Annotated in this window: 437 protein-coding genes, 10 tRNA genes, 1 rRNA gene and 1 other RNA gene (1 of these 449 only partly in view); 137 read left to right on the top strand and 312 right to left on the bottom strand. The window is 69.9% G+C overall.

Going from position 1 to position 452,787, the window contains the following annotated elements:
* The 38 genes from trpB to KE274_RS12170 form a co-directional block, all read right to left on the bottom strand.
* Nucleotides 1-813, bottom strand: partial view of a tryptophan synthase subunit beta gene (trpB, locus tag KE274_RS12355; RefSeq protein WP_211544161.1) — the 5' portion only. The gene continues 456 nt to the left of window position 1, outside the view; 813 of the gene's 1,269 nt are visible here — the first part of the coding sequence; the start codon lies at nt 811-813; the stop codon falls past the left edge of the window.
* Complete coding sequence (gene trpC / locus KE274_RS12350; protein ID WP_211544160.1) at nt 810-1,586, bottom strand: indole-3-glycerol phosphate synthase TrpC; 777 nt, start codon at nt 1,584-1,586, stop codon at nt 810-812. Before trpC ends, trpB begins: the two co-directional genes overlap by 4 nt.
* Nucleotides 1,586-1,816, bottom strand: a complete 231-nt coding sequence (locus tag KE274_RS12345; RefSeq protein WP_136032424.1) for an HGxxPAAW family protein — start codon at nt 1,814-1,816, stop codon at nt 1,586-1,588. Before KE274_RS12345 ends, trpC begins: the two co-directional genes overlap by 1 nt.
* Before the next feature lie 44 nt (nt 1,817-1,860).
* Entirely contained in the window at nt 1,861-2,451 is a 591-nt protein-coding gene (locus tag KE274_RS12340) for a Trp biosynthesis-associated membrane protein (protein ID WP_211544158.1), read from the bottom strand.
* Nucleotides 2,448-2,834, bottom strand: a complete 387-nt coding sequence (gene hisI, locus KE274_RS12335) for a phosphoribosyl-AMP cyclohydrolase (RefSeq protein WP_211544156.1) — start codon at nt 2,832-2,834, stop codon at nt 2,448-2,450. The genes KE274_RS12340 and hisI overlap by 4 nt, the downstream gene beginning before the upstream one ends.
* Nucleotides 2,831-3,592 (bottom strand): imidazole glycerol phosphate synthase subunit HisF, encoded by a 762-nt coding sequence (gene hisF, locus KE274_RS12330; protein WP_211544154.1) that lies wholly within the window; start codon nt 3,590-3,592, stop codon nt 2,831-2,833. The genes hisI and hisF overlap by 4 nt, the downstream gene beginning before the upstream one ends.
* Nucleotides 3,592-4,431, bottom strand: a complete 840-nt coding sequence (gene hisG, locus KE274_RS12325; RefSeq protein WP_211544152.1) for an ATP phosphoribosyltransferase — start codon at nt 4,429-4,431, stop codon at nt 3,592-3,594. The genes hisF and hisG overlap by 1 nt, the downstream gene beginning before the upstream one ends.
* Nucleotides 4,432-4,470: 39 nt before the next feature.
* Entirely contained in the window at nt 4,471-4,734 is a 264-nt protein-coding gene (locus KE274_RS12320) for a phosphoribosyl-ATP diphosphatase (RefSeq protein WP_211544150.1), read from the bottom strand.
* A complete protein-coding gene (gene rpe / locus KE274_RS12315; protein ID WP_307872206.1) occupies nt 4,731-5,411 on the bottom strand; it encodes a ribulose-phosphate 3-epimerase in 681 nt (226 codons plus the stop codon). Before rpe ends, KE274_RS12320 begins: the two co-directional genes overlap by 4 nt.
* A gap of 4 nt (nt 5,412-5,415) precedes the next feature.
* Nucleotides 5,416-6,882, bottom strand: a complete 1,467-nt coding sequence (locus KE274_RS12310; protein ID WP_211544148.1) for an RsmB/NOP family class I SAM-dependent RNA methyltransferase — start codon at nt 6,880-6,882, stop codon at nt 5,416-5,418.
* Nucleotides 6,879-7,796: a methionyl-tRNA formyltransferase gene (gene fmt, locus KE274_RS12305; RefSeq protein ID WP_211544146.1), complete on the bottom strand. Its 918-nt coding sequence runs from the start codon at nt 7,794-7,796 to the stop codon at nt 6,879-6,881. Before fmt ends, KE274_RS12310 begins: the two co-directional genes overlap by 4 nt.
* Before the next feature lie 18 nt (nt 7,797-7,814).
* Nucleotides 7,815-9,773 (bottom strand): primosomal protein N', encoded by a 1,959-nt coding sequence (locus KE274_RS12300; RefSeq protein WP_211544144.1) that lies wholly within the window; start codon nt 9,771-9,773, stop codon nt 7,815-7,817.
* 16 nt (nt 9,774-9,789) lie between these two features.
* Nucleotides 9,790-10,983, bottom strand: coding sequence for a methionine adenosyltransferase (metK, locus tag KE274_RS12295; protein WP_211544143.1), 1,194 nt, complete (start codon nt 10,981-10,983; stop codon nt 9,790-9,792).
* Between the two features lie 88 nt (nt 10,984-11,071).
* Nucleotides 11,072-11,326: a DNA-directed RNA polymerase subunit omega gene (gene rpoZ, locus KE274_RS12290; protein ID WP_025103490.1), complete on the bottom strand. Its 255-nt coding sequence runs from the start codon at nt 11,324-11,326 to the stop codon at nt 11,072-11,074.
* Nucleotides 11,327-11,394: 68 nt separating this feature from the next.
* A complete protein-coding gene (gmk, locus tag KE274_RS12285; protein WP_211544141.1) occupies nt 11,395-12,306 on the bottom strand; it encodes a guanylate kinase in 912 nt (303 codons plus the stop codon).
* The gene (pyrF, locus tag KE274_RS12280) at nt 12,299-13,144 is read right to left on the bottom strand and encodes an orotidine-5'-phosphate decarboxylase (protein WP_211544139.1); all 846 of its coding nucleotides are present in this window, start codon (nt 13,142-13,144) and stop codon (nt 12,299-12,301) included. The genes gmk and pyrF overlap by 8 nt, the downstream gene beginning before the upstream one ends.
* A complete protein-coding gene (gene carB, locus KE274_RS12275; protein WP_211544138.1) occupies nt 13,141-16,428 on the bottom strand; it encodes a carbamoyl-phosphate synthase large subunit in 3,288 nt (1,095 codons plus the stop codon). The genes pyrF and carB overlap by 4 nt, the downstream gene beginning before the upstream one ends.
* On the bottom strand, nt 16,428-17,606 hold the full coding sequence (gene carA, locus KE274_RS12270; protein ID WP_211544137.1) for a glutamine-hydrolyzing carbamoyl-phosphate synthase small subunit: 1,179 nt from the start codon (nt 17,604-17,606) through the stop codon (nt 16,428-16,430). The genes carB and carA overlap by 1 nt, the downstream gene beginning before the upstream one ends.
* Nucleotides 17,603-18,115, bottom strand: a complete 513-nt coding sequence (locus KE274_RS12265) for a PH-like domain-containing protein (protein ID WP_211544136.1) — start codon at nt 18,113-18,115, stop codon at nt 17,603-17,605. The genes carA and KE274_RS12265 overlap by 4 nt, the downstream gene beginning before the upstream one ends.
* Complete coding sequence (locus KE274_RS12260; protein ID WP_211544134.1) at nt 18,112-19,416, bottom strand: dihydroorotase; 1,305 nt, start codon at nt 19,414-19,416, stop codon at nt 18,112-18,114. The genes KE274_RS12265 and KE274_RS12260 overlap by 4 nt, the downstream gene beginning before the upstream one ends.
* Nucleotides 19,413-20,378 carry an aspartate carbamoyltransferase catalytic subunit gene (locus KE274_RS12255; protein WP_211544127.1) on the bottom strand — a complete coding sequence of 322 codons (966 nt, stop codon included), beginning with the start codon at nt 20,376-20,378 and terminating at the stop codon, nt 19,413-19,415. The genes KE274_RS12260 and KE274_RS12255 overlap by 4 nt, the downstream gene beginning before the upstream one ends.
* Entirely contained in the window at nt 20,375-20,905 is a 531-nt protein-coding gene (gene pyrR, locus KE274_RS12250) for a bifunctional pyr operon transcriptional regulator/uracil phosphoribosyltransferase PyrR (protein ID WP_211544125.1), read from the bottom strand. The genes KE274_RS12255 and pyrR overlap by 4 nt, the downstream gene beginning before the upstream one ends.
* A gap of 83 nt (nt 20,906-20,988) precedes the next feature.
* Nucleotides 20,989-22,566, bottom strand: coding sequence for a Rieske 2Fe-2S domain-containing protein (locus tag KE274_RS12245; RefSeq protein ID WP_211544124.1), 1,578 nt, complete (start codon nt 22,564-22,566; stop codon nt 20,989-20,991).
* Nucleotides 22,567-22,645: 79 nt separating this feature from the next.
* Entirely contained in the window at nt 22,646-25,609 is a 2,964-nt protein-coding gene (locus tag KE274_RS12240; RefSeq protein WP_211544122.1) for a DEAD/DEAH box helicase, read from the bottom strand.
* A gap of 50 nt (nt 25,610-25,659) precedes the next feature.
* Nucleotides 25,660-26,070: a transcription antitermination factor NusB gene (nusB, locus tag KE274_RS12235; protein WP_211544121.1), complete on the bottom strand. Its 411-nt coding sequence runs from the start codon at nt 26,068-26,070 to the stop codon at nt 25,660-25,662.
* Nucleotides 26,071-26,073: 3 nt separating this feature from the next.
* The gene (gene efp, locus KE274_RS12230) at nt 26,074-26,634 is read right to left on the bottom strand and encodes an elongation factor P (protein WP_211544120.1); all 561 of its coding nucleotides are present in this window, start codon (nt 26,632-26,634) and stop codon (nt 26,074-26,076) included.
* A gap of 82 nt (nt 26,635-26,716) precedes the next feature.
* A complete protein-coding gene (locus KE274_RS12225; protein ID WP_211544119.1) occupies nt 26,717-27,157 on the bottom strand; it encodes a type II 3-dehydroquinate dehydratase in 441 nt (146 codons plus the stop codon).
* A complete protein-coding gene (locus KE274_RS12220; protein WP_211544118.1) occupies nt 27,154-27,678 on the bottom strand; it encodes a GNAT family N-acetyltransferase in 525 nt (174 codons plus the stop codon). The genes KE274_RS12225 and KE274_RS12220 overlap by 4 nt, the downstream gene beginning before the upstream one ends.
* Nucleotides 27,675-28,763 carry a 3-dehydroquinate synthase gene (gene aroB, locus KE274_RS12215; RefSeq protein ID WP_211544117.1) on the bottom strand — a complete coding sequence of 363 codons (1,089 nt, stop codon included), beginning with the start codon at nt 28,761-28,763 and terminating at the stop codon, nt 27,675-27,677. Before aroB ends, KE274_RS12220 begins: the two co-directional genes overlap by 4 nt.
* On the bottom strand, nt 28,760-29,278 hold the full coding sequence (locus tag KE274_RS12210; protein ID WP_211544116.1) for a shikimate kinase: 519 nt from the start codon (nt 29,276-29,278) through the stop codon (nt 28,760-28,762). Before KE274_RS12210 ends, aroB begins: the two co-directional genes overlap by 4 nt.
* Complete coding sequence (gene aroC / locus KE274_RS12205) at nt 29,262-30,491, bottom strand: chorismate synthase (RefSeq protein ID WP_211544115.1); 1,230 nt, start codon at nt 30,489-30,491, stop codon at nt 29,262-29,264. The genes KE274_RS12210 and aroC overlap by 17 nt, the downstream gene beginning before the upstream one ends.
* Nucleotides 30,492-30,545: 54 nt before the next feature.
* Nucleotides 30,546-31,391: a shikimate dehydrogenase family protein gene (locus KE274_RS12200; protein WP_307872205.1), complete on the bottom strand. Its 846-nt coding sequence runs from the start codon at nt 31,389-31,391 to the stop codon at nt 30,546-30,548.
* A complete protein-coding gene (gene mltG, locus KE274_RS12195) occupies nt 31,381-32,628 on the bottom strand; it encodes an endolytic transglycosylase MltG (RefSeq protein WP_307872204.1) in 1,248 nt (415 codons plus the stop codon). The genes KE274_RS12200 and mltG overlap by 11 nt, the downstream gene beginning before the upstream one ends.
* Before the next feature lie 344 nt (nt 32,629-32,972).
* A complete protein-coding gene (gene ruvX / locus KE274_RS12190; protein ID WP_211544111.1) occupies nt 32,973-33,446 on the bottom strand; it encodes a Holliday junction resolvase RuvX in 474 nt (157 codons plus the stop codon).
* On the bottom strand, nt 33,443-36,103 hold the full coding sequence (gene alaS, locus KE274_RS12185) for an alanine--tRNA ligase (protein WP_211544110.1): 2,661 nt from the start codon (nt 36,101-36,103) through the stop codon (nt 33,443-33,445). The genes ruvX and alaS overlap by 4 nt, the downstream gene beginning before the upstream one ends.
* A 55-nt stretch (nt 36,104-36,158) precedes the next feature.
* Nucleotides 36,159-36,347: a hypothetical protein gene (locus tag KE274_RS12180; protein WP_211544108.1), complete on the bottom strand. Its 189-nt coding sequence runs from the start codon at nt 36,345-36,347 to the stop codon at nt 36,159-36,161.
* Nucleotides 36,348-36,459: 112 nt separating this feature from the next.
* Complete coding sequence (rpsD, locus tag KE274_RS12175) at nt 36,460-37,089, bottom strand: 30S ribosomal protein S4 (RefSeq protein WP_211544106.1); 630 nt, start codon at nt 37,087-37,089, stop codon at nt 36,460-36,462.
* Between the two features lie 181 nt (nt 37,090-37,270).
* Nucleotides 37,271-38,632, bottom strand: coding sequence for a replication-associated recombination protein A (locus tag KE274_RS12170; protein ID WP_211544104.1), 1,362 nt, complete (start codon nt 38,630-38,632; stop codon nt 37,271-37,273).
* A 110-nt stretch (nt 38,633-38,742) separates the two neighbouring features.
* Here KE274_RS12170 and KE274_RS12165 point away from each other — a divergent pair, with 110 nt between their 5' ends.
* Complete coding sequence (locus tag KE274_RS12165; protein ID WP_211544102.1) at nt 38,743-39,063, top strand: hypothetical protein; 321 nt, start codon at nt 38,743-38,745, stop codon at nt 39,061-39,063.
* A gap of 14 nt (nt 39,064-39,077) precedes the next feature.
* Here the strand turns inward: KE274_RS12165 and KE274_RS16790 are convergent, their stop codons facing one another.
* A complete protein-coding gene (locus KE274_RS16790; protein ID WP_211544100.1) occupies nt 39,078-39,845 on the bottom strand; it encodes a winged helix-turn-helix domain-containing protein in 768 nt (255 codons plus the stop codon).
* On the bottom strand, nt 39,842-41,584 hold the full coding sequence (locus KE274_RS12155) for an NAD(P)/FAD-dependent oxidoreductase (protein WP_211544098.1): 1,743 nt from the start codon (nt 41,582-41,584) through the stop codon (nt 39,842-39,844). Before KE274_RS12155 ends, KE274_RS16790 begins: the two co-directional genes overlap by 4 nt.
* A 204-nt stretch (nt 41,585-41,788) precedes the next feature.
* Between KE274_RS12155 and KE274_RS12150 the strand changes: the two genes are divergently transcribed.
* Together KE274_RS12150 and KE274_RS12145 are read left to right on the top strand one after the other, a co-directional pair.
* A complete protein-coding gene (locus KE274_RS12150; protein ID WP_307872203.1) occupies nt 41,789-43,138 on the top strand; it encodes a DUF349 domain-containing protein in 1,350 nt (449 codons plus the stop codon).
* Between the two features lie 59 nt (nt 43,139-43,197).
* Nucleotides 43,198-43,752, top strand: coding sequence for a type IV toxin-antitoxin system AbiEi family antitoxin (locus KE274_RS12145; RefSeq protein ID WP_211544097.1), 555 nt, complete (start codon nt 43,198-43,200; stop codon nt 43,750-43,752).
* Here the strand turns inward: KE274_RS12145 and KE274_RS12140 are convergent.
* The 8 genes from KE274_RS12140 to KE274_RS12105 all read right to left on the bottom strand — a co-directional run bounded on the left by KE274_RS12140 (nt 43,739) and on the right by KE274_RS12105 (nt 52,346).
* Nucleotides 43,739-45,991, bottom strand: a complete 2,253-nt coding sequence (locus KE274_RS12140) for a RelA/SpoT family protein (protein WP_211544095.1) — start codon at nt 45,989-45,991, stop codon at nt 43,739-43,741. The two genes, KE274_RS12145 and KE274_RS12140, sit on opposite strands and share 14 nt — an antisense overlap.
* Nucleotides 45,992-46,057: 66 nt before the next feature.
* Nucleotides 46,058-47,047 (bottom strand): protein translocase subunit SecF, encoded by a 990-nt coding sequence (secF, locus tag KE274_RS12135; RefSeq protein WP_211544093.1) that lies wholly within the window; start codon nt 47,045-47,047, stop codon nt 46,058-46,060.
* Entirely contained in the window at nt 47,047-48,777 is a 1,731-nt protein-coding gene (gene secD / locus KE274_RS12130) for a protein translocase subunit SecD (protein WP_211544091.1), read from the bottom strand. The genes secF and secD overlap by 1 nt, the downstream gene beginning before the upstream one ends.
* Nucleotides 48,778-48,832: 55 nt before the next feature.
* The gene (locus KE274_RS12125; RefSeq protein WP_249186312.1) at nt 48,833-49,234 is read right to left on the bottom strand and encodes a preprotein translocase subunit YajC; all 402 of its coding nucleotides are present in this window, start codon (nt 49,232-49,234) and stop codon (nt 48,833-48,835) included.
* Nucleotides 49,235-49,306: 72 nt separating this feature from the next.
* On the bottom strand, nt 49,307-50,332 hold the full coding sequence (gene ruvB / locus KE274_RS12120) for a Holliday junction branch migration DNA helicase RuvB (protein WP_211544088.1): 1,026 nt from the start codon (nt 50,330-50,332) through the stop codon (nt 49,307-49,309).
* Nucleotides 50,325-50,945, bottom strand: coding sequence for a Holliday junction branch migration protein RuvA (gene ruvA / locus KE274_RS12115; RefSeq protein ID WP_211544086.1), 621 nt, complete (start codon nt 50,943-50,945; stop codon nt 50,325-50,327). The genes ruvB and ruvA overlap by 8 nt, the downstream gene beginning before the upstream one ends.
* A 9-nt stretch (nt 50,946-50,954) precedes the next feature.
* A complete protein-coding gene (gene ruvC, locus KE274_RS12110; RefSeq protein ID WP_211544084.1) occupies nt 50,955-51,539 on the bottom strand; it encodes a crossover junction endodeoxyribonuclease RuvC in 585 nt (194 codons plus the stop codon).
* Between the two features lie 45 nt (nt 51,540-51,584).
* Nucleotides 51,585-52,346: a YebC/PmpR family DNA-binding transcriptional regulator gene (locus KE274_RS12105; protein WP_211544941.1), complete on the bottom strand. Its 762-nt coding sequence runs from the start codon at nt 52,344-52,346 to the stop codon at nt 51,585-51,587.
* 178 nt (nt 52,347-52,524) lie between these two features.
* On the opposite strand from KE274_RS12105, the gene KE274_RS12100 reads away from it, so the two are divergent.
* On the top strand, nt 52,525-53,445 hold the full coding sequence (locus KE274_RS12100; protein ID WP_211544081.1) for a phosphotransferase: 921 nt from the start codon (nt 52,525-52,527) through the stop codon (nt 53,443-53,445).
* A 6-nt stretch (nt 53,446-53,451) separates the two neighbouring features.
* Here the strand turns inward: KE274_RS12100 and pdxT are convergent, their stop codons facing one another.
* Nucleotides 53,452-54,063 carry a pyridoxal 5'-phosphate synthase glutaminase subunit PdxT gene (pdxT, locus tag KE274_RS12095; protein WP_211544080.1) on the bottom strand — a complete coding sequence of 204 codons (612 nt, stop codon included), beginning with the start codon at nt 54,061-54,063 and terminating at the stop codon, nt 53,452-53,454.
* On the bottom strand, nt 54,053-54,946 hold the full coding sequence (pdxS, locus tag KE274_RS12090) for a pyridoxal 5'-phosphate synthase lyase subunit PdxS (protein ID WP_211544077.1): 894 nt from the start codon (nt 54,944-54,946) through the stop codon (nt 54,053-54,055). Before pdxS ends, pdxT begins: the two co-directional genes overlap by 11 nt.
* A 90-nt stretch (nt 54,947-55,036) precedes the next feature.
* Here pdxS and KE274_RS12085 point away from each other — a divergent pair, with 90 nt between their 5' ends.
* Both KE274_RS12085 and pdxY read left to right on the top strand, forming a co-directional pair.
* Nucleotides 55,037-56,344 carry an aminotransferase class I/II-fold pyridoxal phosphate-dependent enzyme gene (locus KE274_RS12085; protein WP_211544075.1) on the top strand — a complete coding sequence of 436 codons (1,308 nt, stop codon included), beginning with the start codon at nt 55,037-55,039 and terminating at the stop codon, nt 56,342-56,344.
* Between the two features lie 46 nt (nt 56,345-56,390).
* Nucleotides 56,391-57,242, top strand: a complete 852-nt coding sequence (gene pdxY / locus KE274_RS12080; protein ID WP_211544073.1) for a pyridoxal kinase PdxY — start codon at nt 56,391-56,393, stop codon at nt 57,240-57,242.
* A 3-nt stretch (nt 57,243-57,245) separates the two neighbouring features.
* On the opposite strand, the gene KE274_RS12075 is transcribed toward pdxY, so the two are convergent.
* The gene (locus KE274_RS12075; protein ID WP_211544071.1) at nt 57,246-57,791 is read right to left on the bottom strand and encodes an HIT family protein; all 546 of its coding nucleotides are present in this window, start codon (nt 57,789-57,791) and stop codon (nt 57,246-57,248) included.
* Nucleotides 57,788-59,713, bottom strand: a complete 1,926-nt coding sequence (gene thrS, locus KE274_RS12070) for a threonine--tRNA ligase (protein ID WP_249186396.1) — start codon at nt 59,711-59,713, stop codon at nt 57,788-57,790. Before thrS ends, KE274_RS12075 begins: the two co-directional genes overlap by 4 nt.
* Nucleotides 59,714-59,861: 148 nt before the next feature.
* Here thrS and KE274_RS12065 point away from each other — a divergent pair, with 148 nt between their 5' ends.
* Both KE274_RS12065 and KE274_RS12060 read left to right on the top strand, forming a co-directional pair.
* Nucleotides 59,862-60,239, top strand: a complete 378-nt coding sequence (locus KE274_RS12065; RefSeq protein WP_211544068.1) for a DoxX family protein — start codon at nt 59,862-59,864, stop codon at nt 60,237-60,239.
* On the top strand, nt 60,236-61,585 hold the full coding sequence (locus tag KE274_RS12060) for a cryptochrome/photolyase family protein (protein ID WP_211544066.1): 1,350 nt from the start codon (nt 60,236-60,238) through the stop codon (nt 61,583-61,585). The genes KE274_RS12065 and KE274_RS12060 overlap by 4 nt, the downstream gene beginning before the upstream one ends.
* A 13-nt stretch (nt 61,586-61,598) precedes the next feature.
* Here KE274_RS12060 and KE274_RS12055 read toward each other — a convergent pair whose 3' ends face one another.
* Nucleotides 61,599-62,351 carry an MBL fold metallo-hydrolase gene (locus KE274_RS12055; protein WP_211544064.1) on the bottom strand — a complete coding sequence of 251 codons (753 nt, stop codon included), beginning with the start codon at nt 62,349-62,351 and terminating at the stop codon, nt 61,599-61,601.
* Nucleotides 62,348-62,848 carry a DUF6098 family protein gene (locus KE274_RS12050; RefSeq protein ID WP_249186311.1) on the bottom strand — a complete coding sequence of 167 codons (501 nt, stop codon included), beginning with the start codon at nt 62,846-62,848 and terminating at the stop codon, nt 62,348-62,350. Before KE274_RS12050 ends, KE274_RS12055 begins: the two co-directional genes overlap by 4 nt.
* Before the next feature lie 256 nt (nt 62,849-63,104).
* Here KE274_RS12050 and KE274_RS12045 point away from each other — a divergent pair, with 256 nt between their 5' ends.
* Entirely contained in the window at nt 63,105-64,253 is a 1,149-nt protein-coding gene (locus tag KE274_RS12045; RefSeq protein WP_211544062.1) for a zinc-dependent alcohol dehydrogenase, read from the top strand.
* 3 nt (nt 64,254-64,256) lie between these two features.
* A complete protein-coding gene (locus KE274_RS12040) occupies nt 64,257-64,823 on the top strand; it encodes a hypothetical protein (protein WP_211544060.1) in 567 nt (188 codons plus the stop codon).
* A gap of 50 nt (nt 64,824-64,873) precedes the next feature.
* Here the strand turns inward: KE274_RS12040 and KE274_RS12035 are convergent.
* From KE274_RS12035 to KE274_RS12025, 3 genes are all read right to left on the bottom strand, one after another.
* Nucleotides 64,874-64,948: transfer RNA gene (locus KE274_RS12035), tRNA-Val, on the bottom strand.
* 25 nt (nt 64,949-64,973) lie between these two features.
* Nucleotides 64,974-65,044, bottom strand: a tRNA-Cys gene (locus tag KE274_RS12030).
* A gap of 52 nt (nt 65,045-65,096) precedes the next feature.
* Nucleotides 65,097-65,169, bottom strand: a tRNA-Gly gene (locus tag KE274_RS12025).
* Between the two features lie 151 nt (nt 65,170-65,320).
* On the opposite strand from KE274_RS12025, the gene KE274_RS12020 reads away from it, so the two are divergent.
* Nucleotides 65,321-65,396, top strand: a tRNA-Val gene (locus tag KE274_RS12020).
* Between the two features lie 28 nt (nt 65,397-65,424).
* On the opposite strand, the gene KE274_RS12015 is transcribed toward KE274_RS12020, so the two are convergent.
* Nucleotides 65,425-66,390 (bottom strand): TIGR03885 family FMN-dependent LLM class oxidoreductase, encoded by a 966-nt coding sequence (locus tag KE274_RS12015; protein WP_211544058.1) that lies wholly within the window; start codon nt 66,388-66,390, stop codon nt 65,425-65,427.
* A gap of 75 nt (nt 66,391-66,465) precedes the next feature.
* On the bottom strand, nt 66,466-67,536 hold the full coding sequence (locus KE274_RS12010) for a PQQ-dependent sugar dehydrogenase (RefSeq protein WP_211544056.1): 1,071 nt from the start codon (nt 67,534-67,536) through the stop codon (nt 66,466-66,468).
* A 120-nt stretch (nt 67,537-67,656) separates the two neighbouring features.
* Here KE274_RS12010 and KE274_RS12005 point away from each other — a divergent pair, with 120 nt between their 5' ends.
* The 3 genes from KE274_RS12005 to KE274_RS11995 all read left to right on the top strand — a co-directional run bounded on the left by KE274_RS12005 (nt 67,657) and on the right by KE274_RS11995 (nt 68,948).
* Nucleotides 67,657-68,082, top strand: a complete 426-nt coding sequence (locus KE274_RS12005) for a GIY-YIG nuclease family protein (RefSeq protein ID WP_211544054.1) — start codon at nt 67,657-67,659, stop codon at nt 68,080-68,082.
* Nucleotides 68,083-68,193: 111 nt separating this feature from the next.
* Nucleotides 68,194-68,373, top strand: a complete 180-nt coding sequence (locus tag KE274_RS12000) for a hypothetical protein (RefSeq protein ID WP_211544053.1) — start codon at nt 68,194-68,196, stop codon at nt 68,371-68,373.
* A gap of 17 nt (nt 68,374-68,390) precedes the next feature.
* Nucleotides 68,391-68,948: a dihydrofolate reductase family protein gene (locus KE274_RS11995; RefSeq protein ID WP_211544050.1), complete on the top strand. Its 558-nt coding sequence runs from the start codon at nt 68,391-68,393 to the stop codon at nt 68,946-68,948.
* 82 nt (nt 68,949-69,030) lie between these two features.
* Here the strand turns inward: KE274_RS11995 and KE274_RS11990 are convergent, their stop codons facing one another.
* The 4 genes from KE274_RS11990 to zapE all read right to left on the bottom strand — a co-directional run bounded on the left by KE274_RS11990 (nt 69,031) and on the right by zapE (nt 72,522).
* Nucleotides 69,031-69,417, bottom strand: a complete 387-nt coding sequence (locus tag KE274_RS11990; RefSeq protein ID WP_211544048.1) for an SPW repeat domain-containing protein — start codon at nt 69,415-69,417, stop codon at nt 69,031-69,033.
* 86 nt (nt 69,418-69,503) lie between these two features.
* Nucleotides 69,504-70,097, bottom strand: coding sequence for a type II toxin-antitoxin system PemK/MazF family toxin (locus KE274_RS11985; protein ID WP_211544046.1), 594 nt, complete (start codon nt 70,095-70,097; stop codon nt 69,504-69,506).
* Between the two features lie 19 nt (nt 70,098-70,116).
* Nucleotides 70,117-71,355 (bottom strand): ammonium transporter, encoded by a 1,239-nt coding sequence (locus tag KE274_RS11980; RefSeq protein ID WP_211544045.1) that lies wholly within the window; start codon nt 71,353-71,355, stop codon nt 70,117-70,119.
* 135 nt (nt 71,356-71,490) lie between these two features.
* Nucleotides 71,491-72,522: a cell division protein ZapE gene (gene zapE / locus KE274_RS11975; protein WP_211544043.1), complete on the bottom strand. Its 1,032-nt coding sequence runs from the start codon at nt 72,520-72,522 to the stop codon at nt 71,491-71,493.
* 145 nt (nt 72,523-72,667) lie between these two features.
* Here zapE and KE274_RS11970 point away from each other — a divergent pair, with 145 nt between their 5' ends.
* Both KE274_RS11970 and KE274_RS11965 read left to right on the top strand, forming a co-directional pair.
* Nucleotides 72,668-73,561: a sulfurtransferase gene (locus KE274_RS11970; RefSeq protein ID WP_211544041.1), complete on the top strand. Its 894-nt coding sequence runs from the start codon at nt 72,668-72,670 to the stop codon at nt 73,559-73,561.
* A 19-nt stretch (nt 73,562-73,580) separates the two neighbouring features.
* Nucleotides 73,581-74,012 carry a SufE family protein gene (locus KE274_RS11965; protein ID WP_211544039.1) on the top strand — a complete coding sequence of 144 codons (432 nt, stop codon included), beginning with the start codon at nt 73,581-73,583 and terminating at the stop codon, nt 74,010-74,012.
* Here KE274_RS11965 and KE274_RS11960 read toward each other — a convergent pair.
* A complete protein-coding gene (locus KE274_RS11960; RefSeq protein ID WP_211544037.1) occupies nt 73,996-75,153 on the bottom strand; it encodes an alpha/beta hydrolase family protein in 1,158 nt (385 codons plus the stop codon). The genes KE274_RS11965 and KE274_RS11960 overlap by 17 nt on opposite strands.
* Before the next feature lie 25 nt (nt 75,154-75,178).
* Here KE274_RS11960 and KE274_RS11955 point away from each other — a divergent pair, with 25 nt between their 5' ends.
* The 4 genes from KE274_RS11955 to KE274_RS11940 all read left to right on the top strand — a co-directional run bounded on the left by KE274_RS11955 (nt 75,179) and on the right by KE274_RS11940 (nt 80,365).
* On the top strand, nt 75,179-75,760 hold the full coding sequence (locus KE274_RS11955; RefSeq protein WP_211544035.1) for a DUF3000 domain-containing protein: 582 nt from the start codon (nt 75,179-75,181) through the stop codon (nt 75,758-75,760).
* Nucleotides 75,753-76,946, top strand: coding sequence for a ribonuclease D (locus tag KE274_RS11950; protein WP_211544033.1), 1,194 nt, complete (start codon nt 75,753-75,755; stop codon nt 76,944-76,946). The genes KE274_RS11955 and KE274_RS11950 overlap by 8 nt, the downstream gene beginning before the upstream one ends.
* A gap of 75 nt (nt 76,947-77,021) precedes the next feature.
* On the top strand, nt 77,022-78,227 hold the full coding sequence (locus KE274_RS11945) for a thiolase family protein (protein ID WP_211544031.1): 1,206 nt from the start codon (nt 77,022-77,024) through the stop codon (nt 78,225-78,227).
* The gene (locus KE274_RS11940) at nt 78,224-80,365 is read left to right on the top strand and encodes a 3-hydroxyacyl-CoA dehydrogenase NAD-binding domain-containing protein (protein ID WP_211544029.1); all 2,142 of its coding nucleotides are present in this window, start codon (nt 78,224-78,226) and stop codon (nt 80,363-80,365) included. The genes KE274_RS11945 and KE274_RS11940 overlap by 4 nt, the downstream gene beginning before the upstream one ends.
* Here KE274_RS11940 and KE274_RS11935 read toward each other — a convergent pair whose 3' ends face one another.
* The 3 genes from KE274_RS11935 to KE274_RS11925 are packed head-to-tail and all read right to left on the bottom strand — an operon-like array spanning nt 80,366 to nt 84,564.
* Nucleotides 80,366-82,030, bottom strand: a complete 1,665-nt coding sequence (locus KE274_RS11935) for a GMC family oxidoreductase (protein ID WP_211544027.1) — start codon at nt 82,028-82,030, stop codon at nt 80,366-80,368. It abuts the gene before it with no gap.
* Nucleotides 82,020-82,934, bottom strand: coding sequence for a diacylglycerol kinase family protein (locus KE274_RS11930; protein WP_211544025.1), 915 nt, complete (start codon nt 82,932-82,934; stop codon nt 82,020-82,022). The genes KE274_RS11935 and KE274_RS11930 overlap by 11 nt, the downstream gene beginning before the upstream one ends.
* 1 nt (nt 82,935) lies before the next feature.
* Nucleotides 82,936-84,564 (bottom strand): FAD-binding oxidoreductase, encoded by a 1,629-nt coding sequence (locus KE274_RS11925; RefSeq protein WP_249186310.1) that lies wholly within the window; start codon nt 84,562-84,564, stop codon nt 82,936-82,938.
* A 20-nt stretch (nt 84,565-84,584) separates the two neighbouring features.
* Here KE274_RS11925 and KE274_RS11920 point away from each other — a divergent pair, with 20 nt between their 5' ends.
* Entirely contained in the window at nt 84,585-85,178 is a 594-nt protein-coding gene (locus KE274_RS11920; RefSeq protein ID WP_211544023.1) for a TetR/AcrR family transcriptional regulator, read from the top strand.
* A complete protein-coding gene (locus tag KE274_RS11915) occupies nt 85,175-86,632 on the top strand; it encodes a glycerol-3-phosphate dehydrogenase/oxidase (protein ID WP_211544021.1) in 1,458 nt (485 codons plus the stop codon). Before KE274_RS11920 ends, KE274_RS11915 begins: the two co-directional genes overlap by 4 nt.
* 29 nt (nt 86,633-86,661) lie before the next feature.
* On the opposite strand, the gene dxs is transcribed toward KE274_RS11915, so the two are convergent.
* The 5 genes from dxs to dut all read right to left on the bottom strand — a co-directional run bounded on the left by dxs (nt 86,662) and on the right by dut (nt 93,538).
* A complete protein-coding gene (gene dxs, locus KE274_RS11910) occupies nt 86,662-88,602 on the bottom strand; it encodes a 1-deoxy-D-xylulose-5-phosphate synthase (protein WP_211544019.1) in 1,941 nt (646 codons plus the stop codon).
* A 158-nt stretch (nt 88,603-88,760) separates the two neighbouring features.
* Entirely contained in the window at nt 88,761-91,595 is a 2,835-nt protein-coding gene (locus tag KE274_RS11905; RefSeq protein ID WP_211544017.1) for an aconitate hydratase, read from the bottom strand.
* A 154-nt stretch (nt 91,596-91,749) separates the two neighbouring features.
* Nucleotides 91,750-92,487, bottom strand: a complete 738-nt coding sequence (locus KE274_RS11900; RefSeq protein ID WP_211544015.1) for a DUF3159 domain-containing protein — start codon at nt 92,485-92,487, stop codon at nt 91,750-91,752.
* Complete coding sequence (locus KE274_RS11895) at nt 92,484-93,071, bottom strand: DUF3710 domain-containing protein (protein ID WP_211544013.1); 588 nt, start codon at nt 93,069-93,071, stop codon at nt 92,484-92,486. Before KE274_RS11895 ends, KE274_RS11900 begins: the two co-directional genes overlap by 4 nt.
* On the bottom strand, nt 93,068-93,538 hold the full coding sequence (gene dut, locus KE274_RS11890) for a dUTP diphosphatase (RefSeq protein WP_211544012.1): 471 nt from the start codon (nt 93,536-93,538) through the stop codon (nt 93,068-93,070). The genes KE274_RS11895 and dut overlap by 4 nt, the downstream gene beginning before the upstream one ends.
* Before the next feature lie 3 nt (nt 93,539-93,541).
* Between dut and KE274_RS11885 the strand changes: the two genes are divergently transcribed.
* Nucleotides 93,542-94,015, top strand: coding sequence for a DUF3093 domain-containing protein (locus KE274_RS11885; RefSeq protein ID WP_249186309.1), 474 nt, complete (start codon nt 93,542-93,544; stop codon nt 94,013-94,015).
* A 71-nt stretch (nt 94,016-94,086) separates the two neighbouring features.
* On the opposite strand, the gene KE274_RS11880 is transcribed toward KE274_RS11885, so the two are convergent.
* Nucleotides 94,087-94,380 (bottom strand): DUF4193 domain-containing protein, encoded by a 294-nt coding sequence (locus KE274_RS11880; RefSeq protein ID WP_025103572.1) that lies wholly within the window; start codon nt 94,378-94,380, stop codon nt 94,087-94,089.
* A 198-nt stretch (nt 94,381-94,578) separates the two neighbouring features.
* Between KE274_RS11880 and sepH the strand changes: the two genes are divergently transcribed.
* Nucleotides 94,579-95,622 (top strand): septation protein SepH, encoded by a 1,044-nt coding sequence (sepH, locus tag KE274_RS11875; RefSeq protein ID WP_211544010.1) that lies wholly within the window; start codon nt 94,579-94,581, stop codon nt 95,620-95,622.
* Nucleotides 95,623-95,648: 26 nt separating this feature from the next.
* Here the strand turns inward: sepH and KE274_RS11870 are convergent, their stop codons facing one another.
* Entirely contained in the window at nt 95,649-96,770 is a 1,122-nt protein-coding gene (locus KE274_RS11870) for an alkaline phosphatase family protein (RefSeq protein ID WP_249186308.1), read from the bottom strand.
* A gap of 44 nt (nt 96,771-96,814) precedes the next feature.
* Here KE274_RS11870 and KE274_RS11865 point away from each other — a divergent pair, with 44 nt between their 5' ends.
* Nucleotides 96,815-99,256, top strand: a complete 2,442-nt coding sequence (locus KE274_RS11865) for a DNA gyrase/topoisomerase IV subunit A (RefSeq protein WP_211544008.1) — start codon at nt 96,815-96,817, stop codon at nt 99,254-99,256.
* A gap of 50 nt (nt 99,257-99,306) precedes the next feature.
* Here KE274_RS11865 and KE274_RS11860 read toward each other — a convergent pair whose 3' ends face one another.
* Entirely contained in the window at nt 99,307-101,418 is a 2,112-nt protein-coding gene (locus KE274_RS11860; RefSeq protein WP_431806131.1) for a DNA gyrase/topoisomerase IV subunit B, read from the bottom strand.
* A gap of 182 nt (nt 101,419-101,600) precedes the next feature.
* Here KE274_RS11860 and KE274_RS11855 point away from each other — a divergent pair, with 182 nt between their 5' ends.
* Entirely contained in the window at nt 101,601-101,819 is a 219-nt protein-coding gene (locus KE274_RS11855; RefSeq protein ID WP_136033021.1) for a DUF7455 domain-containing protein, read from the top strand.
* A 32-nt stretch (nt 101,820-101,851) separates the two neighbouring features.
* Here the strand turns inward: KE274_RS11855 and KE274_RS11850 are convergent, their stop codons facing one another.
* The gene (locus tag KE274_RS11850; RefSeq protein ID WP_211544006.1) at nt 101,852-102,892 is read right to left on the bottom strand and encodes an alanine racemase; all 1,041 of its coding nucleotides are present in this window, start codon (nt 102,890-102,892) and stop codon (nt 101,852-101,854) included.
* A complete protein-coding gene (locus tag KE274_RS11845) occupies nt 102,889-103,587 on the bottom strand; it encodes an alanine racemase (RefSeq protein ID WP_307872202.1) in 699 nt (232 codons plus the stop codon). The genes KE274_RS11850 and KE274_RS11845 overlap by 4 nt, the downstream gene beginning before the upstream one ends.
* Nucleotides 103,588-103,670: 83 nt before the next feature.
* Between KE274_RS11845 and KE274_RS11840 the strand changes: the two genes are divergently transcribed.
* Complete coding sequence (locus tag KE274_RS11840; protein ID WP_211544004.1) at nt 103,671-104,687, top strand: sugar-transfer associated ATP-grasp domain-containing protein; 1,017 nt, start codon at nt 103,671-103,673, stop codon at nt 104,685-104,687.
* A 58-nt stretch (nt 104,688-104,745) separates the two neighbouring features.
* Here KE274_RS11840 and KE274_RS11835 read toward each other — a convergent pair whose 3' ends face one another.
* From KE274_RS11835 to KE274_RS11825, 3 genes are all read right to left on the bottom strand, one after another.
* Nucleotides 104,746-105,438 (bottom strand): coenzyme F420-0:L-glutamate ligase, encoded by a 693-nt coding sequence (locus KE274_RS11835; protein ID WP_211544002.1) that lies wholly within the window; start codon nt 105,436-105,438, stop codon nt 104,746-104,748.
* A complete protein-coding gene (locus KE274_RS11830; RefSeq protein WP_211544000.1) occupies nt 105,438-106,676 on the bottom strand; it encodes an RNA polymerase sigma factor in 1,239 nt (412 codons plus the stop codon). Before KE274_RS11830 ends, KE274_RS11835 begins: the two co-directional genes overlap by 1 nt.
* Before the next feature lie 168 nt (nt 106,677-106,844).
* On the bottom strand, nt 106,845-107,786 hold the full coding sequence (locus tag KE274_RS11825) for a proteasome assembly chaperone family protein (protein WP_211543998.1): 942 nt from the start codon (nt 107,784-107,786) through the stop codon (nt 106,845-106,847).
* Between the two features lie 114 nt (nt 107,787-107,900).
* Between KE274_RS11825 and KE274_RS11820 the strand changes: the two genes are divergently transcribed.
* The 3 genes from KE274_RS11820 to sucB all read left to right on the top strand — a co-directional run bounded on the left by KE274_RS11820 (nt 107,901) and on the right by sucB (nt 112,577).
* The gene (locus KE274_RS11820; RefSeq protein ID WP_211543996.1) at nt 107,901-109,376 is read left to right on the top strand and encodes a leucyl aminopeptidase; all 1,476 of its coding nucleotides are present in this window, start codon (nt 107,901-107,903) and stop codon (nt 109,374-109,376) included.
* Nucleotides 109,377-109,379: 3 nt separating this feature from the next.
* The gene (lpdA, locus tag KE274_RS11815) at nt 109,380-110,753 is read left to right on the top strand and encodes a dihydrolipoyl dehydrogenase (RefSeq protein WP_211543994.1); all 1,374 of its coding nucleotides are present in this window, start codon (nt 109,380-109,382) and stop codon (nt 110,751-110,753) included.
* 66 nt (nt 110,754-110,819) lie between these two features.
* A complete protein-coding gene (gene sucB / locus KE274_RS11810; protein WP_211543992.1) occupies nt 110,820-112,577 on the top strand; it encodes a 2-oxoglutarate dehydrogenase, E2 component, dihydrolipoamide succinyltransferase in 1,758 nt (585 codons plus the stop codon).
* A gap of 11 nt (nt 112,578-112,588) precedes the next feature.
* Here the strand turns inward: sucB and KE274_RS11805 are convergent, their stop codons facing one another.
* The gene (locus KE274_RS11805; RefSeq protein WP_211545002.1) at nt 112,589-114,019 is read right to left on the bottom strand and encodes a hypothetical protein; all 1,431 of its coding nucleotides are present in this window, start codon (nt 114,017-114,019) and stop codon (nt 112,589-112,591) included.
* A gap of 160 nt (nt 114,020-114,179) precedes the next feature.
* On the opposite strand from KE274_RS11805, the gene KE274_RS11800 reads away from it, so the two are divergent.
* Complete coding sequence (locus KE274_RS11800; protein WP_211543990.1) at nt 114,180-114,890, top strand: DUF4191 domain-containing protein; 711 nt, start codon at nt 114,180-114,182, stop codon at nt 114,888-114,890.
* Nucleotides 114,891-114,947: 57 nt separating this feature from the next.
* Here KE274_RS11800 and KE274_RS11795 read toward each other — a convergent pair whose 3' ends face one another.
* Entirely contained in the window at nt 114,948-116,135 is a 1,188-nt protein-coding gene (locus tag KE274_RS11795; RefSeq protein WP_211543989.1) for a RimK family alpha-L-glutamate ligase, read from the bottom strand.
* A gap of 18 nt (nt 116,136-116,153) precedes the next feature.
* Here KE274_RS11795 and KE274_RS11790 point away from each other — a divergent pair, with 18 nt between their 5' ends.
* Nucleotides 116,154-116,642, top strand: a complete 489-nt coding sequence (locus tag KE274_RS11790) for an ATP-dependent zinc protease family protein (protein ID WP_211543987.1) — start codon at nt 116,154-116,156, stop codon at nt 116,640-116,642.
* Nucleotides 116,643-116,657: 15 nt separating this feature from the next.
* Here the strand turns inward: KE274_RS11790 and KE274_RS11785 are convergent, their stop codons facing one another.
* Nucleotides 116,658-117,086 carry an RDD family protein gene (locus KE274_RS11785; RefSeq protein ID WP_439957714.1) on the bottom strand — a complete coding sequence of 143 codons (429 nt, stop codon included), beginning with the start codon at nt 117,084-117,086 and terminating at the stop codon, nt 116,658-116,660.
* Nucleotides 117,087-117,233: 147 nt separating this feature from the next.
* On the opposite strand from KE274_RS11785, the gene glnA (KE274_RS11780) reads away from it, so the two are divergent.
* The 3 genes from glnA (KE274_RS11780) to KE274_RS11770 all read left to right on the top strand — a co-directional run bounded on the left by glnA (KE274_RS11780) (nt 117,234) and on the right by KE274_RS11770 (nt 121,595).
* Nucleotides 117,234-118,658, top strand: coding sequence for a type I glutamate--ammonia ligase (gene glnA / locus KE274_RS11780; RefSeq protein ID WP_211543984.1), 1,425 nt, complete (start codon nt 117,234-117,236; stop codon nt 118,656-118,658).
* Between the two features lie 178 nt (nt 118,659-118,836).
* Complete coding sequence (locus tag KE274_RS11775; protein ID WP_211543982.1) at nt 118,837-120,351, top strand: serine/threonine-protein kinase; 1,515 nt, start codon at nt 118,837-118,839, stop codon at nt 120,349-120,351.
* Between the two features lie 98 nt (nt 120,352-120,449).
* Nucleotides 120,450-121,595: an AI-2E family transporter gene (locus tag KE274_RS11770; RefSeq protein WP_211543980.1), complete on the top strand. Its 1,146-nt coding sequence runs from the start codon at nt 120,450-120,452 to the stop codon at nt 121,593-121,595.
* On the opposite strand, the gene KE274_RS11765 is transcribed toward KE274_RS11770, so the two are convergent.
* The 4 genes from KE274_RS11765 to KE274_RS11750 are packed head-to-tail and all read right to left on the bottom strand — an operon-like array spanning nt 121,596 to nt 127,134.
* On the bottom strand, nt 121,596-122,516 hold the full coding sequence (locus tag KE274_RS11765; RefSeq protein WP_211543978.1) for a diacylglycerol/lipid kinase family protein: 921 nt from the start codon (nt 122,514-122,516) through the stop codon (nt 121,596-121,598).
* 48 nt (nt 122,517-122,564) lie between these two features.
* Nucleotides 122,565-125,543 carry a bifunctional [glutamine synthetase] adenylyltransferase/[glutamine synthetase]-adenylyl-L-tyrosine phosphorylase gene (locus KE274_RS11760; RefSeq protein WP_211543976.1) on the bottom strand — a complete coding sequence of 993 codons (2,979 nt, stop codon included), beginning with the start codon at nt 125,541-125,543 and terminating at the stop codon, nt 122,565-122,567.
* Between the two features lie 8 nt (nt 125,544-125,551).
* Nucleotides 125,552-126,889 carry a type I glutamate--ammonia ligase gene (gene glnA, locus KE274_RS11755; protein ID WP_136030252.1) on the bottom strand — a complete coding sequence of 446 codons (1,338 nt, stop codon included), beginning with the start codon at nt 126,887-126,889 and terminating at the stop codon, nt 125,552-125,554.
* Nucleotides 126,890-126,891: 2 nt separating this feature from the next.
* Nucleotides 126,892-127,134 (bottom strand): SPOR domain-containing protein, encoded by a 243-nt coding sequence (locus KE274_RS11750; RefSeq protein ID WP_211543974.1) that lies wholly within the window; start codon nt 127,132-127,134, stop codon nt 126,892-126,894.
* 81 nt (nt 127,135-127,215) lie between these two features.
* Between KE274_RS11750 and ppgK the strand changes: the two genes are divergently transcribed.
* Nucleotides 127,216-127,962 (top strand): polyphosphate--glucose phosphotransferase, encoded by a 747-nt coding sequence (gene ppgK / locus KE274_RS11745; protein WP_211543972.1) that lies wholly within the window; start codon nt 127,216-127,218, stop codon nt 127,960-127,962.
* 58 nt (nt 127,963-128,020) lie between these two features.
* On the opposite strand, the gene rnpB is transcribed toward ppgK, so the two are convergent.
* The 4 genes from rnpB to KE274_RS11725 all read right to left on the bottom strand — a co-directional run bounded on the left by rnpB (nt 128,021) and on the right by KE274_RS11725 (nt 131,315).
* Nucleotides 128,021-128,387: RNase P RNA component class A (rnpB, locus tag KE274_RS11740), an RNA gene on the bottom strand.
* Between the two features lie 23 nt (nt 128,388-128,410).
* Nucleotides 128,411-130,114: a bifunctional 3'-5' exonuclease/DNA polymerase gene (locus KE274_RS11735; protein WP_211543970.1), complete on the bottom strand. Its 1,704-nt coding sequence runs from the start codon at nt 130,112-130,114 to the stop codon at nt 128,411-128,413.
* A gap of 22 nt (nt 130,115-130,136) precedes the next feature.
* The gene (locus KE274_RS11730; RefSeq protein ID WP_211543968.1) at nt 130,137-130,871 is read right to left on the bottom strand and encodes a zinc ribbon domain-containing protein; all 735 of its coding nucleotides are present in this window, start codon (nt 130,869-130,871) and stop codon (nt 130,137-130,139) included.
* A gap of 39 nt (nt 130,872-130,910) precedes the next feature.
* Complete coding sequence (locus KE274_RS11725; RefSeq protein ID WP_211543966.1) at nt 130,911-131,315, bottom strand: YchJ family protein; 405 nt, start codon at nt 131,313-131,315, stop codon at nt 130,911-130,913.
* Nucleotides 131,316-131,406: 91 nt separating this feature from the next.
* Between KE274_RS11725 and KE274_RS11720 the strand changes: the two genes are divergently transcribed.
* Complete coding sequence (locus KE274_RS11720; RefSeq protein WP_211543963.1) at nt 131,407-132,246, top strand: aldo/keto reductase; 840 nt, start codon at nt 131,407-131,409, stop codon at nt 132,244-132,246.
* A gap of 8 nt (nt 132,247-132,254) precedes the next feature.
* Here the strand turns inward: KE274_RS11720 and KE274_RS11715 are convergent, their stop codons facing one another.
* Nucleotides 132,255-133,091, bottom strand: coding sequence for a helix-turn-helix transcriptional regulator (locus KE274_RS11715; RefSeq protein ID WP_211543961.1), 837 nt, complete (start codon nt 133,089-133,091; stop codon nt 132,255-132,257).
* 100 nt (nt 133,092-133,191) lie between these two features.
* Between KE274_RS11715 and KE274_RS11710 the strand changes: the two genes are divergently transcribed.
* Nucleotides 133,192-133,956 carry an SDR family oxidoreductase gene (locus KE274_RS11710; protein WP_211543959.1) on the top strand — a complete coding sequence of 255 codons (765 nt, stop codon included), beginning with the start codon at nt 133,192-133,194 and terminating at the stop codon, nt 133,954-133,956.
* Nucleotides 133,957-133,997: 41 nt separating this feature from the next.
* Here the strand turns inward: KE274_RS11710 and KE274_RS11705 are convergent, their stop codons facing one another.
* The 3 genes from KE274_RS11705 to KE274_RS11695 all read right to left on the bottom strand — a co-directional run bounded on the left by KE274_RS11705 (nt 133,998) and on the right by KE274_RS11695 (nt 135,992).
* Entirely contained in the window at nt 133,998-134,951 is a 954-nt protein-coding gene (locus tag KE274_RS11705) for an L-lactate dehydrogenase (RefSeq protein ID WP_211543957.1), read from the bottom strand.
* A 52-nt stretch (nt 134,952-135,003) separates the two neighbouring features.
* Nucleotides 135,004-135,891, bottom strand: a complete 888-nt coding sequence (locus KE274_RS11700) for a TIGR01777 family oxidoreductase (protein WP_211543955.1) — start codon at nt 135,889-135,891, stop codon at nt 135,004-135,006.
* A gap of 28 nt (nt 135,892-135,919) precedes the next feature.
* Nucleotides 135,920-135,992: transfer RNA gene (locus KE274_RS11695), tRNA-Val, on the bottom strand.
* 153 nt (nt 135,993-136,145) lie between these two features.
* Between KE274_RS11695 and aceE the strand changes: the two genes are divergently transcribed.
* From aceE to KE274_RS11665, 6 genes are all read left to right on the top strand, one after another.
* Nucleotides 136,146-138,872, top strand: coding sequence for a pyruvate dehydrogenase (acetyl-transferring), homodimeric type (gene aceE / locus KE274_RS11690; RefSeq protein ID WP_211543953.1), 2,727 nt, complete (start codon nt 136,146-136,148; stop codon nt 138,870-138,872).
* Between the two features lie 31 nt (nt 138,873-138,903).
* Nucleotides 138,904-140,100 carry a PucR family transcriptional regulator gene (locus tag KE274_RS11685; protein ID WP_211544927.1) on the top strand — a complete coding sequence of 399 codons (1,197 nt, stop codon included), beginning with the start codon at nt 138,904-138,906 and terminating at the stop codon, nt 140,098-140,100.
* A gap of 105 nt (nt 140,101-140,205) precedes the next feature.
* On the top strand, nt 140,206-141,126 hold the full coding sequence (locus KE274_RS11680; RefSeq protein ID WP_211543951.1) for an ACP S-malonyltransferase: 921 nt from the start codon (nt 140,206-140,208) through the stop codon (nt 141,124-141,126).
* Nucleotides 141,123-142,124: a beta-ketoacyl-ACP synthase III gene (locus tag KE274_RS11675; protein WP_211543949.1), complete on the top strand. Its 1,002-nt coding sequence runs from the start codon at nt 141,123-141,125 to the stop codon at nt 142,122-142,124. The genes KE274_RS11680 and KE274_RS11675 overlap by 4 nt, the downstream gene beginning before the upstream one ends.
* Nucleotides 142,125-142,193: 69 nt before the next feature.
* Nucleotides 142,194-142,442: an acyl carrier protein gene (locus KE274_RS11670; RefSeq protein ID WP_017202249.1), complete on the top strand. Its 249-nt coding sequence runs from the start codon at nt 142,194-142,196 to the stop codon at nt 142,440-142,442.
* A gap of 94 nt (nt 142,443-142,536) precedes the next feature.
* On the top strand, nt 142,537-143,775 hold the full coding sequence (locus KE274_RS11665) for a beta-ketoacyl-[acyl-carrier-protein] synthase family protein (protein WP_211543947.1): 1,239 nt from the start codon (nt 142,537-142,539) through the stop codon (nt 143,773-143,775).
* A 64-nt stretch (nt 143,776-143,839) separates the two neighbouring features.
* Here the strand turns inward: KE274_RS11665 and yczE are convergent, their stop codons facing one another.
* Nucleotides 143,840-144,502: a membrane protein YczE gene (gene yczE / locus KE274_RS11660; RefSeq protein ID WP_211543945.1), complete on the bottom strand. Its 663-nt coding sequence runs from the start codon at nt 144,500-144,502 to the stop codon at nt 143,840-143,842.
* A 95-nt stretch (nt 144,503-144,597) separates the two neighbouring features.
* Here yczE and yczR point away from each other — a divergent pair, with 95 nt between their 5' ends.
* Nucleotides 144,598-146,001, top strand: a complete 1,404-nt coding sequence (gene yczR, locus KE274_RS11655; RefSeq protein ID WP_211543943.1) for a MocR-like transcription factor YczR — start codon at nt 144,598-144,600, stop codon at nt 145,999-146,001.
* Between the two features lie 134 nt (nt 146,002-146,135).
* Here yczR and KE274_RS11650 read toward each other — a convergent pair whose 3' ends face one another.
* On the bottom strand, nt 146,136-146,639 hold the full coding sequence (locus KE274_RS11650; RefSeq protein ID WP_211543941.1) for a DUF3145 domain-containing protein: 504 nt from the start codon (nt 146,637-146,639) through the stop codon (nt 146,136-146,138).
* Between the two features lie 171 nt (nt 146,640-146,810).
* Nucleotides 146,811-147,584 (bottom strand): hypothetical protein, encoded by a 774-nt coding sequence (locus KE274_RS11645; RefSeq protein ID WP_211543939.1) that lies wholly within the window; start codon nt 147,582-147,584, stop codon nt 146,811-146,813.
* A gap of 176 nt (nt 147,585-147,760) precedes the next feature.
* On the opposite strand from KE274_RS11645, the gene KE274_RS11640 reads away from it, so the two are divergent.
* Genes KE274_RS11640 through KE274_RS11630 form a run of 3 tightly spaced genes read left to right on the top strand, consistent with a single transcriptional unit; the run spans nt 147,761 to nt 151,339 of the window.
* Complete coding sequence (locus KE274_RS11640; protein WP_211543937.1) at nt 147,761-149,764, top strand: DUF262 domain-containing protein; 2,004 nt, start codon at nt 147,761-147,763, stop codon at nt 149,762-149,764.
* A 1-nt stretch (nt 149,765) separates the two neighbouring features.
* The gene (locus KE274_RS11635; RefSeq protein ID WP_211543935.1) at nt 149,766-151,016 is read left to right on the top strand and encodes an alpha/beta fold hydrolase; all 1,251 of its coding nucleotides are present in this window, start codon (nt 149,766-149,768) and stop codon (nt 151,014-151,016) included.
* Nucleotides 151,017-151,054: 38 nt separating this feature from the next.
* Nucleotides 151,055-151,339, top strand: a complete 285-nt coding sequence (locus KE274_RS11630; RefSeq protein WP_211543933.1) for a hypothetical protein — start codon at nt 151,055-151,057, stop codon at nt 151,337-151,339.
* A 65-nt stretch (nt 151,340-151,404) separates the two neighbouring features.
* On the opposite strand, the gene KE274_RS11625 is transcribed toward KE274_RS11630, so the two are convergent.
* From KE274_RS11625 to glgA, 3 genes are all read right to left on the bottom strand, one after another.
* Complete coding sequence (locus KE274_RS11625; protein ID WP_047520045.1) at nt 151,405-151,662, bottom strand: type B 50S ribosomal protein L31; 258 nt, start codon at nt 151,660-151,662, stop codon at nt 151,405-151,407.
* Between the two features lie 92 nt (nt 151,663-151,754).
* Nucleotides 151,755-152,540: an ABC transporter ATP-binding protein gene (locus KE274_RS11620; protein ID WP_211543931.1), complete on the bottom strand. Its 786-nt coding sequence runs from the start codon at nt 152,538-152,540 to the stop codon at nt 151,755-151,757.
* Between the two features lie 17 nt (nt 152,541-152,557).
* Nucleotides 152,558-153,742: a glycogen synthase gene (gene glgA / locus KE274_RS11615; RefSeq protein ID WP_211543929.1), complete on the bottom strand. Its 1,185-nt coding sequence runs from the start codon at nt 153,740-153,742 to the stop codon at nt 152,558-152,560.
* Nucleotides 153,743-153,811: 69 nt separating this feature from the next.
* Between glgA and KE274_RS11610 the strand changes: the two genes are divergently transcribed.
* From KE274_RS11610 to KE274_RS11600, 3 genes are read left to right on the top strand one after another with little or no spacing between them, the layout of a single operon-like run.
* Nucleotides 153,812-155,053 carry a glucose-1-phosphate adenylyltransferase gene (locus KE274_RS11610; protein WP_211543927.1) on the top strand — a complete coding sequence of 414 codons (1,242 nt, stop codon included), beginning with the start codon at nt 153,812-153,814 and terminating at the stop codon, nt 155,051-155,053.
* 48 nt (nt 155,054-155,101) lie between these two features.
* Nucleotides 155,102-155,737, top strand: a complete 636-nt coding sequence (gene serB, locus KE274_RS11605) for a phosphoserine phosphatase SerB (RefSeq protein WP_211543925.1) — start codon at nt 155,102-155,104, stop codon at nt 155,735-155,737.
* A gap of 43 nt (nt 155,738-155,780) precedes the next feature.
* Nucleotides 155,781-156,476 (top strand): alpha/beta fold hydrolase, encoded by a 696-nt coding sequence (locus KE274_RS11600; RefSeq protein WP_211543923.1) that lies wholly within the window; start codon nt 155,781-155,783, stop codon nt 156,474-156,476.
* A 56-nt stretch (nt 156,477-156,532) separates the two neighbouring features.
* Here KE274_RS11600 and KE274_RS11595 read toward each other — a convergent pair whose 3' ends face one another.
* Nucleotides 156,533-157,243: a beta-ketoacyl-ACP reductase gene (locus KE274_RS11595; protein ID WP_211543921.1), complete on the bottom strand. Its 711-nt coding sequence runs from the start codon at nt 157,241-157,243 to the stop codon at nt 156,533-156,535.
* Between the two features lie 137 nt (nt 157,244-157,380).
* Between KE274_RS11595 and KE274_RS16780 the strand changes: the two genes are divergently transcribed.
* Genes KE274_RS16780 through KE274_RS11575 form a run of 4 tightly spaced genes read left to right on the top strand, consistent with a single transcriptional unit; the run spans nt 157,381 to nt 159,333 of the window.
* Entirely contained in the window at nt 157,381-157,938 is a 558-nt protein-coding gene (locus KE274_RS16780) for a DUF4190 domain-containing protein (RefSeq protein ID WP_211543919.1), read from the top strand.
* A gap of 50 nt (nt 157,939-157,988) precedes the next feature.
* Nucleotides 157,989-158,333, top strand: coding sequence for a DUF3099 domain-containing protein (locus KE274_RS11585; RefSeq protein ID WP_211543917.1), 345 nt, complete (start codon nt 157,989-157,991; stop codon nt 158,331-158,333).
* Nucleotides 158,330-158,524: a hypothetical protein gene (locus KE274_RS11580; RefSeq protein ID WP_211543915.1), complete on the top strand. Its 195-nt coding sequence runs from the start codon at nt 158,330-158,332 to the stop codon at nt 158,522-158,524. Before KE274_RS11585 ends, KE274_RS11580 begins: the two co-directional genes overlap by 4 nt.
* Nucleotides 158,521-159,333: an SURF1 family cytochrome oxidase biogenesis protein gene (locus KE274_RS11575; protein WP_211543913.1), complete on the top strand. Its 813-nt coding sequence runs from the start codon at nt 158,521-158,523 to the stop codon at nt 159,331-159,333. Before KE274_RS11580 ends, KE274_RS11575 begins: the two co-directional genes overlap by 4 nt.
* Nucleotides 159,334-159,351: 18 nt before the next feature.
* Here the strand turns inward: KE274_RS11575 and KE274_RS11570 are convergent, their stop codons facing one another.
* The gene (locus tag KE274_RS11570) at nt 159,352-159,942 is read right to left on the bottom strand and encodes a pyridoxine/pyridoxamine 5'-phosphate oxidase (RefSeq protein ID WP_211543911.1); all 591 of its coding nucleotides are present in this window, start codon (nt 159,940-159,942) and stop codon (nt 159,352-159,354) included.
* A gap of 39 nt (nt 159,943-159,981) precedes the next feature.
* The gene (locus KE274_RS11565) at nt 159,982-161,580 is read right to left on the bottom strand and encodes an ABC-F family ATP-binding cassette domain-containing protein (protein ID WP_211543909.1); all 1,599 of its coding nucleotides are present in this window, start codon (nt 161,578-161,580) and stop codon (nt 159,982-159,984) included.
* Between the two features lie 163 nt (nt 161,581-161,743).
* Here KE274_RS11565 and KE274_RS11560 point away from each other — a divergent pair, with 163 nt between their 5' ends.
* From KE274_RS11560 to KE274_RS11545, 4 genes are all read left to right on the top strand, one after another.
* On the top strand, nt 161,744-162,361 hold the full coding sequence (locus KE274_RS11560; protein WP_211543907.1) for a DedA family protein: 618 nt from the start codon (nt 161,744-161,746) through the stop codon (nt 162,359-162,361).
* A gap of 5 nt (nt 162,362-162,366) precedes the next feature.
* The gene (locus tag KE274_RS11555; RefSeq protein ID WP_211543905.1) at nt 162,367-163,644 is read left to right on the top strand and encodes a sensor histidine kinase; all 1,278 of its coding nucleotides are present in this window, start codon (nt 162,367-162,369) and stop codon (nt 163,642-163,644) included.
* Complete coding sequence (locus tag KE274_RS11550; protein ID WP_211543902.1) at nt 163,641-164,312, top strand: response regulator; 672 nt, start codon at nt 163,641-163,643, stop codon at nt 164,310-164,312. Before KE274_RS11555 ends, KE274_RS11550 begins: the two co-directional genes overlap by 4 nt.
* Nucleotides 164,313-164,408: 96 nt before the next feature.
* Nucleotides 164,409-165,716 (top strand): acyltransferase family protein, encoded by a 1,308-nt coding sequence (locus KE274_RS11545; RefSeq protein WP_211543900.1) that lies wholly within the window; start codon nt 164,409-164,411, stop codon nt 165,714-165,716.
* A gap of 3 nt (nt 165,717-165,719) precedes the next feature.
* Here the strand turns inward: KE274_RS11545 and KE274_RS11540 are convergent, their stop codons facing one another.
* Together KE274_RS11540 and KE274_RS11535 are read right to left on the bottom strand one after the other, a co-directional pair.
* Nucleotides 165,720-166,313, bottom strand: a complete 594-nt coding sequence (locus KE274_RS11540; protein WP_211543898.1) for an energy-coupling factor transporter transmembrane component T family protein — start codon at nt 166,311-166,313, stop codon at nt 165,720-165,722.
* Nucleotides 166,310-167,014, bottom strand: a complete 705-nt coding sequence (locus KE274_RS11535) for an energy-coupling factor ABC transporter ATP-binding protein (protein ID WP_307872200.1) — start codon at nt 167,012-167,014, stop codon at nt 166,310-166,312. The genes KE274_RS11540 and KE274_RS11535 overlap by 4 nt, the downstream gene beginning before the upstream one ends.
* 51 nt (nt 167,015-167,065) lie before the next feature.
* Between KE274_RS11535 and KE274_RS11530 the strand changes: the two genes are divergently transcribed.
* Entirely contained in the window at nt 167,066-167,650 is a 585-nt protein-coding gene (locus tag KE274_RS11530) for a TetR family transcriptional regulator (protein WP_211543896.1), read from the top strand.
* On the opposite strand, the gene KE274_RS11525 is transcribed toward KE274_RS11530, so the two are convergent.
* From KE274_RS11525 to sufB, 7 genes are all read right to left on the bottom strand, one after another.
* Nucleotides 167,613-168,983 (bottom strand): MFS transporter, encoded by a 1,371-nt coding sequence (locus tag KE274_RS11525; protein WP_211543894.1) that lies wholly within the window; start codon nt 168,981-168,983, stop codon nt 167,613-167,615. The two genes, KE274_RS11530 and KE274_RS11525, sit on opposite strands and share 38 nt — an antisense overlap.
* Nucleotides 168,980-170,134, bottom strand: coding sequence for a MalY/PatB family protein (locus KE274_RS11520; RefSeq protein ID WP_211543893.1), 1,155 nt, complete (start codon nt 170,132-170,134; stop codon nt 168,980-168,982). Before KE274_RS11520 ends, KE274_RS11525 begins: the two co-directional genes overlap by 4 nt.
* Before the next feature lie 97 nt (nt 170,135-170,231).
* Nucleotides 170,232-170,561: a metal-sulfur cluster assembly factor gene (locus KE274_RS11515; RefSeq protein ID WP_211543890.1), complete on the bottom strand. Its 330-nt coding sequence runs from the start codon at nt 170,559-170,561 to the stop codon at nt 170,232-170,234.
* Nucleotides 170,562-170,571: 10 nt separating this feature from the next.
* Nucleotides 170,572-171,342: a Fe-S cluster assembly ATPase SufC gene (sufC, locus tag KE274_RS11510; RefSeq protein ID WP_101845421.1), complete on the bottom strand. Its 771-nt coding sequence runs from the start codon at nt 171,340-171,342 to the stop codon at nt 170,572-170,574.
* Nucleotides 171,343-171,345: 3 nt separating this feature from the next.
* A complete protein-coding gene (locus KE274_RS11505) occupies nt 171,346-171,672 on the bottom strand; it encodes a non-heme iron oxygenase ferredoxin subunit (RefSeq protein WP_211543888.1) in 327 nt (108 codons plus the stop codon).
* Entirely contained in the window at nt 171,669-172,874 is a 1,206-nt protein-coding gene (gene sufD / locus KE274_RS11500; protein ID WP_211543886.1) for a Fe-S cluster assembly protein SufD, read from the bottom strand. The genes KE274_RS11505 and sufD overlap by 4 nt, the downstream gene beginning before the upstream one ends.
* Nucleotides 172,875-174,293, bottom strand: a complete 1,419-nt coding sequence (sufB, locus tag KE274_RS11495; protein WP_136030161.1) for a Fe-S cluster assembly protein SufB — start codon at nt 174,291-174,293, stop codon at nt 172,875-172,877.
* A 231-nt stretch (nt 174,294-174,524) separates the two neighbouring features.
* Here sufB and KE274_RS11490 point away from each other — a divergent pair, with 231 nt between their 5' ends.
* Nucleotides 174,525-175,673: a COX15/CtaA family protein gene (locus tag KE274_RS11490; RefSeq protein WP_211543884.1), complete on the top strand. Its 1,149-nt coding sequence runs from the start codon at nt 174,525-174,527 to the stop codon at nt 175,671-175,673.
* A 66-nt stretch (nt 175,674-175,739) separates the two neighbouring features.
* On the top strand, nt 175,740-176,240 hold the full coding sequence (locus KE274_RS16565; protein WP_249186304.1) for a hypothetical protein: 501 nt from the start codon (nt 175,740-175,742) through the stop codon (nt 176,238-176,240).
* Here the strand turns inward: KE274_RS16565 and KE274_RS11480 are convergent.
* A complete protein-coding gene (locus KE274_RS11480; RefSeq protein ID WP_211543882.1) occupies nt 176,186-177,091 on the bottom strand; it encodes a heme o synthase in 906 nt (301 codons plus the stop codon). The genes KE274_RS16565 and KE274_RS11480 overlap by 55 nt on opposite strands.
* A 250-nt stretch (nt 177,092-177,341) precedes the next feature.
* Here KE274_RS11480 and tkt point away from each other — a divergent pair, with 250 nt between their 5' ends.
* Genes tkt through pgl form a run of 6 tightly spaced genes read left to right on the top strand, consistent with a single transcriptional unit; the run spans nt 177,342 to nt 185,440 of the window.
* Entirely contained in the window at nt 177,342-179,438 is a 2,097-nt protein-coding gene (gene tkt, locus KE274_RS11475) for a transketolase (RefSeq protein ID WP_211544924.1), read from the top strand.
* Nucleotides 179,435-180,547, top strand: coding sequence for a transaldolase (gene tal, locus KE274_RS11470; protein WP_211543880.1), 1,113 nt, complete (start codon nt 179,435-179,437; stop codon nt 180,545-180,547). Before tkt ends, tal begins: the two co-directional genes overlap by 4 nt.
* Entirely contained in the window at nt 180,544-182,151 is a 1,608-nt protein-coding gene (locus tag KE274_RS11465; protein ID WP_211543878.1) for a glucose-6-phosphate isomerase, read from the top strand. The genes tal and KE274_RS11465 overlap by 4 nt, the downstream gene beginning before the upstream one ends.
* Nucleotides 182,152-182,172: 21 nt before the next feature.
* A complete protein-coding gene (zwf, locus tag KE274_RS11460; RefSeq protein WP_211543876.1) occupies nt 182,173-183,723 on the top strand; it encodes a glucose-6-phosphate dehydrogenase in 1,551 nt (516 codons plus the stop codon).
* Nucleotides 183,720-184,655 carry a glucose-6-phosphate dehydrogenase assembly protein OpcA gene (locus tag KE274_RS11455; RefSeq protein ID WP_211543874.1) on the top strand — a complete coding sequence of 312 codons (936 nt, stop codon included), beginning with the start codon at nt 183,720-183,722 and terminating at the stop codon, nt 184,653-184,655. The genes zwf and KE274_RS11455 overlap by 4 nt, the downstream gene beginning before the upstream one ends.
* A gap of 5 nt (nt 184,656-184,660) precedes the next feature.
* A complete protein-coding gene (gene pgl / locus KE274_RS11450; protein ID WP_211543872.1) occupies nt 184,661-185,440 on the top strand; it encodes a 6-phosphogluconolactonase in 780 nt (259 codons plus the stop codon).
* Nucleotides 185,441-185,470: 30 nt separating this feature from the next.
* On the opposite strand, the gene KE274_RS11445 is transcribed toward pgl, so the two are convergent.
* Nucleotides 185,471-186,571: a DMT family transporter gene (locus KE274_RS11445; protein ID WP_249186379.1), complete on the bottom strand. Its 1,101-nt coding sequence runs from the start codon at nt 186,569-186,571 to the stop codon at nt 185,471-185,473.
* Between the two features lie 61 nt (nt 186,572-186,632).
* Between KE274_RS11445 and def the strand changes: the two genes are divergently transcribed.
* Both def and KE274_RS11435 read left to right on the top strand, forming a co-directional pair.
* Nucleotides 186,633-187,199 (top strand): peptide deformylase, encoded by a 567-nt coding sequence (gene def / locus KE274_RS11440; protein WP_211543870.1) that lies wholly within the window; start codon nt 186,633-186,635, stop codon nt 187,197-187,199.
* A gap of 117 nt (nt 187,200-187,316) precedes the next feature.
* Nucleotides 187,317-187,832, top strand: coding sequence for a septum formation family protein (locus tag KE274_RS11435; RefSeq protein WP_211543868.1), 516 nt, complete (start codon nt 187,317-187,319; stop codon nt 187,830-187,832).
* 123 nt (nt 187,833-187,955) lie between these two features.
* On the opposite strand, the gene KE274_RS11430 is transcribed toward KE274_RS11435, so the two are convergent.
* The 5 genes from KE274_RS11430 to dusB form a co-directional block, all read right to left on the bottom strand.
* Nucleotides 187,956-188,031, bottom strand: a tRNA-Asn gene (locus KE274_RS11430).
* A 97-nt stretch (nt 188,032-188,128) separates the two neighbouring features.
* Nucleotides 188,129-188,902, bottom strand: a complete 774-nt coding sequence (locus KE274_RS11425; RefSeq protein ID WP_211543865.1) for an ATP-binding cassette domain-containing protein — start codon at nt 188,900-188,902, stop codon at nt 188,129-188,131.
* 37 nt (nt 188,903-188,939) lie between these two features.
* Complete coding sequence (gene dnaG, locus KE274_RS11420) at nt 188,940-190,796, bottom strand: DNA primase (RefSeq protein WP_211543863.1); 1,857 nt, start codon at nt 190,794-190,796, stop codon at nt 188,940-188,942.
* A complete protein-coding gene (locus KE274_RS11415) occupies nt 190,796-192,181 on the bottom strand; it encodes a deoxyguanosinetriphosphate triphosphohydrolase (protein ID WP_211543861.1) in 1,386 nt (461 codons plus the stop codon). The genes dnaG and KE274_RS11415 overlap by 1 nt, the downstream gene beginning before the upstream one ends.
* The gene (gene dusB, locus KE274_RS11410) at nt 192,171-193,325 is read right to left on the bottom strand and encodes a tRNA dihydrouridine synthase DusB (RefSeq protein WP_211543859.1); all 1,155 of its coding nucleotides are present in this window, start codon (nt 193,323-193,325) and stop codon (nt 192,171-192,173) included. The genes KE274_RS11415 and dusB overlap by 11 nt, the downstream gene beginning before the upstream one ends.
* Nucleotides 193,326-193,384: 59 nt before the next feature.
* Between dusB and KE274_RS11405 the strand changes: the two genes are divergently transcribed.
* Nucleotides 193,385-193,879 (top strand): glutathione peroxidase, encoded by a 495-nt coding sequence (locus KE274_RS11405; protein ID WP_211543857.1) that lies wholly within the window; start codon nt 193,385-193,387, stop codon nt 193,877-193,879.
* A gap of 153 nt (nt 193,880-194,032) precedes the next feature.
* Nucleotides 194,033-195,229, top strand: coding sequence for a metallophosphoesterase family protein (locus KE274_RS11400; RefSeq protein ID WP_211543856.1), 1,197 nt, complete (start codon nt 194,033-194,035; stop codon nt 195,227-195,229).
* A 67-nt stretch (nt 195,230-195,296) separates the two neighbouring features.
* On the opposite strand, the gene KE274_RS11395 is transcribed toward KE274_RS11400, so the two are convergent.
* Nucleotides 195,297-195,971 carry a DsbA family oxidoreductase gene (locus tag KE274_RS11395; RefSeq protein ID WP_211543854.1) on the bottom strand — a complete coding sequence of 225 codons (675 nt, stop codon included), beginning with the start codon at nt 195,969-195,971 and terminating at the stop codon, nt 195,297-195,299.
* 56 nt (nt 195,972-196,027) lie between these two features.
* Here KE274_RS11395 and KE274_RS11390 point away from each other — a divergent pair, with 56 nt between their 5' ends.
* The gene (locus KE274_RS11390) at nt 196,028-196,639 is read left to right on the top strand and encodes an AAA family ATPase (RefSeq protein WP_211543852.1); all 612 of its coding nucleotides are present in this window, start codon (nt 196,028-196,030) and stop codon (nt 196,637-196,639) included.
* Here KE274_RS11390 and KE274_RS11385 read toward each other — a convergent pair.
* Both KE274_RS11385 and recO read right to left on the bottom strand, forming a co-directional pair.
* On the bottom strand, nt 196,579-197,382 hold the full coding sequence (locus KE274_RS11385; protein WP_211543850.1) for an isoprenyl transferase: 804 nt from the start codon (nt 197,380-197,382) through the stop codon (nt 196,579-196,581). The genes KE274_RS11390 and KE274_RS11385 overlap by 61 nt on opposite strands.
* Nucleotides 197,379-198,122 carry a DNA repair protein RecO gene (gene recO / locus KE274_RS11380; RefSeq protein ID WP_211543848.1) on the bottom strand — a complete coding sequence of 248 codons (744 nt, stop codon included), beginning with the start codon at nt 198,120-198,122 and terminating at the stop codon, nt 197,379-197,381. Before recO ends, KE274_RS11385 begins: the two co-directional genes overlap by 4 nt.
* A 34-nt stretch (nt 198,123-198,156) precedes the next feature.
* Here recO and KE274_RS11375 point away from each other — a divergent pair, with 34 nt between their 5' ends.
* A complete protein-coding gene (locus tag KE274_RS11375; protein WP_211543846.1) occupies nt 198,157-198,849 on the top strand; it encodes a trimeric intracellular cation channel family protein in 693 nt (230 codons plus the stop codon).
* On the opposite strand, the gene KE274_RS11370 is transcribed toward KE274_RS11375, so the two are convergent.
* A complete protein-coding gene (locus KE274_RS11370; RefSeq protein WP_211543844.1) occupies nt 198,850-199,581 on the bottom strand; it encodes a TetR/AcrR family transcriptional regulator in 732 nt (243 codons plus the stop codon).
* A gap of 66 nt (nt 199,582-199,647) precedes the next feature.
* On the opposite strand from KE274_RS11370, the gene KE274_RS11365 reads away from it, so the two are divergent.
* Nucleotides 199,648-200,025 (top strand): VOC family protein, encoded by a 378-nt coding sequence (locus KE274_RS11365; RefSeq protein WP_211543842.1) that lies wholly within the window; start codon nt 199,648-199,650, stop codon nt 200,023-200,025.
* Between the two features lie 63 nt (nt 200,026-200,088).
* Here the strand turns inward: KE274_RS11365 and leuA are convergent, their stop codons facing one another.
* On the bottom strand, nt 200,089-201,843 hold the full coding sequence (gene leuA / locus KE274_RS11360; protein WP_211543841.1) for a 2-isopropylmalate synthase: 1,755 nt from the start codon (nt 201,841-201,843) through the stop codon (nt 200,089-200,091).
* A gap of 192 nt (nt 201,844-202,035) precedes the next feature.
* Here leuA and KE274_RS11355 point away from each other — a divergent pair, with 192 nt between their 5' ends.
* Nucleotides 202,036-202,683 (top strand): hypothetical protein, encoded by a 648-nt coding sequence (locus tag KE274_RS11355; RefSeq protein WP_211543839.1) that lies wholly within the window; start codon nt 202,036-202,038, stop codon nt 202,681-202,683.
* On the opposite strand, the gene KE274_RS11350 is transcribed toward KE274_RS11355, so the two are convergent.
* From KE274_RS11350 to lepA, 20 genes are all read right to left on the bottom strand, one after another.
* Nucleotides 202,680-203,621: a quinone oxidoreductase family protein gene (locus KE274_RS11350; RefSeq protein WP_211543837.1), complete on the bottom strand. Its 942-nt coding sequence runs from the start codon at nt 203,619-203,621 to the stop codon at nt 202,680-202,682. The genes KE274_RS11355 and KE274_RS11350 overlap by 4 nt on opposite strands.
* A gap of 56 nt (nt 203,622-203,677) precedes the next feature.
* Nucleotides 203,678-204,118 carry a hypothetical protein gene (locus KE274_RS11345; RefSeq protein WP_211543835.1) on the bottom strand — a complete coding sequence of 147 codons (441 nt, stop codon included), beginning with the start codon at nt 204,116-204,118 and terminating at the stop codon, nt 203,678-203,680.
* Between the two features lie 46 nt (nt 204,119-204,164).
* Nucleotides 204,165-204,521 (bottom strand): hypothetical protein, encoded by a 357-nt coding sequence (locus KE274_RS11340; RefSeq protein ID WP_211543834.1) that lies wholly within the window; start codon nt 204,519-204,521, stop codon nt 204,165-204,167.
* Nucleotides 204,522-204,780: 259 nt separating this feature from the next.
* A complete protein-coding gene (locus tag KE274_RS11335) occupies nt 204,781-205,284 on the bottom strand; it encodes a hypothetical protein (RefSeq protein ID WP_211543832.1) in 504 nt (167 codons plus the stop codon).
* Nucleotides 205,266-205,982 (bottom strand): hypothetical protein, encoded by a 717-nt coding sequence (locus KE274_RS11330; RefSeq protein ID WP_211543831.1) that lies wholly within the window; start codon nt 205,980-205,982, stop codon nt 205,266-205,268. The genes KE274_RS11335 and KE274_RS11330 overlap by 19 nt, the downstream gene beginning before the upstream one ends.
* Nucleotides 205,979-206,212 (bottom strand): hypothetical protein, encoded by a 234-nt coding sequence (locus KE274_RS11325; protein WP_211543829.1) that lies wholly within the window; start codon nt 206,210-206,212, stop codon nt 205,979-205,981. The genes KE274_RS11330 and KE274_RS11325 overlap by 4 nt, the downstream gene beginning before the upstream one ends.
* A 62-nt stretch (nt 206,213-206,274) precedes the next feature.
* A complete protein-coding gene (locus KE274_RS11320) occupies nt 206,275-206,754 on the bottom strand; it encodes a hypothetical protein (RefSeq protein ID WP_211543828.1) in 480 nt (159 codons plus the stop codon).
* Nucleotides 206,751-207,731 (bottom strand): hypothetical protein, encoded by a 981-nt coding sequence (locus KE274_RS11315; protein WP_211543826.1) that lies wholly within the window; start codon nt 207,729-207,731, stop codon nt 206,751-206,753. The genes KE274_RS11320 and KE274_RS11315 overlap by 4 nt, the downstream gene beginning before the upstream one ends.
* A complete protein-coding gene (locus KE274_RS11310; RefSeq protein ID WP_211543824.1) occupies nt 207,724-208,251 on the bottom strand; it encodes an RNA polymerase sigma factor in 528 nt (175 codons plus the stop codon). Before KE274_RS11310 ends, KE274_RS11315 begins: the two co-directional genes overlap by 8 nt.
* Nucleotides 208,252-208,305: 54 nt before the next feature.
* Complete coding sequence (gene era / locus KE274_RS11305; protein WP_211543822.1) at nt 208,306-209,202, bottom strand: GTPase Era; 897 nt, start codon at nt 209,200-209,202, stop codon at nt 208,306-208,308.
* Nucleotides 209,195-210,487 carry a hemolysin family protein gene (locus tag KE274_RS11300; protein ID WP_211543820.1) on the bottom strand — a complete coding sequence of 431 codons (1,293 nt, stop codon included), beginning with the start codon at nt 210,485-210,487 and terminating at the stop codon, nt 209,195-209,197. Before KE274_RS11300 ends, era begins: the two co-directional genes overlap by 8 nt.
* On the bottom strand, nt 210,484-210,945 hold the full coding sequence (gene ybeY / locus KE274_RS11295; RefSeq protein WP_136030557.1) for an rRNA maturation RNase YbeY: 462 nt from the start codon (nt 210,943-210,945) through the stop codon (nt 210,484-210,486). Before ybeY ends, KE274_RS11300 begins: the two co-directional genes overlap by 4 nt.
* Nucleotides 210,942-211,967, bottom strand: coding sequence for a PhoH family protein (locus KE274_RS11290; protein WP_249186375.1), 1,026 nt, complete (start codon nt 211,965-211,967; stop codon nt 210,942-210,944). The genes ybeY and KE274_RS11290 overlap by 4 nt, the downstream gene beginning before the upstream one ends.
* A gap of 46 nt (nt 211,968-212,013) precedes the next feature.
* Nucleotides 212,014-212,361, bottom strand: a complete 348-nt coding sequence (locus KE274_RS11285; protein WP_211543806.1) for an HIT domain-containing protein — start codon at nt 212,359-212,361, stop codon at nt 212,014-212,016.
* Nucleotides 212,362-212,398: 37 nt separating this feature from the next.
* The gene (locus KE274_RS11280) at nt 212,399-213,127 is read right to left on the bottom strand and encodes a 16S rRNA (uracil(1498)-N(3))-methyltransferase (protein WP_211543804.1); all 729 of its coding nucleotides are present in this window, start codon (nt 213,125-213,127) and stop codon (nt 212,399-212,401) included.
* Nucleotides 213,128-213,129: 2 nt separating this feature from the next.
* Nucleotides 213,130-214,245: a molecular chaperone DnaJ gene (gene dnaJ, locus KE274_RS11275; RefSeq protein WP_211543802.1), complete on the bottom strand. Its 1,116-nt coding sequence runs from the start codon at nt 214,243-214,245 to the stop codon at nt 213,130-213,132.
* 34 nt (nt 214,246-214,279) lie between these two features.
* Complete coding sequence (hrcA, locus tag KE274_RS11270; protein WP_211543800.1) at nt 214,280-215,311, bottom strand: heat-inducible transcriptional repressor HrcA; 1,032 nt, start codon at nt 215,309-215,311, stop codon at nt 214,280-214,282.
* Between the two features lie 100 nt (nt 215,312-215,411).
* Nucleotides 215,412-216,629, bottom strand: coding sequence for a radical SAM family heme chaperone HemW (hemW, locus tag KE274_RS11265; RefSeq protein WP_211543798.1), 1,218 nt, complete (start codon nt 216,627-216,629; stop codon nt 215,412-215,414).
* Complete coding sequence (locus KE274_RS11260) at nt 216,629-217,282, bottom strand: DUF1990 family protein (RefSeq protein ID WP_211543796.1); 654 nt, start codon at nt 217,280-217,282, stop codon at nt 216,629-216,631. Before KE274_RS11260 ends, hemW begins: the two co-directional genes overlap by 1 nt.
* Before the next feature lie 71 nt (nt 217,283-217,353).
* Entirely contained in the window at nt 217,354-219,207 is a 1,854-nt protein-coding gene (gene lepA / locus KE274_RS11255) for a translation elongation factor 4 (RefSeq protein WP_211543795.1), read from the bottom strand.
* A gap of 243 nt (nt 219,208-219,450) precedes the next feature.
* Here lepA and KE274_RS11250 point away from each other — a divergent pair, with 243 nt between their 5' ends.
* From KE274_RS11250 to KE274_RS11230, 5 genes are all read left to right on the top strand, one after another.
* Nucleotides 219,451-220,434 carry an ABC transporter permease gene (locus KE274_RS11250; protein ID WP_211543793.1) on the top strand — a complete coding sequence of 328 codons (984 nt, stop codon included), beginning with the start codon at nt 219,451-219,453 and terminating at the stop codon, nt 220,432-220,434.
* A 1-nt stretch (nt 220,435) separates the two neighbouring features.
* On the top strand, nt 220,436-221,374 hold the full coding sequence (locus tag KE274_RS11245) for an ABC transporter permease (RefSeq protein WP_211543791.1): 939 nt from the start codon (nt 220,436-220,438) through the stop codon (nt 221,372-221,374).
* Nucleotides 221,371-223,299: an ABC transporter ATP-binding protein gene (locus tag KE274_RS11240; RefSeq protein ID WP_211543790.1), complete on the top strand. Its 1,929-nt coding sequence runs from the start codon at nt 221,371-221,373 to the stop codon at nt 223,297-223,299. The genes KE274_RS11245 and KE274_RS11240 overlap by 4 nt, the downstream gene beginning before the upstream one ends.
* 131 nt (nt 223,300-223,430) lie before the next feature.
* On the top strand, nt 223,431-225,146 hold the full coding sequence (locus KE274_RS11235; RefSeq protein ID WP_211543788.1) for an ABC transporter family substrate-binding protein: 1,716 nt from the start codon (nt 223,431-223,433) through the stop codon (nt 225,144-225,146).
* A gap of 72 nt (nt 225,147-225,218) precedes the next feature.
* On the top strand, nt 225,219-225,950 hold the full coding sequence (locus KE274_RS11230; RefSeq protein ID WP_211543786.1) for an alpha/beta fold hydrolase: 732 nt from the start codon (nt 225,219-225,221) through the stop codon (nt 225,948-225,950).
* On the opposite strand, the gene KE274_RS11225 is transcribed toward KE274_RS11230, so the two are convergent.
* Nucleotides 225,933-227,132: an MFS transporter gene (locus KE274_RS11225; RefSeq protein ID WP_211544922.1), complete on the bottom strand. Its 1,200-nt coding sequence runs from the start codon at nt 227,130-227,132 to the stop codon at nt 225,933-225,935. The genes KE274_RS11230 and KE274_RS11225 overlap by 18 nt on opposite strands.
* Nucleotides 227,133-227,176: 44 nt before the next feature.
* Nucleotides 227,177-228,544 carry a glycoside hydrolase family 1 protein gene (locus tag KE274_RS11220; protein ID WP_211543784.1) on the bottom strand — a complete coding sequence of 456 codons (1,368 nt, stop codon included), beginning with the start codon at nt 228,542-228,544 and terminating at the stop codon, nt 227,177-227,179.
* Nucleotides 228,545-228,765: 221 nt separating this feature from the next.
* Between KE274_RS11220 and rpsT the strand changes: the two genes are divergently transcribed.
* Nucleotides 228,766-229,026 carry a 30S ribosomal protein S20 gene (gene rpsT, locus KE274_RS11215; RefSeq protein ID WP_211543782.1) on the top strand — a complete coding sequence of 87 codons (261 nt, stop codon included), beginning with the start codon at nt 228,766-228,768 and terminating at the stop codon, nt 229,024-229,026.
* 76 nt (nt 229,027-229,102) lie between these two features.
* On the opposite strand, the gene holA is transcribed toward rpsT, so the two are convergent.
* The 5 genes from holA to KE274_RS11190 form a co-directional block, all read right to left on the bottom strand.
* Nucleotides 229,103-230,140, bottom strand: coding sequence for a DNA polymerase III subunit delta (holA, locus tag KE274_RS11210; protein ID WP_211543780.1), 1,038 nt, complete (start codon nt 230,138-230,140; stop codon nt 229,103-229,105).
* A 43-nt stretch (nt 230,141-230,183) separates the two neighbouring features.
* The gene (locus KE274_RS11205; RefSeq protein ID WP_211543777.1) at nt 230,184-232,508 is read right to left on the bottom strand and encodes a ComEC/Rec2 family competence protein; all 2,325 of its coding nucleotides are present in this window, start codon (nt 232,506-232,508) and stop codon (nt 230,184-230,186) included.
* Nucleotides 232,505-233,269 carry a ComEA family DNA-binding protein gene (locus KE274_RS11200; protein ID WP_307872197.1) on the bottom strand — a complete coding sequence of 255 codons (765 nt, stop codon included), beginning with the start codon at nt 233,267-233,269 and terminating at the stop codon, nt 232,505-232,507. The genes KE274_RS11205 and KE274_RS11200 overlap by 4 nt, the downstream gene beginning before the upstream one ends.
* Before the next feature lie 199 nt (nt 233,270-233,468).
* A complete protein-coding gene (gene leuS, locus KE274_RS11195) occupies nt 233,469-236,045 on the bottom strand; it encodes a leucine--tRNA ligase (protein WP_249186371.1) in 2,577 nt (858 codons plus the stop codon).
* A 34-nt stretch (nt 236,046-236,079) separates the two neighbouring features.
* Nucleotides 236,080-237,393 carry an anthranilate synthase component I family protein gene (locus KE274_RS11190; RefSeq protein ID WP_211543773.1) on the bottom strand — a complete coding sequence of 438 codons (1,314 nt, stop codon included), beginning with the start codon at nt 237,391-237,393 and terminating at the stop codon, nt 236,080-236,082.
* 41 nt (nt 237,394-237,434) lie between these two features.
* On the opposite strand from KE274_RS11190, the gene KE274_RS11185 reads away from it, so the two are divergent.
* From KE274_RS11185 to KE274_RS11175, 3 genes are read left to right on the top strand one after another with little or no spacing between them, the layout of a single operon-like run.
* Nucleotides 237,435-238,106: a DedA family protein gene (locus tag KE274_RS11185; protein ID WP_211543771.1), complete on the top strand. Its 672-nt coding sequence runs from the start codon at nt 237,435-237,437 to the stop codon at nt 238,104-238,106.
* Nucleotides 238,107-238,110: 4 nt separating this feature from the next.
* Complete coding sequence (locus KE274_RS11180; protein WP_211543770.1) at nt 238,111-239,136, top strand: App1 family protein; 1,026 nt, start codon at nt 238,111-238,113, stop codon at nt 239,134-239,136.
* 1 nt (nt 239,137) lies between these two features.
* Nucleotides 239,138-240,001, top strand: coding sequence for a 3-methyladenine DNA glycosylase (locus KE274_RS11175; RefSeq protein ID WP_211543768.1), 864 nt, complete (start codon nt 239,138-239,140; stop codon nt 239,999-240,001).
* Between the two features lie 3 nt (nt 240,002-240,004).
* Here KE274_RS11175 and KE274_RS11170 read toward each other — a convergent pair whose 3' ends face one another.
* The 5 genes from KE274_RS11170 to KE274_RS11150 are packed head-to-tail and all read right to left on the bottom strand — an operon-like array spanning nt 240,005 to nt 244,361.
* On the bottom strand, nt 240,005-241,216 hold the full coding sequence (locus KE274_RS11170) for a glycoside hydrolase family 3 N-terminal domain-containing protein (protein WP_211543766.1): 1,212 nt from the start codon (nt 241,214-241,216) through the stop codon (nt 240,005-240,007).
* Nucleotides 241,217-241,241: 25 nt separating this feature from the next.
* Nucleotides 241,242-241,898: an SDR family oxidoreductase gene (locus KE274_RS11165; protein WP_211543764.1), complete on the bottom strand. Its 657-nt coding sequence runs from the start codon at nt 241,896-241,898 to the stop codon at nt 241,242-241,244.
* 28 nt (nt 241,899-241,926) lie between these two features.
* On the bottom strand, nt 241,927-242,454 hold the full coding sequence (locus KE274_RS11160) for a hypothetical protein (RefSeq protein ID WP_211543762.1): 528 nt from the start codon (nt 242,452-242,454) through the stop codon (nt 241,927-241,929).
* Nucleotides 242,451-243,242 (bottom strand): hypothetical protein, encoded by a 792-nt coding sequence (locus tag KE274_RS11155; RefSeq protein WP_211543760.1) that lies wholly within the window; start codon nt 243,240-243,242, stop codon nt 242,451-242,453. Before KE274_RS11155 ends, KE274_RS11160 begins: the two co-directional genes overlap by 4 nt.
* Before the next feature lie 48 nt (nt 243,243-243,290).
* Nucleotides 243,291-244,361: an NAD(P)-binding domain-containing protein gene (locus KE274_RS11150; protein WP_211543758.1), complete on the bottom strand. Its 1,071-nt coding sequence runs from the start codon at nt 244,359-244,361 to the stop codon at nt 243,291-243,293.
* Nucleotides 244,362-244,511: 150 nt separating this feature from the next.
* Between KE274_RS11150 and KE274_RS11145 the strand changes: the two genes are divergently transcribed.
* Nucleotides 244,512-244,584: transfer RNA gene (locus KE274_RS11145), tRNA-Ala, on the top strand.
* A gap of 143 nt (nt 244,585-244,727) precedes the next feature.
* Entirely contained in the window at nt 244,728-244,901 is a 174-nt protein-coding gene (locus KE274_RS11140; RefSeq protein WP_211543756.1) for a hypothetical protein, read from the top strand.
* A 64-nt stretch (nt 244,902-244,965) separates the two neighbouring features.
* Here KE274_RS11140 and KE274_RS11135 read toward each other — a convergent pair whose 3' ends face one another.
* The 8 genes from KE274_RS11135 to KE274_RS11100 form a co-directional block, all read right to left on the bottom strand.
* A complete protein-coding gene (locus KE274_RS11135) occupies nt 244,966-245,250 on the bottom strand; it encodes a hypothetical protein (protein ID WP_136030694.1) in 285 nt (94 codons plus the stop codon).
* Between the two features lie 91 nt (nt 245,251-245,341).
* The gene (locus KE274_RS11130) at nt 245,342-246,343 is read right to left on the bottom strand and encodes an Lrp/AsnC family transcriptional regulator (protein ID WP_307872196.1); all 1,002 of its coding nucleotides are present in this window, start codon (nt 246,341-246,343) and stop codon (nt 245,342-245,344) included.
* Between the two features lie 23 nt (nt 246,344-246,366).
* Complete coding sequence (locus KE274_RS11125) at nt 246,367-247,266, bottom strand: alpha/beta fold hydrolase (protein ID WP_211543754.1); 900 nt, start codon at nt 247,264-247,266, stop codon at nt 246,367-246,369.
* A 24-nt stretch (nt 247,267-247,290) separates the two neighbouring features.
* Nucleotides 247,291-248,469 carry a M24 family metallopeptidase gene (locus KE274_RS11120; RefSeq protein WP_211543753.1) on the bottom strand — a complete coding sequence of 393 codons (1,179 nt, stop codon included), beginning with the start codon at nt 248,467-248,469 and terminating at the stop codon, nt 247,291-247,293.
* A gap of 9 nt (nt 248,470-248,478) precedes the next feature.
* The gene (locus tag KE274_RS11115; RefSeq protein WP_211543750.1) at nt 248,479-249,378 is read right to left on the bottom strand and encodes an ABC transporter permease; all 900 of its coding nucleotides are present in this window, start codon (nt 249,376-249,378) and stop codon (nt 248,479-248,481) included.
* On the bottom strand, nt 249,375-250,337 hold the full coding sequence (locus tag KE274_RS11110; RefSeq protein ID WP_211543748.1) for an ABC transporter permease: 963 nt from the start codon (nt 250,335-250,337) through the stop codon (nt 249,375-249,377). Before KE274_RS11110 ends, KE274_RS11115 begins: the two co-directional genes overlap by 4 nt.
* A gap of 31 nt (nt 250,338-250,368) precedes the next feature.
* Entirely contained in the window at nt 250,369-251,988 is a 1,620-nt protein-coding gene (locus KE274_RS11105; protein WP_211543746.1) for an ABC transporter substrate-binding protein, read from the bottom strand.
* Complete coding sequence (locus tag KE274_RS11100; protein WP_136030679.1) at nt 251,988-253,193, bottom strand: dipeptidase; 1,206 nt, start codon at nt 253,191-253,193, stop codon at nt 251,988-251,990. The genes KE274_RS11105 and KE274_RS11100 overlap by 1 nt, the downstream gene beginning before the upstream one ends.
* A 161-nt stretch (nt 253,194-253,354) precedes the next feature.
* Between KE274_RS11100 and KE274_RS11095 the strand changes: the two genes are divergently transcribed.
* Nucleotides 253,355-255,022 (top strand): dipeptide ABC transporter ATP-binding protein, encoded by a 1,668-nt coding sequence (locus KE274_RS11095; protein ID WP_211543744.1) that lies wholly within the window; start codon nt 253,355-253,357, stop codon nt 255,020-255,022.
* Between the two features lie 10 nt (nt 255,023-255,032).
* Here KE274_RS11095 and KE274_RS11090 read toward each other — a convergent pair whose 3' ends face one another.
* From KE274_RS11090 to rplU, 10 genes are all read right to left on the bottom strand, one after another.
* Nucleotides 255,033-255,722: an SDR family oxidoreductase gene (locus tag KE274_RS11090; protein ID WP_211543742.1), complete on the bottom strand. Its 690-nt coding sequence runs from the start codon at nt 255,720-255,722 to the stop codon at nt 255,033-255,035.
* Between the two features lies 1 nt (nt 255,723).
* Nucleotides 255,724-256,104, bottom strand: coding sequence for a ribosome silencing factor (gene rsfS / locus KE274_RS11085; RefSeq protein ID WP_136030675.1), 381 nt, complete (start codon nt 256,102-256,104; stop codon nt 255,724-255,726).
* Nucleotides 256,104-257,234: a hypothetical protein gene (locus KE274_RS11080; protein WP_211543740.1), complete on the bottom strand. Its 1,131-nt coding sequence runs from the start codon at nt 257,232-257,234 to the stop codon at nt 256,104-256,106. The genes rsfS and KE274_RS11080 overlap by 1 nt, the downstream gene beginning before the upstream one ends.
* Nucleotides 257,231-257,833, bottom strand: a complete 603-nt coding sequence (gene nadD, locus KE274_RS11075) for a nicotinate-nucleotide adenylyltransferase (RefSeq protein WP_211543738.1) — start codon at nt 257,831-257,833, stop codon at nt 257,231-257,233. The genes KE274_RS11080 and nadD overlap by 4 nt, the downstream gene beginning before the upstream one ends.
* A 7-nt stretch (nt 257,834-257,840) precedes the next feature.
* On the bottom strand, nt 257,841-258,065 hold the full coding sequence (locus tag KE274_RS11070; RefSeq protein WP_211543737.1) for a hypothetical protein: 225 nt from the start codon (nt 258,063-258,065) through the stop codon (nt 257,841-257,843).
* Between the two features lie 64 nt (nt 258,066-258,129).
* Nucleotides 258,130-259,383, bottom strand: coding sequence for a glutamate-5-semialdehyde dehydrogenase (locus KE274_RS11065; RefSeq protein ID WP_211543735.1), 1,254 nt, complete (start codon nt 259,381-259,383; stop codon nt 258,130-258,132).
* Between the two features lie 9 nt (nt 259,384-259,392).
* The gene (gene proB / locus KE274_RS11060) at nt 259,393-260,178 is read right to left on the bottom strand and encodes a glutamate 5-kinase (RefSeq protein ID WP_211543733.1); all 786 of its coding nucleotides are present in this window, start codon (nt 260,176-260,178) and stop codon (nt 259,393-259,395) included.
* Entirely contained in the window at nt 260,175-261,677 is a 1,503-nt protein-coding gene (gene obgE, locus KE274_RS11055; RefSeq protein WP_211543731.1) for a GTPase ObgE, read from the bottom strand. Before obgE ends, proB begins: the two co-directional genes overlap by 4 nt.
* A gap of 99 nt (nt 261,678-261,776) precedes the next feature.
* Nucleotides 261,777-262,034 (bottom strand): 50S ribosomal protein L27, encoded by a 258-nt coding sequence (gene rpmA / locus KE274_RS11050; RefSeq protein WP_017202370.1) that lies wholly within the window; start codon nt 262,032-262,034, stop codon nt 261,777-261,779.
* A gap of 19 nt (nt 262,035-262,053) precedes the next feature.
* Complete coding sequence (gene rplU, locus KE274_RS11045) at nt 262,054-262,362, bottom strand: 50S ribosomal protein L21 (protein WP_168387232.1); 309 nt, start codon at nt 262,360-262,362, stop codon at nt 262,054-262,056.
* 213 nt (nt 262,363-262,575) lie between these two features.
* On the opposite strand from rplU, the gene KE274_RS11040 reads away from it, so the two are divergent.
* Entirely contained in the window at nt 262,576-262,845 is a 270-nt protein-coding gene (locus tag KE274_RS11040) for a DUF4031 domain-containing protein (protein WP_211543729.1), read from the top strand.
* Here the strand turns inward: KE274_RS11040 and KE274_RS11035 are convergent.
* Nucleotides 262,807-265,422, bottom strand: coding sequence for an Rne/Rng family ribonuclease (locus tag KE274_RS11035; protein ID WP_211543727.1), 2,616 nt, complete (start codon nt 265,420-265,422; stop codon nt 262,807-262,809). The two genes, KE274_RS11040 and KE274_RS11035, sit on opposite strands and share 39 nt — an antisense overlap.
* A gap of 281 nt (nt 265,423-265,703) precedes the next feature.
* Here KE274_RS11035 and KE274_RS11030 point away from each other — a divergent pair, with 281 nt between their 5' ends.
* Nucleotides 265,704-266,321 (top strand): vitamin K epoxide reductase family protein, encoded by a 618-nt coding sequence (locus KE274_RS11030; protein WP_211543725.1) that lies wholly within the window; start codon nt 265,704-265,706, stop codon nt 266,319-266,321.
* A 64-nt stretch (nt 266,322-266,385) separates the two neighbouring features.
* Here KE274_RS11030 and ndk read toward each other — a convergent pair whose 3' ends face one another.
* From ndk to KE274_RS10960, 15 genes are all read right to left on the bottom strand, one after another.
* Complete coding sequence (ndk, locus tag KE274_RS11025; protein WP_211543723.1) at nt 266,386-266,802, bottom strand: nucleoside-diphosphate kinase; 417 nt, start codon at nt 266,800-266,802, stop codon at nt 266,386-266,388.
* Nucleotide 266,803: 1 nt separating this feature from the next.
* On the bottom strand, nt 266,804-267,226 hold the full coding sequence (locus KE274_RS11020; protein WP_307872195.1) for a DUF4233 domain-containing protein: 423 nt from the start codon (nt 267,224-267,226) through the stop codon (nt 266,804-266,806).
* Nucleotides 267,223-268,575 carry a bifunctional folylpolyglutamate synthase/dihydrofolate synthase gene (locus KE274_RS11015; protein WP_211543719.1) on the bottom strand — a complete coding sequence of 451 codons (1,353 nt, stop codon included), beginning with the start codon at nt 268,573-268,575 and terminating at the stop codon, nt 267,223-267,225. Before KE274_RS11015 ends, KE274_RS11020 begins: the two co-directional genes overlap by 4 nt.
* A complete protein-coding gene (ileS, locus tag KE274_RS11010; RefSeq protein ID WP_211543716.1) occupies nt 268,572-271,961 on the bottom strand; it encodes an isoleucine--tRNA ligase in 3,390 nt (1,129 codons plus the stop codon). Before ileS ends, KE274_RS11015 begins: the two co-directional genes overlap by 4 nt.
* 273 nt (nt 271,962-272,234) lie before the next feature.
* On the bottom strand, nt 272,235-273,743 hold the full coding sequence (locus KE274_RS11005; protein ID WP_307872194.1) for an ABC transporter ATP-binding protein: 1,509 nt from the start codon (nt 273,741-273,743) through the stop codon (nt 272,235-272,237).
* A complete protein-coding gene (locus tag KE274_RS16560; RefSeq protein WP_249186301.1) occupies nt 273,740-274,552 on the bottom strand; it encodes an ABC transporter permease in 813 nt (270 codons plus the stop codon). Before KE274_RS16560 ends, KE274_RS11005 begins: the two co-directional genes overlap by 4 nt.
* The gene (locus KE274_RS11000) at nt 274,549-275,493 is read right to left on the bottom strand and encodes an ABC transporter permease (protein WP_211543712.1); all 945 of its coding nucleotides are present in this window, start codon (nt 275,491-275,493) and stop codon (nt 274,549-274,551) included. Before KE274_RS11000 ends, KE274_RS16560 begins: the two co-directional genes overlap by 4 nt.
* 46 nt (nt 275,494-275,539) lie before the next feature.
* A complete protein-coding gene (locus KE274_RS10995) occupies nt 275,540-277,153 on the bottom strand; it encodes an ABC transporter substrate-binding protein (protein WP_211543711.1) in 1,614 nt (537 codons plus the stop codon).
* A 94-nt stretch (nt 277,154-277,247) separates the two neighbouring features.
* Nucleotides 277,248-278,771: a serine hydrolase domain-containing protein gene (locus tag KE274_RS10990; protein WP_211543709.1), complete on the bottom strand. Its 1,524-nt coding sequence runs from the start codon at nt 278,769-278,771 to the stop codon at nt 277,248-277,250.
* Nucleotides 278,768-279,481, bottom strand: a complete 714-nt coding sequence (locus tag KE274_RS10985) for a type 1 glutamine amidotransferase (protein WP_211543707.1) — start codon at nt 279,479-279,481, stop codon at nt 278,768-278,770. The genes KE274_RS10990 and KE274_RS10985 overlap by 4 nt, the downstream gene beginning before the upstream one ends.
* Nucleotides 279,478-280,590 carry a dipeptidase gene (locus KE274_RS10980; RefSeq protein ID WP_211543705.1) on the bottom strand — a complete coding sequence of 371 codons (1,113 nt, stop codon included), beginning with the start codon at nt 280,588-280,590 and terminating at the stop codon, nt 279,478-279,480. The genes KE274_RS10985 and KE274_RS10980 overlap by 4 nt, the downstream gene beginning before the upstream one ends.
* 1 nt (nt 280,591) lies before the next feature.
* Nucleotides 280,592-281,482, bottom strand: a complete 891-nt coding sequence (locus KE274_RS10975) for an aminotransferase class IV (RefSeq protein ID WP_211543703.1) — start codon at nt 281,480-281,482, stop codon at nt 280,592-280,594.
* 29 nt (nt 281,483-281,511) lie between these two features.
* Nucleotides 281,512-282,660 carry an o-succinylbenzoate synthase gene (gene menC / locus KE274_RS10970; RefSeq protein ID WP_307872193.1) on the bottom strand — a complete coding sequence of 383 codons (1,149 nt, stop codon included), beginning with the start codon at nt 282,658-282,660 and terminating at the stop codon, nt 281,512-281,514.
* Nucleotides 282,657-283,343, bottom strand: coding sequence for a MurR/RpiR family transcriptional regulator (locus tag KE274_RS10965; protein ID WP_211543701.1), 687 nt, complete (start codon nt 283,341-283,343; stop codon nt 282,657-282,659). The genes menC and KE274_RS10965 overlap by 4 nt, the downstream gene beginning before the upstream one ends.
* Nucleotides 283,340-284,122: a hypothetical protein gene (locus tag KE274_RS10960; protein WP_211543699.1), complete on the bottom strand. Its 783-nt coding sequence runs from the start codon at nt 284,120-284,122 to the stop codon at nt 283,340-283,342. The genes KE274_RS10965 and KE274_RS10960 overlap by 4 nt, the downstream gene beginning before the upstream one ends.
* A 92-nt stretch (nt 284,123-284,214) precedes the next feature.
* Here KE274_RS10960 and KE274_RS10955 point away from each other — a divergent pair, with 92 nt between their 5' ends.
* From KE274_RS10955 to KE274_RS10920, 8 genes are all read left to right on the top strand, one after another.
* Entirely contained in the window at nt 284,215-285,363 is a 1,149-nt protein-coding gene (locus KE274_RS10955; protein WP_211543696.1) for a M20/M25/M40 family metallo-hydrolase, read from the top strand.
* A gap of 318 nt (nt 285,364-285,681) precedes the next feature.
* Complete coding sequence (locus tag KE274_RS10950; RefSeq protein WP_307872192.1) at nt 285,682-287,487, top strand: ABC transporter substrate-binding protein; 1,806 nt, start codon at nt 285,682-285,684, stop codon at nt 287,485-287,487.
* 71 nt (nt 287,488-287,558) lie between these two features.
* Nucleotides 287,559-288,602, top strand: a complete 1,044-nt coding sequence (locus KE274_RS10945; protein ID WP_211543692.1) for an ABC transporter permease — start codon at nt 287,559-287,561, stop codon at nt 288,600-288,602.
* Nucleotides 288,599-289,513, top strand: coding sequence for an ABC transporter permease (locus KE274_RS10940; RefSeq protein WP_211543690.1), 915 nt, complete (start codon nt 288,599-288,601; stop codon nt 289,511-289,513). Before KE274_RS10945 ends, KE274_RS10940 begins: the two co-directional genes overlap by 4 nt.
* 1 nt (nt 289,514) lies before the next feature.
* Entirely contained in the window at nt 289,515-291,164 is a 1,650-nt protein-coding gene (locus KE274_RS10935) for an ATP-binding cassette domain-containing protein (RefSeq protein WP_211543688.1), read from the top strand.
* Nucleotides 291,161-292,138, top strand: coding sequence for a S66 peptidase family protein (locus tag KE274_RS10930; protein WP_211543686.1), 978 nt, complete (start codon nt 291,161-291,163; stop codon nt 292,136-292,138). The genes KE274_RS10935 and KE274_RS10930 overlap by 4 nt, the downstream gene beginning before the upstream one ends.
* On the top strand, nt 292,135-292,971 hold the full coding sequence (locus tag KE274_RS10925) for a serine hydrolase (protein WP_211543684.1): 837 nt from the start codon (nt 292,135-292,137) through the stop codon (nt 292,969-292,971). The genes KE274_RS10930 and KE274_RS10925 overlap by 4 nt, the downstream gene beginning before the upstream one ends.
* Complete coding sequence (locus KE274_RS10920; RefSeq protein WP_211543682.1) at nt 292,968-293,780, top strand: serine hydrolase; 813 nt, start codon at nt 292,968-292,970, stop codon at nt 293,778-293,780. Before KE274_RS10925 ends, KE274_RS10920 begins: the two co-directional genes overlap by 4 nt.
* Nucleotides 293,781-293,787: 7 nt before the next feature.
* Here the strand turns inward: KE274_RS10920 and KE274_RS10915 are convergent, their stop codons facing one another.
* Complete coding sequence (locus KE274_RS10915; protein WP_211543680.1) at nt 293,788-294,837, bottom strand: P1 family peptidase; 1,050 nt, start codon at nt 294,835-294,837, stop codon at nt 293,788-293,790.
* 157 nt (nt 294,838-294,994) lie between these two features.
* Here KE274_RS10915 and valS point away from each other — a divergent pair, with 157 nt between their 5' ends.
* Both valS and KE274_RS10905 read left to right on the top strand, forming a co-directional pair.
* Nucleotides 294,995-297,589, top strand: a complete 2,595-nt coding sequence (valS, locus tag KE274_RS10910) for a valine--tRNA ligase (protein WP_211543679.1) — start codon at nt 294,995-294,997, stop codon at nt 297,587-297,589.
* Nucleotides 297,589-297,804, top strand: a complete 216-nt coding sequence (locus tag KE274_RS10905; protein ID WP_211543677.1) for a hypothetical protein — start codon at nt 297,589-297,591, stop codon at nt 297,802-297,804. The genes valS and KE274_RS10905 overlap by 1 nt, the downstream gene beginning before the upstream one ends.
* A 74-nt stretch (nt 297,805-297,878) precedes the next feature.
* Here the strand turns inward: KE274_RS10905 and KE274_RS10900 are convergent, their stop codons facing one another.
* The 4 genes from KE274_RS10900 to tdh form a co-directional block, all read right to left on the bottom strand.
* Nucleotides 297,879-298,097 carry a hypothetical protein gene (locus tag KE274_RS10900; RefSeq protein ID WP_211543675.1) on the bottom strand — a complete coding sequence of 73 codons (219 nt, stop codon included), beginning with the start codon at nt 298,095-298,097 and terminating at the stop codon, nt 297,879-297,881.
* A complete protein-coding gene (locus tag KE274_RS10895; RefSeq protein WP_211543673.1) occupies nt 298,094-298,711 on the bottom strand; it encodes an ArsR/SmtB family transcription factor in 618 nt (205 codons plus the stop codon). The genes KE274_RS10900 and KE274_RS10895 overlap by 4 nt, the downstream gene beginning before the upstream one ends.
* A gap of 66 nt (nt 298,712-298,777) precedes the next feature.
* A complete protein-coding gene (locus tag KE274_RS10890) occupies nt 298,778-299,956 on the bottom strand; it encodes a glycine C-acetyltransferase (protein WP_211543664.1) in 1,179 nt (392 codons plus the stop codon).
* Nucleotides 299,956-300,999, bottom strand: a complete 1,044-nt coding sequence (tdh, locus tag KE274_RS10885; protein ID WP_211543662.1) for an L-threonine 3-dehydrogenase — start codon at nt 300,997-300,999, stop codon at nt 299,956-299,958. Before tdh ends, KE274_RS10890 begins: the two co-directional genes overlap by 1 nt.
* A gap of 82 nt (nt 301,000-301,081) precedes the next feature.
* On the opposite strand from tdh, the gene KE274_RS10880 reads away from it, so the two are divergent.
* Genes KE274_RS10880 through KE274_RS10870 form a run of 3 tightly spaced genes read left to right on the top strand, consistent with a single transcriptional unit; the run spans nt 301,082 to nt 304,598 of the window.
* On the top strand, nt 301,082-302,020 hold the full coding sequence (locus KE274_RS10880) for a LysR family transcriptional regulator (RefSeq protein WP_211543660.1): 939 nt from the start codon (nt 301,082-301,084) through the stop codon (nt 302,018-302,020).
* A gap of 9 nt (nt 302,021-302,029) precedes the next feature.
* Nucleotides 302,030-304,081: a M3 family metallopeptidase gene (locus KE274_RS10875; protein ID WP_211543658.1), complete on the top strand. Its 2,052-nt coding sequence runs from the start codon at nt 302,030-302,032 to the stop codon at nt 304,079-304,081.
* A gap of 19 nt (nt 304,082-304,100) precedes the next feature.
* On the top strand, nt 304,101-304,598 hold the full coding sequence (locus tag KE274_RS10870) for a GyrI-like domain-containing protein (RefSeq protein ID WP_211543656.1): 498 nt from the start codon (nt 304,101-304,103) through the stop codon (nt 304,596-304,598).
* 54 nt (nt 304,599-304,652) lie between these two features.
* Here the strand turns inward: KE274_RS10870 and clpX are convergent, their stop codons facing one another.
* The 10 genes from clpX to KE274_RS10820 all read right to left on the bottom strand — a co-directional run bounded on the left by clpX (nt 304,653) and on the right by KE274_RS10820 (nt 314,006).
* Nucleotides 304,653-305,921: an ATP-dependent Clp protease ATP-binding subunit ClpX gene (gene clpX / locus KE274_RS10865; RefSeq protein WP_211543654.1), complete on the bottom strand. Its 1,269-nt coding sequence runs from the start codon at nt 305,919-305,921 to the stop codon at nt 304,653-304,655.
* Between the two features lie 187 nt (nt 305,922-306,108).
* A complete protein-coding gene (locus tag KE274_RS10860) occupies nt 306,109-306,960 on the bottom strand; it encodes an aldehyde dehydrogenase family protein (RefSeq protein WP_211543652.1) in 852 nt (283 codons plus the stop codon).
* On the bottom strand, nt 306,957-308,399 hold the full coding sequence (locus KE274_RS10855) for an aldehyde dehydrogenase family protein (protein WP_211543650.1): 1,443 nt from the start codon (nt 308,397-308,399) through the stop codon (nt 306,957-306,959). The genes KE274_RS10860 and KE274_RS10855 overlap by 4 nt, the downstream gene beginning before the upstream one ends.
* Nucleotides 308,400-308,432: 33 nt before the next feature.
* Nucleotides 308,433-309,434, bottom strand: a complete 1,002-nt coding sequence (gene deoC, locus KE274_RS10850; RefSeq protein ID WP_211543648.1) for a deoxyribose-phosphate aldolase — start codon at nt 309,432-309,434, stop codon at nt 308,433-308,435.
* Nucleotides 309,431-310,366: a sugar-binding transcriptional regulator gene (locus KE274_RS10845; RefSeq protein ID WP_211543646.1), complete on the bottom strand. Its 936-nt coding sequence runs from the start codon at nt 310,364-310,366 to the stop codon at nt 309,431-309,433. The genes deoC and KE274_RS10845 overlap by 4 nt, the downstream gene beginning before the upstream one ends.
* Nucleotides 310,367-310,518: 152 nt before the next feature.
* Nucleotides 310,519-311,160 (bottom strand): ATP-dependent Clp protease proteolytic subunit, encoded by a 642-nt coding sequence (locus KE274_RS10840; protein WP_025105017.1) that lies wholly within the window; start codon nt 311,158-311,160, stop codon nt 310,519-310,521.
* A 17-nt stretch (nt 311,161-311,177) separates the two neighbouring features.
* The gene (locus KE274_RS10835; RefSeq protein ID WP_211543644.1) at nt 311,178-311,765 is read right to left on the bottom strand and encodes an ATP-dependent Clp protease proteolytic subunit; all 588 of its coding nucleotides are present in this window, start codon (nt 311,763-311,765) and stop codon (nt 311,178-311,180) included.
* An 81-nt stretch (nt 311,766-311,846) separates the two neighbouring features.
* Complete coding sequence (locus KE274_RS10830) at nt 311,847-312,341, bottom strand: tetratricopeptide repeat protein (protein WP_211543642.1); 495 nt, start codon at nt 312,339-312,341, stop codon at nt 311,847-311,849.
* 66 nt (nt 312,342-312,407) lie between these two features.
* Nucleotides 312,408-313,871 (bottom strand): trigger factor, encoded by a 1,464-nt coding sequence (tig, locus tag KE274_RS10825; RefSeq protein WP_211543640.1) that lies wholly within the window; start codon nt 313,869-313,871, stop codon nt 312,408-312,410.
* A gap of 61 nt (nt 313,872-313,932) precedes the next feature.
* Nucleotides 313,933-314,006, bottom strand: a tRNA-Pro gene (locus KE274_RS10820).
* A gap of 94 nt (nt 314,007-314,100) precedes the next feature.
* Here KE274_RS10820 and KE274_RS10815 point away from each other — a divergent pair.
* A tRNA-Gly gene (locus KE274_RS10815) sits at nt 314,101-314,174 on the top strand.
* Between the two features lie 19 nt (nt 314,175-314,193).
* Here KE274_RS10815 and KE274_RS10810 read toward each other — a convergent pair.
* Complete coding sequence (locus KE274_RS10810; RefSeq protein WP_211543638.1) at nt 314,194-314,670, bottom strand: GNAT family N-acetyltransferase; 477 nt, start codon at nt 314,668-314,670, stop codon at nt 314,194-314,196.
* A gap of 278 nt (nt 314,671-314,948) precedes the next feature.
* Here KE274_RS10810 and KE274_RS10805 point away from each other — a divergent pair, with 278 nt between their 5' ends.
* Nucleotides 314,949-316,022, top strand: coding sequence for a hypothetical protein (locus tag KE274_RS10805; RefSeq protein WP_211543636.1), 1,074 nt, complete (start codon nt 314,949-314,951; stop codon nt 316,020-316,022).
* Nucleotides 316,023-316,088: 66 nt separating this feature from the next.
* Here the strand turns inward: KE274_RS10805 and KE274_RS10800 are convergent, their stop codons facing one another.
* The 16 genes from KE274_RS10800 to KE274_RS10725 all read right to left on the bottom strand — a co-directional run bounded on the left by KE274_RS10800 (nt 316,089) and on the right by KE274_RS10725 (nt 332,060).
* Nucleotides 316,089-316,442, bottom strand: a complete 354-nt coding sequence (locus tag KE274_RS10800; RefSeq protein WP_211543634.1) for an RNA polymerase-binding protein RbpA — start codon at nt 316,440-316,442, stop codon at nt 316,089-316,091.
* The gene (gene secG / locus KE274_RS10795; RefSeq protein WP_101845144.1) at nt 316,442-316,690 is read right to left on the bottom strand and encodes a preprotein translocase subunit SecG; all 249 of its coding nucleotides are present in this window, start codon (nt 316,688-316,690) and stop codon (nt 316,442-316,444) included. Before secG ends, KE274_RS10800 begins: the two co-directional genes overlap by 1 nt.
* Before the next feature lie 81 nt (nt 316,691-316,771).
* Nucleotides 316,772-317,563, bottom strand: coding sequence for a triose-phosphate isomerase (gene tpiA, locus KE274_RS10790; RefSeq protein ID WP_211543632.1), 792 nt, complete (start codon nt 317,561-317,563; stop codon nt 316,772-316,774).
* On the bottom strand, nt 317,554-318,768 hold the full coding sequence (locus KE274_RS10785; protein ID WP_211543630.1) for a phosphoglycerate kinase: 1,215 nt from the start codon (nt 318,766-318,768) through the stop codon (nt 317,554-317,556). The genes tpiA and KE274_RS10785 overlap by 10 nt, the downstream gene beginning before the upstream one ends.
* A 10-nt stretch (nt 318,769-318,778) precedes the next feature.
* The gene (gene gap / locus KE274_RS10780; RefSeq protein WP_211543628.1) at nt 318,779-319,789 is read right to left on the bottom strand and encodes a type I glyceraldehyde-3-phosphate dehydrogenase; all 1,011 of its coding nucleotides are present in this window, start codon (nt 319,787-319,789) and stop codon (nt 318,779-318,781) included.
* Nucleotides 319,790-319,905: 116 nt separating this feature from the next.
* Nucleotides 319,906-320,532: a superoxide dismutase gene (locus KE274_RS10775; RefSeq protein ID WP_211543626.1), complete on the bottom strand. Its 627-nt coding sequence runs from the start codon at nt 320,530-320,532 to the stop codon at nt 319,906-319,908.
* 190 nt (nt 320,533-320,722) lie between these two features.
* A complete protein-coding gene (gene whiA, locus KE274_RS10770; protein WP_211543624.1) occupies nt 320,723-321,700 on the bottom strand; it encodes a DNA-binding protein WhiA in 978 nt (325 codons plus the stop codon).
* 63 nt (nt 321,701-321,763) lie between these two features.
* Entirely contained in the window at nt 321,764-322,636 is an 873-nt protein-coding gene (gene rapZ / locus KE274_RS10765) for an RNase adapter RapZ (RefSeq protein WP_211543622.1), read from the bottom strand.
* A 35-nt stretch (nt 322,637-322,671) separates the two neighbouring features.
* Complete coding sequence (uvrC, locus tag KE274_RS10760; RefSeq protein ID WP_211543620.1) at nt 322,672-324,579, bottom strand: excinuclease ABC subunit UvrC; 1,908 nt, start codon at nt 324,577-324,579, stop codon at nt 322,672-322,674.
* A complete protein-coding gene (gene uvrA, locus KE274_RS10755; protein WP_211543618.1) occupies nt 324,579-327,467 on the bottom strand; it encodes an excinuclease ABC subunit UvrA in 2,889 nt (962 codons plus the stop codon). Before uvrA ends, uvrC begins: the two co-directional genes overlap by 1 nt.
* 37 nt (nt 327,468-327,504) lie before the next feature.
* Nucleotides 327,505-328,071, bottom strand: coding sequence for a hypothetical protein (locus KE274_RS10750; RefSeq protein WP_211543616.1), 567 nt, complete (start codon nt 328,069-328,071; stop codon nt 327,505-327,507).
* Complete coding sequence (locus KE274_RS10745) at nt 328,068-329,369, bottom strand: DUF58 domain-containing protein (protein ID WP_211543614.1); 1,302 nt, start codon at nt 329,367-329,369, stop codon at nt 328,068-328,070. The genes KE274_RS10750 and KE274_RS10745 overlap by 4 nt, the downstream gene beginning before the upstream one ends.
* Complete coding sequence (locus KE274_RS10740) at nt 329,366-330,337, bottom strand: AAA family ATPase (protein WP_211543612.1); 972 nt, start codon at nt 330,335-330,337, stop codon at nt 329,366-329,368. The genes KE274_RS10745 and KE274_RS10740 overlap by 4 nt, the downstream gene beginning before the upstream one ends.
* Entirely contained in the window at nt 330,334-330,810 is a 477-nt protein-coding gene (locus KE274_RS10735; RefSeq protein ID WP_307872191.1) for a hypothetical protein, read from the bottom strand. The genes KE274_RS10740 and KE274_RS10735 overlap by 4 nt, the downstream gene beginning before the upstream one ends.
* Nucleotides 330,807-331,559 (bottom strand): DUF4129 domain-containing protein, encoded by a 753-nt coding sequence (locus KE274_RS10730; protein ID WP_211543609.1) that lies wholly within the window; start codon nt 331,557-331,559, stop codon nt 330,807-330,809. Before KE274_RS10730 ends, KE274_RS10735 begins: the two co-directional genes overlap by 4 nt.
* Nucleotides 331,560-331,595: 36 nt before the next feature.
* A complete protein-coding gene (locus KE274_RS10725; RefSeq protein WP_307872190.1) occupies nt 331,596-332,060 on the bottom strand; it encodes a MarR family winged helix-turn-helix transcriptional regulator in 465 nt (154 codons plus the stop codon).
* 44 nt (nt 332,061-332,104) lie between these two features.
* Here KE274_RS10725 and KE274_RS10720 point away from each other — a divergent pair, with 44 nt between their 5' ends.
* Nucleotides 332,105-332,347 (top strand): hypothetical protein, encoded by a 243-nt coding sequence (locus KE274_RS10720; RefSeq protein ID WP_211543607.1) that lies wholly within the window; start codon nt 332,105-332,107, stop codon nt 332,345-332,347.
* Nucleotides 332,348-332,351: 4 nt separating this feature from the next.
* On the opposite strand, the gene KE274_RS10715 is transcribed toward KE274_RS10720, so the two are convergent.
* From KE274_RS10715 to rpsA, 11 genes are all read right to left on the bottom strand, one after another.
* The gene (locus KE274_RS10715) at nt 332,352-332,714 is read right to left on the bottom strand and encodes a TfoX/Sxy family protein (protein WP_249186300.1); all 363 of its coding nucleotides are present in this window, start codon (nt 332,712-332,714) and stop codon (nt 332,352-332,354) included.
* 11 nt (nt 332,715-332,725) lie between these two features.
* Nucleotides 332,726-334,798: an excinuclease ABC subunit UvrB gene (gene uvrB, locus KE274_RS10710; RefSeq protein ID WP_211543605.1), complete on the bottom strand. Its 2,073-nt coding sequence runs from the start codon at nt 334,796-334,798 to the stop codon at nt 332,726-332,728.
* Nucleotides 334,799-334,837: 39 nt separating this feature from the next.
* Entirely contained in the window at nt 334,838-335,377 is a 540-nt protein-coding gene (locus KE274_RS10705) for a hypothetical protein (RefSeq protein ID WP_211545000.1), read from the bottom strand.
* Nucleotides 335,378-335,503: 126 nt separating this feature from the next.
* Nucleotides 335,504-336,103 carry a dephospho-CoA kinase gene (gene coaE / locus KE274_RS10700; protein WP_211543603.1) on the bottom strand — a complete coding sequence of 200 codons (600 nt, stop codon included), beginning with the start codon at nt 336,101-336,103 and terminating at the stop codon, nt 335,504-335,506.
* Nucleotides 336,104-336,132: 29 nt separating this feature from the next.
* Complete coding sequence (locus tag KE274_RS10695) at nt 336,133-336,711, bottom strand: CoA-binding protein (RefSeq protein WP_211543602.1); 579 nt, start codon at nt 336,709-336,711, stop codon at nt 336,133-336,135.
* The gene (locus KE274_RS10690) at nt 336,708-338,012 is read right to left on the bottom strand and encodes an O-acetylhomoserine aminocarboxypropyltransferase/cysteine synthase family protein (protein ID WP_211543600.1); all 1,305 of its coding nucleotides are present in this window, start codon (nt 338,010-338,012) and stop codon (nt 336,708-336,710) included. Before KE274_RS10690 ends, KE274_RS10695 begins: the two co-directional genes overlap by 4 nt.
* Nucleotides 338,009-340,018 carry an acetate--CoA ligase gene (gene acs / locus KE274_RS10685; RefSeq protein WP_211543598.1) on the bottom strand — a complete coding sequence of 670 codons (2,010 nt, stop codon included), beginning with the start codon at nt 340,016-340,018 and terminating at the stop codon, nt 338,009-338,011. Before acs ends, KE274_RS10690 begins: the two co-directional genes overlap by 4 nt.
* Nucleotides 340,009-340,866, bottom strand: coding sequence for an ABC transporter permease (locus KE274_RS10680; protein ID WP_211543596.1), 858 nt, complete (start codon nt 340,864-340,866; stop codon nt 340,009-340,011). The genes acs and KE274_RS10680 overlap by 10 nt, the downstream gene beginning before the upstream one ends.
* Nucleotides 340,863-341,906 (bottom strand): aliphatic sulfonate ABC transporter substrate-binding protein, encoded by a 1,044-nt coding sequence (locus KE274_RS10675; protein WP_211543594.1) that lies wholly within the window; start codon nt 341,904-341,906, stop codon nt 340,863-340,865. The genes KE274_RS10680 and KE274_RS10675 overlap by 4 nt, the downstream gene beginning before the upstream one ends.
* Nucleotides 341,903-342,745, bottom strand: coding sequence for an ABC transporter ATP-binding protein (locus KE274_RS10670; RefSeq protein WP_211543591.1), 843 nt, complete (start codon nt 342,743-342,745; stop codon nt 341,903-341,905). Before KE274_RS10670 ends, KE274_RS10675 begins: the two co-directional genes overlap by 4 nt.
* 143 nt (nt 342,746-342,888) lie before the next feature.
* A complete protein-coding gene (gene rpsA, locus KE274_RS10665; RefSeq protein ID WP_149085624.1) occupies nt 342,889-344,343 on the bottom strand; it encodes a 30S ribosomal protein S1 in 1,455 nt (484 codons plus the stop codon).
* A 784-nt stretch (nt 344,344-345,127) separates the two neighbouring features.
* Here rpsA and KE274_RS10660 point away from each other — a divergent pair.
* Complete coding sequence (locus KE274_RS10660; protein WP_211543589.1) at nt 345,128-345,907, top strand: hypothetical protein; 780 nt, start codon at nt 345,128-345,130, stop codon at nt 345,905-345,907.
* A 32-nt stretch (nt 345,908-345,939) separates the two neighbouring features.
* The gene (locus tag KE274_RS10655; protein ID WP_249186299.1) at nt 345,940-346,890 is read left to right on the top strand and encodes a 5'-3' exonuclease; all 951 of its coding nucleotides are present in this window, start codon (nt 345,940-345,942) and stop codon (nt 346,888-346,890) included.
* Nucleotides 346,891-346,893: 3 nt separating this feature from the next.
* Here the strand turns inward: KE274_RS10655 and KE274_RS10650 are convergent, their stop codons facing one another.
* Both KE274_RS10650 and trpD read right to left on the bottom strand, forming a co-directional pair.
* Entirely contained in the window at nt 346,894-347,880 is a 987-nt protein-coding gene (locus tag KE274_RS10650) for a PHP domain-containing protein (RefSeq protein ID WP_211543587.1), read from the bottom strand.
* A 2-nt stretch (nt 347,881-347,882) separates the two neighbouring features.
* The gene (gene trpD / locus KE274_RS10645) at nt 347,883-348,953 is read right to left on the bottom strand and encodes an anthranilate phosphoribosyltransferase (RefSeq protein WP_211543585.1); all 1,071 of its coding nucleotides are present in this window, start codon (nt 348,951-348,953) and stop codon (nt 347,883-347,885) included.
* A 192-nt stretch (nt 348,954-349,145) separates the two neighbouring features.
* On the opposite strand from trpD, the gene ctaE reads away from it, so the two are divergent.
* From ctaE to KE274_RS10615, 6 genes are all read left to right on the top strand, one after another.
* Nucleotides 349,146-349,799, top strand: a complete 654-nt coding sequence (gene ctaE, locus KE274_RS10640) for an aa3-type cytochrome oxidase subunit III (protein ID WP_211543583.1) — start codon at nt 349,146-349,148, stop codon at nt 349,797-349,799.
* Between the two features lie 20 nt (nt 349,800-349,819).
* On the top strand, nt 349,820-350,620 hold the full coding sequence (qcrC, locus tag KE274_RS10635) for a cytochrome bc1 complex diheme cytochrome c subunit (RefSeq protein ID WP_211543581.1): 801 nt from the start codon (nt 349,820-349,822) through the stop codon (nt 350,618-350,620).
* 36 nt (nt 350,621-350,656) lie between these two features.
* Nucleotides 350,657-351,733, top strand: coding sequence for a cytochrome bc1 complex Rieske iron-sulfur subunit (gene qcrA / locus KE274_RS10630; protein WP_136028787.1), 1,077 nt, complete (start codon nt 350,657-350,659; stop codon nt 351,731-351,733).
* A complete protein-coding gene (qcrB, locus tag KE274_RS10625) occupies nt 351,730-353,544 on the top strand; it encodes a cytochrome bc1 complex cytochrome b subunit (protein WP_211543579.1) in 1,815 nt (604 codons plus the stop codon). The genes qcrA and qcrB overlap by 4 nt, the downstream gene beginning before the upstream one ends.
* Before the next feature lie 455 nt (nt 353,545-353,999).
* Nucleotides 354,000-354,533 (top strand): GNAT family N-acetyltransferase, encoded by a 534-nt coding sequence (locus KE274_RS10620; RefSeq protein WP_211543577.1) that lies wholly within the window; start codon nt 354,000-354,002, stop codon nt 354,531-354,533.
* A gap of 80 nt (nt 354,534-354,613) precedes the next feature.
* Entirely contained in the window at nt 354,614-355,033 is a 420-nt protein-coding gene (locus tag KE274_RS10615) for a rhodanese-like domain-containing protein (RefSeq protein WP_211543575.1), read from the top strand.
* Between the two features lie 61 nt (nt 355,034-355,094).
* Here KE274_RS10615 and KE274_RS10610 read toward each other — a convergent pair whose 3' ends face one another.
* The 5 genes from KE274_RS10610 to KE274_RS10590 form a co-directional block, all read right to left on the bottom strand.
* Nucleotides 355,095-355,529: a cytochrome c oxidase subunit 4 gene (locus KE274_RS10610; protein ID WP_025105064.1), complete on the bottom strand. Its 435-nt coding sequence runs from the start codon at nt 355,527-355,529 to the stop codon at nt 355,095-355,097.
* Between the two features lie 3 nt (nt 355,530-355,532).
* Nucleotides 355,533-357,266, bottom strand: coding sequence for an aa3-type cytochrome oxidase subunit I (ctaD, locus tag KE274_RS10605; protein ID WP_211543573.1), 1,734 nt, complete (start codon nt 357,264-357,266; stop codon nt 355,533-355,535).
* Nucleotides 357,267-357,269: 3 nt separating this feature from the next.
* Nucleotides 357,270-358,166 carry an aa3-type cytochrome oxidase subunit II gene (gene ctaC / locus KE274_RS10600; RefSeq protein ID WP_211543571.1) on the bottom strand — a complete coding sequence of 299 codons (897 nt, stop codon included), beginning with the start codon at nt 358,164-358,166 and terminating at the stop codon, nt 357,270-357,272.
* Between the two features lie 142 nt (nt 358,167-358,308).
* Entirely contained in the window at nt 358,309-358,671 is a 363-nt protein-coding gene (gene erpA / locus KE274_RS10595; protein WP_211543569.1) for an iron-sulfur cluster insertion protein ErpA, read from the bottom strand.
* Nucleotides 358,672-358,740: 69 nt separating this feature from the next.
* On the bottom strand, nt 358,741-360,144 hold the full coding sequence (locus KE274_RS10590; RefSeq protein ID WP_211543567.1) for a dipeptidase: 1,404 nt from the start codon (nt 360,142-360,144) through the stop codon (nt 358,741-358,743).
* A 45-nt stretch (nt 360,145-360,189) separates the two neighbouring features.
* Here KE274_RS10590 and KE274_RS10585 point away from each other — a divergent pair, with 45 nt between their 5' ends.
* Nucleotides 360,190-360,762 carry a DUF3043 domain-containing protein gene (locus tag KE274_RS10585; RefSeq protein ID WP_136031354.1) on the top strand — a complete coding sequence of 191 codons (573 nt, stop codon included), beginning with the start codon at nt 360,190-360,192 and terminating at the stop codon, nt 360,760-360,762.
* Here the strand turns inward: KE274_RS10585 and KE274_RS10580 are convergent.
* From KE274_RS10580 to KE274_RS10450, 27 genes are all read right to left on the bottom strand, one after another.
* A complete protein-coding gene (locus KE274_RS10580; protein WP_211543565.1) occupies nt 360,737-361,774 on the bottom strand; it encodes a quinone-dependent dihydroorotate dehydrogenase in 1,038 nt (345 codons plus the stop codon). The two genes, KE274_RS10585 and KE274_RS10580, sit on opposite strands and share 26 nt — an antisense overlap.
* Nucleotides 361,775-361,784: 10 nt before the next feature.
* The gene (gene nrdR, locus KE274_RS10575; RefSeq protein ID WP_211543563.1) at nt 361,785-362,255 is read right to left on the bottom strand and encodes a transcriptional regulator NrdR; all 471 of its coding nucleotides are present in this window, start codon (nt 362,253-362,255) and stop codon (nt 361,785-361,787) included.
* A 10-nt stretch (nt 362,256-362,265) separates the two neighbouring features.
* Nucleotides 362,266-363,570, bottom strand: coding sequence for a histidinol dehydrogenase (gene hisD / locus KE274_RS10570; protein WP_211543561.1), 1,305 nt, complete (start codon nt 363,568-363,570; stop codon nt 362,266-362,268).
* A 1-nt stretch (nt 363,571) separates the two neighbouring features.
* Nucleotides 363,572-364,768 (bottom strand): hypothetical protein, encoded by a 1,197-nt coding sequence (locus tag KE274_RS10565; protein ID WP_211543559.1) that lies wholly within the window; start codon nt 364,766-364,768, stop codon nt 363,572-363,574.
* A 69-nt stretch (nt 364,769-364,837) separates the two neighbouring features.
* A complete protein-coding gene (gene dnaE, locus KE274_RS10560; RefSeq protein ID WP_211543557.1) occupies nt 364,838-368,356 on the bottom strand; it encodes a DNA polymerase III subunit alpha in 3,519 nt (1,172 codons plus the stop codon).
* 67 nt (nt 368,357-368,423) lie between these two features.
* Nucleotides 368,424-369,527: a hypothetical protein gene (locus tag KE274_RS10555; protein ID WP_211543555.1), complete on the bottom strand. Its 1,104-nt coding sequence runs from the start codon at nt 369,525-369,527 to the stop codon at nt 368,424-368,426.
* A complete protein-coding gene (locus KE274_RS10550) occupies nt 369,502-370,107 on the bottom strand; it encodes an RNA polymerase sigma factor (protein WP_211543554.1) in 606 nt (201 codons plus the stop codon). The genes KE274_RS10555 and KE274_RS10550 overlap by 26 nt, the downstream gene beginning before the upstream one ends.
* A 93-nt stretch (nt 370,108-370,200) precedes the next feature.
* The gene (locus tag KE274_RS10545; RefSeq protein ID WP_211543552.1) at nt 370,201-370,773 is read right to left on the bottom strand and encodes a GNAT family N-acetyltransferase; all 573 of its coding nucleotides are present in this window, start codon (nt 370,771-370,773) and stop codon (nt 370,201-370,203) included.
* Nucleotides 370,774-370,829: 56 nt separating this feature from the next.
* Nucleotides 370,830-371,750, bottom strand: coding sequence for an RluA family pseudouridine synthase (locus KE274_RS10540; RefSeq protein ID WP_211543550.1), 921 nt, complete (start codon nt 371,748-371,750; stop codon nt 370,830-370,832).
* Nucleotides 371,751-371,752: 2 nt separating this feature from the next.
* Entirely contained in the window at nt 371,753-372,400 is a 648-nt protein-coding gene (lspA, locus tag KE274_RS10535; RefSeq protein ID WP_249186297.1) for a signal peptidase II, read from the bottom strand.
* 9 nt (nt 372,401-372,409) lie between these two features.
* Nucleotides 372,410-373,003 (bottom strand): DivIVA domain-containing protein, encoded by a 594-nt coding sequence (locus KE274_RS10530; RefSeq protein ID WP_211543548.1) that lies wholly within the window; start codon nt 373,001-373,003, stop codon nt 372,410-372,412.
* A gap of 181 nt (nt 373,004-373,184) precedes the next feature.
* Nucleotides 373,185-373,484, bottom strand: coding sequence for a YggT family protein (locus KE274_RS10525; RefSeq protein ID WP_136031333.1), 300 nt, complete (start codon nt 373,482-373,484; stop codon nt 373,185-373,187).
* A gap of 3 nt (nt 373,485-373,487) precedes the next feature.
* On the bottom strand, nt 373,488-373,967 hold the full coding sequence (locus KE274_RS10520) for a cell division protein SepF (protein ID WP_211543546.1): 480 nt from the start codon (nt 373,965-373,967) through the stop codon (nt 373,488-373,490).
* 43 nt (nt 373,968-374,010) lie between these two features.
* Nucleotides 374,011-374,706: a YggS family pyridoxal phosphate-dependent enzyme gene (locus KE274_RS10515; protein ID WP_211544898.1), complete on the bottom strand. Its 696-nt coding sequence runs from the start codon at nt 374,704-374,706 to the stop codon at nt 374,011-374,013.
* A gap of 8 nt (nt 374,707-374,714) precedes the next feature.
* Nucleotides 374,715-375,863, bottom strand: coding sequence for a cell division protein FtsZ (gene ftsZ, locus KE274_RS10510; RefSeq protein ID WP_211543544.1), 1,149 nt, complete (start codon nt 375,861-375,863; stop codon nt 374,715-374,717).
* Between the two features lie 161 nt (nt 375,864-376,024).
* Nucleotides 376,025-376,945, bottom strand: coding sequence for an FtsQ-type POTRA domain-containing protein (locus KE274_RS10505; protein ID WP_211543542.1), 921 nt, complete (start codon nt 376,943-376,945; stop codon nt 376,025-376,027).
* A gap of 3 nt (nt 376,946-376,948) precedes the next feature.
* Nucleotides 376,949-378,349, bottom strand: coding sequence for a UDP-N-acetylmuramate--L-alanine ligase (gene murC / locus KE274_RS10500; protein WP_211543540.1), 1,401 nt, complete (start codon nt 378,347-378,349; stop codon nt 376,949-376,951).
* 42 nt (nt 378,350-378,391) lie between these two features.
* The gene (locus KE274_RS10495) at nt 378,392-379,468 is read right to left on the bottom strand and encodes a UDP-N-acetylglucosamine--N-acetylmuramyl-(pentapeptide) pyrophosphoryl-undecaprenol N-acetylglucosamine transferase (protein WP_211543538.1); all 1,077 of its coding nucleotides are present in this window, start codon (nt 379,466-379,468) and stop codon (nt 378,392-378,394) included.
* Entirely contained in the window at nt 379,465-380,670 is a 1,206-nt protein-coding gene (ftsW, locus tag KE274_RS10490) for a putative lipid II flippase FtsW (RefSeq protein ID WP_211543537.1), read from the bottom strand. The genes KE274_RS10495 and ftsW overlap by 4 nt, the downstream gene beginning before the upstream one ends.
* The gene (murD, locus tag KE274_RS10485; protein WP_211543535.1) at nt 380,639-382,174 is read right to left on the bottom strand and encodes a UDP-N-acetylmuramoyl-L-alanine--D-glutamate ligase; all 1,536 of its coding nucleotides are present in this window, start codon (nt 382,172-382,174) and stop codon (nt 380,639-380,641) included. The genes ftsW and murD overlap by 32 nt, the downstream gene beginning before the upstream one ends.
* Nucleotides 382,164-383,270: a phospho-N-acetylmuramoyl-pentapeptide-transferase gene (gene mraY / locus KE274_RS10480; protein WP_211543533.1), complete on the bottom strand. Its 1,107-nt coding sequence runs from the start codon at nt 383,268-383,270 to the stop codon at nt 382,164-382,166. Before mraY ends, murD begins: the two co-directional genes overlap by 11 nt.
* Nucleotides 383,267-384,679, bottom strand: a complete 1,413-nt coding sequence (locus tag KE274_RS10475; RefSeq protein ID WP_211543531.1) for a UDP-N-acetylmuramoyl-tripeptide--D-alanyl-D-alanine ligase — start codon at nt 384,677-384,679, stop codon at nt 383,267-383,269. The genes mraY and KE274_RS10475 overlap by 4 nt, the downstream gene beginning before the upstream one ends.
* 27 nt (nt 384,680-384,706) lie before the next feature.
* Entirely contained in the window at nt 384,707-386,476 is a 1,770-nt protein-coding gene (locus tag KE274_RS10470; RefSeq protein ID WP_211543529.1) for a peptidoglycan D,D-transpeptidase FtsI family protein, read from the bottom strand.
* 24 nt (nt 386,477-386,500) lie between these two features.
* On the bottom strand, nt 386,501-387,070 hold the full coding sequence (locus KE274_RS10465; RefSeq protein ID WP_211543527.1) for a hypothetical protein: 570 nt from the start codon (nt 387,068-387,070) through the stop codon (nt 386,501-386,503).
* Complete coding sequence (rsmH, locus tag KE274_RS10460; protein ID WP_211543526.1) at nt 387,067-388,005, bottom strand: 16S rRNA (cytosine(1402)-N(4))-methyltransferase RsmH; 939 nt, start codon at nt 388,003-388,005, stop codon at nt 387,067-387,069. Before rsmH ends, KE274_RS10465 begins: the two co-directional genes overlap by 4 nt.
* 103 nt (nt 388,006-388,108) lie before the next feature.
* Nucleotides 388,109-388,540 (bottom strand): division/cell wall cluster transcriptional repressor MraZ, encoded by a 432-nt coding sequence (mraZ, locus tag KE274_RS10455; RefSeq protein ID WP_211543524.1) that lies wholly within the window; start codon nt 388,538-388,540, stop codon nt 388,109-388,111.
* A 254-nt stretch (nt 388,541-388,794) separates the two neighbouring features.
* Nucleotides 388,795-389,169 (bottom strand): DUF3040 domain-containing protein, encoded by a 375-nt coding sequence (locus KE274_RS10450; RefSeq protein ID WP_211543522.1) that lies wholly within the window; start codon nt 389,167-389,169, stop codon nt 388,795-388,797.
* Nucleotides 389,170-389,265: 96 nt separating this feature from the next.
* On the opposite strand from KE274_RS10450, the gene KE274_RS10445 reads away from it, so the two are divergent.
* Complete coding sequence (locus tag KE274_RS10445) at nt 389,266-390,354, top strand: polyprenyl synthetase family protein (RefSeq protein ID WP_307872189.1); 1,089 nt, start codon at nt 389,266-389,268, stop codon at nt 390,352-390,354.
* Between the two features lie 7 nt (nt 390,355-390,361).
* Here KE274_RS10445 and KE274_RS10440 read toward each other — a convergent pair whose 3' ends face one another.
* Nucleotides 390,362-390,730 carry an Rv2175c family DNA-binding protein gene (locus KE274_RS10440; protein ID WP_307872188.1) on the bottom strand — a complete coding sequence of 123 codons (369 nt, stop codon included), beginning with the start codon at nt 390,728-390,730 and terminating at the stop codon, nt 390,362-390,364.
* A gap of 119 nt (nt 390,731-390,849) precedes the next feature.
* Here KE274_RS10440 and KE274_RS10435 point away from each other — a divergent pair, with 119 nt between their 5' ends.
* Together KE274_RS10435 and pknB are read left to right on the top strand one after the other, a co-directional pair.
* Nucleotides 390,850-392,043 (top strand): LysM peptidoglycan-binding domain-containing protein, encoded by a 1,194-nt coding sequence (locus tag KE274_RS10435; RefSeq protein WP_211543516.1) that lies wholly within the window; start codon nt 390,850-390,852, stop codon nt 392,041-392,043.
* Nucleotides 392,044-392,117: 74 nt separating this feature from the next.
* Nucleotides 392,118-394,073: a Stk1 family PASTA domain-containing Ser/Thr kinase gene (gene pknB / locus KE274_RS10430; RefSeq protein ID WP_211543514.1), complete on the top strand. Its 1,956-nt coding sequence runs from the start codon at nt 392,118-392,120 to the stop codon at nt 394,071-394,073.
* 64 nt (nt 394,074-394,137) lie between these two features.
* On the opposite strand, the gene KE274_RS10425 is transcribed toward pknB, so the two are convergent.
* Both KE274_RS10425 and KE274_RS10420 read right to left on the bottom strand, forming a co-directional pair.
* A complete protein-coding gene (locus tag KE274_RS10425; protein WP_211543512.1) occupies nt 394,138-395,478 on the bottom strand; it encodes a class II 3-deoxy-7-phosphoheptulonate synthase in 1,341 nt (446 codons plus the stop codon).
* A 47-nt stretch (nt 395,479-395,525) separates the two neighbouring features.
* The gene (locus KE274_RS10420; RefSeq protein ID WP_211543510.1) at nt 395,526-396,215 is read right to left on the bottom strand and encodes a lysophospholipid acyltransferase family protein; all 690 of its coding nucleotides are present in this window, start codon (nt 396,213-396,215) and stop codon (nt 395,526-395,528) included.
* A 146-nt stretch (nt 396,216-396,361) separates the two neighbouring features.
* Between KE274_RS10420 and KE274_RS10415 the strand changes: the two genes are divergently transcribed.
* Nucleotides 396,362-398,194 (top strand): AMP-dependent synthetase/ligase, encoded by a 1,833-nt coding sequence (locus KE274_RS10415; protein WP_211543508.1) that lies wholly within the window; start codon nt 396,362-396,364, stop codon nt 398,192-398,194.
* Between the two features lie 51 nt (nt 398,195-398,245).
* Here KE274_RS10415 and KE274_RS10410 read toward each other — a convergent pair whose 3' ends face one another.
* The 3 genes from KE274_RS10410 to KE274_RS10400 form a co-directional block, all read right to left on the bottom strand.
* Nucleotides 398,246-398,737, bottom strand: coding sequence for a peptide deformylase (locus tag KE274_RS10410; protein WP_211543507.1), 492 nt, complete (start codon nt 398,735-398,737; stop codon nt 398,246-398,248).
* Nucleotides 398,737-400,608, bottom strand: coding sequence for a MinD/ParA family ATP-binding protein (locus tag KE274_RS16555; protein WP_307872187.1), 1,872 nt, complete (start codon nt 400,606-400,608; stop codon nt 398,737-398,739). The genes KE274_RS10410 and KE274_RS16555 overlap by 1 nt, the downstream gene beginning before the upstream one ends.
* A gap of 66 nt (nt 400,609-400,674) precedes the next feature.
* Nucleotides 400,675-404,082, bottom strand: a complete 3,408-nt coding sequence (locus tag KE274_RS10400; protein ID WP_211543505.1) for a pyruvate carboxylase — start codon at nt 404,080-404,082, stop codon at nt 400,675-400,677.
* 93 nt (nt 404,083-404,175) lie between these two features.
* On the opposite strand from KE274_RS10400, the gene KE274_RS10395 reads away from it, so the two are divergent.
* The gene (locus tag KE274_RS10395; RefSeq protein ID WP_211543503.1) at nt 404,176-404,988 is read left to right on the top strand and encodes a ParA family protein; all 813 of its coding nucleotides are present in this window, start codon (nt 404,176-404,178) and stop codon (nt 404,986-404,988) included.
* A 65-nt stretch (nt 404,989-405,053) separates the two neighbouring features.
* Here KE274_RS10395 and KE274_RS10390 read toward each other — a convergent pair whose 3' ends face one another.
* The 3 genes from KE274_RS10390 to KE274_RS10380 form a co-directional block, all read right to left on the bottom strand.
* A complete protein-coding gene (locus tag KE274_RS10390) occupies nt 405,054-405,599 on the bottom strand; it encodes a MerR family transcriptional regulator (RefSeq protein WP_211543501.1) in 546 nt (181 codons plus the stop codon).
* Nucleotides 405,600-405,698: 99 nt separating this feature from the next.
* Nucleotides 405,699-406,385: a transcriptional regulator FtsR gene (ftsR, locus tag KE274_RS10385; RefSeq protein ID WP_211543499.1), complete on the bottom strand. Its 687-nt coding sequence runs from the start codon at nt 406,383-406,385 to the stop codon at nt 405,699-405,701.
* Nucleotides 406,385-406,870 carry an FHA domain-containing protein gene (locus tag KE274_RS10380; RefSeq protein WP_211543498.1) on the bottom strand — a complete coding sequence of 162 codons (486 nt, stop codon included), beginning with the start codon at nt 406,868-406,870 and terminating at the stop codon, nt 406,385-406,387. Before KE274_RS10380 ends, ftsR begins: the two co-directional genes overlap by 1 nt.
* 100 nt (nt 406,871-406,970) lie before the next feature.
* Between KE274_RS10380 and KE274_RS10375 the strand changes: the two genes are divergently transcribed.
* Both KE274_RS10375 and lpdA (KE274_RS10370) read left to right on the top strand, forming a co-directional pair.
* Nucleotides 406,971-407,621: a copper resistance CopC family protein gene (locus KE274_RS10375; RefSeq protein WP_211543496.1), complete on the top strand. Its 651-nt coding sequence runs from the start codon at nt 406,971-406,973 to the stop codon at nt 407,619-407,621.
* 9 nt (nt 407,622-407,630) lie between these two features.
* Nucleotides 407,631-409,028, top strand: coding sequence for a dihydrolipoyl dehydrogenase (lpdA, locus tag KE274_RS10370; protein ID WP_211543494.1), 1,398 nt, complete (start codon nt 407,631-407,633; stop codon nt 409,026-409,028).
* Between the two features lie 55 nt (nt 409,029-409,083).
* Here the strand turns inward: lpdA (KE274_RS10370) and KE274_RS10365 are convergent, their stop codons facing one another.
* The 6 genes from KE274_RS10365 to KE274_RS10340 all read right to left on the bottom strand — a co-directional run bounded on the left by KE274_RS10365 (nt 409,084) and on the right by KE274_RS10340 (nt 413,475).
* Nucleotides 409,084-410,205, bottom strand: coding sequence for an FAD-dependent oxidoreductase (locus KE274_RS10365; protein ID WP_211543492.1), 1,122 nt, complete (start codon nt 410,203-410,205; stop codon nt 409,084-409,086).
* Complete coding sequence (locus KE274_RS10360; RefSeq protein WP_211543490.1) at nt 410,192-410,914, bottom strand: methyltransferase domain-containing protein; 723 nt, start codon at nt 410,912-410,914, stop codon at nt 410,192-410,194. Before KE274_RS10360 ends, KE274_RS10365 begins: the two co-directional genes overlap by 14 nt.
* Entirely contained in the window at nt 410,911-412,071 is a 1,161-nt protein-coding gene (locus tag KE274_RS10355) for a type III polyketide synthase (protein WP_249186295.1), read from the bottom strand. The genes KE274_RS10360 and KE274_RS10355 overlap by 4 nt, the downstream gene beginning before the upstream one ends.
* Before the next feature lie 62 nt (nt 412,072-412,133).
* Nucleotides 412,134-412,751: a CYTH domain-containing protein gene (locus KE274_RS10350; protein ID WP_211543488.1), complete on the bottom strand. Its 618-nt coding sequence runs from the start codon at nt 412,749-412,751 to the stop codon at nt 412,134-412,136.
* The gene (locus tag KE274_RS10345) at nt 412,744-412,956 is read right to left on the bottom strand and encodes a hypothetical protein (protein ID WP_046749348.1); all 213 of its coding nucleotides are present in this window, start codon (nt 412,954-412,956) and stop codon (nt 412,744-412,746) included. The genes KE274_RS10350 and KE274_RS10345 overlap by 8 nt, the downstream gene beginning before the upstream one ends.
* Nucleotides 412,957-413,004: 48 nt before the next feature.
* The gene (locus tag KE274_RS10340) at nt 413,005-413,475 is read right to left on the bottom strand and encodes a prepilin peptidase (RefSeq protein WP_211543486.1); all 471 of its coding nucleotides are present in this window, start codon (nt 413,473-413,475) and stop codon (nt 413,005-413,007) included.
* A gap of 131 nt (nt 413,476-413,606) precedes the next feature.
* Between KE274_RS10340 and KE274_RS10335 the strand changes: the two genes are divergently transcribed.
* Genes KE274_RS10335 through KE274_RS10325 form a run of 3 tightly spaced genes read left to right on the top strand, consistent with a single transcriptional unit; the run spans nt 413,607 to nt 419,385 of the window.
* Nucleotides 413,607-414,392: a hypothetical protein gene (locus tag KE274_RS10335; RefSeq protein WP_211543484.1), complete on the top strand. Its 786-nt coding sequence runs from the start codon at nt 413,607-413,609 to the stop codon at nt 414,390-414,392.
* Nucleotides 414,389-415,927, top strand: coding sequence for a DNA polymerase Y family protein (locus KE274_RS10330; RefSeq protein WP_211543482.1), 1,539 nt, complete (start codon nt 414,389-414,391; stop codon nt 415,925-415,927). The genes KE274_RS10335 and KE274_RS10330 overlap by 4 nt, the downstream gene beginning before the upstream one ends.
* Nucleotides 415,927-419,385 (top strand): error-prone DNA polymerase, encoded by a 3,459-nt coding sequence (locus KE274_RS10325; RefSeq protein WP_211543480.1) that lies wholly within the window; start codon nt 415,927-415,929, stop codon nt 419,383-419,385. The genes KE274_RS10330 and KE274_RS10325 overlap by 1 nt, the downstream gene beginning before the upstream one ends.
* 100 nt (nt 419,386-419,485) lie before the next feature.
* On the opposite strand, the gene KE274_RS10320 is transcribed toward KE274_RS10325, so the two are convergent.
* The gene (locus tag KE274_RS10320) at nt 419,486-419,869 is read right to left on the bottom strand and encodes a hypothetical protein (RefSeq protein ID WP_211543478.1); all 384 of its coding nucleotides are present in this window, start codon (nt 419,867-419,869) and stop codon (nt 419,486-419,488) included.
* Nucleotides 419,870-420,334: 465 nt separating this feature from the next.
* The gene (locus KE274_RS10315) at nt 420,335-420,544 is read right to left on the bottom strand and encodes a hypothetical protein (protein ID WP_211543476.1); all 210 of its coding nucleotides are present in this window, start codon (nt 420,542-420,544) and stop codon (nt 420,335-420,337) included.
* Between the two features lie 102 nt (nt 420,545-420,646).
* On the opposite strand from KE274_RS10315, the gene KE274_RS10310 reads away from it, so the two are divergent.
* Entirely contained in the window at nt 420,647-421,510 is an 864-nt protein-coding gene (locus KE274_RS10310; RefSeq protein ID WP_211543474.1) for a DUF72 domain-containing protein, read from the top strand.
* Between the two features lie 23 nt (nt 421,511-421,533).
* Here the strand turns inward: KE274_RS10310 and KE274_RS10305 are convergent, their stop codons facing one another.
* Nucleotides 421,534-422,115 carry an NADPH-dependent FMN reductase gene (locus tag KE274_RS10305; RefSeq protein WP_211543472.1) on the bottom strand — a complete coding sequence of 194 codons (582 nt, stop codon included), beginning with the start codon at nt 422,113-422,115 and terminating at the stop codon, nt 421,534-421,536.
* A gap of 128 nt (nt 422,116-422,243) precedes the next feature.
* Between KE274_RS10305 and helR the strand changes: the two genes are divergently transcribed.
* Nucleotides 422,244-424,376, top strand: coding sequence for an RNA polymerase recycling motor ATPase HelR (gene helR / locus KE274_RS10300; RefSeq protein WP_211543470.1), 2,133 nt, complete (start codon nt 422,244-422,246; stop codon nt 424,374-424,376).
* A gap of 52 nt (nt 424,377-424,428) precedes the next feature.
* Nucleotides 424,429-424,587 carry a hypothetical protein gene (locus tag KE274_RS10295; protein WP_211543468.1) on the top strand — a complete coding sequence of 53 codons (159 nt, stop codon included), beginning with the start codon at nt 424,429-424,431 and terminating at the stop codon, nt 424,585-424,587.
* A 4-nt stretch (nt 424,588-424,591) separates the two neighbouring features.
* Here KE274_RS10295 and KE274_RS10290 read toward each other — a convergent pair whose 3' ends face one another.
* Nucleotides 424,592-424,798, bottom strand: coding sequence for a DUF2188 domain-containing protein (locus tag KE274_RS10290; protein ID WP_211543466.1), 207 nt, complete (start codon nt 424,796-424,798; stop codon nt 424,592-424,594).
* Entirely contained in the window at nt 424,798-425,121 is a 324-nt protein-coding gene (locus tag KE274_RS10285; RefSeq protein WP_211543464.1) for a sugar ABC transporter ATPase, read from the bottom strand. The genes KE274_RS10290 and KE274_RS10285 overlap by 1 nt, the downstream gene beginning before the upstream one ends.
* Before the next feature lie 95 nt (nt 425,122-425,216).
* Between KE274_RS10285 and KE274_RS10280 the strand changes: the two genes are divergently transcribed.
* Together KE274_RS10280 and KE274_RS10275 are read left to right on the top strand one after the other, a co-directional pair.
* Nucleotides 425,217-425,681, top strand: coding sequence for a VOC family protein (locus tag KE274_RS10280; protein WP_211543462.1), 465 nt, complete (start codon nt 425,217-425,219; stop codon nt 425,679-425,681).
* A 90-nt stretch (nt 425,682-425,771) separates the two neighbouring features.
* A complete protein-coding gene (locus KE274_RS10275; RefSeq protein ID WP_211543460.1) occupies nt 425,772-426,278 on the top strand; it encodes an NADPH-dependent FMN reductase in 507 nt (168 codons plus the stop codon).
* A gap of 210 nt (nt 426,279-426,488) precedes the next feature.
* On the opposite strand, the gene KE274_RS10270 is transcribed toward KE274_RS10275, so the two are convergent.
* Entirely contained in the window at nt 426,489-427,049 is a 561-nt protein-coding gene (locus KE274_RS10270) for an AAA family ATPase (protein ID WP_211543459.1), read from the bottom strand.
* A 684-nt stretch (nt 427,050-427,733) separates the two neighbouring features.
* Here KE274_RS10270 and KE274_RS10265 point away from each other — a divergent pair.
* Together KE274_RS10265 and KE274_RS10260 are read left to right on the top strand one after the other, a co-directional pair.
* Nucleotides 427,734-427,934, top strand: a complete 201-nt coding sequence (locus KE274_RS10265) for a hypothetical protein (RefSeq protein WP_211543457.1) — start codon at nt 427,734-427,736, stop codon at nt 427,932-427,934.
* Between the two features lie 34 nt (nt 427,935-427,968).
* On the top strand, nt 427,969-428,562 hold the full coding sequence (locus KE274_RS10260; RefSeq protein ID WP_211543455.1) for a hypothetical protein: 594 nt from the start codon (nt 427,969-427,971) through the stop codon (nt 428,560-428,562).
* 220 nt (nt 428,563-428,782) lie between these two features.
* Here KE274_RS10260 and KE274_RS10255 read toward each other — a convergent pair whose 3' ends face one another.
* The 4 genes from KE274_RS10255 to KE274_RS10240 all read right to left on the bottom strand — a co-directional run bounded on the left by KE274_RS10255 (nt 428,783) and on the right by KE274_RS10240 (nt 431,628).
* Complete coding sequence (locus KE274_RS10255; protein ID WP_211543453.1) at nt 428,783-429,493, bottom strand: hypothetical protein; 711 nt, start codon at nt 429,491-429,493, stop codon at nt 428,783-428,785.
* 37 nt (nt 429,494-429,530) lie between these two features.
* A complete protein-coding gene (locus KE274_RS10250) occupies nt 429,531-429,917 on the bottom strand; it encodes a mCpol domain-containing protein (RefSeq protein WP_211543451.1) in 387 nt (128 codons plus the stop codon).
* A gap of 317 nt (nt 429,918-430,234) precedes the next feature.
* Nucleotides 430,235-430,750 carry a hypothetical protein gene (locus KE274_RS10245; protein WP_211543449.1) on the bottom strand — a complete coding sequence of 172 codons (516 nt, stop codon included), beginning with the start codon at nt 430,748-430,750 and terminating at the stop codon, nt 430,235-430,237.
* Nucleotides 430,751-431,283: 533 nt separating this feature from the next.
* Nucleotides 431,284-431,628, bottom strand: a complete 345-nt coding sequence (locus KE274_RS10240; protein WP_211543447.1) for a hypothetical protein — start codon at nt 431,626-431,628, stop codon at nt 431,284-431,286.
* Between the two features lie 334 nt (nt 431,629-431,962).
* Between KE274_RS10240 and KE274_RS10235 the strand changes: the two genes are divergently transcribed.
* Nucleotides 431,963-432,949 carry a phospholipase D-like domain-containing protein gene (locus KE274_RS10235; protein WP_211543445.1) on the top strand — a complete coding sequence of 329 codons (987 nt, stop codon included), beginning with the start codon at nt 431,963-431,965 and terminating at the stop codon, nt 432,947-432,949.
* 278 nt (nt 432,950-433,227) lie between these two features.
* Here KE274_RS10235 and KE274_RS10230 read toward each other — a convergent pair.
* A tRNA-Pro gene (locus KE274_RS10230) sits at nt 433,228-433,304 on the bottom strand.
* Nucleotides 433,305-433,412: 108 nt separating this feature from the next.
* On the opposite strand from KE274_RS10230, the gene KE274_RS10225 reads away from it, so the two are divergent.
* From KE274_RS10225 to KE274_RS10210, 4 genes are all read left to right on the top strand, one after another.
* Complete coding sequence (locus tag KE274_RS10225) at nt 433,413-434,018, top strand: GNAT family N-acetyltransferase (protein WP_211543443.1); 606 nt, start codon at nt 433,413-433,415, stop codon at nt 434,016-434,018.
* Entirely contained in the window at nt 434,015-434,470 is a 456-nt protein-coding gene (locus KE274_RS10220; protein WP_211543441.1) for a hypothetical protein, read from the top strand. The genes KE274_RS10225 and KE274_RS10220 overlap by 4 nt, the downstream gene beginning before the upstream one ends.
* Nucleotides 434,471-434,549: 79 nt before the next feature.
* Entirely contained in the window at nt 434,550-435,221 is a 672-nt protein-coding gene (locus KE274_RS10215) for a lysoplasmalogenase family protein (RefSeq protein WP_211543439.1), read from the top strand.
* Entirely contained in the window at nt 435,221-435,592 is a 372-nt protein-coding gene (locus tag KE274_RS10210) for an RNA-binding S4 domain-containing protein (protein ID WP_211543437.1), read from the top strand. The genes KE274_RS10215 and KE274_RS10210 overlap by 1 nt, the downstream gene beginning before the upstream one ends.
* A gap of 13 nt (nt 435,593-435,605) precedes the next feature.
* Here KE274_RS10210 and KE274_RS10205 read toward each other — a convergent pair whose 3' ends face one another.
* From KE274_RS10205 to rrf, 18 genes are all read right to left on the bottom strand, one after another.
* On the bottom strand, nt 435,606-436,541 hold the full coding sequence (locus KE274_RS10205) for an NUDIX domain-containing protein (RefSeq protein WP_211543435.1): 936 nt from the start codon (nt 436,539-436,541) through the stop codon (nt 435,606-435,608).
* A gap of 61 nt (nt 436,542-436,602) precedes the next feature.
* Nucleotides 436,603-438,075, bottom strand: a complete 1,473-nt coding sequence (gene der, locus KE274_RS10200) for a ribosome biogenesis GTPase Der (protein ID WP_249186333.1) — start codon at nt 438,073-438,075, stop codon at nt 436,603-436,605.
* Nucleotides 438,076-438,115: 40 nt separating this feature from the next.
* Nucleotides 438,116-438,814 (bottom strand): (d)CMP kinase, encoded by a 699-nt coding sequence (gene cmk, locus KE274_RS10195; protein ID WP_211543431.1) that lies wholly within the window; start codon nt 438,812-438,814, stop codon nt 438,116-438,118.
* Nucleotides 438,807-439,943 carry a prephenate dehydrogenase gene (locus KE274_RS10190; RefSeq protein WP_211543429.1) on the bottom strand — a complete coding sequence of 379 codons (1,137 nt, stop codon included), beginning with the start codon at nt 439,941-439,943 and terminating at the stop codon, nt 438,807-438,809. The genes cmk and KE274_RS10190 overlap by 8 nt, the downstream gene beginning before the upstream one ends.
* A complete protein-coding gene (locus tag KE274_RS10185; protein WP_211543427.1) occupies nt 439,940-440,737 on the bottom strand; it encodes a pseudouridine synthase in 798 nt (265 codons plus the stop codon). Before KE274_RS10185 ends, KE274_RS10190 begins: the two co-directional genes overlap by 4 nt.
* Nucleotides 440,734-441,375, bottom strand: coding sequence for an SMC-Scp complex subunit ScpB (gene scpB, locus KE274_RS10180; RefSeq protein ID WP_249186294.1), 642 nt, complete (start codon nt 441,373-441,375; stop codon nt 440,734-440,736). The genes KE274_RS10185 and scpB overlap by 4 nt, the downstream gene beginning before the upstream one ends.
* Complete coding sequence (locus tag KE274_RS10175) at nt 441,365-442,213, bottom strand: segregation and condensation protein A (RefSeq protein ID WP_211543425.1); 849 nt, start codon at nt 442,211-442,213, stop codon at nt 441,365-441,367. Before KE274_RS10175 ends, scpB begins: the two co-directional genes overlap by 11 nt.
* Nucleotides 442,197-443,030, bottom strand: coding sequence for a ParA family protein (locus KE274_RS10170; RefSeq protein ID WP_211544889.1), 834 nt, complete (start codon nt 443,028-443,030; stop codon nt 442,197-442,199). Before KE274_RS10170 ends, KE274_RS10175 begins: the two co-directional genes overlap by 17 nt.
* A 153-nt stretch (nt 443,031-443,183) precedes the next feature.
* Nucleotides 443,184-444,086, bottom strand: a complete 903-nt coding sequence (gene xerD, locus KE274_RS10165; RefSeq protein WP_211543423.1) for a site-specific tyrosine recombinase XerD — start codon at nt 444,084-444,086, stop codon at nt 443,184-443,186.
* 1 nt (nt 444,087) lies between these two features.
* A complete protein-coding gene (locus KE274_RS10160; RefSeq protein WP_211543421.1) occupies nt 444,088-444,684 on the bottom strand; it encodes an NUDIX domain-containing protein in 597 nt (198 codons plus the stop codon).
* Entirely contained in the window at nt 444,677-446,371 is a 1,695-nt protein-coding gene (locus KE274_RS10155; protein ID WP_211543419.1) for a CTP synthase, read from the bottom strand. The genes KE274_RS10160 and KE274_RS10155 overlap by 8 nt, the downstream gene beginning before the upstream one ends.
* A gap of 26 nt (nt 446,372-446,397) precedes the next feature.
* A complete protein-coding gene (recN, locus tag KE274_RS10150) occupies nt 446,398-448,080 on the bottom strand; it encodes a DNA repair protein RecN (RefSeq protein WP_211543417.1) in 1,683 nt (560 codons plus the stop codon).
* Nucleotides 448,077-448,997: an NAD kinase gene (locus KE274_RS10145; protein WP_211543416.1), complete on the bottom strand. Its 921-nt coding sequence runs from the start codon at nt 448,995-448,997 to the stop codon at nt 448,077-448,079. Before KE274_RS10145 ends, recN begins: the two co-directional genes overlap by 4 nt.
* Nucleotides 448,994-449,791 carry a TlyA family RNA methyltransferase gene (locus KE274_RS10140; RefSeq protein WP_211543414.1) on the bottom strand — a complete coding sequence of 266 codons (798 nt, stop codon included), beginning with the start codon at nt 449,789-449,791 and terminating at the stop codon, nt 448,994-448,996. Before KE274_RS10140 ends, KE274_RS10145 begins: the two co-directional genes overlap by 4 nt.
* The gene (locus tag KE274_RS10135) at nt 449,788-449,964 is read right to left on the bottom strand and encodes a hypothetical protein (RefSeq protein WP_211543412.1); all 177 of its coding nucleotides are present in this window, start codon (nt 449,962-449,964) and stop codon (nt 449,788-449,790) included. The genes KE274_RS10140 and KE274_RS10135 overlap by 4 nt, the downstream gene beginning before the upstream one ends.
* A gap of 51 nt (nt 449,965-450,015) precedes the next feature.
* Entirely contained in the window at nt 450,016-451,056 is a 1,041-nt protein-coding gene (locus KE274_RS10130) for an HAD-IIA family hydrolase (RefSeq protein WP_211543410.1), read from the bottom strand.
* The gene (locus tag KE274_RS10125; RefSeq protein WP_211543408.1) at nt 451,056-451,811 is read right to left on the bottom strand and encodes a hypothetical protein; all 756 of its coding nucleotides are present in this window, start codon (nt 451,809-451,811) and stop codon (nt 451,056-451,058) included. The genes KE274_RS10130 and KE274_RS10125 overlap by 1 nt, the downstream gene beginning before the upstream one ends.
* Nucleotides 451,812-452,693: 882 nt before the next feature.
* Nucleotides 452,694-452,787, bottom strand: a 5S ribosomal RNA gene (rrf, locus tag KE274_RS10120); the annotation flags it as partial.

Below are 452,787 nucleotides of genomic sequence, written 5' to 3'. Positions count from 1 at the left end.
GGCGTGCCGCGGCGTGTCGACGCCGTCGCCGGCCGCCTCCACGCCGTACAGGCGCACACCCTCGTCGTCGAGGAACGCGTCGAACATGCCGATCGCGTTCGAGCCGCCGCCGACGCACGCGAACACCGCGTCGGGCAACCGGCCGACCTCGTCGAGCAGCTGCGCGCGCGCCTCCTCGCCGATGATCTTCTGGAAGTCCCGCACCATCGCCGGGAAGGGGTGCGGGCCCGCGGCGGTGCCGAAGATGTAGTTGGTGGTCTCGACCGATGCGACCCAATCGCGGTAGGCGTCGTTGATCGCGTCCTTCAGCGTGCGCGAACCCGACGTGACCGGCACGACCTCGGCACCCAGCAGCCGCATGCGGGCCACGTTCAGCGCCTGCCTCTCGGTGTCGACCTCACCCATGTAGATCGTGCAGTCCAGGCCGAACAGCGCCGCGGCGGTGGCCGTGGCGACGCCGTGCTGACCCGCACCCGTCTCGGCGATCACGCGCGTCTTCCCCAGGCGCTTCGTGAGCAGCGCCTGCCCGAGCACGTTGTTGATCTTGTGCGAGCCCGTGTGGTTGAGGTCTTCCCGCTTGAGGAACACCCGCGCTCCCCCGGCGTGCTCGGCGAACCGGGGCACCTCGGTCAGCGCAGACGGTCGCCCGGCGTAGGTGCTCAGCAGGCGGGCGAGCTCCCCACGGAAGGCCGGATCGGCGATCGCCTCCTCATACGCGACGGTCAGCTCGTCGATGGCGGCGATCAGCGACTCCGGCATGAACCGGCCGCCGAAGTCGCCGAAGTACGGGCCGTGCTGGTCGCGCAGGCTCACGTCGCCTCCAGGAAACTCGTCAGGGTGGCGACCGGGTCTCCGGTCACCAGGGCCTCGCCGATCAGCACCACGTCGGCACCGGCCGAACGGTAGTGCGCGACGTCGGCCGGGGTGAGCACCGCGGACTCCGCGATCTTGATCGCCGTGTCCGGGATGCGCTCGACCAGGCGGCCGAAGAGGTCGCGGTCGAGCTCGAGGGTCTTCAGGTCGCGCGCGTTGACGCCGATCAGTGCGGCGCCGAGCTCGATCGCCACCTCGAGTTCCTCCGCCGAATGGGTCTCCACGAGCGGCGTCATGCCGAGCTCGAGGATGAACGCATACAGGTCGCGCAGCACCTCCGGGTCGAGCCCTGCGACGATCAGCAGCACCAGATCGGCACCGGCCGCCCGCGCCTCCAGCACTTGGTATCGCGTGGCGATGAAGTCCTTACGAAGCACAGGGAGCGACACCCGCGCGGTCACGGCCTCGAGGTCGGCGAGGCTGCCACCGAATCGGCGCTCCTCGGTCAGGACGCTGATGGCCGAAGCACCGCCCTGCTCGTACAGCGACGCCTGATGAGCCGGGTCCGGGATCTCGGCGAGGGCCCCGCGGGACGGGCTCGCCCGCTTCACCTCGGCGATGATTTTCACCCGATCGGCGGGCGCGAGGAACGCCAGTGCATCCTTCGCCGCGGGACGCGCGAGAGCGTCGCGCTCGACGACCTCGATGGGCCGGGAGAGGGCGCGACGCTCGGCGTCTGCGACAGCGCCGGCCGTCAGGTCGGCGAGAACCACTAGTGCGCCTTCGGGGAGTACTTGGGGCCCTTCACGCCGTAGCCCGCCTTCGCGAGCGCCCAACCCACGATCGCCCCGATCGGGATCAGCGCGGCGGAGATCCAGACCAGGGTCGGCTGCTCGAAGCAGAACGCGACGGTCGCGGCGGTGAAGCCGACGAGCATGATCACGACGGCGGTCCAGGCCGCAGGCGAGTGTCCGTGGCCAGGGTCGGCGATCGGGTTGGTCATGTTTCCTCCGGGGACGACGTGCGGATGTGTTCAGTCTATCGGGGTCAGCGCGTGGGATCCGTCCCGCGGGACAGGTCGTCCCACGAGTCGACCGCGTCGACCGGACCCTCGTGGGTCGCGGCATGGGTGGTCTCGGTGCGATACCGACGGCCGCCCGTCTTCCACTGACGCCAGGTCACCAGCACCATCACGGCCGCGAACAGCAGGATCACCCAGCCGGCCAGCGCGACCCAGGGCCACGCGGAGGGCACGATGTGCGCCGCCACCTCGTGCACGGCGGTGTCGCCCGCGAGGCCGGTGGTCTCCGTCACGGTCGCGGCGACCGCGTCGAACGGCTCGGCGATCAGCAGCTGCACCGTCGACCAGCCGAGGAACACGGCCGCGACCGCCGCGAGCACCCCGAACACCAGGCGCACCGTGCGACCCGCGATGGACAGCGCGGCCCCGAGCGCGAGCACGGCGAGGCTCAGCGGCGCGAGCAGCACCATCGCCGAGGCACCGGGGACGAGGATCGCCTCACCCGCGTCAGCGCGCTCGACCGTGAACCAGGTCTGCGTCGAGGAGATGATGCCGAGCGCACCCGCGAGCAGGAATCCGGACACCGCGAGCGAGCGCCCGCGCCGGGCGATGCTCACGACGACGCCGATCCGTCGACCGCACCCAGATCGGTGGTGTCGAAGCACGTGCGCGTCCCGGTGTGGCACGCCGGCCCGGTCTGGTCGACCAGGAGCAGGATCGCATCGCCGTCGCAGTCCAGCCGCGCCTCGCGCACGACCTGGATGTGGCCCGACGTGTCTCCCTTGCGCCAGTACTCCTGACGCGACCGCGACCAGTAGGTGGCGCGACCGGAGGTGAGCGTGCGGCGCAGCGCCTCGGCATCCACCCACGCCAGCATCAGCACCTCGCGGGTGTCCCACTGCTGCACGATCACGGGAGCCAGGCCGTCGGCCGTGAACGCCACCTGCGCGATGCGCGCCTCGACCTCGGGGTCGCGCTCGCCCTGCTGCACCTCGGTCATCGGACCAGCACCCCCTCCGCGCGCAGCGCGTCCTTCACGTCGCCGACCGTGAGCGCCCCCGTGTGGAACACGCTCGCCGCGAGCACCGCATCGGCGCCCGCCTTGATGGCCGGCGCGAAATCCGTCGCGCGTCCGGCGCCGCCCGAGGCGATCACCGGCACCGGTGCCGCCTCACGCATCAGACGCACCAACTCCAGATCGAAGCCGTCGCGGGTGCCGTCCGCGTCGATCGAGTTCACCAGCAGTTCGCCCGCGCCACGCTCGGCGGCCTCTCGGGCCCAGTCGACCGCGTCCAGCGTGGTCTGCGTGCGCCCGCCGTGGGTCGTGACGACGAAACCGGAGCGCGTCGTGTCAGCACGCTTGACATCCAGCGACAGCACAAGCACCTGCGCCCCGAAGCGGTCGGCGATCTCACCGATCAGCTCCGGTCGCGCGATCGCTGCCGAGTTCACGCCCACCTTGTCGGCGCCCACGGACAGCAACCGGGCCACGTCGTCGACGCTGCGCACTCCCCCGCCGACCGTCAGCGGCACGAACACCTGCTCGGCCGTGCGCTGCACCACGTCGTAGGTCGTCGCCCGGGCATCGACCGTCGCCGTCACATCGAGGAACGTGATCTCGTCGGCACCCTGCGCCGCGTAGTGCCGCGCGAGCTCGACGGGGTCGCCCATGTCGCGCAGATTCTCGAAGTTGACGCCCTTCACGACGCGGCCGTCGGCCACGTCGAGGCACGGGATGACCCTGCTCGCGAGCGTCATCAGAGCCTCGCCGCGTGGATCGCGGTGACGAGGATCGCCCGCGCCCCCAGGGCGTAGAGATCGTCCATCACCTGGTTCACCCGGCGGCGCGGGATCATCACGCGCACGGCCACCCAGGCGGGATCGCGCAGCGGGGAGATCGTCGCGGACTCTCGCCCCGGCGCGATCGCGACCGCCTGGTCCACCAGCTCGGTCGGGAGGTCGTAGTCGAGGAGCACGTAGCGGCGCGCCACCATCACGCCACGCAGCCGACGCAGCAGCGTGTCGACGCCCTCCGCGTCGCCCGGACGACTGATCAGTACTGCCTCGGACTCCAGGATCACCGGCCCGAAGATCTCCAGGCCCGCCTGACGCAGCGTGGTGCCGGTCGAGACCACGTCGGCCACGGCGTCCGCGACACCGAGCCGCACCGCCGACTCCACGGCACCGTCGAGCTGGACGAGCTCGGCATTCACCCCGTGCTCGCGCAGGAACGACCCGACCAGGCCCGGATACGCGGAGGCGACGCGTACGCCATCAAGATCCTCGATGGCGGAAAAGCGACCGGGAGGGCCTGCGAAGCGGAACGTGGACGCGCCGAAGCCGAGCTGCTCGATCTCACGCGCCGGCTGCTGCACGTCGAGCAGCAGGTCGCGTCCGGTGATGCCCACGTCGAGCGCGCCGGAGGCGACGTACGTCGCGATGTCGCGCGGACGCAGGAAGAAGAACTCGACATCGTTCTCGGTGTCGACGACGTGCAGGGTCTTGGGGTCGCGGCGGCCGGCGTAGCCCGCCTCCGCGAGCATCTCGGCGGCGGTCTCGGACAGCGAGCCCTTGTTGGGAACGGCGATGCGCAGCATGAAACGGCTTTCAGTTCGAAGGAGTGGGAGCGGAGCGCATCAGAGATGTCGGTAGACGTCCTGCAGGGTGAGGCCCTTCGCGAGCATCATCACCTGCAGGTGGTACAGCAGCTGCGAGATCTCCTCCGCGGCCGCCTCGTCGGACTCGTACTCTGCCGCCATCCACACCTCGGCGGCCTCCTCCACGATCTTCTTGCCGATCGTGTGCACGCCGCCGTCGAGCTCCGCGACCGTGCCCGACCCCTCCGGGCGGGTCTCGGCCGTGACGCTGAGCTCGGCGAACAGCTCGTCGAAAGTCTTCACGATTCCAGGCTAGCGGCTCGCGCGAGGTGCCTGAGCCGTGCGACGGCCGCTTCCACGTCATCCTGGCCGTACACGGCCGAGCCGGCGACGAAGGTGTCGGCCCCCGCGGCAGCCGCCTGCGCGATCGTGTCGTCCGAGATCCCCCCATCGACCTGGAGCCACACCCGGGATCCGCGGCGCCGCGCCTCGTCGGCGAGGGCGCGCAGCTTCGGCATCGTCTCCGGCATGAAACCCTGGCCGCCGAAGCCCGGCTCCACCGTCATCACCAGGATCTGGTCGAACTCGTCGAGCACGGGGAACAGCCCCTCCACCGGCGTGCCCGGCTTGACCGCGACGCCGGCACGAGCGCCGATGTCCCGCAGCCGACGTGCCAGGGTCACCGGATCGCCCGCCGCCTCCAGGTGGAAGGTCACGCTCGCCGCGCCCAGCTCCGCGTAGCCGGGAGCCCAACGATCCGGGTCCGTGATCATCAGGTGCACATCGAGCGGGACAGGGCTCGTCTCCTGGATGCGCTGCACCATCTGCGGGCCGAACGTGAGGTTGGGCACGAAGTGGTTGTCCATCACGTCGACATGCGCGAAGTCGGCTGTCGCGATGCGGGCGAGCTCCGCCTGCATGTTCACGAAGTCGGCGGCGAGGATGCTCGGGTTGATGCGCGGTGCGGTGGGGAGCTCCACGGTCTCAGTCCTTCCGTTCGGTGTCGTCGTCCGTGCGCTGCAGCAGCGCGAGGAACATGGCGTCGGTGCCGTGACGGTGCGGCCACAGCTGGGCACTGCCCGACGCGGCACGACCATCATCCGCGAGGTCGATCGGCGAGCGGGACACCTCGCGCACCACCCGTCGCGCGTCCAGCTCCACGACACCAGGACGATCGCGCAGGACTTCCTGCACGACCCCGGTCGTCTCGGCCAGATGCGGCGAACACGTGACGTACGCGACGATGCCGCCCGGGGCGAGCGCGTCGAGCGCCGCGGACAACAGCTCCACCTGCAGCGGCACGAGCTCGGCCACGTCGGCAGGAGTCTTGCGCCACCGCGCCTCCGGACGACGCCGCAGCGCACCGAGCCCGGTGCACGGCGCGTCCACGAGGATGCGGTCGAACGCGCCGCGATGCTCACGCGCCAGCTCCCTGCCGTCACGCTCGTGCACGGTCACGTCACCCGGCACCGCACGCAAGGCCTTCCGCACCAGGCGTGCGCGCGTCGGCACGACCTCGTTGGCCTCCAGCACGACCTCGTGCTCGCGCGCGATCGCCGCCAGCAGTGCGGTCTTGCCACCCGGACCGGCGCACAGGTCGAGCCAGCGCTCCCCCGCCCGGATCGGTGTCGCCTCGGCCAACGCGAGCGCGACCAGCTGCGAGCCCTCGTCCTGCACGCGCACCGCTCCGCCCGACTCCGCAACCGGACGCCGCGGGTCGCCACCCGGAGACGCGAACGCGGTGGGGGCATAGGGCCGGCGGGGCTCGCCCGGCTCCGCGAGTCCGGGCAGCGCCACCAGGGTGACCTCGGGCGACGCGTTGTCGGCCTCCAGCAGAGCGTCCAGCTCCTCGACCCTGCCCTCAGCGGCCAGCGCGCGCCGCAGCGCCCGGATGACCCACACCGGATGCGCCGCCCGGAGCGCCAGCCGCTCGTCGTCCGACCGCGCCTCGGCCTCCACGCGCTCCAGCCACTGCCCGGGCGACTCGCGCGCGATCCGGCGCAGCACCGCGTTCGCGAAGCTCGCCGCGCCGCGCCCCGTCCGCGTCGCCACGAGGTTCACCGACTCGTTCACGGCCGCGTGGGAGGCGACCCTGGTGGCGAGGAGCTGGTGCACCGCCAGGCGCAGTGCATCCAGCACGACCGGATCGATCGAGGATGTGTCCCGGTCCGCCGCGGCCGCGATCACCGCGTCGTAGGTGCCACGACGACGCAGCGTGCCGTAGGTGAGTTCGGTGGCGAGGGCCGCGTCCTGCGGGGTCAGGCCCGCGTCCGCGATCGTCGGCGGGAGCACCAGGTTGGCATAGGCGTCGGAGTCGGACACCGCCCGCAGCACGTCGTAGGCCACGAGCCGCGCCGGCTGCACCGTGCGACGGGGTCCGCGGTCCCCCGTCCCCGCCGTGGGCCGCGGTCTCCGCGCGCCCGGGCGCTGCTCGCGCTCCTGGGCGCTCATGATCCCGCCCTCCGTTCCCCGCCCTGCAGCCCGCGCCACCAGTCGGCCGCGTTCATGGCTCCCTTGCCCGCCGGCTGCACCCTGGTCACGGCCAGCGGAGCGGACGCCGTGCCGATCAGCAGCCCCGAGCGCGTGCCGGAGAGCACCCCGGGAGCCAGAGGCTCGGCGTCGACGGCCGGTTCCGCCGCCAGGATCTTCACGCGCTGACCGTCCACCGTCGTGTGGGCACCGGGCTCCGGGGTCACCCCGCGGAACCGCGCGTAGACGGACGGCAACGGCTCCGTGAAGTCGAGCAGCCCGTCAGCGAGGCTCAGCTTGGCCGCGAACGTCGGCTCGCCGTCCTGCGGCACCGCACGCGCCTCGCCCGCCGCGATCGCCGCCACGACCTCGGCCGTCAGCTCCGCACCGTCGAGAGCCAGCGCCTCCAGGGCCTCACCGGCGGTCGCGGTCGCCGGCACGTCCACGACCCTGGTCGCGAACACATCGCCGGCGTCGAGCTCCGGCACCAGCTGGAACACGCTCGCGCCCAGCACGTCGTCCCCCGCGATCAGCGCCCGCTGCACGGGAGCCGCACCACGCCAGGCCGGCAACAGCGAGAAGTGCAGGTTGATCCATCCGGCGGTGGGCGTAGACAGCAGCGGCTCGCGCACGAGGCCGCCATATGCGACGATCACACCCAGCTCGGGCCGGAGGGCGGCGATCTCCGCGGTCGCCGTGTCATCCAGCCGGGCCGCCCGGATGATCGGCAACCCCAGTTCGTCGGCGGTCTGCGCCACCGGTGACGGGGTCAGCACCCGCTTGCGGCCCAACGGTGCGTCGGGTCGCGTGACCACCGCGGCGATATCGTGCTCCGCAGCGAGGCGGCGAAGCGTGGGCACGGCAGCGGCAGGCGTGCCGGCGAAGACGAGGCGCATGAAGGTTCTCCGGAAGGGTCAGAGCTCTGGATCGAGGATATCGAGGCGTACCGTGAGCGCGCTCCGGGCAGCACGGGCCCGACCGCGTCGCCCGTTGACGGCCTCCGCGACCACGGCCGCGCGCAGAGCGGTCGCCACACGCAGCCCGGCGCCGTAGTCGAACCGGACCAGCGCGCGCACGCGCGGAGGGTCGTCGTCACTCTCGACCGGCACCGGACCGAGGACCGCATCCGGCGGGAGCGACAGCTCCCCGAGCGCCGCGAGAGCACGGGCCACCGCGGCCGAGGTGCCCTCCACCAGCGCGACGCGGGCGGTGGGCGGCATGTGCAGCGGCGCACGGTTCTCCAGTTCCGAGCGCGCGTAGCCGGCCTGGTTCCACGTCGCGAGCGCCTTCGCGACCGCGCCGTCCACACCGACCAGGTGCACCGGAGCGCCCGGGGCGGCGAGAGCCGCGGCGTTCGACCACCACCGCAGACACGCTTCCCCGATCCTCAGGTCGGGTGACTGCAGCATCCGGGGCCCGTCGAGCAGCACCACCGCGCGGTAGCCGCCGTCCGCCAGCGGCTCCGCACCACGGGTGGCCACCACGAGCGCCGGTCGCGCGTCGACGCGGTCGACGGGGTGGCTGCCGTCCGCGACGATCACGCGCACGCCGGGAAAGGCCCGCCCGAGCTCCTCCGCGGTCCGCTCGCTCCCCGACGACGCCAGGCGCAGTCGTGGCGAGGAGCAGACGGGACACGTCCACGCGCTCGCCCCACGTCCGCACCAGCCGCACACCGGGACGGCACCGCGATGCCGTGCACCCAGCGGACCGCCGCAGTGGGCGCAGCGCGCGGGCGTGCGACAGTCGGCGCACACGAGCGACGGGGAGAAGCCCGGACGCGACACCTGCACGAGCACCGGACCCTCCGCCGCCGCCGTCCTGGCCGCCAGGAACGCGGAGGACGGCAGGCGCTGCGCGGCCGGACGCTCCAGCTCCTGCGGTGTGCTCAGCTGCACACGCGGCAGCACGCGGCGGGCGGCCCGGACGTCGCGCAGCCATCCGTGCGCCACGAGCCGTTCGACCTCCGTGGTGCGGGTGTGCCCGGCGAACAGCAGCGCGGAGCCCTCCGACTCCTGTCGCAGCAGGGCGGCGTCGCGCGCGTTCACGTACGGGGCCAGCGGCTCGCCCAGCAGGGGGTCTCCGTCGTCCCACACCACGACCAGGCCCGCCGTGACCGGCGCGTACACGGCGGAGCGGTTTCCCACGACGATGCACGGCGCGTCCTCCAGCGTGCGCAGGAAGGCGCGGTAGCGGTCGGGGTTCGGCTGTCGCGAGTCGTGCCGCACCACCGCCTCGGACGGCACCAGCGTCTCGAGCGCCGCGAGAACACGGTCGAGATCGCGGTGATCGGGCACCACCAGGATCGTCGAACGCCCGGCGGACAGAGTGCGCGCCGCAGCCGCCGCGAGCAGCCGGGCCCACCCGGGCGTGCCGTCGTCCAGCTGCGGGATCGCCTCCACCGCGGCGCGGGCCCCCTCATCGAGCACCGCGACCAGACCGTCGTACGCGCCGAGCACACGCTCCGCTTCGGCCACCTGTTCGGTGCTGGGGGTGAGGACCGGAGCGTCACCGCGCCACGCCTTCTCCACGCGAACCTGCCGCTTCGGGATCACGAGCCGGAGCACATCGGATGCCGAACCTGCGGCACGGTCCGCCACCCGGCGGGCCAGACGGTACAGCCGATCGGGCAGCACCGAGACGTCCGACACCACGCTCTCCACCTCGGACAGCGGGCGTTCCGCGTCGCTCTCGACATCGACCTCCACCACGTAGCCGTCCACCACGCGACCCGCCGTGCGCAGCGGCACCTTCACCCGCACTCCGGGCTCGACGGGGCCGAGCTCGGGGGGCAGGGCGTAGTCGAACAGCCGGTCGAGCTGCGGCAGCGGAGAGTCGAGAAGCACGCGCGCGATGCGACGGCTCTCGGGAGACATCAGGACCGCGGCCCCATCAGAGCCCGGCAGCGCGGCGCAGCTCGTCGGCGCGGTCGGTGCGCTCCCACGTGAAGTCGGGGAGCTCGCGACCGAAGTGTCCGTACGCAGCCGTCTGCGCGTAGATCGGCCGCAGCAGGTCGAGCTGCTCGATGATCGCCTGCGGGCGCAGGTCGAACACGTCCTCGATCGCTCGGGTGATGACCTCGTCGGAGACCCGCCCGGTGCCGAAGGTCTCGACGTAGAGCCCGACCGGACGCGCGACACCGATCGCATACGCGACCTGCACCTCGAGCCGGTCGGCCAGGCCCGCCGCGACGGCGTTCTTCGCGACCCAGCGCGTGGCATACGCACCGGAGCGGTCGACCTTCGACGGGTCCTTGCCGCTGAACGCCCCACCACCGTGTCGCGCGGCACCGCCGTACGTGTCGATGATGATCTTGCGGCCGGTGAGGCCGGCATCGCCCTTCGGGCCACCCGTCACGAACGGTCCCGCCGGGTTGACGTAGTAGGTCACGTCGTCGAGCGCCAGCCCGGTCGTCTCGAGGACGGGGTCGATCACGTGCTCGCGCACCTGCGCCTTCAGCTCGTCCTGCGAGATGTCGGGGTTGTGCTGCGTCGACAGGACCACCGCGTCGATGGTCTTGGGCGTGAAGCCCTCGTAGCCGAGCGTGACCTGGGTCTTGCCGTCCGGGCGGAGGAACGGCAGCAGTCCGCTGCGTCGCACCTCGGTGAGCCGCTCGGCGATCCGGTGCGCGGTCCAGGCCGCCATCGGCATCAGCTGCGGCGTCTCGTTCGTCGCGAAGCCGAACATGATCCCCTGGTCGCCCGCGCCCAGTCCGTCGAGCGGATCGACCGACGAGCCGTCACGGTGCTCCTGGGCGTTGTCGACGCCGTGGGCGATGTCGCTGGACTGCTCCCCCACCGACACGCTCACGCCGCACGAGTCGCCGTCGAAACCGGTGTCGGACGACGTGTAGCCGATCCCGTTGACGACCTGCCGCACGATCGTCGGGATGTCGACGTAGGCGTCGGTGCGGATCTCTCCCGCGACGTGCACCAGTCCGGTCGTGACCAGAGTCTCGACCGCGACGCGCGACCCGGGGTCTTTCGCGAGCAGACCGTCGAGGATGCTGTCCGAGATCTGGTCGCAGATCTTGTCCGGGTGCCCTTCGGTGACGGACTCGGACGTGAACAGACGCAGCGCGCTCATCGATGCTCCAGAACGGGGACGGACGGTGGGAGGGTGTGGCACCCATTCTGGACCGCGCCACCGACGTCGGGGCGGCGCGGTCGTCGAGTTACTCCGCGTGACGCAGGCGGAGCTTGTCCTCGTTGATCTCGTGCAGCGCGATGGTGAGCGGCTTGTCCTCGACCGACGAGTCCACGAGCGGGCCCACGTTGTCGAACAGGTTTCCCTCGTGCAGGTCGGAGTAGTAGTCGTTGATCTGGCGCGCGCGCTTGGCGGCGTAGATCACGAGCTCGTACTTGGAGTCGACGCGCTCCAGCAGGTTGTCGATGGGGGGATCGATGATGCCGTTGTTGCGTCCGGCCATGGGGGGACCTCCAGTTCAGGCGACGGGAATCGTCGCGAAGACGTTGCTGCGGGCGCGCAAAGAAAGCGTCAGCGCGCAGGGCTCGTAGACAAGTCTACGACCTCGCGAGCAGCGGTGGCGACGTCCTCGTTCACGACGAGGTGGTCGAACTCGTTCTGAGCCGCCAGCTCGACCTTCGCGGTGCGCAGTCGACGCGCCCTCTCCTCCGCGTCCTCCGTGCCCCGTCCGACGAGACGATGCACGAGCTCGTCCCAGCTCGGCGGCAGCAGGAAGATCAGCGTCGCGGACGGCTCAGCGGCCCGCACCTGCCGTGCGCCCTGGAGGTCGATCTCCAGCAGCACCGTCTTGCCCTCCGCGAGTGCCGCGTCGATCGGCGCCCGCGGCGTGCCGTAGCGCGAGCGGTTGTGCACCACCGCGTACTCCAGCAGCTCACCGTCGGCGATCAGGCGGTCGAACTCCGCGTCGTCCACGAAGTAGTAGTGCACGCCGTCGACCTCGCCGGGGCGCGGCGGCCTGGTGGTCGCCGACACCGACAGATGGATCTCCGGGTTGTTCTCGCGGATGTGCGCCGCGACCGTGCCCTTGCCCACCGCGGTCGGACCGGCCAGCACCAGCAGCCGGCTGCGCGCCTCGCGAGGGGTCGCCGGCGGGAACCGGCCGTCCAGCCACTCCTCCAGCACGCGGCGCTGTCTCGCGCCCAGGCCGCCGAGCCGCTTCACGGGCGAGATCCGCAGCTCCTCCAGCACGCGGTCGCGCTTGCCCGCCCCGATCGCCGGCAGCGCCAGGAGGAAGTCGGTGATGCGCAACGATCCCTCGACCGAATCGGGGTCGGCGGTGGCACGGTGCAGCACGGTCTGCGGCGTCACGACGCGCATCGTGAGGTCACGCTTGAGCGAGGCGCGGGCGCGGCGGCGTTCGACGGCACGACGGGCGGCCGCAGCCCTGTCGACCTCGGGAACGGTACGGTTGGCGTCAGTCACGGGTCACCTCGCGGTACTGGGCGGCACGTCGGGCGATGGTCTCGGCCAGGTCGTCCGGGCCGGCGGAGAGGATGCTGCGGCTCTCGCTCGCGAGCACGGAGGGCGACAGCGCGCCGAAGCGGCGCACCAGATCGGCGGGCTCCGCTCCCTGCGCGCCGAAGCCCGGGGCCAGGATCGGCGCGGTGGGGGCGAACGGCCCGATCCCGGCGGCACCCAGGTCGAGCGTGGCGCCGATCACGAAGCCGAAGCTGCCCCACTCCCCCGCACCGGTGCCTGCGGCGTTGCGCGCCGACACCTCGGCGACGACCGCGGCCGACACGGTGTCGCCGGACGCCGTGCGCGCGCGCTGAAGGTCCGCGGCCTCGGGGTTGCTCGTCGCCGCGAGCACGAAGAGGCCCTTGCCCTGCTCCTCCGCCAGTGCGAAGGCCCCGCCGAGCGCGCCGACGCCGAGGTACGGGTTCACGGTAAGCGCATCGGCTTCCAGGGCGGACCCCGCGCCGAGCCAGGCCCGGGCGTAGTCGTCCATCGTGGATCCGATGTCGCCGCGCTTGGCGTCGGCGATCACGAGCAGCCCGGCCGCGCGCGCTGCGGACATCACGGCCTCCAGCGCCGCGATCCCGGCGGAGCCGTGGCGCTCGAAGAACGACACCTGCGGCTTCACGAAGCCGACACGACCGCTCGCCGCCTCGACGGTGCGCAGCCCGAACTGCCGCGCACCGGCGGCGTCGGCGGACAGCCCCCACGCCGCGAGCAGTGCGGCGTGGGGGTCGATGCCGACGCAGAGCGGTCCGTGCGCGTCCAAGGCCGCACGGACCCGCTCCCCGAAGCGTGCCGTCATACCGCGGCCGCCCGGTCGAGCGCGTACTCCTGCAGGCTCTTCACCTGGAAGCCCTCGTCGGCCGCGTCCATGCCGCTCACCGCCGCGCCGAGCACCGCGATGGTCGTGAAGAGCGCCTTGTCGGCCGCGACGGCCGCCGCCCGGATCTCGTAGCCGTCCGCACGCGCGGCGCCGCCTGAGGGGGTGTTCACGACGATGTCGATCTCCCCGTCGTTGATCAGGTCGACGATGTTGCGCGCGCCCGATTCCTGCGTCTCGCTGTACTTCTCCACCACCGTGACGGCGATGCCGTTGCGGGACAGGATCTCCGCCGTGCCTTCGGTCGCCACGATCGTAAAGCCGAGCTGCTGCAACCGGTGGGCGGGGAGGATCACGGCGCGCTTGTCCGAGTCGGCGACCGAGATGAAGACCGTGCCCGACGTGGGCATCCCGCCGTACGCGGCGGCCTGGCTCTTCGCGAACGCGGTCGGGAAGTCGCGGTCGATACCCATGACCTCGCCCGTCGAGCGCATCTCCGGGCCCAGCACCGAGTCGACCGTCTTGCCATCGGCGGTCCGGAACCGCTTGAACGGCAGCACGGCCTCCTTGACCGACACGGGCGCGTCGAGTGGAACGCGGGAGCCGTCCTGCTCGGGCAGCATGCCCTCCGCGCGCAGCTCGGCGATCGTGGAGCCGGTCATGATGCGGCTCGCGGCCTTCGCCATCGGGATGCCGAGTGCCTTCGACACGAACGGCACGGTGCGGCTCGCGCGCGGGTTGGCCTCGATCACGTAGAGCACGCCGGCACTGATGGCGAACTGCACGTTGAGCAGCCCGCGCACCCCCACGCCCTCCGCGATCTTGAGCGTGGCCTCGCGCACGCGGTCCACGTCGCTGCGCCCGAGGGACACCGGCGGCAGCGTGCAGCTGGAGTCGCCGGAGTGGATGCCGGCCTCCTCCAGGTGTTCCATGACCCCGCCGATGAACAGGTCGGTGCCGTCATACAGCGCGTCGACGTCGAGCTCGATCGCATCGTCGAGGAAGCGGTCGACCAGGAGCGGCTTTCCCTCCTCGATCACGACCTCGCCGGCCGTGCGCACGAAGTAGTCGCGCAGCGCCTCGGTGCTGTAGACGATCTCCATGCCGCGGCCGCCCAGCACGAAGCTGGGGCGGACGAGCACGGGGTAGCCGATCTCCTCCGCGATGCGGACGGCGCCCTCCACGTCGATCGCCGTGCCGTTGCGCGGCGCGAGCAGGCCGGCGTCGTCGAGGAGACGGGAGAACAGCTCGCGCTCCTCGGCGAGGTCGATCGCCTCCGGGCTCGTGCCCAGCACGGTGTAGCCGGCCGCCTCGATGCCCTTCGCGAGTCCGAGCGGCGTCTGCCCGCCCAGCTGGCACACGACACCGAGGATGGTGCCGCTCGCGGCCTCCGCGTCGAGCACTTCCAGCACGTCCTCCAGCGTGAGCGGCTCGAAGTAGAGCCGGTCGGAGGTGTCGTAGTCCGTCGAGACGGTCTCCGGGTTGCAGTTGACCATGACGGTCTCGAACCCGGCGTCGGACAGGGCGAACGACGCGTGCACGCACGAGTAGTCGAACTCGACGCCCTGCCCGATGCGGTTCGGGCCCGAGCCGATGATGACGACCTTGGTGCGCTCCGAAGGCTCGACCTCGGTCTCCGCGTCGTAGCTGGAGTAGTGGTACGGCGTGAGCGCGGGGAACTCGCCGGCGCACGTGTCGACCGTCTTGTAGACGGGACGGATGCCCAGGGCATGACGCACACCGCGGATCTCGGGCTCGCTCTCGCCGCGCAGCTGTGCGAGCTGAGCGTCGGAGAAGCCGTGCTCCTTGGCGTAGCGCAGGGTGGCGGCGTCGAGCTCGGGGGCCGTGCGCACCACCTCGGCGACCTCGTTGATCAGCACGATCTGGTCGAGGAACCACGGGTCGATCGCGGTGGCCTCGAACGCCTGCTCGACCGTTGCGCCCTTGCGCAGCGCCTGCTGCAGCGTCACGATGCGGCCGTCGGTCGGGGTCTTCGCGACCTCGAGCAGCTCTTCGACGCTCCGCGGCTCCTCGCCCCAGTGGAAGCTGGAGCCGCGCTTCTCGAGCGACCGCAGCGCCTTCTGCAGCGCGGTGGCGTAGTTGCGGCCGATCGCCATCGCCTCGCCGACCGACTTCATGGTGGTCGTCAGCGTCGCGTCGGCGGCGGGGAACTTCTCGAACGCGAAGCGCGGAACCTTGACCACCACGTAGTCGAGCGTGGGCTCGAAGCTCGCGGGGGTCACGCCGGTGATGTCGTTGGGGATCTCGTCGAGACGGTAGCCGAGGGCGAGCTTCGCCGCGAGCTTGGCGATCGGGAAGCCGGTGGCCTTCGACGCCAGGGCGCTCGAGCGCGACACGCGCGGGTTCATCTCGATCACGATGATGCGCCCGTTCTCCGGGTTCACCGCGAACTGGATGTTGCAGCCACCCGTGTCCACGCCGACCGCGCGGATGATGTCGATGCCGATGTCGCGCAGCTTCTGGTACTCGCGGTCGGTCAGCGTGAGGGCGGGAGCGACCGTGATGGAGTCGCCCGTGTGCACGCCGACCGGGTCGACGTTCTCGATCGAGCACACCACGACGGTGTTGTCGGCGGTGTCGCGCATCAGCTCGAGCTCGTACTCCTTCCAGCCGAGGATCGACTCCTCCAGGAGCACCTCGGTGGTGGGAGAGTCTCGCAGGCCCGCCCCGCCGATGCGGCGCAGGTCCTCCTCGTCGTACGCGAAGCCGGAGCCGAGGCCGCCCATCGTGAAGGACGGGCGCACGACCAGCGGGTAGCCGAGCTCGGCCGCGCCGGCGAGCAGTTCGTCCATGGTGTGGGCGATCACGCTGCGGGCCACGTCGGCGCCCGCCTCCAGCACGAGCTCCTTGAAGACCTGCCGGTCCTCGCCCTTGCGGATCGCGTCGACCTTGGCACCGATCAGCTCGACGCCGTACTTCTCCAGGATGCCCTGCTCGTGCAGCGCCATCGCGGCGTTGAGCGCCGTCTGGCCGCCGAGCGTCGGCAGGATCGCGTCGGGCTTCTCCTTCGCGATGATCGTCTCGATCACGGCGGGCGTGATCGGCTCGATGTACGTCGCGTCGGCGAAGTCGGGGTCGGTCATGATGGTGGCCGGGTTGGAGTTGACCAGGATGACCCTGACCCCCTCCTCGCGCAGCACGCGGCACGCCTGGGTGCCGGAGTAGTCGAACTCGCAGGCCTGGCCGATCACGATCGGGCCGGACCCGATGACGAGGACGGAGGTGATGTCGTCGCGCTTGGGCATTACTTGGCGTCCTTCTTGCTCGCGATGACCATGTCGCGGAACCGGTCGAAGAGGTAGTTGGCGTCGTGGGGTCCCGCCGCGGCCTCGGGGTGGTACTGCACCGAGAACGCGGGGATGTCGAGGGCACGGAGTCCCTCGACGACGTTGTCGTTGAGGCCGACGTGGCTGACCTCGACCTTGCCGTAGCCGTGCGGGCTGTCGAAGGAGCCCTCCAGGGGCGCCTCGACCGCGAAGCCGTGGTTGTGGGCGGTGATCTCGACCTTGCCGGTCTGCTTGTCGAGCACGGGCTGGTTGATGCCGCGATGCCCGAACGGCAGCTTGTACGTGCCGAGGCCGAGGGCACGGCCGAGCAGCTGGTTGCCGAAGCAGATGCCGAAGAACGGCAGCCCGTCGTCGAGCACGGCGCGCAGCAGCTCCACGTGGTCGCCGGAGGCGGCGGGGTCGCCGGGGCCGTTGGAGTAGAACACCGCGACCGGCTCGATCGCCCGGATGTCGTCGATGCTCACGTCCTGCGGCAGCACGTGCACGTCGAAGCCGCGGGCGGCCAGGTTGTCGATCGTGGCCTTCTTGACGCCGAGGTCGAGCACCGCGAGGTTGCCGATGCGCTCCCCCACCGCCGGGGTGACCGTGGCACTCTGCACAGAGACCTGCGCGGAGAGGTTGAGTCCGGTCATCTCCGGGGCCTCGCGCACGATGCGCAGCTGCTCGTCCGCATCCAGTTCCGCGTCGGCACCCGAGAAGATGCCGCCGCGCATCGAGCCCGCGGAGCGGATGTGCCGCGTGACCGCTCGGGTGTCGATGCCGCTGATGCCGACGATGCCGTCCTGCTCGAGCACGTCGTCGAGGGAGGACGTGGCGCGCCAGTTCGACACGACGCGCGAGGGGTCGCGCACGATGTACCCGGCCACCCAGATGCGACGGGACTCGGGGTCTTCGTCGTTCATGCCGGTGTTGCCGATGTGCGGGGCGGTCTGGAGGACGATCTGGCCCGCGTACGACGGGTCCGTGATGGTCTCCTGATATCCCGACATCCCGGTGGCGAACACGACCTCGCCGAGCGTGCGCCCACGGGCACCGTAGGCGCGGCCGCGGTAGCGGGTCCCGTCTTCGAGGACGAGCACGGCGGGATCGGGAAGGCGGGCCGGAGAGGCCGCCGGGGAGGATGTCTGGTTGGTCATGACGTTGCTCCTGTGTCGGGAGCAGCGGGGACGAGCCGCTGCAGGTCGGAGATGAGATTCTGCGGATCGCCGTTCGCGAGCCGGAGGTAGCTGTCCACGATGGTCGCGTCGGCGACGCGCCACGCGATGCGGACCAGACCGCCCGGTTCGACCACGCGGTCGATCGTGACGGTGGCACGGTCCACCGCGACGAGGTGCTCGCGCGCGAGGAAGACCGTGGGTGCCCCGTCGAGGGCCAGCGCGAGACCGCGGTCGGTCACCGCCAGCTCCCCGCGGGCCCGGAATGCGAGCGGAGTGATCGCCACGCGTTCGAGAGGCTGCTCGTGCTTCGTGGTCGACACGTACAGCACCTCGTCGCGGCGCATCACCTCCGCATGCTCCGGCACGCCGAGGGGGGCGGTGAACGCGGCATCGCGCCGCACTCGTCGTCGCCAGGCGAAGAGCATCGCGAGCAGGATCAGCAGCGCGAGGGCGATCAGGATCGCGACCGCGAGGTCCCGTGCGCTCATGCGCCGAGCTCCTCGACGACCGCGCCGCCGTCCACGGTGAGCACGCCGCCGTACAGCGTGTACTGCACACGACCGGGCAGCTCGCGTCCCAGATACGGGGAGTTCGTGCTGCGTCCGCGCAGGTCGGCCTCGCTGAACACGCCGTCGACCGCGGGGTCGTACAGCGCGAGGTGCGCCGGCTGTCCCACCTCGAGGGGCGTGCCGTGTCCGGACAGACCACCGATCCGCGCGGGAGCGGTGCTCATGACGCGGGCCACGTCCGACCAGTCCAGCAGGCCGGGCTGCACCATCGCCTGGTGCACGACGCGCAGCGCGCTCTCGAGTCCCACCATGCCGTTCGCGGCGGCCTGCCACTCGCACGCCTTGTGCTCGCTCGGGTGCGGGGCGTGATCCGTGGCGACGATGTCGATCGTGCCGTCCGCGAGGCCCTCGCGGACCGCCAGCACGTCCTCCTCGCGCCGGAGAGGCGGATTGACCTTGTAGCGGGCGTCGTAACCGCGCACGAGCTCGTCGGTCAGCAGTAGGTGGTGCGGGGTGACCTCGGCGGTCACGTTCACACCGCGCTTCTTGGCCCAGCGGATGATGTCCACCGAGCCCGCGGTCGACAGGTGGCACACGTGCAGCCGCGAGCCGACGTGCTCCGCCAGCAGCACGTCGCGGGCGATGATCGACTCCTCGGCGACCGCCGGCCACCCGGCCAGCCCGAGCTCGGCCGACACCGTGCCCTCGTTCATCTGCGCGCCCTCGGTGAGCCGGGGATCCTGCGCGTGCTGCGCGATCACCCCGCCGAAGGACTTCACGTACTCCAGGGCGCGACGCATGATCAGCGGGTCCCAGACGCAGAACCCGTCGTCGCTGAACACGCGCACCTGCGCGCGCGACGTGGCCATGGCCCCGAGCTCCGCGAGGCGCTCACCCTTCTGCCCCACCGTGACCGCACCGATCGGCTGGACCGTGGCATAACCGGCGGCCTCGCCGAGCGCGAGTTCCTGCTCCACCACGCCGGCGGTATCGGCCACCGGCGACGTGTTCGGCATGGCGAACACGGCCGTGAATCCACCCGCCGCCGCCGCCCGCGTACCGGTGAGGATCGTCTCGGACGCCTCGTAGCCCGGCTCGCGCAGATGCGTGTGCAGGTCGACCAGACCGGGGAGCGCGACGAGGCCGGACGCGTCGATGACGCGGGCGCCGGCGCGGCTCAGACCGCTGCCGATCTCGGCGATGCGGCCGTCCTCGATGATGAGGTCGGCGCTCTCCGCGCCGAGCAGCCGTGCACCGGTGATGACGAGGGTCTCGCTCACAGGTCTCCCCCTCGTTCGTCGTCTCGTTCGCCTGCCAGCAGCAGGTACAGCACCGCCATGCGCACGGAGACCCCGTTCGACACCTGTTCCAGCACCGTCGAACGGGGGGAATCGGCTGCCTCGGAGGAGATCTCCAGTCCCCGGTTCATGGGTCCGGGGTGCATCACAATGCTACCGGTCGGAAGCGCGGCCACTCGCCGTGCGTCGAGCCCCCACCGTCGCGAATACTCCCGCTCAGTCGGGAAATACGCGGCGTTCATACGCTCCAACTGAATCCGCAGCATCATGACCGCGTCCGGACCGTCCGCCAGCGCCTCATCGAGGTCGTACCGGACGCGCACCGGCCAGAGCGACACGTTCTGCGGAACCAGGGTCGGGGGCGAGACCAACGTGACCTCGGCGCCGAGCGTGGTGAGCAGCCACACGTTGGAGCGCGCGACGCGCGAGTGCAGCACGTCGCCGACGATCGTGACGCGCAGCCCGGAGAGGTCGCGGCCCCGGCTGTCCGCGCCATAGCGCCGCTTGCGGATCGTGAACGCGTCGAGCAGCGCCTGCGTCGGGTGCTCGTGCGTGCCGTCCCCCGCGTTCACCACGCCGGCCGAGATCCAGCCGCTCGTGGCGAGGGTCTGCGGGGCGCCCGAACCGGGGTGGCGCACCACGACCGCATCCGCGCCGATCGCCTCCAGGGTCTGCGCAGTGTCCTTCAGGCTCTCGCCCTTCGAGACGCTGGAGCCCTTCGCGGCGAAGTTGATCACGTCGGCGGACAGCCGCTTGGCCGCGGCCTCGAAGGAGATGCGGGTGCGCGTCGAGTCCTCGAAGAAGAGGTTGACGACGGTCTTGCCGCGCAACGTCGGGAGCTTCTTCACCTCGCGCGACTGCGTGTCGGACATGTCCTCCGCGACATCGAGGATGCGCAGAGCGGTCGCCCGGTCGAGCGTGCGGGTGTCCAGGAGATGCCTCATTCGCCGATCGTCACCTCCTCGGCGCCGTCCGTCTCGAAGAGACGCACGTTCACGCGCTCGGTGCGGGCGGATGGGATGTTCTTGCCCACGAAGTCGGGGCGGATGGGCAGTTCCCGGTGACCGCGGTCGACGAGGATCGCCAGGCGCACGACGCTCGGGCGGCCGATCGACTGGATCGCGTCCAGCGCCGCGCGGATGCTCCGGCCGGAGAACAGCACGTCGTCGACCAGCACGACCGTCTTGCCGTCGATGCCCCCGGGCGGGATCTCGGTGGGCTGCGGGGTGCGCGTCGGGTGCTTCGCGAGGTCGTCGCGGAACATGGTCACGTCGAGCGAGCCCGCGGGGACCGAGACCTGCGCGATGTCGCTGATCAGCGCGGCCAGACGGTGGCCGAGCGTGACGCCTCTGGTCGGAATGCCCAGCAGCACCAGATCGTCCGCGCCGCGATTGGATTCGAGGATCTCGTGCGCGATCCGGGTCAGCGCTCGTGAGATGTCGGCTTGGTGCAGCACAGTGCGCACACTCATCAGCCGCTCCCTTCTCCGCCTCACAGGACGGTGTTAAAGGTTGCTTGCGACGTCAGTCTATCGGAGCGGGCCGCCGCTCCGGCTCAGCTCGCCTCCTGGAGCACGGCGTCGGTGACGTCGTCGATCTTGCGGGCGCGGATCGGGTGGCCGCTCGTGGAGAGGCATCGGCCGGTCTTCAGGTCCCACTTCCAGTCGTGCATGCTGCACGTCAGGACGCCGTCCTCATCGACCGATCCCGTCCGCGTCAGATCGGCGCGCAGGTGCGGGCAACGGCGCTGCACCACCCAGTCGCCGACCTCCGCATCCTCCGTCTGGTCGGTCTGCTCCTGGTACCAGTTCTCGACGTACTCGATGCGGTCCACCGACAGGCACTTGAGGAACGTGGTGAGGAACTCGTTGAACTTGCCGCTGCGGCCCACGGAGAACTGCATCGACAGGAAGATCGAGTTCGACCAGTCGATCTCGTGATCACGGATGTTGGTCGAGACGAGGTCGGCAGGGATCGTGTACCAGTAGACGCACTCCTCACCGGCGTACTCGCGCACCTTGGCGCGCGGGAAGTCCACCACCATGTCGAGCTCGCCGATGCGGAACCGCACGTGGCCACCCACGCCGAGACGGATCGTGCGGGACTTCTTCAGCAGCGGCTCCCACCACGCCTTGATCGCCTCGAGCATCTCCGCCGGCGGGATGATCTCCGCACGGGAGGCCTCCTCGTCGCGGATCTCCTGCTGCCGCGACGCGCGCTGCTCTTCGAGGTACTCCCACTTCTCGTCGAAGATGTGCGCGATCTCCGCCTCCGTGTAGAGCGACTGCTCGGTCGTCACCTCACCGCCGTCGATCGTGACGACGGTGCCCGGGATGAACAGCTGGCCGTCGTACTGCGGCGACAGCTCCTTCATGTGCGCCAGGAACTGCTTCTGGTCCGTGAAGATCGACTCGCCGTTGCGGCCCATGCCGTTGAAGTCGAACAGATCGTCGCGCAGGAACATCGGCGGACCGGCCATCGGGAACACGTGCGGAGCGTCGACCTTGTCGATGTAGTACATCGCGCGCTTGTTCTGCGCCTCGCGCTTGAGCCGGGCGAAGTTCTGCTTCGCGTCGAGCGGCAGGTCGTAGACCATGGGCCACCAGATGGCCCCGGACACCTGGGTGAAGTACGCATCGGGCTTGCCGAAGTGCAGCAGCTTCTCGAGGTCGAGCGGGTGCGAGTCGTTCTGGTTGAGCATCGATCCGGTGCCGTCGTCGACACTCAACGACGAGTCGCCGATCGGGCCATCGCTCGGTGCACGCAGCGGCGTGATCATCAGCTTGAGGTCACCGCGCTGGATGACCTCCCCGGCGGGTGCATACGTGATGTTCGTGTAGCCCAGCGCCCGGATGTCCTGCTCCAGGTCGTCGATCGGGTACTCGGGCAGCAGCACCTCGATGTCCTTGCGGATGTACCGCTCCAGCAGAGCCGGGTCGAAGTGATCGCGGTGCCGGTGCGAGATGTACAGGAAGTCGGCCTCGCGTCCGAAACGCTCCCAGTCGAGGCCGCGGTTGTCGGGGAACGGGAACCACGAGCCGAAGAACGAGGGGCCGAGGACGGGGTCGCAGATGATGTTCCCGCCGACCGTCTCGATGAACATCCCGGCGTGGCCGAGTCCCGTGATCCGCATTGCATTCCTCTCGAAGATGAACCGTTCGATTGTACCGAGGGGTCCCTGTACGACCGGCCGGACGGGCCGGAGAAATGGATCACGCCTCGAACAGGCCGCGGATGTCGTCGGCGGTGAGCGACTGGGCGAACAGCGCGTCGTCGTCGAGCACGGCGGTGAACAGTCGCGCCTTCCGCCGCTGCAGGGCGAGCACCTTCTCCTCGATCGTGCCCGTCGCGATCATCCGGTACACGAACACCTGGCTCTGCTGACCGATGCGGTGGGTGCGATCGACGGCCTGCGCCTCCGCGGCCGGGTTCCACCACGGATCGAGGAGGAAGACGTAGTCGGCCTCCGTGAGGGTGAGCCCGAACCCGCCTGCCTTGAGGCTGATCAGGAACACCGGCTGCTCCCCCGCGCGGAAACCGTCGATCACCGTGTCGCGCCGCTGCGTGCTGCCGTCGAGGTGAGCATAAGGGATGCCCGCCGCGGCCAGGCGCTCCGCGGCCAGGTCGAGGAACGACGTGAACTGGCTGAACACGAGGGCGCGATGCCCCTCGGCCTGCAGTTCGACGACACGTTCGAGCAGGACGTCGAGCTTGCGCGACCCGATGCGAGCGTCGGCCTGGTCGATCAGCGCCGGCGCGAGACTGAGCATGCGAAGGAGGGTGAGCGACCGGAACACGATGAAGCGCTGACGGTCGAGATCGTCGAGCAATCCGAGCACCTTCTGGCGCTCGCGCTGCAGCACGGTCTCGTACAGCGAACGGTGCGCCGCGCTCAGCTCGACCTCGAGCACCTGCTCCTGCTTGGCGGGCAGCTCCGCCGCGACCAGCTCCTTCGTACGTCGCAACAGCAGCGGACGGATGCGGCGACGGAGCCGGGCCAGGCGCCGCGCGCGGTACTCACCGCCCTCGGCGTTCTCGGGGACTTTGCCCTGCTCGATCGGCTGGATGTACTGCTCGCGGAACTTCCGCGCCGACGCGAACAGTCCCGGCGCCGTGAGCTTCAACAGCGCCCACAACTCGCTGAGGCTGTTCTCGAGCGGGGTACCGGTCACGGCGAACGTCACGTCGGCGGGAAAAGTGGCAATGGCGCGGTGCAGCTTGGTGGCCGGATTCTTCACGAACTGCGCTTCATCCAGGATCAGTCCGGCCCACGACACCGCGGCGAAGGCCGCGGCGTCGATCCGTGCGATCGCATAAGTCGTGACCACGACGTCGGCGCTCGCGGCCGCCTCTCGCAACGCCGGCCCCGCGGAGGAGGCCCTGGTCTTGATCCGGAGACCCGGCGTGAACCGCTCCGCCTCGCTGAGCCAGGTCGGCAGCACCGAGGTCGGGACCACCACCAGGAAGGGGCGATGCTCTCCCGCGTCGCGCGTGTGCGCGATCAGTGCGAGCAGCTGCAGGGTCTTGCCCAGTCCCATGTCATCCGCGAGGATCCCGCCCAGACGGTGACCCCACAGGAACGCCAGCCAGTCCAGACCCTGCTGCTGATACGGACGCAGCTGCGCGCGGATCCCGGTGGGCACAGGGACAGCGGGAACCGACGCCGTGCTGCGCAGTGCCTCCGCCGTCGCACGCCAACTGACCGCCGGCAGCGCCTCGTCCGCGAGATCCTCGAACTCCTCCCAGAGGTCGACCTGGTGGCGGCTGATGCGCGGCCCGGTCTCCCACTCGTCGAGGTCGCCCGCCTCGTCGATGAGCTCTCGCAGCCGATCGAGCGCCGGATGGTTCAGGGAGAAATAGGAACCGTCGACGAGCAGGAGCTTCTTCCGCCCCGTGCTCAGCGCCGTGAACAGCGGCTCGAACGGGATCGTGCGGCCGTCGATGCGCACCAGCACGCCCAGGTCGAACCAGTCGGGGTCGGTCGATTCGACCGTGCTCACCGTGATCTCCGGCTCGCCCGTCAGCTCACGGTAGGTCTTGCGGCGGCCGTCGACGACCACCGAGACACCGTCCCCCTCCAGCGCGGGCACGATCCGGGTGACGAACTCCGCCGCCTCGACATCGTGGAAGGAACCCTCGTCGGCGAACGGCTCGCCCACGAGCGCGGCCCACCGGGTCACGAGCTCCTGCCGCACGACGCTCTCCGCCCGCGCGTCGCGCACAGCCTGCGGGCCCGGGGCGAACGGCACGCGACCGAACCCGCGGTACTCCCACTCGAACGCGAACGCCACCGTGTCTCCGCGGCGGAACGACAGTCGCAGCACGGGCTCCGGAGCAGGAAGTTCCGGGAGCTTGAGGCGGCCGAGTCCGCGCGTCGGCACCCGTCGCGCGAGAACCGGGTACGCGTCGCGGAGGAACGCCCCGGCCTCGCCTGCCGCGACCGTGAGACCGTCCGGAGCGAGAAGAATCGGACGCAGCGGCTCTGGCACCGCGACCTCCGCGAGCGTCACCTGCAACTGCGCGCCGGACTGCTCGATCGCATAGAGGCCGGAGCGACCGATCGGACGCACCGCCCCGGGATCGATGGCGCGGCCGTCGAACGTGATGGCGGGGCGCACGACCAGTGCTCCACCCTCGGTGCGCGCGACCGTCGCCTCCACCGACGCGGACTCCGCAATCACCACCGTCGTGGACTTCTGCGAGGCGACCAGCGGGATACCGAGCGCACCCGCGGCCCGGAGATGCCCCCACAGCAAGCCGGAATCGATCAGGTCGGCGACGAGCCAGTCTCCTGCGGTGCCCGACAGCAGGCTGTCCCTGGCGATGCTCAGCAGGTCGGCGAACCACCGCGATCGCTCCCGCCCGTACTCGTCCGGGGCGCGGCGCACCGCGTCCCACGTAACGGCGCCCAGGACCCATGCTCCGGTCGCCGCACTGCGCTCCAGAGGACGGATGCCCAGCAACAGCTCGCCCGTCCCCTTCGCCACATCGCGCGGCGTCGCGGTGCGCTGCGGTCGCGCGGCCCACGGATTCGCGCCGCGCGAATCGCGCACCCGCACTTCGACACCCAGCGCCAGCGCCGTGCGCGGTTCAGCAGAGGCCGCCGCACCGAGGATCGACCTCCAGTCCGACGTGGCACCACCATCGTGGCGCGCGGCACCGGAGGCAAGGGTCATACCCCGATCCTCTCCGACGCCACGGACACCGGCGACGCGCCGTGTGCGCCTCAGGCGGCGCGAGCCACCCGCGCGAGCACGCCGTGCACGAACGCGCCGGAATCGTCGGTCGAGAACTCCTTCGCGAGCTCCACGGCCTCGTCGATCGCGACAGCGGTGGGAACCTCGTCGTTGTACAGGATCTCCCACACGCCGATGCGGAGCAGCGCGCGGTCGACAGCCGGCATCCGCTCCAGCTTCCAGTCACGGCTGTGCGTGGTGATCTGCTCGTCGATCTCGTCACGCTGATCGATGATGCCGTCGACGATCTCCCTGGCATACAGCCAGGAGGCCTCGCGAGCGGGCTCGTTGGCCGCGCGCTTGGCTTCGGCGGCAAGGGCGATCGCCACATCGTCGCCGCGGACGTCGGCGGAGAAGAGGATGTCGAGAGCGCGCTTGCGCGCCTTCGTACGGGCGCTCACGCCTTACTTCTCGCGGCCGAGGTACTCACCCGTGCGGGTGTCGACCTTGACCTTCGTGCCGGTCTCCAGGAACAGCGGCACCTGGATCTCGTAGCCGGTCTCGAGGGTCGCGGGCTTGGTACCGGCCGACGAGCGGTCGCCCTGCAGGCCGGGCTCGGTGTAGGTGACCTCGAGGATGACCGACGCCGGGAGGTCGATGTAGAGCGGGTTGCCGTTGTTGAGCGCGATCGTGACCTGCTGGTTCTCGAGCAGGAAGTTCTTCGCGTCGCCGACCGTCGCGGCCGGAAGCGTGATCTGGTCGAAGTCGGTCTGGTCCATGAAGACGAAGCCGTCGCCGTCGGTGTACAGGTAGGTGTAGTCGCGGCGGTCGACGTTCTCGATCTCGATCTTCGCGCCGGCGTTGTACGTGCGGTCGACGACCTTGCCGGACACGACGTTCTTCAGCTTGGTGCGGACGAACGCGCCACCCTTGCCGGGCTTCACGTGCTGGAACTCGATGACGCTCCAGAGCTGCCCGTCGATGCTGAGGACGACGCCGTTCTTGATGTCTGCGGTGGATGCCATGCGCTGAAGGTTCCGTTCGTGAGTCCGTGGGGCCGGAGTCGGCCGACAGTCGATTCTACGGGATGATCGGCGGGCCCCCGGCTCACAGCAGCGCGGTCAGCTCCCGCACCGCATCGGCGTAGCCGTCCACGCCCCGGCCGATCACCCGCACCGCCGCCACGTCATGCAGGTACGAGTGGTGGCGGAACTCCTCGCGGGCATACACGTCCGAGATGTGCACCTCCGCGAACGGCAGGCCCACCCCCGTGAGCGCATCGCGCAGCACGACGGACGTGTGCGTGAGACCGCCCGGGTTGATGATCACCCCGGCGCAGTCCGCCCGTGCCGCATGGATCGCGTCGATCAGCACACCCTCGTGATTGCTCTGCAGCGCCCGCACGTCGAACCCGGAGGCGGCCGCAGCCTCTGCCGTGATCCGCTCGACGTCCGCGAGGGTCGCGGTGCCGTAGATGTCGGGCTCCCGCGTCCCGAGGAGGTTGAGGTTCGGACCGTTGACGAGCAGCAGTCGGCGCGTGGACGTCATGCGTCCGCACTCCCCGATCGGGCGAGTTCACGGCGCATGACCCACTCGCGACCGAACCCCGCCGTCTCGATCTCCCCGGACCGCGCGAAGCCCGACCGCGCGTACACCGCCTGTGCGCGATCGTTGTCGACGTGCACCTCCAGCACGAGAGCGGAGAGACCCTGCCCGCGCGCCCACTCGGCCGCTCCGTCCAGCAGCGCGTCGATCATGCCCGTGCCCCGGTGCTCGTCTGCGACGTAGACACCGACGACCAGCCCGGCGTCCGCATGTTCGCGATGCGGCAGGACGGTCGCGGTCCCCGCCCACTCCCCCGCGTCCGTCACGGCGACGAACTGCGCCACCGCCGACGGCGCGGCAGCGTTCGCGGCGCGCTCCTCCCAGAAGCGGTCCGGCTGACCGTTCGCGTGCTCCACCGTGTCGAGAAAAGCGATCGGAGCGGCCGGGTCCGCCAGCGCCCGCAGCCGGAGCGCCTTCACCCGGGGCCACTCGTGCGCCTCGACGCGCCGCACGCGGAAGCTCACGCCCCCACCTCCTGATACGCGGCGAACAGCAGCGACTCGTCCGGCGCCTGGAGCACCGTGGGCTTGGCGATGTCGTCGAGCAGGATGAACCGGAGCATTCCCCCGCGACTCTTCTTGTCGCGCTGCATCGTCGCCAGCAGCTGCGGCCACGCCCCGGCGCGGTAGGTCGTCGGAAGGCCCAACGACTCCAGGATCGTCCGGTGCCGCTCGGCCGCCGCATCCGACAGCCGCCCGGCCAACCGCGACAACTCGGCGGCGTACAGCATGCCGACCGAGATCGCCGCACCGTGCCGCCAGCGGTAGCGCTCGGCGTGCTCGATCGCGTGACCGAGGGTGTGTCCGTAGTTGAGGATCTCGCGGAGACCCGACTCACGGAAGTCGTCCGACACGACCTCGGCCTTCATGGCGATCGCGAGCTCCACGGCCCGACGGAACTCCTCCGTGGTGGTGTCGACCGCACGCACAGGATCGGCCTCGATGATGTCGAGGATCTCCGGCGCCCAGATGAAGCCGGCCTTCACAACCTCCGCGAATCCGGCCGTCGCCTCGTTCGGGCTCAGGCTGCTCAGCTCGGCGAGGTCGCCGATCACCGCGCGCGGCGCCCAGAACGCGCCGACGAGGTTCTTCCCCTCGGCCGTGTTGACCCCGGTCTTGCCGCCCACCGCGGCATCCACGAGACCGAGGACCGTGGTCGGCACCTGCACGACCTGCACGCCCCGGAGCCACGTCGCCGCCACGAATCCCGCGAGGTCGGTGACCGCCCCGCCGCCGTAGCCAACGACCGCGTCGGTGCGGGTGAAGTCCGCCTGCCCCATGATCTGCCAGCAGAAGGCCGCCACCTCGATCCGCTTGCCCTGCTCGGCATCCGGGATCTCTGCCAGCAGCACCTCGCGCGGACCGTCGGTCGTGTCCGCGAGCAGACGATCGCGCAACTCGGCCGCGCGGTTCGCGAGCGTGGGCGGATGCACCACGAGCACCTTCCGCACACCGGGAGCCAGGGCTGCCGAGACGCTGTCGAGGACCCCGCGCCCGATCGTGATGTCGTACGCGTCGGTCCCCGTCACACTGATGGTCGTCGTGCTCATCCCTGTTCTCTCCTCCATGCCACGATCTCGTCCGCGATGCGCTGCATCGGCCGCCGGGAGGTGTCGAAAGACGCTGACGCCACTTCCTCGTACCACCCGCGCCGTTCCGCGAAGATCCGCTTCCACCGCTCCACGGGATCGTCACCCGCGAGCAGCGGCCTCGTGCCGCCGCGAAGCCGATCGGCCACCGCTTCCTCACTCACCGTCAGGAACACCACCGGCTGGCTGCGCAGCAGGTGCCGCGTCTCCGCGTCGGTCACGGCACCGCCGCCCAGGGAGATCACGCCCCCTTCGCGCAATGCATGAGCGACGGCCGCACGCTCCAGCTCACGGAAGTGCGGCTCGCCGTGCTCCGCGAAGATCGCGGGGATGGGGCCGTGCTCCGCGACGATCCGCTTGTCGGTGTCGATGAACGGCACCCCGAGACGGCGGGCGACCCGTCTGCCGACACTGGTCTTGCCGGACGCCATCGGCCCGACGAGCACCAGCGACAGCGGCTCAGGCGCGTTCGTCATGCGCGATGAGCGCCGCCTCGGACGCGGGTGCCGTGCGCAGCTCCGCCGGAATTCCCTCGAGGTACCCGGTCAGGTTGCGTCGAGTCTCGCGAATGCTGTCGCCGCCGAACTTCTCCAGCACTGCGCGCGCCAGCTCGATCGCCACCATCGCCTCGGCGACGACGCCGGCGGCGGGGACGGCGCACACGTCGGAACGCTGGTGGTGGGCGGTCGCGTCGTCACCCGTGGCCACATCGATCGTGCGCAGCGCGTGGGGCACCGTCGCGATCGGCTTCATGCCCGCCCTGACCCGCAGCACCGTGCCCGTGGACATTCCGCCCTCCGTGCCGCCCGCGCGGTCGGAGCCACGCGTGATGCCGGCGTCGGTCGCGAAGAGCTCATCGTGCGCGGCGGAACCGCGGCGCCGCGTGGTCTCGAAGCCGTCGCCCACCTCGACACCCTTGATGGCCTGGATGCTCATGAGCGCCTGCGCCAGGCGCGCGTCGAGCCGACGGTCCCAGTGCACGTGCGATCCGAGCCCCGGCGGCAGTCCGTAGGCCAGCACCTCGACGATGCCCCCCAAAGTGTCGCCGTCCTTCTTGGCGTCGTCGACCTCGGCGACCATGAGCGCGGACGTCGCGGGATCGAAGCAGCGCAGCGGATCGGCGTCGAGCGCCTCCACGTCGTCGGGCGTGGGCAGCGGGGCCCCCTCCGGCACGCGCACAGGGCCGATCGACAGCGTGTGACTCACGAGCCGGATGCCCAGCTCGGAGAGGAAGGAGCGGGCGATCGCGCCGAGTGCGACGCGTGCCGCCGTCTCCCTAGCGCTCGCCCGCTCGAGGATCGGACGGGCTTCGTCGAAGTCGTACTTCTGCATACCCACCAGGTCGGCGTGACCGGGTCGCGGACGCGTGAGCGGCGCGCCGCGTCCGCGCGAACGGTCGGTCAGCTCGACCGGCTCGGGGTTCATGACCTCGATCCACTTCGGCCACTCCGTGTTTCCGATGCGTAGCGCGATCGGGCTGCCGAGCGTCTTGCCGTGCCGGACGCCGCCGGAGATGGTGAGCTCATCCTGCTCGAACTTCATGCGCGAACCGCGGCCATAGCCCAGCTTGCGGCGAGCGAGGTCGGCCTGGATGGCCTCGGACGACACCGGGACGCCGGAAGGCAATCCCTCCATGACGGCGATGAGTTCTGGGCCGTGCGATTCGCCGGCCGTGAGCACGCGGAGCATTGCTCCAGTCTCCCATGCGTTTGGCGTCCGTCACGCCGCATGTCGTCCCGCGCGTCAGAGTGCTTCGCGCATGGCGGCGAGCACCTCCGGCTCGTCGGGAAGCGGCGCGAGCGGATCGCCGTGGTGGAAGATCCGGATCTGCCGCACGGCCTGGTGCAGCAGCATCCCGAGCCCGGACACCACCGTGCCGGTCCCCCAGACCGATGCGAGCGCGGAGGGCCAGGGTGCATAGGCGGCGTCGAACAGCGCGCCGCCCCGCGCGGCCAGGGGTTCCGCCACCTCGGGCGGCAGTATCGTTCCGGACGGCAGCGTGGCGACGGTGACGTCCACCGCGCGAGGGGTCTCTGCCACCTCGGCGCTCGCCAACGGCTGCACCGCCACACCGACACCGAGCCGGTCGTCCCCCAGCGCCCGCAGCCCTGCCGCGCGTTCGGGACGCCGCGCCCGTACCTCGACGCGCGCCACGCCGAGCTCGGCCAGGGCGACGAGTGCCGAGGAGGCCGTGGCGCCCGCCCCGAGGATGCGGGCCGTCCGCGCGGACGTGATCCCCGCCTCGGCCAGCGCGTCGACGATGCCACCCACGTCGGTGTTGAAGCCGGCGGGCCGCGCGCCGAGAAGCAGGGTGTTGACCGCGCCCGTCGACTGCGCGTGCGGGTCGTGCGTCGCGGCGAACCGGTGCGCGACCTCCTTCAGGGGCATGGTGAGCGAGAGTCCGCGCCAGGAGCTGTCGAGCCCGCGTACGGCTCCCTCGAACTCGTCCGCCGCCACCCGTCTGCGGTCGTAGTGCCAGTCCAGCCCGAGCACGCGGTACGCGGCGGCGTGCAGCGCGGGCGATTGGGAGTGCGCGATCGGGTCGCCCCACACCGCGAGTCGGGCCCCCGTCACGTCGTCAGCAGCCACCGTCGGGGTTTGCCTTGCACCACTCGCGCCACTTCTCCACACCCTGCTCGTGCTCGGCGAGAGTCTCGGAGAACTGCGTCTCTCCGGTCGCGAGGTTGACCGTCACGAAGTAGAGCCACGGGCCGTCCGCCGGCTGCATGGCCGCCTTGATCGCCGCCTCGCTCGGGCTCGCGATCGGCGTGACCGGGAGACCCGTGTTCACATACGTGTTCCACGGGTTCGGGTCCTCGAGCGCCTCCGCCGAGCTCGACACGACCCCCTCGTGCAGGGAGCCGTAGCCGTACTGCGCCGTCGAGTCCATCTGGAGCTTCATGTCGATCGCCAGACGGTTCTCGATGACACGCGACACCTTGGGGAAATCGTCCGTGCGTCCTTCGCGCTGAATGATCGACGCGATCGTCAGCACCCGCTGGGCGTCATCAGCGGGCACGCCCGCCGCATCGAGCGCCTCCCTAGTGCGATCGACCATCTGCTGGATCACCTGCGTGGCGGTGACGCCGGGATCGAACGTGTACACAGCCGGGAACAGCCATCCCTCCAGGCTCTGCGCCTGCACACCGTAGACCGCCGGGTCCGCCACCGCGGCCTCGAAGTCCGAGAGCGGGAGTCCGAGGGTTTCGGCCATGGCTGGAAGGGACGATGTGATCGTTCCGCCCTCCGCCACCGAGACGGTGTTCTCGAGCTTGTTCTTCTCGTCCTGCAGTGCGGCCAGCGCGGCCTCCGCCGTCATCTTCTTCTGCAGACGGTAGACGCCGGGGTAGAACGTCACGGCGATGCCCTCGTCGATGAGGTAGTCGTAGAACACGTCGGCGGTCTTGGTCACACCCGCATCGTGGAGCGCGGCCGACACCGGCTGTCCGGTGTCGCCCGACTTGATCGTGACGTAGACCTCGCCGTTGGCGAGACCGGGCTCCCAGTCCTTCGAGTCGCCCCAGCCCATCGCGTCGCTGATGCGGTCGCCGTAGGTGTTCCACGCCCACACGCCGCCCGCGACGATGCCGCCGATGATGGCGAGGATCACGATGAGCGCGATCAGGCATCCCTTGCGGCGCTTCTTCTTCGGTGCGCGGGGACCGTGATGCTCGTCGTCGCCCGAGACGAACAGGTCATCGAGGCCGCCGCCGACGGTCGGCGCCTCGGACGCGGTGGCAGCGCCCGCGGGCGCCGACACGCGCGGGAGAGGACGAGTCGCGTCGCCGTGCTCCTCGACCGAGGTGTCGCGAGAGGATCGGGGCACGGGGACGGCGGTGGTCTCGGGCGCCCGGGCCGGCTCCGTCGCAGTCGTGGCATCCGACGGCGGCCGTCCGGCCTGCGACGCGGACGCAGCGGCCGGCGCGGGGGCTTCCCCCGAGGTGGCCGATGGCGCGGGCGAGTCGGTGGTCTCGAGCCCGTGCTCGCCGGCGTGCTGCTGACGTGCCGCGCGCCGGGCTGCCTCACGGGCGGCGCGGCGCGATCCGGGCACCGGCGCGCTGGTGTCCGCGACGGGTACCTGGGGCGCCGGCGCCGGTAGGTTCTCGAAAAGGTCACCCAACCGAGCGTCGGTGTCGTGCGGGGACGACGCGCTCTCGCGTTCGGACATGATCAGGCGGGCTCCTCATCGACGGGGACCGGCGCACCGGCCGGGTTTCCGGTGCTCTTCTCCGTATCGATCGCCTGCTGCAGCAGAACCACCGCGGCGACCTGATCCACAATGCTACGAGAGTTCTTCTGTGAACGCCCGGAAATCCGCAATGCCGCGTGTGCCGACACCGTGCTCAGGCGCTCGTCGATCAACCGCACGGGCACACCGCTCTCCCGCTGCAGCGCCGCCGCGAACTCACGCGCATCCACCGTCGACGGGGTGTCCGCCCCCTGGAGGTTGACCGGAAGACCGACCACGAACTCCAGAGGGTCGTACTCGCCGGCGATCGCCACGAGCCGGGCGATCGAGGCGTCATCGCGCGGCACGGTTTCCACGGGCACCGCCAGCATGCCGTCCGGATCGCACCGTGCCACACCCACCCTGGCCCGCCCCACGTCGACGCCCAGCCGCACCCCGCGACGGAACCCGGTCACGCGCCGCGAAGCTCCTGCGAGACGGCCTCCAGCGCGGTCGGCAGCGCGGCACTGTCGGTACCGCCGCCCTGAGCCAGGTCATCCCGTCCGCCACCGCCACCGCCGAGCACCCCGGCCGCGCGCTTCGCGAGCGCTCCTGCCTTCGCACCCTCGGCACGAGCGGCGTCGTTGGTCGCGACGACGACGACCGGCCGGCCGTTGACCACCGCGCCGAGCGCCACGACGGCCGGTTCGGACCCCAGACGCTCGCGAACGCCGTTCACCAGGTCGCGGACGTCGTCCGCCGAGGCCACCTCGCCGAGCGACTGCGCGGCCAGACGGAACGCACCGACGCGCGCCGCGGCCTCCGCGATCGCAGGGATCTGTCCGGCACGCTCCTTGGCCTCGAACTGGGCGATGCGCTTCTCCGCGGCCTTGAGGCTCGCGGCGAGATCGGCGATGCGCTCGGGCAACTGCTCGCGCGGCGTCTTGAGGGACGCGGTGAGCTGCGACACCAGCGCCCGCTCCGCCGCCAGCTCCCGGAACGCATCGGCACCCACCAGAGCCTCGATACGACGGTTCGACGCGCCGACAGACGACTCGCCGACGACGCTGACGAGGCCGATCTCCGCGCTCGACGACACGTGCGTGCCCGCGCACAGCTCGCGCGACCACGGGCCGCCGATGTCGACCATGCGCACCACGTCGCCGTACTTCTCGCCGAACAGGGCCATGGCCCCGGCTTCCTTGGCCTCGTCGAGGGTCACGATGCGCGTCGTGACTTCCAGGGCGTCCTGCACGGCGCGGTTGGTGATCTCCTCGATCTCCGATCGCGTGTCCGCCGACAGGGCCTGAGACCAGGCGAAGTCGAAGCGCATGTAGCCTGCGCGATTGAGCGAGCCGGACTGCGTGGCCGTGGGGCCGAGCGTGTCCCGCAGCGCGGCGTGGACGAGGTGCGTGGCGGAGTGCGCCTGCCGCGCAGCGCGACGGTTGGCGGCGTCCACGATGGTCGTCGCGGCGTCGTCGACCGCGACACTCCCCCGGGTCACCTCGACCGTGTGGCTGATCAGGCCGGGAACAGGTCGCTGCACGTCGAGAACCTCGAGCTCGTAGCCAGGGCCCACGATCGTTCCCTTGTCGGCCACCTGTCCGCCGGACTCCGCGTAGAGGGTCGTCTCGGCGAGCACGACCTCCGCGATCTGCCCTTCCGCGGCGCTGCGCACGGAAACCCCGTCCACAAGGATCCCGAGCACGCGCGACTCGACCTCCAGCGCCGTGTAGCCATCGAATCCGGTCTCGCCCAGCGAACGCAGCTCGCGGTACACGGAGACATCGGCGAGCTGTCGCTTACGGTTGCGGGCATCGTCCTTGGCGCGCTGACGCTGCTCCTGCATGAGAGCGTCGAAGGCCGCGCGGTCCACGTTGAGCCCCGCCTCTTCGGCCACCTCCAGAGTGAGGTCGATCGGGAAGCCGTAGGTGTCGTGGAGCAAGAAGGCCTCGGAACCGCTCAGCGTCTTCTCGCCGCGCTTCTTCGCATCGTCAACGGCGAGGTCGAGGATGGTGGACCCCTGCGCGAGCGTGCGCCGGAACGTCTCCTCCTCCGCGAAAGCAGCAGAGGACAGCACCGACCAGTCGCGCTCCAGCTCCGGATACGCCGACTTCATCGCGTCCCGCGATGCCGAGAACAGCTCGGGGAACGCCGGCTCGTCGACACCCAGCAGCCGCATCGCCCGCACCGTCCGACGCATCAGGCGACGGAGGATGTAGCCGCGGCCCTCGTTCGACGGGCGCACGCCGTCGGAGAGCAGCATGAGCGAGGAGCGCACGTGATCGGCGATCACGCGGAAGCGCACGTCGTCCTCGTGCGCCGCACCGTAACGACGACCGGACAGCTCGACGGCACGATCGAGTACCGGACGCACCTGGTCGATCTCGTACATGTTCTCGACACCCTGCTTGAGGAACGCGACGCGCTCCAGCCCCATGCCGGTGTCGATGTTCTTCATCGGGAGCTCGCCGACGATGTCGAACTCCGTCTTGCTGCGGATGTTCTCGAGGAAGTCCTGCATGAACACGAGGTTCCAGATCTCCAGGAACCGCCCGTCGTCGACCGCCGGGCCACCGTCCTTGCCGTAGGCGGGGCCGCGGTCGAAGAAGATCTCCGAGTCCGGTCCGCCCGGTCCCGGCTGGCCGGTGTTCCAGTAGTTGTCGGCACGACCGAGGCGCTGGATGCGCTCCGGCTTCAGGCCGATGATGTCGCGCCAGATCGCCTCGGCCTCGTCATCGGTCTCGTAGACCGTGACCCACAGGTCCTTCTCGTCGAACCCGAGCCCTCCGTCGGCCTCCGAGCTCGTGAGCAGCTCCCAGGCGTAGCGGATCGCGCCTTCCTTGAAGTAGTCGCCGAAGGACCAGTTGCCGAGCATCTGGAAGAAGGTGCCGTGACGAGCCGTCCGGCCCACCTCCTCGATGTCGTTGGTGCGGATGCACTTCTGCAGATCAGCGATGCGCGGATGCGGAGCGGGGACGACACCCGTCAGGTACGGGATCATCGGGACCATGCCGGCGACCGTGAACAGCAGCGAAGGGTCGTCGCTGACGAGGGAGGCCGAGGGGACGATGAGGTGGTCGTTCTTCTCGAAGTAGGAGAGGTAGCGCTGCGCGATTTCCGCAGTGTTCATAGGGGTCCCGGATGTCCTTGCGTGAGGGAGCGCGTCGAGGCGCGGCTGCGGTGGTTCAGTTGTCGCCCGGCTCGGTGAGCCGCGCCTCCTGCGCGCGATACGCGTCGCTGAGGGCCGCGGTGAAGCCGTTGATGCGGGCGTCGACGTCGGCGAGGATGTCGTGGCCGCGGGGGTCCTTGTTCATGAAGTGAGCCGCGACGAAGCCGCCGATCACGCCGATCAGGAACCACAGCACGTTCTTCATGTCGTCATCCTTGCCTGAGAGCCGCGAAAGGCGCGGTCTCTCCATCGTAGGCGGAAACGACAGGAGGCGTCGGGAATCCCCGACGCCTCCTGCCTGTTGCTCGATCGCTGGATCAGCGAGCCGCGTAGTACTCGACGACGAGCTGCACTTCACAGGTCACGGGGACCTCGGCGCGCTTCGGACGGCGGACCAGACGGGCCTGGAGCTTGTCGAGCTCGACCTCGAGGTAGCCCGGGACCGGGGGAAGCACCTCGGCGTGACCGCCGGCGGCTGCCACCTGGAAGGGCTCGAGGCCCTCGCTCTTGGGCTTGACGTGGATGAGCTGGCCCGGCTTCACGCGGAACGACGGGCGGTCGACGAGCTGGCCGTCGACGAGGATGTGACGGTGCACGACGAGCTGACGCGCCTGCGCCGTGGTGCGGGCGAAGCCCGAACGCAGCACGAGGGCGTCGAGACGCATCTCGAGGAGCTCGACGAGGTTCTCACCGGTCAGGCCATCCTGACGGCGCGCCTCGTTGAACGCGATACGCAGCTGCTTCTCGCGGATGCCGTACTGCTCGCGCAGACGCTGCTTCTCACGCAGACGGACGGCGTAGTCGCTGTCAGCCTTGCGCTTCGTGCGGCCGTGCTCGCCCGGAGCGTAGGGACGCTTCTCGAGGTAGCGGGCGGCCTTGGGGGTGAGTGCCACGCCGAGGGCGCGGCTGAGACGCACCTTGCGGCGGTCCTGGGACTTCGTGACCACGAAGTTATCCTTCCGATGACGTGGACGTGGATTTCACGTCCGACGGACGTATCACCCGCGTTCTTCCTCGGAGCGCACGCCGGGGCGCCGTCGAGGTGTGGTGTGAACGAGGAGATGCCCGAAAACACGGTTTCGAGCCGCTCAAGTCTAACAGACGCGCCCGCGCCGACCGACCGGCTGCTCAGCGGTCGCCGAGGATCCGCCGGATGCGCTCCAGCCGCGCGCCGATGTCGCGCTCCGCGCCGAGGTTCTTCGGCTCGTAGTATCGGCGGCCGTCCAACTCGTCGGGAAGATACTGCTGCGGCACGATCCCGTACTCGCTGTCGTGCGAGTACACGTAGCCGCGTCCGTGTCCAAGGCGCTTCGCCCCCGGGTAGTGCGCGTCACGAAGGTGGAGCGGCACCCGTCCGAAGCCGCCCGCGCGGATGTCCGCGATCGCGGCATCGATCCCGACGTACGCGGCGTTCGACTTCGCGGTGGTGGCCAGGTAAACGGTCGCTTCGGCGAGGGGGATGCGCCCCTCCGGCATGCCGATGAAAGCGACCGCGTCCGCCGCGGCCACCGCGATGCCGAGGGCCTGCGGGTCGGCGAGCCCCACGTCTTCGGAGGCCGAGATCACCAGACGCCGGGCGATGAAGCGCGGGTCCTCCCCCGCTTCGATCATGCGCGCCAGATAGTGCAGCGCGGCGTCGGGGTCGGAGCCTCGGATCGACTTGATGAACGCGCTGATCACGTCGTAGTGCTCGTCGCCCTGCCGGTCGTAACGCAGCAGCGCCTTGTCGACCGCCTGAGCGACGTCGTCGGCCGTCACCGCCGGAACCCCGCCCCGCGGGACGGCGTCGGCCTCTCCCCCGGCGTCCGCGGCGTGGGACAAAGCAACGGCGGCCGCCGCCTCGAGTCCCGTGAGTGCACGCCGCGCATCACCGGAAGCCAGCCGCACCAGGGCCGTCCGCGCGTCGTCATCGAGCACCACGGCACCCTTGAGCCCGCGCGCATCGGTCACCGCGCGGTCGACCAGCAGCCCGATGTCGTCGTCGGTGAGCGGCTGCAGCGTGAGCAGCAGCGACCGCGACAGCAGCGGCGAGATCACGGAGAAAGACGGGTTCTCGGTGGTGGCGGCGATGAGGATGACCCAGCCGTTCTCCACGCCCGGCAGCAGCGCATCCTGCTGCGCCTTCGTGAAACGGTGGATCTCGTCGAGGAACAGGATGGTCGTCTGCCCGTACAGGTCGCGCTGCGTGATCGCCTCCTGCATCACCTCGCGTACGTCCTTCACCCCGGCCGTGATCGCCGACAGCTCCACGAACCGGCGACCCGACGAGCGCGCGATCGCCTGCGCCAGCGTGGTCTTCCCGGTGCCGGGCGGACCCCACAGGATGATCGACACCGCCCCGGGCGCCGTCGCCTCAGGATCGGCGAGAGCCACGATGGGAGAGCCCGCCCGCAGGAGGTGACGCTGCCCCGCGACCTCGTCGAGCGAGACCGGGCGCATGCGCACGGCGAGAGGCGTCTGCCCGGAGAGCAGCGCGGCAGGAGAAGTCACCCCTCCAGGCTAACGGCGAGCACCGACACCGCGGCGACCGGAGCTCTGCGCACGCGACGGTAGGCTCTCAGGCGACGCCGCGGACGGGCGTCGGGATGGAGAGGTTGGGCATGGCCGCACGCGGTTCCAAGAAGGCACAGGCGCGCACCCAGGCGGAACGCGCACGACTGCACACCGCGCGCACCCGCTGGCACGAGGATCAGATCCGTCGTCGTCGGCGTGACAACACGGTCGCGGGCATCGTCGGCGGCCTCATCGTCGTCGCCGCGATCGGCAGCCAGGTCGTGCATGCGCAGGTCACGGCCCCCGAGCCCACGCCGACCCCGACGGTCACTCCCTCCGAGTCTCCGACGCCCACGGAATCCCCGGCACCCACCGAGTCTCCGGCTCCCGCAGATTCTCCTGCGCCGACGGAGACGCCCGCCGGCTGAGGCGGCCCCGCCGGTCAGCGATCGGCGACAGCCAGGCGGTATCCGCGCTTCACAACCGTCTGCACCAGCTCCGCACCCCCCAGCGCCTCCCGCAGTCGCGCCACCGCCACCTCGACCGCTCGGGCGCTCCGACGCCCGCCGGGCAGCAGCCGGCCGAGCTCCTCTCGGGAGAGCACTCGCCCTTCTGCGAGGAACAGGGCCTCGAGCAGCTCCGTCGCTCCGGCCGAGAGAGGCAGGAAGCGGTCGTCCAGCAGAACGCCCCCGCTGCGCACGACGAGCTCGCCCGCATCCGTCCGCTGCGCAGGAGCGGCCTCCGTGAAGAATCCGATCGCCGTGCGGACGAGCTCCTCGGGGAGCGCGCCCTCCGCGACGGCAGCGTGCAGTCCGACTCCGCCCAGCGGCCTCGCCGCCTCGAAGCTCGGAGTGACAAGCAGAAGCCGCGACGAGGACGCCCGGTCTCGCACCGCGTCATCGAGCCCGAGCCGCTCGACCGTCTCCCACCAGGAGCGCACGCCGTCGGCCGACAGGAACAGCACGGCGTCGATCCGCCCGGTGGCAACGTGATGCGCCGACCGCCTCACCGCGGCGGGTACCGCACGATCACCGCGCACCGCGGACAGCCGTACGACGTCGGCCCCGGCCGCATCCAGCAGGGTTCCGACGGCATCGGCGACGACGGAGCGATCGGCGGTCGCCACGTCGCGAACGGACGGCACCGGGTCGTCCGCGATCCCGATGCGGCACCCAGTCAGCGGCTCGCCGATCCGTGTCGGGGCACTCACGCCGGGCTCTCCACGCGTCGGTTCGCCGTCGCGGCGTCCGATTCCCCGAAGCGCAGCGTCGTCGGCTGCGCCATCGCTTCCAGCCCCGCAGTGCGCAGGCGGCTCCGCACGAGGGGAACGTCGCTGGCTCGTACGCCGCGCAACTCGAGACGGCGCCCTCCGCCGTCCAGCGAGACCGACGCCCCCAGTTCCTCCGCCAATCGTCCGAGGTGGATGAGTTGTGCGCCCGAGAGCTCTTCCGGTGCGCTGACCGTCACGGCGCCCCGGTTCTCCACGGCGAGCGGTCGTGGTGCGGCGCGGTCCCCCGCTCCCACCGGCCATGGCACGCCGGCCAGGAGACCCCCGGCGCGCGCCACCCATCGCTCGGCGACCGCGCGCGCGCAGGCGGCGCATCCTGAGCTCTCCGGGAACCGGCCGAGAGCGTCCGTGAGCGTCGCGCCCGCCCGGTCTGTGATCTCCTCCGGTTTCCGCCGCAGAAGCTCGACGAGCGAGTGGCCGCACCCGTCGGCATCCCGGCCGACACGGAGCAGGTCCGTGGCCGCCCGTGCCCTCGCGGCATCGTTCCTCGCCGACAGCAACGGCATCGAGGTCCCCGGCTCCCCGATCAGCGTGACCCCGAGAAGGGCACAACCGTCATTGGACAGCACGAGTTCGCCGTGGAACAGACCGCGCCCACGCGACAGTGCCACGACGATGCCGCCCACCTCGCGCTCTGACGTATGAGAGAGCTGCGCGACCTCGATGTCACCGGCGGACACCACCGTTGCTCCGAGCTGCTTCTGGGAGGTCGCGGCGGCGCCACAGACCCGAGCGGACGTGACCGCGTCGATGTCCGGTACGGGGGCACGCTCGGCATGCGCGTCCTCGGCGGCCACGGCGACGGCACCGATCGCGAGGATGCGCGGGTCGGAGGTGCGCCCGTCGGCATCGACCAGCACTCCGCCTCCGGGAGCCAGGGAGAGGTCCGCATTCCGTGCCAGCTCGTCGCGAGCGCGAGGCTCCGGGGAGAAGACCACGGCGTCCGTCTTGATGAACGTTCCATCGTGGAACTCCACACTCCCCACCGCGCCTGACTCGTTCGCGTCGAGGCGTGTCACGCGCGCGGACGCCCGGACGGCAACCCCGCGGTCACGCAGCAGCCGGTCGAGCGTTTCGGAGGCCGGGCGGGAAAGCCGCGCCTCATCAGCGCGCTCTCGGACGACGGTCACCTCCACGTCACTGTCATGCAGTGCCAGCGCCGCGGCGAACGCGACCACGCCGTCCCCGACGACGGTGACGTGCGTTCGACGCCCTCGCCGAGTGGTTCGGTATGCGTGGAGCGCTCGTGCGTCCGCCGCGGAGTGAGAGGAGAACACCCCGGGGAGGCCGGCACCACTGACGGTGGGGCGGACGGGATGGGAACCCGTTGCCAGGATCAGCAGGTCATACGAATAGGCGCGACCTGACCGCGTGCGAACGATGCGCGCGGCTCTCTCGATCTTGCGCACCCGGTCATCGCGCTCCAGACGCACCCGATCGTCACGGAAGACCGCTCGATCCAGGTCCGCTTCCTGGGATCCGGGATCGCGCAGCAGGCGGAACAGCTGGGAGCGATCGTAAGGAGACCGCGCCTCATCGCCGATGACCGTGATCCGCACATCGTCGCGCGGATCACGCAGGAAGCGCCGGAGGAACGCATGCGCCGCTGGCCCCGCGCCGACGATCAGGACCTCCGTCCTCCGGAATGCACTGTCGTCCATGGACCTCCTGTCGACCTGCGGACCGTCGTGGCTTGACGATAAGTGCGCCGTGTTACCCGGAATCGACGTCGCGTGTTTCCAGCGCGGAACGTTCTGCTCACAAATCGGTAACGCGCTCTCGGCCTCACTGTGTCGGTCAGGGCGTACTAGGCTGAGCCTCGTCCTTTCCGCCTCCCGCGGCCCGACCGCGCAAGGAGAATCACCGTGTCTGCCACCGAGCCCTCGAAGCCGACTCCGCCCGTTCCCGCACCGCCCGCGGTGCCCATGCCCCGAAAGGCTCCGACGCCGGCCGCCCCGGCCGCCCCCGCAGCGCCCGTCGTCTCGTCATCGGCCGCCGAGTGGGGTCGCGTGTCCGAGGACGGCACCGTCGAAGTGCGCGAGGGCGACACGTGGCGCGTCGTCGGCCAGTACCCCGACGGCACTCCGGAGGAGGCGCTCGCCTACTTCGTGCGCAAGTACGACGATATCGCCTTCAAGGTGCACGCGCTCGAGCAGCGCCACCAGGCGGGCGGCGCATCGGCCAGCGACCTCGTCAAGCAGGCGGGTCACCTGATCGACGAGGCGACCGACGCGGCTGCGGTCGGCGATCTGGCCGGCCTGCGCGACCGGTTGAACGCGCTGACCGCCTCGCTCTCCGAGGCGACGGAGCAGGAGGCGCAGCAGGCCAAGGCACTCGTCGAACAGGCGATCGCGGAGCGCACGGCGCTCGTTGAGCGCGCGGAGGCTATTGCGGCGCGCGATCTCAGCAAGGTGCAGTGGAAGCAGGTGACCGCCGAGCTCAACGAGCTGTTCGAGTCGTGGCAGGCGCAGCAGCAGAACGGACCGCGTCTGTCCAAGAGCGTGTCCCAGCAGCTGTGGAAGCGCTTCCGCGACGCTCGTTCGGTCGTCGACAAGCACCGCCGCGCGTTCTACTCCGAGCTCGACGAGACGCACAAGGCTGCGCGCGACGCCAAGTCGCGGCTGGTCGAGCGTGCGGAGGCCCTCGCCCCGCGCGGCGTCGACGGCATTCCCGCCTACCGCGCGCTCCTCGACGAGTGGAAGACCGCGGGTCGGGCGGGCCGCAAGGCGGACGACGCCCTGTGGGCGCGGTTCAAGGCCGCGGGCGACGCGCTCTACGCCGCGCGCGCCGAGCAGGCCGCGGCCGAGGAGGCGGACTCCGCTCCCAAGATCGAAGCGCGGCAGGCACTGCTGGAGCAGGCGAAGGCCGTCGCCGACGAACCGAACATCAAGCGTGCCCGCGCTCTCCTCACCCGCATCCAGCGCGAGTGGGATGAGGTGGGTCGCATCTTCCCGCGCGACAAGGAGCGCGCTCTCGACGACAAGCTCCGCGTCATCGAGCAAGCCCTCAAGGCGCGCGAAGACGTCGACTGGAAGAAGAACAACCCGGAGACGAAGGCTCGTGCGAACGACATGAGCTCGCAGCTCCACGAGGCGATCGAGAAGCTCGAGGCAGAGCTGGCCGCCGCGGAGAAGTCCGGAGACACCAAGGCAGCCAAGGCGGCGGCAGACGCGCTCGAAGCGCGTCGCGCCTGGCTCAACGCGCTGGGCGGCTGACCGCTTTCCACAGCTCGCGACGACCGCCGCAGGAGCGGGGTGCGTTACGCCACACTGGCGTGGTGCATCCCGCTCTTCTGTATCTTCCCGGCGCGCGCCTCAGCCTTCCTGAGCTCAGCGCCGCTCGACTCGACGGGCATGTGGTCGACCTCGGCGACGCCTACATCCCTGCCGACCTCGTCGAGGGCGCCGATGTCCGTGCCGCGTCGATCGCCGCCCTCGTTCAGGACGGCGCCGCTGTCTGCGGGCCGAGTGCTGCCTGGGTCCATGGCGCGGGAGACGCGCCGCCTCCGGTGCACCACGTCAAGCGGTGTGTCGAGCGTCGCGTGCGCCCACGCACGAGTGCGCGCCTGGTCTTCCACGACACGGTGCTTCCCCCCGCCCACGTCGTGATGATCGGCGGTGTGCCCGTGTCCACACCCGGGCGAACGATGATGGATCTGGCAACCAGCCTGCACCGGGACCCGCGCGTGCTGCCCTGGATGAATGCGCTCGCGATCGCGTGTCCGGAAGCAACGAGGCACGCCCTGACCGAGCTCCGAGGGAGCACGCGTGTGCCCGGAAGCCGGGCGGGCATCGCCGCGCTCGAACGGGTGGAGCTCAGGACGAGGTGACGCGGTACACGTCGTACACCGCGTCGATGCGCCGGACGGCGTTCAGCACGCGGTCGAGGTGGACCGCATCGCCCATCTCGAACACGAAGCGGCTGAGGGCGAGACGCTCGTCGGTCGTGCTGACCGTGGCGGAGAGGATGTTGACGTGGTGCTCGCTCAGGACGCGGGTCACGTCCGAGAGCAGACCGGAGCGGTCGAGCGCCTCGACCTGGATCTGCACGCGGAACACGCTCTTGGTGGTCGGTGCCCACGACACCTCGACGAACCGGTCCTGCTCACCACTCAGGGCCTTCACGTTCACGCAGTCCGCCCGGTGCACCGAGACGCCACTCCCCCGCGTCACGAAGCCGACGATCGGGTCGCCCGGCACCGGGGTGCAACACTTCGCGAGCTTGACGAGGATGTCGTTCGCCCCGCGCACGAGAACACCCGAGTCCCCGCCACGCGGCTCGCGGGTCTGCACGCTGCCCGGCAGGTCGATCGCGCCCGTCGTGGTGTCGTTCGCCGCCACCAGGGCGGTCACCTTCTCGAGCACGGACTGCGTGGACACGTGCCCTTCGCCGACCGCTGCGTACAGCCCCGACACGTCTTCGTAGTGCAGCTGATGGGCGACCTCGGTGAACGAGTCCTGGTTCATCAGGCGCTGGAGCGGCAGGTTCTGGCGACGCATCGCGCGGGCGATGGCCTCCTTGCCCTGCTCGATCGCCTCCTCGCGGCGCTCCTTCGTGAACCAGCCGCGGATCTTGTTTCGGGCCCGCGTGCTCTTGACGAAGCCGAGCCAGTCCTGGCTGGGCCCGGCATCGGGGTTCTTGGAAGTGAACACCTCGACCACGTCGCCACTCTTGAGTTCCGATTCGAGCGGAACGAGACGGCCGTTGACCTTCGCGCCCATCGTGCGGTGCCCGATCTCGGTGTGCACGGCGTACGCGAAATCGACCGGCGTCGCTCCCGCCGGCAGACCGATGACCCGGCCCTTCGGCGTGAAGACGTAGACCTCTTTCGCGCCGATCTCGAAGCGCAACGAGTCGAGGAACTCGCCGGGGTCGGCGGTTTCGGCCTGCCAGTCGGAGATGTGCGCGAGCCACGCCATGTCGGTGTCCGACGCGCGCACCTCGGTCTTCCCGCCGCCGTTCATCCGCTCCTTGTACATCCAGTGCGCCGCAACGCCGTACTCAGCCTGCTGATGCATCTCGTGCGTACGGATCTGGATCTCCACCGTGCGTCCCGCGGGACCGATCACGGTGGTGTGAAGCGACTGGTAGAGGTTGAACTTCGGCGTCGCGATGTAGTCCTTGAAGCGGCCCGGCAGCGGCGTCCACCGGGCGTGGATCGCGCCGAGAACCGCGTAACAGTCGCGCACGGAGGACACGAGCACGCGGATGCCGATGAGGTCGTAGATGTCGTCGAACTCGCGACCGCGCACCACCATCTTCTGGTACACGGAGTACAGCTGCTTCGGTCGCCCCACCACCTTGCCGCGGATCCGAAGGTCGCGCAGGTCCTCGTCGATCTCCTCGATCACCTGCCCGAGGTACTTCTCCCGCTGCGGAGTGCGCTGCGCGATGAGGCTGTGGATCTCGTTGTAGATCTTCGGGTGGAGAACCGCGAACGACAGGTCCTCCAGCTCCGACTTGATCGCCTGGATACCGAGACGGTTGGCCAGAGGCGCGTAGATCTCCAGCGTCTCCTTGGCCTTCTTCGCCGCCTTCTCCGGCGGAACGAAGCCCCAGGTGCGAGCGTTGTGCAGGCGATCGGCCAGCTTGATGAGCAGCACGCGGATGTCCTTCGACATCGCGACGATCATCTTGCGGACCGTCTCCGCCTGCGCGCTCTCCCCATACTTGACCTTGTCGAGTTTGGTGACGCCGTCGACGAGCATCGCGACCTCATCACCGAACTCGGCCGTGAGGTCGGTGAGCGCATAGCCGGTGTCCTCGACCGTGTCGTGCAGCAGAGCCGCGGCGATCGCGCGCGGGCCGAGGCCGAGCTCGGCGAGGATCTGAGCCACCGCGAGGGGATGCGTGATGTACGGCTCGCCACTCTGCCGCTTCTGGCCCTCGTGCTTCTCCTTCGCGACCGCGTAGGCCCGCGAGATGACGGAGAAGTCGCCCTTGGGGTGGTTGGCCCGGACCGTGCGGATCAGATTGTCGAGGTCGTTGATGCGGGACGCGCGCGAGAAGATACGGGGCACCAGCCGTCGCAGACTCGATCCCTGCGACGCCGTCTGCGGCTCCGCCATCCACTCACCTCCGAATCAGACAATCCTACGCGTGCTGAGACGGGGCGGGCCCCGCGCAGCGGGGCCTCAGGCCTCGACGGCCGCCTTCTCGCGGGCGGCGCGGATGCGGGCATCGCGCTCCTTGATCTGCGGCTCGTTCTCGCGGAACAGCGAATAGAGCGGCGCCGCAACGAACAGGGTCGAGTAGGTGGCCACCAGGATGCCGACGAAGATCGAGAGAGAAATGTCGGTGAGCGTCTCCGCGCCCAGCCAGAACGCGCCGATGAACAGGATCGCGCCCACCGGGAGCGCCGCGACGACCGAGGTGTTGATCGACCGGATCAGCGTCTGGTTCACCGCGAGGTTGACCGACTCCCCGAAGAGGCGGGCGGTCTTCTCCCCGTCTTCCGTGGTGTTCTCCCTGATCTTGTCGAAGACGACGGTGGTGTCGTAGAGCGAGTACGCGAGGATCGTGAGGAATCCGATCACGGCCGCCGGCGAGATCTCGAACCCGGCGAGGGCGTACACGCCCACGGTGATCACGAGAACGTCGAGCAGACCGATGATCGCCGCCGCCGACATCTTCCAGGTACGGAAGTAGATCGCCAGGATGAGGAAGGTCAGCGCGAGGAAGATCGCCAGACCCCACAGCGACTGGCGCGTGACACTCTCACCCCATGCCGGGCCGATGAAGGAGGAGGTCACGGCGTCCGGCTCCACGTCGTACGCATCGGCGAGAGCTCCCGCCACCTGCTGCGTCTCCGCGGCGGTCATCTGATCCGTCTGCACGCGGATGTCCTGCTCGTTCACGATCACGACCTTGGTCGCGGCACCGGGAACGACCGATCGCACGGCCTCACTCGCCGTGTCCTGATCCAGCGTGGCGGGCGAGTTCACCGTGAACTGCGAACCACCGGTGAACTCGATCGAGAACTGGATCGGCCGGAAGAGCGGCACGAGGGCCGAACCGACGACCAGCACGATCGCGATGATGAACCACAGGCGACGTCGTCCGACGAACGGGAAGGAGGTCTTTCCCGTGTAAAGGTTGTTACCGAACTCGTTCATGGAAGCCATCAGGCGTCTCCCTCGCTTCCGCCCTTGGTCTGTTTCTCTGCAGCGAGGGCCTCGGCGCGCTTGCGCTCGGCGATCGTCTGGCGGCGGTCCGCCTCACCGCGCGAGCGGGCGTTCTTCGCACCACGTCCTGCCGAAGTCGTCGCGACCTCCCGGTACTGCGACCGGCTGCGGTACACCGCGCCCAGGGCTGCCGGGTCGAGGCCTGAGAGCTTGTGCCCACCGCCGAAGAACCGGGTGCGGGCGAGGAGCTGCATGACCGGGTGCGTGAAGATCACGAAGATCATCACGTCGATCACGGTCGTGAGACCGAGAGTGAACGCGAAGCCCTTCACGGTCGAGTCGGCGAGGATGTAGAGCACTACGGCCGCGAGGATGTTGATCGACTTCGAGATGTAGATCGTGCGCTTCGCCCGACCCCAACCGTCCTCGACCGCGGCCGTGATCGACTTGCCGTCGCGCAACTCGTCGCGGATGCGCTCGAAGTACACGATGAACGAGTCGGCCGTGAATCCGATCGACACGATCAGACCGGCGACACCGGCGAGGGAAAGACGGAACCCGATGCGCCAGGCGAGGATGCAGATCACGATGTACGTCAGCACCGCCATCACCGCGATCGACGCGATGATCACCGTCCCGAGCGCACGGTAGGAAAGCAACGAGTACACCGCGACGAGGGCCAAGCCGATCAGGCCGGCGATCAGGCCGATCTGAAGCTGCTGGGTACCGAGGGTCGCGGAGATCGTGTCGGAGCTCTGCACCTCGAAGCTCAGCGGCAGCGCACCGAACTTCAGCTGGTCGGCGAGCGTTGTCGCGCTCTCCTGGGTGAAGCTTCCGGAGATGCTCGGACGACCGTCGAGGATCACGCCGTTCATCCGCGGCGCGCTGATGACGTCCCCGTCGAGCACGAACGCGAACTGGTCACGCGGCGAGAGCCCGTCGATGCGGTTCTGGTTGAGCCGCGTGCTGACCTTGCCGAACGCATCGGCACCATCGCCGTTCATGGTGAGCTGCACGATCCACGCGCCGCTCTTCGGGTCGCGACCGGCGGACGCGTCGGTGATGGCGCGTCCGTCGAGCTCTGCGGGCCCGAGCAGGAACTTCTGCGTGTCGTCGGGCGAGCACGCGATGAGCGGCTCGTCCTTCGGTGCGCGCGAGGGGTCGTTGTCGGGATTGGCGCAGTCATATGCCTGGAACTCGGCGGCAAGCTTCTCGGTCACCCAGGACAGGTCGCTCGCATCGGTGGGCTCGGCGGTCGGCGTCGCGTTCAGCCCGGGATCGGGGCTCGGGAACGGCGTGGAATTGCCGTCGTCGCCGACGAACTCGGTGCTCGCCGCCGTGGTGTACAGCACGGGACGGAACTCGAGCTGTGCACTCGACTGAATGCGCTCACGCGTCTGCTCGTCGGCCTCGCCCGGGATCTGGACGACGATGTTGCGGCCGCCCTCCGTGGTGATGTCGGCCTCGGCGACACCGGAAGCGTCGACACGCTGACGGATGATCGCCGCCGCCTGGTCGAGCTGCTCCGGCGACGGTGCCGCCCCGTCCTCGGTCTCCGCGCTCAGGATGATCTGCGTGCCGCCTTGCAGGTCGAGCGCCAGTTCCGGCGCCCACGAGCTCTGCTTGAAGACGTACACACCCAGAGCGTTGATGCCGAAGAGCACGCCCGTCACGAGGAGCAGTCCCAAGAGGACCCGCCAGGCGTGACGGACAGGGGAAGATGAAGCCACGTGTGTTCAGCTTTCTGGGAGAACGATGGTACGAGTGGCCGCAACGGCCCCGAAGTTATTTGTCGTCGGCGTCCCGCTCGAGACGAGCGCGGGTCTCCTCCGGCGTCTCCGCCGTGGGGGCGGCGGGCTCCTCGACGATGCGGTCATCCACGCCGTCGACGGGCGTCTCCACGATAGCGTCCTTCGGCTCGACGATGCGGAGGATCGCCTGGCTGTGCACCTCGATCACGGTACCGGGGGCGATCTCCACCAGAGCGGGGGCATCGAGGTCGTCCGGGTCGAACGCGACGATCGTGCCGTAGATGCCACCCTGCAGGAGCACCTTGGCGCCCGGAATCGTCTTGGTGGCCTTCTCCTCCTGCTCGGCCTTCATCTGCTTCGTCCGCTTGCGCGTGTTGAAGATCATGAAGATCAGGAGCACGGCCAGGAGGCCGAAGAGCACGAATTCCATGGGCATGGGGAAGCGCCTTTCTCAGGTGCACGCACCAGCCATTGGGCGCACAGAGGTATCGGGGGAAGCCTTCAGCGATTATAGGTCATCCAGCGTGAGCATCCCGTCGGGATGCGCCACGCCGAGGTGCGCGTACGCCTCGGGCGTCGCCACGCGTCCGCGGGGCGTACGACCCAGGAATCCGATGCGCACGAGGTACGGCTCGACGACGCTCTCGACCGTCTCGGCCTCCTCGCCCACCGCGACCGCCAGAGTGCTCAGCCCCACCGGTCCGCCGCGGAACCGCCGCACCAGCGCGTCGAGCACAGCGCGATCGAGCCGGTCCAGGCCGATGGCATCGACGTCGTACAGTTCGAGCGCGGCGCGCACGTCATGCAGGGTCGCCGAACCGTCGCCGTGCACCAGCGCGTAATCGCGCACGCGTCGCAGCAGACGATTGGCGATGCGGGGCGTACCGCGAGAACGACGGGCGATCTCGGCGAGAGCGTCGGTGGGGAGCCCGACGCCGAGCACCGACGCGGAGCGGGCGATCACCTGCTCCAGCTCGCCGACGTCGTAGAACTCGAGGTGGCCGGTGAACCCGAAGCGGTCACGCAGCGGATTCGGCAGGAGCCCGGACCGTGTCGTCGCGCCTACGAGCGTGAACGGCGAGAGCTCCAGGGGGATGCTCGTGGCGCCCGCGCCCTTGCCGACCATGATGTCGATGCGGTAGTCCTCCATCGCGAGGTACAGCATCTCCTCGGCGGAGCGCGCCATCCGGTGGATCTCGTCGATGAAGAGCACTTCGCCGGGCACGAGACTCGACAACAGCGCGGCCAGGTCGCCGGCGTGCTGGATCGCGGGACCGCTGGACATGCGAAGGGGACGCTCGCTCTCGTGCGCCACGATCATCGCCAACGTCGTCTTCCCGAGTCCCGGAGGTCCGGCCAGCAGGATGTGATCGGCCGGGCGGGACTGCAGACGAGCCGCATCGAGCAGCAGTTGCAGCTGACCGCGGACCTTGTGCTGCCCCACGAAGTCACCCAGGCTCGATGGGCGAAGGGCACCCTCGATTGCGAGCTCGGACTCGTCAGTGGGCTCGGTCGGGTCGAGCGCGTCAGACACGCGGAGCTCCTCCCTGCGCCGGCCCGAGCAGGGCGAGCGTGCGCCGGAGCAGCGAGGCGACCGACGTGCGCTCGGCCTCGGTCGCGGCTGCCGCCGTCTCCGTCGCGGCCTCCGCGGCCACCTTCTCGGACCACCCCAGGCCCACGAGCGCCGCAGCGACCTGCGACACGATGTCGCTCCCGCCCGACGCCTGCGGTGCGGTCGCAGCGGCCACGGCGTGGACCTTGCCCGCCAGCTGGACCACGATGAGCTTCGCGGTCTTCGGCCCGATGCCCGAAACCCGCCGGAACGGAGCGTCGTCCTCGGCCGTCACGGCCTCAGCGATCTGGTCGGTCGTCAGGTGCGACAGAACGCCGAGCGCCGACTTCGGCCCCACTCCGGTCACGCTCAGCAGGAGCGTGAAGATCTCCAGCTCGGCTCGGTCGGCGAAACCGAAGAGGGACAGGGCGTCCTCCCGCACGATCAGGCTCGTGTGGAGTCGCAGCTTCTCCCCCACCACCGCCGTGTGCGCCACATCGGCCGGAACGGCGACCGCGAACCCCACGCCGCCGACGTCGACGACGACCTGGTCCGGTGTCGTGTGCAGCACGGTGCCGTGCAGAGAGGAGATCATCCTTCCAGCCTAGGAGGTGGCTCGTAGATATGTTCGAGCGACACGCTCCGCATCCGCCCAGGCGCGCTGTGCGGGGGTCAGCCCGCCGGTCGCGCCCAGCGCCTGCGGGGCCCCGCGGCGCCACGCGTGACACAGGGCGATCGCGAGCGCGTCGGCAGCGTCGGCCGGCTGCGGCGGAGTGTCGAGCCGGAGGATGCGGGCGATCATGGTCTGCACCTGCCGCTTGTCGGCCGAGCCGTACCCGGTGACGGCCGCCTTGACCTCGCTCGGCGTGTGAGTCGCGGCGGGAAGCCCCGACTCCGCGGCGATCAGGAGGGCCACCCCGCTGGCCTGCGCCGTGCCCATCACCGTATGGCTGTTCTGCTGGGCGAACACTCGCTCCACCGCCACCGCGTCCGGCCGGTGAGTCTCGATCGCCTCGCGAATGCCCGCGGCCACAATGGCCAGCCGTTCACCGATCGGCGCGTCGGCCGCCGAACGGATGACGCCGACGTGCACGAGCGTACCGCGGCGAACGCGATCGACATCCACGATGCCGACACCGCAGCGGGTCAGGCCGGGGTCGATGCCCAGCACGCGGATCGTCGAGGTCACTCCCCCAGGCTAGGCCGCGATGACGACCGTCGGCGTGAGCCGCGCCTAGGCGTCGTCGTTCTCGAGCTCGGCCTGGACCTCGGCGGACAGGTCGAAGTTGCTGAACACGTTCTGCACGTCTTCGCTGTCCTCGAGCGCATCGATCAGACGGAACACCTTGCGTGCCGTCTCCGCGTCGATCTCCACCTTGAGGTTCGGGACGAACTCGACGTCGGCCGACTCGTATTCGATGCCGGCCTCCTGCAGGGCGCTGCGCACCGCGACCAGGTCGGACGCCTCGGTGATGACCTCGAAGCCCTCGGCATGCGGCTCGATCTCCTCGGCACCCGCCTCCAGCGCCGCCATCATCACGTCGTCCTCGGTCGTGCCTTCCGACCCGACGACGATGACGCCCTTGCGGCTGAAGTTGTAGGCGACGCTGCCCGGATCGGCCAGAGTGCCACCGTTGCGGCTCAGCGCCGTGCGGACCTCCGCGGCTGCGCGGTTCTTGTTGTCGGTCAGACACTCGATCATGAGAGCGACGCCGTTCGGGCCGTAGCCCTCGTACATGATCGAGGTGTACTCGACTGCATCGCCGCCGATACCCGCGCCGCGCTTGATCGCCCGGTCGATGTTGTCCTTCGGGACCGACGTCTTCTTCGCCTTGAGGACCGCGTCGAACAGGGTGGGGTTGCCCTGCAGGTCGGGGCCGCCGAGCTTGGCCGCGACCTCGATGTTCTTGATGAGCTTGGCCCAGGACTTGGCACGGCGCGCGTCGATGACGGCCTTCTTGTGCTTGGTCGTGGCCCACTTGGAATGCCCGGACATAAGTCTCCGCTCGTCGTCTGGGCCCCGGAACGAGTCCAGGGCGTCGTCCATTCTAAAGGAACACCGGGGCGCGCCCGGCGGCACAGCCCCTTGCGCCCGGCGCGGATACGCGAAACGGCGCCGCCGTCGGCGACTGTTAGCGTCGAAACCCCGCGGACGTCCGAAAGGAGACGCCAAGATGCAGGGCGCCGACCGCCTCCGCCCGAGCTGGGCCTCGCTCCCCGCCCCGTTCCGCGATGACATCGTCGCGCTGATCGGCGGAACCTTCGTCAGCGACATTCCCGCCCACGGCGGCTTCAGCTCGGCGTACGCGGGAACCGTGACGACCACAGCGGACCGCGCGTTCGTGAAGGCGGCGGCTGCGGACGGACACGGCGACTCGCTCCTGTTCCTCGCCCGAGAGGCCGCGGTGCTCGCTCACCTCACGACGCCGCTGGCTCCGCGACTGCTCGGGCACCTGCACGGCGAGCACGGGACGGCCGTCGTGATCGAGACCGTCGACGGACACCACCCCGGCGCCCCCTGGACCACCGCAGACCTGCACACTGTGGCGGAGAGTCTGCGCGAGCTCGCATCGACCGCCGCGCCCGCGGGGCTCCCCACCGCACAGACGTCGATGCTGCCGGGGTTCACACGCTGGCACGACATCGCACGGACTCCCGGGCTCTGTGGCGCCCTTCCGGCTGGTCTCGTCGAGAAGGTCAACCGTCTCATCGACGTCGAACGCGGGTTCGCGGAGGCTGTGCGCGGCGATGTGCTCGTGCACGACGACGTACGCGCCGACAACATCCTGATCGAGAACGACCGAGCGCGGCTGATCGACTGGCCCCACGCCCGTCGCGGTGCTCCGTGGATCGACCTGCCGTGCCTGCTGCCGAGCATCGAAGCGGCCGGCGGGCCGTCCTGTGCTGACGCCTATCCCCTGTTCCTCGACCATGGCGCCCCGACTGCGAAGGAGTTGCTGCCCGTGATCGCCGGATTCGCGTCCTACCTGTGGTGGGAGCAGGCGCAGCCGGAGATTCCGGAGCTGCCCGGGCTGCGCGCGTTCCAGCGCGCCCAGGCGCTGCCCGCGCTGCGCTGGGTGTCGACGCTGATCTGACCCCGCTCAGGCAGCGAGATGGTGCCGCCACTGCTCCACAGCGTCGAGGAACCGCTGGTGGAACCGGGTCTCTCCGCTGATCTCGGGGTGAAAGCTCAGCCCGAGGAGCGTGCCCTGTTCGACCGCTACCACTCGACCGTCATCGAGAGCAGCGAGCGGGGTGGCGGCCGGACCGACCGACTCGACCACGGGTCCGCGGATGAACGCGGCGCTGACCGGATCGCCGCCGAACCCCGCGACCTCCAACTCTGCCTCGAACGACTCCGCCTGACGACCGAACGCATTGCGCCGCACGACGACATCGAGTCCGCCGAAAGACTCCTGTCCGTCGATCGCGTCCACCACGGTGTCGGCGAGCATGATCAGCCCAGCGCACGTGCCGAGCATCGGCATCCCCGCCGCGATCGCCGCGCGGATCGGCCCCTGGAGACCGAACGACCGCGACAGCTTGTCGATCACGCTCGACTCCCCGCCGGGGATGACGAGGCCATCGACCGCACGCAATTCGTCAGGGCGACGCACGCGCACCGCATCGGCGCCGAGCCGCGAGAGCAGGGCGATGTGCTCGCGCACATCGCCCTGCAGCGCGAGCACTCCGACGCGCGGGTTACCAGCCACGCTCGGCGAGCCGGTGCGGTGCCGGCAGGTCGCTGACGTTGATGCCCACCATGGCCTCGCCGAGCCCGCGCGACACGTCGGCGATCACCTTGGGGTCGTCGTAGAACGTCGTGGCCTTGACGATGGCCTTCGCGCGGTCGGCGGGATTGCCCGACTTGAAGATGCCGGAGCCGACGAACACGCCGTCCGCGCCGAGCTGCATCATCATCGCCGCATCGGCCGGGGTGGCCACTCCTCCCGCGACGAACAGCACCACCGGGAGCGCGCCGGTCTCCGCGACCTCCGCCACCAGCTCGTACGGCGCCTGCAGCTCCTTGGCGGCCACGAACAGCTCGTCCTTCGGGAGAGCGGTGAGGGCCGCGATCTCGCCGCGGATCTTGCGGATGTGCTTCATCGCCTCGGACACGTCACCGGTGCCGGCCTCGCCCTTCGAGCGGATCATCGCCGCTCCCTCGTTGATCCGGCGCAGCGCCTCACCGAGGTTCGTCGCACCGCACACGAACGGCACCGTGAAGCCGAACTTGTCGATGTGGTTCACGTAGTCGGCCGGCGAGAGCACCTCGGACTCGTCGATGTAGTCCACGCCCAGTTCCTGGAGCACCTGCGCCTCGACGAAGTGACCGATGCGGGCCTTCGCCATCACCGGGATCGATACAGCGTCGATGATGCTGTCGATCATGTCGGGGTCGCTCATGCGCGACACACCACCCTGAGCGCGGATGTCGGCCGGCACGCGCTCCAGAGCCATGACGGCGACGGCACCCGCATCCTCGGCGATCTTCGCCTGCTCGGCGGTCACGACGTCCATGATGACGCCGCCCTTGAGCATCTCGGCGAGACCGCGCTTGACGCGGGAGGATCCGGTGGTGTTCTGCTCGGACATGGGGAGCTCCTGTCGGATGATCCGTAATCGGGTTTGATCTAGATCAAACGTAGCACTGTCCGATCCCACCTAGAATCACGGAGGAGGATCATGAACGACCGGATCACAGGCAGTACCGCGGCGGAGATCGCCGACAGCGTGCGCGCCCTGCGCGACCGCGGAGACCTGGTCCCCGGCACCGTCCTCCCACCGGTGCGCGAACTCGCCGCGACGCTGGGGGTCAACCGGAACACCGCCGTCGCCGCCTACCGTCAGCTCGCGCAGGCCGGACTCGTGCTGTCCCGGGGGCGCGCGGGGACCGTCGTCGCGGGCATCGAGACCGTGGCGCAAGAGGGCTACGCGGCCGACACGGTGCTCCGCGACATCGGAACGGGCAACCCCGATCCCGCGCGCATCCCCGACCCGTCCGCGGCGCTCATGACGATCGCCAGCCGACCCGTCCTGTACGGCGAGCCCGTGATCGATCCCGGCCTGGAGGAGTGGGCGCGCCGCTGGATGGCCCGCGACCTGGCCGACGCCGACTTCCGTATCACCGTCACGAGTGGTGCGGTCGACGCCGTCGAGCGTCTCCTGGCCCAAGCCCTCATGCGCGACGACGCGGTCGCCCTCGAAGACCCATGCTTCCTCGCCAGCATCCACACCGTGCGACTGGGCGGATACCGGGCCGTCCCGGTGCCGGTCGACGACCAGGGCATGACGGTCGACGGCCTGCGGGCGGCCCTCGACACGGGCGTTCGCGCCGTGATCTGCACGCCGCGTGCGCAGAACCCCACCGGCGTCGGCCTGACCCCCGAACGCGCCGCCGAACTGCGTGCCGTCCTCGCCGACCACCCCTACGTGCTGATCATCGAGGACGACCACTTCTCCCTGCTCTCCCAGCGCCCGTATCAGTCGCTGATCGGCGCCGACCACCGCCGCTTCGCCCTCGTGCGCTCCGTATCGAAGTTCCTGGGGCCGGACATGTGCCTCGCGATCGCGGCGACCGACCCCGACACCGCCGAACGGCTCGCGATGCGGCTCAGTCCCGGCACGACCTGGGTCAGCCACCTCCTGCAGCGTCTCGCTCTCGCGCAACTGACCGACGAGGACGCGATGCGAACGGTCGCCGCGGCGGGCGTGCACTATGCGGAACGCAACGCCGCCTTCGCGGAGCGCCTGGGCGCCCACGGCTTCGACGCCCCCTCCCCCGACGGCCTGAGCCTCTGGGTACGTCTTCCCCGACCCGCACGCGCGGTCGCCGAACAGCTGATGCGACGAGGCTGGCTCGCGCGCACGGGCGACGAGTTCTCGCTCGACGACCGCGCCGTTCCGTCCCACCACCTCCGTCTGACCGTCCACGACCTCACCGACGACGAGGCGGACACCCTCGTCGCCGACCTCGTCGCCGCCGCGCGATGACCCCCCGTCGCGGGCACCGTCCCGCCCTCACCGAAAGCGTTCACCCATGAAGATCCTCTCCATCCAGTCCGCCGTCGCGTACGGGCACGTCGGGAACTCCGCCGCCGTCTTCCCGCTGCAGCGCATCGGCGTGGAGGTGCTGCCCGTCTACACCGTGAACTTCTCCAACCACACCGGCTACGGCGCCTGGCGCGGCCCCCTGATCGACCCCGCCGACGTGCGCGAGGTGATCACCGGCATCGAGGAGCGCGGCGTGTTCGGGCAGATCGACGCGGTCCTCAGCGGCTATCAGGGCGGTGAGGGCATCGGCGACGTGATCATCGACGCCGTCGCCCGCGTCAAGGCCGCCAACCCGAACGCGGTCTACGCGTGCGACCCGGTGATGGGCAACGCGAAGTCGGGCTGCTTCGTCGCGCCCGCCATCCCGATCCTGCTGCGCGAGCGCGTGGTGCCGGTCGCCGACATCATCACGCCCAACCAGTTCGAACTCGGGTTCCTCACCGAAACCGAGCCCGACACCCTCGAGTCCACGCTCGACTCGGTCGACCTCGCCCGCGCCATGGGTCCGCGCACCGTGCTCGTGACGAGCGTCGAGCGCCCCGACCGCGAGGAGGAAACGATCGAGATGCTCGCCGTGGACGACGAGGGCGCGTGGCTCGTGCAGACCCCGCACCTGCCGATGAAGGCGAACGGCTCCGGCGACGTCACCGCCGCCCTGTTCACCGCGCACTACGTGGAGACGGGCAGCGCTCAGACCGCACTCGAGCGCACGGCGTCCAGCGTGTACGACCTGCTGCAGGCCACGCTCGACTCGGGCGAGCGCGAGCTGCAGCTGATCGAGGCGCAGGAGTTCTACGCCCACCCGCGGATGCAGTTCACCGCGCGGCAGGTGCGCTGAGCCTCACGCCGGCCACGCGTGCGCGACGGCCTCCCGCACTTCACCCAGGAGCTGCGGGAGCGCCTTCGTCTTCGCGATGATCGGGAAGAAGTTCGCGTCGGACCGCCACCGAGGCACCACGTGCTGGTGCAGGTGCGCGTCGACGCCCGCCCCTGCCACCGCGCCCTGATTCATGCCGAGGTTGAACCCGTCGCAGCCGGACACCTCGCGCAGCACGCGCATGGCCGTCTGGGTGAGCGCGCCGATCTCGGCGACCTCCTCCACGCTCGCCTGGTCGTACGTGGCGATGTGACGGTAGGGGCACACCAGCAGGTGCCCGGAGTTGTACGGGAACAGGTTCAGCAGCACGTACGCGGTCTCACCGCGGGCCACGATCAGCCGCTCGGCATCCGGATACTTGGGCGCCTCGCAGAACGGGCACTCCTCACGAAGGGGCTCCGGACCCGCCTGGATGTACGCCATCCGGTGCGGGGTCCACAGCCGCTGGAACTCGTCCGGCACACCAGCGAGGTGCCCGGCGTCCTCCAGCGGCTGCTCCCCGTCGGTCATGCCAGATCCCCCGCCGTCTGCACGAGGGCGTGGCTGTCGATCGCGGCACGGATGCGCTCGACCGCATCGGCGATCGGCACCCCGTTCTCCTGCGAGCCGTCACGGTAGCGGAACGAGACGGTGCCGGCGGCACGGTCCTGCTCGCCCGCGATCAGGAGGAGCGGGACCTTGCCGGTCGTGTGCGTGCGGATCTTCTTCTGCATGCGGTCGTCGGACGTGTCGAGCTCGGCGCGCACGCCCCGGCTGCGGAGCGTGTCGATGACCTCGCCGAGATAGTCGGCGAAATCGTCAGCGACCGGGATGCCCACGACCTGCACGGGCGAGAGCCACACCGGGAAGTCGCCCGCGTAGTGCTCCAGCAGGATCGCGAAGAACCGCTCGATCGAGCCGAACAGCGCGCGGTGGATCATGATCGGGCGCTTCTTCTGCCCGTCCTTGTCCATGAACTCGAGGTCGAAGCGCTCCGGCAGGTTCGGGTCGACCTGCACCGTGGACAGCTGCCACGTGCGACCGATCGCATCGCGCGTCTTCAGGTCGATCTTCGGACCGTAGAACGCGGCCTCACCCGGGACCTCGGTGAGCTTGAGGCCCGACGCGAGTGCCACCCGGCGCAGCGCGTCGGTCGATGACTCCCAGAACTCGTCCGAGCCGATCCACTTCGACTTCTCGTCGTCCTTCATCGACAGCTCGAGCTCGAAGTCGGTCAGACCGAAGTCGCGCAGCATCGACAGGATGAACTCGAGGACCTTGCCGACCTCCTCCTCCAGCTGGTCGGGCGTCACGAACAGGTGCGAGTCGTCCTGCGTGAAGCCGCGCACGCGCGTGAGGCCGTGCAGCGCCCCGGACAGCTCGTTGCGGTACACCGTGCCGTTCTCCGCGAAGCGCAACGGCAGGTCGCGGTAGCTGCGCGCACGCTCCTTGTAGATGAGGATGTGCATCGGGCAGTTCATCGGCTTCAGGTAGTAGTCCTGGCCCTGCTTGGTGATGTTGCCCTCGTCGTCGCGCTCCTCGTCCATCACGATCGGCGGGAACATGCCGTCCTTGTAGGTGACGAGGTGGTTTGAGGTGAGGAACAGGTCCTCCTTCGAGATGTGCGGCGTGTAGACGTAGGTGTATCCGCCCTCGATGTGGCGCTTGCGGGCGTGCTGCTCCATCTCGCCGCGCACGACACCGCCGCGCGGATGCCAGACCGACAGCCCGGAACCGATCTCCTCGGGGAAGGAGAACAGGTCGAGCTCCTTGCCGAGGCGACGGTGATCGCGCTTGGCGGCCTCTTCCAACCGGTGCTGATACGCGCGCAGCTCGTCCTTGGTCGGCCATGCCGTGCCGTAGATGCGCTGCAGCTGCGGGTTCTTCTCGCTGCCGCGCCAGTACGCCGCGGCGATGCGAGTGAGGTCCCACCCGTTGCCGATCATGCGCGTGTTCGGCAGGTGCGGCCCACGGCAGAGATCCTTCCAGACGACCTCTCCATCGCGCGTGGTGTTGTCGTAGATCGTCAGCTCACCCTCGCCGACCTCCACGGACGCGCCCTCGGCGGCCTCCTTGCCGCCCTTGAGCCCGATGAGCTCGAGCTTGAACGGTTCGTCGGCCAGCTCGACGCGTGCCTCCTCGTCCGTGACGACACGGCGGACGAAGCGCTGTCCCTCCCGGACGATGCGCTGCATCTCCTTGGTGATGGCCTTGATGTCTTCCGGCGTGAACGGGGTGTCGACGCCGAAGTCGTAGTAGAAGCCATCGGCGATGGGCGGGCCGATGCCGAGGTTGGCCTGCGGGTTGATGCGCTGCACCGCCTGCGCGAGCACGTGCGCGGTCGAGTGGCGCAGGATGTTCAGACCGTCGACGCTGTCGATCGTGACCGGCTCGACCTCGTCGGTGTCGGTGACGGTCGCGGCGAGATCCTTGAGGACGCCGTTGACGCGCATCGCGACGACGTTTCGGTCAGAGAACAGGGCGAAGCCGTCGGTCGGCTGGGCGTTTTCAGGCACTGATCACTCCATCTGGGTCGGCCTCTAGGCTACTCGCCCGCCGGGGCGCCGCCGACCGTCGCCGCGCGGACGGTAGCGTGTCCCCATGACCCGGACGATCGCCCGCTGGATCCTCGCTCTCGCCCTCGGCACGATTGGCGTGACGCACTTCACGCAGACACGCGGCTTCCGGGTGGTGGTGCCCGACGCGGTCACCCGCCTCGCAGGTCTCGACAAGGATACGGTCGTGCGCGCGTCCGGTGCCGCGGAGGTCGCCCTCGCAGCCGCACTCATCGCGCTCCCCCGCCAGCGTCGGGTCTTCGGAGCGGCCACGGCCGCGTTCCTCGCCGCCGTCTTCCCCGGCAACTGGTACCAGTGGCGGACCGGCCGCTCCGCACCGGGACTGGACACGGACGGGAAGCGTTTCGGCCGCCTGTTCCTGCAACCCGTCCTGATCGGCTGGGCACTGTGGGTGACACGATGAGCGCGCCGTCCGTCGTCTGGTTCCGCGACGACCTCCGCCTGGCCGACAACCCCGCGCTGCGCGCGGCCATGGACCGCGGTGCGCCCGTGATCGCGCTGTTCGTGCTGGACGAGGAGTCGCCGGGGGTGCGGCCGCTCGGCGGGGCGTCGAAGTGGTGGCTGCACCACTCCCTGGCCTCGCTCGGTGAGCGTCTGCGTGAGCGGGGCGCACGCCTGGTGCTGCGCCGGGGCCCCGCGGAGCACGTGGTGACCGAGGTCGTCGCCGAGACGGGCGCCGGCGCGGTGTACTGGAACCGTCGCTACGGTCGAGCTCACCGCGACATCGACAGCGCCCTGAAGTCGGCACTGCGCGAGCAGGGGCTGACGGTGGAGTCGTTCGCGGCCTCGCTCCTGCATGAGCCGTGGACCGTCACGACCGGCAGTGGCACGCACTACTCCGTGTTCACGCCCTTCTGGCGGGCCTGCCTCGCGCTCCCCGCACCGCGCTCTCCACTGCCCGAGCCGCGCGAACTCGACGGAGCCGACGTCACGGTCCGCTCCGACGACCTCGACGCCTGGTCGCTGCTGCCCACCCGACCGGACTGGGCCGGCGGACTCCGCGAGACCTGGGAACCGGGCGAGCCTGCCGCCCGGCGCCAACTGCGCCACTTCCTCACGCATGACCTTCCCGACTACGACCGCGCCAGGGATGAACCCGCCGCAGGTGTGACCTCGCAGCTCTCCCCTCGGCTGCGCTGGGGTGAACTCAGCCCGTACACCGTGTGGGCGGAGGCGACAGAGGTCGACGGCTCCGCGCGGTTCCTGTCCGAGCTCGGCTGGCGCGAGTTCGCCTGGCACACGCTCTATCACTTCCCCGACCTCGCCACGGAGAACCTCCGGACCGAGTTCGACGCCTTCCCCTGGCCCGGACTCGACCCGCAACAGCTCGACGCGTGGCAGCACGGCGAGACCGGAGTGCCCCTCGTCGACGCCGGGATGCGCGAGCTGTGGCACACCGGCTTCATGCACAACCGCGTGCGCATGGTCACCGCGTCGTTCCTCATCAAGAACCTGCTCATCGACTGGCGCCTGGGCGAGGACTGGTTCTGGGACACCCTGGTCGACGCGGACGAGGCGAGCAACCCGTTCAACTGGCAGTGGGTCGCGGGCTCGGGCGCCGACGCCGCGCCCTACTTCCGCGTGTTCAACCCGGAGCTCCAGGCGAAGAAGTTCGACGCCGACGGCGTGTACGTGGCGCGATGGGCCGCCGATGCCCCCACCGAGCCGATCGTCGATCTGAAGGCCACGCGGGCGGCCGCGCTCGCCGCGTACGACGAGGTCAAGCGAGCCCCTGTGCCCGGCCGGTGACCCCGGCGGAGCGTCAGTGCGCTCCGCGGCGCAGCGCCTGCGCCACCGCCGGCCCGATGCCGTCTCGCACCGCGGCGCCGTGGCCGGGGAGAGCGACCCTGGCCTCGGTGGCCGCGAGGGTCGTCAGCGACGCCAGTGCCTCGTCGGGGACGGCGGTCGCCGCGTTGGCCACGATCTGCGGACCTTCCTCCCCCGTGTAGGGGTCGAGGGTCACCAGCGCGTCGCCGAGGATCAGCACCCCCTCCGATGGGAAGAAGTATGCGCAGTGTCCGTCCGTGTGCCCGGGCGTCCACAGTGCGATCGGCGTGCCGGGCGCATCGATGCTTCGTCCGTGGGCCACGCGTGGCTGCGCCTCCACGCCTCGCACTGTCAACGCGCCGGCTGCTGCCATGCGGGCGATCGTCGGGATGCCGCGCGGATGACCGAACACGTAGCTGAGACGCGGCGACGCCGGTCGGTACCGGTACGGGTGTCGTGCCAGCCTAACGTCTCGCGGATGGACGATCACGGACGCGCCTTCCCGCTGGAGTGCGCGCGCCGTGCCCACGTGATCGAAGTGGCCGTGGGTGAGCACGACCGCATCGATGTCGCTCCGCTGTGCACCGAGGTGGGTCAGAAGCTCGCCGAGCACCGTGCGCGTGCGCGGGAGCCCCGCGTCGAACAGCGTCATGCCGTCGGACGTGCGCACCAGGTAGCAGTTCACGTCGGCGACGCACAGGCGGAAGAACCCGGGGACGAGTTCCGCCCACCCGTCCGGGACACTCATGAGGACTCGTCTTCGTCGTCTGCCGGTCCTCGGCCGGCGTCGAAGTTGCGGTTGTATCGCTCGTGCGCCTCGGCGAGCAGGTCCTCGTCCAGCACCGCGACCGGTTCCACGTCGCGCAGCAGCGGCTCGCAGTCGGGGCCGCGTCCGCACAGCTCGCCGCGCAGGATCCAGGCGATGCGCCGCGGCTCCTGCTCCGCCAGATGCCGGTACTGGCACAGCTGCCGTGCCAGCCAGTCCTCCAGCGGGCGCGTCCACCAGCGCTCGGCGTCGAGCGGGTTGACCGAGAGGCCGGGCAGCTCCAGGCCGCTCTCGGTGTCGACGCTCGAACGTCGCGCGTCCGCATCCGGGCCTTCCGAGTAGCGCACGTGCAGTCCGGCGCACGCGCGGACGACCGCGGCCAGCTGCGAGAGGTGGGACACCCGCCGCAGCCCCGTGGCGTTGTCGCGTGCGCCGGGCAACTCCGGAGCGCACATCGCGATCGACATCGATTCCGACATGGCCCCGAGGCTACGAGGGCGGTTCTCGGCGGACACGGGGATTGACATCGACCCGGTGAAGCCGGTCGCGCGCGGGAGCGCGAAGCTACTCCTCGCTGGCCGTCTCGTCAACGGCCTGCGTCGGCGCGAACCCTCGACCTAGCGTCGACAGCTCACCGCAGCTCGGAGGTCCGCCTGCTCGTCACTCCGGTGGCACGAGAGCACGACGCCCGTCCGGCCGCCCGCATCCACCGATCGACTCTCGAGAGGAACAGCAATGCGCGCCATGACGTACCGCGGCCCCTACAAGATCCAGGTGACCGAGAAAGCGGAACCACGGATCGAGCACCCCAACGACGCCATCGTGCGTGTCACCCACGCCGCGATCTGCGGTTCCGACCTCCACCTGTACCACGGCATGATGCCGGACACCCGGATCGGGCACACGTTCGGCCACGAGATCGTCGGCGTCGTGCACGAGGTGGGCTCGTCCGTGCAGAACCTGACCGTGGGCGACCGGGTCATGGTGCCGTTCAACATCGCGTGCGGCTCCTGCTACTTCTGCGCGCGCGGGCTCTTCTCCAACTGCCACAACGTCAACCCCAACGCCACGGCTGTCGGTGGTATCTACGGCTACTCGCACACGACCGGAGGCTACGACGGCGGTCAGGCCGAATTCGTGCGGGTTCCCTTCGCCGACGTCGGCCCGTCGGTCGTGCCCGACTGGCTGTCCTCCGAGGACGCGCTCCTGCTCACCGACGCGTTCTCCACCGGCTACTTCGGCGCGCAGCTCGGCGACATCGCGGAGGGCGACACCGTCGCCGTCTTCGGCGCAGGACCGGTGGGGCTCGCCGCCGCGCGCTCCGCCTGGTTCCTCGGAGCGGGGCGGGTGATCGTGGTGGACCACCTCGACTACCGCCTCGACAAGGCGAGGGACTTCGCGTTCGCGGAGACCATGCACATCAAGGAGGTCGGCGACCCCGTGCTGGCCATGAAGAAGGCGACGGGGCACCTCGGAGCGGACGTGGCCATCGATGCCGTGGGCGCGGAGGCCGACGGCAATCTGATCCAGCACGTGACCGCGGCCAAGCTCAAGTTGCAGGGCGGGTCCCCCGTGGCCGTGAACTGGGCGATCGACTCGGTCCGCAAGGGCGGGACCGTCTCCATGATCGGCGCCTACGGCCCGCTGGTGTCCGCCGTGCGCCTCGGTGACGCGATGAACAAGGGCCTCACCATCCGCGGAAACCAGGCGCCCGTGCTCCGCCAGTGGCCCCGACTCCTGGAGCACATCCAGGCGGGGCACGTGCGCCCGAGCGAGCTGCTCACCCACCGCTTCCCGCTCGAGCACATCGCGGAGGCGTACCACGTGTTCTCCAGCAAGCTGGACGACTGCATCAAACCCGTCATCACCATGGGAGAGGACTGAGCCATGCCGTACGAAGCGCACAAGCCGAAGCTGGCACCGACCGCGGACGAGCTCCGCGACCGCATCCCCGGATGGGGCACCGACCTCCCGCCGGAGCACCGCCGCACCTGGCAGCAGCTCGAGGACTACGGAGACACGGGCGCCCACTGGACGCGTCCGGACCCGCAGCCGGGCGGGGAGGGCAGGGAGCGCTCGATCGAACACGCCATGGTCCCTCCCGTGTTCGGGACGGCGCAGCCGCTGCACGGCCTGTCCGGGAGCGTGCGCCGCTTCGCCTACGACCATTTCAGTGAGACGAAGAACACGCGCTGGCTGCTGCTCGTGATCGGCGACCGCATCGAGTCCGTCGGGGCGCACGTGCGTTCCCTCGCGACACCGCACCCCGACAACCCGGTCACGCAGACCGGCGTGCTCGGGGAACCGCGGCATCGCCCGCTGTCCTCGCGGTTCGGGCGCGGTCGGATCGACGTCCGGCACACCTGGCTCGATCCGATCATCGTGGCCGGGCCCTGGGTGGTCGCCGTCTGGATGACGGTATCGCTCGCGCGCAAGGTCTTCCGCCGCGGCTGAGCCCGTCACCGACGCAACAAAAAACCCCCGGGGAATCCGGGGGTTTCAGGTGGTGCGCGATACTGGGATCGAACCAGTGACCTCTTCCGTGTCAGGGAAGCGCGCTACCGCTGCGCCAATCGCGCCCGTTGGGGCTATTCAGTTTCAGCGAGGTGGCGACGGGATTCGAACCCGTGTAAACGGCTTTGCAGGCCGGTGCCTAGCCGCTCGGCCACGCCACCGTGTGGATTGACCCCACGTGCTGCCGATCTTCGAGAAGACCTACTGCACTCGAGCGGATGACGAGACTCGAACTCGCGACCCCAACCTTGGCAAGGTTGTGCGCTACCAACTGCGCTACATCCGCATTTCGTTCCCGGTTGTCCCGGGCACTCATGAAACATTAGCCGATGAATCTCCCCGTGCCAAACCCGGAGCGAATCTCGCGCGTGTCTCGCAGAGTGGTCATCAGAGGCTCCGAGCGTCCGGTAGTATCGGTTGACGTACCCCGCGGGTATGGGCGATTGGCGCAGTTGGTAGCGCGCTTCCTTCACACGGAAGAGGTCATCGGTTCGAGTCCGGTATCGCCCACCACACTCCCCCTCAGCTCCTCGCGATCACGTCACAGCCGTGCGCGCAGCCCCGGCAGGATCAGGGATTCCGCCGCGTCCAGGAAGTCGGACTGCTCCTGTCCGACGTGATGGAGGTACACGCGGTCGAAGCCGATCCGCGCCAGCTCGGCGATGCGATCCGCGAGCGCGACGGGGTCGTGCTCCACGAGTACCGCAGACCGCAGTGCGCTCTCGTCGACCTCGCCCACCGCGGCGTCGAAGTCCTCCGGCTGCTCGATGTTCCACGTCAGCGACGGCGTCAGCACGCCCTGACGCCACTGGGTCCTGGCGAGTTCGAGCGCCTCGGCGTCGGTGTCGGCCCAGCTGACATGCACCTGCAGCACGCAGGGCCCCTCGCCGCCGGCCGAGCGGTAGGCGTCGACCACACGGCCGAGCGCCGCCGGCTCCTGCGCCACGGTCGCCAGACCCTGCGCCCACGCGGCCGCCCAGCGCGCCGTCTCCGGGCTCACCGCGGCGGCGAGCAGCGGCGGCGGCTCGGCGGGACGGCTCCAGACGCGTGCCCGATGCACCCGCACGAGGCCGTCGTGCGTGACCTCCTCGCCGTCCAGCAGCCTCCGGATCACATCGACGCTCTCCCGCAGCCGGCCGTTGCGGAGCTCCTTGCTCGGCCACGGATCGCCCGTGACATGTTCGTTCATCGCCTCGCCGCTGCCGAGCGCCGCCCAGAACCGCCAGGGGAACATCTCCTCCAGCGTCGCGAACGCCTGCGCCATCACGACCGGGTGATAGCGCTGACCCGGCGCGTTGACCAGCCCGATCGAGAAGCTCGTGCGCGCGAGCGCCGCGGCGATCCAGCTCAGCGCGAAGCCGGACTCGCCCTGCTCCGGCAACCAGGGGGCGAGGTGGTCCGAGCACATCGCGCCGTCGAACCCCGCGGTTTCCGCGGCGACGACCGCGTCGAGCAGCGCGCTCGGGGGGATCTGCTCGTGCGAGGCGTGGAATCCGATGAAGGCCATACCCGAGTCTGACAATCGCGAGCTCGAACGCGGCGGTGCTTGACACACGGGCGTCCCCGGTGGCAGGAGTCGCGGTCACTCCGCTTCCACCGCGAGAATGCGGTCGTCGCCCTCCCGTGGGCTCCCGCGCCCGTCGGTGTTGTTCGTGAGGATCCACACCTCACCGTCCGGTGCGACCACCACGTCGCGCAGCCGCCCGTGTCGTCCGATCCCGCTCTCGGCCGAGGAACCCAGGTCGTCCACGGGCACCTCGCGCAACCGCTCGCCGCGCAGGTTCGCGATCAGGAGGCGGCCCTGCACCACCGTGATCCCGCTCGGGCTAGCGTCCGCGGGTGCCCACTGCTGCACCGGATCGACGAAGCCGTCCTTCTCCGCGATTCCCTCCACCTCGGGCCAGCCGTAATTGCCCCCGGGGACGACCACGTTGAGCTCGTCCCACGTGTTCTGCCCGAACTCGCTCGCGAACAGGGTGCCGTCGTCTGCCCACGCGAGTCCCTGCGGGTTGCGGTGACCGAGGCTGTAGACCGGGGAGCCCGGAAACGGGTTGTCCGATGGAACGGTGCCATCGGCCTCCACGCGGAGGATCTTCCCGGCCAGCGACTGCGGGTCCTGGGCGCGGCGACCGTCGCCCGCGTCGCCCGTCGTGACGTACAGTCGCCCGTCCGGGCCGAACGCGATACGGCCCCCGTTGTGCGTGGGCGCAGAGGGGATCCCGGACAGGATGGGCTCTGCCGGTCCCAGTCGCAGCGAGCCCGGCGTCCCCCGCAGCTCGTGACGCTCGACACGGTTCCCCTCGTCCGCCGTCGCATAGGCGTACAGGTACCCGTCGTGCACCGCGAGCCCGAGCAGCCCGCCTTCCCCGCCCGCCACGACACCGTCGAGCACCGCGACCTCGCGCACGCCGCCGTCCGTCCCGATCTCGACCACGGTGCCGGTGTCTCGTTCGCTCACGAGCGCGGTGCTCCCGTGGAAAGCGATCGACCACGGCGCGTCGAGCCCCTCGGCCACGGCGACCGCCTCCGACGTGAACACCGCAGTCACCTCGGGAGCCGGCGTGGGCGGCCCCGTGCACCCCGACAGCAGCAGCGTCGCCGCCGCCGCCACGGCAGCGGGCAGCGCAGCACCTCGAGCCGCGCTCGCGCTCATCCCCCGCTCCGTCCCGGCGACGCCAGGATGCCGCCGTCCTCCGAGCGTAGGACGAGCACGGGGTGGACGGAAGCACGTCGGCCGCCCGCCGGTGTCGGCGGCCGCGCCTAGGCTTCGGTTGTGCCGACCCCTCGCGCCCTGCCCACTCCCTGCGGCCTCTGCGGCCACGACGCAGGTGTCCCCGTCGACGGGTCGCTGCACTGTGCGGCCTGCGGGTGGCGATACGGCGATGTGCCGGACGCCGAGCTCCCCCTCCCCCGCATCGACGTCGTCTATTACCTCCGCTTCGATGACCGCGTGAAGATCGGCACCAGTCGCCGCCCGCGGCAGCGCCTGGCGAGCATCCGCCATCACGAACTGCTCGCGTTCGAGCGCGGCGGGCGCGCCCTGGAGCAACAGCGGCACCGGGACTTCGCCGAAGAACGCGAGGGCGGCGAGTGGTTCACGCTCACTCCTCGCGTGCGCGCGCACGTCGGCCGGCTGCGCGACGAGGGCGACCCCTGGCTGCTGTACGCCCGATGGCTGAGCGCCGCGCTGCGCGCCTGACCCCGTAGCACCGCGTCCGCCCCCGCACCAGGGCCTGGCGGAGGGACGGCGACCGCGAGAGCATCCTCCCGACGGGTCGCGACCGGCGGCCCACGCACGAGAGGAGCCGACATGACCGGCCGAGAGAACATCCCCGCCGACGACCTGAGCGCCCAGGATCCGCTGGCGGGCGACGGCAGTGGCGACCCGAACAGCGACCGCGAGTTCCTGCAGGACCTCCCGCCCGCGCAGGTGGACAGCGAGCAGGTCGCCGAGCACGCCGCGGACGACGACACCGCCGAAGACGCCTGACGCGGGAGGGAGGAGCCATGGGGACGCTGCGCTACTCGATCAACGTGACCCTCGACGGCTCGTGCCACCACGAGGTGGGCCTCCCGCCCGATCAGGAGTCGATGCGCTACTGGACCGCCCAAGTGCAAGAGGCCGATGCGATGCTGTTCGGCCGGGTGACGTACGAGCTCATGGAGTCCGCCTGGCGTCGTCCCCCGTCCGGCGAATGGCCGGACTGGATGCGGCCGTGGGAACTCCCGTTCGCGCGCGCGATCGACCGTGCACGCAAGTACGTGGTGTCCCACAGCCTCGACACCGTCGACTGGAACGCCGAACTGCTCCGCGGCGACCTGCTCCCTCAGGTGGAACTGCTCAAGAGCCAGCATGCGCGGCTGTGGGTGGGCGGCGTGACGCTGCCGGTCGCGCTCGCCCAGCACGGACTGATCGACGAGTACGAGTTCCTCGTGCACCCGGTGGTCGCGGGCCGCGGTCCCGCGCTTCTCGGCGGCCTCACCGAACAGCTCCGACTCGAACTGGTGGAGCGTCGGGAGCTGCGCTCGGGTGCGGTCGCCTGCCGCTATCGTCCGGTGAGCTGACCGCACCGCCCACGGTCCCGCACACGCAGACGACGGGCGGCCGCTGTCTGGCTGACCACCCGTCGCCGGTCCCTGCCGGGTGTCACACGGTTGCCGCGCGACCCCGGGTGCTCTGCGGCTGCGGCTGCGAGAACAGCACGACCACGATCACGGCCGCACCCACGACCACGTGCGGCAGCCAGACGTTCAGGGGCTGGTTCGCGAAACCGAACAGCCACGGCGAGAGAGCCAGGAACAGGCTCGCGACGATGTCGAACACCAGGTGCACGGGCATCGGGATGAGACCGAACGGGCCCCATTCGTACTTCGTGAACAGGCTGTACACGATGAGCCCGACGCCCAGGACGATCGGGATGACGACGGCCGCGCCGCCGACGCTCGCGAAGCCGAACAGCCAGGGCGCCGCGATCAGCGCGATTCCGACGATGTAGTCGAGCACTCCGTGGACCTTGGTGGGAATGAAACGCATGATTCCTCCTTGTGTGGCGCCGCTGCTCGCGACTCACCAAGGGTTCGCAGCCCCCGCCCGATCGGATTGGAGAGAACCGCCGCGTGTCAGGCGTGAGCCCAGCCGTACCGCCGCTGCAGAGCCGCCGCCACTCGCCCGTACCTGGCACGATCCAGCGCTGCCGCTTCTCTCCGCAGCCCACGCTCGTGCACGCTGTACAGCTGCTCGATGTCGACCCACGACTCGCGCCCCTGCGCGTCCCAGGCCCCGGACCCGATCGAGAGGTAGTCGCGGTCGCCGTCGTGCGGGCGGCTGGTCATCCGCACCGCGTAGACCCGGTCGTCGGACTGCCGGCCGATCACGAGCACCGGGCGGTCCTTGCCGCGACCGTCCCCCTCCTCGTAGGGCACCCAGGTCCACACCACCTCGCCCGCGTCGGGCGCGCCGTCCGGCGCCGGCGCGTAGGCGACACGCAGCGAGCGGATGCGCATCGGGTCGATCCGGAGCGTCTCCGTCCCCGCGGCCCGCCCGGCATCGACGGCGTCCGAGCCCGCCCCGCGTCGCGCCGCCCGCTCCTCGGGTGTCCGCACACGCGCATCCGGGCGCCTCGGACCGGAAGTGGTCCGAGACGCCCGGCCGGAGTCCACCGCCTTGAGCAGGATCTCCGCGAGTGTCGTCAGGATGCCGTTGGTCTTGCCCACACGGTCACCCTAATCGCGATCACGCGTCCGCGAGCGCGTAGCCCTCCTCACCGTGAACGACCTGGTCGACGCCGGCGATCTCGTCCTCGTTCGTGATGCGGAAGCCGATCGTCTTCTGGATCGCGAAGCCGATGATGAACGCCACCACGAAGGAGTAGATCAGCACGCCGAGCGCGGCGATCACCTGGACCGCGAGCTGGCGGGCGTCACCGCCCACGAACAGGCCGGTGCCGGTGGCGAAGAAGCCGAGGTAGACGGTGCCGATGAGACCGCCGACGAGGTGGATGCCCACCACGTCGAGCGAGTCGTCGAAACCGAGCCGGAACTTGAGCTCGACCGCCAGGGCGCACACGACACCTGCGACCGCACCGAGCAGCAGCGACCAGCCGGGCGTGAGGTTGGCGCAGGCCGGGGTGATCGCGACCAGACCGGCGACGGCACCCGATGCGGCGCCGACCGACGTCGCCTTGCCGTCCTTGATGCGCTCGATCAGGATCCAGCCGAGGATGGCCGCGGCGGTCGCACCCAGCGTGTTCAGACCGATGAGGCCGACGCCGCCCATGTCCTCGGCGAGCCACTCGGCACCCGCGTTGAAGCCGAACCAGCCGAACCAGAGCAGCGCGGCACCGAGCAGGGTCAGCGGCACGTTGTGCGGCTTGAGGATGCCCTTCTGGAAGCCGATGCGCTTGCCGAGCACGAGCGCGAGCGCCAACGCCGCCGCACCCGCATTGATGTGCACCGCGGTGCCACCGGCGTAGTCGATCACGCCGATGCCGCTGTCCTCCCCGAACAGCATGGTGCCGAGGTTCATGATCCAGCCGCCGCCCCAGACCCAGGCGGCGACCGGGAAGTAGCCGACCGTGGCGAACACGCCGGCGAAGATCAGCCAGCTGCCGAACTTGGCGCGGTCGGCGATGGCGCCGGAGATCAGGGCGACCGTGATGATCGCGAACGTGGCACCGTAGGCGACGCCGAGGAGTGCGACGTTGGAGCCCTCACCCGAAGCCAGGTTCGACAGGCCGAAGTCGGCGAACGGGTTGCCCGCGAAGGCGGTCGGGCTGTCGACCGCGCTCATCGAGAAGCCGAAGAGAATCCACAGCACGGCGACGAGTCCGATGGAGCCGAAGCTCATCATCATCATGCTGACGACGCTCTTCGCCTTGACGAGACCGCCGTAGAAGAAGGCGACGCCGGGCGTCATGAGCAGAACGAGCGCCGTCGCGGTGATCGCCCACGAGATGTTGCCGGGAGCATCCATAAGGAAAACCTCACATCCGAAGTAATTGAGAGCTTCAGTGTGACCACGCACGATTTCGCCCATGCGTGAGGTTTGTTTCCCCGCTGTTACAGCGTGGGCTCCGGTGTGAACATCGCGTTACGCGGCCCTGCGGGCTTACGCAGAATGCGTGAGCGCGTTGAGCCGGGAGATGGCGCGCAGGTACTTCTTGCGATATCCGCCGGCGAGCATCTCCTCGGAGAACACGGCGTCGAGGCCGAGGCCCGTCGCGACGATCGGGATCTGCGCGTCGTACACCCGGTCGACGAAGGCGACAAAGCGCAGCGCCTCCGACTGATCCGTCAGCTGGCGGACCCCCCGCAGGCCGACGAGCGCGAGGCCGTCGATCAGGCGGATGTAGCGCGAGGGGTGCACCTGGGCGAGGTGGCGGATCAGGTCGTCGAACGCGTCGTCCGACGCAGGGCCGCCGGCCGCGGTGATCGCGTCGGCGTAATCGTCGTCGTCGCGCACGACGGCGTGCCCGTCGATGGCGCGCTGACGGAAGTCGACGCCGTCGATGCGCAGCGTCTGGAAGCTGTCGGACATGGCATGGATCTCGCGCAGGAAGTCCTGGGCGGCGAAGCGCCCCTCGCCCAGCGCATTCGGCGGCGTGTTCGACGTGGCCGCCAACCGCGTGCCGGTCGGCACGAGCTCGCCCAGCAGTCGGGTCATGACCATGGTGTCGCCCGGGTCATCGAGCTCGAACTCGTCGATGCACAGCAGGTCAGCCCCCTTCAACAGGTCGACCGTGTTCTTGTAGCCGAGGGCACCGACCAGTGCCGTGTACTCGATGAACGACCCGAAGTACTTCCGCCGGGCGGGCATTGCATGGTAGATCGATGCCAGCAGGTGCGTCTTGCCCACGCCGAAGCCGCCGTCGAGGTACACGCCCGGCTTGAGCTCCGGCTCCTTCTTCGCCCGGCTGAACAGCCCACCCCGCTTGACCGGCGCACCGCGACCCGAGAAGCGAAGGAGCGTCTGCTTCGCCTCCTCCTGAGAGGGGTACGCGGGGTCGGAGCGATAGCTGTCGAACGTCGCATCGTCGAACTGCGGCGGCGGCACGAGGCTCGCCAGCATCTCCGGCCCGGTGACAGAGGGGGTGCGGTCGGTGAGGTGCACGGTGCCGGTACGGGTGGTCGGGTCGGTCATCACGGTCCTGAATCAGGCGGCGGCCTGTGTCGAAGTCTTACGGATCCGGTGCCGGGGGCACGGGGAGCATCTATCGTCGAAAGAGACGGAACAACACTACGCCGTCTCACCCGACCGCTCGCCCGCTCACCGCTACGGAGACCCCATGGCCATCGAGTTCGACTCCTCCTCCCCCAAGTTCGCCGAGTACGCCGAGCCCGGCCGTCTCGTGACGACGGAGTGGCTGGCCGAGCGGCTCGGCACGCCGGGGCTCGTCGTCGTCGAGTCCGATGAGGACGTGCTCCTCTACGAGACCGGCCACATCCCCGGCGCCGTGAAGGTCGACTGGCACACCGAGCTGAACGACCCCGTGGTGCGCGACTACGTCGACGGTGAGGGCTTCGCGGCCCTGCTCAGCCGCAAGGGCATTGCGCGGGACGACACGGTCGTGATCTACGGCGACAAGAACAACTGGTGGGCGGCCTACGCGCTATGGGTGTTCTCGCTCTTCGGGCACGAGGACGTGCGCCTGCTCGACGGCGGCCGCGACCGCTGGATCGCGGAGGGCCGCGAGCTGACCCGCGAGGTCACGGAGCGCCCCGCGACCGAGTACCCGGTGGTGGAGCGCGACGATTCCGTGATCCGCGCCTACAAGGAGGACGTGCTCGCGCACCTCGGCAAGCCGCTCATCGACGTCCGCTCCCCCGAGGAGTACAGCGGCGAGCGGACCACCGCACCCGCGTACCCCGAGGAGGGCACGCTGCGGGCGGGTCACATCCCTACGGCGCAGAGCGTGCCGTGGGCGAAGGCGGTCGCGGAGGACGGCGGCTTCAAGAGCCGCGCGGAGCTCGAGGCGATCTACCGCGACGGTGCCGGCCTGAAGGACGGCGACGACGTCGTGGCCTACTGCCGCATCGGCGAGCGGTCGAGCCACACCTGGTTCGTCCTCAAGCACCTCCTTGGCTTCGAGAACGTGCGCAACTACGACGGCTCGTGGACCGAGTGGGGCAGCGCGGTGCGCGTCCCGATCGTCACCGGGACCGAGCCCGGCACGGTGTGACCGTGGGAGAATGGCAGGGATGAGCGCCACCGACCTGCCCGACACCCTCGCCGAGATCCGCGACGGATTCCTGGAGACACCGGAGGCCGATCGCCTCCTGCTGCTCCTCGAGTACGCCGACGAGCTTCCGCCCGTGTCGGACGAGGTCGCGAACCACCCGGAGATGTGCGAGCGCGTCGCCGAGTGCCAGTCGCCCGTCTACATCTACGTCGAGGTGAACGACGACATCGTGACGATGCACGCGACAGCGCCGGAGGAAGCTCCGACCACGCGCGGCTTCGCGAGCATCCTCGTGCAGGGCATCACGGGCCTCACGTCCGACCAGGTGCTCGCGATCCCCGAGGACTACCCGCAGTCGATCGGTCTCACCAAGGCCGTGTCGCCCCTGCGCATCGGCGGGATGACCGGCATGCTCATGCGGGCCAAGAACCAGGTCAGGCAGAAGCGCTGAGGCCCTGCCCCTCCAGCCACTGAGTAATGGCGGCCGCCCAGCCGTGCTCGTCGTAGTTCCACAGCTTGGTGTGGCGGGCGACGGTGAAGCGCGGCATGGTCACCAGGTCCGGACGCGCCTCCTGCAGCGCGCGGGAGGCGTCGACGGGCACGAAGCCGTCGTCCTCGCTGTGCAGGATCAGGGTCGGCGCGGCGAGCTCGTCAGCGCGGGCCACCATGTCCAGCCGGTCGAACAGGATCGGCTCGTCCGCGCCGCTCAGGCGTGCCGTCAGCGGCTGCTGCAGGGCGCGCATCGCGAGGTCGGGCAGCGGAGGTCGAACACGATTGAGCTTCGCCTGGAACCGCAGGACGGAGCGCCAGTCGACGACGGGCGACTCGAGGATGACGCCGGCGATGCGATTCCGGTTGCCGGAGTTGACGGCAGCCTGCAGCGACACCGCGCCGCCCATCGACCAGCCCATGAGCACCACACGCTCTGCTCCGTGGCGCAGCGCGTAGCCGATCGCCGCGTCGACGTCTCGCCACTCGGCGGCGCCGAGGGCGTAGGCGCCGGTCCGTGTGCGAGGAGCTTCGCCGTCGTTGCGGTAGGAGACGACGAGGTTCGGCAGCCCGGCGGCGTGGAGCACCGGTACCGCACGCAGGCACTCCGACCTGGTGGCCCCGCGACCGTGCACCTGGATCACCCAGGTGGAGGACGACGCGGGGAAGAACCACGCGGGGCACGGGCCGGCCGGTGAGCCGATCAGTACGTTCTCCCACCGCAGGTGCAGTTCGCTCGGCGAGGTGTAGTACGAGCCGCTGAACGAGGCGGCGCGATCGACGCTCGCACCGGGCTCCACCTTGGTGAGGAGCTTGCGGCGCACGACCGTGCCGTCGGCGCTCAGCACGGCGCCCAGCTTGAGGTAGCCGTAGGTCCCGGTCGTGAAGAGGCCGTAGCGGCCGGGCAGCTCGGTGTCGAGCGTGCGGCCCAGCTCGATCGTCTGCGCCCCGGTGTCGATCGCGAAGATCTCCGTGTCGAGCCTGCGTTGGCGCAGCGGGGTGACCACGCGCCGTGCGACCGCGAGCACCAGGAATCCCGCGGTGGCTCCCACGGCGAGGAGCGCGGGGACAATGAACTGGGCGGCGTGCCTGAGACTCTTCATCGCCTTCCGACTCTAGCCTGTTGCCGTGACCGCACATCCCGAGGCCGGGACGCCCTTCGACAGCGCCGTGGCCGAACTGCGCGAGACCGCGTTCCGCGATGACATCACGGTGCGCGAGATCCCGACGCCGCAGGGCCTCGCGCCCTTCGCGATCGCGCTCTCTGCCGACGTGCGCCCCGGTGAGGACGGCGACTCCGTCTACGGCACGGGACGGTTCATCCTGCTCCACGACCCGGAGGAGCCGGACGCGTGGGGCGGAGCGTGGCGCATCGTGATCTTCGCGCAGGCCCCGCTGGAGACCGAGATCGGCACCGACCCGCTCCTGGCGGACGTCACATGGTCCTGGTTGGTGGATGCGCTCGACTCGCGCGGGGCGGTGTACCGCGCGCCGTCCGGCACCTCGACCAAGACCCTGTCGAAAGGGTTCGGTGGCCTCGCGGACGAGGGCGACGGTGCACAGATAGAATTGCGGGCGTCCTGGACACCGGATGGCCCCTTCCGACCGCACGTCGAAGCATGGGCCGAGCTGGTCGGAATGCTGGCGGGACTTCCGCCCGGCTCCGAGGGCATCGCCGTGATCGGCGCGCGAAAGGCTGTACGTGACTGAATACTCCGTGATCTCGGACACCGAGGAGTTCCTGGCGGCGTGCGCGTCGCTCGCTGCCGGCACCGGCCCTGTGGCGGTCGACGTCGAGCGGGCCTCCGGCTTCCGCTACTCCCAGCGCGCCTACCTGGTGCAGGTGTTCCGTCGCGACAGTGGTGTCTTCCTGTTCGATCCGCCGGCGATCGGTGACATGGCCGCGCTGCAGCGCGCGATCGGTGCCGAGGAGTGGGTGCTGCACGCGGCGAGTCAGGATCTCCCCTCGCTTCGGGAACTGCACCTCGAGCCGCGCACGATCTTCGACACGGAGCTCGCCGCGCGGCTCCTCGGTCACGAACGCGTCGGTCTGGCGGCTGTCGTGGAGGACACGCTCGGTATCACGCTGAAGAAGGAGCACTCGGCGGCGGACTGGTCGACGCGCCCGCTGCCCGCCGCGTGGCTCGAGTACGCCGCGCTGGATGTGCTGCACCTGGTCGACGTGCGCGACGCCCTCGTCGCCGAGCTCGCGGAGCAGGGCAAGACCGAGTTCGCCGCGCAGGAGTTCGCGGCGACCCTGGCGCGCACCCCGAAGGCTCCGCGAGAGGATCCGTGGCGGCGCCTCAGCGGGCTGCATCAGGTGCGCGGCGCCCGTAATCTCGCGGTGGCCCGTGCGCTGTGGGAGGCGCGTGAGATGTACGCGCAGCAGCAGGATGTCTCCCCCGGACGCCTCGTCCCCGACCGCTCTCTCGTGGCCGCGGTGCTGGCCAATCCCTCGTCCAAGCAGGCGCTGGCCGGGCTCAAGGAGTTCCAGGGGCGCGCGAGCCGCAGTCAGCTCGACCGCTGGTGGCAGGCCATCGTCGACGGACGCGCGGCCGAACAGCTGCCGCGTGAGCGCGTGCCGAGCGACACCCTTCCGCCGCCGCGCGCCTGGTCCGACCGCAACCCGGAGGCCGACGCTCGACTGAAGGCTGCGCGACCCGCCGTCGAGGCCGTCGCGGAGGAACTGGGCATGCCGACGGAGAACCTCCTGACCCCCGACTATCTGCGGCGCGTGTCCTGGGACTCCCCCGGGACCACCGCGGAGGAGGTCGGCGGGGCGCTGGCGGCACTCGGTGCGCGACCCTGGCAGATTGAACAGACCGCACAGAAGATCGCGGACGCCTTTGTAGAGGCGGCGCAAGCGCCCGACACCACGTCGCCGACCGCTTCGTAGGTTCGATCCAACCGATTCTTCCGGGATTTCGCGGCTTCCTAGACTGAGGCCAACCCCAAGAAACCTGGAGGCAGAGTGGCCGAGATCTCGGACGTCTTCTTCGTCGATGGCGTGCGCACCCCGTTCGGGCGCGCCGGCGAAAAGGGCATGTACTGGAACACCCGCGCGGATGACCTCGCCGTCAAGGCGACCATCGGGCTGATGGAGCGGAACGCCGCCGTGCCGGCCGACCGCATCGACGACGTCGCGATCGCCGCGACCAGCCAGACCGGCGACCAGGGGCTGACCCTCGGACGGTCGGTCGCGATCCTCGCCGGGCTGCCGCAGACGGTCCCCGGTCTCGCGGTCGAGCGCATGTGCGCCGGTGCCATGACCAGTGTCACCACGATGGGCGCGTCGATCGGCGTGGGCATGTACGACCTGGCCCTCGCGGGCGGCGTCGAGCACATGGGCCACCACCCGATCGGCTCCAACGCCGACCCCAACCCCCGATTCGTGGCCGAGAAGATGGTCGACCCCGGGGCGCTCAATATGGGCGTCACCGCTGAGCGCATCTTCGACCGCTTCCCCCACCTGACCAAGGAGCGCTCCGACCGCTTCGGCATGCTGAGCCAGCACAAGGTGCAGGCCGCGTACGACGCCGGCAAGATCCAGCCCGACCTGGTTCCGGTCGCGATCAAGGGAGCGGACGGCGCCTGGGGACTGGCCACCGAGGACGAGGGACGTCGCCCGCAGACCACGATGGAAGACCTCGCCGGGCTCAAGACGCCGTTCCGCCCGCACGGACGCGTCACGGCCGGCACGTCGTCTCCGCTGACCGACGGTGCGACGATGTCGCTGCTCGCCGGTGGCGGCGCAGTGAAGGAGTTCGGTCTCGCACCCAAGATGCGCATGGTGTCGTTCGCGTTCGCGGGTGTGCAGCCGGAGATCATGGGCATCGGCCCGATCCCGTCGACGGAGAAGGCGCTCAAGAAGGCCGGGCTCGACATCTCCGACATCGGCCTGTTCGAGCTCAACGAGGCGTTCGCGATCCAGGTGATCTCCCTGCTCGACCACTTCGGCATCGCCGACGACGACCCGCGCGTCAACCAGTGGGGTGGCGCGATCGCTCTCGGCCACCCGCTCGCCGCGTCCGGCGTGCGTCTGATGATCCAGCTCGCGGCGCAGTTCGCCGAGCGCCCGGACGTCCGTTACGGCCTGACCGCGATGTGCGTCGGTCTGGGACAGGGCGGCTCGGTCATCTGGGAGAACCCGCACTACGACGGAAAGAAGAAGAAGTGAGCTACGACGACGTCGACTTCTCGCCCATCCAGGCGCTCACCGAGGGGGAGGTGATCACACACTCCCCTGTGCGCGACATCCGCCTCCCCTCCGGCAAGGTCCTCGCCCTGATCACCCTCGACAACGGCCGCGACCACACGCGCCCGAACACCCTCGGCCCGGCCACGCTCACGGAGCTCGGCGAGACGCTGGACGGGCTCAAGGCCCGCGCCGCCGCGGGCGAGATCCAGGCGGTGGGCATCACCGGCAAGCAGTACATCCTGGCTGCCGGCGCCGACCTGTCCGACATCAGCAAGGTGGGCTCGCGCGACAACGCCCGCCTGATCGCGCAGCTCGGCCACAAGGTGCTGGGCAAGCTCGGCGACCTCGGCGTGCCGTCGTTCGCGTTCGTCAACGGTCTCGCCCTCGGCGGGGGTCTCGAGATCGCCCTGAACTCGACCTACCGCACGGTCGATGCCTCCGCTGCGGCCGTGGCGCTGCCCGAGGTCTTCCTCGGCATCATCCCCGGCTGGGGTGGGGCGTACCTGCTGCCGAACCTGATCGGCATCGAGAACGCGCTCGAGGTCGTCATCTCGAACCCGCTGAAGCAGAACCGCATGCTCAAGCCGCAGCAGGCCTTCGACCTCGGGATCTTCGATGCGATCTTCCCCGCGGCGAACTACCTCGAGAACTCGCTGACCTGGGCCGACGCGGTCCTCGGCGGCAAGAAGGTCGAGCGCAAGAACGAGCCGGGCAAGATCGAGCGGCTCACCAAGTGGCCGATCGCGATCAAGATGGCCCGCGGCATGCTCGAGTCGAAGATCGGCACCGTGCCGAAGTCGCCGTACGTCGCGCTGGACCTGCTCGACAAGGCCAAGAGCGGCACCAAGGCCGAGGGATTCGCCCGCGAGGACGAGGTCCTTGCCGAGCTCGTGACCGGCGACCAGTTCGCCGCGTCGATGTACGCGTTCGATCTGGTGCAGAAGCGTGCGAAGCGTCCGGTGGGCGCACCGGACAAGGCACTCGCGAAGAAGGTCACCAAGGTCGGCATCATCGGCGCCGGCCTGATGGCGAGCCAGTTCGCCCTGCTCTTCGTGCGCAAGCTCCAGGTTCCGGTCCTCATCACCGACCTGGACCAGGCGCGCGTCGACAAGGGTGTCGCGTACATCCACGAGGAGATCGGCAAGCTCGAGGGCAAGGGCCGGCTCGACGCCGACACCGCCAACAAGCTGCGGGCGCTCGTGACCGGCACGACCGACAAGAGCCTCTACGCGGACTGCGACTTCGTGATCGAAGCCGTCTTCGAGGAGGTCGGCGTCAAGCAGCAGGTCTTCGGCGAGATCGAGAAGATCGTGGCGGAGGACACCATCCTGGCCACCAACACGTCATCGCTGTCCGTCGAGGAGATCGGCTCGAAGCTCGCGCACCCCGAGCGGCTCGTGGGCTTCCACTTCTTCAACCCGGTCGCGGTCATGCCGCTGATCGAGATCGTGAAGACGCCCACCACGTCGGAAGCGGCCCTGTCGACCGCGTTCGTCGTCGCGAAGAACCTCGGGAAGAACGCGGTGCTCACCGCCGACGCGCCCGGATTCGTGGTGAACCGTCTGCTGGCCAAGGTCATGGGCGAGGCAGCGCGCGCCGTGTACGAGGGCACGCCGATCGCCGAGGTCGAGAAGGCGTTCGCGCCGCTGGGCCTCCCGATGGGCCCGTTCCAGCTGATCGACCTCGTCGGCTGGAAGGTCGCCGCCCACGTGCAGGACACGATGGTGCACGCCTTCCCCGACCGGTTCTACGCGAACGAGAACTTCCACGCCCTCGCTGAACTCGACCAGGTCGTCGAGAAGGACAAGGGCGGTCGCGTGGTCGGCTGGAGCAAGCAGGCCGAGAAGGTGCTCAAGCCGGCGGTCGGCAAGACCCCGGCGTCTGCCGCGACCATCCTGCAGCGCGTGCAGGACGGACTGGCCACGGAGATCAAGCTGATGCTCGACGAGGGCGTCGTCCCCGAGGTGGAGGACATCGACCTGTGCCTGATCCTGGGTGCCGGCTGGCCGTTCATCGACGGCGGCGCCTCGCCCTACCTCGACCGTGAGGGCGCCTCGGAGCGCGCGTTCGGCGGGTCGTTCCACACCCCGCAGATCCGGGGTATCGAGAACCGCTGATCACTCCGACGACGGGGGCCGTGCCGAGCGCGCGGCCCCCGTCGCCGTGTCCTGGGCGGGGCGCCCGTCCGGCTCGCCATGGCGCGGCCAGTGCGACATCGCCCGCTCCGCGAGCGCGGTGATGGTCAGCGACGGGTTCACGCCGGGGTTCGCGGGCACCGCGGAGCCGTCCACCACGTGCAGCCCCGGGTGGCCCCAGACGCGGTGATACTCGTCCACGACCCCGGTCTCCGGAGCGGAGGAGATCACCGCGCCACCGAGGAAGTGCGCCGTCAGCGGGATCCCGAACACCTCCGGCCACGACCCACGCGCCTCGGCCCGAATCCCACCCTCGTGCTCGAGCCGTGCGGCGATGGCCTCCGCGGCTCGATGGGCTTCCGGCAAGTGACTCGGGTTGGGAGCGCCGTGCCCCTGCGCACTCGTGAGGCTCCAACGGCCCAAGCGACGCCGTAGCGACAGCGTGAGCGAATTGTCGGCGGTCTGCATCACGAGCGCGATGATCCCGCGCTCGCTCCACCGGCGCAGCGACGCCAGCCGCATCGCGTGGAGGGGCGCCCGGAGCGTACGCCGGAGGAGTGCTCCGAGGCGGCCGCCCAGAGACCGCTCGCCCGGCACCAGCACGGTGGCCAGAGCCCCCATGAGGTTCGAGCCGGGACCGTAGCGGACGTTCTCCACGTGCGTGCGCTCGTCCACATGGAAGGAGGTCGTGATGGCGACGCCACGCGCGAGCTGCAGTTGCTCCGGCACCCGCACGGCGACCGCCCCGTCCAGCGCCTCCGAGTTCGTCCGGGTGAGGCGACCCACCGCCTCGGGGATGTGCGGCAGGGCACCGCTGCGCCTCATGCGGTGCAGCAGCTGCTGCGTGCCCCAGGTACCCGCGGCGAGTACCACCTGCTCGGCCGTGACGGTGCGCGGTCGCCGCCGCAGCCAGGCGCCGCTGCGCACGGTCGTGACGGAGAATCCGCCCGAGGGCAGCTCGCGCACCTCGGTGACCGTGCGGAGAGGCTCGATCACGACGCCGCGTCGCTCCGCGAGGGCGAGGTAGTTCTTCACCAGAGTGTTCTTGGCGCCGACGCGACAGCCGACCATGCAGTTGCCGCAGAGCGTGCACCCCGTGCGGTCCGGACCCTCACCGCCGAAGTAGGGGTCGGGCACGCGCCGGCCGGGCTCGCCGAACCACACCCCCACGGGCGCGTGGCGGAAGCTCTCCCCCACGCCCAGGTCGTCCGCGGCTCCGGCCATGATCCGTTCGACGGGCCCCGTGTGCGGATACGCGCCGACCACGCCGAGCATGCGCTTCGCGGTGGCGTAGTGCGGGGCGAGCGCCGCCCGCCAGTCGCGGATCTGCGCCCATTGCGGGTCGGCGAAGAATGCGGGGCCCGGCTCGTAGAGCGTGTTGGCGTAGTTGAGCGACCCACCGCCCACACCGGCTCCCGCGAGGATCATCACGTGTGGCAGCCGGTGGATGCGCTGCACCCCGAAGCACCCGAGCGCGGGCGCCCACAGGTACCGCCGCACGTTCCAGCTCGTCTTCGCGAAGTCCTCGTCCTCGAAGCGCCGTCCGGCCTCGAACACGCGGACACGGTAGCCCTTCTCACTCAGCCGCAGTGCCGCGACCGAGCCGCCGAACCCGGATCCGACGACCACCACATCCTCATCGAACACGAACGTCTCCCGTCTTCGGCCTCGTCATGACCGTGAGTGCTCCGGCGCGGAGGGAGACGGTGCAGGTGCCTTCGCCGAGGCGCTCGCCGTCGGCGTAGACCACGAGCCCGGGAGCCGCCACCGTGACGCGGTGCGCCGACGCATGCCGCACCTCCGGTCGGGTCAGATGCGTGCCGCGCAGCAGCAGGGGGAACAGGCGCACCAGACGCGCACGGCCCAGCGCAGCCACCCGCACCACGTCGAGCCGACCGTCGTCCGGGAGCGCGCCGACGCACACGGGCATCCCTCCGCCGTAGCTGGCGGTGTTCCCCACCGCGACGATCGTGCCAGGGGCCGTGGTCGGTGCGCCGTCGTCGATCGTGACGGTGAAGTCGAACGGCCGGAGTCGCACGAGCTCGATCAGCAGGGCCAGGTAGTACCGGAGGGCGCCGGAGGGCCAGCGCAGCCGATTGGTGCGGTCGCTGACCCTGGCGTCGAACCCGAGCGCCACGACCGTGAGGAACGGCGCGCGTCCGGAGGGTGTCTCGACCTCGCCCACGTCGATCGACCGGGGCGTGCCGGTGAGGGCGAGCTCGGCGGCCGCGGCAGCGTCGCGCCACGGCAGGTCGAGGGCGCGAGCGAGGTCGTTCCCGGTGCCGGCCGGCACCAGCGTGATCGGCACGGTCGCGGCGCACAGCACGTCGAGGATGCCCGAGAGCGTGCCGTCGCCGCCGATCACGACGAGCCCGTCCGGCCCCTCCGCGAGTGCGGTCGTGGCGAGTGCTGCCGTCGCCGCGGCGGAGTCACCCGAATAGAGCCGCACGCGGGCCCCGCGCCGCTGCAGCTGAGCGACCGCGGTGTCGGTCACGCGGCCTCCCCGCCCCTTCCCCGCCCGTGGGTTCGACAGCACCGCGATGTGACCCATGTCAGCCCTCCGTCAGGAGGACATCCGGGATCACGGCGCCCGGGTTGAGGAGTCCCTGCGGGTCGAGCTCACGTTTGACCGCGGCGAGGATCCGTGTTCCGGTCGGCCCGATCTCCTGCGCGAGCCAGGGCGCGTGGTCGCGTCCGACCGCATGGTGGTGACTGATCGTGCCGCCGTGCGCCAGGATCGCATCGTTCACGCGCGCCTTCACCGCCGTCCACACCGACAGCGGGTCGCTGCGGATCCCGGCCAGCACCGTGAAGTACAGCGATGCCCCCGTGGGATACACGTGCGACACGTGGCACATCACGGTCGAACGGGCGCCCGCGTCGTGGAAGCCGTCGCGCAGGGCCGTCTCGACTGCCGCCTTGAGCGCGGGGAGCCCCGACCACGTGGTCGCGGTCTCCAGGGTCTCGCAGAACACGCCGGCGTCGAGCAGGGAGTCGCGGAGGTACGGGCCATCGAAGCGTCCAGCCGCCCAGTCCTCGGCGTCGCCGGCACCCGACGACGTCCCGCCGGCCGCACGCAGGAGTTCCCCGGTGCGGGCGCGGCGGGCGTCGATGTCCTCCCCCTCGTACACGGTCACGACGCTGGCACCCCGCGCGATGGCTCTTCCGATGCGTCCCACCTGCGCGAGGCTCACCGCGGTCTCGGCCTCGTCCGACAGTCGGATCACCGTGGGGCCGGCACCCCGCTGCGCGACGCGGCGCAGGCCGTCGACTCCGTGCGCGAAGTCGGCGAACGACCATGACTCGAACACCCGGCGTGTCGGCACCGGATGCACGCGCACGCGCACCTCCGTGATCACGCCGAAGATGCCCTCGGAGCCGAGGAAGAGCCGGATCAGGTCCGGTCCGGCGGCGGATCCCGGGGATCGACCGAGCTCGAGATCGCCCGTGGGCGTCGCGACGCGGATCCCGGTGACCATCGTGTCGAAGCGACCGTGGCCCGCGGAGTTCTGTCCGGAGGAGCGGGCGGCTGCGAAGCCGCCGATCGTCGCGTAACGGAAGCTCTGCGGATAGTGCCCCAGCTCGAGGTCGTGGGCGGCGAGGAGGGCCTCGGCATCGGGACCCGTGGTCCCGGCCGCGAGCACCGCTTCCCCGCTCAGCGCGTCCACGCGGAGGAGGCCGGTCAGGCGACGCAGGTCGAGGCTGATCACGGCCCGGTGCCATCCACGCTCCGGGTCGAGCGCGCCGACCACGCTGGTGCCGCCGCCGTACGGGATCACCGCGACGTCGCGTTCGCCGGCCACCGCGAGGCAGGCGGAGACCTGGGCGTGGTCGGCGGGGAGGACGACGCCGTCAGGGACGCGTTGTTCGTGCGCACGGCGACGCAGCAGGTCGAGAGTCGAGCGCCCCCCGGCGTGACGGATCCGCGCCTCCTCGGTCACCTGCACGCCCTCGGGCCCGACGATGGCGGCGAAGGCCGCACGGTCCGCGTCGGTCAGGCCGCTCGACTCGACGCGGACCTCCGCGAGCGATGGGGAGGGTGCAGGACGGCGCACCCGTCCCAGCAACAGCGGAATCAGCGCCCGGACGGCGCGCGGGAGCTCCTTCGCCTTCGCCGGATCTCCCCAGCCGTTCCAGCGCATGGGCTCCGGATCGGCGGCCCTGCCGTTCTCGTGCTGCATGCGTTACAGTGTGACACATCATGGAAGAACGTCAACCCGCGGTTGCGATCCCGTCCTGGGAACCGACGCAGAACAGAGTCCTCGACGCGGCGGACGACCTCCTCGTGCGTGCCGGCGTCCATGGCGTCACGATCGCCGCGCTCGCCCGCCGCTCGGGCCTCAGCCGCCCGACCATCTACCGCACCTGGAGCGACGCGGACGATGTGGTGCGGGCGGCTCTGCTGCGACGCGTCGGGCGGCTCATCGATCGGCTCCCCGCGATCGCGGAGTCCCGGGCGGCACTGGTCGACGACGTCCTCGCCTTCATCGCCCTGTTCCGCGCCGACGAGGTGTACGGCCGGCTGCTCGACGAAGAGCCGGAGGCGTTCACGCGGTACACCCTGCAGCGGGTCGGATCGAGTCAGCGGCTCATCCTCGACTGGCTGACCGCGGCCATCGAGCGAGCTCAGACGCACGGGTCGGTGCGGACGGGAGCACCCGGCGAGATCGCCGTCATGCTGCTGCTCATCGCGCAGTCGGCCGTCCTGTCGCATGGGACCGTGGCCGACCTGATCGACGAGACCGCGTGGGAACGCGAGCTCCGTGCCGCTCTGGACGGGCATCTGCGGCCATGACCGCACCGGCCACCGCCCTCGACGCCGCCCGCCGCCGACGCGATCTCGTCGCCGCAGCGGAAGAAACCTGTGACGTCCTGGTGGTCGGTGGCGGCATCACGGGCGTCGGCGCGGCCCTCGATGCGGCCTCCCGAGGCCTCCGCGTGACCCTCATCGAGGCGGAGGACCTCGCGTTCGGCACGAGTCGCTTCAGCTCGAAGCTGGTGCACGGTGGGCTGCGATACCTGGCGACCGGCGATGTCGCCACCGCCAACGAAAGCGCGCTCGAACGCCACCTGCTGATGACCGCGATCGCGCCGCACCTCATCCGTCCACTGCCGCAGCTCCTCCCCTTCGCGCCCGGGGTGACCATCCGCCAGCGCAGCGCGGGTGCCGTCGGCATGGCCCTGGGCGACGCTCTGCGACTGCACGCCAGGACGCCGCGTCGCGTCCTCCCCCCGCCGCGGCTCGTGGGGGCGAGCGAGGCCGCCCGCCTGTTCCCCGCACTGCATCGTCGCGGCCTGCGCGGCGGCGTGCTCGGATTCGACGGGCAACTGGTCGACGACGCCGCCCTCGTCGTCGCGGTCGCGCGCACGGCCGCCGGACTCGGGGCACGCATCCTCACGCGGGTTCGGGCCGGACGGCTGCACGCCGACGGCGCGACGGCCGAGGACGCGCTGACGGGCGAACGGCTCGAGCTCCGCGCTCGCGCCGTGGTGAACGCCACGGGGGTGTGGGCGGGCACGCTCGACGACGGCATCCGGGTGCGCCCGAGCCGCGGCACCCACATCGTGCTCGACGCGGCCGCCCTGGGCCACCCCACCGCGGCCCTGACGATTCCTCGAGAGGGATCGATCAGCCGCTACGTGTTCGCCCTCCCTCAACGGCACGGCCGCGTGATCGTGGGACTCACGGACGAGGAAGCACCCGGCGCGATCCCCCGCGTCGCCGCCCCGACCGATGCGGAGATCGATGCGCTCCTCGAGACACTGAACCGGTTGCTCGCGCAGCCTCTGAACCGGAACCACGTCCGCGGCGCCTTTGCGGGATTGCGGCCACTGGTCGACAACGGGGCGGTCTCCTCGGCAGACGTCTCGCGGCGGCACCTCGTGCGCGCCTCGACCGGCGGATTCGTGTCGGTGCTGGGAGGGAAGCTCACGACCTACCGTCGGATGGCGGAGGACGCGGTCGACCTGGCACTGCGCCATCGCGGCATCGCGGCACCCGCCAGCCGGACTGCGACCCTACGCCTCGTGGACGACATGGCGGTGCGGTGGAGCGCCCCGGGCCGCGCGACGGCGCCTCCCGAGCTCTCTCGCGCCGAGGTGGAGTTCGCGGTGCGACGTGAGGGTGCCCTCACCGCGGACGACGTGCTGGAACGGCGAAGCCGCCTGGGGCTCGTGGCGTCGGATGCCGAACGAGCCCGCCCGGCCGTGGCGCGCATCGTCGCGGAAACCCTCGCCGACCTCCGCTGAGCGGCCGCGGTGCCCCGACCACGCCCGAGTCAGTGGCGCTCGTGCAGCGGCAGGTCGATCGTGCCGGTCTCCCCCGCGTGACGCGCTTTGGGGATGCGCGTCCCGAGCACCTGCGCCACCACATCCTGCGCGATCTTCGAGGCCGTGAGCCCCGCATCCGCGAGGATCTGGTCACGCGAGGCGTGATCGATGAACTCGTCCGGGAGTCCCAGCTCGTCCACGGCCGTGTCGATCCCGGCCTCGCGCAGCACCTGGCGGACGCGCGTGCCGATGCCGCCCACGCGGATACCGTCCTCGAGCGTGATGACGAGGCGATGCCGTGCGGCGTGTTCGACCACCGAAGGCTGAACGGGGATCGCCCACCGCGGGTCCAGCACGGTGGCGCCGATACCCTGTGCGCGCAGACGGTCCGCCACGTCGAGGGCGAGCTCGGCGAACGGGCCGATCGCGACGATCAGCACGTCCTCGCTCTCACCCCTGGCCAGCACGTCGACACCGTCGGCGAGCCGTTCGATCGCCGGGAGGTCGGGGGCGACCTCTCCCTTCGGGAACCGGATCACGGTCGGGGCGTCGTCGACCGCGACCGCCTCGTCGAGCGCCTCCGTCAGCCGCACGCCGTCGCGGGGCGCCGCGATGCGGATGTGCGGGACGATCTGCAGCATCGCGAGGTCCCACATGCCGTGGTGGCTCGGACCGTCGGGACCCGTGACACCGGCGCGGTCGAGCACGAACGTCACGCCGGCACGGTGAAGCGCGACGTCCATCAGCACCTGGTCGAAGGCTCGCCCCATGAAGGTGGCGTATACCGCCACCACGGGGTGCAGCCCGCCGTATGCGAGCCCGGCCGCGGACGCCACGGCGTGCTGTTCGGCGATGCCCACGTCGTACACGCGGTCGGGGAAGCGCTCGGCGAACGGCGCCAGGCCGGTCGGCCGCAGCATCGCCGCGGTGATCGCGATCACGTCGGAGCGACGCTCGCCCACGCTCACCAGGGCGTCCGAGAACACGTCCGTCCACCCGCGTCCGCCGGAGGACAGCGTCTCGCCCGTCGCCGGGTCGATGCGGCCGACGGCGTGGAACTGGTCGGCGTCGTCGTCGCGCGCGGGCTGGTAGCCTCGCCCCTTCTCGGTGATCGCGTGCACGATCACGGGCGCTCCATACGATTTCGCGAGTTCCAGCGTCTCGAGAAGAGCAGGAAGATCGTGGCCGTCCACCGGGCCCAGGTACTTGATGTCGAGGTTCGAGTACAGCGCCTCGTTGTTCGTGAATCGCGACAGGAACCCGTGCGTACCGCCGCGTACCCCGCGGAACACGGCGCGGCCGACGGGGCCGAACGCGCGGAACAGGCGGTCGGACTTGTGATGGAGGTCCTTGTACGCGGCCGCCGTGCGGACCCGGTTGAGATACCGTGACATCCCGCCGATGGTCGGGGCGTAGGAGCGCCCGTTGTCGTTGACCACGATGACCAGGTTCCGGTCGTTGTCGTCGGAGATGTTGTTCAGTGCTTCCCACGTCATGCCGCCCGTGAGCGCCCCGTCGCCCACCACGGCGACGACGTGCCGATCGGCGCGCCCGGTCGCGGTGAGGGCGCGGGAGACGCCGTCGGCCCAGCTGAGCGAGCTCGACGCGTGCGATGACTCGACCACATCGTGGGGGCTCTCGCCGCGCTGTGGGTAGCCCGCCAGGCCACCGCGCACGCGCAGGCCCGAGAAGTCCTGGCGACCGGTGAGCAGCTTGTGCACGTACGACTGGTGCCCGGTGTCGAAGATGAAGGGATCGTCCGGGGAGGAGAACACCCGGTGCAGGGCGATCGTGAGTTCGACGACGCCGAGGTTCGGACCGAGGTGCCCGCCGGTGCGAGAGACGTTCTCGACGAGGAACGCGCGGATCTCGGCGGCGAGTTCTTCCAGTTGCTCTGGCGACAGACGGTCCAGGTCGCGGGGTCCAGAGATGCTCGGAAGAATGGGCATCTGCGCCTCCTCACAGGCTTCGACAGAGACGCCCGTCACGGGTGCGAGCGCCTACCGATCCTACCTCGGGGACTCGGAGAAACGGCCGAGGACGACGACCCCCTTGACACGCCGAAGGGGCCCGTGTCCGAAGACCCGGGCCCCTCCGACTGCGGCGATCAGACGAGCGACCGCAACACGTACTGCAGGATGCCGCCGTTGCGGTAGTAGTCCGCCTCACCAGGGGTGTCGATACGGACGACCGCGTCGAACTCGATCGGCTGCTTGCCCTCGGGCGAGTGCTCGCTCGGCGTCGCGGTCACGTGCACGGTCTTCGGGGTGACGCCGTTGTTGAGCTCCTCGAGTCCCGTGATCGAGACGATCTCGGTGCCGTCGAGGCCCAGCGACTCCCAGCTCTCCCCCGCGGGGAACTGCAGCGGCACGACGCCCATTCCGATGAGGTTGGAGCGGTGGATGCGCTCGAAGCTCTCGGTGATGACGGCCTTGACCCCCAGCAGGCTGGTGCCCTTGGCCGCCCAGTCGCGCGAGGAGCCGGAGCCGTACTCCTTGCCACCGAACACGACGAGCGGGGTGCCCTGCTCGGCGTAGTTCATGCAGGCGTCGTAGATGTAGGACTGCGGGCCGCCCGGCTGCGTGAAGTCGCGCGTGAAGCCACCCTCCACGACCTGACCGTCGTTGACGGCCGCGACCATGAGGTTCTTCAGGCGGATGTTCGCGAACGTGCCGCGGATCATCACCTCGTGGTTGCCACGACGCGAGCCGAAGGAGTTGAAGTCCTTGCGGTCGACACCGTGCTCGGTGAGGTACTGCGCGGCCGGCGTGCCGGGCTTGATGTTGCCGGCAGGCGAGATGTGGTCGGTCGTGACCGAGTCACCCAGCGTCGCCATGACGCGTGCGCCCTGGATGTCCTTCACCGGGGTGAGCTCCATGGTCATCCCGTCGAAGTACGGCGCCTTGCGCACGTAGGTCGAGTTCTCGTCCCACTGGAACGTGTCGTCGTCCGGCGTGGGCAGGCTGCGCCAGCGCTCGTCACCGTCGAACACGGTCGCGTACTGCTTGATGAACTGGTCACGAGAGATCGACGAGTCGACGATCTCCTGCACCTCTTCCGGCGACGGCCAGATGTCCTTGAGGAACACGTCGTTGCCGTCGGCGTCCTGACCGAGGGCGTCGGTCTCGAAGTCGAAGTGCATCGAACCGGCGAGGGCGTACGCGATGACCAGCGGCGGGCTGGCCAGGTAGTTCATCTTCACATCGGGGCTGATGCGACCCTCGAAGTTGCGGTTGCCCGAGAGGACGGCCGTGACGGCGAGGTCGTGCGAGTTGATCGCCTCGGAGACCTCCTCGATCAGCGGGCCGGAGTTTCCGATGCAGATCGTGCAGCCGTAGCCGACCGTGTAGAAGCCGAGGCCTTCGAGGTCCTTGTCCAGTCCGGACTTCTCGTAGTAGTCGGTGACGACCTTCGAGCCGGGGCCGAGCGTCGTCTTGACCCACGGCTTCTGCTTCAGGCCCTTCTGGCGCGCCTTACGAGCGAGCAGACCGGCAGCGATCATGACCGACGGGTTCGACGTGTTGGTGCACGACGTGATGGCGGCGAGGGTCACGGCGCCGTTGTCGAGGATGTACTTCTCGCCCTCCGGCGTGGTGACCGGCACCGGGTTGGAGGCGTTGACCGGTGCGCCGCTGCTGATGTGCACCGGGCGCGTGGTGGGCTCCTCCTCACCGGGGACCTGCCCGGGGTCGGACGCCGGGAACGAGTGCTTCGACTCGAGGTCGACGATGTCCTCGCTGGTCGAGGGCGCGGCGTAGTTCAGGATGTCCTGCTCGAACTGCGACTTGGCCTCGGACAGCAGGATGCGGTCCTGCGGACGCTTCGGGCCGGCGATCGACGGCACGACGGTGCCGAGGTCCAGCTCGAGGTACTCGCTGAAGACGGGCTCGCGGGACGCGTCGTGCCAGAGCTGCTGCTCCTTGGCGTAGGCCTCGACGAGCGCGACGGCCTCTTCGCTGCGGCCGGTGAGGCGCAGGTAGTCGAGAGTGACGTCGTCGATCGGGAAGATCGCGGCGGTCGAGCCGAACTCGGGCGACATGTTGCCGATCGTCGCGCGGTTGGCGAGCGGCACGGAGGCGACGCCCTCGCCGTAGAACTCCACGAACTTGCCGACCACGCCGTGCTTGCGCAGCATGTCGGTGATGGTGAGCACGACGTCGGTCGCGGTCACGCCGGCCGGGATCTCACCGGAGAGCTTGAAGCCCACGACGCGCGGGATGAGCATCGACACGGGCTGACCGAGCATGGCCGCCTCGGCCTCGATGCCGCCGACGCCCCAGCCCAGCACGCCGAGCCCGTTGACCATGGTCGTGTGGGAGTCGGTGCCGACACAGGTGTCGGGGTAGGCACGGAGCACGCCGCCGACCTCGCGGTCGTAGATGACCTTGGCCAGGTGCTCGATGTTCACCTGGTGGACGATGCCGGTCCCGGGCGGGACGACCTTGAAGTCGCTGAACGCCGTCTGACCCCAACGGAGGAACTGATACCGCTCGCCGTTGCGCTCGTACTCGATCTCCACGTTGCGCTCGAGCGCGTTCTCGGTGCCGAAGAGGTCGGCGATGACGGAGTGGTCGATCACCATCTCGGCAGGCGAGAGCGGGTTGATCTTGTTCGCGTCGCCGCCGAGCGCCGTGACGGCCTCGCGCATGGTGGCGAGGTCGACGATGCAGGGCACACCGGTGAAGTCCTGCATGACGACGCGTGCCGGCGTGAACTGGATCTCGGTGTTCGGCTCCGCCGTCGCGTCCCAGGAGCCGAGCGCCTCGATCTGCGCCTTCGTCACGTTCGCACCGTCTTCGGTGCGGAGCAGGTTCTCGAGGAGAACCTTGAGACTGAAGGGGAGCTTGTCGAAACCGGGCACCGTGTCGATGCGGAAGATCTCGTAGTCGGTGCTGCCGACCGTCAGGGTGCTCTTGGCACCGAAGCTGTTCACCGTGGACACGAATCCGTCTCCTTCTAGTCGGATGGGGAGCGACAGGCGCCTCCATCTTGCTCGCCCGCGCACCCCGGCGGCTAGGAAGGCGGACCTAACCAGTCTGCTCCCCGCGACGCGTGGACGAAAGCCTGCAATTTATCTTGATGTCGAGATAAATCTATCACGCCTCGGCGGCGTCTTCGCGCGACGACGCGCGGGGATACAGAGCACGCACCACCAGCCACGTCACCGCAATGAGCGGCGCGAACAGCGGCAGGCCCATCACGAGCTTGAGCGTCCCGAGAGCCGTGACGTCGCCCGCGAGATAGAGCGGGAACTGCACGGCCAACCGGGCGAAGAACAGGGCAGACCAGGCGATGCCGAGCCAGAAGAAGGCGCGCCGCTTGCGACGGTCGGCACGCCACGCCGTGCCCTCGCCCATGAGGAACCCGGCGGCCAGACCGATCACGGACCAGCCGATCAACGCAGACACGAGGATCGCCGAGCCGTACACCGCATTGGTGATGAGGCCCGGAACGAAGTTGTCCTCGCCACGACCGGTCCACAGCGCCAGCCCCGCGGCCGCCACTGCGGCGATCAGGCCGCCGAGCGCCGCGGAGGGCGGTGACTTCTGCAGCAGTCGCACGATCGTGAAGAGAGCCGCCAGACCGACGGAGACGCCGAGGGGAAGGATCAGCGGCTGCGGACGAAGGGTGAAGAAGACGACGAAGGCGAGGCTCGGTACGACCGACTCGACGATGCCACGCCAGCCACCCATCGCCGACCATACGACCGTGTGCGTGCTCGCGCCCTTTGCAGGATCCAGCCCTGCCTTACGGGCCGCTCCCCCGAGTGCGGCCCCGAGGATCTCGGAAGCCGTCTGCGGGCGCTCGGGGTCGTCGGGGACAGGCGTGGTCACGCCGAGCCCGGGGTCGCGGGCATCTTCAGCGGAATGAGATCGCGCGGCGGCATGGGAGCACCGCCCCGGACCACGACGATCGAGCGGAAGAGATCCTCCACCTTCGCCGCCGCTTCCGGGTCGGAAGCCGCCGCACCACCGATGACTCCACGCAGGAACCACCGCGGGCCGTCGATGCCGATGAAGCGTGCCAGGCGCAATCCCGAGCCCTCGGCCGCGGTAGCGGGCACCTCGGCGAGCAATTCCTTGCCCAGCGGGCCCTCGCGCTCCTCGACTCGGCCGCCCTGCGCCTTCACCTGATCGCGAAGCTGCACGCGAGTCTCATCCCACAGGCCGCCCGAGCGGGGGGCCGCGAACGGCTGCACCTGCAACGAGGACTCCGCGTAGTCGAGCCCGACCGCCACGATCCGCTTCGACTGCTCCTCGACCTCGAGGCGCAGGTTCAGACCTTCGCGCGGAAGGATCTTGATCCCGCCGAGATCGATGTACGGGCGGACCGGATTCGCCTCGGAGTCGTCGAAAGGACCATCGGTGGCGCGGTTCTCCGGCGCCGACTTGGAAGGGGTCGGGTTGCTCTCGCTCATTTCACCTGTCCTGCTTCGTTCGCGGTGGCCTGTGCCTGATAGCCGGTCGATCCGAATCCCCCGTCGCCTCTCACGCTGTCCGGAAGCTCCTCGACCGGGAGGAACCGGGCGCGGGTGACGGGCATGACGATGAGTTGGGCGATGCGATCGCCGACGGCCACATCGTACGCGCTGTGGATGTCCGTGTTGATCAGGCTCACCTTGATCTCGCCGCGGTAGCCCGCGTCGACCGTGCCGGGAGAGTTGACGATGGAGATCCCGTGTTTGGCGGCGAGACCGCTGCGCGGAACGACGAAGGCCGCGTAGCCGTCCGGAAGCGCGATGCGCACTCCGGTGGGAACGAGCGCGCGCTCACCCGGCTCGAGTCGGACCGCCTCCGCGGCCACCAGATCGGCGCCCGCATCACCCGGATGCGCGTAGCCGGGGACGACTGCGGCGATAATGGGGACATCAACGGAATCGGTCACCCCATGAGGCTAATGCAGAACACCGCCACCGCCGCACGCCCCCTCTACCGCGAGCGACTCGCCCCGAGCCTGTGGCTGCTGGTCACGGTCGCGCTCGCCGGCCCCATGGTGTCGCTCATCTTCGTCCCGATCGGATCCACGATCGCGCTCGTTCTCGGCGCGCTCGTCTCCGCGGCTCTGGTCCTCGCCTTCATCAGCCTCGCCCCGGTCGTCTCCGTCGAGGACGGCGTGCTGCGGGCGGGCCGCGCACACATCGACGTCGCCCTGCTCGGCGAACCCCTCGCACTCGACGGCGCCGAGGCCCGGCAGGCCAGGGGGCCGGAGCTCCCCGCGCGAGGGTGGCATCTCATCCGCGGGGGCATCGACGGCATCGTGGTCGTCCCGAACCTCGACGACGCCGACCCCGTGGTGGCGTGGACGATCTCCAGCCGCACGCCCGATCGCCTGGCAGCGGCCATCCGTGCCGCGAAGGCGTGAAGCACCCCGCAACGACAGCGCGCCCCTGACCGAACGGTCGGGGGCGCGTCATGCGTCGCTCGGAGGACTGCTCAGGCAGCGCACTCCTTGCAGATGGGGCCGTCGGGTCCCTCGTGGTCGAGCTGCGAACGGTGCTTCACAAGGAAGCAGCTCATGCAGGTGAACTCGTCCTGCTGCGCGGGCAGCACGACGACGTCCAGCTCGAGATCGGAGAGGTCCGCGCCCGGCAGATCGAAGTTCGAGGGGTTGTCGGAGTCCTCGTCCCCCGTCGTGCCAGACAGCTTGTCCGGCACACGCTCCTTCAGGGCTTCGATCGACTCGGAGTCGTCTTCACTCTTTCGGGGAGCGTCGTAATCGGTTGCCATGCGGTGAATCTCCACTTTCATGGTGCGAGTGGGCGGGTGTGCCGTCGGGTAATCGGCGGCCATAGTTTGMATGACGGTGGGGCATTTCGCAAATGCTCCGCATGCGACAGGGCAAACTCACGGCACGCCCGCGATATTCCCTGCTGCGCGCCCTCCCCCGTGACACCATGAACGCACACCCACCAGAGGGGCATTCGCATGGAAAACGTCACCATCGTCGGCACTGAAGCAGGAGTCCTCGTGCTCGCGACCGAGTCGGGCGAACGCTTCGCGCTGCCCATCGACGACGTGCTGCAGCGGGAGATCCGCCGCGCCACTCGCCAGGCCGAGCCCACTGCGCAGAAGCTCGCCGCGAGCCCTCGCGACATCCAGGCCCAGATCCGCGCCGGCCTCACCGCGTCCGAGGTCGCCGAGCTGCTCGGGATCGCTGTCGACGACGTCGTCCGCTTCGAGGGCCCCGTGCTCGCCGAGCGCGAGCACATCATCGGCCAGGCTCTCGCCGTCCCCGTGCTGATCGGCAGCGAGGTCGAGCCGGACGCGCAGCCCACGTTCGGTGCCGCGGTGCGCGCCAAGCTCGCAGAGGTCGCAGCGACCTCGGAGCGCTGGGCGAGCTGGAAGGAAGACACCGGCTGGATCGTGAAGCTCGAGTTCACGGCCAACGACGTCGATCACGACGCCCGGTGGAGCTTCGACCCCCGCCGCAGCGCACTGTCGCCGCTCAACGCCGACGCCACACAGCTCTCCCGGCAGGGCTCGCTCCCCGAGGGCTTGATTCCCCGACTCCGTGCGGTGGAGGCCGAGCGGACCACCTCGCCGTACAAGGACGACAGCCGCTTCGACTCGGGCGCCTTCGGTCCGCGCCTGGTCCCCGCCCCCGACGCGGACGTCGAGGAGCCGTCCCTGCCCGAGCGGTCCGCCCCCGCCGTGCAGGACGCCGCCATCAACCGTGCTCCGGACTCGAGCGCCCCGAGCGCCGAGACCGCCGACCTGCTCGAGGCGCTGCGCCGCCGCCGCGGTCAGCGCGAGTCCTCGCCCCTGCTCGACGACCAGGACGACAGCCGCGAGGAACCGAGCCCGATCTCGCTCTTCGAGACCTTCGACGAGGTCAGTGAACCGGAGAACCCGGAGCCCACTCCTCAGCGCGCGCCCGCTGAGCCCGCCGAAAGCGGAGGTCGCCGACGCCGCCGCAACGCCATGCCCTCGTGGGACGAGATCGTGTTCGGGGCGCGCACCGACGAGTGAGGTGCCGCTCTCGCCCCCGCTGGACCTCAGCGGGCGAATGCTCCCAGCCGGATGAGCGGAACCCGCGTCTCCTCGTCGGTCATGGCACCGTGCTGCCCGACCATCCCCCGGTTGCGCTGATCCGCAGCGGTTCCGTCGTACACAGCCCAGGCCGCGCGCGCGATCACGAGCACGTCTCCCACTCGGTCTGAGGCGGCAGCGGTCACCGTGGGGCCGAACAGTCCGGCCCGCAACGCCTCACCGCGCGTCACGACGTCGGCGGCGCCCTCCAGCCCCGCGCGGAGACCGGCGATCACCGCACGCTCGTCGGCGTCCGGCTCCAGATACGCATGCAGCATGCGCGGCTCGCCGCCCAAGTGCCGCACGCCCCGCAACTGGGACTCGTCGAGAGCCGCCTGCCGGTGAGCGGGCACGTCGACCATGCCGTGGTCGGATGTCACGATCACGCCGACCCCGGAAGGGACACGCACCCCCAGCGCGGCGTCGAGACGCTCCAGGGCGCCGACCCACTCGGCCGAGGCGATGCCGTACCGGTGTCCCGCCTTGTCCACCTCGGGCAGATAGCAGTAGACGATCGATCCGGGGTGGTCGTGCGCGAGGGCGAACGCCGCCTCGACCCGCTCCTCGGGAGTCGCGGCGGGAACGAACGCCGCTCCGCGCAACGTGGCCTTCGTGAAGCCGCTCGTGGCATAGGCCGCGAGCCCCACGGCGAACGCCTCGTGCCCCGAGGCCACCGCTCGCTCGAACACCGTCGGAACCGGCTGCCACACGAGCGGGTCGAGCCCGTCGCTCTCCCAGCCGCTGAGCTGATTCACGAGCACGTCGCGCTCACGGTCGAGGACGCGATAGCCCACCAGGCCGTGCTCCCCGGGCCAGACGCCCGTCACGAGGCTGGTCAGGGCGGCCGCCGTCGTCGAGGGAAACACGCTGTACGCCACGTCGCGCTTCGTCATCGCACCGGAGAGCCTGCGCGCATGTCCGGCGTGCCCGCGGAGGCTGATCGCCCCGAGCCCGTCCACCACCACGAGCACGACCGACTCCGCGCGCGGAAGCTCCGCGGACTCGCCGCGGAGAGCGGCGCTCAGGTCGTCCGCCACCCCGACGACGCTCCGGGCGCTGGGCGAAGCGGACGGTAGCATGAGGGACATCCGAGCCAGTCTGACACAGGCTCCCGTACGCCCCCAGGAAGTCCATGCCGAAAACCCCGCCGTCCGAGCCTGTCGAGGAACGCATCCAGGACATCGATCTCTCCCACGAGATGCAGGGCTCCTTCCTCGAGTACGCCTACTCCGTCATCTACTCGCGTGCCCTGCCAGACGCCCGCGACGGACTCAAGCCGGTGCAGCGGCGCATCCTGTTCCAGATGGCCGAGATGGGCCTCCGCCCCGACCGCGGCCATGTCAAGAGCGCGCGCGTCGTCGGCGAGGTCATGGGAAAGCTCCACCCGCACGGCGACTCCGCCATCTACGACGCGCTCGTGCGACTCGCGCAGGACTGGGCGCTGCGCGTCCCGCTGGTCGACGGACACGGAAACTTCGGCTCGCTCGACGACGGGCCCGCCGCCGCCAGATACACCGAGGCCCGGCTCGCCGCCGCTGCTCTGTCGCTCACCGAGAACCTCGACGAAGACGTCGTCGACTTCATCCCCAACTATGACGGCCAGTTCCAGCAGCCGGCCGTCCTCCCCGCCGCATTCCCGAACCTGCTGGTCAATGGGGCGAGCGGCATCGCCGTCGGTATGGCGACCAACATGGCCCCGCACAACCTGATCGAGGTCGTCGCCGCCGCCATCCACCTGCTCGAGCACCCGGATGCCACGACGGAAGAACTGATGGAGTACGTGCCAGGACCCGACTTCCCCTCGGGCGGCATCCTCATGGGCCTTGACGGCGTGAAGGACGCGTACACCACCGGTCGCGGAGCGCTCAAGGTGCGCGGCAAGACGTCGATCGAACCGCTCGGTCCCCGGCGCACGGGCATCATCGTCTCCGAGCTGCCCTACATGGTCGGCCCCGAGCGTCTGATCGAGAAGATCCGCGACGCCGTGCAGGCGAAGAAGCTGCAGGGCATCAGCGACGTCACCGACCTCACCGACCGCAACCACGGGCTTCGTGTGGCGATCGGCGTCAAGACCGGGTTCGACCCCAACGCCGTGCTGGAGCAGCTGTATCGCCTGACGCCGCTGGAGGATTCCTTCAGCATCAACAACGTGGCGCTGGTGGACGGACAGCCGCGCACCCTCGGCCTCAAGGAGATGCTGAGCGTCTACGTGGGGCACCGCATCGAGGTGATCACGCGCCGCAGCCGGTACCGCCTCGCCCGTCGGGAAGAACGACTGCACCTGGTCGAGGGACTGCTCATCGCGATCCTCGACATCGATGAAGTGATCCAGGTCATCCGTTCCTCGGACGACTCGGAGCAGGCGCGCACTCGCCTGCGCTCCGTCTTCGATCTGAGCGAACCGCAGGCCGAGTACATCCTCGAGTTGCGGTTGCGCCGCCTGACGAAGTTCTCCCGCATCGAGCTGGAGACCGAGCGCGACGCCCTGCTCGCCGAGATCGCCCACCTGCGCGAGCTGCTCGCCAGCCCCGCGCTGCTCCGCGCCGCCGTCGCCCGCGAACTCGACGCCGTCGCCGAGGCGTATGGCACGCCGCGCCGCACCCTCCTGCTGAACGCCGCTCCCCCGAAGCCACGCGCCGCCAAGGGCGCGGCGGACCTGCAGATCGCCGACGCACCGACCACGCTCGTCCTGTCGACCACCGGTCGCGCCGTCCGCGTCGACCTCGGCGATGGCCAGGAGCTCACGGCACCCACGAGGAGAAGCAAGCACGACGCGATTCTGGCGACGGTCGAGACCACGGTGCGTGCCGAGCTCGGAGCACTCACGAGCAGCGGTCGAGTCGTGCGCTTCTCGCCCGTGGACCTCCCGTCGGTTCCCGCGAGCTCGGTGCAGCTGGCTGCCGGTGCCCCGCTGCGCGACTACCTCGGCATCACCACGAAGGGCGAGCGCGTCCTCGGCTTCGTGCGATTCGACAGCGACACACCGATCGCGCTCGGCACGGCGCAGGGCATCGTCAAGCGCATCGTGCCGTCCGCCCTTCCGGTTCGCCCGGAGCTCGAGGTGATCGGCCTCAAGCCGGGTGACACGGTGGTGGGCGCCGCAGAGTCGCCGGACGACGCCGAGCTCGTATTCCTCACGACCGATGCGCAGCTGCTCCGCTTCGCCGCCGCGTCCGTCCGTCCGCAGGGTGCACCCGCGGGCGGCATGGCCGGTATCAAGCTGGGCTCCGGTGCCGCGGTGCTCTTCTTCGGTGCGGTCTCCGCGGGCACCGACGCGGTCGTGGCGACCGTGTCCGGAGCCGAGAGCATCCTCCCCGGGACCGACCCGGGTCGTGCCAAGGTCACGTCGTTCACGGAGTACCCGGCCAAGGGCCGTGCGACCGGCGGTGTGCGCGCCCACGCGTTCCTGAAGGGAGAGGACCGGCTGACCGTCGCGTGGGTCGGCCCCACCCCCGCGCTTGCCGTGGATCCGACCGGCGCCGTGCGCAAGTTGCCGGAGCCGGGGGCGCGACGCGACGCCTCGGGTCAGCCGATCGACGGTGTGATCGGTAGCATCGGGCGCACGCTCGTCTGACGCTCTGAAGCGAAGCGGGGAGCCCGGTGACCCGGGCTCCCCGCTTCCTCTCAGGCGTCGATGGATTCGCGCGACAGTCGGTCGGCGGAGTCGATGATGAACTCGCGCCGCGGGGCCACCTCGTTCCCCATCAGCAGCTCGAAGACGCGACCGGCAGCCTCGGCGTCCTCCATCCGGACGCGGCGCAGCAGACGACCGGAGCGGTCCATCGTGGTGTTCGCGAGCTGCTCGGCGTCCATCTCCCCCAGACCCTTGTAGCGCTGGATCGGCTCGTGCCACCGCTTGCCCGCCTTGCGGAGCTTCGCCAGGAGCGCGTGCAGCTCCTGCTCGGTATAGGTGTAGATCGTCTCGTTCGGCTTCGATCCCGGGTTGATCACGATGATGCGGTGCAGCGGCGGGACAGCGGCGAACACGCGGCCGTGCTCGATCAGCGGTCGCATGTACCGGAAGAACAGCGTGAGCAGGAGGGTGCGGATGTGGGCGCCGTCGACGTCCGCGTCGCTCATCAGGATGATCTTCCCATAGCGCGCGGCGTCGATGTCGAACGTGCGACCGGAGCCGGCACCGATGACCTGGATGATCGACGCGCACTCGGCGTTGGAGAGCATGTCTCCGACCGAGGCCTTTTGCACGTTGAGGATCTTGCCTCGGATGGGCAGCAGGGCCTGGAACTCGCTGTTGCGTGCGTTCTTCGCGGTGCCCAGTGCGGAGTCGCCCTCCACGATGAACAGTTCGCTGCGCTCGACGTCGTTGGTGCGGCAGTCGACGAGCTTGGTGGGCAGCGTGGACGACTCGAGCGCGTTCTTGCGCCGCTGCGTCTCCTTGTGCGCCCGCGCGGACACTCGGGCCTTCATCTCCGACACGATCTTGTCGAGGAGCTGCGTCGCCTGGCTCTTGTCGTCGCGCTTGGTGGAGGTGAACCGCTGCTGGAGCTCCTTGCGCATAACCTGCGCCACGATCTGCCGCACAGCCGGAGTTCCGAGCACCTCCTTCGTCTGCCCTTCGAACTGCGGCTCCGGCACGTTGACGGTGAGTACCGCGGTGAGGCCGGCGAGCACGTCGTCCTTCTCGAGCTTGTCGTTGCCGACCTTGAGCCGACGCGCGTTCTGCTCCACCTGAGCGCGCAGCACCTTCAGCAGCTCCTGCTCGAAGCCCTGCTGGTGCGTGCCCCCCTTCGGCGTCGAGATGATGTTCACGAACGAGCGGATCCGGGTGTCGTAGCCCGTGCCCCAGCGCAGGGCGACATCGACCTCGCAGACCCGCTCGACCTCGGTCGCGACCATGTGGCCGTCGGCCTGCAACACGGGCACGGTCTCGGTGAAGCGGCCCTCTCCCTGGATCCGCCAGGTGTCCGTGACCGGCGGATCGATCGCGAGATAGTCGACGAACTCGGAGATGCCGCCCTCGTAGAGATACGACGTCTCGACGGGCCCGGTCGGCGCGCCGTCTTCCCCGACCGTCAGGCTCTCAGTGCGCTCATCGCGCACCACGATTTCGAGCCCGGGAACCAGGAACGCCGTCTGGCGCGCGCGCGTCTCGAGTTCGGAGAGTTGGAAAGCCGCGTCCTTGGTGAAGATCTGCCGGTCGGCCCAGTAGCGCACGCGCGTGCCGGTCACCCCGCGCGGGGCCTTGCCGATGACGCGCAGTTCGCTCTTCTCCTCGAACGGAGTGAACGGTGCATCCGGCCGCTTCTCGCCCGAGTCACGGAACACCCCGGGCTCGCCTCGGTGGAACGACATGGCGTACGTCTTCCCGCCGCGGTCGACCTCGACGTCGAGGCGCTCCGAGAGGGCGTTGACCACGGAGGCACCGACGCCGTGCAGCCCGCCGGACGCGGCATAGGAGCCGCCGCCGAACTTCCCGCCGGCGTGGAGCTTGGTGTAGACGACCTCGACGCCGGACAGACCGGTGCGGGGTTCCACGTCGACCGGGATGCCGCGGCCGCGGTCGTGCACTTCGACGCTGCCGTCGTCGTGCAGGATGATGTCGATGCGGGTGCCGTTGCCCGCCACGGCCTCATCGACGGAGTTGTCGATGATCTCCCAGAGGCAGTGCATGAGCCCGGGCGAGCCGTTCGAGCCGATGTACATTCCGGGTCGTTTGCGGACCGCCTCGAGGCCCTCGAGCACCTGGAGATGATGGGCGGAGTACTCGGCATTCACAATCTCCGAGTCTATTCGCGCACCACCCTCCGGCTCCGCCGACACTCCCCGCGCGAGGCCAGTCCACCGCTGACCCGTACGCGCTGAGCGAAACACGCGGCCAACCGGGCATGCCCACAGGGGCGGCGTGGTTGTATTGAGCACGACCACACAACGAAGCCGACACCCGAGGAGGCCCCGAGATGAATGCAACGACCGAACGTGAGACCTCCGCTGTCGAGTTTCGCCTGACCGCCATGGACCGGTGTGACTCCTGCGGCGCGCAGGCATACATCGCCGCCGAGGTCAACGGCTCCGAGCTCCTGTTCTGCGCCCACCACGGCCGCAAGTACGAAGAGAAGCTGCGCAGCGTCGCCACCAGCTGGCACGACGAGACCGCTCGACTCGTCGAGACGGTCTGACCACGCGAGTGGACTGATCCGGACCCGTCGGGTCAGTCCACCGGCACGCGGCGGATCCGCGGGCTCAGGCGGGTGAGGATCTCCTCGCCGACCGTGTCGATCCGCTCGGCCAGAGTCGTCGCCGACGACTCCCCCGCCTCACCAGGACCGAACAGCGTCACCTCATCGCCGACCGACGCTCCCGGCCACACCTCGACCCGCGCGGTGAACGGGTCGATGCGCTCCAGTCTCCGCGTCCCGCCCGGTGTCCCGACCGCAGCACCCGCAAGCGTCGACGGCAGCCCATCGAAAGACCCGAGTTCGATCACCGCACGCTCGTCGTCGACCGCGGTCACGGGTGCCACCAGGGACGCTACGGGACGCACGCCCTCCAGCTCTGGTCCGTCTGCCGAGCGGATCCCGTAGCAGAAGGCTCCGATGCGGGCGACCGTGCCTCGCAACTCCGGGCGCCACCACGATGCCGCGGACGCCGTGAGGTGCAGCGATGTCGGCGTGTCCCCCGACTCCGCGGTCACGCGGATGGCGTCGAGGAACGCAGCCTGCGCCTCGTCGTCGTCTCGGTCGCTCGCCTCGGCGATGTGGCTCCAGACACCGTCCAGCGAGAGCACGCCCGCGGCCTCCGCAGACCGGGCGTGTGCGACGAAGCTCGGCCAATCCTCCGGGAGCACCCCATTGCGGTGCAGCCCCGTGTCGATCTTGAGGTGTACGCGTGCCACGACGCCGAGCGCCTCCGCCCTGGCGACGATCCGGCGCAGGTACTCCTCCGTTCCCACTCCCAGGTCGATGCCCTGGAGCAGCGCCTCGTCGACCTCCTCGTCGGAGGACGTGGCCCACGCGAAGACCCGGGCATCGGGCCCCACCAGTCGGCGTACGTCGAGGCCGCCACGGACGTCGTAGCTCCCGAACGACGTCACACCGGCCACGAGGGCCGTCTCGACCGTCCACGTGAGGCCGTGCCCGTAGGCGTCATCCTTCAGCACGAGCATGAGCTCGCACCCGTCGAGACGAGCGCTGACGGCGGCGATGTTGTCGAGGAGAGCGTGACGACTCAGCCGCAGTTCCGGATGCTTCATGCTTCCCACCCTCGAACGGCGTGCGAGCCGGCGACCGCCACCAGTTCCCCGGGCGACATGTCGGTCACCTCGGACCACCGGATGATCGCCTCCCTGGCGGCACCGGTACCGCCGAAGTAGGTGACTTCCGCGCCGACGGGGGCCGCCGTGCCCTGCAGATCCACCACGCAGACGTCCATCGCGACACGACCGACGATCGGGCGCAGAGCGCCATCGATCTCGACATGGGCGGAGTTGCCGAGCGCGCGGACGACACCCTGCGCGTACCCGCCCGTCACGAGCGCGACCGTGGTGTCACCCGTCGCGCGGAACGTGTAGCCGTAGGACACCGCATCCCCCGCGTGCAGGGGCTTGGTCGACATCACGCGTCCCGTGAGCCGCAGCACGGGCCTCGCGCCGCCGTCCGCTCCGGGAAGGCCGTAGAGGATCGACGGGTCGATGTCCGGCTCACCCGCGGCAACCCCCACGATGCCTTCGAGGCGCAGCATCTCCACTTCGCCCTCGCCGTCCACCCGCACCTCGCGGGCGCCCGCCGCCGTCACGGCGTGGGCCACGGCGAGCAGCCCGTGACCCCATGCGTCACGACGCAGATCGGCCATCGAGCCGCCCGCCCGTACCGCAGCCGCGGCCGCAGCGGTGAGGGCGGAGCGGGAGATCATCGCTCGGGGAAGCGCACTCGAGGTCGTATCACACACGTCTTCCAGCCTAGCTTCCGCGTTCCGGGGACCCGCTCGGGCTCCCCCGTAGACTGGAGGGCATCCCCAACCTCCGGAGCTTCATGTCACGTCTTTCTCTCGCGCCCCGCATCCGTTACCTCCTCGGCCGTGCCCGCCGCATCGACGTCGGCTCCGTGGTCGAGCGAGCGAAGGAGGCCTCCGCGCAGCATCGCAAGCCGGTTCCGGCGATCGTCGTCGACATGCTGTGGTCCGCCGCGCGGCACAACGTGGGGTTCCAGGACTACATCGACTACGACTTCGCGATGCTGACGCGCGCCGAGCGTGAGACCTACATGACGCACCCGGTGTCGAACCAGCTATCGCAGAAGTACGACCACCCCGAGTTCCGATGGATCTTCCAGGACAAGATCGAGTTCAACCGGAAGTTCTCGGAGCACCTGCATCGCGAATGGATGGTGGTCGAGGAGGGTAACGCCGCCGAGGTACGCGCGCTCACGGAGCGCCTCGGCACGATCGTCACGAAGGAGCCCGTGGGACAGGCCGGGACGGGCGTCCATCGGTACCACGCCGCCGACATCGACGACTGGGACGCGTTCCACCGCGGACTGCTGAGCCGCGGCGAGCTGCTCATCGAAGAAGTCATCCGCCAGCACGACGACCTCGCCGCGGTGTGTCCCGGCACGGTCAACACGACGCGCGTCACCGCGTTCTTCGACGGCGAGCGAGCCCACATCCTCGCGATGGCTCAGAAGTTCGGCCGCGGAGAGGTGAGCGATCAGATGACCTTCGGCGGTTTCTACACGATGCTCGACGAGAACGGGCACGCCGTCGGGGCAGGGTATGACTCGCACGGGCACGTGCACGAGACGCACCCCGACTCGGGCTTCCGCATCGCGGACTTCCAGCTGCCGTACATGGACGAGGTGCGCGCGTTCATCGACCGCGTGGCCCGCGTCGTGCCCGAGGTGCAGTACGTCGGCTGGGACGTGGTCGTCACCCCGGACGGCCCCGTCCTGGTCGAGGGCAACTGGGGCGCCGGCGTCTACGAGAACAAGCCGAGCGTCACGGGAATCCGCACCGGTCACAAGCCGCGGTATCGCGAGGTCATCGGGTTCTGACCCGCGCACACGACAATGCCCCCGGAGCGATCCGGGGGCATTGTCGTACAGAGAGCGCTCAGACCGCGCGGACGATGCCGAGCGGTGTGGACTCCAGGCCCTGGCCCAGCGGGTTGTCGCCGAGGATGCGCACGAGACGCGCCTCGCCCGTCTTGTCGAGCGTCGAACCCAGGATGTTGCCGCCGAGGTCGTTGATGTCGACGACCGCGACCTCGGCCTGGCCGCCGATCAGTCGCTTAAGCCGCGCGGCGACGCCGTCCGGATCCTTCGGGCCCAGCACCACAGCCTGGTTGTACGGCGGGATGGTGTGCTTCGTCGGACCGTCGATCGCCCGTGCCTTGTCCCCCGCGATCCGGTAGAAGTCACCCTTGCGTCCGAACGCCTTCGTGACCGCCGCCACGGCGGCAGCGAGCAGGATGCGCGGCGTGCCGCACTCGCGCAGAGCCATCTCCATGGTCTCGGGCATTCCGAGGCCGATGCCGTACGGCGTGCGCGTCACGTACTTCGACAGGAACAGCGCGAGCTTGCGAGGCTTGATCTCGTCGAGCCGGTACGAGCGACCCTGCGTGATGGCCACGATCTTCTCCGTGACGAACAGCAGGTCGCCGGGTCGGACGGCATCCTTCGCATACTCGGTGATGACCGCGTCGAGGTCGTCGTCCGGCATGATCACGCGGGTGCGCAGCGGAATCCGCGCATAGCTCTTGCCGTCGACGCTCGTCTCGAGCGCCTTACCCTCGTTCGCCTGCATCACTCGAGGTAGTCCCGCAGCGACTGCGAACGGCTCGGGTGACGAAGCTTCGCCATGGTCTTCGACTCGATCTGGCGGATCCGCTCACGGGTCACGCCGAACGTGTCGCCGATCTGGTCCAGCGTCTTCGGCTGACCGTCACCCAGGCCGAAACGCATGCGGATGACGCCCGCCTCACGCTCCGAGAGTGAATCGAGCAGCTGCTCGAGCTGGCGCTGCAGCATCGTGAAGCCGACCGCGTCCGCGGGAACGACGGCCTCGGTGTCCTCGATCAGGTCACCGAACTCGCTGTCGCCGTCCTCGCCGAGCGGTGTATGCAGCGAGATGGGCTCGCGACCGTACTTCTGCACCTCCACGACCTTCTCCGGGGTCATGTCGAGCTCACGGCTCAGTTCCTCCGGGGTGGGTTCGCGGCCCAGGTCCTGCAGCATCTGCCGCTGTACGCGCGCGAGCTTGTTGATGACCTCGACCATGTGGACCGGGATGCGGATCGTCCGGGCCTGGTCGGCCATCGCACGGGTGATCGCCTGCCGGATCCACCACGTCGCGTAGGTCGAGAACTTGAAGCCCTTGGTGTAGTCGAACTTCTCGACGGCGCGGATCAGACCGAGGTTTCCCTCCTGGATCAGATCCAGGAACTGCATGCCGCGGCCCGTGTAGCGCTTGGCGAGCGACACCACGAGGCGCAGGTTCGCGCCCAGGAGGTGGCTCTTCGCCCGCTGACCGTCACGGGCGACCCACTGCAGGTCGAGCCCGAGCTGGCTCGACTTCTCGGCCGGGGTCATCGCGGAGAGCTTCTCCTCCGCGAACAGCCCCGCCTCGATGCGCATCGCGAGCTCGACCTCTTCGGCCGCGTTCAGCAGTGCGACCTTACCGATCTGCTTCAGGTAGTCCTTGACAGGGTCCGCCGTGGCGCCGGTGATCTGGGTCGAGTAGACGGGGACGTCTTCGTCGTCGTTCGACGAGATGACGATCGCACCCGTGGGCAGCGGCTCGGTGAACGCCGGCTTGGCGTCCTCCTCCTCGTCGTCCCCGGTGGTCTCCTCGGCGGAATCCGTTACGGCGTCGTCGTCCTCGACGACCTCCTCGGACTTCTTCTTCTTTCCTCCACCGCGCTTCGCGGCAGCACGCTTGGCGGGCGCGGCCTCGTCGAGGTCCTCGACCTCGAACTCGGCGTCGGGCGTGGGTTCTTCGGCGGCCTTCTTCGTCCGTGTGTTCTTCGTCGTGGCAGGAGTCACGTTTCGCCTTTCACGGAGCCGATCGCGGGCCCCGGGACATTTCGGACACTAGTAAGACCCTTGTCAAGTCCAGCGTTCGAAAACGCCGATTGACAACGGGTCAGACTCCTAGTATCGCACACGTGTGGCGCTCCGGATGCAATCCGGCGAAGTTCTCGCTGAACCGCGTCAGCCGCGACCGGGCTTGTCCTCGTCGCCGGACGGTCGCGTTGCCAGATAGCGCTCGAGCTCTGCCGCCAGTTCGTCGGCGCTCGGCAGGTCCCGCTCGCTGAAGCCACCCTCGTCGTAGCTGTCGTCCTCAGGGTCGCGTCCCGCCATGTACGCGTCGTATCGGCGTTCGAGATTGTGCACCATCTGCTGCAGTTCGTCGTTCGCTGCGACCTGCTCGTCAACCCGGGCGATGTAGTCCTCGCGGCGCTCGCGCACGGCGTCGAGCATCAGCACGAGTCCCGTGGACGCCATGAGCTTCTCGGCGGCGGCGCTGACCGCGTCCGGGTTCTCCGTCTCGGCGAGGTAGTGCGGCACGAGCAGCACGAATCCGACCACCCGCTCGCCGCGCTCGGCGAATCGGTACTCCAGCAGGTGGCCCGCGGTCGCGGGCACCTGGGTGCGCGGCCGCCACACCGAGTGCGACACCACCAGATCGCGGCGGTTACCGCTGACCGTTGTTCCAATGGGCCGCGTGTGCGGCACGGGCATCGCGATCGAGTGCACCCAGTGCAGGCCCGACACTTCGTACTCGGCGGCCAGATCGAGCACCGTCTCGGCGAAGGCGTTCCAGGCGAAGTCCGGCTCGTACCCGGCGAGCAGCAGGAACGGGCGGCCCAGCGCATCGGTCGCGAGGGACAGCTCGAGCCGCGGCGGGCGGAACTCCGTGAGGTGGTCCTGATCGAAGGAGATCACCGGGCGGCGCGCGCGGTAGTCGAGGAGCGCGTCGTTGTCGAACACCACCAGCGGCTGCGGCGACGTGGACTCGCGGAGGTGGTCGATCAGCCCGGACACCGCGCTGCCCGCATCCGTGAAACCGGTCAGGAGCACAACGAGGGGCACTCCGTGCGGCACGGCGGGTGCGTTCGCGACGCGTTCGTGGATCTCTCCGGAGAAGGGCATGAGTCCATGCTACGAGCAGGTCTCGACGAGGGGCCCCGAGCCGTCTCGCTGAGAGCGAACACGCGGGGCGCGGCCCGACCGCGGGCTCGCAACGGTGCTCATAGGATGGAAGGCATGACGCTTCCCGTGCTCTCGCACACCACTGATCAGTTCCCTGGAAGCGCTGCCGATGCCGCAGTGCTCGTCGTCCCCGATCTCTCGGATTCGGCCGAGTCCCTGACGGACTACCCCGGCCTCGCCGACGTCCTCGCGGGCATCGGCTTCACCGGCGCAGCCGGCTCGTTCGCGCGCGTCTACGCCCCCGACGTGACCACCCTGCCGTTCGCGGTGATCGGGGCGGGACGCGAGATCGACGACACGGCCGTGCGCAACGCCGCCGGCGCGGCACTGCGCTCCCTCACCGGATTCACGCACGTGGCCCTCGGACTTGCGGCCGGACTGGAGTCGCACGCCTCCGCCGCCGCCGAGGGCGCCGTGCTGGGCGGTTATCGCTTCGAGGGGTATCGCACCGAGAAGGGCAAGCCCCGCGCCGAGAAGGTGACCGTCCATGCCGAACTCGACGACGAGACCGTCGCGCGCGCGCAGACCATCGGCGAGGCGGTGGCGCTGATCAAAGACCTCGTGACCGTTCCGGCGGAGTGGCAGAGCCCCGCACAGCTCGCCGAGAGCGCGGCGCAGAGCGTTGTCGGCCTCGACGTGGCCGTCGACATCCTCGACGAGAAGGCGCTGGCCGAGCAGGGCTTCGGCGGCATCCTCGGTGTCGGCCAGGGCTCGGATCGCCCGCCGCGTCTGGTGCGCCTCGAGTACGCGCCAGCCGATGCCACGCGTCACATCGCCCTGGTCGGCAAGGGCATCACGTTCGACACCGGTGGCCTGTCGCTCAAGCCGGCCGCATCGATGGTGGGCATGAAGTTCGACATGGCCGGGGCCGCGACCTCACTCGCCGCCCTGCGCGCAATCGCCAGCCTCGGCCTTTCGGTGCGGGTGACCGCATGGCTGTGCATCACCGACAACATGCCGTCCGGTCGCGCACTCCGCCCGGGCGATGTCATCCGCATCCTCGACGGTACGACGGTCGAGGTCCAGAACACCGACGCCGAGGGCCGCCTTGTCCTCGCGGACGGCCTGGTCGCCGCAAGCCGTGAGCACCCGGACGTCATCCTCGACGTGGCGACCCTGACCGGCGCCATCGTCGCCGCTCTCGGCCACCGTCACACGGGCGTGTTCGGCGACGACAGCACGGTGGCGGAGTTCCTCGCCGCCGCGGCTCGCGTCGGCGAGCCGGCATGGCACATGCCTCTGCCCTCGTACATGGAAGAGTCGCTCGAGTCCCCGATCGCCGACCTTCAGAACGCGAACATGGGCGACCGGATGGGTGGCGCGTCGTTCGCCGGCCTGTTCCTGCGCCGCTTCGTCGGACGAGTGACGGACGCCGAGGATGCTGCCCGCATCCCCTGGGTGCATCTGGACATCGCGGGCTCCGGCGAACACGCCGGCGCGCCCTACGGCTTCACGGAGAAGGGCCCAACGGGGGCGATGGTCCGATCGATCGTCGCCTTCGCCGAAGCAGCATCCCACACGGAGGCATGACACATGACAACCCACACCTTCGACATCATCGTGCTCGGCGGGGGCAGCGGCGGCTATGCGGCCGCGCTTCGAGCCAGCGAGCTCGGCAAGTCCGTCGCGCTGATCGAGAAGGACAAGGTCGGTGGCACGTGTCTGCACCGGGGATGCATCCCGACCAAGGCGCTGCTGCACGCGGCGGAGGTTGCCGACCACGTGCGTGACGCGGCTTCGGTGGGGGTCACGGCTTCTCTCAGCGGCATCGACGCCGAGGGCGTGCGGGCGTATCGCGAGGGCATCGTGGCAAAGAAGTACAAGGGGCTCGAGGGACTCGTCAAGGCGCGCGGCATCACCACCGTGGCGGGCGAGGGGCGGCTCAACGCGGATCGCAGCGTCAGCGTCGGCGACGACGTCTACGTCGGGTCCGACGTGGTGCTCGCCACCGGTTCCTACAGCCGCACGCTGCCGGGGCTGGAGATCGGCGGCCGCATCCTGACCAGCGACCAGGCACTCGCCCTGGACGTCATCCCCGAGCGCGTGATCGTGCTGGGCGGTGGCGTGATCGGCGTGGAGTTCGCGAGCGTGTGGCGCTCCTTCGGTGTCGAGGTGACGATCGTCGAGGCCTTGCCGCACCTGGTCCCCAACGAGGACATCGCCATGAGCAAGGGGCTCGAACGCGCGTTCCGTCGCCGCGGCATCCAGTACTCGCTGGGAGTCCGGTTCCAGCGCGCAACGCAGGACGACACGTCCGTCACCGTGACGCTCGAGGACGGCTCGGAGTTCACCGCGGACTATCTGCTCGTGGCGGTGGGCCGCGGTCCCGCCACCGCCGACCTCGGCTTCGAGGAGGCGGGCGTCGTCCTCGATCGCGGATTCGTCACCGTCGACAAGGAGCTGCGCACCGGAGCTCCCGGGGTCTGGGCGGTGGGCGACATCGTCCCCGGCCTGCAGCTCGCCCACCGCGGGTTCCAGCAGGGCATCGCCGTTGCGGAGCGCATTGCCGGGCTGTCCCCCGCGATCATCCCCGACGCGCAGATCCCCAAGGTCACCTATTCGAGCCCGGAGGTCGCCTCCGTCGGGCTGACCGAGGAAGCTGCGGTGGCGGAGCACGGCGCAGACGCGGTGACCACCTATGAGTACAACCTCGCCGGCAACGGCAAGAGCGAGATCATCGGCACGGGAGGACTCGTCAAGGTCGTTCGGCAGAAAGACGGCCCGGTTCTGGGCGTCCACCTGATCGGAGACCGCGTCGGCGAGCTCATCACCGAGGGACAGCTCGCGGTCGCCTGGGAAGCGCACCCCGAAGACATCGCTCCGCTCATCCACGCACACCCCACGCAGAGCGAGGCGCTGGGCGAGGCATTCCTCGCTCTGGCCGGAAAGCCCCTGCACGCCCTCTGAGCACCAACCGGTGCCCGAGTCACTAAGCTAGACAAGCGTCATACAACTTCTGAAGGAGACTCAGTCATGAGCACATCCGTGGTCCTCCCCGCTCTCGGTGAGAGCGTCACAGAGGGTACGGTCACCCGCTGGCTCAAGCAGGTGGGAGACACCGTCCAGGCGGACGAGGGCCTGCTCGAGATCTCGACCGACAAGGTCGACACCGAGATCCCCTCCCCGGTCACCGGCGTGATCGAGGAGATCCTCGTGGCCGAGGACGAGACGGTCGAGGTCGGTGCCCTGCTCGCTCGCATCGGCGACGGCAGCAGCGCGGCTCCCGCGGGCGATGCGCCCGCCGCGGCCGCTCCGGAGGCGGAGGCTGCTCCCGCGGCCGAGGCGCCCGCTCCGGCGGCGGAGGCTCCGGCACCCGCCGAGGCTCCCGCTCCCGCGGCCGAGGCTCCCGCAGCGGAAGCCGCGCCGTCCGGCGATGCCACCGACATCGTGCTCCCGGAGCTCGGTGAGAGCGTCACCGAGGGAACGGTCACCCGCTGGCTGAAGCGGGTGGGCGACACGGTCGACGTCGATGAGGCTCTTCTCGAGATCTCGACGGACAAGGTCGACACGGAGATCCCCTCTCCGGTCGCCGGTGTGCTCCAGGAAATCGTCGCCGCGGAAGATGAGACCGTCGCGGTCGGCGCTGTGCTGGCTCGCGTCGGTTCTGGCGCGGCTCCGGCCGCCCAGCCCGCTCCTGCCGCCGAGGCACCCGCTGCTCCGCAGGCAGCCCCGGAGCCGCCTGCCGCTCCCGCGCAGCCTGCTCCGGCGGCACCCGCTGCGCCTCAGGCGCCCTCGACCGAGGCACCCGCTGCCCCGGCACCGGCAGCACCGGCGCCGGCTGCCCCCGAGGCACCGGCTCCCAAGCTCTCGCTGCCGACGGAGAACGACAACCTGTACGTCACCCCGCTGGTGCGCCGTCTTGCGGCACAGCAGGGTGTGGATCTCGCGTCGGTCACCGGCACCGGTGTGGGCGGTCGCATCCGCAAGGAGGACGTGCTGAAGGCCGCCGAGTCTGCGTCCCAGGCCCCCGCCGCGACAGCCGCGGCTCCGGCTCCCGCACCGCTCGAGGTCTCGCCGCTCCGGGGTACGACGCAGCCCATGTCGCGTCTGCGCAAGGTCCTCGCCAAGCGTGCGGTCGAGTCCATGCAGCAGACCGCGCAGCTCACGACGGTCGTGGAGGTCGACGTCACGGCCCTGGCCGAGTACCGCGACACCGTGAAGGCGTCGTTCCTCGAGAAGACCGGCGACAAGCTCTCGTTCCTGCCGTTCTTCGCTCTGGCAGCCGCCGAGGCGCTGCAGGCCTTCCCGATCGTCAACGCGACGGTCGACGGCGAGCAGATCGTCTACCCGGCCACCGAGAACGTCTCGATCGCTGTCGACACGGAGCGTGGACTCCTCACGCCCGTGCTGCGCGACGCCGCGTCGAAGAACATCGCCCAGATCGCCCACGAGATCGCTGACCTCGCGGCCCGCACGCGCGACAACAAGCTGAAGCCGGACGAGCTCGCCGGCGGAACGTTCACGCTGACCAACACCGGGTCGCGTGGCGCGCTGTTCGACACGCCCGTCGTCTTCCTGCCGCAGTCTGCGATCCTGGGCACGGGCACGGTCGTCAAGCGTCCCGGCATCGTGAAGGTCGGCGGCAGCGAGGCGATCGCGGTCCGCTCGTACGTGTACCTCGCGCTCTCCTACGACCACCGCATCATCGACGGTGCCGACGCCGCGCGCTTCCTGGGCGCCGTGAAGGCTCGCCTCGAGGCGGCGCAGTTCGCCCCGCAGTTGGGCGTCTGACAACAGAGCGATCATTCTGGCTGGTCCGCGACGTCGTAGACGTCGCGGACCAGCCATTTCTCGTCTCTGCGCTCCACCACGACCATCACGTGCGGGGCCTCGGGAGTCGAGGCTCCCGACGGAGTGACGCTCGTGACCGCGACGTCGCCGTATTCGTCGACCAGCTCGACGCTGTGCTCCGCTCCTTCGAGCGCGCTGAGCTTTTCCGCGACTCCCACGGACCCCGGTGCGATCGCCGATGGGCACTCGGCGTCCGCATCGTCACGACACGTCTCGATGGCGGCCAGGAGCGACGGGACCGCGGCCACAGGATCGCCGGACATCGGGGCGGCGCTCGCGCCCGGCGTTCGCGAGCTCCCGGGGTCGGACGTGGGGCGCTGCTCCACCACGGGGCCCTCTTCGGCGGGCTGTGCGTGCCGATCGCTGGTGGCTCCGCGTGCGCCACCTCCGTCCTCACCTGGCCACATCAGCCCGCCGACGAGCACCACCGCGGCCCCGGCGCCGGCGATCAGCGCCACTCGTCGTCGCGGTGCTCGTCGCCCGCCCATCCGGGCGCTGCGGTCTCGTGTTCCCGGTCCGCGCACCCCCACGGCGGCGCGCACCCGGGAGACGCGAGAGCCGATGCTGTCACGGACGCCCAGAACCATCGCGCCCAGCCTCGCCGGCACGGACTCCACCTCGCGTCGGCGGGACTTCTGGATCGCGAGGCTTCGCCGCGTGGGCCGCACGTCCGACGCGTTCGCCGCCACCGCCCTGGCGAGGTCACGCGCCAGCACCGGCGCCGGTTCCGGATCGACCCTCTCCAGGGCGCGCGGAGCGGCGATCGTCAGCAGCTCCCGCTCCCACTCCTCCAGCAGGCGCGACGGGAACCCGGGGGCGTGCAGGCGCTCGCGCAGGCCGTGACCCACGCGGTCGAGAAGGCGCTTCACCGTCCGGTCGGTCTCGGCTTCGCCCAGTGCCTCCACGATGCCCACAGCCGCGGACCCGCACGACTCCCCCTCGCCGACGACGAACATCGGCCGACCGTCGTCGGTGAGCCACCACATGCCGCTGGTTGCGCCGCCGCGAGCCGCGAGCTCGCCCATCCCGCGCAGCACGCTCACCACCACGGTGCACACCTCTCCCGCCGAGAGCGGTCGCCCGTCGCCACGCCGCCGGTCGACGAACGCCTGGAGCCGGTCCGTGCACCAGGGCAGTAGAACGTCGTGACCGTCGACGCGGCGCACGACGTCGAGCGGACCGGCGACGTGCTGCGCACCCGCCAACCGCCACCCTGCCCATCCCGCCAACGCCTCGCTCGGGCAGCGCACGACGACGGAGTCGCCGGACGTCGCGAGTGTTCCCGCGAACGGCCCGTCGGCATCGGACAGCACCCGCAGTGAGCGATGCGCCCTTGCGAGCACTGCGGGTTCTGGTTTCTCGGTCGTCACGGCGTCGGTCATGCGTCCATCCCAGCGAACGGACCCGGGCTGCGGGACGGATCGGCGCGCGTGCGGATAGCTTTCCCGACCCTCGAGGACTGTGCAGGGCCAGTCCTTCCACCGCTCCGCTCCGCGCGAACGACGGCATCGTCACCCCTCGGGACTCGGTAGGCTGGATGCCATGGCAAAGCGTGCTCCCGAACCCGAGAAGCGTCCTGGGTTCTTCTCCCAGATCAAGTCCCTCTTCCGGTTCACGCGCGAGGCCTATCCGTGGCTCCCCTGGGCTCAGGCGGCCATCCTCATCGGCGGCGTCCTGCTCGGACTCGTCGCGGGCTACCTCATCCCGCCGTTCCAGGTCTGGACCCTCGTGCTGTGGGGCATCACCGGTCTCATGGTCGGCGTGCTCGGCTCGCTGTTCCTGATGACCCGCCTCTCCACCTCGGCGATGTACGCCAAGATCGACGGCATGCCGGGGGCGACCGGCCACGTCCTGAGCACGAGCCTCGGTCGGCGCTGGCAGGCCTCCGAGACCCCGGTCGGCATCAACCCGAAGACCCAGGAAGCGGTGTACCGCACGATCGGCCGGGGTGGCATCGTCGTCGTCGGCGAAGGCGCCCGCGGCCGGCTCACGCGACTGGTGAACGAAGAGCGCAGCAAGGCGCAGCGCGTCGCGCACGGCGTCCCGGTCACCGTTCTCTACGTCGGCCACGGCGAAGACGAGGTGCCGATCGCCGACCTCGCGAAGACCATCAAGAAGCTCCCGAAGGCGATCGACAAGGCCACCATGGCCGCCGTGATCCGCCGCGTGGACTCCGTGTCGCAGTCGCTCTCGTCGTTGCCGATCCCGAAGGGGATCGACCCCACCAAGGTGCGCCCGCAGCGTCCGCGCTGATCTCCGCACCGCACGACCACCGCGCGGCCGTCCTCCTCGGAGAGCGGCCGCGCGTCGTCACTCCGACAGCGGCTGCTTGGGCAGGCGCCTCACCTTCGCGCGGCGCCGACGACGCTCGGGGATCATCGAGCGCATCTCCTCCAGCTTGCCGAAGCAGAACAGGCGATCGTCCGCCTCCAGCACGACATGCTTGCGCGGATTCGGGATCACGCTCACACCGCGGTGCAGCGTGAGCACGGTGATATCGCGCTCCCACAGTCCTGCTTCGCCCAGCGTCTTGCCCACCAGGTCGGCTGCGCCGTGCACCATCAGCTCCGCCACGCCGTAGCCTGTGGACACCGTGAGGCGCTGCCGCACGTCGATCTCAGGGAAGGCGACCTGACCGGCGATGTAGTCGATGATGGCACCCGCGACGTCGAGCTTCGTGGCGGTCTCGATGCCCTGCAGCCCCGGGGAGGAGTTGACCTCCATCACCAGCGGACCCTCGTCGCCCTCGAGCATGTCGACGCCCGCCACCCGGAGCCCCATGATCTGCGCCGACCGGACGGCTGCCCGCTCGTACACCGGATCGAGCTCGATGGCTTCCACCGAGCCGCCGCGGTGCACGTTGGAGCGGAACTCGTCACCCGCAGCCGAACGCCGCATCGCCGCGACCACGCGATCACCGACGACGAGGGCACGGATGTCCCTCCCCCGGCTCTCCGCGATGAACTTCTGGATGAGCACGTTCTGCTTGGTCGAGTGCAGCGTCTCGATGATCGCCTCGGCGACCTTCACCTGCGGAGCGAGGATGACCCCGATCCCCTGCGTACCCTCGAGCAGCTTGATCACGACGGGCGCACCGCCGACGCGCTCGATCGCCGGCCGCACGTCGGCACGGTTGCGCACGAACGCCGTGGGCGGCATCGCGATGTTGTGCCTGGAGAGGATCTGGTTGGCGCGCAGCTTGTCGCGAGCACTCGAGATGCCGTTGGCCGTGTTCGGCGTGTACACGTCCATCTGCTCGAACTGACGCACGACGGCCGTGCCGAAGTATGTGATCGAGTTGCCGATGCGCGGGAGGATCGCGTCGTAGTCGCTGAGCTGGCGCCCCCGGTAGTGCAGGTCGGGTTCGTCGGACGTGAGATCGATCGCGAAGCGGAGGGTGTTCAGCACTTTGACGTTGTGCCCCCGCTGCAGTGCAGCGGCGCGGAGGCGTTGAGTGGAGTACGCCTGCGGCGCACGGGACAGCACTGCGATCTTCACGGAGGAATACCTGCCAGGATGTATCAGGTGAGTAGGTCTACCCATTCAAACACCCTTACCGGGTGGCGAGAGTGGGTGACCCTGCCCGATCTCGGCGTCGACTGGATCAAAGCCAAGATCGACACCGGCGCCCGCACATCGTCGCTCCACGCCTTCGACGTGCACGAGTTCGAGCGCGACGGCGAAGCGTGGGTCCGGTTCCGGGTGAAGCCGTGGCAGGACAGCCAGGACGACGCGGTCGTGGTCGAGTGCCCCGTGCACGATCGCCGCGCGGTGCGGAGCTCTTCCGGTCACGCGCAGGAGCGCCTCGTCGTGCAGCTGATCATCCGCCTCGTCGACCGGGAGGTGCTGGCCGAAGTCACCCTGAGCAACCGCGACGAGATGGGTTTCCGCATGCTGATCGGCCGAGAGGCGCTGCGTCAGGGCTACGTCGTGGATCCGGCACGGTCGTTCCTCGGCGGCAGGGCGCCGCGAGAGGCACGCCGCCGCAACCGCGGACGGCTCTGAGCGCGCGCGTACGGCTCAGGCGCGGATGAGGACCGTGCCGACCGCCTTGTCGTGCAGGCCGCGCTGATCGGGATCCCACACCACGGCGGGGATCACGAGGAGCAGGAGCAGCGTGCGGACGACGGGGCGCCACAGTCCCACCCACGCGCCGTCGAGACGAACGAGCCGCATCCCGAGGATGCGGTGGCCCGGGCTCCCGCCCGCGGTCGGGATGAACAGGATCTGGAGGATCGCGAAGACCAGCAGCGGGGCGAACTGCGTCAACCCCGCCTCAGAGGGCAGCGCGAACTGGTTGAACCCGAGGAAGCCGGTGGCGATGATGGTCGCTGCCGCGTAGTCGATCACGAGGGCGCCGATACGGCGACCGGGACGGGCGATGCTGCCCGTTCCCGACTCCGGGAGTCCGAGTCGTTCACCGGGGTACCTGTTCACCGCATCCGTCACCACACCAGCCTACCGAGGCCGCAGAACCGCCCTTTCCGGCCTCACGCTGTAACACGCTCGAAACAAAGCGGATACCGTGGAGAAATCCCCCGTCCGTACTGTGCAGAGTGGCCCCGAAGCCATCGATCCGCATCACAGGAGTCGTACATGTTCAAAGATTCGTCCGAGGTACTGGCCTACATCAAGGAGAACGACGTCAAGTTCCTTGACATCCGTTTCACCGACCTCCCTGGTGTGCAGCAGCACTTCAACATCCCTGCGGCGACGGTCGACGAGGCCTTCTTCACCGACGGACAGCTGTTCGACGGCTCCTCGATCCGGGGCTTCGCCAGCATCCACGAGTCGGACATGCAGCTCATCCCCGATGTGACGACGGCGTACATCGACCCGTTCCGCGAGGCGAGCACCCTCGTGATGATCTTCGACATCTACAACCCGCGCACCGGCGAGATCTACTCGAAGGACCCGCGTCAGGTCGCAAAGAAGGCCGAGAAGTACCTCGCCTCGACGGGGATCGCGGACACCGCGTACTTCGCTCCCGAGGCCGAGTTCTACATCTTCGACGACGTGCGCTACTCCGTCACCGCGGGCGAGAGCTTCTACAAGGTCGACTCCGAGGAGGCCGCGTGGAACACCGGTCGCGAGGAGGAGGGCGGCAACCTCGCCAACAAGACCCCGTACAAGGGCGGCTACTTCCCCGTCAGCCCGGTCGACAAGACGGCCGACCTGCGCGACGACATCACCCTCAAGCTGATCGACGCCGGCTTCATCCTGGAGCGCTCGCACCACGAGGTCGGCACGGCCGGCCAGCAGGAGATCAACTACCGCTTCGACACGATGGTGCACGCGGCGGACGACATCCTCAAGTTCAAGTACATCGTCAAGAACACGGCGAACGAGTGGGGCAAGGTCGCCACCTTCATGCCGAAGCCGCTGTACGGCGACAACGGCTCGGGGATGCACACGCACCAGTCGCTGTGGAACGACGGCAAGCCGCTGTTCTACGACGAGGCCGGCTACGGCCAGCTCAGCGACATCGCGCGCTGGTACATCGGCGGCATCCTGGCTCACGCTCCGGCCCTGCTCGCGTTCACCAACCCGACGCTCAACAGCTACCACCGCCTGGTGAAGGGCTTCGAGGCCCCGGTCAACCTGGTCTACTCGGCAGGTAACCGCTCCGCCGCGATCCGCATCCCGATCACGGGTTCGAACCCGAAGGCGAAGCGCATCGAGTTCCGCGCTCCCGACGCCTCCGGCAACCCGTACCTCGCCTTCGCCGCGCAGCTGATGGCCGGCCTCGACGGCATCAAGAACCGCATCGAGCCGCACGAGCCGGTCGACAAGGACCTCTACGAGCTGCCTCCCGAGGAGGCCAAGGGCATCCCGCAGGTGCCGAACTCGCTGCTCGACTCGCTCGAGGCGCTCCGCAACGACCACCAGTTCCTCCTCGAGGGCGGCGTGTTCACCGAAGAGCTCATCGAGACCTGGATCTCCTACAAGTACGAGAACGAGATCCTCCCGATCGCCCAGCGTCCGCACCCCTTCGAGTACGAGCTGTACTTCGGGGTCTGACCCGCACCGACGAAGCGCCCGCCAGGATTCCTGGCGGGCGCTTTCACGTACCGGGTGCGGCGCGATGCCCTCTTGCAGGTCGCCGCGCCGGAGTCAAGCCCGCAGACGGGAATCGCACCGGGCTCTAGCGTGAGAGCGTCGCCGGGCTTACCCGACCCTGCGGCGGGGAGGCAGCACCATGTGGACGCAAGAGGCGACTCCGACCGAGGCCCTGCTCGACAGCCGTTACCGGCTGGGCGACGCCGTGGGAATCGGCGGCATGGCGACCGTGTACCGCGCCGAGGACATCGCGCTGGAACGCACCGTGGCGGTGAAGATCTTCCGCACCTCTGACGACGCCGTGACCTCCACGGATCGCGCGCACTCCGAGAAGGCTCTGCTCGCATCCCTCAACCATCCCAATCTGGTGACGCTCCTCGACGCCCGCCTCGACCCGGGCCACGCGATGTACCTCGTGATGGAGTTCGTTCCCGGTCCCACCCTCAGCAGCCGCCTCTCGCGCTCTCCCGTGTCCGCCGACGAAGTCGCGATCATCGGAGCGGACATCGCCTCCGCCCTCCAGGCCGCCCACGCGGCGGGCATCGTGCATCGCGACGTCAAGCCGTCCAACGTGCTGCTCACCCCGCCCGCGGCCGCCAGCGACCGCTGGACCGCGAAGCTGGCGGACTTCGGCATCGCGTGCATGATCGACACGTCGCGGGTGACCGCACCCGGGGTCGTGCTGGGCACCCTCACGTACATGGCACCCGAGCAACTGCGCAACGGCGAGGTGCGACCGGCCGTCGACATCTACGCGCTCGGCCTCGTGCTGCTGGAGGCGCTGACGGGGAAGCCGGGCTTCACGCCCACGGCGAGCGTCGAGACCGCGCTCGCCCGTCTGCACGTGTCCCCGGAGATCCCCGACACGCTCGGGCCCGACTGGGTGCGGCTGCTCACCGCGATGACGCGCATCGACCCGGCCGAGCGCCCGCACGCCGCCGTGGTGGCCGTTGAGCTGCGGCGGCTGAGCGACATCGCCGCCGCCACACCGGCGAGCGAAGACGAGACGGTCCCGCTGGCCGTGGGGCAGCCGGCGGCGACACGCCTGCTCCCGATTCCCGACGCACCATCGCCCGCCGGAGCTTCCGCCTCGTCGAGCGCCCGCCCCCTGATCATCCCGCCCGTGCCGCCGCTGCCCGCGCCCGAGGTCCCGGTGCGCCCGCTGACCCGCGCCCAGGCGCGACGGCGGAACACCACTCGCCCCGGAGCCGCGCCGCGACGAACACGACGGCGCGACAGCATCCTCTTCGCCGCGGTCGTCGCCATCGGCGCCGTCACCACGGTCGCCGTCTCGCTGTCCGGCCAGGGCCCGCAGGCGGTGGCGAGCTCTGGTGCCGTGCTGCACGGTGCCTCGTCGTCGGCGACCCCCCAAGCCACCGAGACCACCCCTCCTGCCGTCGTCGAGGTCCCGGCAGCCGTCGCTCCCGCACCTGTCGAATCCACGACCGTCGAGCCCGCTGGCACCGAGCAGCAGCCGAGCGATCAGGGGAAAGAGGACAAGCCCGCCAAGGCCGACCCGCCCGCGGGCGACAAGCCCGGCAAGGCTGACCAGGCGAAGGGCGACAAGCCCGCCGAGGCCGACCAGGCAGGCAAGGGCGACAAGGGCGACAAGGGCAACGGCGCGAAGGGCAAGGGCAAGGGCGCGGGCGAGTAGACCCGTCGACCAGCGCCGGACAGCGCCGGGTGTCGCTGAACGCGTGAACGCCCGGGGTAGAGCAAGATCGAGTGCGAGCACGCACAGTGGGAGGGGCCATGCGCCGCAGGAGAATCATCGCGACCAATGAGGCGCAGACCGTATCGGCGCAACGCCGCTCCCCGACCTCGGTGGTCGCCGGTGCCAGAGCCAACCCCTTCATGTTCGGCCTGCTCGGCGCCCTGGGCGTCCTGGTCGCGCTCGCGATCGGCGGCATCGTCAACCAGCTCGCGACCGTCCTGGTCTACATCGGCGTCGCGATCTTCCTCGCCCTCGGACTCGACCCCATCGTCACCAGCATCGAGCGCAAGCTCCCCCGGCCCGCGGCCGTCGCGATCGTCGTCGCCGGCGTCGTCTTGGCGTTCGCCGGCATCATCCTCGCCATCGTCCCGATCCTGGTCGAGCAGATCACCAACCTGATCAAAGACGGTCCGAAGATGATCGAGGACTTCATGAAGACCGACTGGTACAAGGACATGAGTGCCCAGTTCGGCTCCACGATCACCGACGCGGTCAACGGCGTACTCGGCTTCGTCCAGGACCCGGACAACTTCTTCGACATCGGCGGCGGAGTGTTCGCCGTCGGCGCGGGCATCGCGGGCGGCATCACCGGCGTCACGATCGTCCTGATCCTCACCCTGTACTTCATGGCCTCGCTGCGCAGCATGAAGCGCGTCGCCGCACGCTTCGTGCCCGCGTACCAGCGCGACACCTTCAGCGAGCTGCTGGAGGACGTGTCGAGCGCCGTCGGTCGCTACGTGATCGGCCAGGCGAGCCTGGCCCTGACCAACGGCATCCTGAGCCTGATCTTCCTCAGCATCATCGGTGCTCCCGTGCCCGCGCTGCTCGCGCTGATCGCGTTCATCGGATCGATGATCCCGCTCGTCGGCACGCTGTCGGCGTCGATCATCATCTCGCTCATCTGCCTCTTCGAATCACCGACGACCGCACTCATCGCTGTCGTGTACTACCTCGTGTACATGCAGATCGAGGCGTACGTCCTCTCGCCGCGCATCATGAGCCGCGCGGTCGCGGTGCCCGGGGCCCTCGTGGTGATCGCCGCCGTCGCCGGCGGTGCACTCGGCGGGATCCTCGGCGCCCTGGTCGCCATCCCGATCGCCGCGAGCATCATCATCATCGTGCAGAAGGTCGTCTTCCCGACCCAGGACAGGAAGAGGACGCCGCCCGCGGTGACGGTCGCCTGATCAGCGGACCGTGACCGCCCCCGCCTGCACCCGCACCGCGAAGGAGGAGATCTCGCCGACCTCCTCGCCGTCGATCTCGAACATCTGCGGGGCGGCCAAGCGCACCTCGATGCGCTCCGCCGAGACGTGCGTCGTCGAATCCGTGCTCACCGCCTGATCCACGCTGCCGAGGATCCGGCGGATGCCGTTGTCCCACACGACGGAGCGGACGGTGTCGAGCCACTGCAGCGGTCCGTCCGCGCTGATCAGCAGCATGTCGAGCAGCCCGTCGTCGACGAGGGCATCGGGAAGCAGCCGGATGCCGCCCTGCAGCATGCCGCAGTTGCCGATGAGAAGCGTGTGCCCGCGCAGCTCCTGCGGCTCGCCGTCGTCCAGCTGCAGCGTGATGTCCGTCATCTCCGTGCCAGCGAGCGCCCGCCCCATCGCTTCGACATAGGCGAGCCAGCCCGCGCGGTCCTTGAGGTCGTCGTTGGTCTCCACCAGCATCTGGGCGTCGACCCCGAACCCGACCATCACCGAGAACGCGTGCTCCTCACCATCGATCTCGACCCACCCCAGGTCGATGTTCCGGGGCTCGCTGTCGCGGACGTGCTCGAGCGCCGGGAGCACACCCTCGAGCGGGATGCCGAGGTTGCGCGCGAGCAGGTTCCCGGTGCCCTGCGGAACGATGCCGAGCGCGACGCCGGTCTCCGCAAGAGCCTCCGCGACCGCGCGGATCGTGCCGTCGCCGCCCACCGCGATGACCGGATCGCAACCCTCCGCGACCGCCTCGGCAGCCATGCCGCGACCCGCGTCCTCCGGCGTCGTTTCCCACCACCGCAGGTCCGCGTCGTCGCCGAACGCGAGCCGCACAGCCTCCTCGAGAACCCCCCTGTCCGACTTCGTGGGGTTCCAGATCACTGCCATGCGGGAAGACGTCATGCGCTCAGCCTGTGCGACCGGAGCCGATCCTGCAACTCGGTTGACACGTCAGCCGTAGAAGAGGTGCTCGAAGGTGCGGCGCGCCCGCCGCGTGACACCCAGGTAGTCCTCCTCCAGCTGGGTCGCCGCCCGGTTCGGGTAGCCCAGCAGCCGGGCCAGCGCGTCGAGCTGTCGCCGATCGGCGGGAAGCACGTCGCTGGTCTGGCCCGTCAGGAGGGTGATGGCCGAACGGAGCCGACTCGACAGCAGCCAGGCGGCACGCAGGCGCTCGGCGTCCTCCTCCCCCACGAGCCCGGCAGCCACCGCCGCGTCCAGCGCCTGCAGCGTCGACGTCGTACGCAACCCGGGCACGGCAGCCGCATGCTGCAGTTGCAGCAGCTGCACGAGCCACTCCACGTCGCTCAGCGTTCCCGGTCCGAGCTTGAGGTGCCGCCGCGGGTCCGTGCCCTGAGGCAGCCGCTCCCCCTCCACGCGCGCCTTGATGCGCTTGATCTCCCGAAGGCCCTGCAGGTCGACCGTCTCCGGATAGCGGATCGAGTCCGCGAGCTCCGTGAACCGGGCGATGAGCTTGGCACTCCCCGCGACACCCTGCGCCCGCAGCAGCGCCTGCGCCTCCCACGACAGCGACCAGCGCCGGTAGTACGCGGTGTACGCATCGAAGGAACGCACCAGCGCTCCGTTGCGTCCCTCCGGCCGCAGGCCCGCATCCAACTCCAGCGGCAACCGGTGATCGGTCAGGTGCTCGCGCAGCCCCGAGACGATCTTCGTGGCGAGCGTCTCCGCGCGCTGAGGTTCGACGCCGTTCGCGTCGTACACGTAGAGCACGTCCGCGTCGGAGCCGAAGCCCAGCTCGCCCCCGCCGAACCGGCCCATCGCGATGACCGCGAAGTCGAGCGCCGCATCCTCCGGCGGCACGACCTCGCGCATCACCGCACGCAGCCCGGCCTGGATGGTCGCAGCGGTGATGTCGGTGAGGGCCGTGGCGACCTCCTCGATCGTGAGCACGTCGAGGACGGCTCCCATCGCCGTGCGCAGCAGTTCGCGCCGACGCAGGGCCCTGACCGCGCGCAGGGCGTCGGCGACCGTCTCATGGCGCGTCTGGATCGCGCGTGCCTCCTCATCGAGCGCCGCCCCTCCGCGGGGACGTAGCCGCTCGGTGCTGTCGAGCCAGGCGACCGACTCCGGAATCCACTCCAGCAGCTCACCGATGTACCGCGACGACGACAAAAGCCGGGTGAGGCTCTCCGCCGCGCCGGACGAGTCGCGCAGCATCCGCAGGAACCATGAGGTGTCGCCCAGCCGCTCGCTGATGCGCCGGAAGGCCAGCAGCGCGTAATCGGGGTCGCTGCCGTCGGCGAACCAGCGCACCATGATCGGCATCAGGTGCCGCTGGATCGTCGCCTTGCGGCTCAGACCGCGTGTCAGCGCGCCGATGTGGCGCAGGGCGCCGGCTGGGTCACGGAAGCCGATCGCCGCCAGCCGGTCGTGTGCCTGCTCGAGTGAGAGCGTGCGCTCCTCCTCGGGCAGGCCGGCCACGGCACTCAGCAGCGGACGGTAGAACAGGCGCGTATGGATCTCGCGCACCTCGCGTCGCACGGCCTCCCAGCGCGCCCAGATGCCGTCGCCCGTATCGGCCAGTCCGGTCGCACGAGCCAGGAACCGCAGTCCGGCCGGGGTGCGCGGCATCAGGTGCGTGCGCGTGAGCTCCCGCAGCTGCAGACGGTGCTCCATCAGCCGCAGTACGCGGTAGTCCGCGGCGAACGTGGCCGCGTCCGCACGGCCGATGTACCCGCCGGCGACGAGCGCGTCCAGGCTCTCCAGGGTGCCGCGAGTACGCAGCGTCTCGTCGGTCAGTCCGTGCACCAGTTGCAGCAGCTGCACTGTGAACTCGATGTCGCGCAGCCCGCCGGCGCCGAGCTTGAGCTGGTACGGCGCGTCCTCCGGGTCGATGTGCTCCATGACCCGCTCGCGCATGCGCTGCACGTTCTCGACGAACTCCTCCCGCGCGGCGCTCGACCACACGAGGGGTTGCACGGCGGCGATGTACTCGCCACCCAGCACGGGATCCCCGGCGATCGGCCGCGCCTTCAGCAGTGCCTGGAACTCCCAGCCCTTGGCCCAGCGATCGTAGTACGCGGCGTGCGAGGCGAGCGATCGCACGAGCGCCCCCTGCTTGCCCTCGGGCCGCAGCGCCGCGTCGACCTCCCACAGCGGTGGCTCGACCTCGATCTCGCTGAGGGCGCGCATCGTCTCCCGTGCGAGCCGCGTCGCGATGTCGATGGACCGGGCCTCTGACACCACCGTTTCGTCGCTGGTGCCGGCGACGAAGATGACGTCGACGTCGCTGACGTAGTTCAGCTCGCGCGCGCCGGCCTTGCCCATGCCGATGATCGCGAGGCGCGTCGCGGCGAGTTCGTCGTGCCCCACGCTCGACCGCAGTCGCGCCCTGGCCACCGCCAGCGCGGCCTCCAGCGCGGCGCCGGCCAGGTCCGCCAGCGCGGCGGCGACGACGGGCACGGCCTCCTCGGGCTGATGCTGAGCGAGGTCGAACGCCGCGATCGCCGCGAGCTCCCGCCGGTACGCCACGCGCACCGCCACGACAGCGCCGTCCTCCCCCGTCGCCGCCACGCCGTCGTCGTCGGCATCCACCGCCGCCAGGAGCCGGGTACGGAGCGCCTCGGCGGACGCCGGCGCGGTGACCGGACCGCGAAGCACGGCGAGTTGCGCGGGGTGGCGAAGGAAGAACTCGGCGAGCCCCAGGGAGGCACCGAAGACCCGCCACACCGTTGCTCGTGCCTCGGGATCGTCCAGGATCGGGCGCAGCGCCTCCGGGTCGCGGCGCGCCACGCGCAGCAGTCCCCGCACGGCCGCGTCCGGGTCCGCCGCCTCCATGCCGTCGAGCAGACCCGCGCGCGGACGGCCGAGCAGAGCCTCCAACTCGGCCAACGACGCCGCGGCGTCGGACAGCTCGGAGAAGCCGATACGCGCGAGCGCGGAGAGCGAGACGGCAGCGTCCGGTCGGGCCATACCGCGCCTCAGAGCAGCTCGAGGTTGTTCTTCAGCTCGAGCGGCGTGACCTGACCCCGGTACGCCTCCCACTCCTTGCGCTTGTTGAGCAGCACATAGTTGAACACCTGCTCGCCCAGCGTCTCGGCGACGAGTTCCGACTCCTCCATGTACTCCAGCGCATGGTCGAGGCTCGCCGGAAGTGCGGAGTAGCCCAGCGCCCGACGCTCGGCGTCGCTCAGCGCCCACACGTTGTCCTCGGCCTCGGGCGGAAGCTCGTAGCCCTCCTCGATGCCCTTCAGACCCGCCGCGAGCATGAGCGCATACGCCAGGTACGGGTTGGCCGCGGAGTCGAGCGCACGGTACTCCACGCGCGAGGACTGCCCCTTGTTCGGCTTGTACATCGGCACGCGGACCAGAGCCGAGCGGTTGTTGTGACCCCACGTGATGAAGCTCGGGGCCTCGTCACCGCCCCACAGGCGCTTGTACGAGTTGACGAACTGGTTCGTCACGGCGGAGATCTCGTTCGCGTGCCGCAGCAGACCCGCGATGAAGTGTCGTCCCGTCTTCGACAGCTGATACTTCGCGCCCTCCTCGTAGAAGGCGTTCTGGTCGCCCTCGAACAGCGACATGTGCGTGTGCATGCCGCTGCCGGGCTGACCGCTGAGCGGCTTCGGCATGAAGGTGGCGTACACGCCCTGCTCGATCGCGACCTCTTTGATCACGGTGCGGAACGTCATGACGTTGTCGGCCGTGGTCAAGGCGTCGGCGTAGCGCAGATCGATCTCGTTCTGGCCGGGGCCGCCCTCGTGGTGGCTGAACTCCACGGAGATGCCGAGGTCTTCCAACATGCGCACCGAGCGACGGCGGAAGTCGTGGGCCGTGCCGCCCGGCACGTTGTCGAAGTAGCCGGCGGAGTCGACCGGCACCGGCCCCTCGGGACCGAACGACGAGGACTTGAGCAGATAGAACTCGATCTCCGGGTGCGTGTAGAAGGTGAACCCCGCATCGGCGGCCTTCGCGAGCGCGCGCTTGAGCACATGACGCGGGTCGGCCACCGCCGGCTGGCCGTCGGGCGTCGTCAGGTCGCAGAACATGCGGGCGGTGGGGTCGATCTCCCCGCGCCACGGCAGCGTCTGGAACGTGGTGGGGTCGGGCTGCGCCAGCAGATCGGACTCGTACGTCCGGGTGAGGCCCTCGATGGCCGAGCCGTCGAAGCCGATGCCCTCGGCGAACGCGCCCTCCACCTCGGCCGGCGCGATGGCCACCGACTTCAGCGTGCCGATCACGTCGGTGAACCACAGCCGCACGAACTTGACGCCGCGCTCCTCGATCGTGCGAAGAACGAAGTCCCTCTGCTTGTCCATGGCTACTCTGCGCCCTGGCCCTTCGCCTCGGAACCGAAACCGGTAGCGGGCTTCGCATCCCAGCCCTGCTCGGCGGCCTCCTCCTCGGCCCAGGCACGCGACCGCTCCTGCAGCACCTCGGGGGCACGACGCGCCTCGGCCTCCGTGTCGAAGGGACCGACACGGTCGATCGAGGGCGACAGCATGCCGAACTCGACCTCGCCCGTGGCGGAGTTGTACCAGTACTTGTGATCGCCGTCGGTCATGGCTGCCCCTTCTTCCCGCGAGTCGTTCGGGTGATGTCATCGATCCTACTGGCGTGCACAGCGGTCGCTAAGCTATCGGCCATGGCAAAAGCGATCGGCGTCGACATCGGCGGCACGGGCATCAAAGCGGGAATCGTCGACCTCGAACACGGCACCATGGCCTCGGATCGGGTGCGCGTGCCCACGCCGGCGGGCGCTTCGCCCGAAGATGTGCTCGTCGCCGTACAGACGGTGCTCAAGACCCTCGACGTCCACGAGTCGACGCTCCCTCTCGGCGTGGCTTTCCCCGCCATCGTCAAGCGGGGGAAGACGCTGTCCGCCGCAAACGTGTCGAAGGAATGGATCGACTTCGACGCCGAGCGGTTCTTCCGCGACGGCCTCGGCCGCAACATCGTGTTCGTGAACGACGCCGACGCGGCGGGTGTCGCCGAGGCTCGCCACGGCGCCGCTCGTGACGTGCTCGGGTTCACGCTCCTCACCACCCTCGGCACCGGCATCGGCTCGGCGTTCCTGTACGACGGCGTGCTGCTGCCGAACACCGAGCTCGGACATCTCAACTTCCGCGGCTTCGAGTCCGTGGAGACGTGGGCGGCCACCTCGGCGCGCGAGCGCGAAGGGCTGAGCTGGGCCGAGTGGGCGGAGCGCCTCCAGGCGTTCTACTCGCACATCGAGTTCATCTTCAGCCCCGACCTGTTCGTCGTGGGTGGTGGCGTCTCCAAGAACGCCGGCGACTTCCTCCCGCTGCTCGACCTCAAGACGCCGATCGTTCCGGCGATCCACCGCAACAACTCCGGCATCATCGGCGCCGCGTCGCTCGCCGGCGACTGACACGTCGCGCGATACGACGAAGGCCCCGCAGCTCGGCTGCGGGGCCTTTCTCGTGGGGCGAATGGGCCGACCTGTACGCCGGGTTCTGTTCCGGGGTTCTTCGCCCCTTCGACGGCCATCTCTCTCGGCGACACGTTGCCGTGGCGCTCCAGCGGTCTACCCGAGGACTCGGCGAGCCGCGTCATCATCCTCTGTCTGACCTTGCTCCGGGCGAGGTTTACCTGGCGGGCCGTGTCACCACGGCCCCCGGTGGTCTCTTACACCACCCTTTCACCCTTACCCGCGATCCGAGGATCACGGGCGGTCTGCTCTCTGTGGCACTTTCTCGCGGATCACTCCGGGTGGGTGTTACCCACCGCCCTGCCCTGTGGAGCCCGGACGTTCCTCGGTGCGGTTTCCCGCCACGCGACCGTCCAGTCGACCCATTCGCCCCTCCAGTCTACGGCGCTCACTTCTCGGCGGAGTCCGCGATGCGCAGGTCGAGCGGCACCTCGATCGGGAACGTGCCGAACAGCCGGGCCGTCGCGACCGCCGCCGCCTCCCTCACCGCTGCGGCCGCCTCCTCCGCGTGCTCGCGCGGCGTGTGCACGATGATCTCGTCGTGCAGGAAGAACGCCAGGTGCGGTTCCCGGGCGAACGGCCCGGATGCCTCCGCGGCGCCGAACACGGGCGGGAGCTGCTGCAAGCGGTGTCGGATCTCCGCGAGCCAGATGAGCGACCACTCGGCGGCCGTCCCCTGCACCACGAAGTTGCGCGTGAAGCGGCCCCAGTCGCGCGCCCTCCGACGCGCGAGCGCGATCACGGCCGGGTCGGCCTCCGCCGCGGTCGCGTCCGCCTGCAAACGCATCCACTCCGCCGAGGGCCGCGGCGACGAGCGCCCGAGCCACGTCGACACGATGCCGCCGTCCTCCCCCGCGCGCGCCGCCTCGTCCACCAGGGCCATGGCACGCGGGTACACGCGCCGAAGACGTGGCACCAGCCGACCGCTGTCGCCGCTGGTCGCGCCGTACATGGCGCCGAGCACGGCGTACTTGGCCTCCTCCCTCGTGCCGACGGCGCCCGATGCCACCACACCCGCGTAGAGATCTCCGCCCCGTGCAGCCTCCGCCATCGCCTCGTCCGCCGCCATCGCGGCGAGCATTCGCGGCTCGAGCTGTGCGACGTCGGCCACCACCAGCGTCCAGCCGGGATCGGCGCGCACGGCCGGTCGCAGGTTCCGGGGCAGCTGCAGCGCTCCGCCACCCGCCGAGGCCCAGCGTCCCGTGACCACACCGCCCGGGATGTACACCGGCCGGAAACGGCCATCGTGCACCCACTCCGCGAGCCACGCCCACCCGTTCGCGCTCAGCAGCCGGGACAGCTTCTTGTACGCCAGCAGCGGCTCGACGACGGGATGGTCGTGCGTCGACAGCTCCCACTTGCTCGTGGACTCGACCTGCACGCCGACGCGACGCAGCGCCCGCAGGAGCTTCGGCTGGCTGTCCAGGTGGAGCGTCGCATCGCCGAGCAGGGCCCGCACCTCGTCCGCACGCTCCACCATGCGACTCGGGAGTCCCCCCGCCACCGGCCGCGTGCCGAGGGTCTCGGTCAGGATCGCCTCGTGCACCGCGGTGTCCCACGGCAGTCCGGCCGCGCGCATCTCCTCCGCGATGAGCCCTCCCGCCGACTCCGCGGCACACAGCAGCGTGAGCCGGCCGTCCGTCGCCGCAGCGATCACGCGGCGCTGCGCGCGGTACTGCTCCAGCGCCGCCTCCACCGCGTCCTCGCCCGGCTCCTCCTCGAACACGTCGAACAGGGAGGGGGTCGTGTCGGCCGGCTCACGCGGCTCCCATGCGGCGGACGGCGGCAGCGGTGAGCTCACTGTCGCCGTGTCACGCAGGATCGCGTGACAGAGCACGAGGTCGTGACTGCGACCGATGCGAACACCCTCGCTCAGCAGCGGCGCATACGTCTCGGGCGCCGAGCGCAGGATCCACCGGGGCGGCTCCTGCTCGGCCTCGACCCGAGCGACCCAGGCGGCGAGCTCCGCGGTGGGCACGAGTGTGCGCTCCGACTCCCGGTCGTGCTCGTCCAGCTCGACCGCCGCGTACTCCCCCGCCGCGCGGGAGATCAGGGCGATGCGGCGCTCGCCTCCCGACGCCGGCACCGTCATGGTCGGTGCGCGCCGGGCGCGGTCATGAGAGCCCCGACTCCTCGGTCCGCACCAGGATGCAGCCGCACTCGGGGCACGAGACCACGGCGTCGTCCGGGGCGCGACGGATCTCGTTCAGGTCGGTGCCAGGCAGCATCATGCGGCAGCCCTCGCACGTGCCGCGCGTGAGGAGCGCGGCACCCGCACTGTTCTGCGCGCGACGATCGTATTCGGCGAGCAGCGGCGCAGGAATGGAGCCGGCGACGGCCTCACGGTCGCGCGCCAGCTGGGCGCCGAGCTCGGTGGCGGCTGCCACGTCGGCCTTCGCCTGCGCCGTCAGAGAGCTGCCCTCCGCCGTCGTGGTGTCCAGCAGCGCCTGCTGCGCCGCGACCGCCGCATCGGCCTCCTCGACTCGTCCCATGACGTCCAGCTCGGCATCCTCCAGGTCGCTCAGGCGCTTGGCCAGGCTCGCCAGCTCGTGCTCGAGCGCCTGAGCCTCCTTCGCGTTGGTCGCCGCGGCCAGGCGCGCCGTGTCGCGGTCGCGGCGCTGCTCGGCCAGCGTCACATCGGACTCCAGGCGGGCGAGCTCGGCGCGCGCGTCGTCCCGCGCGCCGGTGAGCACCGTGAGCTCGCGAAGCTGCTCCTGACGGATCGCGACGAGCTCGGAGATCCGCGCCGCCTGACTCGGCTGCGTGCGCGCGCGCTCCGCCTGCGCGATCCGGCGGTCGAGGTCGGCGATGTCGAGCAGGGTGCGCTGGTTCTCCGGGGTGGCGTTCACGCTTTCAAACCTAGTCGCTCGACCTCGCCGTCCGACCGCTCAGCCGACGAGCCCGTCGAGATACGACCAGCCGCCGTCGCCCCGCACGAACCTGCTCCGCTCACGCAGGGAACCACGCGCGCCGTCTTGACGCCAGAACGCCTCGAACTCCACGACGCCCTCGCGATCGAACGGACCGCCCGCGACGCGGTCGACGATCAGCAGACGGCGCCACTCCAGTCCCGGTTCGAACACGAGCGAGGACGGACGCGTCGACGGGTGCCAGGTGCGTAGCAGGTGCGCGGCGTCCTCCCGCACGAACGCCGTGTAGCGGGAGCGCATCAGCCGCTCCGCCGTCGGAGCGGGCGCACCAGCCAGGAGCGGGCCGCAGCACGCGGCGAAGGTGTCGCCCGAGCCACAGGGACAGCGAAGCGGGGCGCTCGGGGGCGCGGTGTCCTTGGTCATGTCTGCCAGCCTCTCGCACACGCGGACGACACAGCGGCCCGCCCCGCCGACGCACGCCCTACGCTGAGGGCACGCCACCGAAGGAGCACCGATGACCACCATTCCCACCGTCACCGCCCACAACGGCTTCGCCCTGCCCGCGATCGGCCTCGGTACCTACCGCCTGGACGGCGACGCCGGGGCCGATGCCGTGTCCGCCGCGATCGGCGCGGGGTACCGCCTGGTGGACACGGCGTTCAACTACGAGAACGAAGGGTCTGTCGGCCGGGGTGTCACCGCGGCCGGAGTCGACCGTGCCGAGATCATCGTCACGACCAAGCTCCCCGGACGGCACCACGCGAGCGTCAAGGCGCGGTCGAGCATCGAGGAGAGCCGCTCCCGCCTCGGCCTCGACGCGACCGACCTGCACCTCATCCACTGGCCCAACCCCAGCCAGGACGAATACGTGCAGGCGTGGGCGGCCCTGGTCGACGCGCAGAGCCGCGGCGTCGTGCGCCAGATCGGCGTGTCGAACTTCCTCCCGGCGCACCTGAAGCGGATCGAGCACGAGACCGGCGCGCGACCCGTGGTGAACCAGATCGAGGTGCACCCGTACTTCCCCCAGGAGGAGCAGCTCGCCTACCACCGCGCGCAGGGCATCATCACCGAGGCGTGGAGCCCGATCGGCCGCGCGCAGGCCGTGCTGGACGAGCCGGTGATCCGCGACGTCGCATCGGCCCACGGCATCACCCCGGCGCAGGCCGTGCTCGCGTGGCACGTCGCCCGGGGCACCGTGGCGATCCCGAAGGCGTCGACACCGGAGCACCAGGCCGCCAACCTCGCCGCGGCGGCAGTGACGCTCGACACCGCGGAGGTCGAGGCGATCACCGCGCTCGGCCGCCCGGACGGCCGGCTGTTCGACGCCGATCCCGCCACGCACGAGGAGTCCTGACCGGGCACTCACACCGTCTGAGTACCGAGCACCCGAAGGAACTCGAGCTTGCTCGCGGCCTCGCTCCCCGGCGTCGCCGTGAGCACGATCAGCGCCTGCGACTCGTCCTCCGTGAACAGCGCCTGGCAGTCCACCTCGATCTCGCCGAGCTCCGGGTGCACCATCACCTTGTGCTGCTCGAAGCGTCTGCTCACCTCGTGGGCCTCCCACAGGCGCACGAACTCCTCGCTGCGCTCCGACAGCGCGGCGACCATCTCGGTGGCACGCGCCCGGGCTCCGGGAACGGCATGGGCTGCACGGAGAGCCCCTGCCAGCGCGCGAGACTGCCGCGCGTGATCGACCTCCCGGTACCGCCGACGCTCGAGCTCGGGGTGAGCGAACCAGCGGTAGATGCCGCTGCGGTCCATGCCGGTCAGGCCGCTCGCGTCACCGATCAGCGCGCGCGAGGCGTCGTTTTGCACCAGGACCTCGTCGAGCACCGACACGACGAACGCCGGGGTGTCGTGCAGCCGGTCGAGCACGCGGAGGATCCCCGGTCGCACGAACTCGGTCGACCGCACCCGGTCGGGAGCGCTGTGCCCGCTCAGCCGGAACAGATAGTCGCGCTCGTCTTCGCTCAAGCGCAGCGCCCGGGCGAGCGAGGTGAGGATCTGCACGCTCGGCTGCGGCCCACGACGCTGCTCCAGGCGCGTGTAGTAGTCGGTGGACATCGTCGCCAGCTGCGCGACCTCCTCGCGCCGCAGCCCCGGGGTCCGACGCCGCGTGCCCGCCGGCAGCCCGACGTCCGCCGGTGTCAGCGTCTCCCGTCGGCGCAGGAGGAAGTCGGCCAGCGCGTCACGATCCATCTCTGCAGTATCCCGCCGTGCGGCCCGCCGAACCAGGGATCCCCGATCCCTGGACACACGCTCTCTGGAGCAGCCCGCACGACGGCGGAAGGCTCGATGCATGGACATCAGCGGAAACACCATCTTCATCCCCGGGGCGACCAGCGGCATCGGGCTCGCTCTCGCCCTGCGACTGCACGACCGCGGCAACACGGTCATCGTCGGGGGCCGCCGCGAGGACCGCCTCGACGCGATCGCTGCCGAACACCCCGGCATCCACACCGTGCGCATCGACACCGCAGACGCCGTCAGCGTCCAGGACGCCGCACGCACGGTCCTCGACCGGCATCCCGACCTCAACGTCGTCGTGACCATGGCGGGCATCATGCGCGCCGAGGACTGGACCACACCGGACGGATTCCTCGCCACCGCGGAGGAGACCGTGACCACGAACATCCTCGGCCCGATCCGGCTGATCGCTGCCTTCATCGAACACCTGCGCGCACAGCCCGCCGCGACGATCATGACGGTGTCCTCCGGCCTCGCCTTCGCGCCGCTGCGGGTGACCCCCACGTACAACGCCAGCAAAGCCGCGATCCACATGCTGAGCGAGTCGCTGCGACTGCAGCTCGCGGGCACGACGGTGTCGGTGGTGGAACTGGAACCGCCGGCCGTGCGCACCTCGCTGATGCCCGGCCACGAGGAGAACGAGTCCGCCATGCCCCTCGACGCGTTCATCGATGAGGTCGTGACGCTGATCGAGACGCAGCCCGCCGCGACCGAGATCCAGGTGGAGCGCGTGAAGTTCCTGCGCTACGGCGAGGCGAGGGGTGACTACGCCGAGGTCGTCGCCACCCTCAACCGCACCGACCCGCACGGCCGCTGACGGCGTGGGGAGGGCCGCGCTATCCCGGCCCTCCCCACGAGTCAGGCCGGAAGCGAGGCAGCCACCGCGGTGAGCGCGTCGGCCGACTGCCGCAGCAACTCCAGCTCGCGCTCCGAGAACGAGGTCGCCCGGATCGGGCTCGCCCCGGCGGCGCTCACGATCGACGGCACCGAGAGAGCGACGCCGTCCAGGCCGTGGAAGTCGCGCAGCACCGTGCTCACCGGCATGACCGCGTGCTCGTCGCGCAGGATCGCCTCGACGATGCGCGCACTCGACAGACCGATGGCGTAGTTGGTCGCGCCCTTGCCCTGGATCACCTTGTAGGCGGCGTCGCGCACGTCCACCGCGATCTCGTCGAGCTCCTCCAGCGTGAACCGTGGATGCCCCGGCGTCTCCCAGTCGAGGATCGGCACCGTGCCGATCGTGGCACGCGACCACAGCGGGAACTCCGTGTCGCCGTGCTCGCCGATGATGTGCGCGTGCACGCTCGCTGTCGAGACTCCGGCGCGCTCGGCCAGCTTCCAGCGCAGGCGCGACGTGTCGAGCACGGTGCCGGAGGCGAACACGCGCTCGGGCGGAAGGCCGGTCTCCTGCTGCGCGATCACGGTGAGCACGTCGCACGGGTTCGTCACGATCACGTACACCGCGTTCGGCGCCACCGCGAGCAGCTCCGGCATCATGCGGCGGATGATCCCGGCGTTGACACCCGCGAGCTCGGTGCGCGTCTGCCCCGGGTTCTGCTTGGCCCCCGCCGTGATGACGACGACGTGAGAGCCCTCGACGACCGAGAGGTCGCTGCCACCGATGATGTCGCTCGACCCGGTGAACTGCGTGCCGTGCGCGAGGTCGAGCACCTCCGCCTCGACCTTCGCGGTGGCGATGTCGTACAGGGCGACGTGTCGCGCCGAGCCGCGGATGAGGGCCGCGTAGGCGACGCTGGAGCCGACGCTCCCCGCGCCGACGACCGTGAGCTTCGAGTTCTCGATGATCTCCATGCGGCCATCCTGGCAGCGGGACGCGGCGTGCGGGAGGGCCGGCGCCGGGTATTCAGACCGCTGCGGCCACGGCATCCGCCGCGGTGGCATGGCGGAACGAGAAGGCCGAACGGTTCAGCGCCTCCGGACGTACGTCGGCGTCGGGCAGCAGCAGCGAGTCCGCCGCATCGCCGAGCGCCGCACGCAGTGCCCATCCCGGCGCGCGCAGCCAGTACGGGCGGTGCATCCGCGCGGCGAGGGCCCGGCCGATGTCGTTCATGGTGGCGGGCGTCGGCCCGGTCAGGTTCACGGGGCCCGTCAGACGCCGGTCGACGACGTGACGGATCGCCCGCACCTCGTCGTCGAGGGAGATCCACGGCCACGTCTGGGTGCCAGAGCCGAGCGGCCCGGCGACGCCGAGGCGCGTGAGCAGGAGCAGCGGGCGCAGCACGCCCCGTCGGTGGATGACCGGCGCCGTCCGCAGCAGCGCCACGGAGGTGAGATCTTCGACGCGTCGCGCCTCTGCCTCCCATCGCACACAGAGGTTCGCGAGGAATGTGCTCCCCGGAGCGGAGTCCTCGGTGAGGATCTCGCCCGGCGCTGTGCCGTAGTACCCCACGGCGGACGCGGACACCAGGGCGGGCGCGTCCGTGCCGAGAGCCCGCAGCGCGGTCGTGAGGGTACGCGTGGCGTCCAGGCGCGACTCCACCAGTTCGCGGCGGTAGCTCGGGGTCCACGGCAGCCGCCCCACGCTGGCGCCGCCGAGGGCCACCACCGCGTCGGCGCCGTCCAGCACGTCGTGGTTGAGCGAGCTGACCCCCGGCATCCACTGATGCTCGCCGTCTTCGCGGGGCGGACGCCGCACCAGGGTCTCTACCTGCACGCCGTCGCGTCGCAGGGATTCGGCCAGAGCGGAGCCGATCAGTCCGGATGCCCCGCTGATGACGATGCGTCGCGCCATGATCGCTCCCCCGGTCTCCTCGAGACGGTGGGCCCTGCCGGGATCGAACCGACGACATCCACGGTGTAAACGTGGCGCTCTACCAGCTGAGCTAAAGGCCCTGGTGCGTTCAGTCTATCCGGCGACCGATGCGCACCCGTGTCGTGGAAGAGGGATAGGCTGAGGTCGGCGCGCGTTGTGCACGGCCGACAAGGCTGCCCGTGTCGCTTCCCGTTTCCTTGGCATGACCTGCCAGCTTGACGAAAGGTTCCCCCGTGACCGTCCACGACCAGGATCCGTACTCTCAGGGCCCCCTCGACAGCGATCCGGAGGAGACCGGCGAGTGGCAGCAGTCGCTCGATGAGCTGGTGGATGCCAAGGGCCACGGCCGCGGCCGTGAGATCATGCTCAGCCTGCTCAAGCGCTCCAAGGAGCTGCACCTGAACGTGCCGATGGTCCCGACCACGGACTACATCAACACGATCGCCCCGGAGAACGAGCCGGAGTTCCCCGGTGACGAGGAGATCGAGCGCCGCTACCGTGCGTGGATCCGCTGGAACGCGGCCATCACGGTGCACCGCGCTCAGCGCCCCGGGATCGGCGTGGGCGGCCACATCTCGACGTACGCGTCCTCGGCCGCTCTCTACGAGGTCGGCTTCAACCACTTCTTCAAGGGTGCCGACCACCCCGGCGGCGCCGACCAGATCTTCATCCAGGGCCACGCCTCCCCCGGCACCTATGCCCGCTCGTTCCTCGAGGGTCGTCTGACCGAGGACCAGCTCGACGGTTTCCGTCAGGAGAAGTCGCACGCCCCGAACGGCATCCCCTCCTACCCGCACCCGCGGCTCATGCCCGAGTACTGGCAGTTCCCGACGGTGTCGATGGGCCTCGGCCCGATCAACGCGATCTACCAGGCGATGTCGAACAAGTACCTGGAGAACCGCGGCATCAAGGACACCTCGCAGTCGCACGTCTGGGCGTTCCTCGGAGACGGCGAGATGGACGAGGTCGAGAGCCGCGGCCAGCTGCAGGTCGCGGCGAACGAGGGCCTCGACAACCTCACGTTCGTCGTCAACTGCAACCTGCAGCGCCTCGACGGCCCGGTGCGTGGCAACGGCAAGATCGTCCAGGAGCTGGAGTCGTTCTTCCGCGGCGCCGGCTGGAACGTCATCAAGGTCATCTGGGGCCGCGAGTGGGACGACCTGCTCGCCCGCGACACCGACGGCGCACTGCTCAACCTCATGAACGTCACGCCCGACGGCGACTACCAGACCTACAAGGCGGAGTCCGGGGCCTACATCCGCGAGCACTTCTTCGGTCGCGATGAGCGCGCGGCCGCCCTCGTCAAGGACTACTCCGACGACGAGATCTGGAACCTCAAGCGCGGTGGCCACGACTACCGCAAGGTCTATGCCGCGTTCAAGGCGGCGACCGAGCACAAGGGCAAGCCGACCGTCATCCTCGCGAAGACCGTCAAGGGCTACGGGCTCGGCCCGCAGTTCGAGGGCCGCAACGCGACCCACCAGATGAAGAAGATGACGCTGGACAACCTCAAGACGTTCCGCGACGCGATGCACATCCCGATCACCGACGCGCAGCTCGAGGAGAACCCGTACCTGCCGCCGTACTACAACCCGGGACCGCAGGACGAGACGATCCAGTACATGCTGGAGCGCCGTCGCGCGCTCGGCGGCTTCCTCCCGGAGCGCCGTTCCACCCACGTGGGACTGTCGCTGCCGGAGGACAACGCCTACGCGCTGCCGAAGAAGGGCTCCGGCACCCAGGAGGTCGCCACCACCATGGCGTTCGTCCGTCTGCTGAAGGACCTGCTGCGCTCGAAGGAGTTCGGTCACCGCATCGTGCCGATCATCCCCGACGAGGCGCGCACGTTCGGTATGGACGCGTACTTCCCGACGGCGAAGATCTACAACCCGAACGGCCAGCACTACACGTCGGTCGACCGGGAGCTGCTGCTCGCCTACAAGGAGAGCCCTCAGGGTCAGATCGTCCACGTCGGCATCAACGAGGCGGGCGCCCTGGCGGCGTTCACCGCGGCGGGCACCTCCTACGCCACCCACGGCGAGCCGCTGATCCCGATCTACATCTTCTATTCGATGTTCGGTTTCCAGCGCACGGGCGACGCCCAGTGGGCTGCCGGAGACCAGATGGCGCGTGGCTTCATCATCGGCGCGACCGCCGGACGCACCACCCTCACGGGTGAGGGTCTCCAGCACGCTGACGGCCACTCGCACCTGCTGGCCGCCACCAACCCGGCCACCGTGTCCTACGACCCGGCGTACGGCTACGAGATCGCTCACATCGTGCGCGCCGGTCTGGAGCGCATGTACGGCGGGGAGCACGAAGACCCCAACGTCATGTACTACCTGACGGTCTACAACGAGCCGATGGTGCAGCCCGCCGAGCCGGAGGACGTCGACGTGGACGGCATCGTCCGCGGCATCCACCGTGTGTCGGTCGGCGCGGGCGAGGGCCCGCGCGCGCAGCTGTTCGCGTCGGGCGTCGGCCTGCCGTGGGCGCTGGAGGCGCAGGAGCTGCTCAAGAACGACTGGGGCGTGGTCGCCGACGTGTGGTCGGTCACCTCGTGGACCGAGCTGCGCCGCGACGGCCTCGCCGCCGACGAGCACAACTTCCTCCACCCCGAGCAGGAGCCGCGCACCGCGTACCTGACCCAGAAGCTCCAGGGCGTCGAGGGTCCGGTCGTCGCGGTGAGCGACTTCATGCACGCCGTCCAGGACCAGATCCGTCCGTGGGTTCCGAACCGCTTCGCCACGCTGGGTGCCGACGGCTTCGGCTTCTCCGACACGCGCGCTGCCGCCCGTCGCTTCTTCAAGATCGACGGCCCGTCGATCGTGGTGCGCACGCTGCAGTCGCTCGCCGAGGAGGGCACGGTCGACCGTTCACTTGCCGCGCAGGCCATCGAGAAGTACCGCCTGCACGACGTCAACGCAGGCACCAGCGGCAACGCAGGCGGCGAAAGCTGAGCCCTCGGTGACACCGTCGTCTGCCGCCGGCATGGACAAGGCCGCGACGCTCACCTGGCTACGCCGGATCTCCGGTGACATCGCCTCGGTGACGATCAAGCGGCTGGAGGACACTCTCCCCTGGTACGCCGACATGCCACCGGCCCGCCGTTCCGCGGTCGGGCTGGTGGCGCAGGCGGGGATCACGTCGTTCATCCAGTGGTACGACGACCCCACCTCCACGCCGTGGATCGCGGCCGACATCTTCGCCGCCGCGCCGCGTGAGCTGCTGCGCAGCGTGAGTCTGCAGCAGACGCTCCAGCTCATCCGCGTGACGGTGGAGGTGACGGAGGAGCGCGTCGCCGGCAAGGGCGAGCACCTCCGAGAAGCGATCCTGCTGTACTCGCGCGATGTCGCCTTCGCCGCGGCCGATGTGTACGCGCGCGCCGCGGAAGCCCGAGGCCTCTGGGATGCGCGGCTCGAGGCTCTCGTCGTCGACTCGATCCTCACGGGCGAGGCCGACGAGGAGCTGCCGAGTCGCATCGCCGCCCTCGGGTGGCACGGACACGGCGAGGTCGCGGTGCTGGTCGGCACCACTCCGCCGCAGTTCGATGTGGACCTGGTGCGTCGCACGGCGCGGAAGCTGTCGGTCGATGTGCTGATCGGCGTGCAGGGCTCGCGACTCGTCCTCGTCCTGGGCCGTGCGCGTGTCGCCGGTCAGGAGGGCGAGGAGGAGGAACTCGGGTTCCAGGAGATCGCCGCACGCCTGGAGCCGTCGTTCGGGCCGGGCTTCGTGGTGCTCGGTCCCGCGGTGGCCGCGCTCGTCGACGCGAGCCAGAGTGCCAGGGCCGCTCTCGCCGGATTCGCGGTCGCTCGCGCGTGGCGGAGCGCTCCGCGCCCGGTGGAGGCGGACGACCTGCTTCCCGAGCGCGCGCTGGCGGGCGACCCGCTGGCCAAGCAGACGCTGATCGAGCGCATCTTCCGCCCGCTGCAGGCGCATTCGACCGACCTGGTGACGACGCTGTGGAGCTACCTCGACAACGGCCGGTCCCTGGAGGCGACCGCGCGCGAGCTGTTCGTGCACCCGAACACTGTGCGCTACCGGCTCAAGCGCGTGAGCGAGGTCATCGGCTGGGACGCCACGGGTCCGCGCGAGGCGCTGATCCTGCAGACGGCGCTCATCCTCGGATCCATCGGCGCTGCGGACCAGGTGCGGCGCCGCCCACCCGCACGTCGCGTCCCGCGCTGACCTTCGACGACGCACGTCGACGGCTGTACGCCACACACAAGGGATCCTCGCAATCTTGTGATGGATCATCCACCGCTCGCCGGCAATCGTTGGCAGACTGGGTGGGTGATTGTCGTCGTCTGCCCTGGACAGGGCTCGCAGACCCCCGGATTCCTCACCCCCTGGCTTGAACTGGACGGTGTCGAGGAGCGCCTCGCCTCCTACTCCGAGGCGGCTCAGGTCGATCTCCGCACCCACGGCACGGAGTCCGACGCCGACACGATCCGCGACACGCGCATCGCGCAGCCGCTGATCGTGGCCGCGTCGTTGATCGCCGGCGACGCGCTCGTGCAGCGCTCCGGTCGCCGCGCGGACGGCATGGCGGGCCACTCGGTCGGCGAGGTGGCCGCGCTCGTGGGCACCGGCGTGATCGACGAGATCACCGGCATGCGTCTGGTGGGCATCCGCGGCCGTGCCATGGCCGATGCCGCAGCCCAGACGCCCACGGGGATGAGCGCGGTGCTCGGCGGCGACGAGGAAGCACTTCTCGCCCGCCTGGCGGAGCTCGGCCTCGCCCCCGCCAACTACAACGGCGGCGGCCAGATCGTCGTCGCCGGTCCGCTGCCCGCGCTGGCCGCGCTCGCGGACGAGCCGCTGAAGGGTACGCGGGTCGTGCCGCTCCAGGTCGCGGGAGCGTTCCACACGTCGTACATGGCCTCCGCGGTGACGGTCCTCCGTGACGCTGTGGCCGACGTGTCCCCCTCCGACCCCGAGCTCACGCTCTGGACCAACCGGGACGGCTCCGTGGTCACCGAGGGCGCCCAGGCGCTCTCGTACCTCGTCGACCAGGTGTCGTCGCCCGTGCGCTGGGACCTGTGCATGTCGTCGTTCGCCGAGGCGGGCGTCACCGGTGTCATCGAGCTCGCCCCGGCCGGCGCTCTCGTCGGGCTCGCAAAGCGCGGACTCCGCGGCGTGCCCACCGTCGCCGTCAAGACCCCCGAAGACCTCGATGCAGCGGTCGCGCTGCTGAACGGAGACGCCGCATGAGCGCCACGCTCGCCCAGCTCACCGGCCCCGCCTACACGCGCATCTACTCGTACGGTGCGGCGCGCGGCGAGAACGCCGTCCCGAACGACGACCTGGTCGGGCCGATCGACTCGAGCGACGAGTGGATCCGCCAGCGCACCGGCATCGTGACGCGGGTGCGCGCCGACAAGGAGACGGATGCGATCGACCTGGCGACGGCCGCAGCCGTCGAGGCGATCGAGAAGTCCGGAGTCCCCGCCGACCAGGTCGACCTCGTGATCGTCGCGACGATCAGCAACCCGAAGCAGACGCCGTCGGTCTCCGCGATCGTGGCCGACCGGGTGGGCGCGAACCCCGCGGCCGCCTACGACATCAACGCGGCGTGTGCCGGGTACGCCTACGCGGTGGCGCAGGCCGACGCCCTCATCAAGGCCGGCACGGCACGCCACGCGCTCGTGATCGGGACGGAGAAGCTGTCCGACGTCGTCGACCCGACCGATCGCAGCATCTCGTTCCTGCTGGGCGACGGCGCGGGCGCCGCACTGATCGGCCCCAGCAACACCCCGGGCATCTCGCCCGCCGTGTGGGGCTCCGACGGGTCCAAGGCCGACGCGGTGGGCATGAACGCGACGCTCACCCAGTTCCGCGACGGCGAGGTGCCGTGGCCGACCCTGCGCCAGGAGGGTCCGACGGTCTTCCGCTGGGCGGTCTGGGAGATGGTGAAGGTCGCCCGCGAGGCGCTGGAGAAGGCGGGCGTGACCGCCGACGATCTCGCGGCCTTCATCCCCCACCAGGCGAACATGCGCATCATCGACGAGTTCGCCAAGCAGCTCGGCCTGCCGGAGACCACGGCCATCGCCCGCGACATCGAGACGACCGGCAATACGTCGGCCGCCTCGATCCCCCTCGCGAGCCACCGTCTCCTGGAGGAGCACCCCGAGCTGTCGGGCGGGTTGGCACTGCAGATCGGCTTCGGCGCCGGTCTCGTGTTCGCCGCACAGGTCGTGGTCCTTCCCTGACTCCGCGCCCACCTTCCCTAGACTGTTCCACGGTTCCTAATACACCCCGTAAGAAAGAGGAAGACCACTATGGCTTTCACCAACGATGAGGTCCTCGCCGGCCTCGCAGAGCTCATCACCGACGAGACCGGCATCAACGCCTCCGAGGTCGCCCTGGAGAAGTCGTTCACCGACGACCTCGACATCGACTCGATCTCGATGATGACGATCGTCGTCAACGCCGAGGAGAAGTTCGGCGTGACCATCCCCGACGACGAGGTGAAGAACCTCAAGACCGTCGGCGACGCGGTCAACTTCATCGTCGCGGGCCAGGAGTAACCACGGCAGGATGCCACCCCCGCAACGGCGGGGCGTGGCATCCTCCGCTCTGCCCATCTCCCGCACGACTCCCGTCCGACAAGGAACCACCTTCATGACCAAGCGCATCGTCGTCACCGGCATCGGCGCCACGTCCGCCATCGGCGGGACGGCTCCGGAGAACTGGACCAACCTGCTCGCCGGAGTATCCGGCACCCGCACGATCGAGCACGACTGGGTGCAGGAGTACGAGCTCCCCGTCACCTTCGCCGCGTCGGCGATCGTTCGTCCCGAGGAAGTGCTCCCCCGCCACGAAGCCAAGCGCCTCGACCCGTCATCGCAGTTCGCGCTGATCGCGGCTCGTGAGGCCTGGGCCGACGCCGGCTCCCCCGAGGTGGCTCCCGAGCGTCTCGGCGTCGACTTCGCGACCGGCATCGGCGGCCTGTGGACCCTGCTCGACGCCTGGGACACGCTGCGCGAGAAGGGGCCCCGCCGCGTCATGCCGCTCACGGTCCCGATGCTGATGCCGAACGCTGCGGCGGGCAACCTGTCCCTGCAGTTCGAAGCTCGCGCCTATGCCCAGACCGTGGTCAGCGCCTGCGCGTCGAGCACCGAGTCCCTCATCCACGCGTTCCATCACCTCCAGGAGGGCCTTGCGGACGTGGTGATCGCCGGGGGTACCGAGTCGGCGATCCACCCGATCACGATGGCGGCGTTCGCCTCCGCCCAAGCTCTCTCCCGCCGCAACGACGACCCCGCCCACGCGTCGCGTCCCGGCGCGATCGACCGCGACGGCTTCGTCATGGGCGAGGGCGCTGCCGCACTCATCCTCGAGACCGAGGAGCACGCGAAGGCTCGCGGGGCGAAGATCTACGGCTACATCCTCGGCGGCGGTGTGACGGCCGACGCCTACCACATCACCGGCAACGACCCTGAGGGGAACGGTGCCGCCCGCGCGGTCACCCAGGCTCTCGAGGAGGCCGGGATCACCGCCGACCAGATCACGCACATCAATGCCCACGCCACCTCGACTCCGGTCGGCGACCCGAATGAGTACACGGCACTCAAGAAGGTCTTCGGCGACCGGATCGACGAGATTCCGGTGTCGGCGACCAAGGCGTCGACCGGCCACCTCCTAGGCGGCACGGGGGCGCTGGAGGCGATCTTCTCGATCCTCGCGCTGCGGGATCGGGTGGCTCCTCCCACGATCAACATGACCGAGCCCGACCCGGAGGTCCCGTTCCGCCTGTCGGGCGAGCCCACGCCGCTCGGCGACGGACCGCAGTACGCGATCAGCAACTCGTTCGGGTTCGGTGGTCACAACGCGGTGCTCGTGGTGGGCAGCGCAGACTGATCTCCGCACGGATAGGAAGAGGCCCCCGGGACACCCCGGGGGCCTCTTCGTCTGCCCGAGCCGCTCAGGGTGTCGCCACCGCCAGCCGCTGCGACCGCGCCCGGCGGCGGCGCTCGATGCGGGGCAGGAACACGCCGATGAGCGGACCGACGCCGAAGGCGAACAGCACCGTCCCGACACCCACCGGGCCGCCCAGGAGGAAGCCGATCAGGAGCACAGAGCCTTCGATGACGGTCCTGGCGAGCCAGACCGGCCATCCCGTGGTCCGAACGAGCCCGGTCATCAGCCCGTCTCGCGGCCCCGGACCGAACTCTGCCGCGATGTACAGCCCGGTAGCGAAGGCGAGCAGAACCAGGCCGAACACGAACATGGGCGCCCCGACCCACACGGTCGACGGGGCGGGCAGCACCAGCAGCGCGAGGTCGGCGCTGGGCCCGATCAGGAGTGCGTTGAGCACTGTGCCCAGGCCGAGGCGCTGTCGCAGAGGAATCCACAACAGCAGCACCACGATCGACACCAGTACCGTCACGGTGCCGTACCCGATGCCGCCCTTGCCTGCGACACCGAGGGCGAGCACGTCCCACGGCGCGACTCCGATGCCCCCGCGGACCATGAAGGCCAGCGCGACTCCGTAGAGCACGAGCCCGATCACGAGCTGGACCAGACGCTCCGCCAGATCACGACGGCTCGTGGCGCGGATGGGCAGGAGAACGGAGCGCAGCAGCATGACTCCATGGTGGAACGGCCACATCGTCGACCGGTGAGACCACTGGCGCAAAAGTGGCCTGCATTCCGCAGTCCACTTTGCGGCATGCTGGAGGCATGTCCTCACGACTCGTGGAACAGCTCGGCGCGCACAGCGTGGCCGGTGTGTCCGCCAGTGGCATGGCCGATCAGATCAAGGCGCTCATACTCGACGGGCGGCTCACGGTGGGCGAACGGCTGCCGAGCGAGCGAGCGCTCGCTGTCGAGCTGCGCCGCTCCCGTTCGACCGTCACGCGCGCGTACGGGCTCTTGGAGGCGGACGGCTACGTCACCCGTCGACACGGCGGCAGCACCCGCGTCGCTCTCCCCCACGGCAGCGCGCTGCCCGGTGAGCACAGCGACGACGACGCGATCGACCTCGCGATCGCCTCCATGGACTCGACCCCCGGCCTCTACGACGCCACGGTCCGCTCGCTCCCGCGCCTGGCTTCCCTGCGCGGCACGAGCGGCTACTCGCTCCAGGGTCTTCCCGAACTCAGGGAACTGATCGCGCAACGCTTCACGGAGCGCGGAGCCGACACCTCTGCGGACGAGATCATCGTGACCTCGGGCGCCCTGAATGCCGTGAACCTGATCCTCACCGCCATCGGGCGACGTGGCGAACGCGCCCTCGTCGAACAGCCGACCTTCCCGCACGCCCTGGAGGCCCTCCACCGGCACGGCTACCGCCTCGTGCCCACCCCGGTGGACGCCGAGGGCTGGGACACCCGCCACGTCACGGAGACCCTGCTGAGCGCCCGCCCGCACGTCGCGTACCTCATCCCCGACTTCCACAACCCCACGGGCGCCACTCTTCCTCAGGAGGATCGGTCGCGCATCGCCGCCACCGCGCGCCACGTGGGCACTTCGCTGATCGTCGACGAGACCACCGCCGAGCTCGACATCGACCGCGGCTGGGCGCCGGTCCCTCTCGCCGCGGGCGGGCCGCACGTGATCACCGTCGGCTCCATGTCGAAGATCGCGTGGGGCGGGATGCGCATCGGCTGGATCCGCGCCGAGCGCTCCGTGGTCGCCCGTCTGCTCGCCGTCCGGCCCTCGTTCGAGCTGGGCACCGCGCTGCTGGAGCAGTGCATCGCCGTGGAGCTCCTGCGCGACGTCCCCGCGCTGACCAGCCACGTGCGCCGACGCCTGACCGCCGGACGCGCCGCCGTCGCCGCCGGCCTGGCGGATCTCCCCGGCGTTCGCATGCCTGCCACACCGGGCGGGCTCTCGGCCTGGATCGATCTCGGCGCTCCGGTGTCGACCGCGCTGTCGCTCTCCGCGCGCGAGCGGGGGCTGATCCTCCCGCCCGGCCCGCGCTTCACCACCGGTGGCGTGCTGGAGCGCCGTCTCCGCATCCCCATCACCCTGCCGCCGGAGAGGACCACGGAGGCGATGAGCCGCCTCGCCGTGGCCTGGTGCGATCTCGTGGGCGGGAGCCGGCAACCCGCCGACGACCTGCGCCACGCCGCCGTCATCTGACGACGAAGACCCCGTCGCGGCGATCGGCGGCGGGGTCTTCGTCGGGCGGGGCGGGGATACGTCTTCTCAGCGTCCGGGATGACTCACCGGAATCCGATACTCACGCCTCCCACGCCCCCGGTCTGCGGGGCCGGTCAGCCGACCTTGTGGAGCCAGACGACGCGCGCGTCGTCACTGGCGTGGCGGAAGGGCTCGAGTTCCTCATCCCACGCGGAGCCAAGCGCGATGTCGAGCTCGCGCTGCAGCTCGACAACGTTGCCGGCGGCGATCTCCATGGCGTAGCGGATGCGGTCCTCACCGATCACGATGTTGCCCGCGGCGTCGGTCTGCGCGTAGTGGATTCCGAGATCGGGGGTGTGCAGCCAACGGCCGCCGTCGCTGCGGGGCGTGGGATCCTCCGTCACCTCGAAACGCAGGTGCTCCCAGCCACGGATCGCGGTCGCGAGCGCGGCGCCGGTGCCGACCGGACCGTCCCAGTAGAACTCGGCGCGGCGGGCACCGTCGAGGACCGGCTGCTCCGTCCAGTCGAAGTTCACCGCACGCCCGATAGCGCGACCGACCGCCCATTCCAGGTGCGGGCAGAGCGCGCGAGGCGCCGAGTGGATGAACACCACTCCGCGTGCGTAAGCCGTCGCCATGATCTCTCCGTTTCATCAGGTGCGTCTTCCCCTACGACCTGAACCACGAAGTGGCGAGAGTATGCGGTTGTGCGCCCATTCTCGCCGAGTTCCGTGGAAATCACAAGCGTGTGATTCCACGACGAAGGCCCCGGTCGAACGACCGGGGCCTTCGCGTCCATCAGAGGAGGATCACGCCTCGCTCATGGCCTGCTTGACCTGCTGTCCCTTGGCGGCGTAGTACGCGGCGCGGGCGGCGTCCTTGCGGGCCTGCTCGGCGTAGCCGAACTCCAGCACGTCCTGCGGAACCTCGACGTTCGGGACGTCGTCGGTGCCGTGGTACTTCTCGATGTACGCGTCGAGCTCGGGGCCCGAGGTCCACGAGGTGATCAGGCAGTAGCGCGGATCGGTGCCGTTGTGGGTCGCGGCGTGCCACAGACGCTGCGTGTCCACGATCAGCTGCGCTCCTGCGGGCAGGGCAATGCGGTACTCGATGCTCGGGTCGGTGCGGTTCTCACGCAGGACGAAGTAGCTGTCCTTGTCGTCGGTCAGGTTGAAGAACCCGCGGACGACCCAGCCGGTGCCGTCGGGGTTGAGGCGGTTGTTGTCGTCCTGGTGCAGGTTGTACAGGCAGTCGCCGTAGGGCGTGGGCTGCAGTTCGATGATGCGGCACCGCCCGACGTTGGCGCCCGGCTCCTGAGCGCGACGCGTCAGGTTCGGCGCCTTGGCGACCTGGGATTCGATCCACACGCCGTCCTTGTCGGTGCGCGGCGGCTTGTGGTTCCAGAAGCCGTTGCACTCGATGTCGCCGAAAGCGCTGGCGAGGGGCGCGAACCGGGTGTCGCCCGAGGACTTCCAGTCGTTGTACTCGACGTCCAGCCACTCCTTGGGGTCGGCCTCCTGGTCGTAGCTGTCGAGGACGACGAAGCCCTTCTCCTCCAGCGCTGCGGACTTGATGTATCCCATGATCGAGTCATGTTCCTTTCATCGGGGGCCAGCACGTTTTAACAGGCCCTGATAAGGCAAGCCTAACAGCGGGGCGCGCCGCTTCCCCGGAGGGCCGCCGTGCATAACCGAATAGACTGGGCAGGGCATCAGGCGCGTCCTCGATGCCCGTCGCTACGGGAGGATCAGACACCAGCATGAGCACCGCGACCAACGTCGAGGCGACAGCAGTCAACACGATCGAATGGCTCGCGGCGGGACGCACGACCATCGTCGTCCCCGTGTATCAGCGCCAGTACCGGTGGGACATCGGGGGCTGTGAACGGCTCCTCTCGGATGTCCGCACGGTCGCGGCGGAAGACGACGCACACCGTCACTTCCTCGGCTCGATCCTCTCCGCGGAGGACGGCACCGGCGAGGACGCCGACCTCATCCTGATCGACGGGCAGCAGCGGATCACGACGCTCATGCTCCTCGTCGCCGCACTGCATCACACCGTCCGCGACAGCGATCCGGCACTCGCTGCCGAACTCAACCGTGTGCTCGTGCGCGCCGACGATCCCGCACGCACGAAGCTGCGCCCGCACGACGCGTGGGCCGAGCTGTACGAGTCGGTCGTGCTCGAACGCCGCGACGACCTCGACCGCGAGTCCCGATTCGACGACAACTACGCCTTCTTCCGCAGCCAGATCCACGCCGACGAGGTCCCGGCGATCTGGCGCGGACTGCAGCGCCTGGAGCACGTCTCGATCACGCTCGGCTCGCGGGCCAACGCGCAGCAGATCTTCGAGAGCCTCAACTCCACCGGCGAACCGCTGCGAGACCACGAGCTGATCCACAACTACATCCTGATGGGTCTGAGTCACGCCGAGCAGGTCGAGGTGGAGACGCGCTACTGGCTGCCGATCGAGCAGCACACCGGCGAAGCGATCGGTGCGTTCTGGCGTCACTATCTCGTCATGGTCACGGGGCGGGAGGTCGCGGCGAACGGCGAGCACGGCGTCTACAGCGCCTTCCGCCAGTCCTTCCCGCGCGTCGACGCCGCGCACCTCCAGGCCGACGCCGAGAACTGGCGTCATTTCGCGGAGATCTACGGCATCCTGCTCGACCCGTCTCGGGAGTCCGACGAGGAGGTCGCGCGGCAGCTGCGGGCCGTGAACACCTTCGGGCGCGCCGCGTATCCACTGGTGCTGAGCGCATACAGCGACCACGCCCGCGGCCGTATCGATCGCGACGAGTTCCTGCAGACGCTCGAGTGGCTGCAGGCGATGTACCTGCGCCGCGCGCTGGTGAACCTCCCGACCGAGCGACTGGTCGCGCGACTCTGCCGCGCCCGCACCCACGGTCACGACGCCCTCGCCAGGGCCATCGCGCGCATCACGCCGTCGGACGAGCGCGTGAGCGCCGTCCTGAAGTACAGCGAGCTCCCGTACCCCGCCTACGTGCTCGGACGACTCGAAGGTGTCGACGACGCGGCCGGCTTCGACGTCGAGCACATCGTGCCCGCGGTCCCCGGTGACGCCTGGTCGGGTGATGGCATTCGTCCGTGGAGCGAGTACAGCGAGGACGAACAGAACAGCCACCGCGCCCTCGCCCCCACGCTGGGCAACCTCACCCTGCTCGAGCAGGGGCTGACGGAGCGCGTCTTCGGTGCGTCGTTCCCGGTCAAGCGCGACCAGGCCTACGCGCGCAGTGAGGTGCCGGCCACGCGCCAGCTCGCCGACGTTCCCGCCTGGGGCACCGCCGCGATCACCGCCCGCACCGTCGCGCTGACCGCGGAGCTGCTGCGGATCTGGGCGCGGCCCGCCCTGCCGGAGATCGACGACGACGGCCTCACCCCGATCCTCGACGCAGTTCGTCGGCGCGGCTGGCCGGCCGGGTGGGAGCGCGAGTTCGACTACGTGGAGTACCGCGGTGAGCGCTGGGAGGTGTACGACGTCAAGCACCTCTTCAACCGCGTGTTCCGCCGCGCCTGGACCGACACACGGGACGCGGCCGTCGCCTACTGCGCGGCACACGGCGGACCCATCTACGACGACCAGGCCTGGAAGGGCCAGTGGGACCGCCTCGACGACGCGCACTCGCTCTACATGGGCTGGGACTCGAACTACATGATGACCGCGGTGCAGGGCGTGCTGGAGGAGTCCGGCCTCGCCTCCGAGGTCTTCGTCAAGTACTCCTACATCGGAAACGTGATGTGACATGACCTCCACCGTCCGCCGCCGCCTGCTCGATCTCACCGTCGAGGAGCACACCGTGACCGTGCCGCTCGTCTGGGACGACCCCGCCGACCCGCGCACGATCGACGTGTTCGCCGCGGTGGTCTCGCGCGAGGGCGGGGAGCAGCTGCCCCACCTCGTGTTCCTGCAGGGCGGCCCTGGCCACGAGGCGCCGCGGCCGTTCCACTCCTCGACCGCCCCGGCCTGGCTGGAGCAGGCGCTCGCCCACTACCGCGTCGTGCTGCTCGACCAGCGGGGCACCGGCCGCTCGACCCCCGTCGGCGACGACGACCTCGCCCGCGGCGCCGAGGCCGTGGCGGAGCACCTCACCCACCTGCGCGCCGACGCGATCGTGCGCGACGCCGAGGCGATGCGTGAGCACCTGGGTGCCACGACGTGGAGCGTCCTCGGCCAGTCGTTCGGCGGATTCACCACGCTCGCCTATCTGTCGACCGAGGCCGGCTCCCTTCGCGACGTGTTCATCACGGGCGGCCTCAGCACCGTGGACCGGCACCCCGATGAGGTGTACGCGCTCTGCTACGACAAGATGCGCGCGGCCTCGGAGCGCTACTACCGCCGCTTCCCCGAGCACCGCGACACCATGCGCCGCCTGATCGACCTCGCCGACGAAGGCCGCCTCGTCCTGCCCGACGGCGAGATCGTCTCGCGCTCGCGCCTGCGTTCGGTCGGCTCCGCTCTCGGCACGGACGACGGCTGGCAGACGGTGTGGTCGCTGCTGGAGCGCGATCCCTCGTCGAACGCGTTCCGCTACGACTTGATGCACGCGATGCCGTTCGACGGCCGCAACCCGCTCTACTACGTGTTCCACGAGTCCAGCTACGCGAACGGCCACACGACCGGGTGGTCGGCCGAGCGCGTCGAGCCGACCGACTTCCGCGACGATCCCACGCTGTTCACGGGCGAACACATCCGCCGGGACTGGGCCGACACCGTGCCTGCGCTGCAGCCGTGGCGGGACGTGACCCTCGCCCTCGCCGAGCACGCGTGGCCCCAGATCTACGACCCCGCCGCGATCGCCGCCTCGGGCGCGACGGGGGCGGCGGCCGTCTACGTCGATGACGTGTACGTGCCGATGGAGTTCTCGCTCGAGACCGCACGTCTGCTTCCGGGCGTGACGCTGTGGGTCACGAGCGAACACGAGCACAACGGACTGCGGACGGGACCTGTGCTCTCGCGCCTGATCGACCTCGCCTCCGGGCGACGTCTGCGCTGACGCCCCACCGCGCGGACCCGAGCGCCTACCCTGGGGGTATGCGAGACGTGATGGCGTGGGCGACCGTCGCCCTGGTGCTGGTCACCGGCCCCGCCCTGCTCTTCGCGGGGATGCGGCACACGTTCTCCCGCAAGCCGGTCGAGGAGAAGTACGAGCACGCCGCGGGCGGCGGGCTCGTCGGGGCCTTCGACAGTGTCTGGTCGCCCTCCGCACACGAGGCGGGACAGGAGCGCGACCGCCAGACCCGGCGCACCGCCCCCGCGCCCTCCCCCGGCGATCCGCCCGACCGCATCCGAGGCACGAAGATCATCCTCGATCTCTGAGGCGATGCCCGAGCACGACGAAGGCCCCGCGTTCCGAGGAACGCGGGGCCTTCGTCGTGGGGCCCTTACTTGGAGGAACCGCCGAAGCCCTTGAAGCGCTGGTTGAACTTCTCGACGCGACCGGCCGAGTCCATGATGCGCTGCTTGCCCGTGTAGAAGGGGTGCGAAGCCGAGGAGATCTCGACGTCGATCACCGGGTACTCCACGCCGTCCAGCTCGATGGTCTTGTCGCTGGTGACGGTGGAACGGGTGAGGAAGGTCTCGCCCGAGCCGAGGTCGCGGAACACGACGGCCTGGTAGTCGGGGTGAATGTCAGTCTTCATGGGATTCCTTAGTTGCTGCCCTGGATTGTGCCAGGGACGAGGGAAGTCTGCGGTGCAGAGAGCACCAAGGGTCGATTCTATCAGATGCCTCCTCAGGACGCGGCGCGGGCGGCGTAGCGGCCACCCTCCTGCGAGAGCGCGATCGGCATGCCGAACGCGGTCGTCAGCGACTCGGCCGTGAGCGACTCCTCGATCGGGCCCGCCGCGACGATGACCCCGTCGCGCAGCAGCAGCGCGTGTGTGAACCCGACCGGGATCTCCTCCACGTGGTGCGTCACCATCAGCATCGCGGGAGTCGAGGGCGCCGAGGCGTAGCCACCGAGCAGAGCCAGCAGCTCCTCGCGCGAGCCGAGGTCGAGCGAGGCCGTCGGCTCGTCGAGCAGCAGCAGCTCCGGGTCGGTCATGACGGCTCGCGCGATCTGCACGCGCTTCTGCTCGCCGTCGCTGAGCGTGCCGAACGTGCGGTCGGCCAGGTGGTCGAGGCGCCAGTCCCGGAGCACCCGGAGCGCACGACGCTCATCGATGTCTTCGTAGTTCTCGTTCCACCGTCCGAGCACCGAGTACGCCGCCGTGAGCACGGTGTTGAGCACCGTCTCGTCACGGGGCACGCGCTTGGCCATCGCCGACGACGCGAACCCGATCCGCGGGCGGAGCTCGAACACGTCCGTGCGACCGAGGGTCTCCCCCAGCACGGTCACGGCACCCGACGTGGGGTGCATGAGCGTGTCGGCCAACTGCAGCAGCGTGGTCTTGCCCGCGCCGTTCGGCCCGAGGATCACCCATCGCTGATCGTCGGCGACCTGCCAGGTCACGTGATCGATGATGTTGCGCCCCTCTCGGCGCACGACGACGTCAGCGAAATCCAGAGCGATCGGCATGCCGCCAGCCTATCGGCTCAACGGATCAGGCCCGCGTAGAGCGCGCGGGTCTCATCCGCGATCGCGGTCCAGCTGAACTGCGAGCGGGCTCGCTCGCGGCCGGCCTCGCCGTATGCGCGGGCGCGCTCGGGATCCGTGGCGACCTCGGTCAGCACAGATGCCAGATCGGCGACGAAGCGCTCGGGGTCGATCGGGGTTCCGGTGCCGTCCTGCATCTGCTCGATCGGCACCAGCCGTCCCGTGACACCGTCGTCGACCACTTCCGGAATCCCTCCCGTCGCCGTGCCCACGACCGCGGCGCCGCACGCCATCGCCTCGAGGTTCACGATGCCCAGAGGCTCGTACACCGAGGGGCAGACGAACGTGGTCGCCGCGGCGAGAATGGCCGACAGCTCGTCGCGGGGAAGCATGCGCTCGATCCAGATGACGCCCTCTCGCGTCTGCTGCAGCAGACGCACGCCCTCCTGCACCTCGGCCATGATCTCGGGGGTGTCCGGCGCGCCGGCGCACAGCACGAGCTGCACCTCCGGCGGAAGCAGCCGCGCCGCCTGCAGCAGATACGGCAGCCCCTTCTGCCGGGTGATGCGTCCGACGAACACGACAGAGGGACGCGCGGGGTCCATGCCGATCGACTCGAGGAAGGCGGCGTTCTCGACCGGCCGCCAGCGCTCCACGTCGATACCGTTGTGGATCACGCGGACGCGCTCCGGGTCGACCTGCGGGTAGCTGCGCAGGATGTCGGCGCGCATCCCCGCGCTCACGGCGATCACGGCCGCCGCGTTCTCGTACGCGAGCCTCTCGATCCCGCTCGACACCGCATAACCGCCCCCGAGCTGCTCCGCCTTCCACGGCCGCAGGGGCTCGAGGCTGTGAGCGGTCAGCACGTGCGGGATCCCGTGCAGCTGGGAGGCGAGGTGACCGGCGAAGTTCGCGTACCACGTGTGACTGTGCACGAGGTCGGCCCCGGCGATGGCCGCGACGATCTCCAGGTCGGTGCCGAGGGTCTGCAGCGCGGGGTTCGCGTCCGCGAGTCCCGCCGGCGTGCCGTAGGCGAACGTCCCCTCCTCGTCGCGCGGCGCACCGAAGGCTCGTACCGTCACGTCGATGCTCTCGCGCAGGGCGGCGACCAGCTCAGCCACGTGCACTCCGGCTCCGCCGTAGATCTCCGGCGGGTACTCCTTGCTGATCATCTCGACTCGCATGCCTAGACGCTAGCGACCGGCTTGTCCAGACGCTAGTTTCGCCGGCGCGGCGGCATCTATGGTGGAGCCATGTCCGCTCCAAAGAAGGTCTTCGGGATCATCCTCGCCGGCGGCGAGGGCAAGCGCCTCATGCCGCTGACAGGGGATCGCGCGAAGCCCGCCGTGCCGTTCGGCGGCCAGTACCGTCTGATCGATTTCGCCATCTCCAACCTGATCAACTCGGGCCTGCGCCAGATCGTGGTCCTCACGCAGTACAAGTCGCATAGCCTGGACCGGCACATCTCCCAGACCTGGCGGATGTCCGCCCTGCTCGACTCGTACGTCACGTCCGTTCCCGCGCAGCAGCGACTCGGCAAGCGGTGGTTCTCCGGCTCGGCGGACGCGATCCTGCAGAGCATGAACCTGATCAATGACGAGAAGCCCGACATCGTCGTCGTGATCGGCGCGGACCACGTCTACCGCATGGACTTCCGCCAGATGCTCGAGGCGCACATCGAGTCGGGCGCCCGGGCGACCGTGGCGGGCATCCGGCAGCCCCTGGCCCTCGCGTCGCAGTTCGGCGTGATCGACGCCGACCCCGAGTCCGGGCGCATCCGACAGTTCCTCGAGAAGCCGACGGATGCCACCGGCCTCGCGGACTCCCCCCACGAGGTCCTCGCCTCGATGGGCAACTACATCTTCGATGCGGACGCGCTGATCGCCGCCGTCGAGGCGGACGGCGAGTCCCCCACCTCCAGCCACGACATGGGCGGCGACATCGTGCCGTACTTCGTCGACCGCGGCGAGGCGGGCTACTACGACATGAAGCAGAACGACGTTCCCGGCTCCTCGCCGCGCGACCGCTCGTACTGGCGCGACGTGGGGACCATCGACTCGTTCTTCGACGCGCACCGCGACCTCATCTCGACGCTGCCCGTGTTCAACCTGTACAACATGGAGTGGCCGATCCACTCGCAGGCGGTCAACTCCCCGCCCGCGAAGTTCGTGCGCGACTCCGTCGGACGCATCGGCAACGCGATCGACTCGATCGTCTCGCTCGGCTCCGTCCTTTCCGGCACGCACCTGGAGCGGAGCGTGGTGGGACCCTGGACACTGGCCGGCGGGGGCTCGACGATCACCGACTCCGTCGTGTTCGACCACGTGCACGTGGGTCAGGGAGCGCGGGTGCATCGGGCGATCCTCGACAAGAACGTCGTGCTCGCGGACGGGGCGACGGTCGGCGTGGATCGGGAGCGGGACCTGGCGCGCGGCTTCACGGTGACCGAGTCCGGGATCACCGTGGTGGGCAAGGGCACCTTCATCGAGCGCTGAGTCGTCACGCGGCGCGGGACGACTCCGCCGGATCGCTAGGCTCGGAAGGTGACCTCCGCGCGCTTCCTCGTCGTCCTCGATGCCGATTCCACGCTCATCCGCAACGAGGTGATCGAGCTCCTCGCCGACGAGGCCGGTCGCCGTGCGGAGGTGCAGGCGGCCACCGAGGCGGCGATGCGGGGCGAGGTGGACTTCGCTGCCAGTCTCCGTTCCAGGGTCGCCGCCCTCGAAGGGGTTCCGGTGTCCGCGTTCGAGCGTGTGCGCACGCGCATCGAGCCGACGCCCGGCGTGCGCGAGCTCACGGCCGCCGTACACGAGCGCGGAGGCGTGGTCGGGGTCGTCTCGGGCGGGTTCCACGAGATCCTCGACCATGTCGCTCCCGATCTCGGCGTCGACCGCTGGCGCGCCAACCGGCTGGAGACCGCCGACGGCGTGCTGACCGGCCGCGTGGACGGCGACATCGTGGACGGACAGGCGAAGGCCGCCTGGTTGCGGACCTGGGCGGAGGAGCTGGCCGTCGCGCCGCACGCCACGATCGCGATCGGCGACGGCGCGAACGATCTGCCGATGATGGCCATCGCCGGGCTCGGGCTCGCCTTCAACGCCAAACCCGCCGTCCGCGAGGCGGCGAGTCTCGTCGTCGCGAGGCAGGACCTCGCCGAGGTCATCCCGCTGCTGCCCTGATCGCGCAGTGGTGGATGTCGGTGGTCGCCGCTAGCGTCGGCCCATGGACATCATCCTCATCCCCGGGCTCTGGCTCGACGCACGCAGCTGGGACGACATCGTTCCGGCTCTCGAACGGGCGGGTCACCGCGCCCACCCCCTGACCCTTCCCGGACTCGGCGTCTCGGGCGAAGCCGCAGACGAGATCGGGATCGCGGAGTGGGTGGCGGCCGGCGTCGCCGCCGTCGACGCCGCACGGGGCGACGTGGTCGTCGTCGGCCACAGCGGCGGAGGGAACGTCGCGTGGGGCGTCGCAGACGCGCGACCCGAGCGCGTACGACGGGTGGTCTTCATCGACACCGTGCCGCCGCCTCCCGGAGGCAGCATCAACGAGTTCGAGGTCGTCGACGGCGCTGTGCCGTTTCCCGGGTGGGACTTCTTCCCGGACGAGGACGTGCACGACCTCGACGAGGCCACGCGCGAACGCACGGGGGCCTTGACGCAGAGCGTGCCGGGACGGGTGCCCTCGGACGAGATCGTGCTCCAGAACCCGAAGCGCCACACGGTCCCGGTGACCCTGCTGATGGGTGGTCTCGACCGTGCGGCCTTCGACGACGTCATCGCGCAATGGGGTCCGTACGCGGAGGAGTTCCGCGCGATCACCGACGCCGAGGTCGTGCGCATCGGTTCCGGGCACTGGCCGCAGTTCTCCGCGCCACAGCGTCTCAGCGAACTGCTGGGGGCGGCCGTCGATCGGTGAGTTCGACGGCGATGCGCCGTGAGGCCGGGTGTCTCGTTCAGCGACTCGGCGTCGGGTCAGTGCCCCATCCCGAGGCCGCCGTCGACCGGGATGACCGCACCCGAGATGTACGCGGCATCGTCGCTCGCCAGCCACGTGACCACACCGGCGACCTCGTCGGGCGTCGCGAATCGTCCGGCCGGAATGCTCGCCTGGTACTGCTTCTGGGTCTCCTCGGGGAGCTCCGCGGTCATGTCGGTCTCGATGAACCCGGGGGCCACGACGTTGGCGGTGATGCCGCGCGCACCCAGCTCGCGGGTGATCGAGCGGGCGAACCCGACGAGCGCGCTCTTCGACGCCGCATAGTTCACCTGCCCGGCAGACCCGAAGAGCCCGACCACGCTCGAGATGAGGATGATGCGCCCGAACCGCGCCCGCAGCATGCCCTTGGAGGCCCGCTTGACGACGCGGAACGTGCCGCCGAGGTTCGTGGCGACGACGCTGTCGAAGTCGTCCTCGCTCATGCGCAGCAGCAGCGTGTCCTTCGTGATGCCGGCGTTCGCGACCACGATCTCGACCGGCCCGAGCTGCTGCTCGACCTCGGTGAAGGCGGCATCGAGCGCGGCGGCATCGGTGACATCGGCGCGGACCGTGAGCGTGCCCTCCGGTCCCTCCCCGCTGCGCGCGGTGACGGCGACGCGGTACCCCTCCTTGACGAAGCGCTCCGCGATGGCGCGGCCGATGCCACGGTTGCCTCCGGTGACGAGGACGACGCGGTCAGCACTCATGGGGGCACTCCTGATCTGGGTCGGGGGTCGGGTTTCCGAGCCGTCAACGATCCTAGCGAGAACCGCGAACGGTGCCCGGCCGAGGTTTGACATGGTGAGGCGGACGCTGGGACGCTGAGGCGACGAAAGGCTTCAGCGTGAGCGATCCCCGCACCCCCGCCGCCCCGCAGGGCGAGCAGCCCCTCCCTCCTCCGCCGTCCACCGCACCGGCGACGCCGACGGAACTGCGCGCCGCCCCCGTCGCTCCCCCGGCGTACGGCGTTCCCCCCTCGTCTGGCGCAGCGCCCGGGCAGAACGCGGCACCTGTGTACGGCGCGGCCTATGGATCACCACCTGCGGCGTACACACCGCCGCCCGCCGCCCCGCCCGTGGCCGGGCCCGCCCCCGCGTACGCCCCGGCACCACCCCGTCCCACGAGCGGCCTGGCCATCACCTCTCTCGTCTGCGGGCTCGTGGCGGTCGTGCTGTTCTGGGCGGTGATTCCGATGCTGGCCTCGATCGCCGCCGTGATCACGGGCCACCTGGCGCTCGGCCAGATCCGCCGCACTCCCGGTCTCGGCGGCCGCGGCATCGCCATCGCGGGCCTGATCCTCGGCTACGTCGTCATCGCCGGGCTCCTGTTGACCCTCATCTCCACGGTCGCGAGTCTGCTCCTCTTCGGCGCGTTCACGCTGCCGTTCCTGTTCGCGAGCTGAGCAGAGATCAGGACGCCGCGCACCCCGCACCGGCGTAGGCTGGAAGCATCGTGAAGAACGCACGTCAAGTCCCGGCCGTCACCTCTCTCCCCCAGTCCCCCGGGGACGAGAGCGACCACCGCGTGCGCCGCTATGCGCTCACGATGACGATCCGCATCGTCTGCTTCGGGCTGATGTTCTTCGTGCAGCCGTTGGGCTGGTACACGTGGGTGTTCGCGCTGGCCGCCGCCGTGCTCCCCTACATCGCCGTGGTGTTCGCCAATGCCGGCAGCGACAGCACCGAGACCGCCGCCGAATCTCCCCTGCACGAACTCGACGCTCCGGCCGCTCCGGCGCCCGTGCAGGAGGCGAATCCCGGCATCATCACCATTCGTGAAGGCCGTGCCGAGCAATGACCGACCTGATCTGCTCGCGCGCCGGCTGCCGGAGCGCGGCGACCAGCCAGGTCGTCTGGCGCAATCCCCGCATCCACGCCCCTGACCGCGAGAAGATCTGGCTCGCGTGCCCGGGGCACGTCGACTTCCTGCGCGACTATCTCGCCGCCCGCGACTTCCCGGTCACCGTGAGAGACGGCGTACCCTCATGAACAACCGTCTGACCCGCTGGGGCGTCTACACGCTGATCGCCATCGGATTCGCCATCGCCTGCGCCTTCTTGTCCCACTGGCAGTTCGAGCGCAATGAGTCGCGGGCGGAACAGATCGCCCTGGTCGAGCAGAACTACGACGCTCCCGCCGTGCCCCTCGCCGACCTGCTCGGCGACGACGACGTGCTCGACCCGCAGGATGAGTGGCGGCCGGTGACCCTGCAGGGCGAGTACTTGGCCGACGAACAGCTGTTGGTGCGCAACCGGCCCCACGGCGGAACGAGCGCGTTCGAGGTGCTCGTGCCGTTCCGGGACACCGACGGTCGCGTGCTCATCGTCGACCGCGGGTGGGTACCGCCGGGTGAGAGCGACGTGCCGGACGCAGTACCGGCCCCGCCATCCGGCGAGGTCACCGTCACCGTGCGTCTGCGACCCGGCGAGCAGCTCCCGGCCTCCGGGCGCGGGGCGCCGGAGGGCCAGGTGCCCACGATCCACCTGCCGTCCATCGCCGAGCTCGTCGACGGCGGGGCGCTGACGGGAGCGTACGGACGCCTGGTCTCGGAGGATCCGGCCGGCACCGGCACCCTCGGCGGCTTCGAGTCGCCCACCGACGATCCCGGCCCGCACCTGTCGTATGCGATCCAGTGGATCCTGTTCGCGATCATGGGCTTCATCTTCATCGGCTACATCATCCGCACCGAGATCGTGAAGCACCGCGAAGAGCTCGAGGGGAAGCCCGCACCCGCCAGGGCGCCACGGCGCCGCGACCGCGACGCCGACGTCGAGGACGAGCTGCTCGACGCCCGCTGACCGTCGCGCCGCGAAGCCTCAGGCGCCCGTCGAACCCTGTACCCGCAACGACCATCCGTCCGCCGTCGCCTCGTACATGATCCGAGTGTGCCGTCGGTCGGTCGCACCCTGCCAGAACTCGACGCGCGACGGCTGCAGGCGCCACAGCACCCAGTCCCCCGCCGCGACCCCCTCCCGTGCGGCCGGAGAGCGCGCCGCCAGATCCGCGGCACTCTCCGCCGGCGTCGCCTCCTGCACCGGCCCGCGCAGCCGTACGGCCCGCGCGAGCGGCTGCCACCAGAAGTTCAACGCGGCCACGGCGTGTGAGGCCAGGTGGACGCCCTTGCCCGACGACCGCGGTCCCGCGAACGCCCAGCCGCGCCGGTCCACGTCCTTGAGCAGGAGCGTCCGCGCGTCCGGCACGCCGTCCGCGTCGACCGTGGCCAGGGTTGCGGCGTGCGGTTCCGGCACCCCCTGCTCCGCCGCGAACCGGATCCACGACAGGAACAGCGGCAGCGGCTCCTCGGGAAGCGTCGACGCATCGATCGGCCGTCCGTCGCCGCGGAGCGCCGGGAGGGCCCGGAGCCAGGCGCGGATGTCGGACGGGTTGCTCGGCGCCAGGGTGCTCATGCCCCCGATGATGCCACGCGCGACCACACCGCGCCGGGGTCACGCCAGCTCGATGAGCTCCTGGTACTCCTGGTTCCAGATGTCCTCGACGCCGTCGGGCAGGATCAGCACCCGCTCCGGGTTCAGCGACTGCACCGCGCCGGGGTCGTGCGACACCAGCACCACCGCGCCCTCGTAGTGCGCGAGTGCCCCGAGGATCTCCTCGCGCGACGCCGGGTCGAGGTTGTTGGTCGGCTCGTCCAGCAGCAGCAGGTTGGCCGACGACACCACGAGCGTCGCGAGCGAGAGTCGCGTCTTCTCGCCACCCGACAGCACCCCGGCGGGCTTGAGCACGTCGTCGCCCGTGAACAGGAACGAGCCGAGCACCTTGCGGGCCTCCGTCTCGGTGATGTGCGGAGCGGCCGAGACCATGTTCTCCAGCACCGAGCGATTCACGTCGAGGTTCTCGTGCTCCTGGGCGTAGTAGCCCACCTTGAGGCCGTGCCCCGGTTCCAGCTGACCCGTGTCCGGCTGGTCGACGCCGGCGAGCATGCGCAGCAGCGTGGTCTTCCCCGCACCGTTGAGCCCGAGGACGACCACCTTCGAGCCGCGGTCGATCGCGAGGTCGACGTCGGTGAAGATCTCCAGCGAGCCGTAGGACTTCGACAGTCCCGACGCCATGAGCGGGGTCTTCCCGCACGGGGCGGGCTTCGGGAACCGCAGCTTGGCGACCCGGTCCTCCTGCCGCACCTCGTCGAGTCCCGCGAGCAGCTTCTCGGCACGCGCCATCATCTGGTGTGCGGCCGCGGCCTTCGACGCCTTGGCACCGAAGCGCGCGGCCTGCTGCTGCAGGGTCGTCGCCTTCTTCTCCGCGTTCGCGCGCTCCTTCTTCCGGCGCTCCTCGTCAGCGGCGCGCTGACGCAGGTAGTTCTTCCAGTTCATGTTGTAGATGTCGATGACCTGGCGGTTGGCGTCGAGATAGAACACGCGGTTCACCGTCTCGCCCACGAGTTCGACATCGTGGCTGATGACGATCAGGCCGCCCTTGTAGTTCTTCAGGAACTCGCGCAGCCACACGACGCTGTCCGCGTCGAGGTGGTTGGTCGGCTCGTCGAGGATCATCGTGTCCGCGTCCGAGAACAGGATGCGCGCCAGCTCGATCCGTCGACGCTGACCTCCGGAGAGGGTGGACAGCGGCTGGTCGAGGATGCGGTCGGGAAGGGACAGGTTGTGCGCGATGGAGGCCGCCTCCGCCTCGGCGGCATACCCGCCCTGCGCCTCGAACCGCTCGGTGAGGTTGGCGTAGCGCTTCATGGCCTTCGCGGCGACGGCGGGGTCGTCCGACCCCATCGCCAGCGACGCCTCCGTCATGCCGAGGTTGAGCTGGCCGAGGCCACGCGCGTCGAGGATGCGCGTGCGGGCGAGGTCCTCCGGGTTGCCCGATCGCGGATCCTGCGGCAGATAGCCGAGCTCGCCGGACCGGTTGACGGACCCGCCCGACGGCAGCACGTCGCCCGCCAGCACCTTGGTGAGCGTGGTCTTGCCGGCGCCGTTGCGACCGACCAGACCGATCTTGTCTCCGTCGCCCACGCGGAACGACACGTTCTCCATCAGCAGGCGCGCGCCAACGCGGATCTCGAGGTCGTGCACGGCAAGCACAGCGGACGTCCGTTCCTTCGGGGTGGGTGAGCGGCCGATCGGCCAGCCTCCCAGTATATGCCGCCCCGGGACCGACCCCGCTCGGCAAGATCCCTCTGAGGAGTGAGAGCCCCGATACCGCAGAGGGATGCCCCATCCCTGAACGCCCGCCTACCGTGCAGGAGTGGACATCCTCAACGAGCTCATCATGCAGGCGATCGCCTCCCCCTGGCTGTACCTGGTGCTGTTCGCCGTCACGGTCATCGACGGGTTCTTCCCGCCCGTGCCGAGCGAGACCGTACTCGTCGCCGCCGCCGCCGTCGCCGCGTCCACCGGCAACGGCAACCTGCTGCTCCTGGGCCTGGTCGCGGCCGTCGGCGCCGCGATCGGTGACAACCTCGCGTTCCTGATCGGAAGGAAGGTCGGCACGACCCGCTTCGGATGGATGCGACGGCCCCGGATCGCCGCGGCGTTCGCCTACGCCCAGCGCGCCCTCGACCGGCGCAGCGCGACGCTCATCCTCGGGGCCCGGTACATTCCGGTCGGCCGCGTCGCGGTGAACATGTCCGCGGGCGCACTCGGCTTCCCGTGGCGCCGCTTCGTGCCCCTCAGCCTGATCGCCGGGGCCAGCTGGAGCGTGTTCAGCCTGGCGATCGGACTGCTCGCCGGCGCGTGGATCAAGGACCAGCCGCTGCTCAGCGCGGGGCTGGGAATCGGAGTGGCGCTGGTGATCGGCGTCGTGATCGACCGGATCGCCGCCGCCCGCCGCCGCCGTGCGCCGGTGGCGAACCTGGCAGGATGAGAGGCATGGCCCGCCGCCGAGAGCGACGCCCGCGCGCGCCGCGGATGAGCAACCGCACCGCCGCCCTCGCGGCGCTGTATGCGGCGGCGGTGGTGCTGTACGCGCTGCTAGTGCCGCTGCAGACCGCGCTGTCCGGCACGCCCCTGGCGCTGTCGTTCCTGCTCGGAGCGGCGCTGTGCGGAGCCCCCATCGTCGCGCTCGCCCGACCACGCTTCGCCATCGCGCTGTTCACCGCCGCGACCTTCACCCTGCCGCTCCTCGTCGTCCCTGCGCAGGCCATCCAGTCTCCGTGGCCGTGGTCGGTGCCCGCCCTGCTCACGTTCCTCCTGTTCGTCGGGGTGGTGACGTTCGTGCACGGCGGCCGCCTGGGTGCCGTCGCCCTCGTGGTCGGTGCCCTGACCTCGCTGACGGCTCCCCTGCTGCGCCCCGACATGGTCGCCAGCGAGGCGTCCGCGGGGAGCGCCACCGCCGATCTCATCGTGACGGCTTCGCTCGCCGCCGCCATGTACCTCATCGCGGTGCTCATCGCGGGGCGCGTCCGCGTGGCCGAGGAGCTCTCGCGTGAGCGTGAGCACAGCGCACTCGAGGAGTCGCGTCGCGCGCTCGTGGAGGAACGCACCCGGATCGCGAGAGAACTGCACGACGTGGTGGCGCACAGCATGTCGGTGATCCAGGTGCAGGCGTCCACCGCGCGGTACCGGCTCCCGGGGCTCGACGACGCAGCGACCGCCGAGTTCGAAGACATCGCCGCGACCGCGCGCACCTCCCTCACCGAGATGCGACGCATGCTGGGCGTGCTGCGCACGGAGGATCAGCACGCCGAGCTCGCCCCGCAGCAGGGCCTCGACGACATCCCTGCCCTGGTGGACAGCATCCGTCGCGCCGGCGTCGAAGTCGGGCTCGTCATGGAAGGCGTCGACGCCGCGGCCGCCGCTGAGCCCACCGTGCAGATCGCCGCGTTCCGCATCGTGCAGGAGGCTCTGAGCAACGCCGTCCGCCATGCGCCGGGCGCCCGCGTCACGGTGCGCCTGCACGCGGACGCGACCTCGCTGCGTCTGGCCGTGCGCAACGCCGCGCCACCCCGGTCACCCGCAGCCCACACGGGCGGCTACGGGCTGCGGGGGATGCGGGAGCGCGCAGAGATCCTCGGCGGCAGCCTGTCCGCCGGCCCCGCAGACGATGGCGGCTGGAGCGTCGAGGCGGTCCTGCCGCTCGGACCCGCTTCCGCTGCCCCGACGACCGACCGCCGCGGCACCACCGCGGCAGACGAGGAGACCCCGTGACGATCAGCGTGCTCATCGCCGACGACCAGGCGATGGTCCGTGCAGGTTTCGCTGCGCTGCTCGACGCCCACGAGGGGATCCGCGTGGCCGGGCAGGCGGCGAACGGCGCCGAGGCGGTGGCCCTCGCGGCCCGTCTCGACCCGGACGTGATCCTCATGGACGTCCGGATGCCCGAGCTCGACGGGATCGAGGCCACGCGCCGGATCCTCGGGCCGTCGTATCCTGCCGCTCACGTGCCGCGCATCCTCATGCTCACCACGTTCGACATCGACGACTACGTCTACGACGCGCTGGAAGCGGGGGCGAGCGGCTTCCTGCTCAAGGACGCGCTGCCCGAGGAGCTGGTGCACGCGGTCAGAGTGGTGGCGGGCGGCGACGCGCTGCTGGCCCCGAGCGTCACGCGACGGATGATCGAGCAGTTCGCCGGGCGCCGGCCGCGGACCGCACGCTCCACGACCGTGCTCGCCGAGCTGACCGACCGCGAGCGAGAGGTGCTCGTGCTGATCGGCCGCGGCCGGTCGAACGCGGAGATCGCCGCCGAGCTGTTCATCGCGGAGCAGACCGTGAAGACCCACGTCGGCAAGGTGCTGTCCAAGCTCGGCCTGCGCGACCGCGTGCACGCCGTCATCCTCGCCTACGACACCGGCCTGGTCGAACCGTCGTCCTGATCACCCCACGGTAGGGGTCGCATCGACACCGTGGAGTGATGCCCCCGCGGCCACCCCGTCCATAGCCTCCGAGGACACCGTTCCGAGGAGGATCCCATGGCCATCGTGCAGGCGCTGCCCGCCGCTCCCCCGTCCGCACCGTCCGCGCGACGAGACACCGGCATCGACTTCATCCGGGCGCTCTGCGTGGTGGGTGTGGTGCTGCTCCACGCCATCATGGTGGGCGTCACCGTGGTCGACGGCGCGCCCGTGTTCGAGAACGCGAGCGACGGCACCGGGTGGATCGCGCCGCTGAGCTGGGTGCTGCAGGTGATGCCGCTGTTCTTCGTGATCGGCGGGTTCTCCGGGCTGCTCGCCTATCGTCGCCTGCGGGCCGGCGGGGCGAGCGCCCTCGGCTTCCTCAGCGCCCGCGTGCACCGGCTGCTGCGACCGGCGGTCGTGACGATCGCGGTGGTGGGGGTGGCCCTGGCCGTGCTCACCCTGCTCGGCGTTCCGGCCGACCTGATCGCGGTCGCGGGTTTCCGGTACAGCCAGCCGCTGTGGTTCCTCGGGGTGTTCCTGCTGTGCCAGGTGCTGCTGCCCGCGATGGTGTGGTTGCATGATCGCGCACCACTGCGCACGATCGGCGCTCTCACGGCCGTGGCGGTCGCGGTGGACCTCGTGCGCGGCACGACCGGCGCGGAGGCGATCGGCTTCCTCAACCTCGCCTTCATCTGGCTCGCGCTGCAGCAGCTCGGCTTCTTCCTCGCCGACGGTCGCATCGACGCGCTCCCGCGTCGCATCCGGGTCGCGGCCATCGCGGGCGCCGGGGGGCTCCTGGTCTCACTGTTCCTCGTCGGGGCGTACTCCCCCGACCTCATCGCCAACATCAACCCGCCCACGGCTGCGCTGCTGCTGGTCGGGGTCGTCCACACGGGGCTGCTCTCGCTGCATCGCGAGCGGATCGGGCGGGTGAGCGGCCACGCCGTCACGGCGGCCTTCACGTCCTTCGTCACCCGCCGCACCATGACCGTCTACCTGTGGCACATGCCGGTGCTGCTGGCGATGGCCGGGCTGACCGCGGTCGCCGCGCTCACCACCGATGCCGTGCTCCCGGCACTCGACAGCCCCGAGTGGTGGCTCGCGCGTCCGCTCTGGCTGCTGTCGGCTCTGGCGCTGACCGCCGCGGTGGCCGTCGCGGTCGACCGCTTCGAGCGGGAGCCGGCACCGCTGGGCACGCGGTCGCGGGGCCGCCTCGTGGCTGCGGCCCTGCTGGGGCTCAGCGGGGTTGTGCTGCTGCTGGTCGTCGGCACGTCGGTCACGACCGCGGTGGTGGCCGTGGCACTGCTGCTGGCGGCGCTGCGCCTCGCCCGGACGACCTCTCCCGCACCCGCGAGGGTCGCGGCGGTCGCGGCGCCCGCGTAGGGCTCAGGCCACGCCGCGGGCCGCGAGGGCGTCTCCCACGCGGTCGGCATGGCGGAGTGTGAGCACCAGGAGGGGCACGGCGGCGCGCGGGCCCAGACGCACCCCGCGCGCACGCTCGGCCTCGCGGAGCCGGTTGGCGAACGCCGCCACGACCGGCACCATCGTGAGCGTCAGCGACAGGGTGAGCGCCACGGCCTCCGGCTCGACGCTGAAGCGGCGCAGCGGTCGCAACAGTGCCTGCAGCACGGCCAGCAGGTCGGACATCCGCGTCGTCATGGTCACCAGTGCCGCGAGCAGCAGCAGCGCCGCCACGCGCCCCGCCCCGATCCACGCGGCGAGCGGCGAGACGAACAGCGCGAGCATCACTCCGAGCACGAGCAGCAGCCACCGCAACCGCCAGAGCTCCCGCACCAGCGTGCGCAGGCTCTGCCCTCCCAGCGGGAACAGCACGACCGTGGCACCGAGGGCGCCCGCGACGACCAGCGGGTGCGGCGGGAGCAGCGTCAGCACGAGTGCGCAGAGCGCAAGGCCCGCGAGCTTCGCGCCCGCGGGCAGGCGATGCACGAGGCTGTCGCCCTGGCGGTAGAGGGAGATCACGCGGACACCCGGCAGTACTCGTCGATCACGGTGTCCGGGCGCCCCAGCGCAGCGATCCGGCCGCCCGCGAAGAGCACGGCGATGTCGCAGCGCGCCGCGAGGTCGAGGTCGTGGGTCGCGACCACGACCTGCGCTTCCTGCGTCATCAGGAGGTCGGCGATGCGCCGCGCGTTGCGGCGATCGAGCAGTGTGGTCGGCTCGTCCGCCACGAGGAGTTGCGGGCCGGTGACGAGGACGGCGGCCAGCGCGAGCAGCTGCTTCTGTCCACCGGAGAGCGAGGAGGCCGGGACGTCGGCGTGCTCTTCGAGCCCGTGCGCTTCCAGCGTCTCGCGCACGCGTCGACCGACCTCCGCGCGCGGCAGGTTTCGCAGCGACAGGGCGAGGTCTTCCGCGGGCGTCGGCATGAGGATCTGTGCGTCCGGGTCGGTGAACACGAAGCCGACGCGGCGGCGGAGCTCGCGCGTGTCCCGCGCCACGTCGAGTCCGTGCACGACGGCGGTGCCCGCGGTGGGCACGACCAGGCCGTCCAGCAGGCGCGCGAAGGTGGACTTGCCGGAGCCGTTCGCGCCGATCACCGCGATGCGCGGCACCTCCAGGCGGAGGGACACGTCGTGCAGGACCGCGCGGCCGTCGAGCTCCACGCGCACGCGGTCCAGGACGATCGATCCGCGGCTGTCCTCTGCTCCGCTCGACTCTCCCACCCACGCCTCCTGAACACCGTTCACCTGAACGCCGTTCACTATAGTGGGGGTATGACCCCCGAGCCCAATCCGGCCCGCCACGACCGCGGCAGCGTCGCCCGGAGCGCTCTCGAGCTGCTCGACGAGGTCGGTCTCGCAGACCTGTCGATGCGGCGCATCGCCGGACGGCTCGACGTGCAGCCCAGTGCCCTCTACTGGCACTTCGCGAGCAAGCAGGAGTTGCTCGCCGAGCTCGCCGACCGCATCACCGCGGCCGTCCCGCGCGGTGCCTCCGGAGTGCTCGAGACCGCCCGCGGCCTGCGCGATGCGCTGTTCGCCCATCGCGACGGCGCCGAGCTCGTGCTCAGCACCTATGCGCTCCAGCTCGGCTCGGCACACGCGCTCGACGCGCTCGTCTCCGCGCTGCGCGACGAGGGCACCACCGACCCCGAGTCACGCGCCACCGCGATCCTGCACTTCGTCCTCGGACACGCGACCCTCGTGCAACAGCGCATGCACGCCGACAGCTACGGTGCCCTGCCGCACTCCGACGAGGTCGACGTCACGGCGGGCCTTGACCGCGTGTTCGACCTGGGCGTCGAGGCACTCGCGGGCGGGGTCAATGCGTCCGCGACTCCGCGGCATGCCCGAGCCTGAGCCCCGGAACGAGCGCGAACACGACGAGCCCGAGGCCGAACGCGAACACCACGCCCACCGCGCCCGCTCCCCCGCCGAGGGTCGCCACCGCGAGTCCGGCGACCGCGATCGCGACTGCCGACCCCGTCGCGTCGGAGATCGACAGCGCCGAGGAGTTGAAGCCCTGGTTCGACTCGTCCGAGTAGGCCAGCGTCAAGACCGTGAGCCGCGGGTACAGCAGCCCCATGCCGCCGCCCGCGAACGCCCAGCCGAGGATGACCACGATCGGCGACACTGGGAACACGGCGGCACTCAGCACCGCGAGCATCGCGATCAGCAGGCCGCCGAGACTCAGCAGCGTGATACGGCGGTTGCCCAGCCGCTCACCGTAGCGCCCCTGCACCGCAGACGCCCCGGCCCACGCGAACGCCGCCAGCATGAGCGCCACGCCCGCCCACGTGGCCGTGAAGTCGTACTTCCGGATCAGCAGGTAGGGGATGTACGCCTCGGCCGCGAAGAACGCGCCGGCCGCCACACCGCGCATGAGCACCACGCTCGGCAGCCCGGCACCCGCGCGCAGGGTGCCCGCGGGAAGCAGCGGCAGCACCGCGACTCCGATACCGAGGATCGCGGCCACCGCGATCGGCCATCGCACGCGGTCGTCGATGTCGGCCGCGACGCCGATCACGACCGCCAGCACCGCCACCACGACCGCCAGGAGCAGACGAAGCCGCAGCGCACGCCGGTCCTGCGGCTCTCCGCCGCCCAGATCGACGCCACGCAGCCGCACGGCGATCATCGCGAAGGCAATCGCGGTGAGCACGGCGACGCCCAGGAAGGCCCAACGCCAGTCCAGATACTCCGCGACCGCGCCGGCCAGGAACGGTCCCACCATCGACGGGACGACCCACGCGGCCGCGAAGGCGGCGAACACGCGACCGTGCAGCTCCGGCGGATACAGTCGCGCAACCACGACGTACAGTGCCACGGTCTGCCCTCCCGTGCCGAGGCCCTGCACCAGCCGACCGATGAGGAACTGCGGCATCGAGGTCGCGAAGCCCGAGATCAGCAGCCCGACGATGAACAGCGCGACCGCGACATACAGCGCGCCCCGCGGCCCCCGGGCATCCGACCAGGCGCCGGTCGCCACCATGCCGATCACGCTCGTCGCGAGCGTCCCCGCGAACGCCACTGCGAACAGCGCCTCCCCGTCGAGCGCCGCGCTCACGACCGGCATGACCGTGGTCACGGCCAGCGCCTCGATCGCCGCGAGGAAGATCAGCGCGACCGCACCCGCCGTCACCCAGACGCGACCGCGATCCCAGATCGACGCGACGGGCTGAGGGGCGGTCATCGCTCCACGAGCGCGGCGATGCGCTCGATCGCCTCGGTCAGGATCTCCGGACTTGTGCCGAAGTTCAACCGCACGTGCCCCGCCCCCTCGGCGCCGAACGCCGGGCCGAAGTGCAGCGCGACCTTCGCCTCCCGCAGGATCCGCTTGGCCGGATTGTCACCCCAGCCGAGTGCCGAGAGGTCGATCCAGGCGAGGTAGCCGGCGTCGGGGATGCGGTAGCGGGCACCCGGGAGATGCCGGGCCAGCAGGTCCTCCAGCAGCACGCGGTTCTCGTCGAGCGTGTCGAGGAGTCCGTCGAGCCAGGGGTCGCTCTCCTCCCCGAAGGCCGCGACCGAGGCGAGCAGCCCGAACTGGCCGGTGCGCCACTCCACCTCGACCGGCAGGTTGCGCACGACGGCACTCGTCTCGTCGTCGGCCGTGACCATCAGCGCGCACTTCAGGCCGGCGAGGTTGAACGCCTTGCTCGCGCTCACCACGGCATAGCCGACCCGCGCGGCGGTCTCGCTCGCCGCGAGGAACGGGGTGAACCCCGTGCCTGGCTGCGCGAGGGGCGCATGGATCTCGTCCGACACCACCGCCGCACCGTACTCGGCCGCCAGCTCCGCCAGCGCGGCCAGGGCGTCGCGGTCGTGCACCGTGCCGGTGGGGTTGTGCGGGTTGCACAACAGGATCGCCGTGGCGCCGTCAGCGAACGCCTCACGGATGCCGTCGAGGTCGAGCTCCCATCCGGTACCGGTGTCGCGCAGGGGGACGCGCAGCGCGTCGGCGCCCGCCTCATCCACCAGGTCGTAGAACGGCGGATACACGGGCGGCGTGACCACGACACGCTCCCCCGGCTGCGTCACCCGGCGCAGGATCTCCACGATGCCCATGCTGACGTCGGCGGTGCTGCGGGCGCGCGCGGGATCCACGGTCCAGCCGTAGCGACGGCGCGCGAAACCCGCGAACGCCTCGGCCAGCGGCGTCTTCGAGGCGATGTAGCCCGTGTCGCCCCGCTCGACCGCCCCGTGCAGGGCCGCGGTGATCGCGGGCGCGAGCGGGAAGTCGGTCTCGGCGACGAAGAGCGGCAGCACGTCGGCCGGATACTCGCGCCACTTCTCGCTGCTGCGCTCGCGGAGCTCCGACAGGGACAGGGCCTTCACCGGCAACATTCGATCTCCCGTGTTCTCGACCCCGCCTCGCCGCGGAGTCAGCGAAGCGGGCGCGTCTCCGCGCCCGCTTCGTCAAACATCACTGTGTGCTCGCGCGTCAGATCGCGAAGCCGAGTGCGCGCATCATGTCGCGCCCATCGTCGGTGATCCGCTCCGGACCCCACGGCGGCATCCACACCCAGTTGATGCGGAACCGCTCCACGACGTTGTCGAGAGCCTGCGCTGTCTGGTCCTCCAGCACGTCGGTCAGCGGGCAGCCGGCACTGGTCAGCGTCATGTGGATGACGAGAGCGTCGTTCTCGTCATCCCATGCGAGGTCGTAGATGAGGCCGAGGTCGACGACATTGATCCCGAGCTCGGGGTCCATGACGTCCTTGAGCGCCTCGGTGACCGCGTCGTACTTCTCGTCCGTGAGGGTCGCTGTCATACGACTCAGCCTACGCCTCGATCGGGGCGGAGGGGTCGAGGAACCGGTCGTAGCCCTCGTTCTCCAGGCGGTCGGCGAGCTCGGGTCCACCCTCCTCGACGATCTTGCCCGCCACGACGACGTGCACGAAGTCGGGGCGGATGTACCGCAGGATGCGGGTGTAGTGCGTGATGAGCAGCACGCCGAGCCCGGTGGACTCCTTCGCGCGGTTCACGCCCTCCGACACGATCTTGAGCGCGTCGACGTCGAGGCCCGAGTCGGTCTCGTCGAGCACGGCGAACTTCGGCTTGAGCACCTCGAGCTGCAGGATCTCGTGACGCTTCTTCTCACCGCCGGAGAAGCCCTCGTTGACGTTGCGCTGCGCGAACTTCGGGTCCATGCGCAGGTTCGCCATGGACTCCTTGACGTCCTTGGTCCACTGGCGGATCGAGGGGGCCTCCCCGTCGAGCGCGGTCTTGGCCGTGCGCAGGAAGTTCGTCACGGTGACACCGGGGATCTCCACCGGGTACTGCATGGCGAGGAACAGACCGGCGCGGGCCCGCTCGTCGACGCTCATCGCCAGCACGTCCTCACCGTCGAAGGTGATGGAGCCGGAGGTCACCGTGTACTTCGGGTGACCGGCGATCGTGTAGGCCAGGGTCGACTTGCCCGAGCCGTTGGGGCCCATGATGGCGTGGGTCTCGCCCGTGTTCATGGTGAGGGTGATTCCGTTGAGGATCGGGGTGGTCCCCGCCTCGGTCTCGACCGTCACGTGCAGGTCGCGGATCTCGAGAACAGACATTCTTCAGACTTCCTTCGTCACAGCAGGATCGATGAGCACGTCGTCGCCGTCGATCTCGACGACATAGACCGGGACGGGCTCGTAAGCGGGGAGGTTCTGGGGCTTTCCGGTGATCAGGGAGAACGCCGAGCCGTGCGCCCAGCACTCCACCGTGTCACCCTCCACGAAGCCCTCGGAGAGCGAGATGTCGCCGTGGGTGCAGGTGTCGCCGATGGCGTGGATGACGCCCTCGCCGTCCTTGATCACCGTGATCGGCACGCCGCCCGGCTCGACGCGGAGCGGGGTGTCCTGCTCCAGGTCGGACACGGCGCACACCCGCTCGGCGGTCACGCGTTCACCTCGGCGAGCTCGGCCTCGATGGCGGACAGCAGCTCCGCCTCGAGCGTCGGGATGCCGAGGCGCTGCACGATGTCGGTGAGGAAGCCGAGCACCACGAGCCGGCGTGCCTCCTCCTCCGGGATGCCGCGCGCCTGCAGGTAGAACAGCTGCTCGTCGTCGAACCGGCCGGTCGCACTCGCGTGACCGGCGCCCACGATGTCGCCCGTCTCGATCTCGAGGTTCGGGATCGAGTCGGCGCGCGCGCCCTCGGTCAGCACCAGGTTGCGGTTCGCCTCGTACGAGTCGGTGCCGGTGGCGTCCGGGCCGATGAGCACGTCCCCGATCCACACGCTGTGGGCGCTCGCACCCTGGAGCGCACCCTTGTACAGCACGTCACCCGTCGTGTGCGGGCCCTTGTGGTGCAGGTACACCTGGCTCTCGAGGTGCTGCCCGGCGTCGGCGTACGACAGCCCGTACAGATAGCCCTCGGAGCCCGAACCCGCGAGCTCGACGCTCGGGTTCACCCGCACGAGGCCGCCGCCGAAGCTCACCACGAAGTGCTTGAGCGTGGCATCGGAGCCGACGCGGGCCTGGTGCGCCGCGGCGTGCACCGCGTCGTCCTCCCACTGCTGCACCGTGACCACCGTGAGCTTCGCGCCGTCGCGGACGATGATCTCCACGTTCTGCGCGTAGCTGGCGGAGCCCTTGTGCTGCAGCACCACCGTCGCGACGCTGTGCTCCAGCGCCTCGATCACGATGTGGGCGTCGGCGCGCTGCTCGGCTCCGGCCCCCGTGACCGTGACGAACACGGGCTCGGCGACCTCCTCCTCGCGCGGGATCCGCACGTGCAGCGCCTCCGCGCCGCCCTGCCAGGCGACGGCCGCCGTGATGTCCTCGGGCAGGAAGACCTCACCGCGCGGAGCCGTACCGATGCCCAGCGGGCCGGAGAGGTACTGCTCCCCCGATGCGAACGCATAGGTCACGCCCTCGTTGGCCACGGCGGGCGTGAACAGCGGGGTGAGCTGCGCGATCGGCGTGTGCTTCCAGTTCACCTCGCGGCCCGTGGGCGCGCCGAAGTCGTCGGGGTCGTATGAGTGCGGGCGCTCCGAGCGGGTCTGCACCGGGACGAATCCGGCGTCGGCGACCTGGGCGGCCGGGTCGATGTGCGCGTTCGTGTGCTGCGCCTCCGCGGGCGCTGTCGTCGAGGCCGCCATTTAGCCGACCGATCCTTCCATGCCCATCTCGATGAGCTTGTTCAGTTCCATCGCGTACTCCATCGGCAGCTCGCGCGCGATCGGCTCGATGAAGCCGCGCACGATCATCGCCATCGCCTCGTCCTCGGGCATGCCGCGCGACTGCAGATAGAAGAGCTGCTCCTCGCTGACCTTGGAGACCGTGGCCTCGTGTCCGAGCTGCACGTCGTCGACGCGGATGTCGATCGCCGGGTAGGTGTCGGAGCGGGACTTCGTGTCCACCAGCAGCGCGTCGCAACGGACGGTGTTCGCCGAGTGGTGCGCGTTGGCGTCCACGCGCACCTCACCGCGGTAGCCGGCACGGCCACCGCCGCGCGCGATCGACTTGGAGACGATCGACGACTGCGTGTAGGGCGCCATGTGGATCATCTTGGCTCCGGCGTCCTGGTGCTGCCCGGGACCGGCGAAGGCGACCGAGAGCGTCTCGCCCTTGGCGTGCTCGCCCATCAGGTAGATCGACGGGTACTTCATCGTCACCTTGGAGCCGATGTTGCCGTCGACCCACTCCATCGTCGCGCCCTCGTGCGCCACCGCGCGCTTGGTGACGAGGTTGTAGACGTTGTTCGACCAGTTCTGGATCGTCGTGTAGCGCACGCGGGCGTTCTTCTTCACGATGATCTCGACCACGGCCGAGTGCAGCGAGTCGGACTTGTAGATCGGCGCCGTGCAGCCCTCGATGTAGTGGACGTAGCTGTCCTCGTCGGCGATGATCAGGGTCCGCTCGAACTGGCCCATGTTCTCGGTGTTGATGCGGAAATACGCCTGCAGCGGGATCTCCACGTGCACGCCCTTGGGGACGTACACGAACGAGCCGCCCGACCACACGGCGGTGTTGAGCGCTGCGAACTTGTTGTCACCCGCGGGGATGACCGTGCCGAAGTACTCCTCGAAGAACTCCGGGTGCTCGCGCAGCGCGGTGTCGGTGTCCATGAAGATGACGCCCTGGGCCTCGAGGTCCTCACGGATCTGGTGATACACGACCTCGGACTCGTACTGCGCGGCGACGCCGGCGACGAGACGCTGACGCTCGGCCTCGGGGATGCCGAGACGCTCATAGGTCTCGCGGATCTCCTCGGGGAGGTCTTCCCAGCTCTGCGCCTGCTTCTCGGTGGAGCGGACGAAGTACTTGATGTTGTCGAAGTCGATGTCGCTGAGGTCGGCACCCCAGGTCGGCATCGGCTTGCGCCCGAAGAGCTGGTACCCCTTGAGGCGGGTCTTCAGCATCCACTCGGGCTCGTTCTTGAGGGCAGAGATCCCGCGGACCACCTCTTCGGAGATACCGCGTTTCGCCACGGCACCCGCGGCGTCCTCATCGTGCCAGCCGAACTCGTACACCCCCAGACCGTCAAGCTCCGGGCGGTCGATCAGCACATCCGACATGCAACACTCTCCTCACAGGTCCCAAACGGTGTCATCCGCCCCGACACACCTGATCCCCGTCGAGTCTGCGGGAGCGGGTGCCGTTGGTGGGCCCTCATCATCAGCGCTTCCATCGCGCCTAAACTGTTGACGATGCTTCAGCGCTGTCAGCGCTCATCGCAACAATCCGATTCTACAGGTTCCGCCTGGCGGACGGGCCGCGCGCCACGTCGCCGACGAGCCGGAGGACTCATGCCCGAGACGACCATCACCGCCCCTCCGACGAGTCGGACGACTCCGCTTCCGCGATCACGCGGGTGGGGTAAGGCTCTCGCCGTGTTCGCGTGGCTGTCGTTCCTCAGCGAGACCATCATCATCGGCACCGGAGGCGCCGTGCGCCTGACCGGTTCCGGCCTCGGCTGCTCCGACTGGCCGCTGTGCACGCCGGAATCGCTCGTGCCGATCCTCGAAGTGCAGGGCGTGCACGGCATCATCGAGTTCGGGAATCGTCTGATGACGGGGGTCGTGGGAATCATCGCGCTCACGGTCGTGCTGCTCGTGCTCTACACCGTCAACGGGCGCCGCGCCGTCACGAAGGCGCTGTGGTTCGCGCTCGGCGGCATCATCGCCGCAGCCGTCGCCTTCGCGATCGCCTTCCCCTTCCACTTCCCCGCCTCGCCGATCGCCTCGGGCGTGCTGCTGCTCGCCGTCATCGCGGCAGCCGTCCACTCCGTCCGCACCACCGCCACGCGCCGCGACCTGGTGCTCCTGGCGTGGCTCGTGCTGATCGGCGTGGTGGCCCAGGCCCTCGTCGGCGGCATCACCGTGCTGACCGGACTGAACCCGTTCATCGTGGGCTTCCACTACACCTCGTCGCTGCTGCTGGTCTGCATCACGGCGGCGTTCCTGGTGCGGCTGAAGACGGCGCCGGGCCCGCGCGAGCGCGCGGTGCCCGCCTGGTTCGCCGTCGTCACGCACGTGACCGGGCTCGCGCTCGCGGTGACCATCCTGTTCGGCGTCCTCACGACGGGCTCCGGGCCGCACTCCGGCGACGCAGACGTGCTCCGCCACGGCTTCGACGCGACCGTCCTCGCACACGTGCACTCCTGGCCCGGCTACGTCCTGGCCGCTCTGGTGCTGTTCCTCACCGTCACGGCCTGGGCGCTCCGCCTGGAGCCTCGACGGTGGCTCCTCGTGCTGGTGATCGCGATCCTGGTGCAGGTGGGCGTCGGCGTGTGGCAAGCACGCGAGGGGCTGCCCCCGATCCTGGTCGGCATCCACATGGTGCTCGCGTCGCTCTCCGCCGCCACCTACACCGTGGTGGTGCTGCACCTGAAGCGCGCGGCGATCAGCGGCGCGGCGGTGCCCCCCTCCGTCGACCCCGCGCTCACCGCGCGCTGAGGCCGCACAGACGATCCATAGCGCGCGCACCGGGCCCTCATCAGGGCATCGGCCAGGCTGTTCGGCATGCACAGATCAGTCACCAGAAGCATCGGGTTCTGGATTCTCCTCATCGTGTCCCTCGCCGCGATCGGCGTCGGCGGATGGCTCATCGCCGGGCAGATCGGCACCATGACGAGCACGCTGCTCGACGGCACCGCCACGGGCGTGGAGGTCTACGTCGGACAGTCGCTCGTGGTGGTCGGAGCCGCAGTGCTCGGCGCCGGGCTCATCGGCCTGCTGCTCGCGCTCGCCCTGGTGGCGGCGCGTGCGCTCGTTCCCTCCCCGGCACTCGCGCCGGTCGCCCTCGAGCCCGCGGTCGACGAGCCGGTCGAAGACCGGACGCGCGTGCAGGCCGATCCGGCGACGCCGCAGTCGGACGTGATGGCTCCGACGGAGGACGGCGTCATCCGCGCGGACGAGTCAGCCGCGTCCGCCGCCGTATCGGACGCCGCGTCCGACGAGCAGTCCGATCAGAACGGCAGCAGCGGGTCGACCGCGACCGCCACGAAGATCAGCGTCAAGTAGGTGATCGAGGCGTGGAAGACTCGCATCGGCCGCGCCTCGGTCCCCCGCACCGCCTGGTTGTACAGGCGGTGCGACTCGTAGATGAACCAGCCGCCGAACACCAGGGCGGACACGGTGTAGACGAGCCCCATGCCGGCGATCGGCACGAGCAGCAACGAGCAGGCGACGGTGGCCCAGGCGTAGAGGATCACCTGCAGTCCGACCTGCGAGGCGTTGCGCGTGACGCCGAGCATGGGGACGTCGACGTCCTCGTAGTCGTCCTTGTACTTCATCGAGAGCGGCCAGTAGTGCGGCGGCGTCCAGAGGAAGACCAGCAGGAACAGGATGAACGCGGGCCAGTCGAGCGAGCCGGTGACCGCCGACCAGCCGATGAGCACCGGGAAGCAGCCGGCGATACCGCCCCAGATGATGTTCTGCTCGGTGCGCCGCTTGAGGATCATCGTGTAGATGACGACGTAGAAGAAGATGGCGGCGGCGGAGAGCGTGGCCGTCAGCCAGTTGGTGGTGAACCAGAGCCACACGGTCGATGCGATCGCGAGAGTCCACGAGAAGATCAGCGCCCCGCGTGGGCTGACCTCGCCCGTGACCAGCGGCCGGTTCTCGGTCCGGTGCATGTGAGCGTCGATGTCGCGATCGAGATACATGTTGAACGCCCCGGCCGAGCCGGCGCTCATCGAGCCGCCGATGACGGTCGCGAGGACCAGCCAGAGGTTCGGCAGTCCGCCCTGCGCGAGGAACATGACCGGGACGGTCGAGACGAGGAGGAGTTCGAGGACTCGGGGCTTCGTCAGCGTCACGTAAGCGCTCACCGTGCGACCGATGGACGACTTCCGTACGGTCTGATCAGACATCGTCGAGATCTCGATCGCCTCCTCCGCGCGCGTTACGGGACAACCTCTCCAGTGTATGACACGCGATGACGCCGTCCGCGCCGTTCGCCCGCCGGTCGCGACCACCGTCACCGCTATGCTGAAACCACTCGCGCGCCCGATGCTGCGCACACACTCCGCCCGTCCTCGAGACGATGCGGGATGCGCCAGGGAAGTTGCGGATGCGCCAAGGAATACGGGCGCCCTCGAAACTGTCGGAAAGGGCATGAACGTGTCGGAATTGCAGTGGGACGAGATCGATCGGCGCGCGGTGGACACCGCCCGGATCCTGGCGGCCGATGCGGTCGAGAAGGTGGGCAACGGGCACCCCGGCACGGCCATGAGCCTGGCCCCGGCGGCGTATCTGCTCTACCAGCGTGTGCTGCGCCACGACCCCACCGACACCGACTGGCTCGGCCGTGACCGGTTCATCCTCTCCGTCGGACACTCCTCGCTGACGCAGTACGTCCAGCTCTACCTCGGCGGCTTCGGCCTCGAGCTCGACGATCTCAAGGCACTGCGCACGTGGGGCTCCAAGACCCCCGGCCACCCGGAGTACGGGCACACCAAGGGCGTCGAGATCACCACGGGACCCCTGGGCCAGGGTCTCGCGTCTGCGGTCGGCTTCGCGTACGCCGCACGGTACGAGCGCGGGCTGTTCGACCCGGATGCCGCGGCGGGCACGAGCCCGTTCGATCACTTCGTGTACGTGATCGCAGGAGACGGCGACCTGCAGGAGGGTGTGACCAGCGAGGCTTCCTCCCTGGCAGGGCACCAGCAGCTGGGCAACCTGATCGCGATCTACGACTCGAACCAGATCTCGATCGAGGACGACACCAACGTCGCGTTCACCGAGGATGTGGCCGCACGCTACGCCGCCTACGGCTGGCACGTGCAGACGGTCGACTGGAAGAAGAGCGGCGAGTACGTCGAGGACGTCGCCGAACTGTACGCCGCGATCGAGGCCGCCAAGGGCGAGACCGACAAGCCGTCGCTCATCATCCTCAAGACCATCATCGGCTGGCCATCGCCGGGCAAGCAGAACACCGGCAAGATCCACGGCTCCGCCCTCGGCTCCGATGAGCTCGCCGCGACCAAGAAGGTCCTGGGCTTCGATCCCGAGCAGACGTTCGTCGTGGCCGACGACGTGATCGCGCACACCCGTCAGCTAGCTGAGCGCGCCGCGCAGGAGCGCGCCGCCTGGCAGGAGTCGTTCGACGCGTGGGCCGAGGCGAATCCGGAGCGCAAGGCTCTGCTCGACCGGGTGGAGGCGCGAGAGCTCCCCACGGACATCGCGGCCGCTCTCCCGGTCTTCGAGGCGGGCAAGGACGTCTCGACCCGCGCCGCGTCCGGTCAGGTGATCAACGCGCTCGCGGCCCAGCTGCCCGAGCTGTGGGGCGGGTCGGCCGACCTGGCCGAGTCCAACCTCACGACCATCAAGGACGCCGCCTCGTTCATCCCGGCCGAGTGGTCGACGCACGAGTGGTCCGGAAACCCGTACGGCCGGGTGCTGCACTTCGGCATTCGGGAGCACGCGATGGGTGCGATCGTGAACGGCATCGTGCTGCACGGTCCGACCAGGGCGTTCGGCGGCACCTTCCTCATCTTCAGCGACTACATGCGCCCCGCGGTGCGCCTGGCCGCACTGATGAACGTGCCGAGCATCTTCGTCTGGACGCACGACTCCGTCGCGCTCGGCGAGGACGGACCGACGCACCAGCCCATCGAGCAGCTGGCGACGCTGCGTGCGATCCCGAACCTGGCCGTCGTGCGCCCCGCCGACGCGAACGAGACCTCCGCCGTGTGGCTGGAGATCCTCCGCCGCCACGAGGGCCCGGCCGGAATCGCCCTGACCCGCCAGAACATCCCGGTGTTCGAGCGCGGCGACGGCGACGCCGAAGGTGACGTGTTCGCCTCCGCCGCCAACGCCGTCAAGGGCGCGTACGTGCTGGCCGAGGCTCCGAACGGCACGCCGGACGTCATCATCATCGCCACCGGCTCCGAGGTGCAGCTCGCCGTGAACGCACGCGCGGCCCTGGCCGAGGAGGGCGTGAACGTCCGCGTCGTGTCCGCGCCCTCGCTGGAGTGGTTCGCCGAGCAGGACGAGGCCTACCGCGAGAGCGTGCTGCCGTCGTCGGTCACCGCACGCGTGTCGGTCGAGGCCGGCTCCGTGCTCACGTGGCGCGGCATCGTGGGCGACCGCGGTCGCTCGGTCGGCATCGACCACTTCGGCGCCTCCGCCGATTACAAGACCCTCTTCGAGAAGTTCGGCATCACCACCGAGGCCGTCGTCGCGGCCGCACGCGAGACCATCAAGGAGAACGCATGAGCACCCCCACCGCACAGCTCGCCGAGGCCGGCGTCAGCATCTGGCTCGACGACCTCTCGCGCACCCGCATCTCCTCCGGCAATCTCGCCGAGCTGATCTCGTCGCGCAACGTCGTGGGCGTCACGACGAACCCGACGATCTTCGCCAACGCGATCACCGACAAGAACGACACCTCGTACGACGCGCAGGTGGCGGAGCTCGCCGCATCCGGCGCGACCGCGGAGGATGCGGTGTTCGCCGCCACCACGCAGGACGTGGGCGCAGCACTCGACATCTTCCGCCCCGTGTGGGAGCAGTCCGGGCACGTCGACGGCCGCGTCTCGATCGAGGTCTCCCCCGACCTCGCACATGACACCGACGGCACGGTCGCGCAGGCCACCCAGCTGTGGTCCACGATCGACCGTCCGAACCTGCTGGTGAAGATCCCCGCCACCAAGGCCGGCCTCCCCGCGATCACCGCCGCCATCGCGCAGGGCATCAGCGTCAACGTGACCCTGATCTTCAGCCTGGAGCGCTACGCGGAGGTCATCGACGCGTACCTCGCCGGGCTCGAGCAGGCCAAGGACGCCGGTGTCGACCTGTCCACGATCCACTCGGTCGCGTCGTTCTTCGTCTCCCGGGTGGACACGGAGACCGACAAGCGCCTCACCGCGATCGGTACCGACGCGGCAGAGGCACTCAAGAGCAAGGCCGGGCTCGCCAACGCCCGCCTGGCGTACGAGCTGTTCGAGCAGAGCTTCGCCACCGACCGCGCGAAGGCCCTCCTGGCCGCCGGTGCGAACGCGCAGCGGCCCCTGTGGGCATCCACCGGGGTGAAGGACCCCGCTCTGCCCGACACCCTGTACGTCACCGAGCTCGTCGCGCCCGGAGTGGTGAACACCATGCCGGAGAAGACCCTCGAAGCCACCTTCGACCACGGCGTCGTCACGGGCGACACGATCACCGGTGGCTACGACGAGGCGCGCGAGGTGTTCGCCGGGCTCGCGGAGGTCGGCATCGACTTCACCGATGTCACGCAGGTCCTCGAAGACGAAGGCGTCGCCAAGTTCATCGACTCGTGGCACGACCTCCTCACGCAGGTCAACGAGGCGCTGGAGGCACAGCGATGACTTTCGCGATCCACGCCTCGGGTGCCGCGCGCGCCGCGATCGAGGAGACCGTCCCGAGCCTCGTCCACGACCTGGTCGCGTCGCGCATCACGAGCGGTGACGCCACCCTGTGGGGCCCCGCCGCCGAGGCGGAGGCATCGATCCGGCTCGGCTGGGTCGAGGCCGTGTCCGTCTCGCGTCCGCTGGTGGCCGAGATCGTGGCGCTGCGCGAGGAGCTGGCCGCGAAGGGGGTCACGCGGGTCGTGCTCGCCGGAATGGGCGGCTCGTCTCTCGCGCCCGAGGTGATCGCGCAGACCTCCGGCGTCCCGCTCACGATCCTCGACTCCACGGCTCCCGGACAGGTGCTGGCCGCCCTGGACGAGGGCCTCGCCGAGACCGTGCTCGTGGTGTCGTCGAAGTCGGGGTCCACGGTGGAGACCGACTCGCAGCGCCGCACCTTCGAGGCGGCGTTCCGCGACCTGGGCATCGACCCGGTCGAGCGCATCGTCGTCGTCACGGACCCGGGCTCGCCGCTCGACGCGTCCGCGCGGGAGACCGGATACCGCGTGTTCAACGCCGACCCGAACGTGGGCGGCCGCTACTCGGCACTCACCGCGTTCGGCCTCGTGCCGTCCGGGCTCGCCGGCGTCGACATCGAGGAGCTGTTGAACGAGGCGGAGGCCTCGCTGCTCGAGGTCGCCGTGGACTCCGCGGAGAACCCGGCGCTGCGTCTGGGAGCCGCGATCGCCGCCACCACCCCCCGCCGTGACAAGCTCGGCCTCATCACCGACGGCACGCACATCAAGGGTCTGCCCGACTGGATCGAGCAGCTGATCGCCGAGTCCACGGGCAAGGACGGCACCGGCATCCTCCCGGTCGTTCTGCTTCCGGTCTCGCCGGAGCTCGACCCCGTGCCCGGCGACCTGCAGATCGTCCGCCTGGTGGACGACGCGAACGAGTTCCACCTGCACGAGCGCCACGAGGGCGAGATCCTCGTCAGCGGCACGCTCGGCGCTCAGTTCATCGTGTGGGAGTACGCCACCGCGATCGCCGGACATCTGCTCGGCATCAACCCGTTCGACCAGCCCGATGTCGAGTCGGCGAAGGTCGCGGCACGCGGACTGCTCGACGCACGGCCGGAACCCACCGCCCCCGCGTTCGTGGAGAACGGCGTCGAGGTGCGCGTGTCCGATCCTGCCCTTGCCGCGTCCGGCACGGTCGAGGGCGTGCTCGATGCGCTCTGGGCGCAGCTGCCCGCCGACGGCTACGTGTCGATCCAGGCGTACGTCAACCGGCTCGAGGTGCCGCAGCTGCAGGGGCTGCGTGAGCTCGTCGCCGCGGACTCCGGTCGCCCCACCACGTTCGGCTGGGGGCCGCGCTTCCTGCACTCCACCGGCCAGTACCACAAGGGCGGTCCCGCGCAGGGTGTGTTCCTGCAGATCCTGGAGCGCACGGACGTCGACCTCGAGATCCCGGGTCGGCCGTTCACGTTCGGTCAGCTCATCCAGGCGCAGGCTGCCGGCGACGCGGGCGTGCTCGCGGAGCACGGTCGTCCCGTCGTCTCACTGACGATCACGGAGTCCTCCGACGACGTGCTCGCCCTCTTCGAAGCCGCACAGAAGTAACAGCAGGAGAAGCCCTCACCGATGTCTGTTCCCCTCTCGCGCGGGCACAACCCGCTGCGCGACCCCGACGATCGCCGTCTCAACAGGATCGCCGGGCCGAGTGCCCTCGTGATCTTCGGCGTCACAGGCGACCTGTCGCGCAAGAAGCTCATGCCCGCGGTGTACGACCTCGCCAACCGTGGTCTGCTGCCTCCTGGATTCGCCCTCGTCGGTTTCGCCCGGCGCGACTGGGAGGATCAGGACTTCGCGCAGGTCGTGTACGACGCGGTCAAGGAGCACGCCAGAACCCCGTTCCGCGAAGAGACCTGGACCCAGCTGTTGCAGGGCATCCGGTTCGTCTCGGGCGAGTTCGACAACCCGGACTCCTTCCGGAAGCTCCGGGAGACCGTCGAACGTCTCGACGTGGAGCGCGGCACCATGGGCAACCACGCGTACTACCTGTCGATCCCGCCCAAGGACTTCCCGCTGGTGGCGAAGCAACTCAAGGACTCCGGACTGGTCGGTCAGGACGCCGACGACGACGAACGGTGGCGTCGCGTCGTCATCGAGAAGCCGTTCGGGCACGACCTGGAGTCGGCGCGCGCGCTGAACGAGGCGCTGGAGGTCGCGTTCCCCGCGGACTCGATCTTCCGCATCGACCACTACCTCGGCAAGGAGACGGTCCAGAACATTCTGGCGCTGCGCTTCGCGAATGAGCTGTACGAACCGATCTGGAACCGCAACTACGTGGACCACGTGCAGATCACGATGGCCGAGGACATCGGCGTCGGCGGGCGCGCGGGGTACTACGACGGCATCGGCGCTGCGCGCGATGTGATCCAGAACCATCTCCTGCAGCTCCTCGCCCTCACCGCGATGGAGGAACCGATCAGTCTCTCCGCGGAGCATCTGCGCGCCGAGAAGGAGAAGGTGCTCGCTGCCGTGCACGTGCCGGAGGACCTGTCGCTCGCGACCGCGCGAGGACAGTACGCCGGCGGGTGGCAAGGCGGAGAGAAGGTCACGGGCTTCCTGGACGAGGAGGGGATGAACCCCGAGTCGACCACGGAGACCTACGCCGCGATCAAGCTGGAGATCGACACGCGGCGCTGGGCCGGCGTGCCGTTCTACCTGCGCACCGGCAAGCGACTCGGGCGGCGGGTGACCGAGATCGCCGTGGTGTTCAACCGCGCTCCGCAGCACCTGTTCGGCAGGGGCAACGCCTCCGAGCTCGGTCAGAACGCTCTCGTCATCCGCGTGCAGCCCGACGAGGGCGTGACGATCCGGTTCGGCTCGAAGGTGCCGGGCACGGGATCGAACGTGCGCGACGTCACGATGGACTTCGGGTACGGGCACGCGTTCACCGAGGCGAGCCCCGAGGCCTACGAGCGACTCATCCTGGATGTGCTGCTCGGGGATCCGCCGCTGTTCCCGCGGCACGAGGAGGTCGAGCTCTCCTGGAAGATCCTCGACCCGGTAGAGAAGTACTGGGCCGCTGAGGGCGGCCCGGTGGAGCAGTACGCTCCGGGTTCGTGGGGCCCGGCCTCGGCCGATGCCCTGCTGGCCCGCGACGGACGAGTCTGGAGACGCCCGTGATCATCGACCTTCCCGACACGACCGTCAGCCAGGTCGCGAAGCAGCTCGTCAGGGTGCGCGAGGAGGGCGGCGCGGTCGCCCTCGGTCGTGTCCTCACGCTGGTGATCTCCGCGCGCAATGGCGTTGCGGAGGCCGCGATCGATGCGGCGAACGACGCCTCGCGCGAGCATCCGATGCGCGTGATCGTGCTCACCACGAGCGACGGGGAGTCGCGTCTGGACGCGCAGATCCGCGTGGGCGGAGATGCGGGTGCCAGTGAGGTCGTGGTGCTCCACGCCTACGGCGACGCCGCGAGCAACGAGGAGAGCCTGATCACCGGGCTGCTGCTGCCGGACGCGCCGGTGGTGGCGTGGTGGCCCGAGGAGGCACCGACCTCGCCGTCGTCCTCGCCGCTCGGCCGCATCGCGCAGCGTCGCATCACCGACGCGGCGACCTCGCCGGATGTGCGCGACCGCCTCGCCCTGCTCGGCCGCACGCATGCCCCGGGCGACACCGACCTCGCGTGGACCCGCCTCACGCACTGGCGCGAGCAGCTCGCGGCGGTACTGGATCAGCCGCCGTACGAGACCATCACGGCCGTCGAGGTGCGCGGGGCCGCGGCCTCTCCTTCGACCGCGCTCCTGGCCGCCTGGCTGCAGATGGCGCTGGACGTTCCGGTGCGGTGGTCGTACGAGAGTCCGGAGAAGTGGGAGGAGGGCATCAAGTCGGTCCGCCTGACGCGTGCGTCCGGTGACATCCTGCTGGAGCGCCCGTCCCCCGGCATCGCCGTGCTCACGCAGCCCGACCAGCCGAACCACGATCTCCACCTGCCGCGGCGCACGCTGCGCGAGTGCCTGGCCGAGGAGCTGCGTCGGCTCGACCCCGACCTCCTGTACGGTCGAGTGATCACGGACGGCTGGGAGAAGCTGGGTCCGCCCGAGACAGGAGAGTGACGCCGATGTCGGAGTCGTCCGCAGAGAAGCGGGTCGTGATCGAGTCCACCCCGACAGCGCTCGCGCTCCGGGTCGCCGATCGTTTCCTCACCCGCGTCAAGGCGCGCACCAGGAACGGTCGCGTCGCCCACATCGCCCTGACGGGTGGCTCGATGGGCGGTGCCGTGCTGCGAGCGGTCGCCGACAACCCGCGGACGACCGACATCGATTGGTCGCTCGTGCACTTCTGGTGGGGCGACGAGCGCTTCGTCCCTCGTGACGACAGCGACCGCAACGCGCTGCAGTCACGCCAGGCGCTGCTGGATCACCTTCCCGTTCCGGACGAGAACGTGCATGAGGTGGCGGCGTCTGACAGCGGTCTGAGCCTCGACGAGGCCGCGGCCGCCTACGCGGCGGAGCTCGCCCGGTTCGGCACCGACGAGCATCCCTGGCCGTCCTTCGCGGTGTGCTTCCTTGGCGTGGGTCCCGACGGCCACATCGCATCGCTGTTCCCGGATCGCGAAGAGGTCACGGTCACGGATGCGGCGGCGCTGCCGGTGCGCGACTCCCCCAAGCCCCCGCCCGAGCGCGTCACCCTCACGCGTCCCGTGCTGAACTCCTCCAAGCGCGTCTGGCTCGTCCTGACCGGTGCGGACAAGGCGTCCGCGTTGGGGCTCGCCCTGGCCGGGGCGAGTTACACGAGCGTTCCCGCCGCAGGTGCGAAGGGACGCAAGCGCACGGTCTACTTCGTCGACGAGGCCGCGGCGTCCGAGGTCTCACCCGACCTCATCGACCAGACGTACTGAGGGAGGCGCGACGCCTCCGCGGGGGCCGGTCTACGCGTCGTCGTGGCGTCTCGCCGCGTCCGTCGGGTCCTCGCGGCGCCCCGGGTGTTCCGAGGGAGCCTGCGCCTCGGACGCGGTCTGGGCCGATGTCGCGGGCGGTGCGGAGTCTGGCGCGGATGCGGAGTCCGCCGCCGGCGTGCTGCCGCGCGTGATGCCGAGCTCCTGACTCTCGCTGAGGACCTGCGGGTGGTAGCGCGCGAGGCCGACCACGCCCCATACGGCGATGCCTCCGGCGATGGCGAAGATGATGAGCACCCACCACGGAGCGGCAGCAGCCTCACCCAGCACGACCATGCCGATGAGGACGGCCACGAGAGGATCGACGACCGTGAGGCCGGCGATCACGAGGTCGGGCGGCCCGGAGCTGTACGCGGTCTGCACGAAGTAGGCGCCCACCGCTGCCGCGGAGACGAGTGCGAGAACGCAGACCGCGGTGATCCACTCGAACTGGCCCGCCTCGATGCGCTTGATGACGACTTTCGCGAGGGTCGCCACGAATCCGTAGAGGATCCCGGCGCCGATCACGTAGAAGAGCGCCCGCATGCGGTGACGCAGGATCAGCCAGCACGCGCCGAGCACGATGATCACCACGAGCAGCAGCGCCAGGATGACGAACAGCTCACGGTCGGTGACGTCCTGCTCTGTCGCGAAGATCGCCGCGAAGAACACGAAGAGGAAGATGCCGCCGACGCACGCCACGATCGCGGTGAGCGACTGCCGCGTCGGGGAATGACCGGAGATGCGCGCGTTCAGCAGGGTCGTGATGACCAGGGCGATCGCACCGAGCGGCTGGACGACGATCAGCGGGGCCTGGACGAGTGCGGCCAGCTGGCACACGATCGCGAGGCCCAGCATCAGGGTGCCGATGATCCACGACGGTCGCGTGAGCAGACCCTTGATCTGGCCGAACGTGAGTCCGGAGGTACCCGTGGAGCCGCTCAGCCGCTCCACCTTCTCGACCCCGCGGTGCTGGTACTGCGCTCCGAGCGACATGAACACGGCGCCGGCGAGGGCGAGGGGAATGCCGAGCAGAATCCCCGGGTTCTGGAAGGCACCGACGAGCTGGTCGCCGACGTCTTCGGCCATCCCCATCCACACCCCTGCGCTCACACTACGACCCTACCCGGAGAGTCCCGCGGACTAGGGTTGTGACGTGGCTGTACTTCCGATTCGCATCATGGGCGACCCCGTCCTGCACTCCCCCGCCTCCCCCGTCGAGCAGATCACCGATGAGGTGCGTGCGCTCGTCGCCGACATGTTCGAGACGATGGACGCGGCACCCGGTGTCGGGCTGGCCGCTCCTCAGGTGGGGGTGCCGCTTCGCATCTACACGTACAACTACGTCGACGACGACGATCGCCCCTGGCGGGGCGTCCTCATCAATCCGACGCTGTGGATGACGCCGCTCGAGCCGGGCTCGCCCGATCCGGAGCTCGAGTCCGAGGGATGCCTGTCGTTCCCCGGTGAGCGGTTCCCGTTGCGTCGGTCGGACCGCGTGCGCGTCACAGCGATCGATCTCGACGGTGCGCCCGTGTCGCTCGAGGTCGACGGCTGGCGCGCCCGCATCATGCAGCACGAGTTCGATCACCTCGACGGCGTGCTGTACATCGATCGGCTCTCGGACTCGGATTGGAAGACCACGCAGAAGATCGCCCGCAAGCGCGGTTGGGGTCGTCCGGGAGTGAGCTGGCTACCCGGGGTGGACGACCTGGAGGGCTGACCGCGTTCAGCCCACGCATAGCATCTGTCGAGTTGCATCACAGACTTCGGACACTATAGCGTGATGGGCGGCGGGGATATTTCAGCATGCCCCGCACCACGCTTTGGAGGGGAATACATGATGAAGATGCGCACTCGTCGCGCACTCGTGCTCGCCGGATCGGTCGCCGCGGCCTCGCTCGCCCTGAGCGGCTGCAGCGCGATCAACAGCATCCTGGGCGGCGGCTCGGGCGACGCGACCCGTGACGAGAAGACCGGCCAGGTCACGGAGAGCGCCAACATCGACGTCTTCTCGGTGAAGCTCGGCGACTGCATGCTCGAGACCGGCTCCGGCATGCTCACCGACGCGAACGTCGTGCCGTGCACCGAGCCGCACGACGAAGAGGTCTTCCACGAGATCACGATGGACGACGGAGAGTACTCCGAGGACGCGATCAGTGCGGCGTCCGAGGGCTGCATCGGCGACGCGTTCACCTCGTTTGTCGGCGTGGCCTACGACCAGTCGGCGCTCGACGTGACCACGCTCACGCCGAGCCAGGACTCGTGGGAGCAGGCCAACGACCGCGTCATCCAGTGCCTGATCGTCGACCCGGCCGGACAGGTCGAGGGATCCCTCGCCGGCGCCGCGCGCTGACAGCAATCCGCGAACGCGACAGCGGCCGGGAGCAATCCGCTCCCGGCCGCTTCGTGTGTCCGCTCCGGACCGCAGAGGCCACGGAACGGAAAGAGCCCCCTCCGTGGAGGGGGCTCTTCTCGTTGGCTCCCCGGCTTGGACTCGAACCAAGAACCTGCCGGTTAACAGCCGGCTGCTCTGCCAATTGAGCTACCGAGGAATGTGCTCCGCTGTGCGGGCAACTCGACAAGCTTAGCAAACTCCGAGCGTCGTTCGTGACACGGAGCCCCCGTCTGCAGACGCCGGGCGTGTCGCACTCAGCCGCGGGAATCGGTCTCGGCGTTGGGCACCCAGAGCAGGTCCTTCCCCACCCCGCGCGCAACCACATGACCGCCGCGCAGCATGAGCGTCTCGGCGTTCAACTCCCGGATGAAGTCGGCGTCGTTCGTCACCAGCAACGCCGCCATCCCCTGCTCCGTGCGACGACGGGTGATCGCGTCGAACACCACGGGGCGCACCTCGAGATCGAGATTGGCGAGCACCTCGTCCGCGATGAGTACCCTCGGCTCGAGCACGAAGGAGCGGGCGATCGCGACACGCTGGCGCATACCGGCGCTGAGCTCGTAGGGGAACTTCGACGCCGTCCCCAGCGGCAGGTGCAGCTCGTCCAGGAGCGTGGCCACGCGAATCGACAGCGCCTTGGTGTTGACGCGACGCTCGCGGATGAGGATCGGCTCGGCGATGACCTCGTTGACCGTGAGGCGCGGAGGAAGATCAGCGCCCGCCCCCTGAGGCACGAAGCCGGTGCGGTACGTGAGGATGCGGTGCTTGCGGCCCGGGCGCCGGATGTCGATACCGCACACCTGGGCGCTTCCCCCCACCACGCGCACCGACGGATCGGTCGACCCGGCGAGAGCCGCGACCAGCGTGGACTTCCCCGACCCCGTAGGGCCGGCGACGCAGATGAGCCCGCCGGGCTCGAGCGTGAACGTGACGCCGTCCACGGCGCGGTTCGGTGTGCCGTGACCGATCCGGTCGATCACCAGATCGGAGCACTCGATCGCAGACGTGGACTCGGGCCTTCGGGACATGTCTTCCATCCTGCCCGCTGCACCGCGTGCCGCTCCGTTACGACTCGGCCGAGAACCGCTGACGCTCGACGTCGATGTCGCGCAACCGGACGCGCAGCGCCCGTCCGCCGTCGGAGTCCGCCGGGACGCGTTGCACCGCGCCGAGCAGCTCCTGCTTCTCCCGCTCCAGCTGACGCACCACCAGTCGCCGGGCAAGGTCCGTCGCCGAGGCGACCGCACCCGCCTCGTCCCTGGCAGGGAAGGGCGTCATCAGCAGCTCGCCGCCGAGCGACCGGTAGGGCTCACGCACCGCGTTGACCGCCTCGGTCACCCACCCCGGCCTGCTGCGGTCGGGAGCGGCCGCGACGGCCTCGCGCACCGCGTCGAGACCCGGAGTCCGGAACGGCTGCGACAGAGCCCGGTCGAGCAGCTCCGCATCGATCTGGTGGCCGTACTGCAGCGCGCCCATCAGAGCGTCGCGCTCCACCGCCACGTCGGCCGTGCGGGGCAGGCTCGCGAGCGTGACCGCCGCGACCGCGGGCGCGCCCGCACTCTGGTCGGGTGCTGCCGCCTCGCGTCGCGTCGCCGCCGCGGCACCCCGCGCCGCCCGCTCGACCTCCCCGTGCACCTCGGTCGGGTCCATGCCGAGGCGACGCGCCAGCACGCGCTCATACCCCGGGCGCAGCAGCCGATCCCGGATCTCCGCCACGATGGGCGCCGCGGCCCGCAGCGCCCCGACCCGTCCCTCCACCGTCGAGAGGTCGAAGCCCGCGAGCTTGCGGTCGATCGCGAACTCGAACATCGGCTGCTTCGCGTCCATCAAGCCGCGCACGGCCGCATCACCGCGCTGCAGGCGGAGGTCGCACGGGTCGAGGCCGTCCGGCGCCACCGCCACGAAGGTCTGCGCGTTGAAACGGTCGTCCTCCGTGAACGCCCGCAGCGCGGCCTTCTGCCCCGCCTCGTCGCCGTCGAACGTGAACACGACCTCACCGGACGCGTTGTCGTCGCCCATCACCCGGCGCAGCACCTTGATGTGCTCGGTGCCGAAGGCCGTGCCGCACGTGGCGATCGCGGTCGTGAGACCCGCGAGGTGGCACGCCATCACGTCGGTGTACCCCTCCACCACCACGACTCGCCGCGGGTCGCCACGGGCGATGTCGCGCTTGGCGAGATCGAGCCCGTACAGCACCTGCGCCTTCTTGTAGATGGGCGTCTCCGGGGTGTTCAGGTACTTCGGGCCCTGGTCGTCGTCGAAGAGCTTGCGTGCGCCGAAGCCGATCGTCTGGCCGGACACGTCACGGATCGGCCACACCAGGCGACCGCGGAACCGGTCGTAGACCCCGCGCTGCCCAGTGGACACGAGCCCCGCGGCGCTGAGCTCCTCCCGCGTGAAGCCCTGCGCCGACAGCGCCTTGAGCATTCCGTCCCAGCCGCGCGGCGCGAAACCGACACCGAAGTGCGCGGCAGCCCCGGCATCGAACCCCCGCTCCCCGAGGAACCGGCGGGCGGCCTCGGCGTCGGGCGTCAGCAACTGCGCACGGAAGAACTCCGCCGCCGCGGTGTTGGCGGCGTACAGGCGACTGCGACCGCTGGTCTCCGGGGCCGCTCCCCCGTCTTCGTAGTGCAGCGCGTAGCCGATGCGGCCCGCGAGCCGCTCGACCGCCTCCGTGAAGCTCACGTGGTCCATCGCGCGGAGGAACGAGTACACGTCCCCCGACTCCCCGCAGCCGAAGCAGTGGTAGTACCCGACCTGCTGCCGCACGTGGAAGCTGGGGCTCTTCTCGTCGTGGAACGGGCACAGGCCCTTGAGGGATCCGACCCCCGCCGACTTCAGCGCCACGCGCTCACCGACGATGTCGGCGATGTTCGTGCGGGCCTTCACCTCGTCGACGTCGGCCTGGCGGATCCGCGGCATCAGTGCGCCCCTTCGGCGACGGGACGCCGCGTGACCGGAGTGCGGGTGCCGGGCCGCGCATGACGCGGAGTCCAGATGCCGACCTCGGCCGGATCGATCTCCCCGACGAGGCGGTTGTGCCAGTCGACCGCGCTCTGGTCGGTCAGACTGGCGATCTGGTCCACCACGACCCTGGCGCGCTCCGCATCGTTCTCCGCCGCGACGAAGTCGGCCGCGAACGCCGGTTCGAGCACATCGGCGCCGGCCGACCACAGCGCGTCGGTCGACCACAGGGCGTCCGCGAGGCGCTTCAGCACCCGCCGCTGCTCCTTGTACACGCCCTTGCGCGCATCGATCGTGACGATCGCCTGACCCATGATGCCCTTGAGCACCGCGATCTCGACCTCGACCACGCGCGGCACGATCACGTGCGCGTTGTACCGCACCAGCGGCGCCGTGCCGTAGGCCTCGCGCGTCGCGGACACGGCCGCGCGGGCGAACCGCCCGATCAGGTCGCTCGTCAGGTTCTTCAAGCGCGCGAGATCCTGCCGCGAACGGTCGAACGACGCGAGCCACATCGGCTGCGACGCCAGGCGGTACAGGGCGTCGGCGAGCTCATCGCGTGTGAAGTCGTATCCCACCCACTGCTGGATGCGGCTGAGCAGCGCCTCGTGCGCTGCGGGGTCGGCGAGCTGCGCCACGTCGACGTAGCCGTTGACGATCGCATCCTCGAAGTCGTGCACCGAGTAGGCGATGTCGTCGGAGAGGTCCATGATCTCCGCCTCGACGCACCGGAGACGGCCGGGCGCACCCTCGCGCATCCACCGGAACACCGCTTCGTCCTCGGGATACACACCGAACTTCAACCGCCCGCCCGGGTCGGGGATGGGACTGTCGACCGTCCACGGGTACTTGCAGGTCGCGTCGAGGCTCGCCCTGGTCAGGTTCAGGCCGACGGAGTGCTCGTCCGCGTCGAGCACCTTGGCCTCCAGCCGCGTGAGGATCCGCAGCGACTGCGCGTTGCCCTCGAACCCGCCGATCGGCTCCGCCCACTCGTTCAGCGCCCGCTCGCCGTTGTGACCGAACGGCGGATGACCGAGGTCGTGGCTCAGGCACGCGGTGTCAACGACATCGGCGGAGACACCCAGCGCCGCCGCGAGCTCGCGGCCCACCTGCGCCACCTCGAGCGAGTGCGTCAGCCGGTTGCGGGCGAAGTCCGCCGTGCTGGCGGGGCTGAGCACCTGGGTCTTGGCGGCCAGCCGGCGCAGCGCGGCCGAGTGCAGCACCCTCGCCCTGTCGCGCGCGAAGTCGTCGCGCTCGGAGCGGTGCGTCTCGGCGAAGAAGCGCTCGGCGTCGCGCGGGTCGTAACCGTCGGCGCGACCGCCGACCGAGGGCTCAGCCACCACTGTTCTCGATCTCCGCTCCACGCATCATCTCCGAGGCGCTGGACGCCAGCTCGCGCGACTCCAGCCACTTCTCCGGCAGCGCCGGCTTCTTCGGGTGACCGGCCCGCCCGCGCTGCCCCTCCGCGTCGGCCCCGGGGTACGGAGCCGAACGGTCCAGGCGGCCCAGCAGCTCGTCGATCTCGTCCAGGCTCGACGCGGTCGCCAGGCCCGTGCGGATGTCGCCGCCCACCGGGTAGCCCTTGAAGTACCACGACACGTGCTTGCGGACGTCGCGGCAGCCGCGGTCCTCGTCCTCGAAGAACTCCACCAGCAGTTCGGCGTGGCGGCGGAACGCGTCGGACACGAAGCCGAGCGTCGCATCCACCGTCTTGCCCTCGCCGCCGAACGCGTTCGCCAGCTCGCCGAACAGCCAGGGCCGACCGAGGCAGCCGCGGCCCACCACGACCCCGTCGCAGTCGGTCTCGGCCATCATCCGGACCGCGTCGTCGGCCGACCAGATGTCACCGTTGCCGAGCACCGGGATGCTCGTGACGGCCTGCTTGAGCTCGCCGATCGCGTTCCAGTCGGCGTGACCGGAGTAGAACTCGCTCGCGGTGCGGGCGTGCAGCGCCACCGCCGCCGCCCCCGCATCCTCCGCCGCGCGACCGGCGTCGAGGAACGTGAGGTGATCGCGGTCGATGCCCTTGCGCATCTTGACCGTGAGGGGGATGTCGCCTGCGGCCTTCACGGCCTGATCCACGATGTCGGCGAACAGCTTCGACTTCCACGGCAGCGCCGCGCCACCGCCCTTGCGGGTGACCTTGGGCACCGGGCAGCCGAAGTTCAGGTCGATGTGGTCGGCGTGGTCTTCCGCGACGATGATGCGCACCGCCTCCGCGATCGTCTTCGGGTCGACGCCGTAGAGCTGGATGGATCGTGGGGTCTCGGACTCGTGGTGACGGATCAGCCGCATCGTGGTCTCGTTGCGCTCGACCAGGGCGCGCGACGTGATCATCTCGCTCACGTACAGGCCCGCGCCGTACTCCCGACACAGTCGCCGGAAGGCCGTGTTGGTGATGCCCGCCATGGGAGCGAGCACGACCGGCACGTCGAGGTCGATCGGGCCGATGCGGAGGGGGCGGGCGGGAGCGGTGGCGACAGTCATGGCACGTCCATTCTCCCAGACCCGGAGCCCCGGGGGATGCGGCGACTTAAGCTGTGCGTATGACCGATTCCACGCTCCGCTCGATCCCGTTCACCGACGCCCAGGGTCAGGAGAAGACCCTCGACGACCTTGGTGCCGATGTGGTGATGGTGGTGAACGTGGCATCGAAGTGCGGGCTCACCCCCCAGTACGAGCAGCTGGAGGAACTGCAGCGTCGTTTCGGCGACCGCGGCTTCACGGTCGTGGGCTTCCCGTGCAACCAGTTCTTCGGTCAGGAGCCCGGCTCGGTCGACGAGATCCTCGAGTTCTGCTCGACCACCTATGGCGTCACCTTCCCGGTCAACGACAAGGTCAAGGTCAACGGCCGGAACGCCGCCGAGCTGTACAAGGCGCTCAAGCAGACTCCCGACGCGGGCGGCAAGGCCGGACGCGTGGAGTGGAACTTCGAGAAGTTCCTGGTGCTGCCCGACGGCGAGGTGCTGCGCTTCCGTCCGAAGCAGAAGCCGGACGCGCCCGAGATCGTCGAGGCGATCGAGGCCGCCCTGACCCACTGACCACTCGCACCGTCGTTCACCTGCGCGCCACCGGGCGCCGCCTCGTCACGGCGCCCGAACGGCCGCGGAGTTCACGCGTTCGTCAGACCCACGCCATCTGGCGCCCCTAGTCTCCCCTGCGGCCCCACCCGCCGCAGATGAAGGAGACACCGCATGCCCGACCGACTGCCGATCAGCCGGCGAACCGTCCTCACCGCCGGAGCGCTCGGCGCCCTCGGCTCCGCCCTGCCGCTCGGCACCGCCGCCGCAGCCGCCGACACGACCGTGGCGGCCTCGACCGCGAAGGCCGCGCGCGGACTGCGCTTCCGCCCCGACGGGACCTTCAAGGTGGTGCAGTTCAACGACACGCAGGACGACGAGCAGACCGACCGCCGCACGGTCGAGCTGATCGAGAAGGTGCTCGACCAGGAGCAGCCGGACGTCGTGGTGATCAACGGCGACGTCATCACCGGCGGATGCGAGACTCGTCTCGCCGTGAAGCAGGCCATCAACAACGTCGTGTGGCCGATGGAGTCGCGCGGCATTCCGTGGGCGGTGACCTACGGCAACCACGACGAGGACTCGCTCCCCCAGTCGGGCGTCGACGAGGCGGGGATGCTGAAGATCTACCGCTCCTACGAGTACAACGTGAACGCGGAGAACACCCGGGGCGTGACCGGCACCAGCAACACGCTCCTGACGATCGGCTCCGCCGCGAAGAAGAACCGCGAGGCTTTCGCCCTGTGGCTGCTCGACTCCGGGCGCTACGCGCCGGATGCGCTCGCCGGCCAGGACTTCGCCGGCTACCCCACGTGGGACTGGGTGCGCATGGACCAGGTGGCCTGGTACCGCGACCAGTCGCAGCGGCTCGAACAGCGTCTCGGCCGCAAGGTGCCCGGCCTCATGTTCCTCCACATCGCCCTGTGGGAGCACCGCTTCATGTGGTGGGGCGGCGTGGACACGCGCACGGAGGCGGACGCCGCCCGCGGTCGCGCGCGCCACGGGATCGTCGGGGAGCGCAACGAGGACGAGTGCCCCGGTCCGTTCAACTCGGGCATGTTCAACGCCATCGTCGAGCGCGGCGACGTGAAGGGGGTGTTCGTCGGGCACGACCACGTCAACGACTACATGGGCAACTACTACGGCGTGCTGCTCGGCTACGCCCCGGGCACCGGCTTCGGCGCATACGGGCTGGACGGGGCGGAGCGCAACCGGCTGCGCGGCGGACGCGTGTTCGAGCTGACCGAGAGCGGCGACCAGGTGAGCATCGCGTCGCGGGTCGTCTACGCGAAGGACCTCGGCATCGATCTGACCGCGAACGACCAGCCCATGGAGCCACTGCCCCTGGCCCCGCGCCAGCAGCGGGTCTGACGGGACAGAGCGAACGGCGGGGACCCGCTCGGGATCCCCGCCGTTCTCTCGCTCTCGGCTCGGGCTGTCAGGCCTCGACGCCCTCGCCGCGCTTGGCCCACAGGTCGCGCAGCACGTTCTCGAACGCCGCCGGCGGCTGGGCGCCGCTGATGCCGTACTGCCCGTCCACCACGAAGAACGGAACGCCCTGGATGCCGTAGGCGCGCGCCTGCGCCTGATCCTGGCGCACGGCCGGAAGGTACTGCTCGCTCTCCAGCGCGGCGCGGGCCCGATCGGCGTCGAGCCCGACCTCGGCGGCCAGCTCCACGAGGTCGTCGATGCGACCGACGTGCTTGCCCTCGGTGAAGTACGCCGACATCAGCCGCTCCTCCATTTCGTGCTGGCGGCCCTCGGCCTTGGCGAAGTGCAGCAGCTCATGCGCCTTCACGGTGTTGGTGTGCTGCAGCAGGTCGAAGCGATACTCCAGGCCCGCATCGGCCGCGACGCCCGTGACGTGCGACAGCATCTGCTCGACCTGCTCGCGCGGCATGCCCTTGTGACCGGCGAGGAAGTCCACCTCGTCGCCGTGGAAGTCGACCGGCGTGTCGGGCGAGAGCTCGAACGAGTGGAACGTGACGGTGACCTGGGGGGCGTCCTCGTCGGCGGAGACCGCCTCCAGACCCTTCTCGAGGTTGCGCTTGCCGATGTAGCACCAGGGGCAGGCGATGTCGGACCAGATGTCGATGGAGATGGGTTCAGTCACATACTCATCCAACCGCATGCACTCCTGGGCTATTCCGTGCTCGATAGGATGCTCGGATGCTCTCCGCCGATGAACCGTTGCCGTTCCGGCCGCGACGCGTGCTCGTGGCGGGGGTCACCGGGTCGGGCAAGACCACGCTGGCGCGCCGACTCGGCGAGCTGTGGGAGCTGCGTCACGTGGAGATCGACGCCCTGTTCCACGGGCCGAACTGGACGCCGCGGCCCGCTTTCCTCGACGACGTGCGCGCGTTCGCGGCCGAGGACCGCTGGGTCACCGAGTGGCAGTACACCAGCAAGGGCACCGATGAGATCCTGACGCCGCGCGCAGAACTCGCGGTCTGGCTCGACTACCCGTACCGCGTGGTGCGAGGCCGCCTGGTCCGTCGCACCCTCAGCCGCAGCATCCTCCGCACCCGGATGTGGAACGGCAACGTCGAGAAGCCGATCTGGAACCTCGTGCGGAGCGATCCGGAGGCGAACATCCTGGCCTGGCAGACGAAGACGCTGCGAACCTGGTCCGAGCGCTTCCCCGCGGTGCAGGAGCGCTTCCCCCACCTCACGATCGTGCGGCTGACGCATCCGCGCGAGGCCGAGCGGTGGCTGCGCGCTCAGGCCGAGGCGTCGGGTGTGTCGACGGCCCCGCCGAAGCGGCGGTCGCGCGACAGGTAGATCCCGATCGCGCGCCACAGCTCCTCGCGGGAGAAGTCGGGCCACAGCGTGTCGAGGAACACCATCTCCGCGTAGGCCGACTCCCACAGCAGGAAGTTCGACGTGCGCTGCTCCCCCGAGCTGCGCAGGAACAGGTCGACATCGGGCATGTCGGGCACATAGAGGTGACGGCGGATGCTCTTCTCGGTGATCGCGTTGGGCTTCATCCGCCCGGCCGCCACCTCGCTCGCGATGCCGCGCATGGCGTCGACGAGCTCCACGCGGCCGCCGTAGTTCACGCACATGGTCAGGGTCAGCACGTCGTTGCCGCGCGTCAGCTGCTCGGCGTACTGCAGCTCCTTGATCACGCTGCCCCACAACCGCGGCTTGCGTCCGGCCCAGCGCACTCGCACACCCCATTCGTTGAGCTGGTCGCGGCGGCGGTGCAGCACATCGCGGTTGTAGCCCATGAGGAAGCGCACCTCCTCGGGCGAGCGGGCCCAGTTCTCGGTCGAGAAGGCATACACGGAGAGGTGCTTCACCCCGGCCTGGATCGCCCCGGCGACCACGTCGAGCAGCACCTCCTCCCCCGCCTTGTGCCCCTCGATGCGGTTGAGCCCCCGCCGGTTCGCCCAGCGGCCGTTGCCGTCCATGACGATCGCGACGTGCTCGGGCACCGCGGGGAACTGAGGCGGATACACCCCGGTCCAGTCGAGCGGCCGGTAGGCCACGGCGTCCTTGTGCGTGTAGGGCTTCGGGCTCACCGTGCTCCTTCTCCCGGGGTGGTCGTGACGTGCGCGAGAGAGCGGATTCCGCGCTCCAGGTGCCACTGGGCATAGGCCGCGACGAGTCCGGAGGCGGCCGCGGTGTCGGCGTGCGGGGCGGCGTCGATGACGTCCCAGTCGCCGCGGATGAGCGCGCGCAGCAGCGCCAGGGTCTTCTCGGCGATGCGCGGACTGCCCGCGGGAGCGTCGGCGTGGCACACGAGCCCGCCGAGCTGCGCCACGAACACGGTGTGCGGGCCGGGGGCGCCGCAGCGGGCGCAGTCGTCGAGCGACGGCGCCCACCCCGACAGCGACATCACCCGCAGCAGGTACGAGTCGAGGATGCTGCGCGGAACGTGCTCGCCGCGCGACAGCGCCCGCAGACCGCCCACGAGCAGCAGATACTGCTCGGGTGTCGCCTCGGCGTCGCTCAGGCGGTCGGCGGTCTCGACCATGGCGTTGGCCGCGGTGAACCGGTCGTAGTGCGCCGCGATGTCGGTGCCGTACGAGCCGAGCGACTCCGCCTGCTGCACGATGTCGAGCGAGCGCCCCTCGTACAGCTGCACGTCGGCGACCATGAACGGCTCGAGCCGCGAGCCGAACTTCGACGACGTGCGGCGCACCCCCTTCGCGACCGCGCGCACCTTGCCGTGGCGGCGCGACAGCATCGTGACGATGCGATCCGCCTCACCCAGTTTGTGGGTGCGCAGGATCACCGCTTCGTCTCGGTAGGTGGGCACCTACCGATTATCCTCCGTGCGGGACAATGGACGCGTGACCGAACCGCTCTTCACCATTCCGCTGTGGGCGGACCTTCTCGGCGTCGGGCTCGGCGGGGTGCAGGGGGCCATGTTCGCCGCCGGGTTCCAGGGGCAGCGGCGGCTCGACTGGCTCGGCGTCGCGATCATCGGGATCATGATCGGCATGGGCGGCGGTCTCATCCGCGACATCCTGCTCGGGCAGACCCCCGCAACGCTCCAGAACCAGTGGTACCTGGTGACCGCGGCCGGCGCCGCCCTGCTCGGCATGCTGCTGGCGGGGCTCTTCACCCGCCTGAACACCGCGATCGTCGTGCTCGACGCCGTGGTGATCGGGATGTTCGGCGCCTTCGGCACGAGCAAGGCGCTGGCGTTCGGCATCCCCGAGGTGCCCGCGGTGTTCATCGGGGTGTGCGCCGCGGTGGGCGGCAGCGTGCTGCGCGACATGCTGATGGGTCTGCCGACCGCGATCATGCACGTCGGCTCGCTCTACGCGGTCGCGGCCGCGGCGGGGTGCACGTTCATCGTGATCGCGAACGCGGTCGGCATGCCGATCACGCTGGCCGCGATCATCGGCATCGTGGTGACGGCGGTGATCCGGATCCTCGCGGTCACGTTCGACGTCTCCCTCCCGGAGCAGCGGCGGCTGTACCGGCGCAAGGTGGCCGCCGAGACCGGCGCAATCGCGATCGTCAAGCCGAAGGACTGATCACCGCGGCGCGACGCCGGGCTCGACGAGTCCGGCCAAGCCGTCGAGCACGCGGGCGAGCCCGAACTCCCAGGCCGCCTCGGGATCGGACGGACCACCCATGGCCTCACCCGCGGCCCGTCCCACCTCCTGCGCCAGCGGGAAGTCGTCGCCGAGGTAGCGCGCGAGCCGCGGAGCCGCGTCGGACCAGATCGGTGCGAACTCCTCCGCCTCGGCGGCCTCGCGCAGCCGCGCGGCCGCGGACCGGGCGAACTCCCGCACGAACGTCAGGGCCGCGTCGCGCTGCACGGGGTCGAGGCCGAGCCCGTCGAAGGCGCGGAGCTCGCGGTCGTACGCCGCGATCGTGCCGGGCCCGAGGGCGGTGCGCGGGTCGTGCACATCGAGCAGCCAGGGGTGCGCGCGATACAGGGCGAGGTTGTCCGCGGCGAGGAGGCGGACTCGCGCCCGCCAGTCAGCGGTTTCACCCGGCGATGCGGGCTGCCCGTGGACCGCATCGGCCATCAACACGAGCAGATCGGCCCGGCTGTTGACGTGCGTGTAGATCGACATCGGTGTGAGGCCCAGTGCCTGGGCCAGCGCCCGGATGGTGACGGCGGCGAGACCGTCGGCGTCGGCCAGTTCGATCGCGCGCGCCACGACGTCGTCGGTCGAGTGGCGGGCCCGCGGTCCGCGGCGCGACGAGGTGGCGGCGGCACTGTCGCGCCACAGCAGATCGACCAGATTCTTCGCCATCGGGAATAGCCTAGCCGTCGGCCCGCTTAACACTGTACGTTGTACGTTGTTTAGGACAGGAGACCCATGAACATCACCCAGACCGCCCTCTCGCTCAACGTCCCCGACGTCGCCGCCTCCGCCCACTTCGCCACGACGCACTTCGGGTTCACCGAGGCGATGTCCGCCGAGGGCTTCGTCTCGCTCGAGCACCCCGGAACCCCGCCCAACCTGATCTTCCTGCAGACGGGACTGCCGACGTTCCGCCCGCACGAGATCGCCGGATCGGCCGGTCAAGGCACCCTGCTCGTGTTCGTCGTGGACGACATCGACACCGACTTCGCCCGCATCGCGGAGGCCGGTGCACGCGTCGTCACCCCGCCGGAGACGGAACCCTGGGGTGAGCGCTACTGCCAGTTCGCCGACCCCAACGGCCTCATCTGGCAACTGGTGCAGTGGGTGTGATCACCCGCTGAACACACGGAAGCGGCCGGGCCCCGAGGACCCGGCCGCTTCCGCGATGCGAACTCAGACCGCCGCGAGCTCCCGCTGACGGCTGCGGATCGAACGGTTCACGCCCGACACGATCGCCTTGAGCGATGCGGTGGAGATGTCGCCGTCGATGCCGACACCCCACAGGCGCTGGTCGCCCACCTGCAGCTCGACGTAGGCCGCGGCCTGCGCGTCACCGCCGGCGCTGAGAGCGTGCTCGACGTAGTCGTACACCGTGATGTCGAAGCCCTGCCCGCGCAGCACCTCGACGAACGCCGCCACCGGGCCGTTGCCGTTGCCGGACACCGCGACCTGCTGGTCGTCGTCGCGTAGCACCACGTCGAGCACCACGTCACCCGACATGTCGCTACGGGTCTGCGTGGCGAGCAACTCGAACCGGCCCCACTTCGCCTCGGTGTCGGTCGCCGGCAGGTACTCGTCGGTGAAGATCGACCAGATCTGCTCGCTCGTGACCTCGCCGCCCTCGGCATCCGTCTTGGCCTGCACCACGCCGGAGAACTCAATCTGGAGCTTGCGCGGCAGGTCGATCGCGTGGTCGGACTTCAGCAGGTAGGCCACGCCCCCCTTGCCCGACTGGGAGTTCACGCGGATGACGGCCTCGTACGAGCGGCCCAGGTCCTTCGGGTCGACCGGCAGGTACGGCACGGCCCACTCGATCTCGTCGACCGTGACACCCTGCGCCTCGGCCTTCGCGGCCATCGCCTCGAAGCCCTTCTTGATCGCGTCCTGGTGCGAGCCGCTGAACGCCGTGAAGACCAGGTCGCCCGCCCACGGGCTCCGCTCCGGCACGGGCAGCTGGTTGCAGTACTCGACCGTGCGCTTGACCTGGTCGATGTCGCTGAAGTCGATCTGCGGGTCGATGCCCTGCGTGAACATGTTGATGCCCAGCGCCACCAGGTCGACGTTGCCCGTGCGCTCGCCGTTGCCGAACAGGCAGCCCTCGATGCGGTCGGCGCCGGCCATGTAGCCCAGCTCGGCCGCGGCGATCGCGGTGCCGCGGTCGTTGTGCGGGTGCAGCGACAGGATCACGTTCTCGCGGTGGGCGAGGTGGCGGCTCATCCACTCGATCGAGTCGGCGTAGATGTTCGGCGTCGCCATCTCCACCGTGGCCGGCAGGTTGATGATCACCTTGCGGTCGGGGGTCGGCTCGAACACCTCGATGACCTGGTTGCAGACATCGACCGCGAACTCGAGCTCGGTGCCCGTGTAGCTCTCGGGCGAGTACTCGTAGTACACCTGCGTGTCGGGGATCGTCTTCTCGAACTGCCGGCACAGGCGGGCACCCTCGAGGGCGATGTCGATGATGCCCTGCTTGTCGGTGCGGAACACGACCTCGCGCTGCAGCACGCTCGTGGAGTTGTAGAGGTGGACGATGGCCTGCTTCGCCCCCGCGATGGCCTCGTACGTGCGGGCGATCAGGTGCTCACGCGCCTGGGTCAGCACCTGGATCGTGACGTCGTCGGGGATCAGGTTCTCCTCGATGAGCTGACGCACGAAGTCGAAGTCGGTCTGGCTGGCGGAGGGGAACCCGACCTCGATCTCCTTGTACCCCATGCTCACGAGAAGCTCGAACATGACGCGCTTGCGCTCGGGGGACATCGGGTCGATCAGGGCCTGGTTCCCGTCGCGGAGGTCGACCGCACACCAGCGCGGGGCCTCGGTGATGCGGGCGTCGGGCCACGTGCGGTCGGGCAGGTGGACGGTGATCTGCTCGTGGAAGGGCCGGTACTTGTGGGTCGGCATTGCGGACGGGCGCTGAGTGTTCTGCATGATGGGCTACTTCTCTTCGTCGAAATGAACGGGCCAACACAAGCGCCGCGACGAGGAAGGCCCTAGTGTCAGGACTCGTCGCGGCAGCTAAGAAGAAGCAGACCGCCGAAAGGCATGTGGTCATGCTAGCAGGGTCGCCGCGGCCGTTTCGACCGGTCCGAGACGATGGGCCGACGCGGGACACTGATCGGTATGAGCCCTTCCTCGCGTGGCCTGCTCCTCGTCGCCGCCACCCTGACCGCCGCGGTCGCCCTGAGCGGGTGCGCGGTCGGGCCCCGTGCGACTCTTCCCCCGACCAGCACCACCGTGCCCTCCGACCAGCGCCTGGAAGACGCGCACCCCACCCCTCCGGAGGGCCGCGTGATCGGGACGGGCACCGTGATCGACGGCGCGAGCGGACCGGCGCTGTGCCTCGGCGCGATCATGGAGTCGTACCCACCGCAGTGCTCCGGCGTACCGCTCGACGACTGGACGTGGGACGGCGTCGACGGCAGCGAGAGCGCGGGCGACACGCGGTGGGGGTCGTACGCGGTGTACGGCACCTTCGACGGCGAGCGGCTCACCGTCACGGATCCGCCGATCCTTCTCGCCCTGTTCGACCCGGTGGCGCCGGAGGATCCGACGGGCGGGAAGACGGGCAGCACCCCGGAGGGCGAGCTGACCACGGTGCAGGAGGACATCGCGGCGCGGCTCGGCCCCGCGGCGGTCTTCGTCGGCACCGACCGCGGGTACGTGTGGCTGCAGGTCGCGTGGGACGACGGCACGCTCCAGCGCGCGGCCGACGCCGAGTACGGCGACGGTGTGGTGATCGTCGAGTCGCTGCTGCGCGAGGTCGACTAGTCCTCGGGAATCAGGGCGAGCTTGCCGCCGGGGTGGCCCGTGGCGAGCAGGCGGTGGGCGGCCGGTGCCTCGGCGAGCGGGAACGTGCGGGCGAGCGGCACCACCAGGTCGCCGACCTGCGCGAGCGCGATGAGCTCGCTGCGCACCTCATCGCGGAAGCGGGCGCTGTCGGGCATCGACCCCGCGATCGCGAGGAAGCCGTCGGCGGCGGCCCGTGTGGGGTTGGCGATCGTGACGATCCGGTTCCGGTCGGGCACCAGGGAGAGCGATACGTCGATCGCCTCGTCGGTGCCGACAGCGTCGAGCGCCGCAGCGATCGGGCCGTCCGCCAGCGCGGTCACCCGGTCCGCGAGGCCGGGGCCGTAGGCGACGGGGAGCCCGCCGAAGCGTCGCACCTCGTCGAAGCGGTCGGGGCTGGCCGTGCCGATGACCCGCACGTCGCGCAGCCGCGCCTGCTGCAGCACGCTGACGCCGACCGCGCCTGAGGCCCCGTGCAGCAGGATCGTCTCCCCCGGTGCGGCTCCGGTCACGGCGAGCATCTCTGCCGCGGTCGTGCCCACGAGCAGGAGGTTCGCGGCCTCGGGGTGTGTGAGCGTCGTCGGCTTCGCGAAGACCTTCGCCGCCGGCACCGTCACCTCGGACGCGTAACCGCCCTGCACGCGGAACGCCACGACCTCGTCGCCGACCTCGGCCTCACCGGAGCCGATGCGGGTCGCGGGGCCGATCGCCGCGAGCTCCCCCGACACCTCGTACCCGATCGGCACCGGGAACTCGACCCCCGGGCGAGCTGCCGCGACGTGCTTGGCATCGGCCGGATTCACCCCGGCAGCCCGGACGCGGATCGTGACCTCGCCCTCGCGCGGCGCCGCGGGCTCGTACTCCTCGAACTCCCACGACTCGGGAGACCCCGCCGCCGTCGCCACCCAGTGCTTCGCCATGACCCCGCCCTTCGTCGATGTCTCCATCATGCTCCCGTGCGGGACGGTGGGGCGCGTCAGTCGGCCGGTGAAGCCGCGTCCGAAGTGTCCGGTGGACCGTTCGCTACTTCTCGGGCCATCCGGATGACGAGGAAGTTCACCGCAAAGAGACCGACGAGGAGGAACAGCGTCAGACCCGGATACGGCGGGAACGGGTGCCAGAACAACAGGAGGGAGTACAGAACCGCCTGGACGAAAGCGAAGATCGCCGCAACGACCACAGCCGACCGCGACCCTCGTCGCGAGCGAGCGATGAAGATCATCGGAATGCACGTCGCCGAAGACAGGACGACGATCACCGGTAGTCCGAATCCGATCCGGTTCAGGATGTCCGCCGGAGAGGACAGCAGGGGGCCACCGCCGAACCAGCCCAGCCACGTCAGGAAGATCGACGCCATCTGAACCGCCGTCGCCCCGGCGATGGCGAGGAGAATCGGCGCTACACGTCTCATGCTCATTCCTCCTTTCTCCGCGGAATCGACGACGGGTGGGCTCCGGCGGGTATCAGCCTGACCTCGTGAACACCACCTCGGGGTCGGGGTGCGAATCGCGGTCAACGCCCGGCGCGAAGTACCAGAGCTCGACCGAACCCTGTGCATCCTCGAAAGCGAACAGGGCAGGCATCGCGTTGCAGGGCGGATTCAGACTTAACGCGAAAGCGCTGTCGCCGAATCCCGCGGACCAGTTGCCGGTCAGAGAAGGGAACGACGCACCGGTGTCTGGCGCGGCGTCACACCACATCGATGCCGGCCAGTCCTCCGCGCTCACCCCTCCGCCCTCATGCAGCTCGAACTCCGCCGTTCCTGACGTCGCCATCCACACGCCGATCAGGTCGTCCTCGGACACCTCCACATCGGGCACGGCCCCACCTGAGCACCCGGCACACGCGACCACGGCGAGCCCCAGCACCGCAGCCGCGTGAAGCGGTCTCACCGCACGAGCTGAGCGCCACGAACGAGGCACACGAAGGTTGAGCGGGGAGGCCATAGCGGCACACTATGGGCAGTAAAGCCGGTGGGTCTACATCCCCGGAGTGGAAATACCCGGCTGTAAGGCATTGCCGCCTCGTGCAATGCAGGGGTCCGACCGGCCTGTCTTCGCGTCGAGAAGACCGCAACGCTCACTCGTCGTCCATGTCGCAGGGCTCATTGCTCACTTCCCCGGAGTGGTACACATAGGCACCTTCCTCGAGCGAATCGATCGCTACGTTCTTGAAAGACATCTCCGCGCGGTGGTCCGGTCCAGAAAGGATGACGTACACGGTGACGGGTCCATCCAGACTCGACACCGGGTACTCCCGGCTGCTGGTCACGGAGAAGTCAGGGAAGGTGCCAGGGAGGATCGGCACGCCGGGAGGCACGGCGACGGCCTGCCCCTCGTTGGCGGTCGCGGAGAACAGCGCCACCTCGTCCTCTGATCCCCACTCTTCTCGCAGGGCCGTGGAGATGTAGTCGATGTCCCACGCCTCGTCGAGGCACTGCACCCACGCGAACCGGTCGTCGACGACCGTCAGGGCGACCGGCTCCATGAAAACTGGCCGCGACGGGACGCATCCCGCCAGGGCCGCTGCACCGATCACCCCCAGTGCGCCCGCTGCGACCCGGATCACCGCCTTCTTCCGCATGACGAGTACCGTCCTTCGTGGAGACCTGCGTCGAACTCGAACCAGTTCGCACACCCGTAGGAGCCAGTGAGAATGGTGGATTTCGCGGCTTCAAAACCGTACACGAGCGGGTAGGCCACCCCGAGCCGCCGCAGACTGTCGTACGTGTAGCAGGTCTTCTGCATCCCGCTGGTCGGCAGCACCGAGTTCATGGTCGCCGAGGTGACGTTCCCCACCCCGTCACGCGTGTACGTGCGGTCGGCGACGTAGTGCCCGCGACCGCCGAACACCGCGTTGTCCTTGATGGCGAGCACTGCCCGAGTCGCCGGGTCGTACCCGTACGTGGAGTACGCACTGCTCGTGGAGCCGTTGACCCTGGCGAACTCGGCGAGCTGTCCGATCGGCGAGTACACCGTGTTCGCCAGCACGATCGAGGTGCCGCGCACGCCGCTGAGCCGGCCCCAGGAGTCGTAGCTGTTGCGGACGATCTCTGCCGGAAGGCCGCCCATCGCAGGAAGGGACTTCGCCTGCAGCGACGAGTCGGCGTTGTAGTACAGCGTCGTCTTGTAGCTCGTGCCGCCGAACGTCGGCGCCCCGGTCGGGATCGCGAGCGTCGTCTCGGTGGGGTTGCCCGCCGCGTCGTAGCTCCCGACGGTGGTCGTGCAGGCGAGCCCTGGACTCCCGGGCGTGGAGCCGCTGAACGCAGTCGTCGTCGTCACCAGCCAAGCTTGTTGTCACATGTCCGCAGCAACCACACCAATCCGAGCGGGCGCGCCGGATCCAGCTTGCGCCAGGCGAGGAGAAACACGTCGGCGACGACCTCGGCCACCTCCGCGTCGTCATCGAGCGTGCACTCCACATGTCGTTGCACCGCAGCCCAGTGCTGCGCGTAGATCGCGGTGAATACGCGCTCGCGCTCGGCGGCACGCTCCTCCGCCCGACGACTCACGGGGCGCCTCCTACTGCACCGAGCATCGGGCGCTCAACGCCCTTCTCCCCTCGCACGCGCGCTCAGAGGAAGCAGCGGATGTTGTTGGCCGACGCGTAGACGTTGGCGGAGGCGTTCGCGTACACGGTCGCGAGCACGGTGCTGCCGTTGCGCACCTGGGCGTAGCCCGAGGTGCGGGCGTTGGCCACCGACCGGGTGACGAAGCTCGAGGGGATCGTGGTGGTCGTGCAGCTCCCCCAGCTCAGCATGCTCCCCGAGAGGTTGTACGCGGTGTAGGCGCAGATGCGGCCCGTGGCGCAGCTGCCCACGCTCCGCGCACTCGCCTTCGACGCCCCGGCAGCCGCCACGAACTCCATGTCGAGGTCGGACCAGACGATGTGGCCGGGCGCGACCAGGTCACCACCCGGCACCTCCTCCAGCAGCCGCGCAGCCAGCGGGTCGACCTCCTCCGGGTCGGCCGCGGCGGACGCGGCGATCGGCGCCCCCGTCAGCACCAGCACCAGGCCCACCAGGGCCGCAAAAGTCGCGTGCGCCCGCCTCATTCGATCATCTCCTCATCGAGATCCCACATGCGGTAGTCCGTGATGGAGCCCGGGGCGACGATGCCGTCGTCCACCAGCACGGTGCGCTCCACTCCGACGATGCGGCCGCTGTCGAGCGACACCAGCACATCGTCGCTGACCACGCCGTCCGCCGCGATCACCCGGATGCCGGCGACCGGTCGCCCGAGCCGGTCGGTCGACGTTCCCAGTGCCTGCGCGCCCCCGGACTCCTCGATGAGCGCGAGCAGCTCCGCGTGCTGCGCGTTCGTCAGCGTCCACTGCCCGAACACCGACGTGATCGCCGTCACCACGTCGAACGCACTGGGGTCATTCGGCAGCCCGAACGCCTCCAGCAGCGCCCGCACCTCCGCCGGCGACTCCCCGGGAACCGCCACGACGGGCGTCTGGAACTCTCCCGGCGCAAAGGTCACGTGCGCGGCGACCTCACCCGTGCTGACGACCTCGGCGTCCTGGTTCGCGACGGCGTCACCCGGGTCGTACGCCACGCCGTTGATCGAGATCGCCTCGCCCGACAGATCGTCGCTCCACTCGAACGTCGACAGCTGGGGCACGATCTCGGCATGCCCGGCGTCGACGTCGACGGAGAACGACCACGACGCGGTGCGCACGGACCGCTCGGGGGTCTCCGGCTCGTGGAACACGCTCAGGTCGGTGTCGGCCGTGGCCACCGTATCGGCGAGCGACCGGGCGCCCTCGTACGCCAACGGCGACGGTGTGCCAGCCACGGCCGCGCCCTGCGGCAGCAGCACACCGAATGCGAGAGCAGCGGATGCCGCCACCGCCGTGAGCCCCGTGGCCCACCCCACGGTGCGCACCCGACGGCGCTGCGGGGCGCGCGAACTGCGGAGGATGCGGTCGCGCGTCGCGATCGCCCTGGCGTCGGGCTGCGCGTCGCGCGGTGTGCGCGCAGGATCCGCGGCGGTGAGCGCTCGCTCCAGCACGGCGTTGTCAGGCATCACGCGTATCCGTCCCCTCCAGGCCCAGCGCCGCACGAAGCCGATCCTCCGCCAGACGCAGCGTCTTCCGTACCCGTGACTCCGATGCGCGCACCAGCTCCGCGATCTCCCCCACCGTGAGTCCATCCCAATACGTGAGCATGATGATACGCCGTTGGCCCGGGCTGAGGGTACCCACCGCATGAAGCACCTCGCTGCGGCCCACCAGGCCCGGCGGCTCCGGGTCACCGGACAGCCCGATGTGCAGCGCGTCGAGCGCGAGAAGCCGCGTCGTCGACCGGCGGCCGCGGGCCCGCAGACGACGGTCCGCCTCGCGCAGCAGCCACACGCGACCGGGCGGCCGACCGGGACGCAGCCGCGACCACGCCCCGAGGAACACCTCCGACACGATCTCCGTGACCTCGTCGTCGTCTCCCACCACACCCTCGATGTGATGGCGCACCGCCGCCCAGTGCTCGTCGAACACCCGTGTGAAGACCTCGTGCCGCAGCGTGTTCGGGTCCTCGCTGCGGCCGCTCATGACCGCGGGGTCGGCGGTCTGCCCGCCGCCTCCGACGTCCTGCCCCGCCTCATCTCAGAACCCGAGCCGGCCGAGCTGCTTGGGATCGCGCTGCCACTCCTTCGCGACCTTGACGTGCAGGCCGAGGAACACGCGGGTACCGAGCAGCTCCTCGATACCGCCCCGCGCGCGTGCGCCCACGTCGCGCAGCCGCGAGCCCTTGTGCCCGATGATGATCGCCTTCTGGCTGTCGCGCTCCACCACGATCGAGGCGTGCACGTCGGTCAGGTCGCTGTCCTCGCGGGGGGCGATGTCGTCCACGACCACCGCGATCGAGTGGGGCAGCTCGTCGCGCACTCCGTCGAGCGCGGCCTCCCGGATGATCTCGGCGATGCGGTCCTCGTTCGACTCGTCCGTCGTGATCCCGGTCGGGTACAGCGCGGGCCCCTCCGGCATGAGCTGCAGGATCTCGTCGGCGAGCACGTCAAGCTGATCGCGCGTGAGCGCCGAGAGCGGGATGACCGCCGCCCAGTCCTCGCGCAGGGAATCGACCTCCATGAGGCGCTCCGTGATCTCGTCGCGCCCCGCCGCATCGGTCTTGGTGACGATCGCGATCTTCTGCGCACGCGGATAACCGTCGAGCGACGCGGCGATGCGCCGATCGCCCGGTCCGACCTTCTCGGTCGCGGGAACGCAGAAGCCGATCACGTCGACGTCGCCCAGCACCTGCTCCACCAGGTCGTTCAGCCGCTCGCCGAGCAGGGTGCGCGGCTTGTGGATCCCGGGGGTATCGACGATCACGAGCTGCCCGTCCGGGCGGTTCAGGATGCCCCGGATCGCCCGCCGCGTCGTCTGCGGCTTCTCGCTCGTGATCGCGATCTTGTCGCCGACCAGCGCGTTCGTCAGGGTGGACTTGCCGACGTTCGGCCGGCCGACGAAGGTCACGAACCCGCTCCGGGTGTCCTCAGTCATCGCGTCGCTCTCCTTCTTCCTGCGCCTCGTCCGTCTCTTCGGCCCTCTCGACGAACACCGTCGCGATTCCGCGGCCGCGCCCTCGGGAGGCACCACCCGTGAGGACCAGGCCGTCCACGACGGCGGTCGCACCGGGCTGCGGCACCTGTCCGAGCGCCTTCCCGAGCAGGCCGCCGATCGAGTCGACGTCCTCGTCCTCGAGCTCGAGGCCGAACAGATCGCCCACGTCCTCCAGCGACAGCCGAGAGCTCACGCGGTAGCGTCCGGCGCCGAGATCCACGAACTCCGCGGATACCTGATCGTACTCGTCGGAAATCTCCCCGACGAGCTCCTCGATCAGGTCCTCCAGCGTCACGAGGCCCGAGATCCCGCCGTGCTCGTCGATCACCAGGCACACGTGCACGGCGTCGCGCTTCATCTGCTGCAGCAGGGTCTCCGCGCGCATCGACTCCGGCACGAACGTCGCGGGGCGGGCGATCGGACGGATCGACGCCGCCCGCCAGGCGAGGTCGTCGCGGTAGGCGAACTGCACCAGGTCTTTGAGGTACAGCACACCCACCACGTCGTCGGCCTCGTCGTCCACGACGGGCATACGCGACACTCCGCGCTGCAGGAACAGCGCCATGGCCTCGTCGGTCGTCGCCTCCGCGTCCACCGTCACCATCTCGGTGCGCGGCACCATCACGGCCCGCACGAACTGATCCGTGAAGTCGAACACCGAGTGGATGAGGTCGCGGTCGTCCTCCTCGATCAGATCGTTCGACGCAGCCTCGTCGACCATGCTCAGCAGCTGGTCCTCGCTGGAGAACGAGCTGCGGCCCGTGCCGGGCGTGACCCGGTTGCCGAGGACGACCAGCCCCTGCGCGAGCGGACCGAGGATGATGCGCAGACCGCGCACGATGCTCGCGCTGCCGCGGATCATGGCCTCGGCGTGCTGGTGCCCGAACGTCCGGGGGCTGGCGCCGACGAGCACGAAGGTGATGCCGGTCATCAGGATGGCCGCGGCGAGCATGGCCCACCAGATGTTCTCGAACATGATCGTGAACGCGACCGTCACCAGCACGGCCGCGGTCACCTCGGCCAGCACGCGGATGAAGGCCACCGCATTGACGTGCGCGTCGAGGTCCGCGGCGATGCGCTCCAGTGCCTTCGCCCGTCGCCCCTCGGTCGCGAGATCCGCGAGCCCGGCGCGGGACGTCACCCCGTAGGCCGCGTCGATCGCAGCCATCAGGCCGCCGAAGGCCACCAGCAGCACGGCGGCGATCAGCAGCAGGATCTCCGTCATCGGCGGCGGCGCTCGGACACGGCGAAGCCCTGGATCAGCTGCTTCTGAAGTCCGAACATCTCCCGCTCCTCCTCCGGCTCCGCGTGATCGAAGCCCAGCAGGTGCAGCAGCCCGTGCGTGGTGAGCAGGATCAGCTCGTCCATCAGGGTGTGGCCGGCGGCCTGCGCCTGCGTTTCCGCCACCTGCGGGCACAGCACGATGTCACCCAGCAGGCCGGGAGGCGTCGGGCGGTCCTCGGTGCCGGGGCGCAGCTCGTCCATGGGGAAGCTCAGCACGTCGGTCGGGCCCGGCTCGTCCATCCACTGCACGTGCAACGCCTCCATGGCGCCCTCGTCGACCAGCACGATCGCCACCTCGGCATCCGGGCTGACATGCAGCTGCTCCAGGTTGAAGTCGGTGAGCCGCTGCAGCACCGTCTCGTCGACGTCGATCGCCGACTCGTTGTTGATCTCGATCATGAGAGCCCCCGTTTCGGCATCCGGTCGCGTGGTCCTGGTCGCTGCGCGCCACGGCGCTCCGCCCGGTTGGCGAACTCCGCGGCCTGCTCGCGCTCGAACCGCTGCGCCGTGCGCTTCTCGTCGTACTCGCTGTAGGCGTCGACGATGCGCCCGACAAGCGAATGCCGCACCACGTCGTCGCTGGTCAGCCGGCTGAAGTGGATGTCGTCGATGCCGTCGAGCACCCGCGTCACCAGCCGGAGGCCCGAGGACCCCTGCGGCAGGTCGACCTGCGTGATGTCGCCCGTGACGACCATCTTCGTGCCGAAGCCCAGCCGCGTCAGGAACATCTTCATCTGCTCCGGCGTCGTGTTCTGCGCCTCGTCCAGCACCACGAAAGAGTCGTTCAGCGTGCGGCCGCGCATGTACGCCAGCGGCGCCACCTCGATCGTGCCGGTCGCCATCAGACGGGGCACGACCTCCGGATCCATCATCTCGTTCAGCGCGTCGTACAGCGGCCGCAGATACGGGTCGATCTTGTCGGTGAGCGTGCCGGGCAGGAACCCCAGCCGCTCCCCCGCCTCCACCGCCGGACGCGTGAGGATGATGCGGGTGACCTCCTTGCGCTGCAGCGCCTGCACGGCCTTCGCCATCGCCAGGTAGGTCTTGCCCGTTCCGGCGGGACCGATGCCGAACACGATCGTGTTCTCCTCGATCGCGTCGACGTACTCCTTCTGGCCGAGCGTCTTCGGGCGGATCACCTTGCCGCGCGTCGACAGGATCGCCTCGCCGAGCACCTCGCTGGGCCGCGGGCCCCCCTCGGTGCGGAGCATGCGCGCCGAGCTCGACACGTCGCTGGGCGCCAGATCGTGACCGGCCTTCGTCATCGCCAGCAGCTCGTCGACCAGGCTCTTCGCCTTGGCCACGGCGTCGCGCTCGCCCGTCAGCGTGATCTCGTTGCCGCGCACGAGCACCTGCACGTCCCGGTGCTCGCGTTCCAGCATCCGTAGCAGACGGTCCTGCGGACCGAGCAGCTGCACCATCGCGACACCGTCCGCATAGATGCGTTCGGTGACGGTTCCCTGATCGTCAGAAGCCAACGAGCTTGTTCTCCTCGAGATTGCCGAGCACATGGGCGTGCACGTGGAAGACGGATTGGGCGGCGCTCGCGCCGTTGTTGAAGATGAGGCGGTACTCGCCGTTGGCGTGATCGTCGGCGATGCGCTTCGCCGCGGCGACCATCTCCGCGAGCAGACCGGGATCGCCCGCCGCGAGCTCCGTCACGTCGCGGTACTCCTCGGTCTTCGGGATCACCAGCGCATGCAGCGGAGCCTGCGGGTTGATGTCACGGATCACGAACACCCGACCCGCGTCGAGCAGGATCTCACCGGGGATGTCCCCGTTCAGGATGCGCGTGAAGATCGAGGGTTCGCTCATGCGTTCAGCTTACCGGGGCACTCAGGCGCGGCGGCGGTCACCAGCGGCCGAGCGCCACGGACAGCACAGCGATCGCCGCCGGCCCCGCGGTGGACGTGCGCAGCACCGTGTCGCCGAGCAGCACGCGCTCCGCGCCCGCCGCCGCCAGCCGCTCCAGTTCCTCGGCCGAGATGCCGCCCTCCGGCCCCACGACCAGCACGAGGTCGCGGCCGTCGGGCTCCAGTGCGGACAGTCGCACGGGCGCCGTCGGGTCGAGCAGCAGCACGCGCTGCGTCTCCGCACGGGCCGCGAGCTGCGCGGTCGACTCCACCGGTGCGACCTCGGGCACCCACGCACGGTGGGCCTGCTTGGCGGCCTCGCGCACGATCGTCGCCCAGCGCTCGCGACCCTTCCCGGCCTTGGGGCCCTCCCAGCGGGAGATGCTGCGACTCGCCTGCCACGGCACGATCTCGTCCACGCCGAGTTCGCACGCGGCCTGCACCGCGAGCTCGTCCCTGTCGCCCTTCGCGAGCGCCTGCACCAGCACGACCCTGGGCGCGGCGGCGGGCCGTTCCACGCGCTCCTGCACCCGCACCTCGACGCGCGACGGCGAGACCTCCTCCGCCACGCCCGAAAGCCACACGCCCCGGCCATCGCCCACGGTCACGGCCTCGCCGACCCGCAGCCGACGCACGACCGCGGCGTGCTTGGCCTCCGCACCCGTGAGCGCCACGACGTCACCGACGGCCGCGCCGCCCGCCGTCTCGACCAGGAAGTGGAGCGCCACGATCAGTGCCCGCGGAAGCGGTCGCGCAGCTTGGAGAACAGCCCCTGCTGGAACTGCGCGAGCTGCGGCGCCGGCGCCTTGGCCTTCTTCGCGAAGTCCTCGATGAGCTTGCGCTGCGCCGCGTCGAGCTTCGTGGGCGTCACCACCTGCACGCCGACCCGCAGATCGCCGCGCTGCGTGCCCCGCAGCGGCGTGATGCCCCGGCCCTTGATCGTCAGCACGTCGCCCGACTGCACGCCGGGGCGGATCTCCAGGTCGACCTCGCCGTCCAGCCCCTCGATCGACGCCTCGGTGCCGAGGATCGCATCGCTCATCGACACCTCCAGCGTGGCCAGCAGGTCGTCGCCCTCGCGGCTGAACGCCGGGTGCGGGGTGACCGTGACCTCGACGTACAGGTCGCCGTTGGGGCCGCCCGCGCGGCCGACCTCGCCCGAGCCGGGCAGCTGCAGCCGCAGACCCGTCTCGACACCGGCAGGGATGTCGAGCGAGACCGTGCGCCGCGACCGCACCCGGCCCTGACCGCCGCACGTGCCGCACGGATACGGGATGGTGGTGCCGTAGCCCTCGCACGTGCCGCACGGCTGCGAGGTGACGACGTTGCCCAGCAGGCTGCGCACCTGACGCTGCACGTGGCCGGTGCCACCGCAGATGTCGCACGTGACCGGCGAGGTGCCCTCCTGGCAGCACGAGCCCTGACACGTCTCGCACAGCACCGCGGTGTCGACCTCGATGTCGCGGTGTGCGCCGAACACGACGTCGCCCAGCTCGAGGGTCACGCGCACCAGGGCGTCCTGACCGCGCTCGCGCCGCGACCGCGGCCGGGCACCGCGCCCACCGCCCTGCGCGGCACCGAAGAACGTCTCGAAGATGTCGCCGAAGCCCCCGAAGCCGCCGAAGTTGCCCGCGGCGCCGTCACCGCCGCCCATGTCATAGCGGCGTCGCGACTCCTCGTCGCTGAGCACGTCGTACGCGTGGGTCACGAGCTTGAACCGCTCGGCCGCATCCTCGCCCGGGTTCACGTCCGGGTGGAGCTGCCGCGCCAGCCGGCGATACGCCTTCTTGATCTCGTCCGTGGAAGCGTCCCGGGACACCCCGAGAACCTCGTAGTGGTCCGCCACAATCGCCCTTCTGCGTGTGTTCCGTGGGGCCGCGTCAGCGACCGGCCTCGTCGTCGTCGAGCATCCGCGACAGGTAGCGGGCCACTGCCCGCGCCGCCGCCAGGTTGCTCGGATAGTCCATGCGCGTCGGCCCCATCACGCCGACGCGCGCCGTTCCGGTGGGTGCCGCGTAGTCGCTCGCGACGATCGAGGCCTCACCGAGACCGAACGGTGCGTTCTCGGTGCCGATGCTCGCCGCGAGCCCGTGCTCGTCGGCGACCATCTCGCTCATCAGCCGCAGCAGCGTGACCTGCTCCTCGATCGCCTCGAGCAGCGGGTGGATGCTGCCGCGGAAGTCGTGCTCCCGACGCGCCAGGGTGGCCGCTCCCGCCATCACCAGGCGCTCCTGCCGGAAACCGCCCAGTTCGTCGACCAGGACGCCGGCGAGGGTGCGCAGCACGCGATCCCGCGGAGTCTCCTCGGTGGCCAGCAGGGTCTGCAGCCGCTCGGACGCCTCGGCGATCGCCTGACCCGTGATCAGGGCGGACAGCCGCGCGCGCAGCACCCCCAGGTCGCTCTCGTCGAGCGCATCGGGCAACACGGTCATGCGCTGCGAGACACCGCCCGCGTCGGTCACCAGCACGGTCAGCAGACGGTTCGGGGCCAGCGCGACGAGCTCCACGTGGGTGACGCGGGCGCGCGCGAACGACGGGTACTGCGCCAGGGCGACCTGACCCGTGAGCTGCGTGAGCACCCGCACCGTGCGGGCCATGAGGTCGTCGAGGTCGGCGGGGTCGGCAAGGAACGACTCGATCGCGGAGCGCTGCGCCGACGACAGCGGGCGCAGCTGCGCGAGGTGGTTGACGAAGACGCGGTAGCCCTTGTCGGTGGGGACCCGCCCGGACGATGTGTGGGGCGCGGTGATGAGCTCCTCGTCTTCGAGCTGCGCCATGTCGTTGCGGATGGTCGCCGCCGACACCCCGAACGAGTGACGGTCGACGATCGACCGGCTGCCCACGGGCTCGTGCGTCTCGACGTAGTCCTGCACGATCGCACGGAGAACCTGCAGTCCTCGCTCCGTGACCATGGCCCACCCCTTTCCGCCGACCGGTTGCTGGCACTCTGATGCCCTGAGTGCCAATCCTACCCCGTGAGACCGCGAGAACTCCGAGTCGCTCGCAGCCGATTCAGTCCGTGAGCTCGCGCACCACGGCGTCGGCGAGGAGTCGTCCGCGCAGGGTCAACTGCACGCGGCCGCGGATCGCCGCCGCCGCATCGATCAGCCCGTCGGCGATGAGCCCGGCCACGCGACCGCGGTTCGCCGCCGGCAGCTCGTCGACCGCGATCCCCTCCCTGATCCGGCTGAGCAGCAGGATGCGCTCGAGCGTCTGCGCCTCCCGGTCGGGCCGCTCCCGCCCGGCCGCCGGCGAGGACGACGCGGCGAGCCGCTGCGCATAGGCCGCCGGGTGCTTCACGTTCCACCAGCGCAGCCCGGCCACATGACTGTGCGCGCCAGGGCCGAAGCCCCACCAGTCACTCCCCCGCCAGTACGCCAGGTTGTGGCGCGAACGCTGCTCAGGGCTGCGCGCCCAGTTGCTGACCTCGTACCACTCGAAGCCCGCCGCCCCGAGCCGCTCGTCCGCCAGCTCGTACATGTCCGCCTGCAGGTCGTCGTCCGGGGCCTGCACCTCGCCGCGACGGATCTGCCGTGCGAGCTTCGTGCCGTCCTCGATGATCAGGGCGTAGGCCGAGATGTGGTCGGACTCCAGGGCGAGGGCGGCGTCGAGCGAGGCCTCCCAATCGGCGAGGGACTCCCCCGGTGCGCCGTAGATCAGGTCGACACTGACGTCCAGCCCCGCGTCCTTCGCCGCCGCCACGGCCGTGCGCACGTTGTCGGGCTGATGCGTGCGATCGAGCGCAGCCAGCACGTGCGGCACCGCCGACTGCATGCCGATCGAGAGCCGCGTCACACCGGCGTCGGCGAGAGTGCGCGCCACCTCCGGCGTCACGGTGTCGGGGTTGGCCTCCACGGTCACCTCGGCACCCGGAGCGAGCCCGAACGCCGCGGTCGCCGCACCCAGCATGCGCGCGAGGTCGCCCGGCGGCAGCAGCGTGGGCGTGCCGCCACCGAAGAACACGGTGTCCATCGGCCGCAGGGCCCCCGCGGCCTCGAGCACGCCGCGGGCGAGGGCGATCTCCCCGATCAGGGTGGACGCGTAGTCCTCCTGCTTCGCGCCCTGCAGCTCGCTCGACGTGTACGTGTTGAAGTCGCAGTAGCCGCACCGCACGCGGCAGAACGGCACGTGCAGGTACGCCGAGAACGGGGTGTCCGCGGAGATCGGTAGGTCGTCGGGCAGTCGACCGTCCGCGGGTGCCGGGTCGCCGAGCGGAAGCGGTCCCGCCATCAGACGGGGGTCGCGTACAGCGGGGAGATCGCGCGCAGGTACCGCGCGAACAGCTCGCGGCGGCGGCGCTTCATGAGCGCGGGCACCAGCCGGTACACGAGCGTGTTGGGCGCGTCGAACGCGCGGACGGTGAACCAGACCTCGTCGTTGTCCTCGCGCCAGTCCACGTCGAACGACTCCTCGCCGCTGACGACGGAGCCGCCGATCGTCCCGAGCACGAAGCCGATGCGCCGCGTCTCCTCCGTGACCGAGATCACGCGCAGCTCGGAGTCGGCACGCATGCCGCCCACCCGGCCGCGCAGGTGCAGCGTCATCCCGGCACCGACGAACGGCATGCCCTCCGCGTCGTAGCGCGGCTCGACGTCGCGCTTGCTCGGCGCGATCGGGTTGCCCTCGGCGTCGAAGCTGACACCGGCGTAGGCGGGACCGGGCGCCGGGCGCACATCCTCCACCGTGAGACCTGCGGCACGCTGGGCCGTCCACGACAGCAGGGCCTCACCCGCCGTCTGGAACCGTTCCTCACCGCTGCCGATCCGCCACGACTCCTCCGCGGGGATGCTGCGCTCCGGCGGGTACTGCATCAGGTCGGGGGCGTGGGTCGCACCCACGGCCGCATAGTCCACCGTGTCGTCTCGGAAAGTCCCGCGCCGCATGAGTTCCAGCCTACTTCGGGTTCCCTGGGCGAACACCCCCCGCGCCGCGGGAGCGCCCAGGATCGCCCGGGTTACTTCTTGTCCTTGCCCTCGACGTCGCCCGACAGCGCGGCGATGAACGCCTCCTGGGGGACCTCGACGCGGCCGACCATCTTCATGCGCTTCTTGCCCTCCTTCTGCTTCTCGAGGAGCTTGCGCTTGCGGGTGATGTCACCGCCGTAGCACTTGGCGAGCACGTCCTTGCGGATCGCGCGGATGGTCTCGCGAGCGATGATGCGTGCGCCGATGGCGGCCTGGATGGGCACCTCGAACTGCTGCCGCGGGATGAGCTTGCGCAGGCGCTCGGCCATCATCGTGCCGTAGGCGTAGGCCTTGTCGCGATGCACGATCGAGCTGAACGCGTCGACCTTCTCGCCCTGCAGCAGGATGTCCACCTTCACCAGGTCGGCCTCCTGCTGCCCCGAGGGCTCGTAGTCCAGCGACGCGTAGCCCTGGGTCTTGGACTTGAGCTGGTCGAAGAAGTCGAACACGATCTCGCCGAGCGGCATGTTGTAGCGCAGCTCGACACGCTCCTCGGAGAAGTACTCCATGCCCAGCAGCGAGCCGCGGCGCGACTGGCACAGCTCCATGACGGTTCCCACGTAGTCCTTCGGCAGCAGGATCGCCGCCTTGACCATGGGCTCCGACACCGAGCCGATGCGGCCGTCGGGGTACTCGCTCGGGTTGGTCACGGTGACGGTCTCGCCGGTGTCGCTCGTGAGCACCTCGTAGATCACGCTCGGCGCGGTGGTGATGAGGTCGAGGCCGAACTCGCGCGCGAGCCGCTCCGTCACGATCTCCAGGTGCAGCAGGCCGAGGAATCCGCAGCGGAACCCGAACCCGAGGGCCACGGAGGTCTCCGGCTCGTACTGCAGCGAGGCGTCGGACAGCTTGAGCTTGTCGAGGGCCTCGCGCAGCTCGGCGTAGTCGCTGCCGTCGATCGGGTAGATGCCGGAGAACACCATCGGCTTGGGGTCGGTGTAACCGGGGAGGGCTTCGGCGGCGGGCTTGCGCGCGTTCGTGATCGTGTCACCGACCTTCGACTGCCGCACGTCCTTCACGCCCGTGATGAGATAGCCGACCTCGCCGACGCCGAGGCCCTTCGTGGGGGTGGGCTCCGGGCTGGAGACGCCGACCTCGAGCGCTTCGTGCGTCGCGCCCGTCGACATCATCTGGATGCGCTCGCGCGGCGACAGGCTCCCGTCGACCATGCGCACGTAGGTGACCACGCCGCGGTACGCGTCGTAGACGGAGTCGAAGATCATGGCACGGGCCGGAGCCTCGGCATCGCCGACGGGTGCCGGGATCTCCTGCACAAGGCGGTCGAGCAGCTCCTCCACGCCGACGCCGGTCTTGCCGGAGACCCGCAGCACGTCCTCCGGCTTGCCGCCGATGAGGGACGCGAGCTCCTTCGCGTACTTCTCCGGGTCGGCCGCCGGGAGGTCGATCTTGTTGAGCACCGGAATGATGTGGAGGTCGTTTTCCAGCGCCAGGTAGAGGTTCGCGAGAGTCTGCGCCTCGATGCCCTGCGCGGCGTCGACCAGGAGGATGGCTCCCTCGCATGCGGCCAGGGAGCGCGACACCTCATAGGTGAAGTCGACGTGACCGGGGGTGTCGATCATGTTGAGCGCAAAGGTCTCGCCGTCGAGCTCCCACGGCATGCGCACCGCCTGGCTCTTGATGGTGATGCCGCGCTCGCGCTCGATGTCCATGCGGTCCAGGTACTGCGCCCGCATGTCGCGGTCCGACACGACTCCGGTGATCTGGAGCATGCGGTCGGCGAGGGTCGACTTGCCGTGGTCGATGTGGGCGATGATGCAGAAATTGCGGATCTGCGCAGCCGGCGTCGCGGCAGGCTGAAGCGGGGTGAGAGCGCGTGGGGACATGTCCCGACGATTCTACGGTGGAGGGGTGGAGAATCCCCATTCCGCTGTATCGGTGATAGTCTCCCGAAGTTGCCCGGGACCAATCCGTGACACCGGATCCCGTAAGCGATACGACTCCGTCACAGACACCGTGAGGGCCTGTCGCGTCGCGCAGAACGGCGGATGGCGCCCGATCGTCCGCCCGGCTCAGCGTTGCGTCGGCGGATCCCGAGCGCGTCTGGAGAAGAGAAAGACAAATCCCCCTTGATCAAGTACCTCGCACGCCGCGCCCTCGGCTGGCTGCTCATGATCGTGGTCGCGACGAACCTCACCTACTTCCTCGCGTGGGGGTTCCTCGATCCGCGCAGCAACTACGTGGGCCGGCGTCCTCCGCTCAGTGAAGAGCAGATCAACAACCTCCTCGTTCCCCGCAACCTCAGCGACACCGTTCCGCTGATCGAGCGCTGGTGGAACTGGTTCACCGGCATCCTCCTGCGCTGGGACTGGGGCGTGAGCCCGACCGGCGGCTCGGTCAACGAGCAGGTCGCCTACCGCATGTGGGTCAGCGCGGAGCTCGTGCTCGGCGCGACGATCATCACCACGATCCTCGGCATCGCGCTCGGCGTGTACACGGCCTCCCGCCAGTACAAGCTCGCCGACCGCATCGGGCAGGCGACGAGCATCATCACCCTGAACATCCCGATCGTGGTGGCCGCCTTCGCGATCGTGCTGCTCGCGATCGGCCTCAACAACGCCACGGGCACCCGCATCTTCTACGTGACGGGCAATGCCAGCCAGGGCGTCGAAGGCTTCTTCCCCACACTCATCGACGTACTGCAACACCTGACGCTGCCGACCATAGCCCTGGTGCTCACCGGCTACGCGAGCATCCACTTCCTGCAGCGCTCGCTGCTGCTCGACAACATCAACGCCGACTACGTGCGCACCGCTCGGGCCAAGGGCCTCACCAAGCAGCAGGCCATCCGCAAGCACGCGCTGCGCACGTCGCTCATTCCGGTCGCCACGCAGGTCGCCTTCACGATCCCCGCGATCTTCACCGGCGCGGTGCTGACGGAGACGATCTTCGCCTGGAACGGCATGGGCAAGTACTTCATCGAGACCATCTCGAAGAACGACATCCACGGAACCGTCGCGATCGCGGCCTTCGGCGCGGTCCTCACGGCGATCGGCGCGATCCTCGCCGACATCGCCGTCGTGGTCCTCGACCCGCGTGTGAGAGTGAGCTGACATGAGCACCGACATGCTCGACCCGACCATCCACCCCGAGCCGGAGGCCGCGGGCCCCGAGACCACCAGGGTCGCGACCAAGCGCCTGTCGAAGTGGAGCCTGTACTGGCGGCGGTTCTCCCGCAACCGCGGCGCCTTGATCGGCCTGGTCATCTTCGCCCTGCTCGTGCTGTTCGCGATCTTCGGTCCGCTGATCGCCCGCTACGACCACGTCGAACTCGACTTCCTCAACCTCAGCACTCCCCCGTCGACGGAGCACTGGTTCGGCACGAACAACGCCGGCAACGACCTGTTCGCCCAGGTGGCGGTCGGCCTGCAGCGCTCGCTCATGATCGCGCTCACGGTCTCGATCGGTGTGACGATCGTCTCGGCGCTGGTCGGCACCGCTGCCGCGTACTTCGGCGGCTGGACCGAGCGGATCTCGCTCCTGGTCATCCACTTCATGATGGTGATCCCGAGCTTCCTCATCCTCGCGATGATCTCGAACAAGGCCGGGGGCGACTGGCGCGTCATCGCCCTGATCATGATCTTCGTGATCGGGTGGTACTTCCCGGCCCGCGTCATCTGGACCATGGCGCTGTCGCTGCGCGAACGCGAGTACGTGAGCGCGGCGCGGTACATGGGCGTGAGCGGCATGAAGATCGTGCTCCGGCACCTGCTGCCGAACATCGGCTCGCTGCTCGTCATCAACTTCACGCTCGGCGTCGTGTCGGCGGTGGTCACCGAGACCGGGCTGTCGTTCCTGGGCTTCGGCGTGAAGATCCCCGACGTGTCCCTCGGTGCGCTGATCGGTGCGGGTTCCAGCTCACTGACCACCGCCCCGTGGCTGTTCTACTTCCCGGCGGCGGCGCTGACCCTGCTCACGGTGTCGATGGCGTTGATCGCCGACGGCCTGCGCGACGCCCTCGACCCCACCTCGGCTGCAGGAGGCCGCGCATGACCAACGTCCTCTCCGTCCGCGACCTGAAGGTCAGCTTCGCCTCCGAGGCCGGCCGCGTCGACGCCGTCCGCGGTGTCTCGTTCGACCTGGAGGCCGGCAAGACCCTCGGTATCGTCGGCGAGTCCGGCTCCGGCAAGTCCGTGACCTCGCTCGCGATCATGGGCCTCCTCGACGAGAACGCCAAGGTCACCGGCTCGATCATCTACGACGGCAAAGAGCTGATCGGCATGAGCGACAAGCAGCTGTCGGTTATCCGCGGCAACGGCATGTCGATGGTGTTCCAGGACCCGCTGACCTCGCTCACCCCGGTGTACACCGTGGGCGACCAGCTCATCGAGGCCCTCACGGTGCACCGCAGCCTCTCCAAGAAGGAGGCGTGGGACCGCTCGGTCGAGCTGCTGAAGCTGGTCGGGATCACCGAGCCGGAGCGGCGCATGAAGTCGTTCCCGCACGAGTTCTCCGGCGGCATGCGCCAGCGCGTGGTGATCGCCATCGCCATGGCCAACAACCCGAAGCTCATCATCTGTGACGAGCCGACGACCGCCCTCGACGTGACGATCCAGGCGCAGATCCTCGACCTGATCGAGAAGGCGCAGGACGAGACCGGCGCCGCCGTGATCATGATCACGCACGACATGGGCGTGGTGGCCCGCACCGCCGACGACGTGCTCGTAATGTACGCGGGCAAGCCGGTCGAGCACGCCCCCGCCCACGAGCTGTTCCACGAGACGCGCATGCCGTACTCCATCGGCCTGCTGGGCGCGATCCCCCGCGTGGACAAGGTGGAGAAGGAGCCGCTCACCCCGATCAAGGGCAACCCGCCCCTGCTCATCGACCTGCCGGACGCGTGCCCGTTCGCCGACCGCTGCCCAATCGTGATGGATGCGTGCCGGGCGAAGGAGCCGGAGCTGCTGCCCGTCGCGACCGGCTCGGGTGCCGCGCACCGTGCCGCGTGCATCCGTGCACACGAGATCGAGGACGGCGGAATGCTCGGCGGGCTGCCGGTCTACCCCGTGCGTCCGCTTCCCGAGAGCGACCTCACCAAGAAGCCGCGTGAAGAGCGTCCGGTGACGCTCGAGGTGACCAACCTCCGCAAGACGTTCCCGCTGCTCAAGGGCGCTTTCCTCAAGCGCAAGGTGGGCGAGGTGCAGGCCATCAAGGGCATCAGCTTCGATGTGCGCGAGGGCGAGACGATGGCGATCGTCGGCGAGTCCGGCAGCGGCAAGACCACGACCCTGCTGCAGATCATGGACATGGTCAAGCAGACCGAGGGCGACATCGTGATCGCCGGGACCAGCGTCAACGACATCCGCAGCCGCAAGGTGGAGCGGGCGCTGCGCCGGGATATCCAGATCGTGTTCCAGGACCCGATGGGGGCGCTCGACCCGCGCATGACGGTGGCCGACATCATCTCGGAGCCGCTGTTCGCGATCGGCACGCCCAAGGAGGAGGCACACCGCCGTGTGGACGAGCTGATGGACCTCGTCGGGCTCAACCCCGCGCATAGCGACCGCTTCCCCCAGGCGTTCTCCGGCGGACAGCGACAGCGCATCGGCATCGCCCGCGCCCTGTCGACCAACCCGAAGATCGTGGTGCTCGACGAGCCCGTGTCGGCGCTCGACGTGTCGATCCAGGCGGGCGTGATCAACCTGCTCGACGACCTCAAGGTGAAGCTGGGACTGTCGTACCTCTTCGTCGCGCACGATCTGTCCGTGGTGCGGCACATCGCCGATCGCGTGGCCGTGATGTATCTCGGCGAGTTCGTGGAGCACGGCGACGTCGACGACGTGTTCGACAACCCGCAGCACCCGTACACGCAGGCGCTGCTCTCCGCGATCCCGGTGCCCGACCCGGACATCGAGCGCACCCGTCAGCGGGTCGTGTTCGACGCGCAGACCATGTCCACGAAGCCGGCGACGGTCTGACCCCTCGTCCCGGGAGGGCTCGTGGTCACCGTCCGATAACGGTTAGGCGCGATTCACTCCCGGGCGGTATACCGGTTGCGACCGCGAACTATTCTTCCCTTTATGAAACGCCGAAAGGCGAAAGGAGCACCATGAAGAACAAGAAGTTGCTGGGGGCGATCGCGATCAGCGGCGCCCTGGCACTCGCCCTCGCGGGTTGCGCGAGCGGGTCCGGAAACACCGGTGGCGGGGACAACGGCGGCGACAAGGTCGAGACCAAGACCGCCGACTACAACCCGCAGGACCGCAGCAACCTGAAGGAGGGTGGCGAGGTCAACTTCCCGATCAACGAGATCCCCGAGCAGCTGAACGCCTTCAACGGCGACGGCAGCGCGGACACCGTGCGCCTGTGGTCGTGGTACATGCCGCAGATCCTCCTGGTCTCGCCGGAGGGCGAGGTCACGAAGAACGACGCGTACCTCGACGCCTACGACATCAGCGAGGTGGACGGCAACACCACCATCACGTTCACGTTCAAGGACGAGGCCCACTTCAACGACGGCACCGACATGGACTGGACGGCCATCGACGCGACGTGGAAGGCCAACCGCTCCTACGACGAGGGCTTCACCCCCAACGCGACCGACGGCTACAAGCAGATCAAGAGCGTCGAGCAGGGTGACACCGCGAAGACCGCGGTCGTGACCTTCGACGGCGTGTACGCCTGGCCGTCCATGGCGTTCCTGACCGGTGGCGTGCTGCACCCGGCCATCGCCGACCCGACGGTCTTCAACGAGGGCTTCATCGGCAACATGCACCCCGAGTGGGGCGCCGGACCGTACACGGTCGACACGTTCGACCCGAACGGCGGCTTCGTCTCCTTCAAGCCGAACCCCGAGTGGTGGGGCAACGCGCCGCTGCTCGACTCGGTCACCTTCACCGCGATGGAGCCGGACGCCGCGATCAACGCGTTCAAGAACGGCGAGATCGACATGGTGAACACCAACACCAACGACCGCCTGAAGCAGGTCCAGGACGTCGACGGCACCACGGTGCGTCGCGCGCAGCAGACCGCCAAGACGATCATCATGGTCGATGCCGACAAGCCGCAGTTCGAGGACATCGACGTGCGCAAGGCGTTCTTCATGGGTATCAACATCGATCAGCAGAAGCAGATCGCGTGGAACGGCCTCGGCTACGAAGAGCCCGTCGCCGGTTCGCTGAACCTGTACTCGTTCCAGGACGGCTACTCCGACTCGTTCGCGACGGCCGGTCTGAAGAACGACGTCGACGCGGCCAAGAAGCTGCTCGACGACGCCGGCTGGACCGAGGGCGAGGACGGCATCCGCGAGAAGGACGGCGAGAAGCTGTCCATCACCTACCCGGTGTTCGGTGAGGACCCCACGCTCGAGGCCCTCGCGAAGTCGCTCCAGGCGCAGCAGAAGGAGATCGGCATCGACGTGAAGATCGATGTCCGCCCGTCGGCTGACTTCTCGAACGACCTCACGTCGAAGAACTGGGACGCCGTGTCGCTCCGCTTCACCGACTCCGACCCGTTCGGCCCGGCCTGGTTCTGCCAGCTCTACTGCTCGGACAGCCAGCTGAACCTCTCGGGCACCGGCACGGCGGAGATCGACAAGCAGATCGCCGACGACGTCGAGTCGCAGAAGGACGCCGAGTCCTGGACGGCTGCCGCCATGGAGCTCGAGCCGAAGATCGTCGAGCAGACGTGGGGCGTCATCCCGCTCTACAGCGGCCCGTCGATCTACGTGGTCAAGAACGGCCTGGCGAACCTCACGCCGGAGCCCTACGTGGGCCTCGACCTGTTCGGCGTCACGCCGGTCGAGAACGTCGGCTGGGAGAAGTAACACTCTCTGACACTCTCGTGTCGACGCGGGGTCGGTGGTTCGCCACCGGCCCCGCTTCCTTATGCTGAGAGCGTGAGCGTCCAGACCGTCCTCGTGCACGGCATCCGCACGTCGGCCACCATGTGGCGCTCGCAGGTCACGTTCCTCGAGGAGCACGGGCACCCCGTCACCGCGGTCGACCTGCCGGGGCACGGCACGCGCATGGCCGAGGATTTCACGCTGCACGAGGCGATGCACACGATCGACGTCGCGGTGCGTGCGGCCGCCGAACGCGGGCCCGTGCTGCTCGTGGGGCACTCGATGGGCGGTCTGCTGTCCCTCGCCTACACGGGCGGCGCGGAACGGCCCCCGGTCGCCGGGCTCGTCGCGGCGGCGTGCACCTCGCTCCCCCGCGGCGCCGGGCTCCAGGCGTACCGCATCGTCGCGCGCGCCGTGGACTCCCTTCCCGACCGCGGCCTATGGCTCACGCAGCGCATGATCGCCGCCACGATCCCGGAGGAGAACCGGGGCGACTTCGCGGCGGGCGGCTACGCCCTCGACACGCAGGACACCGCGCTGCGCAGCCTCGCCGCCCTGGATGTGGCCGCCGCCGTCCCGCGGATCGAGGTGCCGCTGTGGTTCGTGAACGGGCAATACGACCAGCTGCGCCTGAACGAACCCCTGTTCCGGCGGCTGGCACCCCACGCCGAGCTCATCGTCGTCCCCCGCACCACGCACCTCGTCACGGCGATGCGTCCGCGGGTGTTCAACGCGGTCCTCGCCCTCGCGATCGCCACGTTGACGGCGTCAGCCGCGGAGTGCTGACGCGGCGGGTTGTCTCGCCATCGCGGTGAGCGCGCCGCCGACGAGCGACAGCACGGCCGCGGACAGGAAGACGAGCCAGAAGCCGCCGACCAGCGCCACCAGCCCCGCACCGAGCACCGGGCCGATCAGCTGGCCGAGCGCCGCCGTCACGTTCACGATCCCGAGGTCGCGCGCGTGATCCTGCTCCCCCGGAAGAAGATCGGCCGCGAATGCCAGGCCCACCGTGGAGAACGCCCCGTAGCCGAGTCCCATCAGGGCGGCCGCGACCATCGTCATCTCGAACGTCGGCAGCACCACGATGGCCACCCCCGAAGCGGCCTGCACCACGGTCGCGGCGACGGCGAGCGTGCGACGCCGCCCCGTACGGTCGGACACGATGCCGGTGACGACGGACGCCAGCACCACGAACACCGTGTAGACGACGATGAGCAGCAGCAGGTTGTCCTGCGCGACGGTGCTCTCCTGCCCGAGGCCGTGCAGCAGGAAGAACAGGAACAGCGCCGTGCCCAGTGCATTGCCCACGTTGGTGACCAGACGCCCCGCGAGCATCCAGGCGAAGTCGCGGTCGCGCAACGACGCGAGGTGCTGCACGCCCGGCTCCCTGGATCGCGATGCCTCCCGCGCGGGAGGGTCGGGCAGGAGCAGCGCGGCGCCCGTGCCCACCACGGCGATCACCCCCGCGAGCAGAAGGTAGCCCGACAGGATGTCCAGGCCGAGCAGCACGACCAGACCGACGCCGAGCACGATGCCCACCGCCTGACTGGAGCCGACCGCGGCCGACGCCGCACCGCGCTGGGTCACCGGCAGCTGGTCGGCGATCAGCGCCGTGAAGGCCGCCGACGAGACGGCCACGCCGATCGACACCCCCACCCATCCGGCGCCGACGGACCACGGCCCGTCCGCGAAGCCCGTGAGCACGAGGCACAGCGCCGTGAGCCAGACGCCACCCAGCGCCCACGGGCGACGGCGGTGACGACCGGGACGCGCCCGGTCCGACAGCGCGCCCGCCACAGGACCGGCGACGATTCCGGCCAGTCCGCCGACTCCGAGCACGAGGCCGGACGACACGACCCCGCGGATCCAGTCGTCCTCCGGGGTGTCGAGCTGCAGCGGCAGCAGCAGCTGCACGGGCGTGAGCTGCACGGTCCAGATTGCGAGCCAGGCCAGCGTGAACAGGGACATCCACGGCAGCCCTGCCCGCGTGGCACGGGCGGTCTCCGGCGCGGTCACGAGCGTGCCACCGACGTGGACATGGCCCTGGACTCGGCGATCAGGTCGCGGTACCAGTCGTAGGACGCCTTCGGCGTGCGCTCGCCCGTCTCGAAGTCGACGTGCACGAGACCGAAGCGCTGCGTGTACCCGTCCGCCCACTCCCAGTTGTCCAGCAGCGACCACACCGTGTACTCCTCCACCGGAACGCCCGCCTCGATCGCCTCGGCCACCGCGGAGACGTGGCCGGCGAGGTAGGCGATCCGGTCGGTGTCCTCGATCCGCGCCGCACGGTCGGGCTCCGGGAAGGACGCCCCGTTCTCGCCGATGATCACGGGCGGCAGCTGCGGATGCCGGTCGCGCAGGTCGATCAGCAGGTCACGCAGGGTCGAGGGCATGATCGGCCATTCCGGCCCGAAGCCCGTGACCGGTGCCCCGGGCGTCGGCACGATGTCGAACGGAATCGGCCCGCCGGTCGCCGCAGCCACCGTGGTCGGGTTGTAGAAGTTCAGCCCGTAGAAGTCGATCGAGCCGTGGATCGCGGCCAGGTCGCCCTCGGCGACGGGCAACGGCGGGAGCCCGAGAGCCTCGAGGTCGGGATACGAGCCGTCCAGGAGCGGCTCGCTGAAGAGCCGGTTGTGCAGCAGGTCGTAGACACCGGCGGCCCGCCGGTCCTCGTCCGTGTCGTGGAGCGGCAGCACCCAGGTGTGGTTGTTGACCAGCCCGACCGCCGCGGCGCCGTGCGACCGCAGCGCCGCGGCGGCCCTGGCGTGCGCGAGCAGCTGGTGGTGAGCCGTGGGAAGCGCGCCGAACAGCAGCTGCTTCCCGGGTGCGAGCGCGCCGACCGCGTAGCCCTGCAGCGTGGTCATCGCGGGCTCGTTGAGGGTGTACCAGTGCGCGACGCGGTCCCCGAGCCGCTCCGCGACGATCGCGGCGTAGTCGCCGAAGCGTTCGGCGGTATCGCGGCTGAGCCATCCGCCCTCGGCCTCGACCGCGCTCGGCATCTCCCAGTGGAAGAGCGTCGGGAAGGGCGTCACGCCGCGGTCCAGCAGCAGGTCGACGACGCGGGAGTAGTGGTCGAGCGCCGCGCGGTTGCCCACCCCCGCCCCGTCGGGCTGCACGCGAGCCCACGGGATGGAGAACCGGTAGCGGTCCAGCCCGAGCCCGGCCGCCAGCTCGGCGTCGTCCTCCGGGCGACGGTAGCTGTCGCACGCGGGCTCCGCCGTCGAACCGTCGCGGATCGCGCCGGGCACGGCGAGGTAGTCGTCCCAGATGGACCTGCCTCCCCCGTCCGCGGATCGCGACCCCTCGATCTGAAGCGCGGAGGTCGCGGCGGACCACCGCAGGCCGGCGAGAGCGGACGAGGGCGCGGAGGCGGGGGTCATGGGGCTCCTTGACGTCATTGTCGGGTCAGGATGATTCTGCACCCGGTACCACTCCGAGCGCGACGCAGTTTCTCGGCGGCGTCCTCATTTCGCGCGAGGCATCCCGGACTGGTAGACTCGACTCTTGGCTTGCGTGTGGGTTCTTCCCTCACGACCGCCGTGCAGCAGCCCTCTTCTGCTGCCGGCACTCCGAACAACTCCTGTACAGAAAGCGTCCACACGTGGCAAACATCAAGTCGCAGATCAAGCGCAACAAGACCAACGAGAAGGCTCACGAGCGCAACAAGGCCGTGAAGAGCGAGCTGAAGACTCTCGTCCGCCAGACCCGCGAGGCCGTCGCCGCCGGCGACAAGGCCGCCGCCGAGAAGGTCCTGAAGAAGGCCTCGGTCAAGCTCGACAAGGCCGTCAGCAAGGGCGTGCTCCACAAGAACCAGGCGGCGAACCGCAAGTCGGCCATCGCCAAGAAGGTCGCCGCTCTCTGAGCCTCTGATCATCCGGAAGGCCCGTCTCCTCACGAGGAGGCGGGCCTTCTGTCATGCCCGCCATGCGGGCGCGGGCTCAGCCGCCGAACGGTTGCCGGGTGGCGATCACGGTGACCATGCGCTCGAGCGCGAAGATCGGGTCACGCGCCGCCCCCTTCACCTCGGCGTCAGCGCGGGCCGTGGCCTGGATCGCCATGCCGAGCGACCGCTCGTTCCACCCCGCCAGATCGCGCCGCGCACGGTCGACCTGCCAGTCCTTCATGCCGAGGCGCTGCGCGAGCTGACGGCTCGGCTCCCGGTTGCCCGCCACCCGCGCCATGGTGCGCAGCTTCATCGCGAACGCCGCGACCATCGGCACCGGATCCGCCCCGGACGCCAGCGCGTGCCGGAGCGAGACCAGCGCCTCGCCGTACCGACCAGCGATCGCGGTGTCGGCGACCACGAACGCCGACACCTCGACGCGACCACCGTAGTACTTCGTGACCACGTCTTCCGTGATGTCGCCTTCGACGTCGCCGATCAGCTGCTGGCATGCGGCAGCGAGCTCGGTGAGGTCGTCCGCGAAGGCCGACACGAGCGCGCGCAGGGCCGGCGGGGCGATGCGCTTCTTGGCGGCCGCGAACTCGCCCGCGGCGAAGTCGACCCGGTCACCGTCGCGCTTGATCGCCGGGCACGGGATCTCGATGCCGCCGCCCGTCCCGGCGCGGATCGCGTCGAGCAGCTTCTTGCCGCGCACGCTCGCCCCCGTGTGACGCAGCACGACCGTGGCGCCCTCCTGCGGCTGCTCCAGATACGACACCGCCTCCTGCAGGAACGCATCGGAGCACTTCTCGACACCCGATACGCGGACCAGCCGCGGCTCGCCGAACAGCGACGGCGAGGTGAGCGACAGCAGCGTGCCCGGGGCGTAGTCGTCGGCGCGGACATCGCTGACCTCGAGCGCCGGGTCTTCCGCACGGAGGTAGTCGCGGACGCCGGCGATCGCCCGCTCCGCACACACCTCCTCGGGCCCGGAGACCAGGACCACCGGGGCGGGGCGGGGCTCCCGCCACGACACCTGCGGGATCTTCGCGGGCTTCGCGCCGCCGCGGGCGGAGGGACGGGACGCTGCCATGGATCCAGCCTACCGGCGGCCCCGGACACCCCGGTCGCATGGATCACGGCGGCTGCACGTCGGTCCACACCTCGACACCGCCACGGCCGAGGCCGAGCAGGATGCGCCCGCACTGATCGGTGCGCAGCACCCGCGCCCCGGCGGCAGCCAGAAGGTCGAGCGTCTCACGGCGCGGGTGGCCGTAGTCGTTTCCTGCGCCCACGCTGATCAGGGCGACCGCGGGCGACAGCGCCCGATAGAGCCCGGAATCCTGGTCGGCACTACCGTGGTGCGCGACCTTCACGACCGCGTAGTGCCCGAGGCGTGCGGCGCGCAGGAGCATCCGCTGCGGGGCGGCCGAGAGGTCGGAGAGGAACAGCGACCGCGGCACCCCTCCCCCGGAGAACTCGACCACGACCCCGAGGTCGTTGCCGGGCGGGAAGGCCGCCGTGTCGCGCACCGGCCATCGCACGTGCCACGCAGCACCCCCGAGCATGCCCCGGCTCCCCGCAGCCGCCTGCTCGACCCGCGCCCCGGACGCGGCCAGGCGGGCGAGGGTGCGATCGTCGTTCGCGTCTGCGGGGGGACCGTGGAGAACCCGGCCGATCCTCCCCCGGACGGCATCGAGGCCGCCCGCATGGTCGAGGTCGAAATGCGTGAGCACCAGCAGATCGACGTGATCGATGCCCAGGGAACGCAGACAGCTGTCGAGCGGTGCGGGCTCCGGGCCCGTGTCGACCAGCGCGACCTCGCCCTCCGAGCGCACGAGCACCGCGTCGCCCTGCCCCACGTCGCAGGCAGCGATCGACCACGACGCCGGCGCGGTGGCGATGGCGAGCGGGCCGTCGAGCATCACGCGCGCGCCCGCGAGCGCGAGCACCACGACGAGGAGTGCCACCGCCGCGCCGTGCACGATCCGCGATCCGCTGGCGGCCCTGAGCACCCGTCGCCGCGACTCCCGCCCGCTCACCCGTGGCCGAACGACCACGACCGCCACCGCGGCACCGACGACCGCGACCACCGCGGCGCTGCCGAGACCAGCGGGCAGCACGACCTGCGCGCCGGGGAGTGCCGACGTGACGTGCGCGGTCGTGGCGATCCACGCGGCGGGGAGCCACGCCGACGCCGCGAGCAGATCGGGCAGCACGGGGATCGGCGCAGCAAGGCATGCGAGCAGCCCGATCACGGTCGCCACGGGTGCAGCCGGCTCGGCGAGCAGGTTCGCGGCGACTCCGACGAGCGACTGCTGCTCCGCGAACAGGGCGATGATCGGACCGCACACGAGCTGCGCAGACAGCGGCACGGCGACCGCCAGCGCGATCGGCCAGGGCAGCCATCGTCTGAGGCCCCTGGCAAGCGGGGGCGCGAGCAGGATCAGCGCAGCCGTGGCCGCCACCGAGAGCGCGAAGCCGGGCGTCGCCGCCAGCCAGGGGTCCGCGACCAGGATGGCCACCACGGAGACCGCCAGGACACCGGCTCCCGCGCTGGGCCGCCCGAGCAGCACCGACAGCATGCCCGCACCCGCCATCACGGCCGCCCGGATCACACTCGGCTCCGGGGTGACGAGTACCACGAACCCGCCCAGAGCCACGGCGGCCAGCACGACCCGCAGCCTGCGCCCTCCCCCGCACACCCCGGTGAGCGCGAAGACCGCGGCCACCACGATCGCGCAGTTGGCGCCCGACACCGCGGTCAGGTGACTCAGGCCGCTCGTGCGCATGTCGTCGGCGAGAGCCCTGCCCACCGCCGTCGTGTCGCCCACCGCGAGACCGGGCAGCAGGGCACCGCCGGGTTCGGGCAACCGCAGGGCGCGCGCGACGAAGGCGTGACGCAGCTCCGCGGCCACGCGGAACACCCCCGAGGGCGGCTCCATCACCTCGACCGTCGTGGCGTAGAGCACCAGCACCGACCGTTCGCCGGGTCCGGTCGCTGAGGTCTCTCCCACCACGCGCAACCGCGCGCCGAGGTCGGCGCCGACGCCCGCGGGGAGCCCCGCGCGGAGCGGCACGGTGACCGCGGTCGCATGGCCCGGGGTGCCGAGGCCCCGAGTGCCCGCCTCGACCCACAGCCGTCCGTCCTGGCCCGTGGATGCCGACGAGGTGACGTCGACCACCGCCTCCACGACCCGGCCGCCGTGCTGCGCCACCGCCTCCCGTGCCGGCGCGGCGAACCCGACGGACACAGCCGTCGCCGAGGCCGCCGCGAGCACCAGGAGCAGGAGCCCGCCGCCGCGCCGCCGTCCGAGCATTCGCACGCACAGCACGCCCGCTGCGGCGCCCCCGCACACGATCGCGCACCCCCACGCGCTCGACGGAACGAACACTCCGAGCAGGGCTGCAGCCCAGGACCCCACTGCCACGGGAAGCAGCCGCAGGTCGCGTGCCTTCATACCCGGACGCCGTCGCGGAGCCCCGCGAGCAGCTTCTCACCGATGCCCGGCACCGCCAGCAGATCGTCCACGGACTGGAAGCGCCCGTTCTCCTCGCGCCACGTCACGATACGCGCCGCCAGCGCCGGGCCGATCCGCGGCAGCGTCTCCAGTGCCGCCGCATCTGCCGTGTTCAGGTCGATCCGGCCGTCGGAGGGCACCGCCGCAGCCCCTGGCACGGTCGCTCCGACCGCCGGCACGACGATCTGCTCGCCGTCCTCCACCCGTCGCGCCAGGTTGACCGCGGCGAGGTCCGCCATGTCGGTCGTGCCGCCCGCCGCGGCCAGAGCGTCCACGAGGCGCGCGTCCGCGCCGACGACGTACAGCCCCGGTCGCTCCACCGCGCCCAGCACATGCACGTAAAGTTCGCCGGTGCTGTCGGTGCTCGACGACGTCTCCGCGGCAACGGGCACCGACTCGACCGCGGATGCCTGGCCGCGCAGCAGGCCCAGCCCCACCGCGGCCGAGAGCACGACGAGTCCCAGCACCACGGCCGCCCCCACTCCGAGCCGGAGCCGTCGTCGTGGGGCGAGGGGGTCGGGCGAGCCGGGTGCCTCGCGTCGGTCGGGTCCCTTCCGTCGGTCCGGCGGGTCGATCGGATCGGACGGGTCGATGGGACCGGACGCGCCGGGTGCCCAGGGCGCGTCGGCTGGATCGGCGGGATCGAGCGCGCCGCGTTGCCCGGGGGCACCGGGCGGATCGGCGGGATGAGGGGAGGTCACCCGGTCACGCTAGGCGCGCGGAGCCCCCAGCGGATCGCCGAGGCCTCGGCAACTGCGCGGCCGGTGCACAACGTCATCGGCATCCGCTTCGTGGAGGGCCGAACCGCCCGCGCCGCACGGAGCACGAGCGCCGCAGGGCCGCCGCACGCGCGACGCTCCCCCACCCGGAGGCGGAGGAGCGTCGGACGTCGCGGCCGGCTCAGCCCTTGACGACGATGCTGACGATCTTCGGAGCCCGCACGACGACCTTCACGATCTCGCGCTCGCCGATCGACCGGATCACGCGCTCGTCCGCCCGGGCCAGCGCCTCGAGCTCGGCCTCGCCGATGCGCGCGGGCACCTCGAGCTGCGCGCGGACCTTGCCGCCCACCTGCACGACGGCCGTGACGGTGTCCTCCACGAGCAGCGCGGGGTCGGCCGACCGCCACGTGACCAGTCCGACGGACGGCTCGTGACCCAGCAGCTCCCACATCTCCTCCGCGGTGTGCGGGGCGATCAGGTCGAGCATGACGGCGATCGTCTCGGCGGCCTCGCGCACCGCGGGGTCGCCCGCACCGCCCGCACCGTCGATCGTCTTGCGCGTGATGTTGACCAGCTCCATGAGGCGGGCGACCAGCACGTTGAACTTCGTCTGCTCGACCAGGGCCGGAGCCTCCGCCAGCAGCTTGTGCGTGGCGCGGCGCAGCGCGGCGTCTCCGCCGTCGAACACCACATCGACCGGGCTCGACACCTCGTGCGCGATGCGCAGGGCACGAGACAGGAACTTCTGCGCGCCCGTGGTGGACACGTCCGCCCAGTCCTTGTCGTCTTCCACGGGACCGGCGAACGCAAGGCCCACCCGCAGCGCGTCGGCGCCGTGGGCATCGAGCTCTTCCTGGAACAGCACCAGGTTGCCCTTGCTCTTGGACATCTTCTGCCCGTCGAGCAGCACCATGCCCTGGTTGATCAGGTTCGAGAACGGCTCGGTGAAGTCGATCAGGCCCATGTCGAACAGGACCTTGGTGATGAAGCGCGCGTACAGCAGGTGCAGGATCGCGTGCTCGACGCCGCCGATGTAGGAGTCCACCGGGGCCCAGCGCGACGCCTGCGCCGGGTCGAACGCGACGGTGTCGCTGTTCGGCGAGAGGAAGCGCAGGAAGTACCACGAGCTGTCGACGAACGTGTCCATCGTGTCGGGGTCGCGCAGCATCGGGTCGCCCGTCTCCGGGTCGGTCGTGCGCACCCAGCTCTCGGCTCCGCCCAGCGGCGACGTGCCCTTGGGCTTCAGGTCGAGTCCCTCGACGCTCGGCAGCTTCACCGGCAGCCGGTCTTCCGGCACCGGCACGATGCGGCCGTCCTCGCCGTGCAGCATCGGGATCGGCGTACCCCAGAAACGCTGCCGCGAGATGAGCCAGTCGCGCAGGCGATAGTTCTTCGCCGCCCGCCCGGTGCCGGAGGCCTCGAGCTGCTCGATCGCACGGGCGATCGCGTTGCGCTTGGACAGCCCGTTCAGCGGACCGGAGTTGATCATGCGGCCGTCACCCGTGAGCGCGACACCCGTGGTCGCCGGGTGCTGCTCGTCGAGCGCGGCACCCGTGTCGATCGGCACGCCCTCCTCGTCGACCTCGATCACCGGCATGGCGCCCGTGATGGGTGCGGTCGTGTCGACCACGACCTTCACCGGCAGGTCGAAGGCGCGCGCGAAGTCGAGGTCGCGCTGGTCGTGCGCGGGAACGGCCATCACGGCACCGTGCCCGTAGTCGGCCAGCACGTAGTCGGCCGCCCACACCGGCAGCTTCTCGCCGTTCACCGGGTTGATGGCGTAGCGCTCCAGGAACACACCCGTCTTCGGGCGGTCCGTGGACTGCCGATCGATGTCGCTCTCCTTCTGCACCTGCTCCAGATAGTCCTGGAATCGCTGACGCACCTCGATCGGAGCCTCGGCGGCCAGCTCGGCGGCCAGATCGGAGTCGGGCGCCACGACGAAGAACGTCGCGCCGTGCAGCGTGTCGGGACGGGTGGAGAACACCGTCACCGGCTCCTCACGGCCCTCGATGCGGAAGTCCACATCGGCACCCACCGAGCGGCCGATCCAGTTGCGCTGCATCTGCAGCACCTTGTGCGGCCAGAAACCCTCGAGCTGGTTCAGGTCGTCGAGCAGCCGGTCCGCGTAGTCGGTGATGCGGAAGTACCACTGGGTCAGCTTCTTCTTGACGACCTCGTAGCCGCAGCGTTCACAGCGGCCGTCGACGACCTGCTCGTTCGCCAGCACCGTCTGGTCGTTCGGGCACCAGTTGACCGGGCTCTTCTTGCGGTACGCCAGGCCCCGCTCGTACATCTTCAGGAACAGCCACTGGTTCCAGCGGTAGTACTCCGGGTCGGACGTGTGGAGCACGCGGCTCCAGTCGAACGAGACGCCGTACTGCTCGAAGCCGACCTTCTGCTGCGCGATGTTCTGATAGGTCCACTCGCGGGGGTCTGCGCCCTGGCGGATCGCCGCGTTCTCGGCGGGCAGGCCGAACGAGTCCCAGCCGATCGGGTTCAGCACGTTGTGGCCACGGTGACGCCAGAAGCGCGCCACGATGTCGGAGTAGAGGTAGTTCTCCGCGTGCCCCATGTGCAGGTCGCCCGACGGGTACGGGAACATCGCCAGGACGTAGCGCCGCGGGCGGGTGTCGTCATCGCCGCCGGTGAGGAACGTCTCGTGCTCCGCCCAGTACTTCTGCCACTTGGCCTGGATGGCGTGCGCCGAGGAGATCTCCTCGTCGACGGGAGCGGTGGACAGGTTCTCAGACAACGAACGCACGACCAATCTGATGGAAATTGCGGGATCAGTTCAGGATATCGGAAGCCCAGGGGGCGGGCGGCTCCGCGCCCAGCGCCGCCAGCGGAGCCCTCGCCTTGGTCGCGACCTCGGCGACCTCCGCCGACGGCACGGAGCCCCACGTGATCCCTCCGCCCGCGCCGACCGTCGCCTCGTCGTCCGCGATCACGATGCTGCGGATCACCATCGCGAGGTCGAGCGTGCCGTCGGTTCCGACGTAGCCGAAGCACCCCGCGTAGATGCCCCGCGGGCCGCCCTCCAGCTCGTGCAACCGCGTCATGGCGGAGAGCTTCGGCGCCCCGGTCATGCTGCCAGCGGGAAACGCGGCTCCCAGCAGCGCGCCGACCGTGACCCCCTCCGCGAGGGTGCCGCTCACCGTGCTCACGAGCTGGTGCACGGCCGGATAGCTCTCCACCACCCACAGCCCGTCCACGCGGATCGTGCCGGGCACGCACACGCGCGACAGGTCGTTGCGCATGAGGTCCACGATCATCACGTTCTCGGCGCGTTCCTTGGGATCGGCGGCGAGCTCGGCCGCGAGCGCGGCGTCACGGTGCGGGTCGGCGTCGCGCGGTCGGGTGCCCTTGATCGGCCGGGTGCGGACGACTCCCCCCGCCGCGTGGAGGAACTGCTCGGGACTCGCGCTCAGCAGCGCCCGGCCGCCGATGCGCACGAAGCCGCCGTGGTGCGCGGGGGTCGCCGACCGCAGCCGCCGGTACACCTCGACCGGATCGTGCGCGCCCGGCACGGTGAAGCGCGTCGTGAGGCAGAGCTGATAGGCGATGCCCGCCCGGATCAGCGCCCGGCACCGCTCGATGAGGTCGGCGTACTCCCCGGGTGCGTGCCGGGCCACGGCCGCGCGGAGGGCCGGGGCGGGCGGCACGGGCCCCGGGTCCGCCGCAGCCGCCACCAGTTCCTCCGCCCAGGACGGCGCGTGGGAGGGGTCGGTGTCGAGCGCCCACAGGCGGTGGCGCTCATGGTCCCAGGCGATCGCCTGCGTCACCCGCATCCAGCCGTCCGCATCGGCGCCGTCCGTCGCCACGGGAGAGCCGGCGGCCGCGGCACCGCCCTCGTACGCGCACCAGCCCACCCAGCCACCGAGGAACGGGGGCAGTGCCGGGTCGGTGGCACGGCGGTCGTCGAGCCGCACGTCGTCCGGCCGCGACGCAGGCACGCCGACTCCGAGCAGGCTCCACCCGGCCACGGCGCCGTCTCCCGCATCGAGCCAGAACAGGTCGTCCGCGCGGGCGGCGAGCGCGGAGAACAGCCGCTCGGGGTCCACCCAGGTCGGCAGGGGTCGGGGGCTCAGGTGCGCACGCACCTTCCCAGCCTAGGTCCGGGACCTGCCGATATTCTCATGGGGTGGATGACCTCCTGCTCTGGCTCCTCGACACCGTGCAGTCGATCGATCCGGTCACGCGCACGCTGGTCGCCGGGCTCGCGGTCATGCTGGAGACGAGCATCCTGATCGGTCTCGTCGTCCCCGGCGACACGATCGTCATCATCGCCTCCATGGGGGTCGCCTCCCCGTGGGAGGGTGTGGCGATGGGAGCGGCCGTCGTCGTCGGCGCCCTGATCGGGGAGAGCATCGGCTTCTGGCTCGGCCGGTGGCTCGGCCCTCACATCCGCACGTCGTGGCTGGGGCGTCGCATCGGTGAGCACAACTGGGTGCGCGCGGAGAACTACCTGGCGCGCCGCGGCGGCATCGCCATCTTCCTCTCGCGCTTCCTCCCCGTGCTGCACTCCCTCGTGCCCCTGACCGTGGGGATGAGCGAGTACCCCTACCGTCGTTTCCTGGCCTGGACGACCCCGGCGTGCATCATCTGGGCGTCCGCGTACGTGAGCGTCACGTCTCTCGCCGCCGGGAGCTTCCGCGAGCTCGTCGACCGGGTGCACTTCGCCGGGTACATCTTCGTCGGCGTGATCGCGCTGTTCCTGATCCTGGCGTACTTCGGCAAGCGACTCCTGCACCGCCTGGAGGCCCGGCATCTGGAGGCCCCGGAGGCGGAGGCCGACGCCGACGTGAAAGACTGAGGCAATGGCCTCCCCACCCCCGGCGCCCAGGATCCACTGGTTCGCACGGCTCGAGCACCGCCTCCATGTGTGGCGCGAGGGGCGAGCGCGCCGACGCGGCCGCAGCGCCACGATCCTGCCCTTCCCCGGCTACGGCGGTCCCGGGTGGGTACGCGTGCTCGGCCGAGTGCTCATCGTGCCGCCGCAGCGCCGGAACAGGGACGGCGAGCCGGCGAGCATCCGCGGCTGGCGCAGCTTCGTGGGCATCCCGGTCGGCTTCGCCTCGGTGAGCGTGCACGTCGGCGACAGCACGCACCAGGTGGTCGCCGACCGCGGCGGCGTGATCGACGCCGTGATCCGCGCCGACCTCGAGCCGGGCTGGCAGACGTTCACGGTCACCGTCGAGGGGCAGGAGCCGATCGAAGCGCGAGCGTTCATCGTCGCGGAGGACACCCGGTTCGGTGTCGTGTCGGATGTGGACGACACCGTCATGGTCACGGCGCTCCCCCGCCCGTTCATCGCGTTCTGGAACTCCTTCGTGGTCGACGAGCACGCCCGCATCCCGGTCCCCGGCATGGCGGTGCTGCTCGATCAGCTGCTGCGTCAGCACCCCGGTGCACCGATGGTGTACCTGTCCACGGGCGCCTGGAACGTCGCGCCGACGCTCTCCCGGTTCCTCGGGCGGCACCTGTTCCCCGCGGGCTCCCTGCTGCTCACCGACTGGGGTCCCACGCACGACCGCTGGTTCCGCAGCGGCCGCGAGCACAAGCTGACGAATCTGCGCCGCCTGGCCACGGAGTTCCCCGACGTGCGGTGGCTGCTGATCGGCGACGACGGTCAGCACGACGAGGCGATCTACACGCAGTTCCAGGAGGAGCACCCCGACTCGGTCGCGGGCGTCGCCATCCGTCGCCTGCTGCCCGCGGAGGCGGTGCTGGCGGGCGGCCGCGCCGAGATGGAGTCGCACGAGGCGGATGCCGCGCCGTGGGTGAGCGCCGAGGACGGCGCGGGACTGCGCGATCAGCTCGGCGACGTGGGCATCCTGCACTGACATGGCACTGTCGCGCGAGGAGTGGCTCCCGCGGGAGCGCGCACACCAGGAGCGTGCCGACGGGCTGACCGCGGAGCATCGGGCCCGCGTCGCCCGCGGCGAGAAGCACCCGGTGTGGGACTTCCTGCACACCTACTACGCCTACAAGCCCGCGCAGCTGCGGCGCTGGCACCCCGGGGCGGGGGTCGAGCTGCGCGACGCGGCCGAGCGCGCGGGCTGGCGCTGGTACTCCCCCGGCACGACCCCCGGCACCGTGGCTCCCGATGCCGGGCGCTACGCGGCCGAGAAGCCCGAACTCGCCGCCCTCGTGGAGCGCATGCTGCGGCGCACGGCCGCGCGACCCGGGCAGTTCGGCTGCTTCGGGCTGCACGAGTGGGCCATGGTGTACCGCGCGGAAGAGCACCGCCATCCCGTGCCGCTGCGTCTCGGGAAGGACGGCACCGACGCCGTCGTCGAGGCCCACGACCTGCGCTGCACCCACTTCGACGCGTTCCGCTTCTTCACCCCGGAGGCCGTGCCGCGAAACCGGACGACGCTCAGCCGCGACGCGCAGCCCCTGGTCGAGCAGCCCGGGTGTCTGCACGCGGGCATGGACCTGTACAAATGGGCCATGAAGCTCGGGCCCCTCGTGCCCGGCGAGCTGCTGCTCGACACCTACGAGCTCGCGCGGGACATCCGGCTGCTCGACATGCAGGCCGCCCCGTACGACCTGACGGCGTGGGACGTGGAGCCCGTGCGCATCGAGACCCCGGAGGGCAAGGCCGAGTACGTGCGACGGCAGCGCGGCTTCGCGGAGCGCGGCACCGTACTGCGTGCGGCGCTGCTCCAGGCGTGGCTCGGGCCGGACGCGCGCGCGGCGGCCTGAGCCTCAGCCGACCGGGGTGCAGGAGTCGCAGACGCTCCAGGTCGCGGTCGCCCCGGCGAGCTGCATCCGCAGGGCCAGCACCCGCGTGGCGGCATCGGCGAGGCGCTCGGCCGGCAGCGTGCCCGCCTCGACGGCTGCGGCGATCCCGGCGGCCATCCGCCCCGCGGTCTGCGCGTCCGACCCCGCGACCATGAGCACGAGGTCGTTCCCGGCGGCGACGGCGGCCACGGCGTTCGCGACCGGGTCGGCGTAGGCCGGGTCGCCGGAGGACAGGAGCATGCCCAGGTCGTCCGTCACCGAGACGCCGTCGAAGCCAAGGTCGGTCCTGGCGATCTCGTGCCACGTCGGCGAGAGCGATGCGGGCAGGGCGTCGACGGCCGTATAGGCGAGATGTCCGTACATCAGCAGCGACGCCCCGGCGTCGATGCCGGCCGCGAAGGGAACCGCCTCGGTGGCACGCCACTCCTCCCGCGTCATGCCGGTGGAGGGGATCCCGCGGTGGGAGTCGCCGGGGGCGGCGCCGTGTCCGGGGAAATGCTTCAGCGTCGAGGCGATGAACGGCTCCTGCGCCGTGGTCGCGGCGGCCACACGCTCGGCGGCGGCCGCCGGGTCGGCGCCGAGCGTCCGGCTCGCGATGAACGAGCCCGCGTCGGCAGTGACGTCGGCCACCGTGCCGAAGTTGACCGTGATGCCCGCACGGGCGACCAGCGCGCCACGGGCGGCGAAGGCGGCCGCGGTCTCGGCGACCGGCTGCGACGCGAGGGCACGCCCGGCCGGGAACCCGTCGCCGTTCAGGCGAGACACCCCGCCGCCCTCCTGGTCCACCGCGATCAGCGGCGGCAGCGCCGGGTCCACCGTGAGCGCGGCCGTGAGCGCGCGCAGCTCGGCATCGCTCTCCGGGATGTTGGCGCCCATCAGGATGAAACCGCCGAAGCCGCCCTGCATGTAGGCGTTCACCGCCGCAGGATCCGTCCCGCCGATGTGGCCCATCACGACCGAGGCCGCCTGCTGCGCGACGGGCATGTCCGCGACACGCGCCGCGGCGGCCTCACGCAGCTCGTCCGCGGCGGCCACCTGCACCCCGTCGGCACCGGCCGGGTCCGCGGCACCCGAGACCCCGCCTCCGCGCGAAGGCGCCGCCGAGGGGGCAGCACACAGCGCGAGGACGACGGCGGTCGCGAGCACCCCCGCGGCCCGCACGGCGCGGTGCCTCATCCGCACGTCGACACCGCCGCCCCGCTCAGCCCGCGAGGGCCTCGGCGATCGGGAGCGAGGATGCCGCATCGCCGTTGCCGAAGCGGATCGTGCGGCCGACCGTGGCCGGGTTCTGCAGCGCCTCGACGATGACCGCGGCGACATCGGCCCGCGACACCTCGCCCCGGCCTTCCGGGTCGATCCGGATGCGTCCGGTCGGCTCGTCGAACGTGAGCGTGCCCGGTCCGAGGATCGTCCCGGCGAGACTCGACGCCCGCAGGTGCTCGTCGGCCGCCCACTTCGCGTCGGCGTAAGGGAAGAACGGGTCGCTCTCGGGGACGCCGTGCTCGGCGGTGGAGCCGAGCCACGACACCATCACGTAGCGATCGACCCCGGCCTGCTCGGCCGCGTCCATCGAGCGCTCCGCGGCGTCGCGGTCGACCGCATAGGTGCGCTCGGGGTTGCCGCCGCCCGCACCGGCCGACCAGACCACGGCGTCGTGCCCGCGGACGATGTCGGCGATGGCGGCGACGTCGAGCTGCTCGACGTCGGCCACCAGCGCGCGGGCTCCCGTGGCCTCCACCTCGGCCACGTGGTCGGGGTTGCGGATCACGCTCGTGACCTCGTCGCCGCGGGCGACGAGCAGCGGGGCGAGCAGGAGGGCGATGCGGCCGTGGCCGCCGAAGACGAGGACGCGCGACATGACCCCAGCCTACGCGCCGGGTCCGACCTCAACGCGGGGTCTGCGTGCTGTCGATCACGAACGCCTGCGGGTGATCGGGCAGATAGCGCACCACCACGGGGGCGTCGCTCGGGAGGTACGCGTCGCGATCGGGGTACACCGCCGGGGTGAAGAAGTTGCTCTCCAGCGTGTACTCCACGCCCTCCGCCGTCGTGAACGTCACCCAGTCCCCGTCGAGCGTGGCGGTCGTCGGCCGTCCGTTGTCGTAGATGTACGCGCGGGTGACGGGCACCCCGGTCAGGCTCAGGATGCCGATCACGAGCGATCCGAGCATCACGAAGGCCAGCACGCGGAACACGATCCGCACGACGGTTCCGCCGATCCTGGCCCGCGGGCGCGCGTCGAGCGGCAGCAGTCCCTCCCGCTCGCGGATCGCCCGAAGCGCGCTGCCCGGCGCGGCGCCCCTGGCGGACGCGGCGAACAGTCCGAGGATCGAGAACCCGGCGATGAACACCATCGCGTAGCCGTGCGCCGCCGGGAAGTTCACGAGCCACATGAGCGTGTCGAGCGGGTTCATCGCGTCGCCTCCTTCTCGATCGTGACCGCGACGGTGTGCGGATCCTCCCGCCGGTAGTACGCCCAGATCGGCGCGCCCACCTGCAGCCGCGACACCGCCTGGGGATACACGAAGACGGTGGTGTCGGCCTCCCAGGTCGCGGCGCCGTCCGGTGCCACCAGCACCTTCAACGCCAGCTCGCTCTGCCCCTCACGGCGTCGGCCGGTCGGACGCACCTCGAGCACCGAGGCCGGGACCTGCATGCCCGTGGTGCGCGCCCGCACCTGCGCGGGGTCGATCAGACCGCGGTCGATGCGCCACTGCAGCATCGCTTCCCGCACGGACGGGTCGCTGAGGTCGGCGAGGTCGACCGTGTCGTGGTCGGTCGTGCTGTACCGCACGGGCACCGGCTGCCCGACCTGCAGCCCCGCGGAGTCGGCGGGGTCGATCAGCATCCGCAGCTGCCCGATGAAGTCGTCGCCCTCGTCGGGGCTCACGCGCAGGAACAGGTCGTACTGCGGCACGTCGTTGATCGTCACGCCCGTGCGGGACAGCTCCACGATGGTCCCGACTCCGATCTTCGCCTCGCCGCGGATCTTCCTGCGCCGTCCGAAGCCCGACATCGTGCCGCCGAACGTGAGGAGCAGGCCCCACGCGACCCCGATCAGGATGGGACCGCCGAGCGTGTCCTCGCCCGCGAACGGCAGGATCGAGTGCCTCTGGTCGACGCCGAACAGCCCCTCGCCCACCCAGATCGCCAGCCATGCCGTGAGCAGGAGCCAGACGACCGTGAAGATGATGCGCAGCATGGTCTTCAGCGTATCGAGAAGCCGAACCCCGCTCCGACGGACGCGCCCTCAGCCCGTGGCAGTCGCGACCGGTGCACCGGCCAGCGCGCGCTGCACGCCCTTCGCCGCCGAGCGTCCGGCACGGTTCGCGCCGATCGTGCTCGCCGATGGGCCGTACCCGACGAGCTGCACGCGGGGGTCGGCCACCGCGGTCGTGCCGCGACCGTTGCGGTCGAGGCGGATGCCGCCCGCCGCGCTGCGCAGGTGCAGCGGCGCGAGGTGTCCGATCGCCGGGCGGAACCCGGTCGCCCACAGGATCACGTCGACGCGCTCGAACGAGCCGTCTGCCCACCGCACGCCGTCCGGCTCAATGCGCGCGAACAGCGGGCGCCGGTCGGCATAGGCGCCGAGGCGTTCGGCCTCGCGCTCCTGCGGACGCAGCATGAGCCCGGTGACGCTCACCACGCTCTGCGGCGCCAGGCCGGCCGCGACCCGCTGCTCGACCAGGGCCACCGCGGCGGCACCGGCCTCCGGGGTGAAGTCGTCGGTGCGCCACACGGGCGGTCGCCGCGTGACCCACAGCGTGTCGGTGATCGGGGCGAGAGCGCCGAGGAACTGCACCGCGGAGGCGCCACCGCCCACCACGAGCACCCGCTTTCCGCGGAAGTGCTCGGGCCCGGGATAGTCGACCGTGTGCAACTGCTCGCCGAGGAAGGTCTCCATGCCCGGGAAGTGCGGCACGAACGGGTGCGTCCAGGTGCCCGTGGCGTTCACCAGGGTGCGAGTGGTCCACTCCCCCTCCGGCGCCTGCACCACGAGCAGCCCGTCGCGGTCGTCCACGCGGCGCACGTGCACGGGGCGCACGACGGGCAGATCGTGCTCGCGCTCGTAGGCGGCGAAGTACTCGGGAACGGCCTCGTTGGCACGGCGGCCGTCCCGTGCGGGAGGGGTGTCGCCGGGCAGCTCGGCCACCCCGTGCACGTCGCGCATCGTGAGCGCATCCCAGCGGTGCTGCCACGCGCCGCCGGGGCGCTCGTCGGCGTCGAGCACGACGTGGGAGATCCCGAGCCGCGAGAGGTGGAACGACGATGACAGGCCGGCCTGACCAGCACCGATCACCAGACTGTCGAGAACGCTCACGGCGAGAACAACGCCGCCCGTCCCGCGGTTGTTCCGCGGGTCCGTCTCCGCCGCGCCTCGACGCGCCCGGGGTGCGGGCGCCGATTGGTGTCGGCACGGACTCGTGTAGTACGCTGTTCGAGTTGCTCCGGTAGGTCAGGAGCGGCTTCTGGGCCTGTGGCGCAGCTGGTAGCGCACCTGCATGGCATGCAGGGGGTCAGGGGTTCGAGTCCCCTCAGGTCCACCGAGAATCCCGCGAGAGATCGCGGGATTTCTTCGTTTCCGCACCTCCCGGGCTAGCGGCGCAGGCGGCGAGCGTCAACGGTCTCGTCACGCGCCCCGGCGCGTCGTAGACAGGAGCGCATCCGACGACGAAAGGATGCTCCGATGTCCAACCCGACTCCCCCGATCCCGCCCGTCCCCCCGTTCGCCGGGAAGGACGACGAGGACGTGCCCACACGCGAGGTCGACGGCGAACGCGTGCTCGACGAAGACGCCGACGACGCCCAGATCGACAGCGCGGAGGCCGACCGCGCCGCCACCGCAGCCGACGACGCCTGACGACGGAACGAGAGAAGGGCACCGCCTCACGGGAGGTGGTGCCCTTCTCTCATCGCCGCGACGCTCACGTCGCCAACAGCGGTGGGCGGTGCGGGATCGCGATCGGGCGCGTGGCCCGGCTCGCCCCCTGCATCCGCTCGACCTCCTCCAGCACCTCGAACGCGGTGCCGTAGCGGATCGCGAGCGGGAGGTCGCGCAGCCACGTCACCTCGACTTCGGTGTCGGCGAGCTCGTAGACGCAGGCGACGACGTGGCGCGGGTCGTTCTGGGGATAGCGCAGGTCGTTGATCACCCACTCGGACGGTGTGATGCGGTGGAGCACGAAACGGGGATCGGGGATGTCAGACATCGGTAGGCCCTCCAGGACTCTCTTGGAAAGAGAGTGAGCCACCTCCGGTGCCCGGGGAAGACCCTTGACACAATCGCGCGGGAGTGCAGGACTAGGTGTCGAGCCCGCCCGCCGAGGCCACCTGCGCCCTCCACCACGGCGTCTCGATGAACCCGCGCTTCATGAACACGAGCTCCATCGCGGCGTTCCACCCCCGCACGCCCTTGAGGTGCGCGATGGTCCCGGTGAGGAAGTCGTGCAGGGTCTCGGTGCTGGGCAGGATGATCTCGCAGTACAGCGAATTCTCCTCGAGCGCCGCCGCGAGGAACCGCACCGACACGTGCTGCGCGAGCGTCTGCGCGACCGAGGCGATGCGCGACGGCTCCACCCGCAGCATCAGCAGTGTCTCCGCGCTCATGCCGAGCGCCGAGGCAGGCACCATCGTCACGGTCGTGAGGCATCCGGCGCTGCGCATCCGCTCATACCGGCGCCGCACGCTGCTCTCGTTCATGTCGAGCGCATCGGCGATGGACTGGAACGATGCCCGTCCGTTGTAGCGCAGCTCCGCGACGATCGCGCGATCGGCGTCGTCGAAGTGCGAGGGGTCGCATGTGTTCGGCGCCGGCATGTACGACTTCGGGTCGCTCGCGGCCTCCGCGTGGGAGTCGTACAGCTGCCGGCCCCAGTCGAAGCTCACCTTGTAGGTGTGCACCACGAGGTCGCTGCGCCAGCGCTCCACCCCGGGGATGGCCTGCAGGTCGGTGAGCACGTGGGCGTAGGTCGCCGAGTCGCCCGGGATCACGACCTCCGCGAACACGTCGAACTTGCCCGTCACCAGGGTCACGAACCGCACGTACGGGGAGCCGATCAGCGCCTGCGCGACGCTCAGCTGCGACCCCGGCGTGCAGTTGATGCGCACGAAGAAGGTCTCCACGTGGCCCTCACTGCCCAGGGTCGGCACGATCCCCACGCTCACCACGCCCTCCGCGAGCAGCTGCTGCCCGCGCCGCGTGACCGTGGAGACGGATGCGCCGGCGAACTCGGCGATCGAGGTCCAGCTCGCCCGTCCGTCCTGCTGAAGTGCGACGACGATCCTCCGGTCGAGATCGCTCACTTCTCTCGTCAGCGGAACACTCGTCATCGGGTCGGCGGGTACACCCGGTGCAGGAAGGTGCGCACGGCTGTGGTCCATGCCTCTGCCTCCTCGATCTGCGGGGAGTGCCCCGACTTCTCGAACACCACCATCTCCGCGTCGGGGATGAGATCGGCGATCGTCTGGCTACACGATACTGGCGTGATCCAGTCCGTCCGTCCCACGGTGATGAGTGTCGGGACGGCGATCTCCGGCAGCCGCGGCTTGAGGTCGTAGTCGGGCAGGTTCACCGAGAACGCGTAGTTGTGCGCGCGATAACGGTACGGCGTGGCCTGCACCTTCCGCTCGACCGCCTCGGGGTCGTACACGAAGTCGTACAGCGGCAGGATCTCGCGCCAGCAGTCCTTGAGGTCTTCGTCGTCGCGCACCTGACCGAGGTCGATGCGGTCGAACTTCTCCATGTCGATGTCGACGCGGTCCGAGGCGAGGGCGTTCTCACGCGCGAGGTGGGCGTTGGAGTTGTCCGCCGACGTGTCGCGCAGCACCAGGGCGGCGACGCGGTCGGGGTACCGCAGCGCGTACTCCATGGTCATGAAGCCCCCGTACGAGCCGCCCGCCATGACGATGCGTTCGGCACCGATCCACTCGCGCAGCCCGTCGATGTCCGCCGCCCACTGCTCGTGGCTGTAGGTGCCGTTCCCATCGCTCTGGCCGCTGCCGCGCGCGTCGAACACCACCACCCGGTACTCGTCGGCGAGGCGACCGAAGCTGGCCCGCGGTTCTGCGCGCGAGCCGAGGCCCGGAGCGCCGTGGTGGGTGATGATGACCGGGGCGTCCTCCGGTCCGAGCACCTCGACGGCCAGATGGTTGCCGTTGATCTCGACCCACTGGTGGTCGCTCGTGGCGGCGGCGAACTCCGGCGAGACGTCGGGTGTGGATGTCATGGGATCCTCTTTTCGAACGGGGGTTCAGAGCGCGATGGTGCAGTCGTCGAGACTGCGCGGATAGGTGGTCAGGGGTTCGGCGCCGTCGGCGGTCACGAGCATGCTGTCGCTGATGCGGTACCCGGCGTGGCCCGGCACGTAGATCCCCGGCTCGTTGGAGACGACCATGCCGGCCTCCAGCAGCGTGGGATCGCCGTCCTCGAGCCACGGAGCCTCGTGCATGCCGAGCCCGATACCGTGGCCCTGGCGGTGACGGATGAAAGCGCCGAGCCCGGCCTCCCGGATCACGTCGAGGCACAGCCGGTTCGCCTCGCGGCACTCCAGGCCCGCGCGGATGGTCTCCCGTCCGACGCGCTGGGCCTCGCGGATCGTGTCGTGGTAGCGGCGCTGCTCCGCGGTGGGCTCTCCCAGCACGAACGTGCGCTCCCCCTCGATGAAGCGGCCGCCGACCGCGCAGCCGAGCGACAGCATGAACGTGTCGCCCGCCTTCAGCCGGTTGACCGAGGGGAGGCCGTGCGGGAACGCCGAGTTCGCGCCGGAGTACACCAGTCCGCCGGCGAGCAGGGACGCCACGACCACGTTGCGATGCTCGGCGTACATGATGCGGGTACCGGCGGAGGTCACGTGCCGCTCCAGCTCGGCCTCGGTGGGCAGTTCCCCGCCCGCCGCCACCGCCTCGCGCACCAGGGCGACCCCGGCCTCCAGCATCAGGTCGGTCACCCGGGCGGCCTCGCGGTGCAGCGCCACCTCCTCCGGGAACTTCACGAAGCGCGTGCGCACGAGCAGGTCGGAGGCGACGAGGTCCGCGCGGGACATCGCCGTCCGGGCGGCCGCGAGGCGCTGGTACGGCATGCTGGTCGCGAAGCCCACCCGGCCGCGCGGCGACACGGCGTCTGCGAGCACCTGGAACGGCGGCACGACCCCGGGGTACTCGAAGAACGCGACGAGCTCCGCACGCGACGACTGCGACTGCGCGTACTCGCGCTCCAGCTCGGGCAACAGCAGCACTACGCGACCGCCCGCCTCGACCCACACCGCCACCGGACGCTCGGACGGGTGGTGGAAGAACCCGGTCAGGTACGCGATGTCCTCCGGGTGGTCGGTGAGGAAGGCGTCGAAGCCCTCCTCCCCCATCCGCTCGCGGACGCGCTGCTGCACACGGTCGAAGAACTCGGGCGCGAGGCGCTGGTCGAAGCCGGTCATGCGGTGCTCCTAGCGGGACAGGTGGCGCGGGTTGCGCGCGTCGTTGTAGGCGATGGACAGGAGGGTGGCCGACAGCACCAGGATCAGGATCGCGATGGACGGGAACAGGGTGAGCCACCACGCGCTCACCATGGCGCCCGCCTGCTGGGCTTCGTACAGGATGCGGCCCCACGACCACGTGGTCGGATCACCGAGGCCGAGGAACGCGAGCCCCGCGGCCGACAGCACCGCCCGCGAGGCGGTGACGACCACCGACACCACGACCACGGGCGTCACGGCCGGCAGCACGTGGCGCGTGATGATCCACAGGGGCGAGGTGGTCATGAGGCGGGACGCGTCGACGTACGGCAGTCCGACGACCGTGAGCGCCTGGGATCGCACGAGGCGGGTGACCTCCGGCCAGGAGAACGCCGCGACCACGAAGATGATCGTGGAGGTGCTGGGTCCGACGAGCGCCGCGATCAGGATCATGAGCGGAAGCACGGGCAGCGAGAGCGTCATGTCGACGATCACGCTGATGACGCTGTCGAGCCGGCGGAAGTACGCGCCGATCACGGCGATGATCGTGCCGAAGACGATCGCGATGACCGAGGCGGCCACTGCCACCAGCACGCTCTGCTGCGTGCCCCAGATCACCTCGGAGAACACGTCGCGGCCGAGCGCGTCGGTGCCGAACCAGTGGTCGCCGCTCGGCGGACGCAGGACGTCGGGTCCGTAGCTGGCCGGGTAAGGCGCGATGAGCGGGGCCGCGAGCGCGACGATCACGAGGAGGATCAGCAGGCCGAGCGAGATCATTCCGAGCGGGTCGCGGCGGAACGCCCGCCACGTGTGTGCGCTGGCGCGCTCGCTTCCGGCGGCGGTGGGTTCGCTGGGGGCGAGGTTCTCGGTGGAGGGCAGCGGAGCGGTCATGCGGTCTTCACTCTCGGGTCGAGGTAGCCGTAGATGATGTCGGTGACCGTGTTGGCCACGACCACGGTGATGGCGAGCATGAGGAAGGCGCCCTGCAGCACCGGGAAGTCGAGCTGGGTGACGGCTTCGTAGATGCCGCGGCCGATGCCCGGGTAGGCGAACACGGTCTCGGTCAGCACCGCGCCGCCGACGAGGAAGCCGAGCTGGAGGCCGATCAGCGTGGTGGTGGGCAGCAGCGCGTTGCGCAGCGCGTGCTTCCACAGGATGCGGCGTCCGCGGAGCCCGTTGGCTTTCGCGAGCAGGATGTAGTCCTCGCCGAGTGTCTCGATGAGCGTGGAGCGCATGGTCAGCACGTAGGAGCCGACCTGGATGAGCATGAGCGACACGGCCGGGAGCACGAGGTGCCGCGCGACGCTCAGGTACCAGTCGAGACCGTAGGTGTTGTTGGTGTAGGCGCCGCCGATCGGGAACCAGCCGAGGTTGAGCCCGAACACGAACAGCAGCAGGATCGCGACGCTCGGTACGAACAGCGACTGCCCGGTGACGCCCAGCACCTGCACGGCCCTGTCGATGAAGCGACCGCGGTGGGAGGCGGCGGCGACCCCGAGCGGCACCCCGATGAGGATCGTGAGGACGAGCGCGGTGATGGTGAGCAGCAGCGTCCACGGCAGCCGCTGCAGGAGCACGTCCGTGACGGGGATGGACTGCGTGAACGAGATGCCCAGGTTGCCCTGCAGCAGCTGCCACATGTACAGCCCGTACTGCACGACCAGGGGCTGGTCGAGGCCGTACTGCTCGAGGATAGTCGCCCGGATGTCCTCCGTCATGTTCGGACTCGCCAGCGCAAGGGCCGGATCGCCGGGCAGCAGACGCAGGAGCAGGAACGTCACGGTCACGGCGAACCAGATCGTGAGCAGACCTCGACCTGCGCGACGGAGAATGAACGATGCTCGGGACACCCGGGCGACCTTCCTCGAGAGTGGGGGTTTCTTACTCGACCGGGTGCGCGCTCGCGAGCGAGAGCGGGTTCACGATCGAGAGCAGTTCGCTCGGCTTCGAGATGAAGCCGGACCATTCGTCGCTCGCGGCGAAGAACAGGTTCTGCGTGTACATGATGTTGTCGTAGACCTGCTCGTGCACGATCTTGTTGGCCTTGCGCATGATCTCGATCTTGTCGTCCTCGTCGAACGTGATCATGCCCTCCTCGATCAGCTCGTTGAGCTCGGGGTCGTCGACGTGGGTGTAGTTGATCGCACCGCCCGGCAGGTACGACAGGGCGAAGTTCGTCACCGGGTCGTCCATGATCGCGAAGTTGCCGGCGTAGATGTCGTAGTCGCCCTCGTTGGTCATGGAGAGGTAGGTGTTGCGCTCCGTGCCCTGCAGCTCGATCGCGATCCCGGCCTCCGCGGCGCTGTCCTTCACCATCTGCGCCCACTGGCTGGTCACGCTGTCCTGCAGCGAGTAGATCAGGCGGAACGAGACGGGGAACATGCCGTCGGCGCCGGCCGTGTAGCCGGCCTCCTCCATCAGCTCACGCGACTTCTCCGGGTCGAACTCGTACTCGGTGACGGAGTCGTCGTAGTACTTCGCGAGCACCGGCATGAGCGCGCTGGAGCCGGTGGAGACCGCCTGGCCCTGCAGCACGACCGTGCGGATGGCCTCGTAGTCGACCGCGTGGGCGAGCGCCTGGCGCACCTCGGTCTTGGCGAGGTCGGGCTTCTCCATGTTGTACACCAGGTGCGCGTAGCCGAGACCCGCGGCCTCGATGACCTGCAGTCCGTCGGTGTTCTTGAGCTGCTCGACCTGCGCGGGCGGGAGGGCGTTGGCGATCACGTCGATCTCGCCGCTCTGCAGCGCCAGGATCTCCGTGTTCACGTCGGGGTACACGCGGTACACGACCTCGGCGGGACCGGGGACGCCGCCGTCGACCAGCGGGTAGTCCTCGACGCGCTCGAGCGTGTAGTGCTGGCCCACCTGGAAGTCGCTCATGATGAACGGGCCCATGCCCACCCATCCGCCGTCGCTGCCGTCGTTGGCGAACTCGGCGATCGATCCCTGGGGCTCGAACACGTGCTTCGGGACGACGACGCCCCAGAAGCCGATCTCGTCGATGATCGAGGAGTCGGGCTGCGTGAGCGTGAGCTCGACGCGCGTGTCCGACACCGCCGTGGCCGTGTCGAGGTTGCCGAGCTGGCCGTAGAACGTGCCGGGCGCCTGGTCGCGCTTGACCGCGTTCAGCGTCCAGGCGACGTCTTCCGCGGTGAGGGGCTCTCCGTCGCTCCAGGTGAGGTCGTCGCGGATCTCGTAGAACCCGGTGGTGTCGTCGACGTAGCCCCACTCGGTGGCGACGTGCGCCTCCTTGGTGCCGTCGTCGCTGATGCTCAGCAGGTGCGGATACATCAGGTTCGTGACCCAGGAGTCGGTGCGGCTGTTGCCGAGCACCGGGTTGAAGTTGACCACGTCGGTGGTCGTGCCGATGCTGAGCGTCTCGTCGCTCGGACCGGTGGTGCCGGACGACTCCCCCGGCTCGGGTGCCGTGGGGGCGCACGCGGCGAGGCCGACGGCGAGGACCGCGGCCGCACCGAGTGCGAGGAACGTGTTGTGCTTCATCAGACCCAGACCTCCTCGAGGACGCGCATGGTGTTGCCGCCGACGACCGCGCGGATCTCGTCGTCGGAGTAGTCGTGCTTCACGAGCCAGCCGATGATGTTGTAGAAGGCCTCGGCCGGGTTCTCGATGCCGTCGACGTAGGGCTGCTTCTCGTAGTCGACGTTGGCGTGCGCCTGGCCGAGCGACAGGTTCGAGGAGAACGCGTCGTGCAGGCCCACGTGGTCGCCGAACAGCGTGTCGGGTCCGAAGCTCACGTGCTCCAGCCCGACCAGGTCGACGCAGTACTGGAAGTGGTCCATGACCGATTCCAGCGAGTGCTTCGGGTGCTGGGGCGAGATGGTGGTGTGGGGAGCTGCCTCGATGCCGATCACTCCGCCGCGCTTGGCGCACTCGATGATCGTCTCGTCCGTCTTCATGCGGTTGGTCGGCCACAGGCCACGGGCACCGGCGTGCGTGATGAAGACCGGCTTGGTGGAGTGCGCGATCACGTCGAGGCACGTCTGGTCGCCCGAGTGGGAGATGTCGATGGCGATACCGAGCTTGTTCATGCGCTCGACGGCGCGCTCGCCGAAGTACGTGAGGCCGCCGTCTCCGCGCTCCTTCAGCCCGCCGCCGAGCATGTTCGCCTCGGAGTAGGCGATGCCCATCTGCCGCACGCCGAAGCCGTACAGCACGTCGAGCCGGTCGACCTCGTTCTCGATCATGGTCGCGGCCTCGAGGGCGAAGATGTGGGCGACCCGCCCGGTCTCCGCGGCGTACCGGATGTCCTTGATCGACTCGGCCTTGATCACGAAGTCCTGGTGCGCGAGGTCGGCCATGCGCACGCCGAGGTCGAACAGCACGTCCTGGTACTTCCAGCCGGCGTCGCTGGAGATGCAGCACGTGCCGTCCATGCCGTTGTCGAACACCGCGGTGAGGCCGGAGCGTGCGAGCCCCTGGTAGCCGGTGGGTTCGCGGCCCTGGCGGATGTGGTCGCGGAGCTCGCCCATGTCCTCGGGGAAGACCTGCACGTGCTCGTGCAGCGAGATCACGGTCTCTTCACGGAGGAGGCGCTCGGTGCGCTCCTTCTGCGCGTCGCTGAGGCCGAGGTCGTACGCCGGCACGCGGCCGATCTGCTTGGCGTAGCGGAACTCGCGGTAGTCCTTGCCCGCCTCGAGATAGTCGTAGGCGGTGTAGCCGGTGTAGCGGTCTGCTTGTTCGAGCACGGATGCGCTCCTTCGGGTTCGATGATGCGGGGATGCGTCTCTCGTTCGTCGAGCGGGAGATTTCCTCGAATCTCGACGATTCCGGCATGAAAGTCAACAGTCGTGATGATTTTCGGCCGAGATGTTTCCTATTCGAAACATTTCAGCACCAGGATGCTGGCATGATGAATCCCATGGAGAACACACCCGACTCCGCGAACCCCGTCGTCCTCGACGTCCGCGGCCTCACCGTGACCCTCGACGGCTCACGCGGTCCGAACCGCGTGGTCGACGACATCGACCTCACCGTGCGCCGCGGCGAGGTGTTCGCCCTCCTCGGCGAATCCGGCTCCGGCAAGTCGATGACGGCGCGGGCGATCATGGGCCTGATCGACAACGGCGAGGTCGCGGCGACGACGCTGACGCTCGGCGACACCGACCTGCTCACGGTCACGCCGGAGCAGCACCGGCGGCTGCGCGGCGTGCGCGTGAGCCTGGTGATGCAGGACGCGCTCTCCGCACTGAACCCCGTGCTGAGCATCGGCGACCAGATCATCGACCTCCTCCGCGCCCACACGAGCATCGGCCGTCGCGATGCGGAGGCCCGCGCGGTCGAGCTGCTCACGCTGGTCGGCATCCCCCAGCCGCAACAGCGCGTGCGCGACTACCCGCACCAGTTCTCCGGCGGGCAGCGGCAGCGCATCCTGATCGCGATGGCCATCGCACTCGACCCCGACCTGATCATCGCCGATGAGCCGACGACCGCCCTCGACGTGACGGTGCAGGCGCAGATCCTCGACCTGCTGCTGTCGCTGCGCGACCGCCTCGGCATGGGGATCCTGCTGATCACGCACGACCTCGGCGTCGTGATGGAGGTCGCCGACCGGGTGGCCGTCATGCGCACCGGCCGCATCGTCGAGTCCGGTTCCGCCGACGACGTGCTCACCGCACCCCAGCACCCGTACACGCTGCAACTGCTCGACTCCATGCCGCAGGACGTGAGCGCCGCCGCGGACGACGACGGTTCCGCCCCGATCCTGGAAGGACGCGGCCTCGAGCGCACGTTCCGCTCAGGCAGCGGACGGCGCGCACACCGCGTGCGGGCGGTCGGCGGCGTCGACCTCTCCTTGCGCAGCGGCGAGATCCTCGCGATCGTCGGCGAATCCGGCAGCGGCAAGTCGACCCTGGCGCGCATGCTGGTCGGGCTCGACTCCCCCGACGCCGGCACGCTGCGCTACCGCGACCAGGACGTGACCAAGGGGCGGCTCCGCGACCGCAAGGTGCTGCGCCGCGGCGTGCAGATGGTGTTTCAGGACCCGTACATGTCGCTGAACCCGCGCATGACCGTGCAGCAGATCATGTCCGAGCCGCTCGCCGCGACCCGCACCGGCACTCCGGCCTCGCGGCGTGCGCGCGTCGCCGAGCTGCTCGACCTCGTCGGCCTCGACCCCGAGATGGCGTCACGCTTCCCCCACCAGTTCTCCGGCGGACAGCGCCAGCGCATCGGCATCGCCCGCGCGCTCGCGCTCGACCCCGACGTGCTGGTGTGCGACGAGCCCGTGTCAGCGCTCGACGTCTCCATCCGCGCGCAGATCATCGACCTGCTGTGCGAACTGCGCGAACGGCTCGGCATGTCCATCGTGTTCATCGCGCACGACCTGTCGCTCGTGCGGCACATCGCCGACCGCGTCGCGGTCATGTACCTCGGCGACATGGTCGAGGTGGGCGACACGGAGGAGGTCTACCGGCACCCCGCACACCCCTACACGCAGGCCCTGCTGTCGGCCATCCCACCGCAGACGCGCGCCGAACGGGGGATGCTGCAGCGCCGCACCCGCCTGTCGGCCTGAGCGCCCCGGCTCAGCCGGCCGGACGGACCGTGAGGTCGGTCAGGTGGGCGTCGCGCGGAAGGTCGAGCGCGGTGAGGATCGTGGTCGCCACGGCCTCCGGCGTGATGAAGCGCGACGCGTCGTACTCCTCGCCCTCCTGACGGTGCACGCGCTCCTGCATCGGAGTGGCCGTGCGACCCGGGTAGATCGAGGTGACCCGCACGCCGTGCTCCGCTTCCTCCAGGCGCAGCGCATCGGCCAGAGCCCGCAGCCCGTGCTTCGACGCCGCGTAGGCGGACCACCCGGCGTTCGCACGAAGCCCCGCCCCGGAGTTCACGAACACCACGTGCGCGCGGGACACCCGCAGCACCGGAAGCAGCAGTCGCGTCAGTTCCGCGGGCGCAACCAGGTTCACGGCCAGCTGCTGCTCCCACAGCGCGGGAGTGAGGTCGCCCACCGGCCCGAGGTCCACGACACCGGCAGCGTGCACGAGCCCGTCGAGGCGGTCGGGAAGGCTCTGCTTCGAAAGCGCCCACGAGAGGCGGCCGGGCTGCGCCAGGTCACCCACAATCGCGGTTGCGCCCGGCAGCTCGTCGGAGATCTGCCGCGCCCGTCCCGCATCGCGCGCGAGCACGACCACGTGGTCACCCCGCTCCAGCAGGCGTCGCGCCAGGACAGCGCCGATGCCCGAGCCGGCACCGGTCACCAGGTAGGTCGCCACGTCAGCCCGCGTCTGCGGCGGTCTCGACGACGTCGAGCGGGATCACCGGGCAGTCCTTCCAGAGGCGCTCGAGCCCGTAGTACACGCGCTCCTCCTGGTGGAAGACGTGCACGATCAGGTCGCCGAAGTCGAGCAGCACCCAGCGCGCCTCGGCGCGGCCTTCCCGGCGCACGCGCTTGTGGCCGGACTCGACGAGGCGGTCCTCGATCTCGTCCGCGATCGCGGCGACGTTGCGCTCACTGTTACCCGTGACGAGCAGGAAGATGTCGACGAGCGGGAGCGGCTCCGAGACGTTGAGCGCCACCAGATCCTCACCGCCCTTGGCGACGGCGGCTTCGGCGGCGATGCGCAGCATCTCTTCGGCGGTTTCAGGTGATTGCATCAGAACACATTCGTGGTGAAGGCGACGACCAGCGCCACACCCAGCGCGAGAGCGAGGCCACCGGCGACGATCGCCAGGATCAGCATCAGCCGATTGCCCTTCTCGGGCGCGGGCGGACGGATGACCTCGCCGGCGGGCTTGATGGTGCTGACAGCCGAGCTGGCAGCGATGGGGGTCGGCGAGGATGCCGGAGGCAGCTCCCCGTCGATGAGGACGGCGTCGACATCCTTGCCGTCCGTCGTGCCGTCCGCGTGTCCCTGCGAGCCGATGCCCTTGGGCAGCTCGTAGGAACCCGTGATGAGGATCTCGCCCGTCGACGCGACGGGGCCCGACAGCGAGCCCTCCCCGGGAGACGGGGTGAAGATGAGCGCGTTGGGTGAGCGGTGCGATCCGCCCGAGTCGTTGGACGTGAGCAGCTCGTCGAAGGACGGCCGGAACGCCGCAGGCTTGGCCGGCTCCTCCGCCGCCAGCAGCCCCTCGCCGAAGGCCGGGCTCACGGTGGGGCGCTCGCCCTCGTCGATCTCGACCTCGTCGCCGCCCTGCTCGGCGAGCACGTCGTCGTCGGTCGGCTCCGTGTCGGGGAGACCCAGGGCCTCGGCGACGTCGACCGTCTCCGGTGCGGCGGACTCCGGCGCGGTCGTCTCCGAGAGCGGCACCGCTCCAGCGGACTCCACGGCCTCGGCGGCACGCACGGGCTCGACCTGCACCTCGTCGTCGACATCATCGTCGTCGTCGTCGATCGCGGGGGTCGGTGCCGGGGAGAAATCCGGGATGCCCGAGACGATCAGCGTCTCCTCGGCGGGCTTCGCCGCGGGCTCTGCGGCGCTCTGCTCCTCGCCGGCGTCGGCACCGACGACCGGCACGGACGCGGTCTTGATCCGCTCCTGCTCGCGCGCCTGCCGACGCGTCAGCGGCGCGGAACCCAGGTCGACCGCGGAGTCGGCCACCGGTGCCGGCGGCACGGCGGCGGGCTCTGCAGCACGCGGGAGCGGGGCGGCGGGCGGTGCCGCGTTCGCCGCTTCCGCAGCGGCCTCCGCCTGCTCCTCGGTGATGACCGGGGTGGATCCTGTCAACCGGATCTCCCGCAGCTGCTTCCGCGTCAGCGGACCTCGCTGATCCGATGTGCTCATGACTTGCTCCGATACAGATGATGCTTCGCGATGTACTGGACGACGCCGTCGGGGACGAGGTACCAGACCGGTTGGTCGTCGCGGACACGCTCTCGACAGTCCGTCGACGAGATCGACAGCGCCGGCACCTCCAACTGGCTGACGTCGTCGCTCGGGAGGCCGTCGATGCTCAGAACGTGTCCTGGTCGGGAGACCGCGACGAAGTGGGCCAGTTCCCACAGTTCATCATGGTCTCTCCAACTGAGAATTTGCGCCACGGCGTCGGCACCGCTGATGAAGAACAGCTCCGCGTCGGGGCGCTGGGCCTTCAGGTCGCGGAGCGTGTCGATCGTGTACGTGGGGCCTGCACGGTCGATGTCGACCCGGCTGACGGTGAACCGCGGGTTCGACGCCGTCGCGATGACCGTCATGAGATAGCGGTGCTCACTCGGCGTGACCTCGGCCTTCTGCCACGGTCGACCGGTGGGGACGAACACCACCTCGTCGAGATCGAACGAGTGCGCGACCTCGCTGGCGGCGACCAGGTGGCCGTGATGGATCGGGTCGAAGGTACCGCCCATCACGCCGATGCGCGGTGCGCGCGTGGTCGCAGTGCTCATGAAAGGCCTAGTGGCCGTGTCCCGCCTCGTGGCCGTCCTTGCCGTGCTTCGCCGCCCAGGCCTCCGCCTTCGCCGAGTGACGGTTGGCCACGTTCTTGTACGACAGCGTGACGAACGCGAGAGCGGCGAACACGATCGCGGCGATGACTCCGAAGATCAGGGTCTCGAGCGCGACGTTTCCGTGGTGCTCGGTCTCTGCGGCGGCCATCGCGATCTGTGCGACGAGGTTCATCCTTGCTCCGTTTCGTGGCGTGCTGTCTCGGGTTTCGGGGATGCAGCGTCCCCCAGTCTAGCCCTCAGCCGCGCGTCTGACCCGACCCACGCGCGAGCCATTTCGTGCTGGTCAGCTCGGACAGTCCCATCGGACCGCGGGCGTGCAGCTTCTGCGTCGAGATGCCCACCTCGGCACCGAACCCGAACTCTCCGCCGTCGGTGAACCGCGTCGACGCGTTCACCATCACCACGGCCGAGTCCACCTCGGCCAGGAACCGCTCGGCATTGCGGGCGTCGGTCGTGATGATCGACTCCGTGTGACCGGTGCTGTACCGGCGGATGTGCTCGAGCGCCTCGTCGAGGGAATCGACCACCTTCATCGCGACGTCGAGGCTGAGGTACTCGGTCTCCCAGTCCTCCTCTGTCGCGGGGATCACGTTGGCCACGAGCCCCATCACCACGTCGTCCCCGTGGATCGCCACGCCCTCGCTCATGAGCGCGCTCGCGACGAGCGGGATCAGCCGCGGCGCGGCCTGGCGGTGCACGAGCACGGTCTCCACCGCGTTGCACACGCTCGGACGCTGCACCTTGGCGTTCACCACGATGTCGCGCGCCCAGTCGTCGGGTGCGCTCTCGTCGAGCAGGATGTGCACGTTGCCCGCGCCGGTCTCGATCACCGGAACCGTCGATTCCGTCACGACCGTCTCGATCAGGGCGGCGCTGCCGCGGGGCACCAGCACGTCGATCAGCCCGCGGCCGTGCATGAGCGCCCTGGCTCCCTCCCGTCCGAAGTCGTCGACCGTCTGGATCGCTTCCCGCGTCACCCCCGCGGCCGCGAGGGCATCGCGCATCACCTCGACCAGCACCGTGTTGGAGTCGCGCGCGGCACTCCCGCCGCGCAGCACCACGGCGTTGCCGGACCGGAGGGCGAGCGCGGCGATGTCCACCGTCACGTTCGGCCGCGCCTCGTAGATCGCGCCCACCACGCCGAACGGCACGCGCACCTGCTCCAGCGAGACGCCGTTGGGCATGCGGTGACCACCCACCACACGGCCGACCGGATCGGGAAGCGCCGCCACCTGGCGCACCGCCGCGGCCAGCGCGGACACGCGAGCCTCGTCGAGACGCAGCCGGTCGATCAGCGACTCACCGATGCCGTCGGCACGACCGCGGACGATGTCGCTGCCGTTCGCCTCGATGATGCGCGCGGCGTTCTCCTCCAGGGCCACCGCGATCGCCTCGAGGGCGCGCGCCTTGTCATCGCTGGTGAGGCCGGCGGTGGCGCGGGAGGCCTCCTTCGCACGCTCCAGGCGCGCCTGGGGGGTCGGGTCGGTCATCCGCCCAGTCTAGGAGGTCGCCGGCTCGAACCAGGTCCCGATGTCGTCGCCCGCGAGGGCCCGATCGACCAGGTCGGCGCTGGTCACCAGCACGCCGATTCCCGATGCCGCGGCGAGACGTGCCGCGGACACCTTGGTGGCCGCTCCCCCGGTGCCGACGCTGTTCACGACCGTCGACCCGAACTCGAGCCCGGACAGATCAGCGTCGGGCGCCACGATGTCGATCGGCTCTGCCCCGGGGTCGGTCGGCGGCTTCGTGTACAGCGACTCGATGTCGCTCAGCAGCACCAGGGCGTCGGCCTCGATGAGCTGCGCCACGAGCGCACCCAGCCGGTCGTTGTCACCGAACCGGATCTCCTGTGTCGCGACCGTGTCGTTCTCGTTCACGATCGGCAGGGTCCGCAGTCCCAGCAGCCGCTCCATGGCCCGGCGGGCGTTCGACCGCGACGTCGGGTTCTCCAGGTCGCCCGTGGTCAGCAGCACCTGCCCCGCGACGATGTCGAACGGGCGGAGCGCCTCCTGGTAGCGGTACACGAGGATGTTCTGCCCCACGGCCGCCGCGGCCTGCTGCGTCGCCAGGTCGGTCGGACGGGCGTCGAGCCGGAGGAACGGGATACCGGAGGCGATCGCACCGGACGACACCAGCACTACCTCCGCGCCCCGGGCGTGGGCGGCCGCCAGCGCTTCGACGATCACGGGAATGCGCCACGAGGACTCGCCACTGATGGAGGACGAGCCCACCTTCACGACGATGCGCGCGGCCGTCGCGAGATCGGCGCGCGTGCGTGCGGTCACTCGTCGCCCTCGCGGGTCGTGGCGAGACGCTCGGCCTCCAGTTCCGCGCGCGCCTGCGCCTTGGCGTCCATGCGCTCGTAGTACTGCTCGCGGCGCTCGGACGTGGTGCGGCGCGAGTTCGGCGCCAGCCGCGGGTCGGTGCCGCGCGGGGCGGTCATGAGTTCGGCGGCGGAGCTCATCGTCGGCTCCCAGTCGAACACGATGCTGTCGCCCTCGCCGATCACGACCGTCGACCCCTGCACCGCACCCAGACGGAACAGCTCGTCCTCGACACCCAGCTTCTCCAGACGGTCGGCCAGGTAACCCACGGCCTCCTCGTTCTGGAAGTCGGTCTGCTGCACCCAGCGCACCGGCTTCTCGCCGAGGATGCGGTAGACGTTGCCGTACGTGCCACCTTCGACACGGATCGCGAAGTCCTTCTTCGACCCGCGGGGCCGGATGACGACGCGCTCGCGGGGCTTCTCCACCGCGATGTTCTCGGCACGGTGCTTCTCCACGAGCTCGCCGAGCGCGAAGGTGAGCGGACGGAGCCCCTCGTGCGACACGGTCGAGATCTCGAACACGCGGAAGCCGCGCGCCTCCAGGTCGGGGCGCACGAGCTCGGCCAGGTCGCGGGCCTCCGGCACGTCCACCTTGTTGAGCGCGACCAGCTGCGGGCGCTCCAGCAGGGGCGTCTGCCCCTCGGGCACCTCGTAGGCCGCGAGCTCCGCCAGGATCACGTCGAGGTCGGAGATCGGGTCGCGTCCCGGCTCGAGCGTGGCGCAGTCGAGCACGTGCAGCAGCGCCGAGCACCGCTCGACGTGACGCAGGAACTCCAGGCCGAGTCCCTTGCCCTCGCTCGCCCCCTCGATCAGTCCGGGGACGTCGGCGACCGTGAACCGGAAGTCCTCCACCTGCACGACGCCCAGGTTGGGGTGCAGCGTGGTGAACGGGTAGTCGGCGATCTTCGGGCGCGCGGCCGAGATGGCCCCGATCAGGCTCGACTTGCCCGCCGACGGGTAGCCGACCAGCGCGACGTCGGCGACGGTCTTCAGCTCGAGGACGACATCGCCCTCGTAGCCGGGCGTGCCGAGCAGGGCGAAGCCCGGAGCCTTGCGCTTGGGCGTCGCGAGCGCGGCGTTGCCGAGCCCGCCCTGGCCTCCGGCGGCCACGACGAAGCGCTCCCCCGGCTCGATCAGGTCGACGAGCACCTCGCCGGACGGCGTCTTGACCACGGTGCCGACCGGGACGGGAAGCTCCAGGGATTCGCCGTCGAAGCCCGAGCGGTGGTCGCCCATTCCCGGCCCGCCGTTGCCCGACGAGCGGTGCGGCGAGTGATGGTACGACAGCAGCGTTCCCGTCTGCGGGTCGGCCACCAGCACGATGTCGCCGCCGTCGCCGCCGTTGCCGCCGTCCGGACCGCCGAGCGGCTTGAACTTCTCACGGTGCACCGAGACGCAGCCGTTGCCGCCCTTGCCTGCACGCAGGTGCAGCGTGACAGTGTCGACGAACGTGACCATGTGCGAGTGTCCTTCGGGTAGCGGGGAAACGGACGGTAGATACGCGGACGGGGCGAGCCGAAGCCCGCCCCGAACCGGATGTCTAGCGTGGTGCTGTGATCACTCAGCAGCAGCGACGATGTTGACGACCTTGCGGCCGCCCTTCGCGCCGAACTCGACCGCACCCGCGGCCAGAGCGAACAGCGTGTCGTCGCCACCACGGCCGACGTTCACGCCGGGGTGGAAGTGCGTGCCGCGCTGGCGGACGATGATCTCGCCGGCGAGGACCTGCTGACCGCCGAAGCGCTTCACACCGAGTCGCTGAGCGTTGGAGTCACGACCGTTGCGGGTGGAGCTTGCGCCCTTTTTGTGTGCCATGTCCTGTGTCTCCTCGGTCTTACTTGATGCCGGTGATCTTGACGCGCGTGAGCTCCTGGCGGTGGCCCTGACGCTTCTTGTAGCCGGTCTTGTTCTTGTACTTCTGGATGACGATCTTCGGGCCGCGGAGGTTGCCCACGACCTCGGCCGTGACCTTGACCTTCGCCAGCGCGTCGGCGTCGGTGGTCACCGTGGCGCCGTCGACGAGCAGCACAGCGGGCAGCTCGATCTTCTCGCCCTGGGCCGCCTGAACACGGTCGAGCTGAACGATGGTGCCGACCTCGACCTTCTCCTGCCGGCCACCGGCGCGCACTACTGCGTAAACCACTTCATACCTGTTTCGTTGGGGAGCACGCGGCTCCGAGAATCTCACGGGAAGACTGTTGCTTGCATGCGTCGCTGGTACGACGGGCGCGAACGCAAGACTCTCCGCATCGGCCGTCGAGGACGACGCGGCATGCGCACCAAGGGACTACTTTACCGGATGCCGGGGCCCCTCGCAAAGTGAGCCGGGTCGCGCGGGCGGTCGTAGGCTGGCGAGGTGACCGTACTCGTCGACGACCCCCTCTGGCCCGCCCACGGACGCCTGTGGGCGCACCTGGTCAGCGACGAGAATCTCGACGAGCTGCACGCATTCGCCAGAGCCAACGGGATTCCCGCGCGCGCATTCGACCTCGACCACTACGACGTGCCGGAGGACGCCGTCCCCCGACTCGTCGCCGGCGGCGCCCAGCACGTTCCGGGGAAGGAACTGGTGCGCCGCCTGATCGCGTCAGGCCTCCGGGTCCGCGGACGCGACCGGCTGCGCTGAGCTCTCCGCGCCGACCGACACCGGAGTGCCGGAGAGCGCGGCAGTGGTCACCCGACGGCGACCGCGACCCTGACCGGGGGCCTTCGGCTCCGGCAGGGCGTCGAGCACGGAGTCGAGCAGTTCCTCCGCCGGCGTCTTGGGTCCCTTGCGGTCGGACCCGCGCTTCTTCCTGGCCTTCTTCGGGCGCTCCGCGGCGGATGCCGCGACCGGCTCGACCGGAGCGCTCTCCGCGGGGGCGTCCCCGGCGGGCGCGATGGTCGAGGCGGCGATCTGGGCCAGGGCGGACTTGGCGCCCTCGGTGATGCTGTGCGTCACCGCCGCCACGGCGGGAGCCGCCGCACCGTTGCCGTTACCGTTGCCGTTGCCGCGCTGACGACGTCCGCCGTTCTGTCCGCCGCCGTTCCCGCCGTTGGCGCGGTGCTTGACGACGGGGTCGTGGTGCACGATCACACCGCGGCCGGCGCAGACCTCGCACGCCTCACTGAAGGTCTCGAGCAGGCCGAGGCCCAGCTTCTTGCGGGTCATCTGGACCAGCCCCAGCGACGTGACCTCCGCCACCTGGTGCTTGGTGCGGTCGCGGCTCAGGCACTCGATCAGGCGCCGCAGCACGAGATCGCGATTGGACTCGAGCACCATGTCGATGAAGTCGACGACGATGATGCCGCCGATGTCGCGCAGACGCAGCTGCCGGACGATCTCCTCGGCCGCCTCGAGGTTGTTCTTGGTGACCGTCTCTTCGAGGTTGCCGCCCGAGCCGACGAACTTGCCCGTGTTGACGTCGACGACCGTCATCGCCTCGGTGCGGTCGATCACGAGCGAGCCGCCCGAGGGCAGCCACACCTTGCGGTCGAGCGCCTTCTCGATCTGCTCCGTGATGCGGAACGCGTCGAACGGGTCGACCTCGTCCTCGTAGGCCTCCACGCGCTCCAGCAGGTCGGGAGCGACGCTCTCCAGGTAGGCGCGGATCGTGCGCTGCGCGTCCTCGCCCTGGATGAGCATCTTCGTGAAGTCCTCGTTGAAGACGTCGCGGACGATCTTGACCAGCAGATCGGGCTCGGCGTGCAGCAGGGCGGGAGCCTGCTGGCTCTCCACCTGCTTCTGGATGTGCTCCCACTGGGAGGTGAGGCGCTGGACGTCGCGCGTCAGCTGCTCCTCCGTGGCCCCTTCCGCGGCCGTACGCACGATCACACCGGACGACTCGGGCAGCACCTCCTTGAGGATGCGCTTGAGGCGAGCCCGCTCGTTGTCGGGCAGCTTGCGGCTGATGCCGTTCATCGACCCGCCGGGCACGTACACCAGGTACCGGCCGGGCAGCGAGATCTGGCTGGTCAGGCGGGCGCCCTTGTGGCCGACCGGGTCCTTCGTGACCTGCACGAGCACGCGGTCCCCCGGCTTGAGCGCCAGCTCGATGCGGCGCGGCTGGTTGCCGGTCTCGACGCCGTCCCAGTCGACCTCGCCCGAGTAGAGCACCGCGTTGCGACCGCGGCCGATGTCGACGAACGCCGCCTCCATGCTGGGCAGCACGTTCTGCACGCGCCCCAGGTAGACGTTGCCGATCAGCGACGCGTCCTGGTTGCGGGCGACGTAATGCTCGACGAGCACGCCGTCCTCCAGCACGCCGATCTGGGTGCGGCCGTTCTTGGAGCGAACGACCATCTTGCGGTCGACCGACTCCCGGCGGGCGAGGAACTCGGCCTCGGTGACCACCGGGCGGCGGCGGCCCGCGTCACGTCCGTCGCGGCGGCGCTGCTTCTTCGCCTCCAGACGGGTCGAGCCCTTGATGGCCTTCGGCTCGGTGATGTACTCGACGACGCGCTGACGCTGCCGCGGCTCGTCGCGCTGCTCGTCACCGTCGGAGCCCCCGCGGCGGCGGCGGCCCCGGCGGCCGGACGACGGCTCGTCCTGGTCGCGCTCGGAGGCACGGTCGTCACGCCCCGGGCGAGCGGGCAGCGGCACGATCTCGGGCGCGTAGAAGTGCAGCTGGGTCGACACCTGCGACACGAACACCTCGGGAAGCAGCCCCAGGGAGACGGCGGTCACGGCGGCCGGCTTCTCCGGCTCGGCCGGGGCTTCGGGCTCGGTGCTGGGCTCGGGCGTAGCGGGAGCCTCGGTCTCGGACTCGGTGGCCTCGGGTGCTGCGGGAGCCTCGGACTCCGTGGCGGCAGTCTCGGGCTCGGCTGCGGCGGCGGCCTCAGTCTCGGCGGCGGCCTCAGTCTCGGCGGCGGCCTCGGGCTCAGCGGAGGGCTCTGGCGCAGGCTCGGCGGCAGTCTCGGGCTCGGGCCGGCTGTTCTCGGCCTCGACGCTCTCGGCCTCGGCGGCGTCCTGCGCGGCGGCGGCATCCTCCACGGCGGCAGCGGCGGCATCGTCCGCCGCGGCGGCGGCGTCCTCCGTGGCAGCCTGCCCTTCGGCGAGCTCGTCCGCTGCGGCATCCGCGGCGATGTCAGCCGCGTCGTCCTCGACGTGCGGCACGACGAGGGTCTCGTCGGTCGCGGGATCGGTGGGTTCCGTCACCTGATCCGCGGCAGCGGCCGGGAGATCGAGAGCGGAGGGGTTGTGGTCATTGTTCTCATCGGCCATCTCTGGCGTACTCCCTGCACGGGCACCGGGTGCTCCGTGAAATCTCATGCGGTACCCGCTCGGGTTCCGCGAACTCAATCGGCGTGCGACCGGCTCTGGGCTCTGGTCGCGTGGGGCATGGGCCCCGAAGTCTGCGTCGATGCGTGTCGCGGCGGCGCCGTTCATCGCATCACAGGTCATTATCGCACCACATGGCGCGGTTCGCGGCATCCGTCGCGCGCGCGCTTTATCCCCGGGCCGTTCTCGCCCCATCCATAGCACTCGCTGGGATAATCCTGAGCATGAGCGAGCAGCGCACCCGCCCCGTCGTCTACGCCGTCTGGTTGATCATCGCGGCCGTCATCGGTTGGTTCGCCGCCTTCCAGCTCACGATGGACAAGTTCATCCAGCTCGCGAACCCCGACGCCGACCTCAGCTGCAACGTCAGCGTCATGATCCAGTGCGGCAAGAACCTCGGCTCCTGGCAGGGCGAGGTGTTCGGCTTCCCGAACCCCATCATCGGCATCGCGGGATGGATGGCGCCGCTCTTCATGGGCGTCGCTCTTCTCGCCGGTGCCCGCTTCCCCCGCTGGTTCTGGCTCACGTTCGGCGCCGGCATCACGTTCGCCTTCGGTCTCGTCTGCTGGCTGATCTGGCAGAGCCTCTACGCGCCCAACCTCGGCGTGCTGTGCCCGTGGTGCATGCTGACCTGGTCCGTGACCATCCCGACGTTCTTCGCCACCATGCTCCACCTCACCCGCAACGGCAGCTTCACCAGCAACGAGAAGACCCAGGCCACCGCCAACCGGCTCATGGCCTGGGTGCCGCTCGCCACCGTCCTGGCCTACGCCGTGGTCATCCTGCTGGCGCAGCTGCGCGGCCTCGACCTCCTCGGCGAGGTCATCGGCATGGTCCTCTGAACCGCTCCACGACAGCACGCAGCCCGTCCGCCTCTCTCGGCGGACGGGCTTCGTCGCGTGATCGTCAGTCGAACCAGATGCCCAGCTCGCGGGCCGCCGACTCCGGGCTGTCCGAGCCGTGCACCAGGTTCTGCTGCACCGCCAGACCCCAGTCGCGACCGAAGTCGCCGCGGATCGTGCCGGGCGCCGCCGTCGTCGGGTCGGTCGTGCCCGCCAGGGAGCGGAAGCCCTCGATGACGCGGTTGCCGGCGAGGCGGATCGCGACCGAGGGGCCCGACATCATGAACTCGAGCAGCGGCTCGTAGAACGGCTTGCCCTCGTGCTCGGCGTAGTGCTGCGCCAGCAGGTCGCGGTCGGGCTCGACCAGGCGGATGTCGACGAGCGCGTAGCCCTTCGCCTCGATGCGGGCGAGGATCGCGCCGGTGAGGCCGCGGGCGACGCCATCGGGCTTGACGAGGACGAGGGTTTCTTCGGTGGCCATGTCATTCACTCTCTGTCTGAGTCTCGGTCGAGGGCGGGGCGGGACGTCGTGCGTCCAGCCGAGCCCCCATGATGGTCGCATACGCCCACATGCCGCCGAAAATCAGCACCACCAGCAGCACCGCCGGCACGGCGATCGCCGCCAGCGCCACGATGACCTGCACGATCCAGCCCGCGACGATCGCGCCCGGCTTCGTGATGAGTCCCGCGATCACGATGCAGGCGACCGCCAGCACGGCACCGCCGACGATCCCCCACCACTGCTCGACGCCCTCCGGCAGTGCCTTGAGCCCGAACAGCGTCAGCCCCACCAGGAACACCACGATCGCCTCGAAGCCGAGCACGATGGGCGCCAGCTTCTGCACCAGTGTGCGGGGCGGTCGCGGGCGTCGGGTCGGGCGGGACGACGCGGCGTCGGCGCTCACGCCCGCCACCCCGACTTCCAGTCCTCGTCCTCCGACAGCGCGATGGCCTCCCCCGCCAGGACCACGGAGCCCGCGATCACCACGGCGCGACGATCCGACGACGCCGCCCACTCCCGGGCCGCGTCGGCGGCATCCGCGAGCGAGGGGTGCACGGTCGCCCTGCGCCCCGTCTGCTCCACGAGGTCGGCGATCGTGTCGGCATCGCTCGCCCGGTCGGACTCCGGCGCCGTCGCGAACACGTGCGCCGCGGCCGGAGCGAGCTGCGCCACGATGCCCGCGGCGTCCTTGTCGGCGAGCACGCCGAGCACGAGCCCCCACTCGTCGAAGTCGAAGCTGTCGTCCAGGGCCTGCGCGAGCGCGGCGGCACCGTGCGGGTTGTGCGCGGCGTCGACGATCACGGTCGGGGCGATGCCCAGCAGCTGCAGTCGACCGGGCGACGTGCTCCCCTGCAGTCCGTCCGAGATGATGCCGCCCGCGATCGCCTGCGAGGCCCCGCCGATCAGCGACTCGACCGCCGCGACCGCAAGCGCGGCGTTGTGCCCCTGGTGCGCGCCGTACAGCGGGAGGTACTCCTCCTCGTACTGCCCGGCCAGACCGCGGATCGTGAGCAGCTGCCCGCCGACCGCGAGCTTCTGCTCCGCGAGTCCGAAGTCTTCCCCCTCGAACGCGATCGTCGCGTGACGCTCGGCGGCCACACGGCGCAGCACCTCGGCGGCCTCCGCGGGCTGCTGGGCCGACACCACGGCGGCACCCTCCTTGATGATGCCCGCCTTGACCTCGGCGATCGCGGCGATCGTGTCACCCAGGCGGTCCGCGTGGTCGATGTCGATCGGCGCGAACACCGCCACGTCGCCGTCCGCGGTGTTCGTGGAGTCCCACTCGCCGCCCATGCCCACCTCGAGCACCAGCACGTCGACCGGGGCGTCGGCCACCGCGACGAACGCCAGCACCGTCAGCAGCTCGAAGAACGTCAGCGGGGCCTCGCCCTCCGCCTCCAGCTCCGCGTCGACGATCCCGACGAACGGCTCGATCTCGTCCCAGGCGTCGGCCACGGCCTCATCGGAGATCGGCTCGCCGTCGATCATGATGCGCTCCGTGAAGCGCTCCAGGTGCGGGCTCGTGAACAGGCCGGTGCGCAGCTCGTGCGCGCGCAGCAGGCTCTCGATCATCCGCGCGGTCGACGTCTTGCCGTTGGTGCCCGTGATGTGGATCACGCGGTACGTGCGCTGCGGGTCGTCGAGGTACGCCAGGATGCGGGCGGTGCGCTCCTTGCGCGGCTGCACCCACCGCTCCCCCGCCCGGCTCAACAGCGTCTCGTAGACGGCGTCCGCCCTGTCCCTCGCGCTCATGCGCCCGCCCTCTCCAGGTTGGTGTCGATCGTCACGATCAGCGGCGCCTTGCCGGCACCGAGTGCCTTCGCACCGCTGCGGTGCACGCCGTCGCCGGGGCTCGTGACCTCGTCGACGAGCCGGTCGAGCTCGTCCGTCGGTTGCACGGCGAACGCGACAGCGAGGGTCTCGGCCGCGATCAGCTCCGCGTGCGCCTCCAGGGCCGCCGCCTCCGCGGGCGCGGCGTTGAGCGCCAGTACGATCCGGTCGCTCACGTCGAGCCCCGCGTTCTTGCGCGCCTCCTGCACCACGCGGATCGCGTCGCGCGCGAGCCCCTCGGCCTCCAGTTCCGGCGTGGTCTGCGTGTCGAGCAGCACGAAGCCGCCGGACGGCACGATCGCCAGCGCCTCGCCCTCGGGCCGCCCCGTGGTCTCCAGCACGAGCTCGTACTCCGCGGGCTCCAGCGCGATGCCGCCCGCGGTCACCACGCCGTCCGTCACCGACCAGTCGCCCGAGCGCGCGGCCTGGATCGCCTTCTGCACGTCCTTGCCGAGCCGAGGACCAGCCGCCCGCGCGTTCACGCTCAGCCGGTGGCTGATGCCGTACTCGGCCGCCGCGTCGTCGGTGAGCGCTACGAGCTCGACCGTCTTCACGTTGAGCTCCTCGCGGAGGATGTCCTCGAACTGTCCGAGGTCGCCCGCCAGCGGCGACACGACCGTGAGCCGCGCGAGCGGAAGCCGCACGCGCAGCTTCTCCTTCTTGCGCAGCGCGTTGCCGACGCTCGACAGCTCCCGCACCGCATCCATCGCGTCGCGGATCTCGTCCGCAGCCGGGAACTGCGCCGCGTCCGGCCAGTCCTGCAGGTGCACGCTGCGGCCGCCCGTGAGGCCCTGCCACACGCGCTCGCTGATCAGCGGCACGAGCGGAGCGGCCACCCGGCACAGCGTCTCCAGCACCGTGTACAGCGTGTCGAACGCCTCACGGCTCTTCGGGTCGTCGGTCACACCCACCCAGAAGCGGTCGCGCGACCGACGGATGTACCAGTTGGTCAGCACCTCGGCGAAGTCGCGGAGCCGAGCGGACGCCGTCGTCGAGTCCAGACCCTCCAGGTCGGCGCGCACGTCGCGCACCAGATCACCCAGTCGCGCCAGGATGTAGCGGTCGAGCACGTCGGTCGAGGCGGTGGACCACGACGCTTCATAGCCGTCGTCGCCCGAGGCGTTCGCGTACGTCGCGAAGAAGTACCACGAGTTCCACAGCGGCAGCAGGAACTCCCGCACGCCGGAACGGATGCCCTCCTCCGTGACGATCAGGTTGCCGCCGCGCAGCACCGCGCTCGACATCAGGAACCAGCGCATCGCGTCGGAACCGTCGCGGTCGAGCACCTCGGACACGTCGGGGTAGTTGCGCAGCGACTTCGACATCTTGTAGCCGTCGCTGCCCAGCACGATGCCGTGACAGCTGACGCCCGTGAACGCCGGCCGGTCGAACAGCGCGGTCGACAGCACGTGCATCACATAGAACCAGCCGCGGGTCTGACCGATGTACTCCACGATGAAGTCGGCCGGGGAGTGCGAGTCGAACCACTCCTGGTTCTCGAACGGGTAGTGCACCTGGGCGTACGGCATCGAGCCCGAGTCGAACCACACGTCGAACACGTCCTCGATGCGGCGCATGGTGCTCTTGCCGGTCGGGTCGTCGGGGTTCGGCCGTGTCAGCCCGTCGATGTACGGGCGGTGCAGGTCCACCTCGCCCTCCGGGTTGCGCGGCAGCTCGCCAAAGTCACGCTCCAGCTCGGCCAGCGAACCGTAGGCGTCGACGCGCGGATACTCCGGGTCGTCGCTCTTCCAGATCGGGATCGGCGAGCCCCAGTAGCGGTTGCGGCTGATGGACCAGTCGCGCGCCCCCTCGAGCCACTTGCCGAACTGCCCGTGCTTGACGTTCTCCGGCACCCAGGTGATCTGCTCGTTGTTGGCGAGCATGTCGTCCTTGATGTCGGTCACGCGGACGAACCAGCTCGACACGGCCTTGTAGATCAGGGGGTTCCGGCACCGCCAGCAGTGCGGGTAGGAGTGCTCGTAGCTCTGCAGACGCACCAGCCGCCCGTTGTCGCGGATGATCCGCACCAGCGGCGTGTTCGCGTCCATCCAGAGCTCGCCGGCCACATCGGTCACGTTCGGCAGGAACCGGCCGCCGTCGTCGAGCGACAGGATCGTGGGGATGCCGGCCGCGCCCGCCACGCGCTGGTCGTCCTCACCGTAGGCGGGGGCCTGGTGCACGATGCCGGTGCCGTCGGTCGTGGTGACGTAGTCGTCGACCAGGATGCGCCAGGCGTGCTGCGTGCCGTAGGTCTCCTCGTCGGCGTAGTAGTCGAACAGGCGGTCGTAGGTCACGTCCGCCAGCTCGGCACCGCGCAGGGTCGCGTCGACCGCGGCCAGTGCCTCCTCCGCGCTCTCGTACCCGAGGTCCTTCGCGTACCCGCCCAGCAGGTCCTTCGCCAGGAGGTAGCGGTGCGCGGACGCCTCGACCGCGAGCTGATCGGCCGAGGGCGCTCCGCGGCCCTGGTGCACGTCGGAGGCACCGGCGGGACCGGCGGGCAGCACGACGTACTCGATGTCGGGCCCCACGGCGAGCGCGAGGTTGGTGGGCAGCGTCCACGGCGTGGTCGTCCAGGCGAGGGCGCGCACGCCGGTGAGCCCGAGCGCCTCGGCCTTGGCGCCCGTGAGCGGGAAGGTCACGGTCACCGACGGGTCCTGCCGCATCTGGTACACGTCGTCGTCCATGCGCAGCTCGTGAGCGCTCAGCGGCGTCTCGTCGCGCCAGCAGTACGGCAGCACGCGGTAGCCCTCGTACGCGAGCCCCTTGTCGTACAGGGTCTTGAACGCCCAGAGCACGCTCTCCATGTAGCCGAGGTCGAGGGTCTTGTACCCGCGCTCGAAGTCGACCCAGCGGGCCTGGCGGGTCACGTAGTCCTGCCACTCGTGCGTGTACTTCAGCACCGAGGAGCGCGCCTTCTCGTTGAAGACGTCGATGCCCATCTCCTCGATCTCGCGCTTCTCGGTGATGCCGAGCTGCTTCATCGCCTCCAGCTCGGCGGGCAGGCCGTGCGTGTCCCACCCGAACACGCGGTCGACCTTCTTGCCGATCATGGTCTGGAAGCGCGGGAACACATCCTTCGCGTAGCCCGTCAGCAGATGCCCGTAGTGCGGCAGACCGTTGGCGAACGGCGGGCCGTCGTAGAACACCCACTCCGGGTCGCCCTCGCGCTGCGCGATCGAGGCGCGGAAGGTGTCGTCGGTCTTCCAGAAGTCGAGCACCTCCTCCTCGATCTGCGGGAAGCGGGGGCTCGGCGCCACAGTGGCGGCCTGGTCGGCGGCGGGTCCGAAGGAGGAGCGCGGGTAGGTCATCGTGTCTCGCAGTGGTCGTCGTGGCGGATGCTGCTGCGAGGACGACCCGGAAGCCGCGGTACCACCCCGCGTGCCGCGCCGATGACGCGACCACTCTCACTGCGGCTGTGACGGGCCTGCCCCGCTCGGTTCTACTGGGTCTCGGTCGTGCGACCGGGACTGTTCTTCCGAGAGCTCCCCGGTGATGGCCGGATCGATGCTCGTGCTCCCAGTGTACGCGCGCCGCGGGGCCGCCGTCTCCCCGGGGCCGCGCGGGTCGGGCTCTCCCGCCGGTCAGGGCAGCGCGGGCCCGCTCGCGGCCAGGAGCTCGCGGGTGAACGGGTGCTGCGGCGCGGCGAACACGGCCGCCGTCGCCCCGTGCTCCACCACCCGGCCGTCCTGCATCACGAGCACGTCGTCGGCGACCGCGCCCACCACGTCCAGGTCGTGCGACACGAAGACCATGGTGAGGCGGCGCTCGGTCTGCAGCCGGGCCAGCAGGTGCAGCACCCGCTCCCGCACGGACGGGTCGAGCGCCGACACGGGCTCGTCGAGCACGAGCACCTCCGGGTCGGCGGCGAGGGCCCTGGCGATCGCGGCACGCTGGCGCTGCCCGCCCGAGAGCTCCGCCGGACGACGGTCACCCAGAGCCGCGTCGAGCCCCACCTCCGCGAGCAGCCCGGCCACGCGCGCCCGGCGCTCGGACCGCGGCACGCCCCCCGCCTGCAGGGCCTCCCGCAGCGACCGGGCCACGGTCCACCGCGGGTCGAACGCGCCGAGCGGGTTCTGGTGCACGAGCTGCACGCGCTGCGGACGCCGCCACCGCAGCTCGCCGGCGTCCGGGCGCTCCACTCCCACGATCATGCGGGCGAGGGTGGTCTTGCCCGACCCCGACTCCCCCACGATCCCGAGCGTGCGCCCCTCCGCGACCTCGAAGTCGGCGTCGGCCACCGCGGGGACGCCGCCGAACGACTTCGACAGTCCCGACGCGGCGAGCAGCACGGGGGCCGCCGCCGCGGGTTCCGCGCGCGGACGGTGCACGGTCGCGGCGATGAGCTGCCGGGTGTAGGCGTGCTCCGGCTGCTCGAGCACGCGCTCCACCGGCCCCGACTCGACCACGGCGCCGTCCTTCATCACGAGCACGCGGTCGGCGATCCGGCGCACCGCGGCCATGTCGTGACTGATGAACAGCACCGCGGTGCCGTCGTCGGCGATGACCCGCAGCAGGTCGAGGATGCGCGCCTGCACGGTCGCGTCGAGTGCGGTCGTCGGCTCGTCGGCCACCAGCACGGCCGGGGTCGCTGCGAGCGCGGACGCGATCAGCGCGCGCTGCCGCAGGCCGCCGGAGAGCTCATGCGGGCGCTGCCGCGCGCGGCGGACGGGGTCGGGCATCCACACCCGCCGCAGCAACTCCTGCACGCGCTCCGACACGGCCGTCCTGCCGCGCAGCAGCCGATGCAGCAGCAGGGGTTCGGCGATCTCGGCACCGACGCGGCGCAGCGGGTCGAGGGCGACCAGGGCGTCCTGCGCGACCAGGGCGATGCGCGTGCCGCGGAACCGCCGCCACGCGTGCTCGTCGAGCGCGGACGCGTCGGTTCCCGCGAGCTCCAGCCGCCCGACCGACACCCTCGCGCGTTCGGGGGCGAGCCCGAGCAGTGCCCGCGCCGTGAGCGACTTGCCGGCGCCGGACTCGCCGACGATCGCGACGACCTCCCCCGGGGCAACGGTCAGCGAGACCCGGTCGACGACCGTCGTGGTGCCGAACGCGATGCGCAGGTCGCGCAGCTCCAGCGCGGCGCTCACGTCGCGCCCCCGTCGGACCTGGCCCGCAGGACGCGCCCGATGACGGTGGCCGACACGACGGTCACCGTGATGGCGATGCCGGGGAACACCGCGATCCACCACGCCTGCCCCAGCACGTTCCGCCCGCCCGCGAGCATGAGGCCCCATTCGGGCGTCGGCTCGGACGGCCCCAGGCCGAGGAAGCTCAGACCGGCCGCGGCGAGGATGCTGGAGCCGATGCCGATCGTGGCCAGCACGCTGAGCGACCCGAGCACCCCCGGCACGACGTGGCGGCGGAACGCCCGCACCGGCGGCACCCCGAGGATCCGGGCGGCCTCCACGTGCTCGGCCACCCGGAGCGTGCGCGTCTGCACCCGTGCGAGACGCACGTACACCGGCACGGCGGCGAGCGTGACGGCGATCGCGATGTTGACCGGTCCCGGCCCGAGCACGGCCACGACCACGAGGGCGATCAGGAACTCCGGGAAGGCCATCAGCACGTCGTTGATGCGCATCAGCGTGGCGTCGGCGGCGCGCGGCGCGACCCCGGCCAGCGTGCCGACCAGCAGCCCGGCCACCACGGCGACGCCGGTCGCGAGCAGCCCGATCCCGAGCGAGCGCCCCGCGCCGTAGACGACCCGCGAGTACACGTCCCTGCCGCTCTGGTCGGTGCCGAACAGGTGCTCGGCGCTCGGCGGCAGCAGGGCGGCACGGACGTGGGTCTGCAACGGGTCGTGCGTGGCGAGCAGTCCCGGCCACAGCGCCGCGACCGCGATCACGGCGAGCACCGCGACCGCCGATCCGAGCGCCACGCGCTGCGCCGGCCTCATCGGGGGCCTCCGGCCGATCGCGTCGCGACGCGCGGGTCGATCAGCGGGTGCATGAGCTCCACGACCACGTTCACCACGACGAACACCACCGCGCTGAGCAGGATGATCCCCGTGATGACCGGGAGGTCGCGGTCACTGATCGCGGCGAGCGTCACCCGGCCGAGGCCCGGCCGCGCGAAGACCGTCTCCACCAGCACCGCTCCGCCGAGCACCGAGCCGGTGAGATAGGCCGCGAGGGTCACGGCCGACGAGGCCCCGTGCCGCAGACCGTGGCGCACGGTGAACCAGGTCGGACCGGCCCCGCGGGCGCGCACCGTCTCCGCGAACGGCATCCGCTCGGCCTGCACGAGGCCGTCGCGCAGCACCTGGCTCAGCAGCGCCGCGACCGGAAGCGCCAGCGTGACCGCGGGCAGGACGAGCGTCGCGGGGTTGCGTGCACCCGAGACCGGGAACCAGCCGAGGCCGAACGCGAACACGCTGAGCAGCACGAGACCGATCCAGAACACGGGCGACGACAGCACCACGAGCTCGACACCCGCGGCGACTGCGCGCCCCGTGCGGCCCCGCACCAGCACGGCCACGGCGAGCGCGAGCACCACGGCGATCGCGAGCGCCGCGGCGGAGAGCTGGAGCGTGGCGCCGAGCTGCCGCCCGATCACCTCGGCGACCGGGAGGCGCAGCTGGTACGACTCGCCGAGGTCGCCGCGCGCGAGCGAGCCGAGGAACGTCAGGTACTGCTCCAGCGGCGGACGGTCGAGCCCGAGCTCGGCCCTGATGCCGTCTTTGACCGCCTCGCTCACCTGCGCCTGGGGTCCGAGCATGACCGACACCGGGTCGCCGGGGATCACCCGGAACGCGAGGAACGCGACGGTGGCGGCACCCCACAGCACGAGCACGACCGAGCCGAGGAGCCCGGCCGCGCGCACGAGCACGGCCCTCACGGTGACGTCACCCGCTCTGCTCCCTGCGCTCGACGGCCGAGAGTGCTCAGCCGAGGGTCACATCGTAGAACAGCGGCCGGCCGTACAGGTCGTACTGCAGGTCGTTCACGCGCTCGCCGACCGCGGTGATCGCCGAGGGGCTGTAGAGCGGCACGATCGCCGTGTAGGTGGCGTTCCACTCCTGCAGCTGCGTGTAGAGGTCGTTGCGCGTCTCCTGGTCGTTCGTGGAGACGGCCTGCTCCAGCAGCGCATCGACCGCGGGATCCGTGACCTGCGACGCGTTCTGGAAGCCCTCGCTGTGCAGGTGGTTGCGCAGGAAGTCCGCGTCGGCGCCGGAGAAGCCCCAGTCGGTGAGGTCGAACGTCTTCGGCTCGTACTGGGCGTTGTAGGCGCCGGGCTCCAGCGTCTCGCGCGTGATCTCGAAGCCGATGGCCTTCAGGTCGGACTGGATGGCGTTGGCGAGGGCCGCGCGGTCGTCGGGCACGGGAGTCCAGGCGATCCAGCGGGCCGAGAGGCGCTGACCGTCCTTCATGCGGATGCCGTCGGCGTCGCGCTCGGTCCAGCCGGCCTCGTCGAGCAGCGCGTTGGCGGCGTCGGGGTCATAGGGCCAGGTGCCCTCCAGCGCGGCGTCGTACCCGGGCGTGGTCGAGCCGAGCACGCTCCACGCGCGCGGGAACTGCCCGAAGAAGATCTCCTCGACCGCGGCGTCGATGTCGATCCCGCGCGCGAGCGCCTGCCGCACGCGCTCGTCGGCGAACACGCCGTACTTCTCGTTCAGGTACAGCGAGTACGGCAGGCCGGGGTATTCGATCGAGTCGACCGTGACGCCGTCGCCCAGCTCGTCGACCAGGTTCGGCGGGATGTTGCTGGCCAGGTCGGCCTCACCGCTGCGCACCACGCCGCTGCGGACGGACGCCTCGGGCTGGATCTCCACGCGCAGCGTCTGGAACGACGGCGCCTTCTCACCGTGCGGACCCCACGCGTAGTCGTCGTTGCGCGTGTACACGAGTTCCTGATCGGGCGTGTACTCGGTCAGCTCGAACGGACCGGTGCCCACGGTGATCCCCGGTCCTCCGGCCTTGAGCTCGCCGGCCGACTCCTTCAGCACCGCGGGCGAGTAGAACCCGAGCTGCGGCGTGCTGGCGGCCTGCAGGAACGGCGCGTACGGCTGCGTGAAGCGCACGGTCACGGTGTGGTCGTCGACGACCTCCGTGCCGGCGTAGTAGTCGGCGCCCATCATGCTGGCGGCCTGCGCGGACTTCGTCTTCGGGTCGACGATGCGGTCGAAGTTCGCCTTCACGGCCTCCGCGTCGAACGGCTCGCCGTCGGTGAAGGTCACGTCGTCGCGGAGCGTGAACGTGTACGCGGTGCCGTCGTCGGACACCTCCCACTTCTCGGCGAGCCAGGGCGAGAACGTGCCGTCGTCCTCCTGGAACACGAGCGAGTCGAGCACCGCACGCTGCACCATGCCGGAGACGTCGAGCTGGCTGACCTGGGGGTCCATGTGCCCGGCCGAGAGGTTGGCGCCCTCGATCGACCAGACGAGCTCGTCGCCGACCTCGCCGTCGGACGAGGGACCGGCGCACCCGGCGAGCACCAGGGCGGTGGCGGCAGCGAGCGCGGCGGCGGGCAGGAGACGACGCACGGGGATGGCGGGCATGACGGTCCTCAGAACGATCGGGTGGGGTGCTCCCATCCTAGATCCGATTTTTGGACCCGGTCGATCTGTGACTGCTTCCCCCGATGACCGCACCTCAGAGGGTCGGCAGCACCACGCGATGATGGTCGCCCGGACCGGGCTGCTCCCCGTCCGCGCGCGACGCGCCTGCGGGAACGACCCTGACCGACAGCCCCTGCACCCGCGCCTCCGGCAGCCCGATCAGCCGCACCTCCACGCGCAGGTCGGCCCGTACTCCGGCGAGCAGCCACCGCAGGTCGGCCTCGCTCCCGGCCGTCACCACGCGCTCCGCGAACGACGCCTGCTCCGGCATCAGCCCGCCGACCTCGTGCAGCTGGGTGGCCAGGCGCGCATCCCGCACGACCGCGGGCACATCGGCCAGCACGTGATCCGCCAGGTGCGGGTACGCCGCCGACGGTCGGCCCGCACGGATCGCGGCGTCGATGTCCTGCGCCGCCCGCACGGTCTCCCGCCACGGACGCACCACCGCCGACGGCGCCTGGGTGTCCGCGAGCACCCGGTGCAGCGCGACGCCCGCCACGCGCCGCGCCGCGAAGTCGTCGGAGTTGCCGAACGCGACGACGCCGAGCCCCGTCGCCGCATGCCACCGCATGTGCGAGGAGAACCCGGGCAGCCCGCCCGAGTGCTGCACGACCCGTCCGAAGCGCCGGTCCTCCTCCACCACGAGGCCGTACCCGTAGCCCGCGGCGGCGAGGTCGTGCCCGGGGAACGCCCCGGGCGGCCCCGGGATCGGCGTGCGCGACTGCTGCAGCTCCCTGCGCGACGCCGGCGACAGCACCTCCGGCGCCAGGGGCTCGTCCGTGAACGCCGAGCCGAGGAACCACATCCACGTCGCGATGTCGTCCACGGTGCTCACCATGCTGCCGATGCACCCGAGCGCGCCCGCCCCGACGAACGGCTCGGGATGGAACGTCTCCCCGCCGTCGAACGTGCGGAACCCGTGCGCCCGCTCGGCGTCGGGGAACGCGTCCGGCGAGTGCGCGGTGCGGCGCAGTCCGAGCGGCTCCAGCAGCACCTCCCGCACCACCTCCTCCACCGGACTCCCCGTCACGGCCTCGACCGCACGGCCCAGCAGCGACTGGCCGAGGTTGGAGTACTGGTACACGGTGCCCGGCACCGCCGCGAGCGGAACCCCGGCGGCGAACAGTGCCCCGAGCTCCTCCCGCGTGTCGCCGAGGTGACGGTCGACCCAGGCGTTGTCCTCGCCGAGCCCCGAACGGTTCGACAGCAGCTGCTCCCCCGTCACCGCCACCTCGTGGCCCGCGTGGAGCAGTCGCACGCCCGGCACGAGCGCCGCGATCGGCGTCTGCAGGTCGAGCAGTCCGCGGTCGCGCAGCACCAGCACCGTCGCGGCGAGGAAGCTCTTCGACATCGAGGCGATGCGGAACACGGTGTCCCGCGCGGTGGGGCCACCGGTGCCGTGCGGGTGGCCGTGCACTGCGACCGCGCGCACGGTGCCGCGATCGCACACGGCCGCGATCGCCGCGGGAGCGAGCCGCCGCGCCTCGTCGTCGAGCCCGAGCCGCAGCGCCTCCTCGGAGGCCGCCTCCGTCAGCTCGCGCAGGCCCGCGGACGTCATGCCGGCACCGCGGCGAGCACCTCGTCCGCGAACGCCTCGACCAGCCCGCGACTCGCCGCGGTGTTGTGGTCGTGCACGCGCTCGGCCTCCGCGATCAGCGCAGGCAGCGAGCGGCCCTCGCCCCGCAGCGCCGCGTCGTCCCAGCGGGCCAGGTCGGCGGCCGAGGCCTCGGGGTGGAACTGCATGCCGCGCACGTGCTCGCCCAGCCGGAAGGCCTGGTTCTCGATCGCGGCGCTCGACGCCAGCAGCACCGCATCGGGCGGGAGCCGGGTGATCATGTCCTGGTGGTTCTCGATCATCGGGGCCCCGTCGCCGAGGGCCGCGAACACGGCGTCCGCGCGTCCGGCCGCCGAGGGGACGATGGGGGTCGCGCCCCGCTCGACCGGACCGGTCTTGGCCCGCACCTCCCCGCCCGCGACGTGGGCCAGCAACTGCCCGCCCAGGCAGATGCCCAGCGTGGGGAGGTCACGACGGATGGCCTCGGCGGCGAGCGCACGCTCGGCCGGCAGCCACGGCGCGCGGTCGTCCTCGTCGGGCATGAGTCCACCGCCGAGCAGCACGAGCCCCGCGACGCCGTCGAGCGTGGAGGGCAGCGGTTCCTCGGCGGCCACGACCGCGTTTACCGCGATGCCGCGCTCCGCGAGCCACGTGCCGAGGCGTCGGGGTCCGGAGCTGGCGGAGTTCACGACCACGAGCACCCCGGCGCTCATGCGGTCCCCTCCCGCGCGGCGGTGTCGACCGCGGGCACCAGCGCCGCGGGGGCCGGGGAGCCGGCGCGACCCGCCAGGAAGGCCTCGTGGTCGGGGTCGGACGCCGCGAGCACGCGCAGCACGTTCTCGTGGGCGGCCGCCACCAGATCGTCCTCCGACCAGCCGCGTCGCCGGAGCTCCGCGAACAGCGCCGGGTAGCCGGACACGTCGCGCAGCCCGTCGGGCATCGCGTCGGAGCCGTCGTAGTCCGCGCCGATGCCGACCGCGTGCGCGCCCGCGACGCGCCGCACGTGGTCGAGATGGTCGGCGGCGTCGCTCACCCCCACGACCGGAGCCTCGCCCGCGCCGCCGGCCTCCCACCAGTCGCGCCGGGCCTGCGACAGGAACGTGGGCACGAACGGCACCATCACCACGCCGCCCTGCGCCCCGATCGCCGCGAGCACGTCGTCCGGCACGTTGCGGGGGTGGTCGCACAGCGCGAAGGCGCCCGAGTGACTCACGATCACCGGCCGGGTGGTCACCGCGAGGGCATCGCGCATGGTGCTCGGTGCCACGTGGGACAGGTCGACCAGCACGCCGATGCGGTTCAGCTCGCGCACCACCTCCCGCCCGAAGTCGGTCAGCCCGCCGTGGCGCGCCTCGTCCGTGGCGGAGTCGGCCCAGTCGATCGTGCGGGACCACGTGAGGGTCAGGTACCGCGCACCGAGCCGTGCGTACTGGCGCAGCACCGCGAGCGAGCCGCCGAGCTGGTCGCCGCCCTCCACGCCGATCAGCGAGGCGATGCGCCCCTCGGCCATGGCCGCCCTGGCCTCCGCCGCGGTCCGCGTGAACGCGAGGCGTTCGGGGTGGGCGTCCACCAGCCGGTGCACGAAATCGATCTGCTCGAGCGTCGCCACCACCTGCTCCGCGCCCTCCAGCACCGGGTCGACCCACACCGACCAGAACTGTCCGGCCACACCGCCCGCGTCCAGCCGCGGCAGGTCGGTCTGCGTGGCCGCCACCGGGCCGGCCAGTTCGTCCACCCGGTACCCGAGCAGCGTCCTGCTCGCCCAGGCCAGGTCGTTGTGCCCGTCGAACACCCTGTCCGCAGTGCGTCCCTCGCCGGTCATGTCAGTCCTCTCGTGCGTCCAGCACCGCGTTCATCCGCGCGGTGAGCTCGTGGTCGATCGTCAGCGGCGCGCCGTCGAGCGCCCGCACCGGCACCGCGCCGCGCGTGCTTGAGCACAGCCATAGCGCGTCCGCCCGCCGCAGATCCTCCCGCGTCACGGGCACGATCGCGGAGCGATCACCCGCGAGCCCCGCGAAGACGTCGCCCTGGGTGGTGCCGGGCAGCACGCCGAACTCCGGCGGCGGCGTCACCAGAGTGCCGTCGATGCGGGCGATCAGCGTGGACCGCGGCCCCTCCAGCACGAACCCGTCGGCGCTGACGAACACCACGTCGTCCGCCCCGCGCCGTGCCGCCTCCCGCAGCGCTGCCTGGTTGACCGCGTAGGCGAGTGACTTCGCCCCCTGCAGCAGCCACGGCGCCGTCTGCATCACGTCGTGCCGGTAGCCGCGGTCGAGTACCACCGCGGTAACGCCGGCCGCGCGCACGGCCGCGGGGTCGGCGCCCGCGAAGCCGAGGACCCAGCCGGTGGGTGCCGCGGGGTCGAGCTCGTCGCCGCGGGTCATGGCGAACTTGATCGAGGCGATCTCGCCGTCGCGCAGCACCCCGGGGTGCGACACCTCCGCGGCCGCCCTCCGCACGGCGGCGCGCCACCGGTCGAGCGGTGGTGCGGGCAGCGCCAGCAGAGCGGCCGACCGCTCCAACCGGTGCAGGTGCGCCTCCAGTGCCTGGGGCACGCCGTGCCGCACGACCGCCGTCTCGAAGACCCCGTCGCCGCGCGTCACCCCGAGGTCGGTCGCGCGGATGATCGGGGTGGCGGGGTCGACCGCCATCATCGCGTCGCCGGGGTCGGTGTCCGGCGACAGCTCCAGCCGGTAGAGCAGCAGTGCGCGCATGGGTCCTCTCCTCGCGGCGGTCGGGTGGCTCAGCCGAGCGTGAGGGCGGCGTCGCGCACGTCGGAGGCCGCGGAGTCATACACGCGCGAAGCGTCGCGTTCGATGCGGACGACCCGCACGTCGTGGCCCAGGCCGGGTCCGGTCGGCACCCGCACGCGCCCGCCGTGCGCCATGACGGGCGGGTCGATGATGTCGCTCTCGTAGTACTTGTCGGATCCGGACACGTCGGAGGGCAGCAGGAAGCCCGGCAGCGACGACACCGCCACGTTCGCGGCCCTGCCCACCCCGAACTCGTGCATGCCGCCGCACCACACGGGGATTCCCGCGTCGACCGCGAGGTCGTGCGCGGCGCGGGCCACGCCCAGCCCGCCCATGCGCGACACCTTGATGTTGAGCACGCGCCCCGCGGCCAGGCGGATCATCGCCCGCAGGTCGCCCAGCGCGACGACCGACTCGTCCAGGCACACGTCGGTGTCGAGGCGCGCCTGCAGCTCCGCGTGCGCCACGAGCTCGTGCGGCCCGAACGGCTGCTCGATCATGGTGAGGCCCTCGCGGTCGAGGCGTGCGAACACGTCCGCCGCGTCATCGTCGTCCGGATAGGCGCCGTTCGCGTCCACGTGAAGGTCCAGGTCGGGGTGGGCGGCGCGCACGGCCCGCACCGGCTCCACATCCCACCCCGGCGCGATCTTGAGCTTCACGCGCGGGTACCCGGCCGCTCGCTGCAGCTCCACCTGCGCGAGCAGCTCGTCGATCGAGGGCTCGATGCCGAGCGAGACGCCCGCGACCACCTCGTCGCGCGTGCCGCCGAGGGCCGCGGCGAGCGCGATGCCCCGCGTGCGCGCGTGCAGGTCCCACACCGCGCCGGAGAACCCCGCCTTGGCGAACTCGTGTCCGCGCACGCGCGCCCACGTGGCCTCCAGGTCGGCGGGCTGCTCACCGGTCGCGCCGAGCAGGGAGGGAACGAGGTAGCGGGTGGCGATCTCCCAGGCGGTCGCCGTGGTCTCCGCGCCGAAGTAGGGGTCGCTGGGAGAGGCGATCTCGCCCCATCCGGTGCGACCGTCGACGTCGGTGACCTCGACGAGGATGTGCTCGATGCCGGACTTGCGGTGCGAACTGGTCTCGAAGCTGTGCCGCAGGGCCTGGCGCAGCGTGAACAGGCGGATGCGGTCGATCTTCACGCGTCCCCCTCCTCGCCGCGCGGCCGCGGCTGCTCCGGCCCGTACAGTCCGAGGCGCGCCACGAGGCGGTCCCGCTCGGCCAGGCGACGGCGTGCGCCCTTCGCGCTGGCCGTGGTGAGAGCGCTGAGCAGGTGGCAGACCGCGGCGACCGGTGTCGGCGAGTCCGCGTACGAGGCAGAGCCGGTGCGCACGCGGATGAGCGAGGTGGCGATCGGGGCGAGGGGGGCGTCCTCGCTGTCGGTGATCACGACCAGCTGCCCTCCGGCCTCGTGGAAGAGCCGTCCGAGGCGCACGGTCTCCTCGCGGTACCGCCGCAGGGAGAACGCGATCAGCACGTCGGAGGCGCGCACGTCGGTGAGCACGGTGAGCGGTTGCAGGGCGTGCCCGTCCACGAGGAACACGTTGGAGAGCGTCGCGGACAGGTCGGCCGTGAGCAGCTGCGCGTACGCGGCCGCCTTCCCCTCTCCCGCGATGTAACGACGGCGGGCGCCGAGCAGGAGCGCGGCCGCCTGCGGGACCTGTGCCGACCGGCTGAGCTCCTCGAAGGTCTGGGCGAGCGTGCGCTGCTCGGTCTCGATGATGCGCGCCTGGATGCTCTCGGCCGACTGGTTGGTGCGGATGCGCTCGCCGAAACGGTCGCGCGGGGAGACGAGGTCGCGGTCCTCGTGGTGGTGGTCGCTCATGCCGGGCCCTTCCCTGGTGTCGCGCGGTAGACCGCCGTCTGGTCGTCGAGGCGTTCCGCAGCCACCAGGACCTCGCCCCGGCGGAACGCCTCGGTCATGCTGTGCTCGAGGTCGCGGCGCAGGACCGTGCGCTCGCTCGCGTCCAGGAGCCGGGGGTGCGCGGGGATCGCGATCCACGTGCCGTCCGGTGTGGCGACCGCGCGACCCCAGTCGTGCGGTCCGAGCGCGGGGGCGGACGGCGTGGTGTCACGCGCCCGCGACACGGGGGCCTGCAGGTCCCAGGAGACCACGAGCCGATCGGTGTCGGGGCGGGCGTAGTAGTCGCGCTCGAACGCGATGCCCACCGCGCCGAGCGAGCTGAGGTTGAAGTGCGCGTTGCGGGACAGCAGCGGGTCGAAGGTCCAGCGCATGAAGCGCTGCCCCCAGCGGAGGGCGACGTCGCGCTGGGCGAGCTTGAGGGCCTGTCCCACGCCGCGCCCCTGGTGGGCGGCATCGACCGCGGCGGCCTGGGAGTAGTGGAACAGCGCGCCGCCGGTGTCGCAGCCGGCGAAGCCGTACGCGAATCCGATGAGCGTGCCGTCGTCGGCGAAGGCTCCGATCGCCGAGCCGCCGTTGCGGGCGAGCGCGGTGAGCAGGTTGGCGTTCAGGGCGTACTCGCTCTCGGAGTAGGCGAACACCCGCGCATACAGCGCCGCGGCCTCTCGGAACTCGGAGTACTGGGTCAGCTCCCGACAGCCGTAGCCGATGCCCGCGTCAGCGGCCACGGAGAAATGAGGCACGATACGTTTCCTAAGATTGAAGAGTCCTGCTGCTGTGAGCGATGTTATCGGCGGCTTGCACGGGGATCAAGAGGCAGATACGGTTCGTAACCGTGACCACTTCTTCGGCGACGCAGGACGCGGACCACTCTTCTGACGACATCATCGCACTGGTGCGCGAGCTCGTGTCGATCGAGTCGCCAAGCCGCGACACCGCCGCCAGCGCCCGCATCGCCGACGTGCTGGCCGCCCGGTTCGAGGCCGTCGGGGGCACCGTCCGCCGCGAGACCACGAGCGCCGGCACCGACCTCGTGATCGACGTCGCGGGCTCGGGCGAGCCGCTCCTGCTCATCGGGCACACCGACACCGTGTGGCCGCTCGGCACGCTCGCAGGCGAGGTGCCCTGGAGCGAGGACGGCGACGTCGTGCGCGGGCCGGGCGCGTACGACATGAAGGCCGGGATCGTCGTGATGCTGGCGGCCCTGCGCGACCTCCGGCACGAGCCGCTCGAGCGACGCCGCGCCGTCCGCGTCGTGCTGGTCTGCGACGAGGAGATCGGCTCCCCCGCGTCCGGGCCCCTGCTGGCCGAGCGCGCCCGCGGTACCGTCGCGGCCATCGGCTTCGAGTCGCCGCACCCCGACGGCGCACTCAAGGTCGGGCGCCGCGGCAGCGCGAGAGTACGCGTGGCCGTCACGGGCCGCGCCGCCCACGCCGCACTCGACCCGGAGCACGGCGTCTCGGCCGTGGACGAGCTCGTGGACCAGCTGCTCGCCGTGCGGCGCATCGTCGCCGACCCGTCGCTTCCCGGACCCGTGCTGTGCAACGTGGGCACGATCGCCGGAGGTGCGCGCACCAACGTGGTGCCGGCCGAGGCCGCGGCAGAGATCGGCCTGCGTTTCACCGATCCGGACACCGAACGGCGCGTGCTCGACGCGCTCGCCGCCCTGCGTCCCGTGCGCGAGGGCGCGACGGTCACGGCGCAGGTGCTGAGCGCCAGGCCCGCCTGGCAGGCATCCGCGCAGGACGCCGCCCTGCAGGAGCGCATCGCCGTGGCAGGCGCCGCCATCGGTCAGCGCGTCGAGGGCCGTCCGGCCGCGGGCGCGGGCGACACGAATCTGCTCGGCGGACTCGGCCTGCCGACGGTCGACGGCTTCGGTCCGCGAGGGGGCGGCGCGCACGCGGTGGACGAGCACTTCCTGCGCTCCTCTCTGCACGAACGCGTCGCGCTCCTGCGTGCCGTGCTCACGATCACCGCGGACTGACGATACGATTCCCGTTCCCGTGCCCGCGGTGACCCGCGGTGAGGATACGTTCCGGATGTGCACCCCGCCCGGAGGTGGGGCGAGCCCGGCATCCCGCACGTGCGCATCCTGGCATCCGCGTGTTTCCGCTGTGTTACACCCGGAGCACCGCGAGCGATCTTCTCGGAACGCGCAGTTTTTCTTCGGCGATACGCATCGAATCTCTTGACCCGCGGCCGGACTTCCGCTTGCATGGTCTCCACCGACCCGGCTTCATCGTGGATCCGGGCGGCGCCCGAAGGGACTTCTTCCATGCGTCTTGCCCCCCGCTCGAAAACAGTGCGAAGTCTGACCGCCGCCGCGATCGCGACCGCGCTTCTCGTCGCCGCGCCGGTCGGTGCCGCCCAGGCCCAGACCGCGAGCGCGGCGACCGAATCCCCCGCGTCCGACACCACGTTGCGCATCGCCACGTCCGGGTTCGTCGACACGTTCAACCCGTTCATCTCGATCTACCTCACGCCGACGAACATCATCCGGTACGTGTACGAGTCGCTCGTGCAGAACGACGCCGAGGACGGCTCCCCCACCAAGGGCCTCGCCGACTCGTGGGAGGCCACGGACGGCGGCAAGACCTGGACCTTCACGCTGCAGGACGACCTGGTCTGGTCGGACGGAGAGCCGATCACCTCCGCCGACGTGAAGTACACCTACGACCAGATGCTCACGGTCCCCGCGCTCGGCACCGCCAACGGCAACCTCGTGTCGAACTTCGACACCGTCGAGACGCCGGACGACAAGACCGTCGTGATCACCCTGAAGACCCCGCAGGCGCCGAACCCCGGCTCCGAGATCCCGATCGTCCCGAAGCACATCTGGGAGAAGGTCGACGACCCGACCACGTTCGCGAACGACTCCGAGGTCGTCGGCTCCGGGCCGTTCGTGCTCGACAGCTACGCGGCCAACCAGTCGATCACCCTCAAGGCCAACGAGAACTTCTGGCGCGGCGCCCCCAAGATCGACGCGATCCAGTACGTGTACTACACGAACTCCGACGCCCAGGTGCAGGCGCTCAAGGCGGGCGACGTCGACCTGGTCACCGGCCTCACCCCCACCCAGTTCGAGGCGCTCGACGGCATCGACGGCATCACCACCCACTCCGGTGAGGGCCGCCGCTACCACTCGATCAGCATCAACGTGGGCCAGCAGACGCGCGACGGTGTGCCCTACGGCACCGGAAGCGCCGCGCTCAAGGAGCTCGAGGTGCGCCAGGCCATCCGGCTCGGCACCGACACCGCCACGCTGCTGGACAAGGTGCTCGACGGCGAGGGCACGCTGGCCACGAGCTTCATCCCCGCGTCGTTCCCCAAGTGGCACCTGTCCGACGACGACGACGTGATCGTCGGCTTCGACCCCGAGGCCGCGCAGGAGAAGCTCGACGAGGCCGGCTGGACGCCCGGCTCCGACGGCATCCGCGAGAAGGACGGACAGCGCCTCGCCCTGCGGCTGCTGATCGACGCCGACGACGCCAACGAGCAGTCCATCTCCGACTTCTTCGTGCCGTGGATGAAGGACATCGGCATCGAGATCACGGTCGAGTCCACCGACTCCGACACCATCAGCGCCAAGGCCACCTCCGGTGACTACGACCTGTACTTCAGCGGCTGGTCGGTCAACCCCGACCCCGACTACCAGCTCGGCATCAACACCTGCATGAACCTGCCCACCGCGACCGACGGCACCGGAGGCACCACGCAGGACGGCTACTGCAACCCCGAGTTCGACGAGCTGTACGCCCAGCAGCGCTCCGAGATCGACGAGGAGAAGCGCCAGGAGATCGTGCACGACATGCTCGCGCTGAACTACACCGACACGGCCCAGGTCGCCACCTGGTACGCCAACTCGCTCGAGGCCTACCGCTCCGACCGCTTCACCGGGTTCACCCTCCAGCCGAAGGACGGCGGCATCATCGCCAACCAGGCCGGCTACTGGGGTTACCTCACGGTCGAGCCGGTCGAGGGCGCGACCGCCGGTGGCACGGGCACCAACACGGGACTCATCATCGGCGGTGTCGTCGTGGGAGTGATCGTGGTGGGCGCCCTGGTCTTCTTCCTGATCCGACGCCGCAACATCGCCGACGTCGAATGAGCCAGGCGAGACGTCGCGGGCGGCGGTCCCCCGCCCCCGCGACGTCTCCCGCTCCGCTGTAAGGAGACCCCATGTCCAACGCGGTACCCCCCTCCACCTCCGCCATCGCCACGAGCGCGGCCGCCGAAGAGCAGCCGACGGGCGTCGGCGCCTCGCGCTACATCCTCGGCAAGCTCGGCGGCGCGGCCATCAGCCTCGCGATGGTGATCCTGCTCGGCTTCTTCGCCTTCAAGATCCTGCCGGGCGACCCGGTCGCCTCGATCGCCCGTGAGCGCGGCATGAGCGCCGAACAGGCCGACCAGCTGCGCGAACAGCTCGGCCTGAACAAGCCGCTGTGGCAGCAGTTCATCGACTACCTCGGCAACGTGTTCACCCTCAACTTCGGCACGAGCTACGTGTATCGCACCTCGGTGTCCGAGCTGATCGGGCAGTACTTCTGGAACACGATCCTGCTCACCGGCACCGCGGCCGTGATCGCGATCGCGCTCGGCCTGTGGCTCGGCCAGAAGGCGGCGTGGAAGCACGGCTCGACCTTCGACCGCATCGTCTCCGGCACCTCGCTCGTGTTCTGGTCGGTGCCGACGTTCTGGCTCGCGCTGCTGCTGCTGATGATCTTCGGCGGCACGCTGCACTGGTTCCCCACGGGCGGCATGGTCTCCCCCAATCCGCCCACCGATCCGGTCGGCATCGTGCTCGACGTCATGTCGCACATGGTGCTCCCGGTGATCACGATGGTCGCCGTCGTGTATGCGCAGTACCTCATGGTCATGCGCAGCTCGCTGCTGGAGGAGATGGGCGCCGACTACCTCACCACCGCCCGCGCCAAGGGCCTCCGCGAAGACCTCGTGCGCCGCCGCCACGCCGTCCCGAACGCCCTGCTGCCCACGGTCACGCTGGTGTTCATGCACATCGGCGGGCTCATCGCGGGCGCCGTCACCGTGGAGACCGTGTTCTCCTGGCCGGGGCTCGGCAAGCTCACGTTCGAGGCCATCAGCGGCCCCGACCTCCCCCTGCTGCAGGGCACCTTCGTGGTGTTCTCCACGATCATCATCGTGATGAACCTCATCGCGGACCTCATCTACCGTCAGCTCGACCCGAGGGTGAGGCGCGCATGACCACGGCATCCCCGACCATCCGTTCCCCCCGCGCCCTGGCGTGGCACCGCCGTGGCGTGGCCTTCACCGCGTTCTGCCGCGAGTTCGCGCACCACCGCGCGGGCATGGTGGGCCTGGTGTTCCTCGTGATCGTGGCGCTCATCGCGATCTTCGCCCCCGTGATCGCCCCGGCCAGCATGCTCGACGTCACCAAGCTCGTGGACGTGCAGCGCTTCGCCCCGCCATCGTGGGAGCACCCGCTCGGCACCGACCATCAGGGCCGGGAGCTCTGGGTGCGCATGGTGTGGGGCGCCAGGGTGTCGCTGCTCGTCGGCCTCGCCGCCACCGCCATGTCGATGATCATCGGCACGCTCGTCGGCATCGCCGCCGGGCACTTCACCGGGTTCTTCGGCGGCCTCATGATGCGCATCATCGACTTCTTCCTCGTGCTGCCGTCGCTGATCCTCGCGATCGTGCTGTCGTCGGTGCTGAGCCGCGGAGTGTGGACGATCATCATCGCGATCGGCCTCACGTCCTGGGCCGGCACGGCCCGCGTGGTGCGCGCCCAGACGCTGTCGGTCGAGTCGCGCGACTACATCGAGCGCTCCCGCGCGCTCGGCGCCGGCCACTGGCACATCATCGTCAAGCACCTGCTGCCCGGCGTGCTGCCGCTCGTGCTGGCCAACACCACCCTCACGGTCGGCTCGGCCATCATCTCCGAGTCCACCCTGGCGTTCCTCGGCCTGGGCGACACCACGCTGCAGTCGTGGGGCTCGATCCTGAAGAACGCGATGGACGTCTCCGCGGCGACCAGCGGCTACTGGTGGTACGTGCTCGTGCCCGGTATCGCGATCGTGCTCGTGGTGCTGTCGTTCACCCTGATGGGCCGCGCGGTGGAGAACATCACCAACCCGACGCTGAGGAGCCGCTGAGATGCCCGACCTGATCTTCGACGACGTCTCCATCACGTACCGCACCTCCGGTCGTTCCGGCCGCGACGAGGTGGCCGCGGTGCGCCACGTCTCCCTCACCCTCCCGGCCGGGCAGACGCTCGGCATCGCCGGGGAGTCCGGCTCGGGCAAGTCGACGCTCGCGATGAGCGTGCTGCGCCTGCTGCCGCGCAACGCCCGGCTCAGCGGCCGCGTGCTGCTGGGCGACCAGGACGTGGCGACACTGTCGTTCGGGCAGCTGCGCGCGGTGCGGTGGGCGCAGACCTCGATCGTGTTCCAGGGAGCGATGCACTCGCTCAACCCGGTGCGTACGGTCGCGTGGCAACTGAACGAAGCGCTCGAGCTGCACGCCTCCGACCGGTGGAAGACCGAGAAGGCCCGCAAGGAGCGCGTGCAGGAGCTGCTCGACATCGTCGACCTGCCGACGCAGAAGGGCGAGTCGTACCCGCACGAGCTCTCGGGAGGACAGCGGCAGCGCGTCATGATCGCGATGGCGCTCGCGTGCGACCCCGAGGTGATCATCGCCGACGAGCCGACCACGGCGCTCGACGTGATCGTGCAGAAGCAGATCCTGGACATGATCTCGCGGCTGGTCGCCGAGCGCGGCATCTCGATGCTCATGATCAGCCACGACCTCTCCGTGCTCGCCACCGCCTGCGACCGCATCGCGATCATGCGCGACGGCGAGCTGGTCGAGGTCGGCGAGAGCTACACGGTGTGCACCACGCCGGAGCAGGCGTACACGCGCCAGCTCGCCGACGCCTTCCCCACGATCGGCGACCCGGCCTCGCGCATGGCCCCGGTGACCCGGCACGGTCGCGATGCGGACGACGTGCCCGAGATCGCCCACGGCGAGGAGGTGCTGCTGGAGGCGCGCGGCCTCAACGTCACCTACCGCTCCGGAGGGCGGCCGGTGCACGCCGTGCGCGACGTGGACCTGTCGGTGCGTCGCGGCGAGATCGTGGCCCTGGTCGGGCAGTCCGGCTCCGGCAAGTCCACGCTCGCCCGCGCCCTGATGGGACTCCAGCCCGCCGACCCCGGCTCGCAGATCCTGTTCGACGGCGCGCCCATCCCCACCAAGGGCCGCACCCTGGGTCAGTTCCGCTCCCAGGTGCAGCTCGTGCTGCAGGACCCGTGGGCCGCGCTCAACCCCAAGCACAGCGTGTACGAGTCGGTGGCCGAGGGGCTGCGCGTGCAGCGCTACCCCGGAGACGAGCGCGAGCGCGTGGCGCAGAGCCTCACCGATGCGGAGCTGACCCCGCCGGAGCGGTACTTCGGCGCGATCCCGCAGGAGCTCAGCGGCGGGCAGCGGCAGCGCGTGGTGATCGCGGGCGCGCTCGCGGTGCAGCCGCAGCTGCTGATCGCCGACGAGCCCGTCGCCTCGCTCGACGCCTCCGTGCGCGGGGAGATCCTCGGGCTGCTGCTCGACCTCCGGCGCCGCCTCGGCCTCTCCGCGCTCGTCATCACGCACGACCTCGGCCTCGCCTGGAACATCGCCCACAGCGTCGCCGTGATGTATCACGGGCAGATCGTGGAGCACGGCCCGACCGAGGAGGTGCTGCTGAACCCGCAGCACGAGTACACCAGGCACCTGCTGTCGGCGGCGCCGCGCATCGAGGAGAGGACGGCATGACCGACACGATCGAGGGCACCGCGGTCGGCGCGGTCTCGCCGTACCTGGACTCCGCGCCGCTGCAACCGGGCGACACCGTGGCGATCGTGTCGCCCTCCGGACCGGGCAACGAGGAGAACACGCAGCGCGCCGTCAGCTACTACGAGTCGTGGGGCCTCAACGTGCGTGTCGGAACGCACGTGCTCACCCCGCACCCGCGCGCGTCGTACCTCGCCGGCCCGGATGACCTGCGCCGCGCCGACCTGATCGACGCGTGGCTGGACCCCGACGTGGACGCGGTGGTCACGGCCCGCGGCGGCTACGGGGCGCTGCGGCTCCTCGACGGCATCGACTGGGCGCAGCTGCGGCGCGGGGCCCTCCGCCGCGACGGACGACCGAAGCTGCTGACCGGGTCGTCCGACGTGACCGCGCTGCACGAGACCTGGCGCGCGCACCTCGGTGTCGCCACGCTGTTCTGCCCGATGGCGGGCAACAACGTGTTCCGCGACTCGCAGACCGTGCGCGACGACGTGCAGCGGTGGTTGTTCGAGCCGTGGCGCGGCCGCGAGCTGATCGGCCCGAAGACCGAGATCATGACGCCCGGGCGCGCCGAGGGGCGCTTCACCGGCGGCAACCTCAGCCTCCTCGCGGCGGGGCTCGGCGCCCCCGAGGCGGCCGTGCCCGCACCGGGCATCCTGTTCCTGGAGGACATCACCGAGGAGCCGTACCGGTTGGACAGCTTCGTCACGCAGCTGCGGCGCGCCGGGCGGCTCGCGCAGGCCACCGGGATCGTGCTCGGGTCGTGGCACGAGTGCGGCGACCTCGAGCTCGTGCACGCCCTCATGCGCGACGAGTTCCAGGACGCGGGGGTGCCGGTCCTGTGGGAGCAGGGCTTCGGACACGACCCCGACGCGCTGACCATCCCGCTCGGCGTGGACGGCGTGCTGGACGCGACCGGCGACGAGCCGCGGCTGACCGTCGGGCTTCCGGCGTGATCGCGCTGCCCCCGCTCGACTCCCGGGCGACCTGGTCCGTGCGACTGGTCGACGCGGACACCGGCGAGACCCTCGCCGAGCACGGTCCCGACACGCAGTGCGAGACCGCGAGCATCGGGAAGATCTTCCTCCTGATCGAGGTCGCGCGGCGGCTGGAGGACGGGACGCTGGCGGAGGACGATCGCATCGACATCCCCGAGGAGCACCGGGTCGAGGACTCCGGGCTGCTCTACCGGATGCATGATCAGCGCGTCACGGTGCACGACGCCGCGTTGCTCGTCGGCGCCGTGAGCGACAACCTCGCGACGAACGCGCTGATCCATCTCTGCGGTCTCGATGCGGTGCGCGAGGTCGCGCCGGCGCTCGGTTACCGCGACACCGCGCTGCACGACTACATCCGCAACGAGCGCACGCCCGATCTGCCGTGGACACCGTCGTTCGGCACCGCGGCCGAGCTGTCCGACGTGATGCGACGCCTCGGCGACGGCGACGTGGTCTCCCCTGCGGTGAGCGCCAGGGTGCTGGACTGGCTGGCCGCCGACACCGACACGTCGATGACGGCCGACGCGTTCCTGCTCGACCCGCTCGCGCACGTCGAGGCCGAGTATCAAGGTCTGGTGCTGCGCCACAAGACCGGCAGCGTGGGGTTCGCCCGCGTCGACGTGGGGCTGCTGCGGGGTCCGGCGGCCGCGGTGGCCTATGCCGTGGCGGCGAACTGGAAGACCGCGGGCACCGATCTGCGGGCGCCCGTGCTGGACGGCATGCGCGCGGTCGGCGAGCTCATCCGGGCACACGCGAGCGGGCGCGCGCGCGACGACGGAGGAGACGCATGAGTGCGCTCGAGGTCGAGCTCCCCGCCGAGCACGGCACCGTGTGGTCGGTGCTGGTGCAGGACGTCGACACGGGCGAGGTGCTGCTGCGCCACGACCCCGACGCCGTGCAGGACACCGCGAGCGTCGGCAAGATCTTCCTGCTGCACCGGCTGCTCGCCGAGGTCGACGCGGGCACCCGGTCGCTGGAGGAGCGCGTGACCCGGCGGCCCGTGGAGGCCATCGAGGACTCCGGGCTCTGGTACCTGCTGCAGGCCGACCAGCTGTCGCTGTACGACGTGGCCGCCCTGATCGGGGCCGTGAGCGACAACGCCGCGACCAACACGCTCGGCCGGGTGATCGGCATCCCGACGGTGCAGGAGCACACGCGCGCGCTCGGCTACACGGCCTCGGCGCTCGACGACATCGTGCGGTGGCCGATTCCGCCCGGAGCCCCGCGCACGCTGTCGCACGCCACCGCCACGGAGCTCGTGCGCTTCATGACGCGGCTGGCGGACGGCACCGACCTCTCCCCCGCATCGGCCGACACGCTGCGCCGCTGGCTGGGCGCCGGCATGGACCTGTCGATGGTCGCGTCGGCGTTCGAGCTCGACCCGCTCGCCCACTGGGGCTTCGATCGGGGCGTGTGGCTGCTGAACAAGACCGGCACCATCTCGCGCGTGCGCGCCGACACCGGGCTCGTGCTGTCGCCCACGCGCCGCATCGCCTATGCCGTGCTGGCGAACTGGGACCGCGGGGCGGACGGCCGCGGCCCCGTGCTCGCGGCCATGCGTCGCATCGGCGAGGGCATCCACGCCGCGCTCGCCGATTGAGCCGGGTTCAGATCACCCCGGCCCGCGCGAGCCTCGCCCGCACCTGATCGATCGGTACCGCATGGGCGGTCCGCCCCTCCGGGCCCACGGTCGTCTCGGCCGCGAGCACGGAGTTGACCAGCGCTTCCTCGACCGCATCCATCGTCGCGGCGAACAGCGGTGAGAGCTCCTCGTCGGCCGCGGTTCCGGCCGCTGCCCGGTCGTGCACGGAGAAGGCGATCGCGTAGTCGCCGCTGCCCTGCGCATAGTCGGCGCCGACCCCCCGCATGGCGAACACCGCGCGGTTGGCCACGCGACCGAGCTGACGGCCGTCGACCGGGGCGTCCGTCGCGACCACGATCATGCACGAGTTCCCGACGGGCTGCGCCGCGGTCCCGGCGAGCAGCTCTTCCGCGGGCAACGGGACGCCCGCGATCCGCAGCGTGCCGCTGAAGTTCGTCTGCACGAGCACCCCGACTATGCGGGTCTCCCCCGCGACCTCGACCAGACGCGAGGCCGTGCCGATACCGCCCTTGTAGCCGAGGGCCACGGTGCCGGCGCCGGCACCGACCGCCCCCTCCGCGACGCGCCCCGGGGCCGCGGTCTCCAGGGCTTCCTTCACCTGTTCCTCCCCCACGGCCCGCCGCCGGATGTCCGAGAGGAAGCCGTCGTTCGTCTCCCCCACCACCGGGTTGAGCGTGGTCGTCCCCGCGTGCGCCGGCGTGGCGAGCAGGTGCCCGAGCAGCGCGTCGGCGACGCGGAACACCGAGAGCGTGGAGGTGAGCAGGATCGGGGTCTCCAGCGCGCCCAGTTCGCGCAGCTGCGTGGCGCCGACGAGTTTGCCGTAGCCGTTGCCCACCGCGAGGTTGGCCGGGAGGCTGCGCCGCGTGCCGGTCAGCGCATCCGGCACGACCGCGGTGACACCGGTGTGCAGACCGTCGCCGTGCAGCGTGGCGTGTCCCACCCGCACTCCGGGCACGTCGGTGATGGCGTTCTCCGGACCTCGCGCGAAGGCTCCGGACGCCACACCGAGGTCGGCGAGGCGGGGACGAGAGGACGAGGGCGACGGCCGTGTCATGCTCCGATCCTCCCAGCCGGATCGACGGGGGATCCGCGCCGCGCCGAGTGCTCCCGCGGGACGGACACCCCACCCGCGCGGCTCGGTAGACTGGTCGGCACCACCCACACTCAGGCACGCTCACACAGTGCCGCATACATCGCTCGAGGAGACCTCCATGTCCGCCATTCCCGACAAGCCCGCACTCGAAGGTCTCGAAGCGAAGTGGGACGCCGCCTGGGCGGAGCAGGGCACGTACCTGTTCGATCGTCTGCGCGCCGCCGAGCTCGGCCGTGAGGGCGTCTACTCGATCGACACCCCGCCGCCCACCGCCTCGGGCAGCCTCCACATCGGCCACGTGTTCTCCTACACGCACACCGACGTCAAGGCGCGGTACGAGCGGATGCGCGGCAAGACCGTGTTCTACCCGATGGGCTGGGACGACAACGGCCTGCCGACCGAGCGTCGCGTGCAGAACTACTACGGCGTGCGCTGCGACCCGTCGCTCCCCTACGACCCCGACTTCACGCCCCCGTTCGAGGGTGGCGACAACAAGTCGAGCCGCGCGGCCGACCAGCAGCCGATCAGCCGCCGCAACTTCATCGAGCTGTGCGAGCGCCTCACGGTCGAGGACGAGAAGCAGTTCGAGTCGCTGTTCCGGCAGCTCGGGCTCAGCGTGGACTGGACCCAGACGTACCGCACGATCTCGGACGACACGATCCGCCAGAGCCAGCTCGCGTTCCTCCGCAACATCGAGCGCGGCGAGGCGTATCAGGCCCTCGCGCCCACCCTGTGGGACATCGACTTCCGCTCCGCGATCGCGCAGGCCGAGCTGGAGGACCGCGACCAGCAGGCCGCATACCACACGATCGAGTTCCCGTTCGCCGACGGCTCCGGCTCGATCGCGATCGACACCACCCGCCCCGAGCTGCTCCCCGCGTGCATCGCGATCGTGACGCACCCGGAGGGCCCGCACAAGCACCTGATCGGCACGAAGGTGCGCACGCCGTTCTTCGGTGCGGAGATCGAGATCCACGGCCACCATCTCGCCCAGCCCGACAAGGGCACGGGCGCCGCCATGGTCTGCACGTTCGGCGACGTGACCGACATCGTCTGGTGGCGCGAGCTGCGCACGAGCGACGGCCGCGACCTGCCGAACATGACCACGATCGGGCTCGACGGGCGCTTCCTGCCCGAGGCCCCGTCCCTCGTCGCCAGCCCCGAGGCCCGCGACTGGTACGCGGCCGAGGTGGCGGGCAAGACCGTGTTCAGCGCCCGCAAGGCCATCGTGGAGAAGCTGCAGGAGACGGGCGACCTGACCGCGGTGGGCAAGCCGTTCCAGCACGCCGTGAAGTTCTTCGAGAAGGGCGACCGCCCGCTGGAGATCGTGTCGACGCGCCAGTGGTACATCCGCAACGGCGCGCGCGATGTCGAGCTGCGCGACCGGCTGCTCGCGCACGGGCAGGAGCTCGCCTGGCACCCCGACTTCATGCGCGTGCGCTACGAGAACTGGGTCGGCGGCCTCACCGGCGACTGGCTCGTGTCACGGCAGCGGTTCTTCGGCGTGCCGATCCCGCTGTGGTACGCACTGGACGAGAACGGGGAGCGCGACTACGACCGCGTGCTCACGCCCGACCTCGCCGCCCTCCCGATCGACCCGACCACCGACGTGCCGGCCGGGTACACCGAGGAGCAGCGCGGCGTCCCCGGCGGGTTCGACGCCGAGGCCGACATCCTCGACACCTGGGCCACGTCGTCCCTGACCCCGCAGCTCGCGGGCGGCTGGCAGCGCGACGAGGAGCTGTGGCAGCTGACCGCGCCGTTCGACCTGCGCCCGCAGGGCCAGGACATCATCCGCACCTGGCTGTTCTCGACGATGCTGCGCTCGACGCTGGAGGACGGCCGCGCTCCCTGGCGCAACGCCGCGATCTCCGGCTTCATCGTCGACCCCGACCGCAAGAAGATGTCGAAGTCGAAGGGCAACGTGGTCACGCCGGCCGACGTGCTCGACGCCCACGGCTCCGACGCGGTGCGCTACTGGGCCGCGTCGAGCCGCCTCGGCATGGACGCCGCGTTCGACCCGCAGAACCCGACGCAGGTGAAGATCGGTCGGCGCCTGGCGATCAAGGTGCTCAACGCGGCGAAGTTCGTGCTGTCGTTCCCGGTGCCCGAGGGCGCGCAGGTCACCCACGCGCTCGACGCCTCGATGCTCACGGCCCTCGACGCCGTGGTGGCCGAGGCGACCGCCGCGTTCGACCGCTACGACGCGGCGCGGGCGCTGGAGCTCACCGAGGCGTTCTTCTGGACGTTCTGTGACGACTACCTCGAGCTGGTGAAGGAGCGCGCCTACAACCAGAACGACGTGGGTCAGGCGTCGGCGGCTCTCGCGCTGCGGCTCGCTCTGTCCACGCTGCTGCGTCTGCTCGCCCCCGTGCTGTCGTTCGCGACCGAGGAGGCGTGGTCGTGGTTCGAGCAGGGCTCGGTGCACACGGCCGCGTGGCCCGAGGCGCTGGGCATCGAGGGCGACGCCGCTGTCCTGTCCGCCGCGAGCGAGGCGCTGATCGGCATCCGTCGCGCGAAGACCGAGGCGAAGGCGTCCCAGAAGACCCCGGTGTCGCGCGCCGCGATCGCCGCCCCGGCCGCGAAGCTCGACGCGCTGCGCCAGGCCGCGGAGGATCTGCGCGCGGTCGGTCGCATCGCCGAGCTCGAGTTCACCGAGGCGGAGGAGTTCGCGGTCACCGCGATCGAGCTCGCCCCGGTCGAGGCGTCGTGATGCAGCTCGGCACCCGCTGGGCGACCGGCACGCAGCCGCCCGCTTCCGTGCCGGCCGCGCTGCGCCCCGCGATCGCCGAGGTCGAAGCCCGCGGGTTCGCGGGACACTGGACCCTCACATGGCTGGAGGGCCGCGCGATCGCCGAGCTCGACGCGGGCTGGGAGGTCGTGCAGACCGCGTCCGGCGACGTGGTCGCCCGTCCGTTCGAGGACTGATCCGCACCGCGTCCGCCGAAGAGCCCCCGCCGTCCTGAGGGATGCGGGGGCTCCCGTGTGTGCAGGTCGATCGCTCAGCGTCGTGGCAGTCCGAGCTGTGCCAGCAGGTGGTCGACGGCACGGGGGTCGTGGCGGCGGGCCTGCTGCTCTTCCAGCAGGTCGAGCGCGAGCTCCCGCCGCCGCGCGCGCTGGGCCACCCGGTGCTCGACGTACCCGGTGAGGCGGTCGGCGAGGTGCAGCAGCCCTCGTTCGGTGCGGGTGGGCGCCGAGAGGTGCAGGGTCGCGGCGGTCATGATGCCTCCTCCGCGGCGGACGCGCCGGCCGCGGGCGGCGGCGTCGGCAGATCGAACAGTTCGGCGCGCACCGACACCCGCCGCACGTCCGGCCCGGTCTGTCCGCGGTACTTCTCGATCGCGACCTCGATCACGGCTTCCAGTTCGGCGCGCAGGGCGAGCGCTTGCTCCGGGGTCACGTCGAGATGGGTGGTGAGGGTGATTCCCACGTCACCCCATCCCTCCGGCACCTCGGAGGCCGGCCGGTTGAGGTACGCCATGAGGGTCTCGTGTCGCAGCCGGAAGAACTCGGAGGTCACGATCTGCGCCGCGGCGCGGTTGGCGGGCGAGGTCATGTCTTCGGGCCCGGGGACGTCGATGCGTCCGCGCGGCCGCTCCCACCAGCGCTCGCGGCCCGTGCCGCGCCCTTCGACCTCGCGGATGAGGTCGTGCGCGGCCAGGGCCCGCAGGTGGTAGCTCGTGGAGCCGGACGTCTCGCCGACCAGTGCGGCGAGAGAGCTGGCGGTCTGGGGGCCGCGCGAGGCGAGCAGATCGAAGATCTTCACGCGCAGCGGGTGAGCGAGCGCTTTGAGCGCCCCGGCGTCGAGCGTTCGCACCTGCGTCTGTTCGGTCATGAGTGCAAAGATACCCTTGCAAATGTTTCTTTGCAAGGGTTTCTTTGCATCAAGGTCTCCGGGTGCTCAGCCCACCGCGTCCCGCGCCGCCACGAACGCCGCGACGCACGCCTCCACCTGCTCCGGCGTGTGCGCCGCCGAGAGCTGCACGCGGATGCGCGCCAGACCCCGCGGCACCACGGGGAAGCTGAACGCCGTCACGTAGATCCCGCGCTCCTGCATGGCCTGGGCGATCCGCGCGGTCTTCGCCGCGTCGCCGAACATCACCGGCACGATGGGGTGCTCGCTCGGCAGCAGTTCGAAACCCTCCTCGGTCATCCGCCGCCGGAACAGGGCCGCGTTGTCGCGCAGCCGCGCTCGCAGCTCCGCCGACCCCTCCACGAGGTCGAGCGCCGTGAGCGTGCCGGCGACGATCGTCGGGGCCAGGGTGTTCGAGAACAGATACGGGCGCGACCGCTGCCGCAGCAGCGCGACGATCTCGGCGTGCGAGGCCACGTAGCCGCCCGACGCGCCGCCCAGCGCCTTGCCGAACGTGCCGGTGTAGATATCGACGCGGTCGGACACCCCGCACAGCTCCGGCGTGCCGCGACCGTGCTCCCCCACGAAGCCCACCGCGTGGGAGTCGTCGACGAACACCAGGGCGTCGTAGCGATCGGCCAGGTCGCAGATCTCGGCGAGCGGGGCGATGTAGCCGTCCATCGAGAACACACCGTCCGTCACGATCACGCGGAACCGCGCGTCGGCCGCCGCCCGCAGCTGCTCCTCCAGATCGGCCAGGTCGCGGTTGCGGTAGCGCAGGCGCCGCGCCTTGGAGAGCCGGATCCCGTCGATGATCGACGCATGGTTGAGCTCGTCCGAGATGATCGCGTCCTCCGCGGAGAACAGCGTCTCGAACACGCCGCCGTTCGCGTCGAAGCACGACGAGTACAGGATCGCGTCGTCGGTGCCGAGGAAGCCGGCCAGCCGCCGCTCCAGCTCCAGGTGCTGTTCCTGCGTGCCGCAGATGAAGCGGACGCTGGCGAGCCCGTAGCCCCAGTCCTGGAGGGCCGCGGTCGCCGACGCGACGAGGCGCGGGTCGTCGGCCAGTCCGAGGTAGTTGTTGGCGCAGAAGTTCAGCACCTCGACGCCGTCTGCCGTGATCTCCGCGCTCTGCGGTCCGCGGATGCCGCGCTCGCGCTTCGTGAGCCCCGCCTCCTCGATGCCGGCGAGCTCGGTCGCCACGTGGGTCTTGAAGTCTCCGTACATCACAGCTCCGTCCAATCGAGGATGATCTTGCCCGTGCCCGCCGAGGCCGCGGCCGCGAAGCCCCGTTCCCACTCGCGCGCCGGCACCACGTCGGCGATCACGCGAGCGATGGCAGCACGGAGGGCGGCGCTGGTCTGCAGCATCGCGCCCATGGCGTTCCACGTCTCGAACATCTCGCGACCGTAGATGCCCTTGATCGTGAGCATGTGGGTCACCAGCTTGCCCCAGTCGATCTCGAAGCCACCGCTCGGCAGCCCCAGCATCGCGATCCGGCCGCCGTGGTTCATGTTGTCGATCATGGCCGGGAGCGCCGATGCCGCACCGCTCATCTCGAAGCCGATGTCGAAGCCCTCGCGCATGCCGAGCACGCGCTGCGCGTCGCGCACATCGCGCTGCGACACGTCCACGACCTCGTCCGCGCCCATCGACCGTGCCATCGCCAGGCGCGGGGCACTCACGTCGGTGGCGGCGATGAACCGGGCGCCCGCGTGCCGGGCCACCGCGATCGCCATCAGCCCGATCGGGCCGCACCCGGTCACGAGCACGTCCTCACCCACCAGGGGGTACGTCAGCGCCGTGTGCACGGCGTTGCCGAGGGGATCGAAGATCGCACCGAGCTCGGGCGTCACCTCGGCGTGATGCACCCAGACATTGGCGGCGGGCAGCGCCAGGTACTCCGCGAACGCACCGTCGCGCTGCAGCCCGAGCCCGATCGTGCGGATGCACATCTGGCGGCGGCCGGCACGGCAGTTCCGGCACGTGCCGCACACGATGTGACCCTCGCCCGACACCCGGTCGCCGACCGCGATGTCCTGCACGAGCGGTCCGACCTCCACGACCTCGCCGTAGAACTCGTGCCCGGGAATGAGCGGGGTCGCGATGGCGGAGGCCGCCCAGTCGTCCCAGCGGTGGATGTGCAGATCGGTGCCGCAGATCCCGGTCCGCAAGACGCGGATGATCACGTCTCCGGGCCCGGCGGTCGGGTCCGGTCGATCGACCAGGGCGAGACCTGCGCCCGGTTCTTCCTTGAACAACGCCTTCATGACTCCGATTCCAGCGCATCGCTCACTGTAGAACAATCGGGACTTCCTGCAGCGTTTCTGTAGTGGCGCCTAAACTGACGGGGTGGAGCTCCATCAACTGCAGATCCTTCGCGAACTCGGCGCGCTCGGGAGCGCGACCGCGGTGGCAGACGCCCTGCGCGTCACGCCCTCCGCGGTGTCGCAGCAGCTCGCCGCCCTCCAGCGCGGCTTCCCCACGCCGCTGACCCGCCGCGAGGGGCGCACGCTCGTGCTCACACCCGCGGGCGCGGTCCTGGCGGCCGCCGGCACCGAGGCGATCGACGCCATGGCCGCCGCCCGCCACGCGCTGGACGACTTCGAAGCGGCGGCCACCGGCGTCGTGAGCGTCAGCGGCTTCCACAGTGTCGGCCAGGCACTGTTCGGACCGCTGCTGCGCGAACTGACGGCGGCGGGCGACGCCCCCACCGTGCAGCTCACCGACGAGGACGTGGCCCAGAGCGAGTTCCCCGCCCTCACGTCCCGCTACGACCTCGTGCTCGCGCATCGCATGGAGCACTCCGATCCGTGGCCCGCGGACGGCGTGCGCAGCGTCACCCTCGTGCGCGAACCGCTCGACGTGGCCGTCGCGGCTGACCACCCGCTCGCCAGTCGTTCGAGCGTGAAGCCGGCCGACGTGGCCGGGGAACGCTGGGTGACCAGTCGCGTCGGCTACTCCCCCGACGACGTCCTGCGGGCGGTGTCGGCCGTCGCCGGACGCCCGGTGGACATCCACCACCGCATCAACGACTACGGAGCGGTCTCCGCGGTCGTCGCCGCCGGGGGCGTGCTCGGCATGCTGCCGCGGTTCACGTCGCGCAGCGTCGACGACCGCGACATCGTGCGTATCCCGTTGCGCGGCGTGAGCACCCACCGCATGATCGACGTGCTCGCCCGGCCGGAGAATCTGCGACGGCGCTCGGTGCGCGTGGTCGTCGAGGCCCTGCGCGCCGTGATGACCCGGCTGCGCGACGACGCCGACGGCGGGGAGCACGCGGATCGTTAGGCTCGGGGCATGACCGACGCCATGAACCCGCTCCTCCAGCCGTCGTCCCTCCCGTTCGGGCTGCCGGACTACCGGGCGATCCGCGCGGAGCACTACCTCCCGGCGTTCCAGGCCGCCTTCGCCGCGCAGCGCCAGGAGATCGCCGCCATCACGCGGGCGCGGTCGATGCCCACCTTCCAGAACACGATCGAGGCGCTCGAACGCTCCGGGGAACTGCTGGAGCGGGTGGCGCACACGTTCTACACCGTCAGCTCTGCCGATGCCACACCCGAGATCCAGGCCGTGGACGAGAAGCTCGCGCCGCTCATGGCCGCGCACCGCGACGCGATCACGCTCGACAGCGCCCTGTACTGGCGCGTGCAGCAGGTGCACGACCGCCTCGACGAGCTCGACCTCGACCCCGAGCAGCGCTACCTGGTCGAGCGCCATCACCGGGAGATGACGCACGCCGGTGCCGCCCTCGACGACGAGGCCAAAGCGCGGCTCACCCTGCTCAACCAGCAGCTCTCCACGCTCAGCAACACGTTCGAACGCAACCTCCTCGACGACACGAACGACCTCGCCGTGGTGTTCCGCAGCGCCGAGGAACTCGACGGGCTCAGCACGGGCGAGGTGTCGGCGGCGGCACGGGCGGCGCAGGACCGCGGCCTCGATGATGCGTACCTGCTGCCTCTGCCGCTGTTCACCGGACACCCGGCGCTCGCCCAGCTGCGCGACCGGGAGTCTCGTCGGCGCATCCTGACCGCCTCCCGTGCCCGGGGGTCACGCGACAACGCGAACGACAACCGCCCCGTGCTCACCGAGATCGTGCGGCTTCGCGCGGAACGGGCACGGCTGCTCGGCTACGCCTCCCACGCCGCCTACGTCACCGCCGACGAGACCGCGGGATCCCCCGACGCGGTGGAGCGGATGCTGCGCCGTCTGGCCGCCCCGGCCGCGCGGAACGCCGCGTCCGAGCGGGCTGCCCTCCAGAAGCTGGTCGACGAGACCGAGGCGACGCCGTACCCCGTCGAAGCGCACGACTGGGCGTACCTGACCGAGCGGGTCAGGGCGGCCACCTACGACATCGACACCGCGGCGCTACGGCCGTGGTTCGAGGCGGAGCGCGTGCTGCGCGATGGCGTGTTCTTCGCCGCGACCGCGCTGTACGGCATCACGTTCAGGGAGCGGACGGACCTCGTCGCCTATCACCCCGGGGCGCGTGTGTTCGAGGTGCGCGAGGAGGACGGGTCGACGCTCGGGCTGTACGTGCTCGACCTGTACACGCGCGACACGAAGCGCGGCGGCGCCTGGATGAACGCGATCGTCAGCCAGTCGCGGCTGCGGGGCACGGCCCCCGTCGTGGTCAACAACCTCAACGTGCCTCGTCCCGGCGACGACGAGCCGACACTGCTCACGTTCGACGAGGTCACCACGCTGTTCCACGAGTTCGGGCACGCGCTGCACGGGCTGTTCGCCGCGGTGACGTATCCGCACTTCGCGGGAACCAATGTGTTCCGCGACTTCGTGGAGTTCCCCAGCCAGGTCAACGAGATGTGGATCCTGTGGCCGGAGGTGCTCGACAACTACGCCAGACACCACCGGACGGGCGAGCCGCTCGATCCCGCGATCGTCGAGCGCCTGCGCTCCACCTCGTCGTTCGACCAGGGTCACGCCACGAGCGAGTACCTGGCCGCGGCGTGGCTCGACCAGGCGTGGCATCGCCTCGACGCCGACGCGCCGGTCACGGAGGTGGCGGAGTTCGAGGCTGCGGCCCTCGCCGACATCGGGCTCGACGACCCGGCCGTGCCCACGCGCTACTCATCGACGTACTTCGCGCACGTGTTCTCCGGCGGCTACAGCGCGGGCTACTACTCCTACATCTGGAGCGAGGTGCTCGACGCCGACACGGTCGAGTGGTTCCGCGAGAACGGCGGGCTCACGCGCGAGAACGGGGAGCGATTCCGCCGCCGCCTTCTGGGCGTGGGCGGCTCGAGAGACCCGCTGGAGGCCTACCGCGGCTTCCGCGGTCGCGACGCCGACATCGCCCCGCTCCTGGAACGTCGTGGACTGAACGGCTGACCCGTGGCACGCTGGCCGCATGGACGCATTCCCTGACAATCCATTCGGCCCCGCGACCCGACTCGAACTGGACGCGATCCCGCTCGCCGTCATCCGCCACGAGGGCATCCGCCTCTCCGACCTCCGCGACGCGTTCGACACGGGCTACCGCGCCATCGGCGCGACCTTCGCCGACGGCACGCTCACCCCGACCGGCCCCGCCATCGCGATCTACTACGGCGACCCGATGGGAGTGTTCGACCTCGAGCTGGGCTTTCCCGTTCAGGCGCCCCCGTCCGCCGCGATTCCCGTCGGTACCGGCGGCTCCGTCGTCGCATCGGCTCTCCCCTCGGGTTCCGCTGTCGCGACCACGCTGCACGGTTCCTATGACGGACTCGGCGACGCGTGGGCGGCGCTCGCCGAGCGCGCGGCCACCGAGGGCCTTCATCCACGGAGCATCTGGATCGAGGTGTACGTCTCCGATCCCGACACCGAGGAGGACCAGCTGCGCACCGACCTCATCATGCCCGTCGGCTGAGCCGCCACCACCCGGCGTCGCACCGTCGATCGCTCGCGACGGCGACCGCGCGGGTCAGGCGCTCTTGCGCTTGCGCTCCATCACCACGGTGGGCGGCGCGCCCTCGTCGACGGCGGCGCGGGTGATGATGACCTTCGCGACATCTTCCGCCGAGGGGATCTCGAACATCACCGGACCGAGCACGTCTTCGAGGATGGCGCGGAGCCCACGGGCGCCGGTCTTGCGCTCCACCGCGAGGTCGGCGATCGAGCGGAGCGCCTCCTCTTCGAACTCGAGCTGCACGCCGTCGAGCTCGAACATGCGCTGATACTGCTTCACGAGCGCGTTGCGCGGGCCGGTGAGGATGTCGATCAGTGCGGCCTGGTCGAGCGGCGAGACGTTGGTGACCACGGGGAGGCGACCGATGAACTCCGGGATCAGCCCGAACTTGTGCAGATCCTCGGGGAGCACCTCGCTGAAGAGGTCGAGGTCCTTGCCCTTGTCGTGCAGCGGGGCGCCGAACCCGACGCCGTGCTTGCCGACACGGGCCGACACGATGTCCTCCAGCCCGGCGAAGGCACCGGCCACGATGAACAGCACGTTTGAGGTGTCGATCTGCAGGAACTCCTGGTGCGGGTGCTTGCGGCCGCCCTGCGGGGGCACCGAGGCAACCGTGCCCTCGATGATCTTCAGCAGCGCCTGCTGCACGCCCTCGCCCGACACGTCCCGCGTGATCGACGGGTTCTCCGCCTTGCGGGCGATCTTGTCGACCTCGTCGATGTAGATGATGCCCTGCTCGGCGCGCTTCACGTCGTAGTCGGCGGCCTGGATGAGCTTGAGGAGGATGTTCTCCACGTCTTCGCCCACGTAACCGGCCTCGGTGAGCGCGGTCGCGTCGGCCACGGCGAACGGCACGTTGAGGCGCTTCGCGAGCGTCTGCGCCAGGTAGGTCTTGCCGCAGCCGGTCGGCCCGATGAGCAGGATGTTGCTCTTCGCGATCTCGACTTCTTCGGCCTTCTGCTCCGCGGGCTGCAGAGTGCCGTGCGCGCGGACGCGCTTGTAGTGGTTGTACACGGCGACCGCGAGCGCCCGCTTCGCAGGCTCCTGGCCGACCACGTACTCCTCGAGGAAGGAGAAGATCTCGCGGGGCTTGGGCAGCTCGAACTCCGCGACACCCTCGGCGGACGACTCCGCCATCCGCTCCTCGATGATCTCGTTGCACAACTCGACGCACTCGTCGCAGATGTACACGCCGGGGCCGGCGATGAGCTGCTGCACCTGCTTCTGGCTCTTTCCGCAGAAAGAACACTTGAACAGGTCAGCGCTTTCACCGATGCGGGCCATGCGCGTCCTCCTATGGGGGGATCAGAGATCGTCCTTCGAGCCTAACCGCTGCATGCGACACCGGGCCGCATTGGCGACGAGTCGTTCCGCGATCGCGAATGCCACCCGCCCTGAGCGGGCGCTGGCGCCCTCGAACGACGAGAGCCCCACCGCGCGATGCGCGACGGGGCCCTCGTTCGAGTCGTCGTCAGACCATGCTCTTGGTGTGCCAGACCGTCTTCACCTCGGTGAAGGCGGCGATCCGCTCCGGCGAGGCGACGACCTCGCCCGGCGCGAGCACGCGCTTCAGGGTCTCCGCCGCCGCGATCTGCAGGTCGACCCAGTCCAGGGCACCGGCACCCGCCAGATCGAGGGCGTTCACGTCCTGATGCGATGCGAGCCACGGCGCGATCTCGGCCGCCGAGCCGGTGAGGACATTCACGACCCCGCCGGGCACGTCGCTCGTCGCCAGCACCTCGGCGAGGCTGATGGCCGACAGCGGGTACTGCTCGCTCGCCACCACGACGACCGTGTTGCCTGCGACCAGCGCCGGTGCCACGACCGACGCGAGTCCGAGCAGCGCCGAGTCCTGCGGGGCGACGATCGCCACCACGCCGGTCGGCTCCGGAACCGAGATGTTGAAGTACGGACCGGACACGGGGTTCGCGTTCCCGGCCACCTGGGCGTACTTGTCGCACCAGCCGGCGTACCAGACCCAGAGGTCGATCGTCTCGTCCACCTGTGCGGCAGCCGCCGATGACGACACGCCCTCCTGCGCCACGATCTCGTCGATGAACTGCGCGCGACGACCCTCCAGCACCTCGGCGATGCGGTACAGCACCTGGCCGCGGTTGTAGGCGGTCGCCCCCGACCACCCCTTCACGGCCGCGCGGGCGGCGACCACCGCGTCGCGCGCGTCCTTGCGCGAGGCCTTGGCGGCGTTCGCGAGGAAGCCGCCCTTGCGCGACACCACCTCGTACGTGCGGCCGGACTCGCTGCGCGGGAAGGCCCCGCCGATCGCGAGCTTGTAGGTCTTCGGAACACTCAGTCGCTTGCTCATGCTGCGGCTCCCTTGAGGTACGCGGTGAGACCCTGACGACCGCCCTCGCGGCCGTATCCGGACTCCTTGTAGCCGCCGAACGGACTCGACGGGTCGAAACGGTTGAAGGTGTTGGCCCACACCACGCCCGCGCGCAGCCGGTCCGCCACGGCGAGGATGCGCGAGCCCTTGTCGGACCAGATGCCCGCGGACAGGCCGTAGGGCGTGTTGTTCGCCTTCGCGATCGCCTCGGCGGGCGTGCGGAAGGTCAGCACGGACAGCACGGGCCCGAACACCTCGTCCCGCGCGGTGCGGTGTGCCGCCTCGACCCCCGTGAAGATCGTCGGCGCGAACCAGAATCCCTGATCCGGGATCGCGCAGTCGGCGGTCCAGCGCTCGGCACCCTCGGCCTCGCCGATGTCGCTCAGCTCGCGGATGCGGGCCAACTGCGCGGCGGAGTTGATGGCACCGATGTCGGTGTTCTTGTCGAGGGGGTCGCCGAGGCGCAGCGTCGACAGCCGGGCCTTCAGGCGGTCCACGACCTCGTCGTGGACCGACTCCTGCACGAGCAGACGGCTACCCGCGCAGCACACGTGACCCTGGTTGAAGAAGATCCCGTTGACGATGCCCTCGATGGCCTGATCGATCGGGGCGTCATCGAACACGATGTTCGCGGCCTTGCCGCCGAGCTCCAGCGTGAGCTTCTTGTTGGTGCCGGCGACCGCGCGGGCGATGTCGCGACCGACGCCCGTGGAGCCCGTGAAGGCGACCTTGTCGACGTCGGGGTGACGCACGAGCGCGGCGCCGGTCGCACCGGCACCCGTCACGATGTTGACGACACCGGCGGGGAGGTCGGCCTGCTGCAGGATCTCCGCGAAGATCAGCGCCGTCAGCGGCGTGGTCTCGGCCGGCTTCAGCACCACCGTGTTGCCGGCGGCGAGGGCCGGCGCGAGCTTCCACGCGAGCATGAGCAGCGGGAAGTTCCACGGGATGACCTGGCCGGCGACGCCGAGCGAGCGCGGGTTGGCGCCGAGCCCCGCGTAGTCGAGCTTGTCCGCCCAGCCCGCGTAGTAGAAGAACCAGGAGGCGACGAGGGGCACGTCCACGTCGCGGCTCTCCTTGATCGGCTTGCCGTTGTCGAGGCTCTCCGCCACGGCCAGTTCCCTGGCGCGCTCCTGCACGAGCCGCGCGATGCGGAAGAGGTACTTGCCGCGGTCGCGGCCGCTCATCTTCGACCAGGTCTTGTCGTAGGCGCGGCGCGCGGCGGCGACCGCGCGGTCGATGTCCTGATCGCTCGCGGAGGCGATCTCCGCGATGCGCTTCTCGCTCGACGGCGAGATGGTGGTGAACGGGGTGCCCGTGCCATCGACGAACTCGCCGTCGATGAACAGGCCGTAGCTGTCCCTGAGGTTCAGGATCGCGGTGGACTCCGGTGCGGGAGCGTATTCCAGAGATGACATATCAGTTCCTTGGTTGCTGAGCATGCCGAAGCATCAGTCGATCGTGACGTAGTCGGGGCCCGAGTAGTGGCCGGAGCCGAGCTTCTGCCGCTGCAGGAGCACGTCGTTGAGGAGGCTGGAGGCACCGAACCGGAACAGGTGCGGCTGCAGCCACTCCTCCCCCACGGTCTCGGCCACGGTGACGAGGTACTTGACCGCGTCCTTGGAGGAGCGGATGCCGCCGGCCGGCTTCACGCCGATGCGCTCGCCGGTGCCGCGGTACCAGTCGCGCACGGTCTCCAGCATGAGCAGCGTGGTGGGCAGCGTCGCCGCGGGCTGCACCTTGCCGGTCGAGGTCTTGATGAAGTCGCCGCCCGCCAGGATCCCGAGCCACGATGCGCGCTTGATGTTGTCGTAGGTGTTCAGCTCGCCCGTCTCCAGGATCACCTTGAGGGACGCATACGAGCCGTCCTCGCGCCGGCACGCCTCCTTGACCTGGGCGATCTGGTCGAACACCAGACCGTAGCGGCCGGAGAGGAAGGCACCGCGATCGATCACCATGTCGATCTCGTCGGCACCGGCGGCGACGGCCTCAGCCGTGTCGGCGAGCTTGATCGCAAGCGACGAGCGCCCGCTGGGGAATGCCGTGGCCACGGCCGCGACGGAGATGAGCCCGTCGTCGGGGTCGCCGTGCAGGCTGCCGAGCGCCTCGACGGCACCCGCGACCATGTCGCCGTACACGCACACCGCGGCCACGCGCGGCGTGGACGGGTCGGCGGCATCCGGCGTCTTCGCCTTGGCGACGAGCGAGCGCACCTTGCCGGGGGTGTCGGCGCCCTCCAGTGTCGTCAGGTCGATCAGCTTGATGATCGTGTCGAGGGCCCACGCCTTCGACGTTGTCTTGATGGAGCGCGTGCCGAGGCCGGCCGCTCGCTGCTCCAGCCCGACCGCATCGACGCCGGGGAGCCCGTGCAGGAAGCGGCGCAGCGTGGCGTCGTCCGGCTCTCCGCCGAGGACGTCCACCGCCGTCCTGCGGCTGAGTTCTGTCGTGGTCATTGTTCCTCCAACAATGCTCGTGCTGTGGTCTCGTCGGTGACCAGCACGCTGCACAGCCTGCTGGTCACCACGGTTCGGGCGATGTCGTGCTTCGCGGGTCCCGCGGTCACGAAGACGGCTCTGTCGGCACCTCGCAGGCGGTCGAGAGAGACGCCGACGGTGCGGGCGTCCAGCTGCGGGTCGACGATGTTGCCCTCCGCGTCGACGTAGCGGCCGAGGACGTCGCCGACGGCGCCGCGGCGTGCGAGCTCCTCGACGTCGTCGGCGCTGAGGTACCCGTTCTCGACGTGGGCGGAGGACGCGTCGCACGGTCCCGCGGTGAACAGGAACGCCTGGGCCTGCGCAGCCTCTTCGAGCACGGCCGCCACGGTGCGGTCGCCCTCGATCGCCCGCTTGGTCTCCACGTGCTCGAGGATCGCGGGGCTCGGCAGCAGCGACACCTGTCCGGACGCCCGCTGGGCGATCGTCACCGCGAGCCCTGCGGCGCCTCCCGAGCGGCGGTTCAGGCTCACGCCACCGTTGAGCTGCACGACCGTCACGCCGTTGGCCCAGCCGTCGGGCAGCGCCTCGGCCACCGCACGCAGGGTCTTGCCCCAGCTGACGCCGAGCGTGCGGGGCACGGGGCGCATCGCGGTCAGGAAGTCGGCGGCGGCCTGCGCCACGCGTTCGAGCGTGCCGTCGTCGCCCTCCGGCGCCGGCACCACCACCGCATCCTTGAGCCCGAAGCGCTCGACCAGTTCGCGCTCGAGACCGAGGCGCCGGGCGCGCGGGTGCACGATCTCGATCCGCACGATCCCGCGCTCACGGGCCTGCGTGAGCAGTCGTCCGACCTTCCATCGGGAGATCTTGAGGAGTCCGCCGATCTCGTCCTGCGTCTTGTCCTCGTCGTAGTACAGCTCGGCTACGCGCACCATCAGCAGGTCTTCTTCCACGGCATCCTCCTTCCCTCTCCAGGGTAGGCCGGATTCAGCGTTCGCGCACGCATCTGCTCATATGCGCACGCAGTGCTCGTCCGACCGCGCATCCGCCGGGTACGAGAAAAGGGCGCCCGTCCGAAGACGGGCGCCCTTTCGAAGCGGTGCGACTACGCGCGCTTGCGCGACGTGAGCACCTGGTCGACGATGCCGTACTCCAGGGCCTCGTTGGCCGAGAGGATCTTGTCGCGGTCGATGTCGCGGTTCACCTGCTCCACCGGCTTGCCCGTGTGGCGCGCCATGGTCTCCTCGAGCCACGTACGCATACGGAGGATCTCCGCGGCCTGGATCTCGATGTCCGACGCCTGACCGTGACCGGCCTCACCCATCGCCGGCTGGTGCATCAGCACGCGGGCGTTCGGCAGAGCCAGCCGCTTGCCGGGCGCACCCGCGGCGAGCAGCACCGACGCCGCCGAGGCCGCCTGGCCCAGCACCACGGTCTGAATCTGCGGCGCGACGTACTGCATCGTGTCGTAGATCGCCGTCATCGCGGTGAACGAGCCACCGGGCGAGTTGATGTACATCGTGATGTCACGCTCGGAGTCCTGGCTCTCCAGGACGAGCAGCTGCGCCATCACGTCGTCGGCGGACGCGTCGTCGACCTGCACGCCGAGGAAGATCACGCGATCCTCGAACAGCTTGTTGTACGGGTCCTGACGCTTGAAGCCGTAGGCCGTGCGCTCCTCGAACTGCGGGAGCACATAGCGGCTGGACGGCAGGTTTCCGGCGGACTGGAACGTGGGTGTGTACATGGTGTCCTCTCGCATCCTTACTCGGCGCCCGTGCCGCCGCCACCGGTGACGTCGCTGGCGTGCTCGCGGATGTGGTCGACGAAGCCGTACTCGAGGGCCTCCTCCGCCGTGAACCAGCGGTCGCGGTCACCGTCGGCGTTGATCTGCTCGACCGGCTTCCCGGTCTGCGCCGCCGTGATCTCTGCGAGGCGCCGCTTCATCGACAGGATGAGCTGCGCCTGGGTCTGGATGTCGCTCGCGGTGCCACCGAAGCCACCGTGCGGCTGGTGCAGCAGCACGCGGGCGTTGGGGGTGATGTAGCGCTTGCCCTTGGTGCCGCTGGTCAGCAGCAGCTGGCCCATCGAGGCCGCCATGCCGATACCGACCGTGACGATGTCGTTCGGCACGAACTGCATCGTGTCGTAGATCGCCATGCCCGCGGTGATCGAGCCACCGGGCGAGTTGATGTAGAGGTAGATGTCCTTCTCGGAGTCTTCGGCGGCGAGAAGGAGGATCTTCGCGCAAATCTCATTGGCGTTCTCGTCTCGCACCTCCGAGCCGAGCCAGATGATGCGGTCCTTCAGCAACCTGTCGAAGACGCTTGTCGCGACGAGGGGTTCAGCCATGTCAGCTCCTGCTTCCGTGTTTCAGTGATTCGAATCTACCGGCGTCAACGCGGCACTCAGGTCGTGTTCGCCGTCGGCATATCAGGTGTCGCGCTGCGCGATCTCGTGGGCATACGCGGTCATCGACCGGTGGTAGCGCGGGAGGTGAGGAACCAACGCGAGCAGGGCCACGGAGAGCCCCTCATGCGGACGGCCGGCGCTTGCCAGGACCAGCGCGTGCACGGCAGCGACGGCGTCGCGATACGGGCCGTCCGCGGAGACCTCCGCCTCCGCGCGGATCACGTCGAGCGCCTCGTCGTATGCGCCGAGATTGCGGAGGGAGCTCGCCAACTGGATCACGCACTGCGGCCGATGCTCCTCGTCGAGCCCGAGCGCGAGTGCTCGACGATACAGCTCGACGGCCTCGGCCGGACGACCTGCCGAGTCGCGAGCGCCGGCGCGCTCGAACTCCGCCCGCGCATCGTCCGGTCCCCGCTCCGCGGCCAGAGCGTCGATCCTCGCGATCGTCTCGTCGCCCACTTCCTCACCGGTCGCGTCGGCCCACACCTGGTCGACCCGGTCCTCCCATGAACTCATGCGTTCTCCTCCTCGATACGAAAGAGGGCGGATGCCGCAGCATCCGCCCTCTTCACGTTCGCGCGATCACTCGCCCTTGTCGGCAGCCTTCTTGGCCGGAGCCTTCTTGGCGGCCGGCTTCTTGGCGGCGGGCTTCTCCTCCGCGTCAGCGTCCTTCTTCGCGGGCGCCTTCTTCGCGGCGGCCTTCTTGGCGGGAGCCTTCTCGGCGGGCTTGTCCTCCGCCTCAGCCTCCTCCGCCGCGGTGCTCTCGTCGTCGGTCACGACGAAGTCGGACAGGTCCACGGGCTTGCCGTTGGTGTCGACGACCTTGACCTTGCCGAGCGCAATCGCGAGCGCCTTGTTGCGGGCGACCTCACCGACGAGCGCGGGCAGCTGGTTCGAGGACTGCAGTGCCTCGACGAACTCCTGCGGAGCCATGCCGTACTGCGCGGCAGACTGGATGAGGTACTGCGAGAGCTCCTCCTGCGAGACCTGCACGTCGGCCTGCTCCGCAATCGTGTCGAGCAGCACCTGCGTGCGGAACTGCTTCTCGCTCGCCTCGGTCACCTCGGCGCGGTGCACGTCGTCCTCCAGACGACCCTCGCCCTCGAGGTGGTTGTGCACCTCATCTTCGATGAGCTGCGGCGGCACCGGGATCTCGATCTGCTCGAGCAGCGTCTCGACGAGCTTGTCGCGCGCCGCCGACCCCTGCGTGAACACGCCCTGCTGCGCCACGCGCTCGGCGAGGCTCGCGCGAAGCTCGGCGATCGTGTCGAACTCGCTCGCGATCTGAGCGAACTCGTCGTCGGCCTCAGGAAGCTCCCGCTCCTTGACGGCCTTCACCGTGACGGAGACCTCCGCCTCCTTGCCGGCGTGGTCGCCACCGATGAGCGCGGAACGGAACGTCGTGTCCTCACCGGCGGTGAGCGACTCGACGGCGTCGTCGATGCCCTCGAGCAGCTCGCCGGAGCCGATCTCGTACGAGACGCCCTCGGCGCGGTCGATCTCGGCGCCGTCGATCGTGGCGACCAGGTCGAGCTCGACGAAGTCGCCCTTGGCGGCGGGACGGTCGACCGGGATGAGGGTACCGAAGCGGGCGCGCATGTTCTCGAGCTCGGCGTCGAGCGCAGCCTCATCGGCCTCGACCGCGTCGACCGTCAGCGTGATGCCGGCGTAGTCGGGCAGTTCGATCTCGGGCCGCACGTCGACCTCGATGTCCACGAGCAGATCGCCCGAGAAGTCCTTCTCGTTCGGCCACTGCGTGATCTCGGCGGCGGGACGCCCGACGATGCGGAGCTTGTGCTCAGTGGTGGCCTCGCGGAAGAACTTGTCGAGGCCCTCGTTGACGGCGTGCTCGATGACCGCGCCGCGGCCGATGCGCTGGTCGATGATCGGCGCGGGAACCTTGCCCTTGCGGAAGCCGGGGATCTGCACGTCCTGCGCGATGTGCTCGTAGGCGTGAGCGATGCTGGGCTTGAGGTCTTCCGGGGTGACCGTGATGCTGAGCTTGACCCGGGTCGGGGTCAGCTTCTCGACGGTGCTGTTCGCCATGCTGGTGTGTTCTCCTTGTGGTTTCCGCGGGGGACGCGGCTGAAAAGTCGAGGGGTCTGAGTCGGGGCGACAGGAGTTGAACCTGCGACCTCCCGCTCCCAAAGCGGGCGCTCTACCAAGCTGAGCTACGCCCCGGGGAATCCGCACGCAGATTCAGCCCCACCGAGTCTAACGGACCGAAGCATGCCGGACCGTCCGCTATGATCGTGGGAGTCCGGACTCCGGTTCCGGGGGTGTAGCTCAATGGTAGAGTCTCAGTCTTCCAAACTGATTGCGCGGGTTCGATTCCCGTCACCCCCTCCACTTCCTCTCGCGCTCACCCTCACAGGTGCTTGCGCATCTGCTGCGTGACCACGTCGTACCCGGCCCGCTCGTACATCCCGATCGCCCGGCGGTTGCCGCCGAAGACGTTGAGTTCGAGCGCTGCGGCGCCCGCTTCCCTAGTCGCCTCCTCGACGGCCGCGAGCAGGCCACTCCCCAAGCCTTCACCGCGGCGATCGGCGTGCACCTCGATGTCGTAGAGAAAAGCGACCCCCGGGGCACCGCGCGGATGATCGAGAGCGACCCATGCGCGCCCGACCCGCCGCCCTCCGGCGTCGAGGCCGCAAAGGACGAGCATGCGCGGCGTCTCCACCCCCTGCGGCAGCAGCCGAGCGTTCTCGAGCCGCGCCCGCTCCACGGATCCGTCCGCCTCCCACCGTCCAGCAGTCACCTGCTCATGCGCATACTCCTGAGCCAGCGCATCCATCCAGTCCTCGAACTCGTCGGCCGTCATCGGCCGCACCGTCACCGTTGCCATGGGCCCATCCTGACAGTCGTGCTCGCCGCACGCTCACCGTCCAATACGCTGACAGCAGACGCCCGCCGCCCCCCGATGGAAGGCACCAGTGAGATGGTGACGCCGTGACCGACCTCCCCCGGACGACCCCCACCACGGGTTCGACACTCGGCGGGCATGGCCTGCCCGCGCTGCTGTCGAGCGCATCGCCTCCGGTCGCTCCATCGCTCACTCCGTTCAGCCGGCCGGCCGGGCGACGGCGGCCGCGCACTCCCCTCGTCGTTGGAGTCATCGGTGCTGTGGCTGTGATCGCAGGCCTCGTGGCGACCCAGATCGTCGCGAGCCTCCGCTTCGACGACGCCGCCTCTCGTGTCGACGCCGCCGCCCGGACCGTCAGCGCGCACCAGTCCGAGGTCGACCATCGCTACACGGCGCTGCTGGAATCCACCGACTCCGGCCACGTGATCCTCGACACCGGGCGCGCCACGCTGCCTGTCCCCGACGAGCCGTGGGCCGCACTCACCGCCGCCGTCGCCGATGGTGAGGGCATCGGCGCAGAGGTGGAGAAGACGGTCGCGACCGAGCAACCGCCCTCGCGCGACAAGCCCGCATGGTTCTGGGAGCTCTTCGGCACCACGGCTCAGCTCGACGACGACGAGCAGCTACTGCAGCAGCTCGCCGACGCTCTGAAGACCGCGTCGAGCGACGCCTCCGACGGCCTCGACGCCGTCACCGACAGCGGCCTCTCCGTGCTCGCCGCGGCAGGCGAATCGGCGGTCGCCTTCGAGGCGGCGCACGTGTCCGCCCGCAACGACGCGATCATCGCGCTGCGCGACGCCGCAGCCGACGCCACCGCCGAGACGGCGATCGACGACGCCGCAGCCACCGTCTACGTCTCGCTGCAAGATGCCGCGGCTCAGGTCGTCGCCACGGAGGCCGCGGAACTGGCCGAGAAGGACGGCCCTCTCCGCGGCGCACGTCTAGAGGTCGAGGCGTTCGCCCGTTCCCTCGCCCCCGGCGTGCTGCTGGAGTTCGACTGGGCCCCCTCCGTCAACGGCGCCGGGGCGAACGGCAGCATGGGCGGCTACACCACATGGTGGTGGGACGAGCCCGGTCGTGCCGTCATCAAGCTCTCCGACTCGGTCGCTCAGCAGTGGCCGGCGGCACGGAGCAAGGCGCTCGTCGCGCATGAGGTGGGCCACGCGATCAGCGTCAAGTGCCAGGGGATGTACGACGCCTCCACGCAGGACAGCATCGAGAAATGGGCGACCGCCTGGGCCATCAGCATGGGCTTCACCGACGACGCGAACGGCGTGTGGGCCTACGGCTACCCGCCCCAGAACTACCTCGACGCCGCAGCCGGCTGCCGCTGAGACGGATGCCGTACACGACGAAGCCGCCGCGGAGAACCGCGGCGGCTTCGTGATCTCAGCAGGGGGTCACTGCCCCCGGCGCTCACGCAGCTGGGTCAGCGCGTCTTCGAGGAGCTGCACGGCTTCCTCATCGGTGCGCCGCTCCTTCACATACGCGAGGTGCGTCTTGTAGGGCTCCGTCTTGGCGACCGCGGGAGGGTTGTCCTTGTCGCGGCCGGCCGGAAGTCCCGACTGCGGGTGATCGATGATCTCCGGGATCTCCTCCTCCGGCAGACCGGCAGCGAAGTAACGCACCGTCTCATTGCCGAGGCCGTCCCAATACGTGACGGCGATGCGGTCGGCGTGGTAGCCGTGGTCCTGCTCGCCCATCGGGCCGGAACCCACCCGGGTTCCGCGGATCGCGTTTCCACCGGTAGCCATCAGATCACCTCGAACTTCGTGATGAGGCCCAGAGCGACGATGGCGACGAACCACGTCAGCGCCAGGACGACGGTGAAGCGGTTGAGGTTCCGCTCCGCAAGACCGGAGGAACCCACCGCGGTGGTCATGCCTCCACCGAACATGTCGGACAGGCCGCCACCGCGACCCTTGTGCAGGAGGATAAGGAGAGTCAGCAGCACGCTGGTGATACCCAGCACGACCTGCAGGACGAACTCGAGAATTGCCACGAGAAAGAGCCTTTCGCTGGGGCCGGAGCGCCCCCGTAACGGTCAAGTATACGGTGCAGCGGGGCCACAGCCCCGCTGCACTCACACGCCGACGTGCTTCTCGAAGCGGATGATCGCGGCGAACTCGTCCACGACGAGGCTCGCCCCGCCGACCAGAGCGCCGTCCACATCGGGCTCGCGCATGAAGCTCGCGATGTTCGCCGCCTTGACCGAGCCGCCGTAGAGAATGCGCGTGCGCGCCGCCGCCTCGTCGCCCAGCACCTTCGCGATCACACCGCGCAGCGCGGCGCACACATCCTGGGCCTGCTGCGGGGTGGCCGCCTGGCCGGAGCCGATCGCCCACACCGGCTCGTAGGCGACCACGATGTCCGCGGACGCAGAGACGCCCTGCAGCGCCGCCTCCAGCTGCCCCGCAGGAACCGCGCTGGCACCGAACTTCTCCAGGTCCTCCGCGGTCTCACCGACGCAGATCACCGGCACGAGGCCGTGCTTGAGCGAGGCCTTCACCTTGGCCGCGACGATGTCGTCGGTCTCGTTGTGGTACTCACGACGCTCGGAGTGACCGATGATGACGTAGGTGGCATCGAGCTTCGCCAGGAACGCGCCCGAGATCTCACCCGTGTAGGCACCCGCATCGTGCGCGGACACGTCCTGCGCACCGAACGCGAACGGGATCTTGTCCGCGTCGATCAGGGTCTGCACGCTGCGGATGTCGGTGAACGGCGGGAACACCGCGACCTCCACCGATCCGTCTTCGTGCTTCGCATCCTTCAACGTCCAGTGCAGTTTCTGCACGAACGCGACCGCCTGCAGGTGGTCGAGGTTCATCTTCCAATTGCCCGCGATCAGCGGGGTACGGGAGCTCACGCCCATCCGAGGACCTCCAGCCCAGGTAGTTTCTTGCCCTCGAGGAACTCGAGGCTCGCCCCGCCACCGGTCGAGATGTGACCAAAACGATCGTCGGCGAAGCCGAGCTGACGCACGGCCGCCGCCGAGTCCCCACCACCCACGACACTGAGGCCGTCGACCTCGGTGAGCGCCTGTGCGACCGCCTTCGTGCCCGCCGCGAACGCCGGGAACTCGAACACGCCCATCGGACCGTTCCAGAACACCGTCGCCGACGAGCGGATGACGTCGGCGAAGCGCGCCGCCGTCTCGGGACCGATGTCGAGGCCGATGCCGGAGGCGCCGAACGAGGTCGCCTCGATCGCATCCGCGGCTGCCACCTCATGCGCCGCATCGGCGGAGAACGACTCCGCAACCACGACGTCGCTCGGCAGCACCAGCTCCACCCCGCGCTTCTCCGCCTCGGCGATGTAGCCGCGGACGGTGTCGAGCTGATCCTCTTCCAGGAGGCTCGACGCGACAGGGTGCCCCTGCGCTTTGAGGAAGGTGAACAGCATGCCGCCGCCGACCAGGATGCGGTCGACGCGCGGCAGCAGGTGCGAGATGACACCGAGCTTGTCGCTCACCTTCGACCCGCCGAGCACCACGGCATACGGCCGCTCCGGGTTCTCCGTGAGACGGTCGAGCACGTCGAGCTCCGCCGCGATGAGCAGACCCGCCGCCGAAGGCAGAAGCTTCGCGAGCTCGTACACGCTCGCCTGCTTGCGGTGCACCACGCCGAAGCCGTCGGAGACGAGCACGTCTCCCAGCTCAGCGAGCTGGCCCGCGAACGCCTCACGCTCCGACTCGTCCTTCGAGGTCTCCCCCGGATTGAAGCGCAGGTTCTCGATGACCACGACGCCGCCGTCCTCCAGCGACGCCACCGCGTCCTTCGCGGACTCGCCGACCGTGTCGCGCGCGAACGCGACCGGAGCGCCGAGAAGCTCGGACAGACGCTGGGCCACGGGCTCCAGGCTGTACTGCGGGTCGGGGGCACCATCGGGGCGGCCGAGGTGCGAGCAGACGATCACGCGGGCACCCGCGTTGATCAGGGTGTTCAAGGTCGGCAACGAGGCCCGAACGCGGCCATCGTCCGTGATGACCCCGTCCCGCAGGGGGACATTGAGATCACAACGGACGATGACGCGCTTGCCCTCGAGCGACCCCAGGGAGTCCAGGGTGCGCAGAGTCATGTAACTGAGCTTAGAGGCGCTCGGCCACGTACTCGGTCAGGTCGACGAGACGGTTGGAGTAACCCCACTCGTTGTCGTACCAGCTCGAGACCTTGATCAGGTTGCCGCTGACGTTGGTCAGTGTGGCGTCGAAGATCGACGAGTGCGGGTTGTGCACGATGTCGCTCGACACGATCTGGTCCTCGTTGTACTGCAGGTAACCGGCGAGACGACCCTCCTCGGCGGCCTTCTTGTACGCCTCGTTGACCTCCTCGACCGTGAGGTTCTCACGGTCGGTGATCAGCGTGAGGTCGACGATCGAACCCGTGGGAACCGGAACACGGTACGACGAGCCGCTCAGCTTGCCGTTCAGCTCGGGCAGCACGAGACCGATGGCCTTGGCCGCACCGGTCGACGCCGGCGTGATGTTGATCGCGGCGGCGCGTGCACGGCGCAGGTCCTTGTGCGGGCCGTCCTGCAGGTTCTGGTCGGCCGTGTAGGCGTGAGCCGTCATCATGAAGCCGCGATCGATGCCGAACGCGTCGTTGAAGACCTTCGCCAGCGGGGCGAGGCAGTTCGTGGTGCACGAGGCGTTGGAGATGATGTGGTCCGTCTCCGGGTTGTAGGTCTCCTCGTTGACGCCCATCACGATGGTGCGGTCGTCGCCCGTCGCGGGGGCCGAGATGAGGACCTTCTTCGCGCCGGCCTCGATGTGCTTGCGGGCCGCGTCGGCGTTGGTGAAGAAACCGGTCGACTCGATGACGATGTCGACGCCCAGCTCGCCCCACGGCAGGTTGGCGGGGTCGCGCTCGGCGAACGCCTTGATCTCCTTGCCGTCGACGGTGATGCTGTCCTCGTCGTAGCTGATCTGCGCGTCGAGGACGCCGCCGACCGAGTCGTACTTCAGGAGGTGCGCCAGGGTCTTGTTGTCGGTGAGGTCGTTGACCGCGACGATCTCAAGGTCCGCTCCCTGCGCGAGAGCCGCGCGGAAGTAGTTGCGTCCGATGCGGCCGAAGCCGTTGATACCGATCTTGACAGACACTCAGGTCTCCCTGTTTCTCATGCGCCGGAGACCGCTGTCGAAGCGGGCGCCATGCGCGGGTTTTTTGGCTGAGATGGCGCCCCGACGAGCCGTGGGCCCGCCGGGACGCGACCCGATTACGACAGTACCAGCAGGCCGTTCGTCTTCTCGCGGGCGACCTCGAAGCGCTGCGCGACGTTCTCCCAGTTGGCGATGTTCCACGCGGCCTTCACGTAGTCGGCCTTCACGTTCAGGTAGTCCAGGTAGAACGCGTGCTCCCACATGTCCAGCTGGAACAGCGGCACCGTGCCCTGTGCGGTGTTGGCCTGCTGGTCGAACAGCTGCTGGATGATCAGGCGAGCGCCGATCGGGTCCCAGCTGAGGACGGCCCAGCCGGAGCCCTGGATGCCGGTCGCCGCGGCGGTGAAGTGCGCCTGGAACTTCTCGAACGAGCCGAAGTACTCGTCGATGGCGGCCTTCAGCTCACCCTCGGGCTGACCGCCGCCGTTGGGCGACAGGTTGGTCCAGAAGATCGAGTGGTTGACGTGACCGCCGAGGTTGAAGGCGAGGTCCTTCTCGAGCTTGTTGACGTTCGCCAGGTTGCCGGTCTCGCGGGCCTCGGCCAGCTGCTCGAGCGCCGTGTTCGCGCCGGCGACGTAGGTCGCGTGGTGCTTGTCGTGATGCAGCTCCATGATCTTGCCGCTGATGTGCGGCTCAAGGGCTGCGAAGTCGTACGGGAGGTCGGGGAGGGTGTAGGTCGCCATATCGCTTTCATCCAATCCGCGCCGCGCCCGCGGCGCTTGCCGATCCTCCGCGCCACCGATGTGCGGCGTGGAGCGGACGTGTCTCATCCTAGTGACGACAACACCGCGGCGGACCGGATCCTTCCGCCCATTGACGACGGCCCGCCACCCCAGGTAAAGGTGGCAGGCCGTCGCGGCAGAAGCGCTGGAATCAGACGTCGAGTCCGGCCGGCACGGCAGCCTCCGTGCCCGGGATGCCCTCCTGCTGGGCGCGCTTGTCGGCCATCGCGAGCAGGCGCCGGATACGACCGGCGACGGCGTCCTTCGTCAGCGGCGGATCGGCGTGATGACCGAGCTCATCGAGGCTGGCATCGCGATGAGCCAGACGCAGCTCCCCCGCGACGCGCAGATGATCGGGAACGTCGTCCGCGAGGATCTCCAGCGCCCGCTCCACCCTGGCGCACGCCGCCACGGCAGCCTGGGCCGAACGCCGCAGGTTCGCATCGTCGAAGTTGACCAGACGGTTCACGCCCGCGCGCACCTCGCGGCGCTGACGCAGCTCCTCCCACGCCAGAGCGGTGCGCTGAGCACCCATCTCGTTCAGGATCGTGCGGATCGCCTCACCCTCGCGCACCACGACGCGGGGCATGCCGCGCACCTCGCGCGCCTTCGCGGCGACGCCCAGGCGGTGCGCCGCACCCACGAGCGCCATCGCCGCCTCCGAGGACGGGCACGCCACCTCGAGCATCGCCGAGCGGCCGGGCTCGCTCAACGAACCGGCAGCCAGGAACGCACCGCGCCACAGGCCGGCGATCTCCGCACGGGACCCCGTGGTGAGTCGGTTCGGCAGGCCGCGCACGGGGCGACGACGCGGATCGAGCAGGCCGGTCTGACGGGCGAGGGTCTCCCCCTGCGCGATCACGCGCACCGCCCACCGGGCCCCGTCGTTCGCGGTGCTCGACTGCACCTGCGCGATCTCCGGACGCACGCCGTAGATCTCGGCCAGGTCCCTGGCGACCCGGCGGGCGAGCGTCTCGGCGTCGACCTCTGCCTCCACGGCGACACGGCCCGCGATGGAGTGCAGTCCACCGGCGAATCGGAGGATGGCTGTCACCTCCGCCACGCGCACCGTCGGGGGTGCATTGCGGATGCTGACGAGCTCAGCCTTGACGTCGGTGGTTAGTGCCACGAGACTCCTTCACGTTCACGCGCCGGATCGCGACGCAAACCTCCAGCTTACTCGCCCGGGGGGCTACTCCCTGCCGAGGTCGCGGTGTCGCACGTTGACCGCGACGCCCGGAATCGCGGCGATCCTGCGGGCCAGCTCCTCCGACATCGCGACCGAGCGGTGCTTGCCGCCCGTGCATCCGATCGCGATCGTCGAGTGGCTCTTGTTCTCCCTCTGGTACCCCTCGAGCACCGGAACGAGCGCCTTCGCATACGCATCCAGGAAGTCCGTCGCCCCTTCGCGAGACAGCACGTACTCGCGCACGGTCTCGTCCTGCCCCGTGAGACCGCGCAGCTCCTCGTTCCAGTACGGGTTGGGGAGGAAGCGCATGTCCGCGACCAGGTCGACGTCGGTCGGCAGTCCGTACTTGAAGCCGAAGCTGAGCAACGTCACACGATGCCGCGCCTCGCCCTCCTCCGAGAAGATGTCGGACACCTGGGTCGCGAGCTGGTGGATGTTCAGCGCCGAGGTGTCGATCACCAGGTCGGCGGCCTCGCGGATCGGAGCCAGACGCGTCCGCTCGGTACGGATGCCGTCGAGCAGCGTCCCGTCGCCCTGCAGCGGGTGAGGGCGACGCACCGACTCGAAGCGGCGCACCAGCACGTCGTCGGAGGCGTCGAGGAACAACACCCTGATCGAGCCCCTGGTGCGCAGCAGTCGGGCGACCCCCGGGAAGTCGTCGAACAGATTGCGGCCGCGGACGTCGACCACCGCGGCCACCTTGGGCAGGGAATCCCCGCCCATGCCGGTCAGGTCGAGCAGCGGCCGAAGGATCTGAGGGGGCAGGTTGTCGACGACGTACCAGCCGAGATCCTCCAACGCGTTCGCCACCGTGGTCCGGCCCGCGCCGGACATGCCCGTGACGATGAGGAACTCGCCCTTCTCCCCGTCAGTCATTGCTCCCTGCTCTTTCTCCCCCTCGGCCTCCCAGCCTAGCGAGTGGACAGGTGCGAATGGATGGTCTGAGCGAGTACCGGGCCGATCCCCTGCACCTCCTGGATCTGCGACGGGTCTGCAGCACGGAGGGCGGTGACCGAGCCGAAGTGCTTGAGCAGCACCTTGATCCGCGACGCACCGAGACCCGGGACCTCGGCGAGCACGCTGCCGATGTCCTTCTTGCGCTTCTTTCGCTGGTGCGTGATGGCGAAACGGTGGGCCTCATCACGCAGTCGCTGGAGGAGATAGAGCGCCTCGCTCGTGCGCGGCAGGATCACCGGGAAGTCGTCTCCGGGCAGCCACACCTCCTCGAGTCGCTTGGCGATGCCGCACACCGCGATCTCGGTGTGACCGGCGTCTTCGAGCGCACGCGCCGCCGCCTCGACCTGCGGCTTCCCGCCATCGACCAGCAGGAGCTGCGGGGGGTACGCGAAGCGCGGCTTGCGTCGCGCCGTCGCCTCGCCGAGATCCTCTCCCACGACCGCGTCCGTCGTCGGGTCGAGAGTCTCCTGCGCCTCTTCCGGCCGATCGAGGTACGCGAGGCGGCGGCGAAGCACCTGGTACATCGAGTCGGTGTCGTCGGTCGTCTCGGCGATGTTGAACGAGCGGTACTGGTCTTTACGCGGCAGGCCATCCTCGAACACGACCATCGAGGCCACCACGTTCGTGCCCCCGAGATGCGAGATGTCGAAGCACTCGATGCGCAGGGGCGCCTCGTCCATGCCCAGCGCCTCCTGCAGGTCGGTCAACGCCTGGGTGCGAGCCACGTAGTCGCTCGTGCGGCGCGTCTTGTGCCGGATCAGCGCCTGCTGCGCATTCAGCGTGGCGGTGCGCATGAGGTCGGCCCGCTGACCGCGATGCGCGACGGCGATCTCGACCTTCTTGCCGCGGCGCTCGCGCAGCCACTGCTCCAGCTCGGTCGCGTCGTCGGGCAGCGTCGGCACCAGAATGCGGCGAGGGACGTCCTGCGCATCGCCGTAGGCCTGCTGGAGCACCTGATCGACGAGCTCGGCGCCCGTGATGTCGATCTCCTTCTCGATCGTGAGGGCGCGCACACCGCGGACGCGGCCACCGCGGATCACGAAGTGCTGCACCGCCGCGGCGAGCTCGTCCTCTGCGATCCCGAACAGGTCGGCGTCTTCGTCGGCCGGGAGCACGAGCGCGCTCTTACCCAGCACGGCCTCGATTGCGGACAGCTTGTCCCGGTACTTCGCAGCGGCCTCGTAGTCCATCGCAGCCGAAGCGGCCAGCATGCGTTTGGTGAGCTCTCGAGTGAACCGCTCGTCGCCGCCCGCCATGAACGCGACGAAGTCGTCGACCATCGCCCGGTGCTCCTCGATCGTCACCGTCATCGAGCAGGGACCGCCGCACTTCCCGATCTGCCCGGGGAAGCACGGCCGCCCGGTCTGCATCGCCCGCTTGTAGCTCGCATCGCTGCACGTGCGGATCGGGAAGGCCTTGATCATCAGGTCGATGGTCTCGTGCACCGCCCAGACCTTGGGATACGGCCCGAAGTACCGCGCACCGGGGATCTTGCGATTGCGCGTGACCAGCACGCGGGGCGCTTCATCGGCGAGAGTGACCGCCATGAACGGGTAGGACTTGTCGTCGCGATAGCGCACGTTGAACGGCGGATCGAACTCCTTGATCCACATGTACTCCAACTGCAGCGAGTCGACGTCGGTGGGCACCACCGTCCACTCGACCGAGGCCGCTGTCGTGACCATACGCCGTGTGCGCTCGTGCAGCGTGCGCAGCGGAGCGAAGTAGTTCGACAGCCGCTGCCGGAGATTCTTCGCCTTGCCGACATACAGCACCCGGCCGTTCGCGTCGCGGAACCGGTACACGCCGGGGTCGGTGGGGATCTCCCCCGTCCGCGGCTTGTACGGCAGCACGTCGGCCATCAGCTGGCCTTCCGCGCGGCGCGCCCCTCACCCAGGATCTCGGCGAGGAACTGCCCGGTGTGGCTCTCCTCGACGCGCGCGACCTGCTCCGGAGTGCCGGTGGCGATGATCTGCCCGCCGCCGGAACCGCCCTCCGGTCCGAGATCGATCACCCAGTCCGCCGACTTGATCACATCGAGGTTGTGCTCGATCACGATCACCGTGTTGCCCTTGTCGACCAGGCCGTTGAGGACCTCAAGAAGCTTGCGGACGTCTTCGAAGTGCAGACCCGTCGTCGGCTCGTCGAGCACATAGATGCTGCGCCCGTTGCTCCGCCGCTGCAGTTCGGTGGCGAGCTTGACGCGCTGCGCCTCTCCGCCCGACAGCGTGGTCGCGGACTGCCCGAGACGGACGTAGCCGAGACCGACGTCGACGAGCGTCTTCATGTACCGGTGGATCGCCTGGATCGGCTCGAAGAACTCCGCCGCCTCCTCGATCGGCATCTCCAGCACCTCGGCGATGTTCTTCCCCTTGTAGTGCACCGCGAGGGTGTCGCGGTTGTACCGCTTGCCGTGGCAGACCTCGCAGTCGACGTACACGTCGGGCAGGAAGTTCATCTCGATCTTGATCGTGCCGTCACCCGAGCACGCCTCACAGCGACCGCCCTTGACGTTGAAGCTGAAGCGCCCCGGCTGATAGCCACGGACCTTCGCCTCCGGCGTCTCGCTGAAGAGCGTGCGGATGCGGTCGAAGACGCCCGTGTACGTCGCCGGGTTCGACCGCGGGGTGCGGCCGATCGGCGCCTGGTCGACGTGCACGACCTTGTCGAGGTTGTCGAGCCCGGTGACCCTGGTGTGCTTGCCCGGCACGGTGCGCGCACCGTTGAGGCGCGAGGCGAGCACCTGGTACAGGATGTCGTTCACGAGCGAGGACTTGCCGGAGCCGCTGACCCCGGTGACCGCCGTGAGCACGCCCAGCGGGAAGTCGGCCGTGACGTTGCGCAGGTTGTTGGCGCGAGCCCCGACTACGCTGAGCATGCGCTTCTTGTCGATCTTGCGCCGCTTCGCCGGCATCGGGATCGCGCGACGCCCGGACAGGTAGTCGCCCGTCATCGAGTCGCTGTCCCCGAGCAGCGCGCTGTACGGGCCCGAGTGCACCACCGTGCCACCGTTGACCCCGGCGCCAGGACCGATGTCGACCACCCAGTCGGCCGCCTCGATCGTCTCTTCGTCGTGCTCCACCACGATGAGCGTGTTCCCGAGGTCGCGCAGCGTGAGCAGCGTCTCGATCAGCCGCCGGTTGTCGCGCTGGTGCAGGCCGATCGAAGGCTCGTCGAGCACGTAGAGCACGCCGGTCAGCCCGGAGCCGATCTGCGTGGCGAGCCGGATGCGCTGCGCCTCGCCACCCGAAAGAGAACCCGCCGACCGGCTGAGGTTCAGATACGACAGTCCCACCTGCAGGAGGAAGTCGAGGCGGAGCCGGATCTCGCGCAGCACCTGCGCCGCGATCTTGGCCTCGCGCTCGGTGAGATGCAGCTTCTCCATGAAGGCCCTGGCATCGGCGAGGCTCAGGTGCGACACCTCGGCGATCGAGTGGCCGTGCACCTGCACCGCGAGCACCTCGGGCTTGAGGCGGTCGCCGTTGCACACGGGGCACGGTACCTCGCGGAGGTACTCGCCCCAGCGGTTGCGCTGGGTGTCGGACTCGGCCTGCAGGTACTGCCGCTCGATGTACGGCACGACACCCTCGAACCCGGACGCGTAACGCATCTCCCGGCCGTAGCGGTTCTTCCACTTGACCGTGACCTTGTAGTTCTCGCCGCGGAGCACGGCCTCCTTGACGTCGGAGTGGAGCTCACGCCACGGCGTATCGAGCGAGAAGTCGAGGTCGCGCGCGAGGCCCTCGAGCAGACGCTCGTAGTACTGGAAGAGGCCCTTGCCCTGGGTGGTCCACGGGATGATGACGCCCTCGCGGATGGACAGGTCTTCGTCGCCGAGCATCAGCTCGACGTCGACCGACATGCGGGTACCGAGACCCGAGCACGCGGGGCAGGCTCCGAAGGGCGCGTTGAAGGAGAATGTGCGCGGCTCGATCTCGGTGAGCGTGAGCGCGTGGCCGTTCGGGCAGGCAAGCTTCTCGGAGAAGGTCTGCCAGGCGTCGTCGCCCTCGCCGTCGACGTAGTTGATCTGGACAACGCCGCCGGCGAGCCCCAGAGCCGTCTCCACCGAGTCGGTGACTCGGCCGAGGATGTCGGGCGAGGCGACGAGGCGGTCGACGACCACCGCGATGTCGTGCTTGTAGCTCTTCTTGAGCGTGGGCGGTTCGGCCAGCTGGATCAGCTCGCCGTCGACGATCGCGCGCGAGTAGCCCTTGGCGCCGAGCTCGCGGAACAGGTCGACGAACTCGCCCTTCTTCTGCGACACGATCGGCGCGACGACCTGGTAACGCGTGCGCTCGGGCAGCTCCATGAGCTGATCGGCGATCTGCTGCACCGTCTGCCGCTGGATCTTCTCACCGCACACCGGACAGTGGGGCACGCCGATGCGCGCCCACAGCAGTCGCATGTAGTCGTAGATCTCGGTGATGGTGCCGACGGTCGACCGCGGGTTGCGGTTCGTCGACTTCTGGTCGATCGACACCGCGGGACTCAGACCCTCGATGAAGTCGACGTCGGGACGGTCCACCTGACCGAGGAACTGCCGTGCGTAGGCGCTCAGCGATTCGACGTAGCGGCGCTGCCCCTCCGCGAAGATCGTGTCGAACGCCAGACTCGACTTCCCCGACCCGGACAGGCCGGTGAACACGACGAGGGAGTCGCGCGGGATATCGATGTCGACGTTCTGGAGGTTGTGGACGCGGGCACCGCGGACACTCAGTTTTCCGGGGGAGGCAACGGGGACGATGGGCACCGAACAAGTCTACGAGGGGCCACGGACATCGGCTCCGCTACCCCTGATCGGCACCCTCCGACGCGGTTCCAGCGGCCGACGTGACGGCGCCCCTCCCCCGTCTCAGCGCGAGCCAGGCGCCCACGACCGCGGCCAGCAACACCACGGCCGCCGCCGGTGCGAGCCAGGCCGCGCCGCGCTCGACACCGGTGGGCGCCAGCAGCCACACCCCCAGTGACAGCGGCTGGGCCACCAGCTGGACCACGAGGAACCGTCGAGCGGTCGGCCACAACGACGCCAGCGTCAGGCGCGAAACCGCAGGCACGGTGAGGCTCAGCGACCCGAGAACGTGGATCGCATGCACCAGCAGGACCGCGAGAGCCGTCCGCTCCGGTGCCGGCTCCGACAGCAGCAGGCCGAACGGCAGACAGGCCGCGCCCGCCCACGCGCCCAGCGACCGCGGCAGGACGGAGCCGACGAGCGCAGCGACCACGGCGACCCCGCGCCAGAACGGCGTGGGGTGCAGCGTCAGCACACCGACCAGCACCAGAGCCACGACCAGCGCCCGGGGAGCGGCGCCAGGGACCCACGCGCCCACCAAGAAGGAGCGTCTGCGACCGATCACCGCGCCACCCTCCGGTTCCGTTGCTGCCGCGCCGCCGCGACCCGCAGCGCCACGTCGACGTCGTCGCGCGCCCACGCCACGACCTCCACCCCCGCGCGCTCCAGCTCGGCGACGACATCCGTGCGCTCCGCCAGCAGCGTGCGCAGGGCGATGCGCTGCTCCCTGGTGAGCCGGGAACCGTCGAGCGGCGGCAGCACGTCGACCGCGACCACGGAGTGACCCGCCGCCCGCCATCGCGTCGCGAGTCGCGCCGCCACGCCGTCGACGAAGGTGGAGAGCACGAACACGATCGAGCCCGCCCGGATCACCGGAGAGCGCCGGTACGACGTGTCCGCACCGACCCCCGTGGCGGCGATCGACGCGCGCAGGCGGGCGAGGTGGCGCGCTCCCCCGCCGAGCGGCACACTGCGGCCACCCGGCGAGAGCGCGTGGAAGGCCACCCGGTCCCCCGACGCGACCGCGGCGGTCGCCACGGACAGCGCCGCCTCCCTGGCCAGATCGAGCGACGTGACGCCCGTCCGGTCCGGGTCGTGAGTCCCCCATGCCGCCACGACGGAGCCCAGGTCTTCGGCGGTGTCCATCGCGATCACGACCGAGGAGTCGCTCAAGGCGTTCACCCGTCGCACCAGCAGGTCGCCCGGGCGGCGCGCGGCACGAGCCGTCGCGCGCCAGTCGACGCGTCGGAGCTCATCCCCGGGGACGAAAGGATGGATGTCGTGGAAGTCTCCGCCCTGGCCGGCGCGTCGTCCCTCGTGAGTCCCGTGCAGCCCCGCGAGCCGGGGCGCCACCGGCAAGCGATCGATGGGCCTGGTCTTCGGCACGGCGTCCCATCCGATGGCGACGCGTGGTCCGCGATCGGAGACCCAGGCGCCGTCGCCCGCGGTCCCGCGGACGATCAGGGCCAGCAGCTCGAGCGGACCCGAGTGCGACAGCCGGGTCGTGGCCGACACGGCGCGTACTCCCGGTCGCACGTCCGCCAGTCCGGTGCGGCGTCCCTCCTGCTCGATCGACAGCTGGACACCGTCGGCTTCCAGGTCCACGTCCGCGACGACACGCACGGCGGACCCGTCGCCCTCGGCCACGTCGGCGTGCAGCGCGACCCGCAGGTCGCCGTCGCGTGGACGATGCCACAGCGACCACACCGCCGCGAGGGCGAGCGGCAGCCCCACGGCGATCACATCGGCGCGCGACAGCACGAGCCCCACCCCCGCGAGCAGCGCCGCCCCGGCGAGACCGATCGCGATCACCGACGTCCGGTGCCACGTCACGGGCACCGAGACACCGACGTCCTGCGTCATCGCACGGCCGCGACCGTCGGCGGCACCGGTGTGCGCTCGACCGCCGCCGCCACGATGCTCCCCGGGTCCACCCCCTGCGCCCACGCCTGGGGCGTGAGCGTCAGCCGGTGCGCGAGCACGGGCACGGCGACGCGCTTGAGATCGTCGGGACGGACATACGACCGGCCCTCCAGCGCGGCAACCGCACGGCCGAGCAGCACGAGGGCCTGCGATCCGCGTGGCGATGCGCCGACCGCCACGTTCACGGCCTCGCGCGTGGCCCTCGTCAGTTCCACGCCGTAGCGCACCACGTCACGGTCGACATGGATGCGCTCGACAGCGGCCTGGAGGGCGAGCAGACCGTCGGTGTCCACGACCGCGGGCACGCGCACCTCCGGCGTCTGCCGCTGCACACGGTCGAGGATGATCTGCGTCTCCGCCTCCGGCGCAGGGTAACCGACAGTGAGGCGCACCATGAATCGGTCCAGCTGTGCCTCCGGAAGCGCGTACGTGCCCTCGTACTCGACGGGGTTGGAGGTCGCGATCACATGGAAGGGACGCGGAAGCGGAAACCGGTTCCCCTCGACCGTGACCTGCCGCTCGGCCATCGCCTCGAGCATCGCGGACTGGGTCTTCGGCGTGGTCCGGTTCACCTCGTCCGCGAGGAGCAGTCCGGTGAAGATCGGCCCGGGACGAAACACGAACTCGCCGTCGGCGGGTGCATAGACGTACGACCCCGTGACATCGCCCGGGAGCATGTCCGGCGTGCACTGCAGTCGGCGGAACTGCAGCCCCAGCGCCTCGGCGAGACTCCGCGCGGCCAGGGTCTTCCCGAGCCCGGGAACGTCTTCGAACAGGACGTGACCTCCCGCCAGGATCGCGGCCAGCGCGAGCGTGAGCGTCTCGTCCATGCCGACGACCGCACTGCGCACGCCGTCCAGGACCCGCCTCCCCGTGTCGGCGATCTGCGTGGTCTCATTCATGGTCATGCTCTCTCCTCCGTGTCGGCCGGGATCTGGTCGAGCGCGTCGAGCGCTCTCTCGATGTCGTCGCGCAGCACCTCACGGTGCGATAGACCATCGCGGACGCCCGGGCCCAGCAGGGCGTCGATGCGGGCATGATCGGCCGGCTCGTCGAGATCGAGCCCACGGTGCGCGAGGCGGCGGCGGAGAACGCTCTGCACGCGACGCACCAGGACGGTCCCCGCGACGCCCGAGCGGGCATTGATCGCCCACGCCAAGCGCGAGACGTCGGAACCGCGGGTCTCACGGGACGGGCGCTCCGGCGGCCATCCGACGGGATCGTCGACGAGGACGCCGCGAAGCGCGAGGGTGACCGCTGCGGCGACGATCGCCCACGACACCGCGAAAGCCAGGGGAACGCCCGCGAACGTCAGCCCCGCCACGAGCGCGGCCGCGAGCAGCAGGCCTCCGCCCACGATCAGCCCTGTGCGCGCCCTCACCGCCACCCCTCCCGGATGCCGCCGAGACTCGCTGCCGCCGCGGCCCGGTCGGCCTCATCGGCCTCCCTTCCGCCGAACCGCACCTGCTCGTACAACCCGAGTAGGGTGATCACCTCAGCGCGGATGCCGGATCGGCGCCCGACGATACGGACGGTGAACTCCGAGGGTGTCTCCGTCTCTGCCCGTCCCACCCCCGCGTCCGCCGCAGACTCCTCGAGCCCCAGCCACGCCGCGACGATGGCGTCGCCGGGCTGCTCCCGCTCCTCGATCGTGCGGAGCGCCGCGTCGACTCCCCGCCGGATCACCGCGTCGTCGGGCGCCGCCTCGACGGCCACCCCGCCGGCCGCCGCGTGCACGACCGCCGCATCGGTTCGCCGGAGAGGCCGGTCGTGCCACAGCCCCCGCAGAAAGCGGACGAGCCACCGCACCGCGAGCACGAGCAGCGCCACGACCGCGGCGGCGAGCAGGAGGCCGAACACCGCGCCGAGGATGTTCTGCAGCACGGAGTCGTGCGGCGGCTCCGGCTCCGGGAGGGGCGAGCCCGTCGTCTCGGGCACGACGACCGCGCCGGGCTGCTGTTGTGGCGGGGAGGAAGAGGATGGCGCGAACTGCGGTTGTCCCTGAAGCGCGGAAGCGAGCATCAGCAGGGCGAAGAGGAGGGTGACTCCGGTCAGCGCCAGCACGCCGCGGAGCCTCCCGCGGGTGCTCGCACGCACGGCTCCCGCTGCGGGGGCTTCGGTGCGCGACATGAGTCCACCCTAGGGTCGCGCCGCCGTCTAACGAGGTCAGGCGGCCGGCGGTGTGAGCGACCCCACCTCGAGACGGCGCCCAGCGAACGCGCCGAGTCCCTCCCGAAGTGCTCCGACCTCCTGAACGCTCATGCCGACCGCGTTCATGACCTGGACAGGCACGTCGACCGCGCGGGCTCGGAGCGCGACTCCGGCATCCGTGAGCGTGATCTCGAGCCGGCGCTCATCCTCAGTGCTGCGCTGCCGGGCCACGAGACCGTCGGCCTCCAGACGCTTGACGAGGGGCGATGCGGTCGCAGGTTCGAGCGCCAGGTCGGCGGCGAGGTCGTTCAGCGTGCGCGGAGCCCGCTCCCACAGCGCGAGCATCACCAGGTATTGCGGGTGTGTGAGTCCGAGCGGCTCGAGAATCGGGCGGTAGATCGCCACGATGTTGCGGGCAGCCGTGACGATCGCGAAGCACAGCTGGTTCTCGAGGCGGAGAAGGTCGTCGGAGGCGGTCACGAGACGACTATACATCTGCACGAATAGTTAGTACACTAATGATCATGTCGAACGACTCCCACCGGCCCACGCTACGCACCCGCATCCGCGAGGCGGGCGGCCTCTACGCCTGGGTCAACACCAACCTGGTCCGTCTCGCCGGCCCCGCCTCGGTGGGACCATACGAGAAGACGCCACCGCCGAGTGCTGCCGAACGCGCCGAGCGCGCGTGCCCGCTGTGCGGTGCCCCGATGACGCAGCACGAGATCGATCGCACCGGTCCGAAGACCCTCGTGCACTGCCCCTAGGGCGTCACGACGCCTCGGACTCGTCGGGCGACACCTCCACCGCTGCACCCACCGACTCACGGGCGACATCGAGCCAGAGCATCAGCGCGGCGTCGTCCGCGACGGCCGACGGCGCCACGTCGAGCCATCCCGAGCTCATGGTGCGTGACCCCATCACGGCACGGAAGACCCCGGGCTGCGTGAGCATGGCCGCCCCGTTCTCGTCATCGACACGGACCAGCAGCACTCCACCCTTGCGCGCTCCGACCAGGATGCGCCCCGCGTCCAGGAACGCCTTGGTTCCGAACATCCGACGCTCCTCGATCGCATCGTCTGCGCTCAGCAGCGCACGGATCCGATCCGCCAGGTCGTTTCCTGCATCGTCCATGCTGACTCCGCTCAGGCGTGCCCGGCCCGCTCCATCGAGCGAAGCTCCTTCTTGAGGTCCTGCACCTCGTCACGCAGCCGACCCGCGAGCTCGAACTTGAGTTCTGCGGCCGCAGCGAGCATCTGGTCGGTCAGGTCTTGGATGGTGGCCTCGAGCTGCTGCGCTCCCTCGGCAGCGATGCCCGTGCGTCGCAGGTTGGGTGTGGGCGACTTGCCCTTGCCCGACGCGCGTCCACGGCCCGACATCATGTCCGCGGTGTCTGCGCCCTCGCGCGCCAGGACCTCGGTGATGTCGGCGATCCGCTTGCGCAGCGGCTGCGGATCGATGCCGTTCTCCTTGTTGTACGCGATCTGCTTCTCACGACGCCGATCCGTCTCCTCGATGGCCTTCGCCATGGAATCGGTCATGTTGTCGGCGTACATGTGCACCTCGCCCGAGACGTTTCGCGCGGCACGCCCGATGGTCTGGATGAGCGAGGTCCCGGACCGCAGGAAGCCCTCCTTGTCGGCGTCGAGGATCGCGACCAGCGACACCTCAGGCAGGTCGAGGCCCTCGCGCAGCAGGTTGATGCCGACCAGGACGTCGTACACGCCCGCGCGCAGCTCGCTGAGCAGCTCCACGCGGCGCAACGTGTCCACGTCGGAGTGCAGGTAACGCACGCGAACGCCGTGCTCCCCGAGGAAGTCGGTCAGTTCCTCCGCCATCTTCTTCGTCAGGGTGGTCACGAGCACGCGCTCGTCACGCTCGACACGCAGGCGGATCTCCTCGAGCAGGTCGTCGATCTGTCCCTTCGACGGCTTCACGATGATCTCGGGGTCGACCAGACCCGTCGGACGGATGATCTGCTCCACCACCCCGTCGGCGATACCCATCTCGTACTTGCCGGGTGTGGCCGAGAGGTACACCGTCTGGCCGATGCGGTTCTTGAATTCGTCCCACCGCAGCGGGCGGTTGTCCATCGCGCTCGGAAGGCGGAAGCCGTGGTCGACCAGCGTGCGCTTGCGCGACGCGTCGCCCTCGTACATCGCCCCGATCTGCGGCACCGTGACGTGCGACTCGTCGATCACCAGGAGGAAGTCGTCGGGGAAGAAGTCGAGCAGCGTGTGGGGCGGCTCACCGGGCATGCGGCCGTCCATGTGGCGCGAGTAGTTCTCGATCCCCGAGCAGAAGCCGAGCTGCTGCAGCATCTCCAGGTCGAAGGTCGTCCGCATGCGCAGCCGCTGCGCCTCGAGCAGCTTGCCCTGGCGCTCGAACTCCTTCAGCCGCTCCTCCAGCTCGTGCTCGATCGTGCCGATGGAACGCTGGATCACGTCGGTGCCCGCGACATAGTGCGAGGCGGGGAAGATCGGCACGGCGTCGAGCTTCTCGATCACCTCACCGGTGAGGGGGTGCAGCGAGTACAGCGCTTCGATCTCGTCGCCGAACAGTTCGATGCGGATCGCGTGCTCCTCGTAGACCGGGATGATCTCGATCGTGTCGCCGCGCACCCGGAAGTTGCCGCGGGAGAAGTCCACGTCGTTGCGGTTGTACTGCATCGCGATGAACTGCCGGATGAGGGCATCGCGGTCGTACCGCTCCCCCACCTGCAGGGCCACCATCGCCCGCAGGTACTCCTCGGGCGCACCGAGGCCGTAGATGCACGACACCGTGGACACCACGACGACGTCGCGTCGGCTCAGGAGCGAGTTGGTCGTGGAGTGACGGAGCCGCTCGACCTCCGCGTTGATCGACGAGTCCTTCTCGATGAAGGTGTCCGTCTGCGGCACGTAGGCCTCTGGCTGGTAGTAGTCGTAGTACGAGACGAAGTACTCCACCGCGTTGTTCGGCATCAGTTCGCGGAACTCGTTGGCCAGCTGCGCGGCGAGCGTCTTGTTGTGCGCGAGCACGAGCGTTGGTCGCTGCACCTGCTCGATGAGCCACGCCGTGGTCGCGGACTTGCCCGTACCCGTCGCACCCAGCAGCACGATGTCTGTCTCGCCCGCGTTGATGCGCGAGGCGAGCTCGGCGATGGCCTGCGGCTGGTCACCGGCGGGCGCGTACTCGCTGATGACCTCGAAAGGACGGACACTGCGCGTGGGCTGCATGCTTCCAGCGTAGGCCGCCCCTCCGACATCGGGGCCGTGTCAGGCGACGAGGACCGTCGTCTGCGCCGAGGGCTCGGTCGTCGCGGTCGCGCTGCCGCCGTTGAGGAGCGTCATGGTCGCTGTCGATCGCAGCTCGCCGGCCTGGGAGCCGATCACGTTGAAGCTCAGCGCGTCCCCGAAGCTCGACGGCGTCCTGGTGAAGGTGAAGCTCGTCGCCGTCGAGCCCCCCGTGGGCTGCGGCACCCACGCGCCGAAGGACGACGCGGGGTCGAGCGTCACGGGTGAGGAGAACGTCACGACGACCACGAGGGACCCGCCGGCCGGCGGGCTCATCCACGGGTTCGCGCGGTAGCTGATCTGCGTGCTGAACGTGGCGCGGAGCTCGCCGCTCGCCGCGACGAGGCTGGTGAACGCGCCCTGCGCCTCTGCGTCCCAGTAGTAGTTGGCCTCGCTGTTCGGCACGATGTTCCCGCTGGCCGCCGCGAGCGGCGCGGCGACCGCCACGGCGATGACGGGCGCGGACCAGGCCGCCCCCTTGATCAGAGTCCGACGCGAGATGCCGTGGCTCGACTGAGTCACTTTTTCCACTCCCCAGCGCGCGGAAAAAGCTCTCCCCCAGCAGACCATCCCCTGGTGCGTCCCCACGCAATTCCAGAATATCAACGCACTTCCGGGCACCTGGGGAAAAGCTGAACGTCCGGTCGGTCAGCCGGTGCGGAGGCGCTCCCACAGCGCATCGGTCTGCGCCACCGTGTGCTCCAGCGTCCCGCCGGTGTCGATCACCACGTCGGCGATCGCGAGGCGCTTGTCATCCGACACCTGCGCACCGATGCGCTCGCGCGCCGCCGTCTCGTCCATGCCCCGCAGCTCGATCAGCCGACGCAGCCGCTCAGCCGCCGGGGCGTGCGCCACCACGATGAGATCCCACGGGTCATCCACCCGCGCCTCCACGAGCAGCGGCACGTCATAGACCACCACCGCGTCCGGATCGTCAGCGAACGCGGCGGTGAAGCGGCGCTGCGACTCCTCCCGCACCGCAGGGTGCACGATCGCGTTGAGCCGAGCCAGCTGCGCGGGGTCACCGAACACCCGCGATCCGAGGGCCGGGCGATCCAGGGAGCCGTCCTGCGCGATCACCTCGGACCCGAACGTCTCGGCGATGAGGTCGAGCACGGGCGAGCCAGGAGCCTGCACGTCGCGCACGATCGCGTCCGCATCCACGATGACCGCGCCGTGCTCCTCGAGACGACGGGCGATGGTCGACTTCCCGGAGGCGATGCCACCGGTGAGGGCGATGAGGGGCATGCGGCCAGTCTAGGTTCCGGCCGACGGCCTCAGCGCGCGAGAAGCTGCCGCCGCGAGCTGATCACGCCCGTGTCGAACCCGGCCAGGTGCAGTCCGCCGTGGAACCGGGCGTGCTCGATCTTGATGCATCGGTCCATCACCACCGCGAGCCCGGAGGACTCCGCGAGCGCGGCGGCCTCCTCGTTCCACGAGCCGAGTTGGAGCCACAGGGTCGAGGCGCCCGCCTCGACCGCCTCCTGCGCGACACCCGGCAGATCGTCGTGCCGACGGAACACGTCGACGATGTCGGGGCGCACGGGGAGATCCGCGAGGGACGCGTACACCGGCTGCCCGAGGATCTCGCTCTCTCGAGGGTTCACGAGGTACACGTCGTACGCCGTGCTGGACAGCAGGTAGGTCGCGACGAAGAACGACGCGCGTGCCGGGTTGTTCGACGCGCCGACGATCGCGATCGACGTCGCCCGCCGGAGCAGCGCGAACCGCTCCTGCTGCGACGGCCCGATCCACGTCCGACCGGGCGCGGGCGCCGCTCCGGGCAGCGCGCACGCGGCGCCATCGGTCGGAGACGGGAGGGCACAGGCCTCGCCGGTCGCGGTCTCGGTGCTCATCGGGTCGCTCCCGTCGCGATGGTCAGGGCCTGATCCAGGTCCCACAGGATGTCGTCCGCATCTTCCAATCCCACCGAGATGCGGATCAGGTCGGGACGCACCCCCGCTCCGACGAGCTGCTCCTCCGTGAGCTGACGGTGCGTCGTGGACGCCGGGTGGATCACCAGGGTCCGGGCGTCGCCGATGTTCGCGAGATGCGAGGCGAGCTGCAGGTTCTCGATCAACTTCTCCCCTGCCGCGCGTCCGTCCTCCGCAGCCACCCCGAAAGCGAACACCGACCCGGGGCCGAGCGGCAGGTACTTCGCGGCGCGCTCGTGGTGCGGGTGATCCTCGAGCCCTGCCCAGGTGACGTACGCGACCCGCGGGTCGGACGCCAACCAGTCCGCCACGATCCGGGCATTCGCGAGGTGCGCGTCGATGCGCTGCGGCAGCGTCTCGATTCCCTGCAGCAGTGTGAACGCCGACTGGGGGCTCAGCGCCGGACCGATGTCGCGCAGTTGCTCGGAGCGCAGCTTGGTGAGGAAGCCGTACTCGCCGAAGTTGTCCCACCACTTGATGCCGCCGTACGACGCGACGGGCTCCGTCATCTGCGGGAACTTCCCGTTGCCCCAGTCGAACGTGCCCTTCTCGATCACGACCCCGCCGAGGGTGGTGCCGTGCCCGCCGAGGAACTTGGTGACCGAGTGGATCACGATGTCGGCCCCGTGCTCGAGCGGACGGGCGAGGTAGGGCGTGGCGAGGGTCGCATCCACGACGAGCGGCACGCCCGCCTCGTGCGCGACCGCGGCGAGACCCTCGATGTCGGCGATCTCGCCGGAGGGGTTGCCGATCATCTCGACGTACACGACCTTCGTCTCCGGGCGGATCGCCGCCGCATAGTCGGCCGGGTCGGTCGAGGCGACGAACGTGGTCTCGACGCCGAAGCGGCGCAGCGTCACGTCGAGCTGGGTCACCGTGCCGCCGTACAGCTGAGCCGCGGCGACGACGTGGTCCCCGGCGCCGACGAGCGCCGCGAACGTGAGGAACTCCGCGCTCATGCCCGAGGCGGTGGCGACCGCGCCGATACCGCCCTCGAGCGAGGCCAGCCGTTCCTCCAGCGCCGCGACCGTCGGGTTGCCGATGCGCGAGTAGATGTTGCCGTACTTCTGCAGCGCGAAGAGGTTGCCGGCATCCGCGGCGTCCTCGAACACGAACGACGTGGTCTGGTAGATCGGCACGGCCCTGGCACCCGTCGCGGCGTCCGGCGTGCCGCCGGCGTGCAGGGCCCTGGTGCGGAACCCGAAGCGATGTTCTTCCGTCATGATGTCCTCAGTTCGGCGGCGGAGAGCACGTCGGCGATGTCGTCGACGGCCCACGGGTTCTGTAGCGACGTGGTGTCCCCGAGAGGTCGCGGCGTGCGGCCTGCCCGGCGGTCGTGCTCGGCCTCCCACAACTCTGCCAGCAGTCGTCGCATGATCTTGCCGGAGCGGGTCTTCGGCAGGTCCGGCACGACAACCACGTGCTTGGGTTTCGCGACCGGTCCGATCGCGCGCGCAACCTGCTCGCGCAGCGCGGACGGCTCGACCTCGGCGCGGCCGGAGGGCGTCACGAACGCCACGACGGCCTGCCCGGTCACGGCGTCGGACACGCCAGCGGAGCCGGCCTCGCCGACCGTGTCGTGGGCCACCAGGGCCGATTCGATCTCGATGGTGGAGAGGCGGTGACCCGAGACGTTCACGACATCGTCGAGGCGCCCGAGGATCCAGATGTAGCCGTCCGCGTCGCGCGTCGCCCCGTCCCCCGCCACGTAGTAGCCGCCGTGCTCGCCGGCGCCTGCATACGTTGCCCAGTAGGCATCGCGATAGCGCTGCGGGTTCCCCCACACCGTGCGCGCCATACCGGGCCACGGACGCCGGACGACCAACGTGCCGGAGCGCCCGGGCGCCACCTCGTCACCATGCTCGTCCACCACGGCCACGTCGATGCCCGGCAGGGGGACGGACGCGGAGCCCGGCTTGAGTGCCGTCACTCCCGGCAGTGGCGCGATCATCGCGGCACCCGTCTCCGACTGCCACCAGGTGTCGATCACCGGCAGCTCGTCGCGCCCGAAGTTGCGGCGGAACCACACCCATGCCTCGGGGTTGATCGCCTCGCCGACCGTGCCGAGCAGCCGCAGCGTGGACAGGTCGTGTCCAGGGGGAAGCTCCGCGCCGAACCACGTCATGAACGTCCGGATCAGCGTCGGCGCGGTGTAGTACACCGTCACCCCGTAGCGCTCGATGATCTCGAGGTGCCGCTCACGATGCGGCGCGTCGGGTGTGCCCTCGTAGATCACCTGGGTCAGCCCGTTGGACAGCGGCCCGTAGATCTCGTAGGTGTGCGCGGTGACCCAGGCGAGATCGGCCGTGCACCAGTGCACGTCGTCGGGCTTGGCGTCGAAGTGGGCCCAGTGCGCCCAGCTCGCGTGGGTCAGATAGCCGCCGGAGGTGTGGACGAGCCCCTTGGGCTTCCCGGTCGTGCCGGAGGTGTAGATGAGGAACAGCGGATGCTCCGCGTCGAACGCCTCGGCGACGTGGACCGGCGAGGCCGTGTCGACCGCGTCGTGCCACCACACGTCGCGCCCCTCGGTCCACGGCACGTCCTGGCCGGTGCGGCGCAGCACGAGGACGTGCTCCAGTGTCTCGATCCCGGCGGCTGCCCGGTCGGCGGTGGACTTGACCTCGGTCGCGGCACCGCGGCGGAACTGTCCGTCGCTCGTCACGAGGAGCTTCGCGCCGGTGTCCTCCAGCCGGAAGCGCACGGCCTCGGCGGAGAAGCCGCCGAAGACGAGCGAGTGCACCGCGCCGATGCGCGCGCACGCCAGCGCGATCACGACGGTCTCCACGAGCACGGGCAGGTAGACCACCACGCGGTCGCCGGGACCGATGCCGAGCCCCGTGAGGGCATTCGCGGCGCGGGACACCCGCTGCAGCAGCTCGGCGTACGTCACGGACTCGCGGTCACCCGGCTCCCCCTCGAAGTGCAGCGCCACGCGGTCGCCACGACCTGCGGCGACGTGACGGTCGAGGCAGTTCACCGCGACGTTGAGCCGACCCCCGACGAACCATCGGGCGGCGGGGACGTGACCGTCGACGGGCGGCTCCCACTCGTGCGCGGTGTGCCACGGCTCGGACCACTCCAGTCTCCGGGCAGCCTCCTCCCAGAACGCGATGGGGTCGGCGGCCGCGCGCGCGTACGCCTCGGCGGTCACGTTGGCGTCGGGGAACCGGGGGGACGGCGGGTAGACGCGCTCCTCGTGCAGCCGGGCCTCGGTCGCGGTCACGTCCATCGCCGCAGCAGGTACTTCTCGACGAGGGCGAGGGCGCCGTTGGTGAGGGTGCCGAGCAGCGCCAGCAGCACGATCGACAGCAGGATCCTGTCGACGCGCCCGCTGTTCTGCGAATCGGTCAGCAGGAACCCGAGGCCCATCGACGAGGCGATCAGCTCGGCGGCCACGAGGAACAGCCACGCCTGGGCGAGCGCGAGCCGCAGACCGGACACGACCGAGGGGATCACGGCGGGCAGCTGCACCACGCGGAACAGCGACCATCCGCGCAGGCTGAACGAGCGCCCGGCCTCGACCAGCTGCGGGTCGACGTGGCGCAGGGCCGAGGCGACGGTGGTGTACACGGGGAAGAACGCACCGATCGCGATCAGCGTGACCTTGGACTCCTCGCCGATCTGCATCCACAGGATCAGCAGGGGGACCCACGCGAGCGACGGCACGGCCCGCAGCGCGGCCAGGGTGGGGCTCAGCAGGACGTCACCGAGCCGGGAGAGCCCCACGATCCCCGCGACCGCCAGCCCGATCACCGAGCCGATCGCGAACCCGAGCAGCACGCGCTGCACGGAGATCGCGACGTGCGTCCACAGCTCGCCGCGCTGGGCGAGTTCGACACCCGCCGTGACGACGGAGGCGGGGGCGGGCAGCCGATAGGGCGGCACCAGCCCGCTCGTCGTCACGTACTGCCATGCCCCGAGGATCAGCAGCGGCAGGAGGAGCCCCGCGACGATGCGCACGGCCGGGTGGTTCCATCCGCGCCTCGCTCCCGACGGAGGCCGGTACTCCCCCTTCGCGACGTCGAGCGCGTCCCGCGAATCCGCGGGGACGATCACGCGCTGGTCGAGATCGCTCACTCGCCGCCGACCGCCTTCTTCGCGAACGTGTCGTTCACGATCGACGACAGCGCCGCGTCCACGGACGCCTGTCCGCCCTGCACGTCGCCCGACTCCACGAGCACGGGTGCGATCTTCTCGAGCACCGCGAGCTGGTCCTCGCCGGGGATGCCGCTCACGTCGAGGTTGGAGCGCTCCTGGATCACGGTGGTGGCGACGGCCTCGTCGATGCCCGCGACCTCTGCGAGGAGGGCGGCGGTCTCCTCGGGGTTCTCCAGCGCCCACTCGCGCGCCTGCTCGTACGCGTCGACCACGGCCTGGGCGAGGTCGGCGTGGTTGGTGAGGAAGTCCTCCGTGGCGTTGAGGAAGCCGTACGTGTTGAAGTCGACGTTGCGGTAGACGAGCGTGTCGCCCGACTCGACCTCGGCAGCGGCCATGATCGGGTCGAGGCCGGCCCAGGCGTCGACGGAGCCGCCATCGAGCGCGGCGCGGCCGTCCGCGTGCTGCAGGTTCTGCACCTCCACGTCGGCGAGAGAAAGCCCGGCCTCTTCGAGTGCCTGCAGGAGGAAGAAGTACGGGTCGGTGCCCTTCGTGGCGGCGATCGAGGCACCCTTCAGGTCTGCGACCGAGGTGATGTCGCTGTCAGGACCGACCACGATCGCCGACCACTCCGGCTGCGAGAAGATGTCGATCACCTGGATGGGCGAGCCGTTGGCGCGCGCGAGCAGGGCGGCGGAGCCGGCGGTCGAGCCGACGTCGACCGAGCCGGAGCGCAGCAGTTCGTTGGCCTTGTTGGAACCGGCTGACTGCACCCACTCGACGGTGACGTCGTCGCCGAGGATGTCCTCGAGGATGCCCTGATCGCGCACGACGAGGCTGAGCGGGTTGTAGGTCGCGAAGTCGATCGAGAGCGTGTCCGACGACCATTCCGCATCCGCGGCGGGTGTGGTCTTGTCGTCGGCGGCGGTGGCGTTCTCGCCGGCGACACAGCCGGTCGCGACGAGCATCATCGTCCCGGCGACGGCGATCGCGGGGATGATTCGGCGGGTGATGGTGCTCATCGGGTCTCCTCGGTGGTGCGGTGATGGGTGTCGACGCCGAGCCCCTCGAGGAGCTCGGCGCGCAGGTCGGCGAGACCGCGGTCGGCGCGGTCTCGGGGTCGGGCTCCGGGCACGTCGATCACGCGCGCGACGGAGGGCTGGTCGTCGTCGCTGAGCGTGCGGAGCAGGAGCACGCGGTCGGCCAGATACAGGGCCTCCTCCACGTCGTGCGTGACGAGGAGCACCGTGGTCGGTTCGGCGGCGTGGATCTTGAGCAGCAGATCGTGCATGCGGAGCCGCGTGAGCGCGTCGAGGGCGCCGAAGGGTTCGTCGAGCAGCAGCACGGAGGGGTTGCGGGCGAGGGCTCTGGCGAGGGACGCCCGCTGCGCCATGCCTCCGGAGACCTCACGCGGCCGCTGGTCGGCGGCGTGCTCGAGCCCCACCAGGTGCAGGAGTTCCCTCACGCGGTCGCGCCCGGCACGGCGGCCGGTCGCCCGAGGGAGTCCGAGCTCGACGTTCTGTGCGATCGTGCGCCAGGGTAGCAGCCGGGGTTCCTGGAACGCGACCGCCGTGCGCTCGTCCACGTCGGCCACCGGGGTGCCGCCGATGCGGATGGCGCCGCGGCTCGGTGCGTCGAGTCCGCCCACGAGTCGGAGCAGCGTGGACTTTCCGCAGCCGGAGGGGCCGACGACCGCGATGATCTCGCCCGCGCGGATGTCGAGGTCGATGCGCCGCAGCACGGAGCGCGTTCCTCGGGCGATGGGGAAGGAGCGCTCGATCCCATCGAGGCGTACGGCCTGCGCGGTCCCTGCGGAGGTCGGGGCGTCGGGCGTGCGCGACGCAGGCAGCAGGGCGGTCATACGCCCATGCTGTCGGAGCGGCTCTTTTGTTACGAATGCGGTCGTAATGTTCCGTCACGCAGCCGATGGGCATCGGACGGGGTACGCGAAAAGGGCCGCCACGCCCGCCGAGAGGCGGGGTGACGGCCCTTTCGGAGTGGTGCTTAGGAGTTGCCGCCCGAGAGCTTCTCGCGCAGAGCGGCGAGAGCCTCGTCGTCAGCGAGCGTGCCGGCGCCGGCCGACTCGCTCGAGAAGGACTGGCCGCCGAAGTCGTCGCCGGCCGCAGCCTCGGCCTCGGCCGCCTTGGCGACCTGAGCCTTGTGCGCCTCCCAGCGAGCCTGGGCTGCAGCGTACTCCTGCTCCCATGCCTCGCGCTGGGCGTCGAAGCCTTCCTTCCACTGACCCGTCTCGGCGTCGAAGCCCTCCGGGTACTTGTACTCGCCGTTCTCGTCGTACTCGGCGAGCATGCCGTACAGCGCCGGGTCGAACTCGGTGCCGTTGGGGTCGACCGACTCGTTGGCCTGCTTGAGCGACAGCGAGATGCGGCGACGCTCGAGGTCGATGTCGATGACCTTGACGAAGACCTCTTCGCCGACCGACACGACCTGCTCGGCCAGCTCGACGTGCTTGCTGGAGAGCTCGGAGATGTGGACGAGGCCCTCGATGCCGTCTGCGACGCGCACGAACGCACCGAACGGGACGAGCTTCGTGACCTTGCCCGGCGTGACCTGCCCGATCGCGTGCGTGCGGGCGAAGACCTGCCACGGGTCCTCCTGCGTCGCCTTCAGCGACAGGGAGACCCGCTCGCGGTCGAGGTCGACCTCGAGGATCTCGACGGTGACCTCCTGGCCCACCTCGACGACCTCGGAGGCGTGCTCGATGTGCTTCCAGGACAGCTCGGAGACGTGCACGAGGCCGTCCACGCCACCCAGGTCGACGAACGCACCGAAGTTGACGATCGAGGACACGACGCCCTTGCGGACCTGGCCCTTGTGCAGGTTGTTGAGGAACGTGGTGCGCGACTCCGACTGCGTCTGCTCGAGCAGCGCGCGGCGGCTCAGGACGACGTTGTTGCGGTTCTTGTCGAGCTCGAGGATCTTCGCCTCGATCTCCTGGCCGAGGTACGGCGTGAGGTCGCGGACGCGACGCAGCTCGATGAGCGACGCCGGGAGGAAGCCGCGGAGGCCGATGTCGACGATGAGTCCACCCTTGACGACCTCGATGACCGTACCGGTGACGACGCCGTCGTTCTCCTTGATCTTCTCGACGTCTCCCCAGGCACGCTCGTACTGCGCGCGCTTCTTGGAGAGGATCAGGCGGCCTTCCTTGTCCTCCTTCTGGAGAACGAGGGCCTCGACCTGGTCACCGACGGCGACGACCTCGTTGGGGTCCACGTCGTGCTTGATCGAGAGCTCGCGCGAGGGGATGACACCCTCGGTCTTGTAGCCGACATCGAGGAGGACCTCATCGCGGTCGATCTTGACGATCGTGCCCTCGATGATGTCGCCGTCGTTGAAGAACTTCAGGGTCTTCTCGACCGCGGCCAGGAAGTCCTCAGCAGATCCGATGTCGTTGATGGCGACCTGCTTGGTGGCCGGGGCGGTCGTTGCGGTAGTCATGTAGTGGGTTGTCCTTGTTGAATGGATACTCGGGCTGGAAGCGTGACCGCGCACGGTCGATTGCATGCCTCACAGCGGTTGGATTGTGATTGTTGACACCTGGGCATGCGTGTGCACGCCACGAGTGACGATTCAGGCTATCAGAAGAAGGGAGCCGCCCGCGAGCGGTCCTTACCCTCTTCTCCTGTGGATAACCACGACCCCCGATGCCGCATTCCCCGTACCGTGACCGGGTGATCCCGCCATCAGTTCCGCAGCTTCGTGTCATCGCCACCGGCACACTCCTTGCCGTGCTCCTCTCACTCACCGCCTGCACGTCCACCGCTGACCCCACTCCGACACCGACGGCCACCCCGCTCTTCCCCTCGAAGAAGGAGGCCTTCGCTGCGGCCGAGGCCACTTTCGAGCAGTACACAGATGCCACCAACGCGACAGATCTGACTGACACGCACACGTTCGATGGCGTTTTTTATTGGTTGGCGGACAGCGCAGAGTCCACGGCGCGAAAGAACTACAGCGGCTACTACGCAGCCGGAATCACGCGTAGTGGCGAATCGAAGTTCGATTCGTTCCAGCCCGTGAGCTCGGAGGGGGACACAGTCACCGCGCGCGTTTGCCTAGATGTCTCTGCCGTCTCTCTGACTAATCCGGACGGCACATCAGCGGTTCCTGTGGATCGTCCGCCGCGCCAACCTGTTCAGGTTCTCTTTGTGCCCGCGTCCACACAGACCGGACTCGCAATCTCATCAATAACGACTTCCGTCGCTGACACGTGCGAACGCTGATGTCCGCGCCTCTGCTAATCGCGGCGCTCGCCCTGCTCGCACCGCTGGCCACCTCAGACGCTCCACCCCGTGATGGCGGCTTCGACAGTGGCTGGTCAGCGACGGTTGACAACACTGTCAGCATCACCGCGTCTCAGACTCATCCCGCACCACGCGACACCGGTACCCGTCGCACGGACGCTCCACGCCGATACCTCCGCCCGGATCAGAACCGCACGATCGATGTCTGCTCCGGCATCGCCGACGAACGCTGCCGCGCCACGGCACCGAAGACCCCGACCCCCGCCACCACTCCTCCCGCCATCACGATCAGCGATGTCGCTCAGTTCGCTCCGGATCCTCCCGCCACGAGCGCCGAGCCTTCCAACATCGGTGTCGCCGGCCTCCCCACCAACTTCCTCACGCCGACGACTGCCCTCACCCGCGCCGGTACCCTTCTCGGCCGCCCCGTCACCGTCCGGTTCACCCCCATCCGCTACGACTTCGCCTACGGCGACGGCGCCACGGCCACGACGTCGACCCCCGGGCTCCCGTGGGCTGCACTCGGTCAACCTCAGCTCACCCCCACCGCTACCAGCCACACCTATCGCTCCCGCGGCACGTACTCCGCCGCCACCACCGTTCACTACACGGCCGAGGTCGACACAGGCGCCGGTTGGTTCCCGGTCTCCGGCGAACTCAGCATCCCCGGCCCGACACAGACCATCCGCATCTACAAGGCCACCACCGCCCTCGTCCACCACACCTGCGCCGAACAGCCCACTGCCCCCGGCTGCTGACCCCTCCGTCGTACACGCTCTACCCTGAAGCCATGCCCCGCGCCGAACGCCTGATGCTGCTCGACACCGCCAGCCTGTACTTCCGTGCCTTCTACGGCGTGCCCGACAAGGTCACGGCGCCAGATGGGTCGCCGATCAATGCCGCGCGCGGGCTGCTCGATATCGTCGCCAAGCTCGTCACCCTGTATCAGCCGACGCACGTGGTCGCGTGCTGGGACGACGACTGGCGACCGCAGTGGCGCGTCGACCTGATTCCGAGCTACAAGACCCACCGCGTGGTGGAGGTCGTTGCCGGCGCCCCCGATGTCGAGGAGGTACCGGATCCTCTCGAGGCGCAGATACCGCTGATCCGCGAGACCCTCGCCGCCATCGGCATCCCGATCGTGGGGGTCGCCGAACACGAGGCCGATGATGTGATCGGCACGCTGGCGACGAATGCCTCGATGCCGGTCGACATCGTGACGGGAGACCGCGATCTGTTCCAACTCGTCGACGACGCCGCCGACGTCCGCGTCGTCTATACGGCACGGGGCATGAGCAACCTCGAGGTCGTCACCGATGCGACCGTGGTCGCGAAGTACGGCGTGCTTCCGTCTCAGTACGCCGACTTCGCCACGATGCGCGGCGATGCGTCCGATGGCCTTCCTGGCGTCGCCGGGGTTGGCGAGAAGACTGCGGCGACGTTGCTGCAGGTGCACGGCGACCTGGCTGGAATCCGTGAGGCCGCGGAGGCGGGGGAAGGCATGAGCGCTGGGGTGCGGGCGAAGATCCTCGCCGCGGAGGCCTACCTCGACGTGGCTCCCACCGTCGTGGCCGTGGCGACAGGCCTTCCGATCTCGGCGCCGGATGTTCCACTTCGCGCGCTCTCCCCCGGCGAGGTCGAGCACGCGACCGCGCTGGCCGAGAAGTGGAACCTCGGCGGGTCGATGACGCGCGCGATCGCCGCGGTCACCGAGGCCGGGCGCGCGGCAGCCGAGGGCTGAGCGTCACTCCGCCCAGGCGAGAAGCCGGGACAAGCCCCAGGTCGTCACGATGCGCGCCGCGGGAACTCTCGCGCGCTCAGCCCTTTCGGCACCGTAGTCGAGGAGGCTCAGCTGCCCAGGGGCGTGTGCGTCGGAATCGATCGAGAAGAGGCACCCGGCTTCCAGGGCGATCGCGATGAGCTCGTCGGGCGGGTCCTGGCGTTCCGGACGCGAGTTGATCTCGACGGCCACGCCGTTTTCGGCGCACGCCGCGAACACTGCCGCCGCGTCGAACGCGGAGGGCGGTCGTGTGCCTCGGTCGCCCTGTACGAGGCGCCCGGTGCAGTGGCCGAGCACGTTGACGCGCGGGTGCGATACGGCGGCGATCATCCGCGCGGTCATCGCTCTGGCGTCCATACGGAGCTTCGAGTGCACGGAAGCGACAACGATGTCGAGTTCCCGAAGGAGCTCGTCCTCCTGGTCGAGGCCACCGTCTTCGAGGATGTCCACCTCGATGCCCGCGAGCAGTGTGAAACCGTCGCCGGACTGCGCCCGCACGAGCGGCATCTGCTCGCGCAGCCGTTCGGCGGACAGCCCCCGCGCCACACGCAGTCGCGGGGAGTGATCCGTGATCGCCTGGTACTCGTGACCCTGTGCTCGAGCGGCGGCGGCCATCACTTCGATCGAGGTCGTGCCGTCCGACCAGTCGGTGTGCGCGTGCAGGTCTCCACGCAGCTTGCCGCGGAGTTCCGACGTTCGCTCCGGCTCGACCTCTCCTCGCAGTTCCACGAGGTAGTCGGGAATGCGCCCCTCCTGGGCCTGCCGGATGACCGCGAAGGTCGACTCCCCGATCCCCCGCGCCCCGCGCAGCCGCGTGGGATCGTTCCGCACCTCGGCGGGAAGTTCCTCGAACGTCGCGGCGGCCTGCCGGAACGCCTTCGCCCGATACTTCGACGCACGCTCGCGCTCGAGCAGCGAGGCGATCTCGAGGAGGGCGTCGACGGGCTCCACGGTCACTCCTGAACGGCGGCCAGCTCGCGGCTCACACCGATCCACGCGTCGAGCTTGGCGAGGGCGCTGCCGTCATCGACCGCCGCCGCCGCGCGTGCGTGGGCGTCGCGCAGACGTTCGAGGATCGGCCGCTGCACCTGCGTGGCGTCCTGAGACAGTTCGAACGCGACGATGCCGGCCGCCGCATTGAGAAGCACGATGTCGCGCACGGGCCCCGTCTCACCCGCGAGCGTGCGTCGCAGCACTTCTGCGTTGTGTTCGGGAGAGCCCCCGATCAAGTCGGCGAGGTCGGCGAGCGGGATGCCGAGGTCGCGCGGATCGAGGTCGTGCTCGTGGATGTCGCCCCTGGTGACTTCCCAGATCCGGCTGTGGCCGGTCGTGGTGAGCTCGTCCAGGCCGTCGTCTCCGCGGAAGACGAGGGCCGTGGCGCCACGGGTGCGGAAGACGCCGGTGATGAGCGGCACGCGCTCCATCTGCGCGACGCCCACCGCGTTCGCCTCGGCTCGCGCGGGGTTGCAGAGCGGCCCCAGCATGTTGAACACCGTCGGCACGCCCAGCTGCGCGCGGACAGCGCCCGCGTGCTTGAAGCCGGGGTGGAAGGCGCCCGCCCAGGCGAACGTGATCCCTGTGCGGTCGAGGATGGCGGCGACGGCGGCGGGATCGAGCGAGAGCTCGAGGCCGAGAGCGCCGAGCACATCGGAGGAACCCGATGCCGAACTCGCCGCGCGGTTACCGTGCTTCACCACGGGGATGCCGGTCGCGCCGATGATGATCGCTGCGGTCGTCGAGACGTTGACCGTGCCGACGCGGTCGCCGCCCGTGCCGACGATGTCGAGTACGTCGGGAGACACAGGGAGCGGAACGGCCGCTTCGAGGATCGCGTCTCGGAAGCCGACGATCTCGTCGATCGTCTCCCCCTTGGCCCGGAGCGCCACGAGGAAGCCGGCGAGCTGCGCTTCGGTGACGGAGCCCGACATGATCTGCCGCATCGCCCAGGTCGACTCCCAAACGCTCAGATCGCGGCGCTCCAGCAGAGTGGTGAGCACGTCGGACCAGGTCAGGGATTCAGCCATGTGTGCGATCCTATCGGCGCCGAGAAAACGTGCAGATCGGTCGGTGCACCCGCTCTCTTCTCGGATGACCCCCGTTTCCCGCGGATTCACCGGCGATTCGCAGTGATCTCTTAGGGTCCCCTAAGTCGTCAGCGAGCTATTCGACGGCCGTGAGTGCAAGAATCACGTCCGCGGATCGGCCATAATGGAGGGGTGACGACCTCAGCGACGTATGCCCCGGCGGCGAGAACGATCAAGCGGCCCAACCCGGTAGCTGTCGGCACCATTGTGTGGCTCGGCAGCGAGGTGATGTTCTTCGCGGGACTCTTCGCGATCTACTTCACGCTCCGCAGCACCTCCCCCGAGCTCTGGGCCGACCGCACCGAGCTTCTGAACGTTCCGTTCGCCTTCGTGAACACTGCGATCCTCGTGCTCTCCTCCTTCACGTGCCAGATGGGCGTGTTCGCGGCCGAGGACCTCCAGCCCTACCGCATCGCCAAGGGCCAGAAGAACGGCGCCGGACGCCGCCGCCTGTTCGGCTGGGGCATGGTCGAGTGGTTCTTCCTCACGTTCGCACTGGGCGCCATCTTCGTCTCCGGTCAGGTCTGGGAGTACGCCCAGCTGGTCGCCGAGGGCATGCCCATCCAGGCCGACTCCTACGCGTCCGCCTTCTACCTGACGACCGGCTTCCACGCCCTGCACGTGACGGGCGGTCTGGTCGCGTTCCTCCTCGTCATTGGCCGGGCCTACGCGGTCAAGAACTTCCGGCACAAGGAGGCGACCTCCTCGATCGTGGTGTCCTACTACTGGCACTTCGTCGACGTCGTCTGGATCGTGCTGTTCGTCGTTATCTACTTCCTGAAATAAGAGCGGAGCTGATCCCCGAGATGGCACGAGAGAAGAAGCGCCGTTCGAGCGGTCGCCGTAGCCCACTGGCGGCGGCCGCGCTCATCGGAGCTGGACTGATGATCACGGGCGCCGTGTACGCGGGTGCGTCCGCCGCCTTCGCTGCGAATGAAGCGCCCAGCGCCTCCACGCAGTTGACGGTGGAAGACGGCAAGAAGCTGTTCCAGGCGAACTGCGCCACGTGCCACGGCCTCGACCTGCAGGGCACCCCCAACGGACCGAGCCTGTACGGCGTCGGCGAGCTTGCGGTGGAGTTCCAGGTGTCGACCGGCCGCATGCCGCTGCAGATGCAGGGACCGCAGGCCCCCCAGAAGGAGCCGCAGTTCACCGAGGAGCAGATCCTCGCGATGGCGGCCTACGTGCAGTCCGAGGCCCCCGGCCCGACGTTCCCGTCTGACCGCATCCTGGACGGCGAGGGTGACGTCGCTCACGGCGCGGAGCTCTTCCGGGTCAACTGCGCCATGTGCCACAACGTGGCTGCCGCCGGCGGCGCTCTGACCGAGGGCAAGTACGCCCCCGCGATCACCGAGACCAGCGCGCTCCACATCTACGCCGCTATGGTCACCGGCCCGCAGAACATGCCGGTCTTCGGCGACATGAACCTGTCCGACGAGGACAAGCGCGACATCATCTCGGCCCTGCTCTTCCAGCAGCAGTCGGTGCAGATCGGTGGCTTCTCGCTGGGGTCGCTCGGACCGGTGTCCGAGGGCCTGTTCGTGTGGATCTTCGGTATCGGCGCTCTGGTCGCCATCACCGTGTGGATCACGGCGAAGTCCAACTGACGCTTATTCATCGAAGAGGAACGTACGAGGAGCACCATGGCACACGACGACGACTCGCAGGCTCTTGACAGGGCCTACCAGCCCTCTCCTGGGCTGGGTGTCGCAGTCAGCGATCCCGTGCAGAACCCCGGCCTGCCGCCGCACCGCGAGCGCATGACCGACAAGGACCCGCGCGCCGAGAAGGCTGCGGTCCGCACTGTCTACACGCTGTTCTACCTGTCGCTCGCCGGCAGCATCTGGGCGGTCGCCGCCTACATGCTGTTCCCGATCGAGAGCGGCGCGCTCATCGACATCCGGCAGAACAACCTCTTCATCGGTCTGGGTATCGCTCTCGCGCTGCTCGCCCTCGGCATCGGCGCGATCCACTGGTCGAAGGCGCTGATGTCCGACAAGGAGCACGTCGAGCTGCGCCACCCCACCCGTGGCAAGGACTCGACGCGTGAGGCCGCCATCAAGGCGTTCGCCGACGCGAACGAGGAGTCCGGCTTCGGCCGGCGCACGATGATCCGCAACTCGCTGTTCGCTGCGATCGTCGCGTCGATCATCCCCGGCGTCACCCTGTTCCGTGGACTCGCACCGCATTCCACGCCGGACGACCCGACCAAGGGCGACCCCGTCGCACTGCTCAAGCACACCATGTGGGACAAGGGCATGCGTCTGGTGCGCGACCCCGACGGCACCCCGATCCGCGCGGCCGACGTGACTCTCGGTTCTGCCTTCCACGTGATTCCCGAGGACCTCGCGGAGCTCGGCCACGATGAGGGCTACCTGGAGGAGAAGGCCAAGGCCATCGTCCTCATGATGCGCCTTCGTCCCGAGCAGCTGATCGAGGCCGAGGACCGCAAGGACTGGTCGTACGACGGCATCGTCGCCTACTCCAAGGTCTGCACGCACGTCGGCTGCCCGGTGGCGCTGTACGAGCAGCAGACCCACCACCTGCTGTGCCCGTGCCACCAGTCGCAGTTCGACGTCACCGATCACGCCAAGGTCATCTTCGGGCCGGCCGCGCGGCCGCTTCCGCAGCTGCCTATCACCGTGGATGACGAGGGCTACCTCATCGCACGCAGCGACTTCACCGAACCCGTCGGCCCGAGCTTCTGGGAGCGCCATTGAGCACCGCAACGCTGTCCAAGGACGAGAAGGACACCAAGGCGCCTCTCGGCGGCCGCTTCGTCGGTGCCGCGTCGAACTACATCGACGAGCGCACCAGCCTCTCGGGCTTCGTCAAGGAGCTCGGTCGCAAGATCTTCCCCGACCACTGGTCGTTCATGCTCGGTGAGATCGCGCTCTGGAGCTTCGTCGTCGTGTTCCTCTCCGGAACCTTCCTGACGTTCTTCTTCCAGGCGTCCATGGTCGAGACGCACTACACGGGCGCGTATGCCCCCATGCGCGGAATCGCGATGTCGTCGGCACTCGAGTCGACACTCCACATCTCGTTCGACCTGCGCGGCGGCCTCCTGGTTCGCCAGATCCACCACTGGGCGGCGCTCGTGTTCATCGCCGGCATCGGCGTGCACATGCTGCGTGTGTTCTTCACGGGCGCGTTCCGCAAGCCGCGCGAGCTGAACTGGGTGATCGGCTTCCTGCTGTTCATCCTCGCGATGGCGGAGGGCTTCACGGGCTACTCGCTCCCCGACGACCTGCTCTCCGGAAACGGTCTGCGCATCATCGACGGCATGATCAAGGGCCTGCCCCTGATCGGCACCTGGACCTCGTTCCTCCTCTTCGGCGGCGAGTTCCCCGGCACCGACATCGTCGGCCGGCTGTACACCCTCCACATCCTGCTGCTCCCGATGCTGGTCATCGCCTTCATCGTGCTGCACCTGATGCTCATGGTCATCAACAAGCACACGCAGTTCGCGGGCCCCGGCCGCTCGAACGACAACGTCGTTGGCTACCCGATGATGCCGGTGTACATGTCCAAGATGGGCGGCTACCTCTTCATCGTGTTCGGCACGATCGTGCTCATCGCGACCTTCTTCCAGATCAACCCGATCTGGAACTACGGGCCCTACGACCCCTCCCCGGTCTCCGCTGGCACCCAGCCCGACTGGTACATCGGCTTCGCGGACGGCGCGCTGCGCCTGGCTCCGTCGAACTGGGACGTCGTCTTCCTCAACCACACCTGGTCGTTCGGCATCCTGGCCCCGGTCGCGGTGCTCGGGCTGTTCATCGTGATCGTCGCGATCTATCCCTTCATCGAGGCATGGGTCACCGGTGACAAGCGTGAGCACCACATCGCGCAGCGCCCCCGCAACGCGGCCACGCGTACGGCGATCGGTGTTGCCGGCGTCATCTTCTACGCGGTGCTGTGGGCGGCGGCCTCCTCCGACCTCATCGCGACGCACTTCATGCTCACGATGGAGGGCGTGATCCACACGCTCCAGGTCCTGCTGTTCCTGGGCCCGATCATCGGCTACTTCGTGACGAAGCGCATCTGCATCGCGCTACAAAAGAAGGACCGCGAGATCGTGCTGCACGGCTACGAGTCCGGCCGCATCGTCCGCCTCCCCGGCGGCGAGTACATCGAGGTGCACCAGCCCGTCGACAAGTACGACCGCTGGAAGCTCATCGATGTGGACGGTTACGAGCCGCTCGTGGTTCGTCCGAACGCCAAGGGTCGTATCCCGTGGACGGAGAACCTCCGTTCGGCGATGTCGCGCTGGTTCTTCGAGGACCGCCTCGCTCCCCTCACGCAGGCCGAGGTCGACGCCGCGGATGCTCACCAGCACCACGTCACCGCCGACAACGAGGCCGCAGAGGCTGCGGAGATCCAGGGTGCTCACGAGCGCGCTGGCTTCCCGGACGCACCGCTCACGGTCGACGAGACGCACGTCGACGAAACGCCCAACACGCCCAGCACCGTCATCTCGACGGAGCCCGTGAAGCGTCCGCGCAAGAAGAAGTCCGAAGACAGCGAGTAACTGTCTCACCGGCTTCCGAGGGCCCCGTCCAGTGGACGGGGCCCTCGGCGTATGTACTGAAAGGCTTGCAGCATGCCCCTTCTCCTCGAGCCGATCCGCTCAGGACCCTGCGGAACGCCCTCCGACGGGCCAACGCTCCTCCTGATGCACGGTTCGCACTCGCATCCATTGCATCGCCAAACCGACGCGCCCCGCCGTCATGACGATTGGCTCGGGTGCGTGCGGCCTGTGTGGAGCCCTCGCGTTCAGCGGTATGAGCCCGCCATTATCGCCTCGGCTCACCTGCAGCGTGCGACGCTCCGCTGCCTCTCCCCCGTGCCAGGAGAAGACCGACGTCCCGCACGTCGTCTCTGGGAAACCGCAGCTCGACGCACCCCCTTCCCGCTCCCCGCAGCGCCCCAGCGCGGCCACCGCGTACGCGTGCCGGCCACAGCCAGGACGGCGAGGGCGCAGGCATGATCGTACACATCCGTGAGGCCACCGCGCGCGACCTTGCGAGCCTGACCGCGATCGAGCTTGCAGCGGATCGCCTCTTCATTGAGCGTTTCGCTGCACACGACTGGCCTACCCCGGCGACGGAGTCGGAGCGTAACGCTCACCCAGGCTTCATCCTCGTCGCGGAGGTCTCCCGCATGCCGCCTGCCAACCCCGGCGCGGGAGCCCGATCCCAGACCGCAGGCTTCGCCCACGTTCTCGACCTCGATGGCGACGGCCATCTCGAACAGCTGTCGGTGCACCCTGACCTCGGTCGTCGGGGCATCGGTCGTCGCCTGCTCGAGGCCGCCGTGACGGAAAGCGCACAGCGATCACACCGCCGCATCACTCTGCGCACGTACGCCGACGTACCGTGGAACGCCCCGTTCTATGCCGCCTCCGGGTTCGTGGTGAGTACCCCGGATACCCCCTTCCTCGAGTCTCTCGTTCAGGTCGAGCAGGATCTCGGTCTGGATAGGTACGGTCAGCGCGTGCAGATGACGAAGCGCCACTGAGAGTTCGCGACGGCAGGATCCGCACGACCGTCGTCCGTCCCACTCCCCTCCGGGACAGGGAGCGCAGCTAGCGTGGAAGCATGATCTCGCGCTCCGACTACTTCGCTGCCAAGCTCGCCTATGAGACCGATCCCGCCGACCTCCACGCCGCGCGCACAGCAGGGGAACAGCTCGTCGTCGTGGACGTCCGGTCGGCGCAAGCGTGGGCGCAGGGACGAGTGACCGGCGCCCTCCACATGCCACACAGCGAGATCGCCACGCGTGCATCGCAGGAGATCGCTCCGGACGCCGAAGTGGTCGTTTACTGCTGGAGCCCGGGCTGCAACGGAGGCACCCGCGGCGCCGCCGAGTTCGCACGCCTCGGATATCGAGTGCGCGAGATGATCGGCGGATTCGAGTACTGGGCACGCGAGGGCTACCCGATCGAGGACGCAGACGGCATCCACCACCGTCCCGTCGACCCGCTGACCGGCATCCCTCGGATCCGCACTCGACCCTGACTTCCCGCCACGACGCAAAAGGCCCCTCGGATGATCCGAGGGGCCTTTTGGCGGGAGAACATCAGCGAGCGAAGTTGCCCCGGTAGTACTCGTAAACCCATCCGACGATCGCGACGACGAAGATCGCGAGACCGATCGGGAGCAGGAAGTGCCCGACCGCTAGGCCCACCACGAACACGCCGGCAGAGGCGGCGAGCACCAGCGGCCACCACGACCAGGGGCTGAACTCGCCCAGCTCGGGGTCACCGTCGTCGATGTCCGACGTCAGGATGTCCTCCGGCAGTTCGCCGTTCTGCGCCTTGTGCGTGCGGTCGAGGTAGAACGCGACCATAGCGCCCATGAAGGCGGAGAAGAACAGCGCTACCGTGCCCACCCACTCGATCTGGTTGACGAGCGGGAGGCCGGGGTGCGCCAGGATGTTCCATCCCGTGTACACGACGCCGACGAGGGCGAAGAACGCGGTCAGGACCCACCAGATGATGACGTTATCGCGCATGACTCAGTGGCCCTCTCGCTCGCCCGGAGCGGTGGTCGCAAACTCGGCCGCCTCGGGGTGGTTCAGGTCGAACGCCGGACGCTCGCTACGGATGCGCGGGATCGAGGTGAAGTTGTGGCGCGGCGGCGGGCACGACGTCGCCCATTCGAGCGATGCCCCATAACCCCACGGGTCGTTCACCGTGACCTTGGGCGCCTTGCGCGCGGTGATCCAGACGTTCAGGAAGAACGGAAGCATCGAGGCGCCGAGGATGATCGCACCGATCGTCGAGACCTGGTTCTGCCACGTCCAGCCGTCGGCCGCCGAGTAGTCGGCGTAGCGGCGCACCATGCCGTCCACACCCAGCCAGTGCTGGATGAGGAACGTCATGTGGAAGCCGATGAACAGCATCCAGAAGTGCACGTACCCGAGGCGCTCATTGAGCATGCGTCCCGTCCACTTCGGCCACCAGAAGTAGAACCCGGCGAACATCGCGAACACGACCGTCCCGAACACGACGTAGTGGAAGTGCGCGACGACGAAGTAGGAGTCGCTGAGGTGGAAGTCCAGCGGCGGGGCCGCGAGGATCACACCGGTGAGCCCACCGAACACGAACGACACGAGGAACCCGAGGGCGAATACCATCGGTGTCTCGAACGTCACCGAGCCGCGCCAGAGCGTACCGATCCAGTTGAAGATCTTCACACCCGTCGGGACCGCGATGAGCATCGTCATGAGGGCGAAGAACGGCAGCAGGACGGAGCCGGTGACGTACATGTGGTGAGCCCACACCGCAACCGACAGCGCGGCGATCGCGATGGTGGCGTAGACCAGGGTCTTGTAGCCGAAGATCGGCTTGCGGCTGAACACCGGGAAGATCTCCGACACGATGCCGAAGAACGGCAGCGCGATGATGTACACCTCGGGGTGACCGAAGAACCAGAACAGGTGCTGCCACAGGAGCACGCCGCCGTTGGCCGGGTCGTAGATGTGTGCCCCGAGAACGCGGTCAGCGGCCGCAGCGAAGATCGCCGCAGCGAGCACCGGGAAGGCCATCAGGATGAGGAGGCTGGTGATCAGCGTGTTCCAGGAGAAGATCGGCATGCGCCACATGGTCATACCGGGAGCACGCATCGTGATGATCGTAGTGATGAAGTTGACCGCACCCAGGATCGTGCCGAAACCGGAGATGCCCAGTCCGAGCATCCAGAGGTTCCCGCCCGCCCCCGGAGAGAACGACGCGTTGGCCAGTGGCTGATAGGCGAACCAGCCGAACGACGCGGCGCCCTGCGGGGTGAGGAAGCCGGCGACGGCGATCGTCGAGCCGAACAGGAACAGCCAGAAGGCGAAGGCGTTCAGACGCGGGAAGGCCACATCGGGCGCACCGATCTGCAGCGGCAGGATCGCATTGGCGAAACCGGCGAACAGCGGCGTCGCGAACATCAGCAGCATGATCGTGCCGTGCATCGTGAACAGCTGGTTGTACTGCTCCTTCGTCGGCACGATCTGCATACCCGGCGCGAACAGCTCGGCCCGGATGACCAGCGCCATCACCCCGCCCAGCAGGAAGAACAGCACCGAAGCGATCAGGTACATGTACCCGATGGTCTTGTGGTCGGTGGACGTGATCCACTTCACCACGATGTTGCCCTTCTGCTCCACGCGGGACGAGCTCATCAGAGCCGCCTGACGCGCGGGCAGGGTGGTGGGACGGGAGCGGGGTGCCTCGTCCGTGCGAGGAGCTTCGGTCGTCGACATGGCTTACTCCTCTCCTTCCTCGGTGTCGGTCTTCCCGGAAGTGCCGGGGAGGTTCGAGAGACGGTCGTAGGCGTCGGTGATGTCGCCGGTGTTGCCCTGCTCCTCGAGCGACTCGAGGTAGGCGTCGTACTCCTCCTGGGAGACGACCTTCACGTTGAACAGCATCATCGAGTGGTATTCACCGCAGAGCTCGGCGCACTTGCCGGCGTACTCGCCCTCGCGGGTCGGGATGAAGGACCACGAGTTGTCCTTACCGATGAACATGTCCTTCTTGTAGAGGAAGTCGATGATCCAGAAGGAGTGGATCACATCGCGCGACTGAAGGTTGATCGTGACCTTCTTGTCGACCGGGAGCACCAGCGTCGGCAGCTCCGCCTTGTCGATGTTGCCCTCCGCGTCGGGCTGGGCCTGGATGCCCATCGTCCACACGGTGTCGTCTTCCGTGTCGCCGTTGTACTGGAAGTCCCAGGCCCACTGCTTGGCGATCGCCGTGATCTCCACGTCGGGGTTGTCCCACTTGGTCTCGATCTCGGTCTGGTCGCGCGCCGTGAAGAAGAACATGCCCAGCACCAGGATGAGCGGCACGATCGTGTAGAAGATCTCGATCGGCATGTTGTAGCGCATCTGCACGGGGAGACCGGTCTGGCCCTTGCGTCGGCGGTACGCGATCGCAGCCCACGCCATGAGGCTCCACGTGATGACGCCGACGGCGAGAAGCACGATCCAGGAGTTCACCCAGAGCGACGAGACGCGCTCCGTCTGGTTGGTCGCTGCCGGGCCACCCTCCACGAAGCCCGGAAGAAAGCCGTTCAGCTCGGTGGGAGTACATCCCGCCAGAGCCACAGCTGCCACGACTCCCACAGGGAGTGCGGCCCAACGAAGGCGGCGTTTCGAGGGCACGATGCACCTTTCAGATTGCGGACAGGGCACGCTCAAGTCTAGAGCAACCTCACACCCGATTCATGCCATCCACGCAGGTTCCGAACGCGGAACGGCCGCCGTCACGCGAGGTGACGGCGGCCGTTGAGCAGAAATCCGCAGATCAGTGGAAGCTGTCTCCACAGGCGCAGCTCCCCGCGGCGTTCGGGTTGTCGATCGTGAAGCCCTGCTCCGAGATCGTGTCCTTGAAGTCGATCGACGCACCGTCGAGGTACGGCACGCTCATGTTGTCGACGATCACCTCGACGCCATCGAAGTCGACGGTCTCGTCGCCCTCGAGGAAGCGCTCGTCGAAGTAGAGCTGATAGATGAGGCCCGAGCAGCCTCCCGGCTGGACGGCGACGCGCAGACGCAGGTCGTCGCGGCCCTCCTGCTCCAGAAGGTTCTTGACCTTGGTGGCCGCGGCGTCCGTCAGGCTGACGCCGTGTGCGCGGGTGGTCTCTGCGGACAGGGTGGTGTCGCTCATGTCACTCCTTGGGACGGGCCGCAGTACACGGCTTCTCCGACGATTCTACCGCCGCTCCACGCGGGAGGCTCAGACCTCGACCGCGTTCATCCGCGCCAGCAGCAGCGCCTCGGTCGCGACCGCGTGGCGGAACGTGTCCAGGTGCAGTGACTCGTTCGGACTGTGGGCACGGGAGTGCGGATCCTCCACGCCCGTCACGAGGATCTGCGCCTCGGGGAACTCGCGGACGAGGTCGGCGATGAACGGAATCGACCCGCCGACCCCCAGATCGACCGGGGCGACGCCGTAGCCGTCGCGCATCGCGTCGCGCGTGAGCGACACCGCCCAACCGCTGGTGTCGACGAGGAACGGATTGCCCAGGTCGACGTCGGAGAACGACAGCTCGGCTCCGAACGGGGCGTGCGCGCGCAGGTGACGCTCGAGCGCGTCGTACGCCTCTTGCCCCGTCTGCCCCGGCGCGACCCGGGCGCTGATCACGACGGTGACTTCGGGGAGCAGGGTGTTCGACGCTGCCGCGACACTCGTGGCGTCGATCCCGATGACGGTCACGGACGGCTTGTTCCAGATACGGCTGAGGATCGTGCCATCGCCGATCGGCGTCGTGCCGGGCAGAAGCCCGGCCTCGTCACGCAACGTCGCCTCCGAGTAGTCGGGCGTCTCGGCGTCCCGACTCGTCATCCCCTCGACCGCCACCGAACCGTCGGCGTTCCACAGTGTCGAGAGCAGCCGGACCGTCGCCATCATCGCGTCCGGCACCGCTCCGCCGAACATGCCGGAGTGCGAGGCGTGGTCAAGCGTGCGCACGGTCATGGTGAACCGGGCGTTCCCGCGGAGAGACACCGTCAGCCCCGGCGTCACCGAATCCCAGTTGCCCGAATCGGCGACGACGATGGCATCGGCGCGGAGAGCGTCACGATTGTCCGCGAGGAACTGGGCGAACGAGCGTGACCCGTACTCCTCCTCCCCCTCGATGAACATCGCGATCCCGAGGTCCAGGTCATCACCGAGCACCGAGGAGACCGCGCGGATGGCACCGATGTGGGCCATGATCCCCGCCTTGTCGTCGGCAGCCCCGCGCCCGTAGAGGCGGCCGTCACGTACGGTCGGCTCGAACGGAGGCGTCTCCCACAGTGCGTCGTCTCCCGGAGGCTGCACGTCGTGGTGCGCGTAGAGGAGGATCGTCGGCTTGCCATTGCGGGCCGCGCGCGTCGCGAGAACCGCCGGTTGCCCGTGCTCGTCGGTGCCAGGGATCGCGGAGCGCAGCACGCGCACGTCGTCGAACACCCCGGTCTCCTTCGCGAGAGTCGCGACCGCGTCCGCACTGCGCTCCAGTTGCGTCTGATCGAACGCCGGCCAGGCCATGCCCGGAATGCGGACCAGGTGCCCGAGATCGGACAGAGCGGCGGGGATGCCGGTCGCGACAGCGTCCAGGACGGCAGCGTCGGACTCGCTGGGAAGTGCAGATGAGGTCATGCGAGTAATCTTAAGGTGACCATCTTCAGCGAACCGAGGAAACCCGTGGCCACTACCCCCGTCTCCCCTTCGACGAACGACGACGCCCCGCAGACGCCCGCCGTCGGCAAGGGACGCGCCACGCCGACCCGCGCCGAGCAGGAAGCCGCACGTCGGCGTCCGCTCGTGGCCAACACCAAAGAGGCGAAGGCTGCGGCACGCGCGGAGCTGAACGAACGGCGCGCACGCGCACAGGCGGGCATGGCTGCCGGCGAGGAGAAGTACCTTCCCGTCCGCGACAAGGGTCCGCAGCGCCGATGGGTGCGGGATTACGTCGACGCCGGATGGCACCCGGCGGAGTTCGTCATGGGCGTCATGGTGCTGGTGATCCTGGCGTCGCTGCTGCCCACGAACCTCATGATCTCGTTCTACGCCTACCTCTTCATGATGGCGTACCTGGTCATCGCGATCGGCGGCATGATCCTGCTGGGCCTGCGCGTCAAGCGCAAGGCGGCTGCGAAGTTCGGTGCCGACCGCGTGGAGAAGGGCCTCGGCTGGTACGCAGGCATGCGTGCGCTGCAGATGCGCTTCATGCGTCTGCCGAAGCCGCAGGTCAAGCGCGGGCAGTACCCCGACTGACCAGCCCGCGGTTGATCTCACGGCCCCAGAGCGGACCGCGATACAGGAACGCGGTGTAGCCCTGCACGAGGGTCGCTCCGGCATCCAGGCGCTCCTGAACGTCGGACGCTGTCTCCACCCCGCCGACGGCGATCACACAGAAGTCCTCCGGCACGGCGGCGCGGACCACACGCAGCACCTCGAGCGAGCGACGCTTGAGGGGGGCGCCGGAGAGTCCGCCGGCGCCCGCCGCCTCCACCACCGCGGCGTCGGTGATGAGCCCATCCCTGCTGATCGTGGTGTTGTGCGCGATGATCCCCGCGAGACCCTCCGTCACAGCGAGCTGCGCGATCGCGGTGATCTCCTCGTCCGCGAGGTCGGGCGCGATCTTGACCAGCAGCGGGGTCGAGCCGGAGGCGTCGCGCACCGCACGCAGCAGGGGCGCCAGAGTCTCCACTGCCTGAAGACCTCGAAGCCCAGGGGTGTTCGGAGAGGAGACGTTCACCGCCAGGTAGTCGGCGAGCGGCGCGAGGCGCGTCGCCGACGCGACGTAGTCGGCCGTCGCGTCCTCGACATCCACCACGCGGCTCTTGCCGATGTTGACGCCGATCACGGTGTCGGGTGCGCCTCGGCGGAGCCGGGCGAGGCGCCGCGCGGCGGCATCCGCTCCCCTGTTGTTGAACCCCATCCGGTTGATGACCGCGCGGTCGGCGATCAGACGGAACAGACGCGGCTTCGGATTGCCGTCTTGCGGGATGGCCGTGATCGTGCCGACCTCGACGTGCCCGAAGCCGAGGGCGGCGAGACCACGCACTCCGACCGCGTTCTTGTCGAAGCCCGCCGCGATGCCGAACGGCGAGGGAAACGTGAGCCCCAGCGCCTCCACGCGCAGCGACGGATCCGGCCGGGTCACCGCACGGGTCGCCCAGGACAGGGGCGGAACTCCCGCAGCGCGGATGACCGCCATGCCTGCGTGGTGGGCGAACTCGGGATCGAAGCGCGACAGAACGGCGCGGAAGAGGAGGGGATACATCCCTGCCAGATTACCGGTCGCCCGCCTCCGCCTTGGCGTGGTCCGCCCGGAGATCGCTGATCGCCGCCTCGAAGTCCTCCAGCGAATCGAACGCCTGATAGACGCTCGCGAAACGGAGGAACGCGACCTCGTCGAGCTCGCGCAGAGGGCCGAGGATCGCGAGACCGATCTCGTTCGTGTCCAGCTGAGACACCCCGGTCTGGCGAACGGCCTCCTCCACGCGCTGCGCCAGGATCGCCAGGTCGGCCTCCGTCACCGGGCGCCCCTGGCAGGCCTTGCGCACGCCGGAGATCACCTTCTCACGACTGAAGGGCTCCATCACCCCCGAGCGCTTGATCACGTTGAGACTCGCCGTCTCCGTGGTCGAGAAGCGCCCTCCGCACTCCGGGCACTGTCGGCGACGACGGATCGAGAGTCCGTCATCACTCGTACGGGAATCGATGACTCTGGAGTCGGGGTGACGGCAGAAGGGGCAGTGCATCTGACCGATCCTACGCGGTGAACCGGGCCTCGATCGCCTCGCCGTGCGCCGGAAGGACCTCGGACTCGGCGAGAGCCACGACCCCCTCGCGCACTGAGGCCAGGGCGGCACGGTCATAGGAGACGACCTGCTGCGGGCGGAGGAACGTGTAGGCGCCGAGCCCCGGCGCGTACCGCGCCTGGCCTCCCGTCGGCAGCACGTGATTGCTGCCCGCCATGTAGTCGCCCAGGCTGACGGGCGTCTGATCACCCACGAACACCGCTCCCGCATTGGTGAACTCCGCCGCAGCCCGCTCGGCGTCGGAAAGGTGCAGCTCCAGGTGCTCCGGGGCGTACGCGTTGCTGAACGCGACCGCCATCGCGCGGTCATCCACCAGCACGACCGCGGACTGCGGTCCCGCCAGCGCGGCCGCGACACGATCGCTGTGACGGGTCGTGGCCGTGAGGCGCTCCACCTCGGCGACGACCCGCTCCGCGAGCCCTTCGGCATCGGTGACCAGCACCGCCGACGCCTGCTCATCGTGCTCGGCCTGGCTGACCAGGTCGGCGGCGACCAGACGCGGATCGGCGGAAGAGTCCGCGACGACCAGGATCTCCGTGGCGCCCGCCTCCGAGTCGGTCCCCACGACGCCCGCGACGGCTCGCTTGGCCGAGGCGACATAGTTGTTGCCGGGGCCCGACACCACATCGACCGGATCGAGGGCGAGGCTCGGGACGCCATGTGCGAAGGCACCGATCGCGCCGGCACCACCCATGGCGTAGACCTCGGTCACGCCGAGCAGAGCCGCGGCCGCGAGGATCGTGGGGTGCACACGGCCGCCCTGGTCCGCCTGCGGCGGCGATGCCAGGGCGATCTGCTGAACTCCGGCGACCTGCGCGGGCACCACGTTCATGACCACGCTCGAGGGGTAGACCGCCTTGCCCCCGGGGATGTACACGCCGACCCGGTGCACCGACTGCCAGCGCTGCGTGATGGTGGCTCCCTCACCGATCTCGGTGATCTGCGGCGCCGGAACCTGAGCCGCCGAGGCGAGTCGCACCCGACGGATCGCCTCCTCCAACGCCGAGCGGACGGCGGGCGAGAGCGATTCCAGCGCCTGCGTCAGGTGTGCGTCCGGAACCCGCAGGTCGTGTCCGACGACCCGGTCGAAGCGCTCCGCCTGCTCACGCAGTGCTCCTTCACCGCGGTCACGCACCTCGTCGACGAGGCGCGCCGCCGTGTCGAGCGCCTCCGCGCGCGCCTGCGTGGCGCGGGGAACAGCAGCGAGCATGTCGGCGGGCGAGAGCTCGCGCCCCCGCAGATCGATCGTGCGCATATCAGCCTTTCGTGATGTCGGAGATGTCGTGGAGGTAACCGATGCGGCCGTCGTCGTGCCGGACGACGTAGGCACCTCCGCGGTCTTCGATCACCAAGGCCCACGCGGTCGGCCCGATCCGGAAGATCGGCTCTCCCCGCTCGTCATGCACATCGCGCTCGGACGGGGCCAGGATCCAGAACGGCTGCGTCGCGTCCGAGGCCTGGCGAGGAACCGTGGCCTCGACGTCATCCTCCTGCTCGTCCGCGACGATCGGGTGCACGGCGGTGGCGTCGTCGGGAACGGCAGCCGCGCCCGTCTCCTCGCGGGCCGACGTGCCGAGAAGAGACTCGATGCTGCCGGTGTCGGAGACGATCTCCGGCTGCTCGGTACGCGAACGCCGCGAGTAGCTGGGCGTGTACTCCTCCTCGTCGGCGACCGGCACCGTGCCCGTTCCCCCACCCGAGGCGTGCGCGGTGAGAGGGACGCGCTCGGAGTAGTCCGACGGGTACGCGTCGGTATCCGCGTGCGGGACCTCGTCATCGGCAATGGTCGGCGCGACGTCGGTGACAGCGTCCGCGTCGGCCGCTCCATCCCCATCGCGAGACACCGCCTCACCCCGAGGCTCCTCCGCCGACGACTCCGGGCGTGGTCGGGCGATCACCGGCCGAACGGGGTTGGCGTTGCGATGCGCGAGAGTGACGAGGCGACCCTGGAAGTCCTCCCGAAGACCTGGGATCAGCGGAGCGAACACCGTCAGCACCACCAGCGCCGCCGACGTGATGACCTGCACCAGTGCGTTCCACGGAAGGCCCCACTGGCCCGTCGAGACGGCCGCGGAGATCGCCAGCCACAGGTTCCCCGCCCAGACGCACGCGGAGACCGCGAAGGCGACGGAGGCGAACTGGTCGATCCCGAGGGAGCCGACGCGACGGATGCCGTCGGGAGAGAAACGCCGCAGGACCAAGAGGAAGACGGCCACGGTCGGCACACCGATCGGCAGGATCCACTGGATGCCGATGCCCCACAGCGAGACGCCGCCGCTGAGGGGGAAGAAGGAGACGAGGAACGACACCAGCCAGACGCCGACAATCAACAGCTCCCGCAGAGTGAAGCCGAGGATGCCGTACTCCGGGGTCACCTCGTCGTCGTAGAGGACACCGTCCTCCTCGCTGAACACCGCATCTGTGGCATCTGGCTCGGGAAGTTCCGTGCTCATAGTGGTCCTTTCATCACCGGCGCACTCGGGCCGTGGCGGGTGGTGTCGACGGCTCCCGATCCTACCCGCTCACCCCAGACAGGTCGGCCCGAGCAGAGACTTGAGGTCACCGAACAGATCGGCAGACACCTTCACCGGCATCGGGACCTCGAACACCTTCGCGGTGCCCCCGCGGTGCACGCGCAGCAGCACCTCGGTCTCGCCGTTGTGGCGGCGCAGCACCTCGGCAAGCTCACGCATGACCCGCTCCGTGGCGCGCTGCTCGGCGAGCACGAGCGACAGCGGTCCCGCGGCGTCGAACGACCCCACATCGGGTGCGAACGCCGACTGCGCGTGCAGGTTCAGACCGTCGTCGCGGCGGGACACGCGGCCCCGCACGGCCAGAATCGCGTCCTGCTGCAGCGTGTGCTGGAACTCCGTGTAGGTCTTACCCATGAACATCACGGTGACCTCGCCGTTGAAGTCCTCGACGGTGATCATGCCGTAGGGATTCCCGCTCGCCTTGGCCACCCGGTGCTGCACGCTCGTGACCAGACCGGCGATCGTCACCTGATCGCCGTCCTGCAGGTCTTCCGAGTTGTTCAGGTCGTGGATCGAGATGGATGCGTGCTTCGCCAACGGCACCTCGAGCCCGGCCAGCGGGTGGTCGGACACATACAGCCCGAGCATCTCGCGCTCGAACGCCAGCTTGTCCTTCTTGATCCACTCCGGTCGCGCGGGGACCTTGGCCGGTGCCGCCTCCTCCATGCCGTCGTACAGGCTGTCGAAATCGAAGCCGATCGCCCCCTGGGCTTCGTTGCGCTTGCGATCGACCGCAGCCTCGACCGCATCCTCATGCACCTCGAGGAGTGCGCGCCGGGTGTCGCCCATCGAGTCGAATGCGCCCGCCTTGATCAGCGACTCCACCGTGCGCTTGTTCGCGACGTGCAGAGGCACTTTGTCGAGGAAGTGGTGGAACGAGGTGAAGCGCTCATCCTTCCTGGCCTGGACGATCCCGTCGACGACGTTGGTGCCGACGTTGCGCACGGCGCCCAGGCCGAAGCGGATGTCATCCCCGACGGCGGCGAAGAAGTTGATCGACTCGGAGACGTCGGGCGGCAGGACCCGGATGCCCATCCGGCGGCACTCGTTCAGATACAGCGCCATCTTGTCCTTCGAGTCGCCGACGCTCGTGAGCAGCGCTGCCATGTACTCGGCGGGATAGTGCGCCTTCAAGTAGGCCGTCCAGTACGACACGAGGCCGTAAGCGGCGGAGTGCGCTTTGTTGAACGCGTAGTCCGAGAAGGGCAGAAGGATGTCCCACAGTGCCTTGATGGCGCCCTCGCCGAAGCCGCGCTCGGTCATTCCGCCCGCGAAGCCCTCGTACTGCTTGTCCAGCTCGGACTTCTTCTTCTTGCCCATTGCACGACGGAGGATGTCGGCCTGTCCGAGACTGAAGCCGGCGACCTTCTGCGCGATGGCCATCACCTGCTCCTGGTAGATGATGAGTCCGTAGGACTCCTCCAGGATCTCGGCCAGGGGCTCCTCGAGCTCCGGGTGGATCGGGGTGATCTCCTGCTGGCCGTTCTTGCGCAGCGCGTAGTTCGTGTGGGAGTTCGCCCCCATCGGCCCCGGACGGTACAACGCGATGAGCGCCGAGATGTCGCCGAAGTTGTCGGGCTTCATCAGACGCATGAGCGACCGCAGCGGCGGGCTGTCGAGCTGGAACACGCCCAGGGTGTCGCCGCGGGCCAGCAGCTCGTACACCGCGGGGTCGTCGAGCCCCAGATGTTCGAGGTCGAGCTCTTCTCCCCGGTTCGTGCGGATGTTGTCGAGCGCGTCCGAGATGATCGTGAGGTTGCGCAGCCCCAGGAAGTCCATCTTGATCAGACCGAGCGTCTCGCACGACGGATAGTCGAACTGCGTGACGATCTGCCCATCCTGCTCGCGGCGCATGATCGGGATGATGTCGAGCAGCGGCTCGGACGACATGATCACCCCCGCGGCGTGCACACCCCACTGCCGCTTGAGGCCCTCCAGCCCGAGCGCGCGGTCGAAGACCGTCTTCGCCTCCGGATCGGTCTCGATGAGCGCCCGGAACTCGCTCGCCTCCTTGTAGCGCGGGTGCGCCGAGTCGAACATGCCGTCGAGGGGCATGTCCTTGCCCATCACCGCGGGGGGCATGGCCTTCGTGAGCCGCTCCCCCATGCTGAACGGGAACCCGAGCACACGGCCGGCGTCCTTCAGTGCCTGCTTGGACTTGATCGTGCCGTACGTGACGATCTGCGCGACGCGCTCCGAGCCGTACTTCTCCGTCACGTACTCGATGACCTCGCCGCGGCGCCGGTCGTCGAAGTCGACGTCGAAGTCGGGCATCGAGACACGGTCGGGGTTGAGGAAGCGCTCGAAGATGAGGCCGTGCTCGAGCGGATCGAGGTCGGTGATCCGCATCGCGTACGCCACCATCGACCCCGCACCGGAGCCACGGCCGGGACCGACGCGGATGCCGTTGTCCTTCGCCCAGTTGATGAAGTCGGCGACGACGAGGAAGTAGCCGGGGAACCCCATCTGCAGGATGATGCCGGTCTCGTACTCGGCCTGCTTGCGCACCCGGTCGGGGATGCCGTTCGGGTAGCGGTAGTGGAGGCCCTTCTCGACCTCCTTGATGAGCCAGCTGTCCTCCGTCTCGCCGTCGGGCACCGGGAAGCGCGGCATGTAGTTCGCGGAGGTGTTGAACTCCACCTCGCAGCGCTCGGCGATGAGCAGCGTGTTGTCGCAGGCCTCCGGGTGGTCGCGGAACAGCTGTCGCATCTCCGCCGCCGTCTTGATGTAGTACCCGTCACCGTCGAACTTGAAGCGGTTCGGGTCGTCGAGCGTCGACCCCGACTGCACGCACAACAGCGCCTCGTGCGCATCGGCCTCGTGCTGGTGCGTGTAGTGCGAGTCGTTCGTGGCCACCAGCGGGATGCCGAGGTCCTTCGCGAGACGCAGCAGGTCGGTCATGACGCGGCGCTCGATCGACAGGCCGTGGTCCATGATCTCGGCGAAGTAGTTCTCCTTGCCGAAGATGTCCTGGAACTCCGCCGCCGCCGCGCGGGCCGCGTCGTACTGCCCGAGACGGAGCCTGGTCTGCACCTCGCCGGACGGGCAGCCGGTGGTCGCGATGAGCCCCTTGCCGTAGGTCTGCAGGAGCTCCCGGTCCATGCGGGGCTTGAAGTAGTAGCCCTCCATGCTCGACAGGGAGCTCAGCCGGAAGAGGTTGTGCATGCCCTCGGTGCTCTGGCTCCACATCGTCATGTGGGTGTACGCGCCCGAGCCCGAGACGTCGTCGCTCTTCTGGTCGGGTGAACCCCACTGCACGCGGGTCTTGTCGCTGCGGTGGGTGCCCGGGGTGACGTAGGCCTCGAGACCGACGATCGGCTTGATGCCCGCGGCCTGCGCGGCCCGGTAGAACTCGAACGCTGCGAAGGTGTTGCCATGGTCGGTCACGGCGATGGCCGGCATGCCGTAATCGGCGGCCGCCTGGGTCATCGCATTGATCTTCGCCGCCCCGTCCAGCATCGAGTACTCGCTGTGCACGTGCAGGTGGACGAAGGAGTCGGATGCCATGCTTCGAGTCTACGGCGGGGCCCCGACACCGAGATCGGTGCCGGGGCCCGTGTCCGGTCGTCCCGACTCAGGGAATCGCGTCGACGATCGACACCGTGGAGGTGTACCGGATGTCGGGAACGTCGGTTGGGACCATGTCCCCCTCCGTGCCGTCCGTGCGGTCGTAGCGCAGCGTGTACTCGCTCATCCAGCCCGTCGCAGTGTCGATCGTCAGGGTGTCGGTCCGCGCATCGATGTGCTGGAACCGTACGCGATAGGTCACGTTCCCTCCGGACGGGGTGGCCTCCACGAGCGGGGAGAGCGCAAGGGCCGCGATCAGTGCTTCCCTGAGGTCAGCGGGGGCTACGTTCGAGCGGAGCGCGTCCATGATCGTGGTGACTGCTGCCTCGTCTGCCTCCCCCGGTGTCACGTCGTAGCCGCGTTCGAAGCCCTTCGCGAACTCCAGCAGCGCCTGCGGATCGCGGGGGAACTGCGCGAAGTACTCCGTGGAACCGACAGGCGGTCCTACCTCGGTGTCGAATCCCCCGGTGAACGTCCACCAGCTTACGCTGTCGTTCGGCGGCAACAGTGTGTCCCAGGCCAGCTCGCCTGCGGGCCACTGGTCCTCCGGGAAGAACTGCAGCCGCTGCGAACTCGGACCGTTGCTCCCCCTCCACTCCCCCGAACGATCAGCGGGGACAAACGTCTCGCTGTGGTCCCGAACGAGGAGCCCGCCGATCGGCGCGAGTCCCTCCTGATGCCAGGGCCAAGTGAACACCGTCACCCGCGCGTCCCGGTACAGGAGAGAGTCCACCGTCGTGGCGACGTGCAGGTACTGCCCCGCCTGCGGGGTCGTTCCGGGGAACGGCTCCGTCGTCCCCGTCCCCGAGGTGGCGGACGGACGCGGCAGCGGGTCGCCGTGCGGCCTCGGATCCAGCGTCGGCGCCGGAACCGCCTCGACGCGCGGTTCCGGTGCGTCCAGCTGGCTGACAACGACCACCCCCGCGGTCGCCGCCGCCACCCCAGCGAGGACCCCGGCGACGATGAACACGGGCTTGCGGACGAGACGCTTGCGCTCGGCCACCGTGCCCGCGTCGATCCCCGTGAGAAGTCGCGCCCTGGCCGACGTCAGGTGCTGCTCGTTGAGGCCAGCCCCCCGGTTGACCTCACGCACGCGCTCGAAAACGTCCATCGACTTCTCCCTTCTTCGCGGTGACCATCGTGTTCCGGCCACGGCTGCGAGCCGGATCCAACCGTGTCCGCACACGGTTCATGCGCGACCTCACCGTCCCCACGGGAACATCGAGGGCGAGCGCGATCTCCTCGTAGCTCAGGTCGCCCCAGGCGTAGAGCAGGAGGGTCTCGCGATCCTTCGCCGACAGCGCGGCGATCAACGGGGCGAGCTGACGGGTCGAGAGCTCGGCGTCGAGCCGCGCGATCGTCCCGTCGAGGTCACCATGCGCGATGCGCTCCTCGCGGGCGGCGGACTGCGCCACCGACCGCAGATGCTTCGCCTCACGCGTCCGATGCTTCTTGATGAGCCGCGACGCGATGCCGTACAACCACGGGAGTGCGGAGTCCCACGCCGTGTCGAAGGACGACCGCCGCGCGAAAGCCACGAGAAATGTCTCACTGAGGACGTCCTCGCCCGCATCCGGACCGAGGCGTCGTGCGGCGTAGCCGCCCACCGCTCCGGCGTGTCTGTCGAACAATTCGGCGAACGCCCGGGGCTGCCCGAGCGAGCGCTGAATGATCTCGCTGTCTGTGCTCACACTATGTATTGCCTCAGAAGCCCGATCCGGTTCGAAAGTCGTCACGACATCGCGACGCCACCCGAGAACGAGGTCTCAATCCGGCTGCGGTCGTCACCGCAGGTCACGGCGCATGAGCACGCGCGGGAACCCGTCGAGCACGGACCCCGTGTCGGCGGCCTTCTCGAACCCGGCGCTCTCGAACAGCGACCGCGTACCGACGTAGGCCATCGTCAGATTGACCTTCGCGCCGGCGTTGTCCAGCGGATACCCCTCAATCGCCGGGGCCCCGCGCTCCGTGGCGTACGCGACCGCCCCCTCGATCAGCGCGTGCGAGACACCCTGCTTGCGGTAGCCGGGGCGCACGCGGAAGCACCACAGCGACCACACATCCAGGTCGTCGACGTGCGGAATGAGCCGGTTGCGCGCGAAGCTCGTGTCGCGCCGCGGGTGCAGCGCCGCCCAACCCACCGGTTCGTCATCGAGATACGCGATCACGCCCGGTGGCGGATCCTGATGGCACAGCTCGCGCACGCGATCGGCGCGCGCCTGTCCGCGCAACGACACGTTCTCCTTGTTCCCGATCCGATAGCTCAGGCAGAAGCAGACGTTCGACGTGGGCTTCTTGGGACCCACCAGCGTCGCGACATCGTCGAACACGGTCGCGGGGCGCACCACAAGGCTCATGCGGTCAGTGTGGCGCATGCCACCGACATGCCCAGGACGACGCCCCGATGCGCGCGCTACTCGCCGCGTAGCACGTCCAGCGCGTGCTGGAAGTCGGCCGGATACGGCGACTCGAACTCCACCCACTCGCCGGTAGCCGGGTGCGTGAACGCGAGCTGGTGCGCGTGCAGCCACTGCCGCGTGAGGCCGAGCCGGGCAGACAGCGTGGGGTCCGCGCCGTACAGCGGATCACCGACGCAGGGATGACGGTGCGCGGCCATGTGCACGCGAATCTGATGCGTCCGCCCGGTCTCCAAGTGGATCTCGAGCAGGGACGCACCGGGGAATGCCTCCAGGGTCTCGTAGTGCGTGACCGACGGCTTCCCGTCCGGCACCACCGCGAACTTCCAGGAGTGGTTCGGATGCCGCCCGATCGGAGCGTCGATCGTGCCGACGAGCGGATCCGGGTGCCCCTGGACCACCGTGTGGTAGATCTTCTCGACCGTGCGCTCCTTGAACGCGCGCTTGAGCGCGGTGTAGGCGCTCTCGCTCTTGGCGACCACCATGAGCCCGCTCGTGCCCACGTCGAGGCGATGCACCACGCCCTGCCGTTCCGGCGCACCGCTGGTCGCGATACGGAAACCTGCCGCAGCGAGAGCGCCGACCACGGTCGGGCCCTCCCAGCCCAGCGACGGGTGAGCGGCGACGCCGGTCGGCTTGTCGACCACCACGATGTCATCGTCGTCGTACACGATGCCCAGCTCCGGTACCGCGATCGGCTCGATCCGCGGGGCTTCCTTGGGGTGCCACTCCACGTCGAGCCAGGCGCCGCCGTGCAGGCGGTCCGACTTGTCGAGGGTCACTCCGTCCTGACGGACACCGCCCCCGCTTGCGACCTCGGCCGCGAAGGTGCGGGAGAACCCGAGCAGCTTGGCCAGGGCCGCGTCCACGCGCGAGCCATCCAGCCCGTCGGGGACGGGGAGCGACCGCGACTCCACGCTCAGCGCTCCTCGGAGGCCGGCGAACCCGCCTCCGCCGAGGCGCGCCCGTTGCCGGCGTGATCGCCCTCGACGGTGGCGGCGTCCCGTTCCGCGGCGACCGCCTCAGCGTCCTCATCGCTCTCGACCGGTGCGTGATCCCGCTCGCGCGTTCCGTCGAACCGCAACCCGAACACCACCAGGAGCGCGACCGAGATCATGCCCGTGACGATGAAGATGTCTGCCACGTTGAAGATGGCAGGCATCATCCACGGCATCGAGATCATGTCGACCACATGGCCGACCGGGAATCCCGGCTCACGGAAGAGCCGGTCGCTGAGGTTGCCGAGCACACCGCCGAGAAGGCAACCGAGCACGACGGCCCAGAGCCGGGAGCGCAGGCCGAAGGCCTTCCACACGATCACGCCCGCGACCACCGCGAGGGCGATCGTGAAGATCCAGGTGACCTCCGAGCCCAGGGAGAACGCCGCACCGGGGTTGCGCACGTAGTACAGCTGGAGGAAATCGCCGAGCACGGGGACGACCTCGTGCAGCGGGAGGTTCTCGATGGTGAGGTACTTCACAAACTGATCGGCGGCCAGCACGACCGCTGCGAGAATCGCAACGATCGCGCCGGCCGCCGACCGACGAAGGGGACGACGTCCTGTCAACGCGACGCCTTACAGGCCGATCGCGGAGACGGGAGTGGAGTCCGTGGAAGCCGACTTCTCGTCGAGGTCGCGGAGCTGACCCTCGATGTAGCCGCGCAGCTGGGCGCGGTAGTCGCGCTCGAAGTTGCGGAGCTCCGTGATGCGGGCCTCGAGCGTGTTGCGCTCGCGCTCCAGACGCGCCGACTCCTCGCGCTGCTTGGCCTCGGCCTCGGTGCGGATGCGGGCGACCTCGGTCTCGGCCTCGGCGATGAGCTGGTTGCGCTTCGCCTCACCCTCGGCCACGTGCTCGTCGTGCAGGCGCTGGGCGAGCTCGATGATCCCTGCGGTCGCGGTGGCGGAACCCGTGGGAGCCGGCTCGGCAGGAGCAGCCTCGGCGACGGGCGCGGCGGCCGGCTTCGCGGCGGGGGTCTCGGCGGCGGCGGGCGCAGCACCAGACTCGTACGCGGCCAGCTTCGCCTTCAGCTCGGCATTCTCCTCGAGGGCCTTGCGCCACTCGATGACGATCTCGTCGAGGAAGTCGTCGACCTCGTCCGGGTCGAAGCCGTCCTTGAAGCGGACGTGCTGGAACTGCTTGGTGACGACGTCATCCGGGGTAAGTGCCATGGGTGGCTCCTCTTTCGATGAGTTCGATTGCCAGTACCGATGTATGGCGTGTTCGTGATGTGGCGCGAACCCGGGGCGCGCACCTGGGTGCCAGCATAGCCCCCGAGCCTTGGCGTCGCGACGCCGCGACACCCAGGCACGGCGAACTCACCGGCACCACGCCGCCCGACACGCCACCGCGTCAGCGGATGAAAAGACGGACGATGTTCATCAGGATCAGCACCACCAGAAGCGTGAGCGCGAATCCGAAATCGAGCGACAGCTGCCCGATGCGCAGCGGTGGGATGATCCGCCGGAAGAACCGGATCGGCGGGTCGGTCACCGTGTAGACGGCCTCGGCGGCAACGAGTCCGAAACCCTTCGGACGCCACTCCCTGTTGAACAGCGGAATGTAGTCGAGGATCAGCCGCGCGAACAGCACGAAGATGTACAGCAGCAGCACCAGATGGACGATGCTGGCGAGGACAGAGACCAGCTGCACGGGTTACGAGTGGTCGAAGCCCGCGGACTCGGCGTCCGCGTGCGCGATTCCCCCATGACCCGAGACCGCGATGTTCTCCGGCGAGAGGAGGAACACCTTCGAGGTGACCCGCTCGATGCGACCGTACAGGCCGAGGGAGAGACCGCTGGCGAAGTCGATGAGGCGGCGCGCATCGGCGTCGCTCATCTGGGAGAGGTTGATGATGACCGGCACGCCCTCGCGGAAGTTCTCCGCGATGAGCTGCGCGTCGCGGTACTGCTTCGGGTGGACGGTGAGGATCTCGTTCACGGCTCCTGCTGCGGGCTGACGGACGGCGACGGGACGACGGAGGGGCGTGACGGGAGCCGGAGCCGGCTCCTCGCGCTCGCGCTCGCGCTCACGTTCGCGGTGGGAGCGGGCGGGCGCCTGCGTCTCCTCCTCGTAGACCTCTTCCTCGTCGGCGAGGCCGAGATACACCATGGTCTTCTTCAGCGGGTTACCCATCGTGTCCTCCGGTTCGAACGTGTCGGGCTGGTCTTGTCACAGGTTAACCCCGGTCGGGGCGCGGTCCCGTGATTGCGGAACCGATGCGCAGGTGTGTCGCACCCGCGGCGATGGCTTCGGCGAAGTCGCCGGTCATGCCTGCGGAGATCCACGTCGCGGTCGGCTCGATCGCGCGCACGTCGTCGGCGATGCCACGAAGGCGGGCGAACGCGGAAGCGGGCTCCTCGTCCAACGGCGCCACGGCCATGACGCCGCGGAGCCGCAGCGACGGCAACGTCAGAACGTGCTCGGCGAGGGCCGACGCCGCCCCCGGTGCGACACCGCCGCGACCGGGGTCGTCGGTCAGGTTGACCTGCACCAGCACATCGAGCACGTCGTCATCGATGGCGGCGCGATGCAGCGCATCGGCGAATCGGTCGCGGTCCACGGAGTGCACCACGTCGGCGCTGCGGCGGATCGCCCCCGCCTTGTTCGTCTGACCCTGTCCGATGAAATGCCACTGCAGGTCGAGCTCCGCGAGCTCCGTGGCCTTCGCGGTCAGCTCCTGCTGCCGGTTCTCGCCGACGGCCATGACGCCGAGCTCATGCAGCTCGCGCACCAAGGAGGCGGGATGGAACTTCGTGACGACGATACGCGTGAGCTCTTCCGGGGCGCGACCGGCGGCGCGGGCGGCGTCGGCGATCCTCTCGTCGATCGCCGACAGCCGCGCCGCCAGACCCGATGGCGCCGCAGCGTCCATCGGCGTGGTCACTTCAGGAATTCGGGGATGTCGATGTCGTCATCCGCGAACGCCGGCTCGATGCTGGTCGCCGGGGTGCGCTGCTGCTGCGGCGCCGACTCGGCGACCGGAGCCTCGGCGGGCTTCTCCGCCTCGTCCGACAGTGCGACCTCGGGCAGCGACGCCGTGGACGGACGCGAGACGACCATCGGGTCCAGCCGGAGCGAGGGCTCTCCCCCGTCGAAGCCTGCGGCGATCACCGTGACGCGCACCTCGTCGCCGAGCGTGTCGTCGATGACGGTACCGAAGATGATGTTCGCCTCGGGGTGCGCGGCCTCCTTGACGAGATCCGCGGCGTCGTGGATCTCGAAGATGCCGAGGTTGGAGCCACCCTGGATCGACAGCAGCACACCGTGCGCGCCCTCGATGGAGGCCTCCAGCAGCGGCGACTCGACCGCGAGCTCCGCGGCCTTGATCGCTCGGTCGGCACCCCGCGCGGAGCCGATGCCCATGAGCGCGGAGCCGGCACCCTGCATGACCGACTTGACGTCGGCGAAGTCGAGGTTGATCAGACCCGGCGTGGTGATGAGGTCGGTGATGCCCTGGACACCGGCGAGAAGCACCTGGTCGGCGGTGGCGAACGCCTCGATCATCGAGATGCCGCGGTCGCTGATCTCCAGCAGGCGGTCGTTCGGCACCACGATGAGGGTGTCGACCTCTTCCTTCAGCTTGGCGACACCGGCCTCCGCCTGGCTCTGGCGGCGGCGACCCTCGAAGGAGAACGGCTTGGTCACGACACCGATCGTCAACGCACCGATCGACTTGGCGATGCGGGCCACGACGGGCGCGCCACCGGTTCCGGTGCCACCACCCTCACCCGCGGTGACGAAGACCATGTCGGCGCCGGTCAGCGCCTGCTCGATCTCCTCCGCGTGGTCCTCCGCGGCGCGACGACCCACCTCGGGGTCGGCGCCGGCGCCCAGACCACGCGTGAGCTCACGGCCCACGTCGAGCTTGACGTCGGCGTCGCTCATGAGCAGCGCCTGCGCGTCGGTGTTCACGGCGATGAACTCGACTCCGCGGAGCCCGAGCTCGATCATGCGGTTGACGGCGTTGACGCCGCCACCGCCGACGCCGACGACCTTGATCACGGCGAGGTAGTTCTGGTTCTGGCTCATGGCCGGCCTCCGATTAGTCGAGCCTGGATGGGGAACCTTAAACCTCAACTAGAGGTGTAAAGTATTTCCCGGTATTGCGTTCTCTCAGATCGAAGGTAAGCGCCGCCCGCCCGCGCACGCGCAGCGACACGGGCGTGTCGTCCCATTCCCGCCGAAAGCCGTCAGCCGACGACCGCGACGTCGGGTGAGGTGACGTCGATCGACGAGGCCTCCGGATTCGCGGTGAGCGCGGCGGACAGCGCGAGCGCCTTCAGACCCGAATCCTCCGAGCTTCCCCACACCACCGTCAGACCGGTGCTGAGCGTGAGGGTCACGTCGTCCGCCGTCGACGCGCGCACCTCGGTCAAAGCCGTGCGGATGCCCTCCGGCAATGCGCGCACGACCAGCCCCGCGCTCCGGAAAGCGGCCGAGTCGACACCGCCCTCCGTCTCCACGAGCGGCTGGCCCGGAGGCTGCTCGGCCGTGGTCGACAAGGCCACACCGGCCGCATCCACGAGCGTGTACCCCGCCGACGAGGAGATCACGCCGATCGGGGTCCGCTCCACGATGCGCACGGTCAGGTCATGCGGAGGACGCGCCTCCAGCGAATACGTCTCGATGAGCGGGAACGCGAGCAGAGCCGCCTTCACCTCGCTCGAGTTCACCAGCGCGAGCGGCGTGCCCACCTGGTCGCTGAGGGCAGCCTCGATCACCGCGGGATCGATCGTCGTCGCCCCGGCGACCGTGATCTTCTCCACAGCGAACAGCGGACTGTACGCCGCAGCGACGCTCCCGCCCACCAGCAGCACGACAGCGCCGAGACTGCCGAGCCAGATGATGCGACGCCGCCGCGACCTCTGCGTGAAGCGACGGATCTCCGCGCGCAGCGCCTTCCGACGGGCACGTGCCGCCCGCCACACCGCCCTGGTCGACGTCGGACGCTCCGTGTCGGCACCCTCCGCCTCCTCGGGCAGCGCCGGTTCGTCGACGAGCGGGATCGGCGGCTCCGGATCACGACGACGCGGACGCGCCGTCCGCTCCGTCGCGGCGTCCGTCCGCGCCGGGGCGTCCGGAGCAGTCGGAAGCGGTGCCGGCCGTCGCATGGGCTACACCCCGTCGGTCCGGCGCAGCGACTCCAGCACCTGCGGGATGATCTGGTACACGTTGCCGCAGCCCAGGGTCACGACCACATCGCCCTCGCGCGCCACGGAGGCCGTGTAGTCGGCGGCCTGCTGCCAATCGGCCACGAAGTGCACGTGGGACGGATCGCGGAAGGCACCGCTCACCAGCTCCCCGGTCACACCGGGAACCGGATCCTCGCGCGCACCGTACACATCGAGCATCACCGTGTGGTCGGCGAGCTCCTCGAGCACGTCCGCGAACTCCTGGTACATGTGCTGCGTGCGGGAGTAGGTGTGGGGCTGCTGGATCGCGATCAGACGCCCGTCGCCCGCGATGGTGCGCATCGCCTCCAGCGCAGCCCTGACCTCGGTCGGGTGGTGGGAGTAGTCGTCGTAGACCGTGACCCCACGCTCCTCGCCATGACGCTCGAGACGACGAACCGTACCGGCGAAACCCTCCACCGCGTGCACCGCGTCCGCGAAGGGAAAGCCCAGCGCCACCAGCACCGCGACGGCGCCGGTCGCGTTCACCGCGTTGTGCACCCCGGGGACCGCGAGCTGTATGCGCACCTGCTCCCCCGCGTGCACCAGGGTCGCCGAGACCGGGCCGGCCGTGACGATGTCGGTCAGACGCACGTCGGCGCCCTCGGCCTGCCCGAACGTGAGGACGTTGCGGTGGGACAGTCCGGCAGCGACCCGCAGCGCCCCGGGGTCGTCGCTGGAGATCACGACCGCCTCCGACGCGGCATCGGCGAACCGCACGAACGCATCGTGGAAGGCCTCCTCCGAGCCGTAGTGGTCGAGGTGGTCGGGGTCGACGTTGGTGATGAGCGCGACGGCCGTGTCGTACAGCAGGAACGTGCCGTCGGACTCGTCGGCCTCGATCACGAACAGCTCGCCGGTGCCGGTCGCGCTGGAGACACCCAACTGCTCGATCACGCCGCCGTTGACGAAGTGCGGGTCCGCGCCCAGCTCGCGCAGGGCCGTCACGATCATGCCCGTCGACGTCGTCTTGCCGTGAGCCCCGGCGACCGAGACCAGGCGCCGCGCGCCGATCAGCCAATGCAGCGCCTGCGAGCGGTGGATCACGTGGAGGCCGCGCTCCTTGGCCGTCACGAACTCGGGGTTCTCGGGCCAGATCGCGCCCGTGTGCACGACGGTGTCCGCATCGCCCAGGTGGGCAGCGTCATGCCCGACGTGCACGGTGGCGCCCGCCGCGGCCAGAGCCCGCAGGTTGTCGCTGTCGGCGCGGTCGGAACCCGAGACGCGGATACCCGCGTCGAGGAACATCTTGGCGAGTCCGCTCATACCGGAACCGCCGATGCCGATGAAATGCGCGGAGGTGATCGTCTCGGGAATGGGGAGGGAGAGGTCGGGTCTGATCATGTCCGCTTCAGTCTACTTTTCGATCCGGTCCGGAAGCCGGAGTCACGCCGCACCCAGAGCACGGTCGATCAGATGGATCACGTTCTCCGTACCGTTCCTGGTGCCGACGGTCTCGGCCGCCGCCGCCATGCGAGCGATGCGCTGCGGATCGCCGAGGAGAGGCACGACGATCCGACGGACCGCGTCGCCGTCGAAAGTCGCGTCGTCGAGCAGCTCTGCGGCCCCCGCGGCGACGGCCGAGCCGGCGTTCAGGCGCTGCTCCCCGTTGCCCACCGAGTAGGGCACGTACAGGGCGGGAATGCCCAGCGCACTGACCTCGCTCACCGTCGCCGAACCCGACCGCGACACGATCAGATCGGCCAGGGCGAACGCGAGGTCCATCCGGTCGACGTAGCGCCGCATCGTGTAGCCGGGCGCCCGCGGATCCTCGAGGTCGCTGCGCTCCCCCGTCACGTGCAGCAGCTGCCACCCGGCGTCGAGCACGTCGCGCCACGCATCGGAGAACGCGTCGTTGAGCCGCTGGGCTCCCAGCGACCCGCCGAACACGAGCAGCACCGGGCGCTCCGGGTCGAGCCCGAAGTGCGCGGCCGCCTCCGCCCGCGTCGCGGCACGATCCAGCGCGATCACCTCACGTCGCAGCGGCATGCCGACGACCTCGCCACGGCGCAGCGGAGTGCCCTCGAACGCGACGCCGACACCCGCGGCCGCACGCGCACCCAGCACGTTCGCAAGACCGGGCTTGGCATTGGCCTCGTGCACGACGAACGGCACCCGCTCGCGACGCGCCGCCACGTACGCCGGGGCCGAGGCGTAGCCGCCGAAGCCCACCACCACGTCGATGCCGTGGCGGCGGATGTGGTGGCGCACCTGCGCGATCGCGCGGCGGAAGCGACCGGGGAATGCGGCAGCCTGCGCGTTCGGGCGCCGGGGGAAAGGCACCTTGTCGACGATCAGCAGCTCGTAGCCGCGCTCCGGCACCAGTCGCGACTCCAGGCCCTCGGCTGTTCCGAGCACGAGGACCGTGGCCTCGGGGTCGCGTTCGCGGAGCGCATCGGCGACGGCGAGCAGGGGGTTGACGTGACCGGCGGTGCCACCGCCGGCGAGGAGATACGAGGTCACCGAGCGACCCTACCCCGCGCACCTGACTGCTTGTCCGTCACCGGGATCGTCCGGGCGAACGCCAGCAGCACCCCGCACGCCACGAGCACGGCGAACAGGGCGGTGCCGCCCTGCGACATGAACGGCAACGGAACGCCCATCACCGGGAAGACGCCGATCACGACGCCGATGTTCAGGACCGCCTGACCCACGATCCACACCGTGATGCCACCGGCGGCGACACGGATGAAGGGATCGGGAGTCTTGCGGATGATGTGGAACGCGCCGACCGTGAAGAACGTGAACAGCGCGAGCACCACGATGCAGCCGATCAGACCGAGCTCCTCGCCGACGATCGCGAAGATGAAGTCGTTGCCCGCCGCGGGAAGCCAGCCGTACTTCTCCTGCGAGTTGCCGAGGCCGAGACCGAAGATGCCACCCGAGGCCATGCCCCAGATGCCGTGGATCGACTGATAGCAATCGGTGTAGTACAGCGCCATGTCGTCGCACGTCGCCGTGATGCGCCGCATGCGGTCCTCGCTCGACAGGGCGTACGCGAGCACGGCGACCACGCCGAGGATCATCGGGATGATGAAGAGACGCAGCTTGACGCCCGAGAAGAACAGGCACCCCAGCAGGATCAGCACCATCACCATCGCCGTGCCCAGGTCCTTCCCCGCGAGCACGGTGCCGATCGCAAGGGCACCCACCGGGACCACCGGGATGAAGACGTGATGCCACGTGCCGAGCATGGTCTGCTTGCGCAACAGCACCGCGGCGATCCACAGCGCGAGCGCGAGCTTCAGGAACTCGGACGGCTGCATCTGGAACCCGGCAATCTGGATCCAGTTGCGGTTTCCGCCGTCCGCGATGCCCAGCGGCGTGAACACCAGCAGCTGCAGCGCCACCGCGCCGAACAGCGCCGGCCAGGCCATGCGCTTGAGGAACGCGATCGGCAGACGGCTGATCAGGAACATCAGCGGGATGCCCAGCAGCGCGAACACACCCTGACGCAGCACCCCGTCCATCGGGTTCTGCGCGTTCGCCACCGCGGTCGCACTCGTGGCCGACAGCACCATCACCAGGCCGAAGATCGTCAGGAGCAGCGCGGTCGAGGCGATCAGCAGGAACTCCGTCGACACCGGGGTGAACCGGCGCCCCAGAGACACCCGGGCCGCGAGACCGCCCGACTCAGAGCGCGGAGGGCGAGCCACCTGCGTCATCGGCGCTCCCCCGCTCGATCCACTCACGTACCGCTTCGGCGAAGCGGCGTCCACGCTCCGCGTAGCCGGAGAACTGGTCGAAGGACGCCGCCGCCGGGGCCAGCAGAACGGTGCCCCCGTCTTCGACGATCCCCGCCGCGATCTCCACGACGCGGTTCATGACCTGTCCAGTGTCGCCAGCGTCGACCTCGAACACCGGAACCGCCGGCGCGTGTCGCCCGAATGCCGCCACGACCTCCGCGCGCTCGACGCCGATCACGACCGCCGCACGGGCGGAGGCACCGGCGTCCGCGACCAGCTCGGAGATGTCGACGCCCTTCAGATCGCCACCGACCACCCACACCGCTCCGGGGTAGGCGCGCAGCGACGAGGCCGCGGCGTGCGGGTTGGTGGCCTTCGAATCATCGACCCAGGTGACGCCGCGGTGACGGGCGACCACCTGGATGCGGTGCGCGTCGAGGCGGAACGACTGCAGCGCGGCGTGGATGGCCTCGGGCTCGACGCCGAGCGAGCGGGCCAGTGCACTCGCGGCCAGGATGTTCTGCACGATGTGCGGAGCCGCGAGCCCCGCGGCCTCGAGTTCCGCGACCGTGGTGAGCTCGAGCGCGCTGCGTGCGCGGTCGTCGAGGAACGCCCGGTCGACGAGCAGTCCCTCCACCACGCCGAGGTCGCTGGGACCGGGGACGCCCAGGTCGAAGCCGATCGCGCGGGCGCCCTCCACCACCTCGGCCTCCTCGACCATGCGGCGCGTGGCCTCATCGGCCTTGTTGTACACGCAGGCCACGCGGGTGTTTCGGTAGACCAGCGCCTTCGCGTCACGGTAGGCCTGCGCGCTGCCGTGCCACACCAGGTGGTCGTCGGCGAGGTTCAGGCAGACCGCGGCGTGCGGGAACAGCTCACCCTTGGGCTGCGACTGGCCGAGGTACCACAGCTGATGGCTCGACAGCTCGACCACCAGCACGTCGAACCCGCCCGGGTCACGCACGGCGTCGAGCACCGGAACGCCGATGTTGCCGCACGGAGCCGCCTTGAGGCCGCCCTCCACCAGCAGCGTCGCGGTGAGCTGCGTGGTGGTCGTCTTGCCGTTGGTCCCGGTGATGAGCACCCAGTCGGCCGGGGTGCCGTCGGCGCGCAGCACCTTGTCGCGCACCCGCCATGCGAGCTCGACATCGCCCCACAGCGCGACACCGGACTCCTGCGTCCAGCGGATCACCGGATGCGACGGCGGGAAGCCCGGCGACGCGATCACCACGTCCGGTCCGAACTCGCGCAGCACCGCAGGCACCTCGGCGAGCGACCCCAGCTCGAGGGTCGCGCCGATCACGGGCAGCAGCCGGGCGTACTCCTCCTCCGCCGACTCGCTCAGCACCAGCACCTCGGCGCCCAGCTCCGTGAGCGTGTCCGCGACCGAGAACCCGGTCATCGACAGCCCGAGCACGGCGACGCGCAGTCCCGACCAGTCCGCGTTCCAGCTGGTCAGTCCGGCCAGGCGCTCAGCCGACACGGGTCAGCCACTCCACGTAGAACAGCCCGATCGCGGAGACCGCGAGCAGTCCGGCGATGATCCACAGCCGCACGACGATGGTGACCTCGGACCAGCCGCGCATCTCCAGGTGGTGGTGGAACGGGCTCATCAGGAACAGACGCTTGCCGCGCGTGATCTTGAAGTACGCCCGCTGGAGGATCACGGACCCGGAGGAGAGGACGAAGATGCCGGCGATGACGAGGAGCAGCAGCTCGGTGCGGGTGAGGATCGCCATCGCGGTGATGACACCACCGATCGCCATCGACCCCACGTCGCCCATGAAGACCTTGGCCTTCGGCGCGTTCCACCACAGGAAACCGATGAGGCTCGCGGCGAACGAGGCGGAGATGATCGCGAGGTTGAACGGGTCGCGCACCTCGTAGCACCCGCCGAGGGCACCGGGATCGCCGCCGATGCACGGCTGCTTGAACTGCCAGAACGCGATCACGCTGTACGCGCCGACGACGAGCACGCCTGCGCCGGCCGCGAGCCCGTCGAGCCCGTCGGTCAGGTTGACGCTGTTGGACGTGGCGACGCCGATGATGGAGATCCACGCCAGGTAGAGGATCCACCCGAGCACCACCCCGAACGCGAAGAGGTTGAGCCAGGTGATGTCGCGGAACAGCGAGATCGACGCGCTCGCCGGCGTCTGTCCCCAGCGGTTCGGGAAGTTGAGCGCGACGATGCCGAACGGGATCACGACCAAGAGCTGACCGATCACCTTCCGCCACCCGGAGAGACCCAGGCTGCGCTGACTGCGCACCTTCATGTAGTCGTCGATGAAGCCGACGGCGCCGAAGCCCACCATCAGCCAGATCACCAGGATCGCCGACAGCGCCGGCGTCTCGCCGCTCACCAGCACGCCGGTGAAGTAGCCGACGATCGAACCGAGGATGAAGATCACTCCGCCCATCGTCGGCGTTCCCCGCTTCGCCTCGTGGCTCGGGTTGTGCACGGACTCCGGGGTGCGGATGACCTGCCCCCAGCCCCATTTCCGGAAGAGCCGGAGGAAGACGGGGGTCAGGAACAGGGTGAAGGCGAGCGAGATCGCCGCCGCCATGATGAGTGACCTCACGAGAACAATTCTCCCAGACGATCGCCGAGATGCCGCAGGCCCACGGAGTTGGATGACTTCACCAGCACGCGGTCGCCGTCGCGCAGCTCGGTGCGCAGGTACTCGAACGCCGCGTCCTGGTCGGGCAGGTGCACGGCCTCACTGTCCCAGGAGCCCTCGCCGACCGCAGCCAGGTAGAGGCGTCGCGCCTCGGGCCCGACCACCACGATGCGCCGGATGTTCAACCGCACCGCGAGCAGCCCGATGCGATCGTGCTCCTCGCCCGCGCTGTCGCCCAGTTCACTCATGGCACCCAGAACCGCGACCGTGCGCTCGTCCGGCCCGGTGATCTGCGCGAGCGTGCGCAGGGCGGCCGCCATGGAATCGGGGCTCGCGTTGTAGGCGTCGTTGATGATGCGGATGCGGTCGTTGCCCATCGGCTGCATGCGCCAGCGTTCGGCCAGCTCGACGGTCTCCAGGCGCGCGATCGCGTCGGCCGGAGTCACACCGAGCTGCACGGCCGCGGTGATGGCGGCCAGCGCGTTGGTCACATGATGGGCGCCGAGCACGCGGAGCCGGAGCGGACGGCGCTCCCCCGCGACCTCGATCGTGCAGGTCGTGCCCGACGCGGACACCACGATGTCGTGCGCGCGCACCTCGGCCGCGTCGGACTGCCCGAAGCCGACCACGCGGAGGCCGCGGTGTGCAGCGAGGTCGCGCATGGCCCACACCCTCGCGTCGTCCGTGTTGAGCACCGCGGTCCCGGGGACGCGTGCCGCCGACACCAGCTCCGACTTGGCCTTGGCCGTGGCTTCGATGCCGCCGAAGCCACCCGCGTGGGCGAGCCCCACCATGAGCACCACCACGAGGTCGGGCTCGACGAGTCCCGCCAGGCGTGCGATGCTCCCCGGGCCGGCCGCGCCGAACTCGCTCACCAGGAAACGGGTGTCGTGGGTCACGCGGAGCATCGTGACGGGTGCCCCGACCTCGTTGTTGAAGGAGTTGATGGGCGCCACGGTCTCGCCCTCGTCGGCGAGGATGCGCGCGAGGAAGTTCTTGGTCGTGGTCTTGCCGTTGGAGCCGGTGATGCCGACGATCCGCAGTCCGCCGCCGGCCCGCACACGCGCCACGACCTCGCGCGCCAGCTCGCCGAGAGCCACCACCGCGTCTGGGACGACGATCTGACTCACGGGCACGTCGACCGGGTGCTCGACGATCGCGAGCACGGCTCCCGCGTCGACCGCCGCGCCGACGAAGCGATGTCCGTCGGTCTCGGCGCCGGGCTTCGCCACGAAGATGGATCCGGGGCGCATCGTGCGGGAATCGGTGTCGACGAGACCGTCGACGATCGTTTCGGGGGTGTGCTCTCCGGCCACACGCAGATCACCGCCGACAGCGGCGGTGATCTCAGCGAGCGTCAGGGCGATCATGTCATCTCCATGCGCGGCTCTCGCCGACTATCCGAACTTGGGGAGGAGCGCGTCCATCGGGACAGAGGACGGCATCACGCGATAGGTCTTCATCACCTGGGTCATCGCCTTCTGGAAGGCGGATGCGGTGGCCGCGGACGATACAACCTTAGTCGGCTCGTCGAGGGTGACCACGACGACGTACTGCGGATCGTCGACCGGAGCGAAGCCCACCATGCTCGTGTAGTACACGCCCGCCTTGTAGCCGCCGTTGCCGTCGGAGACCTGCGCGGTACCGGTCTTGCTGGTCACGCGGTAGCCGGGAACCTGGATGCGATCGGCGTTGCCGCCCTGCACCGCCACGTTCTCGAGCATGCGGGTCAGGTCGGCCGCGGTCTGCGGGGCGATGATCTGCTCGTGCTTGGGCTTCTTCACCTCGGAGACCGTGCCGTCGGAGCCCGTGCACGACTCCACGAGCGACAGGTCGATCTTCTCGCCGCCGTTCGCGATCGCCTGGTACGCGCCGGCCAGCTGGGGCGCGGTCACCGTGAAGTACTGACCGAACGTGGTCGTGTACAGCGACTGGCTGTCCCAGTCCTTGACGGGGTGCAGCAGCCCGGACACCTCGGACGGGAAGTCGAGCGTCTTCTCGCCGACGCCGAAGCGCTGCAGGTAGTCGTAGCGCACCTCGGGCGACACCATGGTGCCGAACTTCGACAGCGCGACGTTCGAGGAGTCGATCAGTCCGCCCGCGAGCGTGTAGTTGTACGCCGGGTGGGAGAAGGCGTCGTTGATGACCGCCCCGTTCGGGAACGTCTCGCGCGACGAGGCCGTCACGGTGCTCAGCGGCGTGAGGCCCGCCCCCTCGATCGCGGCGGCCGCGGTGATGGCCTTGAAGGTGGATCCGGGCTCGAAGTCGCGATGGAAGATCTGGCTGTAGCGCGTCTCCGGCGTCGAGGAGTCCAGGTCGTTCGGGTCCATGGCCGGCCACTCGGCGGCCGCGCGGATCTTGCCCGTGGCAACCTCGACGACCGTGACGGTGCCGCCCTTGGCGCCCTGCTTCTGCGCCTCCTCGCCGATCATCTGCTGCAGGTACCACTGCAGGTCGCTGTTGATCGTGAGCTGGACGGTGCCGCCGTCCACAGCGTCGACGACCTTCTCGCTGCCCGGGATGACGACGCCGTCCTTGCCCTTGCGGTAGGTCTCCTCGCCGTCGATCGGCGCGAGGCAGGTCTCCTCGAGCTGCTCGACGCCCGCCTTCGCCTCCCCGGTGTTGTCGAGGAAGCCGAGAATGTTCCCGGCGACGGCGCCGTTCGGGTACACGCGCGTCTCGCGCGGCTTGAGCGACAGATAGGAGCCGATGCCGAGGTCGCGCAGCGCGATGTACTGCTCGGTGTTGAGGCCCTTCTTGAGCGGCGCGTACTGGCTGTCGGGGTTCTCAGCGAGGGCGTTCGAGACGAGGGCCCGCACTTCGTCTCCGGTCTGGCCCGTGATCGCGGCGATCTTCTCCGAGGCCTCGGCCCACGGCAGCTTCGGGTTCTTCTCCTCGACGAGCATGATCACCTGCGGGCTCAGCTGGGCGTCGTAGACCATGACGCTCGACGCGAGCACGCTGCCCCCGGAGTCGACGATCGAGCCGCGCTGGCCAGGGATCGTGTTACCGGCCCCGATGTGCTCGAGTGACTGGGAGACGTGCTCGTCCGCACTCACGACCTGGATGTCGACGAGGCGGACGACGAACGCTCCCAGGACCGAGAGGATGACAGCGAGGGCGACGACAGTGCGTCGCCGCGGTCCGCGCGTGGCTCGTGTCGTCATGGGATCTCTCCGTGGTCGTTGCGATCAGTGGGTGGTGGGGCTGGGGAGGCCGTCGGTGATGGCCGGTGGAAGATCCTGCGCGGGCGAGGTTCCACCGTCCGCGTCCTCTGCCTGCCCCGCGGGCGGCGCGTTCTCGGTGACCAGCACGTTCCCGACCGCGGCCGAGCCGTTCGGGTCGACGGTCGACGTCCAGTCGGCGCCGGCGCCCGTCCCGAAGACGGCCCCGTCGCTGAGACGGAGGTAGGACGGGGAGCCCGCGACCACCATCCCGAGGGCTGCCGCGTTGCTGGCGAGCACCTGCGGCGAGCTGAGCCCGGTGAGTTCCTCCTGCAGCGCGTGCGTGTGAAGGTCGAGCTCCCGCTGCTGGGACGCCAGCCCGGCGAGCGTGAACGAGTCCTGCGTGATCGCGAGCGACAGCCCGACCTGGGCGGCACCGATCGCGAGGGCGCCGCCGAGGGCGACCAGCGCGTAGGCGAGCTTGGGCTTGCGGCGCACGGCCGGACGGGTGACCGGCTGGAGACGACGCTCCGGTGCGCGCTGAGGCGCCTCGGAGGGAAGCGGACGGGCCGCCGTGCGTACTGCGTTCATGCTCATGCGCTCTCCCGCACCTTCTCAGCGGCGCGCAGGCGCACCGGGATCGCTCGCGGGTTGCGAGCGCGCTCTTCGTCGTCGGCGAGTTCCGCCCCCTTGGTGAGGATGCGGAACCGCGGGGCGTGTTCCGGCAGCTCCACCGGCAGCCCGGCGGGGGCTGTGGAGGCGGACGCCGCCGCGAACGCCTGCTTGACCAGGCGGTCTTCCAGGGACTGATACGACATCACCACGATGCGGCCGCCGATCGCGAGGGCGTCCATGGCCGACGGGATCGCGTCGGCCAGCACATTCAGTTCCGCGTTGACCTCGATCCGCAGCGCCTGGAACACCCGCTTGGCGGGGTGCCCTGCACGCTGGGCGGCTGCAGGGGTCGCCGCGACGAGGATCTCGACGAGCTCGCCCGACCGCGTGATCGGCTGCTTCTGCCGCGTCTCGACGATGAAACGGGCGTATCGCCCCGCGAGCTTCTCCTCGCCGTAGCGCTCGAAGATCCGGCGCAGGTTCCCCTCGCTGTAGGTCGCGACGACGTCGGCGGCGGTGATGCCCTTCGTCTGGTCCATCCGCATGTCCAGAGGTGCGTCCTTGGCGTACGCGAAGCCGCGCTCGGCTTCGTCGAGCTGCAGCGAGGAGACGCCGAGGTCGAACAGGATGCCCGCCGCTCCCTGAGCGTGCAGACCGATCTCGTCGTAGACCGCGTGCACGAGGGTGATGCGGTCGCGGAACCGGGCGAGCCGCTCCCCCGCGATCCGCAGCGCGTCGGTGTCGCGGTCGAGTCCGATCAGGCGGATGCCGGGGAACCGCTCCAGGAGTGCCTCGGAATGGCCGCCCATGCCGAGCGTGGCGTCGACGAGCACCGCGCCGTCCTCCTGGAGGGCGGGCGCGAGCAGCTCGACGCAGCGGTCGAGCAGGACGGGGGTGTGGATGTCGCGAAGGCTCATGATCTCTCTCGGGGCCGACCTTCGGCTCTGATCCCCCTCCGCTTCTCGACCCGGCACCGGGGAAGTGTGTCGGGGCGGGAGCGGCGGGGCATCACAGCCGTGGTCAGAACAGTCCCGGAATCACCTCCTGCTCGAGCTCGGCGTAGGTCTCCTCGCCAGCGGCGAGGTAGGCGTTCCAGCTCTCCGCGTCCCAGATCTCGGCGTGCGCACCGACTCCGGTCACGATGAGCTCCTTCTGAAGACCGGCGTACTGACGCAGGTGGGCGGGGATGGTGATGCGGTTCTGGCTGTCGGGCATCTCCGCACTTGCTCCGGAGAGGAACATGCGCATGAAGTCACGCGCCTGCTTGTTGGCGAGCGGCGCCTGCCGGATCCGCTCGTGCATCGCCTCGAACTCGGCCGTGCTGAAGACGTAGAGGCAGCGCTCCTGACCGCGGGTGACGACGATGCCGCCGCCCAGGTCCTCGCGGAACTTCGCGGGAAGGATGACCCGTCCCTTGTCGTCCAGCTTCGGTGAGTGCGTGCCCAGCAGCATCGGCCTTCACCCCCTCTCCGTCCGGCCAACTCGAGGTGCGCCCCACTTTACTCCACTTTCCTCCACATTCCTACGGCAAATGACCCTGAATCGCAGCGGTATCGACCCAGGCACGCCAAAGAACCGCGAAACGGCGCGGCTGCACGAGGTGGAGGGCTGGTGGAGGGCAGTGGAGGCTCAGTGGAGGAAACAGCGCGCACATGACAGAAGCCCGGATGCAGAGCATCCGGGCTTCTCAGAAGAGGGGGGCGGGGTCACCGTCCGTCTTGGCGGCGATCCCATCGATCGTTCATGCGATCCATGAAGGACGACGAGTCCTGCCGCTTGGCGGTGGACCGCTGGCGCGGCTCCGCCGGAGCGGTGCGACGCACGGGGGTGACGGCCAGCATCACACCGGCCAGCATGGCGGCGAATCCGATGACGCCCACGACGACCCCCCACACATCGCCGAGGATCACGCCGACGACGAGCCCGCCGACACCCGCGAGCAGGAGAAGAGCACCGTAGACAAGGTTGCGATAGCTGAGCGCGCGATCACCCGACGGCGCGCTCACCACGTCGGCGTCATTGTGCAGGAGATGGCGTTCCATCTCGTCGAGCAGACGTTGCTCCTGTTCGGAGAGTGGCATCTCGTCCCCCTCGGGTATGGTGCCCTCCAGTCTACGCGCGACAGGCGTCCGGGGCTAGCGTCGGACCCCCTGGTTCCTTTACGTATGCTGGGAGTCGTGTCGTCCGTCTCCTCCGTCCCCGACGCCGTCGCCGCGCGACTGGACGGCTTCCTCGCCCGCATGCGCGAAGAGTCGTCGGGCTACGGTCCCGACGCCGCCGGCTTCCTCGACATGGCGGCAGGAACCCTCGTGGGCGGCAAGCGTCTCCGAGCGCGCTTCTGCCACGCGGGGTGGCGCGCTGTCGCCCGCTTCCGCGACCGCACGGCGACCGAGGACGATCGGCTGTGGGACCTCTGCGCCGCGCTGGAGATCTTCCAGTCCGCGGCCCTCGTGCACGACGACCTGATCGACAACTCGGACACCCGGCGTGGCCGCCCCGCTGCTCACCGCGCGCTCGAGTCGGCGCACCGCGCAGCCCGGTGGAGCGGAGACGCCGAGGAGTTCGGTCGCGCCGCCGCCGTCCTGCTCGGAGACCTTCTGGTGGCATGGAGCGACGATCTGCTGGAGTCGGCGCTCGACGGACACCCGCACGCCCCGGCCGTCCGTGCGGAGTATGCGCGGATGAGGCGTGATGTGACGACGGGGCAGTACCTCGACATCGCGGAAGAGTCCGCGTGGAGCGTCAGCCCGGCCGAGGAGCACGCCGAGCGCGCACTGCGCATCGCGTCGCTCAAGTCCGCCAGGTACAGCATCGAGCAGCCGCTCGTGCTCGGCGCCGCCTTCGCCGGCGCGGATGAGACGCAGCTGGCCGCGCTACGGCGCTTCGGTCACCCGGTGGGCCTGGCCTTCCAGCTGCGCGACGACGTGCTGGGCGTGTTCGGCGACAGCGCGGTGACGGGCAAGCCCGCCGGCGACGACCTTCGCGAAGGCAAGAGGACGGTGCTCATCGCCCTCACCCGCGCCGCACTGGATGCGCCAGCGCGGAACCTCCTCGACGAGCTGCTCGGCGACCCGGAACTGAGTGCACAGCAGGTAGCTGCCCTGCAGTCGACCATCACGGACTCCGGCGCGCTCGCGCGCGTCGAGGACATGATCACCGCGTACGCGCACGAGGCCGACAGGGCACTGGCGGGCGCGCCACTGGACAACGCGGCGGTCGGCGACCTGCGCGAGCTGGGCCGAGCAGCCACGGTGCGCTCGGCCTGACGCGCACTCAGGCCAGGGTGCGCGCGAGGCGGCGGACCTCGCTCTTGTGCCCCGCGAGCAGCGACGCGATGGGCGAGCGCCCGAGGGTCTCCTCCTCCGCCAGCAGCCAGTCGATGAGCTCGTCGTCGCTGAAGCCCGCGTCCTGCAGGACGATCACGGTTCCGCGCAGCGAACTCAGCGGGTGTCCGTCGACGATGAACACCGACGGCACGGCGAACACGCCGGTCCGTCGCGAACCGACCAGGTGGTGATCGTCGATCAGTCGGCGGACGCGCCCCAGCGGCTCACCGAGGACCTCGACGAGATCGGGCAGCGTCAGCCACTCGACGGCGGCGGCTTCGGGCGATGCAGCAACGTTCTCAGACACGTTGCCCACTATCTCACCTCTGCCTCTCTGACGCATTCCGGCACTCCTGTCACAGTGTTCACTTCTGTCACTTCTGTTGACATGCCTATACATCCGTGTCAGCGTGAAGTGCTCGAAAGGGGCCCGTCGTGAACCTTCAGACCGCCGCTCGCCGCGCACGAACTCTGCCGCTGGGACTGCCCGCCGCCATCGCAGGCGCTCTCGCGGCCACACTGAGCGCCACGCCCGCCGTCGCCGTGCCCGACACCTCGCTCGCTCCGCACGAACGACAGCGGACCACTCCCCCACGCGCGGTGCCCGCCCAGGCGGCACCCGTGTCCTACGTGGTCCAACCCGGTGACACCGTCGCCGGGATCGCCGGTCGCTTCGGACTGCGTACGGTCGACGTGCTGACCTGGAACGGGCTCTCGTGGCGCTCGGTCATCTACCCGGGCCAGACCCTCGCGCTCCAGCCTGCGACGCCGGCGACGCCCGCGCCCGCGCCGGCTCCCGCCGCGACGACCGTTCATGCGGTCGTGGCGGGAGACACCGTCTACGCGATCGCGCAGCGCTACGGCACGAGCGTCGACGCCGTCCTCTCCGCGAACGGGCTCACACGCTCCTCGATCATCTACCCGGGCCAGACCCTCGCCATCGCCGCTTCCTCCACCGCCCCCGTCGCGACACCCGCACCCGCACCCGCCCCGGCACCGGCACCCGCACCCGCAGCCGCCGCGACGCACACCGTCGCCGCGGGCGACACGCTGTACGGGATCGCGAAGGCCTACGGCACCACGACGCAAGCACTTTTCGCCCTGAACGGCCTCGGCCCGTCATCGATCATCTACCCGGGCCAGCGGATCGCCGTCCAGGCCGCTCCGGCTCCCGCCACCGTCCCCGCACCGGCGCCCGCGACGGGCGGCCAGCTCAGTGCCACCCTCTCGGCTGAGCAAGCCGCCAACGCCGCGCTCATCATCCGTATCGGTCGCGAGCTCGGCGTCTCCGACCGCGCGATCGCCACGGCGCTGGCCACCGGCATGGTCGAATCCGGTCTGCGCAATCTCGCCTGGGGCGACCGCGATTCGCTCGGCATCTTCCAGCAGCGCCCGAGCACCGGCTGGGGCACACCGGACCAGATCATGGACGCCGAACGCAGCACGCGCGTGTTCTACGGCGGCCCCGCCGATCCCAACGGCACGGTCACGCGTGGGCTCCTGGACATCCCCGGGTGGGAGAGCCTGTCGTTCACCGCCGCGGCGCAGGCCGTGCAGATCTCCGCCTACCCCGACAAGTACGGTCAGTGGGAGACCCAGGCCTATGCCTGGCTCGCGCTGTACGGCTGACCTCTCCCGCGAATCCGGGCTCCAGGGGTGAGGCGCTCCCGGGGCTTTCAGGCAATCCTCCCTAGAATTCTGACGTGACGACCAATCAGCAGGCCGACCCCCTCATCGGGCGGCTTGTCGACGGTCGGTACCGTGTCCGCGCGCGGATCGCGCGCGGAGGGATGGCCACGGTGTACGTCGCCACCGACCTCCGCCTCGAGCGGCGCATCGCCCTCAAGGTCATGCACGCGCACCTGAGCGACGACTCCGCGTTCCAGAGCCGCTTCATCCAAGAGGCTCGCGCTGCCGCGCGTCTGGCCGATCCGCACGTCGTGAACGTCTTCGACCAGGGTCAGGACGGCGAGCTCGCCTACCTGGTCATGGAGTATCTGCCCGGAATCACCCTCCGGGAACTGCTCCGCGAGCAGAAGCGCCTCACCGTCGCGCAGACCATCACGATCATGGACGCCGTCCTCGCCGGGCTCTCCGCCGCTCACCGCGCCGGCATCGTGCACCGCGACGTCAAGCCGGAGAACGTGCTGCTCGCGGAGGATGGGCGCATCAAGATTGGCGACTTCGGCCTGGCCCGCGCAACGACCGCGAACACGGCGACCGGCCAGCAGCTGCTCGGAACCATCGCCTACCTCGCGCCGGAGCTCGTGACGCGCGGCACGGCCGACGCCCGCAGCGACATCTACGCGCTCGGCATCATGCTGTACGAGATGCTCGTGGGAGAGCAGCCCTACAAGGGCGAGCAGCCGATGCAGATCGCGTTCCAGCACGCCACCGAGTCCGTGCCGCGGCCGAGTGTGCGCAACCCCGCGGTGCCGGAGCAGCTCGACGAGCTCGTGCTGTGGGCCACGGAGAAGTCGCCGGACGAGCGTCCCGACGATGCCCAGCAGATGCTCGAACGCCTGCGTGACATCGAACGAGAGCTCGGCATCTCCCCCGCCGTGACCCGGGCGACGGTTCCGCAGCAGAGCGCCGCCGACTCGGGCGACCTCACCAAAGTCATGCCGGGCACGATGGTGATCGCCGACACGGCAGCGCCCGCCGCCGGCACGGTGGACAACGCGACGATCCTGCGGCGCCGCGCCGCCAAACGCCGGGCACGGGGAGCCTTCCTGCTGTCCCTCGTGCTGCTGCTGGCCGTGCTGGCCGGCGGTGTCGGCTGGTGGTTCGGCTCGGGTCCCGGCTCGCTCATCGCCGTGCCCGCCGTCGCGGGTCAGACCTACGATCAGGCCGCCGCCGAGCTCACCGAGGCGGGATTCGTGCCAACGCAACGCGACGAGTTCTCCGTGGACGTGGAGAAGGGCACCGTGATCGAGACCGACCCCGGCGAAGGTTCGCGTCTCGACAAGGGGACCACCGTCGCGGTCGTCGTGTCCGCCGGGCCGGCCTCGCACGACATCGCCGCCGTGGCCGGCGTGCCCGCTGCGGACGTGCGCGCGGCCCTGGAGGCGGCGAACCTGGAGATCACCGACGACGAGGAGTACTTCACCGACGTCGCCGACGGCTCGGTCATCAACGTCCGCATCACCCCGCGAGCGGGCGGCGACGCCTATGGCTGTGACGAGGGGTGCACGGTGTTCGAGAAGGACACCGCGACCATTCAGGTCTCGCGCGGGCCCGTGCCGGACGTGAGCGACATGACGGTGGGCCAGGCAACGGACGCTCTCACCAGCAAGGGCCTCAAGGTCAACTCCGAGAGCCAGTTCCAGCCGAGCGACACGATCGGCAAGGACCGGGTGATCGGCATCGCGGAGCGCGGCGAGGAAGGCTCGTGGCGTCCGGGAGAGACCGTCCAGCTCATCATCTCCCAGGGTCCGCCGCTGTTCGATGTCCCCGACGTGTCCGGGCTCTCCCGTGACGAGGCGACCAAGGCGCTGCGCGACGCCGGGTTCAAGTGGGCCTACACGAGCAGCACGGGTCTCCCCGACTCCGTCTGGGATCTGCTCGCCAATCAGAACACGCGCGTCGAGTCCTACAGCCCCTCCGACCCGCAGCGCAAGGGCGCGACGATCACGCTCACCATGGGCTTCGCGGGCTGACCCGCACACGATGAAGGGGCCGGAACATCGTTCCGGCCCCTTCATCGTTCACGCGTCCACCGCGTCAGCGCTTCTCGAGCTCCTCGGCCACGAGGAATGCCAGCTCCAGCGACTGCATGTGGTTCAGGCGCGGGTCGCACAGGCTCTCGTACCGGGTCGCGAGTGCGGCCTCGTCGATCTGCTCCGAGCCACCGAGACATTCGGTCACGTCGTCGCCCGTGAGTTCGACGTGGATGCCGCCAGGGAACGTTCCGACGGCGCGGTGCGCCTCGAAGAAGCCGCGCACCTCGTCGACCACGTCGTCGAAGCGACGGGTCTTGTAGCCGGTGGGCGTGGTGATGCCGTTGCCGTGCATCGGGTCGGTGACCCACAGCGGCTGCGCACCCGACTCGCGGACGGCCTCGAGCAGCGGCGGCAGCGCGTCGCGGATCTTGCCCGCCCCCATGCGCGTGATGAACGTGAGGCGCCCAGGCTCGCGCTCGGGATCGAGCTTGTCGATCAGCGCGAGAGCCGTTTCCGGCGTGGTGGTCGGGCCGAGCTTCACGCCGATCGGGTTGCGGATCTTGGAGAAGTAGTCGACGTGCGCTCCATCAAGTTCGCGCGTGCGCTCACCGATCCACAGGAAGTGGGCGGAGGTGTTGTACGGGGTGTCCGTGCGGGAGTCGATCCGCGTCATCGGCCGCTCGTAGTCCATCAGGAGACCCTCGTGACCGGTGAAGAACTCGACCCGCTTGAGCTCGTCGAAGTCCGCGCCTGCAGCCTCCATGAACTTGATGGCGCGGTCGATCTCGGCCGCCATGCGCTCGTAACGCTGGTTCGCCGGGTTCTGGGCGAAGCCCTTGTTCCACGAGTGCACTTCGCGCAGGTCGGCGAAACCACCCTGCGTGAACGCGCGGATGAGGTTCAGCGTCGACGCGGCGGTGTGGTAACCCTGCAGCAGACGACCGGGGTCGGCCTGACGCGAGCCCTCCGTGAAGTCGTAACCGTTGACGATGTCGCCGCGGTAGGCCGGGAGCGTGACCTCGCCCCGGGTCTCGGTGTCGCTCGAGCGCGGCTTGGCGAACTGCCCCGCCATGCGTCCCATCTTCACGACCGGCATCGAGGCACCGTACGTGAGCACGACCGCCATCTGCAGGACCGTCTTGATGCGGTTGCGGATCTGCTCCGCCGTGGCACCCGCGAACGTCTCGGCGCAGTCGCCGCCCTGGAGCAGGAAGGCCTGACCAGAGGCAGCCCGCGCGAGGCGGTCGCGGAGGTTGTCGACCTCGCCCGCGAAGACCAGGGGCGGGAGCGCGGCAATCTGCCGGGAGACGTCGGCGACGCGGTCGGTGTCTGGCCACTGCGGCTGCTGCTTGATGGGAAGCGAGCGCCAGGCATCAAGGGCATCGATGTGGTGCGGAAGCATGCGTCCAGCCTACTGGTCGGCAGGGGCACCGAGATGCGCCGCGGAGGCTATGTGACGCGCGCCGGGAGACGGTCTTTCACCGTCGAGGCGTAGACGTCCTCGTACTCCTGCTGCCCCAGTCGCTGGAGTGCCACCATGATCTCGTCGGTGACGGATCGCAGGATGTAGCGGTCGTTCTCCATGCCCGCGTAGCGCGAGAAGTCGAGCGGCTCCCCGATCACGATCCCGACCCGCATGATGCGCGGGACACGGCGTCCGATCGGCATCGCGGTGTCGGTGTCGACCATGATGACCGGGACCACGGGCACCTTGGCTTCGAGCGCCATCCGCGCGATGCCGGTGCGTCCGCGGTAGAGCTTGCCGTCGGGGCTGCGGGTGCCCTCCGGGTAGATACCGAGGAGTTCGCCACGGCCGAGCACCTGCAGGCCGGTGTTGAGGGACGCCTCCGAGGCCTTGCCGCCCGAGCGGTCGATGGGCAGCTGCCCTGTCGCCTTCATGAAGAACTTGGTCGACCATCCCTTGAGGCCGCGCCCGGTGAAGTAATCGCTCTTGGCGAGGAACGACATCGGGCGGTCGATCATCAGCGGCAGGAAGATGGAGTCGGCGAACGAGAGGTGGTTGCTGGCGAGGATCGCCGCACCGCTCGAGGGCACGTTCTTCCGGCCCACGATCCACGGGCGGAACACCGCCTTGACCACGGGGCCGATCACGACGTACTTCATCAGCCAGTAGAACATCGAGGTGAAGTCTAGCGCCGCCGCATCGTTCGCCCCCAGCCCCCAGCTTCGCCTCTTCGCGACTCAGTTTCACACTGAGCGCGACCCGGTGCCATGCCCTAGACTCGGACCAACGCCCGTGCCCGACCGGTACCGAAGGAGCTGCCGTGGTCCAGTTTGAAGTCCCCGCGATCGTCCCCGCCGATCCCGACGCGAACGTCGCCGACCTGCTCGCAGAGCGCGTGCGTGCCACGCCCGACCGCGCCCTCTTCTCCGTCCCGCAGGGCGACGGCTGGCGCGACATCTCCGCCGCCGACTTCCAGACCGCGGTCATCGCCCTGGCCAAGGGCTTCGCCGCGGCCGGCATCCAGCCCGGCGAGAAGGTCGGCTTCCTCGCCCGCACCACCTATGAGTGGACACTCATCGACTTCGCCCTGTTCTACGCCGGCGCCGTGATGGTGCCGATCTACGAGACCAGCTCCCCCTCGCAGATCCAGTGGATCCTCGAGGACTCCGGCGCCATCGCACTGATCGTCGAGTCTCCGGAGCACTTCGCCCGTGTCGACGAGGTGCGCAGCGAACTTCCCCTGCTGCGCGAAGTCTGGCAGCTGCACCTCGGCGCGATCGACACGCTCACCGCGCAGGGCGCGACGATCCCGGACGAGGAGATCGACCGTCGCCGCAACCTCGCGGTCGCCTCCGACATCGCGACCCTCATCTACACGTCCGGCTCCACCGGGCGCCCCAAGGGGTGCGTGCTCACGCACAGCAACTTCGTCGAGCTGTCCCGCAACGCGGCGAAGGCACTCGACGAGGTCGTGCAGACGCCCGGCTCCTCCACGCTGCTGTTCATCACCACCGCGCACGTGTTCGCCCGCTTCATCTCGATCCTCAACATCCACGCCGGCGTGCGCACGGGCCACCAGCCCGACACGCGCCAGCTTCTTCCCGCCCTCGGCTCGTTCAAGCCCACCTTCCTCCTCGCCGTTCCCCGCGTGTTCGAGAAGGTGTACAACTCGGCCGAGCAGAAGGCCGAGGCCGGCGGCAAGGGCAAGATCTTCCGCGCCGCCGCCGACGTCGCGATCGAGCACTCGCGCCTGCTCGAAGAGGGCAAGAAGATCCCGTTCGGCATGAAGCTGAAGTTCGCCCTGTTCAACAAGCTCGTCTACAGCAAGCTGCGCGAGGCCATGGGAGGCAACGTCGTCTACGCCGTGTCGGGCTCCGCACCGCTAGGCGCCCGGCTCGGCCACTTCTTCCACAGCCTGGGCGTGGTCATCCTCGAGGGCTACGGCCTCACCGAGACCACTGCCCCGGCCACCGTCAACCTCGCGGACAAGTCCAAGATCGGCACGGTCGGCCCCGCCCTCCCCGGTGTCGGGATCCGGCTCGCAGACGACGGCGAGATCGAGGTGCGCGGCATCAACGTCTTCAAGGAGTACTGGAACAACCCGGAGGCCACCGCGGAAGCGTTCAGCGAGGGCGGCTGGTTCCACACCGGTGACATCGGAAGCTTCGACTCCGAGGGCTTCCTCACCATCACGGGGCGGAAGAAGGAGATCATCGTCACCGCGGGCGGCAAGAACGTCGCCCCCGCTGCACTCGAGGACCCCATCCGCGCCAACCCCATCGTGGGTCAGGTCGTCGTGGTGGGCGACCAGCGTCCCTTCATCTCCGCGCTCGTGACGCTCGACCCGGAGATGCTGCCGACCTGGCTCGCGAACAACGGGCTCGACGAGAAGATGTCGCTCGCCGACGCGGCCGCCAACCCGGCCGTGCGCGCCGAGGTGCAGCGCGCGGTGGACGCCGCCAACCAGCGGGTCTCGCGGGCCGAGTCGATCCGCAAGTTCACGATCCTCGACTCCGAGTGGACCGAAGCCTCCGGCCACCTCACGCCGAAGCTCTCCATCAAGCGCAACATCATCATGAACGACTTCGCCGACGAGATCGCCGCGATCTACGACGAGCCGGTCGCCACGACCAACGTCGCCATCGGCGGCTGACGCGCACCGAACAAGAAGGGCCCCGCGATCGCGGGGCCCTTCTTGTGTGTGTCAGAACCAGGAGCTCTCGCGCACCTGGCGCATCGCGACCTTGCGTGTCTCCGGATCGAGCCGGGTGAGGAAGAGCTTGCCGTCGAGGTGATCCGTCTCGTGCTGGAGCGCTTGAGCCAGCAGTCCATCGCCCTCGAGCACGACCGGCTGCCCGTCGAGGTCGATGCCTTCCACCCTGGCCCAGGGGTACCGCTGGGCATCGTGCCAGAGACCGGGGACAGAGAGGCATCCCTCCCCCGTGGGCTCGGGCTCGCCGCGGACCTCCGTCAGCACGGGGTTGAGCACGTAACCGATCTCGCCGTCGATGTTGTAGCTGAACGCCCGGACAGCCACACCGATCTGCGGGGCAGCCACCCCGGCACGTCCCGGCAGCTCCACGGTGTCGACCAGGTCCGTGACCAGCGCGCGCACGCCGTCGTCGATCTCATCGATGGGGGCGCACACCGTACGCAGGACCGGGTCGCCGAAGATCCGGATCTCGCGGACTGCCATCAGGCGGCCCTCGCCCGCAGGCCCTCGACCAGGAGAGCCGCGAGCTCCCGCGCGGCCGTGCGGGTCTCGGGCAGCAGGTTCGCGAACACGATGCTGCCGCCCCCGGCGATCTGCGGGTCGTAGGGAACGCGGACCACGCTGCGCACGCGCGTGGCGAAGTGCGCCTGCAGCTCGTTGAGCCGCACGAGCGGGGTGCCCGGCGTCGACTGGTTGAGCACCACGATCGCGTCACGGGCCTGCTCGGTGTACCCGTTGGTCTCCAACCACGTGAGTGTCTCGGACGCCAGGCGCGCCTCGTCCACGCTCAGCCCCGACACGATCACGAGCTGATCGGCGAGGTCGAGCGTGGCCGACATCACCGAGTGCACGATGCCGGTGCCGGTGTCGGTCAGCACGAGCGAGTAGTAGTGCGCGGCGACCGCGGCGACATCACGGTAGTCCGTGTCACTGAACGCCTCGGCCACGTGCGGGTCGGCGTCGGACGCGAGCACGTCGAGCCTCGTCGCATCCCGCGCCACGATCGCGGAGATGTCGTGGTATCCGCGCACCTCGTCACGGATGCGAACGAGGTCCCGCACGGACTTGCCGTGCTGAGGGCGTGCGACGCGGTCAGCGAGAGTGCCCCGGTCGGGGTTGGCGTCCACCGCGATCACGCGGTCCTCGCGAGCGTCCGCGAGGGCCATGCCGAGCAGCGCGGTGATGGTGGTCTTGCCCACTCCGCCCTTGCGGGACAGCACCGGGATGAAGCGCGCGCCGCCCGTCAACGGCGCACCGATCCGCGCTGTGAGCGCCTTGCGCTCGCGTGCACGTCGCCCGTCGCCGATGTTGATCCGGCGTCCGGAGACCGTGTAGAGGAAGTGGCTCCAGCCACCCTCCGGCTCGGGCTTGCTGACGTGATGCGGATCGAGCAGGCGATCGGCCGTGAGCAGATCTGCCGACTCCCGCGCCGCCTCGCTGAGCTCACCCAGACGCTTCGAGGCGAGCGTGACCTCGGGGGCGGCAGCGGCGCGCGGCGTCTGGCGGACGACGGACCGATTGTCGGGCGTGGACATCCTGGGCTCCTTCCGGGGCGATGATCCAGGGACGACGGACGAAGCAGCGCGATCGGCGACCGCGTCAGCGTCCGCCTTCGCGATGAAGCGCGCGGCGGCCGCCTCCTCCTCCGCGGCTCGCGCAGAGTCATCGGCCCCATCCGAGGCCGCTCCGTGAGGGGTCGGCTCGATCACAACGGCCTCACGGATCTCGTCGTGCGCGGACGGATCCGGCTCCGGCTGCTCGTCCTCGTCCTCGTCCTCGTCCTCGTCCACGTCCTCGACGATAACGTCGACGAGCGGCGCCTCGGCGTCTGCTTCCCGCAGCTCCGCCTCCCCGTCCGCTGCTTCCGGACCCTGCACTTCCGGTTCCGGCGAGGGCTTCGTGACGGACGGTTCGACCGGCTCTGAGGTGTCGACGCTCGCGGGCGCGGGGGTGGTCGCCTCTGCCGTCACTTCAGGCTCCCCGTCCGCCGGAAACTCCGGAGGGAGCGCTGCACGTGCCGCGGGTGCCGCATCCGCGGCTGTCGGCGGAACACCGGGCGACTCCGCCGCCGGCGCGGCCCCCTCGACCGGTGACGTCGAGCTGATGGTGATCGCCGAGGCAGGGACCGGGACGGTAGCGCCCGGGAGGGTGAGCTCGTCGATGAGCAGCTCGCCGACGACCTCGCCCTCCACCACGCTGTCGTCGACGAGATCATCGTCCTCTTCGATCGGCAGCGTCACGCGGACCTGCGCGGTTCCGCCGAGGATGCTGATCCCCGCCGTGTCGATCGACCCGGTGTCGTCCAGCACCCCCAGCGGATTCTCCTCGGGGTCGTCTGTCTTCTTCGTGGTCACGTGTCACTCCAAGCCTGTGCGGGGCCTCGGGTGCGCAACGCAGTGCGCGGCCTCGCCCGCACAAGATTAGTGCGACGGACGGATCACGACCAAAAGATCTCCCGCGTCGACCTGCTGGGTCTCCGCGATCGCGAGCCGTTCGACCACGCCGTCGACAGGGGCCGTGATCGCCGCTTCCATCTTCATCGCCTCGATCGACGCAACCGGCTCTCCCGCCCGGACGGGCGCACCGACCTCGACCTTCAACGTGACGACCCCCGAGAACGGAGCCGCGACCTGACCGGGCACGGACGTGTCCGCCTTCTCCACCTCGTGGGCGTCCACCACGATCGAGCGGTCGCGCACGAACACGGGACGCAACTGCCCGTTCAGCGTGGTCATCACCGTGCGCATGCCCCGGTCGTCGGCATCGCCGATCGCCTCCAGACCCACGTACAGCTGCACACCGCGGTCGATCTCGATCAGGTGCTCCTGCCCGGGTACGAGCCCGTACAGGTAGTCGCTCGTGTCGAGCACCGACAGGTCGCCGAACAGCTCGCGGCGCTCGCGGAACTCGGCAGTCGGCGCCGGGAACAGGAGGGTGTTGAGCCGGGAACGGCGCTGTTCACTCGACCCCGCCAGGTCGGCCTCGTCTTCCGCGGTCAGTGCCGTGACCCCCGCGCGCACCGAGCGACCGGCCAGCACCTTGGAACGGAACGGCTCCGGCCACCCGCCCGGCAGGTCCCCCAGCTCGCCCGCCATGAAACCGACGACCGAGTCCGGAACGTCGTACTTCTCAGGGTGCGCCTCGAAGTCAGCGGGGTCGGCCTTCACGGCGGCGAGATGCAGAGCGAGGTCGCCGACGACCTTCGACGACGGTGTGACCTTGGGCACGCGACCGAGGATCCGGTCGGCGGCGGCGTACATGTCCTCGATCAGCTCGAAGTCGTCCGCCAGGCCCAGAGCCTTCGCCTGCTGGCGCAGGTTCGAGAGCTGGCCGCCCGGGATCTCGTGGTGGTAGACGCGGCCCGTGGGTCCCGGCAGCCCCGACTCGAACGGCGCATACTGCCGCCGCACCGCCTCCCAGTACGGCTCCAGGTCGGACACGGCTGCGAGCGACAGGCCGCTGTCGCGATCGGTGTGCGCAAGCGCCGCCACGAGCGACGACAGCGACGGCTGGCTCGTGGTGCCCGACAGCGGAGCGGAAGCTGCGTCGACGGCGTCCACACCCACCGCGCTGGCGGCGAGGAGCGTCGCGAGCTGACCCCCCGGGGTGTCGTGCGTGTGCAGGTGCACGGGGAGGTCGAACCGTTCGCGCAGCGCGGCCACCAGTTTCGCGGCGGCCGCGGGACGCAGCAGTCCCGCCATGTCCTTGATCGCGATGATGTGTGCGCCCGCGGCGACGATCTGATCCGCGAGACCGAGGTAGTAGTCGAGGGTGTAGAGCTCCTCGGCCGGGTCGAGCAGATCGCCGGTGTAGCAGAGAGCGACCTCGGCGACGGCCGTGCCGGTACTGCGGACCGCTTCGATCGCCGGTCGCATCTGCTCCACGTCGTTGAGCGCGTCGAAGATGCGGAAGATGTCGACGCCACTCGCCGCCGCCTCCGCCACGAACGCCTGTGTCACCGCGGTCGGGTAGGGCGTGTAGCCGACCGTGTTGCGCCCGCGCAGCAGCATCTGGATCGCGACGTTCGGGAGCGCCGCCCGCAGCTTGTCCAGCCGCTCCCACGGATCCTCGCCCAGGAACCGCAATGCCACGTCATACGTCGCACCACCCCAGGCCTCGACCGAGAGCAGTCCAGGGGTGAGCCGGGCGAGGTACGGTGCGGCGGCGACGAGATCCCTCGTGCGCACCCTGGTGGCCAGCAGTGACTGGTGCGCGTCGCGGAACGTGGTGTCGGTGATGGCGAGCGCGGTCTGCGCGCGGAGGCTGCGGGCGAATCCCTCCGGACCGAGTTCGAGCAGACGCTGACGGGACCCGGCCGGCGGCTCCGTGGTGAGGTCGATCGCCGGCAGCTTCGCGACCGGGTCGACCACGCCGGGGTGGGCGCCGTGCGGCTTGTTGACCGTCACGTCGACCAGCCAGTTGAGGATCTTGGTGCCACGGTCCTTGGACACGCGCCCCCGCAGCAGTTCCGGCCGCTCATCGATGAACGAGGTGCTGACATCACCGCGAACGAACGCGGCGTCATCGAGCAGGGCCTGCAGGAACGGGATGTTGGTGGACACACCGCGGATGCGGAACTCCGCGAGTGCCCGACGCGCGCGAGCCACCGCCGCGGGGAAGTCCCGGCCGCGACACGTGAGCTTCGCCAGCATCGAGTCGAAGTGCGGGCTGATCTGCGCCCCCTGGTGCACGGTGCCGCCGTCGAGCCGGATGCCTGCGCCGCCGGGCGAGCGGTAGGTGGTGATCTTGCCCGTGTCGGGCCGGAAGCCCTGCGTCGGGTCCTCCGTCGTGATGCGGCACTGCAGCGCGGCGCCGCGCAGGTGCAGGTTCTCCTGCTGCAGACCGAGTTCGGCGAGGGACTGGCCGGCAGCGATGCGCAGCTGACTCTGCACGAGGTCGACATCGGTGACCTCCTCTGTCACCGTGTGCTCGACCTGGATGCGCGGGTTCATCTCGATGAACACGACCTCGCCGGCGCGCTCCCCCGCGGTCTCCAGCAGGAACTCGACCGTGCCGGCGTTCTCGTATCCGATCGACCGGGCGAACGCGACGGCGTATCCGTGCAGCGCGCGACGCACCTCATCATCGAGGTTCGGTGCAGGCGCGATCTCGACGACCTTCTGATGGCGCCGCTGCACCGAGCAGTCCCGCTCGAAAAGGTGCACGGTCTCGCCGGTCTTGTCCGCGAGGATCTGCACTTCGATGTGGCGGGGACGCACCACGGCCTGCTCGAGGAACATGCGCGGATCGCCGAACGCGCTCCCCGCCTCGCGCATCGCCTCGGCCAGCGCGGGCGCGAGATCGCCCAGAGTCTCGACGCGCCGCATGCCGCGGCCGCCGCCCCCGGCGACGGCCTTGGCGAACAACGGGAACCCGATCTCCTCCGCCTGCGCCACGAGGGCGTCGACGTCATCGGAGGCCTCGGTCGAGCGCAGCACGGGGACCCCGGCCTCGATGGCGTGGCGCTTGGCCTCGACCTTGTTGCCGGCCATCTCCAGCACCTTCGCGGGCGGGCCGATGAAGACGATGCCGTTGGCGGCCGCCTTCTCCGCCAGCTCGGGGTTCTCCGACAGGAAGCCGTAGCCGGGGTAGATCGCATCGGCGCCCGACTCTCGCGCGACACGGATGATCTCGTCGACGTCCAGGTAGGCGCGGACCGGGTGACCGCGTTCACCGATCTCGTACGCCTCGTCGGCCTTCAGCCGGTGCACCGAACCGCGGTCCTCATGGGGGAACACCGCGACCGTGCGCGCCCCCACCTCCACAGCCGCTCGGAATGCCCGGATCGCGATCTCGCCGCGATTCGCCACAAGGATCTTCTGGAACATGCACACCTCTGAGAGCTCGATGCGCGGCGTCGACGCACGCGCATGGGCGGGGCTGAGTGTTCCCCCAGCCTAGGGGAAGGTAACGTGGTGTCCGTGCACGTACTCAGCGTCAGCTCTCTCAAGGGAGGCGTCGGCAAGACGACCGTGACACTCGGGCTGGCCTCTGCGGCTTTCGCCCGGGGCGTCCGGACGCTCGTCGTCGACCTCGATCCGCAGTCCGACGTCTCCACCGGGATGGACATCCAGGTCGCCGGACGACTCAACGTCGCCGATGTCCTGGCGAACCCGAAGGAGAAGACCGTCCGTCAGGCGATCACCTCCAGCGGCTGGGCGAAGGTCCACCCCGGGACCATCGACGTGCTGATCGGCAGTCCGTCCGCGATCAACTTTGACGGCCCCCACCCGAGCGTCCGCGACGTGTGGAAGCTCGAAGAGGCCCTCGCCGCTGTCGAGGCCGACTACGACCTCGTGCTGATCGACTGCGCCCCCTCGCTGAATGCGCTGACTCGCACCGCCTGGGCCGCCAGCGACCGCGTGATGGTGGTGACCGAGCCCGGGCTCTTCTCCGTGGCGGCAGCCGACCGCGCGCTTCGCGCCATCGAGGAGATCCGGCGCGGACTGTCTCCCCGACTCCAGCCCCTCGGCATCGTGGTGAACCGCGTCCGCCCGCAGTCCATCGAGCACCAGTTCCGCATCAAGGAACTGCGCGACATGTTCGGACCTCTCGTCCTCTCTCCGCAGCTGCCGGAGCGCACGTCTCTGCAGCAGGCACAGGGCGCAGCCAAGCCGCTGCACATCTGGCCCGGTGACTCGGCGCAGGAACTCGCAGCCGACTTCGACCAGCTGCTCGACCGGATCATCCGCACGGGCCGCATCCCGGTGCCGGAGAACGGTCAGCAGAACTGACCTGGACGACGAAAACGGCCATCCTCTTCCGAGGGTGGCCGTTCTTCATTGGGGTGAGACGCCGCTCAGGCGGAGCGCTTCGCCCGCCGTGCCGAGAGCTCGTCGACCGGATCGGGAGCCGTGGGGTCGAAGGCGACGAGCGTCGACTCCACTTCGCGGAGCACCTTGCCCACGGCGATACCGAACACGCCCTGGCCGCGGCTGACGAGATCGATGACCTCGTCGTTGGACGTGCAGAGATACACCGAGGCGCCGTCGCTCATGAGCGTCGTCCCGGCCAGATCGCGGATGCCAGCCCGGCGCAGTTCTTCCACCGCGGTACGGATCTGCTGCAAGGAGATGCCTGTGTCGAGGAGGCTCTTGACGAGCTTGAGAACGAGGATGTCGCGGAAGCCGTACAGTCGCTGCGATCCGGAGCCACTGGCACCGCGGACGGTCGGCACGACCAGCTCGGTGCGGGCCCAGTAGTCGAGCTGACGGTAGGTGATGCCGGCGGCACGAGCGGCCACGGCACCGCGGTAACCGACCTCGTCGTCCATGGCCGGGAGACCGTCGGTGAAGAGGAGTTCGGTCACGAACCGCGGGTCGCCTGCGAGCTCATCCGCATTCATCTGAAATCCTCCCTGGAACGGTTATCTCCACGGTAGAGCAGTGCCCCTGCACCGGCAACGACATCCGCGACAGGCGGAAGGTGTGTCGCAATCAGTTCGTTACGAAAGGATGCGCGACAGCGCGTCCTTCACGAACAGCGACCGCACATCGTCGATCCGCGACGCCAGCTCGGGAGCCAATTCGCTCGCCCGCGCGCGCGACGGGGCGTCCGTGCGCCGGAGCAGAGTCGACAGTGCCGACTCGATCAGCGACACCTCCCGCTCGGCCCCCTGCCGCAGCGAACGAAGGTGACGCGGCTCGATACCGTGACGGTCCAGAGCCACGAGTCCGCGCAGCAGTGCCACCGTGTTCTCCGGGTAGCTCTCCTGCGCCGTGATGACGCCCGTGCTGATGGCGTCGTTGAGCAGCTGGGGTCCCGCTCCCGCCGCTGCCAGAAGCTCGTCGCGCCGATACCGGCGTGGCGCCGGCGAGATCGACGGCGGGGGCACGAGCGCGGCCGCATCGCCGTTCGCCTCGGCCTGGTCCAGCTGCTCGCGGATGACGCTCAGCGGGAGGTAGTGGTCGCGCTGAAGGGTGAGCCCGAGACGCAGCCGTTCGATGTCGGCGGTGGAGAACTTGCGATAGCCCGACTCCGTGCGCGAGGGGCGGACGATGCCCTGTACCTCGAGGAAACGAAGCTTGCTGGAGGTCAGGTCGGGGAACTCCGGCGTGAGGCGAGCGAGCACCTGACCGATACTCAACAGGCCCGCGGACGACGAGCGTTCGCGGGCGGAAGTCGCCGCCATCAGGCGTTCGCCGCCGGACGATCGAGGGGCGAGGCGAAGAAGTTCAACCGGAACTTGCCCACGCGCAGCTCGGCGCCGTCGACCAGAGCGCTGCGGTCGACCCGCTCCCCGTTCACGTACGTGCCGTTGAGCGAGCGCTGGTCGATGATCTCGAACGCCGCGCCGTTGCGCGTGATCTCGGCGTGACGACGCGAGACGGTCACGTCGTCGAAGAAGATGTCCGCCTCGGGGTGACGCCCGACGGTGGTCACATCGGTGTCGAGCAGGTACCGCGCTCCGGCCAGAGCGCCCGACCGGACGAGCAGAAGAGCGGACCCGGACGGCAGCGCCGCAATGGCCGACTGCTCGACATCTGTCAACTCCACACCGAAGGGCACGAACGAGAGGTCGGAGTCGTGTCCGAACGTCTGCGTCACATCGTGCTTCTGGTCGCCGGAGCGATGGATGGCGGCTTCACCGGCCGGTCGGCTGTCGCTGTCTGTCACTGTGCCCTCCTGACTGTCCAGACTAACGGATGCCGCGGGCCGCCGGGGAGGTCGCTTTCGCACTCAGCCGCCGCATACCGGTGATTCATAGGGTGGAGGCGTGAAGACCAAAGCCCTGCGCCGCCCGGCCACTCCGATCGCTCTCGCGGCAGCTCTCCTCGCCGCCTTCCTCGTGCTTGTCTCCCCTCTCTCCGCCTCGGCCCATGACGCCCTCGTGTCGTCGTCGCCGGCGGCGGACTCGTCGGTCGAGACACTGCCCGCCGAGCTCACCCTCACGTTCAGCGCGAAGCTGATCGACGGCGAGGGAGCGACCGAGGTGGTCGTGACGGACCCCTCCGGCGCGAACGTCGCCGAGGGCCCGGCCACCGTCGACGGGGCCATCGTCACGCAACCGCTCAGCGGCACCGGCCCTGCGGGCGCCTACCGCGTGGTGTGGAAGGTGGTCTCAAGTGACGGGCATCCCACCTCCGGCGAGTTCGCCTTCACGGTCACGACCGGCGACGACGCGGCGACCACCGCGCCGACAGCCGCTCCCCCCACGGCGCCCGCCACCGCGACCCCGGGAGAGCAGACCGCGACACCGGAGCCCACCGCACCCGCCGCGACGCCCGACGACCCCGGCGCATCGGCGTGGGTCTGGGTCCTCGTGATCCTCGCGGTCCTGATCGTGATCGGCGTCGCCGTCTGGCTGGCCATGCGTGGTCGCGGCGGTGGCACTCCGTCCGATTCCGACGCTCCCACCGAGCGATAGGCTTAAGGCATGCCACACTACGACGTCGTCATCCTTGGTGCAGGTCCTGGCGGATACGTCGCTGCGGTTCGCAGCGCACAGCTCGGCCTGTCCACCGCGATCATCGAGGAGAAGTACTGGGGTGGTGTGTGCCTCAACGTCGGCTGCATCCCCTCGAAGGCACTCCTGAAGAACGCGGAACTCGCGCACACCCTGAAGCACAAGGCCGACTTCTTCGGCATCTCCGGCGACTTCACGATCGACTACGGCAAGGCGTTCGACCGCAGCCGCGTCGTCGCCGACGGGCGCGTCAAGGGCATCCACTTCCTCATGAAGAAGAACAAGGTGACCGAGTACGACGGTCGCGGCACCTTCACCGGCCCGAAGGCGATCTCGGTCGCCAAGTCGGACGGCACCACCGAGGAGGTCACGTTCGACAACGTGATCATCGCGACCGGCTCGAAGGTGCGCCTCCTCCCCGGCGTGCAGCTGAGCGACAACGTGGTCACGTACGAGGAGCAGATCCTCTCGCGCGAACTGCCGAAGTCCATCGTGATCGTCGGCGCCGGCGCGATTGGCATGGAGTTCGCCTACGTGATGACGAACTACGGCGTGAAGGTCACCATCATCGAGTTCCTCGACCGCGCGCTCCCCAACGAGGACGCCGACGTGTCGAAGGAGATCACGAAGCAGTACAAGAACTACGGCGTCGACATCCTCACCTCCACCAAGGTCGAGTCCGTCGTCGACAACGGCTCGTCGGTCACCGTGACGTACACGGCCAAGGACGGCCAGCAGAGCTCGATCGAGGCCGACAAGGTGCTCATGTCGGTCGGGTTCGCCCCGAACGTCGAGGGCTTCGGGCTCGAGAACACCGGCGTGAAGCTGACCGAGCGCGGCGCGATCGACATCGACGACCACATGCGCACGAACGTCGAGGGCATCTACGCCATCGGTGACGTCACCGCCAAGCTGCAGCTCGCCCACGTGGCCGAGGCGCAGGGCGTCGTCGCGGCCGAGACCATCGGCGGCGCCGAGACCATGACGCTGGGCGACTACCGGATGATGCCGCGCGCCACGTTCTGCTCCCCGCAGGTCGCGTCGTTCGGTCTCACCGAGCAGCAGGCGAAGGACGAGGGGCGCGAGATCAAGGTCGCGACCTTCCCGTTCATGGCCAACGGCAAGGCGCACGGCCTGGGCGAGCCCGTCGGGTTCGTGAAGCTCATCGCCGACGCCGAGCACCTGGAGCTCATCGGCGCGCACATGATCGGCCCCGACGTGTCGGAGCTGCTGCCCGAGCTCACGCTCGCGCAGAAGTGGGACCTGACGGCGCTCGAGCTCGCCCGCAACGTGCACACCCACCCGACGCTGTCGGAGGCGCTGCAGGAAGGCTTCCACGGCCTCGCCGGTCACATGATCAACTTCTGATCGGCCCGCACTCGACGAAGGCCCGGTCCGCGCTGGCGGACCGGGCCTTCGTGCGTCACAGGCCGCGCATCGTGATGAGCCCGGTCGTCCAGCGGCGGAGCGGCGGCGAACCCAGAAGACGCACGACGCTCTCCCTCCCCGCGACGACAGGGGGCGGTGCGGGAGCGCCCATCGCCATGAAGAACGCCGACCGACGATGCGCCAGCGCCGCGGACGCCCGAGCGCGCTGGGCGAACGCGTCGAGGTCGGGAACTTCGCCCGCCTCTGTGCCACGGAGGGCCGCGGTCAACCGCAGCGCGTGCGCCCAGCCGAGATTCATGCCCTGGCCGCCGATCGGACTCACCTCGTGCGCGGCATCCCCCAGCAACACCACACGCCCCCGGTGCAGCCGCCGCGCGACATGCTGCGACGCCAGGAAGGACGACACCGGAACCCCGGGATCCGTCGTCACCCGCTCCCCCGTACGGGCCGCGACGATCGCCGCCAGCTCCGCCCCGGTCTCCACCGACCGGCCGGGAGGCTCCCGGACCACCCACCGCCGATGGCCGCCGGGAAGCGGGAACGATTCGACGAGACCGTCCGGCTCGAAGTACAGCACGGCGCGGTCATCCATCGTCGACGCCTCGACGTCGAGCATCGCGTACCGCGCCCTCCCGGGGCGCCGCACCCACTCGACCCCGAACGCTCGACGCAGCGAGCTGTGCACCCCGTCGGCGACCGCGACAAGCGCGGCCGTCTCCTCCCGCCGCCCGTCCGGCCCCTCGACGCCGACCCGCACGACAGGGCCATCGTCGCGCACCGTCCGAACGATCGAGCCCAGCTGCAGCGCATCGCCGCACAGGCCGCGCAGCCGATCGCGCAGCAGTTCCTCTGTGCGCGGCTGCGGCAGCGTGAGGATCGGCCGATCCGGGGTGAAGGTCAACGACGCCAGCCGGCGCCCCCGGCTGCGCACCTCGCCACCTGACAGCCGGAGGGCCTCCCCCCGCACCTCGGCGCCGACCCCGGCCGCATCGAGTGCATCGAGCCCCGGCCGGTGGATGCCGATGGCACGTGTCCGCCCGCCCGGCTCCGTCCTCTGCTCGTACACGCGCACGCGCCAGCCGTCCTGCGCCACCAGGCACGCGAACAGAAGTCCGACGGGACCGCCGCCGACCACCACCACGTCATGATCCGGCATGCGGCGCCTCCCACCGCAGCTCCAGTCGCGCGGGAACGTGACGGTGCACCGTCCAGCCCGACGGCGCCACCGCGGCCAGCTCCTGCGCGGTGTACGAACGCCGGATACTGCGCAGACCGTCCACCCGGATGAACGACCCAGCCAGGAAAGTGGGCGACAGCGGCCACGTGGCGCTCGCGAACGCCGCATACGCCAGACGGCTGCGGGCGATGTCGTGATGCGAGACCAGTCCACCCGGCCCCGCGAGCGCACGCGTGTCACGCAGCACGGTGTCGAACTCGTCGGCGTCGAGGTGATGCAGCACGTGGTTCGACAGCACGACGTCGTAGTGGTCGCCCTCGTCGACGAGGTCGGTCGACAGCGCACACCGGTAACGGATGCCCGCGCCGTCGTCGTGTGCCGACGCCCACCGGATCGCGCGCTCGTCCGCATCCAGGGCCGTCACCTCCGCTTCGAGCCCGTCGCGCCGCAGCCGTCGCACGAGGAAGCGACACAGATCACCGCCGCCCGCACCGACGTCGAGGATGCGAATCGGACGGAGAGCCGCGCGCGGGCGGATGTCGCGCCGGTAGAGCCGGCCGGGACGGGAGACCACCGCGTTCACCGCGCCGAAACGCTCATAGGTCCGTCCGAGCATCTCCTCGTCCGCGTGCGGATCGTCCATCAGTTCACGCACCTCGGTCGCACGGACCCGCAGGTCCACGCTCACGAGGCCGCCGGGGCGACCACGGTCAGCAGCGCGCTCTCGGCTGTCAGGCCAGGGCCGAACGCCATCGCCGCCACGCGGTCGTCCGCCTCCGCGCCCTCACGTTCGAGGATCCGCTTCAACACGAACAGCACCGTCGCGCTCGACATGTTCCCGTACTCGCGGAGGGTCTCGCGCGCGGGACGCAGCTGGGTGTCGCTCAGCGCCATGCGCTCCTGCACCCGATCGAGAATGCTGCGACCGCCGGGGTGGATCGCCCAGTGGCGCACCCGATCCCCCACCCGCCCGGCGGCGAATGCCTCGGCCAGGCCGTCCTCGCGCGCGTAGAGCGGGCGCAGCGCCCCGATGATCGACTCGCCGATGATCTGCGGCACCGCGGTGGACAGGATCATCTCGAATCCGGAGTCGCCGATCGTCCAGGCCATGTCGTCCACCCCCTCGGGGACGATCGCGGTATGGAAGCCGTCCAGCCGCAGCGCGGGCACGGCGCTCGGGAGGTCGCGCGCGGTGACGATGCCCGCCGCGGCACCGTCAGCGAACAGCGACGACGCCACGATGGTGTCCGGATCTTCCGAGGAGCGCAGGTGCAGCGTGCACAGTTCCACGCTCACCACCAGCACCACCGCGTTCTCATCGGCCAGGCAGAACTGGGCCGCGGCCCGCAGGGCCGGCATCGACGCGTAACAGCCCATGAAGCCGAGGTGGTAGCGCTGGACCGCATCGGACAGCCCGAGCCCCCGCACGATCTCGTACTCGGGCCCCGGAGCGTGGAACCCGGTGCACGACACGGTGATCACGTGCGTCACATCGGCCGCGGTGACGTCGGGATCCGCGTCGAGCGCCTGGCCAGCGGCCGCTACGAAGAGACGCGAGGCCTCGCGCGTGTAGTAGTCGTTGCGGGCCTTGGTGCCCGGCGCGAGGAGGAGCCCGGAACGGCGGTCGTAGAACAGCGGCTCATCCGGCTCCGCATCCTCGGCGAGCTCGTCGATCACGGTGTGCCGCGTATCGATGCCCGACACCGTGAACGAGGTGGAGACGATGCGTTGAGCGAGCCGACCGAGCCCCGGCTGCGCGGCGAAGACGTCGCGCACCTGCTCCTGCACGAGAACGGTCTCGGGGACGATCGTCTGCAGCGATCGAAGCACAGGCGGTCGGCTCATGGGCCCACTCAATCACTCGGCGAGCCCCGGGGAAAAGGGGTTGCGCCCGGAGCGTCGCCCGCCTAGAACCCGAGCGCTCTGGCGAGCTTCGAATCGGAGGACGCGTCGCGCGCCCCGGCAGCACGGACCACGCTCTCGACCGCAGCGAAAAGGGCCGCACGCCCTGCCTCATCGGCGGGCGCCGCGGGACCGAGCTCCACCTCCCACTCGCGCCACGCACGACGGATGCCGCGACGCACATCGGTGGCACGGACGCGGTCGTCCACGAACTCCGCCACGACGCCATGCGGCCCGGTGAGCAGGTAGGCGGTGCGGTCGTTCTCGATACGCGCGAGCGGCGTGAGCGGAGCCGTCGTCCACGCGGAGACCGCCTCGGCGACCGCGGCGGGAACGGCCTCGCCGGTGTCACCGAGCGGCCACCCCAGCTCCAGCCGCCCGTCGCCCTGACGCGGGCCCTTGACGTGCCACCCCTCGTCCGGCCCGCCGGTGCGACGGCGCAGCGCCACGCCCGAGCGCGCGAGCGCGCCATCGGCGGTGTCGAGGTAGTGGGCGTCGAGGCCGCGATGCTCACCGGACGACACCGCGTCGACCCCGGGGACGGCCTCCCAGCGCGGAAGCGGCGTGTCGTCGTCGACGTCGTAAGTGCGCTCGACCTCGACCGTGCGGGAGGGCTCAGTCATCCTCGAGCGTGAGGTCTTCGAGAGACTCCTCGAACCAGTAGTCGACCTCGGTCGGACCATCGCCCTCACCCGTGTTCTGCGGCTCGCCGCGGCGGTTGTACACCACCTGCGTCTCGCTGTAAGGGACGATCAGCTTGTCGTCCGCATCGCCGAGGGGGATGATCTGCCCGTCCAGCGGGCCGCCGTGAAGTCGTGCGAGTGCCATGTGCTCAGAGTAGTCCCGACCTCCCCCCTTCGCGCAGCGCCCGGCCGCTCAGCCGATCAGGACCCCGAGGACGGCCCCTGCGATCATCCAGGGCCCGAAGGCGATCCTGGTCCCGCCGTCGGCACGACGGAGTGCGATCAGCACGAGCGCGTACAGAGCGCCGAGGACGAACGCGGACGCCGCGCCGATCGCGAGCGCCGTCCAGCCGTGCCATCCGAGCAGAAGACCGATGACCGCCGCGAGCTTGACGTCGCCGCCCCCCATGCCGGCGCGGCTGATCGCGCGCAGCGTCAGGTAGAAGCCGCCGAGCACGAGGCCGCCCAGCAACGCGCGGGTCATCGGCTGCGGCTGACCCGTCGCCACCGCATCGACGACCACGAGCAGGAGCAGGGCGGCCAGCGTGGGCAGCACGATGCGGTTGGGAAGGCGGTGCGTGCGGGCATCGACCACGACCAGCCACCCGCCGACCCCGAGCAGGGCACCGTGCATCAGTCCGATGAGCGCGAGGCGGAGATCCATCAGGGCAGGCTAGGCGAGCCTCGGCGGTGCCGACGACGCCCTGTGGACGAGGTGAGCACGGATGTCCGATGTACGAATTAGCGTCATTCACGTCACTTGCTTTATTCGTACATATCTTCGAGGATGGATGCATGGGGATCGGGCTCGATGCGATGACCGCGCTCTCTCCGACCAGCGACACTCGCGCCGGAGAGGTGCTGCGACTGCGCCGCGAGATCAGCCGGATGCAGCGGCGGCGCAGCGAACACACCCTGCTCCCCCTCGACCCGGCCTTCGCCACGCTGCTACCGGAGGAAGGGCTCCAGACCGGCACTTCCTACACCGTGTCTCCCTCTCCCGCGCTCGTGCTGGCGCTGCTCAGCGGCGCTTCGGCCAAAGGGCACTGGTGCGCGGTGATCGGCATGCCGACCCTCGGCGTGGAGGCGGCCGCTGCCTACGGGATCGACCTGACCCGGCTCATCCTCGTCCCGTCCCCCGGCGAGCGCTGGCTGGCCGTGACCTCCGCCCTCGCCGAAGTGGTGCCGTTGATCGTCGTGCAGCCCGAGTCGAGGGCGCGGGATGCGGACGTCGCTCGGCTGAGCGCCCGCCTGCGCGACCGCGGCTCCACCCTGCTCGTCGCCGAGGAACCGGGAGCGGGTCGCTGGGCGCAGAGCGAAGGCACCATCCGTCTGCACGACCCCGACTGGCACGGACTCGGAGAGGGGTGGGGCCTGCTCTCCGACTGCACGGTGACGGTCACCGCACGCACGAGGCACAGTCCGCGCGCCTCGAGTGTGCGGGTGCGGCTCCCCGGCGGACACGGCGCGGTCGAGACCGCGGGGACCGAGCTCGCCGCGCTGCCCCCGCTGCGCGTCGAACCGGAGGCCTCGGACGCCTCCGCCCCGTCGGAGCTTCTCTTCTGGGCGGAGGCAGGATGAACGCTCCCCTCCGCGTCCTGGTGCTGTGGTTCCCGGATTGGCCACTGCGGGCGGCCCTCGGCGGCGGGCACCCGCATCCCCCGACCGCCCTCGTGCAAGCGAACACGGTCGTCGCGTGCACTGCCTCGGCGCGGGCCCACGGCATCCGCATCGGTCAGCGCCGCCGCGTCGCCCAGGGACTCCTCGCGTCGCTACGGGTACTCCCCCACGACCCGGGGAAGGACGAACGGGCCTTCGCCCCCGTGCTGCAGCTCATCGAGAAGCACGCCCCCGGGGTCACGCTGCTGCGCCCCGGCCTCGCGATCCTGCGCGCCAGGGGCATCTCCCGATACCACGGAGGCGAGGCCGAGGCGGCGGCGGCGCTCTCCGCGGTCCTTGCCGAAGCCGGCTACCCCGAGGTGCGCGTCGGGGTAGCCGACGGTCCCTTCACGGCCGAGATCGCCGCGCGGGGAACGGCCGCCTGCACCGTGGTCCCACCCGGCGCCTCCCGGGAGTTCCTGTCGCCGTACCCCGTCCAGGTGCTCCGCGACGAACAGCTCAGCGGACTCCTGCTGCGGCTCGGGGTGCGCACCCTCGGCGACTTCACCGCGCTCGACCCGCTCGATGTGCGCGACCGCTTCGGGGAGCAGGGCGCTCGGATGCACGCTCTCGCCTCCGGCGCCGACTCCCGCCCGCTGACGCCGCGGCCGCCCGACCCCGAGCTGGCGCGGAGCATCGAGTTCGACACCCCGCTGGGCGGCGCCGACCAGGTGGCCTTCGCCGTGCGGCAGACAGCCGATGCGGTACTGCTCGCCCTCGCCGATGCCTCGGTCGTCTGCACCGAGGTGCGGATCGACCTGACCGACGACGGCGGAGAGGTCTTCTCCCGCACCTGGCTGCACCCGACCTGCTTCGACGCCTCCGACCTCGTCGACCGGGTGCGCTGGCAACTGGAGTCCCTGGCGGCGCTCTCCGCACGGGAGCCCGTGGACGAGGCCAGGGCGTTCGGCGGCATCGCGGCGGTGCGCATCCTCCCCGTCGCGGTGGACGATGCGGCGCACCATCAACCGGGGCTCTTCGGATCGGGCACCGACGAGCGCCTGCACCACGCCGTCTCCCGCGTCCAGACCATGCTCGGACACGAAGGGGTGGTCACGGCAGCCGTGTCCGGCGGGCGCTGGCTCGCGGACCGTCAGGTACTCACTCCGTGGGGCGAACGCGTGGTGCCTCCGCGAGACCCGGGGTCGCCCTGGCCGGGAAGCCTCCCCGATCCGCTGCCGTCCGAGGTCTTCCGACCTCCCCGCCCGGTCGGTGTCGTGGGGGTCGACGGGAGCATCCTCACGGTGGACGACCGCGGGGCGCTGTCGAACGACCCCGCCCGCATCGACGGTGCCGGGGTGCAGGCGTGGGCGGGGCCGTGGCCGGTGCAGGAACGTCGCTGGTCCCCGGGCGGCGGCAAGCGCGGACATCGACTCCAGATCGTCGACGACCGCGACCGCGCCTGGCTGGTCTTCCATGCCGGCGAGCGCTGGTGGGCCGAAGGGAGGTACCGCTGATGGGCTGGCACAACCCGCCGCTGAGCTGGGATCAGCTCGAACGCACCCTCAGCGGAGAACCGACCGCACCACCCGTGGCCGCCCCCTCTGGTCGGCGTTCGGACCCGGGACCTGTGAGCCGACGCCGCAAGCGCCTCCCTCCCGTCCTTCCGAAGCGGCCGGACGACGCCGTGCCCTACGCCGAGCTGCATGCGCACTCCTCCTACTCCTTCCTCGACGGCGCCTCCTCCCCCGAAGACCTGCTGGCCGAAGCCGAGAGTCTGGGCCTGAGCGCCCTCGCGCTCACGGACCACGACGGGTTCTACGGCGCCGCGCGCTTCGCCGAGCTCGCGGAGCACATGGAGGTACGGCTGCAGACCGTGTTCGGGGCCGAACTGTCGCTCGACCTGCCGCTCGCACCGCAGGGTGCCGCCGACCCTCCCGGCGAGCATCTGCTCGTGCTCGCCCGCGGCATGGAGGGGTATCACCGCTTATCGGGCGCGATCACCGCCGCGCAACTTCGGGGTGGGGAGAAGGGGCGGCCCGTGTACGACCTCGACGACCTGGCGGAACGCGCGGACGGGCACTGGACGATCCTGACCGGCTGCCGCAAGGGCGCGGTCCGCCGCGGGCTCGACGCCGGCGACGCCGCCACCCCGCTGCGCCGCCTCGTCGACCTGTTCGGCAGCGACAACGTCGCCGTGGAGCTGTTCGACCACGGAGAGCCCCTGGACACCCGCCGCAACGACACTCTCGCCGAACTCGCCCGGCGGATGCGGTTGCCCGTCGTGGCCACCAACAACGTGCACTACGCCCGGCCCGCGCAAGCTCCGCTCGCAGAGGCCGTTGCCGCAGTCAGGGCGGTGCGCAGCATGGACGAGCTCGACGGCTGGCTGCCCGCGCACGGCGGAGCCCACCTGCGCAGCGGCGCCGAGATGACGAGGCGTTTCGCTCGCTATCCCGGAGCGATCTCGTACGGGCTGGAGCTCGCCTCCGCCTCCGCCTTCCCGCTGCGCATGGCGCGTCCTGCCCTTCCCCGACAGGACGTGCCGCCCGGGCACACACCCATGAGCTGGTTGCGACACCTGGTCTGGGAGGCGGTGCCGACGAAGTATCCGCGGTTGGACGCCGACGGCCATCGCCGCATCGAGCGCGAACTCGACGTGATCGAGGAGAAGGACTTCCCCGGCTACTTCCTGATCGTGCACGGGATCGTCACCGAGGCCCGTCGCCGCGGGATCCTCTGCCAGGGGCGGGGCTCCGCCGCGGCGAGCGCGGTGTGCTATCTGCTGGGCATCACCGCGGTCGACCCGATCCTCTACCGGCTCCCGTTCGAACGGTTCCTCGCCACCACCCGCACGGAGGAGCCCGACATCGACGTGGACTTCGATTCGCGGCGCCGGGAGGAGATCATCCAGTGGGTGTATCAGGAGTACGGCAGGGAACGGGCGGCCCAGGTGGCGAACGTCATCCAGTACCGGCCGAAGAACGCGATCCGCGACATGGCCAGAGCCCTGGGGTACTCGCCGGGGCAGCAGGACTCGTGGTCGCGGCAGGTCGACGGGTGGGGATCAGGGCTCGAACCGGTGGAGGGGCACGACATCCCGGATACCGTGCTCGACTACGCCGCGGAGCTGCTGAAGGCTCCCCGACACCTGGGGATCCACTCGGGCGGCATGGTGCTCACCGCTCGCCCGGTCGGCGAGGTGGTCCCGGTGGAGCACGCCCGTATGGAGGACCGGACGGTGATCCAGTGGGACAAGGACGACGCCGCTTTCATGGGACTGGTGAAGTTCGACCTGCTCGGCCTCGGCATGCTCGCCGCCCTGCAGCACTGCTTCGACATCGTGCGGGAAGCCACGGGTGAGGAGTGGACGCTGGAGACCCTGCCGAAAGAGGAGGCCGGCGTGTACGACATGCTGTGCCGCGCCGACTCGATCGGGGTGTTCCAGGTCGAGTCCCGTGCGCAGATCGGCCTGCTCCCCCGCCTGCAACCTCGCCGCTTCTACGACCTCGCGATCCAGATCGCCCTGATCCGTCCCGGCCCCATCCAGGGCGGTGCGGTGCACCCGTTCGTGCGGCGCAAGATGGCGAAGGACCGGACGGACGAGGAGAACAGGGAGCGGGAGGCCAGGGGGGAGCCGCCCGTGGAGTTCACGATCCCCTACCCGCACAGCGATCTGGAGGACATCCTCAAGCGCACCCTGGGCATCCCCATCTTCCAGGAGCAGCTGATCCAGATGGCCACGGCGGTGGGTGACTGCACCGCCGACGAAGCGGACCTGCTGCGGCGAGCGATGGGGTCCAAGCGCGGACTGGAGAAGATCGAGAAGGTGAGGGACAAGCTCTACGCGGGGATGGCCAGGCGAGGGCTCGTGGACGACGCGGCCGATCGCATCTATGCGCAGATCCAGGCGTTCTCGAACTTCGGCTTCGCGGAGTCGCACTCCCTGTCGTTCGCCCTCCTGGTCTATGCGAGTTCATGGCTCAAACTGCACTACCCGGCGGCGTTCCTCGCCGGGCTGCTGCGGTCGCAGCCGATGGGCTTCTACTCCCCCGCGACCCTCACGGCGGATGCCCGACGGCACGGCGTGGAGGTGCGACGCCCCGATCTGCATCTGTCCGGCGCCACCGAACTGCTGGAGCCTCTCGCCGCAGACGCCGGCAGCGGGCCGACGGGCAGGGCGAGCTGTCTGGCCGACCCGCAACCGGAGGTGCTGCGCTTCGACCGGAGCGCGCCGGACGAATCCGCGGCGCACCGGCGGGACGGACGGTTCGCGGTGCGACTGGGACTCAGCGGCATCCGCGGGATCGGCGTGCCCATGGCGGAGCGGATCGTCGCCGAGCGCGAGGCCCACGGCCCCTACCGCGACCTCCACGACCTGGTGCGGCGGACCGATGCGACGGCCGCACAGCTGGAGGCCCTCGCGACCGCCGGCGCCTTCGCGTGCCTGGGCCTCGAACGACGGGAGGCGATCTGGTTGGCCGGGGCCGCGGCCGACGACCGCTCCCGTTTCCTGCCCGGGACGACCGTGGCGGTGCAGCCGCCGCTGTTCGCCGACCAGACCAGCTACGAGCGGCTCTCGGCCGATCTCTGGGCCACGGGCATCTCGATCGATGACCACCCCATGGCGCACTTCCGCACGGCGCTGCAGACACGGGGGGTGCTGACCGCGGCCGACCTGCGGAAGCACGAGACAGGCCGCCGGATCGAGGTCGCCGGACTGGTCACCCATCGGCAGAGACCGGCGACAGCAGCCGGAGTGACGTTCGTGAACCTCGAAGACGAGACCGGACTGGTCAACGTGATCTGCTCCACCGGCGTCTGGGGCCGCTTCGGACGGATCGCCCGCGAGTCACCGGCTCTCATCATCCGCGGCATCCTCGAACGCTCACCCGAGGGCGTGGTGAACGTCCTGGCCGACGCCTTCGAAGACCTGCAGACCGGGGTTGCCCACCGGTCGAGGGACTTCCGATGACCGTGCCACCGCGGCCCCTCCTCGAGGACGCCCGCCGGCCCCGTGACGACACACGACGCGTCACCAACTGCGCGGGCGGTCGCGGACGATCAGCGCGGCGTCACCAGAACCGCTCCGGCTCCTCGGCGGGCGGGCGATCCGTACCACCCCACCGGTCGGCTTCCGCCTTCGCGGCCTCCACCGCCGCATCCGCCCCACGGAGCGCGACACCGGCCTCGCTCGCCGCGGGCCCGACGGGATCGACGAGCAGCGCCGTGCGCGTCACCCCACCGCTGACAGTGACCGTGCACTCCAAGACCCGTCCGATCCACCGCGACACGGCACCACGGAACTCTTCGCCGCGCCGGTACCGGATGCCAGTGTCGAGGTCGACCACCGAGAGCACGAGAGGTTCGGAGTCGTCGCCGCCGGTGTGCTCGGTCACCTCGACGCGATGCCCGAGCGGGAGTGCGATCTGGCCGGCGAAGACGAGCATCCTGTCCATTCCCCCACCCTACGAAACCCTCGCGGAGGCCGACAGAGACCCGCGCGAAAACCTCTTCGCAACTTTCTTTGTCCCCCAAATGGCGGACACGGCGATTAAGCGATATTCTGCTCTTCGTAGCGGGGGCTACAGGCTGAGGACTGGGGGAATCAGCCGTCGAGAGCAGCGGAAGTTTCGCCGCCTCCCCAACCGTCCGGGAAGGACGGTGAGCCCTCTCGACAGCACCGTGCTGGGGCGGTCCGGTCGAGAGGGCATACCCCGCGCGATCAGCTCGAGTCCGAGACCTCCGGTCTCCCGAGCGCCACCGCTAGCTGCGCCGACGGCCATGGTCAACCCCGGCCCACACACGGCAGTGCGGGGGTTAGCGTCGCCCATCATGACCACCTCGACGCGAACCATCCGAGACCACCCGGCACCTGTCGGTCGCGAGAGGTCCGCACGCTGCCGCGGGACGCTGCCTCCGCGCTACAGGGCCTCGTCGTCGAGGTCGTCGTCCAGCGGAACCTCCAGGTGCTGCTCCACGGCATCCGCGGGGTCCGCCTCGGCCGAGTGCACGTCGGGGTCGGCGGGAACCGTCACCTCCGGGTCGTCCGGCACCTCCAGATCCGGCCGTTCCTGCTCCTGCAGGTCGGCTTCGGGCTTGGCCTCGTCGATCGGCTGGTCGCTCAGGGACATCGCGTCTCCTCTCTCACGTCGGATGCCCCCACCCTGCAACACCGGTCGTGTCGCGGCAAGGGGCTTGACGGTCGCGCAGCACACACCGGAACGGGCCCTGCCGTGAGCGCGCCTCCCGTCACCGGGCGCGTCCGCATCGGCGTCTCGGGCTGGCGCTACGCCCGATGGCGCGGCGACTTCTACCCGCGCGGTCTCCCGCAGCGGCGCGAACTGGAGTACCTCGGGGAACGGTTCCCCACGGTCGAGCTCAACGGATCGTTCTACTCGCTGCAGCGCCCGCAGAGCTACCGCGCGTGGGCGTCGAGCGTGCCGGACGACTTCGTGTTCGCCGTCAAGGGTTCGCGTTACGTCACGCACATGCTGCGCCTGCGCGCGGTCGAGCAAGCCCTCGCGAACTTCTTCGCCTCCGGGGTGCTGGCACTGGGCGACCGGCTCGGCCCGATCCTGTGGCAGCTGCCCGAGCGCCAGAAGTTCGTACCGGCGCTGCTGGAGTCGTTCCTCGACAGCCTCCCGCGCACCACCGGCGAAGCGCTCGACCTTGCCCGCCGCCACGACGAGCGCCTCCGCGATCGCGCCTGGCTGGAGATCGACACCGACCGCCCGCTGCGGTACGCGCTCGAGCCGCGCTCCGCCACCTTCGCCGACCCGGCAAGCCTGAAACTGCTGCAGGCGCACGGCACCGCCCTCGTGGTCGCCGACACGGCCGGGCGCTGGCCCCGCTTCGACGCCCTGACCGCCGACCACGTGTACATCCGGCTCCACGGCGCTCGCATGCTCTACCACAGCGGCTACACCGGAGCCGAGCTGCGCGAATGGGCCACGCTCATTCGCGCCTGGGCCGACGGAACCGGCGCGGAAGACGGCCGTCCGCGCGACGTGTTCGTCTACTTCGACAACGACGCCCGCGGACATGCACCCCACGACGCCCTCGCCCTGCGCGCGCTCGTCGACGCGCCACCGGGATGATCCAGGGCTGACGGCCGTGAGACTCAGCGGTCGCCGACGTGACCCGGGGCGGTGAGCGACAGCACCCGCTCCACGAACGCCCCGTACTCCTCCATGTAGTGCGCGAGGAAGTCCCTCGTGCCCTCGTCGTGCACCTCGCCGTCGGCACCGAACACCTCCGGCCGGAACGTGATGTACGCCTCCGGCGCGTTCAGCTGCGGCGCGTTCAGGAAGCTCAGCACGCTGCGCATCGACGACTGCATCACCGCCGTGCCGATCGCCCCGGTCGAGGCGCCGATGATCCCGCTGGGCTTGCGGGCGAACGAGTTGTGGCCCCAGGGGCGAGAACCCCAGTCGATCGCGTTCTTCAACGCGCCGGGGATCGACCGGTTGTACTCGGGCGACACGAACAGCAGGCCCTCGGCATTCTCCACGGCGCGCTTGAACACCGTGACCGCCTCGACCGGGTCGAGCTCGTCGTCGCGGTTGTAGAGCGGGAGATCGCGGATCGGGATCTCCTCCAGCTCCAGGTTCGACGGCGCGAGACGTACTAGGGCTTTCGCGAGCGTGCGGTTGATCGAGTCCGATGCCAGGCTGCCGATGAGGTAGCCGATCCGATGGGTCATGGTGAGTCCCCCGTCTCTCCCTGCATTTCCAGGATATCGCCGCGGTGGGGGCTTGCCGCAAGGCCCCCACACCGGGGCAGAATCGACGGTCTGCCCGCGCTCCGGCGGGCGGATCGCGAAGGAGATTCATGCCCATCGACCCCTTCCACCTCTCCCCCGAACGACACGCCAAAACCGACCCCACCCTCATCGACGCCGACCGCCGTCACCTTCAGCGCATCGCCGCCGAACTCGACGGACAACGCGCAGACGTCGCCCGACGACTCGACGTCGTGCGGCAGCAGGATGCCGGCTCCGGTGGCGCAGCCGTGGACCGCGACCTCGAGATCCGCCGACTCTCGTCGCGTCTCCGCGTCCTCGACCGCTTCGGCATCGACGTGTGCCTCGGTCGCATGACCCCCGCCGACGGCGATCCCGTCTACATCGGACGCACCGGGCTCGCCGCCGCCGACGGCACCCGCCTGCTGCTCGACTGGCGTGCTCCCGCCGCCGAGCCCTACTTCGCCGCGACCCTGGCGAACCCGCGCGGCCTGATCTCGCGCCGCCGATACCGCTGGACGGACGGCCGCATCAGCGACTACTGGGATGAGGCCCTGACCGCCGACGGCTTCGACGGCGCCGCGTCCCTCGACGACCAGTCCGCGTTCATCGCCAGCCTCGGCACGCACCGCACCACCCGCATGCGCGACGTGCTGGCGACCATCCAGGCCGACCAGGACGCGATCATCCGCACCCCCTCCCGCGGTGCCCTCGTGGTGGACGGCGGCCCCGGCACCGGCAAGACCGTCGTGGCCCTGCACCGCGCCGCCCACCTGCTCTACGCCGAACCGCACCTCACGGGCAGCGCGGGCGGGATGCTGCTCGTCGGGCCTCACCCCCACTACCTCGCCTACGTGGAGGATGTGCTGCCGAGCCTCGGCGAAGACACCGTCCGGCTGTGCACGCTCCGCGACCTCACGCCCGAGGGAGCCTCCGCCCCGCCCGAGCCCGACCCCCGGGTCGCGGCGCTCAAGGCCACGCTCGACCCCGAGGCCGTGCTCGCCGCCGCGGCTGCCGCATACGAACGGCCGCCCGGACACGCTATGCGGCTCGACTCCCCGTGGGCCGACCTGTGGCTCGGTCGCGACGACTGGACGGAGGTGTTCCGTGGCGCCGACCCCGCCGCGAGCCACAACGAGGCGCGCGACCATGTGTGGGAGGACCTGCTGGAACTGCTCGTCGAACAGGTGGACGACGACGAGGTGCCGCCCCACGCGGTGCGCCGGTGGCTGCGACAGGACGACGACCTGACCGGGACGTTCGTGCGCGCGTGGCCCCTGCTCACCCCGGGCGACGTCGTGGCCCGGCTGTGGAGCTCCCCCGCGTTCCTCCGTGCGTGCGCGCCCGCGCTCACCGACGCCGACGTGGCGCTGCTGCAGCGCGACCAGCCGTCCGCCTGGACCGACGCCGACCTGCCGCTGCTCGACGCGGCCCACCGGCGCATCGGCGACCCGGAAGCCGTGCGCGCCGAGCATCGACGCCAGGCGGTGATCGCGTCGGCGCAGGAACAGATGTCGCACGTGGTGGACCACCTGATCGCCGACGACGACAGCGAGCTGAAGGTGATGTCGATCCTGCGCGGCCAGGACGCCAGGAACGTGCTCGTGGGGGTGGACGCACCGCCCGCGCTGCCGCCGGACGAACTCGCCGGACCCTTCGGGCACATCGTGGTCGACGAAGCGCAGGAACTCACCGATGCGCAGTGGCGGATGCTGCTCGCGCGCTGCCCCTCCCGCAGCTTCACGATCGTCGGCGACCGGGCCCAGGCCAGGCACGGCTTCACCGAGACCTGGGAGGAGCGGCTCGCCCGCGTGGGCATCCGCGACGTCCACGTCGCCCACCTCGGCGTGAACTACCGCACCCCAGCCGAGGTGATGGCGGCGGCGGCCCCGGTGATCCGGCGCGCCCTGCCCGACGCGAACGTTCCCACCTCGGTGCGCGAGAGCGGGATCCCCGTGCGCACCGGGGCGGTCGCCGACTTGCCCGCGCTGGTCGCGGCGTGGCTCCTCGACCACCCGGACGGCGTGGCCTGCGTGATCGGTGCGCCCGAGTTCCGCGCCCGGGCTCGGGTGCGCTCGCTCACGCCGGAAGCGGCCAAGGGCCTCGAGTTCGACCTCGTCGTGCTCGTGCGACCCGAGCAGTTCGGCGACGACGTGACCGGGGCCGTCGACCGCTACGTGGCGATGACGCGGACGACCAGAGAGCTCATCGTGCTCGGCTGACGCACGACGAAGGTCACTAGCCGGCCGGCGGGAGCGGTTCTACCCTGAGACGATGACGATGGCCGAGCGAGCGGCACCGCACTGTCCCGAGGACGACGTGGTGATGCTCGCCGTGCCCGGTGGCTGGAGGTGCCCGGAGTGTGGGCACCTCCAGCAGCCGCAGGACGGCGAGGAACCCCGGGGCCCCGAGGACGTCGGCCGCTGGGGCTGAGCGCTCAGGCGTCGTCGTCCTGGTCGACGATGGTGCCGGTCGGCTCGCTGATCTCGACCGTGTGGCGGACGCCGTGCTCCGACGCCAGCGCCTCACCCTCCTCGATCGCCTCGTCCCGGCTGGTGTAGCTGCGCGAGAGCTCGGGAGCCCCCTCGGCCTCGTTGACCCACTGGCCGTTCTTGGACCGTGTGATCACGGCGCTGACGGCCATCACACGTCACCCGGGCCCAGGTCGCCCTGGCCTTCCTCACCGAGATCGGCGAGCACCGGGTCCTCCCCCTGACTCTCCGGCTGCGGCCCCGAGCCGGGCAGATCCTCCGCGGGCACCTCGTCGTCGGGATCCGGGATCTCGTCGGGGTCGCGGCCGGTCGCCGTGGCGGTGTCGAGCTCGTCCGCGGAGGCGCCGTCGTCCAGGGCTTCGGTCCGCTCCCACTCGGCCTGCGCCGGGTCGTCGCTCGGGTCCGCCTCGCTCGTGGCGTCACCGTCGCGCAGCGGCTGCGGGGCAGGTCCGGTATCTTCGGGCGTCGATGCCATGTCTCCTCCTTCGATCGGTCCGCCCAGTGTGCCGCCCGGACGTCGGCGGGCCGAGGGGCTTGAGCGGGCCGACCGCAGCGGGTAGGTTCCGCGGCATGACAGCGCCCACCCCCACCCCGACGCAGCTGCGGCTGATCATCGAGACCGACGACTTCGACACCGCGCTCCGGTTCTACCGCGATGTGCTCGGCATGCCGGAGCAGCTGGCCTACGCGACCGACGGTGACGACCGCGTGGCGATCCTGCACGCCGGCATCGCCACGATCGAGCTCGCGACGCCGACCCATGCCGCGAACATCGACGATGTCGAGGGCGCGCCGCACACGCCGGGCGCGCTGCGGATCGCGCTGGAGGTGAACGACACGGCGCAGGCGGTCGCAGCCGCCGAGGAGGGCGGTGCCGCCGTGATCGCCCCGCCGGTGCGGACGCCGTTCCAGAGCCTCAATGCGCGGATCCAGGGCCCGGCGGGCTGGCAGATCACGCTGTTCCAGGAGCTGGAGACGCTGGAGGAGCGCGCCGCCCGCGAGGGCTTCACGACCGACGACGCCCGCGAGCGCTGAACCCCGCCGGCGCCGGCGCGGCGCGGGGTTTCGTGACGTTGCGCGTCGGCGCGCTTGCCCGTGCCGCCCCGCCAGGGCTGAAATCGACTCATGACGTCGATCGCGGTCCTCGTGGGAAACCCCCACCCGTCCTCCCGCACCACGAGCGTCGCGGAGGAGGTCGCGGCCCAGCTCGCCCAGCTCGTGGGTGCGGACGTGCTGCCCACGATCGAACTCGCCGCGTACGCGGACCGTGTCTTCGTCGTGCCCGACCCCGAGCTCGACGCCCTGATCGAGGAGCTGTCGACCGCCGACGTGCTGGTCGTCGCGAGTCCTACCTACAAGGCCGCCTACACCGGGCTGCTCAAGGCATTCCTCGACCGCATCGACACCGGCGGACTGGACGGCGTGGTCGCCGTCCCGATCCTCACGATCGGCTCCCCCGCGCACACGCTCGCGGTCGAGCACACGCTGCGCCCCCTGCTGGTCGAGCTCGGCGCGACCGTGCCCGTGCGCGGCCTCGCGTTCCCCGCGGCCGAGGCCGACGACCGCACGCGCCTCGTGTCCGCGTGGCTCGCCCCGCACCGGCGGACGCTGGAATCGCTGCTCGCCCGCTGACGACCGTGGCGGGGTTCCTCGCGCTGCTCACCCCCAGGGCGACGGCGTGGGCGTTCCGTGCGTCGTCGTTCGTGAAGCGGACGGGCATCCGTTGAGAGATGGTTTCTCACAGTCGTGCGCGCCTCTCGCGTCCCGCTCGTCCTCTGGGGTGAGGCCCGTGGCCAGCACCCAGGCCGGTGACGCACACCGCGCCCCGGGTGAGCGGCCGGATCAGACGGCGGAGTGCGGGAGCACGAACCGGCCGCTCGCGACGGCATCCCGGACAACGGCGAGCGTCTCGTCCTGGTCGTGCGACGTCGTGTCGATGACGTGCGGCTCGAGCTCGCCCAGGTCGGAGAACTGATCCCACAGGGCGGTCACGGGCCCTTCGTCCACGAGCGCGTCCGGGGCGGTGCGCGCCTGCGCACGCCGCAGGGCTTCGTCGCGGTCGGGGCGCAGCACGATGTAGTGCAGCCGAGGCGGGGGCGACTCGTCAAGGCGTTCGCGCGAGCGGAAATGCGGGAGCATCCACGGCCCGATGATCCCGTCGACCACCGTCGTGAAGCCGCCGGCGGCGTAGGCCCACGCCGCCCGCTGGATCACGGTCATGACCGTGTGATTCTGGGCGTCGGCCTCCGGCAGATACGGCGCGATGCCACCGGAGGCGATCATGTGCCAGAAGTCGTCGGTGTGCAGGTGCACGGACGCCCGGTATCCGCATGCCAGGCGACGGGCGATCGTCGTCTTCCCCGACCCGGGCGACCCGGTCAGAAGGATGACGTCCGCACTCATGACCTCCAGCGTAGGGGGCACGCCCGGGCCACAGCGCCGGATACGACGAAGCCCTGGTGAGAGACCTTTCTCACCAGGGCTTTCTGGTCGGGCTGACAGGATTTGAACCTGCGCCCCTTGGAGGATCCGGTCGATTTCCGGTCTCCGCCGATCGTCTCGGGAACTCGCGGATTCCCTTGTGTTTACAGGGAACCGGGCGGTTCGCTTGGCACGAGTGTAGCCGGTTGGTGGCAGGTCGTAGCGGGTGATTCAGGTGGGTTCCTGATGGGTCAGGCCAGACCACGCCAAGAACAATTGGCGGCCTCGAGCGGGATCAGGATGGAGTGGCGGATCACTGATCGGTGGCCATCGCGCACGATGTCAAGTTGCATGGAGTCGTTCGGGTTCAGGAGGCTGAGGGACGGCTCAGCGCGTTTGGAATGCCTCGACCCGACAAGCGTCGGTGGTCATGCGCGTAGGGAGTCGCTACCGCGCAAAGCATCGAGCGGTGCGTACGCGCACTAGACGCCACGCGCGACCCTTTCCTGCCCGCGCAAAGACAACCCAGGACTCATGACGCGATTCCACGCACGCTCCGCCACCGTTCTGCGAGCGACTGCCAAGGAGACTCTCGACTGCAACAAAGCGGTGTCTGAGGCCCCTGGCAGAGTAGATGTGTCACTATCGAACCCGAGGAGGGCGAAGATGAGTCCATCCACGCTGGACTATCCAGTCGAGGAAGCGTCGGTCGACGATGTTCGCGTCGCAGCACAAGCGGCGCTCGATCGAGCCGGGGTGACCGAGGCCGAACTACGCGACCAAGCGCGTGCTGGCGATTTTCATAGCCTTAGCGCGCGCCTCGCATGGGTGATCGTTTCGGCCCTTGATCCAGCGTCGACTATTTGACTTGCCTGCGGCCGCGCGTGATTTCGCTGCCCAGATGAGTAACACCCTCAACAAGACGGTTGCCGACGGTGTTCGCCTTTCCGCAGTGCATGTCCCAGCAGAAGGAACCGCCTATGTCGGGGTGGGGGCTTCGAAGCACGACCTCGCACCTCGGATTGGATTTCCTCTCCTGCGTGCGCCCGACCGTCCGCTCGTCTATATGGTCATCTCCTATCGCCTTCGCGCGGACGACGAGCGAAACTACCTGATGGTTCAGAACTCGGTCGTGGCTCTGGCTCTCGATCAAGAGATGAGCCGCGAACTGCTGCACGTCGATTACGAGCGCAACAAAGCCGACGACTATCCAGAGGCGCACTTGCAGGTTGCGGCAACGAGCGCTGAGTGGGAAGAAGTATCGCCTAACCGATCGCTCCAGCGTTTGCACTTGCCAGTTGGCCCGCGTCGCTTCCGTCCTTCACTCGAAGACGTCATCGAGTTCTTGGCCCGCGAGGGGATCACAAGCCACAGGGAAGATTGGCGAGACGTCGTCGATGATGGGCGACGCGACTTCCAACGACGTCAACTGCGCGCGGCCATACGGCGCTATCCGGAAGTCGCCAAAGAGATCCTCTCCGAGCTCGAAACCTAGTCGGCTGCGATTGAGACACGCACCGATCGCGTGACCGGCTCGAGCCTTCGAGGGTTGCGCCGATCGCGCTCGCTGATCTACCGGGCTGCGTGCAGTCCATGACGTCGACCGCTTCCGCTGCGTCAGCTCAGAGCTGGACCGGAGTGGACCCGCAAGGTAGGGACGCTCTCGATGAATCGGTCGCCTCTGGCACGGTAGTTGCCACGACAAAGCCGCAAGGCTAGTCAGGGTAGCGAACCAAGAGTCCGACCGCGGACATGATTGTGGCGAATGTCGCCGCCGCTGCGAACACGGGCGTCGCGATCTGCTCGGGTAGCCAGATTGTGAGACCTCCCACTATGACGGCGACAACCACCGAGATCACCCAGAACCACGTCTTGTGGATGGTTCCTAGATTCACTCGTCTAGTGGCGCTCCGGATAAGACGCGAACTGGATAGGTCTGGATATGCGTAATCGGAGCTTTTTAGGTAGGGCAACAGATCGGTCTCCGTGTGCGTCATCCGCTTGCGCAGCTCGAAGGAATGGATGGGTGAACCGCCTCGAGAGACAAGCCAAGCCACTGCACCAGCCAGTTCCTTGTTCCTGCAGGCGGTGACATCGAATGCCGCACCGAGACGACGCTGCTCAGCTAGGAAGTCTCGCAAATCCGCTTCCTCGATTGTTTGAAAGAATACGTCGAGTGATCCCCAATTTAGGTCGTCAAAGAACTGCTTCATCGCTGTGGGCTCCGCCAGGGGCGCGGCAGGACCTGCGGAACCGTCGATGGTGGAAATATAGTTAGAGTCCCTCAGCGCGGCGATAAAGTCGCTGAATTTTCTCTCGAGGTTGATCTTTGCCTGTGGAGCATCTCCACCGGGAGCCCCGACCACAGCAACTATGAACTCTCGAACACCCTGACGCGCGTTGTGGGCTATGACATTGAAGTACACGTCCGGGGTCGGCGACGACGCGAGTAGTACAAGGCGGCTAGCCAACGGTCGCGACCTCCGCACGATTCTTTCCTCGGAGTTTCGCCAGGTGGAGTTGACGCGTCGCTCCACCGGGTGAGTCTGCGACACCGCAGGAGATTGTCAGTCCTGAGCGTTCGCGGAACTCCTGACGAAGCCGTTCAACATCGTCTGCAACGACGGGCCGGGTGGTGTGGGCGAGCACGTCGTCGCCGGCAGCAAAGACAACCTCCGCGGCCAGTTCGAGCTCGAGCGCGGAGGACAGCATCGAGATGGCGCCCGAAATTCGAGTGCTGAGTTTTGCCGCTCCGACCAGGTTGTCCTCTAGGAGCATCAACTCGATGCCAGCGCCGACGTCGTCGCCGTCGAAGTAGAGGAACGAATCAGTATGGTCTGCGCTATTCACAGGTTGAGGCTACCGTGGAGTCCGCTGCGCCTGCGATGGGGTGCGCGCGCCAACGTGGCAGTCGGGCTCGCAAAGGCGCGGCTGTGCCGGACGCGACCCTAGGGTATGCCCGGCCTCAGAGCGGGTGCGCGACGACCCCCTGTGCTGGAGATCCCTGTGCGCGTGCCTTCGGGCTCCCGACCACCACCGCTCCTGCCCGGCGGCCAATGTCGGCGACGAGAGTGCAATCGCTGACGACTGACCGCTGATCCACTGTCCCAGGGGCGACGGACGGTCATGTCAGCGGCGGGCGCCGCACTCACCATCAGCACCCGGGCCTAGCCGTTTGCGAGACGCGATGCGACGCGATCATGTCGACGGATTGCCACGAGGTACCGCTCGCGTGCCTTCAGGATCGGGCTTCGGTCGTACGGCGACGGGCATGGAACTTCCGAGCCGCGACGGAGTCGGCGCGACTTCCATGCGTCAGTCATGGCCGGACTCGCGGTCCCCTTCGTGATCGTGACGAGGTTGTCGTATTCAGCCGAGATGTGCGTGTTCGCCGAGATCATAAGAAGAGCCGCACTCAGCGCGGGTCTGGACTGGATCTCGCTGATCTGCGTGTTGACCGCCGCTCGAGCGTCCTTCCCCTGACGTCGCCGCACCAGGAACGGCGCTTCCGCGCAGTCCTCCACCGCACGAAGAGCTTCGCTGTACATGATTGCCCGCTTGTCTGCGCGGGTCTGACGCTGTTGCCAGATGTACCCGCCGACCGCGATACCTGCGGCGATGGACGTCGCTACGATGGCGGCACCCGCTTCCGATAGCCAGAAGCAGGCGCTGAGGATCGTCATGCACTGCATCAGGCGACTTCCTCCAGACCGTGCGGCGCCTCGTCCGACGGCCAGCGGTGGTTGCTGGATCGTCAGTAGCCCTCAGCGAAGAGGTGCCGCGCGGCAAGGTGCAGCAGCTCAGCGAGCCCCTAGTCAGGCGTCCACCTCTGCTCGACGGAGTCGGACGGGTGATACAGGCACAGGCTGTCATCCAGCATGCGGTGCGGCGACTCGGCTCCGACGTTGGCGAAAACTCGCAGGTAGTCGGACGAGGCGCGGTTGTAGGTCGGGTACGGCGCGTACCGGTGAAACTCCACCCGAACCCGCTCTGAACGCGCGGTGACAGGGACATCCACGATGTAGAGAGCACGTTCGGGCGCTCGATGCGTCGAAGCTGTGCCCCGTACTGCCGACGCGCGTCCCGTTCGAGCGGGAAGATCCATCCTGCCCGGCTGCCCGCCCACGGCTCGAACTGGCGCGCACCCAGCGACTCGGACAGGGCAGCCTGAGGCGCCCCCGGACAGCTCATCGTTCACCCCAAGACCGTACGGGCGTCACCGCTGTGCGGCCGGCGTTGACGTGATCAGCGTCGGCGCACCGAACGTACTCCAGGGCTTCGCATGGAAGCGCGCGCCCTCGCAGAGCAGGTCAGCGTGCGCCGGGGCCGGAAGCATGTTCGGGTCGTTGAACATGTCGGCGAGCTCCTTGCACGCCAGAACGGGGAAGCCGGCCTGATCGAGCTCGTCGGACTTCTCGAGGCGCGCCGAGGCGTCGCGGAGCCGACCGAGGACTTGGGTCCGCGTGGCCTTGAGCTTGATGGGCTTGACGCTCACGCCCGCCGGTTCCTCGGTCTCGCCCTGCTGGAGCGAAATGATCGCATAGTCAAACCACGTGCGCATCGCGGTGATCAGCGAGCCGCCGGTGATGCCATGGGGTCTCGCGTCCCACTGCGATGAAACTGATTCGGGACAACGCAATGAAGCAGGCCATGGCCAATCCCCACTCGGAAGTCAGCCTGATCCGATTCAAGAGAGCTAGGCACAACAGCCGCGACGCGCGGATACGGACCCGGTTTGAATCCCGCGGCGGCAATTGGACACCGATCGGATGTCAGCCGATGACGAGCGCCACCGGTACGACGGTTCGCTGCGCACGCAGCGGTCCCAGCTTGGGGCACTGACGGCATGAGACCGGAGCCGGGCGCGAGGTTGACAGTTCGCTACTGTTACAGCTGTGACGAGCTTGCTGACGATTGCCGAACCCGAACTGATGGACGCGCTCCGAGCAGCTTCGGATCAGGTCCGCCTGGCGAGCCCGTTCATCAGCATCCGCATCGCCAAGCAACTCGCCAGCATTGCACGCACCTCCACCGCCACTTGGTCGCTGATCACCCGGCTGGACGCGGCGGCTGCTGCTGGCGGTTATCTCTCTACTGATGGGCTGCGCTCCCTCACGGACGCGGGTGTTGTTGTGCGGCACGCTCGACGCCTACACGCGAAGGCGTACCTAGCTGACGAGACCTTTGGCATGATGGGCTCGGCCAACTTGACAGGCCCCGGCCTTGGCGCGTCGGCCGATCCGAACTTTGAGCTGTCCCTCCGGCTGCGCCCGGATGATGCCCTCGCCGTCTGGACACAACTTGACGAGTGGTGGAATGCATCCGCTGCGGTGTCCCGCGAGGACATCGACGACCTCGACCGCCGGGCACGCGAACTGCCGCGCGCCATTGCGGTCGAGTTTTCTCCCGGGCCAGACGAATTTAACGAGGATATCTCCGAACTCGCGGATCTTGTCAGTGACGCTCGCGAGAGAAGCCTCTGGGTCAAGGCTCAATACGGCCAACCGAAGTACAACCAGTGGCGCAGCGAGTTCTGGTTCTCCAGTGCCGCACATAGGCGGCCATCTTTCGCACCGGGCGATCTGGTGCTGATCTATGCGAAAGAAGCGCACGCCTGCTACGCCATTGTGGAAGTGGTCGACGAGCCGCGGAACGACCCGCAGTACATCGTGGAACGAGGTGGCCGCCCCGAAGAAGAAGCCAACAGATGGCCCTGGGTGAACCGGACAATACCTCGGTTGGTCCCGACGCGTGAGCGCCTAGTCAGGCCCGTTGATCTGGGCTTCACTGGCCAAGGACTTCAAGGCGGACACAAGCGGATCGCGCTACCCGAGTTCGTGGCTGCGGTTCGAGCGCTCGGCGGCGCAAGCGGATTGCTCTAGAGCAACGGGGCCGCGACACAAGACCCCGGCGACGTACGTGCCATCTGACATCGTGACCCCTCCCCAGGGGTTGCCGGTAGGGCTGTGTTCGCTGTCCATATCGAACAGGTGCGTCCTGCTCCCACCCACGAACCGGGAGCAACCGGCACGGTCGCTCTGCTACCGGAGCACGGCAGCCCGAGGAGGCTGTGAGAGCGTCAAAGTGATGGGTTTCGATGACCGGATCACATCTCACAAACTAGAAAGTCCCGGAAACCCTTGAGTTTCCGGGACCTCTGTGGTCGGGCTGACAGGATTTGAACCTGCGACCCCTTGACCCCCAGTCAAGTGCGCTACCAAGCTGCGCCACAGCCCGTTGTTCTGCACTCTCGCGCAGGCAACTCCCCTATCTTAGCCGTACCCGAGGCCGTCTCGCGAACCGAGGCGTTGCGGGGTGTCGGACCCACCGCGTACCGTCGCGGTCATGCCGACGATCACGACCGAACTCGCCACGCCCGACCGCTGGGATGACGTGCAGCGTGCGCTCACGGGCGGGGGTGACGGCGCGAGCTGCCAGTGCATCTGGCCGATGCTGTCGAACAAGGACTGGAACACGACCACCACGCCGCAGCGCACCGAGCTGTTCCGGGCCGAGATCGACGAGGGTCCGCCGCCCGGGCTCGTGGCGTATGTCGACGGCGAGGCCGCCGGGTGGATCCGAATCGGACCGCGCACGGCTCAGGCCCGCATCCCGCGCACCCGCATCATCGCGAACGCGACCACCGAGCCCTTCGACGATCCCTCGGTGTGGGCGGTCACGTGCTTCGTCGTGCGCCGCGAGCACCGAGGCACCGGACTGAACGCGGCCCTGCTGGCGGCGGCCGTCGACTACGCCAGCCGTTCCGGTGCCCGCCTGGTCGAGGGCTACCCGGTCGACACCGGCGGCGACAGGCAGCGCGCCAACGACCTGTTCCACGGCACGCTCGGCACTTTCCTCGGCGCCGGGTTCCGCGCCCAGACGGTCATGAAGCCCGGACGGGTGCTGGTCGCGCTCGACCTGTCCGACCGCACCGCTAGCGTGGACGCATGAGCGACCCCCACCCTCCCCTGCACGACCCGGCGCTCGGCGACCTGCACCGCGCCACGTCCGAGCTCACCGACGGCACCGTCCTCACGCACGACTGGTACGTCGGCTCCACCCCGGTCGAGGGCAGCACGCTCGAACTGATGCTGGAGGGGACGACGCCCGCCGAGGTCGAGCCGCTGCTCCCCCGGCTGCGCGACACCGTCGACCGCCTGAGCACGCTGCGCCGCCTCGCCACCGACGCGGTGGTCACGCGCTTCAGCACCGGCGAGCCGGAGCCGCACGAGCTCACCGATGCCGCCACCGATCTGCAGCTCGAGACGCTGGAGGCCGCGAGCGACGGCACGGTCGTGCTGCACTTCACCGACACCTGCGGCCAGCACTTCCCCGAGGGCTACTGGCCCGCGGTGCACCTCGGACCCGATGACGCCGTGCTCGACGTCACCGTCGAGTCCTGAGCCGGTGCGCGACCGCTCCCCCGCGCTGCACGCGCCCACCGCGCCGCATCGCGTCTCCCCGCCGCCCTACGATGAGGGGATGCCGCGCCGCGCCCTCCCCCGCCCGGTCGCGTGGGCGTTCCTGCCGTTCGCCACGGTGTCGCTGCTGCACGTCGTGCTCCTGGCCCTGGCGCACCCGCTCGCCGGTCCCACGAAGCTCCTGCTGATGCCGCTGCTCGCGGTGCCGGTGCTCGCGGCCGCGCCGCGCGTCGCACGGCGGTCGGCCGTCGCGCTGCTGCTCGCGGCGCTGGTGTTCTCCTGGCTGGGCGACGGCGCCGGGGCCCTGTTCCCTGCGGCGCCGGAGCTCCCCCTCATGCTCGCGTTCTTCGGCATCGCGCACGTGGCCTACATCGTGCTGTTCAGCCGTCACCTCGCGCAGCGTCGGCTGCCGTGGTGGACGCTGGTGTACGCGGCCTGGTGGGTCGCGATGATCCTTGCGCTCGGCCCGCACACCGGCCCCCTGCTGATCGGCGTCGCCGCCTACGGCCTCCTGCTCGGCGGCACCGCAGCCATCGCCGCGCGATGCCACCCGCTCGTCGCGATGGGCGGCGTCTTCTTCCTCACCAGCGACACGATCCTGGCGTTCCGGCTGTTCCTTCCCGACGCCCTGCCCGCCTGGAGCAGCCCCGCCGTCATGGCGACGTACACGCTGGGTCAGGGGCTCCTCGTCGCGGGTGCCCTGCTCGTGCTCACCCGACGGAGGGACGCCTGATGGTGGACAGCGTGCGCGTGGACAGCTGGCTGTGGTCGGTCCGCGTCTACAAGACCCGGTCGGCGGCGACCACCGCCTGCCGCGCGGGGCACGTGCGCGTCAACGGCGACAAGGCCAAGGCCGCGCAGACCATCCGCATCGGCGATGAGCTGCGCATCCGCATCTCCGGCTTCGACCGCATCCTGATCGTCCGTCAGCTGCTCGTGAAGCGGGTCGGCGCCCCGCTCGCGGCGCTCGCCTACGACGACCGCACCCCCGAACGCGAACCGCAGGCCGCACTCGGCCTCCGTGACCGTGGGGCCGGCCGTCCGACCAAACGCGAACGCCGGGAGATCGACCGCCTCCGCGGCCGCGACACCCCTCCCGACTGACGTTCCCGCCTCGTCAGCCGGCCAGCAGTCCCAGGAGCCAGCCGCTCGACCGCACCTGCGCGGCCCCCGCGGCCTCTACACGCTGACGCAGCTCCCGGTCGCTCGTCACCGCCAGCACGCGCTGCGCCGACGCGACCCGCCGCTCCACCTCGGCGACGATCGCGTCGTCCCTTGCCGCCTCGGCCCGCACGACCGACAGCACCGGGTCGGCGGCACGCGCCTCCGCCATGGGGCCCTCCGCGGTGTCCTCGGCGATGTCCCGCGCCCGGCCCTCCACCACGAGCGACACCTCCGGGTACCAGGCGTCGCCCGCGAGCTCGAACTCGTCGGCGGGCACCGCCAGCCCAGCCAGCCGGTCACGCAACCGCGCCGCCGCCCCCGCGCGATCCTTCCACCAGCCGTCGGGCACCGAGCCCACCACGTTCGCACCGTCGACCACCACGGCCGGGTGCACGTCGAGCTGCGCGCGCAGTCGCGGCCACGCCGCCCCGAACCCCGGGTGCAGCGGCAGCTCGTCCACCCGGTCCACCGGGATCCACTCGAGCGCAACGCTCTCCGGGTCGCTGATCACCGGGTCGAACGGCGTACGCACATCCGCGACCACCGTCGTGTACGACCAGATACCGAGGTCGAGCACGCTCGTGAACCGCGGGCGGACCGCACCGTCCGGTACCCCCGCCTCCTCCTGCGCCTCACGGATCGCGCCGACGATCGCCGACTCGCCCTCGTGCAGCGCACCGCCCGGCAGACCCCACGTGCCGCCGAAGTGGCTCCACGACACGCGATGCTGCAGCAGGATCCCCCGCGCGGGGTCGAACGCCAGCAGCCCCGCGGCACCGAACCGGCCCCAGTAGCGCTCACCGGAGTCGGCCACCACCCAGGCGTCGCCCGGATTGCGGGGGCCTTCGGGGCGGCGCGGTTCGCCGGGCGCGGGGGGTACGACTGTCACCCCCTCAGCCTTTCACAGCATGGGAGTCACGGCGCCACCCGGCGACACACGCGGGAACGCGTCAGCGCTGCCGCCGCTCGCGCACGCGCATGTTGATCACGATCGGGGTGCCCTCGAACGGGTAGAGCTCGCGCAGGCGCCGCTGGATGAACCGGCGGTAGCCCGGGTCGAGGAACCCGGTCGTGAACAGCACGAACGTCGGCGGGCGCGTCGACGCCTGCGTGCCGAACAGGATGCGCGGCTGCTTGCCCCCGCGCACGGGGTGCGGGTGCTCCGCCACGAGCTCCGCGAGGAACGCGTTGAACTTGCCGGTCGGGATACGCCGGTCCCAGTTCTCCAGCGCGGTCTCCAGCGCCGGCACGAGCTTGTCCAGGTGTCGACCGGTCTTGGCGGAGATGTTCACGCGCGGCGCCCAGGCCACGTGGGCCAGGTCCTGCTCGATCTCACGCTCCAGGTAGCGGCGGCGGTCGGCGTTCTCCAGGTCGTCGTCGTTCAGACGATCCCACTTGTTGAACGCCAGCACGAGCGCGCGCCCCGACTCCAGCACCAGGTCGATGATGCGCACGTCCTGCTCGCTGATCGTCTCCGACACGTCGAGCACGACCACGGCCACTTCGGCCTTCTCCAGCGCGGCCGAGGTGCGCAGCGAGGCGTAGAAGTCGGCGCCCTGGGCCATGTGCACGCGGCGACGGATGCCGGCCGTGTCCACCAGGCGCCACATCTTGCCGCCGAGCTCGACCACCTCGTCCACCGGGTCGCGCGTGGTGCCGGCGAGGTCGTTCACGACAACGCGCTCCTCGCCCGCCGCCTTGTTCAGCAGCGAGGACTTGCCCACGTTCGGACGCCCGAGGATCGCGACGCGTCGCGGCCCGCCGATCTCCTGCTTCGCGACCGCCGACACCTCGGGGAGCTTGGTCAGCACGGCGTCGAGCAGATCGGCCACACCGCGGCCGTGGATCGCCGACACCGGGTGCGGCTCGCCGAGCCCGAGGTTCCACAGCGCGGCCGCCTCCGGCTCCTGCCGGGCGTCGTCGATCTTGTTGGCCACCAGGAACACCGGCTTGCCGCTCTTGCGCAGCAGCTTCACCACGTGCTCGTCGGTCGATGTGGCGCCCACCATCGCGTCCACCACGAACAGCACCACGTCGGACAGGTCGATCGCGACCTCCGCCTGCGCTGCCACCGAGCGGTCGATGCCGCGGGCGTCGGGCTCCCAGCCGCCCGTGTCGACGAGCGTGAAGCGGCGATCGTTCCACTCCGCCTTGTAGGTCACGCGGTCGCGCGTCACGCCGGGGGTGTCTTCCACGACCGCCTCGCGGCGGCCGAGGATGCGGTTCACGAGCGCGGACTTGCCCACGTTCGGCCGTCCGACGATCGCGACGACCGGCAGCGCGGGAAGGAACTCGATGCCGTCCTCGCCGAGCGCGACGCCCGCGAGCAGTGCCGCGTCCTCGTCGTCCAGCTCGTAGTCGGCCAGCCCGGCACGCAGGGTCTCGGCGCGCTGCTCGGCGAGCTGCTCGTCGAGGTTCTCCATCTTCTCGGCGAGCTGGTCGGGGCCGCCTTCGTATTCGTCGTCAGCCACGGTGTGCTCCTTGGAGTCGTTCGATCACCGCGAGCACGGCGTCGATGGTCTGGGGGAAGTCGAGAGCGGTCGAATCGACGACCTCGACGCCTTCCGCGGCGTTCAGGAAGTCGACGACCGCGCTGTCGGAGGCGTCGCGCTGGTGCAGGGCCGCAGCGACCGCGGCGGCGTTCTCCCCGGCCAGCTCACCGGCACGACGGGCGGCGCGCACCTCGGGTGCTGCGGTCAGCAGGATGCGCACGGGCGCGTCCGGGGCGACGACGGTCGTGATGTCGCGACCCTCGACCACCACGGCCGGGTAGGGCGCGGCGGCGACGAGCGCACGGAACAGCTCGTTCACCTGCGCGCGCACCTCGGGCACGCGAGCCACGCCGCTCACCGCACCGGACACCCGGGGTTCGCGGATCGCCTCGGTCACGTCGGCCTCGCCCACCCGCACCGTGCGGTCGTCAGGGTCGAGCCCCAGCCGCACGGGGAAATCGGCGGCGGCCGCGCGCACGGCGGCCGCATCGTCGGTGTCCGCGCCCTGCGCCAGCACGTGCCACGCGAGCGCGCGGTAGGCCGAGCCGGTGTCGAGGTAGCCGTAGCCGAGCGTGCGGGCCACGGCCTTGGACACGCTGGACTTGCCGGAGCCGGCCGGCCCGTCGATGGCGATGAACTTCGTGGCGGAGACGGTGGAGGTGTCAGTCATTCGTGTTCCCTGCAATGCGCCAGCCGCGTTCCTGGAGCCCGGTGATCGCGCCGTGCAGCGCCGCGGGGTCGACACTGATCTCGGCCAGACCGAACTGCGCGCCGGGCGAGTGCTCCAGGCGCAGGTCCTCGACGTTGACGCCGAGTTCCCCGAGCTCGCCGAACAAGCGCCCGAGCTGTCCCGCGGTGTCGTCGACCATGACCACGAGCGTCTCGAAGCGCCGGTTCTGGCCGTGCTTGCCGGGCAGGCGCTCCACGCCGTCGTTGCCCTGCCGGATGGTCTCCGCGATCACACGGCGTGCGCCGGGGGCCGCCGGTGCACGCAACGCCTCGGCGACCTCGCCCAGGTCCGCGGCCAGCGCGTCGAGGATCTCCACGACCGGGCCGGCGTTCGCACCGAGGATCTGCACCCACAGCTCGGGGGCGGACGCGGCGATGCGCGTGGTGTCCCGCACACCCTGACCGGCCAGACGCAGTGCGCCCTCCTCGGCCCCGGCGAGGCGAGCGGCCAGCAGGCTCGCCACCACCTGCGGCACGTGCGAGGTGAGCGCGACCGAGCGATCGTGCTCCTCCGGCGTCATCTCGAGCGGCATCGCGCCCACGTCCAGCGCAAGCGCCTCGACCAGCGCGAGGTCGGCGGCCTTCGTGTCCTCGTCGCGGCACACGACCCAGGGCCGACCGATGAACAGATCGGCGCGCGCCGAGATGGCCCCGCCGCGCTCCCGGCCGGCGAGCGGATGCGACCCGATGTAGCGCGTGAGGTCGACGCCGCGGTCGCGCAGCGTGCGGAAGGGCTCCAGCTTCACGCTCGCGACATCGGTCACGACGGCGTCCGGGTACCGCTCCAGCTCGGCCTGGATCACGTCGGCGGTGACATCGGGCGGCACGGCCACCACGATCAGCGCCGGACTGTCGTCGTCGGCCGCGAATCGCCCGGCACCGTAGTCCACCGCGAGTCGCAGCTGTGCGGGCGAGGCATCGGTGAGCGCCACGTCGACGCCCTTGGCACGCAGGGCATGGCCCACGCTCGCGCCGAGGAGACCGGTGCCGACGATGCGGACGGTGCCGGACAGGCGGGGCGCGACGGCTCCGGCCCTCCGCGCCGTGGGCGCACTCGTCGTGTCGGTCATACGTTCTCCTGATCGCCTGGCGCCGCGGCGACACCGGATTCCCGGCGCGCGAGAGTCAGCAGCGCGCCGAGTTCGATTTTACTCAGGTCGCGCGTCTTTCCCGCCGGGAGGGTTCCCAGGTGCAGCGGGCCGAACTGGCGGCGGACGAGCTCGGTGACGGGATGCCCGACCGCGGCCATCATGCGGCGCACGATCCGGTTGCGACCCGAGTGCAGCGTCAGCTCCACCAGGCTCGACCCGCGGGAGGTGTCCAGCAGCCGCGCCTTGTCCGCCGCGATGGGGCCGTCCTCCAACTCGATGCCGCGGGTGAGGGTCGAGATCGTCTGCGCGGTCACGGTGCCGTCGACTTTCGCGATGTACACCTTCGTCACGCCGAACGAGGGGTGCGCCAGCACGTGCGCGAGCTCTCCGTCGTTCGTGAGCAGCAGCAGTCCGCTGGTCTCGGCGTCCAGCCGCCCCACGTTGTACAGCCGCTCCTCGTAGTCCTTCGTGAAGCGGCGCAGGTCGGGGCGGCCGCTCTCGTCGCGCATGCTGCTGACCACGCCGGTGGGCTTGTTCAGCATCACGTAGCGCTTGCTCACGTCGAGCTGCACCGCGGTGCCGTCGACGTCGACCAGGTCGCGCTCCGGATCGATCCGCCGCCCGAGCTCGGTCACGGTCTGCCCGTTCACGCGGATGCGCCCCTCCACGATGTACTGCTCCACGACGCGACGCGAGGCCACCCCCGCCGCCGCGAGCACCTTCTGCAGCCGCACGCCCTCGGGGGCGGTGGCGTCGTCGTTGGCAGCGTTCATCGGAGGGTCCCTTCGTCGAAGCCGTCTGCGCCGTCGTCGAGCAGCGGTGAGATCGGGGGCAGTTCGTCGAGCGAGTTGATGCCCAGGTGCTGCAGCAGCGCATCGGTCGTGCCGTAGTTGATCGCGCCGGTCTCGGAGTCGGCGAACAGCTCGGTGATGAGACCGCGCGCCAGCAGCGTCCGCACGACGGAGTCGACGTTCACGGCCCGGATCGACGCCACCTGGCTGCGCGTGACCGGCTGCTTGTAGGCGATCACGGCGAGGGTCTCCAGGGCCGCCTGCGAGAGCCGCGCGGGCGCCTGCCCTCCCACGAACTCGGCGACGACGGGGTCGAGGTCTTCGCGCACGTACAGCCGCCAGCCGCCGCCCACCTCCCGCAGCTCGAAGCCGCGGCGCGGGCCGGCGCCCCGTCCGTCGTAGTCGTCCACGAGCGACTCCAGCGTCTGCCGCACGGCGGGAACCGGCGCCCCCACCGCGGCCGCCAGGGCGACCAGGCCGATCGGCTCGTCCACGATGAACAGGATCGCCTCGACACGCTCGCTCAGCGGCAGCGCGGAACCCACGACCGTCGCGGACTCCTCCCCCGCGTCGGGCGTCGGGTCGCCATGCGGCCCGGTCACGGTCGGCTCATCGGTCATAGTCGGCTCCCAGGGTCGCGAGTGTCTCATCCGACCAGGTGTCGGCGGCCCAGCGGAGGGTCAGCTCCCCGAGCGGTTCCAGTTGTTCGAACGACAGCGCCGCGTGGCGGTACAGCTCCAGCACTGAGATGAACCGCGCGACCACGATGCCCGGCTCGGTCACCCCGGCCACCAGCTCGCGGAAGCTGATCGATTCGGTACCGCGCAGCAGTGTGACCACGATCGCCGCCTGCTCGCGGATGCTCACGAGCGGCGCGTGCAGGTGATCGAGCCCCACGTGCGGGATCTCCTTGGGGGCGAAGGCCAGCAGTGCGAGCGCCGCGAAGTCGTCCGCGCTCAGCGACCACACCAGCTCGGGCGTCTTGCGGCGGTGCTTCTCCTCCAGCGGCACGGCGCGCACGTGCCGGCGGTCCTCCCGCTGCAGGCACCGCGCGAACCACGCCGACACCTCCTTGAACGCCCGGTACTGCAGCAGTCGGGCGAACAGCAGGTCGCGCGCCTCCAGCAGCGCCACGGCCTCCGCGTCGACGAGCTCGCCCTGCGGCAGGAGGCCTGCGACCTTCATGTCGAGCAGCGTCGCCGCGACCACGAGGAACTCCGACGCCTGGTCGAGCTCCTCGTCGTCCTCCAGCTCCGCCAGGTACGCGATGAACTCGTTCGTCACGGCGCTCAGCGACACCTCGGTGATGTCCATCTCATGTTTGGAGATGAGGTTCAGCAGCAGGTCGAACGGTCCGTCGAAGTTCGACAGGGAGACGCGGAAGCCGGTGTCGCCCTCCGCGGGGGCGGCGGCCTCGTCGATCGGGGCGGTCTCGGCGTTCTCAGGCGACGGCGCCACGGGCGACCAGCTCCCGCGCCAGCCGCAGATACGCCTGCGCGGCGGCGTGCTCCGGCGCGAACTCGGTGATGGGCACGCCGGAGACCGAGGCGTCGGGGAACTTCACGGTGCGGCCGATCACGGTCTCCAGCACGTCGTCGCCGAAGGCCTCGACCACCCGCTCCAGCACCTCGCGCGAGTGCAGCGTGCGCGGGTCGTACATGGTCGCGAGGAGCCCGTCCATCGTGATCGACGGGTTGAGGCGGTCGCGCACCTTGTCGATGGTCTCGATCAGCAGCGCCACACCACGCAGCGCGAAGAACTCGCACTCGAGCGGGATGATCACGCCATGCGCGGCGGTGAGGGCGTTGACCGTGAGCAGCCCGAGCGACGGCTGGCAGTCGATCAGGATGACGTCGTACTCCCCCGCGACCTGACGCAGCACGCGCGCGAGGATCGTCTCGCGGGCGACCTCGTTGACCAGGTGCACCTCGGCGGCCGACAGGTCGATGTTCGCGGGCAGCACGTCGAGGCCGTCGACGTTCGAGTGGACGATCGCCTCGTGCGCGTCGCGCTTCGTGTCGAGCAGCAGGTCGTAGACGGTGGGCACGTCGTGCGTCTGGATGCCGAGGCCCGCCGACAGCGCACCCTGGGGGTCGAAGTCAACCGCGAGCACCTTGCGCCCGTACTCCGCGAGAGACGCGGCGAGGTTGATCGAGGTGGTCGTCTTGCCGACGCCGCCCTTCTGGTTGCACAGCGCGATGATGCGCGCGGGGCCGTGCGACTTCAGCGGCGCCGGGATCGGGAAGCCGCGGTAGGGGCGGCCGGTGGGTCCCATGGGGGTGTCGTCGGCCTTCTTCGCCGTCGCCCTGGACTTCGCCGCTTTCTCAGCCACCGGTTCTCCTGCTCCTTCGTGCTTGCTCGATTGTAGCGGCCGGGCCGGTCGCGGGCCGTCCCGGCGCGCGGCGACGAAGCGACGCGGACCGTCCGCTCAGCGGGCGCGCGGGTGGGACGTGGCGTACACGTCGCGCAGCGCATCCACCGACACATGCGTGTAGATCTGGGTCGTCGCGACCGAGGAGTGCCCGAGCAGCTCCTGCACCACCCGCACGTCCGCGCCGCCCTGCAGCAGATGCGTCGCGAACGAGTGCCGCAGCGTGTGAGGCGACACCTCGGCCGTGATCCGCGCGCGCTCCGCGGCCGCGCGGATCACCAGCCACGCGCTCTGACGCGACAGAGGGGCACCGCGCGCGCCGAGGAACAGCCGCGCCGATGCTCGGCCCTTCGCGGCGAGGCCGGGCCGGACGCGCGTTAGGTACGCATCCACGGCCTCGCGCGCGTACGAGCCGACCGGAACGATGCGCTCCTTCGACCCCTTGCCGCGCAGCCGCAGCACCTCCCCGTGGGCGAGATCGTCGACGTCGAGCCCGACGGCCTCCGACACCCGGGCCCCGGTGGCGTACAGCAGCTCCAGCAGCGCGCGGTCGCGGATGCCGAGCGGCTCTTCGGGCGACGGGGCGGCGAGCAGCCGCTCGACCTGCTCGATCGTCAGGGCCTTCGGCAGCCGCCGCGGGGCCTTGGGCGGGCGCAGGCGGCCGCTCGGGTCGTCCGTCTCGATCCCCTCGCGCGCCAGGAAACGGTGCCACCCCCGCACGGACGACTGCAGCCGGGCGAGGCTCGTCGCGGCCGGCGCGGGGTCGGCCGACGCGCGCTCGGCGATGAAACGGTCGATCACGGCGGGGGTCACCTCGGTCGTGTCGGCGATCCCCTCCGCCTCGAGCCACTCCCGGTAGCCGTCGAGGTCACGCCGGTACGCCGCGATCGTGTGGGCACTCAGCCCGCGCTCGATCGTCACGTGACGCAGATACGCGTCGAGGGCGCGATCGAGCAGCATGTCAGCCCCGGTCGCTGAGCCTCTGCGCGGCCGCGAGCACACCGATCGCGAGGATGCCGTTGCGCATGCGACCGTCGAGCACCGCGGCCACGGCGTCGTCGAGCGGCACCCAGGCGAGCCGGATGTCGGCCTCCTCGTCCTCGCGGGAGTGCGCGGCGTCGGCGGCCGCGATTCCCGTCGCGAGGAACAGCCGGATCAGCTCGTCGTTGCCGCCCGGCGTGGTCCACGAGGACACCAGGGGCTCCCAGTGCGCGGCGACCAGATCGGCCTCCTCCGCGAGCTCGCGGCGGGCCGCCTCGGCCGGGTCCTCCCCCGGCACGTCGAGCAGGCCGGCGGGGAGTTCCCAGTCGCGGTGCCGGATCGGGTGACGATACTGCTGGATCAGCAGCACCCGCCCGTCGTCGTCGAGCGCCACGATCGCGACCGCGCCAGGGTGGGCGACGTACTGCCGCACGATCTCCCCGTCGCCGTAGCGCACGCGATCGGAGCGCACGTCCCACACCCGCCCCTGATACACCAGCTCGGACTCGACGACCTCCGGGTCGAACGGTTCGTCGCGCAGCGGACCACCGTCTGCGTGGCCGCCGATGTCACTCATCGGCGCTGACGTCGAACAGCTCGCTCGCGCGGTGCCGCTCGATGGCCGCACCGACCAGACCGCGGAACAGCGGGTGCGGGTCGGTCGGGCGCGACCGCAGCTCGGGGTGCGCCTGCGTGGCGATGTAGTACGGGTGCACGTCGCGCGGCAGCTCGACGTACTCGACCAGGTCCAGCTCGGGGTTCAGACCCGAGAACACCAGCCCGGCCTCCGACAGCCGGTCGCGGTAGGCGTTGTTGACCTCGTAGCGGTGGCGGTGACGTTCCGACGCCTCCGGAGTGCCGTACAGCTCCCGCGCCAGCGACCCCTCCGCGAGGGCGGCCTGGTAGAGGCCGAGGCGCATGGTGCCGCCGAGGTCTCCGCCGTCGAGGATCTCCACCTGCTCAGCCATCGTCGCGATCACGGGCTCAGAGGTCTCCGGGTCGAACTCGCTCGACGATGCCCCGGCGATCCCGGCCACGTCCCGAGCGAACTCGATGACCATGCACTGCAGGCCGAGGCACAGGCCGAGCGTGGGGATGCCCTGTTCGCGCGCGAACTTCAGCGCGCCCAGCTTGCCCTCGATGCCGCGGATGCCGAAGCCTCCGGGCACGCAGATGCCGTCGAGTTCGGCGAGCTGCTCCTGCGCACCCTCCGGGGTCTCGCACAGGTCGGACGGGATCCAGCGGATGTGCACCTTGGTCTCCTGCGCGAAACCACCCGCCTTCAGAGCCTCGGTCACCGAGAGGTACGCATCCGGGAGGTCGATGTACTTGCCGACCAGTCCGATCGTGACCTCGTGCTTGGGGTTGTGGACCGCGTGGAGGACCTTGTTCCAGCGGGTCCAGTCAACGTCTGCGGCCTTCGCGTCGAGGCCGAGGCGACGCACGATGTACGAGTCGAGGCCCTGCTCGTTGAGCGTAGAGGGGATGTCGTAGATGCTCGGGAGGTCGACCGTGTTGATGACGCCCTCGACGTCCACGTCGCACATGAGGGCGATCTTGTTGCGGTTGCTCGCGCTCACCGGGCGGTCGCTGCGCAGCACCAGGGCGTCCGGCTGGATACCCACCTGGCGGAGGGCGGCCACCGAGTGCTGCGTGGGCTTGGTCTTCTGCTCCCCGGAGGCGCCCATGAACGGCACGAGCGACACGTGCACGAAGAACACGTTGTCGCGGCCGAGCTCGTGGCGCAGCTGCCGCGCGGCCTCCAGAAACGGCTGCGACTCGATGTCGCCCACCGTGCCGCCGACCTCGGTGATGATGACGTCGGGCCGCGGGTCCTCCGTGGCCTGCAGGCGCATGCGGCGCTTGATCTCGTCCGTGATGTGCGGGATGACCTGCACCGTGTCGCCCAGGTACTCGCCGCGACGCTCGCGCGCGATGACCTGCGAGTAGATCTGACCCGTGGTCACGTTGGCCGCCTGCGACAGGTTGATGTCGAGGAAGCGCTCGTAGTGCCCGATGTCGAGATCGGTCTCCGCGCCGTCGTCCGTGACGAACACCTCACCGTGCTGGAACGGGTTCATGGTGCCCGGATCCACGTTCAGGTACGGGTCGAGCTTCTGCATCACGACGCGGAGTCCGCGGGCGGTGAGCAGGTTGCCCAGGCTGGCCGCGGTGAGGCCCTTGCCCAAAGACGAAACGACACCACCAGTCACGAAGATGTGCTTGGTCGTGTCGTTCTTGGGCCCCGCAGAAGAAGAGTTCATCACGGGCTTCTATCCTAACAGTTCCCTCAGACCCCGAGGCTGAGAAGTTCGCGGGCATGGGTGAGCGCGGCGTCGGAATCCGCGAGGCCGGAGAGCAGCCGGGCCATCTCGGCCTCCCGCTCCTCCCCCTCCAGGCGCCGCACACTCGAGGCGGTGACCGCGCCGTCGTTGGACTTGACGACCGTGAGGTGATTGTTCGCGAACGCCGCGACCTGCGCGAGATGCGTCACCGCGATCACCTGCGACTTCTCCGCCAGCCGGGCGAGTCGCCGGCCCACCTCGATCGCCGCAGCCCCGCCGATGCCGGCGTCGACCTCGTCGAACACGAAGGTCGGCACCGGGTCGGTGGCGGCGATGACGACCTCGATCGCGAGCATCACGCGCGACAGCTCGCCACCCGACGCCCCCTTGGCCACCGAGCGCGGTTCGGCCCCCGGGTGCGGAGCCAGCAGGATCGCCACGTCGTCGCGGCCGTGGGTGCTCTCGGTGCCGGGCGTGACCGACACCTCCAGGCGGGCATCCGGCATCGCGAGCGCGTGCAGCTCCGCCGTGACGGCGTCGCCCAGGCGGACGGCGGCCTCCGTGCGGGCGGCCGTGAGCGCGTCGGCAGCGGCGTCGAGCGTGCCTCTCGCCTCCTCGCGCTCGGCCTCGAGGCGCTGCAGCCGTTCCCCGTCGTCGTCCAGCTCCGCCAGTCGCGCCGAGCCGGTCTGCCAGAGCCGGATCGCGTCGGCGAGGGAGCCGTGTGCGCGCACAAGCACGCCCAGCGCCGCCCGACGCTCTTCGACCGCGGCCAGCTCGTGCGGGCCCGACTCGTCGAGATCGGCGAGGAACCCGGACAGGAGCCCCGCCGCGTCGGCGATCCGGTACCCGATGTCGGCCAGGCTCTCCGCGATCTCGGCGAGCTTCGCATCCGACACGCGTTCAAGCGCCCGGCGCGCTTCCGCGACCAGCGCCGACGCGTCCGGGTCGCCCTCCTCGTTCGACAGGGCCCCGTGCGCCAGAGAGGCGGCCAGCCGCAGCTCCTCGGCGTTCGCGAGCCGCTCCGCCCGAGCGGTGAGCTCGTCGTCCTCGCCCTCCTCGGGGGCGGTCGCCTCGATCAGTGCGAGGTCCTCCCGCAGTCGCGCGGCTTCTTCGGCCCGGCGATCGCGGTTGGCGGTGATCTCGGTGATCTCCGCATCGAGAGCGCGCCACCTCTCGAACGCGGCGCCGTACTGCTCCAGCGCCCGCGCGATCGTGTCGCCGCCGAACCGGTCGAGGGCATCGCGCTGTGCCGCAGCCGACCGGAGTCGCAGCTGCTCGGACTGGCCGTGCACCACCACCAGCTCGTCCGCGAGGGCAGACAGCACTCCCGCCGGAGCCGCGCGGCCGCCCACGCTCGCCCTGCTGCGCCCCTCGGCGCTCAGGGTGCGCGACACGTAGAGTTCTGCGCTGCCGCCACCCGCCGGCTCGAGCTCGCCCCCGGCGTCTGCGACGATATCGGCCACGTCTCCGGTCTCCGGCACGACCCACACACCGGCGACCGAGGCCTGACCGGCCCCCGCGCGTACGGCGCCCGAGTCGGCGCGCTGACCGAGCAGCAGCCCCAGACCCGTCACGACCATGGTCTTGCCCGCGCCGGTCTCGCCGGTGATCGCGGTGAACCCGGGGCCCAACGGAAGCACGGCGTCGGCGATCACACCGAGGCCCTGCAGGCGCATCTCCTCGATCACGGCGTCGTCCTCCGATCCTGTCCGCGCCACCCCTCGACCGGCAGCTGGAACTTCCGCACCAGTCGGTTCGTGAACGCCGTGGGGTGGAGCCGTGCGAGCCGCACGGGGCGCGACGACCTCCGCACCACCACGCGTGCGCCGGGCGGGAGGTCGTGCGAACGTCGCCCGTCGCACCACAGGATGCCGGAGCCGTCGGTGCGCTCCAGCATCTCGATCGCGACCGCCGCGTCGGGGCTCACGACGAGCGGCTTCGCGAACAGCGCGTGGGCGGAGAGCGGCACCACGGCGATGGCCTCGACGGTCGGCCAGATCACGGGACCGCCCGCGGAGAAGTTGTAGGCGGTGGAGCCGGTCGGGGTGGACACGACCATGCCGTCGCAGCCGAAACTCGACAGCGGGCGGCCGTCGATCTCCAGCACGACCTCGATCATGCGCTCCCTGCTGGCCTTCTCGACCGTGGCCTCGTTGAGCGCCCAGGTCTCGAACACCACGTCGCCCGCGGCGTCCTTCACGCGCACCGAGAGGGCCAGGCGCTCCTCCACGTCGTAGTCGCGTGCGATGACCCGGCGCACGGCATCGTCCATGTCGTCGGGGTCGATCTCGGCGAGGAAGCCGACGTGTCCCATGTTGATACCGAGCACCGGGGCGCCGCTGTCGCGCACGAGCTCCGCGGCGCGCAGGATCGTGCCGTCGCCACCGAGGACGATGGCCAGCTCGAGGGCGGTGGGATCGGCGGATACACCCAGCACGTCGACATCGGCGAAGAACGGGTCCACGGCCGAGAGCGCTTCATGGTCGTCCGGAGCGAGCACGGGGTGGGCCCCCGCCCCGCGGAGGGCGTCGGTCACTCGACGGGCCGCGTCCACGGTCTCGACACGGCCGGCGTGCGCGACCACCAGGATCCAGCGCTCGTTCATCGTCCCCCTGCCAGCCGGTTGATCGTGTCCATCCATTCTGTCGGATTGCTGCCGCGCCCAGGCGCGAGGTGAACCAGGTACTCCGCATTTCCGTGGGTCCCGAGGATCGGGGAGGGAAGGATGCCGAGCATCCCGAAGCCCGCGTCCCACGCGCTCCACACGACCCGCGCCACCGCGTCGGCGCGGGTGGCCGGATCGGTGACGAGCCCGCCGCGCACCGCGGTGCGACCGACCTCGAACTGCGGCTTCACAAGGAGCAGCACGTCTGCATCCGGAGCCGCGACACCGGCGACGGCGGGCAGCACGAGCTCGAGCGAGATGAAGGAGAGGTCGCCGACGATGAGGTCGGGCGCGGCGGGCTCTCCCGTCGCCTCGGCGAGACTCTCCGGCGTCATGTGCCGCACGTTGAAGCCCTCGACCGACACCACGCCGGGATCGGCGGCGATCGCGGCGGCGAGCTGGCCGTGGCCCACGTCGACCGCGAGCACCCGGCGCGCCCCGCGCTCGCGAAGCACCTGCGTGAAGCCGCCGGTGGACGCGCCCATATCGAGCGCGAGCCTGTCCGTGACTACGATGCCGAAACCGTCGAGCGCAGCGAGAAGCTTGTGTGCCGCGCGGCCCACGTAGTGGTCGGCACCGGCGACCGTGATCTCGCTGTCGTCGCGAACCGCGGTGGATGCCTTGACGACCGGACGTCCGTCGACGCTGACAAGCCCCTCAGCGATCAGGGTGGCGGCGTGGCTGCGCGACCGGGCGAGTCCCCGCGATGCGAGGGCAGCGTCGAGTCGCGTCATCGTGCTCCCGGAGTCTCCCGCTGGTCGAGCCGCGATCCGCTCTCCAGCCGGCGCGAGAGCTCGTCGTGCAGGGCCGAGTAGGCGTCGGTGCGGGCCGGGAGCGGTTGCCCTTCGATCAGGCGCAGACGACTCCACAGGCCGTCCGTGGGTGCACCGGTCGTCTCGTCGCTCACGGATTCCACTGTACGCGGCTCCTCCGACAGCTGGCGGAGCCACGCGCGCGGTCAGGGCCGGTGGAACGGGTCGTCGTACAACCGCTCGGGCACGCGCAGCACGAACACCGGCGTTCCGGAGGCCCAGATCGCTGCGGCCCCGGCGCGGAGCAGGTCGAGCTGGTTTCCGGACTCGGCCACGATCTCGACGTCCGCGCCGCGCACGCGCACCGCGGCCCCGTTGACGTCGTAGACGCCGTCGCGGACCGTCGGAGCGGGATACGGCTCGTGCAGTCCGCGAAGGTCGCCGAGAATGTAGGTCGGCCGCGAGCCTTCGGGCGCTGCGAGCACGTGCTTCGGACGATCGATGCCGGTGAGCACGAGCGCCGAGTCGATGCCGGCGCGACTCGCGCCCATGATGTCGGTGTCGAGTCGGTCACCGATGAACAGGGCCCTGGTGGCGCTGAACCGGGCGAGTGCCTCTTCGAAGATGGGTGTCTCCGGCTTACCTGCGACCGTTGCGAGTCGTCCCACGGCGGTGTGCACGGCCGAGACGAGGGTGCCGTTGCCCGGTGCGACGCCGCGCTCCCGCGGGATGGTCCAGTCGGTGTTGGTGGCGATCCAGGGGATGCCGCCCTCCTCCTCGGGGACCTTGAGCGCGAAGGCGGCCTCTGCCAGATCCGTCCAGGCGACCTCGGGCGCGAATCCCTGCACCACGGCCTGCGGACCGCCGTCGGCGCTGCGGGTCACCGTGTAGCCCGCCTTCTGGACTTCGTCCACGAGCCCGTCGCCACCGACGACCAGGATCGTCGCGGGCGGCGGCACGATGCCGGTCAGCAGCCGCATGGCCGCTTGCGGGCTGGTGACCACGTCGCTCGGCGCGACCGTGAGTCCCAGGCTGGTCAGGTGTCCGGCGACGGAGACGTCGGTGCGGGCCGCATTGTTCGTGATGTAGCCCAGGCGCGCGGTGGCGGCTGCGGCGTTGAGGCTCTCCACGGCATGCGGGAGCGCCCCAGGGCCGGCGTAGACCACGCCGTCCAGGTCAGCCAGCACGGTGTCGATGCCGTCGAGGGGCGTGCGCTCGAGCGGGCGGCGGCGGCCGAAGAGCGCCATCAGTCGTCTGTCTTCTCGGGGCTGGCGCCGTCGTCCCCGTCCGTGTCGTCTTCACCCAGAAGCTCGCGGACCTCGTCCTCGATCGACGGCTCGGACACGACGTCGCCGTCGGCAGCTTCCACGCCGTCGCCGGCATCCGCGGGAGAGGTGGCCGAGGCGTCGACAGGCACCTCGTCATCTCCCGGGAACTCACCCTCGATGAGGCCGTCCTCGACGTAGATCTCCTCGTCGCCTGCCTCATCGACGCCGAGGGCCTCCGCGGCGACCTCGGCGCGGTGCGCCCAGAACTCCGCCTCCTCCGTGCGTCCGAGGTCTTCCAGGACAGCGGCGCGCGCCGCGAACAGGGCGGGGCTCCACTCGAAGGCGCGGTCCGGGTCGAGCTCCGGGATCTCCAGTTCGCCGAGCGCCAGCTCCAGGTCGCCCTGGTCGAGTCGGGCGCCCGACATCGCGATGGCAAGGGCCACGCGCACGGGAGTGTCGAGGCTGGTGCGGTCGACGGCACGACCGGTCTCGAGGGCGCGGTCGGGTCGTCCGATGCCGCGTTCGCTGTCGACCATGAGCGCAATCTGGTCGTCCTTGCCGGAAATGCGACGGTAGGTGCGCAGCTCGCGCAGCGCGAGGGCGAAGTCGCCGATCGCGTAGGCGGTGATGCCCAGCGTCTCGCGCACGATCGCGATGCGGCCGGCACGCCGGGAAGCCGCCAGCGCATGCTCGTGCGCGCGGGCCGGGTCTTCGTCGATGAGCCGGGAGGCCATCGCCAGGTGTCGCGCGACGTGCTCGGCGTTCTCCTTGCTGAGAGTCTTCAGTTCGTTCCGCGCGGACGGATGCAGGTCGCGCGCCGTGATCTCGTCCGGGATCGTCGGCTCATCGAAGCGAGCGCGCTCGTTCGTCGCATTCGCCGGCCGCTCGCGTCCGGCGCCACCGCGCTGAGGGAACGTCCGCGCCCGGTCGTTACGACGCTCGTGCCCTCCGTCACGGCGCTGCCCGCCCTCACGACGCTGCCCGCCCTCGCGACGCTGCCCACCCTCGCGACGCTGCCCACCGTCGCGGTTGAACCCGCCCTCACGACGCTGCCCACCATCGCGGTTGAACCCGCCCTCACGACGCTGCCCGCCCTCACGGCGCTGCCCATCATCGCGGCTGTACCCGCCCTCACGACGCTGCCCACCGTCACGGCTGTACCCGCCTTCACGGCGCTGCCCACCGTCACGGTTGAACCCGCCTTCACGGCGCTGCCCACCGTCACGGTTGAACCCGCCCTCACGACGCTGCCCACCGTCACGGTTGAACCCGCCCTCACGACGCTGCCCAGCATCACGGTTGAACCCGCCCTCACGACGCTGCCCACCGTCACGGCTGAACCCGCCCTCACGACGCTGCCCACCATCGCGGCGCTGTCCGGCGTCGGGAGCGTCGCCGCCCCGACGACGCTGAGCACCATCACCGGAGTCAGATCGCGAACGAGACGCGCCATCGCGATAAACAGGACGTCCACCGGATCGGCTTCCCCGCGGTCCCCTATCGTCGTTGCGACGCGGACGGCGCTCTTCCTCTTCCGGCATGATGCTCCCTGTTCTCATTGTGTTGTTAACGCGAAATGGCCACCCAGCGTTGGGTGGCCATTTCGACTAAAAGGAGTCCGGCGGTGTCCTACTCTCCCACAGGGTCCCCCCTGCAGTACCATCGGCGCTGTGAGGCTTAGCTTCCGGGTTCGGAATGTAACCGGGCGTT

It is taken from the genome of Microbacterium paraoxydans, from assembly GCF_018224615.1.
Lineage (GTDB): Bacteria > Actinomycetota > Actinomycetes > Actinomycetales > Microbacteriaceae > Microbacterium > Microbacterium paraoxydans_B.
Note: the sequence above shows the minus strand (reverse complement) of the source record. Positions and strands in the feature narration are given on the sequence as shown.

What these genes read in the sequence shown, in the direction of transcription:
- KE274_RS12345 (WP_136032424.1), bottom strand. Translation starts at nt 1,816, where the DNA reads ATGACCAACCCGATCGCCGACCCTGGCCACGGACACTCGCCTGCGGCC.
- hisI (WP_211544156.1), bottom strand. Translation starts at nt 2,834, where the DNA reads ATGACCGAGGTGCAGCAGGGCGAGCGCGACCCCGAGGTCGAGGCGCGC.
- hisF (WP_211544154.1), bottom strand. Translation starts at nt 3,592, where the DNA reads ATGACGCTCGCGAGCAGGGTCATCCCGTGCCTCGACGTGGCCGACGGC.
- hisG (WP_211544152.1), bottom strand. Translation starts at nt 4,431, where the DNA reads ATGCTGCGCATCGCCGTTCCCAACAAGGGCTCGCTGTCCGAGACCGCC.
- KE274_RS12310 (WP_211544148.1), bottom strand. Translation starts at nt 6,882, where the DNA reads ATGAGCGCCCAGGAGCGCGAGCAGCGCCCGGGCGCGCGGAGACCGCGG.
- fmt (WP_211544146.1), bottom strand. Translation starts at nt 7,796, where the DNA reads ATGCGCCTCGTCTTCGCCGGCACGCCTGCCGCTGCCGTGCCCACGCTT.
- KE274_RS12300 (WP_211544144.1), bottom strand. Translation starts at nt 9,773, where the DNA reads ATGTCTCCCGAGAGCCGTCGCATCGCGCGCGTGCTTCTCGACTCTCCG.
- metK (WP_211544143.1), bottom strand. Translation starts at nt 10,983, where the DNA reads ATGAGCGCGCTGCGTCTGTTCACGTCCGAGTCCGTCACCGAAGGGCAC.
- rpoZ (WP_025103490.1), bottom strand. Translation starts at nt 11,326, where the DNA reads ATGGCCGGACGCAACAACGGCATCATCGATCCCCCCATCGACAACCTG.
- pyrF (WP_211544139.1), bottom strand. Translation starts at nt 13,144, where the DNA reads ATGACGGCACGCTTCGGGGAGCGGGTCCGTGCGGCCTTGGACGCGCAC.
- carB (WP_211544138.1), bottom strand. Translation starts at nt 16,428, where the DNA reads ATGCCCAAGCGCGACGACATCACCTCCGTCCTCGTCATCGGGTCCGGC.
- carA (WP_211544137.1), bottom strand. Translation starts at nt 17,606, where the DNA reads ATGACCAACCAGACATCCTCCCCGGCGGCCTCTCCGGCCCGCCTTCCC.
- KE274_RS12265 (WP_211544136.1), bottom strand. Translation starts at nt 18,115, where the DNA reads ATGAGCGCACGGGACCTCGCGGTCGCGATCCTGATCGCCCTCGCGCTG.
- KE274_RS12255 (WP_211544127.1), bottom strand. Translation starts at nt 20,378, where the DNA reads ATGAGGCATCTCCTGGACACCCGCACGCTCGACCGGGCGACCGCTCTG.
- pyrR (WP_211544125.1), bottom strand. Translation starts at nt 20,905, where the DNA reads ATGAGTGTGCGCACTGTGCTGCACCAAGCCGACATCTCACGAGCGCTG.
- KE274_RS12245 (WP_211544124.1), bottom strand. Translation starts at nt 22,566, where the DNA reads ATGCGGATCACGGGACTCGGCCACGCCGGGATGTTCATCGAGACGGTC.
- KE274_RS12240 (WP_211544122.1), bottom strand. Translation starts at nt 25,609, where the DNA reads ATGACCCTTGCCTCCGGTGCCGCGCGCCACGATGGTGGTGCCACGTCG.
- efp (WP_211544120.1), bottom strand. Translation starts at nt 26,634, where the DNA reads ATGGCATCCACCGCAGACATCAAGAACGGCGTCGTCCTCAGCATCGAC.
- KE274_RS12225 (WP_211544119.1), bottom strand. Translation starts at nt 27,157, where the DNA reads ATGACGTCCACGCGCCGACTGCTGCTCGTCAACGGTCCGAACCTCAAC.
- aroB (WP_211544117.1), bottom strand. Translation starts at nt 28,763, where the DNA reads ATGAGCACGACGACCATCAGTGTGACGGGGACCGACGCGTACGACATC.
- KE274_RS12210 (WP_211544116.1), bottom strand. Translation starts at nt 29,278, where the DNA reads ATGACGAACGCGCCTGAGCCGCTGTCGCTGGTGCTCGTCGGGCCGATG.
- aroC (WP_211544115.1), bottom strand. Translation starts at nt 30,491, where the DNA reads ATGCTCCGCGTGCTCACGGCCGGCGAATCGCACGGCCCAGAACTCATC.
- alaS (WP_211544110.1), bottom strand. Translation starts at nt 36,103, where the DNA reads ATGAACACTGCGGAAATCGCGCAGCGCTACCTCTCCTACTTCGAGAAG.
- KE274_RS12180 (WP_211544108.1), bottom strand. Translation starts at nt 36,347, where the DNA reads ATGAAGAACGTGCTGTGGTTCCTGATCGGCGTGATCGGCGGCTTCGTC.
- KE274_RS12165 (WP_211544102.1), top strand. Translation starts at nt 38,743, where the DNA reads ATGGCCGCACGCGGTTCCAAGAAGGCACAGGCGCGCACCCAGGCGGAA.
- KE274_RS12155 (WP_211544098.1), bottom strand. Translation starts at nt 41,584, where the DNA reads ATGGACGACAGTGCATTCCGGAGGACGGAGGTCCTGATCGTCGGCGCG.
- KE274_RS12140 (WP_211544095.1), bottom strand. Translation starts at nt 45,991, where the DNA reads ATGGCGGAGCCGCAGACGGCGTCGCAGGGATCGAGTCTGCGACGGCTG.
- secF (WP_211544093.1), bottom strand. Translation starts at nt 47,047, where the DNA reads ATGGCTTCCATGAACGAGTTCGGTAACAACCTTTACACGGGAAAGACC.
- KE274_RS12125 (WP_249186312.1), bottom strand. Translation starts at nt 49,234, where the DNA reads ATGCCCATGGAATTCGTGCTCTTCGGCCTCCTGGCCGTGCTCCTGATC.
- ruvA (WP_211544086.1), bottom strand. Translation starts at nt 50,945, where the DNA reads ATGATCTCCTCTCTGCACGGCACCGTGCTGCACACGACACCGGACCAG.
- KE274_RS12105 (WP_211544941.1), bottom strand. Translation starts at nt 52,346, where the DNA reads ATGTCCGGGCATTCCAAGTGGGCCACGACCAAGCACAAGAAGGCCGTC.
- KE274_RS12100 (WP_211544081.1), top strand. Translation starts at nt 52,525, where the DNA reads ATGCAGGGCGCCGACCGCCTCCGCCCGAGCTGGGCCTCGCTCCCCGCC.
- pdxS (WP_211544077.1), bottom strand. Translation starts at nt 54,946, where the DNA reads ATGTCCGAGCAGAACACCACCGGATCCTCCCGCGTCAAGCGCGGTCTC.
- KE274_RS12085 (WP_211544075.1), top strand. Translation starts at nt 55,037, where the DNA reads ATGAACGACCGGATCACAGGCAGTACCGCGGCGGAGATCGCCGACAGC.
- pdxY (WP_211544073.1), top strand. Translation starts at nt 56,391, where the DNA reads ATGAAGATCCTCTCCATCCAGTCCGCCGTCGCGTACGGGCACGTCGGG.
- KE274_RS12075 (WP_211544071.1), bottom strand. Translation starts at nt 57,791, where the DNA reads ATGACCGACGGGGAGCAGCCGCTGGAGGACGCCGGGCACCTCGCTGGT.
- thrS (WP_249186396.1), bottom strand. Translation starts at nt 59,713, where the DNA reads ATGCGCGTCAACGGCGTCCTCAAGGATCTCGCCGCGACCGTCACCGAC.
- KE274_RS12065 (WP_211544068.1), top strand. Translation starts at nt 59,862, where the DNA reads ATGACCCGGACGATCGCCCGCTGGATCCTCGCTCTCGCCCTCGGCACG.
- KE274_RS12060 (WP_211544066.1), top strand. Translation starts at nt 60,236, where the DNA reads ATGAGCGCGCCGTCCGTCGTCTGGTTCCGCGACGACCTCCGCCTGGCC.
- KE274_RS12055 (WP_211544064.1), bottom strand. Translation starts at nt 62,351, where the DNA reads ATGAGTGTCCCGGACGGGTGGGCGGAACTCGTCCCCGGGTTCTTCCGC.
- KE274_RS12050 (WP_249186311.1), bottom strand. Translation starts at nt 62,848, where the DNA reads ATGTCGGAATCGATGTCGATCGCGATGTGCGCTCCGGAGTTGCCCGGC.
- KE274_RS12045 (WP_211544062.1), top strand. Translation starts at nt 63,105, where the DNA reads ATGCGCGCCATGACGTACCGCGGCCCCTACAAGATCCAGGTGACCGAG.
- KE274_RS12040 (WP_211544060.1), top strand. Translation starts at nt 64,257, where the DNA reads ATGCCGTACGAAGCGCACAAGCCGAAGCTGGCACCGACCGCGGACGAG.
- KE274_RS12015 (WP_211544058.1), bottom strand. Translation starts at nt 66,390, where the DNA reads ATGGCCTTCATCGGATTCCACGCCTCGCACGAGCAGATCCCCCCGAGC.
- KE274_RS12010 (WP_211544056.1), bottom strand. Translation starts at nt 67,536, where the DNA reads ATGAGCGCGAGCGCGGCTCGAGGTGCTGCGCTGCCCGCTGCCGTGGCG.
- KE274_RS12000 (WP_211544053.1), top strand. Translation starts at nt 68,194, where the DNA reads ATGACCGGCCGAGAGAACATCCCCGCCGACGACCTGAGCGCCCAGGAT.
- KE274_RS11995 (WP_211544050.1), top strand. Translation starts at nt 68,391, where the DNA reads ATGGGGACGCTGCGCTACTCGATCAACGTGACCCTCGACGGCTCGTGC.
- KE274_RS11990 (WP_211544048.1), bottom strand. Translation starts at nt 69,417, where the DNA reads ATGCGTTTCATTCCCACCAAGGTCCACGGAGTGCTCGACTACATCGTC.
- KE274_RS11980 (WP_211544045.1), bottom strand. Translation starts at nt 71,355, where the DNA reads ATGGATGCTCCCGGCAACATCTCGTGGGCGATCACCGCGACGGCGCTC.
- zapE (WP_211544043.1), bottom strand. Translation starts at nt 72,522, where the DNA reads ATGACCGACCCGACCACCCGTACCGGCACCGTGCACCTCACCGACCGC.
- KE274_RS11970 (WP_211544041.1), top strand. Translation starts at nt 72,668, where the DNA reads ATGGCCATCGAGTTCGACTCCTCCTCCCCCAAGTTCGCCGAGTACGCC.
- KE274_RS11965 (WP_211544039.1), top strand. Translation starts at nt 73,581, where the DNA reads ATGAGCGCCACCGACCTGCCCGACACCCTCGCCGAGATCCGCGACGGA.
- KE274_RS11960 (WP_211544037.1), bottom strand. Translation starts at nt 75,153, where the DNA reads ATGAAGAGTCTCAGGCACGCCGCCCAGTTCATTGTCCCCGCGCTCCTC.
- KE274_RS11930 (WP_211544025.1), bottom strand. Translation starts at nt 82,934, where the DNA reads ATGGGTCACATCGCGGTGCTGTCGAACCCACGGGCGGGGAAGGGGCGG.
- KE274_RS11925 (WP_249186310.1), bottom strand. Translation starts at nt 84,564, where the DNA reads ATGCAGCACGAGAACGGCAGGGCCGCCGATCCGGAGCCCATGCGCTGG.
- KE274_RS11920 (WP_211544023.1), top strand. Translation starts at nt 84,585, where the DNA reads ATGGAAGAACGTCAACCCGCGGTTGCGATCCCGTCCTGGGAACCGACG.
- KE274_RS11915 (WP_211544021.1), top strand. Translation starts at nt 85,175, where the DNA reads ATGACCGCACCGGCCACCGCCCTCGACGCCGCCCGCCGCCGACGCGAT.
- dxs (WP_211544019.1), bottom strand. Translation starts at nt 88,602, where the DNA reads ATGCCCATTCTTCCGAGCATCTCTGGACCCCGCGACCTGGACCGTCTG.
- KE274_RS11895 (WP_211544013.1), bottom strand. Translation starts at nt 93,071, where the DNA reads ATGAGCGAGAGCAACCCGACCCCTTCCAAGTCGGCGCCGGAGAACCGC.
- KE274_RS11885 (WP_249186309.1), top strand. Translation starts at nt 93,542, where the DNA reads ATGAGGCTAATGCAGAACACCGCCACCGCCGCACGCCCCCTCTACCGC.
- KE274_RS11880 (WP_025103572.1), bottom strand. Translation starts at nt 94,380, where the DNA reads ATGGCAACCGATTACGACGCTCCCCGAAAGAGTGAAGACGACTCCGAG.
- sepH (WP_211544010.1), top strand. Translation starts at nt 94,579, where the DNA reads ATGGAAAACGTCACCATCGTCGGCACTGAAGCAGGAGTCCTCGTGCTC.
- KE274_RS11870 (WP_249186308.1), bottom strand. Translation starts at nt 96,770, where the DNA reads ATGTCCCTCATGCTACCGTCCGCTTCGCCCAGCGCCCGGAGCGTCGTC.
- KE274_RS11865 (WP_211544008.1), top strand. Translation starts at nt 96,815, where the DNA reads ATGCCGAAAACCCCGCCGTCCGAGCCTGTCGAGGAACGCATCCAGGAC.
- KE274_RS11855 (WP_136033021.1), top strand. Translation starts at nt 101,601, where the DNA reads ATGAATGCAACGACCGAACGTGAGACCTCCGCTGTCGAGTTTCGCCTG.
- KE274_RS11850 (WP_211544006.1), bottom strand. Translation starts at nt 102,892, where the DNA reads ATGAAGCATCCGGAACTGCGGCTGAGTCGTCACGCTCTCCTCGACAAC.
- KE274_RS11840 (WP_211544004.1), top strand. Translation starts at nt 103,671, where the DNA reads ATGTCACGTCTTTCTCTCGCGCCCCGCATCCGTTACCTCCTCGGCCGT.
- KE274_RS11835 (WP_211544002.1), bottom strand. Translation starts at nt 105,438, where the DNA reads ATGCAGGCGAACGAGGGTAAGGCGCTCGAGACGAGCGTCGACGGCAAG.
- KE274_RS11825 (WP_211543998.1), bottom strand. Translation starts at nt 107,786, where the DNA reads ATGCCCTTCTCCGGAGAGATCCACGAACGCGTCGCGAACGCACCCGCC.
- KE274_RS11820 (WP_211543996.1), top strand. Translation starts at nt 107,901, where the DNA reads ATGACGCTTCCCGTGCTCTCGCACACCACTGATCAGTTCCCTGGAAGC.
- lpdA (WP_211543994.1), top strand. Translation starts at nt 109,380, where the DNA reads ATGACAACCCACACCTTCGACATCATCGTGCTCGGCGGGGGCAGCGGC.
- sucB (WP_211543992.1), top strand. Translation starts at nt 110,820, where the DNA reads ATGAGCACATCCGTGGTCCTCCCCGCTCTCGGTGAGAGCGTCACAGAG.
- KE274_RS11805 (WP_211545002.1), bottom strand. Translation starts at nt 114,019, where the DNA reads ATGACCGACGCCGTGACGACCGAGAAACCAGAACCCGCAGTGCTCGCA.
- KE274_RS11800 (WP_211543990.1), top strand. Translation starts at nt 114,180, where the DNA reads ATGGCAAAGCGTGCTCCCGAACCCGAGAAGCGTCCTGGGTTCTTCTCC.
- KE274_RS11790 (WP_211543987.1), top strand. Translation starts at nt 116,154, where the DNA reads ATGTATCAGGTGAGTAGGTCTACCCATTCAAACACCCTTACCGGGTGG.
- glnA (WP_211543984.1), top strand. Translation starts at nt 117,234, where the DNA reads ATGTTCAAAGATTCGTCCGAGGTACTGGCCTACATCAAGGAGAACGAC.
- KE274_RS11775 (WP_211543982.1), top strand. Translation starts at nt 118,837, where the DNA reads ATGTGGACGCAAGAGGCGACTCCGACCGAGGCCCTGCTCGACAGCCGT.
- KE274_RS11770 (WP_211543980.1), top strand. Translation starts at nt 120,450, where the DNA reads ATGCGCCGCAGGAGAATCATCGCGACCAATGAGGCGCAGACCGTATCG.
- KE274_RS11765 (WP_211543978.1), bottom strand. Translation starts at nt 122,516, where the DNA reads ATGACGTCTTCCCGCATGGCAGTGATCTGGAACCCCACGAAGTCGGAC.
- KE274_RS11760 (WP_211543976.1), bottom strand. Translation starts at nt 125,543, where the DNA reads ATGGCCCGACCGGACGCTGCCGTCTCGCTCTCCGCGCTCGCGCGTATC.
- glnA (WP_136030252.1), bottom strand. Translation starts at nt 126,889, where the DNA reads ATGGACAAGCAGAGGGACTTCGTTCTTCGCACGATCGAGGAGCGCGGC.
- KE274_RS11750 (WP_211543974.1), bottom strand. Translation starts at nt 127,134, where the DNA reads ATGACCGACGGCGATCACAAGTACTGGTACAACTCCGCCACGGGCGAG.
- ppgK (WP_211543972.1), top strand. Translation starts at nt 127,216, where the DNA reads ATGGCAAAAGCGATCGGCGTCGACATCGGCGGCACGGGCATCAAAGCG.
- KE274_RS11735 (WP_211543970.1), bottom strand. Translation starts at nt 130,114, where the DNA reads ATGACGGTGCCGGCGTCGGGAGGCGAGCGCCGCATCGCCCTGATCTCC.
- KE274_RS11725 (WP_211543966.1), bottom strand. Translation starts at nt 131,315, where the DNA reads ATGACCAAGGACACCGCGCCCCCGAGCGCCCCGCTTCGCTGTCCCTGT.
- KE274_RS11720 (WP_211543963.1), top strand. Translation starts at nt 131,407, where the DNA reads ATGACCACCATTCCCACCGTCACCGCCCACAACGGCTTCGCCCTGCCC.
- KE274_RS11715 (WP_211543961.1), bottom strand. Translation starts at nt 133,091, where the DNA reads ATGGATCGTGACGCGCTGGCCGACTTCCTCCTGCGCCGACGGGAGACG.
- KE274_RS11710 (WP_211543959.1), top strand. Translation starts at nt 133,192, where the DNA reads ATGGACATCAGCGGAAACACCATCTTCATCCCCGGGGCGACCAGCGGC.
- KE274_RS11705 (WP_211543957.1), bottom strand. Translation starts at nt 134,951, where the DNA reads ATGGAGATCATCGAGAACTCGAAGCTCACGGTCGTCGGCGCGGGGAGC.
- KE274_RS11700 (WP_211543955.1), bottom strand. Translation starts at nt 135,891, where the DNA reads ATGGCGCGACGCATCGTCATCAGCGGGGCATCCGGACTGATCGGCTCC.
- KE274_RS11685 (WP_211544927.1), top strand. Translation starts at nt 138,904, where the DNA reads ATGGACAAGGCCGCGACGCTCACCTGGCTACGCCGGATCTCCGGTGAC.
- KE274_RS11675 (WP_211543949.1), top strand. Translation starts at nt 141,123, where the DNA reads ATGAGCGCCACGCTCGCCCAGCTCACCGGCCCCGCCTACACGCGCATC.
- KE274_RS11670 (WP_017202249.1), top strand. Translation starts at nt 142,194, where the DNA reads ATGGCTTTCACCAACGATGAGGTCCTCGCCGGCCTCGCAGAGCTCATC.
- KE274_RS11665 (WP_211543947.1), top strand. Translation starts at nt 142,537, where the DNA reads ATGACCAAGCGCATCGTCGTCACCGGCATCGGCGCCACGTCCGCCATC.
- yczE (WP_211543945.1), bottom strand. Translation starts at nt 144,502, where the DNA reads ATGCTGCTGCGCTCCGTTCTCCTGCCCATCCGCGCCACGAGCCGTCGT.
- yczR (WP_211543943.1), top strand. Translation starts at nt 144,598, where the DNA reads ATGTCCTCACGACTCGTGGAACAGCTCGGCGCGCACAGCGTGGCCGGT.
- KE274_RS11650 (WP_211543941.1), bottom strand. Translation starts at nt 146,639, where the DNA reads ATGGCGACGGCTTACGCACGCGGAGTGGTGTTCATCCACTCGGCGCCT.
- KE274_RS11645 (WP_211543939.1), bottom strand. Translation starts at nt 147,584, where the DNA reads ATGGGATACATCAAGTCCGCAGCGCTGGAGGAGAAGGGCTTCGTCGTC.
- KE274_RS11640 (WP_211543937.1), top strand. Translation starts at nt 147,761, where the DNA reads ATGAGCACCGCGACCAACGTCGAGGCGACAGCAGTCAACACGATCGAA.
- KE274_RS11635 (WP_211543935.1), top strand. Translation starts at nt 149,766, where the DNA reads ATGACCTCCACCGTCCGCCGCCGCCTGCTCGATCTCACCGTCGAGGAG.
- KE274_RS11630 (WP_211543933.1), top strand. Translation starts at nt 151,055, where the DNA reads ATGCGAGACGTGATGGCGTGGGCGACCGTCGCCCTGGTGCTGGTCACC.
- KE274_RS11625 (WP_047520045.1), bottom strand. Translation starts at nt 151,662, where the DNA reads ATGAAGACTGACATTCACCCCGACTACCAGGCCGTCGTGTTCCGCGAC.
- KE274_RS11620 (WP_211543931.1), bottom strand. Translation starts at nt 152,540, where the DNA reads ATGCCGATCGCTCTGGATTTCGCTGACGTCGTCGTGCGCCGAGAGGGG.
- glgA (WP_211543929.1), bottom strand. Translation starts at nt 153,742, where the DNA reads ATGCGAGTCGAGATGATCAGCAAGGAGTACCCGCCGGAGATCTACGGC.
- KE274_RS11610 (WP_211543927.1), top strand. Translation starts at nt 153,812, where the DNA reads ATGTCCGCTCCAAAGAAGGTCTTCGGGATCATCCTCGCCGGCGGCGAG.
- KE274_RS11600 (WP_211543923.1), top strand. Translation starts at nt 155,781, where the DNA reads ATGGACATCATCCTCATCCCCGGGCTCTGGCTCGACGCACGCAGCTGG.
- KE274_RS11595 (WP_211543921.1), bottom strand. Translation starts at nt 157,243, where the DNA reads ATGAGTGCTGACCGCGTCGTCCTCGTCACCGGAGGCAACCGTGGCATC.
- KE274_RS11580 (WP_211543915.1), top strand. Translation starts at nt 158,330, where the DNA reads ATGACCGACCTGATCTGCTCGCGCGCCGGCTGCCGGAGCGCGGCGACC.
- KE274_RS11575 (WP_211543913.1), top strand. Translation starts at nt 158,521, where the DNA reads ATGAACAACCGTCTGACCCGCTGGGGCGTCTACACGCTGATCGCCATC.
- KE274_RS11570 (WP_211543911.1), bottom strand. Translation starts at nt 159,942, where the DNA reads ATGAGCACCCTGGCGCCGAGCAACCCGTCCGACATCCGCGCCTGGCTC.
- KE274_RS11555 (WP_211543905.1), top strand. Translation starts at nt 162,367, where the DNA reads ATGGCCCGCCGCCGAGAGCGACGCCCGCGCGCGCCGCGGATGAGCAAC.
- KE274_RS11545 (WP_211543900.1), top strand. Translation starts at nt 164,409, where the DNA reads ATGGCCATCGTGCAGGCGCTGCCCGCCGCTCCCCCGTCCGCACCGTCC.
- KE274_RS11530 (WP_211543896.1), top strand. Translation starts at nt 167,066, where the DNA reads ATGACCCCCGAGCCCAATCCGGCCCGCCACGACCGCGGCAGCGTCGCC.
- KE274_RS11525 (WP_211543894.1), bottom strand. Translation starts at nt 168,983, where the DNA reads ATGACCGCCCCTCAGCCCGTCGCGTCGATCTGGGATCGCGGTCGCGTC.
- KE274_RS11520 (WP_211543893.1), bottom strand. Translation starts at nt 170,134, where the DNA reads ATGTTGCCGGTGAAGGCCCTGTCCCTGTCGGAGCTCCGCGAGCGCAGC.
- KE274_RS11515 (WP_211543890.1), bottom strand. Translation starts at nt 170,561, where the DNA reads ATGACAGCGACCCTCACGGACGAGAAGTACGACGCGGTCACCGAGGCG.
- sufC (WP_101845421.1), bottom strand. Translation starts at nt 171,342, where the DNA reads ATGTCTGTTCTCGAGATCCGCGACCTGCACGTGACGGTCGAGACCGAG.
- sufD (WP_211543886.1), bottom strand. Translation starts at nt 172,874, where the DNA reads ATGGCGGCCTCGACGACAGCGCCCGCGGAGGCGCAGCACACGAACGCG.
- sufB (WP_136030161.1), bottom strand. Translation starts at nt 174,293, where the DNA reads ATGTCGGATGTGCTGATCGACCGCCCGGAGCTTGACGGTCTGGGGGTG.
- KE274_RS11490 (WP_211543884.1), top strand. Translation starts at nt 174,525, where the DNA reads ATGCCCGAGACGACCATCACCGCCCCTCCGACGAGTCGGACGACTCCG.
- KE274_RS16565 (WP_249186304.1), top strand. Translation starts at nt 175,740, where the DNA reads ATGCACAGATCAGTCACCAGAAGCATCGGGTTCTGGATTCTCCTCATC.
- KE274_RS11480 (WP_211543882.1), bottom strand. Translation starts at nt 177,091, where the DNA reads ATGTCTGATCAGACCGTACGGAAGTCGTCCATCGGTCGCACGGTGAGC.
- tal (WP_211543880.1), top strand. Translation starts at nt 179,435, where the DNA reads ATGAGCACCCCCACCGCACAGCTCGCCGAGGCCGGCGTCAGCATCTGG.
- KE274_RS11465 (WP_211543878.1), top strand. Translation starts at nt 180,544, where the DNA reads ATGACTTTCGCGATCCACGCCTCGGGTGCCGCGCGCGCCGCGATCGAG.
- zwf (WP_211543876.1), top strand. Translation starts at nt 182,173, where the DNA reads ATGTCTGTTCCCCTCTCGCGCGGGCACAACCCGCTGCGCGACCCCGAC.
- pgl (WP_211543872.1), top strand. Translation starts at nt 184,661, where the DNA reads ATGTCGGAGTCGTCCGCAGAGAAGCGGGTCGTGATCGAGTCCACCCCG.
- KE274_RS11445 (WP_249186379.1), bottom strand. Translation starts at nt 186,571, where the DNA reads ATGGGGATGGCCGAAGACGTCGGCGACCAGCTCGTCGGTGCCTTCCAG.
- KE274_RS11435 (WP_211543868.1), top strand. Translation starts at nt 187,317, where the DNA reads ATGATGAAGATGCGCACTCGTCGCGCACTCGTGCTCGCCGGATCGGTC.
- KE274_RS11425 (WP_211543865.1), bottom strand. Translation starts at nt 188,902, where the DNA reads ATGTCCCGAAGGCCCGAGTCCACGTCTGCGATCGAGTGCTCCGATCTG.
- dnaG (WP_211543863.1), bottom strand. Translation starts at nt 190,796, where the DNA reads ATGCCGCGGATCCGCCAGGCCGACGTCGACGAGGTGAAGGCCCGCACG.
- dusB (WP_211543859.1), bottom strand. Translation starts at nt 193,325, where the DNA reads ATGACTGTCGCCACCGCTCCCGCCCGCCCCCTCCGCATCGGCCCGATC.
- KE274_RS11405 (WP_211543857.1), top strand. Translation starts at nt 193,385, where the DNA reads ATGACCGATTCCACGCTCCGCTCGATCCCGTTCACCGACGCCCAGGGT.
- KE274_RS11400 (WP_211543856.1), top strand. Translation starts at nt 194,033, where the DNA reads ATGCCCGACCGACTGCCGATCAGCCGGCGAACCGTCCTCACCGCCGGA.
- KE274_RS11390 (WP_211543852.1), top strand. Translation starts at nt 196,028, where the DNA reads ATGCTCTCCGCCGATGAACCGTTGCCGTTCCGGCCGCGACGCGTGCTC.
- KE274_RS11370 (WP_211543844.1), bottom strand. Translation starts at nt 199,581, where the DNA reads ATGGCGAAGAATCTGGTCGATCTGCTGTGGCGCGACAGTGCCGCCGCC.
- KE274_RS11365 (WP_211543842.1), top strand. Translation starts at nt 199,648, where the DNA reads ATGAACATCACCCAGACCGCCCTCTCGCTCAACGTCCCCGACGTCGCC.
- leuA (WP_211543841.1), bottom strand. Translation starts at nt 201,843, where the DNA reads ATGCAGAACACTCAGCGCCCGTCCGCAATGCCGACCCACAAGTACCGG.
- KE274_RS11355 (WP_211543839.1), top strand. Translation starts at nt 202,036, where the DNA reads ATGAGCCCTTCCTCGCGTGGCCTGCTCCTCGTCGCCGCCACCCTGACC.
- KE274_RS11350 (WP_211543837.1), bottom strand. Translation starts at nt 203,621, where the DNA reads ATGGCGAAGCACTGGGTGGCGACGGCGGCGGGGTCTCCCGAGTCGTGG.
- KE274_RS11345 (WP_211543835.1), bottom strand. Translation starts at nt 204,118, where the DNA reads ATGAGCATGAGACGTGTAGCGCCGATTCTCCTCGCCATCGCCGGGGCG.
- KE274_RS11335 (WP_211543832.1), bottom strand. Translation starts at nt 205,284, where the DNA reads ATGCGGAAGAAGGCGGTGATCCGGGTCGCAGCGGGCGCACTGGGGGTG.
- KE274_RS11320 (WP_211543828.1), bottom strand. Translation starts at nt 206,754, where the DNA reads ATGAGGCGGGCGCACGCGACTTTTGCGGCCCTGGTGGGCCTGGTGCTG.
- KE274_RS11315 (WP_211543826.1), bottom strand. Translation starts at nt 207,731, where the DNA reads ATGCCTGACAACGCCGTGCTGGAGCGAGCGCTCACCGCCGCGGATCCT.
- KE274_RS11310 (WP_211543824.1), bottom strand. Translation starts at nt 208,251, where the DNA reads ATGAGCGGCCGCAGCGAGGACCCGAACACGCTGCGGCACGAGGTCTTC.
- era (WP_211543822.1), bottom strand. Translation starts at nt 209,202, where the DNA reads ATGACTGAGGACACCCGGAGCGGGTTCGTGACCTTCGTCGGCCGGCCG.
- KE274_RS11300 (WP_211543820.1), bottom strand. Translation starts at nt 210,487, where the DNA reads ATGACGGAGATCCTGCTGCTGATCGCCGCCGTGCTGCTGGTGGCCTTC.
- ybeY (WP_136030557.1), bottom strand. Translation starts at nt 210,945, where the DNA reads ATGATCGAGATCAACAACGAGTCGGCGATCGACGTCGACGAGACGGTG.
- KE274_RS11290 (WP_249186375.1), bottom strand. Translation starts at nt 211,967, where the DNA reads ATGGTGCAGCTGCTCGGTCCGCAGGACCGTCTGCTACGGATGCTGGAA.
- KE274_RS11285 (WP_211543806.1), bottom strand. Translation starts at nt 212,361, where the DNA reads ATGAGCGAACCCTCGATCTTCACGCGCATCCTGAACGGGGACATCCCC.
- hrcA (WP_211543800.1), bottom strand. Translation starts at nt 215,311, where the DNA reads ATGGTCACGGAGCGAGGACTGCAGGTTCTCCGTGCGATCGTGCAGGAC.
- hemW (WP_211543798.1), bottom strand. Translation starts at nt 216,629, where the DNA reads ATGGCGGGACCGCTTCCGCTCGGCGACCCGGCACCCGCGGACGGTCGA.
- KE274_RS11260 (WP_211543796.1), bottom strand. Translation starts at nt 217,282, where the DNA reads ATGCGGCGCGGGACTTTCCGAGACGACACGGTGGACTATGCGGCCGTG.
- lepA (WP_211543795.1), bottom strand. Translation starts at nt 219,207, where the DNA reads ATGTCCCCACGCGCTCTCACCCCGCTTCAGCCTGCCGCGACGCCGGCT.
- KE274_RS11245 (WP_211543791.1), top strand. Translation starts at nt 220,436, where the DNA reads ATGAGCACCGACATGCTCGACCCGACCATCCACCCCGAGCCGGAGGCC.
- KE274_RS11240 (WP_211543790.1), top strand. Translation starts at nt 221,371, where the DNA reads ATGACCAACGTCCTCTCCGTCCGCGACCTGAAGGTCAGCTTCGCCTCC.
- KE274_RS11235 (WP_211543788.1), top strand. Translation starts at nt 223,431, where the DNA reads ATGAAGAACAAGAAGTTGCTGGGGGCGATCGCGATCAGCGGCGCCCTG.
- KE274_RS11225 (WP_211544922.1), bottom strand. Translation starts at nt 227,132, where the DNA reads ATGTCCCTGTTCACGCTGGCCTGGCTCGCAATCTGGACCGTGCAGCTC.
- KE274_RS11220 (WP_211543784.1), bottom strand. Translation starts at nt 228,544, where the DNA reads ATGACCCCCGCCTCCGCGCCCTCGTCCGCTCTCGCCGGCCTGCGGTGG.
- holA (WP_211543780.1), bottom strand. Translation starts at nt 230,140, where the DNA reads ATGGCAGCGTCCCGTCCCTCCGCCCGCGGCGGCGCGAAGCCCGCGAAG.
- KE274_RS11205 (WP_211543777.1), bottom strand. Translation starts at nt 232,508, where the DNA reads ATGAAGGCACGCGACCTGCGGCTGCTTCCCGTGGCAGTGGGGTCCTGG.
- KE274_RS11180 (WP_211543770.1), top strand. Translation starts at nt 238,111, where the DNA reads ATGGCCTCCCCACCCCCGGCGCCCAGGATCCACTGGTTCGCACGGCTC.
- KE274_RS11175 (WP_211543768.1), top strand. Translation starts at nt 239,138, where the DNA reads ATGGCACTGTCGCGCGAGGAGTGGCTCCCGCGGGAGCGCGCACACCAG.
- KE274_RS11170 (WP_211543766.1), bottom strand. Translation starts at nt 241,216, where the DNA reads ATGAGGCACCGCGCCGTGCGGGCCGCGGGGGTGCTCGCGACCGCCGTC.
- KE274_RS11165 (WP_211543764.1), bottom strand. Translation starts at nt 241,898, where the DNA reads ATGTCGCGCGTCCTCGTCTTCGGCGGCCACGGCCGCATCGCCCTCCTG.
- KE274_RS11160 (WP_211543762.1), bottom strand. Translation starts at nt 242,454, where the DNA reads ATGAACCCGCTCGACACGCTCATGTGGCTCGTGAACTTCCCGGCGGCG.
- KE274_RS11155 (WP_211543760.1), bottom strand. Translation starts at nt 243,242, where the DNA reads ATGCTGCGCATCATCTTCACGGTCGTCTGGCTCCTGCTCACGGCATGG.
- KE274_RS11140 (WP_211543756.1), top strand. Translation starts at nt 244,728, where the DNA reads ATGTCCAACCCGACTCCCCCGATCCCGCCCGTCCCCCCGTTCGCCGGG.
- KE274_RS11135 (WP_136030694.1), bottom strand. Translation starts at nt 245,250, where the DNA reads ATGTCTGACATCCCCGATCCCCGTTTCGTGCTCCACCGCATCACACCG.
- KE274_RS11125 (WP_211543754.1), bottom strand. Translation starts at nt 247,266, where the DNA reads ATGACATCCACACCCGACGTCTCGCCGGAGTTCGCCGCCGCCACGAGC.
- KE274_RS11120 (WP_211543753.1), bottom strand. Translation starts at nt 248,469, where the DNA reads ATGACCGGCTTCGACCAGCGCCTCGCGCCCGAGTTCTTCGACCGTGTG.
- KE274_RS11115 (WP_211543750.1), bottom strand. Translation starts at nt 249,378, where the DNA reads ATGACCGCTCCGCTGCCCTCCACCGAGAACCTCGCCCCCAGCGAACCC.
- KE274_RS11105 (WP_211543746.1), bottom strand. Translation starts at nt 251,988, where the DNA reads ATGAAGCACAACACGTTCCTCGCACTCGGTGCGGCCGCGGTCCTCGCC.
- KE274_RS11095 (WP_211543744.1), top strand. Translation starts at nt 253,355, where the DNA reads ATGATGAATCCCATGGAGAACACACCCGACTCCGCGAACCCCGTCGTC.
- rsfS (WP_136030675.1), bottom strand. Translation starts at nt 256,104, where the DNA reads ATGCAATCACCTGAAACCGCCGAAGAGATGCTGCGCATCGCCGCCGAA.
- KE274_RS11080 (WP_211543740.1), bottom strand. Translation starts at nt 257,234, where the DNA reads ATGAGCACATCGGATCAGCGAGGTCCGCTGACGCGGAAGCAGCTGCGG.
- nadD (WP_211543738.1), bottom strand. Translation starts at nt 257,833, where the DNA reads ATGAGCACTGCGACCACGCGCGCACCGCGCATCGGCGTGATGGGCGGT.
- KE274_RS11070 (WP_211543737.1), bottom strand. Translation starts at nt 258,065, where the DNA reads ATGAACCTCGTCGCACAGATCGCGATGGCCGCCGCAGAGACCGAGCAC.
- KE274_RS11065 (WP_211543735.1), bottom strand. Translation starts at nt 259,383, where the DNA reads ATGACCGACCCGACCCCCCAGGCGCGCCTGGAGCGTGCGAAGGAGGCC.
- obgE (WP_211543731.1), bottom strand. Translation starts at nt 261,677, where the DNA reads ATGGTCACGTTCGTCGACACTGTCACGCTGCACCTGCGTGCAGGCAAG.
- rpmA (WP_017202370.1), bottom strand. Translation starts at nt 262,034, where the DNA reads ATGGCACACAAAAAGGGCGCAAGCTCCACCCGCAACGGTCGTGACTCC.
- KE274_RS11035 (WP_211543727.1), bottom strand. Translation starts at nt 265,422, where the DNA reads ATGGCCGATGAGAACAATGACCACAACCCCTCCGCTCTCGATCTCCCG.
- KE274_RS11030 (WP_211543725.1), top strand. Translation starts at nt 265,704, where the DNA reads ATGAGCGAGCAGCGCACCCGCCCCGTCGTCTACGCCGTCTGGTTGATC.
- ndk (WP_211543723.1), bottom strand. Translation starts at nt 266,802, where the DNA reads ATGGCCACCGAAGAAACCCTCGTCCTCGTCAAGCCCGATGGCGTCGCC.
- KE274_RS11015 (WP_211543719.1), bottom strand. Translation starts at nt 268,575, where the DNA reads ATGAGCGCGAGGGACAGGGCGGACGCCGTCTACGAGACGCTGTTGAGC.
- ileS (WP_211543716.1), bottom strand. Translation starts at nt 271,961, where the DNA reads ATGACCTACCCGCGCTCCTCCTTCGGACCCGCCGCCGACCAGGCCGCC.
- KE274_RS16560 (WP_249186301.1), bottom strand. Translation starts at nt 274,552, where the DNA reads ATGAGGCCGGCGCAGCGCGTGGCGCTCGGATCGGCGGTCGCGGTGCTC.
- KE274_RS10995 (WP_211543711.1), bottom strand. Translation starts at nt 277,153, where the DNA reads ATGCCCGCCATCCCCGTGCGTCGTCTCCTGCCCGCCGCCGCGCTCGCT.
- KE274_RS10990 (WP_211543709.1), bottom strand. Translation starts at nt 278,771, where the DNA reads ATGACGTCCGCGGGCCTGCGCGAGCTGACGGAGGCGGCCTCCGAGGAG.
- KE274_RS10985 (WP_211543707.1), bottom strand. Translation starts at nt 279,481, where the DNA reads ATGAGCGCCGGGGTGCTCGTGGTCGTGAACTCCGCCAGCTCCGGACCC.
- KE274_RS10980 (WP_211543705.1), bottom strand. Translation starts at nt 280,590, where the DNA reads ATGACCGGCGAGGGACGCACTGCGGACAGGGTGTTCGACGGGCACAAC.
- KE274_RS10975 (WP_211543703.1), bottom strand. Translation starts at nt 281,482, where the DNA reads ATGCGCGCACTGCTGCTCTACCGGCTGGAGCTGTCGCCGGACACCGAC.
- KE274_RS10965 (WP_211543701.1), bottom strand. Translation starts at nt 283,343, where the DNA reads ATGAGCGACCACCACCACGAGGACCGCGACCTCGTCTCCCCGCGCGAC.
- KE274_RS10945 (WP_211543692.1), top strand. Translation starts at nt 287,559, where the DNA reads ATGTCCAACGCGGTACCCCCCTCCACCTCCGCCATCGCCACGAGCGCG.
- KE274_RS10940 (WP_211543690.1), top strand. Translation starts at nt 288,599, where the DNA reads ATGACCACGGCATCCCCGACCATCCGTTCCCCCCGCGCCCTGGCGTGG.
- KE274_RS10935 (WP_211543688.1), top strand. Translation starts at nt 289,515, where the DNA reads ATGCCCGACCTGATCTTCGACGACGTCTCCATCACGTACCGCACCTCC.
- KE274_RS10930 (WP_211543686.1), top strand. Translation starts at nt 291,161, where the DNA reads ATGACCGACACGATCGAGGGCACCGCGGTCGGCGCGGTCTCGCCGTAC.
- KE274_RS10920 (WP_211543682.1), top strand. Translation starts at nt 292,968, where the DNA reads ATGAGTGCGCTCGAGGTCGAGCTCCCCGCCGAGCACGGCACCGTGTGG.
- KE274_RS10915 (WP_211543680.1), bottom strand. Translation starts at nt 294,837, where the DNA reads ATGACACGGCCGTCGCCCTCGTCCTCTCGTCCCCGCCTCGCCGACCTC.
- valS (WP_211543679.1), top strand. Translation starts at nt 294,995, where the DNA reads ATGTCCGCCATTCCCGACAAGCCCGCACTCGAAGGTCTCGAAGCGAAG.
- KE274_RS10905 (WP_211543677.1), top strand. Translation starts at nt 297,589, where the DNA reads ATGCAGCTCGGCACCCGCTGGGCGACCGGCACGCAGCCGCCCGCTTCC.
- KE274_RS10900 (WP_211543675.1), bottom strand. Translation starts at nt 298,097, where the DNA reads ATGACCGCCGCGACCCTGCACCTCTCGGCGCCCACCCGCACCGAACGA.
- KE274_RS10895 (WP_211543673.1), bottom strand. Translation starts at nt 298,711, where the DNA reads ATGACCGAACAGACGCAGGTGCGAACGCTCGACGCCGGGGCGCTCAAA.
- KE274_RS10890 (WP_211543664.1), bottom strand. Translation starts at nt 299,956, where the DNA reads ATGTACGGAGACTTCAAGACCCACGTGGCGACCGAGCTCGCCGGCATC.
- tdh (WP_211543662.1), bottom strand. Translation starts at nt 300,999, where the DNA reads ATGAAGGCGTTGTTCAAGGAAGAACCGGGCGCAGGTCTCGCCCTGGTC.
- KE274_RS10875 (WP_211543658.1), top strand. Translation starts at nt 302,030, where the DNA reads ATGACCGACGCCATGAACCCGCTCCTCCAGCCGTCGTCCCTCCCGTTC.
- KE274_RS10870 (WP_211543656.1), top strand. Translation starts at nt 304,101, where the DNA reads ATGGACGCATTCCCTGACAATCCATTCGGCCCCGCGACCCGACTCGAA.
- clpX (WP_211543654.1), bottom strand. Translation starts at nt 305,921, where the DNA reads ATGGCCCGCATCGGTGAAAGCGCTGACCTGTTCAAGTGTTCTTTCTGC.
- KE274_RS10860 (WP_211543652.1), bottom strand. Translation starts at nt 306,960, where the DNA reads ATGAGCAAGCGACTGAGTGTTCCGAAGACCTACAAGCTCGCGATCGGC.
- KE274_RS10855 (WP_211543650.1), bottom strand. Translation starts at nt 308,399, where the DNA reads ATGTCATCTCTGGAATACGCTCCCGCACCGGAGTCCACCGCGATCCTG.
- deoC (WP_211543648.1), bottom strand. Translation starts at nt 309,434, where the DNA reads ATGACCACGACAGAACTCAGCCGCAGGACGGCGGTGGACGTCCTCGGC.
- KE274_RS10840 (WP_025105017.1), bottom strand. Translation starts at nt 311,160, where the DNA reads ATGTACACACCCACGTTCCAGTCCGCCGGAAACCTGCCGTCCAGCCGC.
- KE274_RS10835 (WP_211543644.1), bottom strand. Translation starts at nt 311,765, where the DNA reads ATGGCTGAACCCCTCGTCGCGACAAGCGTCTTCGACAGGTTGCTGAAG.
- KE274_RS10830 (WP_211543642.1), bottom strand. Translation starts at nt 312,341, where the DNA reads ATGAGTTCATGGGAGGACCGGGTCGACCAGGTGTGGGCCGACGCGACC.
- tig (WP_211543640.1), bottom strand. Translation starts at nt 313,871, where the DNA reads ATGGCGAACAGCACCGTCGAGAAGCTGACCCCGACCCGGGTCAAGCTC.
- KE274_RS10810 (WP_211543638.1), bottom strand. Translation starts at nt 314,670, where the DNA reads ATGGCAACGGTGACGGTGCGGCCGATGACGGCCGACGAGTTCGAGGAC.
- KE274_RS10800 (WP_211543634.1), bottom strand. Translation starts at nt 316,442, where the DNA reads ATGGCTACCGGTGGAAACGCGATCCGCGGAACCCGGGTGGGTTCCGGC.
- tpiA (WP_211543632.1), bottom strand. Translation starts at nt 317,563, where the DNA reads ATGGGCGTGAGCTCCCGTACCCCGCTGATCGCGGGCAATTGGAAGATG.
- KE274_RS10785 (WP_211543630.1), bottom strand. Translation starts at nt 318,768, where the DNA reads ATGACTCTGCGCACCCTGGACTCCCTGGGGTCGCTCGAGGGCAAGCGC.
- KE274_RS10775 (WP_211543626.1), bottom strand. Translation starts at nt 320,532, where the DNA reads ATGGCGACCTACACCCTCCCCGACCTCCCGTACGACTTCGCAGCCCTT.
- rapZ (WP_211543622.1), bottom strand. Translation starts at nt 322,636, where the DNA reads ATGACTGACGGGGAGAAGGGCGAGTTCCTCATCGTCACGGGCATGTCC.
- uvrC (WP_211543620.1), bottom strand. Translation starts at nt 324,579, where the DNA reads ATGGCCGACGTGCTGCCGTACAAGCCGCGGACGGGGGAGATCCCCACC.
- KE274_RS10745 (WP_211543614.1), bottom strand. Translation starts at nt 329,369, where the DNA reads ATGACGCAGGACGTCGGTGTCTCGGTGCCCGTGACGTGGCACCGGACG.
- KE274_RS10740 (WP_211543612.1), bottom strand. Translation starts at nt 330,337, where the DNA reads ATGACCATGAATGAGACCACGCAGATCGCCGACACGGGGAGGCGGGTC.
- KE274_RS10730 (WP_211543609.1), bottom strand. Translation starts at nt 331,559, where the DNA reads ATGTCGCGCACCGAAGCCCCCGCAGCGGGAGCCGTGCGTGCGAGCACC.
- KE274_RS10720 (WP_211543607.1), top strand. Translation starts at nt 332,105, where the DNA reads ATGTCGAACGACTCCCACCGGCCCACGCTACGCACCCGCATCCGCGAG.
- KE274_RS10715 (WP_249186300.1), bottom strand. Translation starts at nt 332,714, where the DNA reads ATGGACGATGCAGGAAACGACCTGGCGGATCGGATCCGTGCGCTGCTG.
- uvrB (WP_211543605.1), bottom strand. Translation starts at nt 334,798, where the DNA reads ATGCAGCCCACGCGCAGTGTCCGTCCTTTCGAGGTCATCAGCGAGTAC.
- coaE (WP_211543603.1), bottom strand. Translation starts at nt 336,103, where the DNA reads ATGCCCCTCATCGCCCTCACCGGTGGCATCGCCTCCGGGAAGTCGACC.
- KE274_RS10695 (WP_211543602.1), bottom strand. Translation starts at nt 336,711, where the DNA reads ATGAGCACCGAGACCGCGACCGGCGAGGCCTGTGCCCTCCCGTCTCCG.
- KE274_RS10690 (WP_211543600.1), bottom strand. Translation starts at nt 338,012, where the DNA reads ATGACGGAAGAACATCGCTTCGGGTTCCGCACCAGGGCCCTGCACGCC.
- acs (WP_211543598.1), bottom strand. Translation starts at nt 340,018, where the DNA reads ATGGACGTGACCGCGACCGAGGCCCGGCTGCACGAGGAGCGCGTCTAC.
- KE274_RS10675 (WP_211543594.1), bottom strand. Translation starts at nt 341,906, where the DNA reads ATGAGCACCATCACCCGCCGAATCATCCCCGCGATCGCCGTCGCCGGG.
- KE274_RS10670 (WP_211543591.1), bottom strand. Translation starts at nt 342,745, where the DNA reads ATGACCGCCCTGCTGCCTGCGTCGCGCACGCCCGACGCCCCGACCTCC.
- rpsA (WP_149085624.1), bottom strand. Translation starts at nt 344,343, where the DNA reads ATGACTACCGCAACGACCGCCCCGGCCACCAAGCAGGTCGCCATCAAC.
- KE274_RS10660 (WP_211543589.1), top strand. Translation starts at nt 345,128, where the DNA reads ATGTCCGCGCCTCTGCTAATCGCGGCGCTCGCCCTGCTCGCACCGCTG.
- KE274_RS10655 (WP_249186299.1), top strand. Translation starts at nt 345,940, where the DNA reads ATGCCCCGCGCCGAACGCCTGATGCTGCTCGACACCGCCAGCCTGTAC.
- trpD (WP_211543585.1), bottom strand. Translation starts at nt 348,953, where the DNA reads ATGGCTGAATCCCTGACCTGGTCCGACGTGCTCACCACTCTGCTGGAG.
- qcrC (WP_211543581.1), top strand. Translation starts at nt 349,820, where the DNA reads ATGGCACGAGAGAAGAAGCGCCGTTCGAGCGGTCGCCGTAGCCCACTG.
- qcrA (WP_136028787.1), top strand. Translation starts at nt 350,657, where the DNA reads ATGGCACACGACGACGACTCGCAGGCTCTTGACAGGGCCTACCAGCCC.
- KE274_RS10620 (WP_211543577.1), top strand. Translation starts at nt 354,000, where the DNA reads ATGATCGTACACATCCGTGAGGCCACCGCGCGCGACCTTGCGAGCCTG.
- KE274_RS10615 (WP_211543575.1), top strand. Translation starts at nt 354,614, where the DNA reads ATGATCTCGCGCTCCGACTACTTCGCTGCCAAGCTCGCCTATGAGACC.
- KE274_RS10610 (WP_025105064.1), bottom strand. Translation starts at nt 355,529, where the DNA reads ATGCGCGATAACGTCATCATCTGGTGGGTCCTGACCGCGTTCTTCGCC.
- ctaD (WP_211543573.1), bottom strand. Translation starts at nt 357,266, where the DNA reads ATGTCGACGACCGAAGCTCCTCGCACGGACGAGGCACCCCGCTCCCGT.
- erpA (WP_211543569.1), bottom strand. Translation starts at nt 358,671, where the DNA reads ATGAGCGACACCACCCTGTCCGCAGAGACCACCCGCGCACACGGCGTC.
- KE274_RS10590 (WP_211543567.1), bottom strand. Translation starts at nt 360,144, where the DNA reads ATGACCTCATCTGCACTTCCCAGCGAGTCCGACGCTGCCGTCCTGGAC.
- KE274_RS10580 (WP_211543565.1), bottom strand. Translation starts at nt 361,774, where the DNA reads ATGTATCCCCTCCTCTTCCGCGCCGTTCTGTCGCGCTTCGATCCCGAG.
- nrdR (WP_211543563.1), bottom strand. Translation starts at nt 362,255, where the DNA reads ATGCACTGCCCCTTCTGCCGTCACCCCGACTCCAGAGTCATCGATTCC.
- hisD (WP_211543561.1), bottom strand. Translation starts at nt 363,570, where the DNA reads ATGCGCACGATCGATCTGCGGGGGCGCGAGCTCTCGCCCGCCGACATG.
- KE274_RS10565 (WP_211543559.1), bottom strand. Translation starts at nt 364,768, where the DNA reads ATGAGCACGGAACTTCCCGAGCCAGATGCCACAGATGCGGTGTTCAGC.
- dnaE (WP_211543557.1), bottom strand. Translation starts at nt 368,356, where the DNA reads ATGGCATCCGACTCCTTCGTCCACCTGCACGTGCACAGCGAGTACTCG.
- KE274_RS10555 (WP_211543555.1), bottom strand. Translation starts at nt 369,527, where the DNA reads ATGGACGTTTTCGAGCGCGTGCGTGAGGTCAACCGGGGGGCTGGCCTC.
- KE274_RS10545 (WP_211543552.1), bottom strand. Translation starts at nt 370,773, where the DNA reads ATGAGCCTTGTGGTGCGCCCCGCGACCGTGTTCGACGATGTCGCGACG.
- KE274_RS10530 (WP_211543548.1), bottom strand. Translation starts at nt 373,003, where the DNA reads ATGGCACTTACCCCGGATGACGTCGTCACCAAGCAGTTCCAGCACGTC.
- KE274_RS10520 (WP_211543546.1), bottom strand. Translation starts at nt 373,967, where the DNA reads ATGGGTAACCCGCTGAAGAAGACCATGGTGTATCTCGGCCTCGCCGAC.
- KE274_RS10515 (WP_211544898.1), bottom strand. Translation starts at nt 374,706, where the DNA reads ATGGACGCTGCGGCGCCATCGGGTCTGGCGGCGCGGCTGTCGGCGATC.
- ftsZ (WP_211543544.1), bottom strand. Translation starts at nt 375,863, where the DNA reads ATGAGCCAGAACCAGAACTACCTCGCCGTGATCAAGGTCGTCGGCGTC.
- KE274_RS10505 (WP_211543542.1), bottom strand. Translation starts at nt 376,945, where the DNA reads ATGCGACGGCCGGCACCGCTTCCGACTGCTCCGGACGCCCCGGCGCGG.
- murC (WP_211543540.1), bottom strand. Translation starts at nt 378,349, where the DNA reads ATGATCAGACCCGACCTCTCCCTCCCCATTCCCGAGACGATCACCTCC.
- ftsW (WP_211543537.1), bottom strand. Translation starts at nt 380,670, where the DNA reads ATGACGCAGGTGGCTCGCCCTCCGCGCTCTGAGTCGGGCGGTCTCGCG.
- KE274_RS10475 (WP_211543531.1), bottom strand. Translation starts at nt 384,679, where the DNA reads ATGATCGCCCTGACGCTCGCTGAGATCACCGCCGCTGTCGGCGGTGAT.
- KE274_RS10470 (WP_211543529.1), bottom strand. Translation starts at nt 386,476, where the DNA reads ATGACGACACGAGCCACGCGCGGACCGCGGCGACGCACTGTCGTCGCC.
- KE274_RS10465 (WP_211543527.1), bottom strand. Translation starts at nt 387,070, where the DNA reads ATGAGCATGAACGCAGTACGCACGGCGGCCCGTCCGCTTCCCTCCGAG.
- rsmH (WP_211543526.1), bottom strand. Translation starts at nt 388,005, where the DNA reads ATGAGCCTTCGCGACATCCACACCCCCGTCCTGCTCGACCGCTGCGTC.
- mraZ (WP_211543524.1), bottom strand. Translation starts at nt 388,540, where the DNA reads ATGCTGCTGGGCACGCACTCACCGAAGCTGGACGACAAGGGACGGGTC.
- KE274_RS10450 (WP_211543522.1), bottom strand. Translation starts at nt 389,169, where the DNA reads ATGCCACTCTCCGAACAGGAGCAACGTCTGCTCGACGAGATGGAACGC.
- KE274_RS10425 (WP_211543512.1), bottom strand. Translation starts at nt 395,478, where the DNA reads ATGCTTCCGCACCACATCGATGCCCTTGATGCCTGGCGCTCGCTTCCC.
- KE274_RS10420 (WP_211543510.1), bottom strand. Translation starts at nt 396,215, where the DNA reads ATGTTCTACTGGCTGATGAAGTACGTCGTGATCGGCCCCGTGGTCAAG.
- KE274_RS10410 (WP_211543507.1), bottom strand. Translation starts at nt 398,737, where the DNA reads ATGGCAGTCCGCGAGATCCGGATCTTCGGCGACCCGGTCCTGCGTACG.
- KE274_RS10400 (WP_211543505.1), bottom strand. Translation starts at nt 404,082, where the DNA reads ATGTTCCAGAAGATCCTTGTGGCGAATCGCGGCGAGATCGCGATCCGG.
- KE274_RS10390 (WP_211543501.1), bottom strand. Translation starts at nt 405,599, where the DNA reads ATGAATGCGGATGAGCTCGCAGGCGACCCGCGGTTCGTGACCGAACTC.
- ftsR (WP_211543499.1), bottom strand. Translation starts at nt 406,385, where the DNA reads ATGGCGGCGACTTCCGCCCGCGAACGCTCGTCGTCCGCGGGCCTGTTG.
- lpdA (WP_211543494.1), top strand. Translation starts at nt 407,631, where the DNA reads ATGCCACACTACGACGTCGTCATCCTTGGTGCAGGTCCTGGCGGATAC.
- KE274_RS10365 (WP_211543492.1), bottom strand. Translation starts at nt 410,205, where the DNA reads ATGCCGGATCATGACGTGGTGGTGGTCGGCGGCGGTCCCGTCGGACTT.
- KE274_RS10355 (WP_249186295.1), bottom strand. Translation starts at nt 412,071, where the DNA reads ATGAGCCGACCGCCTGTGCTTCGATCGCTGCAGACGATCGTCCCCGAG.
- KE274_RS10350 (WP_211543488.1), bottom strand. Translation starts at nt 412,751, where the DNA reads ATGACTGAGCCCTCCCGCACGGTCGAGGTCGAGCGCACTTACGACGTC.
- KE274_RS10345 (WP_046749348.1), bottom strand. Translation starts at nt 412,956, where the DNA reads ATGGCACTCGCACGACTTCACGGCGGCCCGCTGGACGGGCAGATCATC.
- KE274_RS10340 (WP_211543486.1), bottom strand. Translation starts at nt 413,475, where the DNA reads ATGGATCTCCGCCTCGCGCTCATCGGACTGATGCACGGTGCCCTGCTC.
- KE274_RS10335 (WP_211543484.1), top strand. Translation starts at nt 413,607, where the DNA reads ATGGGGATCGGGCTCGATGCGATGACCGCGCTCTCTCCGACCAGCGAC.
- KE274_RS10330 (WP_211543482.1), top strand. Translation starts at nt 414,389, where the DNA reads ATGAACGCTCCCCTCCGCGTCCTGGTGCTGTGGTTCCCGGATTGGCCA.
- KE274_RS10325 (WP_211543480.1), top strand. Translation starts at nt 415,927, where the DNA reads ATGGGCTGGCACAACCCGCCGCTGAGCTGGGATCAGCTCGAACGCACC.
- KE274_RS10320 (WP_211543478.1), bottom strand. Translation starts at nt 419,869, where the DNA reads ATGGACAGGATGCTCGTCTTCGCCGGCCAGATCGCACTCCCGCTCGGG.
- KE274_RS10315 (WP_211543476.1), bottom strand. Translation starts at nt 420,544, where the DNA reads ATGTCCCTGAGCGACCAGCCGATCGACGAGGCCAAGCCCGAAGCCGAC.
- KE274_RS10305 (WP_211543472.1), bottom strand. Translation starts at nt 422,115, where the DNA reads ATGACCCATCGGATCGGCTACCTCATCGGCAGCCTGGCATCGGACTCG.
- helR (WP_211543470.1), top strand. Translation starts at nt 422,244, where the DNA reads ATGCCCATCGACCCCTTCCACCTCTCCCCCGAACGACACGCCAAAACC.
- KE274_RS10295 (WP_211543468.1), top strand. Translation starts at nt 424,429, where the DNA reads ATGACGATGGCCGAGCGAGCGGCACCGCACTGTCCCGAGGACGACGTG.
- KE274_RS10290 (WP_211543466.1), bottom strand. Translation starts at nt 424,798, where the DNA reads ATGGCCGTCAGCGCCGTGATCACACGGTCCAAGAACGGCCAGTGGGTC.
- KE274_RS10285 (WP_211543464.1), bottom strand. Translation starts at nt 425,121, where the DNA reads ATGGCATCGACGCCCGAAGATACCGGACCTGCCCCGCAGCCGCTGCGC.
- KE274_RS10280 (WP_211543462.1), top strand. Translation starts at nt 425,217, where the DNA reads ATGACAGCGCCCACCCCCACCCCGACGCAGCTGCGGCTGATCATCGAG.
- KE274_RS10275 (WP_211543460.1), top strand. Translation starts at nt 425,772, where the DNA reads ATGACGTCGATCGCGGTCCTCGTGGGAAACCCCCACCCGTCCTCCCGC.
- KE274_RS10270 (WP_211543459.1), bottom strand. Translation starts at nt 427,049, where the DNA reads ATGAGTGCGGACGTCATCCTTCTGACCGGGTCGCCCGGGTCGGGGAAG.
- KE274_RS10265 (WP_211543457.1), top strand. Translation starts at nt 427,734, where the DNA reads ATGAGTCCATCCACGCTGGACTATCCAGTCGAGGAAGCGTCGGTCGAC.
- KE274_RS10260 (WP_211543455.1), top strand. Translation starts at nt 427,969, where the DNA reads ATGAGTAACACCCTCAACAAGACGGTTGCCGACGGTGTTCGCCTTTCC.
- KE274_RS10245 (WP_211543449.1), bottom strand. Translation starts at nt 430,750, where the DNA reads ATGACGATCCTCAGCGCCTGCTTCTGGCTATCGGAAGCGGGTGCCGCC.
- KE274_RS10240 (WP_211543447.1), bottom strand. Translation starts at nt 431,628, where the DNA reads ATGCGCACGTGGTTTGACTATGCGATCATTTCGCTCCAGCAGGGCGAG.
- KE274_RS10225 (WP_211543443.1), top strand. Translation starts at nt 433,413, where the DNA reads ATGCCGACGATCACGACCGAACTCGCCACGCCCGACCGCTGGGATGAC.
- KE274_RS10220 (WP_211543441.1), top strand. Translation starts at nt 434,015, where the DNA reads ATGAGCGACCCCCACCCTCCCCTGCACGACCCGGCGCTCGGCGACCTG.
- KE274_RS10215 (WP_211543439.1), top strand. Translation starts at nt 434,550, where the DNA reads ATGCCGCGCCGCGCCCTCCCCCGCCCGGTCGCGTGGGCGTTCCTGCCG.
- KE274_RS10210 (WP_211543437.1), top strand. Translation starts at nt 435,221, where the DNA reads ATGGTGGACAGCGTGCGCGTGGACAGCTGGCTGTGGTCGGTCCGCGTC.
- der (WP_249186333.1), bottom strand. Translation starts at nt 438,075, where the DNA reads ATGGAGAACCTCGACGAGCAGCTCGCCGAGCAGCGCGCCGAGACCCTG.
- cmk (WP_211543431.1), bottom strand. Translation starts at nt 438,814, where the DNA reads ATGACTGACACCTCCACCGTCTCCGCCACGAAGTTCATCGCCATCGAC.
- KE274_RS10190 (WP_211543429.1), bottom strand. Translation starts at nt 439,943, where the DNA reads ATGACCGACACGACGAGTGCGCCCACGGCGCGGAGGGCCGGAGCCGTC.
- KE274_RS10185 (WP_211543427.1), bottom strand. Translation starts at nt 440,737, where the DNA reads ATGAACGCTGCCAACGACGACGCCACCGCCCCCGAGGGCGTGCGGCTG.
- scpB (WP_249186294.1), bottom strand. Translation starts at nt 441,375, where the DNA reads ATGACCGATGAGCCGACCGTGACCGGGCCGCATGGCGACCCGACGCCC.
- KE274_RS10170 (WP_211544889.1), bottom strand. Translation starts at nt 443,030, where the DNA reads ATGGGACCCACCGGCCGCCCCTACCGCGGCTTCCCGATCCCGGCGCCG.
- xerD (WP_211543423.1), bottom strand. Translation starts at nt 444,086, where the DNA reads ATGCTGCTCGATCGCGCCCTCGACGCGTATCTGCGTCACGTGACGATC.
- KE274_RS10160 (WP_211543421.1), bottom strand. Translation starts at nt 444,684, where the DNA reads ATGAGTGACATCGGCGGCCACGCAGACGGTGGTCCGCTGCGCGACGAA.
- KE274_RS10155 (WP_211543419.1), bottom strand. Translation starts at nt 446,371, where the DNA reads ATGAACTCTTCTTCTGCGGGGCCCAAGAACGACACGACCAAGCACATC.
- KE274_RS10145 (WP_211543416.1), bottom strand. Translation starts at nt 448,997, where the DNA reads ATGAACGAGCGCTGGATCCTGGTGGTCGCGCACGCCGGCCGTGTCGAG.
- KE274_RS10140 (WP_211543414.1), bottom strand. Translation starts at nt 449,791, where the DNA reads ATGACGCGACTCGACGCTGCCCTCGCATCGCGGGGACTCGCCCGGTCG.
- KE274_RS10130 (WP_211543410.1), bottom strand. Translation starts at nt 451,056, where the DNA reads ATGGCGCTCTTCGGCCGCCGCCGCCCGCTCGAGCGCACGCCCCTCGAC.
- KE274_RS10125 (WP_211543408.1), bottom strand. Translation starts at nt 451,811, where the DNA reads ATGGCCTCCCGGCTCATCGACGAAGACCCGGCCCGCGCGCACGAGCAT.